This is a genomic window from Hyphomicrobium sp. CS1GBMeth3 (assembly GCF_900117455.1).
Classification (GTDB): domain Bacteria; phylum Pseudomonadota; class Alphaproteobacteria; order Rhizobiales; family Hyphomicrobiaceae; genus Hyphomicrobium_C.
The window spans coordinates 394,145-844,893 of the sequence record NZ_FPHO01000002.1 but is presented as its reverse complement, the minus strand read 5'-3'; the positions used below and the strand labels follow the sequence as shown (position 1 = coordinate 844,893).

The following is a 450,749-nucleotide window of genomic DNA, read 5'->3' as shown; positions in this document are numbered from 1 at the left end:
AAGCCTCGGCGTCGCGCTTCTACAGTGGAACGGCGTCGGCCTCGTCATGCTGCTCGCGCTGCTCGGCATCGGCAATCTCGCCGCCATGGCGCTGATCCTCGCTGCCTGGGGCAAAGAGGGCGTGCAGGACGTCGGCGCCTTCCTGTTCAAGACCTTCATGGGCCTCGAGGTTAAGGGCTACGAGAAACTGCCACCGCCCGGCACGCGCACCATCATCGCGCCGAACCACGTGAGCCTGCTCGACGCGCCGATCCTGCATTCGATCCTGCCGTCTCACGCCGCGTTCGCCATCGACACCGGCATGGCGCAGAAGAGCTGGATCAAGCCGTTCCTCAAGGTCGTTAAAGCGCACAGCATCGATCCGACGCGCCCGCTCGGCATGCGTCACCTGATCCAGACCGTGAAAGGCGGAGAGACGCTGGTCATCTTTCCCGAAGGACGTCTCACCGTCACCGGCGGTCTGATGAAAGTCTACGACGGCACGGCCATGATCGCCGACAAGGCGGATGCGGTCATCGTGCCGGTGCGCATCGACGGACCCGAGCGCTCCTATTTCGGCTATCTCAACCGTTTCCAATGCAAGAAGACGCTGTTCCCGAAGACGCGCGTCACCATCCTGCCGCCGGTGAAGCTGCCGGTGCCCGAAGGTCTCAAGGGCAAGGCGCGCCGCCAGGCGGCCGGCATGGCACTGCAGGATCTGATGGTCGAGACTGCGGTGCGTACCGCGAACCTCGATCAGACGCTGTTTTCCGCACTCGTCGAGGCGAAGGCGACGCGTGACACGGGCAAGCCCATTATCGAGGATCCGCTCGGGAGCGGGCTTTCCTATCGCAAGCTCATCCTCGGCGCGCAGGTGCTGGGCGCCAAGCTGGCTCCGTTGGCACTTGAGGGCGAAGCCGTCGGCGTCATGCTGCCGAACTCGGCCGGCGTCGCCGTGACGTTCTTCGCGCTGCAGTCCATCGGCCGCGTGCCGGCGATGCTGAACTTCACGGCTGGCCCGCAGAACATCGATGCGGCCTGCACGGCCGCGAAAGTCAGTGTCGTGCTGACGAGCCGCGTGTTCGTCGAGAAGGCGCATCTCGAAGCTGTCGTCGACAAGCTCTCAGCGAGCCGTCGCGTCGTCTATCTCGAGGACGTCCGCGCCTCCATCGCCTTCGCCGACAAGATGCGCGGCCTTTTGGTCGGCACGCGCGCTCAGGCCGAGCGGGAGCCGGACGATCCGGCGGCGATCCTGTTCACGTCGGGTTCGGAAGGGCTGCCGAAGGGCGTCGTGCTCTCGCATCGGAACCTGCTGGCCAACGCCACGCAGAGCCTGACACGCGTTGCCGTGAACGGCCAGGACAAGCTGTTCAACGTGCTGCCCGTGTTCCACTCCTTCGGGCTCACGGCCGGCCTCATCATGCCGCTCGTAGGCGGCGTGCCCGTCTATCTCTATCCGACGCCGCTGCACTACCGCATCGTGCCTGAGCTCGTGTACGGCTCCAACGCCACGATCCTGTTCGGCACCGACACTTTCCTCAACGGCTACGCGCGCACCGCGCACCCTTATGACTTTGCGCGCGTGCGCCTGATCCTGTCCGGCGCCGAGGCGGTCAAGGAGCGCACGCGGCAGATCTACATGGAGAAGTTCGGCGTGCGCATTCTGGAAGGCTACGGCGTCACCGAGACGGCGCCCGTGCTCGCCATCAACACGCCCCTCGCCAACAAGTCGGGCACCGTCGGCCGCCTCTCGCCGCTGATGGAGGCACGCCTCGAGCCGGTGCCAGGCATCGAGGACGGCGGGCGTCTTTACGTGCGCGGGCCCAACGTGATGCTCGGCTATCTGAGGGCGGACAACCCCGGCGTCCTGGAGCCGCCGGTCGATGGTTGGCACGATACGGGCGATATCGTCTCGATCGACAACCAGGGCTTCATCACCATCAAGGGCCGCGCCAAGCGCTTCGCCAAGATCGCGGGCGAGATGGTGTCGCTGTCGGCCGTGGAAGCCCTCGCCGCGGAGCTATGGTCGACGAGCCCGAGCGTCGTTGTGGCGCTTCCCGACGCGCGCAAGGGCGAGCGCCTGGTTTTGATGACGACCGACGCCAAAGTCACCCGTGACGCGTTCTCGCGTTTCGCCCGCCAGAAGGGCGCCAGCGAGCTGATGGTGCCCGCCGACATCCTCGTTGTGCAAAGCCTGCCATTGCTCGGCAGCGGCAAGCCAGACTATGTCGCATCCCTCGCACTCGCCAAGGAGAAGGTCGCCGCCGCACCGCGCAAGGTCGAAGCGCTCGTACCGGAAACCGCCGTGCCCGGCGGCCCGCCGCCTGTCGCGTGAATGTCTTTCCTCGACCTCTTCCCGATGGGGAGAGGTCGGAACGATCGCACGATCGTTCCGGGTGAGGGGGCGCTGAGCGCTGGAAGAACTCTAGGCGTCGTTGCTCGCGGCCAGCGCCGCCGTTGCAGCCTCACCACCAGGGTTGAAGCGAACGAGCCGACCGCTTTCGGTCGTGGTCGGCAGCAGCAACGGCAAAGCGAATTCCGCGACCTTCGACGGTTCAACGAGCTTGCTCTTGTCCTCGCCTGGGAACGCCTTGGCGCGCAGTCCCGTCCGCATGGGACCCGGGTCAAGCAGATTGACGCGCACGGGCGTGTTTGCGAGCTCCTGACCATAGCTTTTGACCAGCGCCTCGAGCCCGGCCTTCGACACTGCATACGGACCCCAGTAGGCGAGATCGCCGCGTGCCGCGCTCGCCGTGACGAACAGCGCGCGACCAGCCTCGGACCGCTTCAGGAGCGGATCGAGCGTGCGGATCAGCCGCCAATTGGCGGAGAGATTGATGTCGAGCACGCTCTGCCAGGCGTCGGCGCTGATATGCGGCAGCGGTGACAGCGGGCCCAGGATGCCACCGGCCGCGACAAGGATGTCGAGCTTCTCCCACCGCTGAAAAAGCACGGGCCCGAGCTGGTCGATGCGTTCGTGCGCGCGCAGGTCAAGTTTCAGAATGGTGGCATGGCCGCCGTTCGCACGGATCTCGTCGTCGAGCTCTTCCAGTGCGCCAACGGTGCGCGCACAGATGACGACGTGCGCTCCTTCGCGCGCGAGCGCCAACGCGAAGGCCCGACCGAGCCCGCGCGAGGCTCCGGTGACGAGTGCGAGGCGATCCTTGAAACGGGAGGGGGCTGCCATGGCGGCCTTTCTAGGCTCTTTGTGAACGGCAGTGTTAGCGCGGTTCCCCCCGCGGGAGAAGTGCCGCCTCTCGGCTTAGTTTCCGGAGGGATAGCGCCAGGAATTATATGCAATTCATGAGGCTGGCGGGGAGTAGCGGGCGCGCTCCCCGTGGAAGGGGCCGGTAGTCAATCGGGAAGACGAGGCTCGGCGCTAGCCCACCTCGGCCAAGAGCGAGAGCTGGCGCGTGCCGGCCTGACCGTTCTGATCCGTAAGCTCGGTCGGATACTCGCCGGTGAAGCAGTGGTCGGTGAATTGTGGCGCCATCGCATCGCGCCCGTCGTAACCGACAGCACGATAGATGCCGTCCACCGACAGGAACGCCAGGCTGTCGGCGCCCATGAACGCCCGCATGCCCTCGAGGTCGTAGTTGGCCGCGAGCAGCGACGTCTTGCTCGGCGTATCGATGCCGTAAAAGTCCGAGTGCGTGATGGGCGGTGAGGAGATGCGCATGTGCACCTCGCGTGCGCCCGCTTCATACATGAGCTGCACGATCTTCTTCGACGTCGTGCCGCGCACAACGCTGTCGTCGATCAGCACGATGCGCTTACCGCGGATGACGCCCGCATTCGCCGAATGCTTGAGCTTGACGCCGAGCGCGCGGATCTGCTGCTCGGGCTCGATGAACGTGCGCCCCACGTAGTGATTGCGGATGATGCCAAGCTCGAACGGCAGCCCGGATTCGCGTGCGTAGCCGATCGCGGCGGGAACTCCCGAGTCAGGGATAGGCACAACGACATCGGCATCGGCCGGCGCCTCGCGCGCGAGCTGCCCGCCCATCTGCTGGCGCACGTCATAGACCGAGCGCCCGCCAACGATGCTGTCGGGACGCGCGAAGTAGATGTACTCGAAGATGCAGGGGCGCGCCGGACGGCGCGGGAAGGGACGGTGGCTCTCGAGACCCTCCGAGGTGATGACCACCACCTCGCCGTTCTCGACCTCGCGCACGAACTCGGCGCCGACGATATCCAGCGCACACGTCTCCGACGCGAGCACGTAGCCGTCACCGAGACGGCCGATCACGAGCGGGCGGATGCCGACCGGATCGCGGGCGCCGATCAGCATGTCGTTGGTCAGCGCGACGAGCGCCCAGGCGCCCTCGATCTGGCGGATTGCTTCGACGAAGCGCTCGACGATGCGGCGCTTCTTTGAGCGGGAAACGAGATGAAGGATGACCTCGGTATCCGAGGTGGACGGAAAGATGGCGCCCGAGTTGATCAACTCCTGGCGCAGCGTCAGCGCGTTGGTGAGGTTGCCGTTGTGGGCGACCGCAAAGCCGCCGGTATCGATGTCGGCGTACAGCGGCTGGACGTTCTTGAGTGCAGGCTCTCCGGTGGTCGAATAGCGGTTGTGCCCGACCGCCATGGAACCCTTGAGTCGGCGGATGACGTCGGCCTCGTTGAAGTTGTCGCCGACGAGACCGAGCCGCCGCTCGGAGTGAAACTGCTTGCCGTCGTAGGTGACGATGCCCGCCGCCTCCTGGCCGCGGTGCTGCAGCGCATGCAATCCGAGGGCGGTCAGCGCCGCGGCGTCGGGGTGCCCAAAAACACCGAAGACCCCGCATTCCTCGCGGAGTCTGTCGTCGCCCATCCTAGATAGGCCAAAATCCGGAAACGGATCGCACCCGGCTCCGGGTACGTGATCGTGCGCCATGGCTGCCTCCCGCTAAAGCATCCGCCGCAAACTGGCTGCAACGGCCGCGCGCCGCACGCTTTCGGGCCCTGCCCTGCCGTCGCATGCGCGGAATATATGCTAATCGCGAGGGCGTTAAAGAGCTTTGTTGCCGCTGTCGCAGATCTGTCGCGGACTATGGCGCTGCAGGCGCAGCGTCAATGCCTGCCAAGCTTATTGAGCCGGGGGCTCAACCTCGGCCGGAGCCGACGGCTGCGACAGGCTGGTCGGCATGTAAGTCTCGAGGATTCCTCGGATCACATGGCCGGTGTCGCGGATATACGGCGTGGACAGACCATCTCGCACCCACGGCAGGTGATTCTGCTCGTCCGGGACAAAAGAGGCGTAGAACATGTACGGGATGACGACCAGCAGGAAGCCGCGGGCAAGCCCGAACAGGAAGCCCAGGATGCGATCAATCATACCGACACTGCTATCCAGAATCACATCCGACAGCCGGGCCGTGATGAGGTGCACGATAATGAGCACGATCAGGAAGATGACGGCGCCGATGGCGATCTGAGCAACCGCCACCTGGGTGCCGAGCTGGGCGGCCATGTCCTCGGCCACCTTCTTGTAATTCAAGACGAAATAGAGAGTCGCGCCGGCAGCCGCCACCCACGACAGGATGGACAGCAGCTCGCGGGTAAGCCCGCGATACATGGCCAGGATCGCCGAGATGAAGCAGACCGCGATCACCGCGGCGTCGAGATAGGTCAGCGGCCCGATCATGGGTCTCGGCTCCTCAGCTCCTGGAAGTGCATCGTATCCTGAGAGTTGTCCCCACCGTTCAGTCGCATGCGGCGAGGCCCGCCGCAAGCTCCTTAAGGTGCGAAATCCGCCGCAGCGTGAGGCGCGCGCCCTCGGCGCTAGCCTCGCCGCCAGCGGGAATCACGGCGTCTGTAAACCCTAGCTTGGCGGCCTCCTTGAGGCGCAAACCCATATGCGGGGATGCCCGCACGGCGCCCGAGAGGGAGATCTCGCCGAAATGGATCTGCTTGGGATCGAGCGCCCGGTTTGCGAGCGAGGCGAGAAGGGCAGCCGCCGCCGCCAGATCCGCCGCCGGCTCGACGATGCGCAGGCCGCCCGCCACATTGAGGTAAACGTCGTGATTGGAGAACGAGACCCCGCAGCGGGCTTCGAGTACGGCGATCAGCATGGCGAGCCGGCTCTGCTCCCATCCGACCACCGCACGCCGCGGCACGCCGAGCCCCGACGGCGCCACGAGCGCCTGGATCTCGACCAGGATCGGGCGCGTGCCTTCGATGCCGGCGAACACCGCTGTACCGGGTGCCTTGGCATCGCGCTCGCCGAGGAACAGCTCGGATGGGTTCGCCACCTCGCGCAGGCCCGCACCTACCATCTCGAACACGCCGATCTCGTCGGTGGCGCCGAAACGGTTCTTGGTCGCGCGCAGGATGCGATAAGCGTGGCCGCGATCGCCCTCGAAGGTGAGCACGGTATCGACGACGTGCTCGACGGCCTTCGGTCCCGCGATCTGTCCTTCCTTGGTCACGTGTCCGACGAGCAGCAGCGCCGAGCCCGCCTGCTTGGCGTAGCGGACCAGCGATTGCGTGGCCGCCCGAACCTGGCTGACGGATCCCGGCGCCGCTTCAAGCGCGTCCGACCACAGCGTCTGAATGGAATCGACGACGACGAGATCGGCCTTCGGCCCTTCGCCGAGTGTCGCGAGGATGTTGGCGAGGCTGGTCTCCGAGGCAAGTGCCACCGGCGCATCGGCGAGCCCGAGCCGCGCCGCGCGCAGACGCACCTGCGCCGTCGCCTCCTCGCCCGAGAAGTAGACAGCCCGGCGTCCCGCGCGCGCGAGCGCCGCGGCAAGCTGCAGGAGCAGCGTCGATTTGCCGATGCCGGGCTCCCCTGAGATCAGCAGCACCGACCCCGGTACGACACCGCCGCCTGTCACGCGGTCGAGCTCCGGCATGCCGGTCGTGAAGCGCGGCGCCTCTTGCGGCGCACCCGCGAGCGTCTCGAGCTTGAGCGCGCGTCCCTTGCTGGCGCCGGCGAGACCGGAACCGGGCGGCGCAGCTGCCGCCGTCAATTCCTCGACGATCGTATTCCAGTCGCCGCAGGAGACGCACTTGCCCGACCAGCGTGCCGAAACGGCCCCGCAGCTCTGGCAGACGAACTGGGATTTGGCGGCCTTGGCCATCTAGCACGCACCTCCGCCCGTATGGCGGCGTACGAAGCGCGTCCCGAGCCGCGTCAGCACCTCGTAGCCAATAGTGCCGGCGGTGCGCCCCATGGCCTCGATGGTGAGCCCCGGTCCGATCAGCGTCGCGAGATCGCCGCGATGAACCTCACCCGGAACGTCGGTGATGTCGACCGTGATGAGATCCATCGAGACACGCCCGACCACGGGCGCCTTCTGGCCGCCGATCGTGACCACGCCGCCCTTGCGCCCCGACGCACCGCTGAGTGCGCGCGCGAAGCCGTCGGCATAGCCCGCTGCGACGATGGCAAGTCGTGTCGGACGTGTCGCCTGCCACGTCGCCGAATACCCAACGCTGTCTCCGGCCCTGAGTGTGCGCACCTGCAGAACGCGCGCCTTGACGGTGACGACAGGTGAAACCGGCGTCGGCTCGCTGCGGAAGGCCTGTCCGCCGTAAAGGGCGTAGCCCGGCCGTACCAAGTCGTAGTGAAACGCCGAGCCGAGCATCAAACCGTCGGATGCGGCGAGGCTGGCCGGCAGCGCCGGCAGCAGCGCGCGACGCCGGTTGAAGGCGGTACGCTGTTTGGCGTTATGCGGGTGAGCCGGATCGTCGGCGCAGGCGAGATGGCTCATGACGAGGCGCAGATCGAGCGCGTCCAGAAGGTTCGGCTCGTTGACGAGCGTCTTGATCTCATCGAGCGCCAGGCCGAGACGATTGAGCCCGGAGTCGATCTGCAGCGCAGCCGGCAGGCGACGCGAAAGATGCCGCGCCTCGCTCGCCCATTCCCGAACCTCCGCAAGGCTCGCGAGTACCGGCGCCACGTCGGCGGCGACGAGCAGCGGCGCGGCTCCGGGAAAAAGTCCGTCGAGTGCGAACACACGCGCCTTGGGCGCAAGCAGGCGCGCGCCGCGCGCCTCCTCGGGTGTGGCGACGAAGAACGTGCGACAGCCGGCGAGCTCAAGCGCCGGGATCACCTCCGCTGCGCCGAGGCCGTAGGCGTCGGCCTTGACCACAGCCGCGCACTCCGCCGGCGCCACGCGCTCGGCCAGCGCGCGCCAGTTCGCCTGCAGCGCGTCGAGATCGACGGTGATGATGCCGGTTGCGTCGGGTGGGAGCTTAAGAGGCATGCCTCACCCGTCGCCCAATCCAGCGCCATGCGCGGTTGAGCTTCACTCGTAGCGCTCGGGCATCTGATACTCGCGCGCGAGGTTGCCGAAGCGCGTGAACTGGTTCTCGAACGCGAGCTGCACGGTGCCCACGGGACCATGGCGCTGCTTGCCGATGATCACCTCGGCCTTGCCGCTCACCGCCATCATCTGCGTCTGCCAATCGTTGAACTCCGGCGTGCCTTCGCGCGGCTTCTGCCGCTCGACGTAGTATTCCTCACGGAACACGAACATGACAACGTCGGCGTCCTGCTCGATCGAGCCCGATTCACGCAGGTCCGAAAGCTGCGGACGCTTGTCCTCGCGCTGTTCCACCTGACGCGAAAGCTGCGACAGCGCCAGGATCGGCACGGCGAGCTCTTTCGCCAGCGCCTTCAAGCCGGTGGTGATCTCGGTGATTTCCTGCACGCGATTGTCGCCGCGCTTGGACGAGCCGGACAGCAACTGCAGGTAGTCCACGACCAGAAGATCGAGCCCCTTCTGCCGCTTGAGCTTGCGCGCGCGCGCCGCGAGCTGCGCGATGGAGATGCCGCCCGTCTGGTCGATATAGAGTGGAGAGCGGCTCATCTCCTGTGCAACCGCCGAGAGCTTGCGGAACTCGTCCTCGTTGATCATGCCGCGGCGGATGCGCTCGGACGCAAGCTCGGCCTGCTCCGAAAGAATACGCGTCGCGAGCTGCTCGGCGCTCATTTCGAGCGAGAAGAAGCCGACGATACCGCCGTTCACGGTTTTGTCCGTGCCGTCTGGCTGGCGCTCGGCCCGATAGGCCTTTGCGATGTTGTAGGCGATGTTGGTCGCGAGGGCCGTCTTACCCATCGAGGGACGGCCGGCGAGGATGATCAGATCGGATGACTGCAGGCCGCCCATCTTGTTGTCGAGATCGTTGAGCCCCGTCGACAGACCCGACAAATGACCGTCGCGCTGGTAGGCCGCGTTCGCCATGTCGATCGCGTGCGTCAGTGCGTTGCCGAAGCTCATGAAGCCCTGGCCGTACTTGCCGCGCTCGGCGAGGCCATAGAGACGGCTCTCGGCTTCCTGGATCTGGCTCTCGGGCGGAAAATCGATCGGCGCATCGTAGGCCGAGTTGACGATATCCTCGCCGAGCGTGATGAGCTGGCGACGCACGGCAAGATCGTAGATCGTGCGCCCGTAGTCCTCGGCATTGATGATCGTCGTGGCGCTGGTGGCGAGGCGCCCGAGATACTGCGGTACGGTAAGGTGCGCATCGATCGGCTCGGCCGCGTCGAAGAAGGTCTTGAGCGTGATCGGTGTCGCCTGCTTGCCCGCCTGGATCATCTTGCCGGCGATCTCGTAGATCTGCCCGTGCAAGGGATCGAAGAAATGCAGCGGCTCGAGGAACGCCGAGACGCGATCCAGGGCCTCGTTGTTGATCAGGATCGCGCCAAGCAGCGCCTGCTCGGCTTCGATGTTGTGCGGCGCCTCGCGGAACTGCCCGGGTTCGGCAGCGGAGGCGGCTTCGCGGAGGGTATCGGATTGGAGGAGTGCGGTGCTGGTCATGGGCCGCACACTAATCCGGACCGACGAGTCGCTGGGAGCCAGAAGCAAAGCTTCCCCCGTTACCCACATGAGCAAAAGTTGCCGCTTGTGTGCGGCCGAATCGAACGCCGTTCCAAAAGCCGCATCTGCAACTTTGCTGGCGCGGTCAGGGCCAGCGGCGCAGCGCCGTGCTTTTGAACGTCCATTCGGGCGTCACGAGCTGATCGCCGCTCGGGATCGCGTACCAGGGCGCGCCGTTTTGGGCCGCCGGGTTCTTGAGGATGTGCATGTCCTGGGCGGGCATATAGCTCTGCAGCAGCAGGAAGCGCTTCTCGCCCGTCGTCTCGTGCTCGACTACGTCTGCGACGAGCACCGCGTGCCCCGGAAAGCCGCCCTTGATGAACACGTCGCCGATGGCCAGCGCCTCGGGCGCCACCGGCTTCAGCTCGCGCTCGAGCGAATAGGTGCCGGCATACGCAAACACCAGATCCATATACTTCCGCAGGCCCGCATGATCTTTGCGTTTGGCGCTTGCGAACCGCATGCGCTTGCCGTTCGTGTTGTTGAAGGCGATCTCCCGATCGCGGCGCGCGCTGAACAACCATTCGGCACGCAGCCGCATGATGGCATCAGCACACTGCTGCAGGTCGCGCTTGCCGATGTCGATATCGATCACGGCCACATGCACATCTTGGCGGAACTTCTGGTTGCCGGTATGTGTGAGCACCGGCGTCCCCGCCGGGCGCATGGGAAGTCCACGCAACCAGGCGGCGAACGAGCCGGCCGGCTCCGGCTTGCGCACGAAGCCCGCCGGCGGCGGAATGCGATCGGCGAGCGTTGCGGTCGGCGCGGCGCCGGCGGCAAGCCAGCCGTAAGGCGCACGCGCATGCGCCAGCGGCGCTGCAGCTGATGCCAGCGCGAACGCCGAGAGAAGGACGACGACGGTTCTACGGGCGACGGGCAGGAAGCGATAGGTCATGCCAGTCTGGCTGGCACGCAATCGTGGCGCCGCCGCGACGAAATAGAAAACGAGCCCGCCGGCGGAGGCTGCCGATGCGGGCTCGCGAGACTACGGTCGAGGACCATCGTTACTCAAGGCAGAGGCAAGTCCATCGCTTCGGGTCGCGGGATCGCCAAGCGGCGTCCAACCAAGTCGATCGGGACTTCAGATCTGCCGTCTCTTGTCCTAGCCGTTGCTCCTGTCTCGTGAAATCTCCGGATACCCTGCATCTCGGCTGCGCATGGGCTTCGCGTCAGTGCCATGTCGGGAGAGCTGGCGCTCCCGCTCTCCGATCCGACGGCGGCCGATCTCTGGCTCCACCGCGCACAGGGGACGTCTCAACTATTCACTTCGGACGCTTTGCGCACGAAGCGGGTTAAGGTCCAAGGATCGGGTGCACACTTACGCGCCCACGGCGCCAATAGCGCTCAAGGCTCTGAGATTTCACGTCGAGTGTTCAGGTTGTCTGAGTGCCGCTTGCCGAAACCCTATTCGCCTATTGTGCGCAATCAGGTGCAAGCAGCCTCGGCTGATCCGGTGGTCCCATTTTCTTAGACCTCCTTTCAGAATATGTATGAAGTCTGCGCCTGCGCAGGCGACGTGTCAATTCACGAAGTATGCGCAACACGAGCACACCCCCGTAGCGTTGCAGTCAAAGCGCTTGCAGCGGCGCATGAAAAAAGCCCGGCATCGCTGCCGGGCTTTCGTTGTGTGCATCTGAGATTGATCAGACCGAGTAATACATGTCGTACTCGACCGGATGCGGCGTAATCTCGTAGCGAAGGTTCTCCGCCATGCGCAGCTCGATGTACGAGTCGATCATATCGTCGGTCATGACACCGCCGGCCTTGAGGAACCCGCGATCGCTGTCGAGCGAGGTTAGCGCTTCGCGCAGGCTGCCCGACACGGTCGGGATCTGCGCCAGCTCTGCGGGCGGCAGATCGTAGAGGTTCTTGTCCATCGGGTCGCCCGGATGGATCTTGTTCTGGATGCCGTCGAGACCTGCCATCAGCATAGCGGTGAAGGCGAGATACGGATTGGCGGCCGGATCCGGGAAGCGGATCTCGATGCGCTTCGCCTTCGGGCTCGTCACGATCGGAATGCGGCAGGAGGCCGAGCGGTTGCGCGCCGAGTAGGCGAGCAGCACCGGTGCCTCGTAGCCCGGCACCAGACGCTTGTAGGAGTTGGTGGTCGGGTTGGTGAAGGCGTTGATGGCCTTCGCGTGCTTCAGGATGCCGCCGATGTAGTAGAGGCAGGTATCCGAGAGGTCGGAGTATTTGTTGCCGGCGAACACCGGCTCGCCGCCCTTCCAGATCGACTGATGCACGTGCATGCCCGAGCCGTTGTCGCCGAAGACGGGCTTCGGCATGAAGGTTGCGGTCTTGCCGTAGGCCTGCGCGACCTGATGCACGACGTACTTGTAGATCTGCAGATGGTCGGCGACCGTGATGATGGGCGCGAACTTGAGCCCAAGCTCATGCTGGGCCGCGGCGACCTCGTGGTGATGCTTTTCGACGCTTACGCCCATCTCGGCGAGCACCGAGAGCATTTCCGAGCGGATATCCTGAGCGGAATCGACCGGTGGCACGGGGAAGTAGCCGCCCTTCGTGCGCGGACGGTGGCCGAGGTTGCCGAGTTCGTACTCGGTGGCGGAGTTGGTGGGCAGCTCCGAGCTGTCGACCTTGAAGCCGGTGTTATAGGGCTCGGCCGAGAATTTGACGTCGTCGAACAGGAAGAACTCGGCTTCCGGACCGAAGAACACGCGGTCGCCGATGCCGAGAGAAGCCATGTACGCCTCGGCTTTCTTGGCGATCGAGCGCGGGTCGCGCTCGTAGGGCTGGCCGGTCAGCGGCTCGATGACATCGCAGAAGATCGCGAGCGTGGTCTGCGCAAAGAACGGATCGATGTGTGCCGAGGCCGGATCCGGCTTCAGGAACATGTCCGAGCTCTCGATGCCCTTCCAGCCGGCGATCGACGAGCCGTCGAATGCGTAGCCTTCGAAAGTATCCTCATCAACGCACGAGACGTCTGCGGTGACGTGCTGCACCTTGCCTTTGGTGTCCGTGAAGCGCAGATCGACGAACTTTACGTCCTTGTCCTTGATCAACTTCAGGACATCACTGACCGTTGTCATAAAACACTCCCCTATTATGGAACTACGTCACTGCCTCGGCGGCGTAGGTTAGATGGCTTCAGCGCCGGTTTCGCCCGTGCGGATGCGGATGGCTTCCTCGATGGTCGAGATGAAGATCTTTCCGTCACCGATGCGTCCGGTCTTCGCAGCCTTCTGGATGGCCTCGACGGCTTTGTCGAGCATGTCGTCGCCGAGCACCACCTCGATTTTCACCTTCGGCAGGAAGTCGACCACGTACTCGGCCCCCCGATAGAGCTCGGTATGGCCCTTTTGACGGCCAAAGCCTTTCGCCTCGATCACGGTGATGCCCTGCAGGCCGATTTCCTGGAGAGCCTCTTTCACCTCGTCGAGCTTGAAGGGCTTGATAATGGCTTCGATTTTTTTCATGCGGCCCCTGACCTCCAGCCTCCTGCAGTCCTAAACACAGTCGATGTGCCGGACGGCCCATCGGGTAGCACGGGATATGCCAACTCGTTTGTCTTAATGTATAGCCTTATCAATCAGGGGGTTAGAGTGCTGTTGCCCTATTGATAGGCATTTTCTGGTATGCGAGGCGCCTAAAAAATCATCTCTTTGTATATAATTTATGCACATCAACGCAGAGCCCACCGCACACGATGGCCAAGGCGCCATGCCCCCAGTATAGCCTCTGAAAGATGTTTGAGCGACGCTCGGAGCGAGGCGGCGAAGCCGAGATCCGGTTGCGGAACGCCGGGCGCATTGAGCGGGAGTTGTACGTTGGCGAACGAGACGGTCTGGTTGGAGGGCGGCCATGAGCTTTTGACGCCCGCCGAGATGGGAAAGGCCGACCGCTTGGCTGTCACCCATGGCGCCAAAAGCCTCGATCTCATGGAAGCGGCGGGGCAGGCCATCGCGGAGATCGTCCGCAACCGTCTGAAGCCCGGATCGCGCATCGCCGTCCTGTGCGGGCCCGGCAACAATGGCGGTGACGGGTTCGTTGCCGCACGCCTGCTCAAGCGCGCAAGCTATGACGTGCGCCTCTTCCTTCTCGGCGAGAAGGCCGACCTCAAGGGGGACGCTGCCGAGATGGCGCGCCGCTTCGACGGACCGGTGCGCAAGCTCGATCCCTTTCAGCTCGAAAGCCTGCACCTGATCATCGATGGCTTGTTCGGCGCCGGCCTGTCGCGGCCGATCGACGGCATCGCGGCCGAGATAATCGCCGCCGTCAATGACTTGAAGACGCCGGTCCTGGCCATCGACGTCCCGAGCGGGCTCGATGGCGCGACCGGCGCGGCGCTGGGGCCGGTGCTCCAGGCGAACGAGACGGTGACGTTCTTCCGCCGAAAGCCGGGCCATCTCTTGTTTCCGGGACGCGCCCTCTGCGGCACGGTTCATGTGGCCGACATCGGCATCCCAGCGAGCGTGCTCCCCGAGATCGGCGTCACCACGTTTGCCAACGGGCCGGCGTTGTGGCGCACCGCGCTGCGCTGGCCGCAGCACGGCGGACACAAATACGCGCGCGGTCATGCGCTCGTCGTCTCGGGACCGGCGCATGCGACCGGCGCGGCGCGGCTCGGTGCGCGCGGCGCGCTGCGTGCGGGCGCCGGATTGGTGACGGTGGCGAGCCCGTTCGATGCCGTCGACGTCAATGCCGCGCATCTGACCGCGATCATGCTGAAGCCCTTCGAAGGCCCAGAGGGCCTCACCGAGATTCTGACGGATAAGCGCAAGAACGCCGTGCTGGTCGGCCCCGGCGGAGGCGTAGGGGAGGCCATGTGCCGGCTCGTCGAGGCAGTGTTGCGGTCGCCCGCCGCCGCCGTTCTCGATGCCGACGCGCTGACCTCGTTTGCCGGAGATCTCGAGCGCTTGCAGCGCGCCATCGGCGGAAGTGGCAAACGGCGTGTCGTGCTGACGCCCCATGACGGCGAGTTCGCGCGCCTGTTCGGCGACGTGCCGGGCTCGCGGCTCGACCGTGCGCGCCATGGCGCGGCCGTGAGCGGCGCCGTCGTGCTGCTCAAGGGCGCCGACACGGTCATCGCCGCTCCGGACGGGCGCGCCGCCATCAATGCCAACGCGCCGCCGTGGCTCGCGACCGCGGGCTCCGGCGACGTGCTCGGCGGCTTCATCACGGGGCTTCTGGCGCAAGGCGTACCGGCATTTGAAGCGGCGGCCGCAGCCGCGTGGCTGCACGGCGAGGTCGCAAGCGACTTCGGACCAGGCCTGATCGCCGAGGATTTGCCGGACCACCTGCCGCGCGTGCTCGCGCACCTGCAGGATGGGGTTCAATCCCTCTAGAAGTTTTCGTCCGAGTCCGGACTGCGCGTGCGGCTCGCCTCGCGCATGGCGCCGTCGGCCGCGAGAAACGCCTCGGTCTCGGCCGACGGCGGCGGACTGTCGCCGGAAACGCCGACTAATCGCATAAGCTCCGCCATCGGCACATAGCGGCGCGCCTTGCGGTCGTAGAGGCCGCCCTTGACCAGCGCACGCGCCGCCGTTTGCCCTTTGTGAGCCCCATCCGCGAACACGAAGGTTTGCGCGATCAGCACGCTATCCGCACCCCACGCGACGACGCGCGTTTCAAGCCGATAGCGCGCAAAGGAGCGAAGCTCGCGCCGGAATCGGATCAACACCGCGCTGGCAACCGGCGTCCAGCCGTGCTGCCACACGGCCCTCCCGAGCGGACTGCGTAAGAGCAGGTCCAAGCGCCCGAGATCCATGATCGCGAGGTAGCGCCCGTTGTTCATGTGCAGGCTGATGTCGAGATCATTCAACAGCACGCGCAACGTCAGCTCCGAGGCGTCGCCCGGCAATTCGAGGCGCGGGCGGAAGCGGGATGTCACAAACAACCAGATGAGGCGCAGCCAGAGGTTCATCGCGTCGGAAAGCCCTGCGTATATCCGCGCCTCACGCGCCGCCACCGGCGTCCGCAAACCTCGCCCGGCCACAATCCGCCGTTATTGACCCGCAAGCCAGATTCAGGGGAAGATTCGGCGCCGTCGCCAGTCTACCATGGCGATCCCGTGAGTGGCCAAGAGGCTCAATGACCCGTCTGCGTTCCGTCCGTTCTGTCCCCGCCGGGATCGCTCTTGCGCTCGCGCTTCAGGCCGCGTGCGCGCGCACGCCGGCGCACGCGGCGCCGTCGGAGCCTGCTCAGATCGCGGAGGAGGGGGCTGGCGCGCTGGTGCGCGGTGAAGCCCAGGCCGCGGTGCTGAACTATACAGAGGCCCTCAAGGATCCGGCTCTGTCGAACGACCGGCGCGCCGCCATCCTGAACGATCGCGGCGTCGCCAACATCAAGCTCGGCCAGACACGGCAAGCCTTCGAGGACTTCAATCTCGCCGCGCAACTCTTCCCGGAGTTCGCCGCCGTCTACAACAACCGAGGCAATCTCTTGCTGTCCCTCGGTCTGCCGCAGGAGGCGATCAAGGACTTTGACCGCGCGCTCGTGCTCGCGCCGGGCTACGCCGCTGCCTATAACAACCGCGCCGGCGCCTACATGCGCCTCGGCCATGTCGATGATGCGATCCAGGATTACACGCACTCGGTGAGGCTTCTGCCATCCAATCCCGCTCCGCTCAGCGGCCGTGGCCTTGCCCACCTTTCGCGCCAACGCCCGCACGCGGCCATCCGCGATTTTTCGCGCGCCGTGAAGGCCGACGCGCGCTTCGCTGCGGGCTATCGCAACATGGCCGAGGCCAAGCTCGCGGTCGAGAATTACGACGAGGCGATCGAGGACCTTTCGCGCTCCATCGCCTTCGACGTCAACCACGCCGAGAGCTACGTGCTGCGCGGGCGCGCCTACCTCGCGATGCGCAACACGGCGTCTGCCATCAAGGACTTCACCAAGGCGACGGAGCTCGATCCCAAGAACGCTGATGCCTTCGCCGAGCGGGGCTTCGCGCACGTGCTCGTCGAGGCCGTCGACGAGGCGTTCGGCGATCTCAACAAAGCCATCGAGGTCGACCCGCGCTCCGGCCTCGCCTTCGCCTATCGTGCGTATGCCTATAAGCAGAACGACCAGATCGACGTTGCGCTGCGCGACGTCGAAGTCGCACAGAAGCTTAGCCCCGAGGCTCCGGAAGTCTATTGGGTGAAGGCCGAGATCGAGGAGGCCCAGGGCCAGACCCAGCAGGCCATCGCCGATCTCAAGAAGGCGCAGAGCCTCCGGCCGGGCTATCGCGACGCGCGTGACTCGCTTGCCCGCCTCGGCGCAGCGCCTTCGCAAACTCTGGAGACGGAAGTCGCGGGCGCCGGCATCGAAACCTGGCGCGTCGTCGCCAGAGGGCCCGAGTTCTTCGCCGTAGACGATCGCTATCCGCGGCTTTCGGTCCCGCTCGAGATGATGGGCGAGGGTGAGCCCAAGCTGCTCGAGTGGCAGCTGAAGCGGGAGCCGTTCACCGGCATCGGCACGCTGCGTTTTTCCGCCGGCAAGGTCGCCGGACGCCGTGGGCCGGAGGCCACCGAGTTCATCGCCGTGCTCGATCTCGAAACCAGCAAGGTGATCACCATCGCGCCCCACAAGCAGGGCGACAAGACCGCCAAGTGGACGTGGGAAAGCGGTAAGGTCACGGTGGCAAGTGTCGACGGCGTGACGGATGAGGTGGACTTGCGCATCAGCCGCACCAAGGAAGTTGCCGGATCGGGCGGTTACTCGGCACCGCCGAAGCGCGTAAAGAGGAAGCCGAAGACGCTGTTCGAGCTCCTCTTCAACTGAGGAAATGCCTCGGTCCCAACCCCCGAGGGGTTCGCCGCGCAACACTCTTATAACGGATATATGCTTCATGAGGCTGGGCCCGGCGTGCTTCCAGCAATGGGAAGCACGCCCAATCCATCCGGGCCCGCGCTTTTCGATTGTCTGGAGTTACGAGATGCGCCCCGTCCTGTTTGCGCCCGTCCTGTTTGCGATTGCGCTCGCCATCGCCACGTCCATTGTCCCCGCTACAACTTATGCCAGCGTCCACGCCCCTATCAGCAAGAGCGGGCAGACGATGGATGTCTACGTCCGGGGCGTCCACTATTACAGCTGGCCCGTCTCGACGGGACGCGGCCGCTACGCAACGCCTTCGGGCACGTTCCGGCCGCAGCGCCTCGAGCGGCGCTGGTACTCGACCAAGTTCAACAACGCACCGATGCACTACGCCGTCTTCTACAGCGGCGGCTACGCCATCCACGCCACCGTCGAGACGCGCCACTTGGGGCGCCCGGCTTCGCACGGATGCGTGCGTCTCGCCCCGTCCCATGCCCGCAAATTCTTCTCTTTGGTCAGCTCGCACGGGCCTGGGAGCACGCGGATTACGATCACGCATTAGCCCATTAGTTGACCCGCCCATGCCAAATTTCGGCGTTAATCGTACAGGTTATCGGGTTGTGGTCACGCCTATCCCCGAGGTGCGGTGATGCGTTGGGACTTTGCGATACGGGCTGAAGCGCTGATTTCCCTTGTCATGGCGTTGCTCATGGCCGGATCGGCCGCAATGGCGGCCGGGAACGAGCCCGAGAACACGGGCGCCCAAAACGCGGTCCCGACGGTGACCGTCATCAACAAGGCGCCGGACGCAGCACCTGCCGCCGGGACCGAGCTCAAGGTCTCTCCCGCGCCGCAAAAACAGCCCGCGACCGCTCCAGCTCCGGTGAAGGGAGCAGACGCGCCGAAGGACGAGCCCGCGAAGCAGCCGGACACCAAGACCGCAGCAGACAAAGGTGATCCTCAGGCGAAGAAATCGGAGCCGGTGCCGCTGCCCGAGCCGACGCTCGCCATCGACATCGATCTCACGCGACAGATCATGACCGTGTCGGAGGAGGGCGAGAAGCGCCACACCTGGCGGATGTCCAGCGCCCGCTACGGCTACCGCACGCCGACTGGCACCTACCGCCCCACCTGGATGGCCAAGATGTGGTACTCGCGCCAGTACGACCTGGCGCCCATGCCGCATGCGATCTTCTTTCACAAGGGCGTGGCGATCCACGGCACATACGACACTGGCGCGCTGGGGCGCCCTGCTTCGCACGGATGCGTTCGCCTCGCGCCGAAAAATGCCGCTGCGCTCTACAAACTCGTGAGCAGCCACGGCAAGGACCGCACTGAGATCGTCGTCCACGGCAAGCCGGGCGGCTACATGGATGACGAGGTGGCCGACGCGCCGTCCTCGCGCGACCGCTATGGCGATGACTATTACGACGATGACTACGAGGAAACGCAACGGCTGCCGCGTAGCGCACGCGCGTACCGCTACTTGCCGCCGAACTATTACAGTCGCCGCTATGCCTATGACGATTACTATTATGATCGGCCGCGTCCGCGCCGCCGCTACGCGGCTCCGGCCCGCCCGCCGCGCTATCCCTACGGCTACGGCTTCTGACCCCGGGTCGCGTCAGACGTCAGAATGGGTTCCAGGTCGGTCGCGGCGAAAAGCGGACATAGCCGATGCTCGCGCCGATCCTGAGCCCGAGCCCCGAGCGGATCGGCGCCATGGTGACGTCGCCGCCCTGCAGCAGCGTCACGCCGACACCACCCACGAGATAGGCCGAGCCATCGACGCCGGTGAAGCGCCGGAACACGGCATCCGGCTCGTGTAGATTGTAGATTAGGAACAGCGTACGCGAGCCCGCGCCGCCAACATCGTAGCCGATCGAAGGACCGTGCCAGTAGACTTTCTGGCTGCCGCCCGAGCGCAGATACATTGTGCCTTCGCCGTACCGCAGGCCCGCCAGTATCGCGCCGCCGCCTTCGGTGCCGAGAACATATGCGGTTGGCCGCCCGGCCTTCTGGAACGTGTACTCGATGACGCTGGCAAGAGAGGTGGAAATGGTGCCGAAGAAGCCACGAGAGGCTTCTCGGATCTCGTCGATGCTGTAGCCCCCGCCTTCGGCGTCGAACGCTGCCCCTTCTTCCCCTTCGGCCGGCGGCAACTCGTATGGCGTGCCGGGCGGTGGGGCGTCGTAGTTGGGCGGCGGTGCATCGGCCTGCGGCTCGCGCACGATGGGCGGCGGAATGACGGCCTGCGCCGTGGTCGTGCTCCAGCTCGACGTGCGATCATCGTGGGTTGAGGGCTCTTCGGGCGCTGCGGCTTGCGGCGGCGGCTCAGGCGCAGGTGTCGGCTCCGTGACCGGCGGCGGAAAATCTTTCTGAGCCGGCTGCGTCCGGCGCAACGGCGACAGGTCAGGCAGCGGTTCGGCTTCGGCGACTTTCGGCTCGGCGGCCTTTGGCTCCGTGACTTTTGGTTCGGTGACCTCGGGCTCGACCGCCTTGGGCTCCGCGACTGGCGTCGTCGTCGGAGCCGGTTCGGGCTCGAGCTTTGCGACCTCCGCAGGCTTCGCGGGGCCGCTCCTGGCGATCTCGCGGTCGATCTTCTCGATGAGGTAGACAGACTTGGCGCGCATCACCGCCATCAGATCGCTTGAGGCCGTTTTGAGCTCGGAAAGGCTGGAACAGTCGGTGCTCGCTTCCTCGCCGCTCGTCTCCGGGCTGCCGAGCGAGTCGATCTTGCTCAAGAGCTCTCCGGCTTGGGCATCGTAAGCATCGAGTTGCGCGTCATGGACGAGCTTGAGCCCCTTCGTTTCGTAGTCGGCGTCTGTCCAGCCCTTGTTGTCGCGCAGTGCCTGCAGCTTTGCCCTGAGCTTGGGTTGCGTCTCGGCGCTGAAGGCACGCAGCTCCGCAGCCGACCCATCGACGGCATCGCCGAAGCTGTCGGCAGTGCAGGTCTCGGCACGGGCCGGGAGCGTTGCTAGCGCAAGCGCAAACGCGAGCCCCATGGAGGCCAGTCGGGCAATTCGGATCATGGTCATCGCAACTCACTCAAGCCCAATTTGGGGCGTTTTTAGGGAGTTTAGCGACGAAGGTTCGGAAACGGCATTTCTTTTTTGGGGCTTATTCAGGCCCGACTAGGCCGCACCTCCCTGAGGGCCGTGCTTCGGGCCCTTGCTCCTAAGGCACCGTGCGCACGACGCTCGACATCGGCCGCTCGCTGCCAGCGGCGGGCAAGCCCTTGACGTCCTTTTCGATCAGGGCGTCATACTCGGCGAGCGTCTTGACGGCGTCCTTGGCCTTAATGTGCACGACCTTGTAGCCGCCCTTCTTGAGGGTCGTGAGCAGCGCCGGCAGGGCCTTGGCGGTGGTCGGCTGGATGTCATGCATCAGGATGATGCCCTTACCGCGCTTTTCCACTTTTTTCATGGTCGTCTCGACGAGCTTCTCAGGCGACTGGCGCTTGAAATCGAAGCTGTCGACGTCGGTAGAGAACATGGCGATGTTGCGGCTGCCGAGGTACGCGAGCGTCGCCTGGGAATCGCGCAGGTACGGATAGCGGAAGAACGGCGCTACCGGACCGCCCACGGCCCGGCGCACGGCGCTCACGCCCTTTTCGATCTCATCCTCGGCGTCCTGCTCCGACTTCTTGCGCAGGTCCTGATGCGACCAGGTGTGCGTGCCGACCGTATGCCCTCGCTGAGCCACGTCGCGAATGATCTCCGGCAAGCCGAGCGCCATCTTGCCAAGGCTGAAGAAGAGCGCCTTCGTGCATTCGGCATCCAGTGCATCAAGGATCGCATGCGTTGTCTTCGCCTGCGGACCGTCGTCGAAGGTGAGCACCACTTCCTTGTCCTGCAGGAAGTCATACGCCTTGTAATGATCCATGCCGAAGCCGGGCCCACCCGTGGTGTCGATCTCGACGGTGCGGGCGACACCGAGTGCATCCGGGTTCGTGCATGCGGATTTTTGAGCGGGGAGGGCAGAGGTCTCGGGCGGCGCCGGCGTTTCCCCTGCATGGGCGGCGGTCGCAACCAGAACGAACAGCATCGACAGCGTGAAGCGCATCGTGTCCTCCCCCGTATCGTTGTTGTCTTGTTTAGCAGCAAATAGCGGCGGCGGGGAGCCCCAGGGGACAGTGTGGGGAAAAAAGCGGTCGCCGCGTCGCCGGCGGAAGCGGCCGTCTCAGGTCGTCTTGGCAGTGAGCTTGCTCCAGAAGCGCGCCACGTCGACGATGATGCGCGTGTGCACGGCCTTGCCGATGGGCCCGTGAGGATCATGCGCCTCGATCTCGAACGTGAGCTTGCGTCCTTCGATCTCCGTCAGCGTCGCGGTCGCGGAAACCGTGAGCCCGAGCGGGGTTACTGCCGTGTGGCAGATCTCGACCTGCACGCCGAGGCTCGCTTCGCCCGGCGCAAGACGTCCTTCGATGCAGTCGACCGCAGCCTGCTCCATGAGTGCGGCGAGACTGGGCGTCGAGTACACCGCGACCCGTCCGCTCCTGACGGCGGGCGCGATGAGATCTTCGGTCACGGCCGTACTTGCGCGGCCGACGAGGCCGATGGCAAGCGCACGCGCCCCTGCGGCGTCGGAGGAAGTCATGCAGTTTCCGAGCGTTTCACCACGCGCATCAGCGGCCGAGGCGCAACTCGACGCGACGGTCGAGCTGGAAAAGCGCTTCTCCCGTGTAGGCCGAGCGGTTGACGCCCATGTAGGGTTCCGTCTTGCCCTTGGGCGTAAGTTTGAGATCGCCGGTGTAACCGCCCTCTTTGAGCAGCGCAGCCACCGCATCGAGCCGCTCGCGCGAGAGATCGAAATTGTAGGCATCGCTGCCGCGCTCATCCGCGTGCCCTGTGAGCTCTACCGCCGACAGCTTCTTGAGTTTGAGATACTCAAGCAGCAACCCAGCCGCCCGCTCTCCATCGGGTGTCAGACGTGACTCGTTGTAGACGAACATGATCGGCACCGGGATTACGGTTTGCTTGACGGGTTCACTTTCTTGCGGCGCCAGGGCGACCTTGGCCTCGGCCGATGGCGCCGGTTCGACGTCAGATGCACCACTCGGCTGGTCCGGCTGCGGCTCCGGCGCGACCGTCACCTCTTCACGTGCCTCAGGCTCACGTTCAGGCGCTTCCGTCACGGCGGCGGCGGGAGGCTCCGGCGTCCGTGGCGCCTCGGTGGTGGCGCTCTCCTGCAGTTCGTCACTCGCCTTCGCTGGCTCCTCGGCCCTCTCGGTCTCCTCCTCGGCCTTCTTCGCCTCCGCCTCGTTCTTTTTCGCCTCCTCGCGCGCTTCCTCGACGAGGCTCTCGAACTTGCGCATCACCTCTCCCGCCGCATTCGCCTGCTGTGACGGGCGGGCGGGCTCTTTGGCGGCGACCTGCGCATCCGGCTTGGCCGGCTCGGGCGGTGGCGTGCGGCGCACCTCATAGCTGAGCTTGGGATCGGTGCTCGCGAAGCGGTGCTCGGTTGCGAGGCTCCAGTTGCCGCCGGAATCGGTCTTGGCGGTGCCTGCCGGCTTGCCCTCCTCAAGCACGGTCACGTAGCTGTCCGGCTCGGCATGACCCGCGATGACGGAGGTGCCGTCGGGAGAGATGCGCGAGATGTCGATCGAGACGCTGCCTGGCTGCGCCGGTGCAGGTTCCTGCGGCGCCAGCGCGGCCGTTGTGTCCTCGATGGCCTTCTCGGCAGCCGACTTGGCCGGTTCTTCCGCTCCCTTGGCCGGCGACGCCTCACGATCTTTTGACGGGGGTTCCGGGTCGGTTGCCGCGAAGTCCCACGGCAACGGGATCCCAAGATGACGCGCTGCAAAAAGCGCGCCGCCGGAAATAGCGAGTAAAATCAGAAGTACCGCAACGCGCCGCAGCATTGCCACCAGACCTTGTTCCATCGAGCTAAGGACCAGCACGATGGGGCAGGTTTAGGGACTTATCAAGGCTTCGGCCGCGGATTTTCTGAACAATGAATAGGCGCGGAGCAGAAGATCCGCTCCGCGCCCGAAATGTCACGACCTAGTCGTCAGGTCTTATCGTCGGGAGCAGATCCCTCCGGGCCATGCTCGGGGCTCGGACCATCCTCCTTGCCATCGCGGGGGCCACGGTCACGCTTCCAATGACCTTTGCCTTTATCGCCGCGGCCACGGCGCTCGAGCTTCTGCTTCTGCTCGTCCGAGAGTGACGCATAGAACTTCTCGGCCGCCGGACGGAACGACTTCAGCGCTTCAAGCGACGTCTCGAGACCTGCCTGGGTCTGCGCCAAGCGCTCGATTGGCGTCGGACGCTGCCGCTTGCCATCCTCCGCACGCTCGGGGCGCGGCGGACAAGCTTCGCTGAGCTTTGTGGCTGCGGCGCGGGCTGCAGTCTTGAACTCCTCGAAGGTGGTCTTTTGCTCTTCGGTCGGCTTCACGCGATGCTCGATGCGCACCATCATATGGTCGGCCCGCTCGGCAACGTTGCCGCCGCAAACGCGGAATCCCGGTCCGCCGAACGGCAAGCCGAGGAGACCCGCACCGCCGCCGTGATGGCGGAAATGGCGCTCCTTGCCATCCCACTTGTGACCTTCCCAATAGTGACCGCGCTGCGCCATGGCGCCGGCCGCGGCAAGGCCCACGGTCGTCGCGGCGACGCCGGCCAGAATGAACTTACCCTTGCGTGTCATAAATCGGTTCTCCTTGCTTCGATCGGCGCAGGCCACAAGGGCCGGACAACCGGGAGGTCCCGGTTTGCGCCGTCTTGCAAGGAAGAACGAGGGAGGTTGTGATTTCCGTCGCGCTTTATTTCGACGGGGTTCGACCACCAAGCGGGCTGCCGATGTTTAGCGGCACAGAAGCAGGTCGCGCGAGCCCGCTTCGTCCGTCACCGTCAGCGTGTCCCCGGACACGGTCAGCGTGAAATCGTAGGGCTGTGCGTCGCCCTCGACGGTGCAGTTCGATTTCACTTTCCAATCTCCGTCTGCGCCTTCGACGGAGGTGAACTTGCAATGCGTCTCATGCTGGTCATAGCCGTCCCTCGAGAGCACGAGCGGCGCCTCCTGCCGGTCCTGCCCGACTTTGCATTGCGCGAGATCGGAAGCCCATGTGCCGACATAGGCGGGATCCGCCGCGTGCACGGACGCTGCGGCAGACAGTGCGATCAGAAGCGCAGAAGCACCGAATAAGGCGGTTGTTCTTGTCGTAGGCATTGCGTTTGCTCTCCTGATTTCGGTCAAATAGCGCTTGGCCGCGCTGTCACGACACAGGCAAGCGTCTCAAGCGCCGCGGGTCAAGAGGTGGCGCGTTGCAGTGCGGAATGATATGGACGCTTCGCCCTTTGCGCTGTGAGCGGTGGAGATTTCGCACATGCTGAAACGGATACTGATCGGACTTGCCGCGATCGTGCTTGTGTTCTTGGGCTACGTGGCGTTCTTGAAGCCGGCTGAGTTCCAGATCGAGCGCTCGAGCATCATCGTCGCGCCGCCATCCGCGGTGTTCGCGGAGGTCAACAACTTCCACAACTGGGAGGCGTGGTCGCCATGGGCCAAGCTCGATCCAAATGCGAAGGCGACGTTCGAGGGGCCTGACGCCGGCGAAGGGGCGGTGTTCCAATGGTCCGGCAACGACCAGATCGGCGAAGGCCGCATGACGCTGCTTGAAAGCCGCCCGGACGAACGCATTCGCATCCGCATCGATTTCGTGAAGCCGTTTGAAGGCACCAACGCAGCCGAGTTCACGTTCAAGCCCGACGGCCCGCGCACGATCGTGACCTGGACGATGTCGGGCGAGCAGACGTTTTTGCAAAAAGTCATCTCGGTGTTCGTCAACGTCGACAATCTCGTCGGCGCCGAATTCGAAAAGGGCCTTGCCAACCTGAAATCCGTCGTCGAGGCGAAGCTCGGCTAGTCGCGCGCGCCCTTTTTCGACATCTTGCTATCAAGCGCTTCGATCAGGGTTTGCGCCGCCGCGGGCGCTCGCACTTTGCCGCCGTGGATGAAGTACACGAACACGTCGCGCCGCCGTTTGGCGTCCTTCGGCACGGGCGCGACACAATCCGCTTCGACACGCGACGGCACGCCACCCTCGGCCCAGGTTTGCGCGGCCTTGGCCCAGCCCGTGATCTCAGCCTTGGGATATCCGGTCTCGATGTCGTCCTCGCCCTTTTGCAGGCGCGCGTAGACGAAGTCGCCGACCGGATCGGCGATCGCCGGATAGGTCGGATGATCGGCATAGACGACCGGCACGCCAGCCTGCCTCACGAGCGAGATGAACTCATCGCTCTTGAACGACGGATGGCGCACTTCCACGGTATGGCGCAGCCGGTGCCCGTCGAAGCTTTCGGGCAGGAGTTCCAGGAACGCACCGAAATCGGCGGCATCGAATTTCTTGGTCGGCGCGAACTGCCAGAGCAGGGGGCCGAGCCGGTCGCCGAGCATCGTCGGGCCGGAATCGAAGAAGCGTTTGAGCGAGTCACCGGCTTCGGCGAGCACCCGGCGGTTGGTCGCGAACCGCGGCCCTTTGACGGAGAACACGAACCCGTCCGGCACGTCGCGGGCCCACTTGGCGAACGTCGTGGGCGTCTGCGACCGATAGTAGGTGCCATTGATCTCGATGCTGGTCAGTGCGCGGCTTGCGAACGACAACTCCTTCGCGTGCGGAAGCTTGTCCGGATAGAACACCCCGCGCCAGGGCTCGAACGTCCAGCCGCCGATGCCGGTCCTGATGGTTCCTTGTGCGCTCATGATGCCTGCGCCACGCCTATGCCGTTGTCATGACTGCAACATAGTGCGCGTTGCCGTGGAGCGACAACCTGCCGGGGTAGGGGACGCCCTGCGGGAGGGCGACCGGCATGCTAAAGGGGTGGCCCGGCTAGGGCTTACTTGCACACAGGCATGGAAACAACGGCAGACGACATTTTAGCCTCGACCGAGCGACTGGTTCCGCCCCTGGAGAAGGGTCAGCGGATGTTCCGGCTTGCCTTGGTTGTCGCATTTCTGTTGCATGCCGCGTTGTTCATCGAGGTCGGACGCTCGGTACCGCAGCGCTCGGTCGGCGACCCCTCGGGCGCCACCGACGCCATCGCCGTCGACATTGTCACGGAAGCGGATCTCAAGAGCCGCGAGGCCGTGGCGATGCCGGCGGCCGGCACGCCAACACCGCCCGTGGCACCCCCTCAGCCGACGCCCGAGCCGGAACCCGCACCCGAGCCCGTCGAAAAGGCCGCCGAGCCGGCCCCGCCGCAGCCCAAGGAGGCGCCTCCGCAACAGGAGGCACCCTCGGAGAAGGCGCCTCAACAGCAGAAGACCGCGACGGCGCCGGATTTCGAGGCCGCCCTTCCTGACATCGCGACCATGCCGCAGCCGGCCGAGGCCGCAAAGCCGGCACCCGAGCCGTCACCAAAGCCGGAAGCGAAACAGGAGCCCGCAAAACCCGTCGAGAAGCGCGAGGCGCAGCCCGCCAAGAAGAAGCCCGCGCAGAAGCAGGCGCGCCTCGATCCGTCTCCCAAGGATTTCGAGAACGCGCCGCCCGGCCGCTCCGCCGGGGCGACGCGGCCACCCGGCATCACGCGGTCCGGTGAGAACGACGAGTTCGGCCGCGCCGTAATCCGCGCCTTGCGCCAAACCATGCCGCCGCCACGCGGCATCTTCGGTCGCGTCACCGTGCGATTGATCCTGACCCCGAACGGCGACCTCGCGGAAGTGCAAATGCTGGAGGCGTCAGGGACCAATCTCGACCAGAGCGTCGTCTTCGCGGCCAAGCAGACGTACTTTCCTCTGCCGCCGTACAACGCAACGGTGGCCGACCGCACGTTCACGATCCGCTACGTTTACCGCTGACGGTGCGTGCTGCGTGACATCCAGCACGGCAGGCGCTAAGACGCGGCACGCACAAAAAATGTCCGTGAGACGGCTCGACCATGTTGGATGACCACGCGCCTCCGAGCGCCAAGGCGGGGCGGCGTGACTGGATCGGGCTCGCCGTCATCGCGTTGCCGTGCGTGCTCTACTCCATGGACCTCACGGTGCTGCATCTCGCCGTGCCGAAGATCGCCGCCGACCTCAAGCCGGGCTCTGCTGCGCTGCTCTGGATCGTCGACATCTACGGTTTCATGGTTGCGGGTGCCCTGGTCACCATGGGCACGCTGGGCGACCGCATCGGCCGGCGTCGTCTGCTTCTGATCGGGGCCGCTGCGTTCGGCGTCACGTCGCTGCTTGCCGCCTTTGCCACCTCCGCCGAGATGCTGATCGTCGCCCGCGCGCTGCAGGGTCTTGCCGCGGCGACGCTGGCGCCGTCGACGCTCTCGCTGATCCGCAACATGTTCCACGACGATCGCGAGCGCGCCTTCGCCATCGGTGTCTGGATCGCGTGTTTCTCTGCAGGTGCCGCCATCGGGCCAGTCGTCGGCGGTCTGCTGCTTGCGCATTTCTGGTGGGGCTCCGTATTCCTGATCAACGTCCCCGTGATGCTGCTGCTGATGGCGCTCGGCCCGATCCTACTGCCGGAGTTTCGTGATCCGAACGCCGGACGCATTGATCTGGTCAGCGCCACGCAATCGATGGTCGCCGTGCTGTCGATCATCTACGGCATGAAGCGCATTGCGGAGGTCGGCGTGGGGCCTCTGCCGTTGTTCGCCATCGGCTTCGGTCTGCTCGTCGGCACCTACTTCTTCCACCGCCAGAGCCGGCTCGCCGATCCGCTGATCGACGTTAATCTGTTCCGCGTGCGGGGAATCTCCGCGGCACTCGCGACCAACATCGTCGCGCTGTTCGTCGTCTTCGGCACGTTCCTGTTCATCGCCCAGTACCTGCAGCTCGTGCTCGGCATGGGGCCGCTCGAGGCCGGCCTGTGGACCGCGCCCACCGGCATCGTATTCGCGTTGGGTTCGCTCGCCGCACCCTACTTGGAGCGCAACTATCGCCCGCACGTCGTCGTGGCGGGTGGCTTTCTCGTTTCGGCGGTTGGGTTCCTTATCTTGACGCAGCTCAGCGCAACCGATGGCCCATGGCTCCTGTTCATCGGCATGATGATCCTTTGCCTCGGCGTGGCGCCGACCGGTGCCATCACGACCGACATCGTCATGGCCGAGGCGCCACCGGAGCGGGCGGGCGCGGCGTCGGCCATTTCCGAAACGAGCTTCGAGTTCGGCGGCGCGCTTGGCATCGCCGTCCTTGGCAGCATCGTGACCGCGATCTATCGCAGCGCCATGGCGAGCCAGACATTGCCCGGCGTACCGTCCGAGTCTGTCGATGCGGCCAAGGATACCTTGGGCGGAGCTGTGCAAGTCGCAGCGCAGCTGAGCGGCGATCGTGGCCCGCAGCTGCTCGCAGCAGCGCGGGAAGCGTTCGTGCACGCTTTCGAGGTCACATCCGCGCTGTCGGCGTTGGGAGCCATCGGTGCTGCGCTTCTTGCCGCGACGCTGTTGCGCAACGTGAGACAGTGACGGCGCGGGAAAGTCCCGCGCCGTCACCCCCCGGTTTACGTCGGCCTTAGACCATGAACGCTTCGGACCCTATCCGTCCGACACGTCGATCATGGGTCTCATCATCTAGTCGCGACAGGGGATATCGATGACGCGGCCGACGTAGGGGATCTTGAACTTGCAGGTGCGCCGGGGCGCGGCCTCGAAGGTCTCCTCGGCGGGAGCGGGAGCAGCAGCCGGAGCTGGAGCCGCGACCGACTGCACCGGCGGCGCACTCGGCTGGACAGCAGGCGCCGCCGTAGCGCGGGCCTGTTCGGGAGCAGGCTTCATCGGCTTGCCGAGCAGGGCAACGGAGGGGCTCGTCGCGCCCGTTGCTATCGGCGCGGCGGCCTCAGTCTTGGGGTCTGACAGCGGCGTCGGGGCGGAAGCCGCAACAGGCACCGTCTTGGCGGGAGAGGCGGCCGTCGTTCCGTCGCAGCGGGCGAGATCGTCAGGAGCCCGTGTCCAGGTAAACGTCTTGCTGAAGAAAGAGCCGGCGTTTCCGACCACGCGCAGGCGGTCATCGCTGAGGCGCTTCAACGCAACGGTATACTTGCGGCCGCGATCCGGGCTGTAGATCCAGCCACCGCCGCCCGCGGTCACGTTGCCGAGAATCTGCATTCCGCAGCGCTTGGCGTTCTTGGCGTCGGCGATATGCACCACATAGCCGCAATGCCCGGTGCCGCTGGCACAGGGTGCGATCTCGACCGCCCCACGGCGCTCCGGGTCGAACCAGATGCCCGATGGATCAGTGCCGGCATGGCCGGTGGTGGAAAAGATGATGGCGCCCGCTGTCGCAAGCGTCAGACTGCGAATGTCGATAATCATGGCACGTCCCCTTCTCGCAATGCGAAGTCTCGCGGTCTCGATGCGAGATCAATCGCCGGTCGCGCAGCGGGCGGCTATTCCGCAGGGAACAGGGTCGGGATATTCGGCGGCGGTTGAACGGTGCAGGGGATTATCCTACGTCCTGGGCAGACAGCCGGGGATCAGCGGAACGGAGGCGGCATGCAGCGGAAAATGGCAGCGGGAGCAATGGCGTTGGCTTTAGCCGCACTGGCGGCAGCAGGCGCGACCCCGGCTGAAGCGCAGACCTACATGGAGCTTGAAGCTGCCCGTGCCAACGCCCGGGCGGGCGGGCCCATTAGCGGGCGCGACGCGGAGCTGCTGGAGCGCTACGGCTGCCTGAGCGGCACGAAAAGCGAATTTTGTGAGAAGCTCAGCGAGCGGGACAGAAAGAGAACCCGCAGCGAGCGCCGGCGCGCGAAGCGCTGACGCTCGCTACAGGCTCAAGCGTTATTTCACGTCGAGCAGCTCGACGTCGAAGATCAGCGTGGCGTTGGGCGGGATGACGCCGCCGGCACCGCGCGCGCCATAGCCGAGCTCCGGCGGAATGATCAGCGTGCGCTTGCCGCCGACCTTCATCGTCGCGACACCCTCGTCCCATCCGGCGATTACGCGGCCGGTGCCGATCGGGAACTCGAACGGCTGGCCACGGTCGACGGAGCTGTCGAACTTCGCGCCCTTCTGTCCGTCCTCGTAAAGCCAGCCCGTGTAGTGCATGACGCAGATCTGGCCCGTCTTGGGCGCTGCGCCTGTGCCGGCAACGGTGTCGATGATCTTGAGGCCGGATGGCATGGTCGTTTCCTCTGCTGCTTGCGCGGCGGGCGCAAACCCGCCTGCGACCGCGCCGGAGATCGCAAGAGCGAGCCCCTGGGCAACGAAGCGGCGCGTCAGCTTGCTGTTGGCTTGGCTCACGTTTCGTTCGTCCTTCCTTGTTCTTGTTCGGCTTTTCACTCAGTTCGCCTTCGCGTCCATCTCCTTGATGTAATTGTCGATGTCCTCCTGGGTGACCTCCTTGTGCTCGACCAGCGCGGTGAGGCACTCCTTGGAGAGCTCCGTTGCCTTGCCGCGCATGCAGGCGCGCAACTCGTCGCTGCCGACTGCGAGATTGTCACAATGCTTGTGATAGTCGTTGCGGCAGGCGTTCTTGACCGCCTCGTTGACGTCGGCGAGCGCGGATCCTCCAGCGAGGATTGCGGCAAGTGAGGCGATTGTGAGCAGTCGGGTCATGCAAATTTCCTGTGAGTGAATGCCCTCTAGTGAGGCGCGAATCTCTAGCACAAGTCGCTGGGCGATGGTGTGGCGTGCCTCCGCCGTCACGGCCATCGTTTAGGCTCAAACCGGTGTCATCGGAAAAGTGCAATGTGTGCAGAGTTTTCTGCTCGAAGCACGCGTGCGCCGGGAGCCCCCTAGGAGTTTATTTCCATGTCGAAAAGATCTTTCCTCGCAATCGTCTGCGCGATTGCCGTCCTCACCCCATTGGCCAGCGCCGAAGCCCAACGCGGCCGCGATGACTGGCGGCCCGACAACCGCACCGACTGGGAGCTGCTCGGCTCCGCCCAGATCGGAACCCGTCTCGAGCGCGACGTGATCGAGGTCGGCCGTCGCGAGGGCCGTTTCCAGTCGATCGGCTTCACCGTCACCGGTGGCGAGGCGCGCATCGAGGATCTGAGGATCGTCTACGGTGGTGGTCAGTCCGAGGACTTGCGTGTCCGTGAGGTGTTCAAGCCCGGCACGCGCTCGCGCCCGATCGATCTCGGTCGGGGTGGCGAATTTATCCAGCGCATCGAGATCACCTATCGCGCTTTCGGCCCAGTGAAGATCGACTTCTACGGCGAAAAGCGCCGTGGCCCCGAGTGGGCTCTGCTCGGATGCCAGCGGGTAGGCTTCCTTGAGACGAAGGATGTGATCCGCGTGGGCCGGCGCGAAGGTGCGTTCCGGGCGCTGAAGCTTCAGGTCAACGATGGCACGCTGAGGCTCAATCGCATGCGTGTGGTGTTCGGTGACCGCTCGTCTCAGGTGCTTGATGTGCGCGCCGCGATTCCGAAGGGAACCGAGACACGACCGATTGATCTCGACGGCCGTCGTCGGGTGATCGAGCGCATTGAGCTCGATTACCTGCCGTCGCTCAATCTCAAGAGGGGGCCGGAGGTCTGCGTGTTGGCATTGGAAGCTGGCGGTCACGGACCCGGCCGGCGCTGATATGCGCTCCTCTCCGGAACAAAAACTCAGCACAAAAGGACGATGATCCCATGCGCAAGATGATAGCCGCTGCGGCGGCCCTGGTGACAACCGTTGCATTTCCGGCCTTCGCAGCTCCGCCTGCCAATCAGGAGGCCTGCAACAGCCTTGCCTTCGGCTTGGCCGAGAAGGCAGCTACGAAAAAGCTGCCTGAGGTTGAGGCGGTCAAGGTCGACGAGCTGATCATCAAGCTCGAAGGCCAGTGCGGCGCCAACCAGCTCGCAGATGCCGAGGCGACCGCGAAAGAGATCGAGGCCGCGCTCAAGTAGCACGACGCTCGACGAGCGATCCGAAATACAGCGGGGCGGTCATGCCGCCCCGCTTTTTTGTGTCAAGCGGGCTTCGAGACGCCCTTGGACGGGATCTCCCGTCCGAGCTTGTCGACATACGCGATGCCGACCGCCGACAGAATGAACACGATGTGGATGATCGTCTGCCACATCACGCCCGCTTCTGTGAACGTGGCGCCCTCCTTGCCGAGGTTTCCGGCGGCGATGAATGTCTTCAGAAGGTGGATCGACGAGATGCCGATGATGGCCATGGCAAGCTTGATCTTGAGCACGCTCGCGTTCACATGGTCGAGCCATTCCGGCTGATCGGGATGGCCCTGAAGCTTGAGCCGCGAAACGAACGTCTCATAGCCGCCGACAATGACCATCACCAGCAGGTTCGAGATCATGACGACATCGATTAGACCGAGCACGATCAGCATGATCTCCTGCTCGCCGAACGAGGCCGCATGCGCCAGCAGATGCGTGAGCTCCTTGAGAAACAGAAAGACGTAGACGCATTGCGCGATGATCAGGCCGAGGTAGAGCGGCACCTGCAGCCAGCGCGATCCGAAGATGAGCGAAGCGAGAATTTGGAGGGGCGACCGTTCTGCGTCTTGGGGCATTCGGAGACCTATGGGCGGTTGCGACTGTGACGGCCCCGGCGCAACCGCCGGCAGCCAGGCGCGCCCGATTAGCACCAACCGCGCTGCTCCCGGAATGAGGCACGCGCGCACGTCGTGCCCGCAGGTTTTTATCCGTAGGGACGCTTGCCAAGACAAAACGCGCTTAAACCGCGAGTTCGCCTTCGTCGCCACCGCTCCAATACTTGATGTGATTGGCATGCACCTTCAGCATGACAAGCCCGGGCGTGTCGATGCCTTGCTCGAACCAGGCATCGTGGTCGGATGTCCAGTGTGCCGGGAACGCCAGCTTGTCGCGGATGATCTCAGCCTTTCCCGCGACCGCGATGAAGAGGCCGCCGCTAAACAGCCCCGGCTTCGAGCTGAACGCGAGCGCCACGTCGGGATCGCGCTCGATGTCGTGCACGAGGCGCGTGTCGTCCCGCGTGAAGTAGTACGAGTTGCCGTCGTACTCGACCTCGCCGTTGTTGCTCATCGGACGGCTGGCGATCGCACCGCCCTCGGTGATGGTCGACAGCATGGCGATATCGATGCCGCGCATGTCGCTGGCGATGTCGGCGAGGGATTTCTGGCCCATGGGAACGCTCCGTTCTTGCTTTTGCAAGTCAACGGAGCAGTGGGGCCCGGGTTCCCGCCCCGCGCCGATCGCGGGCTTGCGTCGCGGGGCAATCCCGGATTAGGAAGCGGCCGGGGCTGGCGCAAGAACGGAGCTTAAGGCCATGACGGACACCACGGACACCAACGAGCAGATCAAGGCGCTGAAGCACGAGATTGCCGAGCTTTCCGGCCTTGTGCTGGCGACAGGCGTGCTCCTGACGCAGCTTCTGCAGTCGAATCTCAAGCGCGAGCTCAACCCGTGGAACGCCGCCACGAAGATGATGGCCGACGCCCGTAGCGCCATCGAAGCCTTCAACCCCGAGACCACCGGCGAGCGCGACCCGGCCATGAAGCAGCGCGCCCTCGACGCGCTGACCCAGTATGAGACGCAACTGCGCTCCGTGCTGCCGACCTGAGCCGGACAGGCCCTCCCTCCCATGGGCGTTGAGCGCCTTCAGGGCGCTCAACGCGTCCGCCTCCGCCCCGCTTGACGGGCGGACGCGGCACGCCGACATCTTTCCTCGGATACGCTGCGACCGAGGAGTGCCCGTGTGGGCAAGGCCCTGATCATCGCCGGGATTGTGCTGGTCGCCGTCGGCCTGCTGTGGATGCTGGGCGAGCGTTTCGGCCTTGGCCGCCTGCCGGGCGACATCCTGATCGAGCGCGAAGGCACCCGCATCTACATTCCGATCGCGACCTCGCTCTTAATCAGCGTCGTGCTTTCGCTGGTTCTGTGGTTGTTCTTTAGCCGCTGATCCATCTCCCGCACCCGCGTCACAAAAAAAGGCCGCAGGAAGAAGTCCCGCGGCCCTTGCATGCCAGGATCGAGCAGCCTGGCTCAGCAGCCGTGGCGACGCATGCAGCGGCGATACCGCCAGCCCCAACCCCAGCGGACTCGGCACTCGCGGCTCCAGCGGCGGCAATAGCGGCGATACTGCACGGGCTCCGTGAGCACGCTCTGCGACAACGTCTTGCCCATCGGTGTCGCGGCCGGCGGCGCGGCGGAAGCAGAAGCGGCGCCGAAGCAAAGGACGGCACCGGCGGCGAGGGCCGCGAGGGTCAATGTGCGCATGGTTTGTCTCCTCGGTCGGAACCCCGGGTGACCTCCTGAACGGCGTGAACGGGGCAGAAGTTCCAAGATGATGGCAATCATTGTGTGGCATGGCGGATAATCCGCCGCCGTCTCAAGGGAGACGCACGCAGGTCCGTCGAAATCCGGTTACCGGATGCTTACTCCGGGGCGCCTTGCTGGATCGCCTTGAACTTGTCCCGCGCCTTCTCGAATTTCGGCGTGAACAGCCACATAGCATCGAGGATCTCGCGGTAGGTGGCAGACGTCTTGGCCCGGTTGACCTTGCCGAACGTGAAGATGCTGTTGTTGCGCAGGAAGCCCATGACGCGCGCATCCGAGATCCTGTAGCTCTCGACGTTCCCCGATTTCAGCGCGGCCCGCGTCGGCGTTGGCACGATCTGGATGAGCTGGAACAGCTTCATCTGGTCGATCTCGTCTGGCAGCATGCGGGCAATCGCCGGGATGTCGGCGAACAGATCGGCGTGGGCGTTCATCAGCCCGTTGCGTACGGCTATCCAGTGATTGTAGCGCGGGTCGATCTTCCTCGCGCGCGCTTCCTCCGCGTCGTCGCGAGCGGCGACCTCAGGCGCGCGCGCGCGGACCTTCTTCTTGATCGCGGCCCACTTCCTGCGCCCGTTGCGATCCTCGGATTTTCCGGTCTGCAGGCTACCCTTATAGGTATTGGAGCGCGCGTTGCCGATGTTCTGGCGTGCGTTCGTCTCGGCGAAGAAGATGGCGAGGCTGATTCGGCCGGCTGCTTCCGCCGCCGCGGCATCGGCGCCCTTGGCGCGCGCGATCGCCCGGCCGAGGTCGACGGCATCCTTCATCGGCGTCTTGGAGCTTTGCGCGAACGCGGGTGGCGCCTGCATGATTTTGAAGAGATCGGCGTACTCCTGGATCAGCGGCTCGATGTCGGCGTCGAAGTGATCCGGCGGCACGCCGAACGTGTTGGGCCGTCCGATGCGCGAGGGCAGGACGTCGGTCAGGTCCTTGTAGGTGCTCATCACCTTGAGGCGCGCGAGGTAGACGGCCTGGCCCGGCAAGCGCGGCAGCGTCTTCCCGGCATCGATTTGCGCCCGCCGCTCCGCCAGGATCTTCTTGAAGGCCGCAAGCGCCGTGTCATAGGCGGCGACCGCGGCGGCCTGCTCCTTGGTGAGCTTTTTGGCCGGCTTTGCGCTCTCTGCAATTGCAGGCGTGACAACACCGAGACCGCCGACGGAGGCAAGCCACGGCAACGCGATCGCGAGGGCCGCCACGCAGCGCCGCGGGATCGTTCGGAACGAGGGGAAACGCACCATCGCGCAACGATACCGGCAACGTTCCGCCCCGTCACCCCGCATCACCCCGGCGCCTTGTGCGCCGCGCATCCGGGCTTGCACGTGCGTGTTTTGTGGCGAGGGTGCCACGCAGCATTGTGGATTCGTGCGGTTTCTGAAGCTCAGCCGTCTGTACACGCAAAGGTTAACGGCGCAATCTGCGCGATATATTGCCTATGAGTATTGCGGGGGCGTCGTATGGAGTGCGGATCGCAGGAGTATTTCTGCCAGCTTCTGACTCTGATCACCGAGAATGAACTGGCGGCGCGAAAATTCAACGATCTGGTCGTGAGGCTTGGCCAGGACACGACGGGCGGCATTGGCGTTGCCGCCGCTTTTCTAAAAGACTACGGCCAGCTGATCGTTGGTCTCTTAGGCTTCTCTTTCGGCGCGTGGCGATGGTGGCTTTACCACGACCGCGTGCTTCACAAGCGTCTCGCAGAATACATCAGCAGCCGTGACAGCCGATTGAGAGATATCCGCGGCCAAGCGCTTGAAACAATCCAGCGCCCCGCGCCAGGGCAAACACTCGTTGCGCCATCTTTCGTCAATCGCGATTTGAAATACGTCCTTCGCGAAAACCGGTGGGACAACTCTGCCGTCGCTTTGCCCGTGCTGAGCAGCGCGGATTGGCAACTGTCTAAAGCGGTCCAAAAGCTTTCCGAACAGCTCCACATCGCGGAACGAGAGGCCGTTTCACTGAGGCAAGAACTCTGCACCGCCTACAGCTTGCGCGGAGCCGTGGCATCGGCAAGTTCCAAACCTGAGCGTCATCTGGAGGCACTCAGTCATTTTCGAAGCGCGCTGAGCCTGCCGGGACATACCACCGATATCCAACTGTTGGAGCTAGAGGCGCATCAGCTGCGCAAACTCGGACACTCCGATCTAGCCGAAACAGCGTACGAGCGCGTAATCGAGTTAGCGGCAAACCTCGAGTCCGAGCGCGAGCGAGATATCGTCACTGCGCGAGCCAAACGGTACCTAGCCGAATTAGACACTAGGCCGCTCATCGCCTTTCAAATAATGCGCGCAGGCCTCGAAGGAAGCCAATATGCGCCCGGACCGATCGCACTTATGGAGCGCTGCCAGCCCTTGCAACCCTGGGAGTGGGTGGAGAAGGGCGACATGGATTATTTCTCGGCGGCGTTAGCAAACTCGCTCGGATTTGTGCGAGCAGCACCCACGCACTTGAAAGATGCCGACGCCGCGTATCAGGCCGCGCTTCTCGCCATTAGAAAAAAGCGCTGGCAGGTTGGACGATCCACGAGCCGTTTGCGGCGGCTGATACGCGAGGGCCGAGAGCGGGTTCAGCGTGCACAGCGCTCCGGCATCTACGATACCGCCTGGTTGCCGCCATCGCCCGCCAAATCAAATCAGCCGCAAAAACCAACCGCAGAAGTAGGCAGCTCCGGCAGCGATCAACCCGTTCCCGAAACTGCGTAGCACCGCCCCGCGCAATGTGTCGGTCAGGCCAAGCTCCTGGCCGCGCTTGTAGAGCGTGTAATGCTCTGCATACGACGCGGATGCGAGCGCGATAGCGCACGCGGCGATGGTCCACAGACCCACGTCGGCATAGCCGGCGACGGACGCCGCAAAGATCGCGAGGAAGCCAAGCATGAGGTGCTTCTCCCGGCCGCGACGCGCACGGAGGATGCAGCCAGTCTCTGGATGCCAGAGTCGCCCGCGGCCGTGTTCCTGGCCATGTTAATGACCTGTGGACAACGCACGGCAAATCAAGAGTCCGAGCGAGCCCGCCGCACCGTCCCGGCATACACGCGACAGCACCGCCCGACGCCGAGCCTCGGCACATGCCGGCGCGAGCCACCACCAAACAGCTTCACGTCACGTGTGGATCAGAACTCGATCCAGACGCCGTTGCGCCAGTAGCCGCGGCCGCGGCCCTCGCGCCAGCGGTACCGGTGGCCCTCGGCGTCCGGCCACCGCCAGTCGTCTTCGTAGACGTGGAGGCGGAACTCGGGCTTGTATTCGTAGCGCTCCTTGACGCGCCAGCAGTCGCCCTCCTCGTTGCAGACGATGGCGGCGTTGGCGTTTGTGGTCATGAGGACGAGGGTGCCGGCGAGGGCGAGGCCAACTTTTGTTATGGACATGGGCTCCTCCTTTGTCGGGGGCTTCTCAGTGTTGGCGCGCTTGCAAACGCTCAGTTAGCCGAATTGTTTCCGGCGTAACGCATCGCCTTGAGACACAGGCACAATCCAGATCTATCGGGCTTCTCCGATCTGGCCGGGTATCAGTTCGGCTGCTCGGGGAAATACTTGAGCGTCTGCTGGCAGGATCTTCGGTACTCTTCCTTGCTCATGCCGGTCTGCGCATCCCAGGTCTTCATGCACGCCTCAACATCCTCGGGCGTGGCCGGATAGGTCTTGGGCTCGAACACGTTGCCGGGGTCGGGCTCAGCCGGGGCGGGCGTGGGCTCCGGCTCGCCGTCGTCCTGCACGAGCGTGAGCACGGGGGGCGAGGGCCAGAGCTGTGCTGCTGCGGCGTGGCCGCAGACAACGCCTAATACAATTGTCACGGTTGAGAGGGCGAGAGAGGCTGAACGCACGCGCATGCCGAGGCTCCATGGCTGGGATCTACGCTGAACCGAGAACGCAACGGTTCGGTGCCCACCCAATGCCGGCCGCGACGTCCTGAAACGCCTTTCTCGGAGTGAAGGTGGCGCGGCGCAGGATTTCAAGACCGGCGCGGTGACATGGTAACTATCGCGATGCCAGGAGGGTGAAGCGGCCTACACAACTCGAGCCTTAGCGAGCGAGGGGAAGGCACGCGGCGCCGCCTGCCCATGACGTTGTGGCCCTGCCAGGGAGGCGAGCCAACGTGTCCGCTGGTGAGAACGCCGAAAACCGGCTAGGCATCGCAAATCGCGAGATCCCAGGCAGTGTGCGCCGTCGGCTCCCCAAGGGGAGCCACTAGTGCCGCCTTCATTCGAAAAGCGTTTCTCATCATGACCTTCCCGTTAGCTCATCCCGCGCTCGGGCGCGCCCTTGCCGCGCGCGGCTACTCGATCCCAACGGCAGTGCAGCTGGCGGTCCTTGAAGCCAACACGGCAGCACGCGATCTGCTGGTCTCGGCCCAGACCGGCTCGGGGAAAACGGTAGCCTTTGGATTGGCCATCGCCCCCACGCTGCTCGGAGACGCGGAACGTCTGCCGCAGGCCGCCGAGCCGCTGGCCCTGATCATCGCACCAACGCGAGAGCTGGCGCTCCAAGTGCAGCGCGAGCTCGACTGGCTCTACAAGGACACCGGCGCGCGTGTCGTGGCCTGCGTCGGCGGCATGGATGCGCGCGCAGAGGCCCGCCAGCTCGGCTACGGCGCCCATATCGTCGTCGGCACGCCCGGGCGTCTGCGTGACCACCTGGAGCGGCAGCGCCTCGATCTGAGCAAGCTCGCCGCCGTCGTGCTCGACGAAGCCGACGAGATGCTCGATCTCGGCTTCCGCGAGGATCTGGAATTCATTCTCGATGCGTCACCGGAAAGCCGCCAGACGCTGCTGTTCTCCGCCACCATGCCACGCGAGATCGCAGCGCTGGCGGGGCGCTACCAGCGCGACGCCGTTCGCATCGAGACGCTGAGGCGCAACGAGCAGCATGCGGATATCGACTATCGGGCCATTCGCGTCGTGCCGGGCGATACGGAGAACGCAGTCGTCAACGTGCTACGATTTTATGAGGCGGCTGCCGCGATCGTGTTCTGCTCCACGCGCGAAGCCGTGAAGCGGATGCACGCGCGCCTCGTGGAGCGGGGCTTCTCCGCCGTGGCGCTTTCGGGAGAGTTGACCCAGAACGAGCGCGCGCATGCGCTGCAAGCTCTGCGGGATGGCCGCGCCCGTGTTCTCGTGGCGACGGATGTGGCGGCGCGCGGGCTCGACTTGCCGGCCCTCGCGCTCGTCATACACGCCGATCTCCCCAATGATGCCGAGACGCTCCTTCACCGCTCAGGCCGCACGGGCCGGGCCGGCAACAAGGGCCTGTGCATGGTGATCGTGCCGTTCAATCGCCGGCGCAAGGCAGATGCGCTGCTGGCCGGTGCCAAGCTGAAGGTCACGTGGGGCCCCGCGCCGACTGCCGAAGAGATCCGTGCGCGCGACCAGGAGCGGCTTCTCGCCAGCGCCATTTTCACGGACCCCGCAACCGAGGAGGACATCAAGCTCGCAGAGGCCCTTAAGGCCGGACGCACCGCGGACGAGATCGCTCTCGCTCTTGCCCGAGTGCATCGCGCCGGGCTTCCTGCCCCGGAAGATCTGGCCGAGGATACCGGTCCGCCGCCTCGGCGCGATGCCCGTTCGCCGGCACCGCGGGAGCGGTCCAGACATCGGCCAGATCATGCACGCGAAGCTCGCAGTCACGCGCCGCAGGATCGCGACAACGGCGCGAGCCCGCGCGACAGCCGCCCCCCGCGCCCGGTGCGGGACCACGGCCGCGAGATGGTGTGGTTCCGCGTCGATATCGGCCGTGAGCGCAAAGCCGATCCCCGCTGGCTGCTTCCGCTCCTCTGCCGCGCCGGCGACGTGACGAAGTCCGAGATCGGCGCCATCAAGATCTTCGACCGCGACACGCGCTTCCAGATCGCCGCCGAATTCGCGGACAAGTTCGCGGAGACCGCGCGCTCCATGAAGCCCAACGAAGGGCGGATCACGCGCATCGGCGCATCCATGGGGGACGATGCTGGGATGCGGAGCAATCCGGCCCACGCGGCCCCGGCGCGCAAAGATGGAGAGCCCAGAACCGCCACCGCGTCGTCCGACCGTCAACCGGACGTCCGCGCCAAGACGCCGTGGCGAGATCGAAAGAACGGCAAGACCGGCGGTCATCCCCATCGCAAGGGTGAGGCGCCGAGAAGCCATCCTAAGGCTCCAAGGCCTCACGCCGGTTCGCCAAAATCACACGGCGCGCACAAGCCTGTATCGAAATATGCCCATAAGAAGAAGCATCGCGCGGCCCCCCAGACCTAGGCATCGGCTTTCATCCCGCGTGGACGGCCTGCTGTGGGTCGAAGCGGAAAGATAGCTGCAATCGATTGGCGACGCGGGATAAGGCGCGTTTCAGCGTGCGGCGGTCTTCCGCGATCACGCCTTCTTCACGAACTCGGATTTGAGGCTCATGGCGCCGATACCGTCGATCTTGCAGTCGATGTCGTGATCGCCGCCGACGAGGCGGATGTTCTTCACCTTCGTCCCCATCTTGATGACCTTCGATGAGCCTTTGAGCTTCAGGTCTTTGATCACGGTGATGGTGTCGCCATCCTGCAGGATGTTTCCGGCCGAGTCCCGGATCACGCCGTCATCCGAGCCTTCTGTCTCAAGTGCAGGTGCGGCGCTCCATTCGTGCGCGCACTCCGGACAGACGAAGAGGCTGCCATCCTCGTAGGTGAACGTGGACTTGCATTTCGGGCAGGGCGGAAGGGTGCTCATTGATGTGGTCCGTGTGTGGTCGTTCGATTCCGACGCGGGGCAGGAAGGCAGCGCGCTATAGCACGTCTGTCGCGGTCTGCCTTACCGGTGCTTGCAACCCGGCCAGCAGCACGGCCGCCTCTTGCCGGCTTCGAGATTTTCGCAGCCCCAGATAATGCGCCGCTCCCGCGTCTCGGCCTTCTTGGCAGATTGGATCCAGCAAATCCACTCGTTACGGGCCAACGGGGTGATGTCACGCCAGGTGGCGAGCGCGGCTTTGTTTGTCTGCAGCGCCTTTTGCAATTCCGGCGGCAGTGCGTGAACGGTCCCGCCCTCGATCGTCTCGCCTGGGCGCGCTTTGGTCTTGGTGTTGCTCATGGCGTCAATCTAACTGGCCGACGGGGGAGCGTCGACCCTGTGGATCAACGGCCGTGGTGCCTGCGGGGCTCGACTGTGTGCGGGAATAGCCGCGAGGCGGTTGGCCTCGTCGGTGTGTGTTCGCATCGGTTCAAAGAGCAGAACGAAAGCGCGGGGAGCGGGACAACGAGGCCGTGAAACAAACCGGGATGCGGACTCGCATATCCCGCTGCCGCTGTGCGCCACGGCAACTTGGTGCCGGGTTTGACCTTCGGCGCGCACGCCTGAGCCGCTCTTATGCCGCCACGCGAGGCTAGCCGCAACGCATTGCGCAGGCGAAACCGTCCGAGCAGGCTCGAAGAGCGGACGTGCGTATGCGACCGGCGCGGCGCGATGCTTACCGTTCGAGGTCACGAGGGGGCGGGGCGATGAGGGCACCGCGTCTATGTGTTTTTTGCTGGCGGCGTCCACACCGCCCCGCGCAGGATTGTTGGCATACCCGACTTTCTCATCCTTTCACGGTGCCGGGGAATTTCACCCGGGCGTGTCGGCGAAGCCTCGGGATGTATGGCTGCGTGGCCATACCCCGACCTGCTCCCGCCTGCCTCAAAAGCGACGCCTCGCGAGAGCGGCCCTCGTGTCCAGGCGGGATGCGGAGAGGGTAGGGCGAGTGGAGAGGGCGGGGATAAGTTCAGCGGGGGACGTCCGCCCCGGGCCATGAGCGGACATCGTTTGCCTGCCGCTCCTTGAAAAGCATGCGACTGGGCCGGGTATGCTCACGAGCATGCTGCAAGGGGATCATCAATGGACGATACCCGACAACGAGATGTTATCGGTTTAAGGCGTATACGGAACAATATCCAAACACTGCCAATAACGTCGGCAAATGCCTGCGATAACAACTCTTCATTTTATCGGTCCCAACTTGTTGTGCGATGTACGGAGGCAATCTTCATTCTGCTGAGGTAGCTTATGAATCGGCGAGAGATCCTTCAGAAAACATTGATGACGGCAGGTGCGGCGGCGCTCCTAAAAATTAGTGAGCATGCCGCTCAAGCAGCGGAAGCCGCCAACGCGTCGACGTGGCGGCTTCACGGAAACTATTTTGAAGCCTGCAGTTGCGAAACCGTCTGCCCGTGCATTTTTGAAAGTGCACCAAGCCATGGAGACTGCAACGTCATCTATGCGTGGACGGTCCGCACTGGCCACTACAGAGATGTTTCACTGGACGGGCTCAACGTTGCGCTTGCCGCTAGAGCGGACGGTCACATGCAGCAAGTCAAATGGCTCGCCGCGCTCTACATCGACAGCAAGGCCACCCCAGACCAATACGCGGCTCTAGAATCAATTTTTACAGGAAAGGCGGGAGGGCATCCTGCAGCGCTAGCTAGTTTCTTCGAGCGCTTTATCGGCGTGCGTCAAGTTCCGATTTCCTTCGAAGGAGAGGGCAAAAAAAGAAGCGTCGACATTCCCGGTGTCCTGAAGGCGACAATCAAGGCCATCGTCGGCCAAAAGGGCGGTGAGACAACGATCGTCGGACAGCCGCTTGGACTCGCCCCCGGAGAGCCACTCGTGGCCGCCAAATCCGACGAAGTGGTGTTGAAAGATTATGAATGGAACTGGAAGTTCTCGGGTCGGGCAGGCGGCTACAGTCCCTTCACGTATCAAAGTGCCTAAGAGCCAGCGATGCGAACAGCCTATCTCACGGGTCTGGCAAGTCCCAATGCCGTACTCTCCACTCTTATCATCACTACGGTCCTGGCATGGGCCTTGGTACTATCGATCCATTGGACTTCGCATGCTGGGGGGGAGTTCACGGACGAAGTCGCGCTCTGGATACTTATGACAATCGGGATGATGGCTCCTTCGGCCATTCCAATGGTGAAGACGTTCCATCGCCTGAGCACGGACCTCGATCAATCATCGAAGCAATCAACACCAACGATCGTGTTCGGAGTTGCTTATTTGATCGTATGGGGAGGCTACGCCGTCGTCGCGGCCTTTCTGCAGGATACGATGCGAACACTGATGATCATTGACGACCAGATGAAATTTGCAGTGCCGGCTATCAGCGGTATCTTTCTGATATGTGCGGGGCTCTTTCAATGGAGCGGCGCAAAACACGCTTGTCTAAGCAAGTGCAGATCGCCGCTCGGCTTCCTTATCGGTTATTATGAGCCAGGTCTTGCTGGTGCCTTTCAAGTGGGGGTTCGACATGCACTGTTCTGCATTGGATGCTGCTGGCTACTCATGCTGCTCGTTTGGTCTGGCGGCATGATGAATCTGGTTTGGATGGCCCTGCTGACCACCTTGGTCGTCGCGGAAAAGACAATGCCAAAAGGCTTATGGGTTGCCAGAGCGGCAGGGATTGCCTTCACTGTTCTCGGCGTTGCCCAGATAAGTTTGGGTGCAGACGATACTGCGTACTATTTCGACTTGATGTCTTCCATTTGCGGCTGGTCCGCCTGAGCGGAATGGGCCACGTTACCATTCAGCGCGAGGGCACCCCAGCTGGGTCGACACGAGTAACAGAGGTAGTTCATTGATCCTCGACACCAGCCAGCTACGAAGCTTTGTTGCTGTGGCAGAAACCAGCAGCTTCACCCGCGCAGCTTCATTGGTAAACCTTACACAACCTGCCATCAGTCTTCAGATTAAGCGCTTGGAGGACCAAGTCGGTCGAAAACTCATTGAGCGCGGACCGTCACGCAAGGTTGAACTCACCGCCGACGGCGAACTCCTTCTCGGATTTGCTCGCAAAATTCTTTCCCTGCACAGGGAAGCTGAGGGGCTTCTCTCGACAGCCAATGTTTCCGGAACCGTACGCTTTGGCGCGCCTGAATACTTTGACAATAAGATACTGGCGTTGCTGCTCGCTCAATTTCGTCGCCAGCATCCTGCTGTCTCGCTCGAGGTTACTATCAGTCTGGGACCCGAAGTCAGGGCGCTGGTAGACTCAGGCGCCTTAGATGTCGCGATCGTAAATGTTGAGGTAGGGGAAAACTTGGGCACCGTACTAAGCCGAGACAAGCGTGTCTGGGTCTCCGGCCAAGAGTTTACCTTCGAAGCCGAAAAACCCTTGCCGCTAGTTCTCTTCCCGCCGACTTGCTCATGGAGGAGGCTCGCCTTGGACGCCCTCGAGCGCGCTGAGCGAAGTTGGGTCCTTGCGCTGAGCAGCAGCGGAGTATCTGGTCTAGTAACCGCGACTGAAGCTGGTCTAGGCGTTTCAGTGATGGCGGCCCGTAGTGTGGTATCGCCTCTTCAGATCGTATCGGGCCCTCTCGGCCTACCAGCGTTACCTGATTTCGAATATCAGCTGGTGGAGAGTTCTTCGGCGCCGACCGCTGCCAGGCGTCTTGCTTTCAGCATAAGAGCCGTCTTTGGTCTTGAAGAAGACTGAAGTCCGCTTGGGGTCATGAGCGGCCACGATGGCTTGCGCGTAACGCTCCTTCACCGCCGCCACGTCCTCGGACGCGCCCCCTCTCGCCCTAAAGCCCCTCGTTGGGGATGTTCAACGCTTCGCCGCAGGCCTTGCAGTGCACGGCGTCATAGTCGTGGCGCATGAGGCTGCACTTCGGGCAGCGGAAACGGACCTTGCTCGGCTGCAGCACCGCACGCGCCAGATTGAGAAACAGCGTCACGCCGAGGATCATGACCACGACCGAGAGCAGCCGGCCCGGTGTGCCATTGAGCACGATGTCGCCGTAGCCCGTCGTGGTCAGCGAGGAAACCGTGAAATAGAGCGCGTCGGCGTAGTTGTTGATCAGCGGGTTGATGGCATGCTGCGTCTCGTAGACGAGGCCCGTCATGATGAAGACGAACACGGCAAGGTGCACGGCGGCGATGACCACGTCCTCGTTGCGGCGGAACCAGGCGCTGTCCTGGCGCAGCCGCCAGAGTAGTTGATAGGTGGCGAGCAGGCGCACCGTGCGCAGGATGCGCAGGAAGCCGCCGGCCTCGCCGACCACCGGAGCCAGGAACGAGATGATGGCGGCGACGTCGGCCCAGGTCGCCGGATGCGCGAGGTCGCGCAGGCGGCGGCGGCTGATGGCGAAGCGGGCCACGAAGTCGGCGAGGATCACGAGGCCGAAAAAGACGTCGAGCCATTCGATGAGGTCGCTGCGCGGGACGAACGACGTCGCGACAATGAAGGCCACGGTGACGATATCGAACGCCAGCAGCGCGTAGCGGAAGCGGTGCGCCTCGGCCGTGTCGGATTCGTAGTAGTGGCGCAGGGTGTCCAGAAGGCCCGGCGGACCGGCCGTTTGTGCTGCTTGTCGTGCCATGGGCGTCGCGGGGGCCGTCCGTTGTGGGTCGATGCGGTCGGGCCGCACTCAAACACGTTCCGCCCCGCTTTGAAAGCGCGCGGCCCTGGCGCCTGACCGGCCGCCGCGATGCGGGCGGCCCAGAAGGCAAGCGCCACTGCGCGCACCTATTCCGTGCGCGGCACAAAGTGGCTAGTGTGCGAGGGATAAAAAGAAGACGAGAACCTGGGAGGACAAGGGATGCATAAATCGGTGCTCGATTTCATCGTCTGGGTGCTGCTTCTGGGCGGGCTCGTCGGTTTCGCGATGGCCCTCGTGAAGCTGTTCGGCGGCGGCACGCCGGTCGAATACGGCGTCCTCGGCATAGGCGGCGGCTTCTGGCTGCTGTCGTGCGCGATCGCGATCTACATTCGCGACAAGCTCGCCTGACGGCGCGCAGGAGAAGACGCCCCTCAGCCGGAGGCGATACTCAATCGTCTCCGACCTTCCCCTCAAGGGTGGGCGAAGGCTACTCCGCCGCCTGCTTCTTGCCGTTGCCGCTCTTGCTTTGTCCGCCTTCGGCAGTGTTTGTTCTTTGCACGCCTCCGGCACGACCTGACCGACGCACCAGCAGCTCCTTGAGATACCGACCGGTGTAGCTCTCCTTCACCGCCGCCACGTCCTCGGGCGTGCCCTGCGCCACGATGCGCCCGCCGCCGTCGCCGCCCTCGGGGCCGAGGTCGATGATCCAGTCGGCCGTCTTGATCACCTCGAGATTGTGCTCGATGACCACCACCGTGTTGCCGGCATCCGCCAACTCGTGCAGCACTTCGAGCAGCTTCGCCACGTCGTGGAAGTGCAAGCCGGTCGTCGGCTCGTCGAGGATGTAGAGCGTACGCCCCGTCGCGCGCCGTGACAATTCCTTCGACAGCTTGATGCGCTGCGCTTCGCCGCCCGAAAGCGTCGTCGCCTGCTGGCCGATGTGGATGTAGCCGAGGCCGACGCGCGCCAGCGTCTCGAGCTTGTCGCGGATCGGCGGCACGGCCTGGAAGAACTGCGCCCCTTCCTCCACCGTCATGTCGAGCACGTCGGCGATGGACTTGTCGCGGAAGGTGACTTCCAGCGTCTCGCGGTTGTAGCGCTTGCCCTTGCAGACGTCGCACGTGACGTAGACGTCGGGCAGGAAGTGCATCTCGATCTTGATGACGCCGTCGCCCTGGCAGGCTTCGCACCGCCCGCCCTTGACGTTGAACGAGAAGCGCCCCGGACCGTAGCCGCGCACTTTCGCTTCGGGCAGGCCCGCATACCAGTCGCGGATCGGCGTGAAGGCGCCCGTGTACGTCGCCGGGTTCGAGCGCGGCGTGCGCCCGATCGGCGACTGGTCGATGTCGATCACCTTGTCGAGGTTCTCGAGGCCTTCGAGCTTGTCGAACGGAGACGGATGCTCGCGCGCGTTCGAGAGCTTGCGCGCCACCGCCTTGTAGACGGTGTCGATCAGGAACGTGGACTTGCCGCCGCCCGAGACGCCGGTGATGCAGGTGAGGAGCCCGAGCGGGATCTCGGCCGAGATGTTCTGCAGGTTGTTGCCGCGCGCGCCCGTGATCTTGAGCGCGCGGCCCTTCTCGCGCTTGCGCCGTTGCTTCGGCAGCGGGATCTGCCGCGCGCCGGAGAGATATTGCCCGGTGAGGCTCTTCGGATTGGCCATGATCTCGGGCGGCGTGCCCTCCGCGATCACCTCGCCGCCGTGCACGCCGGCACCGGGGCCGATGTCCACCACATAATCGGCGGTCAGGATCGCATCCTCGTCGTGCTCGACGACGATGACGGTGTTGCCGAGGTCGCGCAGGTGCTTGAGCGTGCCGAGCAGGCGGTCGTTGTCGCGCTGATGCAAGCCGATGGAGGGCTCGTCGAGCACGTAGAGCACGCCGGTTAGCCCCGAGCCGATCTGCGACGCGAGCCGGATGCGCTGCGATTCACCGCCCGACAGCGTGCCGGACGAGCGCGAAAGCGTCAGGTATTCGAGCCCGACGTCGTTGAGGAAGGCGAGGCGCTCGCGGATTTCCTTGAGGATGCGCGTCGCGATCTCGGTCTGCTGCTTGGTGAACGTCTTCGGGATCTCGGAGAACCACGCGTTCGCCGCCTTGATCGAGAGATCGCCCACCTCGCCGATGTGCTTGCCGCCAATTCTGACCGCCAGCGCCTGCGGCTTGAGCCGATAGCCGTTGCAGGCGTCGCACGGATGCGCGCCCTGATAGCGCGACAGCTCCTCGCGCACCCAGTCGGAATCCGTCTCGCGCCAGCGCCGCTCGATGTTGCCGATCACGCCCTCGAAGGGCTTGGTGGTCTTGTAGTTGCGCGCGCCGTCGAAGTAGGTGAACGTCACCTCCTCGTCGTCGGTGCCGTAGAGGATTGCGAGCTGCACGTGCTTGGGCAGCCGCTCCCACGGCGTCGCCATCGACACCTTGTAGTGCTTGGCGAGGGATTCCAGCGTCTGCTCGTAGTAGGGCGACGTGTTGCCGGTGCGCGACCACGGGTAAACCGCGCCGCCCTTGAGCGAGAGTGTGCTGTCGGGCACGACGAGGTCGGGCTCGAACTGCAGCTCCGTGCCGAGGCCGTCGCACTCGGGGCAGGCGCCGGCCGGCGCGTTGAACGAGAACAGCCGCGGCTCGATCTCCTCGATGGTGAAGCCGGAGACGGGGCAGGCAAAGCGCGCCGAGAACGTGATGCGCTCGTGGGTCTCGTTCTTGCTCTTGTTGGCGCCTTCCGTGTCGGCCTTCGGGAGCGGCTTGTCGGCGAGTTCGGCGAAGACGATGCCGTCGCCGAGCTGAAGCGCGGTCTCGAAGCTGTCGGCCGCGCGCTTGGCGATGTCCGCACGCACGACGAGACGGTCCACGACGACATCGATGTCGTGCTTGAACTTCTTGTCGAGCTTTGGCGCGTCCGGGATTTCGTAAAAGGCCCCGTCGATCTTGACGCGCTGGAAGCCCTTCTTCTGCAGCTCCGCCAGTTCCTTCTTGAACTCGCCCTTGCGCCCGCGCGCGATGGGCGCCAGCAGATAGAGCCGCGTGCCTTCCGGCAGCTCGAGCACCCGGTCCACCATCTGCGACACGGTCTGGCTCTCGATGGGCAGGCCCGTGGCGGGCGAGTAGGGCACGCCAACGCGCGCGAACAGAAGGCGCAGGTAGTCGTAGATCTCGGTGACCGTGCCGACCGTCGAGCGCGGGTTCTTGGACGTTGTTTTCTGCTCGATCGAGATGGCCGGCGACAGGCCGTCGATGTGATCGACGTCCGGCTTCTGCATCATCTCGAGGAACTGGCGCGCATAGGCCGAGAGGCTCTCGACGTAGCGGCGCTGGCCCTCGGCGTAGATGGTGTCGAAGGCGAGCGAGCTCTTGCCCGAGCCCGAAAGCCCCGTGAACACAACGAGCGCGTCGCGCGGGATCTCGAGATCGACGTTCTTCAGGTTGTGCTCGCGCGCGCCCCGGACATGGATGGTCTTCATCAGCTCGGAGCCGGCGCGGGGGGCGGCGGATTTCTTGGGAAGCTTGCTCATGGGGCCTAGGTAGCGCGACGCCCCGGCGGCGGCAATGCAACCCAACGGCGCGGGGCGAAATAAGAACGTGGACGGCGGGATATAAGAGGTTCCACGTCGGGTTTCCAGGCCGACGGTCCCCTGCCGGGGTTTCATCCTGGGCCCGCTGAATACGGATCAGCGAGCGCAACGGTTCACAGCGAGCCGCTACCGGCTCCCGTTCCCGAACGTGGCGGGGAACAGTGCCGCGGCGCCGTCCAGGGCACCGGTGTCCCGGTAGCTGAGGGGCGTCGCGTCCGGATCCAAAAGCCTCCCATCGACGACGCGCCCCACCACCAGCACGTGATCGCCAGCCGGATGCTGGTCGGTCACCGTGCAGTCGAACCAGGCAACCGCGTCCGCGAGCAGCGGCGCGCCGGTCTGTCCGGTCGTCCACGCCGTCGTGGCCAGTTTCCGAGCGCCGGCCGGCTGGCCGAAATGGGCGGCCACCGCGAGCTGATCCTTGCCGAGCACGTTGACGCTGAAAACGCGTCCCCGCGAGAGCACCGCATACGACGCGTGGTTGGAATTGATGCTGAGGGCCAGCAGCAGCGGGTCGAACGACACCTGCATCACCCAGGCGGCGGTAAAGGCGTTCGTCGTCTCGCCATCGGCAACGCCGATCACGTAAACGCCCTGCGTCAGGCGCTGGAATAGCGAAGCGATGGATTGGCTCATGGCACGCCTCTCGCAGATCCGGCGGCCCGCATTCTGCGCGGAAATGCAAACGGGCCGCAGCTTGCTTCGCACTATGCGAGATCGGCCACGGCCCGTCGAGCAGTTGCAAGCGGCAATAGCGCTAGAATTTCCCGGTCAGCGTCAGCCCAAACGTGCGCTCTTCACCGATGAAAGCGTAGGAGGGAGAAAGCGGAGGCTCATGTCGACGGTCCACCGCAGTGATGTACTCCTCGTCGAACAGATTCTTGGCAAACAGCGTGAGCGTATAATGATCCCACGTATAGCCGGCCTGCGCGTCGACGACGGTATAGGCATCGACCCCAAAACGCTGCTTGTTGTTCGTGATGTCTCCGGTTGAGTAGTAGCCGTCGATGCGACGCACATTGGCTCCTAAGAACCAGCCAGCCTCAGAGCGATACATCGCGCCTGCCGCGAACGTGTAGGAAGGGGCTTCAGGAAACTCGTTCCCCGCACGATCGGCGCCCTGATAGAACATCTCGTCGAACTCGGTTTGCAGAAGGCCGAGCGAGGCAAAGATCTGCAGCGGCGGAATGGGCCTCCAGCGCGCTTCGAATTCGGCGCCATAGGCGTGCGAGCTGCCGGCGTTGAAGATCTCGGCAACTCCATACGTGTCATTCAGAACGGCGACCTGCTGATCAGTATAGTCGTAATAGAAGGCGTTGGCGTTGAAATCGAGCGTCCTGTTCAGCCAGTTCGAGCGATAGGAAATTTCATACGCATCGAGATACTCTGGCGCGACAGTCGCGAGAGTGTTATCCGCGCCGCGCCGCTCGAAGCCGGTGCGATACCCTTGTTGAAGGTGAAGCCCACTGTTTGATTGTCGGTCAAATCATAAGTGATGCCGAGTTTCGGCAGAAACTCGTTGAACGTCGCCTTGTTGTGCTCGTCCGCGAAAACGTAAGTGAACGTCTCGGTATCGAGAAGCGTGCTCACCTCGTCCGTTTCGACGGTATCACGAAGGAGCCGGCCGCCAGCGAGAAACGCCCATCTATCCCAGCGGTAGCGAAGATCGGCGTAGGCTGCGATGCTAGTGGTTTCGGCCGAGAAAGTACCGTTGTAATACGGTACGAAATTGTCCGGGCCGCCGAAGAAGTAGCCGAGGTTGGCTGTCTGGTTGGATAGGTTGTCTCGCTGGAACGAGCCGTAGAACAGACCGACCACGCCGGAAAGACCGTTGCCCCGATTGTCTATCTCGAGCGTGATATCCTGGGTGAAGTCCTTGCCGTCGGTGTGGTCACCATCCCGCACGAATGCCGCACCGGCCGGCGTTTTGATGACGGTTTCCGTTTCGCCATAGCCTGTCACACTGCGGATGGTCAGCCCAGGTATGAACTCGTAGGAGATGTCTGACGCATAATTGTCGGCTGTGGCATCGCGGAAATCAGTGAATGCGGCGCCGTACGCAAATTCCCGGTCAAAAAAGTTTGGGCCCGATACCTGGGCGCTGCCGGGCGCGTCTTCGGTGTGCGCGATGGTGAAAAGCGCACTGAAGCCGGGAAGGCTGTCGGGCTCGATGAGCAACTTTCCGCGCAGTGTCGAATATTCATCTTCCCCCATCGGGTGGTTGCGAGCATCCGCGAAGTCGATGCCTTTTTCGGTCCCGGTCTTGTAGCCGGAAATGCGAAACGCTGACTGTCTTGCCACGATCGGTGAATTGACGACGAAACCTGTACCGTAAAGATCATTGGTGCCGATCGTGCCTTCGACAACTGCGCCGAGCTTGTAGGTCGGGTCGTTGGTCTTGACGACGACCGTGCCGCCGAGCGCGTTACGGCCCTGCAGCGTCGATTGCGGGCCGCGCAACACTTCCACTTGCTCGACATCCCAAAGCGCTCGAGCGCCGCGTCTCACCGCATCCGGATTCTGCGTCACACCATCGATGACAACGCCAATAAGCGGTACTCCGGAAATGTGCTGCAGCCCCGTTTGCCCCTCCGAATTCAAACCGCGGACAGCAAATCCCGTGCTGTTATCGGTTGTCACGACATTGGCGGTCTGCCGGATCGCCTCCTTCATGTCGCGGATCTGGCGATCTTCAATCTCCTGCCCAGTCACGATGCCGACGCTGGTCGTCGTATCGCGCACCGTGCGCAGAAACTTCTCACCCTGCACCACCTGCTGATCGAGAACGGGCTGGCTAGCCTGCTGCGGCGCGCTCTTGCGCAGCTTCGCTTTCCGCACGTTGCGTTTCGCAGGCGCGGCCTCGACGATCACGCCCGGCAGTTCTACGGACTCTGATGAGACCTCTTGAGATGCCTCTTGTGCATCTTGGGCAAACGCGGACGGTGCAAAGGCAGTCGCCGCAATCAGCGCGAACGCCGACACACTGAACTTGAAGCTAGACATTCGCTTTCCCCGGTACGCCCCGATCCTGCCTCCACGTCTAAACCCGTATCGCGCAAAATGTCTACGGTGTGAGTATAGAAATGTGTTGCGGGTGAGCAACGAGAGCGGAGCAACAGCGCGCGAAAAGATCCGTGCACAGCTATAATGGGAAAAAGTGCGCTGAGAGTCAGGATGATTGAGCGCTTTGAGCTGTCACTCGGTGGCAGCCGCGCAGTCGTTCTTCGGCGTCCGACCGGCGAACAAGAGGCCCATCCACTCGTAAGCCGCATAGGCGCCGTCCCGCCCAGCGAAGAGGTGCGTGCCGCCGGGGAGCGAATGGAACGTCACGGTGCCACCCTGCCGGCAGATCTCGCGCGCGTAGGCGCGCGTGATGTTCGGCCGAACGAGTTCGTCGGCGGTGCCCTGCGCAATGAACACTGGGATGTGGCGTGGTGTCGGCCCCGGAGTGTTTTGCGTCATGATCTCGAGAATGGTCGGGTCCGTCGCCGGATCGGACACCAGGAAGTCCCGCGCCAGAGCCTTCTCGTCCTCGTCTTCGCGCATGAAATCGGCGAGCGAGAGGATGCAATCGCCGGCAAGCCGCGCAAAGGCTTTCTCGGCCCGCGGCACGACGAAGCGCGACTCCGGGAAGCCGAACACGCGCGACCACGAATAGAGCGCCATCGACGTCAGGCTGCGCCCGCTGCTCGTGTTCTTATCCGCTTCGAACAGATCGACGAGATTGGTCGCCGGAGCCGCCGCGGCCACGCCGAGAAGCTTCAGCTCCGGCGCATAGCTTGCCGCCTCGATCCCCGTGAACAGCGCCGCGTGGCCGCCCTGCGAATGACCCCAGACGACGAATCTGTCTCCGGCATGTGCGGACTTGAGCTGCCGGGCCGCGCGAACGGAATCGAGCACCGCCCGCGCCGCGCTGGCCCCGACCAGGTAGGGGTGATGTCCAGGCCCGCCGAGACCGGGGTAATCGGTGGCGACGACGACATAGCCGGCGTCGGTGAAGTAATCGATGCCCTGAACGGTGCCGGCGAGATCAGGCATCAGCGTCGGCGCGCAGCGCGTTACCACGCCCGAGGTCGGATGCGCCCACGCGACCACGGCGCGCGGCGGCCCCGAACCCGCGTCCTCGGGAAACATCAGGGCGCCGGTCACCGCGATCGGTTCGTTATCGTGCCCGGTGGACCGGTACAGGATGCGGAAGCCTTTGTAGTCGGATGGAACGCCACCCTCGAGCGGCCACAGGCGCAAGATGCTGCCGGGCTTCGCCGACCGAAGCTCCTCGGCTGGGACATGTGCATCTGCTGCCACGACCGCCGGCGCGGTCGCGAGCAGAGCCAACGAAGTGAGCAGGATGAGTCCGAGGATCGCAGGCATTGGGGTCTACTAGCGCTTCGTGCCCGGAGCGTATCACATCGCGGCGGAAAGCCGGCTCTAGGCTGCGGTGGGTCGGGCGCTGGGTTGCAAGAGGCCGAGGAGGCGCCCGACGGCGATCAGGACCAGACACAGGACGAGGAACGCAACCGTCATCCCGGCGGCGTTCTGCAGCGTCTTGTCGAGCCCGATCTGCGACACGTCGACGAACGGATACGGATAGAAACCGCTCCAGGAGCCGTGCCACAGCGTCCAGCCCATATAGGCGATCGGATAGGCGAGGGCGTGCATGGCCGTGGCCCACGGTACGGAGCGCTTCGGCACGAACAGCAGCCAGTCCAGCGCGAAGAGCACAGGTGTCACGTAATGCAGGCTCATGTCGGCGATCCACTGCCAGCCTTGCGGATCCCAGAGATCGCGCAAAACTAGATGATACACGACGCCGACGACGATGATGTAGGTGGCGATGGCGGTGCGGATCGACGGGGCATTGAAGAAGCGGCCAAGGATGGAGCCGGGCGCGACGAGCGGCACGGTCATGGCGAGGGCCGCGATGATGTTGGTCAGGATCGTGAAGTAGCTGAAGAAGTTGATCGTGCGATTGACCGGATCGGGGCCGATGTCGCCGGTCACGACGAGCCAGTACTGAAGGCCGACGGCAAACCACCCGATCGCGGCGGCCAACATGCGAAGCCCGGTTGTCATCTCATTTCCCCCCGTTTTTCCCTGCGCGCCCCTCGCATGCTCAATCTATCAGAATGATGTCAGTGCGTCGACGGATCGATGGCGTAGCGTGCGCGCCAGGATCTTCCCGATCCGATCCTGGCGGAGATGGATGTTTTGGGCCGGAGCGCGTCGCGTTGATCAGCCCTCGAGCTTCGGTTTCGTGCCGCAGACGCCGAGGTTGATCCACCCGTGGTCGTGACCGAGAACCTCCGACCGGTCCATCTCCCGGATCTCGACCAGCCCCGCGCCGCGGAAGAGCTGCTTCAGATAGCGCGGCGAGAAGAGAGCGCGGTGCCAGTTGGGATGATCGTTGCGCCCGGTGCCATCGCCGTAGGAGAAGCAGCGCCCGGACGCCCATACGCACGGATCGTGCCCTTCGTTGAAGCGCCACCATCCATCCTTGTGAAAATCGGTCTCGCCGCTCTCCTCCGCTTCGACGAAGGCCTTGGCGATCTTGAGCCCGTCCGGCGTCCACACCTTGAGCTGCCCGCCGGGCTGCAACACGCGCACCCATTCCTTGAGCGCCATCGGAACCTGGTACCAGGGTACGTGTTCTATGATGTGGCTGGCGTACACGACTTGGAAAGTATCATCGCGAAAAGGGAGCGAAAGGGCCTGCCCGACGTAGGTGACGTTGCTGCCGGTGATCACGTCGAGTGTCTCGAAGCCGTCGAGCACATCCGAGCCGGGACCGATTTCGAGCTTGCGATCCGTGCGTCCCTCGTGACGCGCGCGGTTGATCGGATTGACCACCGCGCGATGCAAAGGGGCAGCAAAATAGCGGTTTACAACGTGCAGCGGCTTGCGCGCGGTCTGTAGGCGTGCGTGCAGGTGGTGCTTGAGCTGGCGCGCGCGTTCCTCGCCGAGCGATGCGGTTGCAATCTGTTTGAGCATTGAGGGTAGCTCCCTTTTTTGGAGCGCTATCAAATAGAAAGTGTCGCGAATGGTTCCATGATGAGCCTGCGCCATCTGCGCGCAGCGGGCCCCGGATGGCTCATGAAAGGCGGCCTGCCCGGAACAGCGTTACGCGCAGGCCGCCATGTGCAACCGGAGGGCCTGGCGGCGCGAATGGCAAGCCCGTCGCCTTCGCAAGCGAAGCATCGATCGTGATGAGCCCCACCCGCCAGCCTGCAAATCGTTCGCGCACCGTCTGCCCGAGCGAGCGATAGAGCGCGATGAGCTTCGCCTTGTCACCGATGCGCGCCCCATAGGGCGGATTGACGATGACGAGCCCAGGTCGGCCGGCGGGCGCCGCGAGGCCGCTCACCGCGCATTGCCGGAACTCCGTGAAGGCGGCGACACCCGCGCGCTCGGCATTCTCCCGGCTCATGGCCACCGCGCCCGCATCGCGATCGCTGCCGAAGTAGCGATCGGCAGGCATGACGGCACCCGCCACTCTCGCCGAGCGGAGCTGCTGCCAGGCGTCAGCATCGAACGTCGCCAGCTCTTCGAAGGCGAACCGGCGCGCTCGTCCCGGCGGAAGACGAGCTGCGATCTCGGCCGCCTCGATGACGAACGTCCCCGAGCCGCACATCGGATCGATCACGGGCTCGTGGCCGCCGAAGCCGCACTGACGCAGAAACAGCGCCGCCAGAGTCTCCCGCATCGGCGCCTTGCTGACAGCCTCCTTGAAGCCGCGCTTGTGCAGAAGCTCGCCCGACGTGTCGATGCTGAGGGCGCAGAGATTGTTTTCGATACGGACTTTGATGGTGACGGACGCATCATCGGCGGAACGCGTGCCGAGAATGCTTTGAATGGCAGTCTGAATGCGCTCTGCCGCGGCACCCGAATGATAGATGCGCGAGCGGGAGCACGTCGCCTCCACCCGGAACGGCCGATCGGCGCGCAAGACCTTCGCCCACGGCAGCGCGCGGGCACGTTTCTCGAGATCCGCGAGCTCGGTCGTGCGAAACGTGGCGAAGCGGGCGATGACGCGGCTCGCGCCGCGGATCACGAGATTGGCGCGCCAGACGTCGTGCCAGCGCCCCTCGATGGTGACGCCACCTGGGACGGCTTTGGGCGCGCGAAACCCGTTCGCTTTGACTTCGTCGCACAGCACGGACTCCAGGCCCGGTGCCGTCGCCAGGAAAATCTCGAAATCGTCGCCCTTTGCCATGGCGCCTCCATAACGGGAAGCGCAACGCTGTTCGACAGGTTTTCGTAACGGCGGCTTAACCTCGGGGCGCTTTAGGGTGATACAACAACGCTTTGCGCCGCAAACGAGACCACGCGTCATCACGTAGGGGCCTCGAACGGGCTTGACAGAAACGTCCCTTGGACCAACTCTGAAAGAGATGACCGTCGCTGCCGACGTCATTTTTGAGCGGGGTCCGCACCTCGCCCGTTTGGCCGCAGCACCCCCCGGTTGTGAGGACGGTTGTCATCAATAGCCGTGATCGCGGCGGTTGCGTACGATCGGCGCACTGTTGCGATCACGGTCCCGGAACAACAGCAATGGAGGAAGGATGACGCCACCCGGTCGTTCACTTGGATCCTGCGCTGAAGTGGGGTCCAGGCTTGGCTAGCGCGAGCTGCTGCAGCTCAAGCTTCGCGTACCCGAGCCCATCAAAACACATCATTGTAGAGCGTCATGCGAGGGCGGAAGCTCGGCCAAGATCTGGGCCGGTTCGCCAGAGCCTCGCCTCATAAGCCCGGCTCAGCTGGGCAGGTTACCGATGACAAAGAGCCCCGGTCGCCGGACAGCGCGACGGGGCTCAATTTTTTTCGTAGCATGGATTGGGAAAGCGGGGCCGGGGGCCGGCACCAGGGACCCATACGCCGGGCTCCCGGCCCCAGAGCCGCGCGGGGGGCACGCGGCTGCGCGCTCGGGGTCTCAAGGGGGGACCCGAAGCGCGGGTAGCACTTCCAGCCGTGAGAGCTGGAAGGGATCGCGATTTACTGCGTAATGGTGCCGACGACCGTCGAGGCTCCGTTCAGCTTACCGTCCTTGAAGGTGAGCTTGTCGCCGGTTTCCGCCATCCAAGAGAAACCCCACGGTCCTGTCAGGCCGCAGCCGTCCTTGCACTTGGCGGATAGATCGCCCGCCTTGCCGGCCGCAATGGTTTCGACGTGCTCCGTTTCGCCCTCATCGATGCCGACTTTGAGCTCGGCGGCATCCTGGTTGTCGATCGTGAGCGCGGCCGCCGGTGTCGCGATCAGAACGGCGGCGATGGCGAGTTTCGAGACTTTGATGACTGTCATGCTTCCTCTCCTTGAGTGCTAGTTTCTCCCGCCGCGTCATCGGCGCCGATGAGTGTCGGCCGGCGCCGGCGCAGCGATTGCAACGAACTTAGGAGAAGGGTCCGGCCGTGAAATTCGGTCGTTTGCGTAAGGGTGCACCATTACGCAAACGCGCTTCTTGAAGAGGATGAAAATCGACCGATATGAATACGTTATGCTGTTGTAATCGCCCTAAGGACTTGTTCCGACGGGCCGCCGCGCAGACGCGTGGTACGATGCAAGCCTGTCAGAGCGCACGAGCTATGGTCCCATACAGTCGTTTTCATTCGCCGTAGCCGCCGCAGGCTTGTCCTCGTGCGACGTCGGCCGGCCGGGCCCCTGCGCGCCATCCGCGCGCGCCCTGAGGTACACGTAGATATCGTCGAGGTAGCACATCACGTTTTTATTGGTGCCGAACCCGGGCATGACCAGGCTTTCGGCCGTGTTCACGGACTGCTTGCCGTTGATGACAATGTTTTGAAAGTCGGCGTAGCCCATGGTCTTGAGCGACTGGGTGAGATCGGGCGCGAAGCTCGATCCTGAGCCGTCGAAGCCGTGACATACCTCGCATGCACCGTTGAAGCGGCGATAGCCCGAGAAGGTGTACCAGTCGACATTATCGTTGGGGCCGATGTGGTAAGTCGGGTTGCCCGAGGCATCGAAGTACTTCCCATCTTCGGAGGAGGCGACTTTCGGATCGCCGACAGGCGAGGGGGAGGGATCTGGCGCGGCCAGGGCTGAGACGCTGGCTGCGACAAGGGCAAGGCCCGCGAGGATAAGGGATTTTTTCATGGGGCACTCCACCGCCGAGACTGGCGGACCAGGACTTCCCCCCTCACGGCAGGACGTATGTGGCCCGCCGTGCGCCAACAAGATCCATTACGGCGAAGTAATCGTCATGGTCACCGGATCATTGCGGCGCTAATTTCGATACGACGTCCCACGGCCTTCTGAATGGCGCATGAACTATCCGCTCAAGCGCGGTTCAGACGGGGTGTGGCATGACGCGGCACAGTCTCAATCCGTAAACGAGCCGCGGGGACATGGCGACGTCCGAGGCAATGACAATTCGAGGGAACACCGATGACAGACAGAGCTCTGGGCAACGAGCATCATGGCCCCGCGGGCCGCGTCGTTTCGCTTCTCAAAACCGCAGCCCTGGGGGTGACCATCGTGGGCGCCGTTCCGACGGCCATCACGGCGTACCACGCCTGGCAGTACAAGGTTCCCTTTACGCAGGTCTCGCACCGCCTTGCGCAATACGAGATCTGGGAGCGCAACATCGACTGCCCGATCGAATACAAGGCGCTGTCGACCGCCGAAGGCACGAAGATCGACGCCGGCGCCTGCGAGGAGACCGGCGACATTTCGCTCAAGGTCTCGACCGACGACGGCAAGGCGACCTACGAGTGGATCGCCTACAACCAGCTTCAGAAGCCAGGCGAGGCGCCGCCGCCATCTGGGATCATCGACCTCCTGATCGGTGCGGCGCGCGCCGATACGGTGGCCGGACCGCGCAGCGTGCGGGTCGCGCAGGGCCTCGAGGTCGTCTGCCAGAACCTCGTGAGCAAGACCCAGCTCGTGCGTGTCGTGCGCGAGAACGGCAAATGCTTCCGCGAGGTGCTGTCGCCGATGCGAGGAACCGTCGACAAGCGCGATGAGGTGCCGTGCGAGACCAAGTGCACGGCCGCGGGCTGAGATGAGTCCGGACGGCCGATCGCGGTTCCGGAAGGGGTTATGATCATGAGCGAGAGGGCGGGCTGCTCGCCAATGCTTCGAGGATGTGGCATTGGGCGATCCGCCCTTTCGCGCAGGAGCGGATCATCGTTTCAAGCTCGGCCTTGAGCGCGGTCAGGCGCGCGATGCGTGCGCTGACCGCTGCAAGGTGCTCGCGCGCCAAGGCGTCGACCTTGGCGCAGGAACGCTGAGGCTGCTCGGCCAAAGCCAGCAATTCGCGTATCGCATCAACCTCGAAGCCGAGTTCTCGCGCATGGCGAATGAGCCGTAGCCGCTCCAGGGCGGAAGCATCATAAAGGCGCCGATTGCCCTCACTCCGCGGCGGCTCCGACAGCAACCCGATGCTCTCGTAATAGCGAATGGTGGGGACCTTGACGCCGGTCGCTCGCGCCAGACCCCCGATGGGAATTTCTGTCCTCATTCGCCCACTTGCTCCTCTAGTCGCTAGAGCTTCTATATCTGGAGGATGAGCAGCAAAATTGCACCATCGGGCGACGGCAGCGGCTCGGTCTCATGCGGGTGTTGCGGGACGCCGACGTTTGACGGCATGGATCCCGCGTATATCCGCGTGCTGTGGGCTGTTATCGCCCTAAACGCGAGCATGTTCGTTGTCGAAATGGCGGCCGGCCAGATGGCGGGCTCCCAGGCACTGCAGGCCGATGCTCTGGATTTCCTGGGCGACACTCTGACTTACGGTATCAGTGTGGCGGTGATCGGCCGCACGCTGGCATTGAGGTCGGCTGCTGCGTTGGCCAAGGGCATCAGTCTGCTTCTGATGGGAGTGTTCGTCTTCGGCAGCACGATCTATCACGTCTTGATCCTCGGCCTACCGCGAGCCGAGGTCATGGGAGCCATCGGTTTTCTGGCTCTTGCTGCGAACCTCGCAAGCGTCGTTCTCCTGATGCGCTACAAGGATGGCGACGCCAATGTCCGCTCGGTCTGGCTGTGCTCGCGCAACGATGCCGTCGGCAACGTCGCCGTCATGCTTGCTGCTGTGGGCGTATGGGCTACCGCTTCCGCATGGCCGGATCTCATCGTTGCCGGCATCATGGCGGCGCTCTTCGTGAACTCCGCCACTCAAATATTGCTTCAGGCCTGGCGGGAATGGCGGACGCGAGGCCCAAACCGTCGACCCATCGATGTGCAAAACGCAACGTAGCTACGGCGCGATGGCTCAAGGTCGCCTGCCAGTCGCTGGTAAGCGAGAATGCAGCTCGCGCGCGTCGTGCGTGAGAACGGCCAATGCTTCGGCGAGCTGCCGCGCAGATCAAGTACACATCCGCAAGCTAGCCTGCGGATGAACAGCACAATCTAAGCTCCAATGAAGATGGCAGTAGCCGCCGCTGCCGCCCCTTCCACTGCACTGTCTAGCGCCCTGTTTCCCAAATCTCTGACGCGTAAGAGTAGGGAGTCGATCCAAGACTTGGCAGCTTTTCCTTCGCGCACAGCGGTGGCCGCCTCGAGAAGTTCCCGAATGAGGTTTTTCTCAAGCGTGTTTTGTCCTGAAGTGACCGAAACGCTCATTCCAGTTACGCTGCCGGATCCTGGCCCGGCGGTCACATTGATCGAAACGCCGGTGACATTGCGACTAGTGCCATCGTTCGAAGCTATAACTTGCATACCGATGACAGGGGCGGACGAGCTCACTTCGATCGCATGAGCCAGTTTTGTGAGAGCAGCGGCAAGCATTTCATTGCGTGGCATGAGAGCTACCCTTCTCTTTTGGCAAGGCCATCCAATTGAGCGCCTAGCCGACGGTGCTTCAATATCTTAGGGAACGTGTATAGCGGCGCACATTGTTGCCATCTGCCGAATTGCCGAGGAAGCTCAGCATCATGTCGATCTCGAGTTGCGCGTTTTAAACTGTGGATTACTTACGTGTAATACGTCTCAGATCGGCGTTTCGGAATGCGGAACAGCACTTCTGCCACCCTGCAAGGACGGAGAGTTGCCGAGCTGGCGTGAGGCGCGTTAGCCGTTATTCGAGGCAAGGGCGTCGGACGCCGCCGCTCCGCTTATGAGGCGCCGTGCGGCTTCGAGCCTGTCGGCCTCTTGCGGAGGCTTGTCCCAGCGAATGCGATGAATGCGCGGGAAGCGCATGGCAAGCCCGGATTTGTGCCGCGTCGAGGAGAAGATCGCATCGAACGCGATCTCGAGCACGAGCCGCGGCTCGACCGCGCGCACGGGGCCGAACTGATCGACCGTGTGCGTGCGCACGAAGCGGTCGATTTCGAGGAGCTCGGCGTCCGTCATACCCGAGTAGGCCTTGCCAACCGGCACCAGCTCATGGCCCGGGAAGATATCGCCGCGTGGCCCTTCGAGCGTCGGCTGCTCGATCTCACGCCACACACCGAACGTGTAATCTGAATAAAAGGACGAGCGCTTGCCGGAGCCGCGCTGGGCGTACATCAGAACGCAGTCGAGTGTCAGCGCCGCGCGCTTCCACTTGAACCAATGCCCGCGCGGCCGTCCCGAGAGGTAGGGGCTCGACCAGCGCTTGAGCATCAGCCCCTCGATACCCTCCTGGCGGGCGCCGGTCCACAGCGCATCGAGCTCGTCGCGCGTTGCGAACGGCACCAGCGGGCTGACGTCGGTGAGCGGCGGCGTATGCGCGGCGTGCCAAGTCTCGAGACGCACACGACGCTCGCGAAACGTGAGGTCGCGCAGGTCTTCGCCACCGGCGATCAGGATGTCGTAGAGGCGAACATGCGCTGGATGCTCGCGCAGCATGCGCCCCGTCACGACCTTGCGGTTGAGGCGCTGCTGCAGATCGTTGAACGGCGCCACGACGCCGCGGCGAGCGACCAATAGCTCGCCGTCGAGCAGCACGTCGCGGCCGTCGAAGGCGGCGACGACGTCCGGGAACGTGCGCGAGATGTCGTCGCCCGTGCGTGAGAAGATGCGCACGTGCGCGCCGTGCGCCGCGATCTGCACGCGGATGCCGTCCCACTTCCACTCGGCGGCGAAGTCAGCGGGATCGAAGCCGGTCCAGTCCTGCTCCTCGATGGCGTGCGCCAGCATCAAGGGCCGGAACACGGGCTTGCCGGCTGCATCGGGGCGTGGCCCCTTGCCGTCGAGCCACTGGAAAAGGTCGAGGTAGGGCGGCGTGAGCGCGTGCCAGACCTCCTCGATGTCGGCCACGTCGTGCCCGCTCATGTCGGCGAGGGCGGTCTTGGCGAGACGCGCCGACACGCCGACGCGCAGCGCACCGCCGACGAGTTTCAGAAGCGCCCACCGGCCGCGCACGTCGAGCCGGTCGAGCAGATGCCCGAGGCGTGGCGCCACCTCGCTGGGCTCGGCGGTCGCAAGCATCGCCACCGTCTCGGCGAGCTGCGGCGCCGGCTCGCGAAGCTCGGGCTCAGGCCACATGAGAGCGACAGTCTCGGCAGTATCGCCCACGTAGTCGCGCGAGAGCGTATAGAGCACGGGGTCGACGCGCGTCTCGAGCAGCGACGTGAGGCTGCGCCGCAGCGGTAGGCGCGGGAAGAGGCCGTCGGTCAGCGCCGCGAGCGCGAAGCCGCGATCGGGGTCCGGCGCCGTGCGAAAATAGTCGGTGAGCAGCGACAGCTTACCGTTGCGCGACGGCGTCGTGGACAGGGTGTCGAGCAAAAGGGCGAATGCCTCCACGCTATTCCCCCTCGTCCTCGAAGCCGACGAGTGCCAGCGCGCGCGCCTTGAGCCCACGCCGCGACAGCTCATAGACGAGAGCGTCGTCGCGCCCGTGCGTGACCCAGACATCCTCGGCGCCGGTCTCGAGCACGGTCGCGATCAGCTCCGGCCAGTCGGCGTGATCCGAAACCACGAGCGGCAGCTCGACGCCGCTTTGGCGCACGCGACCCTTGATGCGCATCCACCCCGACGCGAACGCGGTGACCGGGTCCGGGAAACGCCGCGACCAGCGGTCGGTCACGGCAGACGGCGGACACAGCACGAGCGCGCCCGCGAACTCGGCGGGTTTCACGTCCGGCACCAGCCGGATGTCTCCGAGATCGACGCCGAGCTCCTGATAGAGCTCCGTCATGGCCATCATGGCCCCGTGCAGATAGATCGGCGCATCATAGCCGGCGTCGCGCGCCAGACGGATGATGCGCTGACACTTGCCGAGCCCGTAGGCCCCCACGAGATGCGCGCGATTGGGGTTGCGCCGAAGGGAGGCGAGCAGCCGCGCCACCTCGCGCACGGCGGGCTCGTGCCGGAAGACGGGGAGGGCAAACGTTGCTTCCGTCACGAACACATCGCACGCGATGGGCTCGAACGCAGCGCAGGTGGGGTCGGCGCTGCGCTTGTAGTCGCCTGAGACCACCGCACGCTGCCCGTTCCACTCCAGCACCACCTGCGCCGACCCGAGAATATGCCCCGCCGGCACCAGCCGCACCGACACGCCGTTGATCGAAAGCGTGTGCCCTGTCACGGCGTCCTCGAAGCGCCCGGCACCATCTTCTCCGAGCCTGAGCTTCATCACCGCGTTGGTCTCGGGCGTCGCCAGCACGGCGCCGTGCCCGGGGCGCGCATGGTCGCTATGGCCGTGGGTGATGATGGCGCGCGGCACAGCGCGGGCAGGGTCGATGTAGGCACCCGCCGGCTCGCAGTAGAGCCCGCGCTCTGTCGGGTAGAGCCACTGGTCCAGTCCGGAAGCAGACATGCAACTTAGATAGGTTTTCGGCCGGGGCGACGCCACTCGTAGGCCGGAGTCATGGGCCGGAGTTTCAACGGCAATCTGGACCGGCTGTCACGTCGAAGGCGTGCGAGGCAAAGTCACGTCGAAGGCGTGCGAGGCAAAGTCACGCCGGAGGCATGCTACGCTATAATATCCGGCAGAAGCTGATCCTCGATGGTCGTGATCTGATCCTTGAGGGCGAGCTTCCGTTTCTTCAGTCGGCGGATCGTGAGCTGGTCGGCCGTCCCAGCCGATTCGAGGGCGAGGATCTCGTCGTCCAACTGACGGTGCTCGGCGCGAAGCTTGACCAGCTCCTCCCGAAGCTCCCTGTCATTCTGGCGTTGCATGTCGCTCTCTTTGAAAGCCGCAGGCCCGGGTCACTGCAACGGTAAATGCTTTCCTGCCGAGCAGGCCGGACTATCGTCGCATTTTCTTGGCGAGGCAAGCAAGTCGGGCCACGTTAACGAAAAAATTCTTGCATAAACTGATGCTTAGCATGCCGTTAACGCTGTGGGTCAGATCGAAAACTTGCGCCCTTCGTCCGCGCGCCGATGGACAGCCCGTTGCAAATCTGTGACAATGACTCCGTCTTCAACTCTCTATAGGAGGTCAGGATGGCGCTTTCGGCTCATCTTCAGGAACTCTCAGAGAAGCACCGGCAACTCGAGCGTCGGATTGAAGAGGAGACGGCAAGACCCGGTTCGGACGACCTAGCGATCCGCCGGCTTAAGCAAGAAAAACTGAAGCTCAAGGACGAAATCTACAAACTCGAAACCGCCACACGACACTGACGTCTTCCGCGGAGCTGCGAGCGCAGCCGCCCCCGCGGCTGCTATCGCAGCTCAGGGGACGCAGATCCAACCCCAAATCCCATAGATTGCCGGCCGCAGCAGCGGCCGTTTTCATTTCTGGATGTCTGCTTCCGAAAAACGACTGATCGGGCTGCTCGCGCACGTCACGCGCTTTTGGCCAGCTCGCGCAGCTTGAATTTCTGGATCTTGCCGGTCGAGGTCTTCGGCACCTCGGCGAACACCACAGCGCGCGGCGTCTTGAAGTGGGCGAGGTGTTGGCGGCACCAGGCGATGATCTCTTCCTCGGACGCAGTCGTGCCGGGCTTCAACTCGACGAAGGCGCACGGCGTCTCGCCCCACCTCTCGTCCGGCTTCGCAACGACGGCCGCGACCGCCACCGCCGGATGCTTGTAGAGCACGTCCTCGACCTCGATCGAGGAGATGTTCTCGCCACCCGAGATGATGATGTCCTTCGAGCGGTCCTTGAGTTGGATGTAGCCGTCGGGATGCAGCACGCCGAGGTCGCCGGAGTGGAACCAGCCGCCGGCGAAGGCTTCCGCCGTCGCCTCGGCGTTCTTGAGGTAGCCCTTCATGACGATGTTGCCGCGGAACATGACCTCCCCAAGCGTCTCACCGTCGGCCGGCACTTGTTGCATCGTCGTCGGGTCCATGACGGTGAGACCCTCGAGGGCGGCATAGCGCACACCCTGGCGTGCCCGCTTGCCGACGCGTTCGTCATCGGGCAGCGCGTCCCAGACGCTGTGCCATTCGTTGAGCGTCGCGGGGCCATAGGTCTCGGTCAGGCCGTAGAGATGCGTCAGCTCGAAGCCGGCTTCGCTCATGCGCGCCAGCACTTGCTCCGGCGGAGGCGCCGCCGCGTGGTTAAACGCGACCCGGTGCGTGATCTCGCGGCGCTCGTCATCCTTGGCGTTAAGCAGCGTCGCCATGACGATCGGCGCGCCCGAAAGGTTCGTCACCTTGTGCTCGACGATGGCGTCGTACATGGCCTTGGCGCGCACCCAGCGGAGGCAGACGTGCGTGCCGACAACCAGCGACAGCGTCCACGGGAAGCACCAGCCGTTGCAGTGGAACATCGGCAGCGTCCACAGGTAGACGGGAAACCGCGTCATGCCCGTGGCGTGCATGTTCGCGTAGCACATCAGCGTCGCGCCGCGGTGGTGGTACACGACGCCCTTGGGATTGCCCGTGGTGCCGGAAGTGTAGTTGAGGCTGATCGCCTCCCACTCGTCATCGGGACGGCGCCAGCGGAATTCGGGATCGCCTTGCGCCAGTACGTCCTCGTAGTCGATGCCCGAAAGAGGCTCGCCGCGCTGCGGGAATTCGAGATCGTCGTAGTCGACGATGAGCGGGCGCACCTTGGCGAGAGCCAGCGCCTGTTTCATCAGGCCGGAGAACTCGCGGTCGACAATCAGCACCTTGGTATCGGCGTGGTCGAGCTGGAAGGCCAGAATAGGAGCGTCGAGACGCGTGTTCAGACAGTGCAGCACCGCGCCGGTCATCGGCACGCCGTAGTGCGCCTCCAGCATAGCCGGCGTATTGGGGAGCATCACCGACACGGTATCGCCCGGCCGAATGCTGCGGCTCGCCAGGAACGAGGCGAGGCGCCGGCTGCGCGCATAGAACTCGGCATAGCTCGCCCGCTGCCGGCCATGGATGATGGCCGTATGCTGAGGGTAGACCTTCGCCGCTCGCTCGAGGAAGCCGATAGGCGTCAGCGGCTGATAGTTTGCCGGGTTTTTATCGAGGCCGATGGAATAAGGGTTCTGGCTCATCAGGATCTTTTTGGATTTATGATTTTGATTGTTTTCTACCGAAGCAGGCGTGTGGCGGCAATCGCGAACAGCGGGCGGTAGAGAGGCGTGTTGCCAACGCTTTGGGCAAATCGATGCGCAATGGAACAGGATTAGCGCCCAATAACGCTTCAAATAAGCCGGGCATCCCGATAAGCTTTACACGCGCAAGCCGTCAGAGTCCTTCTTGGCAAGGGAAGGTGAAAATGACGAAACCCAACTTCGAGAGCATCGCGCTGTGGGTAGTTGCGCTGATGCTCCTCATGGCGCCGTGGTTATTGCTTTAGGCGCGACCTGGTCCCGAGCGAGATGCCGCGACCGCCGGATATGACTTCGGCGCGGAAAGGTTTCCCCCTTGCCCGCGCCGGTCCTATGGTCGTCCCTGTCGACTTCCGAGCTGCCGCTGAGCGGCTATCCCAGAAGCATGCCACGGTAAGTTGGAGATCTCCTTAAGAAGCTTGCTTAACGCTTGATGAGCGAAGGCGGCCGCCGGACGCCCTTGGCCCCGGATTTGCTGGGTGAACGCGAGGGGCTGCAGCGCCCCGCCACCTTGAACCGCTCCCCAGTCTGGGGCAGGAAGATGGACATGGGCTCCGTGGGAGCCGAAGAGACGGCGAGGACACTAAGGATGAGTGAGCGCGAGATGGCCCCCAAGCAGCTATTGCACCTTGTTTTCGGCGGGGAGCTCCGCGACCTGGACGGCATCGAGTTCCGCAACCTCAAAGAGCTCGATATCGTCGGTATTTACCCCAATTACGCGGAGGCGTTCGCGGCCTGGAAAGCGGCGGCGCAAAAGTCCGTCGACAACGCCACCGTGCGCTATTTCATCGTGCACATGCACCGATTGCTCGAGCCCGACATCGCCAGCCCGACGGTCAGCGCCTAGGGCCCTGATCACGAGCGTCCGTTTACAGCCACAAAAGACCATAGAATAAGCGAGCGGACGGATCGAGGGGGCGCGGGAATGTCGAGTGCAGGGGACAAGGCGGCTAGCGAGCCGCGGCGCGCGCGGCCGGAAAAGAAGGCCCTCGACGCCGCCTCCCGCCGTTTGCTGGGGCGTTTCCTTTCGGAATGGATCTGGCCGCGCTGGCGGGAGCTTCTGGTCGCCCTGGCGCTGACCGGCGCGCTTGCGCTCGCGACCGGCGCCTATCCGATGGTCATCAAGTTCTCGTTCGACAGCCTGCTTGAAGGCGATGTCTCATGGCTCCCGTGGGTGCTTGTGGCCATCATTACCATCACGCTCGCTCGCAGCGTCTTTCTCTACCTGCAGACGGTGGCGACGCAGCGTATCGTGCTCCGGCTCACGGCCGACATGCAGCGCACCACCTTCGACCACCTGATCGGCTCCGATTACGCCCGCCTGACGCGTGACACGCCGGGCCGGCTGATGTCGAAGCTGACCAACGATATCCAGTTCATCCAGCAGGCGACGCTCGCCTCGATGAACTCGCTGATGCGCGACACGCTCTCGGTCGTGGCGCTGGTCGGCTCCATGCTTTACCTGGACTGGATGATCTCGCTCGTCGTGCTCGGCGTCTATCCGTTCGCCATCCTGCCGATCGCGACCATCGCCCGCCGCGTCCGCCGCAACTCGACGCGCACGCAGGCCGAACTCGGCGGCATGACGTCGTTGCTGACGGAGAAGCTCGGCGCCACGCGCCTGATCAAGACATTCCGCCTCGAGGAGTATGCCGGCGATCGCATGAGCCGCAGCTTCGAGGAGGTCTACCGGCTGCGACTCAAGGGCGTCGCGGTGAAGGCCCGCCTCGAATCCCTGCTCGAGGCACTGGGCGGCGCGGCCGTTGCCGGCGTCATCTGGGTCGCCTATTGGCGCATTTCGAGTGGCGCGGCCACGGTGGGCGACTTCATGGGGCTTACCGCCGCGCTGTTGATGGCGGCGCAGCCGTTGCGTGCCGTCGGCGGCCTCACGGCTCGCATCCAGGAAGCGCTGGCGGCGCTCGAAAGCATCTATGGGTTGCTCGACGAGAAGCCCACGATCACCGATCGGCCCGGCGCCAAGCCGCTCGCGATCAGCCAGGGCGCCGTGAGCTTCGATCACGTCTCGTTCCACTACGGCGACGAGAGCATCCCGGCGATCACCGATTTCAACCTCGAGGTCAAGGGCGGGCAGACGGTGGCCTTGGTCGGCCGCTCCGGCGCCGGCAAGTCGACCATCGTCAATCTCGTGCCGCGCCTCTTCGACGTCACCGACGGCGCTATCCGCGTCGACGGCCAGGACATCCGCGAGGTGACCTTAGGGTCGCTGCGCGGACAGATCGCGCTCGTCAGCCAGGACGTGACGCTGTTCGACGACACCATCCGCGCCAACATCGCGCTGGGCCGCCTCGGCGCCAGCGAGGACGAGATCGTGGCGGCGGCCAAGGCGGCGGCGGCTCACGAGTTCATCCTTGCCCAGCCGCAGGGTTACGACACCGTGATCGGCGACCGCGGCGTCAGGATCTCGGGCGGGCAGCGCCAGCGGCTCGCGCTGGCGTCGGCCATTCTCAGAAATGCGCCGATCCTGCTGCTCGACGAGGCAACGAGCGCGCTCGACACCCATTCCGAGCGTCTCGTGCAGCAGGCGCTCGCCGAGTTCACACGCGAGCGCACGACGATCGTCATCGCGCACCGCCTGTCGACGGTGCAGAACGCCGACGTGATCTGCGTCATGGAGCAAGGCGCGCTGATCGAGAGCGGCACGCACGCTGAGCTGTTGGCGCGCGGCGGAGCCTATGCGCGCCTCGTGCACGCCCAGCTCCTCTCGGATGCCGATGAGGACGCGCCGCCGGCCGGCATCTCGCTGAACTAGACCGCGCGAGCTAGCGGCTCCCGGCGACGAGCGGCGCGATGGCGTGAATGCGGTTGGTCCAGATGCCGCCGCTGTAGCCGCTCGGCAGCTGTGCCACGTCCACAGCCGTATCGACGCCGGTCGTGAAGTCGCCGCCCGTGTACGGCCCTATCACGTAAACCTCTGTGCCCGCCTCTCGCATGCGCGCGACGAAGCGATTTGGCCATCCCCAAAGGGCCCAGGCGTAATTGACGGGCACGAGCAGCACCGTGTTGTGGCAAGCCGCAGGAACAACGCTCGTCCACCCAACGCCGATGTAGGTCAGGAGACAGCTCTTGAAGCTCTCGCGGCTCATGGCGCGAACGTCGGGCAAAGCAGTTCGCAGAGCTTTGACCGGCTCGTTACCGCCATAGACGGCGAGCCGCGCGCGCTGATCGTCTGATAGTTGCCCAAGGCGTGCTGCGAGCTTGCGTCCTTCGTCGGCGTCCCGACTTTTGACGTTGATCAGAAAGCGCTTGTCGGGAAACGCTTCGAGCACCTCGTCGAGAGAGGGCATGAGCCCGACGCCCGTGCCGCGGAACGGAAAGGTCACCCCGCCGTCCGACGTATACCCATAGCCGATGTCGAGGGCCTTGAGCTCCGCGAGCGATTTTTCGCGCGTGACACCGCGGCCGTTGGTGCGGCAGTCGAGCGTCCAGTCGTGGAACACGGCGAAATGCCCGTCGCTGGTCGGATGCACGTCGAATTCGACGATGTCCGCGCCGGCGGCGAACGCCCCCCGCATCGAGGCAATGGTATTCTCCAGGAACTCGTGCTCCGGCGTGCGGATGCGCGTCGCCGTGCAGGTATCGTTCTCGATGCCCTCGGGCGGGAACGTTTGGGCGAGCCCGCGATGGGCGAGCAAGGTCGGTCGCCCGCCCGCCGCTGGCGCAAGGAGGTTTGTGTTGAAGAGGAAGACGCCGACGGCGAACAGCGCCACGGCGGCAAGCAGGAAACGTCCAAATCGCAAAACAGGCTCTCCAGCGGCTGGGCGTCGTGGAGCCGAACGGAGCCGACGAATCCGGCGATCGAAAGGCCGCGGACCGTCGCGCGCCCCTACCAGGTGGCCGTCTCCCAGTTAATGGTCTGGAAGTCCGTCACCAGCGCTGCGACATTTCCGTCCGCATCGTAGCCGAACCAGGACGCGTAGAAGCCGTCGCCCCAGCCGCTATGGAACATGATGGCGTTGGCGTCGCCGAGCTTGAGATCGAGCAGGAAGGAATAGGGCCCGATCAGCTTCGGCCCGTTCGCTTCGCCCTCGGTTTGCCAGTCTTCCCACGCGTCGGGATTGGCATCGAGGAGCTTGGCGGCTTCCTTGCCCGCGACAGGATCGAAGAACGATCCCGTACCGGCGTCGACCCCATAGCCGAACATCTCGTTTGGCTTCAGCGTCGCGATATCCTGCCCCTCGACCACGGCCATCGACCAGCGTGCGATGGGGCGCGACGTGAAATCGACGCGGGCGAATGCGACGCGCACGCCGCCGGATGGAAAATCCGCGACCGCAAGCCGAACCGGAAATGTGCCGGTCGGCGTACGCTGCGCGAAGGGCTTGGCGTCGGTCAACGCGATGAACGGGTCGGCGGCGCAGATCGCCCCACTCGGCAGCTTGACCGATCCCGCTTCGACGATCTTGAACGGCACCGTCTCGACGCGCGTCTCACCCTTGTAGGCATCGCGCGTCGTAACGGCGAATCCAGGCTCGAACGCCTTGTCGAACGCGGCCGCATAGGCCGGTGGATCTCCCGGACCCGCGAGCGCGCGAGTCGAGGTGATCAAGCCAAGACCGGTAAAGAGGAAACGAAGGAAGCGCACATCAGTCTCCGTGCAGCATCAGGACTGAGATCGCGGAGAACATCAATCCGGCAATCGAAAGGCCTCGTAGAATATTTGCCCGTTCCGTTTAGTTGCGTTCTAAGTGGCCTGCGAATCCGGCCTGCCTTCGCGTCCGCTTGGATCTGCCGTCAACAGCTCTTCATGCAGCATGAGCACGCTTTCGCCATCGGCGACGCCTGGATCGTCGAGCGCGTAGAGAGTGCCGAAAACCGCGTCGTAGGCTGTAGAGCGCAGAACAACGCAAAGATCGCGTCGGGATGCGCCGGCGGCAAGAAGTCTCTCGACCGCTGGCCCCGCGTCGCTGAAGGCTGCGTTTGGATCGCGCGCGCAGTTGGCGATCAGGTTGTCCAGCCCCTCGTCGCGACCGTGAACATCTATGATATCGGTCCACAAGTAGCGAAGTAAATCCTCGCGGCTCGGCATTGGCATCTCCCGCGCTAGAGTTCGGCGTCAGACTATTTTTGGCCGTTACGCCTTCGCCATCGCTGCCTTGAGGTTGGTGTCGATCTTGTCGAGGAAGCCCGTCGTCGACAGCCACTTCTGGTCAGGGCCGACGAGCAATGCCAGATCCTTGGTCATGAAACCGGATTCGACGGTATCGACGCACACCGTCTCGAGCGTGCTCGCAAAGCGCGCCAGCTCCGCGTTGTCGTCGAGCTTGGCCCGGTGCGCGAGCCCGCGCGACCACGCGAAGATCGACGCGATCGAGTTGGTCGAGGTTTCCTTACCCTTCTGATGCTCGCGGTAATGGCGCGTTACCGTGCCGTGCGCGGCTTCCGCCTCAACCGTCTTGCCGTCCGGCGTCATCAGCACGCTGGTCATGAGACCGAGCGAGCCGAAGCCCTGCGCAACCGTATCGGACTGCACGTCGCCGTCGTAGTTCTTGCACGCCCAAACGTAGCCGCCGCTCCATTTGAGCGCAGAGGCCACCATGTCGTCGATCAGGCGATGCTCGTAGGTGATCTTCTTCTTCGCGAAGTCGTCCTTGAACTCGGCATCGAACACCTCCTGGAAGAGATCCTTGAAGCGCCCGTCGTAGGCCTTGAGGATGGTGTTCTTGGTCGAGAGGTAGACGGGGAAGCCGCGGTTGAGCCCGTAATTGAGGGACGCGCGCGCGAACTCGCGGATGCTCTCGTCGAGATTGTACATGGCGAGCGCCACGCCCGCATCCGGCGCCTTGAACACCTCGCGCTCGATGACGTTGCCGTCCTCGCCCTCGAAGCGGATCGTGAGGCGGCCCTTGCCGGGGAATTTGAAGTCGGTGGCGCGGTACTGGTCGCCGTAGGCATGGCGGCCGATCACGATCGGCTGCGTCCAGCCCGGCACGAGCCTCGGCACGTTCTTGGCGATGATGGGCTCACGAAAAATCACGCCGCCCAGGATGTTGCGGATGGTGCCGTTGGGGCTCTTCCACATCTCCTTGAGATCGAACTCTTTGACGCGCGCTTCGTCGGGTGTGATGGTCGCGCACTTGACGCCGACGCCGTGCTTCTTGATGGCGTTGGCCGCGTCGACGGTGATCTGGTCGTTGGTCTTGTCGCGGCTTTCAATGCCGAGGTCGTAGTACTCGAGATCGATATCGAGATAGGGGTGGATCAGCTTGTCCTTGATGAGCTTCCAGATGATGTGAGTCATCTCATCGCCGTCGAGCTCGACGACAGTGCCGGTCACCTTGATCTTCTGCATGAAAGCGCCTTCGGGTGGGATGAAAGTTGCCCGAACCTTATCCGCGCGCGTGCGCTGCAACAAGCACCGGCGGCAGATGGCCCTACCAAGGGAGGAAGGACAGTGTCATCCGGCGAAGCCGCCGTCATCGAGGAAACGCAGCTCCTCTGGCGTCGTTTCTCTGCCAAGGATGGCGTTGCGGTGGGGGAAGCGCCCGAAGCGCCGGATGATGTCGCGATGCAACTCGGCATACGAGCGGTATTCCTCGCTGAGCGGTTGCGCCAGAGCGACGGAACGCTCCTGATCGGCGAGATCCTCGGAATGCTCGAACGGCAGGTAGAAAAAGGCGCGCAGCTCGGGATCGACCGTCCGGTCGTGGCCCGCCGCGATGGCCGTTGTCGCAGCCGCGCGGGCTGCCGCGTCCGTCGCGAACATGCGCGGCGTGTCCCGGAAACAGTTGCGTGGAAACTGGTCGAGCAGCAGCACGAGGGCGAGCGCGCTTTCCGGCTCGGCGAGCCAGGACGTAAGCTCTCCGCGTGCCGCAGCCTCGTGCAAGTCCAGGCAATGCGCGCGAAATCGCCTGTCGAAGGCTTCATCCTTGGCGAACCAGCGGTCCGGCCCGGCTTGCCGCCAGAACGTGACGACAGCCGCGGCGTCCGAGGCGGGTGGGGGGACATCGCGCTGCTGCATGCTGTACTCCTTAGACGTTTCGTCCACGCAAGCCTAACGCACCAGACGCTCAAATTTGCCGAGTGTGGCGGTAGAGTTAACCCGACGCCACGTGTCCTGCGAGGGGCCTGGGACATCGGCTGGCAACAGTGCTAAGGCGTGGCCCATGTCCGCCGTGACCACACCCACCCGAGACGTCGAGATCGCCGATCAGGCGGGCACACGCGTGCCCGTCGTCGCCGGCACCGGCATGCCGGTGGCCAGGCTCGTGCACGCCTGCCACGAGAAGACAATCGACGAGGGGCTTGCCGCCGTCGGCGCCGCCGCCATCGACCGCGCCGCTCTCGACCGCATCCTGACCTATTGCGCGGAGCTGCGCTGCGAATCCGACGCCGCGACCTGCCCCGGTTGCAAGCGCCGCACGGAGGTGCAGGGCATCGCGTCGCTCGACGACTTCATCGCGCGCCATCGCGAGATCGTGGTCGGCGACGGCGCCGTGCGCCTGCTGGGCCAGGGCACGGAGACCATATCCACCCCGGCGCTCGCCGCGCTGGAAAAGACCTGGTCGGGCGAGAACTATTGGTTCTGGGCGCGTCGCGTATTGCGCAAGCTGCGCCACGGCATCCGCCGCGCCCACATCGCGGGCGAGGCTGCCGCCCCGCCGGGGGAAACGCCGTCCGTGATCCTGGTCGAGCCCCAGCTTGCCGACAACATCGGCATGGTGGCGCGCGCCATGGCCAACTTCGGGCTTGACGACCTGCGCCTCGTGGCCCCGCGCGACGGCTGGCCCAACGAGAAGGCGAGGATCGCGGCCTCCGGCGCCAACTTCGTCATCGACGACGCGGCCGCCTATCCGTCCCTCGACGCCGCGCTCGGGGATCTTACGTACGTCGTCGCCACGACCGCCCGTCAGCGCCCGCTGAAGAAGCCAGTCCTGACGCCGGAGGAGGCAATTTCCGAGCTGAGCCAGCGCATCGCGCGCGGTGTGCGCTGCGGTATCCTCTTTGGGCGCGAGCGCAACGGCCTCGAGACCAGCGAGATCGCGAACGCCGACGCCTTGATCCTGATTCCGGTTAACTCGCGCTTCGCCTCCCTTAACCTTGCCCAGGCGGTGCTGTTGCTGGGCTACACGTGGATGCGGGAAAGCGGCAAAGGAACGCTTGGCCGCGTAACTACTTACGAGAGCCCGGTTACGAGCGGTCTCAATCTTGACGGGGACGCTTTGGCGAACAAGGAAGACCTGTTCGGATTTTTCGATCACCTCGAATCCGAGCTCGAACGTCTCGGTTTCTTCAAACCGATCGAGAAACGCCCTTCTGTGGTCCAAAACTTGAGGACTATGTTTACGCGCATGACCCTCACCCGGCAGGAGGTGCGAACCCTTCGTGGTATTGTTGCCACGCTCGCCCATGGCAAAGGGGCAGGCCGGAAGTCGTCCACATAGGTCGCCATGATCTTGCCAGGTTTTGAGCTGAGCGATGCCCACAAACTAAGCTTGAGAAGCGCCCGGCGGCGACCGAGCGTAGGCTCGTGGCGAACATAATCAGAAACAGGAGCGCAGGCAGGGGCAATGACACGAATGATCATGGCAAAACGAGCATGTGTCTGTGCAGCCATGCTGGGGGGCGTGATGGCCTGGGCATCGGTGGGCTCCGCAGCCGAAGGTGAGCTTAGCGAACGGTCCGTTCAGGTCATCATGGAATACGCCTGGACGCTGACGCCGGCGCAGTATTCGAAAAAGGACGGCACGGTGATCATGGTCGACAAGCAGAAGCCCGACCAGGCGCTGGTGCCCCTCGACATTGCGCGCGAAGTTGTCCGCGTCGGGCGGCTCTCGGCCCACGCCCAGGCCTGCAACCTGCCCGAAGAGCAGACCATGAACCATCGCTCGCTGATGCGCCGCGAGATCGAGAAGAAGAAGTGGAGCGATCAGCAGGAACTCTACATCAATCAGCTGCACCTCACGACCGTCATGCTGCTCACCGGCAAGATCAAGCTGGTCGAGAAGGACGGCGACAAGGAGGTCGTCGTTGACGAGAAGCAGGCACCGCAGCAGTCCTGCACCGAGGAGCAGAAGCAGAAGGTTCGCGATTTGATCGCGGCCTATGTGAAGACTGGCCCGGCCCTTGCCTCCAACGAGCGCGGCGCGGCCAGCCCGGCAGCCACCGGGACTGTCGAGCCGAAATAAGAGTTCCGATGGCCTGAGAGGGCCAGTCCGCAGGGCTGGTTAACGGGTGCCATTGACGGCGCCCGCCGCCTCGACTAAAGGAAGCGCTTCGCGGGCCAAGCCCGTGCTTCCGGAAAAGTGCAACGCGGTTTTCCGGCAAGAAGCACGGCGAGACGAGGCCCGCGTTCCATTTGCGCACCCGCGGCACGCCCGGAAACCTGGGTTGGCCTGTCGGTCCCGTCCGCAAGGGCAGGGCAGAGGAGGGGGCGCTCCAAACCCGGGTCCTGATCGTCGAAGACGCGAGCGCGCTCGCCTCGACGGCACGGTTAGTCCCCGAAACAAGCATAAGCAACTCTTGGAGTGCCGTTACCATGACCAAGCGCATCCGCGCTAAGCACAAGATCGACCGCCGCCTCAGCGAAAACGTCTGGGGCCGCCCGAAGAGCCCGCTCAACAAGCGCCAGAGCCGTCCCGGCCAGCACGGCGAGCGCCGCGTCTCGAAGCTGTCGGACTTCGGCCAGCAGCTCCGCGCCAAGCAGAAGCTCAAGGGCTACTACGCAAATCTGTCCGAGCGTCAGTTCCACCGCCTCTACGTAGAGGCCAGCCGCGCCAAGGGCTCGACCTCCGAGCACCTGATCGGCCTGCTGGAGCGCCGTCTCGACGCGCTCATCTACCGCGCCAAGTTCGTGCCGACCGTGTTCGCTGCCCGCCAGTTCGTCTCGCACGGCCACGTGACGGTGAACGGTCGCCGCGTGACCATTCCGAGCTACCGTCTGCGTATCAACGACGTGGTCGAGGTGCGTGAGAAGGCCCGCCAGCTTCCGCTGGTTCTCGAGGCCCTGAAAAGCGCCGAGCGCGACATCCCGGATTACCTCGATGTCGACCAGAACAAGCTCAGCGCCAAGCTGACCCGCGTCCCGGCTCTGTCGGACGTGCCCTATCCGGTGACCATGGAGCCGAACCTGGTGGTCGAGTTCTACTCGCGCTAATCCGCTCTGGAAGCTTGAGAATTTTGAAAAGGCCGGCTCCCGCGAGCCGGCCTTTTTTCGTATTTTCTATGTCTGCCCCCGGTTTGTTCCGGGCGGAACAGAACTATGCTATCTCTGCACGTACTATCGGTCTCAGGGGATCAAGGCAGTAGGCCTTAGGCATAAGTCGCACGTGGGAGACGAACGTGACCCGGACCATTTTGACAACCGCCGCTTTCCTGTTTGGCGCCCTCTCGTTCCTCGGAACAGCCGCGCAAGCCTGCATCTCGTGCAACTACACGCCGGAGGTGGTGAACACCCAGGTGAACAAGAAGCCGATGCACGCCAAGCGGCCGCAGCAGCAGAAGAAGGCGACCGTCGCGCGTAAGGCGGCGCCCGCCAAGCCGAGCCCTGCGAAGAGCCAGCAGGTGGCGAAGAGCACGCCTCAGAAAGCCAAGACGGCACCCAATAAGGTGACCGCCGAGAAGGTTGAGACGCCGCCGCCGGCCGCCCCTGCCGAGAAGGACGTTGCAGAGACCACGACCGAGGACGCATCGCGACTGACGGGCAGCTCGGCTCTGATGCAGTCGCAGCTGCAGGAGGCCCGGCAGGAAGAGACACAGCAGGAAGAGGCTCAGCAGCCGGTGGACGACGCCACGACGGCGGCGGCCGGCGCCAAAGACGATGACGAAAGCGGCACCTGCAAGAAGTTCTTCCCGGCCATCGGTGCGACCCTCTCGGTGGCCTGCGAATAAGCAGCGCCCGCTTCGCTCGAACCTCGAAGCATCGGAAAGCTCCGCCGGACGTGATCTCCCGATCGCGTCCGGCTTTATGCCTCGGCGAACTGCGACTGCAGGCTGAAGTAGAGGCTGTTCATGTCAAACACCGCGCCTTCTAGATAGATCAACACGTCCTGATCGTTCCATACGCCGCCGCCGTCCTCGTGCACCCAGACGTGATGTCCCGCCGCGTGCCGCAGGCGGTAATTGATCGTCCAGTTCCGCCGCTGCTCGAGCCCTTTGACGACGGCTTCGTCCACGGCAAGCGAGTCGTCGGGATGGATGAGCGACGCGAAGGTGCGCACGCTGTTCCTCAGAATATCGTCCGCGGGAAATCCGAAGCAACGCTCGAAGCCCGAGGTCAGCTCGAGCATCGTGAATTCCTTGTCGGCATGGCACCGATAAAGAAATCCATTCATGCGCCCGAGCACGCTTTCGAAAAAGGGAACCTCACCGTCCGAAGATACGCCCATCGAAGATTGTCCGCTCTGTGATCGTGGGGAGCCAAGTCGCGTCACAGAAACATCTCAAGCGATGGGGTGCAATGCGACGGGACGCGTCGTGGCATGGAAACATCGCGACTAGGGCGTCACGGCATCACACCGCGATCGGTGCACAGAGAATAAGCGCAAGTGTAGGAACGTGCCCGGCACGCGACGTCAGCGATCCGCGACGTCCGAATTCCGGCACGGCAAAAAAGCAAGCCATCGGACCGCCGGTGCCCGTCAGGCGGTCGATTGCATAAAATTTTTATGAAGCAATTGGTGATTGCCTAATGGGGCATTCTCATAATCTGGATCCCCAAACTATAAGAATTCCCAGACGCGGGAGGGAATGTATGAAACGGGGATCGGAAGGAACGAGAACCGCACATTCCTCGACGGCAAACGGCGTCGGGGCAATGTCCGTACTCACCGATGAAGCCCTGACCACGACGCCGACCTTGAGCCTGCACACCCTCCAGGGCGCAACCGACGGCCGACGCCGCAAAAAAGGAAAGACGCGGCAGCTCGAAAAATGGTTTGACGTCGCGCTGAACAATATGGGGCGCGGCCTTTCGATGTTTGATGCCGATCATCGGCTCATCGTGTGCAACACGCTCTACCGTGAGATCTTCGATCTGCCGGAAGCGTTGACCCAGGCTGGGACGCACTTCGCAGACATCGTCCGTTACCACGTCTGGAAAGAAACGGGGTGCGATGCCCCCGAGGAGCTCGCGAAACAGCAGAAGTGGATCGCGAGCCACGTCGCAGAGCTCGCGCGCGGGAATTCGTTCACTAGCACGCGGCAGTTGAAGGATGGTCGCACCATTCTTGTCACCAATCAGCCGTTGCCGTGCGGGGGATGGGTCGACCTCCAAGAGGACGTCACGGAGAAGCGCAAGGCCGAGCACCAGATATCCTGGCTCGCGCGTCACGATACGTTGACGGAGCTTGCAAACCGCTTCCACTTCCGCGAGCAACTGGAAGCGGGACTCGATCGCTTGAGCAAGAATGAACCGTTTGCGGTTCATTGGATCGATCTGGATCGGTTCAAGGAGGTCAACGACACGCTTGGCCATCCAGTTGGAGACGCTCTGCTCAAGAGCGTGGCGAGACGGCTGCGAGGCCTTTTGCGCGGCGCGGATTTCGCAGCGCGGCTGGGCGGCGATGAATTCGCAATCATTCAAACCGGCGTCACCAGCGAGGCTCAGGCCTGCACGTTGGCGAACCGCTTGATCAAGATCGTAAGCGAGCCGCACCGTCTCCTCGGCCACAACGTGAGCGTAGGCGCCAGCGTAGGTATCGCCATCGCGCCCCAACATGGATCGGACCCGGACGGGATTATTCAACGGGCCGATCACGCGCTTTATCAGGCGAAGTCGTTGGGGCGTGCCAGGTATTGCGTATTTCGACCCGATCAGGCCCCCCAGCTGGAACATCGGCAGCACTTCGAGACGGACCTCAGGAGCGCTCTTAAGCGTGGGCAGCTGGAGCTTTACTATCAGCCGATTGTCGATCCGAAGCGCAACGAGGTTACGAGCTTCGAGGCGTTGATGCGCTGGCATCATCCCGAGCAAGGCCTTATCTCGCCCAGCGACTTCATCTTCATTGCCGAGGAGATGGGGATCATCGTCGAGATGGGCGCTTGGGCGCTCGAGGAGGCGTGCCGGAAAGCTGCGGAATGGCCGCAGGACGTGAGGGTCACGGTCAATCTCTCTCCGGTCCAGTTCGAACGGGGCGATCTGTTACAAGCCGTGAAGAAGGCACTCGACGGCTCGGGGCTGGCGCCGCATCGTCTCGAGCTGGAAATCACCGAAGGCGTCCTTCTCAGGGACGAGGCTAGAACGCACGAGATCTTGCACCGGCTGCGCGATCTCGGCGTCAGCATCGCGCTCGACGATTTTGGCACCGCCTATGCATCTTTGAGTTACTTGCGCAGCTTCCCCTTCGACAAGATCAAGATCGATCGCTCGTTTTTCCGGGACCTCGATGGGTCATCGCGTCTCGATTGCATTGCCATCATCAACGCCGTATCCGCCCTTGCAAAAACGATGCGCATGACGACAGTGGCTGAAGGCATCGAAACGCTCGATCAGATCAACACAGCGCTGGCGGCCGGGTGCGACGAGGTCCAGGGCTACTATTTCAGCCAGCCGGTTCCCGCCGCTGACGTCGACGCGGTTCTGTCGGGATGTCGCGCGCACACCACGTCAGCGGCTTGAATCCCCATCGGTTTGCAGCTTCGCCGCCGCGCCGGCCTTAGTGCACGGGCCGCGCACGCTCGAGAATGGCGTCAGCCTCGGCCGGGTCGAGACCCTGACCGTAGGTGTACCTTAGTCCGCCCCCCAGCCGCGTTCGTGCGAACGCCTCGGCGACCGGCGTCGGCGCGTGCGCATAAAGCAGCACGGCCGCGGCCAGGAGCGCGAGCTGCTCAGTGAGCATGCGGGCGTGCAGCTCCCGCGCAGACGCATCGTCCAGCAGGGCAACGAGACGTGCATATGCGGCGGCAACCCGCGCGTCGCCCTTGCCGGCCTCGCCAAGAGCGTCGAGCACGAGGCGCGCCGCCTCCGGCTCGCGCCCCAGCACGCGCACCACGTCAAGCGCCATGACGTTCCCGGAGCCTTCCCAGATGGCGTTGACGGGCGATTCCCGATAGATGCGGGCGAGGGGGAACGCCTCGGTGTACCCGTTGCCGCCGAGGCACTCCATGGCCTCGTAGGCGAACTGCGGCGCGGTCTTGCAAACCCAGTATTTCGTGACTGGCGTCATGAGGCGGCGCCACGCGGCGGAGAGTGCGTCGCCTGCGGCCGCGAAGGTCCGCGCGAGCCGGAACGCGAGCACAGTCGCGGCTTCCACGTCGAGCGCGAGATCCGCCAGCACGTGACGCATCAAGGGGTGCGCAGCGAGCGGCTTGCCGAACACGCGGCGCGCCTCCGCGTGGTGAACGGCATGGGCCAGCGCCGATCGCATGAGCCCCGCCGAGGAGAGGGCGCAGTCGAGCCGCGTCCACGTCACCATGTCGAGGATTGTCGCGACGCCCCGGCCTTCGTCGCCAACGAGCCACGCGACGGCTCCGTCAAGCTCGACCTCGGACGACGCATTCGAGCGGTTGCCGAGCTTGTCCTTGAGCCGCATGAGATGGACGGCGTTGACCGACCCGTCGGGCAGGAAGCGAGGCATGAAGAAGCAGGAGAGGCCGGCGGGGGCCTGCGCCAGAACGAAGAACGCATCCGACATGGGCGCCGAGAGAAACCATTTATGCCCCGTGAGGATATAACTGCCGTCCGGACCGTCGGGTTCGGCACGCGTGGTGTTCGCGCGCACGTCCGTGCCGCCTTGTTTCTCGGTCATGCCCATGCCGAAGGTGACGGACTGTTTCTGATCCAGGGGCGCAAAACGCGCATCGTAAGTGCGCGAAAGCACCTTCGGCAGCCAGTCCTTGGCCAGGTCGGGTCGCTTGAGCAGCAGCGGCACGCCCGCATTCGTCATGGTGATCGGGCAGCAGTGGCCGGGCTCCATTTGCGCGGCCATGTAGAAGCCGGCCGCGCGCGCAACGCACGCCCCGACGCTGGGCTCCGTGCCGCGACGCGCGAGATGCTCCCACGGCGCCGCATGCAGCCCCGCTCCCATGCTCGTCGCCATACAGGCATGATATGCTGGGTGATAGAGGACGAGATCCGCGTGCCGGCCCTGCGCGTCGTGTGTCTCGAGCCACGGCGGGAACGCATTGGCGAGGCGCCCCTGCTCGAGGCGCTCCGCGCTTCCGCATAGCGCGCCGAAGGCGGCCAGCTCTGCGCCGGCTTCGCCACCCGCCTCGCGCAAAACCGTCTCCTTGAGCACGGTGTCGGACGTGAACAGATTCACGTTCTCGAAAGGCGGTGGCTGGTTCAGGACCTCGTGCGTCGACCAACGTTCGGACATGGCGTCCTCACAGCGTGTGGCACCTCGATTGCGTTCGCGCGCCATTGAAGCAGGTTATCGGCGCGGACGCGCTCAATTTATTGCAACGTGGGGACCATGCCCGCCGCGCGTCGCGCTATCACGCCGGCCGGTGGCGCCGCGCCGGATTGGTCGGCAGCGTGATGACGTGCGAGGTGGCGTCGTCCGCGCCACGCGGTGGTGGTGCGGGCGGCGACGGCGGGCCGGTGGGATCGGTCGAGGCCGCGGGTGCGCGGCGCGCAACGGGCACCGTGTTCGCCCAGCCGTAGGCCAGCATCGTGATGATCGCGGATGCCGCGAAGAAGTAGACGCCGGGCAGCACGGTTGCCTCCGTGTATCCCGACGAGTTCACGTAGAAGATCAGGAGCGCCAGCACCATGACGTCGGTCATCGAATAGCGGCCGAGCCATTCCATGGTCGAGATCGAGCGCTTGCGGAACTCGGGCGGAATGTCCGGCGAGGTCACGAGCGTCAGCAGGTAGAACAGCTTGAGGAACGGAAAGAAGATTGAGAACAGGAACAGCACGACGGTCAGGAAATACTCCTCGTTCTCGAACAGCGCCCAGATGATGGTCGCGATCGAGTGCTCATTGGTCCACACGTAGATGGTGGTGAAGCGGATGACCGGCAGGATGATGCCGAGCGCGAAGAACACCGTCGCCAGGATGATCAGGAACGACAACACGAAGTTGCGGAACGGCGAGATCCGGCGCGCGAGCAGCGTCTGCGTCGTCGGCTCGTCGACGGGCCGCGCCGCGAGACCCTCGGTCCTCAGCCACGCGTAGGAAAGGATCATCAGCACCACGGCAGCCGTGAAGTAATAGACCCCGTGCAAGCTGGCAGCGTCGTAGACGCCCTGCGCCTTGATGAAGAAGATCGTGAGCGCCAGCACCAGCACGTCGTGCATGGACCACTTGCCGAGCCATTCGAGCGCCTTGAGGCGGTGATGCTGGCGTGTGAGCTCGGCCGCGGGCAGCGTCGAGACGAGAAGCAGATAGAGTAGCTTCAGGATCGGCAGCACGATCGAGAACACAAGTACCGTGAGCCCGAGGAACGTCTGCCCGTCGCGGATCAGCACGTTGACCGTCGACAAGAGCGAGTGTTCCGTCGTCCAGAACACGTACTTGGTAAGGCTGATGATCGGCAGCGAGATGCCGAGCGCCAGGCACACGGCGGCGCTGAGGATCGCGAGGCTCAACAGGAAACGCCGGCCACCCAACCGCATCGCACTGCCCACGCCCCGCTACGCCCAGCCGCAATCACTCGCCCGAGTAGAAGGCCCGCGGACGGCAAAACTTTGTCCGCGCACAGCGGGGGAGAGATCGGAGCTGATCACGAGATCGGCTCCGGGTGAGGGGGCCAATCTAGGCTGAACCTAGCCGTGGGCCGTGTGAGGGATGCCCTTCTCGTGGATGAGGTGATGCAACTCGCCCGCCTGGAACATCTCGCGGACGATGTCGCAGCCGCCGATGAACTCGCCCTTGATGTAGAGCTGCGGGATCGTCGGCCAGTTGGTGTAGCTCTTGATGCCCTCGCGCAGGCCCTGGTCCTCGAGCACGTTGACGTCCTTGTAGGGTACGCCGAGGTGGTTCAGGATCTGCGCCACCTGCGCCGAAAATCCGCACTGCGGAAACTTCGCCGTGCCTTTCATGAACAGCACGACGTCATTGTCCTCGATCGTCTTCTTGATCGTCTCGTGCACGGCCGCTTCGCTCATCCGAACCTCTCCTCCTAGGGGTGCCTTTGGCCCAAGTCTTCCGCTATGTCAGCGGCTCGTCCGCTGGGGCACCTGTCAACTGCTCGCCAAGCCATCTCCCGGAGGGCCGGCCCGCTCACGCGCGCCCCGTAGATGTGGCGTCGCTCACGGCATTGTCAATGCGGTTCCCAGGCCCTCTCCGTCAATCTGGCGGGGCACTCGTGGTCAGCGCCAGCGCATGCAGCACGCCGCCCATGCGGCCACCGAGCGCCTCGTAGACCATCTGGTGCTGCTGCACCCGGGTCTTGCCCTTGAACGCGCTCGTCTGAACGCGTGCCGCGTAATGGTCGCCGTCGCCGGCCAGATCCTGGATCTCGACCGTGGCATCCGGAAACTTGGCCTTGATCAGATCCGTGATCTCGGTCGGGTTCATGGGCATGAGGGGTCTCCTGAAACGAACGAGGCCGCCCGGCGGGGCAGCCTCAGGAACTCTATACGTGGGGGCCGGAGCCGAAAAGACTGCGGCCGAGTGCCGCCCGGTGGTCAGCGGCAGGCGGGCACGGGCGCCGCAATGCTGCCAGTCTCGATGGCCCCGGTCTCGATCGTCTGGATCGCCCGGAGCCGGAACGCCGCCGCAATGGTAAGGAAGCGGTCGTGCGCGACGCGCTTGAGGCTCGCCGCGATCTCGCGATTGCGGGCTGCGGCGAAGGCGTCGGCGCGGCCAGCTGCGGAGCGGGCCATCGCGTGGTCGATCTCGCGGTTGCGGGCCGCGATCTGCAAGATCTCACGTGCCCGAGCGGAAGCGGCGAGCGAGCGCTCGCTCTCCATCCTGCGCGCCGCGACGAAGAGCGCCGGACGCGCCGCGTCGTAGGCAGCCAGCGAAAGCGCGACCTCGCGGTTACGGGCGGCGGCAAACGCCTGAGTACGGGCAACCGACGAGCGCGCCATCGACTGCTCGACCGCGCGATTGTGGGCGGCGATCTGCAGCGCCGCGCGCGCGCGCGCCGAAGCCGCGAGCGAACGCTCGGCCTCCGCCTTGCGCGCGGCGATGAACGACGGCGCGTACACATCGCGCGCCGCGGTCTGGACCTTGAGTTCGGTGACGCGAGCCTCGGCGAGCAGGGCGGGACGCGCGTTCGCGCTGGCCCACATCGACGCAAAGATCTCGTGATTTCGCGTCGCGATGAACGCCCGTTCGCGCACCTCAGCCGACCGACGGAGCGAGCGGTCGATTTCGAGATTTCTTTGGGCGGTGAACAGCGACGACTTGATGGCCTCCACCGTCACGGCGTCGAGCGTCGCCCGCACGGAGGCCTCGGTTGCATTGGAAGGATGGCGATCGATCGATAAGGGGACGAGGGCCGCCGCAAGCACCCCTGCCGCCAGAGTTGCGGTACGCATGACGGAAACTCCATGAAATAAGTCTTTGATCCGACTATGCGCGCGGGAACCTAAAATTTTATCTATTGACGGGACTTTTTCCGGGAATTCGGAAATGAAAAAATACCCAGCAAATACGGTTACTTTTTTCTTTCCCGATTTGGGGATGTCGGCGCAAGACGAGCGAGCCTGCGGGCTGGCCTCGCTCACGCTTGCATGCCAAGAGAAAGCCGGATCGAACGACGTAGAGAGCGGGCTAGGGAGGCCACGACGGCGAGATGGCGGATCTGAACAAATTCTATATTGGCGGCGAGTGGGTCGCGCCCGCGGCGCCGCGCACCGTACCGGTCGTCAACCCCGCCACCGAGGAGACGCTCTACGAGGTGGCGCTCGGCACTGCCGCTGATGTCGACGCCGCCGTCGCGGCTGCCCGCGCCGCCTGGCCCGCCTACGCGGAGACGAGCCGCGAGGAGCGCTTGGCGCTTTTCACCCGCATCATGGAGATCTTTGCCAAGCGTCTGCGCGAGATCGGCGCCGCGGTTTCGGACGAGATGGGCGCGCCGCTGACCTTCGCCGAGCGTGCACAGGCGGGCGCCGGCCTCGGCCATTTCATCTCCACGCAGGAAGTGCTCAAGACTTATCCCTTCGAAGAGCGCATCGGCTCCGCCATGGTCGTGCGCGAGCCGATCGGCGTCGCGGGCCAGATCACGCCGTGGAACTGGCCGATGAATCAGATCGCCTGCAAGGTGGCACCCGCCCTCGCGGCCGGCTGCACGATGGTGCTGAAACCCTCGGAGTACACGCCGCGCTCCGCGCTGCTCGTCGCCGAGATCCTGCACGAGGCAGGCGTGCCGCCGGGCGTGTTCAATCTCGTGAACGGCGACGGGCCCGACGTGGGCGCCGCGCTCTCCGCCCATCCTGACCTCGACATGATCTCGTTCACCGGCTCGACGCGCGCCGGCATCGACGTTGCGATCCGCGCCGCGCCGACCGTGAAGCGCGTGACGCAGGAACTCGGCGGCAAATCGGCGAACATCATCCTGGAGGACGCCAATTTCGAGAAGGCCATCGCGGGCGGAGCGCGCCACTGCTTCGGCAACTCGGGCCAGTCGTGCAACGCGCCGACGCGCATGCTGGTACCGGCCGCGCGCATGGATGAAGCTGCAAGCATCGCGGCGTGCGTTGCCGACGGCCTCCGCGTCGGAGACCCGCGCGCCAAGGAGACCGACCTGGGCCCGGTCGTGAACCGCACGCAGTGGGAGAAGATCCAGCGCCTAATCGATAGCGGCGTCGCCGAAGGCGCGACGCTCGCCGCCGGCGGCCCAGGCCGGCCGCAGGGATTGAACAAAGGCTTTTACGTGCGCCCGACAGTGTTTGCCAACGTCACGCCCGAGATGACGATCGCGCGCGAGGAAATTTTCGGCCCCGTGCTGTCGATCATCGCATACAAGGACGAGGACGACGCCGTGCGCATTGCCAACGACACGCCCTACGGGCTGGCGGGCTACGTCTCATCCGGCGACATCGAGCGCGCGCGTCGCGTTGCGCGCCGCATCCGCGCCGGCAACGTCAATCTGAACAGCGCCATGAACGAGCGGCGCGCGCCCTTCGGCGGCATGAAGCAGTCCGGCAACGGCCGCGAATGGGGCCGCTTCGGCCTCGAGGAATACCTTGAGGTCAAAGCCATCTCCGGCTGCGGCGAGTGACCGAACACGTTGATCTGCGTCAGGGCCCTTCTCAGCAGCGTGTCAGGTTCAAAGTCTTAGGTTGGCATCCGAACCACAACCGGAGACCGACCATGACAATGCAAATCCCGCAGGAGACAGCTCGGGACCCGAGCTCTGCTGCAACACCGTCCGCATCTGTGAAAGTGTGGGATCTATTCGTACGTGTCTTTCACTGGAGCTTGGTGGTGGGCTTCACAGTCGCATTCCTAACGGGCGACGAGATGGAAACCCTGCATATCTGGGCCGGCTATGCCGCCGCAGGCCTCGTCACACTGCGCCTTGTCTGGGGGCTTATCGGGCCGAGGTACGCGCGCTTCACGCAATTCGTCAAATCACCTGCAGCGGTGCTGCGCTATATGCTCGACATCGCGGCCGGCCGTGAGGCGCGGTGTGTCGGACACAATCCAGCGGGCGGCGCCATGGTCGCTGTGCTGCTCGCTATGCTCGTCGTGCTGAGCGTAACGGGCCTTCTGATGACCACGCCCGCCTATTGGCATTCCAAGGTATTGGAGGAAGTGCACGAGGTTACGGCAAACGTCATGCTGGGCCTCGTGTTGCTCCACATCGGCGGTGTCATGCTTGCAAGCGTACGCCACCACGAGAATTTGGTGCGGGCCATGGTCACGGGCCGTAAGCGCCGCCCCGAAGGCCACGACATCGCGTGAAGACCAAACAACGCAAGCCCGCGATTGCCCGGATCGCGAAGCCCAGGCCATATCTATTACGCGGCGTTCACGAGCAGCAGAACCGGAATGGTGGGGAGGTTGAAGACGACATGGAGCCGATGCGGATAGCCGCAGACGCATGGCTGTGAATCTCCGGATCAAAGCCGGTTTCGTCCCTCCGACGGTCTCCACACGTTTGACGATTTGCCACGAGATAATCGCTGCATGGCGGATATCGTTCTGACGATGGCGCTCCAAACAAAAGCGCGCCTCGCACGTTGGAGCTTAGCCGGTCAAAGGAGGCCCCCATGCAGCCATGCAATGTCTTGCTGGTCTATCCGCGCTTCGAAGAGGCATCCTTTTGGAATTATTCCGTGACGGCAGAGGTGCTTGGCGCTCGCTATCCCACGATACCGTTAGGGCTTATCACACTTGCTGCATTACTGCCCGCAGAATGGGCCATCCGCTTGATCAACCGAAACACGGAAGCTTTGTCCGACGAAGATTTGGCATGGGCCGACGTTGTAATGACCGGCGGCATGCTGTTCCAGCAAGTGGACACGTTGAAAATATTGAGGCTCGCAAAATCGTTCGAGAAGCCAACAGTGGTCGGCGGACCGGACGCCACATCCAGTCCGCATGTTTACGCCGAAGCGGATTTTCGCGTGCTGGGTGAAGCCGAAGGTATCATCGATAGGTTCGTCCAAGCGTGGAATGACGGCCAACGGCGAGGAGATTTCTCTGCCCAGAAGTTCAAGGCAGACGTCTCGATGTCACCTGTGCCGCGGTTCGATTTATTGAAGTTCGAAGATTATCTTCACGTCGGCGTGCAGTTTTCCCGCGGCTGCCCGTTTACCTGCGAGTTCTGCGACATCATCGAGCTCTACGGTCGAGTTCCGCGCACGAAGACGCCGCTGCAGATGTTGGCGGAGCTCGAGGCTCTCTACCAACTCGGCTACCGTGGTCACGTCGACTTCGTCGACGATAATCTCATCGGTAACAAAAAAGCGGTGCGTGCCTTCCTGCCCCATCTCCAGGCCTGGCAGGAGGCGCATGGCTTTCCCTTCATGTTCTCGACCGAAGCGTCCATCAACATCGCAGACCATGAGGACCTCCTGTCGGCGATGAAGGCGTGCAACTTCTTTGCCTTGTTCGTCGGCATCGAGAGCCCGGATCCTGTAACGCTCGCCGCGATACGAAAGAAGCAGAACACGCGGCGGAACCTCGTTGAGAACATCCATCTCCTCTACGACTACGGGATGTTCGTCACGGCCGGATTCATTCTTGGCTTTGACAGCGAAACCGGATCCGTCGCGGACCCGATGATCGAGCTGATCGAGAAAGCCGCCATACCGGTCGCCATGGTTGGGCTGCTTTATGCGCTACCCAACACCCAGCTCACGCGTCGGCTGACTGGCGAACGTCGCCTTTTCGAGGGCTTCGATACCCATCCAGAGAATTCCGGCGATCAATGCAGCCGGGGCCTGAACTTCATCACCGCGCGCGACCGTCGGAGCATCCTTGAAGATTATCACCGCGTGGTCACGCGAATATACGAGCCCGATGCCTATCTCGGCAGAGTTGAAGCGATGGTTGCCAGATTGAGCTGGGCGCGGAGCCCGCATCAATTTCCGGTAGGTGATCCGCGCAGGCGAAAGGACATCGAGGCAGTCGAGCGGGTTATCAATTGCCGGCCGGATCTAAAGGAACAGCTCACCGCGACCTTTGCGCGGTGCTACAAAATCAACCCAGCAGCCGTGCGCCAGGTCGTGGCCTTGCTGGCGATCTATCTTCATCTCGGAACCTACGCTCAGAAGGTCGCCAGCGATATTCGGGCAGCCATTGACGAAATTGACTCAGGCCAATTCAGTACGCCCTCCATCGTGACGATGGGCGACGCGGCGTAGCAACGATGGGCGTCTCTGCGTCGGGACATGCGTCTGCAATAATGACCCAACTCGGACGTCGAGCATCTCGACCTTCAGGGAGATCAGATCGACGCGATGCCGAGAAAGCGGACATTGGTCCGATGGCGTCGAGGTGCCGACTGACTCTTTCGGCCGTGACGGTAGCGCCTCGAGCAGCAGACATTGCTCGCTGACGGAGTGGCCACACGAGAGAATGGAGGCCGTCAATTGGCAATCATCCGGCGTGCTCGCAAAAAAAAGCAAGCATCTAGACAAGGCTCCGCACGCTCCCAATTAAAGGCGCGTCGGTCCAAGATGTCTATTTGGCCTCAGGGGTTCGCGATCTCGTCCGCCCAAACCCGGAAAGACTTGAGCGTGTTGGGGACACTGTACCGTGAATGGCCGCACCACGTGTGCCTTAGTGATCAAGGCGGCAATGCGTATCAGGCCAACGCCATCGGCAAGCGTCTTCGGCACCGGACGTGAACAGCTCGATTTGAAGCGCTCAAAGGGGCTTTTCGGGATCGAGTTTGAGCCCACGGTCGGCAATAACCTTATGGAAAGCTGCCTCAAGGTCGGCCTGCGTCAAACCAGGAAACTTGCGCTGCAGTGCTGTCAAAAGGCTGGCATCCTGATGGCCTAATGTGATTAAGCGATCGAGCTCATGGGCAACCTCAAGACACTCAGTCATTCGACGTGATCGCTCCATTGTCCGCGTGCATTTCGCGCATGTCGCCCCAGACAGAGGACTGTATGCCTCTACGACACGAGGTTTGGATAGGTCACTGCGCGAGGCCTCACCGGCTGGAACGCACGACGAAGATGGAAATCGCAGTACGGATGCCCGTCGACCTTACGGCTGCCGCAGAAGTGGAAGCCGGACACTTGCGGATCTCCGATCGGCCAACGGCAGTCGTTCGCCATGAGCGCCTCCATCGTTTTTCTCTGGCCAACGGGAATGACGGGATCTTGTAGCGGTGTCGAGTCGATCGACTTCTTGTTTGGATACATGGAAGACTCTCGCTGAGAAGTATGCCGCACGAACTTATGAACACTTAGTGCGGGCTTTCGATGCCGGCCGCAAGGTCGGCAGCCAATTTCCGATCCAGATACTCGATATGCTCCGTGATCTCTGCTTTTGTCATGCCACGTATGTCGAACCACTGGTCCATATACTGGACGACGACCCATTCACTGGGTGAAGCGGTCCCGTGAGCGATGATGTACCGGGCCTCAGCTTCTGTGATGAGCTTCGCCTTTTTATAGAGCGTCCTCATCCCTTCGATCCCCTGATACGCACGTCGTAAGTTCGTTTACAAGCTATCACCCGTCAGCTCAGTCGTCGGTTTGAACGCGCTTGCACACTGTCCTCCACCGCTTCTTGGTCATGTGCGTTGTAGGGTCCCACAGAGCCATGCAGGAGGCCAATTTCTCCGCTTTTGTCGCTCGACTGTAATTGCCGAGCCCGAGGGTGGACTCCTGCGCAACCGCGGCCGGCGCAGATGCCTTTCCCTGACCGCTTGCCGGAACCGAAGCTAAGATTATTGCGCAGACGGCGAAAGCGAGTGCGGCAACGAAACTGTTATGATGAGATGTGAACAGGGAAATAATCCTTTCGTTATGTGCGTCACGACAAACACGGATGGTACAAACCAACTTAGCGCCAGCATGCATGCGGCGTCAGATTCGGATACTACTCAGGCCGCCCAAAACGCACGGCGAACAGTGCTGATTGAAAGAAAAACGCGAACGTGATTGGCGCTTCGCGCGGGAGATACCCATCTCCTCTGCAGTGACTGGTGCAATGGGCATCCGTCCAAATTAATGGAGACAGCCATGAGGACTTGGAACGCACCGCAGGTGCGCGAGCAGGCCGTTGGTCTCGAGGTTACGAGCTATCTGCCGGCCGAGATCGACCTCATCTAACACGATCTCGTACCATAGAGCGACGATCAGTGCAGTCGGCGCCCGTGCACGGGCGCCGACTGCACGTTGTGACGCTGAAAGCGCGATTGGAGAAACGTGCATGATGAACAACGCTCGCGACATCGTCTCTTTCAAGAGACAGGCGGATCCTACGCCGACATGAGGAAAACGAGTGGGCAGATCGCGCTTTACTGCTACGAGGATGCAAACTTTTCCATGGCGCGGGCGATCGAGATCGCGGGAGTTGCGGGACGCGATGGACTGGTTGTGCGTCTGCGACGACTGCGCGATCAGTTGATAGACGCGCACAGCGAGGTCGAGCGACTTGGTCGGAAGTCCTATATCACCAGCATCGATCGTTGGGAGAATGAGGGTGGAGCGCTCCGCACTTAGCCGGGCCGGTACTCTTTTGTGTTAGCGTCGTATCGTGCCGACCTGTAGCGCCGTTTGAGGACGAGCGGTATCACGCTCCTGGGCCATGGCAAGATCGAGTGGATCGATGGCGACGACCTGTCTCTTGTGACTGACAGAGCCGATTGCGGGAAGCTCGATGGTGGTTTCCACTCGGCGAAAGGCCACGAAGGACAAACCTTCAATCAGCTCTTCCTCGGACTCGATTCGATAGCTGCCGGCGGGCAACTCACCGTCGATGCCACCGAGAGTAAAGGCGCTATTGAACACTGCAGTCGATCGGGTGGTGCGCGTCGTCATCGTCTCCACTTTTCCAAAGAACGGCTAAGGATGTAGTTGTGAACGAGCCAGGCATGGGCGCGCATCGCCACGCTAGTCACAGTATTGGCGAAGACGGCTCCGTTCCAAGGGGGCATCTCAGGCTTGGGGGCCGGCTGCTGTCCGCAAACGGGTGAGGCCAGCACCATCGCCGCCAGCGTAAAGGGCAATATGGCTGCTTTCATACGAGCGCTCCGTTGCCGAACGAACGAAGAGCGAGCCAGTGCACATGGTGCACTGGCTCGGCGCTGCGACTAGCCGTTTTGAGACGTCGGTCGCGCGCTGACCTAGATCTTCTGCGGCGCGGGCGGCGCTGGCTTTTGCTCCGACTTGACGGCGGGATTGGCAACCGTTTCTGGCTCGCCGACGGTCGGCGGACTTCCGGTCGGTGTCTTAGACGGCTCGGTCGGGGTATCGGGTGCCGCGGCAATTGGAGTGTCAGAGGCTTTTGTTTGGTCGTCGATCATGAATGTCACCGGTTTGATGGTTCAGTTCATGCCGACAGTGCTCCTCTGTTCGGGCAAAGCTTAGACTCGGAATGTACCTATGGCGCCGCCACTTGGAGGAGGTACGCGTCGATCTGATCACGCTTTGCGACGCGTTCCCATTGTCAGAGTCAACGCAGGCCGCGGCGGGACAATACGTGCTAGGATGTATTCGCTTGCATTACCCATTGTGGGCGAGCGCGCACAGAAAGCAGGATCATGACCGGGCCTCGTCCTGGTGCGCCGAAGGCATCCCGAAAGCTGCCGTCCGGGGAGTGCGCGCCGAAACGCGAAACCATCAGCGAGAAGCTCACCGTGTCGAACAGTCAGCTTCCGGAGGGGGCGAAGCATTTGCGCGTGGCGTCCGACGACCTCAACAACATCCTCAACAGCTCCGACCTGCCCATCGTTGTGCTCGACCGGGCTTTGAGGATCCGCTTCTTCACACCGGCGATCACGCCGCTGTTCGACGTCACGGCGAGCGACATCGGGCGCCCGCTCGGCGAGCTCACGCATCGCTTCAGGGCCGACGACATTCTGAGCGACGTGCATGCCGTCTTCGATACGGTTGCTCCTATTCGGCGCGAAGTCGAAACCGATGACGGGACTTGTTATATCTGCGGAGTCCGGCCCTATCGCAGCGATGAGAAGCATGTCGATGGAGTGCTCATCACCTTTGTAGACATCTCCGAAGTCAAGGTAGTCCAAAGAGAGAGTCAATCCGCGCGCGCGTATTCCGAAGGTATCATTGCTACGATCGAACAACCTCTCGTCGTCTTGGATACAGAGCTTCGCGTCGTTTCTGCCTCGACATCCTTCTACCGGGTATTCGAAATCGAACCGGCAACCATCGTCGGTCGCCACCTCCTAGACTTTGGCTCCCATCTCGATGTGCCGGAGATGCAAAAGTATCTTGCCGCGCTTCTTTCGAGCGGCGCAGGAGTGGCTGATACGGAAATCACGCTAACATTGCCGACGTGCGGCGTCCGGTCCTTCATGGTGAGCGCCCGTGCCATCGGAGACAGCCCCTTGGGAAATCTGAACGTGCTTCTGTCGATCGTCGACGTCACAGACGCGAAGCGCGAGAGCAAGGCGCTGGCAGCCGCAAAGGCGCTTGCCGAGAATGCCAATATCGGCAAATCGCGGTTCCTGGCCGCTGCCAGTCACGATCTGCGCCAGCCCTTACAGACTATCAATCTGCTGCAAGGGATATTGAAAAAACGTGCGCGCGACGAACATACGCTTCAGTTGCTCGAGCGCTTAGACGACACGGTTGGTGCCATGTCGAGCATGCTCGACAAGTTGCTCGACATAAACCAGCTCGAAGCCGGCGTTGTGCAGCCCAATATCGTCAATTTCCCCATCAGCAGCCTGCTTGCAAGGCTGAAAGCCGATTTCGCCTACCTTGCCGAGGAAAAGGGACTGCAGTGGCACGTGGTCCCTTGCAGCCTCGTTGCACGAAGTGATCCCAAGCTCCTTGGGCAAATGCTTCACAATTTGATCTCGAATGCCGTCAAATACACGAGCAAGGGCAAGCTGCTTCTGGGATGTCGGCGGCGAGAGGGGATCATTCGTATCGAGGTGCTCGACACGGGCATCGGCCTACCCATGGAGCAGGCTCGGAAAATATTCGATGAGTTCCACCAGCTCGCAAATCCAGCTCGCGACAGCAGTCTGGGTCTTGGGCTCGGCCTTTCAATCGTCAAGCGGATAGGAGATCTGCTCGGCCATTCGATCGATGTCCGCTCGATCCCCGGCTACGGGTCGGCATTTGCGGTAGAGGTACGGATCGGTGACGCGGGCGAAGGCGGTGAGACACGGCCCATACGCGCAGTCCAGGAGAACTCGGTCCCCGTTGTCGGCACAATCCTGATCATCGACGACGATCCAATCGTCCGGAATATGATCAAGATGCTTCTCGATCAGGAGGGACATCGAGCGACGGTGGCAGGCGATGTCGCTACAGCACTTGATATCGCGGGAAAAGACGCTACGGAACTGGATCTCGTGATCGCGGACTATAACCTGTCTTGCGGGGCGAGCGGCCTCGAAGCCATCGCGGGCCTGCGACAGCAGCTCGGCCGAGACATCCCCGCCATCGTCCTGACGGGTGACATCGCGACCATCACGTTGCGCGCTGTTGCTGATCAGGGGCACATTCAGCTCAATAAGCCGGTCAAATCGCAGCAGCTCATAAGCCTAATCCAGCACCTTCTGGTCAAGGCGACGAAAAATAGACCCGACGCCGCGACCGACGTGCCATCATCCGCGGATCCTTCCGCGGTACAGAGGGTGTTCGTTGTTGACGATGACGCCGTTGTCCTCAGGGCAATGCGGGATCTGCTCCACGAGCATGGCTATGCAGTAGAAATCTTTACAAATGGCGAGGAGTTCCTGCACGCCGAGCGATCCGATGGCTGTCTGCTGATCGACGCCCGATTGCCCGGCATGACCGGTCTCGAATTGATCGAGCGCCTCAGAGCGGAGAACTGTACACTGCCCACAGTCATGATAACTGGCGACGGAGACATTGCTCTAGCCGTCGAGGCGATGAAAGCGGGTGCCTCCGACTTTATTCAAAAGCCGGTCGGTCACGTGGAGCTGCTTGCGAGCATTGCGCGCGCATTCGAGCTCGATGGAGGCAGACCCTCTGCGGCGCGAGAGCAGGCTATCTCTCTCGTCGCAGGCCTGACGGCACGCCAACGCCAGATCATGGACCTCGTCATGGCCGGACATCCGAGCAAGAACATTGCCGCCGACCTTGGCATCAGTCAACGCACCGTGGACAATCATCGGGCGGCCATTATGAGGAAGACCGGCTCCAAGTCGCTTCCCGCCTTGATCCGAATCGCGATCGCGGCGGCTTGAGCGGCCCCGCACGATCAGAAGTCTGATGCCTGCAGTGTGTAGGCGTCTCTGCGGCGCCCGGAATATAGTTTCGACGCGACGTCGAGGATTTGATCTCGATGGCGGTCGAACGCAATGAGAATTCCCGTCTCGTCCATCTTCGGATTTGGGCTCATGCGGGAGAAGGCGCGCTGATCAAGGAAGAAGCTGATCTCGAGCGCACCATCATAACCCCAAAAGCGCACGCGGCGTCCGCGTGCGTCGTAGCTGCGGCTCCGATTGGGAAAACTCAGCGTCATTGTGTGACGTCACCTTCCTCCTTGCTCTAGTTGGCGGCCTGGAACACCACGTATGCTACGAGCACCAGTGCAAGCACGATTGGAACGAGCAATGACGGAATCCACGGCGCAAGCGTCCGCCAGCCGGTCTTCTCGGCAACGAAGGGAGGAGTCGGATCATTCATAAGGGAAAAATCCTTGTTTCTGGCACTCAATCTCGCATTGTGAACGGCGACAGTGCCCATGCATGCTCAAATCCGGACGCACGTGTCAGACCCGACAATAGGATGGAAGGGCATTGCCCGTTAGTGTCGGAATCTACTCAGAACACAAGGACAGATGCTGGGGCATCAACGGCTTGCGGGGCGGAACGTCACCGTGGGGCAATCATGTCTTCTGCCCCGAGTTTGCGGACCTCCGCCAAATTCGGGGACCTCTCAAACTGAACCAGCCGTTCGCCACTCCAAATTCTACGCCATCATTCAATTCGGTCCCCATGATCTCCTCATTGGCGAGCCGCGCCGCTATGGCACCAAACATATCGTGCTCGCCGGGCTTGGTGTGCCTTTGATCAAGCAGTTCCATTATTCGTTGGGCAATCTGTTCCGGTGTCCGCATGGACATTCTGATTTCCTCCTACGTCCCAAATGCGCGGGCTTCTCCGGAAGCTGTGAGCTTGAGCCCGCTCCTACGTGCGGGAGAGTGGGAGACGATGGCCGATGCCTGCGATGGTGGATTGCGGAACGGTAGCGGGCTATGGACCGCCGAGGCACCCTCGGAAACTACTCAGATGAGGATGAACCCTTGCAATGAATGGGGGCTGCTCTTACTTTAACACATCGAGTTTGGCCGGAATACGGGCCGCTGTGCTCAGCGCCGCTGAGCGTATGTTCATATACCCCAAAAATCGAAACGTAGAGCTGGCGTGCACCTCACGGCGTGCGCCGGCTCGTTAGCATCAATGATTGGAGTGATCATGAACACGGGAACAGTCAAATTTTATAATGGACAAAAAGGCTACGGATTCATCGCGCCAGACAACGGAGGAAGCGATGTGTTTGTCCACGCGAGTGCACTCGAACGTGCCGGGCTGACGAGCCTGACGGAAGGACAGAAGGTCTCTTTCGATACCGAACAGGATCGGCGTTCCGGTAAGACTGCCGTCGTAAATATTCAAGTAAGCTGAACGCAGTCACGCACGTCAGGCACTTTACCGTAAATGCCGGCGCTTGGATCTTGCCCGATAGGTCATGAGCGCCGGCAAGTTGGGTCCCAACGTACGAGTCTAACCTTCCCCATTGGAGGATTATCATACGTCGAACGCATCCAATATCACGCGAAGCAGGAGAATGCCGTGAGCGGGAAGTGCCCAAAATGCAATGCGGAGTCCCATGTTCTCATCGAGTATTTTCGTGCACGCGATGAGGGATCGAAGCGGACCGTGCCTGCCATCCAATTCCTGTGCGAACAGTGCCGGACGATTCTTGGTATCGCTCTCGATCCCGAATGGCAGGCGCAAGTCGTTGCCGGACAACTCCGACCTGTCGGAACTAGTGAACAGACTAGCCACTGACGCCCATGGTCAACGTCGGATGCTGGTTATTGACCTGCCATGATGTGCCCAATGTATCCGGCAGCAAGGACTAAGGCGACGAATGCGACGAACAGGATCAGCGCTGAGGTCGCCGCAAAATCGCTCGTATCGTTCGGCCGGGGATCGGGTGCCACGAGTATGCTCCTGGGCGCATCGAACCATTTCCGGTACGCCGAAGAACTCTAACGTACGTGACGTACCCGAGACTGACGTCGTCTACTCCAGCGACAGGCGATGCCGCGAAGTGCTGCCGGCACGTGAGCGCGCAATCAGTCGGTGCGAATGTTCGAGACAGAAATTCTTCCGGACCGGCGATCCTCCTGGATATCGAAGGTCACCTTTTGCCCCTCACTGAGGAGGATGTGCGCACCGGATCGCTCGAGGGCTGTCGCGTGGATGAACACGTCCTTTCCGCCATCATCTGGCTGAATGAAACCAAAGCCTCTTTCAGAATTATAGAACTTTACGGTTCCAAGTTGCATGACTCTTCCTAATTGGTGGTCAAGATACTCTCTGCGCGCAGGCGGATAAGGGTTATTTGGGCAGCGGATCGTGGGCGCCGCGCGCTGCGCTAGCCCTCCGCGACGCGCTCAGACGCTTTTCGAGCGATCGCAACGCACTGCGCTCGTCCGTAAACCGTTCGTCACCCGTTTCCCAGACCTCATTGTGCAGTAGATCTGCTTCGAAAATGCGAATGTTGGAAGGACTGGTTAGATAGACATCTGCCGTCGTGTCGACGATGCGGCCCACGAGTGTGTCATCCAAATAGACGTCTCTCGCCAGGCAAGAGGATTGTGGGTCAATAGGGTTCCAGCCAGCAGCCAGTCTGAACAATCTCGGCTCCCGTCTTAGAGCCTGTTCGCGTAGGTGAGGTCGCGCCCGGAGTAGTGCGCGCTTGGCTCGCCGTGATGGTGAACGATCAACGCGACGCTCGCACGATGTGCCAGAGCTTTGCCAAAGGCTTCGGCTACACCTTGGCGTCGCGAAGCAAGTAAGGGAATACCTATCTGGCTCAACACGACCCAATTATCATTGGCGCCTTGAAAGACCTGGAAATCGCGTTTCACACGAAGCTCCCTTCTTGATTGGTGTTGAGCCGTGGCAGCGGGTACCCGTCGCTCGCGTAGAGATTGCGGATCGCGACGTCGTCATAGCGATCCTCATCTATCTCGAGAACGGCGCCGACTAGTTTGTCGGGTTCCAGTTCCTCGATGGCATAGCGGATGGCGACGGCCGCAGACTCAAAGCGACGATATGAAACCATTTTACGCCGAAAGCCCTTGCCCTTCGACGGGAACAACTCTGCTGGAGCACTGTAGTCGAATGCCTCGATCATCAGGCATTTCCCTCCTGAAGGCTCGCAAGTTCACGTTCCTTGGCCACGCGTTCAAAACCCTCGTCGGTCGATTTGATCCTGTAGGTGAGATCTTGCCCCTCGATTGGTAGCAGACGCAGGATGGTGACTACGGATGGACCAACGGATCTCTGAGGAGAATGAAAGATCACGCTCTGGCCGACTTTGAACCTATGCGCTGCCATCTGTTTCGCTGGATCCTTTCTTTTGCCGCCGCGCTCGCCAGACTGGAGTCGCTCAAGGCGGTCCACTTTGCCCCATAACGTTGCGCAAAGATTCGCGTCGGCGCCGCTTTGAGACGCACCAATGGCTACGCGTTCCATCCACGCCCTCGTCATTGCAATGTCGAGGAGCCGGGCCGCGTCGCGACTAAAACCGGGAGGATCCTGCGGAAAGGGCATGACTGTGCTCCAATCTGGCGGGAGCACTCGCATCTCTCAGCCGCTGGAGCCTATTCGTGCCAGCGATAGGCCTGATATGGGGTGCCGGGGCGCAAAAGTCCACCCCTACGGTTGCGCAGTGGATTTCGCCGTCTTTAGGACTATCGACATCAGCCAGAAACGACGGACGACAATATTCTACGTCGTCGCGTCGCTCGGCCGGATGCACACACGCTCGCCCAGGACCATAATGCTGAGAATGATCAAGAGCCTGTGCCATTGCGAACGGTTCTTAAGACAGTACTCCGACCTTTTCGCGGCACGGTCCTTACGGGGCTGCCTGTCCTGCCGGCGGCCAGCGCTACGAGCAACCTCAGTCTTGTCCTTCATGAGCCTGCCATCAATGCCGCCAAGCATGGCGCGCTCAATGCATCGAACGACAAACAACCCCGGTTGAGCAGCTTCGGAAGATTTTGAGCCCGAATCCGGTCGGGACATTCGCTCCTCGGCTCGTACAGGCGCATGCTGATCTGTCTCTCAAATAAGGAGACAGACCATGGACAACAATCACGAAACTAAAAATCTGAAGCCTGTCCGCAACGAGCCTTGGAACAAGGGAAAGCTTATCGGGGCAAAGCCGCCACTGCGGCCAAGCCACGTTTGGTCGATAAGAACGAAGCTTCAGATGGCAGATCGGAAGCGGGACCTAGCACTTTTTAATTTGGCCATCGACAGCAAGCTCCGAGGCTGTGACGTTGTCGCGCTCCGCGTTGATGATGTTGCGCCGAGCGGCTATGCGATGGATCGAGCGACAATCCGGCAGAAGAAGACGGGCCGGCCCGTGCGGTTCGAGCTGACGGACCAAACTCGCTTGGCCATCGACGATTATCTAAGGATGACCGGGCGCAAATCCGGGCAATTCTTGTTTGCTGGTCGCGGCGGAGGCTTCCACGGACTGACTACGAGACAGTATGCCCGGCTCGTCCACGAGTGGGTTGCCAGTATAGGCCTTGATCCGGCGAAATTCGGCACGCATTCGCTGCGACGCACAAAGGCAGTGCTAATCTATCGGAGGACCGGCAACCTCAGAGCTGTCCAGCTTCTGCTCGGACATTCAAAGATCGAGAGCACGGTGCGTTACCTCGGTATCGAGGTCGACGATGCGATCGAGATCGCGGAGAAGATCGACATCTGATGGCTGCATTGCACCTATCAGTAGACTTAGTCGGCGTGCGCACGGGGGGCGCCGACTTCGAACGCGGCGATGGCCGCTTCTGGGACGGTGCGCCTTTGTGCGGCGCACTGGCAGAAAAGACCGATTAGGTCGCTAGTGGCCCGAAGCCACCGTCAGGCGCTATTTCGTCGAACTTCGTGAAACTCCCACATGGCCCACGAACTCGGGCGCCCAGCATCATGGAGGATAGCGTGAAGGTGCGAACCACGAGTCCGGACGATGAAAATCAAGTAATCGCTACGGTGATCCTTGCTTTTGGTGGGGATCCAATGACGCGGTGGGTCTGGCCGGAGGCACACCAATACATAACGGTTATGCCGAAGGTCGTCCGCGCGTTTGGCGGCGCGGCTTTCGCGCACGGCGGTGCCTTCTGTTCGTACGGATACGTGGGAGCGGCGCTATGGCTGCGGCCCGGCGTGCATCCCGACGAAGAGCGTTTGCTTGAGCTGATGGAACGCACCGCCTCGCCAGGTGCGCGGGAGTCGGTCCTCGCAGTCTTCGAGGAGATGGCGAAATACCATCCCGAGGAGGCCCATTGGTACCTGCCGCTCATCGGCGTCGACCCGGCGCATCAGGGCAAGGGTCATGGAGATGCGCTGATGCGGTACGCGCTGGAGCAAATCGATCGCGAGAAGGTGCCAGCGTACCTAGAGGCCAGCAGCCCGCGGAATATCCCTTTCTACCGTCGTCACGGCTTTGAGGAGCTCGGCACGATACAGGTCGGCTCCTCACCCGCGCTCGTTCCGATGTTACGACGTCCGCGATAGTGGAGTGTCGACAGAGAGCGAATGTCTGGTTGTGACTCGGGAGCGGACATGCCCATCGGCCCTTGGAGGACAAAGTCGTGGGAACTTCTGCAGTGCCGAGTATAGCGGACATCCGTGGAGGCACGCTGACATCAAGGCGTCCCGTTTTGAGGACGCGTCCGCATTTCACCTACAAGCCGAAAACTAAGGCTCAGGGTCTTACAACGGATCGTTGCAGATTTCGCCAGTGCGGATTCGCGTCATGGTTTCGACCACCGACACGAAAATCTTGCCGTCCCCGATGCGGCCGGTGCGCGCCGCCCTTTCGATGACCTCGAGCGATTTGTAGACTCGATGTGATGGGATAACGATCTCGATTTTGATCTTTGGAAAGAAGTCCATCACGTACTCGGCGCCGCGGTAGAACTCCGTCCGCCCTCGTTGCCGGCCACACCCCTTCACCTCGGTCACCGTCATGCCCTCGATCCCCATGCGACCGAGCTCGGCGCGCACCTCCTCGAGCTTGAACGGTTTGATGATTGCCGTAACGAGTCTCAAATGCGCACCTGCGGAACCTAGATAGACGGCGAGGCATCAGCTCATTCAATGGGCAATCCCCCGCTCTAAAATCAATCAAAATGCACCAAAAGCCAGCAAGCTAGGCCGTGAATGTGCCTTGCGTGGCACACAGCCGCGGTCCTCCCTTCCTCTTTCCTTTGCACATTGCTCCGCACTCTTGTCTAAGGGTTGAGCGCTGCCGGGCAACGAGGGTCGGCAGACATTTCGGCTGCTGCCAACGACGACGTTTGCAGGCGGCCCGCATCCCACTCACGAGATCGATCGACTACGGCTTTGCAGGCAGGAAAATCCTGTCGCGACGAAGCTCGTGCCACATGGCCAACGCGTGACGCGTGGCTCTGCCTTTCTCAGATGCGCAAGCCCGTCTCTCGCAAGAAAAATATAATGAGAGCAAGATGACAACGACGACGCCGGTCCGTCTCAATCTCTGGAGCCGAGAGCCTAGGATCAAGGTCCTTCATCTCACATGGCTCGCGTTCTTCGTCAGCTTCATTGTCTGGTTCAATCACGCGCCGCTCATGGCCGCGATCCGAAGCTCGCTCAACCTTACTGAGCAAGAGGTCTCGGCGCTCCTGATCCTCAATGTAGCCCTGACCATTCCGGCGCGCATCGTCGTGGGCATGCTCGTGGACAAGGTCGGCCCACGCCTCATGTATTCCGCCCTGCTCGTGGTCTCCGGGATTTTGTGCATCCTCTTCGCGCTGGCCGACAGCTTCACGACGGCGGCGATCGTGCGCTTCCTGCTCGCGTTCGTGGGCGCCGGGTTCGTCGTTGGCATCCGCCTGATCGCCGAGTGGTTTCCAGCCAAGGAGTCCGGATTCGCTCAAGGCATTTATGCGGGCTTCGGAAACTTCGGATCGGCCGCTGCCGCGGTGACGCTTCCGACTATCGCTCTCTTCGTCGGTGGTACCGATGGATGGAGATGGTCGGTGGGGCTCACGGGCGTGGTCGCGATCGCCTACGCCGTCGTTTTCTATCTCACGGTCCGCGACACGCCGAAGGGCTCGACCTATTTCAAGCCCAAGAAACTCGGTGCCATGGAGGTGACCAGCCGGGGCGATCTCCTCTTGTACATGATCATGCAAGCGCCGCTCGTCCTCGCCATGGGCATTCTGGCCTGGAAGCTCGGCCCATCCGGCCTCAATCTCCTGTCCGGCGACGTGACCAACATCATCTACGCCTTGCTCGCTACCTACTACGTCTACCTCATCCTCGACACGTGGCGGGTGAACAGCGCCGTTTTCAAAGGCAAGCCGGTCCCCGAGATCCATCGCTATAAGTTTCGCCAAGTCGCCGTGCTCAGTTTGGCGTATTTCATCACCTTCGGCTCGGAGCTGGCGGTCGTCTCCACGCTTCCGCTTTTCTTCAAAGATAACTTCGCGCTTTCACTCGCAATGGCGGGTCTCGTGGGGGCGAGCTTCGGATCGACCACGTTCTTCGCCCGTCCCGCCGGCGGGTGGCTGAGCGACCGCTTCGGCCGCAGGCCTGTTCTCTTGTGCTGCTTTGCCGGAACCGCGACGGGTTATTACGCCATGAGCTTCATGGGACCCGCCTCGGGCGTTGCCTTCGCCGTGCTCGCGACCTTCTTCTGCTCTCTTTTCGTCAATGCCGGTAACGGCGCCGTCTATGCCATGCTACCGTTGATCAAGCGTCGCTTGACGGGGCAGATCGCCGGACTTGTTGGTGCGTTCGGCAATGTCGGCGGCGTTCTCTACCTCACGCTCTACTCCGCCGTCCCGCCACGGACATTCTTCGAGATCGCGGCTGCGGCGGCTGTCTTTGGCGTCGTGCTGATCTACTTCTTCATTGACGAGCCGAGAGGGCAAATCGCCGAGGAGATGCCCGACGGATCGGTTACCCTGATCGACGTGTCATAACTCAGGATTGAGCCATGCCGATCGGCCCTGCGGTCACCATCGGTCAGCACTCTCTCGCCGGTCGCAAGGCCCGCAACGACGACTCCTACGGCGTCCTGGTTCCCGAGCCTGCGTTGCTCGAAACCAAAGGTGTCGCGATGGCGATCGCCGACGGCATGAGCTCGAGCGAAGCCGCCAAGATGGCGAGCGAGACCTGCGTCCATAGTTTTCTCGACGACTATTACTCGACCCACCCGTCGTGGACGGTGAAGACCTCGGTCCAGCGGGTGCTGACCGCGATCAACCGCTGGCTCCACGGTCAGAGCGAGGCCAACTACGCCAGCGACCGGGGAATGGTGTGCACGTTCACCGCGTTGGTTCTCAAGTCGGCGGTGGGACACGTGTTCCATGTCGGAGACTCGCGCATCTACCTCGTGCGCGGCGAAACGATCGAGCTTCTGACGAATGATCATCGAGTTCGGGTCTCCCGGGACCAGGAGTATCTTTCGCGCGCTGTCGGCATAGCGCCCGACCTTCAGGTAGACTACAAGACGGTGCCGCTCGAGGCCGGCGACATTCTGGTTTTCACGACCGATGGCGTACACGACTTTCTGCGCGATACTCAGATCTCCTCGATCCTGCGCGCTTCAGGCGACGACCTGACAGAGGCGGCGAAACAGATTGTTGCCGCCGCTTTCGCCAACGGCAGCCCAGACAACCTCACATGCCAGATCGTGCGCATCGATGATGCCGGCCACCCGGACGAGGAAGCCCACCTCAAGAAGCTCACCGCGCTCCCGATGCCTCCCGAACTCGTCCCCGGCCAGGACTTCGAGGGTTATACCATTCTTCGCGAGTTGCATTTAAGCAAGCGGACGCAGATCTACTTGGCGCGGGAAGGTCAGAGCGGCACGACCGTCGTCCTCAAGACGCCTTCGGTCAATTACGAGGACGATCCCGTCTATCTCGAGATGTTCACGCGCGAGGAATGGGTTGGACAGCTCGTGACGAGCCCGCATGTTCTGAAGGTGCTGCGGCCAGCCCACGTGCGCCGGTCTCTCTACTATGTGACCGAGTACTTCGAAGGGCAGACGCTCAGGCAATGGATGCTCGATCATCCGCGGCCGGATCTCGAAACGGTGCGCGGCATCATCGAGCAGATTGCCAAAGGGCTGCGCGCTTTCCACCGCAAGGAGATCATCCACCAGGACCTCAAGCCTGAGAACGTGATGATCGACAAGGCGGGCACGGTAAAGATCATCGACTTCGGCTCGTCGCGCGTCGCGAGCCTCGCGGAGGCCTCCATCAGCGTTCAGAAGCCCGATCTGGTTGGCACGATCGACTATACGGCGCCGGAGTATCACTTGGGCGAGACGCCCACAAACCGGTCGGACATCTTCTCGGTTGGCGTCATCGCTTATGAGCTTCTGACGGGGAAGCTGCCGTACGGCCGCGGCTTCGGGCATCAGCGCGACATCGCCCGGCTGGAGTACATTCCCGCTTCGTCACTCAACGAGGCCGTTCCTCGCTGGGTTGATGCCGCGCTCGCGAGAGCCGTATACAAAAGCCCCACTCAGCGCGCCGAAGCACTTTCCGTTCTTGTCGAGGACTTGCGACGTCCGAACCCAGACTACAGAGACGAGCCGCGCGCTCTTCTGGAGCGAAACCCCGTTGCCTTCTGGCGGGGACTGTCCGTAGTCCAGCTCGTTTTGAATTTGCTGTTGCTGTACCACTTGTCGCGATGAAGGCGTTGAAGCCACGCCACTGGGCTGGGCCCTGCGTGCGCTATGGCGCGACCGCAACTGGGCTCAATTCAACGAGTGGATCTGGGCACAGCACTAGTACTCTGCCCGGATATGATTGAAAGCTACGGGGCCTTCGCTCACTGAGACACCGGTTAGCATCGAAAGCGGACGCATCGAGTACGACGCTTGCCAGTGCGACCTCATCAGCGTTGGATGTCCACGCATGGGATCGAACACCCAAGACGGGCGATTGTACGCAGTAAGCCCACATGCCGGCACTTGGCCCGAAGCCGCCCTGGCCGGCAAATACACTACTTCGGATTCTTATCGAAACTTTCGCGCGCTTTAAGAACGCGACCCATGTTCGCGATCGCCCATTCTACGACGGGCCCCATGGCGACGTTCAGAGATCGACCAAGGGCGGTCAGTTCATACTCGACCGTCACGGGCACAGTCGGGAAAGCGCGGCGGGTGAGAAGTCCGTCTTGTTCAAGCGCGCGCAGCGTTTGAGAGAGCATCTTTTGGGATATGCCGTCGATCTCGCGTTTCAACGCGCTGAAACGCTTTGGCCCATCCTCGAGCAGAGAGAGCACGAGCACCACCCATTTGTCCGAGATGCGGTCGAGTAGCTGACGCGTCGGACACTTTGCTGAGTAAGGATTCCACTTCATCTTGAGCGACCATCATGAGGTAACCACCGGGTACCTATATATCCAGATAGTGCCTTCTTTACAACAGAAACTAACATGCCAAAATCACCTTCATCGGCGCTCCCGCTGAGTTGCACGCATGAAAGGATGATGGAAATGCAAAGGATCACCGCCACGCTGGTTGCTTGCGCGCTTCTCGGAGGCTCTGCGTTTCTTGAAGCACTTGCCGCCGAGGAAAATCGGCCGCAGCAAACACAGGAGGTACAGATGTCGGACCCCAAGGCACTATTGGCACAGTTTGGCGCCAAGATTTTCGGAGAAAAGGATTTCACCGCTCTCGGTGGCCTGATGCGGGAAGACTACATCCAGCACAATCCGCTCGTCGGGCAGGGGAGCAAAGGCTTCAAGGATTTCTTCGAAGCCTGGTTTAAGGCGTCTCCGGACTTCAAGTTCGAGCTGAAGCAGATCGTATCCGAAGGCGACAAGGTGTGGGTCTACGGAACATACTCCGGGACGCACAAGGGTGACTGGCTTGGCATCCCCGCCACCGGAAAGGCTTACAAGTTCGACGCAGTGGACATCTTTCGCGTCCAGGACGGCAAACTGGCCGAGCATTGGGATGTGCTCGACGTCTACAGTCTGTTCAAGCAACTGGGCACCATCAACTAACACCTTCGGAGCCGCGCAATCGTATTGCGCGGCTCCACTATGCTGCAGAACCGTCGGCACCGCTTTCCAGCGACCACAGAGGAGAATTCCATATGGCCCAGCGTGACGCCGTTTCCCCCGCCGGTAGGCATGACCTCTTCACTTCACAGACGTATTCCGCAGCAATCAGATCAGATGATCTCCTGTTCGTGTCCGGTCACGTCGGCAGTCGCAGCGATGGCTCTCCCGAGCCGGACTTTGAGGCTCAGGTCCGTCTGGCATTCGCCAATCTTGAGGCGACGCTGCAGGCGGGAGGATGCGGGCTCGACGATATCGTCGACGTGACGACCTTTCATACCGATCCCGAAAATCAGTTCGGCACGATCATGACCGTTAAGAGCGAAGTCTTCCCGAAGGCGCCTTATCCGAATTGGACGGCGATCGGCGTCAACTGGCTTGCGGGGTTCGACTTCGAGATCAAGGTCATCGCCCGCATTCCCGGCTGAATATCAAGCAAGAATTTCGAAACAGCGCAGGCGCGCGATATGCCGTGGGGGAAATCCGCCTGGCACTGTTCGCCGCTCGCGCCGGTGTATGATCGGCGTCTTAGGAACGGCAAGAGCCGTTGGAGCAGCATGAACGGTCATCGTGATAAGATCTGCGACTTCCGCTCATGGCCCGAAGCCGACGTTGGAGCGCCTCCAGAGGCGTCCTGAATCCGACTGTGCACCACGTAGGCGTAACGATCGCAAACGCCAGCCCCTAGACCTCGCCGGCCATGTACTCCGGCAGCCAGCCTTCGGTGATCGCGGCCAGATCTGAAAGCGGCAGCGGATCCTCGCCCTTGAGCACGATGGCTTCGCCCCCGGTGCGTCCAACGATGCGCGCCGGCAATGCGAGCAGACGCGCCCGCTCGACGATCTCCTCCGCGCGCGCGGGATCGACCGCCAGCACGTAGCGGCCCTGGTCCTCGCCGAACCAGACGGCGTGATGCGGAAGCTTGCCCTCGTAGGCGAACAGCTCGACGCCGATGCCGCCCGCGCCGCTCTCGCGCGAGGACAGCGCCATCTCCGCGACGGCAACCAGGAGCCCGCCATCCGAGACGTCATGCACGGCCGATACCTTGCCCTCGCGGATCAGCGAGCGCACGAGGCGGCCCGCTTTGATCTCGTCGGCGAGATCGACCGGCGGCGGTGCGCCTTCGAGTTTTTCGCAGATGATTTGCTGATAGAGCGACTGCCCGAGCCAGCCCTGCTCGCGCCCGATGACGATCAGAAGCTCGCCCTCGCGCTTCAGGCGGATGTCGGTGATGTGCGCCACGTCGGGCACGAGGCCGACCGCGCCGATGGCGGGCGTCGGCGGGATGCCGACACCGTTGGTCTCGTTGTAGAGCGAGACGTTGCCTGACACGACCGGGTAGTCGAGCACGCGGCAGGCTTCGCCCATGCCGCGCACGGAGGCTACGAACTGGCCCATGATCTCGGGCCGCTCCGGGTTGCCGAAGTTCATGTTGTCGGTGATGGCGATGGGATCGGCGCCGACGGCGGTCAGATTGCGCCACGTCTCGACGACGGCCTGCTTGGTGCCCATCTCGGGATCGGCCGCCACGTAGCGAGGCGTCACATCGCAGGTGACAGCAAGGCCCTTCTTCGTGCCGTGCACGCGCACGACGGCCGCATCGCCGCCGGGCCGCACGATGGTGTCGCCCATGACCATGTGGTCGTACTGCTCCCACACCCAGCGGCGCGAGCAGAGCGCAGGCGAGCCCATCATCTGGCGCAGCGCGTTGAGATTGCCGTTCGGCGCCTTGACCCATTGCGGCAGCACGGGCTGCGGCGGCACCGGCTGGAACCAGGGCCGCTCGTAGACGGGCGCCGAGTCGGCGAGCACCGGTACCGGCAGGTCGGCTTCCACCTGGCCCTTGTGCTTGACGATCATGCGGCCCGTATCGGTGGTGATGCCGATGACCGCGAAGTCGAGGCCCCATTTCTTGAAGACCGCTTCCGCCTCGGGCTCGCGCCCGGGCTTCAGGATCATGAGCATGCGCTCCTGGCTCTCTGAGAGCATCATCTCGTAGGCCGTCATGTTCTCTTCGCGCTGGGGCACATGATCGAGATCGAGCTCGATGCCGACGCCGCCTTTGTCCGCCATCTCCGATGTGGAGGAGGTGAGGCCGGCCGCACCCATGTCCTGGATGGCGATGATGGCGTCCGATGCCATCAGCTCGAGGCAGGCTTCGATCAGGAGCTTCTCGGTGAAGGGGTCGCCCACCTGCACGGTCGGGCGCTTCTCCTCGCTGTTGTCGTCGAATTCGGCCGACGCCATCGTCGCGCCGTGTATGCCGTCGCGGCCCGTCTTCGAGCCGACGTAGACGACGGGCAGGCCAACGCCTTTGGCCGCCGAGTAGAAGATCTTGTCCGCTCTCGCGAGGCCGACGCACATGGCGTTGACCAGGATGTTGCCGTTGTAGCCGGCGTCGAAGTTGACCTCGCCGCCGACCGTGGGCACGCCGACGCAGTTGCCGTAGCCGCCGATGCCGGACACGACGCCTGACACGAGGTGGCGCGTCTTGGGATGTGAGGGATCGCCGAAGCGCAGCGCGTTGAGGTTGGCCACCGGACGCGCGCCCATCGTGAACACGTCGCGCATGATGCCACCCACGCCCGTCGCCGCGCCCTGGTAGGGCTCGATGTAGGAGGGGTGGTTGTGGCTCTCCATCTTGAAGACGGCCGCGTCCCCGTCGCCCAGGTCAACGACTCCGGCGTTCTCGCCCGGGCCCTGGATGACCTTAGCGCCCGACGTCGGCAGCGTCCTGAGCCAGACGCGCGACGACTTATAAGAGCAGTGCTCGCTCCACATGACGGAGAAGATGCCGAGCTCGGTCAGACTCGGTTCCCGGCCCAGGATCTTCAAAAGCCTCTGGTATTCGTCGGGTTTGAGCCCATGCCCGGCAACGATCTCAGGCGTGATCTTGGAGGTCGCGGCGTCTTGCATCCGTTGGCTTTCGTGTGCGCGAAGGAGTGACTATCGCGGTGCTTATAACGGGTGGAAACGCGCTTGTCGCTTCCGCGTGGCGGCTTGTCCCAAGGCCGCGACGGGCGGAAGGCGGCTGGCAATGCATGATCCAAGTCAACAAGGATGCGACAACGGATCAATTGCGACAGTACCGCGCTGCACAAAATTGGCCACTGCTATGCATCATCATAAATTCTCTCCGAGAACTCATAGTGTTAGAAGATCAGCAAGCCGGAACGCGGGCCACCAAGAGCCGTGCCGCGGCGATCCCTGAGCTTCTCGTTTATGAAGGAGAGAGAACCATGTTGAAGGCGACGAAGGCCGTTGCTGCAGCAGCGGGTTTGATGGGTGTTGTCACAGCGGGTGCAGTGTTCGCCGACACCGTCGGCAAGGCGGAGCCGGGTAGCAAGCACGAGATCCTGGCGCCGGGCCGGGGCGTGAGCCTGCACGTCGGCGGCAAGCACGCGGTTGGCTACTTCGAGACCAGGAACAACGCCTGCCACCTGACCGTGGTCGTGGCGGATATCTCGGGCGGAGAGACGGGCCTCGACAGCCCCGGCACCCGTTTCGTGGTTCCCGTCATGCCGGGTGCCGGCGTCCAGCTCGACGCCAGCGCCGGCCAGTCGGCCGAGTTCTTTTGCGGTCCGGGCGCCACGCGTATGAACGCACGCGTCTTCGATCGTGCGCCCTACAAGTCGTAACCAAGATGCGGCACAGTCCCAGTGCCTAAAGAGAGGGCAGGTCCAAGACCTGCCCTCGTTTTGTTCAAGCCTTGAAGATTACTGAAGAAAATTGCCGGTTGGTAGCTGTCCAATGCGGCTAATGCATTGCTGGTGAGCAAGTGCCGCACTTCCTCGCGGCAGGCGGCGCGGATATATATTCGGTCACGCGAAGCACAAACCCAGAGAGACTTTCCAATGAAAGCCGTGTTGCTCGCGCTGCTCCAGAGCCTGTCGCCCGCAAAGGGCAGTGGTCACAAGCAGCGCTGAGTTCGGCTCCCGGCGAGAGGCCGGCGAACCCGATACTCACCCCGGCCTAGCCGGGGCGAAAGTGGGGACGGACTGCAAGGTTCGTCCCTATTTGTTTGGGGAACGCTACCGGCTCTTCACGCACTTCAAGGATCGTCCTTGCCGCGAGCATGGGCCTCGGCTATCGTTTTTGCAGTGCAAAAACTGCGTCTTCGAGTCGTGGCGGCAGGCTTCGCGGCGCAACTCTGAAAAAGGCGCGATGTGTCAATAATTGTTGCCACAATCGACGTTTATCTGCTTTGCGCTTCGCGGAGTCGAGCTTCCGCGTATTGGGTGATTGGACTGTCACGGGGGAGTGCTGGATGGCGGGCTGTTGGGCACCTTGTGGGCCCATCGCGCCAGTGTTCGGCAGCGCGGCAGGACAGGGGTGGCTGTCTCCGGAATTGACGCACACATGAGCGATGATCCTGGCTTGGGCCGAGGCCCAGATCGCCGCGGGGTGCTTGCGGGCGCGGGGGCATCCGCGCTTGCCGCGTTTGCTGGAGCCGCGCTGCGCGTAGCGGAAGCTCAAGCGCAGACGCCGCCGCCTCAAGGCGAAACCTTCGCCGCTGATCATGTGCGCAAGCTCGCGCAGGAGCTGGCTGCGCGCGATTTCGCGAAACCGCGAGTCGACCTGCCCGAGCCTTTCAACGCACTCACGGCCCAGCAGTACCGCGACATCCGCTTTCGCTCCGAGGCCGCCGTCTGGCGTGGCGAGGGGCTTGGCTATGAAATACAACTTTTGCCGCTCGGCTGGCTCTACGAGACGCCGGTCGAGATCTGGGTCGTCGAGGGCGGCAACGCACGCCTTCTGCGTGCCGACAGCGCAAGCTTCTCTATCGGCCCGGCAATAGAGAAGGCGCCGGACACCGCACCGTTCGCATTCTCCGGCTTCCGCGTCGTCGGCCATCTCGACAACATCGAGACCATGAACGAGTTTGTCTCCTTCCAGGGCGCGAGCTACTTCAAGGCTGTCGGCCGCCAGCAGCAGTATGGCCTCTCGGCGCGCGGCCTTGCCGTCAACACCGCACGCCCCGTCGGCGAGGAGTTCCCGGTCTTCCGCGCCTTCTGGATCGTGAAGCCCGCGGCGGCGGCCGGCGACATCGTCATCCATGCGCTGCTCGACAGCGAGAGCATCGCCGGTGCCTACCGGTTCACCATCCGCCCCGGTCGCGCCACCGAGATCGAGGTCGACACGGTTCTCTTTCCGCGGCGCTCGTTGAACCACGTCGGCATCGCGCCGCTGACCAGCATGTATTTCCACGGACCGGGACAAGGACGGATCGAACGCGATTATCGTCCCGCCGTGCACAACAGCGAAGGCCTCGCCGTCATCAACGGCCACGGGGAGCGGCTGTGGCGCCCCCTGTCCAACCCCAAGATGCTGCAGACCAGCGCCTTCGTGGACAAGGACCTCAAGGGCTTCGGATTCGTGCAGCGCGAGCGCAGCTTCTTCGGCTTCGAGGACCTCGAGGCGCGCTACGACCGCCGTCCCACGGTGTGGATCGAGCCGCAGGAGAGCTGGGGCGACGGATACGTCGAGCTGATCGAGATCCCGATCAGCGAGGAGATCCACGACAACATCGTGGCCTACTGGAAGCCGGCCAAGTCGCTCGAACCCGGCAGGCGATACAAGTTTTCCTATCGCATGTCGTGGGGCGACGAGGTGCCGGCTGTTTGGTCAGGCGCATCGGTGGTGAAGACGCAGGTCGGAGCAGGCCGCGCACCCGACACCACGCTGTTCGTCGTCGACTTCGCGGGGCCTGCCGTTAGGGACGCGCGCGAGATGCCCGTCGCCGAGCTCAATGTCACCTCGGGCACGACTTCGGGACTGAGCGTGCAGCGTCATCCCGAAATTCAGGGCTTTCGCGTGAAGTTTGAGCTCAATGCCGCAGGAACAGACCTCGTTGAATTGCGTTTATGCCTGAAGCTGGCCGGCCAGTTGATCTCCGAGAACTGGCTCTACCGATGGACGAGAGCATGAGCGCCGAGGACCTTGTAGATGGTGCGGCGGAGGGGACCCACGCGCCGGTTCAACCCTCGAACACCCTCCACTATGATGCAAGCGATCCGGCGTTGCTGCCGGAGCCGTCTCCCGTCGAGATGCCGTTGCAGGATTTTTCGGAGCGCCCGGCGCGGGTCTGGCCGCGCCGCCGCGGCCCAGCCATTCCGCGCACCGCGGTGTTTCTCGGCGCCGCGCTGATGACGGCGGCCTTCGCCTACGAGCTCTATGGCGTCTTGTCGTTCGTGCAGATGACGCCGATCCAGCTCCTGTTCCTTGTGCTCTCGACCATCACGTTCGCGTGGATCTCGGTCGGCACGCTGTCGGCAGCGCTCGGTTTCCTGCCGCTGTTTGCCGGCGAGAAGGCCGACACCATAAACATTCCGAATGCGGATGGCCCATTGACGGAGCGCACGGCGCTGTTGTTTCCGGTCTATCACGAGGAGCCGGCCCGCATCGCGGGCACCATCTCGGCCATGGTCGAGGAGCTGGCCTCCCTCGGCAAGGCCGACAAGTTCGACATCTTCGTTCTCTCGGATACCCGTGGTGCCGATGTCGGCACGGCAGAGGAGGCAGCGTACGCCGAGTTGGCGCGCGCCCAGGCCGACCGCGCGCGCATCTACTACCGGCGCCGCATCGAGAACACCGGCCGCAAGGCCGGCAACATCAAGGATTGGGTCGAGCGCTTCGGCGGCGCCTACGAGACGTTCATCATCCTCGACGGCGACAGCATCATGTCGGGCGTCGCGCTGGTGAGCCTCGCTCGCGCCATGGAGGCCGATCCGTCGGCGGGCCTGATCCAGACTGTGCCCAAGCTGATAGGCGGCAAGACGCTGCTGCAAAGGCTCATGCAGTTCGCGGCCAACGTCTACGGTCCCTCGACAGCGGCGGGACTCGCCTTCTGGAGCAAGGACCAGGGCAACTACTGGGGCCACAACGCCATCATTCGCACGCGCGCCTTCGCGGGCTGCGCGGGGCTTCCGAGCCTGCCTGGTCCGGCACCGTTCGGCGGCCATATTTTGAGCCACGACTTCGTCGAGGCCATGCTGCTGCAGCGCGCAGGCTGGGGCGTGCACATGGCGCCCTCGATCGAGGGCTCATACGAGAGCATGCCGCCGAGCCTGACCGACCTTATCGTGCGCGACCGCCGCTGGTCGCAGGGCAACCTGCAGCATCTGGCGCTCGTCGGCCGGGCAGGCGCGCCGGGCATGGGGCGCGTGCACCTTATGATGGGCGCGCTGTCCTATCTCATCTCGGCCGTGTGGGCTGGCGCTCTTGCCGTCGGCCTCGTGCTGGCGCTGCAGGGCCAGCAGCTCCTGCCGAGCTACTTCACCGATTCGAAGACGCTGTTCCCCATCTGGCCGACCATCGATCCCGGTGCCGCCATGCGTCTGTTCCTGGCCACCATGGCGGTCGTGCTGCTTCCGAAGGCGCTGGGCCTCGCGATGGAGCTGAAGCGCGTGCGCCGCGCCCGCGAGACGTTCGGCATCCCCCGCGCCTTCGCGGGCGTGACCACGGAAACCGTGTTCTCGATGCTGTTCGCACCCATCATGATGATGACGCAGACCTCCTCTGTGCTGCAGATCCTGCTCGGCCGCGACGCCGGCTGGAAGGCGCAGCGCCGCGACGCCGCGGCGATGACGCTGGTGGAAGCCATTCGCTTCCACTGGCCGCACATGCTGGTCGGTGTCGTGGTCACCATCGTCTGCTGGGAGACTTCGCCCGGATTGCTTGTCTGGATGGCGCCCGTGGTGCTGGGGCTCGTGCTCTCCGGCCCGCTCAACTGGTGGACGTCGCAGGATGCCGGCCCCGCCTTGAGCGCGATCCTCTCGACGCCCGTCGACAGGTCGCCGGCTTCGATCGAACTCAGGACCCTACGCTACACCGAGGTCTGGCGGGACCGCCTCACCGTGCCGTCACGAGAGTCGGACGAGGCCCGCCAGAAGGAGGCCGCGCTCGCGCGCGAGCTCGTCGCCGCGTAGGAACGCGCCGAGCAGCCGCTCCATATTTCCGCTACGACTTGCTGGCCTCGTCCTTCGTCCGGCGCAGAAGCTCCGGCAAGAGATCCCGCACCCGGACCGGTTCGGCATCGAGGAACGGGATCGGCCGAGTGACCGAGATCGCGGCCGTCCCGATGCGGGCCGTAAGCGCGCCGTTGAACACGCCTTCGCCGAGCCGTCGCGACAGCCGCCGCAACAGATCCTGCCCGAGAAACTGACCGATGAGGTCGTCCGTCATGGCAACGCCGCCCGTGGCGACGATGTGAGTGACGACCATGCGCGCGAGCCGCAGCGCGCCGAGACTGCCCGGTCGCCCGCCGTAGAGCGTCGCGAGGGCGCGCAAGAGCCGGAGGTTCTCGACCGCGACGTAGAGCATCGCCACCCAGACCATGGGGCTCATGGCAGTCACCACCGACACACGCTTTGCCGACGCGAGCACGAGGCGCCGCGCCGTCGCGTCGAGCGGAGCCATCACCTCGCGGTCGGCGAGTCTGAGAAGTTCGCCCGCATCGCGCACGTCGCCCGTATGATCGCGCAGCCGTGCGAGGTGCCAGGTGAGGTCGCGCCGCCCGCGTAACGTCACCGCGAGCGCGGCGACGGTCTTGCGTTCGAGCGCCACGTCCTGCGTGCGCAGCGCCGTCTCCGCGTCGCGCCTGAGGCTCGCTAGCCGCCCGAGCCGGATCAGCCCCACGACCTCGCGCAGAACGAGCACCAGCCCCGTGGCGAGCGCAACTGCAACAAGGCTCGCGGCCGTCCAGCCGACCCAGTCGTCGCGCGCGAGCGCCGTCGAGACGAAGCTTGCGAAGCTCGCCGCGAGCGCGAGCCCGACAAGCGCCGTGACGGCCGACAGGAAGACGCCGCCGACGCTCGCGCCACTCGCAGCAGCCGGCTGCGGCGCAGCGCTCTCGAAGGCGAGATCGTCCTCGGCCGGCAACGCTGTCTCTGTGACGATCTTGGGATCGTCAGTCGAGAACACGCGCGGGCCTCGGCGCTCCGATGTCTGCGGGTCTGTCATGCGAGCCAGTCTCCGATCAGGAAGTCGAGCGCGCGGTCGAGGCGGATGTGCGGCGCGGCTGGGATCTCGCCGGACGCCTGCACGGGCTTGAGCTGCGGCGGCCGGAAGCGCAGAAACGTCAGCCCCAGCGGTGCCGTGCTGGAAAGCGCCGCGGCCGCGTCGTCCGGAAGATCGCCGGGAAAGATGGCCGCCTCGCGCCGCCCGTCGAACGTCTCGCCATCGACGCGCTCGCCGGGCAGCGGCACGCCGACGATGCACGGCAGCGTCGCGCGTCCGTCGCGAACCTGCGCCTCACGCGTGGCGCGTAACGCGGCAAGCGCCATCACGCGCGTCTCGGCGCCGGCGTCTCCGGCGCGCACCGCGGCTCGTTCCGTCAACAGACGCAGGATCGCCTCCAGCCGATCATGGCTCGTGTGGTGGATATGGTCTGCCTTCGTGGCGGCGAACAGCAGCCGGTCGATGCGCCGCGCGCCGATAAGGCTTGCGAGCCAGCTCGCAGGACCCGGGCGGAAGGCCTGCAGAACGGACGCCAGCGCCCGCTCGAGCTCGCGTACGGCCTCCGCGCCCCCATTCAGCGCGCCGAGTACGTCGACGAGCACGATCTGCCGGTCGAGGCGGCTGAAATGCTCGCGGAAGAACGGCCGCACGACGTGCTGCACGTAGCTGTCGTAGCGCCGCGCCATCATGGCCGCGAGGCTACCGCGCTCGGGCGACGCGCCCTCGGCCAAGTCGAGCGGGAAGAAAGTCAGCAGCGGCGAGCCTTCGAGGTCGCCGGGCATCAGGAAGCGACCTGGCCCGAGCGTCGCAACGACGGACTGCGCGCGGACGGCCTGCAAATAATCGGTGAAGCGACGCGCCCCGTCGAGCGCCGCGCGTTCGTCCTCGGGCGCGGCAGGATCGAGCCCCGCAACGAACGACAGCCAGTCCGAACTCGAAGCCTTGCGTGAGGGATCGCGGGCCCGCTCGAGCGCCTCTCGTGACCACGCCGCATAGTTTTGGCTGAGCATTGCGAGGTCGAGCAGCCATTCGCCAGGATAATCGACGATATCGAGATTGAGCCGGCGGATGCCGAGCGCGCGCCGGAGCGGATGCTCCGGCAGGAACGACAGCGCGACGCGCAGCTCCGCAACGCGCCGCGTGCTCTCCGGCCACGCAGGCGGATCGGCCGAGAGCGCCGCCACGTGGCTCTCGTAATCGAACCGCGGAACGTTGTCGTCGGGCTGCGGCTCGAGGGTTGCGGAAAGAAGGCGCCCGGAGGCTGCCGGCTCGAAGAAGGGCAGCCGGCCGCCCTGCGTCAGATTGCGGATCAGCGCCGTGATGAAGACCGTCTTGCCGGAACGCGCGAGCCCGGTCACGCCGAGCCGCAGCGACGGGGTGAAGAAATCCGCCAGCCGCGTGCCGGCCTGAGCCAAGCTGTCGGTCACGGTCAGGGAAAGATCGCTGGCGCGCAAGGGAAGCCTCGTTGGGTCTCCCCTAATTAGGCGGCGCGCGCCGTGGCCGCAAGGCGGCGGCTAGCCGTAGAAGACGACAAGCACGCCGGCGCTGATCACGGTGAGGCCCATGACAACCAGCGTGGCGCTGCGCAGAAACTCTTTCATTCTCTACTCCGGCGCCTGCAAGCCGCTTGCCTGCAGGCTATGCCCCAACCTATCGGGGACCGCATGAACAGAGCCTGAAAGCCTGGTCGCTTCCTGACGCGGGCAGAGTGTCAGCCTAGAACCTGATCCCACTGACACCGCTGCCGCTCAAGTCGGCAGTGTAGCAAACGAAAAACGTCCGCTGGACTGATGCCTCCTGCGCATAGTTGAATGTCCAGATGTGGGGCCAGCCAAACTCTTGCAGTGTAGCGCGAAGAGAGTCCGGCGTTTGCCACCAGCTTGTTCGGTTGTCGTACGAAGCCAACAGCGCAGTCGCTTTGCGCGCGTCATCGCCGAGATTGCCGGCCTCGGTGAAATCAGCGCCGATCTCTCCGTTCTTCTCGTAGGTTGGGGTGAGCGTATGGCGGGACTTCTCGCCGCCATGCGGATTCGCGATAGTCCGAAAAGATATGACTTCGGCTAGTCGCCCTTGCGCCGGCTCATGAAGGCGAGCCGCTCGAACAGGTGCATGTCCTGCTCGTTTTTGATCAGCGCGCCCGCGAGCGGCGGAATGATCTTGCGGCTGTCCGTTTCGCGCAGAACCGAGGGATCGATGTCCTCGTTGAGCAAAAGCTTGAGCCAGTCGAGCAGTTCCGAGGTCGAGGGCTTCTTCTTGAGCCCCGGCAGCTCGCGTAGATCGTAGAAAACGCGCAGCGCTTCCGACACCATCCGCCCCTTGAGGTTCGGAAAGTGCACCTCGACGATCTGCGTCATCGTCTCGGGGTCGGGAAATTTGATGTAGTGGAAGAAGCAGCGGCGCAGGAACGCGTCCGGCAACTCCTTCTCGTTGTTGGAGGTGATGATCACGATGGGACGCACATGGGCGCGCACCGTCTCGCCCGTCTCGTAGACAAAGAATTCCATCCGATCGAGTTCCTGCAGGAGGTCGTTCGGGAACTCGATGTCAGCCTTGTCGATCTCGTCGATGAGCAGCACGGGGCGCCGGTCGGAGACGAATGCTTCCCACAGCTTGCCGCGCTTGATGTAGTTGCGGATGTCCTTGACGCGCTCGTCGCCGAGCTGGCCGTCGCGCAGGCGCGAGACGGCGTCATACTCGTAGAGTCCCTGCTGGGCTTTGGTGGTGGACTTGACATGCCACTCGATGAGCGGAGCCCCAAGCGCGCGGGCCACTTCGAGGGCGAGCACCGTCTTCCCGGTCCCCGGCTCGCCCTTGACCAGCAAGGGGCGCTCAAGCGTGACGGCCGCGTTGACGGCCACGGTGAGGTCGCGGGTGGCGACGTAGCTCGAGGTGCCTTCGAAGCGCGCGGAGCCGTCGGCCGTGCCCGTCTCAGTCATGTGCCGGATGCTCCTTCCGTTTTCGCTGTTCGCCCCTCTTAGGCGGACCGCTCGGGAGCGGCAAGACGGTAAACGGACGCGCGCGGCCTCGGATGCCCCTGAGGCCATACAGGTCCATACAACAAGAGGTTGTAAGGGCGCGTCTGTCCGCGATCGGACGGATACCCTGCTGAAAACCTGGGCGTTATCCGGGACTTGCGGGCTTCCCGTCCCACACAGCTTTTTACACTTAAACGGCGGATTTCCTTGACATAAGCAGTCGCTACCGCCATGAGAGCGACGCCGAACGCGTGGGGCCACTTAAGCACCCGTTGGATGCGTGGGTGCACGGTGGTCACATAGTGTCCGGGAAGGCCCTTCATCGGAGGCCCCCTATGACGAAGCGCGCCACGTCGAAGCCGGTCAAATCGAAGGCCGCCGTTAAGCCTAAGGCTGCGCCCAAGGCGGCCACCGCGGCCGTGTCCGCAAGCAAGACCGCATCCGCGAAATCGAAGCCCACGCGCCCCGCAGCGAAAAGCGCGGTGGCCGCGAAGACGACAGCGCCCAAGGCGTCAGCCACAGCGGGCAAACCGAGGACCCAAGCCATCGACAAGGCAAAGGACAAGAAGCTGACGGCGAAGGCTGGCACGTCGACGATCGTGCTGCCGCCGGACTATCGTCCCTCCGAGGACGAGCCGTTCATGAACGAGCGTCAGAGGCTCTACTTCCGCCAGAAGCTTCAGGGCTGGAAGGAGGAGATCATCCGCCAGACCAAGGAGACGCTGGCGGGGCTGCACGAGGACTCCACGCAGCACGCCGACCTCGCAGACCGGGCGACCTCGGAAACGGACCGCGCGCTCGAGCTGCGCGCCCGCGACCGCCAACGCAAGCTGATCGCCAAGATCGACGCGGCGCTCGCCCGCATCGAGGACGGCACCTACGGCTATTGCGAGGAGACCGGCGAGCCGATCGGCTTGAAGCGGCTCGACGCCCGCCCGATCGCAACCCTGTCGCTCGAGGCGCAGGAGCGCCACGAACGCCGCGAGCGGGTCTACCGCGAGGACTGAGCGGGCCGACAGCCTCTCGGTGCAACCGCATGGTTCATGACCCCGTCCCGCTGCCAGCGGGACGGGGTTTTCTCATGACCTATCGTTGCCGTCGGGTGTCGCTCCGGACTCCGGCACCGCGGTGGCCGACATCCGCGCCCGCTCCTCGGCGAGACGCGTGAGCAGCGTACGCACCCCATCGAGATCACGCAGATGGATGTCGCGCTGGGGATAGGGGATCTCGATTCCCGCCTCCTTGAACGCCTTGAAGATTCTGAAGCGTAGATCCGACCGTGCGTCGCCGATCTTGTTGATATCTGGAACTATGGCAATCAGGATGAAATCCAGCCCATCGGCGCCGAAGTTGTCGAAACCCACCCACGCCGGCGGATGCTTTTGCACGAGCGGGCAGTCCTCGGCAACCTTGAGCAGAATATCCCGCACCTGCTCGGGATCGGAATTATAGCTCACGCTGATATTGATGAGCGCGCGGCCGAGCGCGTTTCGATGTGTCCAGTTGGTCAGCGTCGTTGTGATGAACTCGGAGTTCGGCACGATAAGGCTGGCGCGATCGAAGGTCTCGATCTCCGTGGAGCGCACGGAGATGCGCCGCACGAACCCGTCCTGCCCGTTGACAGTTACGCGGTCGCCAACCTTGATCGGTCGCTCGACGAGCAGAATAAGGCCGGACACGAAGTTGTTGATGATCGACTGCAGGCCGAAGCCGATACCGACCGAAAGCGCACCGGCGACGATGGCGAAATTGGTAATGTCGATGCCGCCGTAGGAGATCGCTGCCAGCGCCGCCACGATGAAACCGACGTAGCCGATCGCGGTGTGGATCGAATTTGCGATGCCCTGGTCGATCCGCTTGGATTGCGCGACGCCGCGATCGATCCAGCGCTGCGCGATCCGCGTCGCGAAAACCAGTGCGAAGAACAGCGCCACCGCCAGCAGGATACGCACGAGCGAGACGCGGAACTCGCCGATCTGGAAGCCGAACACGGCCGAGCGCATCCAGTAGAGCGCCTCCTGAGGCGTGTAACCCCAGGTGATCATGATGATCGGCAGAGCAGCGACCGCGAGTGCCGTGTTGAGCAGCACGGAGACCGCGCGCGTGATGAACGCAGCTTGGCTCTCGTCGAGGCCGACCTTCTCTTGCAGCACGGCGTCGAACGGCTTGATGCCGGTGCCGGGCGCGCCGAGAAGGGCGCGGATCGCGAGATGGAACACGAGCACCAGCGCGATGACGCTGCCGGTGAAGATCACCTGCTGTGTCAGGAACCGTCCGAGGCCGACGTAGCCGAGCAGCGAAGCGCCGAGGATGACCAGCGCCACGGCCAGCACCGGCAGCTTGATCAGATACGGCCTGAACCGCGAGCCCGTCCCCACGTTACCCGCGATCGCACCATCACCGCGCAGATCCTGGCTGTGCAGCCCGGTCGTGACTGAGCGTGGCTCGAACCGCGTGCGCACGAGCTTCAGCATCAGGACGCCGATGGCGATGCTCGCGAGCGCAGTCTCCATAATGTTGATGGAGAACGGCACGAACAGCCGGCGGATCACTTCCTGTAGGATGATGTCGGTGGCGAACACCGCCGCGATGAGCGTGATGATGCGTGTGAGCGACCGCGCTGCGGGCGTCGAAAGATCCACAAGGCGCCAAGCCGCGCGCCGTGGTTGTAGTATGGCGCGCGTTAGAGCCGCCACGCCGACGAAGATGTAGAGCGCTGGGAACGCCCGCTCCGCGATCCGCCCATACTCCCACGTCAGCAGGTTGACCCCGTCGAGCCCGATGCCGAGCACCTGCAGCGCTGCAAAGGCTGGCAAGGCGAGGAGAGGAGCCACCCATCCGACGGTCGCGGCCTGAACGAAGAACGTCGGCGGCTCGTCGCGCGGCCGGTCCAGCCGCCAGGCGAGAAACCAGTGCACAAGCGCTCTGAGCAAAGCGAACAGGAGGAAGACGCCGCCGAACAAGCCGACGACGGACATCCAGTTGCGCTGGGCGAGAGACAGCCAGGCAGATATCGACTCGCGAAGCTGCCGCCAGGCCGCTGGCGCATCGCCGATGACCCGTGTCCACAAAGTCGGCGCCACAGGCGACAGCGTGCGCTTGAACAGCTCGTTCGCGAACAGCTCCTGGCGTGCCGTCTGCAAGGCGACCAGAAGCTGGCGCGCGCGTACGAACAGAAGCTCGGTGTTCTTGAGCGCGCCGTCGATCTCGCTCGACATGGCCGTGAGACGGGCGCGCTCGGTCTTCACCTCGACCGATTCCGTCGCGTCCTTCTCGGGCGCAGGCCCCAATTTTTCGATCTGCTGGGCAAGCGCCTGCGACCGCGGCTGGAGCTTGTCGCGCGTCGCCGCGGCAGCGCGGAAGACGTTGATCAGCTCGCCGCGGATCCGCGCCAGCTCCTCGTCGTTCTGCTTGTTGCGCTCAAAGGCCTTCTCGAGCCGTTCGAGATCGGATCGAATCGTGGCGACCGGGCTCACGAGCTCTTCGAGCTCCGTCTGCTCGGCCGGCGACAGGACCGAAGGCGGCGGAGGAGGGGGCTCGGCCGGCGGCTGCTCGACGCCCGCAGGTTGCCCCTCGGGAGCCGGCGTTTGCGCCGGGGCAGGGGACGGGGTCGTTTGCTGAGCCGGAGCCGTCTGCTGGGCGGGCGCCTTCTGTGGCTGCGGTGCCGGCTGCGTCTGCCCCCAGGCGGCGGGGCCGCTGAGGCCCACGAGTATCAAGGCCGCGAGTCCGAGCGTCTTGACGCGAAGTGAATGCGGAGCCGCTTCCATTAATCGTCCTCGCAAAAGGAAAGTCCGCCCGATCTGTACGGGCCGAGAGCTTGAAATGCGGCCCAAATCCGGGCTCACGATACCAACGGCGCGGCCGCCGCCGAGTCCGGATCGCCAACAGGCGCGCCGGCATCAACCGTCTGGCGCGTTCCGGCTCGCTTACGCAAGCGTGGGATCGACGCGGCGCGCGGCCGGTGCCTCCTCGGCCCTCGGCAGGGGCTGAACGGGAGCAGGCGCGGCGATTCCGCTTTCCAGCACGATGTCGACCGGGCCGCCGGTCATGATCAGGTGCTCCACGTCGTCACGCCGGATGAGAATGAGGCGGCGCCGGTTGTCGAGATTGAACTGCTCGGTAATGGAGAGGCGGCGCAATGGCTTGGGGCCGAATAATGAGCTGACCGCTGAGATCGGCGCGCCGCCGCCGAAGTAGGTGCGAACCGCATAGGCGCCGCCGATCATGGCGACCGCGAGGAACAACACGATCGCGAGGTAATAAAGCATGTCCCACATGAACGTTCGTGCGCGCAGGTTACCCGGCGCGGTCTCCCAGCCGCTGTCTCGTGCCCCGTATAGCCCGGAATTTATGCCATTTTAACCCTATTGATCGAAGTGTGGATTTAACGACGCAGGGACAAGTCGCCGACCGCTTTCGGTGCTTGTCTCCCGCGTCACGAAACGGCACGGCACGGGCTGGTTTGCGTAGCGTATGAGTACCCGAGGTCCCATGAAGACATCCGAGGCGTCTCCTCCGGAGAATCAGATAGCTTTTGCCTTCATGAGCGAAAGCGATGTCCGCCAACCCCGAGCCGGCGTGGCGGACGCCCGCGCCCTCGCTGGCGGCGTCCACGAGCCCGGTGTCATTCCGATCATCGCCGCGTCCCTGGCCGTCGGCGCGCTCGTGCTTGCGCTCGTTGCCTCCCCATCCCGCGAGCCGCTGCTCCTGACACTGCTCTCGGTTCTGGCCATGCTCGGCCTGTTCGCCACCTTCGGCTACGTCGCAGGTCATATCCGCGTCGGCGAGCGCGTCCGCGATGACGACCTCGTGCGCGCCTTCGCCAACAGCCTCGACGACGGCGTGCTCGTCACCCGCCGCGACGGACGTCCGCTCTACGCCAATCGGGCGCTCGCCGACATGGTCGGCATGACGGCGGCCGGCGAGATCAAGGCGCTCGAAACCCTGTTCGCCAGCGACCCGCGTGCCGCCGCCGCCTACTTCCGCCTCGAGCGCGCCGCCTCGCGCCGTGAGCCCTGGCGCGAGGAGATCGAGGTGAAGCCCGATGGGCAGGGGCCGCAGATCTTCCGCGTGGCGCAGCGCCCGTGCTTCGTGCCGGGCCACGACCGTGAGCTTGGCCCCATGGCGCTGTGGACGGTGACCGACGTCACCGCCGAGCGTGCCCGCCAGGTCAGCGCCGTCGCGACGCTCGAAGCTACCCTGGAGCGCCTGGACAGCCTGCCGGCCGGTCTCATGGAGATCGACAGCCGCGGCACCATCCGCCGTCTCAACGCCACGCTGCTGCGCTGGCTCGGGCTCGAGCCGCAGAGCCTCTCGCATCGCACCCTGCGCCTAGCCGACATCGTGACGCCCGAGGGCGCCGAAATGATCGCCAACGCTGCCGCGGCCTTCTACACGAGCGGGCAGGGCATCGACCTCGACGTGTCGATCGACAAGGGCGCGCAGGTGCCGCTGCGCTTCTTCGCCCGCCGCGACAATCAGAGCGGGCTGCTCGTTGCCGCCTTCCGCCGCGAGGGCACGACGGAGGATGGCCCCGCGGCCGCCGAGGTGCGCTTCGCGCGCTTCCTGCAGTCCTCGCCGTTCGGTATTGCGACCATCGGCGCCGACGGTCGCCTGGTCAGCACCAACGCCGCCTTCGCCCGCATGATCCCCGATGGCGCCGCGGTGGTCGGCTCTTCGGCCGCGGACGTGCTGTGCCGCTTCGCCGATTCCGACATGCGGACCGCCGTCGAAGGCGCCCTGGGCCAGGCCCTCGCAGGCGCCGCGAGCCCGACGCCGGTCGATATTACCGTCGGCCCCAAGAGCGAGTTCTCGCGCCGGCTCTATCTCGCCTCGCTCAATAACGCTAAGGACGCTCGCGAGGCGGCCATCCTCTATCTGGTCGACGCGACCGAGCAGAAGGCGCTGGAGGCCAAGTTCGCCCAGTCCTCGAAGATGGAGGCCGTGGGCAAGCTCGCGGGCGGCATCGCCCACGACTTCAACAACGTGCTGACGGCGATCATCGGCTTTTCGGACCTCTTGCTGCAGACGCACCGGCCGACCGACCCCGCGCACAAGGACATCATGAACATCCGCTCGAGCGCCACGCGCGCCGCGGGTCTCGTCGCCAAGCTGCTCGCCTTCTCGCGCCGGCAGACGCTGCAGACAGAGCCCTTGCAGCTCGGCGAGGTGCTCGGCGATCTCGCGCCGCTGATGAAGCGGTCCATCGGCGAGACCATCGAGCTCAAGATGCCGACGGGCCGCGACCTCTGGTACGTCAAGACCGACCGCACGCAGTTCGAGCAGGTGATCATCAACCTCGCCGTCAACGCACGCGACGCCATGCCGGACGGCGGCACGCTCTCGATCTCGACGCGCAACGTCTCCGAGCGCGAAAGCCAGAAGCTCGACTACCACGGCATGGTCGTCGGCGAGTACGTGCTGGTCGAGGTATCCGACACCGGCTCCGGCATGTCGCCTGAGGTCATGTCCAAGGTGTTCGAGCCGTTCTTCACCACCAAGGGTGTGGGCAAGGGCACGGGCCTCGGCCTCTCGACCGTCTACGGTATCGTCAAGCAGACGGGCGGCTTCATCTATCCGGAAAGCACGGTCGGGCGTGGCACGACCTTCCGCGTCTACCTGCCGCGCTATGTGCCCGACGACGAGGAGGCACTCGCCACCCAGAAGGCGGCCAAGAAGGAGCGTCCGCAGGACCTCACCGGCTCGGGCCGCGTGCTCTTGGTCGAGGACGAGGATGTCGTGCGCTCGTTCGCCGCGCGCGCGCTGAAGCGCCAGGGCTACGAGGTGCTTGAAGCCTCTACCGGCGTCGAGGCGCTGGAAGTGATGGAGCGCTACGAGGACAGCGTCGACATCGTCGTCTCGGACGTCGTGATGCCCGAGATGGACGGCCCGACGCTTTTGAAGGAGCTGCGCAAACGCAACCCCGAGCTCAAGATTATCTTCGTCTCGGGCTATCCGCACGAAGCCTTCGAGACCAGCCTCGACAAGGACGAGCAGTTCGCCTTCCTGCCGAAGCCCTTCTCGCTGCCCCAGCTCGCCGCGAAAGTGAAAGAGCAGCTCGCCCGCTGACGCACGGCGACCCTGCTTGGCCGTTCCGCTTTTTGTTGAATTGCGGAGCGGCCTTTAGCTTTTTGTTTGGTGTACTTTCTTTTGGAAGCGGCCTAGGTCGGCACGTCGCTTTCGGGCAGCTCGCGCTCCAGGATGCAGTGTCCTTCGCCGGCAACCTTTTCGCCGTCGATACGAAGCCCGCTATCGGGACGCCGCACCATCTCTTCGCACGCAGAAGCCGTAAGTCCCCGCTCCATGATGAAGAGCTGCGGGGTGCCGCTGATCATGACCATGACAACGAATGCATACATGGCAAAAACCAACGCTATGGCTCATTGAATGTTCCGGACCCTTGGCGATCTGATCTCCGTCAGGATCCGAGGTCAATATTGCCCCGAACTTCATGTCGAAGATCTGTCCCATCGGCCGTCAGTACCATGCGGACCTTGAGCGTGCCTTGACCGGCCAGCTTGTGCTCACGCACGACGCGCTCGATCTCCTGCTGGGAGGAAATGCCGACCTCCTTCAGAAAGCGGCGCAGCGAAAGGTTGAATGTCTCGTTCTCCATCGTGGTTCTCCTTCCGCTTCAGAAACGGCGGGACGCCCAGCCAAGTTCGTGTCCTGCCGATCACGCCTGCCGTGCCTTCCGTCTTACCCGCCTTGCCTTCCGTAGGAAACGCTCATTAAGAAGCGAGAATTGCCGTTTGCCCCCATCAAGCCTGTGTCTGCAACCGGAGAATGCGATGAGGTCCGTCCGAACGCTCATTCTGACCGTTAGCGCGCTTGTGCCGGCTTGGCTGCCACTCGCCACCGCCTCTGCGGCGCGTGCCGAGCCCCCCACTCTCGTCGAGAAGCTCAACGCCTACGTTGGGTGCATCAACCGCCTGTCGGAGCGGGCTTATGACTCCCGTGAGCGCTACGTGAGCTGGGTGGGCAAGAAAGGTCCGACCGGCAAGGAGCGGATCATCTATGGCACCTACACCATCTACGACACGTCCGACTGCAAAAGTAGCGTGGAGAAGGCAAACACCCTCGAGCCCCGCGACGCCGCGCTCGAGGCCGCGGCCTCGGCCTACGTCACGGCCGTCGTGGCACTGGAGCCACTGCTGAAGGAGGCGGACGACTACTACACCCAGGAAGACTACAAGGACGACAAGATGGCCAAGGGCAAGGCCATGCATCCGCGCCTCGTGGCGGCCTGGGACACGTTCGCGAGCGCCGACCAGAAACTGCGCGCCGGCATCGACGAGATCCAGGACAAGATGGCGGCCGAACGCCTCACCGAGATCGAGAGGAGCGAAGGCCGCAACGCCCGCTACCACGTCGAGGCGCTGATGATGCACGCCAAGCGCGTGATGCGCACGCAGAGCGCCGAACGCCCGGAGCTTGCCGGGATGACGGCAGCGGTTGGCGAGTACGACGAGATCGTCAAGGCGACAGAGGCCTTTGCCGAGGCCAACAGGGAGCAGAAGATCGGCTCCATGTTCGTCAGCTCGGCGAAGTCGTTCCTGGTCACCGCCAAGCAACTGATGCGCCGCATACGGGATAAGGTGCCTTACAGCAGCGGCGAGAAGATGATCCTCAACTCTGGCGGTGGCGCCTGGATGGTGGAGGGCTCACCCGCGCGCATGATGCGCGACTACAACGAGTTGGTCACGAGCTACAACCGCGGCGCGAGCTTCTGAGGCGGAGTCATGCATTGTCACCGGGTGTCGCGGTCGAACACCTCAAGCAGCGTGTCAGCCATCTCGTCGGCGGTCGCTATGACGGCGGCATTGAGGCCGTAAGCGAGTTCGGCCTCCTTCAGGGAAACCATGCCCTCGAGCGGACCGCCGAGGGGGAGGGCGCCGATGCGCACCGGCGTGGGGCGATCCACCGGAGCCGTCTGGCCACCAGCAGACGGACCCGTCGCCGCGACCGCAGACGCGATCTCGCTGAGCTTCCGGCTTTCGACCTGAAGCGCGTTCGACGCGATGGCGATGACGTGCAGCATGGTAGGGCAGGGACCTTGGAGGCTCGCACCCAGCAGTCTCGCGGCCGCCGCCTAAGGGGTGGTTAAAACAGATCTGGACCGTATTTGACCAGTTGACGTATGTGACCCTTTGCTGTATGTTGGTTCTCAGATGGAGGGAGAGCCGACATGGCCAAGCCGATCACGATTATCGAGTTCATGCAGATGTTCCCGGACGACGACGCTTGCCTTGACTTTCTGTTCAAGGAGCGGTTCGGCGCGGATCACGAATGCTCGCGCTGTGGCGAGACGGGCAAATGGAAAAAGCTCGCAAAGATGCCCGCCTACACCTGCCAGTGCGGCAACCACGTGCACCCGATGGTAGGCACGCCATTCCACAAGTCGCATACGCCGCTCCAGAAGTGGTTCTATGCGATGTACCTGTTCACGACGACGCGCCACGGCGTGCCCGCCAAGGAGCTGCAACGCCAGCTTTCCGTGAACTACAAAACCGCTTGGCGCATGGGTCACGAAATCCGCAAGTACCTCGGTCTCGTCGACGGCGACGGCCCGCTCTCGGGTCATGTTGAGGCCGACGAAGCTTATGTCGGCGGTCGTCGTAAGCGCACCCGTGGCCGCAAGGGCGTTGTGCTGGATAACAAGACGATTGTCGTCGGCATGGTGGAGCGCGATGGCCGGTTGCTGACCAAGGTCGTGCCCGACACGTCGCGCAACTCGCTGGAAGTCACAGTGACCGAGAACGTTGCCCCCGGCTCGCGCATCTCAACAGACGAGCACCTTGGCTATTCCGATCTCGACAAGTGCGGGTTCCAGCATGAGACGGTGCAGCACAAGAGGGACGAGTACGTTCGCGGCGACGTGCACACGAACACGATTGAGAGCTTCTGGTCGATGCTGAAGCGTTCGATCCGGGGCACGCACATTCATGTGTCGCGCCAACACATGCCTAAGTATCTCGCCGAGTTCGAGTTCCGGTGGAACCTGCGCCGCCAGCCCGAGGCGATGTTTCCTCTCCTTCTAAAGCGCCTTGGCTCATAGCCTGAAGGAGCTTCAGGAAGCGCTCGCGGTCGGCTTCTGCGGGGTGTTCCTCGCAGAAGCGTTTGAAGTCGCCGCTCTGGCGAGCCTCTTCAAGGCTCAAATACTTGCCTCTAGACATCACTCTCATCATGGGATGTTTGGTCGATGATTTCCGTGAGTCGCAGTTGGCCATCATCTTTCTTCTTGTATCCCAAGTGGGCAAGCACGACCGCGAATACGAGGGACGCCATCGAAAACCCAGTCCAGACGTCGGCGTTCCAACCGTGGAGAACCAGCCGCCCAAGACCACTTAACGCGAATCCACCGAAGGCCGCTGCCCAGCTATAAAAGCGGTTCGCTTCTTTGCCTGAGCCAAGCAAGTCCTCTAGTTCGCGTCGCGTTGCGGGGTAGCCTTTCACAGTGCGCCTCCCAGGATCGACGTCCATGGAGAAGCGCGGACGGCCGCCGCTCGGGCGCCTGGATCTACCAGTCGATCCACCAGAGAGGGTGGAACCGCCGCCGGAACCCCCACCGCCTTGACCGCTATCTGAAGTCGCCCCCATTTTTCTACCGCTCCTGGCGGGAGGCTTTGTCCGCGAGTTCCATCAGCGTCTTTTGGACGGCCTGTGCGCCAGCGTTGGTCTCGAATAACTGTATGATCAGGTGCGCGAGAGAAAGCGCGTCCGATGTCGGCATTACGAGCGCCGACGTAAACACGGTATTTTGGTCCTGATCGCCGACAACATGCTCCCCAAGGGCAATTCTGGTTGTTATCGGGCCCATGGTGACGTTGAACCGGTTTACGAAGGTTGGGACTAGGTCCAATCCCGGCACATCGTCTTTTGTGACGACTTGTTTGATGTTCTGATCGGCCATGCAGCGTCCTCCGGAGTTTCGTGCCTGTCATAGCACGACTCCGGAAGCGCGTAGGTGCAGACTAGCGCAATACAGTCTGAACCCTGATAATATGCAGCACCGCTTGCTCAGGGGGAGGCAGCGCGATGCTAGCCATTGTTCGCAGGTACGCAGTAGGACTCGCACTTTCTGGCGTGTACTTAGCCATTGGCGCAGTGCTTGTATGGAGTTCTCCATCACGACATTCCCCACCACCAAGCAAACAGCCCCAAGCCAATCAGACCGCAACCACCGAGGGCCAGCCCACGATCGCGCACGCCGATCAACCACCCTCCGAGTCCGATGACGGCGGCGGAGAACACAAACAATGGACCGACACGTGGATGGTCCGTCTTACTGGGATTTTGGCGCTGATAGCCTTCGTCCAAGCGGTGCTTTTCGTTCAACAGTTGAGGTTCATACGCACCAGTCTGCGTGATGCGGAAAGCGCCGCCAACGCTGCGGTCTTTGGCGCTCTCGCTGCTAGAGATACCGCCGCTGCTCTTTTGGAGGGCGTGAGCATACTTCGCGACGAATTCTTCGCGTCTCACCGACCCAAACTCATTGTGCACAGCGCCTACTTGACGACCGCTTCTAATCCGCGCGTCTTGGGTGCCAGGGTCACCGTGGCTAATGCCGGAGAAAGTCGAGCGGCGAACATCATGGTCAGCGGCGCAATCTATGAGAACCTTGGCGCCCTTCCAGTCATTACGAACATTGCAGATGCGCCCCACGAGCTTGAGGCAGGCCAGTCCGGGGCGTTTCAAATAACGTCTGCCATCGACTTCGAAAAAGTCCTCTTCAACGATGCTCTGCGGGATAAAGCCTCCGCGGAAACCGAGGAATATCTCTTGGTCGGGATTGTTAGGTACACCGACGAACGCGGGGCGCAGCGACAAATGGGTTTCCAGCGTACGTGCATCGACCTCGCTTGGGCCAAAGTGCCCGACAGCGATCACGAATATTCCTACTAGGCCGCCCTGTCGGAGCCGCCATAGTATTCTTCGTTTACATACGTCAACTGGCCAACCACGATCTGGACTAATGAGAACAAAACAAGTACAATTTATCCAAAGCGTCGAGTCGCCGATCAACGGTTAACATGCCATAAGGTGCCACATGACCAAGCCGGAGCTGCATGTCGTCGAAGGGGGAAAGATGGATAAGAAACAGGCGCTGGAAGCTGCGCTGGCACAGATCGACAAGAACTTCGGCAAGGGCTCGATTATGCGCCTCGGGGCCTCCGACCGCTCGATCGACATCGAGGCCATCTCGACCGGTTCTCTGGGCCTCGATATCGCGCTCGGCATCGGTGGACTGCCCAAAGGCCGCGTGGTCGAGATCTACGGCCCCGAATCCTCGGGCAAGACGACTCTCACGCTGCAGGTGATCGCCGAAGCACAAAAAAAGGGCGGCATCTGTGCTTTCGTCGACGCCGAGCACGCGCTTGATCCGACCTATGCCAGGAAGCTCGGCGTCAAGGTGGAAGACCTCCTGATTTCCCAGCCCGATACCGGCGAGCAGGCGCTCGAGATCGCCGACACGCTCGTGCGCTCGGGCGCCATCGACGTACTGGTGATCGACAGCGTCGCCGCGCTGACGCCAAAGGCCGAGCTCGAAGGCGAGATGGGCGACTCTCTGCCGGGTCTGCAGGCGCGCCTCATGAGCCAGGCCCTGCGCAAGCTCACCGCCTCGATCAACAAGTCCGGCACCATGGTGATCTTCATCAACCAGATCCGCATGAAGATCGGCGTCATGTTCGGCAACCCCGAGACGACGACCGGCGGCAACGCGCTGAAGTTCTATTCCTCCGTGCGCCTCGACATCCGCCGCATCGGCCAGATCAAGGAGCGCGAGGAGACGATCGGTAACCAGACCCGCGTCAAGGTGGTGAAGAACAAGGTTGCCCCGCCGTTCAAGCAGGTCGAATTCGACATCATGTATGGCGAGGGTATCTCCAAGACCGGTGAGCTTGTCGACCTCGGTGTCAAGGCGGGCATCGTCGAGAAGTCCGGCGCCTGGTTCTCCTACGATGGCCAGCGCATCGGTCAGGGCCGCGAGAACGCCAAGCTGTTTCTGAAGGAGAATCCCAAAATCGCGGCCGCCATCGAGAAGGCGATTCGTGCCAGCGCCGGCCTGATCGTCGACAAGATGCTGGCTGAGCCCGAGTCCGGCTCTGCCGACGACGGCGAGGAGCCTGACGAGGACGGCGTGCTCCCGGACGTACCGGAATCCGCCAAGAAGGGCGCCCGCTCGAGCGGCAAGCGCTGATAGCGCCTGGGCCTTGGACGCGGCGGGCGCGAAATCCCGCCGCCTTCGGCCGGTCCAGCCGCTCGAATGGAGGTACGGCATACCGGCGCGGCTTGGGCAACCTGGCCTGCGCCGTTTGCGTTCCTGGACAAGCCCCCGGTAGGCCCGCTAAAAGCGGGTGCAACGGCCAATCGGCGCCCTTGCGACTGCCTCGACCAGGGGCAATCTGACTCCGTTTTGCCGGCTGTTTTGCGCAGCTAAAGCTTCGCTTGAACAGCCGGCATCCACGCAAGTATCCACACCTGCCGGTGAGATATCGTGGATCCCAGTCATCCATGCGGAGCATGACTTCGCCATGACGCCGGGATGACGCTGTGATGTGACATGGGCGTCGGCCGGCACACGACGACGGCGAAAACACGCGGATCGATAAATGACTGGCGTCAACGAGATCAGACGAGCGTTCCTCGATTACTTCAAGGCGGAGGGCCACGAGGTGGTGCCCTCGTCGCCGCTCGTGCCGCGCAACGATCCGTCGCTGATGTTCACCAACGCCGGCATGGTGCAGTTCAAAAACGTCTTCACCGGCCAGGAGACGCGCCCCTACGTGCGTGCCGCGTCCTCGCAGAAGTGCGTGCGCGCCGGCGGCAAGCACAACGACCTCGATAATGTCGGCTACACGGCGCGCCACCACACCTTTTTCGAGATGCTCGGCAACTTCTCGTTCGGCGACTACTTCAAGGAGCGCGCCATCGAGCTGGCCTGGAACCTCATCACCAAGGAGTTCGGGCTCGATGCCAAGCGCCTGACCGTCACCGTCTACCACGAGGACGACGAGGCCCACGCCATCTGGAAGAAGCTCGCTGGCCTTCCCGACGAGCGGCTGATCCGCATCGCCACCAAGGACAACTTCTGGCAGATGGGCGACACCGGCCCCTGCGGCCCGTGCACCGAGATCTTCTACGACCACGGCCCCAGGATTCCGGGCGGCCCGCCGGGCTCGCCCGACGCCGACGGCGACCGCTTCATCGAGATCTGGAACCTCGTCTTCATGCAGTACGAGCAGCTCCCCACGGGTGAGCGCATCGACCTGCCGAAGGCGTCCGTCGACACCGGCATGGGCCTCGAGCGCATCGCGGCCGTCTTGCAGGGCGTGCACGACAATTATGACATCGACCTGTTCAAGAATCTGATCGCCGCCATCCGCGACGAGAGCCGCAAGCTCGGCGCCAGCGACAATCCCGAAGGCGTCGACGTCACGCCCGCACGCCGCGTCATCGCCGATCACCTGCGCGCGACGAGCTTCCTTATTGCAGACGGCGTGCTGCCCTCGAACGAGGGGCGCGGCTACGTGCTCCGCCGCATCATGCGCCGCGCCATGCGCTACGCTCACCAGCTCGGCTGCGCCGATCCGCTGATGTACCGCCTCGTGCCCGCGCTCGTCCGCGAGATGGGCGCCGCCTATCCCGAGCTCGGCCGCGCTGAGGCGCTGATCGAGGAGACGCTGAAGCTCGAAGAGACGCGCTTCAAGAAGACGCTCGGCAACGGCCTGAAGCTCCTGGGCGAAGCGTCTTCCGGTCTCGGCAAGGGCGCAACATTCCCGGGCGACGTCGCCTTCAAACTCTACGACACCTACGGCTTCCCGCTCGACCTCACCGAGGACGCGCTGCGCGCTCGCGGTATCGCCGTTGATACCAAGGCCTTCGACGCGGCCATGGACAAGCAGAAGGAGGAGGCCCGCCGTGCCTGGAAGGGCTCGGGCGAAGCCGCGACCGAGGAGATCTGGTTCGAGATCAAGGAAGAGATCGGCGCGAGCGAGTTCCTGGGCTACGACACCGAGACCGCCGAGGGCGAGATCCGCGCGCTCGTGCGCGACGGAAAGCCGGTCAAATCGCTGAAAGCGGGCGACGAGGGCGCGCTCGTTCTTAACCAGACGCCGTTCTACGGCGAAAGCGGCGGTCAGGTCGGCGATCAGGGGCTGATCAAGGGCACAAAGGGCGCGCTGTTCCGCGTCACCGACACGCAGAAAAAGCTTGGCGACCTCTTCGTGCACATCGGCAAGGTCGAGAAGGGCAGCTTCAAGATCGACGACGCCGTGGAGCTCGAGGTCGATCATACGCGCCGCACCGCCACGCGCGCCAACCACTCGGCGACGCACCTTCTGCACGAGGCGCTGCGCCAAGTGCTCGGGCCGCACGTTGCCCAGAAGGGCTCGCTCGTCGCGCCGGAACGCCTGCGCTTCGACTTCGTGCATACGAAGCCGATGTCCGCCGACGAGATCGCGGCCGTCGAGCGCCTCGCCAACGAGTTCGTGCTCGAGAACGGCCCGGTCGAGACGCGCCTGATGGCGCTCGAGGATGCCAAAGCCTCCGGCGCCATGGCTCTGTTCGGCGAGAAGTACGGCGACGAGGTGCGCGTCGTGTCGATGGGCGGACTCGGAGATAGCGGCCTGAAGCCAGGCACCAACAAGGCCTGGTCCGTCGAGCTGTGCGGCGGCACGCACGTGCGGCGCACGGGCGACATCGGCTTGGTCAAGATCGTGGCCGAGAGCGCGAGCGCGGCGGGCGTGCGCCGCATCGAGGCGCTGACCGGCGATGGCGCGCGCGGCTATCTGGCCGACGCCGACGCCCGACTCAAGGAAGCAGCCAGCGTGCTGAAGACGCGGCCCGAGGACCTCGTCGAGCGCCTGAAGGCGCTGGTCGAGGAGAGGAAGCAGCTCGAGCGTCAGCTCGCCGACACCAAGCGCCAGATCGCCCTCGGCGGTGGCGGCGCCGGCAATGGCGCACCGGCTGCCGATGCGGTGCGCACGATCGGCAGCGTCAAGCTGCTGGCCCGCTCGGTGCAGGGCCTCAATCCGAAGGACCTGCGCGGCCTCGTCGACGACGGCAAGAAGCAGGTCGGCTCGGGCGTGGTTGCCATCGTCGGCGTCACCGAGGACGGCAAGGCCGGCATCGCGGTTGGCGTGACGGAAGATCTGGTGAAGACCTGGAGCGCCGTCGATCTGGTACGCGCCGGCGCTGAAGCCCTTGGCGGCAAGGGCGGCGGCGGCCGCCCCGACATGGCCCAGGCGGGTGGTCCGGATGGCGCCAAGGCCGCGGACGCGCTCGCCGCCATCGAAGCCCGTCTCGGCGCCGCCTAACAGCAGGTCCGGCCCCGTCGGGCTTGCAACCCAAGAGGGTATATGACCGTGTTGCTGCGCGCAGGACTGGCACGCGAATTCTGCAGCCCGCCGCGGCAAGTGGTCCATTGACCCAAGTCAGACGACATCCTATCTGAGCGCCGAATCCCGCGGACTAGGGGATCGCCCTAGGTCCGAAACGCCAGCCGACTCTGTTAAAGCTGTGCGCCGGGGAAAACGGAACACGATAGAAAACCATGCGTACATCCTCGCGCGCTGCGGCGCGTATTGGCCTTTTTGCTAGCGCACTGCGGCAAGGCTTGTTTCGTCTGATCTACGGCAAACGCTGGGCCTGTACCCGCTACCAGCGTCGCCACGCAGCGCTGGCCGGCCCGCGTCCGGGCGCTAACCTAGGCTAAAGCCAGAACTAAGAGGCTAAAGCCAGAACTAAGGTCGACGCTCAAGCGGCCGTGCATACGAAGCGCGACGGCTACTCGCGCTTGAAGATCTTGTCGACGACACGATTGGCCCAACGCCGCGAATGCAGGTGGGACGCAACGTCCGCCGGATCGTAAACAGTGGCTACCCACTCGTAGAACGCGATCGGCGTCTTCTCGGCGTAGGCGAGATAGCTGTCGAAGAAGAGATCGAGAATGCCTGTATCTGCCTGCCGGATGTGTCCGTAGCGCAGCGAAAGCTGCCGCCGCGCGTCTGAGATCGGCGCGCCATGACGCGTGTGGAGGTAGAGCACGCTCATGAGCCCGACACGGTCGGCGCCGGACTTGCAGTGCATGAGCATGGGATATTCGACGTTGGCGAACAGGTCCCGCGCCGCCAGCACCTCCGCACGCGTCGGTGCCGCGCGCGAGCGGACGCGGAAGTCGACGAGGTTGAGCCCTGCTTTTCGGCTTGCGGCGCGCTCGAACACGTAGGTCGAAGAGCGGGTGCGCCCGCGCAGGTTGACGATGGTCCGAATGCCGCGCCGTTTGAGGTCGCGGATCTGGTGCGGCAGCGGCTGCGCCGCGCGCCAGGTCTCCTCCGACAGCCGGTGGCGGTTGGGAAACATCAGGCGAATGAACAAGTGGTCGAGCAGCAGCATGTCGAGGTAGCGCGCGTGCGGCGTGGCGCGCGCCCGCCAGGAGCGTGGCAGCACCGAGCTGACCGCCCGCACGCCCGTCCACGCCGCGCGACGAGCCGCCCGCTTTGCCCGTTTCGTGAGACTTGCCATCCGCGCGTGACGTTCTGCCTGAGAGACGATGTGTCGAGGTGAAAAGCCCCCCGGGAACCCCGAGATCCCGAGCTTCGGGTGCGTAGCACTATACCGCGCGCTCTGTCGAACCCGTTGTTCATGGGCGTTGCCCGGCGGTTGCGTTACGTGCGTATTCCCTATAGGAAAATTGGCGTCAAATCGCGCGGGTTGCGCCGCGTGCGGCTCGAGGATGGAGGGGCGACCGAGGCCGATCGATGGCACCATCGCCACAACAAGACTCGAGATTGGGCCGCCTCGCCGGGCGCCTCGGAGCCCGCTACACGCGCTTCGTGCTCCGAACCTCGACCGTGACCATCGAGCCGCCGGATATGGTGGCGCGAGCCAACGCTGTGCAGCCATTCATCCTCGCCATGTGGCACGGACAGTTCGTGCTCATGCCGACGCTGCACGAGATCAATGGCAAGTCGTATCCGGTTTCGGCCATCGCCGCCAAACACCGGGACGCCACTGCGATCCGAACGTTGCTGCGCGAGTTCGACATCGAGGTCGTGCAGGGCGCCGGCGCTGGCGTGCGTAAGCGCGACCGGGGAGGATCCGCTGCACTAAGGATAGCTCTGCGCCAGCTCAAGGCCGGGAGCACGTTCTCGATCACCGCAGACATCCCGCCTGGGCCGGCGCGGAAAGCCGGGATGGGCATCGTGACTCTGGCCAAGTTCTCGGGCCGCCCGATTGTGCCGTTTGCCGTCGCGACCTCGCGCTTCCTGGTGTTCCCGACCTGGAGCCGCCTGACGATCAACCTGCCGTATTCGAAGCTGGCCTACGTCATGGGCGAGCCCATTTGGGTGCCAGCCGACGCGGACGAGGCCACACTCGATACCTATCGCCGCGAGGTGGAGGCGGGCCTGAACGACGTGACCAAGCGTGCCTACGACATCGTCGGCGGCAGCCTCGCGCGCGTGACGCCTCCCGCGCCGCCGGAGCCCCTGACAGGGCCGGCGCCCGAGGGGCTGGCGCTCAAAGCTTACAGCGCCGGCACGCGCCTCCTGACCCTTGTCGCGCCCGCGATGCTCGCCGTGCGCGGGCGCCAGGGCAAAGAGGAAGCCGAGCGCCGCGGCGAGCGCTACGGAAAGGCGAGCCTGCCGCGCCCTGACGGTCCGCTGATCTGGCTGCACGCCGCGAGCGTCGGCGAGACCAACGCCGTGCTGCCCGTCATCGAGCACGTGCTCGCCAAGCGGCCGGACCTCTCCGTGCTGTTGACCACGGGCACCGTGACGTCGGCCGCCATGGCGCGACGCCGCCTGCCGCCGCGGGCGTTGCATCAATATATCGTGCTCGACGCGCCGGACTACGTACGCGCCTTCCTCGATTACTGGCAGCCGAATACTGCGGTCTTCGTCGAAAGCGAGATCTGGCCGAACCTCGTACTCGAGGTCTCGCGCCGCTCCATTCCGCTGGCGCTGATCAACGCCCGCATGTCGTCGCGCAGCGCGCGGCGTTGGGCTTGGCTCAAGGGCCTGTCGCTGCCGCTCTTCTCGCGCTTCGATCTCGTGCTGACCCAGAACGAGCCGTTTGCGCGCACGCTCTCGCGTCTTGGCGCCCGCAACGTCCGCGCCATCGGCAACCTGAAAATCGACGCTCCGCCCCCGGTGGTCGACGCCGTCGAGCTCGACAAGCTGCGCCAGGCGCTGGCCGGCCGCAGCGTTCTGGTGGCGGCGAGCACACACGACCCCGAGGAAGAGACGATCGCCGACGCGCACCGCCTGATTGCCTCCCGCCTGCCTGGCTTCTGCACCATCATCGCGCCGCGCCATCCGGGGCGTGGCAAGGGCATCGCCGAGATGCTGCGCGCCAAAGGCTTCACCGTGGCGCTGCGCTCGGCCGGCGAGCGACCGAACGAGACCACCGATATCTACATCGTCGACACCATCGGCGAGCTCGGCACGCTCTACGCGCTGACCGACGTCGCCTTCGTTGGCGGCTCGCTCATTCAGCACGGCGGCCAGAACCCCATCGAGGCCATCGGCCACGGAGTCGCGGTGCTGACCGGCCCGCACTGGACCAACTTTCGCGATATCTACCGCGCGCTTCTGCGCCACAAGGGCGCGCGCGAGGTTGCCAACGCCGGAGAGCTTGCGACGGCCATCGAGGAGATCCTGACGCGAGAGGACGAGCTTCCGCGCCTGCGCTCCGGCGCCAAGACGGCGCTCGCCTCGCTGGCGGGCGCGCTGGACGGCACGGTCGCTGCGCTCCTCGAGCTGTTGCCGGCCCCGACGCAGGCGCGCCGTGCCTCTTGAGGAGCCGTCGTGGTGGTACGGCGAGGGTCGCAGTGCCGTCGCCGATCTTCTGTCGCCCTTGGAACGCCTGTATGGCGCCGCCGTCGAGCGCCGCTTCCGCAAGGCCGAGCCCTACCGCTCGTCTCTGCCCGTTATCTGTATTGGCAACTTCACGGCGGGCGGCACCGGCAAGACACCGCTGACGCGCTTCCTGCTCGAGGTGCTCGCCATCCGCGACGTCGATGCCGTTTGCCTTTCGCGCGGCTATGGCGGATCGCTGAGCGGTCCCGTGTGGGTCGACGGCGCGCACCATGCAGCCCGAGAGGTCGGCGACGAGCCCCTCCTGCTGGCACGCGCCCTGCCGGACGCCGGGCGCGTGATGGTGGCGCGCGATCGCAAAGCCGGCCTCAGGGCCATCGAAACCGGGGGCAGCACCGACGTCGTGATCATGGACGACGGCCTGCAGAACCCGAGCGTCGCCAAGGATCTGTCGATCGCCATCGTCGACGCGCGCCGCGGTTTCGGCAACGGCCGCGTGATCCCCGCGGGCCCATTGCGCGCGCCCCTCGCGTTCCAGCTCGGGCGTGTCGACTGCATCGTCGTCATGGGCGGCGACCCGGCGGAGGCGGAGCCGCCGGTGTTTGAGGATCTGAAGAAGCGGTTCCCGGGGCCCGTGCTGCGCGGTGGCGTGGCGCCCGCGGGCGATCTCGACTGGATCGGCGGCGCCAGGCTCATCGCCTACGCCGGCATCGCCAATCCCGATCGCTTCTTCCGCATGCTGGCGACCTTCGCGCCGGCAACGCTCACCCGCCGCCCGTTCGCGGACCATCACGCGTTCACCGATGCGGAGGCCACGCGGCTGCTTTCCGAGGCCGTCGCGACCGACGCCGAGCTGGTCACGACGGAGAAAGACCTGGCACGCCTCGCGGGCACGTCTGGCGCTTCTGCCGAGCTTGCCAGGCGCTCGCGCGTGTTGCCCATCCGTGTCCACTTTGAGGAGCGGGATTTCCTGCGCCTCGGTGCGTTGATCGACGGCGCACTGAAGGCCGGCACGCGCGGCTAGACCGCGAACCTCTGCTGGGCGAGCGCCAGACACGCGCGAAAGCCTTCGAGATCCGACAGCACCTGCTCGGGATGCACCTCGCGCACCACGAAGTGCCCGCTCGAATCCAGCACCGCGATGGCGATCATCAGGTTCTCGGCGAGGCCGAAGTCCTCGATGTCCGAGCGGCGCGTCTCACTGTCCCAATGCGCCTGCGCATGCTCGGGAGTCGCGCGCACACGCCCGGCGTAATCGGCCGTCACGTTCGCATAGCCGAAGATCGGCTTGCCCAACGCTTGCATGAAGCCGATCTCGTAGGCCGTGCCGGCGTCCATGCTCGGCCCGCGGAAGGGCGTGCAATTGGCGATGACAAAGTCCGCCGCCCGCATCAGCCCTTCGTTGCCGGTGCTGATGGCGCGCGCGATCTCCACAGGGCTCAGCCCGTCGGTCTCGATCGTATTGTCGAGCGGGTAGAGTCCCTCGAAGCCATGCTCGGCCGCGAGCTGCTTCTTGGCCTCGCCTTGCTCGCGCGCATGCGGCAGAAACACATCCGGCCCGGCGAGATAGACGCGCAGGCGCGCGGCGTCGGACGACAGCGAAGCGGCCACTCAGTCCTTCTCCCTGCTGGTCTCGACGTGAAAGCGATGCAGCACGCGATGCGCGACCGGAGCCAGCACGAAGCCCGCTCCGATGACGATGATGAGGCCCGAGAGGATGGCGTAGAAGCCGGCGAATACCTTGCCCGCCGTCGTGTGCAGCTGATCGACGGGTCCCATGCCGGACAGGATCATCGCCGCGTTGACGAAGGCATCGGCGAACCCCATGCCTTCGGTCGCCGCGTAGCCGGCCATTCCGATCACGAGCCCGCCGAGCGTCAGCACCGCCCACAGCCCGAGCGCCCGCGCCATGCGCATCGCGAACACGTGCCGCGACGCGACGGGGCTACGACGATGCTCGAAATCCGATATCAGCATGCGGCACCTCGGGAGCCCTCAGGAATCGCCCGCGTCCTCCGATCCTACAAGCTCGACGCCCATGCGCCAGCGGCGCCGCGCGCCGGGCGCGAGACGCACGATGCCGGGCTTGTCCCAGATCTCGCCCGTGAACCCCGCCGGGTCGGCATACCCCTGCCACGGCTCGACGCAGACGAACGGCGCGCCGGGCACAGACCAGAGACCGAGATGCGGGGTGTCGGGATAGGAGATCTTGAGCTTCGGCCCGTTGCCGGCGCCAAAGGAAAGCGAGGCCCCCGCGAGAGACGTGAACACCAGCGCGCCGTCGGTAAAAGCCGCGTCATCGAGTTGCAACACGCGCGCCCCGAGCTGAGACGGCCGCTCCGCAGACACCAGAAGCCCCTCGCGGTCAGGCCGGAAAATGGGCGCCATCTCGTCCACGTCGAACGTGATGGCATGATCGGCGCGGGCGGCACCGTAGGGCAGGGGCCAGCGGAACGCAGGATGGTAGCCGAAGCTCGCCGGCAGCGGCCCGTCGCCCGTGTTGGTGAGGTTCGCGGCAACGTCGAGCCGTGCGCCATCGATCTTGAAACTGAGATCGAGCACGAAATCGAACGGATAGACGGCGCGCGTCGCATCGTCGCTTGTGAGCCGCAGCGTCACGCCGTCCGCCTGCGTGGTCACGAGCGAGAAGGGCCGCCGCCGCGCGAACCCGTGCCGCGGCAACGCATAGCTCGCGCCCCCGACACGATACGTGTCGCCCGCGACCGTGCCGACGATGGGAAACAGGATCGGAGCCCGCCCCGTCCAGAACGCCGCGTTCCCGTTCCACAACAGGTCGCGCCCGTCCGCGTCGCGCAAGGCCCACAGCTCCGCTCCGAGCGGATGGATCTCGGCCGAAAGGCCAGTGCCGGAGATGGAGAGGATGTCGCTGCTCAAGATCCGAGCCTGCTTAATCTGATTACGCGTCGGCAGCATACAGACGGAGCCGCGGGTCCGTCACGGGCGGGAAAGCGACCGAGCGCCAACGGTTGCTCCATCGCCACAAACTGCACAGCAGTTCCCTCGGGTCGCGCGAATCGCGGCAAATAAGCTTGCGGCCCGTTCAGCTGGGCCGCGACCCCGCTGCAAAAAACACCCGAGCCGATGCGCCTGACATCCCTCCTGAGCCTTATGTGTGTCAGTGCGTTCCTGCTGCTTGCCGGAGTCGCCGCAACATTAGCGGAAGCGGACGGCCCCGCCGTCTCCGGCGTGAACGGCAAGCTCAGCCCATTCGGCGGCGGCATCGGCGCGGAGACGCTGGACGACGGCGCAGGCGGAATAGCCGGCAGCCTGACGTTGCCTGTCGCCCACTCCTTCGGCCTGCAACTCGACGGTGCCTACGCGCGCTTGAGCGATGATGATTTCGCCAACGCAGGCGCGCATCTCTTTTGGCGCGATCCGGATGTCGGCCTGGTCGGGCTCTACGCGGGCTACGCCTGGCTCGACGAAAGCGGCGGGCAGGAGGTGGGGCGCGTCGGGCTCGAACTGCAACGCTTCATCCATCGCATCACGCTGGACGGCGCGCTCGGCTATCGGTTCGGCGACATCGACGATGACCTCTACGGCCGCGCCAAGCTCGATTACTATCTGACCGACGATCTAATGCTGTTCGCCGGCTACAGCTATGAGGGCCTGGGCTTCGCCACCGTCGGCGCGGAATATCAGTTCGCATCGAGGGAGCGTGTCGGCACGGCTCTCTTCGCCGAAGCCTCCCTCAACGACAGCAGCGACTATGGCGTGCTCGGAGGGCTTCGCGTGTTCCTGGGCGAGGACATGAGCCTGATCGGCCGACACCGCCGCCAGGACCCGCCGAGCTACACCATGCAGGACATGCTTGCGGTGGCGCAGGCTGCCGCGAAAGCCCAAAGCCGCCGGCCCGGCAGCGAGCCGCGCCCGGTTTGTCCGGTGACGACATGCCTCGCGCCCGACGACCCCTGCGCGTGCCCCTCGGGTTACGAGAAGCGCGCCGTGTGCGGGAACACGTGCCAGGTCGCCGGCGGAGGCGGCTGCCAAGGCTGGGGATGCTAGCGGGCAAAGCGACAAGAGGCGCGCAAGCGGACGCACGCTTCCGTTTTCGACATCGCGGTCGTCCTCCTGCCGCGGATCGAGCAAAACTTCGACATACCGACGTCACGCTTCCTCAGGACATCACGAGCGGCGTGAGGTCTGTTTCAGCGGTCTGCAATGATTTGATGGACTGTGAGATTTCGTAAGGTTTCTGCCACAGCAGCGCCGTTGCGATGCCATTTCCGGCTCCTACATCCTCCTAAGCAGTAAACGCGGAGGACAATCGATGCAGACGACAAGCGCTTTCACATCGGCCAACGCCCAGGTTCGCGACGAGACGTACAAGGGTATCATCGAGCAAGCGAAGGCCCAGGCGCGCCGCTACGCGGCGCTCGATACACGGGAAGGGCGCACCGCCGCAGTCGCCGTTCTTCGCTTCGCGAGGAGCCTCCGCGCCCGCCAGGCTCGGCTGCGCGCGTAGCCTGCGTTACTCGGCGAAAACGAAAACCCCCGAGCATCACTCGGGGGTTTTTTATGAGATCAGTTATCCAGGAAGCTCCGCAGCTTTCGGCTCCGGCTCGGATGCTTGAGCTTCCGCAGCGCCTTGGCTTCGATCTGGCGGATACGCTCGCGCGTCACCGAGAACTGCTGGCCGACTTCTTCCAGCGTATGGTCGGTGTTCATGCCGATGCCGAAGCGCATGCGCAGAACGCGCTCCTCGCGCGGCGTCAGCGATGCCAGCACCCGCGTCGTCGTCTCGCGCAGGTTGGCCGCGATCGCCGCCTGATCCGGCAGCACCGCGTTGCGGTCCTCGATGAAGTCGCCGAGGTGGCTGTCCTCCTCGTCGCCGATCGGCGTTTCGAGCGAGATCGGCTCCTTGGCGATCTTGAGCACCTTGCGCACCTTCTCGAGCGGCATGGCGAGCTTCTCGGCCAGCTCCTCGGGCGTCGGCTCGCGGCCGATCTCGTGCAGCATCTGACGGCTCGTGCGCACGATCTTGTTGATCGTCTCGATCATGTGCACGGGGATGCGGATCGTGCGCGCCTGGTCCGCGATCGAGCGCGTGATGGCCTGACGGATCCACCACGTGGCGTAGGTCGAGAACTTGTAGCCGCGGCGGTACTCGAACTTGTCGACGGCCTTCATGAGGCCGATGTTGCCTTCCTGGATGAGATCCAGGAACTGCAGGCCGCGGTTCGTGTACTTCTTGGCGATCGAGATCACGAGGCGGAGGTTGGCTTCCACCATCTCCTTCTTCGCCTGGCGAGCTTCGCGCTCGCCCTTCTGCACGGCCTTGACGATGCGGCGGTACTCGGTGATCTCGAGACCGGTTTCCGTCGCGAGCTCGTGGATCTCGCGGCGGATCTGCTCGATCGTCGGACGCTCGTTCTTGATCAGGTTGCCCCACTTCTTGCCGCTGTCCGCGACGCGGTCGAGCCAGGTCTGGTCGAGCTCGTTGCCGAAGTACTCGTCGATGAAGGTCTGGCGCGGCACGCCATAGCTGTCGGCGAGACGCATCAGCCGGCCTTCGAGGCCGACGAGACGGCGGTTGATCGAGTAGAGCTGCTCGACGAGGCTCTCGATGCGCGCGTTGTTGAGCGACAGGCTCTTGACGTCGGTGATGATCTCTTCGCGCAGCTTGTCGTAGGCCTTCTGCTGCTGGCGCGAGCCGGATTCGCCGGCGACCTGCTGCTCGAGCTTCTTGTCCTGCTGCTTGCGCAGCTTCTTGTACGTGCCTGCGATGTTGTCGAAAGTCTCAAGCACCTTGGGCTTGAGCTCGGCTTCCATGGCCGCGAGCGACAGCGCGTTCTCGAACTCGTCGTCGTCGTCGCCGCCGCCTTCGCTCCCGCCTTCAGCGGGGGCTTCCTCGCCCTCGGCACTCTCTTCCTCGCCGTCGGCAACGGCCGGCGGCGCCTTCGCCTCGGGGCCCTCGTAGGTGGCCTCGAGATCGATGATGTCGCGCAGCAGAATCTTGCCTTCGTTGAGCTCGTCGCGCCAGATGATGATGGCCTGGAAGGTGAGGGGGCTCTCGCAGAGCCCGGCGATCATCGCCTCGCGGCCGGCTTCGATGCGCTTCGCGATGGCGATCTCGCCCTCGCGCGACAGAAGCTCGACTGAGCCCATCTCGCGCAGGTACATGCGAACGGGGTCGTCGGTGCGCTCGGCGGGCTCGGCACGCGTCTGCGAGGTTGCAGGCAGGCCGCCCGGCGCCAGCACGGAGCGGTTCTCGTCCTCGTCGGCGTCAGGAGCGGCCGCGTCGGCGCCCTCCTCGCCTTCCTCGGTCTCGACCACATTGATGCCCATGTCGGACAGCATGGCCATGGTGTCCTCGATCTGATCGGGAGACACCTCGTCGGAGGGCAGAACGGAATTCAGCTCGTCGAGCGTGACGTAGCCGCGGGCCTTGGCCGTCTTGAGCAGGCGTTTGACCGCCTGATCGGAGAGGTCGAGCAGCGGGCTGTCGCGCTCTGCGGGCTCAGCCGTCGCGGTGTCTTGCTCTTCGTTCTTTGCAGCGTTTGCCATGTGTCTCAACCGTCGCCAAAGAGTGAGGGACTGGCGCTTCGGGAGCGCCTCATCGTTTCAAATTGAGACCCCGTCGGCCATCTGGCCGCGGGGCGCTTCATGCCGGGTGGCGAAAGCCAGACCGACGTATCGAGCAGGGTCGGCAGGAGCCGCAGGATTGCCGAACGCATATCGAGACGGTCCCCGGGTCCTATTGGGATCGGGGCTCCGCCTTGAACTGGCCGAGCAGGTCGCGGTTCCGAACGTGGCGCTCCCCCTGTTCCTCAAGACGTATAACCCGAGCCAGCAGCTTCATCGTAAATGTCAGCGCCGCTGACGAGCTCGAGCTGCCGCTTGAGATCGCAGATGCGCGCAAAAGACGCCTCACTGCGATCTTCGTGCCAAGCCTGCTCTGCCGCTTCAAGCGATCGCTGCAACCCTACATGCCGATCATGCATCGCGAGGGCGTGGCGCCAGCCATCTTCCACCTCGGTGCGCCCGGCGTCGGGCTCTGCAAAGCGATCGCACTTGTGCGAAACGGCGCGTTCGACAAGGGTCAAGACCTTGCCGATACTGGATTTGTTCAAGTGGGTTCGAAGGGTTTCCGTGTCAAGTGAATTATCGATCGCTTGGGCCGAAAGGATCTCGTCCCGTAGCCGGGAAAGCGCAGTCGAGGTGAACGGCAACTCGGCGATGGCTTCGGCCTGTTCCTCGATCAGCCAGGGGTGATTCAGCAGCACTTTGAGCAAAAGGGCCTCGCGGTAGGGCGGCAGCCCGCTCTCGCCGGCAACAAGGGAGCTTTTTCTCAGGCTGGAGCTGGCGTTAACCCTTTCGGTCGCCGACCCGAGGCTCGGCGGAAAAGCCCGGCCCGCCGGGCCCCGCCGCCCGGGCGCCGGGGCCCCGCCGCCGGAGCGGCCACCCGCAAAGCCGGCCGGGCGCGACCACGAGGACCCACTCCGATAGCCGCCTGCACGTCCCGCCTGCGACCCTTGGCCTCCCGCCGTTTGGGGAGAGCCACCCTGCCATCCCCAGGCCGCTGCGAGCTTCTCACCGATGGCCCGGCGATAGTGGGCGCGCACACTCTCGTCCTCGATGCGGGAAATGAGGTCCCGGAGGGCCTTTTCGAGCCCCGCCCGCCGCTCCGGCGTCGACCAGTCGCCGTGTCCCCATTCGCGCTCGAAGAGCACGTCGACGAGGGGACGCGCGCGGCTGAGGCAAGCATCGAGGGCGGCCGGGCCCTGCTGGCGGACCAGATCGTCGGGGTCGAGGCCGTCGGGCAGGAAGGCGAACATCAGGCTGGAGCCGGGCTTCAGGTGCGGTAGCGCCGTATCGACCGCCCGGAATGCAGCCCGCTTGCCGGCGCTGTCGCCGTCGAAGCAAAGGACCGGCTCGGCGGTCATGCGCCACAGGAGCTTGAGCTGATCCTCCGTCAGCGCCGTGCCGAGGGGGGCTACGGTCTCCGTGAAGCCCGCCTCCGCGAGCGAGATCACGTCCATGTAGCCTTCGACGGCGATCACGCGCTCTTTGTCGTGCGCCGCCGGGCGGGCCCGGTGCGCATTGAACAGGAGATGCCCCTTGTGAAAGAGCGGCGTCTCGGGTGAGTTCAGATATTTGGCGTTCTGATCCGGGTCGAGCGCGCGGCCGCCGAACGCAACGATGCGGCCCCGGAGATCGGCAATCGGAAACATCACGCGATGACGAAAGCGGTCGTAGGCGACAGGAATGTCGTCACCTGCGATCAGCATGCCGGACAGCGTCATCTCCTCGAGCGTGAAGCCCGCTTTCGCGAGATGCTCCTTGAGCGCCGAGCGCGAATTGGGCGCATAGCCGATGCGGAAAGCCGCGAGCGTCTCGCGCTTCAACCCGCGCTTCTCGATGTAGCGGCGCGCGTCGGCGCCCCCGGTTCCGGCAAGAGACGCCTCGAAAAACTTGGCCGCCGCTTCCATGAGCGCCAGCAGCCGCTCGCGCTGGTCCTCGCGCGCTTCGTCGCGTGCGTCGGGCTTCGGCAGCGTCACGCCCGCTTCCTGCGCCAGCCGTTCGACGGCTTCGGGAAAGCTCAAGCCCTCGGTGGCCATGACGAACTTGAAGATGTCACCGTGCTCGCCCGAGGCGAAGCAGTGGTAGAAGCCCTTCTGGTCGTTGACGAAGAACGACGGCGTCTTCTCGACCTTGAACGGCGACAGCCCCGCGTACTCGCGCCCCTTGCGCTTGAGCTGGACCTTGCGTCCGACGACCTGGCTCACAGGGAGCCGGGCGCGGATCTCGTCCAGGAGCTGCGGCGAATATCGCATGTGCGATCAGCAGGCCTTACAGAGTTGCCGAAATAATCAGGAGTTACTGTCGGTTATTCCGTGAGCCTTCCTGTAAGCCCAATTTACGCGATTCGCGTATGGACCTGCCCGCGCAGCGAACTCGCATGGCGGTTATGAGCACAATCCACAGGGGCGACCGGCAGAGACTTCCGCTGCCTCTACTTCAGCAGCTCCTTCACGACGCCGCTTGCGCGGCCGAAGTCCATCTGGCCGGCAAAACGCTCCTTCAAGGCTCCCATGACACGGCCCATGTCCTTCGGACCCGCTGCACCGAGTTCGGCGATCAGCGCTGAAACGGCGGCCTTCACCGCGGCCTCATCCATCTGCTTCGGCAGGTAGCCCTCCAAGACGGCGATCTCGGATTTCTCCTGGTCCGCCAGATCCGTGCGGCCTGCCTTCTCATACGTCGCAATGCTCTCTCGGCGCTGCTTCACCATCTTCTGCAGGATCGCCACGACCTCGGCATCGCCCACCTCGACCGGCGGGCCGCCGACGCCAAGCTCGCGATCCTTGATGGCGGCCGTGATCAAACGCAGCGTCGTGAGCCGAGCCTTGTCGCCCGACTTCATGGCATCCTTGACGTCCTGGGTGATGCGCGCGCGCATTGGGAGAACCTTTCTCAGCCGCAAATCGTTGGGCCGCTATATAGGACGGTTACGATCCGAGCGCGAGGGAAGCTGGCCTGAACCCGATGACTGAGATCCGCCAAGGCAGAACCGACAGCGCTTCGCGCGTCCTCGCGGCGTCACCGGACACCATATACCAGGCCCTCGTGGATCCGGCCGCCGTGGCTGCGTGGCGTCCGCCCGCGGGTATGAGCGCCCGAATCGACGTCTTCGAGCCCCGCGAAGGCGGCCGCTTTCGTATGGCGCTCCTGTATGAGACGGGCGGGAGCGGCAAAACAACTGAGAACGCCGACGTGGTGGAGGGCGAGTTCGGCGAGCTGGTGCCTGGCGCGCGGGTGGTCGAGCGTGTGCGGTTTGTGAGCGATGATCCGGCTTTTGCGGGCGAGATGACGATCACGACCAGCCTGACGCCGGTCGCGGGCGGCACCCGCGTGGCCGTCGTCTGCGAGAACGTGCCGACCGGCATCAGCGCGGCCGACCACCAGGTCGGCTTGGCCTCCACCCTGGCCAATCTCGCGACGTTCACCGAATGACAGGTTGCGAAAGCGCGTCGCGCCCCCATTTCTTGACGCGCAAGAGCACCTCGCATAGGGTCCGCCGCGATCCATGGACCCCGGCTACGAGCAGCCTCTCTTGCGCGTCTGATACGCGCGCGAGCCCGGCCCGCGCGAGCCCAGCCCAGTACCAGAGCCAAGAGCCGCCGATGACAGCCACGCCCGCGCCCTGGACCGAGACGCCCCACACGGCCCGCCTCGTGCTCGACGATGGCACCGTGATCACCGGCGTTGGCCTCGGCGCCACCGGCAAGGCGGTCGGCGAGGTGTGCTTCAACACGGCCATGACCGGCTATCAGGAGATCCTGACCGACCCGTCGTATGCCGGCCAGATCATCACCTTCACGTTTCCGCACATCGGCAACATCGGCACCAACAGCGAAGACACCGAGACTTCGAACCTCGCGTCACGCTCGGGCGTGCGCGGCTGCGTGCTGCGCGCCGAAATCACCGATCCCTCGAACTACCGCGCCGCTGCGCATTTCGATGCCTGGCTCAAACAGCGCGGCATCATTGCCATCACGGGCATCGACACGCGCGCCCTGACCGCCTGGATCCGCGAGAAGGGCATGCCCAATGCCGTCATCGCGCACGAGCCGTCGGGCAAGTTCGATATCGACGCATTGAAAGCAGAGGCCAAGGCGTGGCCGGGCCTGTTGGGCCTCGACCTCGTGCCGGACGTGACCAGCGGCCAGAGCTACACCTGGGACGAGACGCGCTGGGTCTGGGGCAAGGGCTACGGCCGTAACGAGAGCCCGGACTTCCACGTCGTCGCCATCGACTACGGCCTGAAGCGCAACATTCTGCGCTGCCTGGCGTCCGCCGGCTGCAAGGTGACGGTGGTGCCCGCCACCACCAAGGCCGAGGACATTCTCGAGCGCAAGCCGGACGGCGTGTTCCTTTCGAACGGGCCGGGCGACCCGGCCGCGACCGGAGAATACGCCGTGCCGGAGATCAAGAAGCTGGTCGATTCAGGGCTGCCGATGTTCGGCATCTGCCTGGGCCACCAGATGCTGGGCCTCGCGCTCGGCGCCAAGACGCGCAAGATGCATCAGGGCCACCACGGCGCCAACCACCCGGTCAAGGACCACACCACCGAGAAGGTGGAGATTACATCCATGAATCATGGGTTTACGGTCGACCGCGAGACCCTGCCGAAGGGCGTCGTCGAGACCCACGTGTCGTTGTTCGATGGCACCAACTGCGGGCTCGAGCTGGAAGGCCACCCGGTTTTCTCGGTCCAGTATCACCCGGAGGCCTCTCCGGGTCCGCAGGACAGCCACTACCTGTTCGACCGTTTCGTTAACAAGATGCGCGAGCGGCGCGGGGTGCCGCTCAAGTCGGAGCGTTAATCCCCCCGCCAGCAAGCATTAAAGCTAAGAAATCTTCCGGTCTGCGCATCGACTTTTTCCCGGCGCGACGTATAGGATGCGCGCCAACAAAAAATGAGCAGCGCTCATACAAAGCAAAACCGGGAGTAAAGACGTCCGATGCGCAGATTGTTCTTTGCCGTGTCAGCCCTGGCCCTTGCGGCGCCCGCCGCCCCCGTCGCCGCGTGCGACGGCAAGGCCGAGGTCGAAGCAGCCTTCGTCAAGCAGCAGAAGCAGCCCTGGCGCACGGAGGTTGAGACGCCCGGCCAGGACGGCTCGCCTCAGCTTCAGCAGTTCGATTTCCAGCCGCCGGATAGGATGTACCGCAAGGCGACATCCGGCGGCGAAAGCATCGAGACCATCGGCATCAGCAAGTGGGCCTGGAGCAATCTCGGCAGCGGAGCCGGCTGGGAAGAGCTGCAGCCGATGCATTCGCGCGTCGTCACTCTGCAGGTACAGGAAGCCTTCATGCCGCCACGCGTGACGGCAGATTTCAAATGCCTCGGCACCGTGACCTTCGAAGGCAAGAGCTACCGCGGCTATCAGACCACGCCCGAGAAGGTCGAGACCGGTCAGGTGCTGGCACGCACGATCTACATCGATCCGGAAACGGGGCTGCCGGCCTTTAACATCGTCGGTGCGCCGGACGGCAGCGGCGAGCCCGTCGTCAGGGGCGCCTTCAGCTATCCGGCCGACATCGATATCAAGAGCCCGTTCTAACGGGCCGCTGCGGGAGCGCCTTGCGAACAGGCAGGCGCACACCCCATCATGAGAGAGAAAAGAGGACCGCGTCCCGCGCCGGCGCGGCCATGGAGGAAACGAATGCGCTTGAAGTCTGGTCTCATCGCTCTTGCCGCGGGTATAGTCGCAGCCTCGCCCGCGCTGGCGGATTGCTCGACGGAGGTTGCGCTCGCGGTCAATTCTCAGGGCAAGCAGAAGTTCATCCGCAAGGAAACCAACATGATCACCGAGGCGGGCCCCGCCAAGATGGTGGTCGAATACGCGACACCTGACCGGATGCACCAGTCGTTGACGCCGCTGACCGAGGGCAAGGCCGTGGAAAGCATCGTCGTCGGCGACAAGGCCTGGACCAACGGCGGCGATGGCTGGAAGGAGGCGTCCAAGCACGAGACCGACCAGCTCATCCAGTTCATGATCACAAGCGTCGCGCAGGTCTACCAGGAAGTCGGCAAGTTCGAGTGCGTCGGCACCGAGACCATCGAGGGGCGCGAGCTGCGCGGTTATCGCGGCCTCGACGAGCCCCCTCCGGGCCCTCCGGGCAAGAAGGCGGAGCCGACCACGAAGAACGAGGCGGTGCGCATGGTTTATCTCGACCCGAAGACCGGCCTTCCGGCCCGCAGCATCTTTGCGCGCCAGGGTTTCCTCGACAAACCGATCTTCCAGGAGGTCTATTCGTACCCCGATAAGATCGAGATCGAGCCGCCGAAGGACGTCAAAAAATAGCGGCGCGAACCCTGTAATCTCACTGTCATCTTCCGAGGGTGCCCGCCGGCACCCTCGATTGCTGTCCGGGTTGGAGAACAGGCCGCAGCCCGAGGGCTATAGCCAAACCGGGAAGGCTCGAATAGAACCGCCGTCGCCATGCCCAAACGCACAGATATTGACGCGATCCTCATCATCGGCGCCGGCCCCATCGTTATCGGCCAGGCGTGCGAGTTTGATTATTCCGGCACCCAGGCGTGCAAGGCGCTGAAGTCCGAGGGATACAGGATCATCCTGGTCAACTCGAATCCGGCGACGATCATGACTGATCCGGAGCTGGCGGATGCAACCTATATCGAGCCGATCACGCCCGAGATCGTGGCTAAGATCATCGCCGAGGAGCGCCGTCAGCGCCCTGACGAGAAGCTCGTGCTGTTGCCGACCATGGGTGGGCAGACGGCGCTCAACACGGCGCTCGCTCTGGAGAAGCAGGGCGTGCTCGCCGAGCACGGCATCGAGCTCATCGGCGCGCGCGCCGAGGCCATCGACAAGGCTGAGGACAGGAAGCTGTTCCGCGAGGCCATGGACCGCATCGGGCTCGAGAGTCCGCGCGCGGCCATTGCCTCCTCGCCGCCGATCAAGGACGCGAACGGGTACATCACCGGCTACGACACGCAGGTGGGCTTCGCCGAAGCCATGCGCGCGCTCGACGAGATCGGCCTACCTGCCATCATCCGTCCCGCCTTCACGCTCGGCGGCACCGGCGGCGGCGTCGCCTACAACCGAGAGGAATTCGAGCAGATCGCCCGCTCCGGCATCGACGCCTCGCCCGTCGGCCAGATCCTGATCGACGAGAGCCTGCTCGGCTGGAAGGAGTATGAGATGGAGGTCGTCCGCGACAAGGCGGACAACTGCATCATCATCTGCTCCATCGAGAACATCGATCCGATGGGCGTGCACACCGGCGACAGCATCACCGTCGCGCCGGCGCTGACGCTGACCGACAAAGAATATCAGATCATGCGTGACGCCTCGATCGCGGTGCTACGCGAGATCGGCGTCGAGACCGGCGGCTCGAACGTGCAGTTCGCGGTCAACCCCGACACCGGCCGCCTCGTCGTCATCGAGATGAACCCGCGCGTCTCGCGCTCCTCTGCGCTGGCGTCGAAAGCAACCGGCTTCCCGATCGCGAAGGTCGCAGCCCGTCTCGCCGTGGGCTACACGCTCGACGAACTGGAAAACGACATCACGGGCGGCGCGACGCCCGCCTCGTTCGAGCCGACCATCGATTACGTCGTCACCAAGATCCCGCGCTTCGCATTCGAAAAGTTTCAGGGCGCCGACACCACGCTCACGACCGCCATGCGCTCGGTGGGCGAGGCCATGGCCATCGGCCGCACGTTCGCCGAAAGCCTGCAGAAGGCCCTGCGCTCCATGGAGACCGGGCTAACCGGCCTCGACGACGTGGAACTCGAAGGCCTCGGCGGCGGCGACGACAAGAACGTCATTCGCGCCGCGCTGGGCCGTCCCACGCCCGACCGCATCCTGAAAGTCGCGCAGGCGCTGCGCCTCGGCGTCGAGCCCGAGCAGGTGCATGCCTCCTGCAAGATCGACCCGTGGTTCATCGACCGCATCGAGGAGATCCTGGACGTCGAGGCGCGCGTCAAAGCGCACGGGCTTCCGCAATCGGCCGAGCACTTCCGCTTCCTGAAGGCGATGGGCTTCTCGGACGCGCGTCTCGCCAAGCTCGCCGGCAAGACGGAGGCGGAGGTGCGCGCGGCGCGTCACGCGCTCAATGTGCGCCCCGTCTTCAAGCGCATCGACACCTGCGCGGCGGAGTTCGCTTCGCCCACCGCCTACATGTATTCGACGTACGAGCGCGGATTGACCGGAGACCCGGTGTGTGAAGCCGCGCCGTCCGGCCGCGAGAAGATCGTGATCCTCGGCGGCGGCCCGAACCGCATCGGTCAGGGCATCGAGTTCGACTACTGCTGTTGCCACGCCTGCTTCGCGCTGACGGCCGCGGGTTACGAGACCATCATGGTCAACTGCAACCCCGAGACCGTCTCCACCGACTACGACACGTCGGATCGGCTCTACTTCGAGCCGCTGACGGCCGAGGACGTGCTCGAGATCATCCAGCGCGAGAAAGACAATGGCACGCTGAAGGGCGTCATCGTTCAGTTCGGCGGCCAGACGCCGTTGAAGCTCGCGAGCGCGCTCGAGGAAGCGGGCGTGCCGATCCTCGGCACATCGCCCGACGCCATCGACCTCGCCGAGGACCGCGACCGCTTCAAGGCGCTGATCGAGAAGCTCGGCCTCAAGCAGCCGGAGAGCGGCATCGCCGCAACCCCGCAGGAAGCTGCCGAGATCGCCGAGCGCGTGAAATTCCCGGTCGTCATCCGCCCCTCGTACGTGCTCGGTGGCCGCGCCATGGAGATCGTGCACGATCGCGCCGAGGTGGACCGCTACATCACGCGCCTCTCCGCGACGCTTGATCGTCCGTCGGAGCTGGTGGTCTCTGCCAAGCGTCCGCTCCTGATCGACCGCTATCTGGCGGATGCCACCGAGGTCGACGTCGATTGCCTCTCGGATGGCAAGGACACTTTCATCGCCGGCATCATGGAGCACATCGAGGAGGCGGGCATCCACTCGGGCGATAGCGCCTGCTCGCTGCCACCCTATTCGCTCTCGCCGAAGATCATCGCCGAGCTCGAGCGCCAGGCGCGCGAGATGGCGCTGGCGCTCGGCGTCGTCGGCCTCATGAACGTGCAGTTCGCCATCAAGGACGATGAGGTCTACGTCCTCGAGGTCAACCCGCGCGCCTCGCGCACGGTGCCGTTCGTCGCCAAGGTGATCGGCAAGCCGATCGCTGCCATTGCCTCCGAGATCATGGCCGGCAAGCCGCTCAAGGACTTCGGCTTGAAGCCGGCGCACATCGAGCACGTCGCCGTCAAGGAAGCCGTGTTCCCGTTCGCCCGCTTCCCGGGCGTTGACCCGATCCTCGGCCCCGAGATGCGCTCGACGGGCGAGGTGATGGGCGTCGACCGCGATTTCTCGATCGCCTTCGCCAAGAGCCAGCTCGGTGCCGGGCAGAAGCTGCCGACCTCGGGTACCGTCTTCGTGTCGGTCAAGGACGCCGACAAAGACCGCATCGTCGCTCCCCTGAGGGAGCTGGTCGAACTCGGGTTCAAGGTGATCGCCACCCGCGGCACGCGCCGGCACCTCGAGGCCTACGGCGTACAATGCGAGGTTGTGAACAAGGTCCTGGAGGGCCGGCCGCACATCGTCGACGCCATGAAAAACGGCGACGTGGCCTTGGTCTTCAATACAACTGAGGGCGCAAAAGCTGTGTCCGACAGCAAGGACATCCGGCGCACGGCCTTGCTTCACCACATTCCGTATTATACAACCTTAGCCGGTGCGGTCGCCGTGACGCGCGCGATTAAGGCGCTCAAGGCCGATATCCTCAAGGTGGCTCCATTGCAGGCCTACGTCGGCCGTCCTTCTTGAGACGATTGGGCCTCGTCAGGCGTTATCCCGCGACCAAGTCCCATTAGTATGCAGGGATCAGACGAACTAGGGTGCTGGCTCATGGCCAGGCCCATTGGGAGACTTTAGCGATGTCGATGGAACGTGTCCCGATGACGATCGAAGGCTTCAAGACGTTGGAGGCGGAGCTGCATCGTCTGAAATCGGAAGAGCGTCCGCGCATCATCCAGGCTATCGCGGAAGCCCGCTCGCACGGCGATCTGTCGGAGAACGCCGAGTATCACGCCGCCAAGGAGGCCCAGGGCATGAACGAGGCCAAGGTCGCGGAGCTTGAGGACAAGCTGTCGCGCGCCGAGGTCGTCGACACGACGAAGCTGTCCGGCGCCTCGATCAAGTTCGGCGCCACCGTGTCTCTCGTCGACGAGGATACCGAGGAGAAGGTCACCTACAAAATCGTGGGCGATCTCGAGGCCGACGTGCGTTCGGGCAAGATCTCGATCTCAAGCCCCATCGCGCGCGCGCTCATCGGCAAGTCGAAGGGCGACACGGCCGAGGTGACGACGCCCAAGGGCGCCCGCTCCTACGAGATCCTCAAGGTCGAATGGAAGTGATGGCACGAGCGGCCGCGGGGGGCTTTCCACCGCCGGCCGCAATGCCGTCCGGTCTTTCGTCGCAACTTAGCCTCGACAGGCGCCGCGTGCTCGCAGGTATGGCCGCGCTGCCGCTTGCGGCATCCGCCTGGCCGCGCCGGCTCGCGGCTGCCGCCGCAACCTCGCCGACCGATGTCGTCCTTGCGCCGGGCCTGACGCGTCTCTTCCACGAGGCCAGCGAAAAGGGCGTCGTGGCCTTCGCGAGCGGCGAGGGGCGACGCGCCATCGTCTCGGATTTCGATCGCGCAATGGTGGCATTCCCGCCAGCCTCCACGTTCAAGATCCCGAACACTGTGATCGCGCTCGAGACGGGCGTGGCGCAGAGCCTCGACGATCCGGTGTTCAAGTGGGACGGCGAGGTGCGTTCGATTGGCGGCAAGCCGGTCGAAGCCTGGAACCGCGACCAGACGCTGCGCGAAGCGTTCCGCAACTCGACCGTCTGGGTCTACCAGGAGGTTGCACGCAAGGTCGGGCCCGAGCGCATGGCGCGCCTTGTTGAAGCCTTCGACTACGGCAACCGCAGGGTCGGCGAGATCGACCGGTTCTGGCTGACGGGTCCGCTCGCCATCTCCGCGCTCGGCGAGATCGATTTTCTCGGCCGCCTGCACGCCAGGAAGTTGCCGGTCTCCGCGCGCGCCCAGGCCCTCACACGCGAGGCCATGGTGCTGGAGACGACCGATAGCCACGTTCTTTCAGGCAAGACGGGCTGGGCCTTCGAGCACAAGATCGGATGGTTCGTCGGCTGGATCGAAGCGCAAGGAAGGGCCAGGCCGTTCGCGCTGAACCTCGATGTCGCGGGGCCGGGCTCGCTCGCGGCGCGCACCGAGATCCTGAAAAAAGCCGCCCGGCAGATCGGCCTGCTCTGAGCGCACATGTGACCTTGTTCACCATTCAAAAGGCTCTGCGGGAAGAGCAGAACAGCGGCCACCGCCGCGGATAAAATCAAGAGGTCCCCTTCGTGGACACCAGCGTTTCGTCAGCAGTCCCCCCGCCGCCGTCGGCATTCACGTTCAGGGCTTTCCAGCTCTATTGGCTGGCGCGGTTCTTCAATGGGTTCGCGACACAGATCGTCTCCGTCGCCGTCGGCTGGCAGATCTATGACGAGACGCAGAACGCTTTCCTCCTCGGCCTCGTGGGGCTCGTACAGTTCGCGCCTGCCATCGTCTTCGTCCTCGTCACGGGCACCGTTGCGGATCGCTACAATCGCCGCGCCGTCATGGCGATCAGCATCGTGCTCGAAGCCCTATGCGTGGCCGCGCTCGCAGCGTTCTGGATCCTGCACGCGGGCCGCGTTCAGGAGCACGGCGTGGTCTGGCCCGTCTTCGTGATCCTGACGCTGTTCGGCGTCGCGCGCGCCTTCATGACGCCGGCCATGCAGTCGCTGTTCGCGAACCTTGTGCCGCGCGAGTCCTTTGCAAATGCCGTGGCGTGGAATACGTCGGCCATGCAGGCGTCCTTCACCATCGGCCCGGCCATCGGCGGCCTGCTGTACGGCATCTCATCGCTCGTGCCGTATGCCGTGGCATTCGCTATGTTCGTCATCGCTGCGGTTATGACGATCCTGATCCCGAAGCCGCCGCAGAAAACGAGTTCTGAGCCGCGCTCGATCGAGACCATGCTGGCGGGCTTCAGTTACATCCGCTCGAACCCCGTGGTACTGGGCGCCATCTCACTCGACATGTTCGCCGTGCTGCTCGGTGGTGCGACGGCGCTGCTGCCCGTGTTTGCGCGCGACATCCTCGAGGTTGGCCCGTGGGGGCTCGGTTTCCTGCGATCGGCCGCGGGCATCGGCGCCCTGTGCATGGTGGTCTGGCTCGTCCGCCACCCGATCCCGGATCACGCCGGCAAGGTGATGTTCGCGGGCGTCGCGGTCTATGGCCTCGCGATCCTCGTCTTCGGCCTCTCGACGACGCTCTGGATCTCGCTGCCGGCATTGTTCATCATGGGCGCGGCTGACATGGTGAGCGTCAACGTTCGCGCCTCCCTGATCCAGCTCGCCACACCCGACGAATTGCGCGGGCGCGTGACGGCGGTCAACAGCGTGTTCATCGGCGCTTCGAACGAGGTCGGTGAATTCCGCGCCGGCACCATGGCCGCTTTGATCGGAGCCGTGCCCGCGGTCGTTATCGGCGGTGCCGGCACGCTCGCCATCACCGCGCTTTGGGCTCGCTTGTTTCCTGATCTCTACAACAAGCGCAAGCTGACCTGACTTAGTCCTCGTCCGACACCGGTAGCGGCACGCCGGGCGCACGCTTGGCGCGCCGGATGGCGAGGTTGGTCTTCACACTCGCGACGTTGGGTGCAGCCGTCAGCTCCTTGAGCAGGAACTCCTGGAACGAGGGCAGGTCGGGCGCCACGCATTTCAGGATGTAGTCGGCTTCGCCCGAGAGCATGTAGGCTTCGCGCACCATGGGCCAGCCGAGCACAAGGTTCTCGAACGCGTTGAGATCGGGTTCCGCCTGATTGTGCAGGCCGACGAGCGCGAACGCGGTCAGCTCGTAGCCGAGGGCCCGCTCGTCGACGAGCGCCGTGTAGCCCTCGATGACGCCGGCATCCTCGAGCGCGCGCACGCGCCGAAGGCAGGGCGGCGCAGAGAGCCCGACGCGCTGGGCGAGCGCCACGTTGGTCAACGCTCCGTCTGCCATCAGCTCGCGGAGGATGCGCCGGTCGGTTGCGTCAAGTCGGAGGGCCATCGGGATGTCTCAACGAGGCTGCGGAGCCCTTGCTCCGAAGCGCGCAATAAATGAAAAGAAATCATACCACGGAATCACGGTCTATTGCCTGCGGCGCGATTGAATAGTGCCTCGACAGGGAGCTCCGCGGCAAGGCAGGTTGAGACATGGATACGTCACCAGAGGCGGCAGACGGGGAGGGAAGCGGCCGGCACGGCCTACTCGCCGGCGCACGCGCGTGGATCATCAGCGACGGCAAGGCCGGCCACGAGGCCATGTGCCGGGGCGTGGCCGAGACGCTGGGCCTCGCTGTGGAATGGAAACGCGTTGCGCCGACGGGGATCTGGAAAGCGCTGGCGCCGTGGGGGCCGGTGGCGCCGGGTGAGCGCTTTGGCGCCCCGGGCACGCCGTTTGCCCCGCCGTGGCCCGCGATCGCATTGGCCGCAGGCCGCACGACGACGCCCTACATTCGTGCGCTGAAGCGAAAGGCGGGCCTCGCGACATACACCGTGATCCTCATGGATCCGAAGACGGGGCCGGGCACGGCGGACCTGTTCTGGGTTCCCGAGCACGATGCGCGCCGCGGCACCAATGTCGTGACGACGCTCACGGCGCCGCATCCCCTCTCGCCGACGCGCCTTGCGGAGATCCGCGCCGACCCCGATCCGGCCATCACGGCTCTGCCCACGCCGCGCATCGCTGTGCTCGTTGGCGGCCCAAACGACCGTTATCAGTATCCTCCGCACGTCATCGCGCGGCTGATGGACTGCGTGCAATCGCTTGTTGCGCTCGGCGCCGGCCTGATGATCACGACCTCGCGCCGCACGCCGCCCGAGCTTGTGGTTGCGCTGCAAGAGGCCATCCGAGGCACCGGCGCCATCCTCTGGATGGGCGAGGGCCCGAACCCCTATCCTCAGTTCGTCGCCACCGCCGACCTGTTCCTCGTCACCGCCGACAGCGTCAACATGGCCGGCGAGGCCGCAACGACAGGCAAGCCGATCTACGTCTTCGAGCCCCAGGGCGGCGCCGAAAAGTTCACGGCCTTTCATGTCGCGCTGCGCGCCAAAGGCATCACGCGCGAGGCGCCTGACCGCTTCGAGAGCATCGGCACGTGGAGCTACACGCCGCTTTACGCAGCCGATACGATCGCCCGAGAAATCGAGCTGCGCTGGCAGCGCCGCAAACGTCTCCTTCCTGGCCTCACCTGACCCTATGACAACCTTGACCGAGACGGACATCCCGAGAGAACAGCGCACGCTGCGCGCCGGCGGCACGGTGCCGCTGGTGCGCAAGCCTTCGCTCCTGCTTGCCCTGTGGCTCGTGATTGAGATGGCGCTGTTGTTCGGGCTGGCGCCGGTCATCATGAGCTGGCTCGTGCACGGCGAGCGCATTCCGCTGCTGTCCGAGTACATCCCGCCAGGGACGAAGATCCCGGTCTTCGTCGTCTTGCTGCCCGTGCTCGGCATCGCAGCATTTCTGCTGCTGATCGATCCGACCTTCCGCCTGCGGGACGAACTCCGCCGCGGGCTTGGCTGGCGCAATGCGCTTTCCATCGCGCTTATCTTTTTGATCATCGGCGGAGCGGCGACGTGGTGGATCAAGAGCTATCACCCGTCGTGGTTCCTGGAGTTTCCGACCAACCGGCCGGATACCTACACGCGTATCATGTTGGCCTACCCGCTATTCTCGGTCGCCGCGCAGGAACTGCTCTATCGCTCGTTCTTCTTCCACCGCTACGGCCCGCTGTTCGGCAATCACGCGTGGCTGATCGTGATCGTCAACGGGCTGTTGTTCGGCTACGCCCACATCGTCATGAACTCGCCCTTCGCCGTCGCTGCGACCACGCTGGGCGGCCTGATCCTTGCGGCGCGCTATGCCATGACGCGCTCGTTCTGGGCCGTCTTCATCGAGCACACGCTGTGGGGCTGGCTGGTCTTCACTATCGGCCTCGGCCGCTACTTTTTCACCGGCGTATCGAACGTGTAGCGACCCTGCCTATCTCCTTCTGTCCTGCATGATTTCGAGCTGGAGCTGCTGGATCTCGGCGAGCCGCTGCCACTGCTTGTTGATCAGGTGATCGAGCTTCTCGTGCAGATGCCGGATCTCGAGTTCCGCTTTGAGGTTCACCTGGTAGTCGTTGAGCGAGCGCAGGCGGTCTTTTGACTCCTGCCGCTTCTGGCTCATCATGATGATCGGCGCCTGCAAGGCCGCGAGGCACGACAGCACGAGGTTGAGCAGAATGAATGGATAGGGATCGAACGCCGCGCCCGTGCCCTTGGCCGCATTGTACGCCATCCAGATGCCGAGCAGGGCGAGGAAGCTCAGGATGAAGAGCCAGCTCCCTCCGAAACCCGCGAGGTGATCGGAGACGATCTCACCGAACGACCGCCGCTCATCGAAAGCGGCCTCCACATTCTCGGCCAGCGGCTCGTTGCTCTCGAGGCTCTGCGCAACGCGCCGTTCGAGATCGCTGATCTCGCCGCTCTCGTCGCGCAGCATTTCTTCCACATAGAGCGAGCGGAACCGCCGCAGCTCCTGCCGGGAAATAAGGGCGTCGGGTGGCAGGTCCGGATGGTCGCGTCGGATGCGCTCGGCGAGGCTCGGGCGGATCGTCTCGAGGTTGATGAGCTGGCGCCGCGGGAACTCCCCGCCGCTGATTGCGCAGAAGGCTTTCGCCGCGGGGGCATTGGCACGTGACATTGGAAAACCTCACGGAAAGGGGCCGGCCGGAAAAGTGGCGTGCCGCTCCGCAAAGGGCAATGGCCCCCTTGCCTGACGCATCGTTAAGGCGCAGGCGCCGACGATTGAGATTGCCCGGGCGATCAGCTAAAACCCCGGCAACTCCCGAAACCAAATCACGAAAGAGGCGCCCCGAATGGCCGCAGCCCACCAGTACGTCTACCACATGCACAAGGTCTCCAAGACCTACCCCGGCGGCAAGCAGGTCTTGAAGGATATCTCGCTGTCGTTCCTGCCCGGCGCCAAGATCGGCGTCGTAGGCTTGAACGGCGCCGGTAAGTCGACGCTGCTCAAGATCATGTCCGGCACCGTCGACGATTTCTTGGGCGAAGCGAAGCCCGCCGATGGCATCAAGGTCGGCTACCTGCCCCAGGAGCCGGAGCTTGACCCCGATAAGGACGTTCTCGGCAACGCCATGGACGGCGTGGCGGAGAAAAAGGCCATCCTCGATCGGTTCAATGAGATCGCCGCCAACTACTCGGAGGAGACCGCCGACGAGATGACGGCACTACAGGACCAGATCGACGCGCTGGGCCTGTGGGATCTCGACACCCAGGTCGAGCAGGCACTCGACGCGCTGCGTTGTCCGTCGGGCGATGCGGACGTCACGAAGCTGTCTGGCGGTGAGAAGCGGCGCGTGGCCTTGACGCGCCTCCTGCTGTCGAAACCCGACATCCTGCTGCTCGACGAGCCGACCAACCACCTCGACGCCGAAAGCGTCGCTTGGCTCGAGCGCTACCTGAAGGATTATGCGGGCTGTGTCATCCTCGTGACCCACGACCGCTACTTCCTCGACAATCTGACCGACTGGACGCTCGAGCTTGACCGCGGGCAGGGGGTACCGTGGAAAGGCAACTACTCGAGCTGGCTCGAGCAGAAGGCCAAGCGTGCCGAAAGCGAGAAGGCGGCCGAGGAAAGCCGCCAGAAGCAGATGACTCGCGAGTTGGAGTGGATACGGTCTTCGCCGAAAGCTCGTCAGGCCAAATCGAAGGCGCGTATCGCGGCCTACGACAAGCTCGTGGAGCAGGCCGGGCGCGAGGAGGTGGGCAAGGCCTCGTTCCAGATCGCACCGGGCCCGCGCCTCGGCGATATGGTCATCGAGGCCGAAGGGCTGCAGAAGGCATTCGGCGACCGCCTGCTGATCGACGATCTGTCCTTCCAGCTGCCGCCCGGCGGCATCGTCGGCGTCATCGGTCCCAACGGCGCCGGCAAGACGACGCTGTTCAAGATGCTGACCGGCGCCGAGCAGCCGGATGAGGGCTCGATCAAGCTTGGTCCAACCGTGAAGCTCGCCTACGTAGACCAGAGCCGCGATCACCTCGACGACAAGAAGACCGTCTGGGAGGAAATCTCGGGCGGCCTCGATATCATGAAGTTCGGCGACAAGCGCGAGATGTCGTCCCGCGCCTACTGTGGCTGGTTCAACTTCAAGGGCGCGGATCAGCAGAAGAAGGTTGGGCTCCTCTCGGGAGGCGAGCGCAATCGCGTACACCTCGCCAAGATGTTGAAGGAGGGCGGCAACCTGTTGCTGCTCGACGAGCCGACTAACGACCTCGACACCGAGACGCTGGGCGCCCTCGAAGCCGCACTCGAGGACTTCCCCGGATGCGCCGTGGTCATCTCGCACGATCGCTTCTTCCTAGATCGCCTTGCGACCCACATCCTCGCCTTCGAGGGCGACAGCCACGTCGAATGGTTCGAAGGCAACTTCGAGGCCTACGAGGAGGATAAGAAGCGCCGCCTCGGCGATGCTGCCGTCGAGCCGCACCGCATCAAGTTCAAGCGCTTCGAGCGGTAGGAACCCAGCAGCAACAGTTGACAGCGGCGTGCCATCCTCGCGGATCGCACGCCGTATTTTTACAGGCCGCAGCTTCGGTAAGATGCGCGGTGTCCTATGTCGGATCTGGTGCCGCCCAGCCGTCTTGGAGAGGAAGCTAGCAAGCAGCACGGAGGCCGGCCGATGCAACTCTACGCCCATCCCTTTTCCTCCTACTGCCAGAAGGTACTGATCGCGCTCTACGAAACCGCGACGCCCTTTACCTACCGGTTGCTCGGGCCCGACGACCCTGCAACGGGCGCCGAGTGGGCAAAACTCTGGCCGTTGAAACGCATGCCGGTTCTCGTCGATGGAAGCCGAACCGTGCTGGAGTCCAGCAGCATCATCGAATACCTGGACCGGCGCCACACGGCAGAGCAGAAGCTCGTCCCCGCAGACGCCGACACGGCCCTCGAAGCACGCACCATGGTTCGCATCTTCGACAACTACGTCATGACACCGATGCAGAAGATCGTGCTCGACCACCTGCGCCCGCCGACAGAGCGCGATGCCTATGGCGTCAAGCAGGCGCGCGAGATGCTGGACACCGCCTACGGCTGGCTCGACGGCAAGCTCGCCAAGCGCGAATGGGCCGCCGGAGACACGTTCAGCTTGGCTGATTGCTCGGCCGCCCCGTCATTATTCTACGCCGATTGGGCGCATGAGATCGGCATGCGGTTTCCAACGCTGAAAGCCTACCGCGCACGCCTGCTGGCGCGCCCGTCATTCGCCCGCTGTGCCGAGGAAGCGCGTCCATACCGCAAGAACTTCCCGCCCGGCGCACCGGATCGGGATTGACGGCAAAGCCGCGTCGCACGCCCGCCCGCTAAGAGCGGAAATCTTCAGGATACACCCCGCGGAGCACCTCGTCGAAGTGCTCCTTGACGCTTTCATTGCAGGCGCACGAGCGCGCCTCGAGCGCGGCGCGGTCCTGAATGACAAGGGCGCCGCGCCGCGTATCCAGGATGCCGTCGGTCTTGAATGTCTGCACGACGCGGCTTGCATAGCTGCGCCCGACCCCGAGCATCGAGGCCAGCTCCTCGTGCGTGAGCGGCACGATGGAATCGCCCGTGCGCTCCATCGCCGAGATGATCCACTTGGCAGTACGCTGCTCGATGGAGTGGATAGCGTTGCACGCCGTGGATTGGAGGATCTGAGCCAGCACACAGTCGGCATAGCGAGCGAATAGCCCGCGCAACGACGGCGATTGGCGCTTCGCGGCTTCGAGCATCTCGATCGGGAGAATGGCGAACGGCCCGCCGAACTTCACGACGATGCGGCAGTAAGCCGGCAGATGCCCCGAGCTGACGATGCCGCCGACCGCGCCTTCACGGCCGATAAGAACCGTTTCGACATCGTGGCCGTCCTCGTTGGTCACGAGAAACGACACAAGGCTCGGCCCACACGGGAAGTACACCGTCGCCACGTCGTCGCGCGGTTTGTAGAGGAGTTCGCCCGATTGTCGCGTCGAAAACTCGAGATGCGGCGCGATCAGCGCGTAATCGGCCGGTCGCAATGCCCGCAAAAGATTGCTGTCGCACCGCTCATCGAGATCCGTATTGGAGATCTCATCTCCGATCGTCACGCATACCTCACATGTTAGGGACCTCCCCTTCTTGTGTGCACAAGTGCACAGACAGGGCAAGTGCGTTCTGATTGGGTGCGTCCTCAAGCTGAACACTGGCCAGAGGCTATTGATGATCACGTCTGACATTACGAACGAGGCGATGAGCCAGAGCCCGCTTCCTCACGACATCCTGATTGTGGAAGACGACTTCATCATTGCCCTTGATCTCGAGGACATCTTGCGCGGGCTCGGGGTTGCAAATGTGCGGACGGCGAATAATGTGACCCACGCGCTCGCGGCGATCACGGCGGCCACGCCGCAGTTCGGCCTCATCGACGTGAACCTTGGCGGCGAAAAGAGCTTCCCGGTCGCCGAACGGCTCATCGAGCTTGGCGTGCCGTTCGTCTTCACGACGGGCTATGGCGACAATTTTGCGTTTCCACCGCACTTGGCGAATGCGCGCATGGTGACCAAGCCGTACAGCGTCGAGGCCATCCGTGCGGCGATCTTTGTCTAGGGCGGCATCCTTTGCCTTCCGCGTCCGACAGGCACACCCTGCGGAGCGTATTCTCGCCGCGCCGAGATCGGACTAGACTACCCGGACGCCCGAGAACGAGGGCGCCACGGGGATCTCCGCACGCCCATGAGCCTTACTCGCCTTTACACGCGCGCGCTCGGTATGCTCGCGGCAGAGCGCGCGCTCGCCATTCTGCTTGCCGTTGCCTCTGTTGCCATAAGCCTGGTGCAGCTCGCCGAGCCGATCCTGTTCGGCCGCGTGGTCGACGCCCTGTCGCGGGGCGAGGAGGCGTTTCCCACCATCGCACTCTGGGCCGCGATCGGCCTGTTTGGGATCCTGGCCAGCGTCATCGTCGCGGTCTACGCCGATCGCTTGGCCCACCGCCGTCGCCTCGCCGCCATGGCCGAGGCCTTCGAGCGCGCCATGATCTTGCCGCAGGGCTACCACGCCGACCGCGGCTCGGGCGCCGTCATCCGCTCGATCGTTGAGGGAACGGGCGTGCTGTTCTCCGTCTGGCTGCGCGCCATGCGCGAGCAGGTGACGGCCGTCGCGGGCATCATTCTGCTGGTGCCGACGGCCTTCGGCATGGACATGCGCATGGCGGCGATCCTGGCACTTCTGGCCGTCGCCTACGTGATCATGAACATGTTCGTCATGCGCAAGACGATGAGCGGACAGATGAGCGTCGAGCGTTACAACGCGGCCGTGTTCAGCCGCGTCGGCGACGTGATCGGCAACGTGACCGTGGTGCAGAGCTTTGTGCGTTTCAAGGCCGAGGCCGATGCCATGCGCGCCGTGATGAGCGACCTTCTGGCCGCGCAGTATCCGGTGTTGACCTGGTGGGGCCTTCTTACCGTGCTGCAGCGGGCGGCGGCCACAAGCACTATGGTTGCCGTGTTCGCCATGGGCGCGCTCCTGGCCGGCCGCGGCGAGATGACGGTCGGCGAGATCGTCTCGTTCGTCGGCTTCGCAAACCTCTTGATCGGCAAGCTCGACCAGATCTCCGGCTTCGCCACGGCCCTCCACCGCAGCGCCCCGACGCTGACAAGCTATTTCGCGCTGATCGACGAGCCGGAAGGCACGATCGAGAAGGCTAACGCGCACCCGCTGCCGCCAGTCAAAGGCGAGGTGCGCTACGAGGGCGTGAGCTTCCGCTTGCCCGGAACGGGGCAGGGCGTGCACGACCTGGCGGTGACGGCCAGAGCCGGGACGACCGTCGCGCTCGTCGGACCCACGGGATCGGGAAAGTCGACGACGTTGTCGCTTTTGATGCGCCTGCGCACGCCCGACGCCGGACGCATTCTGGTGGATGGCCATGACATCGCGGACGTGACGCTGGCTTCGCTTCGCCACCAGATCTCGGTCGTGTTCCAGGATGCGGGCCTCTTCAACCGCTCGATCGCGGACAATATCGCCATCGGAAAACCCGATGCCACTGTCGCCGGGGTCGAGGCTGCGGCCCGCCTCGCCGAGGCACACGATTTCATCATGAAAAAGCCGGACGGCTACGGCTCTGTCATCGGCGAGCGCGGCGCGGCGCTTTCGGGCGGCGAGCGCCAACGCATCGCCATCGCACGCGCCATGCTGAAGGATGCACCGATCCTCGTGCTCGACGAGGCAACGAGCGCGCTCGACGCCGAGACGGAAGCTCGCATCAAGCGCGCGCTCGATCGCCTGCGCGCAGGACGTACAACCTTCATTATCGCACATCGTCTGTCGACCGTGGCGGACGCCGACGAGATCCTGGTGCTCGACCAGGGCCGTGTTGTCGAGCGCGGCCGCTTCGGAGAGCTGGTCGAGGCCGGTGGCCTGTTCGCGCGCATGGTCGCCGAGGGCGGCTTCACGGTGCCGAAGGAGCTCGAGGAAGAGGTGGAGCGCTCACCCGAAGCGCCGAGTTGATCGAGTGGTGCCGCTTGGCCGAATCCCTCGGCGCACCGCCTAAACGGTGCGCGCGCGTAAGCGGGCGCTGACCCTCGGCCAGAGCAGGTTCAACGCGAGCCCCGTCATGACGAGGCCGGCCGCGGCGAGCTTCCAGTCATCGAGCGGCTCGCCGAGCGCCAGCGCCGAGGCGCCCATGCCGAACACCGGCACCAGAAGCGCCATCGGCGCGACCGCCGCCACCGGATAGCGCGACAGCAGCCAGCCCCACGACGCGTAGCCGAACATCGTGTTGCCGAGCGCCTGCCAGGCGACAGCACCCCAAGTCGCCGCGTCAGCCGCCGCCAGCCCGTCGCGGATGGCGGGCCAGCCTTCGAGAATCAGAGATGTGGCGAGCAAAGGCGGAATGGCGAACAGGCTCGCCCAGACGACATAGGCCAGCATGTCGACGCCCGGCGTCGCGCGTACGACGATATTGCTGCCCGCCCACGCCGCTGCAGCGAGCAGCACGAGCGCTAGCCCGAATGGCGTCGTATGGCTGTCGGTATGCACGAGAATGATGCCGAGACCGCCGAGCGTGATCAAAAGCGCCACGATCTGGAACGGGCGCACGCGCTCCCCACTGAGCACCATCGCGAGCCCGATGGTAAAGAACACCTGCGTCTGCACCACGAGCGAGGCAAGCCCCGGCGTGATATGCCCGTTCATGGCGATGTAGAGAAGGCCGAATTGCCCGGCGCCGACAAGCATGCCGTAGGCGGCGAGGTTTCGCCACGGCACCGCCGGGCGTGGCAGCAGCAAGACGGCAGGCAGCAGCGAGAACAAGAACCGCAACGCCGCGAACAGCAACGGCGGCAGATGCTCAAGGCCGACGTGAATGACCACAAAATTGGAGCCCCAGACGGCCGTCACCGCGAGCGCAAGAAGCGCGTGGCGCAGCGGCAGGCTGTCCGATGAAACGCTCAAAGAGGCGTGCTTTCATTTCGCCCGCGCCGACGGGGCAGGGCAGGCAAGAAGGTGAAGGTTATTGACTGCTAGGGATGGACGGCGACGGTCGCCACACGCGCGGGCCGGCTGGTCGCGAACCCGTGCATGCGCAGCGACCACTGCAGCGCGACGATGAAGCCTTTGACCGGCTGCAGTAGCGCGAGCGTGAGTCCCAGCGTCAGCGGCAGCCAGATGGACAGGTGGAGCCACGTCGGCCATCCGTACTGGAATTCAACCCACAGCACGAGCCCGACGACGATGTGCCCGACGATGGACATCACGATGTAGGCCGGCATGTCGTCGGCGCGATGATGATAGAGTTCCTCGCCGCACGCCTCGCACGTCTCGCTGACCTTGAGGAACTTACGGAAGAGAGCGCCCTCGCCGCAGGCGGGGCAGCGGCACATCGTGCCGCGGAGGAGGGTGACACCCGTGGTTGGCTCTGTGGCGTTCATAGCGACCTCCCGTGTGTTTGCTCTCTTGATGTCTACACGAATAAGTTGGATTGTATGGCTTCGCAATAGCCGAAGTGACCCACTTGTATGGAATGGCTACCTACAATTCATGAGCGCCAGGGGCCATTGTATTTGCGCATTGTCGGCGCCCTGGCCGAGGACATCGCCGCCGGTCGCCTGCATCGGGGCCAGATGCTCCCGACGCATCGCATGCTGGCGCACGCGCTTGGCGTCGACCTCACGACGGTGACGCGCGCCTACGCGGAAGCCCACCGCCAGGGACTGACAGAAGCGACCGTCGGGCGCGGCACGTTCGTGAAAGGGCGCCCGATCGGCGCGCGCACGACGGCATCGCCCGGCATCGATCTGTCCATGAACCTGCCGCCGCAACCGCAGCAGGCCGACCTCGACGTCCGGCTGGCCAAGGCGCTGTCCGATGTGCGTGCTGACGCTGGTCTCGCAGCCTATCTCACCTATCAGCAGCCGGGCGGCACGCCGACCGAGCGGCAGGCCGCGGCCGCGTGGCTCAACGAGCAACTCGCGCTCGACGTGGCGCCCCAGCGGCTTCTGGTGACGCCCGGCACGCAGTCGGCGTTGTTCGCTCTGCTGTTGGCTCTCGCGGCGCCGGGCAGCACCGTGCTGACCGAGCGGATCACCTATCCCGGCTTCAAGTCCGCCGCCGCGGCAGTCGGTGTGCGTTTGATCGGCGTCGAGATGGACGACGAGGGCATCGTGCCCGCCGCGCTCGACAAAGCAGCACGGGCCGGAGACGCGAACATCGTGTTCCTTATGCCGACCATGCACAATCCGACGACAGCCACCATGAGCGCCGAGCGGCGCAAGCGCGTGGCGACGGTCGTGCGTCGCCGTGGACTGACGCTGATCGAGGACGATCCTTACACGTTTCTCGCGCCCGGCCTGCCGCCGGTTTCGAGCCTGATCCCGGAACGGACCTATCTCGCGGCCAGCCTGTCGAAATGCATCGCGCCGGGCTTGCGCATGTCGCTCGTCGTCGCGCCCGACCAGACCGCCGCCGAAAGACTCTGCGGCCTCTTGCGCGCAACGCTGCAGATGCCGGCGCCGCTGATGACGGCGATCGCCGTCCGCTGGATGCGCGACGGTACCGCGAACGCCATAGTTGACGCGATCCGCACAGAGGCTGCGGCGCGCCAGACGATTGCTCACGCGGCGCTCGCCAAGCACGCTTACGCCGCGCATCCGGCCGGCCATCACGTCTGGCTGCCGCTACCGGGCCGGTGGCCCGCGGCCCGCTTCGCCGCGCAACTCCAGGGCCGCGGCTTGGCCGTGGTGACGAGCGACGCCTTCGCGACGGATCAGCCGCCGCCGAACGCGATCCGCTTGGCCCTCGGTGCAGCCCACAGCCGTACGGAGCTCGCGAAGGCGCTCGAGATCCTCGCGGAGGTGCTCGATCAGAGCGCCCCCAACGAGATCGTCGTCTGACCGCTAACGAGCGTGGGCCGATGCAGAGGCAGCAGTGCGCGCACGCCCCGCCGCGGCGATGACCGCCCCCACGGTGTAGATCGCGAGACCCATGGCCGTAGCGGAGGAATAGGCGACGCGGCCTTCGAGCATCTGCAACGCGAGCACGACCACGGGGATCAAGGCGGTCGCCGCGCCAACGGTCAACGCAGAGGTGAGCGCGACAGCCTGTTGCACGGCGTAGATCGGAAAGGCCAGCACGACGAGTCCGAGCGCGACCGCCACGATCATATCGTCGGCGGCCACCGGTCCTTTGTTGTCGAGGCCCACGAGATAGCCCGCGACCGCAAGCAGTAGATAAAGCGGGAAGCGGGCGGCGAACACGCCGGCGGGGCTGACGCCGATCCTGTTCAGCTTGAAGCTGACGAGCAGCATCCAGCTCATGGCAACGCCGGAAAACGCCGCAAGCGAGAGTCCCACGAGCGCCACCACGCCGCCACCGCGTACGAAGCCGGAAAATCCTGCAAGCGTCGACACCGCAAGTACCACGAGACCCAGCACCAGGATGGCAAGCCCGCGGGCCTCCCAGCCGTGCAGCCGCGCTCCCGCTCCATCGCCCCACACGCGCGCCGCCACGATCGTCACCGGAATGATACCCGAGAAGATCGTGAAGGCGACCGCGGGTTCGATGAGCTGGAGAGCGCCGAGGTAGGCGAGCCATCCCGTTGCCGTCGAGATGTTGAGCTGAGCGAGCAGCCTTGGCGCGGCGAGCGCGGCGCGCACCTCGTCCGCCGAGCGCCAAACCACGAAGGCGAGACACGCCAGCGACGACATCCCGAAGACGAGGAGACCGAGCAGAAGCGAGTCCATACGTTGCAGGAAGCTGCCGAACAGCACCGCTTGCGCCGCGTCGAGCACGACGAATGTTGCGCACCAGATCAGGCCGTGAGCACGCATTGGCATAGGGTAAGCCGAAGAAAAAAACCGGCGGGATGAGAGGCCGAAGCCCAACACCGCCGCCGGTTTCGCCAGATGGAAATCCGGAAACTCCGGATTTGGGAAATTCGATCAGGCCGGTTCCTGCTCGAGCACCGCGAGCGCGTCCTCCGCGCTCTCGTAGACGCGCGTCTCGAGCCCGCGGCGGCGCAGGGCCTCCTGCAGCTTCTGACGCGTGAGGGCACTCGTCGCGTAGCGCGCCATCTTCGCGTAGTAGTTTTTGTTCACGTGCGCGACCATGTCGGCGTAAGCCTCATAGAGGTCTTCGGCGATCCGACAGCCGTTCTGATTGACGACGGCGTTGACGCGCTTTCCCGCAGCCATGCAGGCCTCAGAGATTGCCTTCTGCAGATCAACGACATCAGCCTTCTTGCGCACGCTCCAGGCTTCGAGATTGACCGAGAGAATGTTGCGCTTTGCGTCGTAGCTGATGCGATCCCTGAGTCCTTCGTTCAACAGATCCGCGAGCAGGCCCATGGGCGCGTCGCGGAACAGCGCCGGGTTCATTTGGATCGGACTGTGGATGTGCGGTTTGAACGCCATGTGCGGAAGGATGTCCCGCTCGATGTCAATACCGGGCGCCACCTCGATCAGCTCGAGCCCGTGGTCGGTGAGCTGGAACACACAGCGCTCGGTGACGTAGATGACGGGCTGACCCTTCTCCGCCGCGTATTGGCCAGAGAAGGTCACCTGCTCCACCTGCTTCACGAACTTCTTGGCGCGCCCTTCCTGGACGATCTTGAGCTTGCCGTCCTCGACCGCAACCTTGAGGCCGCCAGCCGTAAAGGTGCCTGCAAACACCACCGCGCGTGCGTTCTGCGAAATGTCGATGAAGCCGCCGCAGCCGTTGAGCTTCCCGCCGAACTTGCTGGTGTTGACGTTGCCGAGGCTGTCGCACTCCGCCATCCCGAGGCAGGTGAGATCGAGGCCGCCGCCATGATAGAAGTCGAACATCTCATTCTGGTCGATGACCGAATGCGCGTTCGCTGAGGAGCCGAAGCTCGAGCCGCCCGCCAGCACGCCGCCGATGGCGCCGGCTTCCGTCGTCATCACGAGGTAGGGTGTGACCTTCTCTTCGTTGGCGACGTTGGCAACGCCGTCCGGCGCGCCCACGCCGAGATTGATGACGCCGTTCGGCGGCAGCTCGAATGCTGCGCGGCGCGCGATGATCTTGCGCTCGTCGAGTTTCATGCAGGGCAGACTGTCGACCGTCACACGCACTTCGCCCGCGAGCGCCGGATCATAGACGACGCCGTAGTTCATGCGATGCATCTCGGGCGGATCGGCGACGACCACGCAATCGACGAGAATGCCGGGCACCTTGACGTCTTTCGGCTTGATCGACCCGTCCGCGACAAGCCGCTCGACCTGCGCAATGACGACACCGCCATTGTTGTGGGCGGCCATCGCCTGCGCCAGGCAATCGAGCGTCAGCGCTTCCTTTTCCATGCTGAGGTTGCCGAGCGGATCGGCGCTCGTGGCGCGGATCAATGCCACGTTGATCGGCGTGGCCTTGTAGAACAGCCACTCCTTGCCATCGACCTCGACCAGCTTGACGAGGTCTTCCTTGGTCACGGTGTTGACCTTGCCGCCGCCGAGACGCGGATCGACGTAGGTGTGCAGTCCGACTTTCGTGAATAGTCCCGGGCTGCCGGAAGCGCAGCTGCGGTAAAGCTTCGAGATGACGCCCTGGGGCAGGTTGTAGCCCTGGATCTTGTTGTTCTGCGCCGCTTCCGCGACTTTCGGCATGCGGCCGAAGTTGGCCGCGATTACGCGCTTCAGAAGGCCCTCGTGATGCAGGCGCCCGGTGCCGAGCCCTTTACTGTCGCCCGCGCCGGCGCACATGATGAGCGTGAGGTCACGTGGGTTTCCGGTCTCGACGAAGCGCTTCTCGAGTGCAGCGTGCAGCATCTCCGGGATGCAGCTCTGGACGAAACCCGTGGTTGCGATGACATCGCCGTTGCCGATACGCGCGATGGCTTCATCGGCCGAGAAGACCTTGTTGGTTTTCATTTTGTTTCCCCCGAGGGTGGCTTCCACTCTGTTCTTTCCGCTGGGCGAGAGCGGAACGATCGGTGGAATGCTCTGATTTTCCGGGCGAAAGATACGTGAGTAATCCGCTTGGGGGCAACGCCCCGAACGCGCAGCCAATCGTCCTACTCAAGAGGGTGATCCGAAACCTACCCACCCTGTGGAGGAGTCCCTTGCGCCGGCCAGAGAGCCGTGAGCCACACCTTCGCCGGAATTGAACGGCCTTTTGCAGGGCCTGGCCGCAGTGCGGATCAGCCTTGGGGGAGGGAAAATGAAACTTTTCAGGACGGGTGATGTCACCCGCGACGCCGCCGATATTACGACCGACACGGCGCGCCACGTCTCAAACGGCGGTCTCGGCGCAACGCTCCTGTCAGCCGTGGCGGTTCTGTTTTCGGGCTACAGCCTGTGGGAAACGTCGCTGAAAAGTCCGGAGCTGCGGGTTTACGTGCCGCGCGTCGTTTCGTACGCCGCGCCCTATACCAACAGCAACTTCGAGATGATCCAGATACCCGTCACGCTTTCGAACGAGGGCGCGCAGACGGGCACGGTGCTGCACATAGACCTGGCGGTCACCGATCCGCGCACAAACCAGACCAAGCATTTCTACGCCTCCGAGCTCGGCGTCTGGTCCATGGAGCGCACACGGACCCGCAGCTACCAGGGCTTTGCACCGCTGCCGCTTGCCGGGCGCACGAGCCGCACGGAATCGGTGTTGTTCTACACGCGCGGCGACGGCGAGAAGCCGGATCAGATCATCCGCGAGGTGGGCCCCTACCAGTTCACGCTGACGATCACCCAGGCTGAGAGCGGTGGCGGCATCGAGGCCCTCGGGCTGCGCAGCCAGGAGCCGAAGACAGTATCCGTGAGCTTCGAGCGCATGCTGCCGTTCTACGACGCACGCGCCTTCGAGAACGGCGCCATCCACATGCACGCCAAGGACTGGACGTCCTCTTCCAGCGATCCGCAATAGGTCCCGAACCCAGAGGGACGGCCGGCATTGACTTGCTGTGGGACGGTACCATAGTTAACGACGCTTTTCCTACCTCCGGCGCGAGGATTTCCGCCATGAGACGGTCGCTGACGGTCGCCGCTGTGCTGCTGGCCCTGGCCTCGGCCTGGGCCGGGCGCGCCGTGGCGCAGCAGTCGGGCGGCTTCTCGACCACGGCTCGCAACGCCATCCTGATGGATTTCGACTCGGGATCGATCATCTATCAGAAGGCTGCAGACCAGCTTGTGTCGCCCGCGAGCATGAGCAAGCTGATGACGCTCGCCGTGCTGTTCAAGGCGCTGAAGGACGGCAAGCTGAAGCCCGAGGACGAGTTTCAGACCAGCGAGCACGCCTGGCGCACGGGCGGCGCGCCTTCGGGCACCGCCGCCATGTTCATCCCGATCCACAACAAGACGCCAGTCAGCGAGCTGATCCAGGGCATCGCCGTACAGTCGGGCAACGACGCAGCGATCACGGTAGCGGAGGGCATGGCGGGCTCGGTCGACGCATTCGCCAAGATTATGGAAGCGGAAGCGCGCAGCATCGGGCTCGAGAAGTCGACGTTCCGTAACCCCACCGGCTTGCCGCACCCCGAGCACTTGATGACGGCGCGCGAGCTGGCGATGCTCGCCCGCCACATCATCAAGAACTACCCCGACCAGTACAAAGTCTTCAGCCAGCGCGAATTCCAGTATCGCCGGCACAAGTTCTACAACCGCAATCCGCTGCTTTCGGCCGACATAGGTGTCGACGGCATGAAGACGGGCCACACGCGCGAAGCGGGCTACGGCATGGTGGTGTCGGCGATCGCCGACGGGCGCCGGCTGATCGGCGTCGTCATGGGCTTCGAGAACGAAAAGGAGCGCCAGAACGAGACGCGCCGCATGCTTCAGTGGGGCGCCAAGAGCGTTGCCACCGCCAAGCTGTTCGATGCCGGCGAGGCGGTCGGATACGCGCGCATCTGGGGTGGCCAGGACCTCTACGTCCCGCTCACGGGAGATGGCGACCTTGAGGTCATCCTGCCGAAATTTCCCGTGAACCAGAAGATCCGCGGCGAGATCGTCTACGAAGGTCCGATCAAGCCGCCTGTCAAGAAGGGCGACCAGATTGCCATGTTCCGCGTCACCAGCACGGCGCCGGGCAGCAACGAGCCGATCGCCGTCAGCGAGACCCCGCTTTACGCCGAGAACGACGTCGACGAAGCGACGTTCTATTGGCAGGGGGTGGATTCGCTCCTGCACCTCGGGCTGCGCGTGCTGCCGGACGTGCGCGCCATGCTGAGCCGCTAGCGGCGTTATGCAGGCCTGAAACGTCAGGTCGCTTCCATCTCACCCGATCTCCCTCTAGTGTCCGCCGCCATGAGGCGCGGAAAATTCATCACCTTCGAAGGCGGCGAGGGCGCGGGCAAGTCCACGCAGGTGGCGCTGCTCGCAGAGCGCCTGCGCGGCGCCGGCATCGAGACTGTCATCACCCGCGAGCCGGGCGGCACGGCGCTAGGCGAGGCCATTCGCGACGTGGTGCTCCAAGCCGAGCCGGACCCCGTGACTGAGTTGCTCCTGTTCGCCGCCGCACGCGCCGAGCACGTGGCCAAAGTCATTCGCCCGGCGCTCGAGCACGGGACGTGGGTGGTCTCGGACCGCTTTGCAGATTCGACCCGCGTCTATCAGGGCGTGCTCGCCGGCGTGCCGCAGTCGCTGATCGAGGCCGTCGAGGCCGGGAGCGTCGCGCCGACGTTTCCCGACCTGACGTTGATCCTCGACATACCGATCGGCGAGGGGCAACGGCGCACGGAAGCGCGCGGTGCCCTTTCGCGCTTCGACGCCGCGGACGGCGAGTACCACGAGCGGCTGCGCCAGGCCTTCCGTGACATCGCCCGCGCCGAACCCCAACGCTGCCTCGTCATCGACGGCACGAAGAAGCCCGACGAGATCGGCGACGAGGTCTGGCGCGCCGTCGAGACACGCCTCCTCGCCGAGGGCTGACCGCAATGGCCCGCGCGCCCGCAGTGCAGGAAATCGAGGAGCTCCCCGAGGCCGACCGCCTCGATGGCTTTCCGCATCCACGTGCGACACACAACCTTTACGGCCACGAGGAGGCTGAGCGCGCTCTACGGGAAGCGTTCGCATCGGGGCGCATGCACCACGGCTGGCTGATCGCTGGACCTGAGGGCATCGGCAAGGCGACGCTCGCCTATCGCTTGGCGCGCCATATCCTCGCCGATCCCTCCGAGCGTGCCGTCAACACGCTCGACGTCGCGCCCGAGGCGCGCGCCGCGCGCCAGGTGCTCGCGTTGTCGCATCCTGGCCTGCTCGTCATCCGCCGCGCCTGGGACACGAAGACCAAGCGTTTTCCCTCAACGATCCCTGTCGATGAGGTGCGGCGCCTGAAAGCCTTTCTCGGCCGCACGGCGGGCGACAATGCATGGCGTGTCGTCGTCGTCGACCGCGCCGAGGAGCTGAATGTCAACGCCGCCAACGCGCTCCTGAAATCGCTCGAGGAGCCGCCGCCGCGCACCATCTTCCTGCTCGTAACGTCCGCGCCGGGCCGCCTGCTGGTCACCATCCGCTCGCGCGTGCGCACGCTCGATCTGGCGCCGCTCGGCGACGAGGCGCTACGCCGTGCGGTGACCCAGGCTTATGCAGAAAGCGGCGACGAGGTTGCCGGCGGCGCGCCAGTCCCGTCCGACTGGGAGCGATTGGCGCACCTCGCGGAGGGCAGCGTGCGCCGGCTGCTGTCATTGCATGCCGCCAAAGGTCTGGCCCTGCACGACCGCATCTCCGCTATCTTGAACGGCTTGCCAACGGTTGACTGGGGAGCTGTCCACGCGCTCGGAGACGAGCTCTCCGGCCAAGCGGCCGACCAGCGCTACGAGCTGTTCTTCGAGCTGTTGACGGGTGCCATCGCCCATCTCGTTGCCGCCGAGGCCCGCGGCGAGGGGCAGCCCAGCGACGTGGCAGTGGCGGCTCGGCTGATCGGGCCGGCGCGGCTTGCCACCTGGGCCGGCTTGTGGGAAAGAGTGGCCGCGGACAAGGCCGAGACCGCGGCCCTGAACCTGGACCGTAAGGCCTTGATCCTGGATGTCTTCTCCCGGCTGGAGGCGGCATCCCGCACCTGAACTATTTTTCGGAAGCTCGCTCGAGAATGACCCGGTTGATGAGAGAGCCGATCGACGCCGTCCGAATGTGATGGGATCTGTCCCCACGCGCATCCGGCGATTGAACCTGGTCATTTTATAGTCCACGAGGTCACATGAGCGACCGAACGAAATTCTACATCACCACGGCCATCTCCTATCCTAACGGCGTGCCGCATATCGGGCATGCCTATGAGGCCATCGCCACCGATGCCATCGCGCGCTTCGAGCGCCTCGACGGTAAGAACGTGTTCTTCCTGACCGGCACCGACGAGCACGGGCTCAAGATGAAGCAGACGGCCGCTCAGGAAGGCTTGAGCCCTCGCGCGCTCGCCGACCGCAACGCCGCCCGCTTCGTTGAGATGGTGGAGGCGCTTGGGATCTCGAACGACGATTTTATCCGCACGACAGAGCAGCGCCACTACGAGGCGTGCGCCGAGATCTGGCGGCGCATGGACGCGGCCGGCGACATCTACTCGAAGAAATACGGCGGCTGGTATTCGACGCGCCAGGAGACCTACTACAAGGAAAGCGAGACGGAAGTCCGCGACGGCCAGCGCTACGAGACCGAGAACGGCACGCTCGTCGAGTGGACGGAGGAGGAGACGTTCTTCTTTCGACTTTCCGCTTATCAGGATCGGCTGCTCGCCCTCTACGAGGCCGACCCGGATTTCATCCTGCCGCCCGAGCGCAAGAACGAGGTTGTAAGCTTCGTCAAAAGCGGCCTCGAGGACCTTTCGATCTCGCGCACGACGCTGGATTGGGGCATCCCGGTTCCGAACGCGCCCGGCCACGTCATGTATGTGTGGGTCGACGCGCTGACGAACTATGTCACCGCAACCGGTCTCCTCAACACTCCGAAAGGCGAACGTGCCGATTTCTGGCCGGCCAACGTGCACCTCATCGGCAAGGACATCATTCGCCACCACGCCGTCTATTGGCCGGCCTTCTTGATGTCAGCCGGGCTCGCGCTGCCGAAGCGCATCTTTTCGCACGGGCACGTGAACAACAAAGGCGAGAAGATATCGAAATCGGTCGGCAACGTCGTCGATCCGTTCGACCTTGTCAAAGCCTACGGACGCGATCAGCTGCGCTACTTCCTTTTGCGCGAGGTGATGTTCGGTCAGGACGGCAATTATTCGCCCGAGGCTTTGGCCAACCGCATCAACGCCGATCTCGCCAACAACCTCGGCAACCTGGCTCAGCGCTCGCTGTCGATGATCTACAAGAACTGCGACGGCAAGATACCGGAGCCCGGCGAGTTCACGGCCGAGGACAAGACGATCCTCGACGCGACGGATGCGCTCTACGCCGAAGCGCGCGCGGTGATGGATAAGCAGGCCGTCACGCGCTACCTCGACGCCGTATGGAGCGTCATCGCCGACGCCAACCGCTACTTTGCGGCCGAGGAGCCGTGGGCGAAGAAGAAGACCGATCCCAAGCGCATGGAGACGATCCTCTATGTGACGGCCGAGATCGTGCGCCAGTTCGGCATTTTGGCGCAGCCGGCGATGCCGGAGCTGGCCGGCAAGCTGCTCGATCTTATATTGCCGGGTGACGATGAGAGCCGCGTGTTCGCGAAGCTCGGCGCCGCTGGCCGCCTCGTGCCGGGAACGCCGATCCCCGAGCCGCAAGGCGTGTTCCCGCGCTACGTCGACCCTAAGGAGGAGCAGAAGCAGCAGCAATCTGCCCCGAAGCAGAAGAAGGCAAAGGGCGAGAAGCCGCAGACCTAGAGTTCCCGATGCTCGTTGACCACCACTGCCACCTGGATTTCCCGGAGTTCGCCGCCGACCTCGACGGCGTGGTGGCGCGCGCAAAGGCGGCCGGCGTCGGCACGCTCGTGACGATCTCGACGCGCATCCGCAAGTTCGATCAGGTCCGCGCCGTCGCCGAGCGCTTCCCGGATGTCTACTGCTCGGTGGGCACGCACCCGCACAATGCCGACGAGGAGCTCGACATCCCGGCGAGCGAGATCATCCGCCTCGCGCAGCATCCGAAGGTGGTCGCGGTGGGCGAGGCGGGCCTCGATTATCATTATAAGAACGGCACGCCCGCCGCACAGGCGCAGGGCTTCCGCACTCACATCGCCGCCGCGCGCGAGACGGGACTGCCGCTTGAGATCCATACGCGCGACGCGGACGCCGATACGCTCGCCATCCTCGAGGAGCAGCACGCGAAGGGTGCCTTTCCCGCCGTGCTGCACTGCTACACGGGTGGGCGTGAACTTGCCATGCGTGCCGTCGATCTCGGGCTTTACGTATCGTTCTCGGGCGTCATCAGCTTCAAGAAGACCGAGGCGCTGCAGGAGATCGCCCGCGACGTTCCGCTCGACCGCATCCTGGTCGAGACCGACGCTCCGTTCCTTGCCCCCGTGCCTTACCGCGGCAAGACCAACGAGCCGGCCTTTGTCGTGCACACGGCAGCGACGCTGGCGCGCATCCGCGGCATCTCGGAAGCCGACGTTGCCCGCGCCACGACCGAGAATTTCTTCCGTCTCTACACGAAGGCGCGCCCGCCCGTCGCAGCGGAGCCCGCCGCTTCATGAGCCTGCGCATCACGATTCTGGGCTGCGGCTCATCCGGCGGCGTGCCGCGCATTGGCGCGGGGTGGGGGAAGTGCGACCCGCAAAACCCCAAGAACCGCCGCCGCCGCTGCGCGCTGCTCGTCGAGCGGACTGGCCCGCGCGGGCGCACGAGCGTTCTGATCGATACGCCGCCGGATCTGCGCGAGCAGCTTCTCTCCGTGCGCGCGGATGGTTTGGACGCGGTGCTCTTCACGCACGACCACGCCGATCACACTCACGGCATCGATGATTTGCGCATGGTCGCCTACGCCATGAAGCGGCGCGTGCCCTGCTATTTCGACGCCGCGACGCAATCGAGCATCGTCACCCGGTTTGCCTATTGCTTCGTGCAGCCAGAAGGCTCCACCTACCCGCCGATCTTGAGCGCGGAGCTGCTGCGGCCCGGCGTGCCCGTGCGCATCGAGGGCGCCGGCGGCGCGATCGAGGCGCTTCCGATCAAGCAGTTCCATGGCGATATCGAAACGCTGGCTTTCCGCTTCGGCAAGGTCGCGTACTCGCCGGACGTCTCCGCGCTGCCGCTCGATTCCGTGCCGTTGCTCGAGGAGCTCGATCTTTGGATCGTGGACGCGCTGCGCTACACGGCGCATCCGAGCCACTTCTCGGTGAAGGAGGCGCTGGAGCACGTCGAGCGCCTGCGTGCCAAGCGCGCCGTGCTGACCCACATGACGGGCGACCTCGACTATGAGGCGCTGAAGCGTGAGCTTCCGCCCCACGTCGAGCCGGCCTACGACAATATGGTCATTGAGCTCTGATACGGCCTGAGCCGTGCGGCGCCTAGCGGCGTTCCTTGTCGCGCTGCCAGTAGAGGAAGAACGTCGTCACCAACGCGGTAAGGATGATGGTGCCGATGATGTCGCTGCGCTTGATGAAGGCGAGCCAGACGTCGATGCCGCCGAGCGACCCGCCGCGGCCCACGAGGAAACCGTTCAGCATCATCACGAACAGCACGACGGCGGCCGTCAGCGCTGCGGCCGAAACCACCTGCAGCGAACGTTTCATCACGCGCGGCATCGGAACCTTGTGGCGGCCGACGGCGAACTGAGTGCGGTCTGACATGGCAGGCTCCCTACGTTCGAATTGGCGTTCGGCAAACGACATGGGTGCAAATCCCAAGGCGAATCAGCTTGCAAAGAGGGTACCGCGCTTCGGAGCGGAAGCAACGCTCGCTTTGAGTATAAAGCGCAGCGCTATCTGCGCACCCGCACGCCGGCGCGAATCTCGTCGCTCGTGTAGTCACCATCGAGGTCGTTTGAGGCAAAGTCGAGGTGCTGATAGCGCGCGAACAGCACCAGCCACGGGCTCGCGTAATACTCGAGCCCCGTGAAGGCGAGCCACTGCTGCTCGGTGAAGGGTGTCGCATCATAGTCGTAGTGCGTATAGGCGACCCCCGCCGACGCCACGAGATAGCGACGCAGCGCATGGCGGGCTTCGAGCCCAACCGTGTGCGAAATCACGCCGCCCGACTCCACCGTCGTCGTCTCGAAGATGTCGCTCTGCGCCGTCAGCAGGAACGAGGTGATCTCCGTCGGCCGCCAGGCGAGATTGGCATCGAACAGGAATGCGTCCACATTCGACAGGCGATTGTCGTCCGGCATCTGCCGCCCATAGCCGACGCTGATCGTGCCGCGCAGCACGGCGCCCGTTGAGCCGAAGTCGAGGCCGATGCGCGTGCGCGTGCCATGGCTGTCACGCGAGATGCCGTCGGGAGGCAGCGCGCGGTTCTCGCGCTGGTTGAGCTCCTGCTCCGCGAACACCGCGAGCGTCGGCTTGAACTCCCAGGCAGCGCGCACGGCTTCTACGGTTTCGAGCGTATCGCGATCGGCATTGCTCATGCCGTTGGTATCCGAGTAGCGCGTATCGCTGACACCGCCCCGAAGCTGCACCGAGAGCCGGTTGAAGCGGTGGTTGAACGCGAGCTCGACCCGGTCGGTCGTCACGTCAGCGCGTTGGCCGGTCTGGTTGGCGTCGATCGCCGTGCGGGATTCCTGGCTCACGTCGTGTCCGGCCACGCCCTGCAGGTTCGTGCGCCGCGAGATGTCGAGACGCCCGCGCGCTTCGACGCTCCAGGCGCGGTCGTCTTCGGAAGAAAAATCGTCGTGGAAGGTCGAAAGCGTCGTCCCGCGCAGCTCGAGCGCGTGCGTCGACCAGTTGGAGACGAGGCGCGCCGAGGAGCGGATCTCGGCGGCGACATCGGATTGAGCATCCGGCGAGCTCAGCACGTTGTCAGTCCACAGCCCGCCGAGCTCGACCTCGGGGAAGAAGACGAAGCTGCCAATGCGGATGCCGACCGGATCGTAAGGCTCGAAGCGCGCGAGCCGGGCCGGCCGGCGGTCGGTGATCGTGGGATCGATATCCTCGATCTGAAACAGTAGCGGATCGTATCCGGCCGGCGGGTTGACAAACGCGTCGCGGTCGGCGGGTGGGCGCGTGTCGCGGAACGGATCGGCACCATCCTCCGGCACCTCGGGCTCTCCGAGATCGATCACGCCGTCCTCGGCGACGAGCCCGTCGGCCGGCATGGGAGCCTCGCCGTCGCCGGCTTCGTGGGCAGAGTCCGAGAAAGAATCCTCCCCCGGCTCTGCATCGTCTGTGGGATCGACGTCGAGATCGTAGAGGGAGTCGGCGGCCGCACCTCTGAGGCGAGGCTGCGTTTCGTACGCATCGAGAGACTCGCTTGCACGCGCCGTCGGCGCATGGATGAGCGCAGCGACAAGCGTTGCCGCCGCAAACCCGAACAAAATCAAGCCGAGCCGCCAGACCACCGCCACGGGGGCGTCCTCATGGATGAACCGCACAACGATGCACACGGGACGCATACTGACAGGCGCCGACACTAGGCAGCGGCGGTTAACGGCCACTTAAGCTTTGCGGCAACGCAAGATGCGATGGTCGCGGGGCGGCGCTCGCAATCCGGTGCGCGTCAGCCGGTTTTCCAATCTCGGAAAACATGCTCTAACCCCCGCGGACGCGACGAACGCGGCGGCGGGGAAGGGCAATGACCACGAGCGGAAATCCGAAAATCGAGCGGCGGGGGCTTTTGCTGGTCCTGTCCTCGCCGTCCGGAGCCGGAAAAACGTCGCTCTCGCGCTCGCTGCTTGACGCGGATCCCGAGATTACCCTTTCGGTGTCGGCGACGACTCGCAAGCCGCGTCCAGGCGAGGTCGACGGACGCGACTACTGGTTCGTCGATGAAGCAAAATTCAAGGCCATGATTGCCGCCGAGGAGCTGCTCGAATGGGCAACCGTGTTCGGCAACTACTACGGCACCCCCCGTGCGCCCATCGAGCGGGCCATTGCCGAGGGCCGTGACGTTTTGTTCGACATCGATTGGCAGGGTACGCAGCAGCTCGCGGAACGCATGGCTGGCGACCTCGTGCGCGTGTTCGTGCTACCGCCTTCGGCGGAGATGCTCGAGACGCGGTTGCGCACCCGCGCCCAGGACCCGGATCAGGTCGTTGCGCGGCGCATGGCCGAGGCCTCTTCGGAAATCAGCCACTGGGCCGAGTACGACTACGTGATCATCAACCAGGATCTCGAGGCGAGCAGCGCCGCGCTACACGCCATCCTCGCGGCCGAGCGGCTGCGCCGCGACCGCATGACGGGCCTGTCGGCTTTCGTGCGCGGGCTGCAGGCGTCCCTGAAATAGGACCGCGAGAGTGATGCGGATCGCTCCTGAAACGCTCGCCTTGCGCAACGCGATCCGGACAACACTGCTCGCCGCATTTCCGACCAGCCTCGAAGCGGATCTCGTGGATCGCCTGCGCGAGGCTGGCGATATTGAGATCGGCCTCGTGTCGATCGAAGAGGCTGCCGTTATCGGCTATATCGCGTTTTCACGCTTGGACGCGCCGATCAAGGCCTTGGGCCTCGGACCGGTCGCGGTCGTGCCTGAGCGGCAGAGAGGCGGAGTGGGCAGCGCGTTGATCCGGGCCGGCCTTGAACATGCCAAGGCAGCCGGTTGGCAAGCCGTTTTCGTCCTCGGATATCCCGCCTATTACCACCGCTTCGGATTTGAAACCGACACAGCCACAGGATTTTCATCGCCCTACGCGGGCCCTTACTTCATGGCGACCAGCTTGAGCAACGAAAGCTTGCGGGCCAAGTCCGGCCGCGTTGCCTACCCGCCGGCATTCGATGGGCTTGAAGAGCAAGAATGAAGCGAAAGCTCAGGGCAGCTCGCGCGCGTAGCTGATCACCGAGAGGAAGCGAGCCGGCAGCTTGATAAGCTCTTCAGGCCCATGCGGTGCATCCGCGTCGAAGAAGAGACTGTCACCGGGCCTCATCGGATAGAGCTTGTCGGCGTGGCGATAAACCACTTCACCCTCGAGAATATAGATGAGCTCGAGCCCGGCATGCTGAAACAGTGGGAAGACGTCCGACTCTTCCGTCAGCGTAATGAGATAGGGCTCGACTACGACACCCCCGGAGATGCCGCCCGTGTGACCAAGAAGCTGATATTGATGCCCGGCCCGCGTGCCGCGCCGCTCGATCAGCAGGCCTTGCCCGGCTGACACGAACACCGCGTCGCGCCGCTCCTCGAAGCGGCGGAACAGCGCCGTCACCGGCACGCCGAGCGCGCGAGAGAGCCGCTGCAGCGTCGTCAGCGAAGCGCTGGTGACGCCATTCTCGATCTTGGACAGCATGCCGAGCGACAGGCCCGCCGCCTTAGCGAGGTCGGAGGCCGTGATGCCGAGCTTGTTGCGGAAGGCGCGCACCTCTCGGCCGATGGCCACCTCGAGCATGCCGTCGCGCGCGCCCTGCAGCGAGTGGGGATCCTGATCCTTGCCGCCAACCGATTGCAGCGCCTCGACGAACTCTTCTTGAGAGAGCAGCTTGCGCCCCGGGATCTCGGCGCAGCTATCAGTGGACGCCGTTTGCGCCTTGGCGGATTTGCGGGCGGTAGCTTCGGATTTCTGGCTCATGCGCCCCTTGCTTCAAAAAAAAAACTGTGACCCGTTCAATTACTGACACTTACGCCAAGCCGACAGCAAACAAAAAAACGTTACACCGAACGGCGACTGTGCGCACGTGGCAACCGCCGCATCGAGGACGGGCGCGGTAGAGGCTGGATGTCCTGGTGCCCCTCGACACGTGGCCGGGCGCGCAGGCCAACCGACACCCGTCCGGCGATGGAATGGAGCAGTGGCTGAAGGGGAGGGGGCTCTCGCTATCGCAACGGGACGAACTTAGCCGGCCGCTGATGAAATATCGGGCAAAACCATCGCCACCGGATTTCACAATAAGAAAAAATATTTACTTAAATTAAAGCAAAAGCCATCCGCTGGCCTCCATATGCCCAGAGGATAAGCAATGTGCTGCTTCTTTGTCTGGCGCCCCTTGACTCAACGCGCCAAGTTGCCGCAGTTTTCCGCGTGTCAAAAAATGTTTCAGCACAGTCAACTCTGAACAAAGAAAAACGGGGGAGACACCCATGGATACCAACATGGACGCCGTGAACGTCATTTTCACGGAGTTTTACTATTGGGTAACCGTTGTCCTGATGTTCCTGATCCACGTGGGCTTTTGCATGTACGAGGTCGGGGTCAGCCGCCAACGGAACCACCTCCACACGCTGATGAAGAACACGATGGCGATCCCGCTGGTCACCATCACGTTCTTCTTCTTCGGCTGGTGGATCTATTTTGCCTTTCAGAACGGCCCGGGCATCACCGGCGGCTTGATCGACGCGCCGCAGGCCGAGCCGTGGAACGCGTTGATGGGCACGCATCTTTCCGGCCCGAGCCCAAACCTCGGCGTCGATGCTGAGCAGGCCGCCCTCTGGCACAGGCTGAATGGCGTGTTCTGGGCAGCATTCCTGCTGTTTTCCTGGACGGCGGCTTCTATCGTCTCGGGTTCGCTCATCGAGCGGATCCGTTCCGGCGCCTTCTGGATTCTCGCCGTCGTCATCGGCTCCTTCGCCTGGATCGTCGACGCGGCCTGGGGCTGGAGCTCTCAGGGCTGGATGGTGAAGCTGCTCGGCTACCACGATGCCTACGCGTCGGGTGTCATTCACGCCATCGCCGGCGGCTTCGCGCTCGGCGTGCTGATCGTGCTCGGGCCGCGCATCGGCAAGTTCCGCCCGGACGGCACCCCACGCGATATCCCGCCGCGCAACCCGTGGCTGGTCACGATCGGCCTGTTCCTGATCTACACCGGCTTCTGGGGCTTCTACGCGGCCTGCAACGTGCCATTGATCAACCCCGAGGCGATCGGCGGCCAGATCACTGGCCAGACCTGGACGGCGACCAACATCTACCTTGCCCCGACAACATTGAGCGCCATCACCTTCAACTTCCTGATGTCGCTTTCGGGCGGGCTTTTGGCAGCCTACATTATCTCAAAGGGTGATCCATTCTGGACCTACTCCGGCGGGCTTGCGGGCATCATCTGCGCCTCGGCCGGCAACGACCTCTATCATCCGATCCAGGCCATGTTCATCGGCGCAGCTGGCGCGATAATCGCCAACAAAATGCACTACTTCGTCGAGCGTCGCTTCAAGATCGACGATGCGGTAGGCGCCGTCGCGGTGCACGGGTACTCGGGCTTCGCCGGTTTGGTCATCGCGGGCTTCATGCTGTGGGGGCAACCGTCCTCGCCGTTCGAGGGCTTTGCCGCCATCAACCCGCTCGGCAATTTCGTCGGCGCGTTGATCATGTTCTTTGTGCTCGGGTTCTTCCCCGGGTTCATCGTGGCATGGACCCTCAACCTGTTCGGCTTGCTGCGCGTGCCGCGAGACGTTGAGCTGATGGGCCTCGATTTCTCCACCGAGGAGAGCCGCCGGGCCTCGATCCTCGAAGTGCAGGCCGCGGAAAAGGCAGCCTACAACGGCATCGCACGATGACGTGAATGATGCCGGCGGGGCGGGCGACCGCGCGCTCCGCTCCGCCGGCGCAACCGACAACCGAGCTTCATGAGGAGAAGAGCATGTCGACGAACGGAATTACGAGCTGGGCGGTCGATCTCAAGGACGTCGGCGCCATTTATCCGTTCCAGGGAACGGAGACGATCCTGGTTATAGCCGGCGTCGCGTTCTGGCTTGGCTGGCACATCGTCCAGATGCGTCAGGAAGCAGCCGACCTGAAATACGATGAGCAGCACGCCAACAAGAAGCAGCTCATCGAGCAGGCGATCGACGAGTACTGATAACGGCCGCGAACGCATTGCAAACTGAGGGCGCGGACGGAACGGTGCGCGCCCTTTTTTCTGCGACTCTCCGCGGGCCGAAGCGGCCTCCCGGACATGAGCGCATGGGCCTCCGATGCCACGTCCGATCGCTCCGTAGCCCTCGAAACACGCGCCGGTTTCTATCCTCACAGGAAAACTTTATTCGTGACAGTTGAATTCGCGGGGTGGGCCTGTTAACATCCATTTCATGATCGACTGAGGAGTTACGGGGACCGCCAGACCATGTGTGGAATTGTCGGACTATTCATTAAGGACAAGGCGCTCGAGCCGCGGCTCGGAGAGCTGACAGCCGGGATGCTTGCCACGATGTGCGAGCGCGGTCCGGATTCGGCAGGCTTTGCCGTCTACGGAGCGCCGAAGTCGGGTAAGGTCAAGATCACGCTGCAGTCGGCGACGCCCGACAAGGACTTCGCCGATCTCGCCAAGGCCATTGAGCGCGAGGTCGATACCAAGGTGAAGCTCGACGTCAAGTCGACCCACGCCGTTCTGACGGTCCCGGCCGAGGATGCCGACTCCGTCCGCCAGGCAGTGCGCGAAAAATTCCCGAGCGTGCGCATCATGGGCTCCGGCGAGGCGATCGAGATCTACAAGGAGGTCGGCTATCCGACCGAGGTCGCGCGCCAGTTCGAGCTTTCGAAGATGAAGGGCACACACGCCATCGGCCACACCCGCATGGCCACGGAGAGCGCTGTCACCACGCTCGGCGCGCATCCCTTCTCGACCGGCACCGACCAGTGCCTGGTGCACAATGGCTCGCTGTCGAACCACAACAACCTGCGTCGCGAGCTGCGTCATGACGGGATCACCTTCGAGACGGCCAACGATAGCGAGGTCGCGGCCGCCTACCTGACATGGCGCATGAACCAGGGCCTGAACCTCGGCGAGGCGCTCGAGAAGAGCCTTGAGGACCTCGACGGCTTCTTCACCTTCGTCGTCGGTACCAAGAATGGCTTCGGCGTTGTGCGCGATCCGATCGCCTGCAAGCCGGCCGTGCTGGCCGAAACCGATCAATACGTGGCCTTCGGCTCCGAGTACCGCGCTCTTGCCGGTCTTCCCGGCATCGAGAACGCCAAAGTCTGGGAGCCAGAGCCCGCGACCGTCTACTTCTGGGAGCGCTGAGAAACTATGCCATCTATCGACCTCGAAACCACTCCGCTCCGCGAGCTCAACGAGAGCCTGCACAAAATTCAAGACGGTACCAACGAGACCGAATGGGAAGTGCTCAATCCGCGCGGCAGGCACGCCGTCGCAGTCGGCCTCGACGCACCCGTCACGGTCAATATTCGCGGACCGGTCGGATATTATTGCGCCGGCATGAACAAGAAGGCGACCGTGGTTGTCCACGGCTCGTCTGGCCCCGGCACCGCGGAAAATATGATGTCGGGCCGCGTGATCATCAAAGGTGACGCCAGCCAGTACGCTGGCGCCACCGGACGCGGCGGCCTGCTCCTTATCGAGGGCAATGCTTCGTCGCGCTGCGGCATCTCGATGAAGGGTATCGACATCATCGTCAAAGGCAACATCGGCCACATGTCCGCCTTCATGGCGCAGACCGGCAACCTCGTTGTGCTCGGTGACGCAGGCGATGCCCTCGGAGATTCGATCTACGAGGCTAAGCTCTTCGTGCGCGGAAGCGTCAAGAGTCTCGGCGCCGATTGTATCGAGAAGGAGATGCGCCAGGAGCACCACGACGTGCTGTCCGAGCTCCTGAAAAAGGCAGGCGTCAACAGCGTGAAGACTTCCGAGTTCAAGCGCTTCGGCTCTGCCCGCAAGCTATACAACTTCAACATCGACAACGCGGACGCCTACTGATGAGCTACCAGAACCCGCCGACCACGCCCCGCAAGTCCGCAACCTTCGACGACTACACGCTGTCGGAGATCCGCCGCGCCGCTCAGACGGGCATCTATGACATCCGCGGTGGCGGCGCCAAGCGCAGGCTTCCGCACTTCGATGATCTGCTCTTCCTTGGCGCGTCCATGTCGCGCTACCCGCTGGAAGGCTATCGCGAGAAGTGCTCGACGGCCGTTACGCTGGGCACCCGCTACGCCAAGAAGCCGATCGAGCTCAAGATCCCGATCACCATTGCCGGCATGAGCTTCGGCGCGTTGTCGGGCAACGCGAAGGAAGCGCTCGGCCGTGGCGCAACACTCGCCGGCACCTCGACCACGACGGGTGACGGCGGTATGACGCCCGAGGAGCGTGGCCATTCCGAGAAGCTGGTCTATCAGTACCTGCCGTCGCGCTATGGTATGAACCCGGACGACCTGCGCCGCGCCGATGCCATCGAGGTCGTCGTCGGTCAGGGCGCGAAGCCCGGTGGCGGCGGCATGCTTCTCGGACAGAAGATCTCCGATCGCGTCGCCGAGATGCGCACGCTGCCGAAGGGCATCGACCAGCGCTCGTCGTGCCGCCATCCCGACTGGACCGGCCCCGACGATCTCGAGATCAAGATCCTCGAGTTGCGCGAGATTACCGACTGGGAGAAGCCGATATACATCAAGGTCGGCGGCGCGCGCCCGTACTACGACGTCGCCCTCGCCGTGAAGGCTGGCGCCGATGTCGTCGTCGTTGACGGCATGCAGGGCGGCACCGCGGCCACTCAGGAAGTCTTCATCGAGCACGTCGGCCAGCCGACGCTCGCATGCATCCGTCCCGCTGTTCAGGCGCTGCAGGACCTCGGCATGCACCGCAAGGTGCAGCTGATCGTCTCGGGCGGCATCCGCAACGGCGCGGATGTCGCAAAGGCGCTGGCACTCGGTGCGGACGCCGTGGCCATCGGCACCGCGGCGCTTGTGGCTCTCGGTGACAACGACCCGTCGCTCGAGGGTGACTACGAGAAGCTCAACACCACGGCTGGTGCCTACGACGACTGGCACGAGGGACGCGATCCGGCCGGCATCACGACGCAGGATCCGGAGCTGTCCCAGCGCCTCGATCCGATCCGTGCCGGTCGCCGCCTGGCCAATTACCTCAAGGTCATGACGCTCGAGCTGCAGACCATCGCCCGCGCGGCAGGCCACAATCACGTGCACAACTTGGAGCCGGAAGATCTCTGCGCGTTGACCATCGAGGCGGCCGCCATGGCGCGGGTGCCACTCGCTGGCACGGGTTGGATACCCGGACAGGATAAACTTTAAGCGCGTTCGCCTCGGGCACCAGTCCGGGGCGAACAAAATTCTTCGACTCCTAAAAATAACGAGCGAAGAATTTCGAAATTCTAGGGGAAACGACAACCCAGGTTTGGGGAACAATAGGCTATGACACAAGACCTCGCCTCTATTGGCAAAGAACACAGCATAAAGGCTGTCGACGATTTGGCTGCGATCGCGAAAGAGCGCGGCATCCGCTACTTCATGATCTCCTTCACTGACTTGTTCGGCTTCCAACGCGCCAAGCTGGTGCCGGCCGCGGCGATCGCTGAGATCCAGAAGGACGGCGCGGGCTTCGCAGGTTTCGCGACCTGGCTCGACATGACGCCGGCGCATCCCGACATGTTCGGCATGCCCGATCCAACGGGATTGATCCAGCTCCCCTGGAAGCCCGAAGTTGCCTGGGTTCCCTCTTACCTTGTGATGGAGGACAAGCACGTTGCCCAGGCTCCCCGCGTCGTGCTCAAGAAGCTCGTCGACAAGGCCGCTGAGAAGGGCCTGCGCGTCAAGACCGGCGTCGAATGTGAATACTTCCTGATCAACGCGGACGGCACCGCGATCTCGGACTCGAAGGATCAGGCGTCCAAGCCCTGCTACGATCAGCAGGCCCTGACGCGACGCTACGATGTCATCGCCGAAATCTGCGATTACATGCTGGAGCTGGGCTGGGGCCCCTACCAGAACGATCACGAGGACGCCAACGGCCAGTTCGAGATGAACTGGAACTTCGACGATGCGCTTATCACCGCCGACCGGCACTCGTTCTTCAAGTACATGGTGAAGACGATCGCCGAGAAGCACGGCCTTCGCGCCACCTTCATGCCGAAGCCCTTCTCGAACCTTACCGGCAACGGCTGCCACGTCCACATCTCGGTATGGGATGCGCCGACGGGCAAGACCAACAAGTTCTACGAGCAGTCCGACGAGATGGGCCTGTCTCAGCAGGGCTACAACTTCCTCGGCGGCATCATGCAGCACGCGGAAGCGCTTGCGGCCATCACCAACCCCACCGTCAACTCCTACAAGCGCATCAACGCGCCGCGGACCATCTCGGGCGCGACATGGTCCCCAAACAGCGTGACCTGGACCGGCAACAACCGCACCCACATGGTGCGCGTGCCGGGCAAGGGCCGCTTCGAGCTCCGCCTGCCGGACGGCGCGGTCAATCCGTACCTGCTGCAGGCCGTCGTCATCGCGGCCGGCCTGAACGGTATCGAGCGCAACGCCCATCCGGGTAAGCGCCTCGACATTGACATGTACCAGGACGGCCATACCGTCAAAGACGCGCCGAAGCTGCCGCTCAACTTGCTCGACGCGATCCGCGCCTTCGACAAGGACACGGGCCTCAAGCAGGCGCTCGGCGAGGAGTTCTCGGCGTCTTACATTAAGCTCAAGCAAGGCGAGTGGAACAGCTTCGCCACCCACTTCACGCAGTGGGAGCGCGACCACACGCTCGACGTCTAGACCATGATCGCCTCGGGCCCGAGTCGCCCCGATCGTCGCGCCACCTACCAGGCGCGACGTGAATCGGCGGCGCCGAACAGTCCCCGATCGTCGCGCCACCTACCAGGCGCGACGTGAATCGGCGGCGCCGAACAGTCCCCGATCGTCGCGCCGCCTATCAGGCGTGACGTGAATCGGCGGCGCCGAACAGTCCCTGATCGTCGCGCCGCCTATCAGGCGCGACGTGAATCGGCGGCGCAAGAAAACCCCCGAGGCGTGAATCATCGGTCTGCATGGATCGGCAGCGGGCGACAGCAAACCGGCAGCGCACCGCCGCTGCCGGTTTTTCTTTTATGACCAAGCCGCTAACCGTTGCCTGCAAGCGTCCGCCTATCCTATAGCCTTGCCGGGACGAGCGGCAGGCGACAGGAACCCATGACAAGCGGCATACGGCGGCTCGGAATACTGGCTGGAGGCGGTGGCGTGCCGCGCGAGATCGCCGACAGCGCCGCGTCCCGCGGCCTGCCGGTGTCCATCGTCGCCATCGACGGCGAGGCGGATGCCGACTTCGGCCCTCACCCGGTCACCGTCGTCAATTGGGGCCAGATCGGCGCCATGGTGCGGGCGCTGAAGACGGCTGGCACAACCGACCTCGTCATCGTCGGCCGCGTGCATCGCCCCGAACTAAGTGGGCTCAAGCCCGATCTCGGATTCTTCCGCTATCTGCCGAAGCTGATCCGCATCGTCGCCTCCGGCGGCGATGACAGCGTGCTGCGCCGCGTAGTGCGCTTCTTCGAGGAGCAGGGCCTGCGCGTTATCGGCCCCGGCGACGCGGCGCCGGAGATCGTGGTGCACAAGGGCCCCTTCGGCGGCGAGCGCGCCGCCCCGGAAGATGCAGCCGATATCAACAAGGGGCTCTCCGTTGTCCGCGCCCTCGGCTCGTATGACATCGGCCAGAGCGTGATCGTGCGTGGTGGACGCGTGCTAGCCATCGAGGGCGCCGAGGGCACGGATCGCATGCTGGCCCGCGCCGCGCGCACCGCAGGCGAGGGCAGCACCACCCGCGGCGTCCTCGTCAAACGCTCGAAGCCGAGCCAGGATCTGCGCGTCGACATGCCGGCCATCGGCCCCGCGACCATCGACGGCGTGCGTGCAGCCGGACTCGCGGGCATTGCCGTGGAGGCGGAGAAGGTTCTGGTTGCCGATCGGGCGGAAACCTTGCAGCGCGCGGACGCTGCGCATGTGTTCGTCGAAGGCGTCATTGATCAGGAGGTAACTGAAAACCTGCGAAAGTTCGATCCGCGCAGCATCGCGATGGGCTTTCGATGCTTGGGTCGCGCCAATCCCGTGCCCCATGCGACGCTCGACGCCATCAAGGCAGCGAAGACGATTGAAGCGCTGGCGCCGTTCGCTGTCGGACGTGCCGTCGTCGTCGTGCGCAATCATGTGCTGTCGGTGGAAGCGGGCAACGAAGGCGTGGGCGCCACAATCGAGCGTGCAACGAACCTGCGCCAATGGGCGAGCCTGACCCACCGCCGTCGCGGCGTCGTAGGGCTGCGCAACTTCGATGACCTAACGCCAGGCGCCATTTCCGACGCGGGCGCGGCCGGATACGCTGGCATCGTGATCGCCGACGTCGCCCCACAAGGTGCTGGCGGATCCAGGGAGTTGATCGAGGCCGCCGACAAGACAGGCATCTTCATCGTTCAGCGCATCGGAGCAGGGGGGAGTGCGCATGAGTAACGCTGAGTCCGCAGCTGCCGAAGAGGTGCGCCTGTTCCTGGTCGCCGGCGAGCATTCGGGCGATGCCCTTGGCGCCAAGCTGATCGCGGCATTGAGAAACCGTCTCGGCGATCGCCTGCGCTTGGCGGGCGTCGGCGGCGCTGGAATGGAGGCGGAAGGCGTCTTCGCGTCCGATTTCCCGATGTCCGACGTTGCCGTCATGGGCCCACTATCGATCCTGCGCCATCTCCCGCGCATCATGCGCCGCGTCTATGCAACCGTGGACAGCGCGCTTCGCTGCGATCCGCACGCCGTCGTCATCATCGACAGCCCGGAATTCACGCACCCTATCGCCAAGCGCATCAGAAAGCGCCGGCCCGAGATCCCGATCATCGACTACGTGAGCCCCAGCGTCTGGGCCTGGCGGCCAGGGCGCGCGCGCAAGATGCGTCCTTACGTGGACCATATCCTCGGCATCCTGCCGTTCGAGCCCGAGGCGCACGTCCGCCTGGGCGGCCCCCCCTGCAGCTACGTCGGCCACTCCCTGATCGAGCGCCTCGACTGGCTTCGGGAGTTGGATGCCGAGCCGCTGCGCACGCGCCTCGGTCTCAATCCCGCGCGCCCCGTCGTGGTCGTGCTGCCCGGCAGCCGCTCGTCCGAGGTGGGCCGCCTGATCGAGCCCTTCGGCGACACGCTACGCCGCCTGATCGAGCGCGGCGTGGAGCCGGAGGTCGTCGTGCCGTGCGTCCCGCACGTGCGCGCCATGATCGAGCGCGGCCGCCGCACATGGCCGGTGCCAGCCCATATCGTCGAGGGCGAGGAGGACAAATTTCGTGCCTTCAAGCTCGCGTCGGCAGCACTCGCGGCATCCGGCACCGTGACGCTGGAGCTTGCGCTTGCGGGCGTGCCGATGGTCGTCGCCTACCGTGTCGACCCTATCGCCGCGCCCTTTCTGCGCCGCCTGATCAAGGCGCCGACCACCGTTCTCGCCAACCTCGTGCTCGGCGAGAATGCGTTTCCCGAGTTTCATCAGGAGAAGAGCTCGCCCGAAAACCTCGCCGGCGCTCTCGCGCCGCTCCTGTCCGACACGCCCGAGCGGCGGGCCCAACTCGCGGCGCTGGCGCGCGTTCCCGATCTCATGCACATTGAAAGCGGCAGCCCCAGCGAGGCCGCCGCCGATATCGTTCTGGACTACGCGCTAAAATCTAAATCGCGGGCTTAAGCGCCCACCGGCGTTACTCGGTGCTCGGACGCGGGAACGAGCGCCGGGCAGGGCCGACGTAGAGCTGACGCGGGCGCCCGATGCGCTGCTCCGGATCCTCGATCATCTCTTTCCACTGCGCGATCCAGCCCACCGTGCGCGCGACCGCAAACAGCACCGTGAACATCGACACCGGGAAGCCCATCGCGCGCAGCGTGATGCCCGAATAGAAATCGATGTTGGGATAGAGCTTCTTCTCGACGAAGTACTCGTCTTCGAGCGCGATCCGCTCGAGTTCCATCGCCACCTTGAGCAGCGGCTCGTCGCGCTTGTTTAGCTCGTCGAGAACCTGATGCGCCGTCTTCTGCATCACCTTGGCGCGCGGATCGTAGTTCTTGTAGACGCGATGCCCGAAGCCCATGAGCCGGAAGCCGGACGTCTTGTCTTTGGCCTTCTTGATGTACTCCGGGATGCGATCGACGGTGCCGATCTCCTCCAGCATGTTGAGCGCGGCCTCATTGGCGCCGCCGTGTGCCGGACCCCAGAGGCAGGCAATGCCGGCCGCGATGCACGCGAACGGGTTGGCGCCCGACGATCCCGCGAGACGCACCGTCGACGTGGAGGCGTTCTGCTCGTGGTCGGCATGCAGGATGAAAATACGGTCGAGCGCGCGCGCCACCACCGGATTGACGATGTACGGCTCGCACGGCACCGAGAAGCACATCTGCAGGAAGTTCGACGTGTAGTCGAGATCGTTGCGCGGATAGATGAACGGCTGCCCGATCGAATACTTGTACGCCATGGCCGCGATGGTCGGCATCTTGGCGATCATGCGGTGGCTGGCAGTCTCGCGCTGCTTCGGGTCATTGATGTCCGTCGAGTCGTGATAAAACGCGCTGAGAGCGCCCACCACGCCGACCATGATCGACATAGGATGCGCGTCGCGGCGGAAGCCGCTGAAGAACCGCGTCATCTGTTCGTGCACCATGGTGTGGCGCGTGATGGTGCGACGGAATGTTTTGAACTCGTCGTTGGTTGGCAGCTCCCCGTGCAGCAGCAGGTAGCAGATGGCGAGGAAGTTGGAATTCTCGGCGAGCTCATCGATCGAATAGCCGCGATAGAGCAGCTCGCCCTTGTCGCCGTCGATGTAGGTGATCGACGACGAGCAGTTCGCCGTCGAGGTAAAGCCCGGATCGTAGGTGAAGCAGCCCGTGTCGCGGTACACGCGCCCGATGTCCATCACGTCCGGCCCGATGGTCCCCTTCCGGACTTGCAGCGACACCGCCTTTCCGTTGAGCGTAAGCTCTGCCTGATGGGTGGCGTCCGCACCGGGGGTTGAGCTGTCATGGATGCTCATGCCGCGTCTCCTTTAGAGGCATTGCCGGATTACTCAGCTTCCTGACGGATGGCCCTGCCGCGAGCACCCCCCGGAGCCTTGCTGCACCGCAGTATAGCGAATATGCTATTCCACGAAACGCCGAAGTGGCGAAGAACTGCAAAACCCGCTAGCGAATTCCGTCGCTAAGCCGGGCCAGCGACTCCTCGCGTCCCAGAACCGCCATCACATCGAACACGGGCGGCGACACGGTCCGCCCGGTCAGCGCCGCCCGCAGGGGTTGTGCGATCTTGCCGAGCTTGGCGCCTGTCTCTTCTGCATAACCGCGCACCAGAGCTTCGAGGGCGCTCGCTGTCCAATCGGAAGACGCCTCGAGCCGCGTAATGAGCGCCGCTACGTGCCCTTTGGCGTCGGAATCCATTTGTTTTGCGGCCTTATCGTCGAGTTTGAGCGGCCGCGCGGCCACCAGAAACAACGCCTGCGCAACAAGGTCCGCCAGCGTCTTGGCACGCTCCTTGAGAGCCGGCAGCGCCGCTGCCAGCCGATCCCATCCTTTGGCCTCGAACAGCGCCACGAGCTCGGTGCCCGTCGCGACGCCGGGCACCTGGGCCTCAATCTCGTGCGAAAGTACAATGTCCGACCGTGGCGGCGCCTTTGGATCGACCGCGATCGCCCGCAGCGTCGCGAAATCGAGATGCGGTAGCAGTCCCTGAATGGCGCTCAAAAGCTCGGCGTCGGGCGAGTTGCGGAGATAGTGGCCGTTGAGGTCGTCCAGCTTCTTGAAGTCGAAGCGCGCCGCGCTCTTGTTGATGCCGTCGATATCGAACCAGCGGATCAGGTCCTCGGGCGCGATGATCTCGTCGTCGCCGTGGCTCCAGCCGAGCCGCACGAGGTAATTGCGCAGCGCTGCCGGCAGGTAGCCCATGGCGCGATACTCCTCGACGCCCTGCGCGCCGTGGCGCTTGGAAAGCTTGGCGCCGTCCGCGCCGTGGATCAGCGGCACGTGCGCCCATTCCGGCACGGTCCAGCCCATGCCGCGATAGATCTGCGTCTGACGCGCCGCATTGGTCAGGTGGTCGACGCCGCGGATCACATGCGTGATGCCCATGTCGTGGTCATCGACGACGACAGCGAGATTGTACGTCGGATTGCCGTCGCTTCGCAGAATGATGAGATCGTCGAGCTCCTTGTTCTGGAACACGACCCGACCCTGCACATGATCCTCGATCACCGTCTCGCCCTCACGCGGCGCGCGCAGTCGCACCGCGAACGGCGCACCCGCCGGCGCCTCCGACGGATCGCGGTCGCGCCACGGCGAGAGCACCGTGAAGGGCCGCTTCTCGGCCTCGGCTTCTTTGCGCATGGTATCGATCTCGGCGGGAGTCATGTAGCAGCGGTAGGCGTTTCCGCTCGCGAGCAGCGCCTCTGCCACCTCGCGGTGTCGGTCGGCACGTGAAAACTGCGAGATCGGCTCGCCGTCCCAGTCGAGGCCAAGCCAGGTGAGCCCGTCGAGGATGGCTGCCACCGCCTCCGGGTTATTGCGCTCGCGGTCCGTATCCTCGATACGCAACAGATACTTGCCACCGCGCCCGCGGGCGTAGAGCCAGTTGAAAAGCGCGGTGCGGGCCCCGCCGATGTGCAGATAGCCGGTAGGCGAGGGGGCGAAGCGCACGACGACGGGTGTGCCGTCCTCGCTCCGTTTCGTATCCGTCATGTTTGATCAGGCTCGTGTTTCGGAGGTTCGGCCCGCCATGTAGCATGGCGAGCCACCCAGAGGCCAGCCGTGAGGCCGGATCTCGGGCGGAGCGTTTTCGGGGGGAGGGCGTGGACGCAGCGCGCGACAGCGGACGGCGGCAGGGCTCGCTCGGGGCGGCCCTGCGAAGGATAGTCGCGCGCGGCCTCGAAGGCGGGCTCGCCGAGCGCCTCGAGGCGGAGCGGTCGCGCTGGTTTCTTTGGCTGCCCGTGGCCTTCGGAAGCGGGATCGCCGTCTATTTCTCGCTCGCAGCCGAGCCCGGCACGTGGACTGCGCTGGCGCTGCCGGTGATCGCGTTCGGTCTCGCCGTTGCGAGCCCACGGACAGGGCTCGTCCACCTCCTCACGCTGGCCCTTTTTGCAGCCTCCCTCGGATTTGCGGCGGCGAAGACGCGCACGGAATGGACGCGCGCACCGGTGCTCGCCAAGGAGATGCGCCGCGCCGACATCACGGGCGTGGTGGAGCTGGTCGAGCCGCGGGCGACGCGGGGCGAGCGGCTCACGATCCGCGTCACGGACATCGCGGGTCTCGCGCCCGAGGCACGGCCGGCCCGGGTCCGCGTGCGCATCATGACGAAGCGCGAGGGATTGAAGCCTGGGGACACGGTGCGCTTGCGGGCGGCGCTCCGGCCGCCCGCGATCCCAGCGCTGCCTGGCGGATATGATTTTTCGCGCTGGGCGTGGTTCCAGGGGATCGGAGCGACGGGCTACGCGATCAATCCGCCGGAAATTGTCACGGCCGCGGATCCGGATAGCCTATACCAGAAGATGCGAAGCGCGCTCGAGCGCCTGCGCCAAGGCATTGCCGAGCGGGTGCGGGCGGCCGTACCAGGAGAGACGGGCGCCATCGCCGTATCGCTGATCACGGGCGAGCGCGGCGCCATCACGGAAGCCACGAACGACGCTTACCGCGACTCCGGCCTCGTGCACATTCTCTCGATCTCGGGCTTGCACATGGTCATCATGGCGGGCTCGGTGTTCGTGACGGCGCGGCTCGTGTTCGCGCTCTTTCCCGCCATTGCCCTGAGCTTTCCGACAAAGAAATGGGCCGCGGCCACCGCTATGGCGGGGGGCTTCTGCTATCTCATGATTTCCGGCGGCTCGATCCCCACCATTCGCGCGTTCGTGATGATCGCCATCATGTTCATCGCCGTGATGGTGGACCGGCAGGCGCTCGCCATGCGCAACGTTGCCATCGCCGCGCTGCTCGTGCTCGTCGCGACGCCCGAAAGCCTGCTCGACGCCGGCTTCCAGATGTCGTTCGCGGCCGTCGTCTCGCTGATCGCGGCGTACGAGACCATCCGCGCCACCTCGGGCGCGCGCGACCGCGGCACCTGGGTCGGAAGCGTCGTGATGTTCTTCGGCGGCATCGTCGGCTCGACCATCATTGCGAGCCTCGCGGTGACGCCGTTCGGGCTTTTTCATTTTCAGCGCAGCCAGCAGTATGCGCTGCTTGCCAATCTGATCGCGGTTCCGGTCTGCAACCTGGTCGTGATGCCGGGTGCGCTGATGACGTTGGTGCTGATGCCGCTCGGGCTCGAAGCGATAGCGCTGAAGTTCATGGCGTTCGGCATCGACGCCATGACGGCGACGGCTTACTGGGTCGCCAGTCTTCCCGGCGCCGTCGGCTTTGTGCGGGAGATATCGCAAGTAAGCTTCGCGCTAATGATCGCGGGCGGCCTTTGGCTGACGCTGTGGCGGACGCGCTGGCGCGCGATGGGCCTCGCCGCCATCGGCGGTGGTGTGCTGCTAGCGGGCGGCGGCGTACGGCCCGATATCCTGGCGGGCAGAGGTGGTGAGCTGGTCGCCGTGCGCGGCGCAGACGGCCGCCTTACGGCAATCGGTGGCCGCGCCAGCAGCTTCGAGCTCTCGCGCTGGCTTCAGCACGACGGCGACGGTCGCACACCACGCGATGTGCTGCGCGACCGCGCCTTCCGCTGCGACGGCACGGGCTGCACGGCCGCGACGCGTGGATTACGCGTCGCCATAGCGCGACATCCCGCGGCCATAGCAGAGGACTGCGCAAAGGCCGATATCGTGATCAGCGAACCGCGTCCGCCGCGCGGCTGTACGGCGCCAATGGCCGTCATCGACCGCTGGACGCTGCGCCGCGAGGGCACCCACGCGATCTATCTGGAGCAGGACGGGGCGGGGAAAGCGCGCATCGCGCGGATCGAGACGGTGGTCGGCCAGCGCGGCGCGCGGCCTTGGACCAAGCGCCCGGACACTGGGCGCCACGAGCGCGTCATTTCAACCGCGCGAGAACGGTCGCGCCGCGCGGAGAGAGACGATAGCCGCGAGTGAGGCTCTCGGTCAGACCAAGCTCCTTGAGCTTGCGCACGCGCCGCTTGAGCACATCCTTCTCGACTCCGATCTCTGCGGCGAGGTCCCCCGCCAGCACGCCGTCCCGGTCGGAAATGAGATTGAGCAAGCGCCGAGTCCACGGGACGGCCCCGGCGGCCGTGTCCAATCGGTCGAGCGCCCGGAGAACGTCGTCGAGTTCGGCCTGCGACGGCGCAGACCGCGCGCGAAGCGCATGCCGCGGATCCGCGCCGGCAAGATGAAACCGGATGCGGTAGAGCTGCCCGTCGCGCTGCTTAGCAATATCCGTGAGTGCATCGGCGCGGCTCGCGAAACCCGCAGCCCGCGCCTCGCGCTCCGAGACCTCCTGTGCTGAGCAGACCTCAACGGCAACGATAGCCAGCACACCCACCGGCGTGCGCAGCATGCCACCGGCCTTGACGGTCGGGCGTCGCCACCGCCGAAAGGCGAGGGTGACGTCGCCGGTCTTGATCTTCTCGAGAACGGCGTTCCGGAACAGCATCGTTCGGTGTGCCTAGTGCACCTCGTGCACCTTCAACAGCGCGCCACGGGCAACCAAGGGAGCGGTGATGAAAGTGAACCTCCCATCGTGCTCCCTTGAGCGGCAGCGCAGCGTAATCAATACCGGCGGATAAGCCCGACGAGCCGGCCCTGAATGTCGATCTGGTCGGGCCCGAAGATGCGCGTCTTGAACTCGGGGTTCGCGGCTTCGAGCGCAATCGTCGAGCCCTTCTTGCGCAGCCGCTTCAGCGTCGCCTCTTCCTGCTCGACGAGCGCCACGACGATGTCGCCGTTCTCGGCCGTGTCGCAGCGCCGGATGATGACCGTGTCGCCGTCATGGATGCCGGCCTCGATCATCGAATCGCCACGCACCTCGAGCGCAAAGTGCTCGCCGTTGGTCAGAAGGTCGGGCGGGCAGGCGATGTCGTGGGTATGGTTCTGGATGGCGGAGATCGGCACGCCGGCCGCGATGCGGCCCATGACAGGCACCGACACCGTGCGGCTGTCGAGCATGTGCGAGGGGGGAGCCGCGATGTTGCGCGCCTTCGCCCCCTCGATGACGCTCGGCTGGAAGCCGATCCGCCGCTGCGTTTCGCCGCCACCGGAAACGGCCGCCACGCTCGACGCCGTCGAGCTTTCCGGCAGCTTCAGCACCTCGATGGCACGCGCCCGGTGCGGCAGGCGGCGAATGAAGCCGCGCTCGACCAGCGCCGTGATCAGCCGGTGGATGCCTGATTTGCTTTTGAGGTCGAGCGCATCCTTCATTTCGTCGAAGGACGGCGGCACGCCGTCAGCCTGCATGCGCTCGTGGATGAAAAGCAGCAGTTCCTTCTGCTTCGAAGTCAGCATTGTGCCTCCCGTGCAAGGCCCGTTACGCGAAGGCCGAGAGTTATGAATGACGGCCCGCGAAATGCTGAAAAGCACAGCATGCGAACCTTCCGCAACCCGATGATGCTGCAACCGGGTGCTTGGCGAGACTCACCTAAACAAATCGTGAATGTACCCTAATCGTTCTCGCAAGGTTCCGCAAGGGCCGCCCCCGAATTGGTCGGGGCGGTGCATCTTTACGGTACCAGAGCATCCCGGTGGCGTCTCGGCGGCGCTCGTGCCCTTAGTGCGCGCGAGCGCAATAGCGAGGTCGCAGGATGAGCAAGGTAGCGGGTTGGCGGATCCAGATCATGCCGCAGTATGCGGAGCATGATCTGACGGCGTCGGTCTTCATGAACGTCGAGCTGCCCGATCTTGCGCGCGCGATGGCCTTCGTGCGTAGACGCGCCGGCTCGGTGCCGGGCGAGCGCATCTACCCGGTGCGGCCGTTGTCTATCGACGAGTTCCGCAGACCGAGCTCGAGCGGGCTCTAATCACCACGACAACTCGAGGCGCTCCACCAGCACGGGCTCGCCGGCCGCGGCCGCGGCCGCGCCCGGCGCGCGCCAGATCAGGCAGTCGGCAGCCGCCAGCGCGCTGAGAAGCGAGCTGTCTTGCGACGGCAGCGGCGTGACGGTCAGCGCCCCGTCCGTCCGTCGCCCGAGCGTGCCCCGCATCAAATGCAGGCGCGGGCCGTTGGCTTCGAGCGGAGCCGTGAGACGAGCCGTCTCCGTCGCGGGCCCCTGCCGCTTCTCGCCAAGCAGCGCGTGGATCAGCGGCACGAGAAACACGCGCGCCGTGATCAGCGCCGAGACGGGATTGCCCGGTAGCCCGAGCACGCGCGTCGTGCCGAGCCGCCCGAACATCAGCGGCTTGCCGGGACGAAGCGCGATCTTCCAGAACGCGAGGTTGAGGCCTTCGCGCTTCAGCACCTCGGCGACGAGATCGTGATCGCCGACGGACGCTCCGCCGATGGTGACCAGCACGTCGGCGTCCTTTGCCTCCGCGATGCACGCCGCAAGGTCTTCCATACGGTCCGGCGCGATGCCGAGCTCGCGCGGGACGCCGCCCGCACGCCGTACGAGCGCGCCGATACCAACAGGGTTTGAGGAGATGATCTGATCCGGGCCGGGCAGCGTGCCGGGCGCCACCAACTCGTCGCCGGTCGCAAGGATGGCTACCACCGGCCGGCGCGCGACCGGGAGGTCAGCGTGACCCATGGCAGCCGCGAGCGTCAGCGTGTGGGCGTCGAGCCGGCGGCCGCGCGCGAGCAGCACGTCGCCATCGGCAAAATCGCAGCCAGTTAGGCGAATGTTAGCGCCGCCACGCGTCGCGTCGATGGCGGTGACGAGATCGCCCGTGCGCGAGACGTTTTCCTGGATCACGACCGTGCCGCAGCCCGCCGGCACCGGAGCGCCGGTGAAGATGCGCACAGCCTGACCACGTTCCACCGTGCCGGTAAACGCGTGACCAGCCGCGGATTCGCCGACGACCGTCCAGCGGTCTCCGACAGCGGCAGGCCCGTCGCCGAACACGGCATAGCCATCCATGGCGGAGGCGTTGAACGGCGGCTGCGTAAGCCGTGCGGCGATGTCGTCCGCGAGCACGCGCCCGTCCGCTTCGCCAAGCGACACCGTTTCTGCGATGGGCGGCCCGATGCCATCGAGCACTTCGGTGAGCGCGGTCGCGACCGGAAGCAGCGCCATCGAACTAGCGCTCCGTCTTACGCGGCCGAGCCGCGTAGTCGCCGGACCGCCCGCCCGATTTCGAAACGAGCCGCACGCCACCGATCTCCATGCCGCGGTCGACGGCCTTCAGCATGTCGTAGATCGTGAGCGCAGCCACGGAGACCGCCGTCAGGGCTTCCATCTCGACGCCCGTCTGCCCCGTGACGCGGACTTCCGCGCGGATCTGCAACCCGGCCGGATCATCGGATGGCGTGAAATCGACGGACGCCTTGGAGAGCGCTAGCGGATGACACAGCGGGATCAGCTCGCTGGTCTTCTTGGCCGCCATGATACCGGCGATGCGCGCGGCCGCGAGCACATCGCCCTTCTTGGCGTCGCCTGAAAGCGCGAGTGCGAGCGTCTCGGGCGTCATGGCAATGAAGCCCTCGGCGACGGCGGTGCGGGACGTGACGTGCTTCTCACCGACATCGACCATGCGCGCGTTGCCGGCCTCGTCGAGATGAGTGAGCTTGCTCATCACGCGGCCTCCGGTGTGAGAAGCGCGCGCGTCGCGGCCGTCACGTCGGCCTGGCGCATGAGGCTCTCGCCGACCAGGAACGTCTCGACGCCGACACGGCTGAGCCGCGCGATGTCGGCCGGGGTAAAGATGCCGCTCTCGCCGATGACGATGCGATCCTTTGGGACACGCGGCGCGAGCGCTTCCGTCGTCGCGAGCGTCGTCTCGAACGTCTTGAGGTTGCGATTGTTGATGCCGATCAGGCGGCAGTCGAGGCGGAGCGCGCGGTCGAGCTCGGACGAGTCATGCACCTCGACGATGGCGTCCATGCCCCAGTCGCGCGCCGCGCCAGCAAGGTCGGCGGCGAGCGCGTCGTCCACCTCCGCCATGATGATCAGAATGCAATCGGCGCCCCACGCGCGCGCTTCCACCACCTGATAGGTGTCGATCATGAAGTCCTTGCGCAGCACCGGCAGCGAGACGGCCTCCCGTGCGCGCGTCAGGAACTCCGGCGCGCCCTGGAACGACGGCCCGTCGGTCAGGATCGAGAGGCACGCAGCGCCCCCCGCCTCGTAGGCCTGGGCGAGGTGAGGGGGGTCGAAGTCTTCGCGGATCAGCCCTTTGGAAGGTGACGCCTTCTTGATCTCTGCGATCAGCGCCGTCTGGCCGGCCGTGTGCTTGGCTTCGAGCGCGCCGGCGAACGAGCGCACGCGGGGCGCGCTGCGCGCATACTCGGCCACGACCTGCAATGGCATCGCAGCCTGCGCGGCCGCGACTTCCTCGCGTTTGTACTGGGTGATCTTTTCGAGGATGTCTGCCATTTCAAAACTTATCATAGAGGCGTGAGAGGTGCGATCGACCACCCATCCGCCGGTCAAGGTTACCGGTCTTCGTCACACTAGGTCGCGAGCTTGCTGATCGCGACGAGCTTGTCGAGCGCCGCCGCCGCCCGGCCCGAGCGGATGGCCTCCTCGGCGAGCTTGACGCCGTCTGCGAGCGTGCCCGCGCGTCCGGCGACGACCAGCGCCGCGCCTGCATTCAAAAGCACGATATCGCGATACGGCCCCGGCTCGCCGGCGAGCAGACGGCGCAGGGCCTCCGCGTTGTGGGTGCCGTCACCGCCCTTGAGGTCAGTGAGAGAGACGCGCTTGAGGCCAGCCTCTTCCGGCGTCACCTCGAACGTCCGGATCTCGCCGTCATCCAGCGCGACAACGGTCGAAGGCCCCGTCGTGGACAGTTCGTCGAGGCCGTCGTGGCCGTGCACGATCCAGGCGCGCCTCGAGCCCAGCGCGCTGAGTGCCTCAGCGATGGGACGCTGCCATTCGGGCGCGAACACGCCGATCAGGTGATACTTCACGCTGGCGGGATTGCAGATCGGCCCGAGCAGGTTGAACAGCGTACGCACGCCGAGCTCGGCCCGCGCTGGCGCCCACGCTTTCATGGCCGGATGGTGCATCGGCGCCCAGAGAAAGCCGACGCCCGCTTCCTCGACGGCACGCGCGATCAGCTCCGGTCCGCTGTCGAGCTTCACGCCGAGCGCAGAGAGAACATCGGAGGCCCCCGAAAGCGACGAGACGGAGCGGTTGCCGTGCTTTGCAACCTTGAGGCCGGCACCCGCCGCCACGAGCGCGGCACCCGTCGAGACGTTGAACGTGCCGTGCCCGTCGCCGCCCGTGCCGACAATGTCGATGGCGTCGTCGGATACGGAGACCGGCGTCATGCGCGCGCGGAGCGCCCGCGCAGCGCCTGCGATCTCGTCCACGGTCTCGCCGCGCACGCGTAGGCCCATGAGGAACGCCGCCATCTGCGCCGGCGTCGCCTCGGCCGTCATGACGTCGACGGCCTCCGCCATCGCGTCCGCGGAGAGCTTGTGCCCAGCGGCGATCGTCTGCAGAAGCTGCTTGACCCCGATTGCGCTGCTCATGCTCCCCCGCGCCTCCCGATGATCACGCCGCGTCGCGCGGACGCGGCGCGTTGCGCCGGCGCGGCGAGAGGCCCGCGATGTCGAGGAAGTTCGCAAGCAGCGCGTGCCCCTGCTCGGAGGCGATGCTTTCCGGGTGGAACTGCACGCCGTGCACGGGATGCGTCTTGTGCATGAGCCCCATGATGATGCCGTCCTCGGTCTGGGCGTTGACCTCGAGGCAGTCGGGCAGGCTCGAACGCTCGACGATCAGCGAGTGATAGCGCGTCACCTCGATGCGCGGCGGCAGGCCCTTGAAGACGCCGGTGTCCGAATGCGTGATGGTCGAGAGCTTGCCGTGCATGGGCTCCGGCGCGCGGATCACCTTGCCGCCGTAGGCCTGCCCGATGGCCTGGTGGCCGAGGCAGACGCCGAGCAGCGGGATCTTGGACCCGGCCTTGGCGATGAGATCGAGGCAGACGCCGGCTTCGTTGGGCGTGCAGGGGCCCGGCGAGAGCACGATCGCCTTCGGCTTCATGGCGATGACTTCGTCGGCCGTGACCTTGTCATTGCGGATCACCTCGCTCGTGGTGCCGAGCTCGCCCAGAAAATGCACGAGATTGTATGTGAAGCTGTCGTAGTTATCGATCAGAACGAGCATGGGAAGGGCGGCCTCTCGGTGCGGCGGAAGTGCCGGAAATAGCCAGATGTGGGTGTAGAAACCCCCGGAGCAAGCGTCAAGCTTGCGACAAAATAAGAAGCAGCAAGCTTCGAGCGCCCCCGACCCGCATGGTAGCCCGCCCAGATCGGCTGTGCGGAAGCAGGCTCGGGGCCTCGCTCCTGGCGCCAAAATTCACTATAACCGCCGCCATGACCCAGTTCGATGCCATGAAACCGAACCCGCGCGTCGCCATCGGCGGCCACACTGTCGCCAACGACGCGCCCATCGTCGTGTTCGCCGGCCCCTGTCAGATGGAAAGCCGCGCCCACGCCCTCGAAATGGCGGGCGCGCTCAAGGAGATCGCCGGGCGGCTGGGGTTCGGGCTGGTCTACAAGTCGTCCTTCGACAAGGCAAATCGCACGTCCCTCGGGGGCAAGCGCGGCATCGGGCTCGAGGCGGCAATCCCCGTCTTTGCTGAGATCCGCGAAAGCCTCGGGCTCCCGGTCGTCACCGACGTGCACGAGCCGGCCCAGTGCGCCGCCGTGGCCCCCGTCGCCGACGTGCTGCAGATCCCGGCCTTCCTCTGCCGCCAAACGGATCTGCTCGTCGCCGCTGCCGAGACCGGGCGGGTGGTGAAGGTCAAGAAGGGCCAGTTCCTCGCGCCGTGGGACATGAAAAATGTCGTCGCCAAGGTCGTGGGCTCCGGCAATCCGAACGTGCTTCTGACCGAGCGCGGCTCGTCGTTCGGCTATAACACGCTCGTTGTCGACATGCGGGGCCTGCCGCAGATGGCGGAGACCGGCGCGCCCGTGATTTTCGACGCCACCCACGCCGTGCAGCAGCCGGGCGGCCTCGGTGGAAGCTCGGGCGGAGATCGTCGTTTCGTGCCGGTGTTGGCACGCGCCGCGGTCGCAGTCGGAGTGGCCGGCCTTTTCATCGAGACGCACGAAGCCCCCGACACGGCGCCATCCGATGGTCCCAACATGATGCCCTTGAAAAATTTCGAGCCGCTGATGCGCGAGTTGATGGCGCTCGATGCCCTGACGAAGGAGCGCTCTGCGCTCTAGCGGTCGCCGGCCGACCTCGCGTGGTCGACGCGCTCGAACAATGACAGCTTGTGCTCGCTCGCCATCAGGCAGATGCAACCGTCCTTCGGACAGGCCACGGGGCGATGCTTTACCTCCGCGTCGAGATCCGCGACGTCTCCGGGTCGGAACGTCCCAAGCTCGTCGGTATAGCTTCCGCGAAGGATGAGCGTCAGCTCCCATCCCGGATGGTCATGTTCGGGGAGCTCGGCACCCGGTTCGACTTTCAGCAGGCGTAGATCGCCGCAAGCGCCCGGCGAGAGCGCAATCGCGTGCGTCCAGACACCGCGCCCGACCGGATCCCACGACATCTTGTCGAGACACGGCCCGACGCAGGAGACGAGAAACTGTGGGATCTCGCCCGCGCTGATCACGCAGGGCTCTTTCTTGTCAGGATTGTCCGCTTCGGCGGCCCTCATAGACACGATCGGAGGGGGAGCGGCCAAACATTCGGGTTCCAGCGTATCGAACAGCGCCACGCCGATCTTCTGCATCCGGCGAACCTCGGCGCGGCACTGCGAACACACGGCCAGATGCGACGCAATCACAGCGGCACACGCTTCGGGCTGGCTGCCTGCCGAGCAGCACATCAGCGTTGCCACGTCCGGGTGATGCGTGATCGTCTTCTCCATCTATCTCAAATCCTCGAGCGCATCGCGTACCTTCTGGTAGGCAAGCCGCATGCGCGATTTGACGGTGCCCAGTGGCAAGCTCAGGCGCGTCGCGATCTCGCTATGCGACAGACCTTCGATAAACGCCAATTTCACCACTTCGGATTGGTCCGGCGGCAATTCGGCCAGCACGGCGCGCACACGCGCGGCGCGCTCTCGCTCCGAAAGCTCCTCATCGGGCGCTGGGTCCTCGGAGGGACGCTCGTCGTTGTTCTCCGGCAGCGGCTGCCAGGCCACCTCTCTGCGCAGCCGGTCGATGCGCAAGTTGCGCGCGATAGTGAAGATCCACGTCGACGCGCTGCCCTTATCGTTGGAATAGAGCCCTGCCTTCCGCCAGACGGCAAGCAGCGTCTCCTGCGCCAGCTCTTCCGCTGTCGCAGCGTCTGCGCCTTGGCGCAGCATGTAGGATTTGACGCGCGGCGCGTACGTATCGAAGAGCGCCCTGAAGGCCTCCACGTCGCCGTTTGCTGCGACCCGCTGCAGAAGATCAGCCATCGTCCTCGGAGATTTTACCGCGAGAGGCCGACCTGAGCGGCCCTCTTCGAGAACACGAAGCATAGCTGAACCTCGCTGCCAATCCCAGCGACGGCATGCAACGCCGACCCGAGCCGCCCGTCCTGCCGGCTATGGGGTCCATACGCAGGGCGCTCCTGGCCAGATCTGCCGCGCGACATTTTGCGGTGCACAAGGGGTTTTCCGCACGATGGCCTCGGCGGTAGACGCCGCGCCCCCGCACCGTTAAATGTGCGCCACGATTGAAAGCGCGGGAAGGACCGGGAATGGGCGAAGTGCAGGAAAAAACGCCGGTGGCGACGGTCGGCATCCGGGATATGGCTAACGCGATCCGCGCCCTTGCGATGGACGCCGTACAGAAAGCCAATTCCGGTCATCCAGGCATGCCGATGGGCATGGCGGACGTGGCGACCGTGCTTTTTTCGGAAGCCCTGCGCTTCGATCCGACGGACCCGGCCTGGCCCGACCGCGACCGGTTCGTGCTGTCTGCCGGCCACGGCTCCATGCTGCTCTATTCGCTGCTCTATCTCACCGGCTATCCGGAGATGGAGATCGGCCAGCTCGAGAACTTCCGCCAGCTCGGCTCCAAGACGGCTGGCCACCCCGAGTACGGCTACGCGCCCGGCATCGAGACCACGACCGGCCCGCTGGGGCAGGGGATCGGCAACGCCGTCGGCATGGCTCTGGCCGAGCGTTTGCTGAATGCGCGCCTCGGCGACGACCTCGTCAGCCATCACACCTACTGCCTGGCCGGCGACGGCTGCCTGATGGAAGGCATCAGCCACGAAGCCATCTCGCTCGCCGGCCACCTGAAGCTCGGCAAGCTCATCGTGCTCTGGGACGACAACTCGATCTCCATCGACGGCCCGACGAGCCTCGCCATGTCCGACGACCAGGTCGCGCGCTTCAAGGCCGCAGGCTGGAATACGATCGCCATCGACGGTCACGATCCGGAGGCGATATCGGCCGCGTTGAAGACCGCCCGCGCCGATCAGTCCGCGCCCTGGCTCATCGCCTGCAAGACCGTGATCGGCTACGGCGCGCCGACGAAGGCCGGAAAAGCCTCCACGCACGGCGAGCCGCTCGGCGTCGAGGAGATCAAGGGCACGCGCGAGAAGCTTGGCTGGAGCGCGGCGCCGTTCGAAATCCCGTCGCCCATCCTTGACGCTTGGCGCGCGCTGGGCGCCAAGGGCAAGGCCGAAAGCGCCGCCTGGAAGCAGCGCCTCGCCAAGGCGCCCGATGCGGCGAAGGCCGCTTTCGAAGCACCCGTCGCATCCTCGCGCACGAAAACCATCGCGGATGCCATCGCCGCCGCCAAGACGCAGTTCGTGGCCGATACTGCCAAGCGCGCCACCCGCGTCTGGTCGCAGTTGACGCTCGAGCATCTGGTGCCGGCCGTACCGGAGCTGCTCGGCGGCTCGGCCGACCTCACACCGTCCAACGGCACGCGCACGAAGCATCACAAGGCCGTCTCACCGGGGGACTTCGCCGGCGACTACATCCATTACGGCGTGCGCGAGCACGGCATGGCCGCCGCCATGAACGGCATCGCGCTGCACGGCGGTTTCATCCCGTACGGCGCCACGTTCCTCGTCTTCACGGATTACTGCCGCCCGTCGATCCGCCTGTCGGCGCTGATGCACCAGCGCGTCGTCTACGTGATGACGCACGATAGCATCGGCCTCGGCGAGGACGGCCCGACGCATCAGCCGATCGAGCATCTGGCTTCGCTGCGTGCCATCCCGAACCTTGCAGTGATCCGCCCCGCCGACGCGCTGGAGACGGCAGAAGCCTGGGAGATCGCGCTGTCCAATCCGACGCGCCCGACCATCCTCGCGCTGTCGCGCCAGGCGGTGCCGACGGTGCTGCGCGTCGGAACGCCCGCAGAGAACGCCACCGAGAAGGGCGGCTACATCGCGAGCGGCGGAGAGAAGAAGCGCGACGTGACGTTGATCGCGACCGGCTCCGAGGTCGGGCTCATCGCAGAAGCGGCCGCGGCGCTGGCGAAAGAGGGGATCCACGCGACGGTCGTCTCGATGCCGTCGTTCGAGCTGTTCCGCGCCCAGCCTGCGCCCTATCGTGACGAGGTCCTCGGCGAAGCGCCGCGCATTGCGGTAGAAGCCGGCGTCGCTCAAGGCTGGTACGAATGGCTGCGTCCGGGCGATCAGTTCATCGGCCTGTCGGACTTCGGCGTCTCGGCACCGGGCACCAAGGTGTTCGAGCACTTCGGCCTGACGGCCGCCAAGGTGGCCGACGCCGCCCGTGCCGTGGTGTCGGCCAAGAGCTGAGCTAGAGACAGAGGCATCTCCGGGCCCGCGGCAGCGCGGACCCGTTCTCCGTCGAAGGGGGCGAACGGAGCGCATCGATCTCGATCGGAAGGATGGCATGAACCTCGACAAGCTGAAGACGACGGACGGCCTCGATCTCAAAGGCAAGCGCGTGCTCGTGCGCGCCGATCTCAACGTGCCCGCCAAGAACGGCACCGTGACGGATGCCACGCGGCTCGAGCGTGTCGTCCCCGGCCTCAAGGATCTCGCGAGCCGCGGCGCGCGCGTCATTGTGCTCTCGCACTTCGGCCGCCCGAAGAACGGACCCGACACTGAGAACTCCCTAGCCCCGATCGCCGATGCGCTCGGCAAGCTCGCCGGTCTGCCGGTGGCGTTTGCGCCCGATTGCATTGGAGAGCCGGCGGAAAAAGCCGTTGCGTCGCTTCCCGAGGGCGGCGTCATCGTACTCGAGAATACGCGCTTTCATAAGGGCGAGGAGAAGAACGATCCTGAGCTCGCCAAGGCAATCGCCAGGCTGGGCGACATCTTCGTCAATGACGCGTTCTCGGCGGCCCATCGCGCTCATGCGACGACAGAGGGGATCGCGCGCCTGCTGCCGGCCTACGCCGGACCGCTGATGACGGAAGAGATCAACGCGCTGCGCACCGCGCTCGAGGAGCCGAGGCGGCCGGTGGCAGCCGTCGTCGGCGGCGCCAAGGTCTCGACCAAGATCCCAGTCCTGACCAATCTCTCCGCCAAGGTCGACAAGCTGATCATCGGCGGCGGCATGGCCAACACGTTCCTGCTCGCGGGCGGCGTCGAGATCGGCAAGTCCCTCGCCGAGCCGGACCTGCTCGATACCGTGCACGAGATCATGCACGCGGCAAAGTCGCGGAGCTGCGAGATCGTGTTGCCGCAGGATCTGGTTGTGGCCGAGCGCTTCGAGCCCGGCGCGCCGTCGCGCACCGTGCTGACAATCGATGTGCCGTCCGATCAGATGATCCTTGACGTGGGCCCGAAGACAGTCGCGCACTACGTCGACGTTCTGTCGCGCTGCGAGACGCTGCTGTGGAATGGCCCGCTCGGCGCCTTCGAGATCGCCCCCTTCGGCGAGGGCACGTTCGCGCTCGCCCGCGCTGCCGCGGAGCGCACCAAGGCGGGCAACCTGGTCTCCGTGGCAGGCGGCGGTGATACGGTGGCGGCTCTCAACTCGGCCGGCGTCACGGGCGATTTCACCTACGTATCGAGCGCCGGCGGCGCCTTCCTCGAGTGGCTCGAAGGCCGCGAGCTTCCCGGCGTCGCTGCGCTCACGCGATAAGGAGCGAATGTGTTCGCCGAAGCCCATCTCTATCTCGGCGTGGCGCTCGCGGGGCTCGTGAGCTTCCTGTCGCCATGCGTGCTGCCGCTCGTGCCGCCCTATCTAGGTTACCTCGGCGGTACAACCTTCGAGGAGCTGTCGCACGAGAAGGGCCTCGAGCGAAAAGTCTGGCGCCGCGTCGTGTTGGCGTCAGTCTTCTTCGTGCTCGGCTTCACGACGGTGTTCATTGCCCTCGGTGCCAGCGCATCCCTCGTAGGCCAGTTCATCCAGACCTGGCGCGCCGAGCTCTCGATCGCGGCCGGCATCGTGATCATTCTGTTCGGCCTGCACTTCCTCGGCCTGTTGCGCATCCCGTTCCTGATGAGCGAGAAGCGCTACCACCACGGCAACGAAGGCGCGAGCTTCCTCGGCGCCTACATCATGGGGCTCGCCTTCGCGTTCGGCTGGACACCGTGCATCGGCCCGATCCTGGCGACCGTGCTCGCGCTCGCCGCCAATGAGGCGAGCCTCGGCGCGGGCGTACGCCTGCTCGCGGTCTATTCGCTGGGGCTCGGCATTCCGTTCGTGTTGGCGGCAGTCGCGATCCGGCCGTTCCTGTCCTTCCTGCAGCGCTTCCGGCGTCACCTGGTGACGATGGAGAAGATCATGGGCGTGCTTCTCGTGCTGACCGGAATCGCCTTCCTCAACGTCTTCGACTGGTTCTCCATCCAGGCGCTCGGGCAGTGGCTGATCGAGACCTTCCCGGGCCTCGCGCGCATCGAGGAAACGCTGACGCCTGAAAGGCTGCAGAACGACCTGCGCGATTTCACGCCGGGAGGATGAGCCTTGGCCGCCGCGCCGAACGCCACGCCGATTGCGCTCACCATCGCCGGCTCCGATAGCTCGGGCGGCGCCGGCATCCAGGCCGACATCAAGACGTTCACGGCGCTCGGCGTCTATGGCGCGTCGGTTCTCACCGCCATCACGGCCCAGAACACACAGGGCGTGCAGGACGTGCTGACGCTGCCGCCGGCCATCATCGCCGCGCAGATGACGTCGATCGCCTCGGATCTCGCGGTCGGTGCCATCAAGACGGGCATGCTCGCCGACACGGCGACCGTCGACACTGTGGTCAACGGGTTGTCAGCCTTCCGAGGTGTGCCGCTCGTTGTCGATCCGGTCATGGTTGCAACCAGCGGCGACGTGCTGCTCGCGCCCGACGCCATAGACGCGGTCCGCACGCGCCTTTTCCCGCGGGCAACAGTCGTCACGCCGAACTTGCGCGAGGCCGCCCGCCTGCTGGACGAGGAGATCGCAACCTCGGCCGACGAGATGGAGGCGCAAGGCCGCCGCTTGCTGGCGCTCGGACCCGAGGCGGTGTTGATGAAGGATGGGCACGGGGAGGGGCCGGAGGCCACAGACATCCTCGTTCTGCAATCAGGATCGTTGCGCTTCTCCGCGCCGCGCATCGCAACGCGCGCCACGCACGGCACCGGCTGCACGCTGGCAGCTGCCATCGCCGCGCGCCTCGCTGAGGGGGACTCGCTGCCAAGCGCAGTGGGGGCCGCCAAGGACTACGTTTGGATTGCCATCAAGGGCGGCCAAACGCTGGCTGTCGGCAAGGGGAATGGGCCCGTCGATCATCTGCACGGCATCCGCCGGCGGCGCTAACATCCGTTTACGGCGCAACGGGACCGGAAGGGCCTCGCAAAACAGCAGTCAACCAATGGGTTAATCGGACGGGTTATGACATGTTGCTTCCTTGCATCGCCATCCTCTGAATGCGGTGCCCCAAAGTCGCCTCCGTATTGCCACCACTGCCCTCTTCTGCAACTCTGCCCCTCGTGCAGCGCCTACGTCGGGGGGCGATAGAGCAGCGCACAACACTACTACTTTTGGGGGGAGCTGATCGGCGATCAGGGACGCCGTTCGCTCGGTAAAAACCGGTCCGGGTTCTCCGGGCCGGTTTTTTCTTTTTGAGTAGCAAGCTGAGAGTGCGTCTCTCGCGCCCCTTCGAGACCTCTGCTAAACGCCGCGCACGGGCAGGACAGAGAGCGGCGGCGTCGGTGGCGCAGGTGCAGGATCACAAACCAAGAACGGCCGCAGCCGCGCGCACGTCCTACAGTCTGCGTCTGGGTTTCTTCTATGGCGCGCTGTTCCTGATCCTCGGCGTGCATCTGCCGTATCTGCCTGTTTGGCTCGACGTGCGCGGGCTAAGCGCCGTGGAGATTGCCATCGTCACCGCCGCGCCGCTCTTTTTGCGCATCTTCATCACCCCGACCATCGCCATGCTGGCCGACCGTACGGGAAGCCACAGAACCCTGATCAACGTGCTGGCGTGGACGGCCGTGGTGCTCGCGGTCGGGCTCTCGCAGTTGCAGGGTTTCTGGCTGATCCTGCTTTTTGCCATGCTGCTTGCCATCGCCTTCTCGACCATCATGCCCCTGACCGAGACCATCGCGGTGGCGGGCGTGCGAACTCATGGCCTGGACTATGGGCGGATGCGGCTCTGGGGCTCGATTACGTTCGTCGTCGCCGGCTTTATCGGCGGCTGGTTGATCGACCACGTCGGCGCCGGCGTCGTGATCGGCTGCATCATCGCTGGCGTGATCGTGACGGCCGGTTTCGGCTGGATGCTCCCCGAGTGCGCAACTGCTCGCCCGGATCGCTACCGAGAAAACCCGGCCGAGCGTCCCGAACGGAAAGCACCTAGCGGATACGGCCTCCGCGAAGCGCAGAAGCTCGTCGGATCGCCGATCTTTCTCGCGTTTCTGGTCGCCGTCGGCGCGGCGCAGGGCGCCCATGGCATGTTCTACACCTTCGGTGCGCTCTCCTGGCACGCGCAGGGGATCTCGACTGCGTGGGTTGGCACGCTATGGGCCATCGCCATCGCTGGTGAGGTGGCGCTCTTCGCATACTCCGGCAACGTGATCCGTCGGTGGGGACCGGTGACGCTGATGCTCGCCGCGACGGGTGCCGCGATCGCGCGCTGGGCGCTGATGAGCCTTGCTCCGCCGCTCACGGCGCTGATCCCGTTGCAGATGCTGCACACCCTGACCTACGGCGGCTCTCACCTCGCAGCGATGCACTTTATCGCCCGCGCCGTGCCGGAAAGCGCGCAAGGCACCGCTCAGGCGCTCTACGCCAGCGTCGCCTCAGGAGTCGTCATGGGGATTTCGACCCTGGCCTCAGGCTGGCTTTACGCGCGGGTCGGCAGCCAGGCCTACCTCGCGATGGCGGCGCTGGCGGCGGTCGGTCTCGTCGGCGCGATCATCGTCCGCGCCCGTTGGAGTGGCGGCCTTCTCTGGTCCGAGAGCGAGGAGCGTCCGGCCTGATCAGCCCCAGAGCCGCGCCGGAGGCGGATAGAGTAGACCGCCATCGAGGCGGGCCGGCGGGTCGCGATCGACGGACAGCAGCAACGGCCCGTCAAGATCCACCCACTCCGCACCCTGCGCCAGGATGAACGCCGGCGCCACCGCGAGCGATGTCGCCACCATTGACCCGACCATGACGCGGAGCCCCGCCTCGCGCGCCGCGTCCCGCAGCGCCAGCGCTTCTGTGAGGCCACCGGCCTTGTCGAGCTTGATGTTAACGGCGTCATAGCGGTGCAGGACGGCCGGAAGATCCTTGCGTGTATGCACGCTCTCATCGGCACAGACCGGAACCGAATGCGCAAGCCCTTCGAGCATGTCGTCGGCCCCGGCGGGAAGCGGCTGCTCGATCAGCTCGAAGCCGGCATTGCCCGCGGCTGCCAGGAACGGCCCCACCATATCCTCGCTCCAGGCCTCGTTGGCATCGGCGACGAGGCGTGCGTCCGGACGCGCCTGCCGCACGGCCGCCATGCGGTCCATGTCGCCATCGCCGCCCAGTTTGAGCTTCAGCAGCCCATACTGACCGGCGTCCTTGGCGCATCGCGCCATTTCTTCCGGCGTGTCTAAGCTCAACGTGAAGCAGGTCGTGACGGGGGCTACGGAACCGGTGATGCCGGCGCGCTTGGAGGCGGCCACGCCGCTGCCTTTCGCCTCGAGGTCCCACAGCGCGCAATCGAGCGCGTTGCGGGCTGCGCCTGCGGGCATTCCGGCGAGGAGCGCCGCCCGGTTTGCCAGGAGATGCGGGGTGTCTGCCACGGCGGAGATCGCGGACGCGACGTACTCCGGGGTCTCGCCATAACGGCCATATGGCGTGCACTCACCGCGGCCGGTGAAGCGGCCATCGGAGACAGTAACGGAGACAACGACCGCTTCCGTCTTGGCGCCGCGCGAGATCACGAACGGCACCCTCAATGGAAATCGGTCGATAGAAACCGCAAACGTTAACTCGGCGCTCATCAGGGTCTTTCGCTGAAGCGTCCGTTTACGAAATACGGCCGCTGAGATGCGCCAAGAACAGATAGACCCGTCCCATATCGGAGAGGAGATGTGCGTTGACCGCACGCCCCGAAGGGTCTCGCTGCTCGGCGTCGCGACGGATATTCTCGAAATCAATTAAGTAGTGGTTGATCGTGCGCTGCAGGTCGGCATCGGATCGGTAGCGTATGCTGAGATCGTCGAAAATAGCGCGCCCCTCGGGCGTGTAAATGCTGCGGACCATCACACCGCGCTGCCCGGCGGCAATGCGCTGCCAAAGGGCAGCCGTGGTCGCAGGATCGAGTGCGCGTGCGATGAGGTCAATCTGATTTTGAAACGGAACCGGCGCAACAGGCAGCTGGGGCGGGGGATGAGTCCCGGCGCCGTGCGCCTCGTCGTCGCGCGAGGCGCGCGCCAGAAGATCGCCGAGCGACCAGCCTTCCCGTCCGTCCGGTGGACCACCCCCCGCGCCGCCGGGACGCGGCAAGGCCTGCTGGTACGGAGATGTCGGTTGGCGGGGCGCGCCACGTGCTTCTGCAACATAGGAGCCCGTGAGAGAGCTCTGCGCGGATCCGCCATAAGGCGAGGGCGACGGCTGCGGCAACGAGACGTCGCGGCCGGAGATCGAGCGCGTCGTGAGGTTCGAGAGCTGCTCGATGGCTCGCAGCTGGTCGTGCAGAGCGCGCCGCATGGCTTCCGCATTCTCGCGCGTTGCCGTCGGCAACTGGTCCATCTCGCGCTTGAGGCGCGCCTGCTCGGCGGCGATGTCGGCTGCGGCCCGGCTCGCGCGCTGGCGCACCTCGTCCGACGTCTCGTCGAAGCGGCTCGTGAGAGAGGAGAGCTGCTCGGTCACGACGTTTGAGATTGAGGAGAAGCGGTTCTTGAGCTCATCGAGCGCTCGCTCGCCTTCGGCCCCGGCTTCGAGCCGGAAGCGTTCGAGATCGGCGAGGGCTGCCCTCTGCGCCGCCTCGGTGCTGACGCGAAGCTCCTCGGCCGCCGCCCGCGCGCGCTGCTCGGCGCTGGTGAGCGAGCCCTCCATCGTCGAAGAGAAGCCCTGCACGAAGCGGCCGAACTCGTCCGCCTTGCCGGTCAGCTGCTCCATGGTCTGCGTCAGCTCGGCGTGCCGGCCTTGCAGCGTCGCTTCGATCTTGTAGTTGGCGTTCTCAAGCGAGTTGGCGGCGCGCATGATCGCCTGCCCCTGACCCTCGAACCGGTTGGTGACGGCGTTGACCTGGCCGAGCAGGTTCTCCGACACGCGCTTCAGCATATCGGATTGGCCGGCGAGGCCCTCGATGGCCTTCAGCGACTGGCGCGTGATGTTCTCGCTAGTGCGCCGCACGGAGTTGATGCCGTGCATCACGCTTTCGTCGAGGTTGACGGCCTGGCGCGCGATCGTTTCGCTGAACGAGCGCGCGTGGCTGTCGAGCGCGCTCGTCAGTGCGCGCGCTTTCTCGGCCACGGCGGAGTCGATCGTCATCGTCGAGCGTACGATCGACTCGTCGAACGAGCGCAGCCGCTCACCGAACGCCGCATCAAGCGCCTTGGTGCGCTCGACGAGCTGGATGTCCAGAGCCTGCGCCTTGTTGGACAGCGACGTGTCGAGGGCGCGTGCGTATTCCTCGAAGACGCTCTGCAACTTTTCGGTGCGCTGGCTGAGCGAGGTATCGAGCGTGTCGACGTAGCTCGCGATGGCGGCCTGCAGCTGGTCCGTGCGCGCGCCGAGCGCTGTCGCGAGGCCCGAGGTGTAGCCTTCGAGCATGACCTGCAGCTGGTGTGTCTTGCCGCCCAGCGCGCTCTCGAGCCTGTCCGTGCTCTGTCCAACCGCAGTCTCGAGTTGGGCCAGGTTGTCGCCGGCGCCCTGAATGATGCCAGCCAGCTTGATCTGCTGATTGGAGAGCCGGTCGATCAAGGTCGGAATGTCGGTGCCAAGCGTCTTCAGCGTTTCCGTAACACGCTCGCTGGTCGAGAGCAGAGAGGTGCGTTCGCCCGCAAGCTCCTGGATCAGGCTCTTGATCTTCCGCTCGTTCTCTTCGTAGGAGCGCTCGAGCGCGGTGACCTCGTTGTGCACCAGAGCTTCGAGCTCTCCTGCGCGGCCGAGCGCCCGGGAGATGGCATCGTTCATGAACGACACCTGCCGGCGCACGGCTTGCCCGAGCGACGCCACCGATTGCTCGGCCATGCGGTCGGGTTCTGCGAGGCGGATCGCCACCTCCGTCATCGTTGAGGAGCGCAGACGCAATTCGTCCGAGCGCCAGGCGAGTAGCGCCAGCGCCCACAGCACGGCGATCGGCACGATGATCGCGGTCACTGTGAGGAAGGTGGACGGCTTCGCGAGCAGCGTCGCGAGCGTCGCGCCCGCTTCGAGTTCAGCACTGACGATGATCCAGCCGAAGACCAGGCAGATCGCGACCCAGCCCGCTGACGCCATGGCCGCGTACTTGAACGGCGTCGTCGAAGGCTTTTGCTCGAGAGCATAAATCAGGCCGCCGATGGACGGGGCGTCGTCATTGGCGGCGATCTTCTGGCGTGGGGGGCCAGCGGGACGCCGGCGCGCCATGCGCCGGACCGGCTCCACCGGTGGCTCGGCAGGGCGCTCACTCGCCACGGGCGGCGCTGCCTGCGCCCGCGCGGCCATGTTCGGAAGGGGCGGCGGAAGCTTGTGGTTGCCCGACGCTGTGGCCGATCCGAGGTTAACGACGGAGCTTGCCGGCAGAACCAGCGCCAGAGAGTCCGCGAGGCTGCTGTCGCCAGAGCCCTTCGTGGGCGCATTGGATTTGGAAGCATCGCCGCTGCCGGATGCGGCTCCAGCCGGCAGGGGAGGGGGCAACGCAGGCGAAGTCTTAACCGAAGCCGCCTGAGCAGCCCCGTCGGGTGGCCCCTTCGGAGCGGCCGCCGAGCCTGTTTTCTGTTCCTGAGCCATCCACCCCGTCCGCGCCCGAAAAACGGCCGCCCACCACCACGTTACTGCAACTCAAGGCTTTTGCTCAAATGGGATTTTGACCGTAACCGGCCCAATCAACCGTCTTTTCGGCAGTCGCAATCCGCCGCTCCTCGTCGGAGACGTTCGTCTGCCGCGCCTTGAGATCCTGGGTGCCGGTTCCGGGGGTAGGAGACCTTTGGGGCCAAATGAAGTTCGCCCGCCCCTCGGCGGTGTCGCAGAATGGGACGCTGCAACTCCAAAAAACCAGCCGAAGCCGTTGAATCAATGTCAATCTTATAATACGAATTAACAATTACTTAGCGTATTGCGTTCAGACTTTATTAGAGCAGGGCGGCGGACTCTCAGTCCGCGCCTGCAAATCCTGGGTGCCGACGGGAACCGGCACCGGGATCAGAGGTCCTTCCCAAGAGTAGGTCTGAACGCCAATGGCCCACCTGCGAGAACGCGCGCTTTTCGTCCGCCATGACACCCGCATTCCCGGTCACGCCGCCGAGGGCGGCGCTCCTGGCGTTCCCACAGGCGAGCCCATCGACCGCGTCCACCTGGCCCGCTACACGCTCGGCAGCGCCACACTCGAGCGCGAGATTATCGGCCTTTTCCTGGCGCAGCTTCCGCTCAGCATCGAACAGCTGCGCTTCGCAGCGACCGATCGCGAGTGGCAGATCGCGGCCCACACCATCAAGGGCTCCGCGCGCGCTGTCGGCGCTTGGCAGATCGCGCGCTTGGCCGAAGAGGCCGAGAAGACCTCGGGCGTGACCGACGAGGCGGTGCGCGAGCGGGTGCTGGCCGAGCTCGAAACGGCAGGCGAGGCCGTCGAGAGCTACGTCGCGGTTGTCTTCCCCGCTGATGCAACCCGCGCCTGATTTCAGGCGGCACACACAACTTATTGCAATTTAATACTTTTCACTGTGTCCCGGCGTTCGGACGCAGGGCAGTGCCGGTGCTTGAATTTCACATCCGGGCCCTTTAATCCTGCCGCGATCATGCTCCGTACAAGATGATGAGCGCTTCGGACCGTGAAAGCGTCCGGAACGCACGCATCAGCCTCGCTTGAGGGGAGGGGCAGCAGCACTTGGAGCAGGCCGTCGATGGCAAAAATCACTTTCGTCCAACCCGACGGCACGAGCCAGACCGTGGACGCTGAACCGGGCATTACCGTCATGGAGGCGGCCAAGCTGAACGACATCGAAGGTATCGAGGCGGAATGCGGCGGCGCCTGCGCCTGCGCCACCTGCCACGTCTACGTCGATCCCGAATGGGTCGAGAAGACGGGTTCGCCCGAGACTCTCGAGGAAGATATGCTGGATTTCGCCTTCGACGTGCGCCCCGAGAGCCGCCTGAGCTGTCAGATCAAAGTCACGCCCGAGCTGGACGGGCTCACCGTCCGCGTCCCAGCAAAACAGTTCTGAAGCGCGACAGAGCAATTGGAAAGAGCGCGGCCGGCGACGCGCGAGATAGGAGAACGATCATGGCACTGGACGACGCCGCAGCGGCCGACAGCACGTCTACCGGCGCAGCGGAATTCGACGCCGTCGTCATCGGCGCCGGCCCCGTCGGGCTCTTCGCCGTGTTCGAGCTCGGCCTCGTCGACATCAAGACCTGCGTCATCGATATTCTCGATCGACCGGGCGGCCAGTGCGCCGAGCTCTATCCCGAGAAACCGATCTACGACATTCCGGCGCTGCCGACCGTGACCGGTCAGGAGCTTACCGATCGGCTCATGGAGCAGATCAAGCCCTTCGGGGCCACGTTCGTGTTCGGCGAACGCGTTGACGAACTGCAGCGCGGCGAGGACGGACGCTTTCATCTCAAGACCGACGCCGGTCGCGAGGTCACGGCCAAGGTGGTGGTCGTTGCCGCCGGCGGCGGCTCGTTCACGCCCAAGCGCCCGCCGCTCGACGGCATCGAGGCCTACGAAGACAAGTCGGTGTTCTACGCGGTCCGCCGCATGGAAAACTTCCGCGACAAGGACGTGCTGATCGTCGGCGGCGGTGATTCCGCGCTCGATTGGACGCTGAACCTTGCCCCGGTTGCGCGCTCGCTTACGCTGCTGCACCGGCGCGACGAGTTCCGCGGCGCGCCGCACTCGGTCGAGAAGATGCGCGCGCTTGTCTCCGAGGGAAAGGTACGCCTGGTCATCGGCCAGGTCACACAGCTGCACGGTGAGAACGGCAACCTGGAAGCGGTGACGGCGAAAACCGCGAACGGCGAGGAGCGGCTCGCGGTGAATACCGTGCTGCCCTTCTTCGGGCTCACCATGAAGCTCGGCCCCGTCGCGCACTGGGGCCTGAACCTCAACGAGAACCTGATCCTAGTCGATACCGAGAAGTTCGAGACCAGCGAGAAGGGGATCTTCGCGATCGGCGATATCAATTGGTATCCCGGCAAGCTGAAGCTCATTCTGTCGGGCTTCCACGAGGCGGCGCTGATGGCGCAGCAAGCGCACAAATATGTGTATCCCGACAAGAAGCTGATGTTCCAGTACACGACCTCGTCGTCGAGCCTGCAGAAGAAGCTCGGCGTGAAATAGCAGCGGTGGCTTAAGGCGCTGCTCAGCGCCCGGCGATCGATCGCTCGTAAACAAGGGCGAGCCGCGCGAAATCGCGCACAGACAAGCGTTCGGCCCTGAGATCCGGTGCAATGCCGGCGGCGTCCAGAAGCTCTTCAGGGTTTGCGACCAGCGTTCTGAGCGACGCCCGCAGCATCTTGCGCCGCTGGCCGAATGCCGCCGCGGTGACGCGTCCGAGCGCCGTCACGGAGCAGGCGGGTTGCGGCACCTCGCGCGGCGTGAACACGACGACGGCCGAAGACACCTTCGGCGGCGGCGTGAAGGCTTCCGGCTTCAGCGTCAACGCGATATGCGCCGACGCCCGCCATTGCGAGATCACCGAAAGGCGCCCGTAGTCCTTGCCTCCCGGCTGAGCGACGATGCGCTCCGCGACCTCCTTCTGAAACATCAGCACCATGCGGTCCCACCACGGCGGCCACGGCTCGGTCTCGAGCCAGCCGACGAGCAGCGTCGTCGCGGCGTTGTAGGGAAGGTTCGCGGCGATGACGGCCTTGCCGGTGTGCCCGCCGATGAGCCCGCGCCAATCTGCTTCGAGCGCGTCGCCATCGTGCACCTCGAGCTGACCGGGATAGCGCGCGCTGATTTCAGCGAGCGCCGGCAGGCAGCGGGAATCCCGCTCCACGGCCACGACGCGCGCCGCGCCCTCGAGCAGCAAGGCGCGCGTAAGGCCGCCCGGCCCAGGTCCCACCTCGACCACCGTGCGCCCTGTAATAGAGCCACCGGCACGCGCGATACGGCGCGTCAGATTTAGGTCGAGAATGAAGTTCTGCCCGAGGCTCTTCTTGGCGGCGAGGTCGTAGCGGCGGATAACGTCGCGCAGCGGTGCTAGGCCGTCGGGGCTTGCGCCGGGCCGTGCCTCCGCATGCTCGGCATCGTCGTCGGCCGCGCTTCCCATCAGACGCGCTCGGCGCTGTGGCTCGCGCGGCGGCGAGCAATCGCATCGGCAACTTTGAGCGCTTCGATGAGGCTCGAAGCGCGCGCACGCCCCGTTCCGGCGAGCGAAAAGGCCGTGCCGTGATCGGGCGACGTGCGCACGAACGGCAGCCCGATGGTGACATTGACGCCCGTATCGAAGGCCAGCGTCTTGATCGGGATCAGCGCCTGATCGTGATACATCGCGAGCACCGCGTCATAGGCCTGCCGCGCCTCCGCATGGAACAGCGTATCCGCCGGATGCGGGCCGGTCACGGCCAATCCCTCGCGCACGAGCGCGGCGATCGCCGGCGCGATGATGCGCGCGTCCTCGTCTCCAATTCTGCCGTCCTCGCCCGCGTGTGGATTGAGACCGGTCACCGCGATACGAGGCTGAGCAATGCCGAAGTCTTGAGCGAGCGAGCGGTCAAGAATGCGAGCGGTCGTCTCGATCGCCTCGGCCGAGATCGCCGCCGGCACGCGCGCCAGCGGAATGTGCACGGTGAGCGGCACCACCTTGAGCGCATCGGACGCGAGCAGCATGACGGGCCTCGCGTTCAGGGCGCCGAAATGCGCTTCCGCCAACGCGCCGAGATACTCGGTATGGCCGGGATGCGAAAATCCGGATGTCATGAGCACGGATTTCGCGATGGGGTTCGTCACCACCGCCCGCGCATCGCCCTTGCGCACGGCGAGCACGGCAGCTTCGATCGAGCCGATGACCGCCGGCGCGTTGGTTGAATCCGGCTGGCCGGCCGTCACAGGCGCCGGGCACGCAACAGGAAAGACAGGGAGGCGCGTCTCGAACACGGATGCCGCCTGCGAAACGGCCGGGATCACCGCGATGTCGACCGAAAGCCCGAGCGCCTGCGCACGCGCGGCGAGAACATCGGCATCGCCGAATACCGCGAATGGCGCCAGCGCCTGCTCGCGCCGCGCCAGCCAAGCAATAAGCGTGATGTCAGGTCCGATTCCCGCTGGATCGCCCGCGGTCAGGGCGAGGGGAGGAGCGGGGCTCATTACCGGATCTCGATGGACGCGTCCTGCCGCAGGTCCTTCAGATGCTTCTGGGCAAGCACGTCGAACTCCTGCTGGCGAAGCTCGGCCTGAGCGTTCTCGCGCGCCGAGTTTTCGGCCTTCCGGCCGCACAGCGCCCACAGCTCGACACCGCCGTTGCTGACGCTTGCCGGAAGGAGATCGCCGTCACGCGCATTAAGCAGCAGGCTACGGGTGGGCTCCGGAATGGTCGATGGCTTGCGCGCACCGAGATCCTCGTGCCGGCCTCCCGCGGAGGCCGCGAGTGATGGTAACGACGCGCAGCCCGAGAACTGCCGCGCTACCGCGTCAGCTTCGGCAATGCGTTGTGCAATGACCGACTGATCGACGGCGCCCGGCAGCGGAAACGTGATGCGCTGGACCTGCAACTCGACATCGCCCTGAGCCTGTACCGACGTGGTCGCCATCAGCTGGTCCACGTCGCGCTCGGTGATCGAAACCAGATGGCCGAAGCGACGCCGAACGACTTCGCGCCAGGACATCTCGGCCTTGAAGCGGCTCTTCATGGTGCGGATGTCGACACCCATGCCCTTCATGTGCTGGCCGAACTGCTCGAGCGTCATCTTGTTGCGCTCGGCGATACCGCCAACGATCTTGTCGACCTCGGCATCCTCTGCGACGACGTTGAGCTGTTTTGCGGCCTGCAGCTTGAGCTTCTCCTCGATCAGCTCGTCCTGCGCCTTGCCCTTCGATCCGGCGAGCGCGCTGGAGCGGGCCTCGCGCTTGAGCTGGTTCATCATGTCGGCCTGCAGCTGCTTGACGAACTTTGTCTGCAGCGCCTGCGCTTCCTCCTGCGACTGCACGTTGTTCTTCTGCAGAATCTGCTTGAAGCGCTCGTTGGTCTTCGGGTTCTGGATGATCGACTTCCAGCGCGCCTCGGCTTTGGCGCGCATGTCACCGCCGCCACCTCCACCTTGAAGGGCGAGGAACGCTGCGCGCTGTTCGATCTCGTAGGCCGTGATCGGCTCGTCGTTGACGAGAACGGCAATCGAAAGGCCGCCCTTGGGACGTTCCGCCTTGAGGGCCGGATTGACGATCTCGGCATTGGCCGTGGTCTGGGCCAGCAGAACCGGTTTGCCGGGCTCAGCGGCGGCACTCAGCACGCCGAAGCCGGTGGCGAGCAGGGCTCCCCCGGTAGCTAAAACGACGGCACGGGTAAAATTGGACATCAAGGCTGTCTCGTCAGCGCAGACGGGTCAAATCGCGACCGGTTGGACATCGAGGGCCGGCGCATCCGGCTCTCCGGGGCTAAGTGCCCACCAGCATAAGCCCGGCGGGATTCGGGCGCAAAGGCCACGCGCCTCAGCAACTTATCCACATGAACCTTGGCAGTGCCAAGGCGGCGAAGCCTAAACCTGCCGATCCGGGACCATGCACCCGGTAATCCGGCACGGCAGGGAGAGATATCAATTCGATTGCTTGAACGCCGAGGAGTCTTCGCCGCCGAGGTAGTCGACCACATTGGTCTGATAGTTAAAGCCGCCGAGGTGCTTGAACTCGAAGCGCAGCATCACAACCTGGTCAGGCTCGATATCGCGGCCCGGGTCGGTGATGAACGTCTCGCTGTAGGTGGCGCTCAGCATGAAGCACTCGTCCAGGTAGGCGAGCGTGATCGAGTCCATCAGACGTTCGTTGTTGTCGAGGTCGTAGCGCATGGAGCCCGACAGCGTCCAGCGATCGGTCAGACGCAGCGTCGCCTGGCCGAGAATTTCCTCGCCCTCGCGGTAATCGTTCGAGGCTGTGTACGAGCTGTTCGTCTGGTAGTCGAAGACCTGGCCGTAGGTATAGGTGACGGCGGTCGACAGCGGCCCGTAGGTGAACACGCCGGTCAAGTCCGCGCGCCGCACCGACAGGTCGTCCTCGTCGAAGCGCGTTTGCGAGATCACACGGAAGATATCGGTCGGCGCCAGGTAGACACCGAGCACGTAGTCGGAATCGTCGGTCTCGAGGCCGCTGTCGGCGTTGAATGCCGTACCGTCCTGATATCTATTCTCGCTATAGGCGTTGTCACCCGAGAGATGGAAGCTCTGGCCGGCGAGAACACGCGCGTATCCCACCGGTCCCTGGAAGGTGTACTGCAGGCCGACGTTGGCGCGCACGCCCGTCTCGAGGCGGTCATAGCCCGAGAACTTGGATGTCGAGAACAGATTGGTGTCGTCGAAAATCAGGCTCTGCGCGTCTTCGTTCGGCAAACCGGCCTGGCTGACACTGGAATTGTGCGCGACGAGCTGGCCGATCGGCTCGATGACGTGCGACGTGGCGCCCACATTGGCCACCCACGGATAGGACACGGTGACACCGCCCGTCGCGAGCCCGCGCAGGAAGGTATCGTCGAGGTTCAGGGTGGGGTCGTTCGGATCGTTGAAATCCGAATAATCCACCTGGTAGACGTCGCCGCGAAGCTCGCCGAACGGCGTGTAGGTGATGCCGACCGCGTCGGTGAAGCGGCGGCGCCAGGATACTTCGGCAATCACGCGGTTCATGTCTTGCGAGACGAGGCCGGAAGCGGAGTCGACGTCCGAGCGCGACAGGCTCAATGCGTTCGCTCTCCAGCGCAGCTCGCCGCCGAGCACCGGGTCCTTGAACACGTAGTTGTGGTCGATCACCGGATGGACCAGCGATTCCGCCGCGTCGTCGTCCTCCACGAGGAGGCCGCCGAAGTGATAAAGCTTGGCGCCGAAGTAATTACGCTCGGAGAGGCCGACGAGCCAAACGTCGTTGACGCGGTCGGTCAGCAGCACGCTGTCGAGTTTGTAGAAGCGGCGAAAGGAATCGTCGCTCTCGATGATCGCGTTCCAGCCGTAGCTCCACCAGCTCGAGAGCGAGAAGCGGCCGTGCGTCTCGATGCTGCCGCGCCAACCATCGCGATTCCGCGCACTATCAGGATCGCCCGGCAGATCCCTCCAGTCCTGGTCGATACCGGCGAGGCTGACGCTGTACTCGCCGTTGGCCAGCCGCTGCCGCCAGTCACCCTGCCAGAGCACGCCCTGCTCGCTCATGTAGCGCGGCCGGAACGTGAAGTCGTAGTGCGGCGACAGCGCGAAATAGTAGGGCAGCTCGAAGAAGACGCCGAGGTCGTTCGAGTTGCCATAGGTCGGCGCCAGGAAACCGCTCTTGCGCTTCACCGACGGATCCGGGTGCTCAAAGTAGGGCAGGTAGGCGACCGTAACGCCGAGGATTTTGAACTCGGCATCCTGGTAGGAGATCGTGGCCGCCGATTGATCATGAATCACGCGCTTGGCGCCGATACACCACAGCGGCGGAACGTTGCCCTCGCTCTTACAGGCCGTGAACGTCGCGTCCGAGAACTCGGTGATGTTGCCTTCGCGGCGCTCGCCGCGCGAGGCCGTGATGCGTGAATCGTCGCGCGCCACCACCGACAGCGACTGCACGAAGCCGTCGCGGAAATCGTCCGTCAGCGTGTAGTTCTCGGCCCGGATGACGTTGCCGTTCGCGTCCTTGAGCTGAACGTTGCCCGACGCCGTCAGCGTGTTGGCACTGCGGTCGTAGATTACCTCGTCGGCCGTCAACACGTTCTTGTTGTAGTAGATTTCGACGTTTCCGCGCGCGATCACGCGGTTGCCAGAGTTGTCGTAGACCAGCTCGTCGCCCTGCAGGTAGAGCGGCAGCGAGCGGTCGAGCTTCTCGGGCTTGCCGAAGATGCCGCCGGGCTGCTCCGGGAAGGCGGAGCCCTTCTGTTTCGGGAGCTGAGCGAGCGCCGGGCTCGCCCCGGCCACGGCAAACGCCAGAAGGAGGAGGGCTGGGATGACGGAGAGCTGGAGGCGTGCGCGGGGCATGGAGTGAGGAATGGTTGCAAAAGACAAGCGCAAACGCCCCCTATCCTCCGCCTGCCGGCGGGAATACGGGGTGAGGAACCGAGTGCATGTCGCCAGCAATGTGCGCGCAACACGCATCACTTAACCGTCCTCCTGGTGCAACAGCACCGTGACCGAACACAGAATGGCGAGAAGCAACGGAACCCAGACCGCCGCCCAAACCGGGGCAAGGCCGGCTGTGCCGATTTGCCTTGAAACCTCAGCGAAAAGGAGAAACCCAAAGCCCCCTACCATTCCTGTAACAACCATAGTCTGGATCCCCCCTGAGCGGAATGACCGCAACGACACAGTTGCCGCCAAAAACACCATGGCGATGCAGAGGAGGGGGCGGGTCAGCAAAAGCTCGTACTGCGTGCGCAATTGAGTTGTGGAAAGACCGGCTTTTTCAGCAACATAGATAAGGTCTGGAAGCTCCCAGAAGGAGATCGAGATGAGGCTGCCGAAGGCATCGGCCGCCCGCTCGGGTGTAAGGTAGGTTGAGAGCAAATATCGGCCGAACGTTTCCGGCTCCCGGCCGACGCCGGAAACGACCGCGTCCCGCAGGACCCAAAAGCCCTCCTGAAGCCGCGCTTCCTTGGCGTCGACCCGCTCGGTGAAGCGGCCCTCTTTGTCGTAGACGAAGGCGGTGACGGCCTTGAGCTCCGTGCCGCGGCGGCCTGCGGAGGCGGCGCTCAGGATGGACTGGCCGTCGAGACCGTCCTGCCGCAGCCACGGGCCGCCGGCGCCCTTGCCGAGCGTCGTCGATTCCCGGCCGAACGCATCGGCGTAAAGCCCCTCGGCCCTGTCGCGGGCCTGGGCGGCCAGCGGATTGAAGACGAGCGAGCTGAACACGCCGAGCAGAAGCGCGACGGCAATGCCGGGTTTCAGGAACTGCCAGACGGACATGCCGCCAGCACGCATCACCGCGAGCTCGCTCTTCCGGCTCAGCATCAACAGCGTGCCGATCGAGCCGACGAGCACGGCAAACGGCAGCAGGATCTCCGTGTAGGCCGGCAATCTGAGCACCGTGATGCGGACGAGCATACCCACGGGGACGCTTCCGTGCTTACCGGCCTGGCGCAGCATCTCCACGAAATCGATCATGAAAATCAATACGGTGCACAGCCCGAACACCGCGAAGATGGCGGTTAGGAACCGCATGCTGAGATAGAGCGACAGGGTGGAGATGCCGGGCATCGCTAGCTCCTCGCGCCTGCGGGCTGCGCACGCCGCCCGAAGCGCTGCCTGAGCCGCTCACCAAGCGCTATCGTCGCGTCGACGATCGTGTCGAGCCGCGCCGCCCCGCGCGACTGGCGCGTGCCGCGCACGATGAGGACCATGGACACCACGATCGCCGCCAGCGGGATGAGATACAGAAACGGCACCGCCCCGGCGTGCAAGCTGACGACGTTGTTCACCGCGAGCCCCCCGAGCCGCAACCCGACGCCGGCCAGGAAGCAGAGCCCGATGCGGGCATGCCGGTTCTGACGCGTGCTCTGCGCCTGCCCGACCATCGCGACGGCCATGAGCACGAACGCCAGCGGATAGAGCGCGCTCGAGAAACGCTCATGCAACTCGGCGCGCATTTTTCCAGGATTGTCATCCTTTGCCCGCTTGCCCTTTTCGGCGTCCTCCTCGGGCGCCTCGCTCATCCCCTCGACAAGCTCGCCGAAATAGCGCTCGCGCGGCCGGAGCTGCGTCGCGCCTTCCTGAACGCGACGCTCGAAGCTGTCGAGATCGACCGCGTACTTGTCGAAAGCGATGATCTGTGTCGGCTCGCTGAGGCCTCCGTTGCGACGGAGAATGTGCCCGTCCATCATGAACAGGTAGGCGCCTCCGTTGTCCTCGACGAGCACGCCCTTGTCCGCGAGATAGGACTGCACCTCGTTGTCCTTGCGCGCGTCGTGCATGACGAGGCCGTGCAGCGTGCCGTCCAGCGTGCGCTCGCGGATATGGAATGTGAGCCCGCGTTCGGGGCTCGAGAAGCGGCCGGGCTGGATGACTTGGGTGAGCAGGTCTGTCCTGACCTGCAGAATGATCTCGCGCAGCTCCCGATAGCTCCATGGCGCGGCGATATGATTGACGAACGTGATGCCGATCATGACCACCGCTGCGAGAGCAGCGAGCGGCTTGACGATCGTCCAAGCCGTTGCACCGGAGGCCGTGAGAACGATGATCTCGCTGTCGCCGTTGAGCCTGTTCAAGGTGTGGATCGTCGTGATCAGCAGCGCGAACGGCGTGATGACCGCAATGAAGCTCGGCAGGCCGAGCGTCGTCATTTTGACGAGTGTTAGCGCGCTCTGCCCGCTGCTCGTGACGACGTTGAGCTCGCGTAGCGCCAGTGAAATCCAGACGACACCTGTCAGAGACAGCAGCACCAGGATTAGCGCACTGCCGGACTGACCGAAGACGTATCGCGAGAAAATCCTCATGTAACGTCGACCACGCTCGGCTCCCGCAGGCCCCCTGCGGGGATGCGGCCGGTCCAGCGCGGCGTGGGGCACCTCTGGGGCGCCACCTTTCGCCGTGTCCCCTCGCGGGGGCTGCGCGCGTCCGAATCCCTCGTCTCGATTGAAGCCTCGTCCCACGGCAGAATGGCGGAATTTCGGCTGTTCTCCAAGCCTCTAGGCCATCTGGCTTGTGGGTGGCATGTGGACTGGCCTCGGCCCGCCTCAGCCCCCACCGGGCAACCATAAAGTCCCTTTTCCCGCCGCAAAGCGGGCCGGCCCACCTTGCACTTCCCCGGCAAGCAGCTAAGTTTTAAGGCAAAGATCGAAAAGCACCCGCCCAGTTTGGCACGGTCGCGGCAGCGATGGCGCACAGTTTTCGTGTGCCAAGCCGGTTCCGTGTTTCCCATATTCATCCCGGACGCGCCCGGCACACGTGTCCCTTGAGGAGCACCCGCAGAAGAATGTCCACTCCGCTCGAAATCACGTTCGCCCGCCTCGACGCCGCCCCCGAGGCGAGCACGGCGGCTCTCGTCGCCAACGATCTGGCCTTGTCCCCGACGGTCGCGGCGCTGAACACGCGCAGCAACGGGTTGATCCTCAAGGCGGCCGAAGCCGCGGAGTTCAAAGGCAAGCAAAAGACCTCGATTGAGATCTTGGCGCCGCAGAAGCTCGATATCGGCCGCCTCATTCTCGTCGGCACGGGCAAGGCGAGCGAGCAGACCGACAGCGACTGGATAGCCCTCGGCGGCTATGCGCTCGGGCAGATCTCGGCGCGCAAGACGGCGACCGCGAGCATCATCGCGGACGTGGCCGGCGCCGGCGACACCAAGCCGGAAGCCATTGCCGCGAGCCTAGCCATGGGCGCACTGCTGCGCCACTACGCGTTCCGCAAATATCTGACGAAAAAGAACGGAGAGGAGGGGGCCAACGGCAATGGCAATACCGACCAGAAGCCCGTCCCCGACCGCCTGACCAAGCTCGTCGTGCATTGCGCCGCCCCGGACAAGGCAAGCGCGGCCTTCGAGGCCAAGCGCGCCGTTGCCGATGGCGTCTACGTTGCTCGCGACCTCGTCAACGAGCCGGCCAACATCCTGGGCCCCGTCGAGTTCGCCGATCGCGTCAAGGAGCTCGAAAGTGTCGGCCTCGAGGTCGAAATCCTCGATGTTGACGCGCTGACTGAGCTCAACATGAACACGCTGCTCTCCGTCGCACAAGGCAGCGCGCGGCCGGCGCGCGTGGCCGTCATGCAGTGGCACGGCGCCAAGTCGAAGCGCGCCAAGCCCCTGGCCTTCGTCGGCAAGGGCGTCGTGTTCGACACCGGCGGCATCTCGATCAAGCCCGCGGCCGGCATGGAGGACATGAAGGGAGACATGGGCGGTGCCGCCTGCGTCACCGGCCTCATGGTCGCGCTCGCGAAGCGGAAGGCGCCCGTCAACGCCGTGGGCATTATCGGCATCGTCGAGAACATGCCGTCGGGCACCGCGACGCGTCCCGGCGATATCGTCGTCTCGATGTCGGGCATCACGGTGGAGAACCTCAACACCGACGCCGAGGGCCGTCTCGTGCTCGCCGACGTGCTCTGGTACGCCCAGGAACGTTTCAAGCCGCGCCTGGTCATCGACCTCGCGACACTGACCGGAGCTATCATGGTGGCGCTCGGCAAGGACTTCGCCGGTCTCTTCGCCAACGACGACAAGCTCGCCGACCAGCTTCTCGCAGCCGCCAAGGAGACCGGCGAGAAGGTCTGGCGCATGCCGCTCGACAAGTCCTACGACAAGCTGCTCGACAGCAAGAACGCCGACATCAAGAACATGGGCGGCCGCTGGGGCGGCGCCTGTACGGCCGCAGCGTTCATCAAGCGCTTCATCAAGAAGGACGTGCCGTGGGCGCATCTCGACATTGCCGGCACTGCAATGGACGCGCCGCGCAACGAGATCAACACGAGCTGGGGTTCGGGCTGGGGCGTCCAGCTTCTGGATCGCTTCGTCGCCGACAACTTCGAGCGCGGGGAGAAGTAGGTCGTGTGGCAGCCTGGGCCGACAAACGTACGGCCCAGGCTGTAGCCGGAGCCACCACAATAAATTGTAAACACGCTAGTTCAGATCATTATTTTCCATAATATATATTATGCGAACAAACGTTATTCACGCCATTCCGGACCCCTGGCCGCAGAGTTGCATCGGATCTGTGAAAACTCGCATCGAGCGTCTTCCCCTATTCGCCGAACTCTATCAGCATGCGAATCAGTTGATTGGCCACCGCGGACGCCTCCCGCCCATGCACGCCCAGAGCAAGCCCGTACTCATCGCCGACGTCATCGCTTCGACTACCCGCGCTCGCCAGTCCGCCGACAAGAACATTAGCGGCATCCAAACCGTCACCAACCAGCTTCGCGTTTTAGCACTCAATGCCCTCATGGAGGCGAGCCGTGCCGGCACCCAAGGCCGCGGGTTTGCCGTCGTCGCACAGGAGGTCAAAAAGATCTCGAATGAAGTCGAGTCCTTCGCCAAGGCCCTCTCTCATGACCTTGGCGGCGAGATCTCATCCCTCGACCTGCTTACCCGCCGTATGGCCAACGAGGCTAACGGGCGGCGCATGGTCGATCTGGCGCTGAACGCCATCGAGTTGCTAGACCGCAATCTCTATGAGCGCACCTGCGACGTGCGCTGGTGGGCGACGGACTCCGCAATCGTCCAGGCCGCGAAGCTCAAGACCGCCGAGGCTACGGACTACGCAAGCCGCCGGCTCGGAGTCATCCTCAAGGCCTATACTGTCTACCTCGACATCTGGCTTTGCGACCTCGACGGCACCATCATCGCAAACGGCCGGCCCGATCGCTATAGGATCGCCGGCAAGTCCGCGGCCCATCAGGCTTGGTTCGCACGGGGACGCGAGCTCCCCGACGGCGACGCTTATGCCGTTGGCGAGGTGGCCGTCGAGCCTGTGCTTGGCGGCGCCGAGGTGGCGACTTATGTGGCAAGCGTGCGCGAGGACGGTGACAGCAACGGCAAGCCGCTCGGCATTATCGCTATCCATTTCGACTGGCGGCCCCAGGCTCAGGCCATCGTGCGCGGCGTCCGGCTGACCGACGAAGAGCGCCACCGATCCCGTGTACTGCTGGTCGACGCCGGCGGCCGCGTGCTAGCCGCTTCCGACGGTATCGGTGCGCTGAGCGAACGCATTCCCCTGAGCCTCGACGGGCGCCGCGCGGGCATCGAGTTCGACGCCAACCGCCGCCTCTTCGCGTTTCACCACACGCCGGGCTACGAGACTTACAAGGGCCTCGGCTGGTATGGCGTTATCGTCCAGGAATCCGAAGGCGTCAGCTGACGCGCGGGCGGCAAGCCGCTCATGGCAGTCCCTCCTCCGCCGTGCGGACCGCCGCCGCGATCACCGAAGCATAGACCGACGCCACGAACCCGGTGAGCACATTGACGCTGACCGCAATGGCGACGACGCGCGCCCACTGCTCGCTCATGACGGTCGTGAGCAATGTCACGATGAAATCGTCGAACGCCTGTTTGAGCTGGAAGAAGAGCTCGCTCACCTGGCTGACCGACGGCCGCTGCGGCAGCTCCCACACGAGCTTCCAACCGATCTCGCCGACGCTGGTCGATTCGATGACGCTTAATGCCGCCAGCGCCGCGATACCCCCCGAGAACGCGAGCCCCAACGGCGGCGCTAGCCGGAAATAGCCCCAGCGCCACGGCTGCGCGCGGAATGAAACCGAAAGCGCCCGCAGCGCGCTCGCGCCCGCATACGTCGTAATGCCGAACACGATCGCCACCCAGTAGAGCCGTGCACTGTCTGTGCCGGCGAACGTGAACAGCGCCGCGAGCCCGGCCAGCACACCCTTCAACAGCGCCTCGACGGTGCCCACCAGGATCACCAGCGGCAGCCGCGGCCTCCTGAGGCCCTCGAAATAGAACGGCAGCTCGAACGCCAGCCGCTTACTCTCCAGCCTGAGCCCGAGCACGAAGGTAAGCCCGGCAGTCGCTGCCGCGAACAGGAAGGGATGATGGTAGCCAAACCAGGCGATGGCGACGACGGCCAGGATCTCGGCCGCCATGATCACACCATTGAGCAGAATGCGAACGACAATCATGGTGGGCGGACTGGCACTCTGGAGAGGACGTTTCGATTAGGTGTAAAGCCCCTTGCGGCAAACAGGAAACGTTTTTCCAGCGAGACACGCCGCCCTCTCGCCAGGTGCGGCCGCCTCGACTAGGGTCCCACTACATCGCAACACATCCGGGCACGACCACATGACTCCGTCCAAAGACATCACGCGCCTCATCGAGATCATGGCGGCGCTCCGCACGCCTGGCAGCGGATGTCCGTGGGATCTCGAGCAGACGTACGAGACGATTGCCCCTTACACCATCGAGGAAGCCTACGAGGTGGCCGACGCCATCGCGCGCGGCGATCGCGTCGATCTGAAGGACGAGCTCGGCGATCTCTTGTTGCAGGTCGTCTATCACGCCCGCATGGCGGAGGAGGAAGACGCCTTTGCCTTCGGCGATGTCGTCGAGGCGGTCACGACGAAGATGATCCGCCGTCATCCCCACGTGTTCGGCGACGAGGACGCCCGCGCTGCCGGCGCCGCACCTGGGTTCTGGGCGCGCATCAAAGCCGAGGAGCGCACCGCCAAAGCCGCCACCCGTGGAAACCACGACGAAACGCCACAAGCGAGCCTGCTCGACGACGTGCCGGTGGGCTTGCCCGCGCTCACACGCGCCATCAAGTTGCAGGACAAAGCCGCCGCGGTGGGCTTCGACTGGCCCTCACTCGCGCCGGTATTCGACAAGATGCGCGAGGAACTATCCGAATTGGAAGAGATCGCCGTGCCGGCGGACCCCAGGGGCAACACCACGGATGACACTCCCGAGCGCCGCGCAAAGATCGAGGAGGAGATGGGCGACCTTCTGTTCGTGATGGCCAACGTCGCCCGCCACTTGAAACTCGACCCGGAGGAAGCCCTGCGCGCCGCCAACCGCAAGTTCGTGCGCCGCTTCCGCCATATCGAGCAGCGCCTCGCGGAAGAGGGCAGCACGCCCAAGGATTCAACACTCGAACAGATGGACTCCCTCTGGGACGAAGCCAGAGCCAACGAACGAAAATAGTTCGCCCCTGATGTTTCGAGATCGCGCACAAAGGCTAGAGGTCGGAGGACAGAGTAAGGCAGAACTGCTCTCCTCGATGCATGAGCACGGGATCCATTTGAACCGATATGCTCACATTCTGTTAGATGATCCCGCGTTCACGACTTCCGAAAGTAGCCGGTGGGTACTTGCGACAAGGATCACGGTTGCGGAACTGGGGCTCATGGACGGCGCAACAAGCGCCGCGATTTTTGCCAGAGCTACTGGCATCGGTCTGGCACTTTGCCCGCTTGAGCTGGCTCCGCACTTGCGGCTTCAATTCCTGGAGCAGACCGAAGGACCGTATCTGACAGTCGCCTCTCAAAAGACCAGGGACGACGACGCGTACCCCAACGGGTTTTATCTGCGACGGATCGACGAGCAGCTCTGGCTGCGCGGCTATAGAGCGACTTCGGAGCACATATGGGAGCCGGCGAGCAGGTTCGTGTTCCTCGCGAATTGACGGTCGGCACCTCGGCGGTGCCCCGGTGAGGGGGCGTTTCAGCCCCGCCCTTCCCGGATGAACTCCGCCACGTGCTCGCGGCGCACGCCGAGGCCGAGCACGCGGGCTGGCAATCGCTGCAGAACCGGAAACCGCTGCATGAGACGCACCGCGAACGGGGGCTTCGGCTGCTCCGTAAGCTTTAGCGTCGGCCCGATGATCATGGTCTGCATCTGAAGCTGAATGGCCTGCGTGACGCGCGTCGGAAACGCACGCCGCCGCTGCACGGCCTTGAGATCATCGATCGTCGCTGTGCCTGTCTTCAAGGGCTCGGCAAGACGATTGGCCGCCGCAACCGCATCCTGCACGGCAAGGTTCACGCCCACGCCGCCGATCGGGCTCATGGCGTGCGCCGCATCGCCGATGAACAGAAGCCCGGGCCGATACCACTGCCGCAAGCGATCGACGCGCACCGTGAGCAGGCTTACATCTTCCCATGACGCGAGCGCATTGAGCCGCGAACGTGAAAACGGTCCCACGGTGGCGATCACGTCGCGGAAGGCTTCGAGCCCGCGCGCCTTGATGCCGCCGAACGCACCTTTCGGAATGACGTAGGCGCACTGCCAATAGTCGCCGCGGAAGATCAGAACGAAGAGCGAGGCGGCGCCGAACCGCCCCATGGTCTCGCCCTCGTCCCCCGGTTCGGCCGGCAAGCGGAACCACAGCACGTCCATCGGCGCGCCGAAGTCCTCGACCTCAAGCCCTGCACGCGTTCGCAGAACCGAGTTACGCCCGTCCGCCGCCACGACCAGATCAGCCCGTATCTCCTTCGGACCCTCGGGGGCGCTTGCCTTGACGCCAACAACGCGGTCGCCGTCCGTCATCAGATCCGTCGCCTCCGTGCGCATGAGCAGCCTGAACCCCGCATAGGGCGAGGCCTCCTCCGCCAGGAAATTCAGGAAGTCCCACTGCGGCATCATCGCGATGTAGCGCTCGCGCACGGGCAGATGCGAGAAATCGGCAATCGTCACCGGGGTCTCGCCGACGAGACCGCCGACTTTGAACACCTTCTGGTGCGGAAGTTTGAGGAAGCGGTCGATGATGCCGAGTTCGACCATCACCTCCAGCGTCGAGGGATGCACCGTGTCGCCACGAAAATCGCGCAAGAAGTCGGCGTGCTTCTCGAGCACCGTCACGTCGACGCCGGCACGCGCCAGGAGATAGCCGAGCATGAGACCGGCCGGTCCGCCGCCGGCGATACAGCACTGGGTAATGAGAGCGCCCATCCTTCCCTCCCGCGAAGCACAAGCGGGCGCTCCAAAAGGTCAGGACAAGGAGACGCCCGCTTTCTCAAGTTGGCGCATGAGACGCATCTTCTTCTCGGATGCGATCCTGACGCGCGCCACGATGCTACCCTGCCCGTCGGGTTCGCGCGAGAGCACGTCGGCGTTCTCGTGCATCCAGGCCAAGAGGCGCCCTTCATGCGCCGGCAGCGTCACGGTCAGGATCTCGTCGGCGCCGCCGAGCCGTGCGTCGATGGACTCGAGCAGGCGACCGACGCCCTCCCCCGTCGCGGCCGACATCAGCACCGGCTGCGGCGTGCGGAAACGCGCGACCGCCTCGGCCTCCGTGCGTGTCACGGCCGAGAGAAGATCGATCTTGTTCCACACTTCCAGGATATGGCCATGCGCGGCGATCGTGTCGATGCCGAGGTCTGCGAGCACGCGGTTGACGTCATGAGCCTGCGCCTCGGTTTCAGCGTGCGCAATGTCGCGAACGTGCAAGATGAGATCGGCTTCTACGACCTCTTCGAGCGTCGCGCGAAACGCGGCCACGAGTTGTGTCGGCAGGTCGGAGATGAAGCCGACCGTGTCGGACAGGATGATGCGCCGACCCGACGGCAGCCGCACCTCGCGCATGGTCGGATCGAGCGTCGCGAACACCTGGTCCATGGCGAGCACGCCCGCGCCCGCGACGCGATTGAATAGCGTCGACTTGCCGGCGTTCGTGTAGCCGACGATGGCGACGATCGGATACGGCACCTTGCGCCGTCCCTTGCGGTGCAGGTCGCGCGTGCGTACTACCCCTTCGAGTTCGCGCTTGATGGCGATGATGCGCTCGTCGAGCATGCGCCTGTCGAGCTCGATCTGCGCTTCACCGGGACCGCCGAGGAAGCCGCGTCCGCCACGCTGGCGCTCGAGATGGGTCCACGCCCTAACCAGGCGGCCCTTCTGATACGAGAGATGCGCCAGCTCGACCTGCAAGCGGCCTTCACGCGTCTGCGCGCGCCGCCCGAAGATCTCGAGGATCAACCCGGTGCGGTCCAGAACCTTCGCGTTCCACGCCTTCTCGAGGTTGCGCTGCTGCACGGGGCTGATTGCATGATCGACGATGACGAGGCCGATCTCCGCCTCCGCAACACGCGCCGCGATCTCGTCCACCTTGCCTGATCCGAACAGCGTTCCAGGTTTCGGCTGCGGCACCGGAACCAGAAGGGCGTCGATAACATCGAGATCGATCGCGCTCGCGAGACCTGCCGCTTCGGCAAGCCGATCCTCGGGCGAATGCAGCGAGGCGTGACGAGGACGCGAGACAGCGGCCCCGCGTGCTGGCGTCAGCACCGGCACAAGCACGAGCGTGCGCGTTGCGCGCGCCCGCGCCGCCATGTCCTCAGTGAGGTTCGGCGACGATGTGAGGCCCGCTTTATGAGGGCCGTTCTTGGCCGGCACGCTGTCCGGCTTGGTGCTGCGGTCGATGGGACGTACTCACCCTTGCTGACCGTCGGCCTCCACCTCCATCAGATGGACCGGAGCGCCGGGCATGATGGTCGATATCGCATGCTTATAAACGAGCTGCGAATGACCGTCGCGGCGTAGCAACACACAAAAGTTGTCAAACCAGGTCACGATGCCCTGCAGCTTAACGCCGTTGACGAGAAAGATCGTAAGAGGGGTTTTGCTCTTACGAACGTGATTGAGAAACGTGTCCTGGAGGTTCTGTGCGCGATCTGCGGCCATCGTTGTTGCCTCTTTTTATTAGCCTCTTCCTGGACTTTTATCGGGTCGTTGGATGAGGGCCGACCCGCCACGAGTTTGCCGAATGACCCATGACACAGGAGCAGCTAACATATCTTGATTGCGGGACAATAAGGGTGAGTGACCGACTGGACAACACGTAGAATTTACCGTTCGCATCATTCGTCAGAAAGTTCGGCAATCTGATGAAAGAATGAGCGCAGCCGGAGCGTCAGCTCGCCGGGGTGTCCATTGCCGATGGATTTCTTATCGATCGCTACAACGGGCATGACGGTACCCGAAGCCGAGGTTATGAAGGCCTCACGTGCAGAGAGCGCCTCCGCGACGGTAAACGGGCGCTCGATTAGCGGGATTTTTTCCCTGCTAAGCAAATCAAGAAGAGTTCTGCGCGTAACGCCGGGCAGAATTGCGTTTCCGGTTGGTCTGGTAATTAAAGCGCCAGAGCGGTCCATAATCCAAGCATTGCTCGAGGCCCCTTCCGTAACAAAACCGTTGCAATCGACCAGCCAGGCTTCCTGCGCTCCCTCCTCGGTAGCGGCCTCCTTGGCCAGCACGGCCGGCAGCAGCATCACGGTTTTGATGTCGCAACGACCCCAGCGGATGTCCGGCATGGTGCGAACGGAAATGCCCGCTTCCGCACGCTCGGCGCGCGCGGCCCCATCGACACGCCGCGCCAGACACACAAGCGTCGGCGAAATGTCTCCCTTCGGGAACGGGAAGTCGCGCGGTGCGACACCTCGTGTCACCTGAAGGTACACAAGCCCGGTCCTGACGCGATTGCGCCGGATGGTCTCGCGAAGCACCCGCCCCAAGGCGCGGCGCGCCATCGGCATCGGAATTCGAAGCTCAGTGAGCGAGCGCTCGAGCCGCTCCATGTGCCGCGTCTCGTCGACGAGGCGACCGTCGAGCACCTCGCACACTTCGTAGATCGCATCGGCGAACTGGAAGCCGCGATCCTCCACATGCACACCGGCGTGCGCGTAGGGCAGGTAGCGCCCGTTGACGTAGACGACGCGCGTCATGCCCGCCCTGCTCCGCTGCTATAATTTGCGCGACCGCCTCAGCCAACCTTCTCGCTGACGCGTTGGTCGGACGAGACGCCGAGCGCGCGCAGCTTGCGATGCAGCGCCGAGCGCTCCATGCCGACGAACTCGGCCGTGCGCGAGATGTTGCCGCCGAAGCGGTTGATTTGCGCCAGCAGGTACTCACGCTCGAAGATCTCGCGTGCTTCGCGCAGCGGCAGGCTCATCAGATGCTCCGCCCCGCCGTTGACCGGCAGCGGCACGTTGGAGCCGATCTCCTCGGGCAGCATGTCGGCCGTGATCACCGTCGAGGGATCACCGCCTGCCAGGATCATAAGGCGCTCGATGTTGTTGCGAAGCTCGCGCACGTTGCCCGGCCAGTCGTGCGCCTGCAGCACGGCGATCGCATCCTCGCCGATGCGACGCGGCGCAAGCCCCGAGGCCTGCGAGAGCTGGCTTACGAAATACTGGATGAGATCGGGGATATCCTCGCGCCGCTCGGCGAGCCCCGGCACCCGCAACGGCACTACGTTGAGGCGATGATAGAGATCCTCGCGGAAACGCCCTTCGCTCATGTCGCGCTCGAGGTCGCGGCTCGTCGAAGACACGATGCGCACATCGACCGACACCTTCTGCGCCCCGCCGATGCGCTGGAACTTCTGCTCGACGAGCACGCGCAGCACCTTGCCCTGCGTCTCGATCGGCATGTCCGCGACTTCGTCGATGTAGAGCGTGCCGCCGTGCGCTTCCTCAAGCGCGCCGACCTTGCGCGGACCGCCCGAACGATCCTCGGTGCCGAACAGCTCCTCCTCCACGCGATCCGGCGCCATGGAAGCGGCATTGAGCACGATGAACGGCCCGTCTGCGCGATGCGACTTCTGATGCAGAAGACGCGCGGCGAGCTCCTTGCCGGCACCCGATGAGCCACGGATCAGGATACGGCTGTTGGTCGGTGCAAGGCGATCGATCGCGCCCTTGAGCTGATTGATGGCGGGCGACTTGCCGATCATCTCCGCCGACACCGTCGAGCGCTCCTTGAGCTCGCGCACCTCGCGCTTCAACTGCGAGGCTTCGAGCGCGCGCAGCGTCACCAGCACGAGCCGATCCGCCTTGAACGGCTTTTCGATGTAATCGTAGGCACCGCGCTTGATCGCCGTCACCGCCGTCTCGATGTTACCGTGGCCCGAGATGATGACGACCGGCAGCTCGGGGTAGGTGCGCTTGATCACCGACAGCACCTCGAGCCCGTCGAGCCGGCTGCCCTGTAGCCAGATATCGAGGATGACGAGCTGCGGCCGGCGCTCCTCAATGATGCGCAAGGCTTCGTCGCTGTCGCGGGCAAGCCGCGTGCGGTGACCCTCGTCCTCCAGAATTCCCGCAACCAGCTCCCGGATATCCGCTTCGTCATCGACGATCAGGATGTCTGCAGCCATCGCTCAACTCCCTCGTGCTCGCGTCACTGTTCGTAGTCCAAATCTCATTCGCCCGCAGCCCGCTGGCGTGAGCCGTCGCCGGTCTCATCAACTTTTGCGGGTTTCGGAGGCGTCAAAATGGAAGATGGGAACGACAGCGTCACGCGCGCGCCGCTCGGGCGCTCCGGCGTCTGTGGCGCATCGTCCAGGAGCAATTCGCCCCCGTGTTGCTCCGTAATCTTGGCAACGATCGCGAGGCCGAGGCCGGTGCCCTTGTGGCCCTTGGTCGTCACGTAAGGCTCGAGCAATCGCGAACGGTTGTGCTTCGGAAGCCCCGGGCCGTTGTCGATGACGTCGATGGCGACCGTGGTCTCGTCGATCCGCAGCTCGATGTCGACGCGCCCCTTGCGCACCGGCTCGCCCTCGACCGAGGACTCGACAGCTTCGGTCGCATTCTTGACAAGGTTGGTCACGGCCTGCGTGAGCAGCCTGCGGTCGAAAGCAGCGTCAACCGGCCCCTCCGGCATCTTGAGCCCATAGACGACGCCGGCATGACTCTCGCGGAACAGGATCACCGAATCCGTGATCGCGTCGCGGAGATCGGCGATCTCGATGACCGGCTTCGGAATGCGCGCGAACGAGGCGAACTCGTCGACCATCGTCTTGATGTCGCCCGCCTGCCGCTCGATGGTCGCCGTTAGCTTCTCGAATGTGTCGCGGTCGTCGACGATGACGCGCCCGTATTTGCGCCGGATGCGCTCGGCCGAGAGGATGATCGGCGTCAGCGGATTCTTGATCTCGTGCGCGATGCGTCGGGCTACATCCGCCCATGCCGACGTGCGCTGCGCGGAGACGAGCTCCGTGATGTCGTCGAACGTCACCACCGAGCCGACGTCGCCCGGCCCCGCCTGCTCGCGCGTCACCCGCACGGCGAAGGTGCGCTCGTCGTCCCCGATGGTGATCGAGATCTCCTGCGCCCCGCGCGATTTCATGCCCTGCTCTTCGCGCCGCTCGAGCGCCGGCGCCAGCACCGGCAGCGCATCGACGAGCTTCTTGCCGACGATGTCCTGCTCGGGAATGGCGAGCAGCTGCTGTGCGGAGCGCGAGACCAGCGTGATGCGATCCTGGCTGTCGAGGCCGATGACGCCCGCCGAGACGCCGGACAGCACCGCTTCCATGAAGCGCCGGCGATCGAGAAGCTGCTCGTTGGCCGTCATCAGCGCGTCGCGCTGGTGTTTGAGCTCGCGCGTCATTGTGTTGAAGGTGGATGACAGGCGGCGCAAGTCGCCCTCCCCGCGCCGCTCGGGCAGCTCGACCTTGAGGTTGCCGCGCGACACCTGCTGCGCGGCCTCGATGAGGCGGCGGATCGGGGCCACGAAGCGGCCCGCAAACCAGAGACCAACCCAGATGGCGGCGAGCAGCGCCGTCATCGAAATCATGAAGTAGATGAGCCCGTGGGCGAGCTTAAGCCCGCCGCGCGCGGCGCGCAGCGCGTTGTATTCGTCGACGCTCTGCGCCGTGCGCTGCAGATGCCCCATGACCTTCGGGCTCAACAGCCGCGTGACGTAGAGATAGCGATCGGCATAGCGGTTGAGCTTGGCCACCGCCGACACCTGCGCCGTCCCTGTCGGCGTGAACAACGCCACCTGCCCTGCCGACGCCTGCCTGAGATAATAGGGTGGCACCGGCGTGAACGGCATCTTGTCGTCTTCGAGCGCGGCGATGACCGGATCACCCTTGTCGTCGATCACATACGCGGCCGGGATGTCGCGCAGACCTGCCTGCGCAATCACATGCTGCTTGAAGTCGGGCGAGTCAGCCGGGATCTGCTCGGCAGCGGAATCGATGTCCCGCACCATGTTCGCGAGATCGGTGCGCAGAAGCTGGCCGTGCTCGACGACGTAGGCCTGCGCCACCTCGACCGAGTTGTCGATGATCTCCCGCGTGCGCGTCGAGAACCATCCGTCGAGCGAGCGGGAGAACGTCGTCGTCGCGGCAACCGCTAGCATCATCGTCGGCAGCGCGGCGATGATCGAGAACAGAAGCACGATGCGCACATGCAGCCGCGCCCCCGCGAGCTTGGCGCGCCAGGCACGCCACATGCCGTAGCCTTGCCAGGCAATGATGCCGATCATCGACGCGATCAAGATCACGTTGACGAGCAGGGCCACGAGCACGACGTCGTCGCGCGGGGGAACCGGCGTCAGGCCCGTCAAAATGAGGTAGGTCGCAAGTGCCGAGACCAGCGACAGAATCACGACCACGAGGCCGGTCATGAAGCCACGGTCGGTGAGGTCCAGCAGCGGCGAGGCCGCGCCGTCCGTCAACCCGGCCCTGTTTTTGGAGCCTTCGCCGCTCATAGGTCCTGCCATTGCTGCCGCGTGTAAAGAGGCCGGGGCGAGTGTTACTCTCCGAGCACGAGCGTTCGCGTCGGATATGCGTCCCCGCCACTCAGAAGACCCGAGGTGGCGTGCACCGGGCACAGACCACACTTTAACTGTGACATTCCTGCGACGCAATCCGTGCGACCGAACGCCGTCTGTGCAACGGCGCCACGCGATCTGTTGCCAAATTGGATGAGGTGCCGGAGCGCTGGGCACGGCTCCGGCACAGTATTCGAGCGTATCGCAGGCCAAAAAATGGCTGAGAAAAGGATTCGCCGCCTACGGCATCGGCGTGCGAAACACGCGGATGTCGAGCGCCTTGATCCGGCTTCGCAGCGTATTGCGGTTGAGGCCGAGCAGCTCCGCGGCGCGGATCTGGTTGCCGCGCGTGGCCGCCAGCGCCGCCGAGAGCAGCGGATGCTCCACCTGCCGGATGACGCGGTCATAGAGGCCCGGCGGCGGCAGCTCCTTGCCGAAGCTTGCAAAATACTGAGCGAGGTGCCGCTCGACGATCTCGGAGAAGTCCTTCGGCTCGCTCTCGCTCGTCGCGCTGCGCTTGGGCAGAACCTCGGCCAACTCCTGGTCGATGATCTGCTGCGTCAGCGTATCTTGCGTATAGAGCGCCCCGACACGCCGCACGAAGTTCTCGAGTTCGCGCACGTTTCCGGGCCACGGATGGGCCTTGAGCCGCTCGATGGCCGCCGTCTCGATGGATTTCTGGCCGAGGCCCTCGCGCGCCGCCTGGCGCAGGAAGTGGCGCACCAGATCGCCGATATCCTCGACGCGCTCGCGCAGCGGCGGCAGCCTGAGCGGCACCACGTTGAGGCGGTAGTAGAGGTCCTCGCGGAACAGCCCCTGCTGGATCTGCGAGCGCAGATCCCGGTGCGTTGCCGCGATGATGCGCACGTTGGTCTTGATCGGCGTGCGCCCGCCGACAGTTGTATATTCGCCTTGTTGCAGCACGCGCAGAAGCCGCGTCTGGGCTTCGAGCGGCATGTCGCCGATCTCGTCGAGGAACAGCGTGCCGCCCTCGGCCTGCTCGAAGCGGCCAGGCGTACGCGTCTGCGCACCGGTAAAGGCCCCCTTCTCGTGGCCGAACAATTCGCTCTCGATTAACTCGCGCGGAATGGCGGCCATGTTGATGGCAACGAACGGCCCCGCCCGGCGCTTGCCGTAGTCGTGCAGCACGCGCGCCACGAGCTCCTTGCCGGTGCCGCTCTCGCCCTGGATCATGACCGTGAGATCGGTCTGCGTGAGCCGCGCCAATGCCCGGTAGATCTCCTGCATCGCAGGAGAGCGGCCGATCAGCGGCAGCTCCTCGCTGTCCATCTCGGCCGTCGTCGTGCGCGGGCGCCGGCCCTGCCCGGCGAGGGCCCTGCTCACGACCGCGACCACCTCGGACAGATCGAAGGGCTTCGGCAGGTATTCGTAGGCGCCCTTCTCGGCAGCCGTCAGCGCCGTCATCAGCGTGTTCTGCGCGCTCATGACGATGATCGGGAGCTCAGGCCGCACCTTCTTGATGCGTGGAATGAGGTCGAAGGCGTTCTCGTCGGGCATCACCACGTCGGTGATCACCACGTCGCCTTCGCCCTGGCTGACCCAGCGCCAGAGGGTTGCCGCGTTGCCGGTCGCGCGCGGCGCATAGCCTGCGCGCGCCAACGCCTGGTTCAGAACCGTGCGGATAGCGGTATCGTCGTCCGCGATGAGAATGGTGCCACGCGCCATGGGTGCTATTTGCTCCTGTCGTTGGCTGGAATCTGCCGCCGGAACGGCTCGATCTTGGGGCTGCGGTCTTGCATCGGCAGGAGGACACGAAACACGGTACGATTGGCCTCGCTGTCGCATTCGATGATGCCGCCGTGATCGCCGATGATCTTGGCGACGAGCGCAAGGCCGAGACCGGTGCCATTGTGCTTGGTAGTGACGAAGGGATCGAAGAGGTGCGGCTTCAGGTGGTCGGGAACCCCCGGCCCGTTGTCCTCTATCTGGATCATCAGGGGCAGCGTGATGCGCGCCTCCGCTCCGGGAACCGACAGCCGCACACCAGGGCGGAAGGACGTCTGCATGACGATGCGCCCCTGCCCGTCCGTGTTCTCGCCGATCGCTTCGGCCGCATTCTTGATCAGGTTGAGGAAGGCCTGCACGAGCTTGTCGCGATTGCCCGGAACCGGCGGCAGCGACGGATCGTAATCCTCGACGATGCGCACGTTGCGCGCAAAGCCCGTCTCCGCGAGACGGCGCACGTGATTCAGCACGTCGTGGATGTTGACCGGCTCTTTCGAAAGCGGGCGCTCGTCACCGAATACCTCCATACGGTTGACCAGATTACGGATGCGCTCCGTCTCCGAGCAGATAAGTTGGGAGAGCGCCCGGTCCTCGTCGGAAAGGTTCTGCTCGAGGAGCTGCGCCGCGCCCTTGATTCCGGATAGCGGGTTCTTGATCTCGTGGGCGAGCACCGCCGCCATGCCCGAAACAGAGCGCGCCGCGGCGCGATGCGTGAGCTGCCGCTCGATCATCTGCGCCATGGTCCGCTGCTGCAGCATGATGACAATGAGCTGCACGCTGTCGTTCATGGGCCCAGCATAGACATCGACCAGCTTCGGCGTCGTGAACTTCGGGCTCGCCATCTCGACGCCGTACTCGTTGAGCGTTGAGCCCGTGTCCCGCACCTGATCGACGAGCGCCAGCAGCGGGCAACCAAAGGCCACCACGTCATCGAGACGCAGGCGCGTCATCATCGTGGCGCTGGTCGAGAGAAAAGCCTCTGAGGCCGCGTTGCCGTAGACGATCCGGTTGTCGTCGGCGATCACCAGGATCGGATGCGGCAGCGCGCCGAGCAGCATATCGTGCTCGACGACGGGCTTGCGAAACGGGATCGGACGCTCAACGGCTCTCTTGCTCACGCAGCAACCTCCAACGCATCCTGCCCGAGCACGTCGCGCTCGGGCGCATCCCCATAAAACGCTTCCAGCAATCCCAACGCGCGCACTGGATCGTCCTCGGTGCAGATCTGGCGCCGCCATGCCTTGCGCGTCGCTGCTCGATGCCCGCTTGTCTCGAGATACCAACCCATGTGCTTGCGCGCATTGCGCAGGCCGAGATACGCGCCGTAGTGATCGAGCATCGCTTCCACGTGCCCGCGCGCGATCCGCCCCTGCTCGGCAAGCGCCGGCGCGTCGCCTTCTCTGCCGCCATCGAGCGCAGCGGCGACGCGACCCGGTAGCCATGGCGCGCCGTACGCGGCCCGTCCGATCATGACGGCATCGGCGCCCGACGCCGCGAGCGCGTCACGCGCATCCCCAGCCGTCGCGATGTCGCCGTTGACGATCACGGGGATACAGACGGCCTCCTTGACCGGACGCACCGCCGACCAATCCGCCTTCCCCTTGAAGAACTGCTGACGCGTGCGGCCATGCACGGTAACGGCCTGCACGCCCTCGGCCTCCGCCCGACGGGCGAGTTCGGGTGCATTGCGCGCGCGCTCGTCCCAGCCGAGGCGCATCTTGAGCGTGACCGGAACCGACACGGCAGTGACCACCGCCCGGATCAGTTCCAGCGCCTGATCGAGATTGCGCATCAGCGCCGAGCCGGACGCCTTGCCCGTCACCTCGCGGCTCGGGCAGCCCATGTTGATGTCGATGATGTCCGCGCCGTTAGCCTCGGCGATGCGCGCCCCCTCGCCCATCCAGCGCGCCTCGCACCCGACGAGTTGCATCACAAACGGCTTCAATCCGCTGCCCTCGGCCCGGCGGACGACGTCTGCGCGCTTCTGGACCAGCTCGGCACTCGCGACCATCTCGGACACGACGAGACCGGCTCCCTGAGCGTGGACGAGACGCCGGAACGGGAGATCGCTCACACCCGTCATAGGTGCGAGAAATACTGAATTTACAGATATTTGAGATCCAATTCTGATACAGGCCAAGCGCCGGAACCTCTGTATCTGCCCACATATTGGGCATGAATTTAACGTGCCTTGGATTTAGGCACAATATTCTGGCTCCCAATCCAGCGCAAGCGCGAACAGTCGATAGGCAATTGCCGAATTGCCGCGCCACAGGCTAAGTCCCTGCCGATTCGACTTCCGACTGTATGGGCCCACCCGTGACAACAGCCGCCCTGATCGTTGCCGCCGGACGCGGCACCCGCGCGGGCCGCGGGCCCGAGGACGTGCCCAAGCAGTATGCGCTGCTGGCCGGCTGCCCGGTTCTTGCCCACACCATCGCGGCCTTTCGCGCCTCACCGCTGGTATCCAGCATCACGGTGGTCATTCATCCCGATGACGCCGAGCTTTACGCGGCAGGTGCTCCTAAGGACGAGCCACGCCTCACCGCGCCAGTGACCGGCGGGGCTACGCGCCAGGATTCCGTCCGGCTCGGGCTTGAGGCCTTGGCAACGGCCGCCCCGGATTTCGTGCTGATCCACGACGCCGCCCGCCCACTGCTGACACCCGACGTCATCGCGCGCGTCCACGCCGCGCTCGCCGCACACGATGGCGCGATCGCCGCCGAGCCCCTGGCCGACACCCTGAAACGCGACACCGGCCGCGGCACGATCGCAGACACGGTGCCCCGCGCCGGGCTCTGGCGGGCCCAGACCCCGCAAGGTTTCCGCTTCGCCCCCATTTTGGCAGCCCACCAACGAGCCGCGGCTGAAGGCGCGCCGCTCGCCTTCACAGACGACGCCGCCATCGCCGAATGGGCGGGGCTCGGTGTAGCGCTGGTGGCGGGCTCGACGCAAAACCTCAAGATCACGACTGCGGAGGACATGGCCATGGCCGAACGGCTTCTGCGATCGGCCGCCCCGGCTTACGAGCCACGGATCGGCACCGGCTTCGACGTCCACGCCTTCTGCGACGGTGATCACGTCTGGCTCGCAGGCGTGCGCATCCCCCACGACCGCGGCCTGCTCGGCCATTCGGATGCCGACGCGCCCCTCCACGCCCTGACGGACGCCCTCCTCGGCGCCATCGGAGACGGTGACATCGGCCAGCATTTCCCGCCCTCCGATCCTGCCTGGAAGGGCGCCCCCTCGCGCCTCTTCCTGGAGGATGCCGCCCGTCGTATCGCCGCTCGCGGCGGCCGTATCACCAACGTCGACGTCACCATCCTCTGCGAGGAGCCACGCATCGGCCCGCACCGGGACGCCATGCGCGCCGTCATCGCTGAGGTGCTCGGGATCGACGTCACCCGCGTCGCGGTGAAGGCGACGACCACCGAGCGCCTTGGATTTACGGGCCGCAAGGAAGGCATCGCCGCGCTGGCCTCGGCTACGGTGCTGCTACCGGTGTAGCCCCGGCGCAATTTCTCACATCCATCGGCCCAGCTTGCGTTGACCCCTTCGCCAGAATCGCGGCATCAGGAGACAGGTGGTTGTATGACCAAAAGCGATTCCCGGGGGACACACGCCATGAACCTGATGCACACGCTCGAGCGTCCTCAGTCCGGCGAGACCAGCAATGCGAACATCTCCGACATCGCCGAAACCACGGCGGCGACGTGCCTCGCAACGCGCGTCCGCCAGCTGTCGCGCATCATCACGCGACTCTACGACGATGCCATGCGCCCGCTCGGCATCACTGCGAGCCAGTACACGCTGCTGGCGCAGCTCGCGTCCCGCGACGGCATTACTGCCGTCGAGATCGGCCACGAGCTTGACATCGAGAAGTCCACGCTGTCGCGCAACCTGAAGCGGCTCCTGGCACTCGGCATGATCATCATGGACCCGCCGGCAGGACGGCGCGGTCGTGGCTTGCACCTCACGCCAAAGGGTCAGGTGGTGCTGAAAGACGCTTTCCCTGTCTGGCAGGCGGCCCAAGCGCGCTCTGTCGCAGTGATGGGCGTCGAGACCCGCGCCAAGCTGGATGACCTGCTGCGCCTCGCCGAGAAGCTGGTCGCGGACTGATCTACGCCCCTCCCAACGAGTGTTGCCGATCGATCAACTCGAGGCGCTCCGCAAAGGGCGCCTCGAACCCTTTCCGGGGCTGGGCGTTGAACGTCTAGGATCACTCCATTCGCATCTCTAGGGACACGATCATGTTTTCAGCGGAGCTCATCTCGCACGCAGAGCGGTTGCTTGCCCAGTTGCGGGCACGCGGCCTGAAGCTGGCCACGGCCGAAAGTTGCACCGGTGGTCTCCTCGCCGCGCTGTTCACGGAGATCCCCGGCGCCTCCGATGTCTACGAGCGCGGGTTCGTCACCTATTCGAACGCGGCCAAAGTCGGCGTGCTCAATGTCGATTTCGAGCTTCTCCTGCGTCACGGGGCTGTCAGCCCCGAGGTGGCCGGCGCGATGACCACGGGAGCCCGCCGCGCATCCGCGGCCGAAGTCACGCTGGCCGTAACGGGCATCGCGGGGCCAGACGGCGGAACGGAAGCGAAGCCGGTTGGGCTCGTCTACGTCGGGCTGGCAGCGCCCGGAGCGGATACCCTCGTGCGCGAGTTCCATTTCGGCGACATCGGCCGTTCCAAGGTACGAAGCCATACCGTTGCGGAGGCGCTCAAAATGCTGGACCAGGCGTTGGCCGCGTGAGCTTACTGAGCTGAGGCGAGGCTTGCGATGGATATCCGCCGCACAGCCGGATAGGCTGGCTGCCGAAAGAGCCCTCTTTGCCATGGAGCGCCATTCGTGACCTCTTGGACCCGCTACAGCATTCCGGCCGCATGCGCCGCAGCGCTCTCGCTCGCCGTCGGGCCAGCGCTGGGGGCCGAGTTCACGGCGCGCCAGGTCACGGAGGAGTTGTTCCGCGCCACCGATACGGCTCCGATCGACTACAGTAAACGCGATCTCGCGGGCCTCGACCTCGCGGGGCTGCACTTCAAGAAGGCGCGCCTGAGCGAAGCCAACCTGTTCGGTGCCGACCTATCCGGAGCGGACCTCTCCGACGTCGACCTGCGCCAAGCCAAGCTCGACCGCGTGGTTGCCATCGGCGCGCGCTTCGATCGCGCCAACCTAGCTGGCGCCAGCCTGTTGCGTCCCACCACGACCACCACATTCGAAGCCGGCCGCGGCGAGTCGCCGAGCTTCACCGGCGCCGATCTCACCAAGGCCCGCCTGTTCGGCATCTTCAATGGTGCGAGCTTCGCGGGCGCCCACATGTCAGGGGCGACGCTGGCACCCCAAAACGACACCGGCTTCATCGAGATGATGTGGCGCTCGCGACTGGAATCCGCAGACCTCAGCGCAGCCGATTTGACCGGTGCCAACCTGACCCACGTCTCGCTGCGCTTTGCGAACCTCAAAGGCGCGAATCTCAAAGGCGCCATCCTGAAGAACGCCGATCTCTCTCAAGCGGACCTGACGGGAGCCGACCTCACGGGAGCGGATCTCAGCAACGCCGATCTCGATGGCACGCGGATCTCAGGCGCCAAGGGCTTCGACACCGCGATCGGGCTGGCCACGATCCGCAACCGCGACAAAGCCATCAACTAGCCCGGGGGGTCACGCCTCGGCGCGAGGCCCATAAAGCGCCCGTGCACGCGCTTCGAACGCCTGCGTATAGCTGCGCACGGCCTTGTCGAACGCGGCGCCGACGATCAGCGACAGCATCGTCGAGCGGAACGCGTAAGAGATGGCGAAGTGGACGTCGCAGCCGGATCCGGCGGGCAGGAAGCGCCACTCGTTCTCGAGATGCGAGAACGGCCCGTCGAGATTGCGCACCGTGATGAGGCTCGCTTCGGGATCGAGCGTGACGCGCGTCGTGAACGCTTCGGTGATCGACTTGTATCCAACAGTCATCGTCGCCGTGAGCTCGGTGCCACGCTCGCCCGTTTTGCGCTCGGCAATGACGAGCCCTTCACAGAGCGGCAGGAATTCCGGATAGCGCTCGACATCCGACACCACATCGAACATCTCGCGCTGCGTGAACGGAACGTGCCGGACGGTACGGAAGCTTGGCAAGGCTAGGTCCTAACCCGCGGCGCGCGCCGCCTTGAGGCGGCGGAAATCATCGCCTGCGTGATACGACGAGCGCGTCATCGGGCTCGCCGCCACGACGAGGAAGCCTTTTGCCTCCGCAATCCGCTTCAGCTCCGCGAACTCGTCGGGCGGCATGTAGCGCTTCACCTCGGCGTGCTTGCGCGACGGCGCGAGGTACTGCCCGATGGTCAGGAAGTCGACATCCGCCGTCCTGAGATCATCCATGACCTGCAGGATCTCGTCGCGCGTCTCCCCGAGCCCCACCATCAGCCCGGACTTGGTGAACAGCGACGCGTCCATCTCCTTCGCCTGCTGCAGGAGACGAAGCGAGTGAAAGTAGCGCGCGCCGGGACGGACGCGCACATAGAGCGCAGGCACGGTCTCGAGGTTATGGTTGAGCACGTCCGGGCACGCCGCAACGACCTCAGCCAGCGCGCCGTCCTTGCGCAGAAAGTCCGGGATCAGCACCTCGATGCTGGTCTGCGGGGCGCTGGCGCGCACCGCTTCGATGACCGCCGCGAAATGCGCCGCACCGCCGTCCGCGAGATCGTCGCGATCCACGGACGTGATGACGACATGCTCAAGTCCGAGCGCGGCCACGGCGTCGGCAACACGCTGCGGCTCGGCGCCATCCAGCGGCCGAGGCCGACCCGTCGTCACATTGCAGAACGCGCAGGCACGCGTGCAGATGTCCCCCATGATCATCATGGTGGCATGGCGCTTCTGCCAGCACTCGCCGATGTTGGGGCAGCCCGCCTCCTCGCACACCGTCGCCAGCCCGTGCTCGCGCACGATGGCCCGCGTCGCCAGAAAGCCATCGGAGCCAGGTGCGCGCACGCGAATCCAATCCGGCTTCGGCAGCATCGGTTTATCGGGCCGATGCGCCTTCTCCGGATGTCGGGGCCGTTCTCCGCCGCCCCGCCCGCGCATATCGAGAAGCGTAACCATAGGCTTATACTTAGAGCACGCCCCTAGCGCTTGCCACCATTCTGTCAGCGTCCGCCGAGAAACCGGGACACGATGACGACGAGTAGCGCACCAATCGTCGAAACCACGATCTGGTTACCATACGGAATGTAGGAGTCGAAATCATACGGCAGCGTCAGGAGGCCCGCGGACACCAGATAGCCGCCGACCACAGCGCCGATCAGTCCCACGAGCAAATTGCGGATTAACCCGCCGCCGCCGAGCAACAGCCCCGCGAGCCAGCCCGCGATGAGCCCGTTGATGACCATGACGATGAGGTTCGGGTTCTCGTTGATGAATTGCATGAAGTCCATAGTCGGCTCCCCTTGCGATTGGCTCCGCCTGCCCCGTCTTCCCCTGGCTCTCGCGGAGCGACGGCGCATACCTAGCGCGAACCGACGGGAACCGCTATCCGGCCCATCGGGGCAGCCCTGAGTTGAGCGATTGAACCGCCACCCGCCTCAGACGTGGCAGCGCGCGCCGAGATAGTCGTTGAGGAGCTGGTTATAGAGATCGGCGTCGGCTTTCTGCTGCCCGCTGATCTTTTTACCGGCCGCCTGGGCCTGCACGGATGCCGGGACGCCACGCGCGTCGAGCTTATTGAGCTGCTGTTTGATCGAGCCGCAGCTCTCGCCGTTGGCGAGGGCCTTCTTGCTCGGACCGCCAGGGCCGCCTCCGGATGCGCATCCGCCTGTCAGCGCAGCCGCCATCGCGGCGCTGAGCAGAGCAAGACGAAACGGGCCGCCGCGCACCACCCTCGCAGTCATGATCCAGTAGTCCTTTCGAGAACAAATCGGAGCAGTACGTTAGATTTTTCTACGGAGCTATTGAACCCCTGGCCGCTCATCCCAGCCCATTCGCGCAAAAGTGTGGCTGTGATGCAGCAGATTACGACGTTGTAAAGTTCGTCGTGAATAAATGCTGATCAGAGCCACACAGCGAGACGACAGGCTGACGCACTAGCGCTGCTGAACGACAATTGGCGGTGCTGCTGTGGCTGGGGCGGACCCTGCCGAAGCGCCGGCCGGAGCCGTAGAGGCTGCAGCCTGCTGGACCGGGCGCGGCACGGTCGAGCACTTAGCCTGAAATTCCGCATTCGCCTTGTCGAGTTCAGCTGCCTTGGCGAGCGAGTCCCGCTTCACCGACACCGTCGAGGACTTGCCGGTGCCCGCCTTCTCAAGGCGCTCCGTCAGCCCGTCGGAACGCAGCGTCTCGATACGCTGGGCCAGCGCGGTGCAAGTCGGATCCACCTTGCCCGCAGCAACGGCCGTGCCGTTGGGCGAGGTCGAGATCGACTGCGTGGTGAGTGCATTTCCGAACAGTCCGCTGCTCGACGAGCAGCCGGCGAGCAGCAGGGCGCCGCCGATCGCAAGGGCGAGTTTCGCTGACGTTGTCTGCATGGTGTCCCCCGTGGCGTACTTGAGGCGACGTGTGTTGCCTGTACGTTTCTCTGGTCTACGGTCGAGAAGCGGCCCCTCACAAGGAGGCGACACTAAAATGCCCGTGCACGACCTGAATTGACAGGACCGAATCTGTGGAAAGCAAAATCGCGTGGCCGGCGCGCCACATGCGATGACGGCAAGCGAGCGGGAAAGCTCTGCAGCGATCATAAGTGGCGGCAACCCCGTGCGGAATCGCAAGCGCGGCCGTGCTCAGCCGCCCCGCACCAGAGCAGCCACGGCACCGGCGATACGCTTAGCGTCCGGCACCGCTTCAGCCTGTAGCTCGAGCGCATAGGGCATTGGCACGCTGGCGCCGGCAATGCGAAGCGGCGCGGCACGCAGAGTCTCGAACGCGCGCTCGGCAACCGATGCGACAAGCTCAGCGCCAATGCCAAGGTCGCCCCAGCCGTCCTCGACCGTTACCAGCCGGCCCGTACGCATGACGGAAGCGGTCACACTCTCGCGGTCCAGCGGACGCACCGACATGAGGTCGATCACCTCGCACTCGATCCCGGCGCGTGAGAGCGCACCGGCTGCTTCGAGCACGACGATGAGCGTATGACCCGCCGCCGCGATCGTGACGTCGCGTCCGGCGCGCGCAATGCGGGCAGCGCCGATGCGGGTAACGTCCAGCCTCGGCCCCGTGTCACGCAGCGCATAAAGCCGCTCGTCCTCCAGCACCGCCACCGGACCCGGATCGCGGATGGCCGCGCTCAACAGCGCCCTGGCCGTCGCGGCGGTGGCCGGCTGTACTACCCTGAGGCCCGGTATTTGCGCCAGCGCAGCAGCAACACAGCGCGCGTCCTCCCCGGTGGCCCCCGGCGAGCCTCCGTTGGGCCCACGGAAGACGATCGGCACGCAGAGGCGGCCGCCCGACAGGTAGAACGTCTGCGCGGCACTCGTGAGGTAGGGCCCGAGCACGTCCAGCGCCCGTCCCCAATGCGTCACCTCGATCACGGGGCGCAAACCGGCAAAGGCGGCACCCAAGGCCGTACCGATCAGCGCTTCGTCGAACGCCGGCGCCGAAACCACACGTGACGATCCGAACGTGTCGAGCAGACCCTGCGCGACGCGCTGCGCGCCGCGGTTCTGCGCCACGTCGACGCCGATCAGAAACACCGATGGGTCGGCGCGCATCTCGGCCGCGAGCGCATCGCGCAGCGCCTCGCGGTAGCTTTGCCCTTGTCCCTCCCGCGCACCAGCAGAAGCGTGAACCGGCAGCACGTCGTCAGGCGCCAGATCCCCGAGCCCCGCAAACGTCACCGGCTGCGCGAGGCCGGCGTTGCGTGCCCGCCGCTCGCGTGCTGCTGCGAGCAGGATGGCAAGCGGCGTGTTGACCCGAACGCCCTCGGTGCCGGCCGGCACCAGGATGCGCTCGACACGCCCCTCATCTTCGGCCTCGATCTCGAGCGTCGCCGTCGGCGTCGCGACTTCGACCAGAAGATCTCCCGCCGCCACGTCCTGGCCTTCAGCCACGTGCCAGCGCGAAACCTTGGCATCGGTCATCGCGGGCGTTACGGACGGCATGAGGATTTCGCGGCGCATGGCGCTATGCCTCCACCGACGCCAGAAGGTCGTCGCCATCGGGATGAGGCGCCGCGCGCGCCGCTGCGGCCGCAGCAGCGACCGTTTCGCGGATTTCTTTCTCCAGCGCCTTGAGCTCGCGCTCCGTCAGCAAACCCGAGGTGAGAATGCGCGCCCGCGCCTTGACCACGGGATCCGCATCCTCGAGCCGGCGCTCAACTCCTCCGCTGATGCGCGCCGGCATGCCGCCATGACCGCGATAGCGATAGGTTAGCATCTCGAGCACCGTCGGACCGTCGCCGCGACGCGCGCGCTCGATGGCGCGCCGCCCAGCCGCACGGACCCGACGCACGTCGATGCCGTCCACCTGCTCGCCGGGAATGGCGAACGGTCGGCCGCTTTCGGAGATCGCAGACGGCACCGAGCCGAGCACCACGCTGCCCCCCGGCGCCGCTGTATTGTTGTCGACGATGAACACGATCGGCAGCAACCAGCGCGCCGCAAGCTTGTACGTCTCCAGCACGCGCCCTCGTCCGGCCGCACCGTCGCCGAAGAAGCACAGCGTCACGGCATTGTCGCGCCGATAGCGCGAGGCAAACGCCAGTCCCGCACCGATTGGCGCGCCAAGCCCGGCGCTGCCATGCCCGCCATAGAACTCGTGCTCGGGCGCGAACATCCGCGTCGTGCCGCCCTTGCCGCCGGCGAGCCCACTGCTGCGCCCCGTCAGCTCCGACATCAGAAGCTCAGGATCGGCGCCGCGCGCCAACAGCGCCCCATGCGTGCGGTATCCGGTGACAACCGGGTCGGTGGGAAACGCTTCCATCAACATGCCGACGATGGACGCCTCCTGCCCAATGCAAAGCGGGCAAGGGCCATGGATCGCCTGCAACGCGTAAAGCTGTCCGGCCTTCTCCTCGAACCGCCGGATCAGCAGCATGCTGCGGTAGGCGGCAATGTCCTCCTCTGCGGAGAACATCGCGTCCTCCACGTCGATCGGACCGAACGCGCCTGCCGTCATGTCTTCTCCTTGCCCGTCGCGACTATGTGAAAACGCCTGCCGCCAGCGGTAACATGCCAGAGCACATTGAAATCTACACGACGCGGCGGCCCGCAGGCCAGCGCCCGCCTGTGCTGCACTGCAGCGTCGCGCGAGTCGCTTTGCCCAGCGCTTCCTGGCTGAGACCTGTGGCAGCTTAGCGGCGCAAAAGCCTCGCCGACCCCTCGGGGTCAACCCGGCGGTGGCGTCATGACCACGCGGTCGCGCGGGTTCGCGAAACCGAGAACCTCACGGGCGATTTCTTGCACGAAGTCGGGATCGGGAAGATCGGGCCGGAGCAGCGCCACATCGCGCGAAAGCTTGGCGCGCACGGCCTCGAGGCTCTGGATCTCAAACTCAAGAGCACTTTCGCGCTCAAGCAGTTTGTCCCGCGCATCGAGGCCGTGGCGGCCCTTGATCGTGTGAAAGGCGAAATATGCCGTCAACGCCAGGCAGAGAAGCAACACCAACGCCTGCCGGAGCTTGGCTCGCCGATCATATAGGGGCTGACGCAGCACGGATTGTTCGACGTTACGCGTTAAAAGAACCGGGAACAGAAGGACTATAGGACCCGGCTCCTTAAAACGAGGTAAAGCCTCGCTGCGGCCGCCTTGAGGGGATCAGACCGCGCGGTCGCCGCGCAGGATGCTCTTGCCCGCGTAGCGGGCGACGTCCCCGAGCTCGCCCTCGATACGGATGAGCTGGTTGTACTTCGCGAGCCGGTCCGATCGAGAAAGCGATCCGGTTTTGATCTGCCCGCAGTTGGTGGCAACCGCGAGGTCCGCGATCGTCGAGTCCTCGGTCTCGCCCGAGCGATGCGACATCACAGCGGTGTAGCCCGCGCGCTGGGCCATCGAGACGGCGTCCAGCGTCTCGGTCAGCGTGCCGATCTGGTTGACCTTGACCAGGATCGAGTTGCCGGTCTGAGCCTTGATGCCGCGCGCGAGCCGCTCGGTGTTGGTGACGAAAAGGTCGTCGCCGACGAGCTGCACGTTGCGCCCGATGGCATCCGTCAGGCCCTTCCAGCCCTCCCAATCGTCCTCCGCCATGCCGTCCTCGATCGAGATGATCGGATAGCGCGAGACGAGATCCTCAAGATAGCGCGCCATGCCGGCGCTATCGAGGCTCTTGCCCTCGCCTGCGAGCTCGTACTTGCCATTCTTGTAGAACTCGGTCGAAGCGCAATCGAGCGCCAGCACGACGTCATCGCCAGGCTTGTAGCCAGCCTTCTCGATGGACTTCATGATGAAGCCGAGCGCTTCATCGGCGCTCTTCAGGTTCGGCGCAAAGCCACCCTCGTCGCCGATGCCGGTGTTGTGGCCAGCGTCCTTCAGCGCCTTCTTGAGCGTGTGGAAAATCTCGGCGCCGATCCGGATCGCATCCGCACAGCTTTCGGCCGCGACCGGCATGATCATGAATTCTTGGATGTCGATCGGGTTGTCGGCGTGCGCGCCGCCGTTGACGATGTTCATCATCGGCACCGGCAGCACGTGCGCCGAGGCGCCACCCACATAGCGGTAGAGCGATAGCCCCGACGCTTCGGCGGCCGCCTTCGCCGCGGCGAGCGAGACACCGAGAATGGCATTGGCACCAAGACGACCCTTGTTCTTCGTACCGTCGAGAGCGATCATCGCCGCGTCGAGCCCACGCTGGTCCTCGGCATCGAGACCCAGGAGCGCGTCCGAGATCTCGCCATTGACAGCGTCAACGGCCTTCAGCACGCCCTTGCCGAGGTAGCGCGCCTTATCGCCATCACGCAGCTCGTTGGCCTCGTGCGCGCCCGTCGAAGCACCAGATGGCACCGCCGCGCGGCCCATGGAGCCATCCTCGAGCATCACGTCGACCTCGACGGTCGGATTGCCGCGGCTGTCCAGAATTTCGCGGCCGAGAATGTCGACAATGGCAGTCATGGGTGTTTCCTTGGGAGTCTGATGGACAAAAGCATTTTGTGGGAGGATCGTGGCCGCGGCGCGCGGAGTTGTAACCGGGTTCGCCCGCCCCGGAAAGCCCCCATCGGGTAGGCACCCCTACCCACCCTGGGCAGGACGATCGCAATCAGAGCGAGGACAATCCCTTGAGCGAGCAGCAGACCTACCATGGCTCCTGTCATTGCGGCGCAATCCGTTATGAGGCGAGGAGCGCGCCCATCGCGGAAGCCATGAGCTGCAATTGCTCCTACTGCCGCAGGTTCGGCGGCCTTCTCGCCTTCATCCCGGCGCAGAACTTCAAGCTCGAGTCCGGCGAGGACCGGATCGCCGACTACCAGTTTGGCCAGAAAGTCATTCACCATCTCTTCTGCCGCACCTGCGGCATCGGCAGCTTCGGGCGCGGCACGATGCCCGACGGCACCGAGATGGTTGCGCTCAACGTCCGCTGTATCGAGGAGATAGATCCAGACACGCTCGCCATTACACCGTTCGACGGAAAGAGCCTCTGACATGCCCGCGGACAGCGCCCTCGTTCTGTTTTCCGGTGGCCAGGATTCGACGGTCTGCCTGGCCTGGGCTCTGGCGCGTTTCGGGCGCGTCGAAACCGTCGGCTTCGACTATGGCCAACGCCACGCGGTCGAGCTGACACAGCGCACCGTCGTGCGAGAGGCCTTGCGCCGTGCCTTCCCCGACTGGGGCGCCAAGCTCGGCCCGGATCACGTGATCGCCCTACCCGAGCTCTCGCGCATCAGCGAGACCGCCCTTACGCGCGAGACCGAAATCGAGATGACCGAGGCGGGCCTCCCCTCGACCTTTGTCCCCGGGCGCAACCTTCTGTTCCTCACCTATGCGGCGGCCGTCGCCTACCGCCGCGGCATCGCGAGCCTCGTCGGCGGCATGTGCGAAACCGACTACTCAGGCTATCCCGACTGTCGTGCCACCACCATGCGCGCGCAACAGGAGACCCTCTCCCTCGGCCTCGACAAGCCGTTCTCGATCGAAACGCCGCTCATGTTCATCGACAAGGCCGGCACCTGGGCGCTGGCCGACGAGCTTGGCGGCCGCGCGCTCGTAGACCTCATCCGTGAGGAGACCCACACCTGCTATCTCGGCGACCGTACGCACCACCACGACTGGGGCTGGGGTTGCGGCACATGCCCCGCCTGCGAGCTTCGCGCCAAGGGCTGGGAAATGTGGCAAGCAGCTCATGCGCATCCTGCTCAAACAGCGTGAGCGACAACGAAGCTTCCTGCTCCGTTAACGGCCAATTTGCCTCAACCAAAGAATAGGGATGCTTCATTTCGCACGGGACGGTTCCTACCTTACGGGCACCCCTTCCAACCCGATGGAGCTTTCCCCATGGCCGAGACGAAGATCGATCTCAAGAAAGCCGCGGAGCGCCGCAAGGCGCCCCTCACCACCCCCAGCGACCTGGGCGACAACGCCGTGCGCGACTTGAGCGGCGCCCTCAACGAGCTGCTCGCCGATGTCTTTGCGTTGTATCTCAAGACCAAGAACTTCCATTGGCACGTAAGCGGGCCGCACTTCCGCGACTACCATCTGCTGCTTGACGAGCAGGGCGACCAGATCTTCGCCATGACCGACGACATAGCCGAGCGCGTGCGCAAGATCGGCGGCACGACGATTCGGTCCATCGGGCAGATCGCGAGGCTGCAGCGCGTGAAGGACAACGACGCCGACTACGTCGATCCGCTCGACATGATCGCCGAGCTGCGCGACGACAACAAGGATCTCATCGGCCGCCTGCGCGCGGTGCACGACCTCGCCGATGAGCACAACGATGTGGCGACCGCGAGCCTGCTTGAGAACTGGATCGACGAAAGCGAGCGCCGCCACTGGTTCCTGTTCGAGATCAGCCGCCGCGAGATCGCCGGCCATTGAGCCTCGCCCTCTCCCCATCGAACGCGATGGGGAGAGCTCTACGGCTCGAGTTTGAACGGATTGAAGTCCGTGTTGCGGTCGTAATAGTCCACGCCTTCCGCACGCTTCAGGAACGCGACCACCTTGTATGTCACCGGCGTGAACACGACCTCGACCATGGTCTTGGTGAAAAACTGAGCCACCATGACGATCGGCAGCGCCTCGTTCGGAATGATGCCGGTGCCGTAGAAGGCGAGTGGATAGAACAGCGCGCTGTCGACGGCCTCTCCTGCAATCGTCGATCCGATGGTGCGCTTCCAGAGATGCTTGCCGCGCTGGGCTACCTTCATCTTGGCGAGCACGAACGAGTTGACAAACTCACCGCAGAAGTAGGCGACCATCGACGCCGCCACGATGCGCCACGCGTTCCCGAACGCAACCTCGTAGGCCGCCTGATGCTCCCAGAACGGCGCCGGCGGCAACGCCACGACGACGCTCGCCATGATGGACGCGAAGAACAGCGCCGCAAAGCCTGTCCAGATCACGCGGCGTGCCCGCGCGTAGCCGTAGACCTCGGTCAGGATGTCGCCGAAGATGTATGAGATGGGAAAGAACAGAACGCCCGCGCCGAAGACGTAGGAACCGATGCCGGGAACGTCGACTTGGGCGATCTTCGCGGGCCCGATGAGGTTCGAGCAGACAAGCACCGTGACGAACGCCGCCATGACGAGATCGTAGTAGCGGTAGGACCGGCTCGTCGTCGCCATCAGGTCGTCGCGCCCCACGAGAAGCCGATTGCTGCGGATCACTCGCAGGCATGCGCAGAAGATCTCTCGCGCCTAGCCTCCGCGAGCCTCATGGATACCGGCCGCATCGTGCAACGTCCAGAGATTGGATTGACGCTGGCCGCGAAGCGCCGACGGCATAGCTCAGAGTGAGCCTGCCGTGATCGCCGGCCGTGCCCCCTGGCTAGCGACCTCCCTCGCCTTTTCAAGAGCGGCGACACGCGCGTCGTAGTCGAGCCTCAGGAACCCGTTCACGGCGGCATCCGCGATCTCATACTCGCCGCACCGCTTGCAGCGTACAACCAGCCCGTCGAAGTCGCCGGAGGTGAGATCCTCCGCCTCAGCTCCGCATACCGAACATTGCATGGTCGTCCTCGCCGTTGCGCGTCGTCAGAGGAGATACCCACTGCGCGACCCCGCGGTTCCGTCCCCCCAAGCCCCTTGCCGGCGACCGCGTGCCGCTTGACAGCCGGCTGCGGCTGCCTAGGGATCGTGCCATGTACGCCGTCAAAGAGGTATTCTACACGCTCCAGGGCGAAGGCGCGAACGCAGGCCGCGCGGCCGTGTTTTGCCGCTTTGCCGGCTGCAATCTGTGGTCCGGGCGGGAAGCCGACCGAGAGCAGGCCGACTGCCGCTTCTGCGACACTGATTTTGTGGGGGTGGACGGCCCCGGCGGCGGCAAGTTCACCGACGCCCCCGCTCTCGCCGCGGCCGTGACAGGCGCTTGGCAGGGCGGCGACGCCGAGCGCTTCGTCGTGCTGACCGGCGGCGAGCCGGCCCTCCAGGTCGACGCCGCGTTGCTTGATGCGTTGCACAGCCACGGATTTACCGTTGCCATCGAGACCAACGGCACGCTCCCCCTGCCCGCCGGCCTCGACTGGATCTGCGTCAGCCCCAAGGCGGGCTCCGAGCTGCGTCAGACGCAGGGCGACGAATTGAAGCTGGTCTTCCCGCAGGCGGGCCTGGCGCCCGAAAGCCTGCTCGCCCTCGACTTCCCGCGCCGCTTCCTGAGCCCCATGGACGGCCCCGATCTGGCCCGCAACACGACCGCGGCGGTGGCTTACGTGAAGGCCCATCCCGAATGGCGCCTGTCGGTGCAGACCCATAAGCACATCGGCATTCCTTAACGCGTCGAAGGGCCCGCCGGCGGCCAGTGCGCCCGCTCTCTGGCGCTGGGCGGCGAAATCCCCTATGTGAGCCCCCATGCGCATCTACAAAGAATTTCTGTTCGAGGCGGCGCACTTCCTGCCGTCCGCTCCTCCCGGCCATCCGAACTCCCGGATCCATGGCCATTCATTTCGCGCGCGCATCGTCATCGACGGCGAGCCCAACCCCGACACCGGTCTCGTCTTCCATTTCGACGACCTAGCGAAGGCCATCTCTGAGGCCCACGACGCGCTCGATCACCGCCTCCTGAACGAGGTCGAAGGCCTCGCGCTGCCGACGCTCGAGCGCATCTCCATGTGGCTTTGGAACCGTCTGCAGAACCGCGTGCCGGGCCTTGCCGAAATTCACGTGACGCGCGACAGCTGCCACGAGGGCTGCATCTATACCGGCAGCCTGCACGGCAAGCGCCAGGCAGCGGAATAGTGTCAGCCGAATAACGTCAGCGGAATTTGCGGAGGACGGCATGGGTCGCGAAATCACGGGCGTCACACTCCTCGGGGGCGCCTCGCAACTCCCCGAAAGCCCCGACAAGGCCGTGCTCGAGCGCGTCGCGAACCCGCACGCCGACACGGACTACGTCGCGCGCTTCACGGCGCCGGAGTTCACCTCGCTATGCCCGGTGACGGGCCAGCCCGACTTTGCCCATCTCGTCATCGACTACGTGCCCGGCGACTGGCTCGTCGAAAGCAAGTCGCTGAAGCTTTACCTCGCCTCGTTCCGCAACCACGGCGCCTTCCACGAGGACTGCACGGTCGCCATCGGCAAGCGCATCGCGACCTTGCTCGAACCGAAGTTCCTGCGCATCGGCGGCTACTGGTATCCGCGCGGAGGTATCCCGATCGACGTCTTCTGGCAGACCGGCAAGCTGCCTGCGGGCATCTGGTTGCCCGATCAGGGCGTCGCGCCCTACCGCGGACGCGGCTAGCGCTACGCCTGCCCCTGCTCGGCCGCCGCAGCCGGCTCGGCGACCGTCATGTCGTTGCCGCGCCAGTTGAAGCCGTCACCGATCCAGCCCTTGAGCCAGACGACCGGCAACGCCACGTCGCGAACGAGCCACGCCAGCGGCGACGCGAGGCTCAGGTGCCAGCCCGCGGCCTTGGCGAGCAGCGCCTCGGCGCCAAGCCACATCGCTGCGACGAGACCGGCCGCGACCGCGCCGTCGAGATCGACAAGCGGCGCTGCAACGGCGGCAGCGCACATCGGCACCACGCTGCCCGTCAGCACCTCCGGCGCGTAGCAGAGCGGGAACGTCGCCCGCCGCAGCCGCGCCCAGCGGACCTGCCGGTCGATCACCTGCCGCCGGCTGCGGTGACCCAGCGGCTGCTCGAACGGCGCATCGACGAGCCGCACGCGCAAGCCCGCGCTGCGCACCACCTTCGTCGCTGCGGCGTCCTCGGCGATCTCGATCCCGAGCGCGCGGATGCCGCCTGCCGCGTCGAGCACCTCACGCCGCCACAGCATCGACTTGCCCTGCGCGAACCCGAGCCCAACCGTGTCCGCCGCAAGCTGCCAGCGCGCTTGATAGGTGTTGAGGAAGGCACATTCGACCTCGGCCCAGAAACCCAGCGGCCGGCTGCCGATCGGCGGCGAGCACACCAAGCCCGTGTCGTCGTGCATGGATTGGAACAGGCGCCCGACATAATCCGGCGGCATCAGAACGTTGCTGTCGGCAATCACGATCCAGCCGTGACGCGCCTCATTCCATCCCTTGATGACGTTGTTGAGCTTCGGGTTCGGCGTGCTCTTGTCGTCGCCGATCAAGAGACGCGCATCGACATGCGGATGCTCCGCGATCAGGCGGCGAACGAGCGCCACGGCCGCGTCGCGCTCGCGCGCCGAGCAGAAGAGAAGCTCGAGCCGCGGATGGGCGAGTTTGAACGTGCTGCGCAGCGTCAGCTCATCGAAGGGGTCGAGACCACACACCGGCCGGATTACGGTCACCGGGGGCAGCGCGTCTCCGCACGGTGCGGGCGCCGCGACGGCACGGCTGCGGACGCGCCGCAGCGTGAGCGCTGCGGAAGCCAAATGAACGAGTGTCGTCAGCGCCAGAACGACCAGGGCAGCCCATTCCATGACTTGCTACTGGCCTCCTCGCCAAGCGCCATAAACGGGAGTCCATCACGGATTCATGTAACAGGCTGATGACGCGCCGACGACACAATGACGACGGAAATTCTTTGATCGGATCGTCAGCGCGCAACCCCCGCGAGACGATAAAAAAAAGGGGACGCCGAAGCGCCCCCTTCCAAGTCAGCGGGAGAAGTTTGCCCCAAGCATCGAGCCGAGACATCCATACTCTAACAGTCTTCAACGGAGCCGCGTCAACGTGCGATGTGCTTTGAAATAGGCGCCATTTCGCCGCGCGCGCATGTCACATATCCGCAATGTTGGCGCCGCCGCGCCGTATCGCCGGCACATTTGGCAGAAGACCCCCCGCGTTATCGCGCACGCCGAAGAGCAATGCGCAAATTGAGAAGAAACCGAATGCGCACGTCCCTCATTCTTGCCCGGAAGATGCCAAGAAACTGAGATGTTGGGCAGCTAGCGTGCGCGCGAATCTGGATCAACAAAAGAGGAGCGGCAGGGGAATGACAGCAAGCCCAAACACGCTCGAGCCAGGCGACATCATCGAGATCAAGTACCGCGTATGGCGCGCAGCCGAGAGCGGCGAAACACTCGTCGAGCGGTGGATCGCTGCGACCGTGACCGACTGCGAGGATGGCTCATGGCCCCTCGCCCGCTTGGCTGATGGCCAAGTGACCGAGATCCGCCCCTTCATGCCCTGGCGCACCGTGATGAAGGCACGGCGGGCTATCGCCGCGTGATGGGATGGGAGTAGCTGCCCCGCTCCTTCGTGGTCATCAAGTGGCGACAACGACGCGTTGGAGAGCGCGGAAAAGAAGTCCGCGACGCCAACGAGAACGGTAGCGAAATCGAAAAAATAGCGCTGTTCAGTCTGCCAGGAGAGAGAAGCCGGACAGCCCGCAGCTGGTCCGGCTTTTTCGGCACGTACCAATGCAATATGTCATTGAAAACAAAGGAATGTGGTCGAGTAAGCGCTCAAATTGGAATCATGGGAAGTCACGATTTTGAGTCATACCTAGCGGGGTTTCGCGCGCAGTGTCACCCGTAAGAGAAGGATAGCAGAAGGTACCTTGGCACTCGGACGAAAGTGGCTGCAGGCTTTAGCGGGGCATAACTGGCTCATGCCGAAAATTTCCGCTCACGGACGTTGTTGGGTCCATGCTCGTATGACACGCGGGCATCTATGATTCGGTATTTCGCAAGAGGACAATTGCCCGCCGCGGAGCATAATCCTGTCGAAAGGCGATATCCAGACAGCTTCGGACGCCCTGAAGAATATGACTGGTACGTCCAAGGCCGCGGCAATACTCCTTGCATTGAACAAGGAGACGGCAGGCCGCGTTCTGAAATTCTTCGATGAAGATGAAGTGAAAGTCATTGTCCAGGCCATCAATGATCTGGGGTCTATATCGCGCGAAGCCGTCGACAAACTAATCGAGGTGTTCGCCGATGACATCAAAGGCGGGGTCGATCTCACGGCGAACGCTAAAAAGATCCATGATCTTCTGGAAGGCGTCCTGAGTTCAGAGCAAATCGAAGCATTGCTTTCGCAAACCGGCACCAAATCCGCCCATGCTGTCTGGCAGCAGCTCGCTAAGATCCCGGACGCGGTGCTTGCTAAGTATCTGCAAAACGAACATCCGCAGGTTGTCGCCCTGGTTTTGTCACGTGCCGAGTTGCCAACAGCCGCCCATCTCCTCGCGCAGTTTCCACGCAAGGAGGCCAATGTTGTGGTTCAACGGATGTTGGCGCTGAGGCCCGTAGAAGAGCGCCCCCTCGTCCTCCTTGAAATATCACTCGTACAAGACGTGCTTTTGAACAGGCGAAACAATTCAGACCAATCTCCGCACACGCGGCTTGCGCACATCATCAACAAGATGGACCGCAAAATGATGGAGGAAAGCGTAGGTAGCATCGCGGCCCACAACGAAAAGGACGCCGAGCTTATTCGCCAACAGCTCTTCACGTTCCTTGACCTCGACAGGCTGACCGATCAATCCCTCACTACCGTATTCGATGCGATGCAGCCGGATACTATCATCCATGCCCTTGTTGGGATCCCCTCCCACCTGACGGATCGAATCCTTGCCGCTCTTCCTGCGCGCGCCCAACGAGTGATCAAATCCGAACTCGAAAACGGCGTCTCGCCCAAGCCAAAGGAGATTCAAAAGGCACAGCGAGTCATCGCCGACGCGGCGTTGGTGATGCTCGAACGTGGCGATATCGAGATCCAACACGAGGGGGAAAGCGATGGGCCCGACTAAGCGGCCCGTATAGACGCGTTAGCGACGCGCGCATGCTGGCCGAGGGACGGCAGAGGATGGTCACCGCTCTGACGGCCGTATCAGCCCATTTGACACCACTCCGCAACGTCGGCGCCTCCAGAGACAAGAACGCCAACGTCCAGGTTCACCCTTATGGATAGCGGAGGTCGGATTTAGCTCGCCGCCGTGCTCCGCTTCCATCGCCCGCTCCGCGCGCTCGACGTCCTTCTCTACGTGAAGAAAACGGAAGCGCAGCGTACCGCTGCCGCGAGACGGCGTCGGGCCTGGATCGAGAGCCAGGTTGCCTGAACGAAGACGGCACGAGTCGAAATGGACGGGAGAAAACAGAGTCGAAATAGCCGTCAGGAAAACCGGCCTAGCCCATTGAGAGGACATTGGTCGGAGCGGGGAGATTCGAACTCCCGACCCCTTGCTCCCGAAGCAAGTGCGCTACCAGGCTGCGCTACGCTCCGCCCGACCGTAATGTCCTCGACGTCGTTGAAAAGCGCCGCGGCTGCCGAGAGGGGCCGAAGCGCGAGGCGGCTTTATAGCGACAGCCCCCGGACAGGGCAAGCCGGCCGCGACTGATTTTGTCACCCGGGGAGAAGGCGGAGAACGAGGATTGCGATAGAGCCCCGCCCTCATTATGGTGCGGCGCCTATCGCCACCCCCCCGACTGCGGGCGGATCGGCCGATGGGACGTAGCCAAGTGGTAAGGCAGCGGATTTTGATTCCGCCATTCGGAGGTTCGAACCCTCCCGTCCCAGCCAATCATTTCAATAACTTAGCGGAAAGTTCGTCCACTCTTGAGGGTGGCCCCGCTTACGCGCACGTCCTCGGTTGTCGCCCAACTCTGGAAAAGGCCCGGCTCGGGGTCGGAGCGGATGTGGTGTGGCGCGCTGGCGCTCGCTCTCCGAGCGCCTCCAAAGCTTCGCTCGCGGTCGTCTTCCGGCGGACGACTGGAATCGACGAGAAAGCGCGGCCGACAGCTCAAGATGCCAGCGGAGCTGCGAGGACCTTATCCACTCGGTGCCCATCGAGCCCGACCACCTCGAACCGCCAGTCGCCCCACGTGAAGGTGTCCCCTGCCTCTGGCAAGCGGCCGAGCTGCGCGAGGACGAAGCCTCCGAGAGTGGTGTAGTCTGCGGCCTCCGCCTGTATGCCCGTGGTATCGAGTGCCCGCTCCAGCTCGTCGATCGGCAATCTGCCGTCGAGGAGCCACGCACCGTCGGCGCGTTGGTCAACCATGGGGATCTCTTCGCCGGCAATCTCAGGTAGGTCGCCGGCGATCATGGCCAGGATGTCGGTCGGCGTCACGATGCCTTCGAACGTCCCGTACTCGTCGAGCACGATCGCCATATGGATCGGCGATGTCTTGAACTGCTCGAGCAGTTTGAGAACCGGCATGGATTCGGAAACGTAGAGCGGCTGGCGGGTAGCTCCAGCCAGGTCGAACGCGCCCTCGGCCTGCGCGAGCAGGTCCTTCGCATGCACGATGCCGAGCACGGTATCGACATCGCCTCGGCAGACCGGAAATCTCGACCGTCCGCTCTGCCGAATCTCGGCAAGAACCGTGTCGCGACCGTCGCCGGCATCCAGCCAGATCACGTCCACGCGCGGCACCATGATGGAGCGCACAGGCCGCTGCGCAAGCGTCAGCACGCGCTCGATCATCGAGCGCTCCTCCGAGCTGAAGGCGGTCTCATCGCCGGCCGTCGAGATGATCGCCGCAACTTCCTCCGAGGTCTGGTGGCCGCGGGCTCCGCCCAGGATGCGCAGAACGGCTTGCGCCGTGCGCAGCCTGAGATCGGTCGTCGTCACCCGTTTGACGACGTTGCGACGCCCCATCTGATTGGCGGCCTCGATCAGGATCGAGAAGCCGATGGCGGCGTAGAGGTAGCCCTTCGGGATGTGCACGCCAAAGCCTTCCACGATGAGGCTGAAGCCGATCATCAGGAGGAAGCCCAGGCAGAGGATGACCACAGTCGGGTGGCGGCTCACGAATGCCATGAGCGGCCCGCTCGCAACCATCATGACGCCGATCGCGATGGTGACCGCGATCACCATGATCGAGACTTCGTTCACCATGCCGACGGCCGTGATCACGCTGTCGAGCGAGAACACCGCATCGAGCACGACGATCTGCGCGATGACTTGCCAGAAGACGGCATGATGCCCGGTGCTCGCCTTCTTGGCGTGCGCGCCCTCAAGGCGCTCGTGCAGCTCCATGGTGCCTTTGAACAGCAGGAACGCGCCGCCGAGAATCAGAATGACGTCGCGCCAGGAGATCTCCGATCCGAGAATCGTGAAGAGCGGATATGTGAGCGTGACGATCCAGGCGATGGAGGCCAGGAGCGCGAGCCGCATCAGCAGCGCGAGCGACAGTCCGATGAACCTGGCGCGCTCCCGCTGCTCGGGCGGCAGCTTGTCCGCCAGGATCGCGATGAAGACGAGATTGTCTATTCCGAGGACGATCTCGAGCAAGACCAGCGTCGCTACGCCCGCCCAGGCCGCAGGATCGTACATCCATTCAAACAGCACGTTGCCATTCGGCGACACGTGCCGCCGCCTTCCGTTCAGAACGCAGGGAGGGAGTCCTGGATGGACTGCGATGGAATGTCGAGTGGGTCGTGGCGAATTGGCGCGAAATCCGGCCAGCAAGCATCCCTAGGGAATTCCGAGGCGGAAAAGAGACCGCGCCGCCCCGAACTGGCAATCAATGAATTACTCTCGCCACGCCGCTGTGGACGTGTCTGGGCTCGGCTCGCGCGAGCGCCCAGATCAAGATCCCGTAGACGATCAATCCCCCGGCCAAAAGGTGCGAGAGCAAGACCTTGACGTAAAGGGTCTCGATGGCCGGCGTTTCAAACGACAGCAGCACGACCGCGGGCGAGATCAGGAAAATGGCCGCCCATATCACACGGCGGGCAAGCGGCGTCGCTGCTACGGCGGAGCTGGGGCTGAGAAACAGCGCGATCGGGACGAGAAGCCAGCAATAGTAGTGCGACCAGGACATGGGGCTCGAAACTACCGACAGGACGACCACCAAGGCGTACTCGAGTGCGACTAGTTCTTGAGGCCGAGGCTCGTTCTCGGCGTCCGACAGTCTCGCGCAGACGGCGATGGCAGCAAGAGCCATCAGCAGCACCAGCCCCGTGCCAACGAACCTCTGCAGCGGAGCGATCTCCACCGCGGACCAGTCGCGAAGAACCTCCGGGCCGGCATCCAGGCGTATGAGGAAGCTCGGGATCGATTGCACGTTGAAGGCGCCGATGGGGTTGCTGCCGAACTGCAGCACGCACAGCTCGAACCAGCGCTGATTGAGCTCCCACCCGAAGATCAGGATCGAGAGCAGCCCGGACAACGCAAGGACGCCGGAAAAGCCCGCGACGGCCCGCCAGTTCCGCCGCAAGACGAAGTAGGCGCCGAAGATGAGAAGCGGCAGCTTGATGAGCGCGCATACCCCGAGCACCACGCCGGCGGCAATATCTCGCTGACGCCGGAGGTAGATGAGCCCGGCGACCAGCCCGAGCAGCACCATATGACTTGTATTGCCTTCCTTTGCCGAATAGAGGAGCGGTCCATTGGCGGCGAACAGGAAGAGCAGGAGCCACTGCTGGCGGTGCTCCAGCCTGGCTTCGAGAGCCAGAAGCTTCCAGGCCCACAGCGACATGGCGAAGCCAAGCAGCAAGAAGGCAATAGCCGCCCCCTTGAACGGCAGAATACCGAAGGGCGCGAACAGATAGGCAACGATCGGAAGATTGACGAACGAGATGCTGTCGATGAGCGGTGCAAGCGCGCCCGGCTGCTCGAGGATCACTTGACCGGCCGGGTAGTACGCCTTGCGGAAATCGTTGAACAGCAAGCCGGGTTCTGAAACCGCGAACACGAACGCCGCCATTGCAGCCGAGATGACGGTTGCCACGGCTACGTTGGTCCGAGGAGAGCGAAGGGCGAGGCCCGGAGAGCGTAAAAGCGCGATCCCCGCGAGAAGCCCTCCCAGCTGCACGAGCAGGACCAACGCCAGAAGGCTCCCGCTCATCTAATCCCCCTTGAGCATCATCCGCGCGGCTCAGCGTTTTGCCGCTGAAATTGATTCAACAGATATTTGCGACACTAGGCAAAGCATCAAATAGGGCATGGTAAAGTTGCGTGCGATACGCTGACCTTTACCCATTTGGTTATATTTTCACCGGCTGTTCCGCAATGCGATAATACATACTGCAAAACGGAGCGGCGATTGCCGACGGTTTTTATAGCCCTGCCAGATGAATGAATTGAACTGCTTGCAGTGCGGCACACAATGCTGACGAATGATTTCCATTGGCTGCCGGAACGACCGGACTGGCTACCGGCATTACAGGCAATAGACCGGCCTGACGCCGCGTCCTGGGATAGCCTGCGGGCGCTCGCCAACTCCCGGATCGACTTCCTTCGCACCAACCGGCTCGATCGGGTCCTGCTTCGGTTGTTCGGGAGCGAGCCGCCGGCCGCCGGCATCGCCACCAAGCCGGTCCGCCTTGCCGTCCTCGGCGGCTCGACGGTCGATCACCTGCTGCCGGGCCTGCGCGTCGGCGCGCTCCGCCGCGGCCTGCACCTCACGACCCACGTTGGTGACTATGGCCAGTACGTCCAGGAGCTCAACGATCCCGATTCCGCGCTTTACGCCTTTCGGCCGACCGCGATACTGCTTTCGCTCGATGCCGCTAGCCTTTTGGGGGCCCCCAACGCGGCAGCCGATACGGCGGCGGCACGCGGCGCGATCGACGCTGCGATAGAGCGGCTGCGCGCGCTCTGGCGCCTGGCGCTCGACGCGTGCCAGGGACAGGTCATTCAGCAAACCGTCCTGCCCCTCGCGTCACCGCTGCTCGGCAGCAACGAGCATAGGCTGGCCGGCTCGCAGCGCGCGCTGATCGATGCGTTGAATTACCGGATGCGCGAGGCCGCCGATGCTGAAGGCGTGGATATCCTCGCCCTGGACAGCAGCATATCCGACGACGGCCTCTTCGCCTGGCACGACCCCATGCTCTGGCATCGCGCCAAGCAGGAGATTTCGCCCAAAGCCGCTCCGGGCTACGGCGACCTCGTCGCGCGCCTGCTCGCCGCCCAACAGGGGCGCTCCGCGAAATGCCTCGTTCTCGACCTCGACAATACGCTGTGGGGCGGCGTCATCGGCGACGACGGGCTTGAAGGGATCGTCCTCGGCCAGGGCAGCGCGCTTGGCGAGGCCTTCGTCGCGTTTCAGCACTACGCCAAGGAGCTGTCGCGGCGCGGCATCATTCTCGCAGTGTGCTCGAAGAACGACGAGGCGAACGCGCTCGCGCCGTTCGAGAAGCATCCCGACATGGTTCTCCGCCGGCAAGACATCGCCTGCTTTGTCGCCAACTGGCAGGACAAGCCGTCCAACCTGCGCACGATCGCGAAGACCCTCAACATCGGCATCGATTCGCTTGTTTTCGCCGACGACAACCCGTTCGAGCGAGAGTTCGTGCGTCGGGAGCTTCCCATGGTGCCCGTGCCGGAGCTGCCGGAGGATCCGGCGCTCTATGGCCGCTGCATCTCGAACTCCGGCTCTTTCGAAGCCTTGCGGATCACGAACGACGACATCGCACGGTCAGCCCAGTATCAGGGCAACCTGCAACGCGAGCAGCTCCGCCAATCATCGACAGATCTCGTCTCGTACCTCAAGAGCCTCGATATGCGGCTCGAATGGCGCCACTTCGACAGCATCGGCCTGCAACGCATCGTCCAGCTCATCAACAAGACCAACCAATTTAACCTGACCACGCGTCGGTATTCGCAAAGCGACGTGGCAGCGTTTATGAACGATCCGAAGTCGATGACACTTCAGCTACGGCTGACGGACGCATTCGGCGATAACGGCATCATCGGCGTCGTTATCGGCAGGCTCAACGACGAAAGCGTGCGCGACATGCAAATCGAGACCTGGCTGATGAGCTGCCGTGTGCTGGGGCGCCAGGTAGAGGAGGCGACGCTCAATCTTGTCGCCGCGGAAGCTCAGCGGCTCGGCGCAGAGAGCATCGTCGGCCAGTACATCCCAACCGCGAAGAATGGCATGGTTCGCGAGCACTACGGAAAGCTCGGCTTTAAGCTGTTCGAGAACGGCGAGGATGGCGCAACACGCTGGCACCTCCCGCTCGGCGATTTCGTCTCCAAGGAAACCTTTATCCAGATCGTGGAAGGCTGACCGTGACCGACGCAGAAATCCTTTCGGGCTTGACTGACATCTTTCGCGAAACGTTTGACGACGACAGCATCCAGCTGACGATGCATACGACGGCCGACGACATCGATCGATGGGACTCGTTTAATCACATCAACATCCTCGTCGCCGCCGAGGAGCACTTCAAAATAAAGTTCCAGACCGCCGAGATCGAGGGGCTGAAGAACGTCGGCGAGTTCGTGCACTTGATCGAAAAGAAGACAGCCAAGGGCGTATCCGCATAATCGTTGCCTCCTTCAAGGGCTGTGCATGTTATTCAATTCATTCGCGTTTATATTCGCGTTTTTGCCCATCTCCGTGGTTGGGTACTATTACCTTGGCAAGTCCAGCAATCGCCTGGCAGCGGGCTGGCTGGTCCTTATGTCGTTCGTGTTCTACGGATGGTGGAACCCGCTCTTCGTAACGCTGCTCGCCGGATCCATCCTCGCCAACTACATCTTCGGCCTGCTGCTGCAGCATTTCGAGCGCAACAACCGCATTCAGACCATCGTTCTCACGCTTGCCATCGTCGCCAACCTCTCGCTCCTCTTCTACTACAAGTACGTCGGCTTCGTTCTCGCCAACCTCAGCCGGATCGGCATCAACATCGATTTCGACGCCGGGGGTATCCTGCTGCCTCTCGGCATCTCGTTCTTCACGTTCACGCAGATGGGCTATCTGATCGACTGCAAGACCGGCATCGCCAGAGGACGACGCCTGCTCGACTACGCACTTTTCGTAACCTTCTTTCCCCACCTCATCGCTGGGCCGATCCTGCATCACCGCGAGATGATGCCGCAGTTCGAGAACCCCGACACCTACAAGTACAAGGCGGAGAACATCGCCGTCGGTCTCGGCATTTTCATCGTCGGACTGGCTAAGAAGGTGCTTATTGCCGACCAGCTGGCGCCGATCACGGGCGTCGGGTTCACGCACGGCTCCGAAATCGGCTTCGTGCCGGCCTGGATAGCGGCGCTTTCCTATTCGATGCAGCTTTACTTCGATTTCTCGGGCTATTCGGACATGGCGATCGGCCAGGCGCGCATGTTTGGCATTCGCTTCCCGGCGAACTTCAACTCGCCTTACAAGGCAACGAACATCATCGCCTTCTGGCAGCGCTGGCACATGACGCTTACGCGCTACCTGACGCTCTACCTCTATAACCCTATGGCGCTCTGGGTGACCCGGAAGCGCGCCGCCGCAGGAAAGCCAATCGCCGCCAAGGGCGCCGCCACCCTAGAAGGGTTTCTGCTGCTGGTGGGCTTTCCGACATTGGCGACCATGTTTCTAGCCGGCGTGTGGCATGGCGCCGGCTGGACATTCGTCATATTCGGCGTGCTGCACGGCTTCTATCTCACCGTAAACCACGCGTGGCGGATTTTCGGTCCGAAGTTCGACAAGAAGAAACAAAACCCCTCCCTCGCTTTGATTGGGACCGTCGCGAGCCAGACTCTTACGTACATAGCCGTGCTCGTGTCGCAAGTGTTCTTCCGCGCGCCGTACGTCGCGACGGCTTTGGGGCTGCTTGGTGGGATGGTCGGGCTGCGCGGTATGATGTATGGAACGCTCCCGCCGGAGGACACCTACACCATCCATCTCATCACGACGACGCTGCTCGCACCGTCGACCGCAGTCCTGCTTCTGACCTGCTCCGTCATCGCCTTCTTCGCTCCGAACTCGGGCGAGCTTTTTGCCAAGTACGGCCCCATCATCGGCCGTGTCTCCACGGATCTCCCTGAACGCCTGCAATGGAAGCCCAACCTTGCCTGGGGCCTCTCGCTCGGAACCGCTGCCGGCCTCTCGGTGATGTATCTCGCCGGGGCGACCGAATTTCTGTACTTCCAATTCTGAGATCAACCGCGGGTTAACGTGGGCGCGCATGAATCGGGAGCCGATCACGCAGTCGAATGCAGGGGCGAGCCCGTGAGCCACGAGGTGTCAGCGGCCCGAACCTTCAGCGCAGCGGACCAGTTGGCGTTTGCGCGTCTGTCGGGGGACTACAATCCGATTCACGTCGACGCCTGCGCCGCACGCCGCACGCAAGCCGGCGCGCCGGTGGTTCATGGCGTTCACGGCGCGCTCTGGGCGCTCGAAAAAATTGTTGCGGCAGAGCCCGCTTTCTCGCAGGCGGCGTCGCTCAAGATTCAATTCCCGAAATTCATGTATCTCGACTCCGGCGTCGAGGTTCGCCTCGCACGGCGCACCGAGCAGGCGATCAAAGTAGAGCTCACGTCGGTTGGAGTTGTGACGACCATCATCGACGTGAAGTTTGGCGCGCGCCCTGCGACGCCGCCGTGGGACGGCCCAGACGCACAGGGCTGGACGCTCGGCGATGCGCCGCTGGCGCCAGCCTTTCCGCACATGGCAGATGGGGCGGGATGGATCCCGTTGAGCGACGGAAGCAACGCCGCCGCGATGTTTCCCGCGCTTTCGCAGGCCCTTGGCACGGCGCGCGTGGAAGCGCTGGCTCGGCTATCGACTCTCGTCGGCATGATCTGCCCTGGGCTCCATTCGATCTTCTCGAGCCTGGCCGTGGATTTTGTCGACGAAGACGCCAGCCCGCGCGGCATCCGCTGGCAGACCGTGCGGACAGACGACCGCTTCCGCCTCGTCACGATGAAGGTTCTCGGCTGCGGCATCGCCGGCCAGGTCCAGGCCTTCATGCGCGCCGAGCCTGTCGAGCCGCCGTCCATTGCGGCCTTGAGCGGAATAGTCGCGAAGGACGAGTTCTCGCAGCGCAAAGCCCTCGTGATCGGCGGTTCGCGCGGGCTGGGCGCCGTCACGGCGAAGCTGCTGGCCGCAGGAGGCGCACAGGTCTACCTGACCTACGCCACGGGCCGGGACGACGCGGATGCCATCGCAGAGGAAATCTGCGCGGGGCGCGGCGAGGCTGCCGCAAGCACACTGCGCTGCAATGTGCTCGGCGATTTCGATGCACAGCTCGCCGAGCTGCCGCCCACACTCACGCACCTTTATTATTTTGCCACGCCCCGGATTGCACACCAGGCCACCCAACCCTACACCAAAGAACGCTTCGACGCGTTCGCGGCGGTCTACGTGGACGGCTTCGCACGGCTCCTAAGATGGGCGCTCGTCCACACGACAGAGAAACCGCACGCAATCCTCTACCCGTCGACTGCGTTCATCGAAGAGCGGCCAAAGGGAATGGCGGAATACGCCATGGCAAAAGCCGCGGGCGAAATCCTGGCCGCCGAGCTCGCTTCGACCACAGGGATATCGATCTCGGCTCCTCGCATTCCACGCGTCTTGACCGACCAGACCGCAACGGTCCTACCCCTTCAGACGGAGGACCCGGTGGCCGTGATCCTGCCTCTGCTGCGCGCCGAGCCCTGAAATGAACCGCCGCTGTTCAATGGTAGAATTGAGAAGCCGGGAGCTCAAATGGATGAGGCTGCCGCGGCGAAAGCCACAGCCATGATAAACCTTAGCAAAAACAATTATCGCGGTTTCACCGACGCTTGGCTTCAAAATTGCTTTAACACCACTTAGGCTGCATGACGCGGCATTGTTGCGGGGCTGGACATAGTCGGGGCACCAGATTGGACAAGTCACTCCTGAATGATGTCGTTGATCCGGTACCAAAGGCACCGGCCGACCGCCTCACGCAACCTTTTGCCTATTCGCTCCGCAATTTCTTCATAGCCACAGGCCTGATGGTGGCGCTGATCTTCGGCGCGGCCTGGCCTTGGGCTGCCTACGGCCGCATGTGGTTCATGGACCCCGAATGGGCGATGTGGACGGCCAAGATGCAGATCGTGAAAGAATGCGATCAGGGCGACACGATCATTCTAGGCGACTCCCGCGCCATGGCAGGCCTCATCCCGGCGACCATGGGCGACAACGTCACAAATCTTGCCCTCGGCGGCGGCACCCAGATCGAGAACTATTACACTGCGCGTCGCGCGCTGGCATGTCCCGCTCCCCTGAAGCGGGCGCTGATCTCATTCCTTCCGATCGATATTTCGCGAAACCAGGTCTATTGGGAGCGAACGGCGCAATTCGGTTTTCTGGATTTCGACGAAATGGAAGAGGTCAGAAAGACCTCGCTGCGGGTACAGGATCCGCTGATCTATCACGACACCCGTGTCGGCACGCTTCTCGACATAGTGCGGAACTTCAGCTACCGCATCAGCTTCCCGCCCTACTACACACCAGCGATGATAAACGCGCATTTTGTGGGACGCAGAGGCCGCAACGAGCGCGAGATCGACGCGACACTGCGAGATCGTGGCCACCACTACTTCGGCACGAGCCTCGCTTCAAACGCCATTGCCGACGACGCAGAGCAAAGGAAGTTCACGCCCTCCCCGATCATGATGGACTATCTGGACCGCGTGCTCACGCTGCTGCGCGACAACGACGCCGATGTCTACTTCGTGACGCCGCCGCTCAACCCCGCCACGTTCGAGCACATGTCTCCCGAGGTCGTGGCCTCCTTCAAAAGCCTGCTGGCCGCCATCGCGAAGCGTCATCCCAACTTTCACGTGCTGGGGGACGTGGTTTACTCAAGGCCCGCCGATCATTTCGGCGATCTCGAGCACTTGAACGTCAAAGGCGCGACGGCATGGTCGGAGGAGATCAAAAACCTGCTCGCGAAGGCGGAGCCGTAGCCGCGACGGCTTGATCGCGCGGCAGCGTGATCTCACTCCTCACGCCTACTCTGCGCAGGTAGAGGAGTAGGCCCAGGAGAATGAGGGCCGCAAACAGCAGATACGACTGGACGAAATTGAGCCACGTATCGCTAAGGTGGTTCGCGACGGGCAGATAATTGGTCGCGATCATCCAACTCGCAGCCAGCCACACGAGCGCTGCCCGCTGGCCGGGCTCGGAACAGAGCAGCCCCAAGGCAATCCCGGACATGGGCAGCATGATTCCGTAGTGGTGCTCCCAGGCAACCGGCGAAGCGATGGTCGCGCACAGCGCCGTGATCGCGACCTCGATGAGGTCAGGCCGCCGCCGTCCTCCTTCGATCAACGCGGGCACCAGCGCGATGGCCAGGAACGCCAGGCTCGAGACGAAAGTCATGCTGATCACACGCGTATCTGCCGGCGGGAACACGTGGTCGTGGAACCCCAGATTGTCCCCGTTGCCAAGCGCCCGGTGCATGAGGCCGTTGACCGAATGATTGGCGAAGAAGGCTTCCCCGCGCTCCGCGAGAAACGACAGCACGTTGAGGTAGGTGATGTGATTGTGAACGCCGAACAAAAGCAGGGACATGATCCCGACGGGGAGTCCGGCTGCGAGAAAGCCGCGCAGGAACCCCCATTCCCTCCACAGCATGGCCCAAACCAGAAAGATACCGAGTTGCGGCTTCATGGTTGCAGCTAATCCCAGCAGCGCTCCGGCTGTCGGTCTCGCGCCGCGCAGCCACGCAATGCAGGCGAACGTGAAGAGCGCATTGATCCAGACCTGGATCTGGCCGATTTCGAGCGATCGCATCGCCGGGTAGTAGAATAACGCCGCCAGCATGAGCGCCAGCGCGACGGCCCAGGAGCGCAACGACATACTTTGTGTCGACGCGGGTTGCAGCAGAACAAGAACCAGATAAGCGAACGCCGCGCAGGTTGCCGCGAACAGCGCGGCATTGATGGCATTGAGCGCATCGACCGAGGTCAGTCCTAACGGCTCGAGGGCGACGAGGTAGACGAGGCTCGTCGGCGGATACTGGAACTTGACCTTGTCGTCGAAGAACACCTTCTCGTACAAACGATCGCCGTCCGGAGACCGAGCCACCTCCAGAGCCTCGATCATCGGCAGCCACGAGTCATCCCTCGGGTAGGCCGGCCTCGCAAGCTCCCTCCACGAACGCAGCGTGCTGCCGTTGTAAACCGAGGCTTCGTAGCCTCTCTGCGCCCAGGACACCTGATCGACGACACTTACAAGGATGAGCGACGCGGCGACCGCCGCGAGGAACACGAGCACGCATCGCAGGCACGCGGTGCCCGATTTCGACGCCGGAGCTTCAGTCTTCGCGATCGCCATCTCGGTGAGAAAACCTCTGTAATATGTCTAACGTGATCTGAGATGGTCCAACTTGGTGCAGCGGCATGGCAGAACGAACAGCCCTCCATGCCCCTATGAGGCGAGGAGCAGTAGCGTGAATCGATTGACCGAAAGACAGCCCGGCAAAGTCCATTCGAGGTTCAAAATGCGGCTCATTCAATTAGTCATTGCGGACAAGCGAAACTATACGGAGGGATATGGTTTGCGGCGTACCCTCTCCGAATCTAATCAGACCAATTTGCTAATGAAAAGAAAAATGCCCACACAACGTTGATGTTAAACCTTTAGGTAAGGAGCCCCTCCCCACCCGACCGACTGGCACAAACACACGGCCCTGCTCCACCGCACCGTCACGACGCCTCACCGAAGTATTTCCTGCGGATCTGCTCGATCATACCGCTTTCGTGAGCGCCGATCAGTTCTACGGTGAAGGGCCGCGTTAACGCGCTGCCCCTTGGCAGCCCGAAGCCGTACTTGTCCGGCTCGAAGATCGCCCCCACGACCGCGACGGGCAGATGTGGAGACGTATGAGCGTGATACTCGAGCACGGGGGCGTCGCCGATCACCGCCGCGATGCGTCCCTCGAGCAGCGCCGCCACCGCCTTTTCGATGTTGGGAAAGGCACGGCCGTCGAGGTCGGACTCACGGGCGTAGCTCTCCGCCACGGACCCGGTGAAAACGCCCACGCGCCGCCCATCCAGGTCCGCAACGCTGTTGATCTGGTTGCTCATCGCGAGGGTAGTCATCACGCTCGTCACGGAGGACGTGGCGTAGGCGAGCACCGCTACCCCGCTGACGAGCCAGATCCCCTGCCAAATGCGGCCGATCCAACCGAAGAGATTCTTGCGCGCCGGAGGCTTTCCCGACGTGGCAACCGACATCACCGTATAGAAGCTCTCACCGATGCCGTCGCGCCACCGGCGCGGAAAGTCCCGATCGAAATGCCGGTCGATGGCCGTAAGCAAGACCGTAGCAAAGAGGATCACGGCAGCGATCCAAGCGTAGGCGCGCAGGTGGCCGGACTGCTCGAGACCTGTAAAGACGTCGCCGAAACTCGTGCTCTGGTCGCTATTGACCATGACGCGCAGGCCCGCATCGAACCAGGGATGGGTGAAATCGATGCGTTGAGCGCGTGATCGCGTAATGGTCAGGTTTGTGACCGCGACATCGATCGTACCCTCGGCCGCAGCATCTGCGATCTCGCCAACCGTACCGAACTCCACATAGTCAAAGTGGAGGACAAGCTTTTGAGCGAGCATTTCCCAAAGCTCTATAGCCATTCCGGTATAGCGCCCGCCATCCTTCATCACGAAGGGCGGACTGACATAGAGCCCGACCCTGAGGGTGTCCGGCTTGGTCGGTGGCGAGCTCTGTCCGGTTTGCTGGGCCTCTGTCGGGGCTGAAGCGCCTAAGGCGAGAAGTGCGACAATGGCAATGCATGCCGCGCGAAGGGTGCAAATCTGCATGTGCATGCCTCCGAGCTAGGGACTCGGTGGCGTTTAGCCCGATCGGACTGATCAGCCAACCCTCGCAACATTGATATCGCAAACCGTCTGTCGTCGGATCCGGACGGCTCGCTGGTGATCGAGCAATGTATAGGGGGCGATATCGCCGCAATTGCCGAGCGCGCGCGAAGTACACGCTCCGTTAAGGCAAGAGACGACTTTTCGATAGTTGCACAGCACACCCGCGCAGCGCCGCGGCGGGCGCCCGCGATGTGCCCTTCGTCGAACTACTTCCTCGGCTGCAGGTTCTGCATGGCCTCGGCCACGAGCCGTCCCAGCTCCTGTGCCTGCAAGGCATAGGCTTGCATCTGCTGCTGCGCGAACCGGCTCTGGTGCGCGAGAATCTCCTGGATGTCCTTGGCGCTCGCAAGATCGCTCGCCAGCCCAAATGCCGCCTCGGCGTTCTGCTTGGCGAACTTCGTGGCGCGATCCTGCACTGCTCGGAACCCAGCCGACATATCGTTGGGGGGTAACGACTTGGTCCAGAAGCTCATCGCCTGAGTCATCGCGTCGATGAACTGGCCGTAGGCTACGCGAGCCTGATCAACGTTCTTCTCAGCGAGATCGCGCACCTGCTGGGGGATTTCGAACGGATTCTGGGACATGAGCATCTCCGGCTTTATGGCTCCACGGCGTCCTATTGGTAGCGCCTATTGCGGCCGGCGCATATGCCATTCTTCGGCGCCGAGGCCGTAAATCATTCAGGTAACGGAATGAACTCCTCACCGTCAGCCGGCACCGGCGAGAATCGCCGCGCTTTCCAGTCGGCCTTTGCGGCGGCGATACGGTCGTTTGATGAAGAAACGAAATTCCACCAGATGTGCCGCGGACCGTCCATCGGCTCGCCCCCGACCAGCATCAGCCGCGCCATGGAGTTAGCAAGGATCGAAATGCGGTCGCCGGGCCGGAATACGAGCAAGCGCCCGGGCGAGAACGTCTGCCCGGCGATGTCGATCTCCCCCGAAACGATGTAGATCGCCCGTTCGTCGTGCTCGGGGTCGAGCGGCAGCACGGCTCCGGGAGCCAGCACCGCCTCGGCATAGAAACAGTCGTGCGGAAAGCGCGCCGGCGACTGCGCGCCGTAGAGCGAGCCCATGATGAGGCGCACGGTCTTGCCCTCGCCCATGATGCGCGGCAGCTCCGTCGAGCTGTAATGCGCAAAGTCCGGCGGGGCCTCCTCGTGCGTTTGGGGCAAGGCTGCCCACGCCTGAATGCCGAACAGCCGAGACCCCGTCTGCCGCGCCTCGACGCTCGAGCGCTCCGAGTGCACGATGCCGCGCCCGGCAGACATCAGGTTCAATTCCCCCGGCCTGATGGCGAGCTCAGTGCCGAGGCTGTCGCGGTGCATCAGCTCACCGGCGAACAGATAAGTGACCGTCGCCAGTCCGATGTGCGGATGCGGGCGCACGTCAATGCCATTTCCGATCAGAAACTCGGCCGGCCCCATCTGGTCGAAAAAGATAAAAGGACCGACCATCTGCGTCTCGGACGCCGGCAGCGCACGACGAACCTCAAACCCGCCGAGGTCACGCGCGCGGGGCACGATGATATGCTCGATCGCGTCGCAAGAGGCCGGGTCGCCTGGCTTGGGATCATCACAAGGCTGCCAGCTCATTAGGTCCTCCTGCTCATGTGCGATGACAACATAGCGAGTCGTCGTGCAACGCGCCAAAGTTCCCTCTTGTCAGTCCCCTGCCGGCTACTACGGTAGATCGGAATTCACGAGGTGCAGTGCAAGGACGACACGGCATGGCGACGGAAGACACATCGACCTGGATAGATGCGGCAGCGGCTGGGCTCGGTCTCAGCATCGCGCCCGAATGGAAGCCGAACGTCGCTGCCTTCTTCGAGGTTGCGCGTAACATGGCCGCACTCGTCGAAGGCACCGGCGCGGCCGCCGCCACCGAAGCCGCACCCGTCTTCACGCCATGGTCGACGGAATGACAACGACCATACGTCCAAACGGTGCGGCTGAGATCGCACGCGCCGTCGCACGCGGCGATGTGTCAGCCGAAGACCTCGCGCGTGCTGCGCTCGCCGACATCGACGCGCGCGACGGCGACATCAACGCGTTCACCGACATCACGCGCGAGCGCGCGCTCGCCGAAGCACGGGCCATCGACCGCGCCCGGGCCGAAGGCCAACAGCTCGGGCCGCTCGCGGGCGTGCCGTACGCGGTCAAGAACCTTTACGCCGTCGCCGGACTCCCCACGCGGGCCGGCTCGAAGATCAATGCCGCCGGTCCTCGCGCGACAGACGACGCGCTACTGATCGAACGCATGCGGGCTGCCGGCGCGGTGTTGCTCGGCGCCCTCAACATGGGTGAGTACGCCTACGATTTCACCGGCGAGAACGCGCACTACGGCCCCTCGCACAACCCGCTCGACACGACGCGCATGACCGGCGGCTCGTCCGGCGGCTCGGCGGCCGCCGTGGCAGCCGGCTTCGTGCCGATCGCGCTCGGCTCCGATACCAACGGCTCGATCCGCGTACCGGCAGCCTTTTGCGGACTTTACGGCCTGAAGCCCACGTACGGCCGCCTGCCGCGCACGGGCACGTTCCCGTTCTGCGACAGCCTCGACCACCTGGGCCCGTTCGCACGCTCGGTGGCAGACCTCGGCCTCGTCTACGACGTGCTGCAGGGCCACGACGCCTCGGATCCCGTTTGCGCGCGCCGCCCCGTCGAGCACGTCACGCGTGAAATCGCGAAAGGCCACGACGGCCTGCGCATCGCGGTCGCCACCGGCTACTTCCGCGCCGACGCGGAACCGGGCGCACTCGCCGCGCTCGACCGCGCCGCCCAGGCCCTCGACGTCAGCGACGCGATCGACATCCCACGCGCTGCCGAAGCGCGCGCCTCGGCCTTCCTGATCACCAACGCCGAGGGCAGCGCTTTGCACCTTGAGCGGCTGCGCCGGCGTCCGGCGGACTTTGACCCCGACACACGCGACCGGTTCCTCGCCGGAGCCCTGTTGCCCGCGTCATGGTACGTCGCCGCGCAACGCTTTCGCCGCGTGTTCGAAGACCTCATGGCGGAGACATTCAGCCGCTACGACGTGATCCTCGCGCCGGCAACGCCGACGAGCGCCCCGCTCATCGGCCAAAAGACGATCTCCATCGGCGGCAAGGACGTGCCGCTGCGCGCGCACATGGGCATCTATACGCAGCCGATCTCGTTCGTTGGCCTGCCTGTGGCGGCCGTGCCCGTGCGGGAGGCAGCAGCCATGCCCTACGGCATCCAGGTCATCGCCCCGCCGTGGCGCGAGGATCTCTGCCTGCGCGTTGCAGCCGCGCTCGAAGCGGCCGGCCTGGCGAAGAGCGCGTAAAGGATGCTACCCGCGCCGCACGCGGCGCAAGCTGGGCGACGCAGGCGCGCCGAACGTCTGGCGAAACGTGCGCGCGAAGTGCGCCTGATCGAAGAAGCCCGCGTCGTGCGCAGCAGCGGTGAAGCTCGCGCCGGATGCGATGCCACTGATCGCGTGCCGCAGCCGCTGCCATGACCGGAAGCGGCGGAACGGCACGCCAACTTCGCGCGCAAAGAGATGCTGAAAACGCGACGGAGAAAGCCCGGCTAAGCGCGCCGCCTCTCCGACGGGCAGGGCACGGTCAGGATCCGAGAGCAAGGCCACCGCCACGGCAATCCTGGCATCGAAGGCACGCCGCCCACACGCTTTCGAGTAGGCGAGCACGCTGTCGAGCGCTGCTCCGGCATCGCCCCCCCCGTCGGGGGATTCGTAAAGGTCACGGAACAGCGAGAACGCACCGCCTTGCCCGCAGCGCGCGCCGTCGGCCTCGTCCGCCTCCCCTACGAGCGGCACCAGCGCCTCGACGCCCGCTTCGCTCGGTTCGAGGTAGAACACGGCAAGAGGCTGGCCCGCGACATCGAACTCGTAGGACACGCCTGCCGGGATCGCCGCTGTCCGGCAATGCCGCCACGGCCCGCCGTTGATCCGCAGGCGGAACGGTTCATAGAGCCCCGCCAGATAGACCGGCACGCTGTGCGCGTGTGGAGCATTGTAGCCGAGCGGCCCGACGAACAGCGCCCGGCGCGCGTCCACGTACCAGATCGGCAGTAGCGCACCGGCATCTCGATCAGGACTGGCAGCACGTTCGTACAAGTGCGGTCCCCTTGAGCGCGCTAATCGTAGCACATTGCGCATAGCAAGCAGGAGCCCAAGCCTCAATGACGACAAGCCCCATCCGCCCGAGCCGCCGCAACTTTCTCGCCACCGCTGCGAGTCTCACGGCAGCCCCCCTCGTCTCCGGCCTTGCGACGCCGGCGGTCGCCGCCGCGCCCAGCCTCGGCGCATGGCAGCCGAAATACTGGCGCTACAAGGTCGGCAGCTTCGAGATCACCACCATCTCGGATTCGGAGGTCTTCATCGACGGCCCCTTCCCACTCATCGGCGCCAACGCGACCGAGCCTGACGTCAAACAGCTGATGCGCGACAATCTGCTGCCGGAGGCGCGCTACCAGCCAGGCTTCTCTCCGACACTCGTCAACACCGGCCGCGAGCTCATCCTGTTCGACACCGGCAACGGCGAGAACGGCTTCGTGAAGCGCCCCGACGGCGGCTGGCTCGCGGCCAATCTCGCGCAAGCGGGCTTCAAGCCGGAAGACGTCGATATCGTCGTGCTGAGCCACGGTCATCCCGACCACGTCGGCGGCGTGATCGAGGGCGGAAAGCCGCTCTTTCCCAACGCGCGCTACTATATCGGCCAGATCGAGTACGACTTCTGGGCACCCGAAGGGAAGCACACCGGCGAGATCGAGGGCATGGCCGCCGTGTTCCGTACCAACACCAAGCCTGTCGCCGACCGTTTCACGTTCCTGAAGCCCGGCGACGACGTCGTGCCCGGCATCCGCGCCGTCGAGGCCTATGGCCACACGCCGGGCCATCTGAACTTCCATATCGAGAGTGAAGGCCGCGCGATCTACTTCTGGGGCGACTGCGCGCACCATCAGGTGGCCTCGCTGGCACGCCCGGATTGGCATTGTGTGTTCGACATCGACAGGGAGCAGGCAGCTATCACGCGCAAACGCGTCTACGACAAGCTCGCAACCGACCGCATTCCCATCATCGGCTATCACATGCCGTTTCCGTCGGTAGGCTACCTGGAGCGCGACGGACAATCAGCATACCGCTGGCTTCCGCACAGCTATCAGCTCAATCTCTGACGCAGCGGCCAGAGCGGTTGCACACCGATCGATGCGGGTTATGGTGAAAGGCACGGGAGGTGCCTCATCATCATGCTTGCAACGACCGTCTCCGCAGCCGTTGCGCTGATGATCGCGCTCCCCATCGTACTCGCCTGGACGCTCGTGCGCCGTCTCGGCACGCCGGCGAGTTTGCTGCTCGTGGGTGCGCTTACGTTTCTCGCGGCGCAAGCCCTCCGCATTCCACTTCTGCAGACTTTGATTCTGCCTGCAGGCGAGCAAGCCGCCGCAAATCCTCTTTATGCAGCTATTTTGAACGTCGCGATCCTGGCGCTCACCGCGGGGCTGTTCGAGGAGGGCGCACGCTATTTCGCCTATCGCCACGTCATCCCCAAGGCGCGGACGTGGAACGACGCCGTGACGTTCGGCGCCGGCCACGGCGGGATGGAAGCCATCATTCTTGGCGCGCTGATGGGCGCGGAACTCGTCGGCATGCTGGCGCTCGGCATGCCGGCGACCACGTCGCGGCCTGGCCAGAGCCCCGAGGTGCACAGCCTCGCCGAAGAGGCCGCGCGCTACTGGGCAACGCCGGCCTACGTGCCGCTGTTCGGCGCACTCGAGCGGGTGTTCGCCATGTGCTTCCACATGGCGTTGGCTGTCGTGGTGCTGATGGCCGTGGTCCGGCGCAGCTTGTTGTGGCTCGTCGCTGCCATCGGCGCTCACGCGGCGGCCAATGCCGCCGGCATCGCGGCCCTCGCGGCCTACGGACCGGTTGCCGCCGAGATCGTCGTGGGCCTGATCGCGGCGATCGCGCTCTACGTGCTCTTCCGGCTGCGCGACCAAGCCTCTTTCGAAACACCACACTAAGAGGCGCCCGTTAGCGCCAGCCGCGCACGAGCGACGCGCCGCCGCCTAGGCGTACCCACCGCAATCCACTAAGTTCGCCGGCCTGACTGACGAAACCAGGGCCTCCGATGACCCACGAGCTCACCTTCAACACCGCAATGCAGTTCGCCTACGGCGAACCGGCTCCGGTCAGCCCCGGCATCGTGCGCATCGTGGCCGAAAATCCGAGCCCGTTAACCTTCAAGGGCACCAACACGTATCTTCTGGGCATGACGGAGCTTGCCGTCATCGATCCCGGCCCGAAGAACGAGGCCCACCTCGCCGCCATCCTGAAAGCTGCCGGCGGACGGCCGATCCGCCAGATCATTGTCACGCACGCGCACCGCGACCACGTCGACGGCGCCGACGCACTGAAAGATGCAACGGGCGCGCCAATCCTCGGTTACGGCCGCGAGACGTTCGCGCCCGTCGGCCCCGAGACCACGCCGCAAGGCGCCGAGTTCATCGACTACGTCTTCGTGCCCGACGTGAAGATTGCCGACGGCGACGTCATCGCGGAGAAGGAATGGCGTCTCGAAGCCATCCACACGCCGGGACACGCGCCGGACCACCTCGCCTTCGCGCTCGCCGGCCGCAACATCATCTTTTCAGGCGACCACGTGATGGCCTGGAACACGACGCTCGTCGCGCCGCCCGAAGGCTCCATGGCCGACTACGTCGAGTCCCTCTCCCGGATGCTCGTGCGGCCCGAAAGCGTCTACCTGCCCGGCCACGGTGGCCGCCTCGAGGACGCGCAGCGCACAGTGCGCGCCTATCTCCTCCATCGCCGCTGGCGCGAGGAGCAGGTGTTGGAAGCCATCCGCGAGGGCGTCGGCACCATTCAGTCCATCGTGCCGGTGATCTATCCGACCATCGACCGCAAGCTGACCAGCGCCGCTGCGCTTTCGGTGCAAGCCCACGTCGAGCATCTCATCGCTCGCGGTCTCGTGACCTGCGACGGCGATCCGACTTGGGACCGCCAGCTTTCTCCTGCTTAGCGCGCCGCGTTTCGCGGGCATCCTCGGCCGTCGGCATGGTGGCATCGACGCGCGCCTGGATCTCCTTGGTGAGCTCGCGCACGCCTTCGGCGTTCGCGCCCATGTCGGCGCGACCGAAGCGCGACGCCGAGCGGATGTCAACGCGTGCGCTCTCCCCGTCACCAACGACGCGGACTGCAACATCCTCGTAAAGACCCATCACGAGCGTACGGTCCACGGCCTCGATGGCGCCGGGCGTCCCCGCCTCAGGATCCGGCGGGTCCTCGCGCACGATCTCCATCTTGAGCCGTTTGACCGCGTCGACGACGAGCGCGTAGGCCTCCTCGCTCGGGCGATCGATGCGCATAGGCCGGATGTCGGGATAAGCGAGCTTCTGCGCCTCGGCCGAGCGCGCACGATAACCGACATCGTTGTCGCCCGGCCCTCGCAGCTTTGCCACGGCAAGGAACGCCGGCGGATTTTGGAAGTCGGTCGTGACATCGTTGATCAGCGGATAATCGCGCAACCACATGGCGAACACCACGGGCACGGCGATGAGTCCGAGGCTGAGGCATACCGCGAACAACACCCGCGCCGTTCCCGGACGGCCCGTGCGCCAGATGATCAGCGCCGCAACCGCTGCGCACGCGATCGAAAGCACGGCAACGCCCATCGCCACCGCCGCGAGGTTGTAGGCGACCGGCGTCGGCATTCCGAACAGCCGGAACAGGAACGCCGCCGTAACGAGGAGGCCGAACGCGAACAACGCCGCACGCGTGGCCCAGCGGCTCGTGGCCGGTTCTCTCTCGGGAATGGCGAGCATGGACCTCGAAAACCTTGCCTGTCGGGGGGACTCGCCGGAGGATAGCCGGAAAATCCGACCAAATGTAGCGCCTGCCTGCGAAGGCCGACGTCTAGAGTGGGCTTCGGCGGCGAGGAGGACCGATGTCCGCAATGCTGAGAGCCACACGGGCCCGTTTCCCTGGCGCCGCGTCGCTGATGATCCTGGCGGCGCCAGCCCCCGCTGCGGCCGAGATGGCCGCCGCCCCAGCCACAAAACCCGCACTCACCATCGGCATCGTCGACTTCGCGGAAATACCGGGCCTCGCGCCGCCTCCGCCACGAGCGCCCCGCGAGCCCGCCTGGCGCACGACCTTCGGCTCCGAGCGCACGAGCGAGCCCACGGTCAAGATCAACAGCGAAAGCTTAGCTCCCCTGGCCGACGTCGACGCCGTGCTGATCCAGGGCGTCAAGGCGGACGCGCGGCTGCGCCGCCTCTTTCCACCGCGGACATGGCGGCTGATCGTGTCGCGCCGGCTGCTGTCACCCACGGACCCCGTCGGATTCCGCACCGTGCGCTCGGATATGCCGCCCACGACGGCTATCGCCGTCAAGGCACGATCCGACTTGCGCATCACGGCGCGCGCACTGAGCCTCAGCCTCGATAAGCCCGGCATCGAGCGCTCAGCGAGCGATCCCGAATCCGCCGCGACAGCCGTCCGCCTCATCGATCCCATCGGACGCACGCTGTGGCTCGTCTCGCTCGCGCTTCCTGCTTCGTGCGGCGCCGGCGGAGGCATCTGCCCTGCCCGCACGACGCTCGAAGCTTGGCGCCGGGAGCGGCTCGCGAGCGACGAGCCGACGCTCGTCGGCGGACGCGTGATGCGCGAAGCCTCCGCCCACGTATCTACGGACGACGATCGGCCTCCCGGCGCATCGTGCATCTACACGGTCGAATCCGATATCCCCTGGACCGATTCACCCACTCGAAAAAATCCTTCTGATTCACCAGAGGGTTGTATCTCCGTGATCCAACTCGGCGGCTGAGCATAACAGCGCGCCTGCGCAGGTCCGTCGCAGGTAGAAATAACGCGAAGAGACCCGATATAATGCCCGCCGCAACGAGACTTGCCGGAGCGAGCGGATTCCTCCCCATGGCTTTTCGATTGAAGATCGACGAACCGATAGCAAAAGGCTTCCGCCGCATCGGGGTTGAGCAGATCGACCGCGCACGTCGTCAGCTCGCCTCCGCGACCGATCCCGCCACGGAGATCCACGAGGCCCGGAAAGCCATCAAGCGCATCCGCGCCCTGTTGCGCCTGGGGCGCGAGGGCCTGGGAGATGAGGTCTTCCGCAACGAGAACACCGCGTTCCGCTCGATAGCCGCCTCCCTGGCCTCCGCCCGCGACGACCACGTGCTGCTGCAAACCTTGGCGAAGCTCGCAGCCGAGGAGCCTGGCAACGGAACCGAGCCGGCGCTAGACAGCCTCAAGACTGCGATTCTGAACGTCCGAGCCCGTGCTTCCGACGGCGAGGACTCGGATGACGGCCGTACCGAGGCAGACGCGGGCCTCGAACAGGCCCGGCGCAGATTCCGCAAGCTGAAGCTCGAACCCGACAGCTTCGCGACGCTGGAGCGTGGCTTTGTCCGCAACTACAGAAAAGCCATGGCCTGCGGCGAAGCGGCCTACGCTGTAGAAACGGACGACGCATTCCACGAATGGCGCAAGTGCGTGCAAACCTTCTGGCGGCATCTCGTGCTTTTCTCGCGCGCTTGGCCGTCACTTTTCCAGGCGCATATCGAAGCCACCCGCGAGTTGTCACAGATCCTTGGCGACGATCATGACCTCGCGCTTCTGCGGCAGAAGCTCGCCGAGCTGGCAGGCGTCGTCTCTCCTCACGACGCGGAAACGATCGACACGCTGATTAGCGCCCGCCAAGCCGGCCTGCGACGAGCTGCAAGACCACGCGGTGAAATCATTTTCGCTGAGCGGCCGAAAGCGATCGGGCGGCGCATAGCAGCCGTATGGGAGGGTGCGGTGAAGCTCCGCCACGCTGACGCCCACGACGAGGCACCCGACGCCGAGCTTCTGCGGCCCCAAGAGCAGGTCGAGCAGCGCGGTTGAGGAGATACAAAAATGCGCTAGGACGTGCGCCAGAATGCAATCGGAAGCTAAAGAGACAATGCTGACCAAAGCAGACGAAACCACGAGGCCCGACCGCAGCCACTGGCCCCAGGCCCATCCCGATGTCCAGCACGGACGCGTGGGCGTTCTGCTGCTCAACCTCGGCACGCCGGATGGTACCGACTATTGGTCGATGCGCCGCTACCTAAAGGAGTTCCTCTCGGACGAGCGCGTCATCGAAGAGCCGAAGTGGAAATGGTGGCCGATCCTGAACCTGATCATCCTGACCGTGCGGCCGGGCCGCAAGGGACGCGATTACGCAACGATCTGGAACAACGAGCGCGACGAAGGCCCTCTCAAGACCATCACGCGCTCGCAGGCCGACAAGCTCGCCGAGCGGCTCGCCGCGCATCCGAACGTGGTCGTCGATTGGGCCATGCGCTACGCCAACCCGACCACCGAGAGCCGCATTCAGGCGCTTTTCGAGGCCGGCTGCGACCGCATTCTGCTAATGCCGCTCTATCCACAATACGCCGCCGCAACGACCGCAACCGCCGCCGACCATGCCTTCCGCGCCCTCATGAAGATGCGCTGGCAACCCGCCGTCCGGGTTGCGCCGCCCTACCACGACGATCCGGTTTACATCGACCGCTTGGCGGCCTCGATGCGTCGCAGCCTCGACGCCCTTGATTTCGAGCCCGAGCGCATCATCGCCACCTTCCACGGCATGCCGGAGAAGTACTTCGCCAAGGGAGACCCTTACCACTGCCAGTGCCAGAAAACGTCCCGCCTGCTACGCGAAAAGCTCGGCTGGCCAGAGGACCGCTGGCTGACCACGTTCCAGTCGCGCTTCGGCAACGATCCGTGGCTGCAGCCCTACACCGACAAGACGGTGGAGCGCTTGGCCGCGGAAGGCGTGAAGCGCCTCGCACTCGTGGCGCCGGGCTTCTCGGCCGATTGCCTCGAGACGCTCGAGGAGCTCGACGGCGAGAACCGCCACATCTTCGAAGGCGGCGGAGGGGAGAAGTTCGCCTACCTGCCGGCTCTGAATGACAGTGACGCGGGCGTTGACGTTATCGAGGCCGTCGTGCGCCGCGAGCTCTCGGGCTGGATCTGACACCTCGTCGAGTTGTCGTTCAAACCCACTGTTCCCAAAGGAGCAGTGGGTAAGCATGGATTTACGTCATCACTGACCACGCCCTGAAACGCGCATAGTTTCGGGCTAGCAAAGACGTGCTCTGACAATTCGCATTTCGGTCGGGAAAGGAAACGCATCCATGTTGGGCTTCGAGGCCTTCGGGCTGATCTTGATCGTGCTCGCGGCCGCCGTGCTGTGGTCGACAGTCAAGGTAGTGCCGCAGGGCTATCACTACACGGTCGAGAGCTTCGGCCGCTTTACGCGCACGCTAACGCCGGGTTTGCATTTCCTTGTTCCCATGGTCGAGCGGGTCGGCCATCACGTCAACGTCAAGGAGCAGGTGATCGACATCCCGAGCCAGGACGTCATCACGCGTGACAACGCCATGGTACGCGTCGACGGCGTCGCCTTCTTCCAGGTTCTCAACGCTGCCAAGTCGGCCTACGAGGTCGACAACCTCGAGCACGCCATCGTCAATCTGACCATGACCAACATCCGTACCGTCATGGGCTCGATGGACCTCGACGACCTGCTCTCCAACCGCGACAAGATCAACGCCCAGCTCCTCACCGTCGTCGACCAAGCGACGGAGTCTTGGGGCGTCAAGGTCACGCGCATCGAGATCAAGGATATCGCCCCGCCACGCGACCTGATCGACGCTATGGCGCGGCAGATGAAGGCCGAGCGAGAGAAGCGCGCACAGATCCTCGAAAGCGAGGGCCTCCGTGCCGCCGCGATCCTGAAGGCCGAAGGCGAAAAGCAGGCCGTGGTGCTCGAGGCCGAGGGCCGGCGCGAAGCGGCATACAGGGATGCTGAGGCCCGCGAGCGCGAGGCCGAGGCAGAAGCCAAGGCGACCGCAGTTGTCTCCGACGCCATTGCCAAGGGTAACGTGCAGGCGATCAACTACTTCGTCGCCAACAACTACGTGAAGGCGCTCGAGGAGTTGGCCAAGGCCCCGAACCAAAAGATCATCATGATGCCGCTCGAGGCGTCATCGGTGATCGGCTCGCTTGCCGGCCTGGCACAGATCACGGGCGAGGCCTTCGGGCCCAAGCCATCCCAGCCGCCCACGCCGACGGGCCGTGGTGGCAGCGTTCCCTCGTCCCGGGGCTAATTGTGCAGCGGCCGCCCGAGTCCGTATAATCGCTCGGGCGGCTTAGACGGCCCTCGAACAGCAGGCTCCGCCAATGACCACCCTGACCGATTTTCTCTACAGCCTCGGCCCATGGAACTGGGTCATCTTCGGCGTGCTCCTGATGGTGCTGGAGACCATCATTCCCGGCGTCTATTTCGCCTGGTTCGGCATCTCGGCCGTCATCGTCGGCGCGCTCGTGTTCGCAACCGGCGAGGCCCTGAGTCAACCGTGGCAACTCGTGCTATTCGCCACTATCTCCGTCTTGACCGTCCTGGCAGTCCGCCGCTTCGCCAACCTACAAGGTGTCGAAAGCGAGGACCGCGACCTGAACCAGCGCAGCGCCCAATATTTCGGACGCATCGTCGTGGTCGAGGATGCGATCTCGGGCGGCCGCGGCCGCGTGCGCGTCGGCGACACGCTCTGGCCCGCCTCGGGTGCCGACGCACCGAAGGGCGCCCGCGTGCGTATCACCGGAGCCCACGGCACCGTTTTCACCGTCGAGCCCATCGCCGAATAACGCCCGCAAAGCTATTCGATGTTCTGCACCTGCTCGCGCAGCTGGTCGATCACGACCTTGAGCGCCAGGCCGGCGCGCGCGATCTCCTGATCGCTGGCCTTGGACGTCAGCGTGTTGGCCTCGCGATTGAACTCCTGCGCCAGGAAGTCGAGCTTGCGCCCGACAGTTCCCTCCTCGGCGAGCAAGGCACGCGCCGCCTCCACGTGCGCCTTGAGCCGCTTGAGTTCCTCCTCGACATCCGCGCGCGTCGCGAGCAGCACGGCCTCCTGGTGCAGCCGCACCGGATCGAGCCCCTGCCCCGTATCGACGAGACGCGCCACCTGTTCGGCTAGCCGCACCCGAATGGCCTCCACAGACCGCGACGGCGCCGCTTCGACGATACCCGCAAGGCGCGCAATCTCGTCGATCTGAGCGGCCAAAACCTGCTTGAGACGCAAGCCCTCGTTGCGGCGCGCCTCTGTGAGCCCCGAAAGCGCCGTCTCGAGCCCTGCCAGCACGGCAGCATGCTCGGCCGCCTGCGTCTCCTCATCGTCGGCATCGTCGGCGATATCGAGCACGCCCTTGAGCGACAACAGCGCTTCGACGCGCGGCTTCTCCGCTCCGATCTCCGTGCTGAGACGCGTCGCGATGGCAAGCACGCGGTCAAGCGCCGCCTGGTTGAGACGCACCTCGCCCGAGCGTGTGCGCCGCTGCACGTTCAGGCTGACGTTGACGCTGCCGCGCGAGATGGTCTTCGCGATGCGATCGCGCACCTTGGGCTCCAGAGCCTCGAAGCCGGGCGGCAGACGCAGTCGGACGTCGAGCCCGCGATTGTTGACGCTGCGCAGCTCCCAGTGCCACGCGGTGCCATCGAGGGCGCCGTCGCTGCGGGCGAACCCGGTCATGCTTTGCAGAGTCATGAAATGGCCTTCTGTCGGGCTGGGGAGCATGGAAGCTCTGTTTGCGCGACAGAGGTACGCGGCGGCAGCGACCCCTGCAAGACCTGCCTGCGCCTTATCTTTTGGGTTTCCTTACCGGCGGCGGAATGCTCGATGCGGCAGCCGTCGCCGCCGCAGCGGAACCGCCCTCGGATTCGGTCGCCGCAACCGGCTGTGCCTTCGCAGCGGTATCCTCCTCGGCCGGCGGATTTGGCAGCTCCGTCACCGGGTTGGCCGCAGGTTGCGCGCCGCCCTCAGGCGCGTTCTCGTCTTGGCGCGCGCGCATCTCCCGCTCGTACTTGCGCCAGTTGACGACGGCCGCGTTGTGCTCTTTCAGCGTTGCCGAGAAGATGTGGCCGCCCGTGCCGTCAGCCACGAAGAACAGCTCTCCATGCTCTGAAGGATTGAGCGCAGCCTCCAGCGCCGGACGACCCGGGTTGCAGATCGGCGTCGGCGGCAGCCCCCGGATCTGATAGGTGTTGTGCGCGTTCTTGGCGTCCTTCTCCGATTGCAGGATCGGCTTTCCCCACTGCACGCCGCCGCCATGGACGCCGTAAAGGATCGTCGGATCGGACTGCAGCGGCATCCCCTTGCGGAGGCGGTTCACGAACACGCCGGCAATGCGCTCGCGCTCGTCCGCGCGCCCGGTTTCCTTCTCGATGATCGAGGCCAGCACGACAGCCTCCTCGGGCGTGCTGAAGGGCAGCTCCTTGCTGCGCCGCTCCCACGCCCGCGCCAGCATCTGCGACTGCTTGAGTTGCATACGCTCGATCAGTTCCTGGCGCGGCATTCCCTTCTCGATGCTGTAGGTCTCCGGCAAAAGCGAGCCTTCCGCCGGAATCTGCGTGATCTCTCCGGTGAGGTTCTCCTCGTCCTTGAGCCGCTCGACGATCTGCTGGCTCGTGAGGCCTTCCGGAACGGTGACCTTGTACTGAACCGACTTGCCATCGGAGAGGATCTCGATCACCTCGCGGATCGAGACGCCGGGCTTGAACAGGTATTCGCCGTGCTTGAGCGACACCTCGCCGGGGCGCATGCGGCTCTGCACGAGGTAGTTGACCATGAAGGCCCAGCGGCTCGAGACGACGCCTTCCTCTTCGAGTTCGTCGGCAATCTTGTTCGAGCTTGTGCCCTTCGGGATGACGACGGTCTGCGTGACGGCGAGCGGCCCGGTCTTGTTGTAGAGATGGCCCACGAGCAGCGTCAGCGCACCGGCCGAAACCATCGTGACGAGCAGGACGGTCAGAATACCGCTCACGACACGCGCGAAGCCGGACATGACGCGCGACTCCCGGCGCTGGCGCACACCATGCGGGCGCGGCGGCGCGCGGCCGGGCTCGAGTGCCTCGGCAGGGCTCCTCGGCCGGACGCCCTCGCGCCGCGACAGCGTAGGCGGCGAATCCCGACGCACTCTTGTCATCGACCAGCTCCCGTCTCGCATTACTTCGGCCGCGCGTCCCCGGACGCGGCTCGAAGGCGCCCGCTGTCACGCGGGCGACGTGATCAAGCGATTGTGGCAAAACCCCGGCTGACGCTGCCCCCTGCCAGGCAACGCCGCACCGAGTGATGAAGCGGCGGGTCCATACTATGACCCCGCCACGCCGCTGGGATAAGGCTATTTTGTCGGAGGCGGACTGGCTAGCGCTTTCGCAACCCCATCCAAAGGCCGGAGCAGATTGCACCCGGCCGAAGCAAGTTTATGCGACTTTGCGCAGTACGAGCGACGCGTTGGTGCCGCCAAAGCCGAACGAATTGGAAAGCACGGTATTGATCTCGCGCTTGCGTGGCTTGAGCGGGACGAGATCGATCGCCGTCTCGACCGACGGATTGACGAGGTTCAACGTCGCCGGCGCCACCTGATCGCGGATGGCGAGAATCGAGAACACCGCCTCCACGGCGCCGGCGGCCCCAAGCAGGTGCCCGATCGACGACTTGGTCGAAGACATCGAGAGCTTCGCCTGCGTGTTGCCAAACAGGCGCTCGACGGCGCCGAGCTCGATCTCGTCGCCCATGGGCGTCGAGGTGCCGTGTGCGTTGATGTAGTCGATGTCGCTCGGCGAAGCGCTGGCGCTCTTCAGCGCCGCACGCATGCATCTAAAGGCACCATCGCCCGTCTCGGACGGCGCCGTGATGTGATACGCGTCGCCCGACATGCCGTAGCCGATCACCTCGGCGTAGATCTTGGCGCCGCGCGCCTTCGCATGCTCATAGCTCTCGAGCACGACGACGCCCGCACCCTCGCCCATGACGAAGCCATCGCGATCCTTGTCATAGGGGCGGGAGGCTTCCGTCGGGCGATCGTTGAAGCCCGTCGAAAGAGCGCGGCAGGCAACGAAGCCCGCCATGCCGATACGGCAAACGGAGCTTTCCGTTCCGCCTGCGACCATCACCTCAGCGTCGCCGAGCGCCACGATGCGCGCCGCATCGCCGATGGCGTGCGTGCCCGTGGAGCAGGCCGTGACGACGGCGCTGTTCGGCCCCTTGAGCTGATGCTTGATGGAAACGTAGCCACCCGCGAGATTGATCAGACGACCGGGAATGAAGAACGGCGAAACGCGCCGCGGCCCCTTCTCCTTGAGCAGGAGCGAGGTGTCGGCGATGCCCGAAAGCCCGCCGATGCCGGAGCCGATCATGACGCCGGTCTCTTCCTGCTTCTCCGTCGTATCGGCCTTCCAGCCGGCGTCCGCGAGCGCCTGGTCGGCGGCGGCAACAGCATAGATGATGAAGTCGTCGACCTTGCGCTGCTCCTTGGGCTCCATCCAGTCGTCTGGATTGAACTTGCCCTCGTCGGTCGCCCCGCGCGGCACGAAATTCGCGATCTGGCACGAGAGGTCGGACGCGTCGAACTCCTCGATGCGCCGTGCCCCACTCTTGCCGGCAAGAAGGTTTTGCCAGGATGCCTCGACCCCGCATCCGACAGGGGTCACAAGTCCAAGTCCGGTGATAACGACGCGGCGCAGGGATTTCATGTCGCTTCCATCGATCCGTGAAAGATGCCCTTCGATGCCCCGCTGGTCCTTGCACCCCAAGCGTTGCGGGTTTTTCGTCTGAAGGGCAGAGAGCGGATCGCCGGAAGGCCCCCCGTTTCCGCTCCCTCCCAGTCAGACAGTAACTATATCCCGCCGCACTGGAAGCCCGAAACGCGAGCCCCGCCGCTCCTGCTGAGACGGGGCCATTCGGGCAGCGCGCAGGAAACAACGGTCCGAAAACGAAGGCACCGCTACTGCGCAGCGGCGTCATGCGCCGCCGCGGTGCCGATCGGACCGCTCAAGCCGTTACGCAGCCGTGGCGTTCTTCTCGAGAAACTTCACAGCATCGCCGACCGTCAGAATGTGCTCGGCGGCATCGTCCGGGATCTCGCACCCGAACTCCTCCTCGAACGCCATAACCAGTTCGACCGTATCAAGGCTGTCGGCGCCGAGATCGTCGATGAAGCTGGCGTTCTCGGTGACCTTGTCGGCCTCCACGCCAAGATGCTCAACCACGATCTTCTTCACGCGCTCTGCAACATCGCTCATCGTCTTCCCTCGTCCTGTCCCTGCTCTATCTTCTGATTGAGGTTGCTATCGTCTTCTTCTCGGGTCCCGTCGTCCACCGGGGCGCTGCAGAAGTCAACATCCTGTCTCGTTCCAGGTGCTGGCGGCGCCATCGAGAAGTCTCCCGGACGACAGCGCGTGAGCGTTGATCGTTAGGGCTTTTCCTAGAGCTGCGCAGCAAAAAAACGAGGCTCGTTAACACATCTCCTGAAGCTTGGCCAGCGCCGCACCCCCCTCGCAAGGGCCCACTACCGGAGCGACACATTGCCCCCGGTACGCGGTTGTCCGTAGCTGGCCGCGCTTAACCAAACATGGTCTCAGACCATCGCCATACCGCCGTTCACGTGCAGCGTCTGCCCAGTCATGTAGCCGGCTTCCTGGCTCGCCAGGTAAAGCGCTGCCGCGGCAATATCTTCCGGCGTTCCAAAGCGCTGCGCCGGGATGTGCTGCGAGATCTCGGCCTTCTGTTTGTCGTTCAGAACGTCGGTCATGGCCGTCGAGATAAACCCCGGCGCGATGCAGTTGGCGGTGATGCCACGGTTGGCCACTTCGCGCGCGAGCGACTTGGTCATGCCGATCATGCCGGCCTTGGAGGCCGCGTAGTTGCCCTGACCGGGGTTGCCGATGATGCCGGATACCGACGACACGTTGATGATGCGGCCGTAGCCGGTCTTCGAGCGCAGCATGTGCCGCGTCGCAGCGCGCATCAGCTGGAAGGTCGAGGTCAGGTTGACGGCGATGACGTCGTCCCACTGCTCGTCCTTCATGACCATGAACAGGTTGTCCTTGGTGAGGCCCGCGTTGTTGACCAGGATGTCGACGCGGCCGAGCTTGGCCGAAGCCTCGTCGATCAGCTTGCCGACGGCGGCCCGATCGGAGAGATCGCACGGCACCACATGCACGCGCTCGCCGAGATCCTTGGCCAGCGCCTCGAGCTTGTCGACCTGGCGCCCGGAGATCGCGACCTCGGCACCCGCCGCGTGGAACGCACGCGCGATGCCCTCGCCGATGCCGCCGGTCGCGCCGGTGACAAGAGCCTTCTTGCCGGTCAAGTCGAACATGATCTGAGGTCCTTTTCTCAGTAAGAAATGATGTGACGAGGTCAGGCGAGCTTCGGAGCCGCGGCCTCGATGTCCTCCGGCGTGCCGAGGCTCATCGCCTCGAGTGACTTCTCGATGCGCTTGGCGAGGCCAGCCAAAACCTTGCCGGACCCTAGCTCGAACACGTCGGTGACGCCGTTCCCGGCGAGATAGCCAACACATTCGCGCCAGCGCACGGTGCCCGTCACCTGCTCGACGAGCAGGCGGCGAATCTCATTCGGATCGGTCACCGCGCTTGCGATCACGTTGGCGACGACCGGTACCACCGGCACGCTGATGGTGACGTTCGCGAGCGCCTCGGCCATGGCATCGGCCGCCGGCTGCATCAGCGCGCAATGGAACGGCGCCGACACCGGTAGCGGCACGGCGCGGCGCACGCCATGCGCCTTGCCGACTTCGGCCACGCGATCGATCGCGGACTTGGCGCCCGACAGCACGACCTGCGTCGGCTCGTTATCGTTGGCGACCTGGCACACTTCGCCTTGCGCCGCTTCAGCGGCAACCTTCTCGGCCACATCGAGGCCAACGCCGAGCAGCGCCACCATCGCGCCCTGCCCGACCGGCACGGCCGCCTGCATCGCCTGCCCGCGCAACTTCAGAAGGCGCGCCGCATCCGCAAGCGAGAACGCGCCGGCAGCGGCCAGCGCGGAATACTCGCCGAGCGAATGCCCCGCCACGAACTTCGCGCTTTCGGCAAGCTTGACGCCCTTCTCGCGCTCGAGCACACGCACGACCGCCATCGAGACCGCCATCAGCGCCGGCTGCGCGTTCTCTGTCAGCGTCAGCGTCTCCTTGGGGCCGTCCCACATGATGGCCGAGAGCTTCTGGCCAAGCGCATCATCGACCTCGTCGAACACCTCACGCGCCGCCGGGAATGTCTCCGCCAGCGCGCGTCCCATGCCGACGTCCTGACTGCCCTGTCCGGGAAATACGAATGCGCGTGCCACGCCCGCTCCTCTTGGTTCCTGTCTTTACGATTGCTGGCGAAGATGCCGGCCGGCGTCGGGCGCGCAGCCCGCATGACAGGTTGTCATCATTCCGGGCGCTTTCGACATGTTGGCCCCGCGCTTGTCAAGGCCTGCGGTAACAGAAGCGGGGATGGCGCGTTAGGTTGCCGTAGCGAGGGGCCTGCGCGGCCCGCCATTCATCGTTGATGGAGAGGTCGATGAGGATCCCGATCGAGCACCTGCGCCAGACCGGCGTCCTTCAGCACGCAATCATTTTCGCCGTCGTCGTTGCGGGCCTCGCGATTCTCGATTGGTATACAGGCAGTCCGTATTGGGTTCATTGGGTTTTCTTGGGCTGGGGCGCAGGTGTCGCATTCCATGCTTGGCTGGCCCTGCGGCACTAGGAGCGGCGCCCTGCGCGCCTTGGGAGGGGGCGCGACCGGCGACATCATGGGGAGACGCGGACGCATGGTCTGGGTTCTCGGGGGGCTCGTCGTCCTGGTGCTGGCTTATATCGCCGCCTGGCAGTGGGACCTGCTGCCGCGCCAGGTAATCGCCACCGGCACCGTTGAGACGCGCGACGGCAAGACATTGAAAACGCGTCAGTATTACCGGACTTCGCGGGACACCACGCACAAGTCGCCCGCCCCCGGCCCGGAACGGAAGGTCGCGGTCTGGGAGGTGCAGCTTCCGAGCGGCCGCTGGGTCGACTGCAACGGCGACGATTGCCTCGCCGCCTACGATAGGACGCTGAAATAGCGCGCTCCCTCTTGCCCGCCGTCGGATTTCCCGTATAAGTCGCGCCGTCACGCGCTTCGGTTGGAGGCTGAACGGGGCCGCGGAGCTATTCCTAGCTCGGCGGCAAGGTTGTTTGGGACACTCTCGTCTCCCGCATCTGTCCCCCGGTGTCTCCGCTCTTTGGGTGCCTTTGGGCCTTCAGGGCCCATAAGGGGCTTTGCGCCGAAGCCATGTGTCCCGCGAGCCGACGCCCGCGGAAACCTCGAAATGGAAAGGCCACACATGCCGCTATACGAGCATGTCTTCCTGGCTCGCCAGGACGTATCACAACAGCAGGTCGAAGCCCTGACGAAGGAGTACTCCGACGTCATCACCGAGGGCGGTGGCAAGGTCACCAAGACCGAGTACTGGGGCCTCAAGGGCCTCGCCTACAAGATCAAGAAGAGCCGCAAGGCGCACTACTCGCTGCTCAACATCGAAGCCCCCGCCGCGGCGGTCGCCGAGATGGAGCGCCGCATGGGCCTTTCGACGGACGTCATCCGCTTCCTGACGCTGCGCGTCGAGGAGCTCGAGACCGAGCCGTCGGTCCAGATGCGCAAGCAGGACCGCGACGAGCGCGGCGATCGCGGCGGCTTCCGCGGTGGCGATCGTGGCGGCTTCCGCGGTGGTGATCGTGGCGGCTTCCGCGGTGGCGAAGGCGGCTCGACGTTCCGTGCCCGCCCCCCGCGCGAGGGCGGTGATTCGCGTCCCCCGCGTGATGGCGATCGCGGCCCGCGTCCGCCGCGCAGAGATAGCAAGCCGGAAGGATCGGAGGGCTGATCATGGCAGAGATTCAAGAGATCGCCGCACGCCGGCCGTTCCACCGTCGCCGCAAGACCTGCCCGTTCTCGGGCGATCAGGCGCCGAAGATCGATTACAAGGACGTGCGCACGCTCGGCCGCTACATCTCCGAGCGCGGCAAGATCGTGCCGTCGCGCATCACGGCCGTATCGGCGAAGAAGCAGCGTGAGCTGGCCCGCGCCATCAAGCGCGCCCGCTTCCTGGGTCTTCTGCCCTACGTGCTGAAGTAAGAGACACGTAAAACGCCCCGCCGGGCTGAGCCAAGCTCAGCCCGGCGGAAATTTTTGAGGTTGGATGAGCGGCGCAAGCCTCCCTCACCCTAACCGCATCGGATGCGGGACAGCTGAGAGCATGAGAGCACCCTTACTGGCAGGAATAGGCCTCGGATTGGTTGCGGCGGTGGTGTTCGCCTCCGCGACCACGGGCTCGTTGCTGGTCCGCTTCATCCTCATGTTCATTACGCCGATGCCCATCGCGCTCGCCGGCCTGGGCTGGGGCTGGCGTTCCGCCGTGGTCGCGGTCGCAGCCGGCGCAGGTCTGATTCTCGTCCTCACGAGCCCCCTCGTCGCCGTTGCGTTCGCCGTGACCCAGGGCGTGCCGATGGCTGTCTTGACCTACCTCGCGCTGTTGAGCCGTCCTCTATCCGAGAGCGATACCTCATCACCCAACGCGCAACCTGCCTCCCTGGAGTGGTACCCGCCCGGCCGGCTCGTCATCTGGGCGGCCGTGATGTCGGGCCTCATCGCCGTCGCCATGCTGCTGATGATGGCGGGCGACATGGAGACGCTCCGCAAGTCGCTCGCCGACTTCATGAAGGCCGCGATCGAAAGCGGCCTGCCGCGCCCTGAAGGTGCTCCCGCACTCAGCGACGCCGAGCTTGCGGCCCTGTCCGAGGTCACGCTCAGCGTGCTGCCGGCAGCCTTCGCCACCTCCTGGATGGGCAGCCTCCTGTTCAACCTCTGGGTCTCCGGCCGTGTGACGCTGGCCTCGGGTCAACTCGGCCGGCCCTGGCCTGATCTCGCCGCCCTCACCTATCCGACCGGCACCGCGCTTGGCTTCGGCATCATGCTGGTGGCGACCATGCTCACCGGCTACGCCGGGGTCGCCGCGTCCGCCTTCGCCGGCGGGTTCTTCGTAGCCTACGTCCTGCTCGGCCTCGCCGTCATTCACTACACGACCCGCGGACAGCCGTGGCGCCTCTTCGCGCTGTGGGCGCTCTACGGCTTCCTGCTCGTCGGCAACGTCTGGGCCGCCATCGTCGTCGCCATGCTCGGCCTCGCCGAAGCGATCCTTCAACTCCGCGCACGCATGCCGGCGCCACCCGCGCCTCCGGCTCAACCCAATTCTTGAATATCGTCAAAGGAGATATCCCAATGCAGGTTATTCTACTCGAGCGTATCGGCAGCCTCGGCCAGATGGGCGACGTCGTGAACGTCAAGAACGGCTACGCCCGTAACTTCCTCCTGCCACAGAAGAAGGCGCTGCGCGCAACCAAGGAGAACCTCGCCCACTTCGATACCCAGCGCGCCCAGCTCGAGGCCAACAACCTCGAGCGTCGCCAGGAAGCGCAGGACGTCGCCACCAAGCTCGAAGGCCAGATTTTCAAGGCTATCCGCTCGGCCGGCGACACGGGCCAGCTCTACGGCTCGGTTTCGACGCGCGATATCGCTGATGCCGTCACGGCCGGCGGCTTCACGATCGAGCGCCGCCAGGTCGTCCTCGAGCGTCCGATCAAGACCCTCGGCCTTCACGACACGAAGGTCCAGCTCCACCCGGAGGTCATCGTCAGGGTGGTGCTGAACGTCGCCCGCTCCGACGAGGAGGCCGAGCGTCAGGCCCGCGGCGAGGACGTCACCGTGGTCAAGGAAGAGGCTCTCGAGATCGAGACCTTCAACCCGGATGCCGTCTTCGAGGAAGGCGCCGCTCCGGAGCAAGAGGACGAAGGCGAAGCCAAGGCGGACTGACACCGCTTACTGATTAAAATCAAAGCAACTAGTCGCAACGGCGGCCCGAAGCTTAGGCTTGGGTCGCCGTTTTTGTTGCGGTACTCTCGAAATTGCTGACGGGGCTTCCTATACCTTTGTTGGCACACGGAAATCTCATGCCCCGGGGAGGCACACAGCAAGGGGTCAGCCCATGCTCAAACCGCTATCTATCCTGCTATCGAACGTCGTCCGCAGTGGCGACCTCACGGTCATCGATCCCAAAGGGACTACCCACCGCTTCGGCGACGGCAGCGAGCCCTCGGTCCGCATCGAGATTGCCGACCGCCGGCTCGAATGGCACCTCGTCCTCGACCCCGAGATGGCCGCCGGCGAAGGTTACATGAAGGGTCGCCTGAGGGTGACCCAGGGCAACATCTACGACTTTATCGCGCTTACGATGAGAAACATGGCGCAGCGGCCGTTACCGCTTTACGCCCAGTGGCTCGCCAAGGCCCGCAACGTGCTGCGCCCGCTCCTGCAGTACAATCCCGCGTCCCGCGCCAAGCGCAACGTCCGCCACCACTACGATATTGATCCGAGGATCTACGATCTGTTCCTCGATCCGGACCGCCAGTACTCCTGCGCCTACTTCGAAGATCCCGGCATGAGCCTCGCGGAGGCCCAGGCCGCCAAGAAGCGGCACATCGCAGCCAAGCTCGCGCTCGAGCCCGGCAAGCGCGTGCTCGATATCGGCTGCGGCTGGGGCGGCCTCGGGCTCTATCTCGCGAGCGCTACCGGCGCCGATGTCACCGGCATCACGCTCTCCGAGGAGCAGTTCAAGATTGCCCGTGAGCGGGCCGATGCGGCCAAGTCCACCAATCGCCCGAACTTCGAGATCTGTGACTACCGCGTCGCCAAGGGCCCGTTCGACCGCATCGTCTCGGTCGGCATGTTCGAGCACGTGGGTCTGCCCCACTACCGCGCCTTCTTCAGCGCCGTAGCGCGCCTCCTAGCCCCGGACGGGACGGCGCTGATCCACACCATCGGACGCACCGACCGGCCGGCCGCCACCAACCCATTCATTGCCCGCTACATCTTCCCGGGCGGCTACATCCCCGCGCTCTCCGAGATCATGAAGGCGGTCGAAGCCTCCGGCCTGGTCCTGACGGACGTCGAGGTGCTGCGGCTCCACTATGCCGAGACGCTGCTCGCCTGGCGCCGCCGCTTCCTGGCTAACCGGCCCCAGGCCGTGGCCATTGCGGGCGAAGAGTTCTGCCGCATGTGGGAGTTCTATCTGGCAGGCTCGGAAGCAGCGTTCCGCGAGCAGAACTTCGTGGTCTTCCAGGTGCAGCTTGGCCGGCGCATCGATACGCTGCCGATCACGCGTGATTACATCGCGGCGAAGGAGCACGAGCTGCCCTTGGCACGTCCGGACGGAGATCGGCCGCAAGGCATCGCAGCGGGACGTTGAGCTTCAGAACCCGCCGAAGAACGAGCCGAGGAAGTCGTCGTTGGCGGAGGTCGCAGTTTTGCGCGAGCTCTCCTTGCTGGGGCGTGCTTCCAGCGCCGCCTTGTTCGGCACCACCGGCGCCAAGTGATCGCGGCCCTTCGCGATCTGCTTCCAATTGCCGTCGAGAGCCTGCGTCACGCGCTTCTCGTGACCGTAGATGTCGCTGTAGGTCTTGAGCGCACCGGCATCGTCCACCCACGCGGTGAAGTAGGCGACGTGCATCGGGATCCGCTTCTCGATCAGCACCTCGTTGTTGAGCGGGCCGCTCTTGGCCAGCTCTGCGACCTTGGCCGCATCCCACCCCCTGTCATGTTCGAGCACGAGCTCGGCCACGCGCAGCGGATTACGCAACCTGAGGCAACCGTGTGAGAGCGTGCGCTGCTTCGAGTTGAACATCCACTTGTCGGGCGTGTCGTGCATGAAGATCGTGTGCTGGCTCGGGAAGGAGAACTTCACCACGCCCATCGCGCTCTTGCGCCCCGGCGGCTGCACCACCTCGTAGTTGCGGATGTCGAGCGAGCGCCAATCCATCTCGCGCCAATCGAGACGGCGCCCCTCCTTGGTCTCGACCTCGAGCCCATACTGCCGCATCAGCCCGCCACCACGCACGAGGCTCGGCCAGATCTCGTGCACCTTGATGCTCTCCGGCACGCGCCACATGGGCCGAAAGGTGATGTCGCGCAGCCGCCGCGTGAAGATCGAGCTCTGCTTGCCGATCTCGCCGACCACGACGCGTTCGCTGTGGATCGTCTCACCGTCCTTGACCACGTCGATCATGTAGGCCGGCACGTTGGCCATCAGATGCAGATCGCCAAGGTCGGCCCACATCCAGCGCCACATCTCCATGTTGGCGCGGATCTTCTTGGCCGCTGCGTTCGGCTTGCCGCCGGTCTTGCCGAGCGCCTCGACGTACTTCTCGCGCAGCCGCTGGAACTGCGGATGCTTGGGATGCGTGCTGACGAGCGCGGCCGCCTTGTCGGGCGCTGCACTGATATCGGCAAGCACCTGAGCGGGGTCGAGAAGTTGCGGCTTGCGATCCAGGTTTGAATTCAACTGCCCGGCCGGATGGATGATGCGCCCGCCGCGGGCGTAGCGCGCGTACTTGAGCACGGTGAGCGAAAGGTCGACGTCTGCCACGGCCTGCGCCTCGGGTTGCAGCTCACCGCCAGCCTTGATCTCGGGCGCTTCAAAATCCGACGCCTCGAGCCCCCAATCCCCGGCCTTGCCGAACTCGCCAATGACGGCGTTCGCGTCCTCGTTGAAGCCGGAGGCCGTCGCCCAAAGCGGCTCGTAGGCGCGCGTGCCATAGAACGCGATCAGCGCCGCGCGCTCTTTCTTCTCGGGATCGGAGCCGTCATCGGCAAGGGAGCTGAGCCGCGCCTTGATCGCAGTGGCAACGGGCGTTGCGGGCGCGACCTCTACGGCCGCCGCTGCGGGCTGGCCATTCCCCTCGCTCGCCGCCTCGCCGGGCTTCGCCGGCTCCCCGCCGGTATCCTTGTCAGCGTCGGCGGCGGACGCCTGATCGGGGGCAGATTGCTCAGGCGTCAGCACGGTCTCGGCCCAGGCCGAACCCGCCGCTCCGACCAGCATGGTCGATACCAACGCCAAGAGAGCAAAGCGACCCATCGCGCATCTCCGCTGTCGTCGTCCGGAGCCGAAAGTTCGAGGCCCGCCCGGACACTAGGCGATTCGACCTCGCGTTCGAGCAGAGTGCCCTCCGTGGTCCTCGAAAAAGCGCGTTCTAGCCCCCACCAACAGACCAACTCGTACTAGCGTTAGGTTGTGGCTGCATTGCGCTTGATCCCGAAGGGAGATTTGCTGAGTGAAACCGGCATTCCGCCTTGCAACGGGGCGCGACCTCCTCTAAATCGCCCGTTTTCCGAAAGTGCGTCCGGTCGAGCGGAATTCGGTTTTCCGGTCGGAGGCACCTTCCCCAACGTGGGTCGAGCCATGACCAAACGCCGAGCGGAAGTGGGCATCATCATGGGCAGCCAGTCCGACTGGCCGGTCATGGAGCAGGCGGCCGCCATCCTCGATGCGCTGGAAGTCCCCTACGAGACCAAGATCGTCTCGGCCCACCGTACGCCCGACCGGCTTGTTTCCTACGCCCGTACGGCGGCCGAGCGCGGTCTCAAGGTGATCATCGCCGGCGCCGGCGGTGCCGCCCATCTGCCCGGCATGACCGCTTCCATGACGCCGCTCCCCGTCCTCGGCGTGCCGATCCCGACCAGGAGCCTCAGTGGCCTCGACAGCCTCTACTCGATCGTGCAGATGCCGGGCGGCATCCCGGTCGGCACGCTGGCCATCGGCGAGGCAGGCGCCAAGAATGCCGGCCTGCTCGCGGCCCAGATCCTGGCCCTTGCGAACCCGGATCTCGCCGCCCGCGTCGCCGCCTACCGCGAGGCGCAGACAGCGGCCGTGGCCGAGGACCCGAAGGGCGAATGACAGCGCTTCCGCCTGGATCGACGATCGGCATCTTGGGCGGCGGCCAACTCGGCCGCATGCTGACTCTCGCCGCCGCCGAGCTAGGCCTCAAGTGCCATATCTATTCGGACGTCCCGGGCGGAGCCTGCGATGTCGCGTGCGCCTCGACCATCGGCCCGTTCGAGGACGCCGAGAAAGTCCGCGCCTTCGCCGAAACCGTCGACGTCGTCACCTACGAGTTCGAGAACGTGCCGCTCAGAGCCGCGGCAGCCGCCGAGGCCGTGGCCCCCGTGCGGCCAGGCCCCAAAGCCCTGGCCGTGGCGCAGGACCGTCTTGAAGAGAAGAACTTTATCGAGGATCTCGGCCTTCCCGTTGCACCGTTCGCCAACGTCGAGGACGACGCTTCCCTCGCCGCCGCGCTTTCCACCATCGGCGAGACGGGCATCCTGAAAACGCGCCGCCTCGGTTACGACGGCAAGGGCCAGGTGCGGATCAAAAGCGCCGCCGACCTGGCTCCCGCTTTCGAAAGCCTGAAAAGCGCCCCCTGCGTGCTCGAAGGTCTGGTCCCGTTCGACTTCGAGGTCTCCGTGCTCGTCGTGCGGGCGCTCACGGGCGAGACGCGCTTCTACGATATCCCGCTCAACACGCATAAGAACGGCATCCTCGACACCTCCACCGTGCCCTCGCCGCTGCCGGAGCCGCACGCGGCCCGCGCCCGCGACATCGCCGGCGCCATCGCCGCAGCCCTCGACTACGTCGGCGTCCTCGCTGTCGAGATGTTTTACGTGCCGGGCGCCCCCGAGCCCCTCGTGGTCAACGAGATCGCGCCCCGCGTGCACAACTCCGGCCACTGGACCATGGACGCCTGCCTCATCAGCCAGTTCGAGAACCACATCCGCGCCGTGGTGGGCTGGCCCCTGGGCGACACAGCCCGTCACGCTGACGTCACCATGACGAATCTGATCGGCGCCGACGTCGACCGCTGGCGGGAACTGGCAGCCGAACCGGGCACCGCCCTTCACCTCTACGGCAAGCCCGAACCCCGTCCAGGCCGTAAAATGGGGCATATAAACCGCCTGAGACCCGGCTCTTAGGGCAAGAAAAGCTTTAAATTGGGGGCTCCTCCCGTGGACAAGCAGCCCGGCGTTTGATAGAAGCCACGCAAATCAATCCGCCCGAAGCGCCGGAGGCGAGCCGCCGGCGCTCCGTGTTTGTTATTTTTCAGCTATTCAGAACCCAGAGGTCACCGCTTGCAGGTACTCGTTCGCGACAACAACGTCGACCAGGCCCTCAAGGCGCTCAAGAAGAAGATGCAGCGCGAGGGTATTTTCCGTGAGATGAAGCTCCGGAACTATTTTGAGAAGCCCTCCGAGAAGAAGGCCCGCGAGAAGGCAGAGGCCGTGCGCCGCGCCCGCAAGAAGCTGCAGCGCGAAGGCCTGCTGCCCGGCAAGCCCGCTGCTGCACGCGGCGCCAAGGGTCCCGGCCGCGGTGGCCCCGGTGGCCGTCCGGCTGGCGCAGCTACCGGTGCCGGTGGCAACTCTGGTGGTTTCGGCGGCGCCCGCTGACCCCAACCAACAGTTTGAGATTTATGCGCCGCAGGGTGAATGCCCGGCGGCGCAGTTTTTCGTAGAGGGTAATACTCACCCGCTTCCTGACAACAAGCCGGCGCCTCGACTATGCTGCCCGCATGGGCAAGCTCTTCTTCGCATCCCTCCTCACGCTGTCGCTGCTCACCGCCATGCTGGCGGGCGTCATCATCGCAGCATTCGTGGCCATGGGCAGTCTCGATCTCGGGGCGGCGCTGACGCTGGTCCTCGTCATCAACACGGTCATCTTCGTCATAAGCCCGTGGCTCACGGACCTCATGCTCCAATGGATCAACAAGGTCGTCTACCTCGATGACGCTACCCTCAAGGCACGCTATCCACACGTCCACGCCATCGTCCACGAGGTCGCCGATCAGTACGGGTTCAAAGCCCCGTCCGTCGGCATCATCCCCGACCGCAACCCGACGGCCTTCACCTACGGCCTGTTCCGCTCCAGCGCCCGCATCGTGCTGACCGACGGCATCTTCGAATACCTGAACGAGGAGGAAACGCGTGCGGTGGTAGCCCACGAGTTGGGCCACATCGTCCATATGGACTTCCTCGTCATGACCGTCGCGGGCACGCTGGTCCAGATGATGTACGTCATCTACGCGAGCCTGAGCCGCCAGAGATCCGGCGGCAGCTCGAAGGGCAAGAACAACGCCGCCGCCGTCGGCCTCGTTGCTTATGTGATGTACGTCGTCGGTACGTATCTGCTGCTTTACCTGAGCCGCACGCGCGAATACCTAGCCGACAGCTTCGCCGCCGAGCGCGTCGAGGCCCGCCACCTCGCCAACGCGCTGGTCAAGATCGCCTACGGCATCGCCGAGTCCGACGACACGGACGCGACACGCGAGCTGCTCGCCTCGACGCGACACATGGGCGTCGTCGACTTCAAAGGCGCGAGCCACCTCGGCCTCGTCGTCGAAGCGGCTAAGCTCAACCCGGACGCGACGGCGAACGCCATGCTGTTCGACATCTACAATCCGTGGGCCAAACTGATCGAGCTGAACTCGACGCATCCACTCACGGGCAGGCGTATCCAGGCGCTCGAGGCCATCGCACGCGAAAAGCGCCAACCCTTCGCCGAGATCGACGTCGAGGCAGCAGCACGGCGCGCGAATGTCGACCGCACCGCGCTCTGGAACAAGTTCCTGCGCGAGCTGGCTCTGATCGCATTGCCCACGGCAGCCCTCGTCATCGGGGGCTTGGCAACGGTGGCGACCGGAGGGCTCATCTATATTCTCCTCGCCATTCCGGCTGCCGTGCTCGCGTGGGGCGTGCTGATCCCGATCACCTACCCGTTCTCGGCGCCCGCCGACACCACGGTCGTCGCTCTGATGGGCGACGTGGCGGCCTCCCCGATCGTGGGCCGGCCGGTGCGGCTCCAAGGCGAGGTCATCGGTCGCGCGGTGGCCGGCTCCATTGTCGGCGAGGATACCGTTTTCGCCGACAAGACCGGCCGCATGGTCGTCGATTTCCGCTCGCTGTTCGGACCGTTCGGCGACCTCTGGACCGGCTGGCAGCGCATCAGGCAGCATATCGGCGCCAGGGGTGAGGTGACAGGCTGGTTCCGCCGCGGCATGGGTGGCCACGTCATCATGAACGAGCTCAAGACCTCGGCCGGCACGATCAAGGCTTACCCCTATCTGGCCGGCGTCGTCGTCCCCCTCCTGATCTTCGCGGTGATCGCCGCCTTCGCCTTCTTCACGTTCGGACGCACCACGTATTAGCCCTCGCGGCGCCGCGCTTCGTCGGTGCGCAACCGATCGAACCACGTATAGAGCGCTTCATAAGAGCCGAACTTGTAGTGGTCGTCGTGCCCGGCCTGCGCAAACGTCTTGAGCGTCTTGGGTCCCGGCGCGAGCGCATAGATCTCGCGCCCCATTTCGATCGGCACAATCCAATCCCTCTCGCCGTGCAGAACCAGGAGCGGCATCGTGACTTTCAGGATGTGCCGGCGCGTCTCGTAGCGGTCGGTCATGAACCAGCGCCCGGGAATGAGCGGGTGATGTAGCGCCGCGAGATCCACCATCGACGTGTACGGCGCGTCGAGCACGAGCCCTTGAGCGGGCCGCGCGCCCGCGACCTGCACGGCAACGCCGGTGCCGAGCGACTCCCCGTAGATGACAATGTCATCCGCTTCGACACCCGACGCGACGAGCGTGTCGTAGGCCAGGAGCGCGTCGGCCACGTTGGCGGCTTCGGACGGCTTGCCCGTACTCCCCCCGAATCCACGGTACGTCATCATGAACACGCCGAGCCCGCGCGCCATGTACTTGCGGATGCGCTCCGTGCGCGTCTCGAGCGAGCCCGCGTTGCCATGGAAGTAGAGGATCGTCGGACGTCCGCGGCGGGCCGGCGCGTACCACGCAACGACGCGCGCTCCGTCCGGCGTCTCGAGCACACGCTCGGAAACGCCGCGCAGCCCCGCCTGCTCGGGTGTGAAATGCTGCTTGTCCGGAAAGTACATGAGCCGCTGCTGAAGCACGGGAACGATCAAGGCCAGTAGTCCCATCGCCAACGCCGCTCCCAGCACCAGTTTGAGGATCAGCCTCAAAGAGTTCGCTCCGCCACTTCACGCTGCACGCGACTCTAGCATAGCGCCGACAACGGCAACCTTAAGACTCGATTAACCAAAACGAGTGCTTCTGGAGGGCATATGCGTTTGCGGAGTATTGAGTATGCGTATCCCTCCCCACGCGATCAGCGCCCCGGCGCTGGTCCTCTCTGGGCTTTCGGTCCTCCTCGCCGGCTGCAGCTCCGGCGGCTCCTACGACACCATGAGCACGGCAAGCCTGCGACCCCAGGAAGGCATGCAGCGCAACGCGCCACGCCACTATCCCGACGGATCCACCAATCGCGGCACCTATTCCAACAATAGCACCTACGGGCGGACCTACTCCGAGCCGCAGCGCCGCTATGTCGATCCCGGCCAGCCGACGTCCCGTGAGATGGCCTCCTACGACACGACTGACCGCACGTATGCGGCGCCGAGCCGGATCGAGACCGCAAGCATCGACGCGGAACCTACCTACAATGCAAACGCGCGCTGGCAGCAGCCGCCGTCCGGCATCACCACCGGCACACACACCGCTCCCGCCACGGCGACCGCCCCGGGCCCTGTCCCCACCGGCTACTACGGCCGTCCCCGCCAGACGGCAGCGCTCGGTCCCCAGGTCGTCGAGGTTCGCCAAGGCGATACGCTCTACGCCCTGTCGCGCCGTCACGGCATCCCGGTGAGCGAACTCATGGCCGCCAACCGTCTGCCCGACGAGAACATCACGATCGGTCAGCGCATCGTCATCCCGACACAGCGTTGAAGAGTGATTTGATGAAAGTGGGCGCCTTCCGCATCGCAGCACACGACGCACGTTGACCGCTCGAGCCATTCAGGACAGTGTTTTGCCGTTAAGATTCAACAGCAAAACATAACGGCTAGGGGATTACAAAAATGGCTGCACGCGGTGGCGCAATTTCAACGAGCATCATTGTACTTGTTCTGATCGGCACGGCGATCGGAGCGATCGTTGGACTCGTACTTGACGGAGTTTTACCGGGCACACGGTCGCTCGCGATCATTGCGGGATTGGCGGCGACGGTGCTCGCCTCGATCGCGCGCTATAAGCTCGTGTTTCTCGGCGCTGGCGTGGGACGCGACGAGCGCAAGGTGCCGGGCGTGCTGCTGGTGAACGCAGCGATCGCGTCGATTGCGGGCAGCCTCGCCGCCCACGATCTGGCGGATCTCATCGCCCAACCGCCATCCTCCGTGATCATCGGCACATTCGCTGGCCTGCTCTCGGCTGTGCTGATGGCGCTCTTGATGATCACCTTCCACAAGAACAGCTAAACGCGATCGTGCATCGATGCGAGCCGCAATGGCTCGCATCGATCAGCGCCCCTGTGCTTCCTGCATGCTCGTTTCGGGTTCGTCGAAGCATCGGGACAAGCGGCGGACCCAATGCTCGCCACCCGCGTTCTCCTCGGATGTCCCGCACGGTAACGGAGGGCCAGATGATCGATCACATGGGTTTTCGCGTCGGCGATCTTGCCAAGGCACGCGTGTTCTACGACGCGTGTACAAAGGCCTTAGGTCTCGCAACGCTCGACAATAGCGAAAACTCATTTCTGATAGGATCGAGCAGCACGGAGCCGCTGCCATTTATTTGGATCGGCACCGACGAACCGGCATTCTGGAAAGCTGCACATCGAACATCGGCGAGCCCGATCCATCTTGCCTTTCGCGCGGCCGATCACGCCACCGTCGATGCATTTTACCGCGCGGCTCTCGCCGCGGGCGGAACTGACAATGGCGCGCCCGGCCCGCGTGGGCCAAAAGAGATGGGCTACTACGCAGCATTCGTGCTCGATCCAGACGGCAACAACGTCGAGGCTGGCGTGCGCACCCCTCCTTCGAGCTGAGCGCTAGCGTGTGAAGGCCGTGACGGCACCGCTCTCGGGCTCGTCGAAGCACTTGAGCAGATGTGCAAGTCGGGCCGGCCCCGGCAGGTGGCCGAAGCGCGAGCCGCGGCTGCTTGCAAGATGTGGCGCAAAGCCCTCGACGTCGGCACGTGAGAACAGCCCCGCTTCACGGCCATAGTTGATCGACCAGCAATCGGCCTCCCGCTCGCTCGTGAGCGTTGGCCGGATCACGTGCCCGAGCACATGATGCGCGCACTCGTGCATGTAGAAGAATGTCTGCAGTTTCGCGGGCAACGTCGCCAGGCGGTCGGGATCGAGCGAGATGATGGGTATGCGGCCGATGATGGACGCGCGGCCCACGTCGCCGAGTTGCGTCGTCTGCAGCGTGCGCACCACCGCCCCGCGGTAGTCGTAGCAGCGCATCGGGTTGCCGCCGATGATGGGCTGCGTCTCGAGCCCGCCGCCCGTACCGGCATGAGCCGTCACGGCCGCACCGAACACAACCGCCGCAAGCAGACCGATGGGTGCAAGAACCCTCATGCGCCACCTTTCGGTTAAATCCGACCCTCATCGGGTACGGGAGGCATTACGAAGGCTAGAGTCTTCCCGATCTTTCGCGCAAGGGGATAAGATTGCCGCACTGTGGCAGGTCGTGGGCACAAGTTGCTTTGGGGCGACCAGAAACGCGCCGAACCGACGTTCCCTGCAATACCACCGCTTGATGCCTCTTACGCGTAACGCGCCGAGCCGCAAGCCCTGTTGCGGGGCAATCACGGCCACCCGCAAAACGTCAGACGTCCGCTCAAATCATCAGGTGCCGGAAGCTGGACTCGCTAGCCTGATAGCGAAACGATTCCTTTTTCAGGAGCCGGTCCTATGGTGACAAGGTTGTCTCGACGACTTGTCAGCGTTGTGGCGGCGTCATCGATGTTGGCAGGGTGCGCACATCAATCACCGGACATCACGGCCGCGAACAACCGGGAAGTCGTTGATGTCGCCGAAGAGCATCCGAGGCTCAGCAGCATCGGCGAGATCTGCGCCGATCGCGATATGCTCTGCATCCTGGCCGGCATCGCCATTTTTGGCGGCACGATTGCCGCCATCAAAGGCGCGAACGAGTAAAGCGCCACACTGGAAGCCCGCATAAGAGACCGGCCTCGCCACACCGTAGCGAGGCCGTCGCGGCATTGCCTAGTGGCTCAAGGACTTTGCGATTTCCTCGGTCATCTTCTTGGCGTCGCCAAGCACCATGACCGTGTTGTCGCGATAGAACACCGGATTGTCGATGCCCGCATAGCCTGACGCGAGCGAGCGCTTGTTGAAAAACACGGTCGCGGCCTTCCAGACCTGCAGCACGGGCATGCCGTAGATGGGCGAGGTCTTGTCGTCCTCGGCGGCCGGGTTCACCACGTCGTTGGCGCCGATGACGTAGACGGCGTCGGTCTGCGAGAACTCGGAATTGATGTCCTCGAGCTCGAACACCTCGTCATAGGGAACGTTGGCCTCCGCCAGCAGCACGTTCATGTGCCCCGGCATGCGACCCGCGACCGGATGGATCGCATACTTCACCTCGACACCAGCCTTCTTCAGGTTGTCGGCCATCTCGCGCAGCGCGTGCTGAGCTTGGGCGACGGCCATGCCATAGCCGGGGACGATGATCACCCGCGAGGCGTTCTTGAGCACGTAGGCCGCGTCCTCCGCCGACCCGAGCTTGACCGGCTTCTGCTCGCCACCACCCGCCGGACCCGCCGTCTCGCCGCCGAATCCGCCGGCGATCACCGACAGGAAGCTGCGGTTCATGCCCTTGCACATGATGTAGCTGAGGATGGCACCCGACGAGCCGACCAGCGCGCCCGTGATGATCAGCGCGATGTTGCCGAGCGTGAAGCCGATGCCGGCCGCCGCCCAGCCCGAGTAGGAATTCAGCATCGAAACCACGACCGGCATGTCCGCGCCGCCGATCGGAATGATGATGAGCACGCCGAACACCAGTGCCAACAGCGTGATGATCCAGAATAGCGTCGGATCGCCGCCTGAGATGCAGAAGCGGTAGATCAGGAACGCCATGGCCACGAACAGTGCCAGGTTGATGATGTGGCGCGCAGGCAGAATGATGGGCGCGCCCGACATGCGCCCGGAGAGCTTGGCGAACGCGATCACCGAGCCCGTGAACGTGATGGCGCCAATGGCAAGGCCGAGGCCCATCTCGACGAGGCTCGCAGCCCCGATAGCGCCCTGCGCGCCGATGCCGAAGGCTTCCGGCGCATAGAGCGCCGCCGCCGCAACGAACACAGCCGCGAGGCCGACGAGCGAGTGAAACGCAGCCACCAGCTCCGGCATCTGCGTCATCGGGATCTTGCGCGCGATGAACGCGCCGATGACGCCGCCGGTGCCAAGACCGGCCGCGATGAGAAGCCATGTCGTGAACTCTTGCGGGCTCGAAACCGCGAGCGTGGTCAGCACGGCGATCGTCATACCGATCATGCCGTAGACGTTGCCCTTTCGGCTCGTCTCGGGATGCGAAAGCCCGCGCAGCGCTAGGATGAACAGCACGCCGGCGACAAGATAGAGGAAAGCGGCGACGTTTGCGGTCATGACGGATCAGTCCTTCACGGCTTCGGTCGTCTCCGACGGGATCTGCACGTCGGCGAATGCGGGATAGACATGAGCGGGATCAACTGCAGAAATTTTGCCCGCATGCGGATTGCGCGGGATAGAGGCCGCAATCGCGGCGATAGACAGCCCGATCGCCACCAGGAGCGGCAGCCACGACCTCTTCAGCGCGGCGAGCAGGCCGGAGATCCTCATTTCTTGGGCTCTTTCTTCTTGTACATGGCGAGCATGCGGCTCGTGACGAGAAAGCCGCCGAAGATATTGATCGACGCCATGACGAGGGCGAGGAAGCCAAAGACGCGCGCAGCGGTCGTACCTTCCGCGACGAGCTCGACACCGACCGCAAGCAGCGCACCGACCACGATCACAGAGCTGATGGCGTTGGTGACGCTCATCAGCGGCGTGTGCAGCGCAGGCGTGACGCTCCAGACGACGTAGTAGCCGACGAAGATCGCCATCACGAACACCATGAGGCGGTAGATCGACGGATCGACCGGTCCGCCGATGCCTTCGGAGGCAGCGAAAGCGGCGGTTGGCAGCAGCAGAACGACACCGGCAAGCACGCTAAACCGGCGGATGAGCGACCCAATGGTTTGCATGGCGCGATCCTCAAGCGGCGGGTTGGGAAGCAAGGTTGGGATGCACGATCTTGCCGTCCTTGGCGATCAGCGTCCCGCGCACGATCTCGTCGTCCCAATTGACGTTGAACGACTTGTCCTTCTTGTCGAAGAACAGGTCCAGGAACGCGAGGAGATTCTTGGCATAGAGGCTTGAGGCGTTGACGGGCACGGTGCCCGCGAGGTTGAGCGGCCCCACGATCTTGACGCCGGACACTTCCACAGTCTCCCCCGGAACCGTCCCTTCCACATTGCCGCCGCGCTCGGCCGCGAGATCGACGATCACGGACCCCGGCTTCATGGACGCCAGCATCGCGGCAGAGACGAGCTTTGGCGCCGGCCGGCCTGGAATGAGCGCCGTCGTGATGACGATGTCCTGGTTCTTAATGTGGCTCGCAATGAGCTCGGCCTGCTTGGCTTGGTACTCCGCCGACATCGGCTTCGCATAGCCGGCCGCTGTCTGCGCCTGCTTGAACTCCTCGTCCTCGACGGCGATGAACTTGGCACCGAGCGAGGCCACCTGCTCCTTCGTCGCCGGACGCACGTCGGTCGCCGACACGATGGCACCGAGGCGACGCGCCGTGGCGATGGCCTGTAGGCCCGCAACGCCGACACCCATGATGAAGAGCTTCGCCGCCGGCACCGTGCCCGCCGCCGTCATCATCATCGGCAGCGCCTGCCCGAAGGCCGAGGCTGCATCCACCACCGCCTTGTAGCCCGCGAGGTTTGCCTGGCTCGACAGCACGTCCATCGACTGCGCACGCGTGATGCGCGGCACGAACTCCATCGAGAAAAGGCTGGCGCCGGTCGCCACAATCGGCTCCAGGCCAGGCTTATCGAAGGGATCGAGAAGGGCACCGACAAGCGCAGCGGGCTTCAGCTGTTTGATCTCGTCGGCCGATGGCCGCCGGACCTTGAGCAGAATATCCGCCCCCGAAAGCGTCTCGGCCGCCGTCGCGGCGATCTCGGCGCCCGCGGCCTTCAAGGCATCGTCGGAGAATCGCGATCGCGCCCCCGCCCCCGCTTCGACGCGAACCTTGGCGCCGAGCCCCGTGAGCTTTTTCACGGTCTCCGGCGAAACGGCAATGCGAGGCTCATCCGCCCCTTCGGCCGTCACAGCAATGGTAACCATCGGACCACCCGTTGACTCGCTCGCAGTCTGTACGCAGGCGATGGGACCAGAGAACTGGTCCGTTCGGGTTTCCGGCAGACTAACAGCGACTGAATAGTCCGCACGACAAGGTCGCCCCGCGGAGAATACGCGCTGGCCCTGCTACCGGAAACTCGGGAGAGTTTTGGGTCTAGACGAGAAAATACGCCATGCCGGACAGGAGCACGACGAGGAAAACGATGCCCACTTTGGTCCAGGCGAGAAAGTTCTGATAGGTGCGGACATGCTCGGCATAGTCCATCGCCGGATGACCGCCCGAAGTGTTGACCCCCATAAGAGTCCTCCCATGTTTTAAAACCTTCTTGGCACTTGGTAGCCCAAGCTTTGCCATGCTTCAAGCCCACGACTAGAGTTCGCCGCCTGCCGGTTCGGCAGGCAAACGCGAAAAAAGGCCCAAATATCGGCCCAATACGATGTCAGTACCCGTTCGATCCCGGACCAAAGACTAACCTTGTCTGCCCCAGGAGCCGCCCTTGAGCCAACGCGCCACGAGCACGAGATCGCGCCGGATCTGCGTCTCCGGATTCGCTGCTGTGCTGACGCTGCTCGTCTCGACAGCACCATTGCATGCGATCGAGGAGCCTCCCGGAGAAATGGAAGCCCTCAAGGCGTGCGAGCGGCGGCTCTGCATGATGGTGCTGAACAAGCAGCCGGTCGGCGACGATCTCACCTGCGATGTGCAGAAGACCTGGGCCAAATCCTCGCTCGAGGAAGGAAAGAGCAAAGGTATGTCGTGGGGCTTCGGCGACGCTCAATGCAAGGTCGACCTCAAGCTCGAGCGCAAGGACATTGTCGCCGCCCTGACGCGACCGAAGCACACCGTGAAAGTCCCAGCTCACAACGTGAAGTGCGTCGTCGACCGAGAAGGGCAGCTGAAGCCGGTGACAGCCCGTCTTGCGCCCAAGCTCAAATTCAAGGACGGCAAGGCCGACAAGGTTTGGATCAACCTCGAAGACATCCAGGGACCGGACGACGTGAAATCGACGGTCTGGGCCGCCGCAAAGTTGGAGGACACACTCGGAGTCTTCCACCGTCCGATGATCCGCTCGATCAACAAGTTCCTGCACCGCAATTGCGCGCGCCGTTACGGTCCCGGCGCCGAGGAAGCAGAGAAGAAGGATTCGAAGAAGACGAAAGTCGCTGCCGACAAGGCTAAGCCAAAGGAAAGCCCGCCGAAGGCCAAGGCGTCGGCCACGAGCCCCTGAACCCATGAACCGAGCCGTCAGTTCTTAATCCGGCAGCGCGAAGAAGGCGTCATCGCTCCAGATGCCCAGCCGCCCCTGCGGACCCTCGACCGCAAGCTCGACGAGATCGTAAACCAGCGAGCGCGCCACCAGCGCCTCGAGCCGCCCGCGCACCAGTAGATACGGCCGAAGCTCGTCACCGCGAGCGCCGGCGGCAAAACGCAGCGGATGCTCGGACCCGCAGCGCACCACATCGTCGACATTGGTGCGAAACAGCAGCGTCTGCGCGCGCCCACGCCCGCTCACATCCATCTCGATGGCAAGAAACGGCGCGTCGGCAACCGCGATGTCCACCTTCTCGACCGGCGTCACGAGATAGGTCCGCCCGTCGGCGTCGCGCCGCAGCACGCGCGCGAACAGCTTCACCATCGCCGGCCGCCGGATGGGGCTTCCCTGATAGGACCATGTGCCGTCGCGCGCGATGGCGAGGCCGATATCGCCGCAATAGGGCGGGTCCCAGCGCTCGACCGGTGCCGAACCGTTCGTGTCCGTCTGCTTAAGTAAATCCTCGAGCCGGTTCATTGTCTCTGGCCAGCCGTCTTTCTTTCCCGCATCCAAATCACGGTATGGAACAAAACGTTAGAGCTTCCGCTCTTGTTGAGAAAGCCGTCCGGGCGGAGGAAGGGTGCCGCCGGTCCAAACATCGTGGCCGGCGCTATATTGTCCATGAACACCGCGAACTACACAGCTAATCAACCGATAAGGAAGTTTCCCGAAGCGTCTTACCGAGTGTTAACTTGACCGGAGGCCTTGCCAGCCCGTCACATCAACAAAAATGCGCGCCCCGTGTTCCGGACACCGTTCCGAAGTGGCGCCCTCCAACCTGAGAGCCGGCCCATCATGAGCAACGTTATCCAAACCGAAGAGGCGATTGTTCCGAAGCTCGAGGCCGCGGCCGAGCGCGTGAAGCGCGCCCACAAGGCGGCCGCCTCCGTCATCTTCGGCCAGGACGTGGTCATCGAGCGAACGCTGATCACCATCCTCTCCGGCGGCCACGCGCTGCTCATCGGCGTGCCGGGCCTCGCCAAGACGCTGCTCGTCGAGACACTCGGCCGCGTGCTCGGCCTCGACGCCAAGCGCATCCAGTTCACGCCTGACTTGATGCCCTCCGATATCATCGGCTCCGAGGTGCTCGAGGAGGCGCCGGGCCAGCGCCGCACCTTCCGCTTCATCAAAGGCCCGATCTTTACGCAGCTCTTGATGGCCGACGAGATCAACCGCGCGTCTCCCAAAACGCAGTCTGCCCTGTTGCAGGCCATGCAGGAGCATCACGTGACGGTCGCTGGCGCGCGCCACGACGTTCCGCAACCCTTCCACGTGCTCGCGACTCAGAATCCGCTCGAGCAGGAAGGCACCTATCCGCTCCCCGAAGCACAGCTCGACCGCTTCCTGCTCGAGATCGACGTCACCTACCCGGACCTCGCAGCAGAGCGGCGCATGCTCTACGCCACCACCGGTAACGACGAGCGTACCGTCGAAAGCGTGCTGTCGGCCGCCGAGCTCATGACCATCCAGCGCCTTGTGCGCCAGGTCCCCGTGCCCGACAAGGTTGTCGAGTCGATCCTGAAGCTCGTGCGCTCGGCACGTCCCGGCACCGGAGCCAGTGCCGACACCGATCGCTTTGTCGCCTGGGGCCCCGGTCCGCGCGCCAGCCAGGCCCTGATGCTGGCCGTGCGCGCCAAGGCCCTCATCGACGGCCGCCTCGCGCCCTCGATCGACGACGTGATCGAGCTTGCCGAGCCGGTCCTGAAGCACCGCATGGCGCTGACCTTTGCCGCGCGCGCCGAAGGCTTGGAACTGGCGCCGCTGATCGCGCGCCTTGCCCACGCCGTGGAGTGAGCGGAATGGCGGCGCCCCGCGGGCCCCTCTTCGGCCAGGCTTCGCAATCGGACAACACACGCGTGCTCAAGCTTGAGCGCGACGCGCACGCGCTTGCCGAGCGGCTGCCTGATCTCCTGGTCGAGGCGGACCGCATCGCGCAGACTGTCGCCCACGGCATCCACGGTCGCCGCCGCGCCGGCCCCGGCGAAACGTTCTGGCAGTTCCGCACCTACGAGCAGCAGGACTCGGCGCAACTCATCGACTGGCGCCGTTCCGCGAGCTCCGATCACCTCTACGTGCGCGAGCGCGAGTGGGAGGCAGCGCATACCGTTTGGCTTTGGCCCGACCTCTCACCGTCTATGGCCTTCAAAAGCCACCTGTCCAACGTCACGAAGCGTGACCGCGCGCTCGTGCTGATGCTGGCGGCAGGCGAGTTGCTGGTACGCGGCGGCGAGCGCGTCGGTCTCCTCGGACTGACATTGCCGACTTCGAGCCGGCGCGCCGCAACGCGCATCGCAGAAGCCATCGCCACGCACCCGGATGCGCCGCAGCTCGTCTCGGGCCGTCCCTCCCCGATCCGCGTCAGCCGTTATTCAGGCTTGATCCTCGTCAGCGATTTCCTCGATCCCATCGAGGAGCTGCGCGAGAGCATCGAGATCCTCGCAGCCGGAGGCGCCACCGGCCATCTCGTGCAGGTCTTGGATCCCGCCGAGGAAACACTCCCCTATGAAGGGCGAACCGAGTTCCTCGCCTCCGAAGGAGGCACCTCTTGGATTGCCGACCGCGCCGAGAGCCTGCGCGCGCGCTACCAGGCACGGCTCAAGGCGCACCGCGACGAGTTGCAGGCACTCGCCACGCGGCTCGGCTGGACGTTCCTCGTTCATCATACCGATCGGCCACCGACCGAACCGCTGCTGACGCTCGTCATGCGTCTCGAAGGCCGCGAAGGCGGCTACCGCTGGAGCGGCCAGGCCGCGACGACCGGCAATGAAAATGCGGAAGGGGTCTCATGAGCCTCGGCGCGTTTGCATTCCTCAATCCATGGCTGCTGGCAGGTCTCGCGGCGCTGCCGCTGATCTACTGGCTGCTGAAGACCGTTCCGCCGCGTCCGAAGCAGGTGGAATTTCCGGCCACCCGCATCCTCGTCGGGCTCGAGAATGAGGAGAAGACACCGGCCAAGACGCCCTGGTGGTTGCTGCTCATCCGCCTCGCCGCCGCAGCGCTCGTCATCCTCGCGCTCGCCGAACCCGTCCTGAACCCGGCTCGCGACCGCTCCATGACCGGCACCGGGCCCGTCGTGCTCGTCGTCGACAACGGCTGGTCCGCCGCCGCGGGCTGGGCGCGGCGCACGGCATTGGCGGAAGAAATTCTGTCCGAGGCGCAGCGCCAGAACCGCCCGGTGCTGATTGCCGAGACGGCAACCGCGACGAAGGGGCGAACGCTCGGCCTCGAAACGCCGGGTGACGCCCGTGCCACGCTCGCCGCACTGCAGCCGCAGCCATTCGCGCCCGATCGCAAAGGAACGCTCGCCGCGCTGACGGACGCGATCGCCTCCGCCAACGTCGCGGCACCCAACGTTCTCTGGCTCGCCGACGGCATTGACCACGACGGCCAGGCCGCCGCATTCGCCCAAGGCCTCGAAGCAGCCGCTGGTGACGGCACGTTCTCGCTGGTCGAGGATTCGGGCGGCGCCGAGCCGCTCGGCCTCACCGCAGGCGTCGGCGCCGACGGTAAGCTCGTGGCAACCGTGCTACGCACGGGCGGCCCTGCCCGTGCCGGGCGCATCGACGCCTTCTCCGCGCGCGGACAGCGCCTCGGCGAAGCCACCTTCACGCTGTCGGGTGGCGCCACAGGCGGCGACGTCAACTTCGACCTGCCGCTCGAGCTCAGGAACCAGGTCACACGTCTCGAGACCGCGGCCGAGGCTTCAGCCGGTGCTGTGAGCCTGCTCGACGGCCGTTCGCAGTGGCAGCGCGTCGGCATGATCTCAGGCGAAAGCCAGGAGCAGTCTCAGCCGCTCCTCGCGCCGCTCTACTACCTCGAGAAGGCCGTCCAGCCCTACGCCGAGATCGTGCGCCCGAAGAGCCATAACCTTGCCGAAGGCGTCGACACGATCCTGAAGGAAAAGGCGAGCGTGCTCATGCTCGCGGACATCGGCACCCTGTCGGGCGAGGTGAAGGAGCAGGTTAACGGCTGGGTCGAGAAGGGCGGCATCCTCGTGCGCTTCGCCGGCCCGCGCCTCGAAAGCGGCGGCGACGACCTCTTGCCGGTAGCGTTGCGCATGGGCGGTCGCACGCTCGGTGGCGCGCTCTCCTGGTCGATCCCCCAGCCGCTTGCGGCCTTCGACGACACGAGTCTGTTCGCCGGCATCACCGTACCCAAGGACGTAACCGTCAGCCGGCAGGTGCTCGCCGATCCCGCCCTGCTGACCCCCAACATCAAGGTCTGGGCGCGCCTGGCCGACGGCACGCCGCTCGTCACGGCCGTCACGCGCGGCCAGGGCCAGATCGTGCTGTTCCACGTCACGGCTAATTCGGACTGGTCGAATCTGCCGATGTCCGGTCTCTTCGTCGAGATGCTGCGCCGGATCACCAGCCTCGGCAGCCTGTCGCCGCAGACCGGCGCCGGCGAAGCCGCAGCGACCGTCACGGACCCGTCCATCGCCCAGAGCGATGCGCCCGCGGCGGAAGGCGACGCCATCGCCCCGGTCCAGACGCTCGACGGATTCGGTATCCTGCGACCGCCGCCACCCACAGCCGAAGCGATCCCGGTGGCCAACATTTCATCCGTGAAGGCTAGCCTTGTTCATCCGCCCGGCTACTATGGGGCACAGGGGTCACCGCGTGCGCTGAACGTCCTCGAGCAAAAGAGCGTTCTCACGCCGCTTCCCCGCCTGACCGGGGCCCAGCGCATGCTCTACGAGACACAGCCTTCGACGCCGCTTGGTCCAGCTCTGCTGACAACGGCGGTCGGCCTCGTTTTTGCCGACATCCTCGCCGTCCTGGCCATGCTCGGCGTCTTCGGTGCTCTTTCCGCCTGGCTCAAGCCGCGCACGCGCACCGCCGCTGGGGCTCTGATCGCCATGGCCCTCGCCTCCCCGGCCCTCCTGGCCCCGGACCAGGCGCGCGCGCAGAACAACCCCGCCGCGAGCTATGCCGACATCCCGGGCGGCGCGGTGGCCCAGAAGGCGACCGAGAACGTCACCCTCGGTTACGTGCTGACCGGCGATCCCGGCGCCGACGCCACGAGCAAGGCCGGCCTCGACGGCTTGTCGCGCGTGCTCGCGGTGCGCACCGCCGTCGAGCCGGGCGAGCCGATGGCCGTCGACATCGTCAAGGACGAGATCGCCTTCTATCCTGTGCTTTACTGGCCGGTGCTGTCGAGCGCCAAGCCGTTGCCTCAGCCCACGCTGGCCAAGATCGACGCCTACATGAAGCAGGGCGGCATGATCATCTTCGACACGCGCGATTACGGCTCGGGCATGCCGACGGGATCGAACCTGGAGGGCCGAAACGGCGCCGCGCTGAAGCGCGTGCTTGGCGCGCTGGACGTCCCGCGCCTTGAGCCCGTTCCCGAGGACCACGTGCTGACGAAATCGTTCTACCTGCTGCGCTCGTTCCCGGGCCGCTGGGAAGGCGGGCAGCTCTGGGTCGAGGCGACCTCGGAGAGCGACGGCGACACCCGCAGGGCACGCCGCGCCGACGGCGTCACCTCGATCATGATCACCTCGAACGACTTCGCCTCGGCCTGGGCGCTCGACAGCACCGGCCGGCCGCTCTACCCCGTGGTGCCCGGCGGCGAGAGCCAGCGGGAGATGGCGCTGCGCACCGGCATCAACATCGTCATGCACGCGCTGACCGGCAACTACAAAGCCGATCAGGTGCACGTCCCCGCGCTGCTGGAGCGCCTGGGCCAATAACCACACCGCGCCGGCCGGTCAGAACCCGGCCCGCGTGAGGAGAATGGAATGAACTGGTCGATCGAGTTCGCGCCGCTGGTTCCCTTGCCGCTCATCTGGGCGGCGGGCATTGCCGCGATGCTGCTCGTCGCCATGCTCATCTTCCGCAGAAGCCGGGGCGCTCTTTGGCGCGGTGCCGCGCTTGCAGCCTTGATTGCCGCGCTCCTGAATCCGACGCTACGCGAAGAGGAGCGCGAAAGCCTCGCCAACATCGCCCTCGTCGTGGTCGACGAAAGCACGAGCCAGGCGCTCGAAAAACGGCCGGAGCAGAAGGCGGCCATCCGTGCCGACCTGGAACAGCGCCTCGGCAAGATCAAGAACCTCGAAATCAAGTGGGCGTCATCCGCGAAGGCGGACGGTACGACGGCGCAAGGCACGCAGCTCTTCGCGGCGCTCAACTCGGCGCTGACCTCCACGCCACCCGATCGCATCGCAGGCGTGGTCTTCGTCACCGATGGGCAGGTGCACGACATCCCGAAGTCGACAGCCGCACTCGGCTTCGACGCGCCGGTGCATGCCCTTCTCACCGGCACGCCGGGCGAGTTCGACCGCCGCATCGAGACCATCGAGGCCCCGCGCTACGGCCTCGTCGGCCAATCGCGCGACATCAAGGTCGCCGTGCGTGAGGCCGGGCGTGGCGCCGGCTCCGGCAGCCCGGTTTCGCTGCGCGTGCGCCGCGAAGGCCGCCCCGACGAGCACCGCACGGCGTCCATCGACGAGCCGGTCACCATCGAGATGCCGTTCCCGCACGCCGGCACCAATATCCTCGAGGTCGAGCTTGAGACCGCGCCCGGTGAGCTGACACCCGCCAACAACCGCGTCGTCATCGTCGCCGAAGGCGTGCGCGAGAACCTGCGAGTGCTCCTGGTCTCGGGTGAGCCCCATGCCGGTGAGCGCACCTGGCGCAACCTCCTGAAATCCGACGCTGCCGTCGACCTCGTGCATTTCACGATTCTGCGCCCGCCCGAGAAGCAGGACGGCACACCGATCAACCAGCTCTCGCTGATCGCCTTCCCGACCAAGGAGCTGTTCTCGGACAAGATCCGCGACTTCGACCTGATCATCTTCGATCGCTACGAGCACCGCGGCATCCTGCAACTCGCCTACTACGACAACATCGCCCGTTACGTGGAAGGGCACGGCGGCGCCGTGCTCGTCGCGGCCGGCGACGACTACGCGGGCCTAACGAGCCTCTACCGCACACCGCTGTCGCCCATTCTGCCGGCAGCACCTACCGGCCGCGTCATCGAGCAGCCGTTCCGCGCCGCGATCACGGAGGAAGGCTTCCGCCATCCGGTGACGCAGAATCTCCAAGGCGCGAACGCGGCCACGCCGAACCGCCCGGCGAGTTGGGGCCATTGGTTCCGCCAAGCCGAGGTGCGCCCCGACCGCGGCCGCATCGTCATGCAGGGTGCAGAGAACCAGCCCCTCCTGGTGCTCGACCGCAAGGGCAAGGGCCGCGTTGCGCTTCTCACGTCAGATCACGCGTGGCTTTGGGCCCGTGGCTACGACGGCGGCGGCCCGCACACGGATCTGCTGCGACGCCTCTCGCATTGGCTGATGAAGGAGCCGGACCTTGAGGAGGAGCGGCTCGTCGCCTCCGCGCGCGGCCTGAAGCTCACGCTCGAGCGGCGCACACTCGAGGATAGCGTGCAGCCGGTCACCGTTTCGGGTCCTGGCGGCGAGCGCAGCGAGGTGAAGCTCGAGCGCGAACGCCCCGGCGTCTGGCGCGCGACCATCGATGTCAAGCTGCCCGGCCTTTACAAGGCAGAGAGCCAATCATCCTCGGGTCCGCTGACCGCCGTCGCCCACGCCGGCATCGAGGATCCGCGCGAGATGAGCGAGGTCGTGGCGACGGACCGCAAGCTGAAGCCGCTGATCGAGCAGACGGGCGGGGGCGTGTTCTGGACCCGCACCGACGCCGCAAGCGCAGGCTCGGCCGTAGCGCTCCCGCGCGTCTCGCTCATGTCGGGGGCACGCGTTCTCGCCGGCTCCGGATGGATGGGCCTGCGCGACCGTGAAGCCTACGTGACCAAGGGCGTCAAGCTGACGCCGATGTTCACCGGCTTCCTCGCCCTCGCCGCGCTGCTCGCACTGATGGCCATGGCTTGGTGGCGCGAGGGTCGCTAGCGCACTCGCGCCGTCAGCGACTATTTGTTTTTCAGCACGCTGATGCGGCCGTCCCCTTCGAGACGCGCAAGCTTGACGTCGCGCACGTCCTCGACCTCCCGCTCGCGCAGCTGACCCATCAACTCGTCCTCCGTCAGCGATTCGTGCCGTAGCGCAGCCGGCACCACACGTCCGTTCTCGACCAGCGTCAGCGGCGGCGCCGTCAGCACTGACCGCAGCGCTGGAACACGCCACTTCAGCCAGTCGATGACGTACTCCCAGAACACGATGGTCAGCACCAGAACGATGGCCTCAGTGACGGACCCGTACTCTTTTCCGAGACCGTTCTGGGCCGCGTCGGCGATCAGCACGATGACGAGAAGGTCGGCCGGGCCGAACTGTCCTGCCTGCCGCCGAGCGCCAAAGCGCAGGATGGCGAACATCGCGAGATAGATGATCGTACCGCGCACGAACACCTCGAGCAGTCCGAGGCTCGGAACAAAGATCCCGCTCCAGTCGATACTCATGACGCACCCCTTGGTTGCCAGACCAAAGGAACGCCAAGCCCACACAATCCGTTCTGCGAACGTGTCGTCGAAGTTGGAAAAGAAAGCCGCCGCCGTCATCAAACGTGCCGAGGATAAGGGCCTCGCCATCGTCACCGCCGAATCCTGCACAGCGGGCGCCTTGGCCACGCTGCTGGCGGACGCGCCGGGTGCCGGCACGTGTTTCTACGGCGGCTTCGTCACCTACACGAAGACATGCAAGTCGGCTCTCTTGGCCATTCCGCCCGCTTTGATTGCGCAGCACACGGCCGTAAGCCGCGAAGTCGCCTTGCGCATGGCGGTCAGCGCACTCAAGGCGAGCGGCGCCCACGTCGCCGTTGCCGTGACCGGCGTCATCGGTCCAGAGCCGGACGAGGACGGCAATCCGGTGGGCCTCATGCACATCGCGGCGACGACGCGCGGCGGGCACACTCGGCATGTGAAGATCGCCTCGCGCAAAACCTCACGCGAGGCCAATCGCGAGCGCGCGCTGGCCGAAGCCCTGACGCTACTCGACGAAATCTTGGCGGGTTGAAGCGATGGCTCTACCCCGCCTGCGCAGCCTTGACGACCACCCGGTAGCCCTTCGCCTCAAGTTGCGCCAACACGCCTTCCAAATGCGACTTGTCCCGGGTTTCGATGACGAGATTGAGCTCGGTTCCCTTGGCCGGCAGATCCGTGAACACGCGCTGGTGATAGACCTCGATGATATTGGCGCCGGCCTGACCCAGCACGCCCGACACGCGCGAGAGCTCGCCCGGCCGGTCCGGAATGTCGATGGTGAGCCGCGACAAGCGACCTTCGCGCGCAAGCTCGCGCGTCAGCACGCTGGCAAGCAAACGCGGATCGATGTTGCCGCCGGTCAGCACGAGCCCGACTTTGCGCCCCTTCCAGCGCTGCCGATCGGCCATCATGGCAGCGAGGCCGGCCGCGCCCGCGCCTTCCACCACCGTCTTCTCGATCATGAGCAGCGCGAAGGTCGCCCGTTCGAGATCGGTCTCGCTGACGAGCACGATGTCGTCGACGAGCCGCGAGATGATCTCGCACGTGACATCGCCGGGATTGGCAACCGCGATGCCCTCGGCCAGCGTGTCGCCACGCGCCGGCATCTGCGTGCCTTTGATGATGTTGTAGACGGAAGGATAAAGCGCCGCCTCGACGCCGACGATCTCGATGTCGGGCTTCAGCGCCTTGGCCGCGACCGCCATGCCCGCGATCAACCCACCGCCGCCGACCGGAACCAGCAGCACGTCGAGATCCGGCACGTCCGCGAGAATCTCGAGCGCCACCGTGCCCTGCCCCGCGATCACCAGCAGGTCGTTGAACGGATGCACGAACACCAGCCCATGCTCTTTGCCATAAGCATGCGCGAAGCGCGCCGCGTCCTCGAGTGTCTTGCCTTCGAGGATCACACGCGCGCCCCATCGCTTGGTGTTCTCGGCCTTCACGGCCGGCGTGCCCTCGGGCATGACGATGGTTGCCGGAATGCCGAGCCGCCCTGCGTGATAGGAAACGCCCTGGGCGTGATTGCCGGCCGACATGGCGATGACGCCACGTTTGCGCTCGGCTTCGCTCAACGCCGAGAGGCGAACGAGCGCCCCGCGCTCCTTGTACGAGGACGTGAACTGAAGGTTCTCGAACTTGAGCCAGATGTCGGCGCCAAGGTCGTGGCTGAGTGTCCTGCTGCGATCGAAGGGCGTATGCACGACGGCGCCCTCGATTACCTTTGAGGCACGCCGGACATCATCCAGCGTGACAGCAGTCTTCGTGTCCGTGCTGTCGGCCATAGGGTCCTTGGTCTCGAGAATGCGCGGCGTTGAGAGGGGTTGAGGCCCGGGGCCAATCCGATACAACGCTCCCCGGAGAGATCAGGGGATCAAACGCATGGCTAAAGTGGCATGGATCGGCTTGGGCGTCATGGGCTATCCCATGGCCGGACACCTGTTGACCAGGGGTGGCCACACGCTCGCGGTCTATAATCGCAATGGCGCCAAAGCAGAAACCTGGGTCGCATCTTACGGCGCAGGCACGCATCATCCAACGCCCGCCGCTGCCGCAGATGGCGCCGACCTCGTTTTCGCCTGTGTCGGCAATGACGATGACCTCCGCCAGGTGACGATCGGTCCTAACGGCGCGTTTACCACCATGCGTCCCGGCGCCATCTTCATCGATCACACGACGGCATCCGCCGACGCCGCTCGCGAGTTGCATGCCGAAGCCGCAAAGCGCGGCCTGTCGTTCCTCGATGCGCCGGTGTCTGGCGGCCAGGCCGGCGCCGAGCAAGGCCAGCTCACCGTCATGTGCGGCGGCGACGAAGAGCCCTTTCGTGCGGCCGAGCCCGTGATCCGCTCGTTCGCCAAGGCCGTGCGTTTGATGGGACCGGCGGGCTCTGGCCAGCTCGCCAAAATGGTCAACCAGATCGCCATCGCGGGCCTGTTGCAGGGACTGTCGGAAGCCATCGCCTTCGCCGAGAACGCCGGTCTCGACGTGGCGGCGGTCATCGACACCATCTCGAAAGGCGCCGCGCAATCCTGGCAGATGGAGAACCGCTGGCAGACCATGCACGCGCGCCGCTTCGATTTCGGCTTCGCCGTCGACTGGATGCGCAAGGACCTCGGCATCTGCCTCGCAGAAGCGCGCCACAACGGCGCGGCGCTGCCCGTCACCGAGCTGGTCGACCGCTACTACGCCGAGGTGCAGAAGCTGGGCGGCTCTCGCTGGGATACCTCGAGCCTTATCGCGCGCCTTCCCGCACCAGTTTCGCGCAAAAAATAGGATCCCTGCGGACGATGTCGCGAATCGATCCAGAATCCCGGGCATGATCGATCCTATCGAGCCCTGAACCCGGGAGAAGGAGCCATGCCCGTCACGGCATTTTCCGCATCGCTGCTTGCGTTTCTGTTCCTACTGCTGTCGGCACGCGTCATCACGCAACGCCGCGAGGCGCGGGTCGAGATCGGTGTCGGCGAAAGCGCAGAGTTGTTGCGGCGGTCGCGCGTTCACGCGAATTTCGCCGAGTACGTGCCGATGGCACTGCTGATGCTCACATTCGCCGAGAGCCTCAAGGCGCCCCTGATCGTACTGCACGTCCTTGGGTTGGCGCTGCTTGCCGGCCGCTTGCTGCATGCCTACGGACTTTCGCAGACACCGCACGTCTTACGATTGCGCACGCTCGGCATGGTGCTGACTCTAGGGACGATCGGATTGGCGGCCCTGCTCTCTTTCCTGCTCGCCGGGCTCAATCTGGTTGTTTGACCAGGCGACAGGCGAGCGGCGAAACCATCACCCGCTCTTGCGCTTTTCCGACGGCGGGCGCGCGAACGTGAGCGGCAGCGCGGTGGTGTGCTTGATCTCCTCCATCGCGAACGCGGAGGACACCTTCGCGATCTCCACATTCGAGATCAGCTTCTTGTAGAATACGTCATAGGCGGCAATGTCCGGCACCGCGACGCGCAAGAGGTAATCGACATCGCCCGACATGCGGTAGAACTCGACCACCTCGGGAAAATCCGCCACCGCCTTGTGAAAGCGCTCGAGCCAGGCCAGGCTGTGCTGGTCGGTCTTGATCGAGATGAAGACCGTGACGCCGGCATTGACCTTGACCGGGTCCAGCACCGCCACGCGCCGCTTGATGACGCCCAGCTCCTCGAGCTTCTGGATGCGCCGCCAGCAGGGCGTGGTGGAGAGCCCCACCTCCTTGCCGATCTCCGCCACCGGTCGCGTGCAATCCTCCTGCAGGATGGCCAGGATCTTGACGTCCATGTCGTCGAGCATGAGAGACCGCGCGGTTGAAATGGAATTTCGGATAATCGCCTTTCCGTAACATCAGTTTGTCCTGATGTCACCGATTTTGGGCGGCGATCGGCCGGCTTTTGCCTATCTCAGCCTGCGGAGGACCCGATCCTGATCTCGAGCCCGTCCTCGGCCAGACCGACGCGCGAGTGGCGGATCGCATCCCGATTGGCGAGCGCCTCGGGTCCGAGATGGGTCAGAAGCACCTGCTTGGCCCCGAGCCGGTCGAGGTTCGCCTCGATCGTGCGCCAGTTGAGGTGGTAGCGAGCCTCACGCTCGAAGGCGAAGCACTCGCAGATGAAGAGATCGGCGTTCTGAGCCGCCGACACGAGGCTCTCGACCCACTCCGTATCGCCCGAGAAGGCGAGCGTCTTTCCGTCCGCCTCGATGCGCAACGCATAGGGGGTCGCCCCCGACGGATGGCTGACGACGAACGGCGTCACCTTGACCCCGCCCTCGGCAAGCGGCTCGAAATCGATCCAGGTCCGGAAGCTAAGGTCAAAGCGGCGCTCGACGGTTGTCGAGCCGGGAAACAGAGCCTCGGCCGCCGCCGTGAATCGCTCCTCAATGCCCTTTGGCCCTACGACGACGAGCGGCGCCGTGCGCTGCGCCACATGCACGGCATGGATCAGCCACCACACCAGTCCCCCAAAGTGGTCGCCGTGCAGATGCGTTACAAAAATCGTGGAAACACCATTCGGGTCAATATCTTGGCGAAACAGGCCCGTCAGTGAGGTGGCCCCGCAATCGATCAGGAACTGTCCCCCGCGCCAGCGGACGTGAAAGCAAGTCTGGAGTCGGCCTCCGGAGCCGAAGGCATCGCCCGATCCGATAATTGTCAGCTTCATGTCGGCTCCCGCTCGGCCGTTTACTCGCACCGTGCAGCGGCGCGCACTGGCCGCCTGTTCCCCAGGGAACAGATCGGGTCTCAGGCTGCCCGGGTAAACGCATCGTTAGCTAATTCCGGGGAAGAGTAGCCTTGGGCAGAACCCACGACCTATCACCCTCTCGCGACGCGCGGCAAGGGCCCGCCGCACGGGGAACCGGAGATGTGTGTTGGCCGTCGTGATTCCTGCGCGGCGGACGCATGGACAAAGAAACCAGAAAAAAAATTCTCGCCGACCTGAGGCGTCGTCACGAAGCGCGCAAGCGCGCCGACGGCGACATTCGGGCCGCGCGCGAACGCCTGTCCCGCGGCAACGACATCAAGCCGGAATTCGAATACGAGCTCATGGCGATCTTCGCCAGGAACGAGCTCTCGGCCTCCGTCACCATCTGGGCACTCGCGGCGATTTTCGCGCTGGCATCCATGTTCTGGGCCCCGTGGACGGAAAGCCTGCTCTGGCTGTCGCTGGTCATCGCATCCAAGGTCACGCTGCTCGAGCTTTGTCGCCGCTTCGTCGCCCATGCGCGCCCCGACGAGGATCTCAAGGCCTGGCGGCGCAACTTCATTCTCGCCGAGCTGTTCTCGGGCCTGGTGTGGGCGGGCTTCGCACTGGTGGGCGTCGACGCTCAGCATCAGCCCGCCGATCAGGCGGTGTTCTCCTCGCACGTTTTCATCTTCGCGTCGCTAATCGTGCTGCTCGCCGTGCGCATGACGTTCACGTCGTCGATGATGAGCCTACTCTATGTCGGCACCATTCCGATGACGCTTGCGGTTTCGGCCCGTCTCTTGATGCTGGAGGAGCCCTTCTACTATGCGCTCGCGACGATGGCCGTCGGCGTCCACATCTACTTCATCTTCCTCGCCAAGGGCATCCAGCAAACCACGCTGCAGATGCTCGCTTTCCGCGCGCAGAAGGACATCCTGATCGCCGAGCTCGACGAGGAGCGCTTGCTCTCAGACGAAGCGCGCCGCCGCGCCGAAGCCGGCAGCAAGGCCAAGTCCCGCTTCCTCGCCACCATGAGCCATGAGTTGCGCACCCCGCTCAACGCCATCATGGGCTTCTCCGAGGTCATGAAGGACGAGATGTTCGGCCCTCACGCGGCGCCGATCTACAAGGAGTACGCGAACGACATCTACGACAGCGGCAGCCACCTGCTGCAGCTCATCAACGAGATCCTCGACCTGTCGCGCATCGAGGCCGGACGCTACGAGCTGACCGAGGAGCGCGCCCATTTAGGTGACATCGCCCAGGATTGCCAGCGCCTGCTGACGCTGCGCGCCAACGGCAAAGGCTTGCATGTCGACCTACACGTCGCGCCGGATCTTCCTCAGGTTTGGATCGACGTGCGCGCCATGCGCCAGATCTGCCTGAACCTGCTCTCCAACGCCATCAAGTTCACGCCCAAGGGCGGCACCGTCACCATCACCGTGATACCGACGCCGGACGGAGGCCAGACGCTCTCCGTGACCGACACCGGCCCCGGCATTCCCGAGGATGAGATCCCGAAAGTCCTTCAGGCCTTCGGCCAGGGCTCGCTCGCCCACGAGACGGCAGAAGGCGGAACCGGGCTCGGCCTTCCCATCGTCAAGAGCCTCATCGAGCTGCACGGCGGCACGTTCGAACTCGCCTCGGAGCTGCGCAAGGGCACCGTGGCCAGTATCACGCTCCCTTCGCAGCGCGTGCTCGCGAGCGTCGCGCCGCTGCAGCCCCTTGGCGCCGAGCGTCACCGCCAGGCAACGCCGCCTCCCTCGCCCCGCCAGCCGAGGTTGCGCATCACCCCCAAGCCGGCCCCGCCGCCCTCGCGGCCGCCCCGCGTCGCCTAAAATCAGGGGCCTGCCGGCCGTTTGCCGCGGCCCCAGGCGCTTGAGCGACCGCGCGAGACTGCCTAGATTGCCGGCGATGGAATCCCCTTGCATCCAGATCTGCGTCATCGAAGCGGCCGACGGCCTGTGCCGGGGGTGCCGACGCTCGCGTCATGAGATCGCCCGCTGGACGTCCTATACCGACGCCGAGCGCCGCAGGATCATGCAGGAGCTCAACACACGCGGCGCGCCGGCCGGGAAGGGCGGCGCCCTTCCGGATATACCCTAGCCATGCTTGCTGTCCTGCTTCTTATTCTGGCCGGCCTGATCGCACTGTTCTGGTCACTCTCCGGCGACACGGGCGAGATCACCGGCATCATCGGTGACAACATCGGCTACCTCGCCGGCCTGCTGGCGCTCGGCCTCCTCTACCTCGCGACGCTGAGCGGCGACTATCACGGCCGCAAGCGCGAGGCCGTGCGCCACGCCGCAACCTGGCTCGGCATCGCACTGGCGCTGATCGTCGCCTACACCTACCGCGAGGAGCTGCGCACGGTCGCCTACCGCGTGGCCGGTGAGGTGCTGCCCCCTGGACATACGCTCCTGGTTGACACCACGCCGACGGGCGAGCAGGCCGTGCGCCTGCGCCGCCAGGGGAACGGGCATTTCGTGGCCCGCGGCGCCGCCAATGGCGTCAGCCTCTCGATGCTCGTCGACACCGGCGCGTCGACCGTCGTGCTGAAGCCCGCCGACGCCGCGCGCATCGGCATCGATACCGACGCGCTCACCTTCACCACACCTGTTTCGACGGCCAACGGCACGACCTTCGCTGCCCCCGTCCGCCTGAAGTCGGTATCCGTCGGACCACTCGAGGTGCGCGATGTCGAAGCGCTCGTCGCCCAGCCCGGCGCGCTCAACGAGAACCTGCTCGGTATGAGTTTCTTAAAGCGTTTGCGCTCGTATGAATTCTCCGGCGATTTCCTGACCCTGCGAGGGTGAGAGCGTCGGCAGAACGGGGCCTCGCGGACGGAGAGCCTCGACCGGGAGCGTCGCGATCCATGGGGCTTTCCTCCGGCACACGATCTCTGCTGGGCGAGCTGGCAAGCTGGGCCGCCGCAGCCACGGTGCTCGTCGCGGGCGTCGTGCACTACGAGACGCTACGCACGGCGATCGGCTCGGCCCTCGGCGTCGAGCAACCGCCCGCCTCCTCCGAGTTGGCGATCGAGACACCCCTCCCCCCGACAACAAGCGGCACCGGCAGCGAGCACCTCGATGCCGACACCGACGGCCACTACTATGCTCGCGCTGAGATCAACGGCCGGCCGCTGGATGTCATGGTCGACACCGGCGCTTCTATGGTTGCATTGACCTACGAGGATGCGGAACGCGCCGGGCTGCGCCTCAGACCGTCCGACTTCACCGCCCAGGTGAGCACGGCCAACGGCGTCGCGGCCGTGGCTCCGGTCACGCTCGAGCGCGTGACGATTGGGCGCATCACCGTCCGCAACGTGCGCGCAGCCGTGACGGAGCGCGGCCGCCTCGCGAAGACGCTGCTAGGTATGAGCTTTCTTTCCCGGCTCGCCCGTGTCGACATCAGCTCTGGCCGCCTGACGCTGACCGAGTAGCCTCGCCCCCTCCCCTCGAACGATTAGCCATTTCGCGCGTTGCCTTGCGGGGGTCCCTGGCAGGACGCCTGGCGATGGGGCATAAAAGCGCCGTATACGGACCCAGACCGCACCGCATTTCGCCCCATTCCTTTTCCATCACCCATCCCGTCTCGCGCACCTCCGCGCAAATCATCTGAGCCCGAATAAGGTTGGTCGATGTTTCCCAAACCCCGTGCTGATCTCGTCCCCAACACTGCCGATTTCGAACGCCTGCCCCTCGTGAAGCCCACCGGCTTCCGAGAGTACGACGCGCGCTGGCTGTTCCCGCAGGAGATCAACCTGATGGGGCTCAACGCCGTCGGGCTCGGCATGGCGACGCTGTTCGATGAGCGCGGCGTGCCGCGACGCATCGTAGTCGGCCACGATTTCCGCTGGTACTCGGCCTCCGTGAAGCAGGCGCTGATCACGGGCCTGCTGGCCGGCGGCTTCGAGGTGCACGACATCGGGCTCGCGCTCTCCCCGATGGCCTACTTCGCCCAGTTCGAGCTCGACGTCGAAGGCGTCGGCATGGTGACGGCCTCCCACAACGACAATGGCTGGACTGGCATCAAGATGGGCCTCGCCCGCCCGTTGACCTTCGGGCCCGACGAGATGAGCCGCCTGAAGGAGATCGTGCTCGCTGGCAACTTCAAGCCCCGGTCGGGCGGACGCTACATCTTCGTGCAGGATCTCGCCGAGCGTTATATGAAGGCGCTCGCCGACCGCCCGAAGCTCAAGCGCAAGCTCAAGGTCGTGGCCGCCTGCGGCAACGGCACGGCCGGCGCCTTCGCGCCGCAGGTTCTGGAAGCCATCGGCTGCGAGGTGGTGCCGCTCGACGCCAAGCTGGACCACAGCTTCCCGCGCTACAATCCGAATCCCGAGGACATGAAGATGCTGCATGCCATCGCGGAAGCGGTGGTGGCGAACAATGCCGACGTCGGCTTCGGCTTCGACGGTGACGGCGATCGCTGCGGCGTCGTCGACAACGAGGGCCACGAGATCTTCGCCGACACGGTCGGCGTCATGCTGGCGCGCGATATCTCGGCCATTCACAAAAACCCTGTATTCGTCGCCGACGTGAAATCCACGGGCCTTTTCATGACCGATCCGGTGCTCGAGGCGGCCGGCGCAAAAACCCTCTATTGGAAGACCGGCCATTCCTACATGAAGCGCTACACCTTCGAGCAGAAGGCGCTGGTCGGCTTCGAGAAGAGCGGCCACTTCTTCTTCCAGCCACCGCTCGGCCGCGGCTATGATGACGGCCTCGTCGCGGCCATCGCCGTTTGCGACATGCTCGACCGCGCCGAAGGCAAGACCATCGCCGACCTGCGCCGCGCGCTGCCCAAGACCTACCAGTCCCCGACCATGTCGCCCCACTGCGACGACGAGAAGAAGTACGGCGTGGTCGAGAAGGTCGTCGCCGATTATGAGGCCCTGGCCAAGAACGGCGGCACGGTGGCCGGCCAGAAGATCCGCGACCTCGTCACCGTCAACGGCGTGCGCGTGACGCTCGAGGACGGCACCTGGGGCCTCGTGCGCGCGTCGTCCAACAAACCCGAGTTGGTAATCGTCGTCGAGAGCCCGGTGTCGGAGGCGAACAAGGTCGCCATCTTCCGCGACATCGAGGCCCGCCTCGCCAAGTTCCCCGAGGTCGGCGAGTACAATCAGAAGATCTGAAGCCTGAAGACGCGTGGACGCACGAGTGTGCTCAAATCCCTTCGAAGAAAAATCGAGGGATTGCCATACTTGTCGCAAATCTTATCGCCGCAAAAGGCGCGCTCCTGATCGCGGCTTTCGCGGCATGGGCGGTGAGCAACACGCCCGGCGACGCTCAATGGCCTATGCAATGGAGCCTGAGCGGGAAGGTCAACTGGCGTGCGTCCCGTAATACGGCGCTCGCCCTGACCGCCGGCTCTGTTTCGATTATCCTGTTGATCGTCGCCATAGCAGTCAACAGCACCAATCAACCGACACCGCTCATTGTGGTGGCGCTCATCGACGCCATCATAATCCCGGCTTACTTCGTGGCCGGGGTCCTCGATTTGCGAACATAGCCCTCGTGACGGCTACAGCGTCGAGATCAGAAGGCGCACCGCCACCGCGGTAAGGAAGAGCGCGAACGCCACTTCGAGTTTGCGCCGCGGCAGGCCGTGTGCCACGCGCACACCCAGCGGCGCCGTAAGCACGCTCGCCGGAATGACGATGGCCGCGCCGAGCAGGCTGATGAAGCCCAACGAGAACGGCGGCAGATCCGGATTGCCCCAGCCGGCCCACGCATAGCCGATGAGCCCTGGAATCGCGATCAGCGGCCCGAAGCCGCTCGATGTCGCGACGGCCTTCAGAATGGACCAGCCGCAGAGCGTGAACAGCGTCACCAGGAACATGCCGCCGCCGATGCTCATCAGCGTTGAGATCATACCGACCACGAACGCCACGAGGCGAACGACCCAGTTGTTGGGAACGTCGTCCGCGAACCGCCAGTCCTCCCGTCCCAACATCATCTTGATCGCGAGAAGGCCGCCGCAAACGATCCACACCCACTTGAGCGCCGCGCCCGACACCAGCGACACGAGCCCGACGCCGGCGATGACGCCAGCGACCACGTACGGGCCAAGCCGGCGCAGCACAGTCGTGTCGACCGCGCCGCGCGCGAGATGCGAGCGAAAGGATTGCAGAGCCGTCGGCACGATGATGGCGAAAGATGTCCCGAGCACCATCTGCATCCGCACGGACTCGGGCACCTGTAGCAGACCGAACGTCTCGAAGAGCACGGGCACCAGCACACCGCCACCCCCGATGCCGAGTAGCCCAGCGAGAAAGCCCGCTACCAGACCGCCGGAAAGGAGCGCGAGCACGAGCCACAGCAGATCGCTGTTGCCGAGAACGGTAGTCATGGAGAGCAGCTCCTATTCCGCAGCGACGCCGATGGCCGGGACCTGCCCCTCGGCAATCGCAATCGCATCCAGCAGAACATCGAGCCCTGGCCCCTCGCCGACGCCATGCTCCGAAAGATGGCGCCGGAACTGCCGCGCGCGCGGCTGACCGTGATAGAGACCCAGAATGTGCCGTGTCACCGAGTTGAGACGCCCACCCTGCTCCAGATGCGCCCGGACGTAAGGCACGAGTCGCGACAGGACCTCGCCACGCGAAAGCACAGGCGCGTCGGAGCCGAACAAGGCCTGATCCACGCCCGCGAGCAGATACGGCGTCTGATAGGCAGCGCGCCCGAGCATGACACCATCCACGTGCTCGAGATGCGCCGCCGACGCCTCGAGCGTCTCGACGCCGCCGTTGAGCACGATCGTGAGATCGGGCCGCACTTCTTTGAGCCGATAGACGCGCCCGTAGTCGAGCGGCGGCACCTCACGGTTCTCCTTTGGAGAGAGCCCGCCAAGCCAGGCCTTGCGCGCATGCACGATGAAGAGCGTGACGCCCGCGTCCGCAACCGTCGCGACAAAGCGCGAGAGAGCCGCCTCGCTGTCCTGATCGTCGATGCCGATGCGACATTTCACGGTGACCGGAATCTTGACGCTGGCGCGCATCGCGGCCGAACACGCCGCCACCACTTCCGGCTCCGCCATCAGACAGGCACCGAACCGGCCCTCCTGCACGCGGTCGGACGGACATCCCACATTGAGGTTGATCTCGTCGTAGCCCAAAGCCTCGCCGATGGCCGCCGCGTCCGCGAGCTTCGCCGGATCCGATCCGCCGAGCTGAAGCGCCAGCGGGCGCTCGGCGGCATCGAAGCCCAGAAGCCGCGCCCGATCGCCGTGGATCACCGCCTCGGCGGTCACCATCTCCGTGTAGAGCCGCGCGTTACGCGTCATGATGCGATGGAAAGTCCGGCAATGCCGGTCCGTCCAATCCATCATGGGTGCCCCGCAGAACCTATGCTCTTGATTTTTCACGTATTTTTACGCAGTTTCAAAGGGTAAAGAATGAACGTGTGCACTCGTTCTCAGGAACGTCCCGCGAATTCTGCGTCTTACTGCACAGGATTCGCACGCGGCGAGTGAGTGCACACGATGGCTACCTTCGCAAGACTCAACTCAGGGCGCTGGCGTGCGCAGGTTCGTCGCAAGGGCCGCGACGCATCAGACACGTTTCTTCGCCGGCGCGACGCAGAGACCTGGGCGCTCGAGGTCGAGCGCGCGATCGATCCTTTTGCATGTGAGTGCCCGCGAGGGATCAGTGAGACTTTGCCGTCGGCGAATGACGACCGGCTTTTCACCCGGACGCAGACTTCGGCCAGCCGTACGAGCATGAAGGGCCTGAGCCCCTAATGGGATTGCGCCGACGTCAAGCGGACGTTTTGCACCCAAATGACTAGCCAACGCGCCTCGTAGTCAGTCGCTGCTCCGCGCAAAGACGTAGAATGCACTGGCCGCCACAGGTGCGCCCAAGCCAATCCAAGCGATGGCGTCCATCAGCCCATCCCCGACAAGCCCCGAGATGAGCCCGACCGAGCTGGCCAGCGCGATCAGCGCGGGAGCGAAAAAAATGCGCCAGAGAGAACGCTCAGCGGCGCGGGCGCGAGATGCGGACGAGTTTTTCATCATGCGCTCGCTGCCTCAAGCTTTCTGTTCGCGCGCCCAAGACCGAGATCCTCTTCGGCCGTCTTGCGACGCGTGAAGAACAGATACAGTCCTGTGGCAAGCACGGCGATCGAGATGAGATCCAGGATCACCCAAAGGAGCTTCATCGGCAGGCCGCCGTAGTCACCAAAGTGCAGGGGCTGCGAGACAAACAGCGCATCAACGTACCAGGGCATGCGGCGCATGTCCGTGATCTGGCCGCTTTGGGCGTCGATCAACACCGGTGTCAGCAGCTTGGCCGTCACGTGCTCTTCGCCTCGGAGAAAGAGGCCGTAGTGGTGCTTGCCAGAGAACAGAGTGCCCGGATAGGTCACGAACGAGGGAATCCTACCTTCCGGCGCGGCCTTCATCGCGACCTGATGGGCAACATCGATGCTGATTGGATTCTGCGGAGCGGGGAGGTCCTTGTAGGGTGCGATCATGTCGGCGAGCTGCCCGAACTGCCACAGCTTGAAAATCGAATCTGCCCAGGTGTTGATGACGCCGGTCGCGCCGACGACCGTGAGCCACGCCAGTGTGACGATGCCAAGGAGATTGTGCAGGTCGAGCCATTTGATGCGCGTTCCCCGGTTCTGGCGCACCGTGCCGAAGTCGAGACGACGCATGAAGGGCGCATAAAGAACCACGCCGGACCCAATGGCGACGAGCAACAGAAGACCCATCACGCCAAGAAACAGTTTTCCCGGGATGCCTGCGAACATATCGACGTGAAGCGTTCGCAGGATATACATGATCCCTTCGGTCAAATTCGGCTCGCCCAGGACCTTGGCGGTGCGCGCATCGACGGCAAGCAGCTTGATGCTCTCCGGTGGAGAGTCGAAAGCCTTCGCCATCCCCACGAACAGCAGGTTCCGGTCGTCCTCATCCCAGGAGATGAATGGGACGACCAGATTGGGGTGGCGCGCGCGAGCTGCCTCTTCCACGGCCGCGAGCGAAGCTGCAGGTGTGTCCGCTGCCATAACCGGCGGCTCGAGGTCGGCATGCTGCCAGTGCAGGATGTCGTGATAGAATACGAGCGGCAGGCCGGTGATGCAGAGCATCAGAAGAAATCCGGTCGAGATGATGCTCGTCCAGCGATGCACCTTGTACCAGATGCGCACGGTACGCGCAGTCAATGGCCATTCTCCTTCCTACGATGGCTTGCTTATTAATAGATATTCTTCTTGGCATCGCGCGCGAGCGCGTAGTCGATCAACGCCGCAGGTGTGATCGAATCGAACTGATCCTTGACGATTTCTCCGAGGGTCGGAAGCGATCGGTGTGCTTTTCAGTATTCCAGAGATCCGATCGCCGCAGAGCCTTGCTGCAGTGAAAAACACTTCCTGCACCGTCACGACGATAACGGAGCGTGGTGCGTGACCTTCATGCGCGAAGCTCGTCATGAACTCCGAAGATCGCGCTCGGTCTGGAGAACAGCTTCCTTGTCCAAAGCCCATTCACTGGAGATCCCTACCTCGGGAAGCTCTCCCTTTCATGGTCGGCGTCGGCATTGATGCGAGCGCTGCGCGGAGAGATCGCTTGAACTATGAAGGGGCCGCTGCGCCGCTGCAAATCTCGAGACTATCGCTCAATCAAGCAATGCTGTTGCGATAAGAAAATATAGGCCGGTGCCGGCGTTCCTTGCGCTGAACAGGCCCATGGCATGGGAAATGGTTGAATACATAACTACACAGGTATACAATTCGGCTTAAGTCGCTGAGATGGTGGGCCTTCTCTCCGTCCAACGGGAGCTCGTATTGTGGGAATGCTAACCCGTGTTGTTTCGGCGGAGGGCTTCAAGCCATCTGAGCTGATCCGTCTCGCGGCGGATCAAGCCCTCGGGGTCACGCTCGTCACGCCCCCGTCAGGTCACGTCGACACGCCGCTTTTTGCGGGCCGGTTGTTGAGCCAGGAGATCCAGCCGGGGCTCAGGGCAGCGGCCGATGACATAACGTACCTGACGAGCGACAGTATTCAGAGCGAGGCCGAGCCGGCCGTCATGTGCGGCGTCCTGTTGGACGGTGGCCCGGAGACGATGCAGGTTGTCGGATATGGGCCCATCACGCGGTATGCGGAGCGGCCGGCCCTCTTCGGCTTTCGGGAACGGACCCGCTTCGAGCTATCGGGGATGATGTCACACCGGAGCCGCTCGGCCGGATTTGTGATCAAGCCGGAGTTCTTCGACCGTTTCGGCGACACAATCAAATCGGATGGCCTCGCCGCCTTGCGAGAATTCGTCCGGACGGATTTTCGTTTCGAGTCGCTGCCCCGCTCGCCCAAGGTGGTCGATATCGCGCGTCGCAGCCTCGACCACCCTTACGGCGATCAGCTCGGCGAGCTTTTCCTCGAAAGCAACACCCTGTCGTTCGTCATCGAAATCGCACAGCTTCTCGCGCACGAGCGCCGGATGATCGCCGCCATCGGCAAACGACACTACGATCGCGTCGTGGAAGCGCGCGACATTCTCGATGCCAATCTCGTGGCGCCCCCAAAAATCCTTGAGCTAACGAAGCGTGTGGGCGTCAATCTGACGACCCTGCAGGCGAACTTCAAGACCGTCTTCGGCACAACGATTTTCGGATACGTACGCATGCAGCGGTTGCAGATGGCGCGCGTCCTGCTGCGCGAGTATCATCTCACCGTCGCCGAGACCGGCTACAGAGTCGGCTTCGTCAGCCCGTCGGCTTTCACGGCCGCTTACCGCAGATATTTTGGCCATCCTCCCGGGCAAGACATCTCGCGTGAACGGGAATGACCGCGCGTTTTTCGAGCGCTTCTAAACTGCTTATTGCGACAGTCTTTTCGATTTTTGCGATAGCCAACGACGTGGCGACGCGGACCTCAGCATGTCAGGAATACCGAGGGATCTTAAGAAGCCTTTGGGGGATTCTATGACGCTTGCTGCTTGGCGTAGGCGCGAGTTCGCGTCGGCGCTGACCGCTGCGCTTTTCACTGCGGTCACGGGCTCGTTGGCGCCAGTCGCCGCGCAATCCGCGTCCGAAGGGTCGAGCGAAGCCGTACCGCTGCCGCCCTTGGTCGTGGAAGGCACGGCCGCCAAGTCGAAGGCCGCATCGAAGAAGAAGAAGGTTCAAACCTCGAAGGGGCTCGCCCCCTCAGCGCCTGCTCCGCCGCCCGTCGAGACGACGAGTGCAGGAAGCGGCCGGTCGTCCGAGCGCGCCAAGGGGCCCGTCGACGGCTATTCGGCCGCGGTAAGCGCAACGGCAACCAAGACCGATACCCCCATCCTCGAAACGCCGCAGTCGATTTCGGTGATCACGCAGGATCAGATCAGCGATCAGCAGGCGAGGACGATCGCCGATGCCCTGCGTTACACGCCCGGTGTCACCGTCGACGGATTTGGAGCGAATGTCTTTTTTGACTCCATCAAGATCCGCGGCTTCAATGCCCCGCAGTATCTCGACGGCCTCCGCCTGCCGAGTGACGCCTCCGCGTTCGCCGTCCCACGTATCGAGACCTACGGTCTCGAACGACTTGAGGTCCTGAAAGGACCATCGTCGGGCCTATACGGCCAATCCGACCCAGGCGGCCTGGTCAACATGGTCAGCAAGCGCCCGCTCGACACGCCGCATTTCGAAGTCGTGGGGACGACTGGTTCGTTCGACCGGCTGGAAGGCGCTTTCGACGTTGGCGGGCCCGTCTCCACCAATCCAAATCTACTTTATCGGGTCGTCGGATTGGCGCGCGACAGCGACTCTGAGATTGATTTTCAGGAAAACAACAAGCTGTTTATCGCGCCGAGCGTGACGTGGCGCGCGAACTCTGACACCAGCTTGACCCTTCTTTCGCAGTACCAGAAGATCGAGAATGACGGCTATCAGCAATACGTGCCCGGAGAGGTGACGCTACTGTCCAATCCGTTCGGGCGCATTCCCCGCAGCCGTTACCTAGGCGAGCCGGGTTTCGATCACTATGCGCTCGAGCAGTGGTCCATCGGCTATGAATTCGAACACCGTATCCAGACCGGCCTGCAGTTCCGCCAGAACCTGAGATACTTCGATGTCGCGCAAGACATGCAGGCCATGCGCGGCGACTTCATGGTCGGAACTCAGTTTTTCCGCACACCGATCTACGTTGACGCCGATGCCGCCAACTTCGCCGTCGACAATCAGCTTCAGGCGGATTTCACGACGGGGCCTCTCACCCACAAGGTGCTGGTGGGCGTCGACTATCAGAGGACACGAAGCTCGAACACGAGCCTGCTGGCGAACGACGCAGGCGACTATCTGCCTATCGATGTGTTCAATCCTGTGTATGGCGCACAGCCGATTCCGTTGCCCGGAGATCTCTCTGCATTCCTGGACGTCGATTCGCACCTGGAACAGACAGGCATCTATGTTCAGGATCAGATCAAGTTTGACCGCTGGACGCTCTCACTGACCGGACGCCAGGATTGGTCGAGCGTCGAAACTATTAGCAGGGGCTCCTACCCACCTCCTGATTTCTCTCCATATGAGCGGGACGACTCCGCTCAAACCGGCCGCGTCGGCCTGAGCTATTTGTTCGACTTCGGTCTTGCCCCTTACGTCAGCTATTCGACCTCGTTCGTGCCGAATACTGGCGCCGACTTCGATGGAAACACCTTCAAGCCGACGACGGGCGAGGGCAAGGAAATCGGCCTCAAGTTCATGCCGAATGGCACCAACCTGATGTTCACCGCTGCACTATTTGATATTCGCCAACAGGACGTTCTAACCACTGACCCAAATCCCTTGGCGTTTGGCCTGTATAGCGTCCAGACCGATGAAGCCCGTGTGCGCGGTTTCGAGTTCGAGGTGCGGGGCAACGTCACTCGCGAGCTCGAGATCGTCGGCGGCTATAGCAAGCTCGATCCCGAAATCACAAAGAGCATTTACGTCGGGAACATTGGTAACTATCTGCCAAACGTGAACCTCGAGCAGGCCTCCCTGTGGGCGAAATACACATGGTTCGACGGATCTCTCGCGGGCTTCGGCATCGGCGGTGGCATCCGCTACGTCGGTGAGAATTACGGAGATCAGGCCAACGCGATCTACATTCCGTCGCACACGCTACTCGACGCAACCGTGAGTTACGATTTCGCCTATCTCGATCCTGAGCTCGAAGGGTGGCAGGCGCAGATCAACGCCACGAATCTGGAAGACGAATATTACGTCGCGTCGTGCCAATCCGGGCTGGCCTACTGCGGTCTCGGTGCCGGCCGCACAGTGCTGGGCACGCTCAAATATTCCTGGAAGTAGGAGCGGAGAGCCAGCCCGGCCAGATTCCGCCGTTGGTCAGTTTCCGCTTCGCCTCAGGGGGGCGCTTCACCCATTGAGCTTCACCCATGGATTCGTGACGTCCTAAGTGGCACTTTTCGCGGCCCGCGTCTTCGCGTCGTAATCGCTCCGCGGCAGAACCGAATAGGACCAGCCGTCCATTTGCGCCCGCCGCGCCTCTGCGTCCATCTCCGCGGACTCTCTGCTCTGATGCTCCGACATCAAGACGAGTTCCATCAGCTCGAGCTGCTCCATGTCTCCTGAGCTGTCCGAGCGCGTCGCAGGAACGGAGCCGCCCACGTTCGCGACCACCACCCAGTTGTTCGCGTTCATGACCTTCACTCCTGTCTTTCCAGGCTGGCAATTCGGCGGCCCTCGCCCATGAGACGCTCAACGTGCCGCCGCAAGAGTCAGCGCATTCTTCGCGTCCATACGGATCACCTGAAGAGACGCAATGGCCTCGTCGACGAACCGATCGATTTCACCTGCAGTCATGAGATGGGGCGAGATCGCAAGATCGGCCGCGCGGCTGAGCGCACTCGACTTTACGAAGATCTGGACGTTGGCACACGCCGCCGGACATTCACCCTTACCCCCCGTCAGATGGAATCCGAACCTACCTTCGGTCTCTTCGATCCGCATCGCGTTGCCTCCGGTGCCAGCACGAGCCGCCCCTCTCCCTGCAACCTCACAAACGCGAAGCTGCGAGGACGCAGGCCGGAAGCAGCGCAGGGGGCCATAGTCCTTAGCCCCATACCTTTGGTCAACGGGCCGCCAGGGGACCCGAACCATGCTCGGCCGAGGACCAGATAGCGAGAACCAATGCCGCGATGCCGATCACAACGTGGGTCAACATGGCAGAGCCGACGGTGCTGAAGCCCAGGAGCCACGGCGACACGACGAGCCAAGTACCCAGCGCGACACTCACCCACTCCTCCCAGTCATGGAAGGCGACCATCGCTGCAAAGGCCATCACCGCGATGATGGCCCCGACAACATAGGCATTCCACGCTGCGGTCTGTTCGGATGCAAATCCAAGTGCCCAAGGCGAGAAGAACAATCCGACGCCGAGCAGGCAGTTCAAGACATCCTGCCAATAGGCGGAGAACTTTATGTCGTTTACCATTGCCAACCTCCTTTGGGTTGACATTTGCGGACCCCACACGGGTCCGTCTCTTCTTGTACGTAAGAACTCGCGAGAACCGCCGCCATAAGTCAGTCAAAAGATATTATCGCATATTGCAACGCAGCAGGAACGCGCGCGAAATCGCCAGCTTTCGAGAAAGCTTGCTAACTACAATCCCCAGCCCGTGACCGCGATGGTCTGGCCGGTAATCCCTGCTGCGCCAGGCGAGGCGAGAAAAACGACCGCCTCAGCGATATCGTCGCGTTTGGTCCAATGCTTCAGATCTTTAGGTTTCATCGCGGCAATATTCGAGCCCGTATCCACGAGCCCCGGGGCGACAGCGTTCACCCGTATGCCGCTGTCTCTCCCTTCCAGCGCCAGGGTACGCGTCAGCGCCTCGATTCCAGCTTTGGCGCAATTGTACGCGATCATGTTGGCTTGAGGCAGACCGGACCGTGCGAAGTTCACGATGGCGCCTCCCCCGGCCGTGCGCATATGCGGGAAGACCGCCCGCGAGGTTAAAAAGGAGCTGAGAAGGTTGTTATCGATCTCGGTTCTCCAATCGTCGAGCGAGGTCTCGACGGCAGGCTTGTAGCGGGTGAGCCCGCCCGCCAGATTGATCAGGACATCGATCCTCCCATACTCCTTCAACACGCCGTCTATGAGCTCTTGCACCCCGCCTTCATCGGTGAGCGAAGCGGCGATCGCAAGCACGCGCGCCCCACTCTGGCGCAGCTCCGCCGCGCGGGCCTCCACATTGGCCTGCGTGCGCGCGCAAATCGCCAGGGCGGCACCGCTCTCGGCCAGGGCTTTGGCCACGGCCTGCCCCACCTGTCCGTCGTGGCTGACGCCCGTCACCACTGCCACTTTGCCCTGCAGGCTTGCCATCTGATCCAACCCTTCTCGGACGATCTGCACAAGGAGCCCTAGGATAGTCCTTTGCCGCTTCCTGTTCCATCCTCGTCTCGGCGATCGGGGTAGCGCCTCCCCCCAGATTGCCTCGAACAGCCGCTTGCCACCCTCCTAGCCAGGACCCAAATCTGGATAAACTGTTCCTGCGCCATGGGAGGCGTCCGATGACGACCGTGCGCCATCTACTGCTCCAGAAGGGCAACCGGGTCTGGTCCATCCATCCCGACACGAGCGTCTTCGACGCTATCAAGGAGATGGCCGACCGAAACATTGGCGCGCTCGTTGTCATCGAGGGCGACGAGCTCATCGGCATCATCACGGAACGGCACTACGCCCGCAACGTCGTCCTGAAGGGCAGAGCATCGCCCAAGACACGGGTCAGGGAGATCATGCAAACCAACGTCGTATGCGCCTTGCCAGATTATACGGTTGAGCAGTGCATGGCGCTAATGACTTCAAAGCTGGTGCGCCACTTGCCGATAGTAGAGGACGGGATCATCTTGGGTCTTTTATCGATCGGCGATCTTGTGAAGAGCACCATCAGCGACCAGAAGTTCGTGATCGAGCAACTCGAGCACTACATCAGCGGAACCAGATAGCCCGCCGGCAATCCCCAGCCCATCTCTACGCGGGCCGGCGGACCCGCTACGTTGTGAACGCCCAGGCGCCATAGCCGACAACGCTCCGCTTATCGCCTGCGGTGTCGCCCGAATTGCGCAGATCGAGCCGCAAGACAGAAGCACACCGGCGCTTCGCCTCGATGAGAGCCCCGCGGATCGCGAGGTGGCCGCAAGCGTCGGCCGGGCCGATTGCACCCTCGTCGAGCGTTTCGATCGAGCGAGCCGTACTCGCGTCATGGCGGCAAGCATCCTCGTACTCCTCATAGTGGGAGAGGTCGGAGCTCACGACCAGGAACGTCTTGCAGGTCCACACCCGCGCGAGCACGGCCGCGACTGCCCGGGCGGAGGTCAAGCCGAAGAGCAGCGGCACAATGGGCAGCGGGCCGAAAATAGCCTGCAGGAACGGAAGCTCGACTTCTAGGGCGTGCTCAGGTGCATGCGGCTCGTCGTCGATCACGACGAGCCCCGCCTCGGCCATTGCAGCAACCGCGGAGGTCTCGACAGGACTTTCACCGAGCGGGGTGGCAAACGCTGTGCTCGACGGCGCCGCCACGCCGCGAAACGGAACATAATGGGCTGGACCGACGACGATGACCCGGTCGATGCTGCCCTTCAAATGGCGCATGCTCGCAAATGCCTCGGCAGCCGTGGGGCCGGAGTAGACATAGGCGGCGTGCGGCGCGATGATGCCGCGAAGGCCGGGCTGCTCTCTCGAGCGCGCGGCCGCTAGGAGGGCCGACACCGTTCGACCGAGGTGCTCCGCTGAGGCAGGATAGAATGATCCTGCAACGGCCGCAGGTCGTGGCCCAGCGGTTGTACGGTTGAGGAGCATGACGCGCACATCCTTTAGCGCGGCTCATGGCGAACTCTATGACCGGTATCGAGCAATTGAAAGGTATTCCTGGCCGGTATTGGCACCGGCTCGAGGATGGGCGCGTCCAGTGCGACGTCTGCCCCAGATTTTGCAGGCTGCACAAGGGCCAACGCGGCCTTTGCTTCGTGCGGGGCCGGCAGGACGACCAGATCGTGCTCACCACCTACGGGCGCTCGTCTGGATTCTGCGTTGATCCGATCGAGAAGAAACCCTTGAACCACTACCTCCCGGGTTCACCCGTCTTGTCCTTTGGCACGGCCGGCTGCAATCTCACCTGCAAGTTCTGCCAGAACTGGGACATCTCTAAAGCTCGCGAGCTTGACCGGTTGCAGGATGAAGCCTCTCCCGAGGACATCGTGCGTGCGGCGATTGCAACCGGCTCGAAATCCATTGCCTACACCTACAACGACCCGGTCATCTTCCTCGAATACGCGGTGGACGTCGCCAAGGTCGCTCGCAAGCGCGGCATCAAGAATGTCGCGGTAACCGCCGGCTATATCGGCTCCGAAGCGCGCGAGGAGCTTTTCACTTGGATGGACGCGGCCAACGTCGACCTCAAGGCCTTCACAGAGGAGTTCTACAATCGCCTCTGTACCGGCCGTCTCGCCGCGGTCCTCGATACACTCGAGTACTTGAAACGCGAGACCGAGGTATGGTTTGAAATCACAACGCTCCTGATCCCCGGCCACAACGACAGCCCACAGGAGGTGAGACGTCTCAGCGAATGGGTGATGACGAAGCTCGGGCCCGACGTCCCTCTGCACTTCACGGCCTTCCATCCGGACTACAAGATGCTCGATGTGCCGCACACCCCAGCACATACGCTGACGATGGCACGCGACCTCGCGTGCCAGATCGGTTTGCACTACGTCTATACAGGCAATGTCCATGACGAGGCCGGCGGAAGCACCTACTGCCCGGCGTGCGGGGCCCGCGTGATCGGCCGCGACTGGTACAGGATCACCGCGTGGAACTTGGCCGACGCTGATAGCTGCGGCACCTGCGGCGCGGCCATCCCCGGCGTGTTCGAGAGAAACCCTGGCGGATGGGGTCAGCGGCGAGTACCAATTCGGCTTGGTCCCACACACCAATACGCAATCGGTTGCGGTCCCTCGCGTCTTTGATCGCGAGGTCGAGGATCGCACAGAGGCTAGCAAACTGGCTGCGTGGGATGTGTCTGTGCCCTCATTCATCAAACGTGACGCTCGACCCGGCAGGGCCGGCTCAGCTTGGCCGATTGAGGTTTTGTTTCTTGATCCAGCGGTATAGCGTCTGCCGGCTGACCCTGAGCTCACATGCGGCGTCGGAGATGCACCAGCGGTTGCGCTCTAGAACCTCGATCAAATCCGGAGCAACCGGGCCATCGTCGCCCGACGCGTCGCTGGAAGCGCCCGTACCATCGAGATTGAGCCAGTCTGGCAATCGACTATCCGCGATCTCGTCGCCTCCGGAGCTAGCCAACGCGTAGCGCAAGGCTAGGCGCAACTCGCGCATGTTGCCCGGCCACTTATGCGCGAGAAGAATGGCAAATGCCGACGGAGAAACGCGCGGCGTCGCACTGAACCCCATGTGGGTCGCTTCGATCTCCAACGCGCCTAGAATGACGTTAGCCTTGTCGGCACGCGCCCTGAGGGATGGAAGCTCCAACCGGATGCCTGCGATCCGGTAATAGAGATCCTGGCGAAACCTTGCCTCCGACACCATCTTCAGCAGATTCTGATGGCTTGCGCATATGAGGTTGAAATCGACCTTGATCGGCTTCGCGGAACCGAGCGGCACGATCTCGCCCTGTGCCAGAACACGAAGAAGCCGCGTCTGCAGCGCGAGCGGCATATCACCGATCTCGTCGAGAAACAGTGTACCGCCGTTTGCCTCGGCAATGCGCCCTCGCCGCCCCTCGCGACGGGCGCCTGTGAATGTTCCCGTCTCGTAGCCGAACAGCTCGCTCTCGATCAAGCTTTCAGGAATGGACGAGCAATCGATGACTACAAAAGGTTTGGTCGCACGCGACCCGACCTCATGGATGCCACGCGCGAACTCTTCCTTGCCCGTTCCGCTCTCCCCTTGCAGCAGGATTGGCAGTCGCTTGTTGACGAGCTTGCGGATCGTCTCGACATGCCCGCGCATGACTGGATCGCTACCGGCGAGCAAATCGAGGTCGAGCGGGCAGTTACCGGTGACGGTTTGCGGCTTTGCCGCACGCTGAGAAATGGAAGCAAACTTGGCAAGTCTGGCTCCGCTGGAGCGGTGCGGCATCGTGAGACTCGCAAAACACGGACGGTCCCTGCCCTTAAGCCGCGCGATACCTATGCGCTCGACGGAGGCGTCCTCATGGCCACGGGCGACATCCTGCCAATTGACCTCCATGATATCGCAAACCGGATTACCTAAAATGGCCTGGCAATCGGCGATACGAAGATCGCCGCCCGCACCGCCCAGCATTTCCACGGCGCGGCCAGTGTCGTCCAGCGCAAGCATAAGTCCGTTGCCATCCTGCGCGCCGACGAGCCCCGCCTCGACCCGCAGAATGGTCCTGCTACGGTTGCGCTCCAGAAAATAGCGCCGCTCGATACGTCGCGCCGTTGCGGAAACTAGCTCGAGCACGAACGACTGCATTTCTTGCGGCAGGTTCACCACCGACGAGGCGTCAAGCGCCGCGATCACCCTACCGTTCGAATCCACGATCGGGGCCGCCGTGCAAGTGAGGCCCGAGTAATTGAGAAAGAAATGCTGCGAACGATGAACGGTGACCGCACAATTGCTGGCAATCGACGTGCCGATACCGTTTGTCCCTGCTTGATCCTCGCGCCAATCGGCCCCCGCGCACACGCCCACGCGGCGCAATGCCTGATCGGGCGGAGTTGAGCTCAACACGTCGAGCGCGATGCCATTGGAATCGGAGAGCATGATAACGTAGTTCAGCGGCGCCACCCTCCCCATGAGCCAATCGATCTCCGGTTTGGCCACGTGAATGAGAAGATCGAGCGGATCAGCCGCGCGCTTGAACTCGTTTGTCGTGACGATCTCCGGCCCTTTGTGCCGGGACCGATCGAGTTTGTACTCCCTGACGCAGCGTCTCCAGGACGACGCAACGATGTTTGGAACTCCGTCAGCGACGCTGCCCTCGCTGCGTGTTATCTCGTCGATGATCCCCTTCGTATGAGTGTACTCGGAAGACCGAACCGTTGCCGTCTTTCCCTTGCCAAGCACATTCATTTTTCGCCCCTCCCGGCAGGTTCTCATAATTACCTGGGCGCATTGTTGTTCTTCACTTCGCCAGATAGTCGTTTCTCTCAACGCGCAGCAGAGACGCCTTGAGCCTCATGCTGTCGCGGAGGATGTCCTCGACACTGTTGAAGGTGAAGCGGACATGATCTGTCGCAGCGGCCTCGGCCGCCTTGGGGTTTCCCGCCAGAATCGCATCGGCGATCGCTACGTGCTGAGCCAAGAGCTTGGTGCGCACAGATGGACGCTCGTAAAGCTGTTGCCGGCTGTAGAAAATATTCGTGCGCAAGAGCTCGGCCAACCCCCTCATGATGTGGAGCACCACGGCGTTGTGCCCAGCCTCGTAGATTGCGAGATGCAGATCGACATCGGCGTGAGACTCTTGTGTGGGGTCCTCGATATCGTGCGCCCTCTTCATCCGCTCGATGCAAGACCGGATGGTCTCCTTGTCGACGTCCGATGCTCTCAAGGCCGCATACCGCGCGGCCTGCCCTTCGACCCCTTGGCGAAACTCGAAATAGTCGGCCGTCACTTGCGGATTGTCCTCAAGCAGTGAGGCGAGCGGCTTGAGCAGCGGCGACAGGAACTGCGCCACATGCGTGCCGCCCCGAGTCGTAACCAAGAGGCCGCGGGCTGCGAGCGTATCGATCGCTTCACGTAGGGAGGGCCGTGACACGTCGAGCTTCTCGGCAAGCTCGCGTTCCGGTGTCAGCCGCTCACCCGGCCTGAGCACGCCCTGCAGAATGAGCTTTTCAATATGGTCCGCTATCGCCTCTGCCACGCGTTGCGGCCTAATGCGTTCGGTCATTGCCCTAACACTCGCCCCTTGGAGACGCGGAACAACCATCGATCCTACAGGAGTAATAGATTATCCAGATCTGTCAATTGAAGCTATCTATTCCCCAACTAGATATTTTGGTCTAATAATTTTACCACAAAGGCGGGCGGTTCAGAGACATGACCGATAAGACCCGCCGGATATAGGGTGGAAAATCACGTGTGGTCTCAAGTCTATGATCCCTTCGGGGACATGCTGCTGTCTGCCGCCACGGCAGCGCTTCCTGTGGTCGTGCTTCTTGGTGCGATCGCGTTTTTTGAAGTGAGGGCGCACTACGCGGCCCTTCTGGGGCTCGCGGCAGCGCTCCTTGTCGCCATTTTTGCCTTCGGCATGCCACCGGGAATGGCTGGTCTGGCTGCCGCCTACGGCGCAGCCTTCGGCCTTCTCCCTATCGGATGGATCATTCTCAACGTCATCTTCCTCTATCAGTTGACAACCGAGAACGGCGAGTTCGACGTCGTACAGCGCAGTATCAGCCGCATCAGCAGCGACCGCCGCATGCAGGTGCTATTCATCGCCTTCTCGCTCGGCGCGTTCTTCGAAGGAGCAGCAGGGTTCGGCACGCCGGTCGCCGTAACGGCAGCCTTGCTCATCGGCCTAGGCTTTCCGCCGCTGGCAGCATCGGGGCTTTCGCTCATCGCCAATACGGCGCCGGTTGCCTTTGGCGCGCTTGGATCCCCGGTCATTGCGCTTGCAGCGGTGACCGGCCTCGACCTTCACGAGTTGAGCGGCATGATCGGCAGACAGCTCCCGCTATTCTCGGTAATCGTCCCATTCTGGGTGATCTGGGCCTATGTCGGCTTTCGTCGCATGATGGACGTGTGGCCGCCGATTGCAGTCGCGGGCATATCGTTCGCCGTGCCTCAGTACATCGTTTCAAACTATCATGGTCCATGGCTCGTAGACATCATCGCCGCTGTCGTATCGATGACGTGCCTCGCTCTGTTCCTCAAAGTCTGGGAACCCGCGCGCGAGATGGCGGGCCACGGCGACGTCGCAACACAGCCGGAGCAGCCGAGCAACGACGTCGCGCATACGATATCACGTGCGACCCTGCTGCGGGCGTGGACGCCATGGCTCCTCTTGAGCGCAATCGTGTTCTTGTGGGGCACACCTCAGGTCAAGGCTTTCCTCGACAGCCTGTGGTCCTACAAGCATCCTGTCGCAGGACTCGACGGTCTCGTACAGAAGATGCCGCCCGTTGTGGCAGTGCCTCACGCGGAAACGGCGGTCTACAATCTGAACCTGATTTCAGCAACCGGCACCGGCATTCTGATTGCCGCGCTGCTCTCCGGCCTCGTTCTGGGGCACCGCCCTTTGCAGATAATACGCATCTATGGACGCACGCTTTACCTCGTCCGCTATTCGCTGATCACCATCGCCGGCATGCTCGCAATCGGGTTTGTCACCCGCTATTCGGGAACTGACGCCACCTTGGGCCTCGTCCTTGCCAATACGGGATGGCTCTACCCGTTCTTTGGAACGCTGATCGGTTGGCTTGGCGTCGCGCTCACCGGTTCCGACACGGCTTCGAACGTTCTGTTCGGCGGTCTGCAGCGTGTGAGCGCCGAGCAGCTTGGGATCAACGCGACACTGATGGCCGCTGCCAACAGCTCCGGCGGCGTCATGGGTAAGATGATCGACGCACAGAGCATCGTCGTCGCCTCCACGGCGACCAAATGGTACGGGCACGAGGGAACGATCCTGCGCTTCGTATTCTTCCACAGCGTGGCACTGGCCACGCTTGTCGGACTGCTTGTGACTGCACAAGTCTACGTCTGGCCATTCACCTTGCTTGCACCTTAACTTATGCCCGGCAGTTGGCCACGATGACGAAAAATGATGTTGCAGCGCCAGGGACGAACGGAGGGCTGAGAGTTGCCCTCTTCGTCACGTGTCTGGTCGATCTCTTCCGGCCAAGCATCGGCTTCGCCGCGGTTAAACTGCTCGAGGATGCAGGTTGTATCGTCGAGGTTCCGCCGCAGCAGGTCTGTTGCGGCCAGCCGGCCTACAACAGCGGGGATGCAGCCTCGGCGCGTCGCATCGCAAAGCAAGTCATCGAGACGTTCGCCGGCTACGACTACGTTGTCGGACCCTCCGGCTCATGCATGGCCACGATCCGCAAGGACTATCCTGTGATGTTCAAGGACGATGCCGCCTGGAGCGAGCGGGCGGAGGTGCTTGCGGAGCGCAGCTACGAGCTCATGTCGTTTCTGACCGACGTGCTGGGCGTTTCGACGGCCAAAGTAACCTATCAAGGCAAGGCGGCCTATCACGATAGTTGCTCCGGCCTGCGCAGCCTCGGGATCAAGGATCAGCCGCGCCGGCTCCTGCACGCCGTCGATGGCTTGACGCTCACCGAACTCCAGGATGCAGAGACCTGCTGCGGTTTCGGTGGCACCTTCTGCGTCAAGTACCCGGAGATCTCCGTCAAAATGGTCTCCGACAAGGTTGGCAATGTCGACATGAGCGGTGCTGACACGTTGCTCGGCGGCGATCTCGGCTGTCTCCTGAACATCGCCGGTCGGCTGCGGCGTCTCGGAAAGACGGTCCGTGTCTTCCATGCCGCGGAGGTGCTCGCCGGCATGGCGAACCGGGCCGGCATTGGCGATCCGGAGAAGGATTGATGCAAATCAACACCCAGGATTTCAGCGCGCGCGCCTCCGAGGCTCTCGCCGACGTGAGCCTCCAGCAGTCGGTCTCGAACCTCAAGCGTGGCTTCGTCGCTGCCCGCGCCCGGGCAGTGGCGGCGTTACCGGAATACGAGGCCATGCGGGAAGCCGGTGCGGCGATCAAGGACCATACTCTCGAAAACCTCGATTTCTATCTCGAGCGCTACGAGCGGGAGGTAGTGCGCCTGGGCGGCCACGTCCACTGGGCCGAGGACGCCGACGAGGCTTGCCGTATCGTCCGCGATATCTGCGCGCGCGCAGGCGCCAAGACCGTCGTCAAAGGCAAATCGATGGTGTCGGAGGAGATCGGGCTCAATGAGGCGCTGGAAGCCGACGGCCTCGAGGTCGTGGAATCGGACGCGGGCGAATACATCGTGCAACTCGCCAAGGAGGCGCCGAGCCACATTGTCATGCCCACCATCCACAAGACGACGGATGACATCGCCGACCTCTTCCACGAGCACCATCGTGCCTATGGCTTCACAGCGCGCGCAACCGATGCGGCAGAACTCATCTCCCAGGTCCGCTCTATCATGCGCGACAAGTACTTCGCGGCTGACGTCGGCATCACCGGTGCAAATTTTCTCGTTGCTGAAAGCGGATCCAACATCATCGTCACCAACGAGGGTAACGGGGATCTCACGTCTACGCTGGCCCGTGTGCACATCGTGACGGCCGGCATCGAGAAGGTCGTACCGACGTTGAACGACGCGACCGTTCTCCTGCGCCTGTTGGCGCGCAGCGCCCTCGGCATGGAGATCACGAGCTACACTACGCTGTCCACCGGACCGCGCCGTCCCGGAGATAAGGACGGCCCCGATGAGTACCATGTTGTGCTCGTCGACAACGGACGCACCAAGATGCTCGCCGGCGCGTTCAGGCCCATGTTGCGGTGCATCCGGTGCGGCGCTTGCATGAACCACTGTCCCGTCTATCTGGCGGTGGGTGGCCATGCTTACGGCTGGGTCTACCCCGGGCCAATGGGCGCCGTGCTGACGCCGATGATCGCCGGTCACGATAAAGCCAGCGAGCTCCCGCACGCCTGCACGCTCAATGGGCGTTGCCAGCAAGTTTGCCCAGTCAAGATTCCCCTCCCCGATCTTTTGCGGCGGTTGCGCCACGACCAGTGGGAAGCGGGCCTGATCAAGAGCAAGGTCCGGTGGGGCATCGGCCTGTGGGCTTGGTTCGCCGCGCGCCCCACGCTCTATCGCATGTCCACGCGGCTCATCATTGCGATGCTTGGACTGATGGGCCAATCCAGCGGCCGCTTCAAACGCCTACCACTCGCGAGCGGGTGGACGGCAGGACGCGACATGCCGGCGCCGCAAGGCACGACATTTCATACGGCGTGGGCCAAGAGGAACCAGCAGCAGTGAGCGGTAGTCGACGCGATGACATGCTGGCGCGGATCAGGGATGCACTGGGGCGTCCGCAACGCTCCGAGGAGACTGTGACAGAGCTCGAGCATCGGCTGAACCAGCCGCCCGCCGGGCCGCGTCCGCGGCTGGACGACGATCGGCTGGGTCAGTTCGTCGCCAAGGCAGAGGCCAATCTCATCACGGTCGAGCGCATCGCCTCGCTGCAGATGCTGGTGCCCTCGGTCCAGGCGCTTCTGCCTCAATCATCCGAGCCCCCCGACATCAGCGTCGCGCCGGCGCTGGAGCATTTGGGGTGGCCGAGCGACTGGCACATCAACATCGGCGCCGGACGTAAGAAAGAGCCCCTGAGCGTCACGATGGCCGTCGCCGGCATAGCGGAAACGGGCAGCGTGGTCCTGCAATCCGACTCGGCATCTCCGACGACGCTAAATTTCCTGCCGGATACCCACGTCATTGTCCTCAAGACGTCGGATATCGTGGCTTACCCCGAGGACGCCTGGGCGCTGGTACGCTCCAAAGGTGCAGACTGGCCCCGCACGGTCAACATCATCTCGGGCCCATCGCGCACTGCAGATGTTGGCGGAATCATCGTGCGGCCCGCTCACGGGCCAAAGAGCGTCCACCTCATCCTTTGTGACGGTTGAGTCTCACCAGAGGTGGGGCCATCCGACGGCGCGTCACAACCGGCGCGCAAAAAAAAGAGGGGCGATTTGCTCAATCGCCCCCCAAGGGCCACCTCGGGAGAAGTGTCGCATCACGGGCAAGGTCAGAAGAAAATCGCGGCACCCAAGGCGTAGAGATGGAGATCCTCAAGGTCCTCGGTCCCCCTCCCACCGTCGGCAACGAAATCGACTTCCCCGCCGTAGTTCTTGTACTTGAGCCAGATCGCCATCGATGCAGCATCGATCTCTTGAACGACGCCGAAGCCGAAGCGCTCGAACGTGGAGCCGCTTGCCTCGACTGAGGCCGCAACACCGCATGCCGTGTCAATCTTACCGCCCGTGCCCGCAAAGCCATCACAGATGTCGGTAACGCCACTGAAGACGGCGCCGCCCTCGAGGCCGCTGAACATGTCAGTGCCGCGACCGTACTCGCCATAGAAGACGGTGGCGCCCAGCGCATTGAGGTTCGCTCTGATACCAGCTTTAAGATAGAGTTGATCGGTATCCTTGAACCCGTCCGGAGTCTCGTGCCCGTAGTAGACGCTGCCGAACAGGCCCGACGGAGTGTGTAGCGCCGCGAAGCTGACTTGGAAGATCCCTGCATCCGTAATCGTGTTGATGCGTGTGTCCGTGTTCTCCTGATATGAGATGCCAAACGCCGTCTTGAAGGCGCCGAACTCCCCGCTGTGGCGAAGAGCGACGTCCCAAAAATCATCTTGCCCCCAGCTCGTCGATCCGACAAATCCATAAATCGTCGGCGTGTCGTAGCGAACGCTATTCGTTCTGTCACCGCCACAGTCGGCGAAGATCCCCACGCCGGTCGTGTAGCAGTTGCCGATATCACCCCACCGGGCCTTGGCACGCGTTTTCGTTCCTTTCGGAACAAGCTGGAAGTTCTGCCCGTCGAAGATGACGAGGTTGGCGGCAAAAATGCTGCCGGCTCCGGACACGTCGACCCAGGTGTCATCCGAAGCCTGGCTTTGACGCCCGACAGAGATGCGTCCCAGCCGTTCGCTCTTCAGCCACCAATAGGAGTTCAATGTACCTGGCGGGCCGTCGCCGCCGTTGGAATTGAAGGCATCCTGAACGAAACCGTTGGCGCCGGTGATATCCAGACGCAGGCTGAAACCGGCGGAGAACTCATGGTCAATTTGAGCGCTTCCATCGAAGTGAAGACGGTTGCCGAGGTCATTCAAGCTCGTCCCGACATAGGCGTCCGAGCCGATGCTGTCATCCCAACCGAGAATCTGCTCGGTGATCCAGCCTGAAATGGTCAGCGAGACTTTCCGGTTCCCCTTGCGAGCCGTCGTGGCATCGAGCTCGGCGACCCGTTCCTCGAGATCAGCGCAGCAGTTTCCTCCGAGGTCCGCAGCCAGCACGCTGTCACTCATGAGCACCGAGGCAGCCGCACCGATCAGTGCCGTGCCCGAAATTCTTCTTCTACCCCCACGCATTCCTCTCTCCTTTCAATCTCTCGCGTCATTTGCGCGATCGCAGCCGCGTTTTTCGTAACTCGTGGATGACGCGCGGTGAGAAAGGCAAGGGGCGTGCCAAGAATGCGCTCGAGTGGCACAGGAGAAAATTCGCATCGCATGACGGCGACAGCCGCGAACGCAAAAATGCAGATGGAGAAACGCTTTCTTAGACGCACACAAAGAGAACCACATGGAGATGGACTCTCCGTTTGCGGAAAAGATGTGCTCGGCCGGCAACAATGAGCGCGCCGCGCGCTGCTTCCCACATCTGCGCTCACATCTGTTCCCGCGTCACACTGTGACATCACAGCGGTTCTGCGTGATGTAACGTGGTCTACCGTTGACGTTTGTTCAGCTGGCCGTCCCGCCCCAAACCTCGCACGCAGAACGCGCAATAGACCAATGTCGATTCCGACAAATTTCCGCGCGTTCTCGCGACGTTAGCCCCCACCCTCCGCAACCGCCTCCGCACCTTCCCACGTCGCACGCTGGCTGCTGGCACGATTCATGCTGACCCCTCTTTTTCGCGGAGTGGATGTCGCATCGAGCGGCGGCCGATCCGCGGCTCGCACGACAACGAAAAAAGAGATCGGGAGGAACATGTCGAAGGTTACACGAGCTGGCCATACGGCCGGTCCGGAGAGCACTGGCACGGTTACCGTCGGCCGCCGGATCGTCATTCAGGGCCTTGCTGTTTCCGGTTGCGTTGCCGCTGCCGGCGGCTTGCTGAAGTCCGCCGCAAAAGCGGACCAAGGCGAGCTTGCACAATCGCTGAAACCCGGTGATCGCTTCGCGCTTGAAGTTGAGAATGGTCCCCTGAAACCGTTGCGTTTGGAGGATATCGCCCCGGGAACTGCAATCCTGGGCGCCTATCCGATCGATTCAGAAACGGGGCTGCTGCGCAATGAAACGCGCCTCAACATGGTGAACCTCGCGCGGCTTTCCGACGTCAAACCCGACACCCCTGCTGCAGCAGCATCCGGTGTAGTCGCCTTCTCCGCAGTCTGCACACACAAGGGCTGCTCGATCACATCCTGGAATGCGGAAGACAGCCACTGGCGCTGCTTCTGCCACATGTCCGAGTTCGACGCTTCGGACAATGGAGAGCCGGTCGCAGGACCGGCATCCGACCCGTTGCCGATGGTGTTCTTAGCCATCGACGCCGAGGGCTACATCACGGCAAGCGCCGAGTTCTCGAGAACTCCGGGCGGAACGGGCTGACGTCACGATCAAAAAAAACACGCGCAGAACAAATCTACCAGAGAGGAAGCAAATGAAACCAAGTGTGGGTACAGCCGCGGCATGTATGCTTGTGGCCCTAGGGACGATCGGCTGCCAGCCGGCATCGGCGTCCGAATACAGCGCCGTGACCGAGGAGCGACTACGCAATCCGGAGCCTGAAAACTGGTTGAGCTGGCGCGGCAACGATGCCGGCTGGGGCTACAGCCCGCTCGAGCAAATCACTAACGAGAATGTCAAAGACCTCGTACCGGTCTGGTCGTACGCGACAGGACTTCAGGAGGGCCACCAGGCGCCTCCGATTGTCAACAACGGCGTCATGTTCGTTTCGACTCCCGAGAACAACGTCATCGCCCTGAACGCCAAGACCGGCTACGAGATCTGGCGCCACCGCAGGAAGCTCCCAAAGGAGCTCTTCCAGCTTCACCCGACAAATCGCGGCGTCGGACTCTTCAAGGATCGTGTCTACTTGGCAACGCTCGATGCCTGCGTGATCTCCCTCGACGCAACGAACGGCAAACAAGTCTGGGAAACGTGCATTGGCGATTGGAAGATCGGCGAGTACAGCACGCTGTCTCCCCTCATCGCCGACGGCAAGGTGATTGCCGGCGTGTCGGGCGGTGAGTACGGCGTTCGCGGCTCAATCACCGCTCTTGATGCGGAGACGGGCAAGATCGCGTGGAAAACATATACCGTGCCTGCACCCGGCGAGCCGGGCAGCAATACGTGGCGCGGCGAGGACTGGAAGACCGGTGGTGCCTCCATCTGGATGCAGGGCAACTATGATCCGGAAACCAAGCTCGCCTACTTCGGTACCGGCAATGGCGCTCCGTGGATGCCGGACGCGCGTCCGGGCGACAATCTCTACACAACCTCGGTAATCGCCATCGACGTCACGACCGGTGCGATCAAAGGACATCACCAGTACCACTGGAACGATGCCTGGGACTGGGACGAGGTCTCGGCCCCGCTCCTGATCGACTACCCGCGCGACGGGAAAAATTACAAGGGCCTCGTTCACGCTGGCCGCAACGGCTACCTTTGGTGGCTCGCACGTTCGGGCAACGACATCGACTTCGTCCACGCTGATCCCTACGTCGAGCAGGACGTCTTCGAAAACATCGATCCGAAGACCGGTCGCCCGAGCTACCATCCCGACAGGACTCCGGGCCTATCCAAGGTCGTGAAGTTTTGCCCAAGCCTGTGGGGCGGCAAGGACTGGCCGCCGGAAGCCTACAATCCCAAGACCGGCCTGATCTACATTCCGTCGCACCGCAACCTGTGCAGCGAGTACGGCGGAACCGGCAAGCTCGACAAGCTGAAGCCGGGCGAGCTCTGGCTCAGCATTTCGGTCGACGATCTCTTCTCGAGCCTTCGCTGGAGCGACAAGGTCGATCCGACGAAGCCCGTGAATATCGGTCAGTTGCAGGCCTTCGACGTGAAGACCGGCAAGCAGGCCTGGACGCACGACTTCGCTGACACTCCGTTCTGGGCGCCGCTGCTTTCGACTGCCGGCAACCTTGTGTTCGCAGGCGGCACGGTCGATCGCAAATTCAGAGCCTTCGACGCCACGAGTGGCGAGAAACTATGGGAGTTCGCGACCAATTCGGGCGTCACCGGCGTACCGTCCAGCTTCTCGGTCGACGGTGTCCAGTACATCGCCGTGCAGTCCGGATGGGGCGTGGACGCAGAACGCATGCACAGCCTGATGAACAAGATCCTCCCCGAGGACCGCAAGCTCCCGCCGGTTCCCCAGGGCGGAACAATCTGGGTCTTCGCACTCAAGAAATGAGGTCCGCCTTGAAAAACCACAGCCTTTTCGGGCGGAACCAAGGAGGCGGCTCACGCCGCCTCCTCTCTCTCGTTGCGCTTGCCTTCGTTGCTTCCGCTCAAAGCCTTGCGTGGGCGGCCGCACCCGGCCTGCCAACGTCGCAGAACGAACTCGTGAGCGAAGTTCGCAAAGCAATCGAGGCCGGAGACTTTCCGACCATCGAACGCTTGGTGCTCTGGAACGGTGTCAGCCCATTCAAACGCCGTATCGTCTCGAGCCAGATCCGCCATTCGTTGGGACGCCCGATCCAGAAAATCGAGATCGAACCGGCCGACATAGAGACGCGGAGGGATCTGCAGAGCCTCGGCAATCTCAAGCTCAATCTACCGGTGTCGGATCTTCTGCGTGTCACCTACGACGACGCGGACGATGCATCGGTCACACCGGCGACGGTTTTCCTGATCGGCAAATTAGAGGGTGCTTATCGCATCGTGCTGCTCAACAAGAGAAAGCCCGGCGAGGACGTCGACTGAGCGGTACGCCAGCCGAACTCAGATCGAAGAAAGGACTGCGAATGCTCACCATCACCGTGAACGGCCAGGATCGCCAGTTCAATGGCGATCCCAACACGCCGCTGCTTTGGTTTGTCCGCGATGAGCTGGGGCTCACGGGAACGAAGTTCGGATGCGGCGCCGGACTTTGCGGCGCCTGCACGGTGCACCTCGACGGCGTCGCCGTGCGTGGCTGCATCACGACTGTGAGCGAGGCCAAGGGCAAGAGCGTCACGACGATCGAGGGCCTGAACCCCGACGGGAACCATCCCGTCCAAAAAGCATGGCGCGAGCTTAACGTGCCTCAGTGTGGCTACTGCCAGGCCGGTCAGATCATGCAGGCCGCATCCCTGCTGACCAAGAACCGCGCGCCAAGTGATTCCGAAATCGTCGAGGAGATGGCTGGAAACATCTGCCGTTGCGGCTGTTACGAGCGCATCCACGCTGCCGTTCGCCTCGCCGCAGGAGGAGTGTGATCCATGTATCACTATTTCGAAAAGAACGCGGCAGCCACCGGAAGCGCCGTCGACGCGCGGGCCGTCATCTGGAACGTGAGCAGGCGCAGCTTCATCGGCGGCGTGCTCAAGACGTCCGGCGTCGCTGTCGCCCTGCAGATACTCCCTGGCGGCACCGCCCGCGCCTATGACGCCTATCCAACAGGGGCAGCCGCCATGCCGCGCGGCGTGGTCAACGATCCTCACATCTTCGTCGCCATCGATACGGACGGCCTCGTCACCATCGTAGCGCACCGCTCCGAGATGGGAACGGGCGCAAAGACCAGCCTGCCCATGGTCGTGGCCGACGAAATGGAGGCGGACTGGTCGCGGGTGCGCGTCATCCAGGCGCCCGGAGATGAGCCGCGCTACGGCAACCAAGACACCGACGGCTCGCGCAGCGTTCGACACTTCATTCAGCCCATGCGCGAATGCGGCGCCGCGATGCGCACCATGCTGGAGGCTGCTGCCGCCGCCAAATGGGGCGTGGATCAGTCCCTCTGCAAGGCGAAGATGCACCATGTCGTCTTGTTGGAAAAACGAACGGCCGAGGGCGAAACGTTTGAGACCACGACGCGCCTCGGCTTCGGCGAGCTGGCAACAGCGGCGATGAGCCAGCCCGTTCCTTCGCGTGACAAGCTCGTGTTCAAGATGCCGAAGGACTTCCTCTACATCGGAAAAGGCAAAACACAGATTGTCGATCTGCATGACATCACGGTCGGTACGGCTCAATACGGCGCCGATGTGCGCCTGCCCGGCATGAAGTATGCGGTCATCGCCCGCCCGCCTGTGGTTGGCGGAAAAATAAGAAAGTATGACGCAACCGCGACGCTGCAAGTCCCCGGTGTCGAGGCCGTCCACGAGATCGAGGGCTCGACGCCGCCGGCCAAGTTCGCGCCCCTCGGCGGCATCGCCGTCGTCGCGCGGTCGACGTTCGCGGCCATGCAAGGCCGCGACGCCCTGACGATCGAATGGGAGAACGGGCCGCACGCAAGCTACAATTCCGCCACCTACCGCGAGGAGATGAGCGCGGCCGCCCAGAAGCCGGGTAAGATCATTCGCAACCAGGGCGACCCCGACAGCGCCTTTTCTAGTGCCGCGGAGGTGTTCACGGCGGAGTACCACCAGAGCCACGTCGCCCAGGCACCCATGGAGCCGCCCGTTGCGCTCGCGCGGATCACCGACGGCAAGATCGAGGTGTGGGCCCCGGCGCAGAGCCCGTACGGCGCTCGGGAGGACATTGCCAAGGCATTGGACGTGCCCATTGAGAACGTCACCGTTCACGTGACGTTGCTCGGTGGAGGGTTCGGCCGCAAATCGAAATGCGACTACATGATCGAGGCCGTGCAGCTTTCCAAAATGCTCGGTGGGACTCCCGTCATGCTCCAGTGGACGCGCGAGGATGACGTGCGTCACGCCTTCTACCACACAACATCCATCGAGCGCATTGAGGCCGCGTTGGACAAGGCAGGCAACGTCGTCGGATGGCGGCACCGCTCCGTCGCGCCGTCCATCCTGTCGACGTTCGCTGCTGACAGCGGCTACCAGTTCAACATCGAGTACGGCATGGGCTTTGCCGACATGCCGTTCGAGATCCCGAACATCCGCTGCGAGAATGGCCAGGCCTTCGCGCATACACGCATCGGTTGGTTCCGTTCGGTGTCGAACATTCCGCGCGCTTTTGCCGTGCAGTCGTTCGTCTCCGAGCTGGCTTACAAGCTCGGCCGCGATCCCAAGGAACTCCTGATCGAGTTGATCGGCTCGGACCGGAAGATCGATCCGAAAGCCTCAGGCATGCCCGAAGACTTCTGGAACTATGGCGAGCCATATGCGGAGTTCCCGATCGACACCGCGAGGCTGAAGAACGTCGTTGAAGTCGCCGCCGAGAAAGCCGGCTGGAACAAGAAGCTGCCTTCCAAGCAGGGGCTCGGAATCGCGGTGCATCGCTCGTTCGTCTCGTACGTCGCGATGGTCGTGCATGCGGAGATCGACGGCAACGGGATCATCCGCGTGCCCGAGGTGACGGCCGCAATCGATTGCGGATTCTACATCAATCCGGAGCGCATCCGATCGCAGATCGAAGGCGCAGCAGTGATGGGCATGTCGACGGCCCTCTATAGCAGCATCACGTTCAAGGACGGGCAGGTCGAGCAATCGAACTTCAACGATTTTGAAGTCGCGCGCATGTCGAACTTTCCGCAGAAGGTCAACATGCACATCATCGAGCCCACGTCTCCGTCGCACCACGCGACGGGTGTGGGCGAGCCGGGAGTGCCTCCGTTCGCACCGGCCCTGTGTAACGCGGTCTTCGCCGCCACCGGTAAGCGGCTGCGCAGCCTGCCGACAGGAGAAAAGATCGATGCGTGAGCGTGAAGCCGCGCCAGTGGCGCGGCCTTCTCTTACGGGATCGCGGAGCGCCACCTCCCTCCAAACATAACGAGCCGCGGCGAGATCCGCGGGCTGCCTCTGACGCTTGCTGCGAACCAGCTTGGCTGCTTCGCAGCGCGACACAATGCGAAACAAGGCTTTTGGATACATGCACGACAAGCCCGACGAAAAAGGCCAGGAGCTTCGCGAGTGGGAGGACGCGATTTCGTCCGTTCTCGCATTCGCGGGCCGGCACCATGCAGACGAGGTCTTGAGCAGCGCGGTCGAGATCGCACGGCGCTCCGGTGCGCGGCTACCGTTCGCCGCAAACACAGCCTACGTCAACACGATCGCGGTCGACGAGGAGCCGCCGCATCCGGGCGTGAGAGAGGTCGAGCACCGTATCCGCTCGGCGATCCGCTGGAACGCGGCCGCAATCGTCCTGCGTGCCAACAAGTCCTCGTCCGAGCTCGGCGGCCACATCGCAAGCTTCCAGTCCGCAGCCACGCTCTATGACACCGGCTTCGAACACTTCTGGCACGCGCCGTCGGAAACTCACGGCGGCGACCTCCTCTTCATCCAAGGTCATTCGTCACCGGGGATTTATGCGCGCGCCTTCCTAGAAGGCCGGCTCACTGAAGAGCAGCTAACAAACTTCCGCCAAGAGGTCGACGGTAGTGGCCTGTCGTCCTATCCCCACCCGTGGCTCATGCCGGACTTCTGGCAGTTCCCCACCGTCTCGATGGGACTCGGACCCATCATGGCCATTTATCAGGCGCGCTTTTTGAAGTACCTGCACGGCCGCAACCTCGCCGATACGGACGATCGGCACGTCTGGGCGTTCTGCGGCGACGGCGAGATGGACGAGCCGGAAAGCCTCGGCGCCATTGCGCTCGCCGGCCGTGAGAAGCTCGACAACCTGATCTTCGTCGTCAACTGCAACCTGCAGCGGCTCGACGGCCCCGTACGCGGCAACGGCAAAATCATCCAGGAGCTCGAAGGCGTGTTCCGCGGCGCTGGATGGAACGTCATCAAGGTCATCTGGGGCTCGACCTGGGATGAGCTTCTCGCCCGCGACACGACCGCCAAGCTGCGCGAGCTGATGGAAGAATGCGTTGACGGCGAGTACCAAGACTTCAAATCAAAGGACGGAGCATACATCCGCAAAAACTTCTTCGGGCGCTATCCGGAAACGGCAGCCATGGTCGCCGACTGGACGGACGACGAGATCTGGAAGCTGACCCGTGGCGGCCACGACCCGTCCAAAGTTTACGCTGCCTACAAGCGCGCCGTCGAGCATCGCGGTCAACCCACCGTCATCCTCGCCAAGACCGTGAAAGGTTACGGTATGGGACATGCTGGCGAGGGGCAGATGATCACCCACCAGCAGAAGAAGATGGAGATCGACGCCCTTCAGCAGTTCCGCGACCGCTTCCAGATTCCTGTCAACGACGACGAGCTTGCAAAACTGCCGCTGATCCGCTTTCCCGATGGCTCCGAGGAGATGAAATATCTCTGCGCAAGGCGAGAGGCGTTGGGCGGCTATCTGCCGGCGCGCCGCAAGACGAGCGAAAGCCTCAAGGCGCCCGGGCTGTCACTGTTCGAAGGGCAGCTCAAGAGCACCGACGGCCGCGAAATTTCGACCACCATGGCATTCGTGCGCCTCCTCTCGACGCTCCTGCGCGAGAAGACGCTCGGGCCACGCGTCGTACCGATCGTACCCGACGAAAGTCGAACCTTCGGCATGGAAGGCATGTTCCGCCAGTTCGGCATCTTCAGTCAGGTGGGCCAGCTCTACCGGCCGTCGGATGCCGGCGAACTGATGTTCTACAAGGAGGATCGTCAGGGCCAGATGCTGCAGGAGGGCATCAACGAAGCTGGCGCCATGTCGTCGTGGATAGCCGCAGCCACGAGCTATTCGACATCGAACGTGCCGATGATCCCGTTCTACATCTTCTACTCGATGTTCGGATTCCAGCGTGTCGGCGATCTTGCCTGGGCGGCCGGCGACATGCGCGCGCGCGGCTTCTTGATCGGCGGCACCTCCGGACGCACGACACTGAACGGCGAAGGTTTGCAGCACGAGGACGGCCACAGTCACCTCATGTCGGCAACGATCCCGAACTGCGTCTCCTACGATCCGACCTACGCCTACGAGCTGGCCGTAATCGTCCAGAACGGTCTGGCCCGCATGGTCGAGCGGCAGGAGGACGTCTTCTACTACATCACGGTGCTCAACGAGAACTATGAGCACCCCGCCATGCCCCAGGACGTGGAGGACGGCATTGTCAAGGGCATGTACCTCCTCAAGGAGCGGGCGAAAGACGGAAAGCTGAAAAGCGACCCCAGTGTACAGCTCATGGGCTCGGGTGCGATCCTGCGCGAGGTGATCGCAGCTGCCGAGCTGCTGGAGAACGACTTCGGCATCCCCGCCGACATCTGGAGCGTGACGAGCTTCACGGAGCTCGCCCGCGAGGCGCAGGAGATTGAGCGCTGGAACCTTCTCCATCCCCTGGAGCAGCCGCGCGTGCCGTATGTCACCCAGCAACTCGCCGAGCACGGCTCTGGACCCGTGATCGCCTCCACCGACTACATGAAGGCGTTTGCCGAGCAGATCCGCGCCTTTGTCCCCACCACCTATCGCGTGCTCGGCACCGACGGCTTCGGACGCTCCGACTACCGGCGCAAGCTGCGTTTCCACTTCGAGGTCGACCGGCACTTCGTCGCGGTCTCGGCCCTCAAATCCCTGGCGAACGAGAACAAGATCCCCTCGACACGGGTAGCCGAAGCGCTCGCCAAGTACGGCATCGACCCCGAAAAAGCCAACCCGGTGAAAATCTAGGACGCCCCATGATCGACGTGAAAGTTCCGGCCATCGGCGACTTCGCCAATGTGCCCGTGATCGAAGTGTTGGTGAAGCCCGGTGACGACGTCCGGGTAGAAGACCCGCTGATCACGCTCGAATCCGATAAGGCGACCATGGAGGTGCCCGCGCCGTCGGCCGGCAAGGTCGCCGAGATCCTGCTAAAGGTCGGCGACAAGGTGAGCGAGGGCAGCCTCATTCTGAAGCTCGAGCCGAATGGCCACGCCGCGAACGCGCTGGCAAGCAACGCTCAGGAGCAACGCGCAGGGCCAGCGCCCGCGTCTCAAGGTCCGCGAAATGCTGCACCGGCCCCCGCCTCCCCCCCGCACGCCGACACCGCTACGCTACCCGTGCCGACAGAGTTCGGCGGCGTCCTCGCCAGCCCCTCCGTGCGCCGTTTGGCACGCGAACTCGACATCGATCTAGCCAAGATAAAAGGCACCGGAGCAAAAGGGCGCATCACAAAGGACGACGTGAAGAGCGCGCTAGGCGGCGGACCGCCACCGGCGACGGCCGCCGGCATACCCGCAATCCCGCAGCAGGACTTCTCGAAGTTCGGCCCCACGACGGTCCAGTCGCTCTCGCGCCTGAAGCGACTCTCAGGGCCCCACCTCCACCGTGCCTGGCTCAACATCCCGCACGTCACCCATACCGACGAGGCTGACATCACAGATCTCGAAACCTATCGCCGACAACTCGATGCCGAGGCAAAGCCCAAGGGGTATCGCGTGACGCTGTTGTCGTTCCTACTGATGGCATGCGTTGGAGCACTGCGGCAGCACCCGGAGTTCAACGCCTCGCTGACCCCCGAAGGCGACGCACTAATCCTCAAGCACTATTACAACATCGGCGTTGCAGTCGACACGCCGGACGGCCTCGTGGTGCCGGTCATCAAGGACGTCAACCGGAAGCGGATCCTCGAGCTGAGCCAGGAGCTTTCGGCCGTATCTCAGCGCATGCGCGAGGGCAAGATCGCCCCCACCGACATCCAGGGCGCGAGCTTTTCGATCTCGAGCCTCGGCGGCATCGGCGGCACCGCCTTCACGCCCATCGTCAATGCGCCCGAAGTTGCGATCCTCGGCGTCGTACGCGCCACCATGCGCCCGGTGTGGACCGGCGAGACGTTTGTTCCGCGCCTGATGCTACCGCTCTGCCTCTCCTATGATCATCGCGTCATCGACGGCGCCCTCGCCGCCCGCTTCACCCGCCGCCTCGCCGAACTTCTCGGCGACGTTCGCCATCTGGTTCTGTAAAATCCCATGACACCACCTCCCCAACTTGAAACCGAAATTCTCGTTCTTGGCGCCGGTCCCGGCGGTTACACTGCCGCATTCCGCGCCGCTGATCTTGGCAAGAAGGTCGTGCTCGTCGAGCGGGCTCCCGTCCTCGGCGGCGTGTGTCTCAATGTCGGCTGCATCCCGTCGAAAGCGCTCCTGCACGCCGCCAAGGTGATTGAGCAGACGCACGAAATGGCCGCCGCCGGCCTCAGCTTCACCGCGCACACGCCCGATCTCGACAAGCTGCGCGGCTGGAAGAGCGGCATCGTCGGCAAGCTGACCTCCGGGCTGGCTGCACTCGCCAAACAACGCAAGGTAACCATCGTGACCGGCACTGGCCGCTTCGTCTCGCCTCACGAGATCGAGGTGACGCACGACGGCGCGGTGACCCGGATCGCATTCGCGCACGCCATCATCGCCGCCGGTTCCGAGCCGGTAAAGTTGCCTTTTGTCCCGAATACGGACCCTCGCGTGCTCGACTCCACGGGCGCCCTCGACCTCGCCGACGTCCCGAAGCGGCTGCTCGTCATCGGCGGCGGCATCATCGGCCTCGAGATGGCGACGGTGTACCACGCGCTCGGCAGTCGCGTGAGCGTGGTCGAGCTGATGGATCAGATCATCCCCGGCGTCGACCGGGACATCGTCGCCCCACTCTTGAAGCACATCAAGGCGCGCTATGAGAGCATCCACCTCCAGACCAAGGTGACAAAGGTTGATGCAGGAGCCGCCGGATTGACCGTCACCTTGGAGAGCGGAGGGCAATCTCGAAGTGAAACTTTCGACAAAATCCTTATTGCCGTTGGGCGTACCCCCAACGGCAACCAGTTGAGCCTGGACGCGGCCGGGATCGCCGTCGACGAACGCGGCTATATTCCCGTCGACCGCCGGATGCGGACTAACGTCTCGCACATCTTTGCCGTGGGCGATGTCGTCGGCCAGCCGATGCTCGCCCACAAGGCCGTGCACGAGGGCAAGGTCGCCGCCCAGGCTGCCGCAGGGATGAACTCCACGTTTGATGCGCGCGTCATCCCGTCCGTTGCCTATACGGATCCTGAGGTTGCCTGGGTGGGGCTGAGCGAGACCGAAGCCAAGGACAAAGGCATCGCTTACGGCAAGGGCGCTTTCCCGTGGGCCGCGTCAGGCCGCGCGTTGTCGCTCGGGCGCGATGAGGGCCTAACGAAAGTGCTGTTCGATCCGGAGACGCATCGGATCTTGGGCTGCGGCATCGTTGGCCCCAACGCGGGAGATCTCATCGCCGAAGCGGCGCTGGCCATCGAGATGGGCGCGGACGCAGCCGACATCGGCGCCACCATTCACCCGCACCCGACGTTGTCGGAGACATTCGCGCAGTCGGCTGAAATGTTCGAAGGTACGATTACCGACCTCATGCCGCGACGCGAGCATCGGGAATAGAGCGGCATCGAAAGCGAATCTGGTCGAAGAGGTATCTCCGGGGGAGAAAGGAAAGCGTGGTGCAAGAAATCACCGAGACCACTTCCCACTGCACGTGTCTTGCACACGTCGCTCGCAAACTCGCTGACCAAAGGGAACTTTCGGTCCAATCCATCCATCATCGGGCAACACAGAATTTGTGGATTGTAGCGGTCATCGACGGAACCGTCCTGGGGCACCGCCCGCGGCTCCACTCGGGGGCCGGCGCTTAGCGTCGTGCACACAAAAGCCATACTGCGCGATATCTGCATTTACTCAGCAGGATCAAGCGCTGCATTGGGTGCAGCAGAGCCCTCGGTTTCCCCCGCCCCCGGCTGGGTGTCCGATGGCCGAGCGCTTCCTATATGTCCCTCACGTCGCCGGGCATCGACGAAAGGAGAACCCATGCACGCGAGAGGCTTCCTCAGCCGACGGTCGAAAGCCGGCGCAGCAGGCGCCATAGCCTTTGCCCTCACGGTGTCTTTGGCGCCGATGGGAGGATTTCCTGCCCTGGCCGAGGCTCCACGGGCCGAAGCCCGCGAAAAGGCGTCCGCGGAGGTGTTCGACGAGGCGGCGCGCCTCGTGCGACAGAACTTCTACGACCGCAATCTCAAAGGAAGAGACTGGGACGCCCTGACCACCAGCCATCGCCAGCACTACCTTGCGGCAAAGACACCGAAGGAGCGTTCGGCGGCCATCAATGCGCTCCTCGCCGAGCTCGATGCTTCGCACATGATCCACGCCATGGCGGACGACCCGGCCTACTACCAGCTCGCCGACATCTTCCGCTATGGCTTGAGGCGCACCCTCTCCAAGCACTTCCCGAATGGCATCTCGTATCCCGGCATCGGCGTGTTCACGCGCGATACCGACGGCAAGACATTCGTCGCCGGCGTGCTGGCCGGGCTGGCAGGCGACAAAGCCGGCCTGCGTGTCGGCGACGAGATCGTGAGCGTCGACGGCGCGCCGTTCGAGCCCGTGGTTTCCTTTCGCGACAAGGTCGGCTCGCACGTGAAGATCGCTATCCGCCGAGAGCGGAACGGACCTCTCACGAACGTCGTCGCGCACCCGCAGCGCATAGAGCCCGGCAAGGCCTTCCGCTCGGCCATGCGCGACAGCGCCCGCATCATCGAGGCCAACGGCAAGCGCCTCGCCTACATTCACGTCTGGTCCTACGCCGGCGAGGATTTCCAGAACATCCTTATGGAGGAGCTCGCAAGCGGCAAGCTGAAGGACGCGGACGCCCTGATCTGGGACCTGCGCGACGGATGGGGCGGTGCGCAGCCCCGCTATCTCGACATCTTCAACACGCGCGGTCCCGACATGACCTTCACCGAGCGCGACGGCAAAACCTCCTTTGCGAGCTTCAAATGGCGCAAGCCCGTGGCGCTGATCGCCAACGGCGGCACGCGCAGCGGCAAGGAGGTTTTGACCTACGGCTTCAAGAAGTATGGCCTCGGCGAGGTGATCGGCACGACGACCGCCGGCGCCCTGCTCGCCGGCCGCGGCCACCTCCTGTCCGATGGCAGCTTCCTGATGGTGGCCGTCAACGACGTCGCGGTCGACGGCGAGCGCCTGGAAGGCGTCGGCGTGACGCCGACCATCGAGGTGCCGTTCGACATTCCCTACGCCGCCGGCCGCGACCCGCAACTGGAGAAAGCCGTTCAGGTATTGAGCGAGGATACGCGCGGATAGCAAACCGAGATGAAACCGGCGCCCCGCCTATGCGGGGGTCCGAAGTTTCTCGGCGAGCCGCACGGAGCTGGCCTGCGGGCCCATCGGCCCCTCCTGCGTTGCCGGCGTTACCTGCACCATCATGCCGACCTCGAGGTCGTCGAAATTGCCGCTGACCACGGCGTTGCGCGTGAAGTAGAGCTCCGTGGAGTTATCGATCTCGATAAAGCCGTAGTTCTGCTCCGGAAACAGGCTGACGATCATCCCGCTCTGGCCGGCGGACGCGTGACGCCGCGCGTCGCCATTGTGCTGCAAACCGCTGATGCGCTCGAGCTGACGCTCGACAGCCTCGAAGGCCCGGTTAACTGCCGCCATGTGGTCCTGCTTGGCCTCACGCCGCTCCTGCACGTCCTTACCGACGATCAGACCGCGGTTCGGCACGTCCACCTCGACCGAGATGCCGATCGGCACCTTGGCGCTCTCCGCACCGCGATGCGGCACGTCCACCACCACGCGGCACCCGACGATACGCGGATGGATGCGTTCGAGCGCCGCCGCCCGTTCCTGGATCAGCGCATCGAGCGTCGGCGAGCTGTCGAGATTTTTGTAGGAGATTTGCAGGGGTCTTTGCACGGGAAGCGACCTCTCTCAATGAAATCAAAGGACTGCCATATGGCAACGCTTCGCTGTGTTGCCTGTTCCCGGAAGCGCAGACAGTGCGCGTGCGACGGTGGGGCGCGCGCTGGAACCCAGATTCCGCGCAATCGTTCCCGGTGTAGAGAGGTTTTCGGGAGGACTGCACGCGGCGTCGCGCGTTCGATACGCGCCCCCCGCTTCGACAGCAAAGCACAGGAGAAAGGGAGACGACAATGAAAGTACGCGATGCGATGACGAACGACGTCTTTGTGGCAAATCCCGAGCATACGATCGCGCACGCCGCCAAGGTCATGGCGGACATCGACTGCGGCGCAATCCCCGTGGGAGAAAACGACCGTCTGGTCGGTATGATCACCGACCGGGACATCGCGATCCGCGCAGTTGCCGAAGGCAAAGGCCCCGACACGCGCGTGCGCGAGGTGATGTCCTCCGACATCAAATATTGCTTCGATCACGAGGAAATTGACAACGCGGCACGCAACATGGGCGATCAGCAGATCCGCCGCCTGCCGGTTATCGACCGCAACAAACGCCTCGTGGGCATCCTGTCGCTCGGTGACCTGGCACTTTCGAGAGAGAACGGCTCGGCCAACGAAGCCCTGGCCGGAATTTCGCGCCCGGGCGGCGCGCATTCACAGTCAGCCGACTCCCACGCCGTCTGACCGGAGAGGCGCTAAAAGAGTTGCGGACGCGCTATCATGAGCCAATAGATGCCAAGCACGGCCGCGAACGCGGGAAACCCGAAGGCAAACCAGAGCCAGAACAGGCGATGGTACGCCTCGGGGAGCGGAGTGCCGCTGTCCGCCGCAGCGATTGCGAGATCGCGCATGCGCATCTGCATCCAGACCACGGGCAACCAGAACGCACCGGTCACGAGATAGAGGATGATGGACAGTACGATCCAGCCCTCGAGAAGCGAGTAGCCGACCTCGCGCGCCAGCAGCACGCCTGTAATCGGCTGCACCACAACGGCCGTCGCCGTGAACACGAAGTCCGCCGTGACGACCATCCGCGCCACATCGGCGACGGTCCTGGCTTGCCCCGTGAGATGCGCGAGCAGCATGAAGAAGGCAATGCCAGCGCCGGTTCCAAGCAACACCGCCGCGCCCATCAGGTGCAGGTACTTGAGCACGAGATAGGTGGTCATCAGCGATCTCCGCGGATCGCGAGTGCGACGACCATCAGCACGATGATCGGCCAGATCTTGAGCATCGGCCCCAACGGATCGGCCCACATGCCCGGCAAAAGCAATGTGCCGATGAAGGCATAGGCGAGGGAGATGCCGATCCCGGCATAGAGCGCGATCCGCGCCGTGCGCCGGAACGCGATGCCGATGCCAATCGCGACATCTGCAAGCCCGCCTGTGATGATGGCTAGCGGCCCCATACCCTCCGCACCGCCCGCCCGCATGTGCCCCATGCCGATCTCCCAGCCAGGCCCCAGCGAGATGAGCCCCGTTCCAAGCCAGAACAGCGACAGCACGCCAAACACCAGCGGCTTCAGAACATAGAGCTGCGCGAACCAGCGCTCCTGCACGGACACCGGCGTCGCCACCAAGGCGTCGGTAAGCGAACGCGGCCGAATGCCGGTTAGCGTTTGCCAAGGCTGCGTGTCACCGGTGGCGCCCCGCGCCATCTCGGCCTGCGCCGTGCTGCGGACGGGCGCCCGCCAACCAAGCCAACCCGCGAAGTCCCCAGCGCGAGAAACGAGCGCCGTCATCCAATCCGGCACCGGCAACACCGACTGCGCGCTCCAGCCGAACCAGCGCCGGTAGGACGCGACGACCTCTTCGAGCTGGAGTGCCTCCGGACCTCCGATCTCGAGCGTGACCCGCTTCGGCGCCTCGGGCGACAGCATGAAAACGACCGTCTCGACAAGATCCTCGACCTGAACGACCTGCAATCGCCCGGCGTTGCTAAGGCGCGGGAGGACCGGCAACGCCGCAAGGCCGCGGAACAGCGCGCTGCCACCGTAAGCTGCCTTACCGACCACAACCGACGGGCGCAGGATCACCCAGTCGAGCGATGTCGCCATGAGCGCCTCGTCGCCGACGCGCTTGGTACGCGAGAATACCGTCGGCGTCGCGCTGTCTACTCCCATCGCCGACACATGGATGACGCGCCGGACCCCGGCCCGCGCGCACGCGGAGAACAGCCGGGTGGCACCGTCGACGTGCACAGCCTTGGTGGAATCCCGTGCGCTGTCCTGGAAGACACCCACGCAATTGACGACGGCGTCGACGTGGGCAACGACACCCAGCCAATCCCCCTCCTCGGCCTGCGCGAAATCGAGCGCGACGACCTCGCTGGCCGCCAACGGCCGGTCCGCGTCGCTGTGCACCAAGGCAATTGTCTTGTGACCGTCGCTGGCCAGTCGCGCGAGAATGGCCGATCCGATGAGGCCGGTCGCGCCTGTCACGAGAATGCGCACGTGCGTCCCCCTACTGCGAGCCTCAGCAGATAGCCCAAGCAGCGGATGCGCTCAACCACACCGCCTATGTGAGCGCCCGCCGGATACGCCATCAGCTCACGTAGTAAGGGCGGCACTCCTCGAGCTCCATCCCGAACGCTTCCTCGAGATCCAGGACATCGTCGGGAGAGAGTCTGGACACCGGCGGGGGGATCAGCGCGCGGAGCCGGCGGATGTCCGGCGGCGCCTTCGTGATCTGGACGTCGCCAAACCGCAACGGCCGCTTGTCCAGACTGACCGAAAAACCTTCGGCCTCATCGGCCGTGACGACGTAAACGGCGATGCGCGAGGGATCCTCATGCTCACAGGTCACGACGAAGGCCCGCGTCATGCTCCACCTCAGCAGAGCCGACACGACATGCAGGACCTGATCCTCCTCCCAGTGGGGGGCGCCCTCAGCGTGGCTGACAAGCGTATAAACGCCTTCAGCGGACGCGATGACGAACGTCGGTCTCACTACGCCTTCCCGCGCAGCCATTTCGGTGGCCTGCTTGAGCGCGTCGATCATGAAGGCTTCGAGGGACATGAGAGGGCCTCCTTGCCAGTCAACGGAGGCAAGCCCCAATGCGTTCCCGTGCCCGCTTTGCGCACACCGCGCCGCCCCCCTCGACCACTGCGGATCAGCGCAAACGAGGGAACAATACGTAATCAGGACGATTGAATGTAATTGCGCATTCCCATCGAGAACTGCGCTCAGCGCTGGAGAACGTAGGACCCAGGCGCGTTGGCCACCGGTGGATAGCCCTTCTCGCGCGCACCAAGCCCAGGCGGCGTGATGCGCTGCACCGACGAGTTGTCCGCCAGCCACTGCGTCCACTCGAGCCACCACGAGCCATTTTGCGGCGAGACCAATTCCATCCACTCATCGGGACCGAGATAAACGTCATCCGCCCTCTTCGTCGCCACGCGGAAAAAGCGGCCCTTGTGACCAGGCTCGCTGACGATGCCCGCATTGTGGCCACCGCTCGTGAGCACGAACGTCACATCGGCATCCGCGAGCTGGTGGATTTTGTAGACGGACCGCCAAGGCGCGACATGGTCCCGCTCGGTTCCCACGGCGAAGATCGGCACGCGAATATTCTGCAGCGCTGCCGGGCGCCCATCCACCATGAAGAGACCGGCAGCCAGCTCGTTGCCGAGGTAGAGGCGCCTCAGATACTCGGCGTGCATGCGGTAGGGCATGCGCGTGGAGTCGGCGTTCCAGGCCATGAGATCGATCATTTGCGTACGCTCTCCCAGCAGGTAATCGCGCACGAGGCGCGACCAGATGAGATCGTTGGAGCGTAGCAGCTGGAACGCGCCGGCCATTTGGTCGGCCGAGAGGTAGCCGCGGTTCCACATCATGCTGTCGAGGAAGTGCAGCTGGCTGTGATCGATGAACAGAGCCAGCTCACCCGGCTCGGTGAAATCGGTCTGTGCCGCAAACAGCGTGAGCGAACTCAAACGGTCATCGCCGGCGCGCGCCATGGCTGCGGCCGCGATCGAAAGCAGCGTGCCGCCAAGGCAATACCCCGTTGCGTGGATCTTGCGCTCGGGAACGATGGCGCCGACCGCATCGAGCGCCGCCATGACGCCCATGCGACGGTAATCGTCCATGGTGAGATCGCGATCCTCGGCTTCGGGATTGCGCCAGGAGATGCAGAACACCGTGCGCCCCTGGCTCACCAAGTAGCGCACCAGCGAATTGTGCGGCGAGAGATCGAGGATGTAGTACTTCATGATCCAAGCCGGCACGATCAGCACTGGCTCGGCCAGCACCGTCTCCGTGGTTGGCGCGTACTGGATCAGCTCGATCAGATGATTGCGGTATACGACCTTGCCGGGCGTCGCCGCCACGTCCTTTCCGACGATAAACGTCTCCGCACCCACCGGCGGTTGGCCCGTGGTGATACGGTTCACGTCCTCGACCCAATTCTGAAACCCTTGAAGGAAGTTCGCGCCGCCGGTCTGCAGCGTCTTTTCGATCACTTCCGGATTCACAAAGGGAACATTGGTCGGCGACATCATGTCCAGCATCTGCCGCACCATGAACGCCACCACCTGCTCGTGATGGGGCATGACGCCGGGCACCTCGTGGGTCACATTGTGCCACCACTGCTGATTGAGCAAAAAGGCCTGCGCCAGAAAGCTGAACGGCGGCTTCTGCCAGCCCTGGGCGCGGAAGCGATCATCGCCCGGCAGCGCCTCGATACAGGGAGCGGGGTGCCCCTGGAGGCATGCGGCGGAGCAATGCAGGGCAAGACGCGTCGCCTTGCGCACCGCCTTGTCGACGAGCTCCATGCGCTTGCCCGGCGCGGAAGCGAGATGGATCGACCAATCGAACATGGCGAGCGCCAGCGCGGCCGGTGAGATGCCGCCGGAAAACTGCCCCGTCAGCGCCTCGCGCATGCGATCGATGGCGCGAAACGCCTCTGTGCCAAGAGTGTCCTCGCGCCGCGGAGGAGGCGCCGTGGGACGCTCTTTGGTAGGCGCGAGCGCTGCGGCTGGAGCGATGGTCATGAAGATATCCTCTCGCCAGACGATGCGTCAGGCCTGCCGCGCGCCGAAAGTTCCGTCGAACGCGATGGTGACCAACCGGCGGCGAGGCGCCGGAGCCCGCCAAAGCCAAGCATTAAAGCAACGCCACGACGCCTAGCATCCGCAGGCGCAGGGACGTTGATTTCCATCAATAGGATAAAAGATTTAAGGGACTTGGCGGAGCGCCGCGCAAACCCGGGTATGCCTGGGCCCGGATCGAAAAAGTTGCGGCTCACCACAGTGGGGGGAGCAGACCGGGTGAGCCGCAGTCGCTAAGCGAAGGGTCGCGCTGCGCATGACCGCAACGCACGACGGAGACTGCGCCAGAGCGGTTACCGACCCCTGACCACGCGGCCTGTAGGAAACTACAGCGGCGCGTTACTCTTCTGCGCGTACGTCCCGCCCCAGGTTCGAAAGCCCTGGTATTTCGCCTGTTTCTGAGCATGGGGCGCCCGAAATCGCGCAGCGAGCGCTGCCCCGCTGTCAAATCTGACAGGGTGCACCACAAGCCAAAATTAAGGCGTCAAATCAAATCATCGCCCGCAAGCGACTGAGAATTCGAAGGTATTCCGAACTTAACGGATCCTTCACCGTCGCCCGGCGGCGTGTCCGAAAGCGCGAGGAAAAGCTGTCTCATCGCTCTCATCTGCACACGGCGCAAACCACAGGATGAAAGGAACACGAAATGGCTTATCGCGGAAAGAGGCCACCGCCCGAGTGTCCGGAACCACCGCCCCCTCCCCCGCCGCCGGAGTGCGAGTGCCCCGAACCGCCGCCGCCACCGCCGCCGGAGGAAGAGTGCCCCGAACCGCCGCCCCCGCCGCCGCCGGAGGAAGAGTGCCCCGAACCGCCTCCTCCTCCGCCCCCTCCGCCGGAGGAGTGTGAGTGCCCCGAGCCTCCGCCTCCTCCGCCGCCGCCTTGCCCTGAACCCGAACCGGAGTGCCCCACGATGACGTGCCCTGACAACGGCAGCCTGCTGAACCTCAACATCCTCAACAATGTCTTGAACGACTCGTTGAACCTGAACCTCGGAGATATCCTGAGCGGCAACACCCTGCTCAGCGGCAACTCGATCCTGAGCAACATCCTGAACGGCAACTCCATCCTCGATGGCGGCCTGCTGAACGGGAACGATATCGACGTCAGCCCGTCGGTCGAGGTCAGCCCGACGTTCGATCTCGGCGGCATCGATCTCGGCGTGATCAATACCATCGGCGACATCCTGCCGATCAACATCCTGTCACAGAACATCGCTTCGCCGGTCCAGCTCGTCGGCGACGTGCTGAGCAACGTTGGCGACTTGTCGGTGTTGAGCGATGTGCTCGATCTCAACGCGACCGGCGTGCTGTCCGACCTGCTCGACGTCGGAAACGTCTCCGACTTCCTGAACGTCACGGACGTGCTCGACGTCACCAAGGTGCTGAACGGAGTGAACGTCGCAAATCTCGTCGCCCCGATCACCGATATCCTCGACGTGGGCAACATCACCGACGTTCTGGATGTAGCAAACATCGGCAGCATCGTTGCGCCCGTGACGGACCTCCTCGATGTCGCGAACGTCACCGACCTGCTCGACGTGGGCAATATCACCGACGTGCTCGACGTGGCCAACATCGTTGCACCCGTGACCGATCTGCTCGACGTGAACGTGCTCGACACGGTCACGACCGCGGTCAGCGATATTGCGGTCGTTGATCAGATCGTGGCTCCGGTAACAGATGTCCTCGACGCAACGTTCGCCGGAAATCTTCTCAGCGACCTTTCCGTCGTCGATCAGATCGTCGCTCCGGTGACGGGCATCCTCGACATCGCCCCGACCGGCAACCTCTTGAGCAACCTGACTTCCGTGCTCGACGCGGATGTCGGCACGAACCTGGTCGGCGCGCTCACCAGCCTCGACGTCTCCGACGTCACCGGCCTCGCGCTCGGCAATCTCGACCTCGGCGGAGACCTCGTCGCCAACGTCGGCAATCTGGTTGCAGAGATCACCGATACCGATGTTACCGGGCTCATCGCCAATCTCGGCCAGCTCGGCGGTGACATCCTCGGTGGTCTGGATCTCGACCTTGGCAACGTCGGCGCGCTGCTGAGCCCCGAGGGCGTGGGCAACATTCTGCCGATCGGCAACCTCGGCAGTCTCCTGAACGAGCTCGACCTGTTCAACACGGTGGACTTGGCCGACGCCGCTTGAGGCACAAAGCGAAACCCGGCCCGCCATATGCTCAGGCGGGCCAGGTTTTCCCGAACGGTATTTACGGTTCCATAAGGATACACCTCAATACTGCTGGCTGAATCAATCAGCATAAATACTGCTTTAATTAGCAGTACCGATTTCGGTCGCAGGAGCTTGAGCAAATCCTCCAATCTTCATTGGGAGCACTTTGATGCGCGACATCCTCGAACTGGTCGGTATAGACGCCAGCTCCAGCACCAAGACCACACAGGACGGCCCGGCCGATTCCTCTCGCCTCAACCGGCACCGTGGCCTGTGGAGCTTCCTGACCCGCTCCTTCTTCCTCGCCCAAATGGTCGTCGCCCAACAGTTCGTATCGGGGGCGGCAGCGGCTGCCCAAACGGACGACACCGGCACTAGCGACGCAGCCGACAGCGCCACAGCCGGCGCGCGGGGTGCCCCCGTTAACCTGCAAGCCTCGGCGAGCACGGAAGAAAACGGCGCCGGCAATGCCGCAAACACTGTTCAAGCGAACACCGCGCCCGGCGCGCAACCGCCCGGCTTCGATGCCGTCGACGTTGCAGCGAACGGCTTTGAGGCAGGCGCTCGATCGCTCACCGAAGGCACCAGCAACGGAAACGCGCAAGCTGCCGCCAACGCCGACGCATCGACCGACGTCCCGGAGCCGGTCATCCCCACGATCCCGAGCGTAGGAAGCAATCCGATCGAAACGATCGTCGAGACGGTTGTAGAAACCGTGGTCACCATAACCAAGCCGGTCCTCGACATCGTGGACGGAGTCGGCGCCACCGCGGAACAGCTTCTCGACGTCGTAGGCGACACGGTTATCGCGGTCAGCGATCTCGTCGACGTAACGGTCGACACACTCGTCGCGACTGTCGAAGAGACGGTCGACGTGCTCTTCGACGTGCTTCATACCACGACAGCCTCGCTCCCATTGGTCGGCCCGGTCCTCGCCGAGGTCACGAACGCATTGGACAACGTCATCTCGCCGACGCTGGATACCGTGACGAGCACGCTGACAGGCACGGTCGACGTCGTAACGGACACACTCTCTGAGGCTGCGGACATCTTCCCGGCACTCGGCGACGCCGTCGGCTCCGGCGTCATTCCGGCCGTCACCGGAACGGTTTCGAACATCCTCACCAGCCCCTACAGCGAGAACGGCATCCACACGGACCTGGGCGTCGCCCTGCAGTCCGACATTGTCGCGCCGGTCGGAAACGTCGTCTCGAGCGTCGTCTCAGTCGCCGACACGCTATTCGATGGCCTTGGCGATCTCACGGAAGGCGATCACGGCCCGGTCGAAAACCTGGCCTTCGGTCTGACCAGTCCGTTGAGCGAGCTTAAGGGCGGACTGGGCGAGCTCTTTTCATAACTCGAAGACTTTGAGGGGAGAGTTTTCGTGACCGAGCATTCGGCAATTCAGCAGGCGGCACCTCGGACCATCGGCGCCATCATCGACGATACCATCGCGCGCGTCAGCGCCACGTTGGGTCGTTACTCTGACGCGTTGCGTGGATCCGCCTTGCGCAAGCTCACCCTCAACGGCACGGTCGCGTCAGAGGTCAAAACCTCCACGCCCACGCCGGCCCGCAATCCGCTGGCGGAGTGGAAGCACGCCGCCAAGCGGACATTCATCATCGTTGGGCTGTTCTCGGGCTTCGTCAACATCCTGATGATGACGATGCCGATCTACCTGTTCCAGATTTCCGACCGCGTTCTCACCAGCCACAGTTTCGATACGTTGCTGATGCTGTCGGGCCTCGCACTCGGCTTGATCGGCATTCTCTCGCTGCTCGACATCATCCGGCGCCAGATGCTGGGCCGTCTCTCCATGAAGATGGAGGCCATCCTCGCCGGCCCGGTGCTCGCCAGCGTCATTGGCAGCGCACCAACCGGCGAAGGTGGCAACGTGCAGCCACTACGCAACCTGCATCAGGTGCGCGGGTTCCTGTCCAGCCCGACGATGCTGCTGTTGTTCGACGCGCCGTTGGCGCCACTCTACTTCCTGGTGATTTTCCTCATCCATCCGATGCTCGGCACGCTCTGCCTTGTCGCCGGCGCCCTGCTGTTCGCCATCGCGCTGGTCAACCGCAGCGCGACAGCCAAGCCGCTCGCATCTGCAGGCTCCCACGCCGCACAGGCCGACGCCAACGCCGACGCGCTCGCCCGCAACGCCCAGGTCATCAACGCCATGGGCATGATGAACGAGAGCATCCTGCACTGGGGGCGCACGCAGGCCGAGGCGCTGAAAGCGCAGCTCGATGGTCAGGAGCGCAACGTCTGGATCAGCGGCAGCTCGAAGTTCGTGCGCCTCGTGACGCAGATCCTGATGCTCGGCGTCGGCGCCTATCTCGCGCTCAACGGCCAGCTGACGGGCGGAATGATGATCGCTGCGGCGATCATTGCCGGGCGCGCTCTGCAGCCCCTCGAGGGCATGATCGAAGGCTGGCGCAGCCTCATTCAGGCCCGTCAGGCCTATGGAAAGGTCAAGGCGACCGTCGAAGCGATCGAGGCGCACAAGCCGCGCCTCAAGTTGCCGAAGCCCGAAGGCCGTCTGACCGTCGACAAGGTTCTCTACCTCTGCGCCGGAAGCAAGGAGCCCGTGCTGAACGGCATCAGCTTTGAGCTGCGCCCCGGCGAGACGCTCGCCATCGTCGGCCCGTCCGGCTCCGGCAAATCGACGCTGGCGCGTATCCTGGTCGGTTGCTTGTTCCCAACCGCCGGCAAAATCCGTCTCGACGGCACCGAGCTGCGCAACTGGGATCGCCGCCAGTTCGGAGAGTTCACCGGCTACCTGCCGCAAGAGGTGGAACTGTTCCCGGGCACGATCCGCGAGAACGTGTGCCGCATGCGATCGGATCTTCCCGATACCGACGTCCTACGCGCCGCGAAGTTCGCCAACGTGCATGACATGATCACGCACCTGACGAATGGCTATGAGACCGTGCTCGACCGCAACGGCGCGCCGCTCTCGGGCGGCCAGAAGCAGCGCGTCGCTCTCGCCCGCGCCTTCTTCGGCGATCCGGCGCTCGTGGTCCTGGACGAGCCAAACTCCAATCTCGATGCCGTCGGCGAGCAGGCGCTTGCCGAAACGATGAAGCGTGCCAAGGCCGACGGGGTGACAATCGTCGTCATCACGCAACGCCCGGCGCTGCTCAATCTCGTCGACAAGGTTCTCATTCTGCGCAGCGGACGCATGGAAGCGTTCGGCCCGCCGAGCGAAGTGCTGCATCGCCTGGTCCGAGCCAGCGGCGCGACCGCTTCCGGCGGCAGTGCGGGAGCGACACCGCAACCGCCGCACACGGCGCAGACGACGCACAATCCTTCATGATGGTCCGGGGGGCGGAAACATATGTCGATGGAACTACCGAGCCTAGACCAGTGGCACCACGAGGTACCGCGATCGAATAAGAAGCTTGTGCTTTGGGGCGGCGGCATTCTCGCCGTCCTCAGCATGGGTTTTGGCGCCTGGGCACTCTACGCTCCGCTCGAGGGCGCTGTCGTCGCCTCGGGATCGTTCGTCGCCACCGGACAGAACAAGCACGTGCAGCATCTCGAAGGCGGCATCGTCGAGGAGGTGCTGGTCCGCGAGGGCGAACTTGTCCAAAAGGGACAAGTGCTTCTGCGTCTCGACGAAACGGCTGCCCGCACGCGCTTAACGCGCCTGTCGGTCCGCCACTCGCGGCTGCTTGCGATCCGCGCCCGCCTCGAAGCCGAGATCGACGACTCGCCCGAGATCAACTTTCCCGACGAGCTCAAACACGCCAGCGCCAACAGAGAGCTGGCTGACGTGATGTCGCGTCAGAAGGTGGAGCTTCAGGCCCGGCGCACGAAGCTCAGTGCCGAGCAGGACGTGCTGCAGAAAGAGATCGGCGGCCTGCGCGAGGGCATCCGTGGCTACGAAGCACAAGTGCAATCCGCCGAGAGCCGCCTGAAGCTCTTCAAGGAAGAGTTGCGCGACAAGGCCGAACTCCTCGCGCGCCAGCTCGCACGCAAGACGGACATGCTCGCGATCCAGCGCGCCGAGGCAGCACTCGTCGGCGAGCTTGGAGAGCTTTCCGGCCGCATCGCCGACGCCCACGAGCGCATCGCCCGCGCCCAGCAGCAGATGGTATCGCTGCACTCGGCGGCCGTGCAGAAGGCCGTGGAAGAGTTGCGCCAGACCGAAACCGAGCTCGACGATATCTCCGAGCAGCTGCGCGCCGCGGAAGATGTCGTCAACCGCATCGAGGTGCGTTCGCCCGTCGAAGGCGCCGTGGTCAAGCTGAACTTCAACACATCCGGAGGCGTCATCGCGCCCGGCGCCGTGATCCTCGAGCTCCTGCCGATGAACGAGGACCTCCTGATCGAGGCGCACATCAGCCCGCGCGAGATCGCCCACGTTCACAACGGCCAGGATGCCATGGTGCGCCTCTCCGCGCTCAATCAGCGCATCACGCCCATGCTGCCCGGCCAGGTCATCTACCTCTCTCCAGACTCGATCACAGAGAACGAGGGCGCCAGCGCAAGGGCCTCGACGTCGCGGAGCGGGCCGTCGTTTGTCGTACGCGTCAAGCTCGACACCGCATCCTCCGCCAGCATGTTGCCCGGCTTCAAGCCGACTCCGGGCATGCCGGCCGACCTGTTCATCAAGACCGAGGAACGCACCTTCTTCGACTACATCATGCGTCCGGTATTCGACAGCTTCGCGCGCGCGTTCCGGGAGACGTAGGAAGGAACTGCACCGCACAACAGAGCCTGGATCGGGTAGGCGAAAATGTTGCAATCATTCTTTTTAGAAGTCACCAAAGCGGAGCCGCGGCTCCAGAAATGCGACGAGGGCGTCGCATTCCTGAAGGCGGCACTGTCCCTCTATGGGCTGTCGTCAGTGTCATACGTTGCTATCAACATCCCGAAGAAGGGAAACCAGTTCCTTCACTGCGCCTACTCGAACAGCGCCATCCGCCAGAAGACGACGCTGGCCCCGCTCAGCGTTGATGGATTGCGCGATCTTGGCCTTCTCCAAACGAGCCCCGTGGACTGGACCGCGAGCGAGCGCCTCAAGATCGAGCTTAAGCTGAGAACCCCCGACGGCAGCCAGGAGGTAGACGAGCGCCGCGCGGCGTCGTTCGCGCTCTCGACATTGCGTGGCGAAACCGCCGTGTTCGCGGCCGCGATACCGGAAGCATCCGCCAACGGCGATTTTCTCACTAGCTCGGTGATGACGGAGCTGCGCATTCTCGGCAAGTACTTCCACAGCCACATCCTGCGCCTCAACGGGCATGATACCTTCGACTCGCTCCTGATCTCGGCGCGCGAGCTGGATTGCCTGAAGTGGACCGCCGCCGGCAAGACGGCTTGGGAAGCAAGCCGCATTCTCGGCATCAGCGAGCGAACAGTGATCTTCCACCTCAACGCCGCGCGCAAGAAGCTCAACTGCGCAACCACCACCCAGGCGGTCGCCAAGGCTGTCGCAACGCAGCTCATTTCCCTGTGATCGAAGCGAGCTCAACCCGCTTGATCGCACGCGGTCTACATCCATTTCACGATCTGCGGCGGGTTGTAGAAGATACGGGCGGTCGCAGGCGGCGCAGTCATGTGGTTTCCCGTCTCTTCGTCATCCCGCAGCGTCTGGGAAGCGTGTGATGCTGGCTGCGTTTCGCTCGCAAAAGATTCCTGGTCCCGATCCTCTCCGCGCGCGTCTACAGGCGATCGAGCAGGCCCCTCCCGCAGAGACACCTCAACCTCAAGCCAGCTCGCGATCTTCTCGCGCTCCCGTGCCACCCGCTGCCAAAGCTTATCGAAGCCCTTCGAGCGCAGTCTTTCACCGGCCGAGATCAACGTGGCCGACGGAATAGGGGCATGATGCTGAAGAAACTGCATGAGCACCCTGCGGGCCGTCCCAGCATCGAGCGACTGAATGATCATTTCCGAGCAGACACCGGGCGCAAAAAAGTTAGGCGCCGCGACGGGAGTCCCCGGAAGCAATGCGCCGATGCGCGCCACGAGCAGCTTGAGCCGCCCCGCATAGCCACGGGCGCGCTCCGCCAGCTCCGATCCTTGATCGAGCTTATAGGACAGCCGTTGGATGATCTCGGCGGCGCTTGCCTCGCGCGCGAGGTGCCAGCGCACGATATCTATCAGCTCGCGCTCGATCAGCGCCTTGGCGTCGTCCGCCTCCGCACGGCCCGCACCCGCGCCCGTCGCAGAACGGCTGGATGGGGGGACCTGATCGAACACGGGCGCCTCGCTAGGTTGGGCAGTGGTTCGCTGACAGAGCAAAGCCTAGTCCATGAACAGCAACCCCAACTACTGTCGGAAACGACAGGCCAGCCGTCTCAACTAACGCACGGAAATTGGCTTGGTTCATCCGTTCGCGGTTTGTTAAGGAAGCCCGGCGCAATCTGCGAAAAGAACTCGAATCGCGTCCTATATCGGGTCAACACCGCGCACTCCGGAGCCGGAAATGGATAATCCTGATGGCACGGCCGAGAAATCCTCGGCCACGAACGTCGCTCCATCGGACGCGCCCGCAGCGAGCGCGGACGTCACCGCGACGGCCGAGGCATTCCATCTCGATCTCGAGGCAGGCCCCATCCTGGCCGACATCCTCTCCGCAGGCCCCGCCGCCGAGAGTGGCTTCGAGGATCTCCACGCAGCTCTTGCCTCACTTCCAAACGAGGGCCTTGGGCATGCGGATATCGCCCTCGAGCACCTGACCCACGCCGTCGACCTGTTCGACGTCCCGACCGATAGCGGCACCGACGGCGGCTGACGCGCGTCACCGACGGCATTGATCGCGGTCAATTCCGCCCATCGCCAGCAGCGCATACTCGCGGCCAAACGAATCCCGAGAGAGCGCGACCGGCCGCAAGCATGGCTATACCCCTCCGATGCACTCGCTGCCCCGTGCAGGCGACATCCTTGTGTGGCGCCATAGGCGACGAAGCGGCGTGCGCCCTCGCTGGCATCTCCCACCGCTTGCGGATCCCGGCAGGACGGAGCCTCTACGGTGCAGCGCGCCAATCCCAGTCCCTTGCCTTGATCATCTCCGGTGTCGTCAAGCTGGTCATCACCAAGCCTGACGGGCGTCAGCAGATCGTGGGGCTGCAATTCCCCTCCGATTTCGTCGGACGACCCTTCTCCGAGAACCCGAACATGTCGGCGGAGGCAGCAACCAACCTCGAGCTCTGCAGCTTCTCGGGGCGTGCCTTCGACACCCTGATGCGCGAGCATCCGAGCGTCGAGCGCGCCCTTTTGAAACGCATCGCCGGAGACCTGGATACGGCGCGGGAGTGGGCCTTCCTGCTCGGGCGCACGACGGCGCTCGAGAGAGTCGCGGCCCTGCTCCGCATGATCACGGAGCGCCTCGCACCGCCCTCGTCGTCGGGCCAGAGCCCGACACCTCGTACCGGCATGCTGCTACCGCTGTCACGTCAAGAGATGGCCGAGTGCCTGGGCTTGCGGCTCGAGACTGTGTGCCGCCAGATTACCCGCCTCAAGGCCCGCGGCATCATTGCCACCTCGGGGCGGCGCCATTTCGAGGTGCTGGACATGCCGCGGCTCAGAGCCTGCACGGACGCCGCGAATTCATTGATCGCGGAACCCGCCTAGCTAACCAACTTCGCGACCGATCGAACCAGAACCGCGCTTCCGCGTTCAGATCGCATCGGTCCGAGAGACCTCTCACAACCCTCCGCAACGACGACGGACGAGAGGATCACCATGAAAACACCGCTGCCGCCCATCCCGTTGACCATCGTTTTTGACCTCGACGGCACTCTGGTCGATACCGTAGCCGACATTTGCGCCGCCTTCGACCGCGCCCTTGAGCATTACGGCATCGGCACTTTGAGCCCGGACGAGGGCGCGATGATGATGGGCGAAGGCTTGAGCGGCTTCTTCTGGCGCGCAATCGTCGCCAAACGGCTCGATCTGCCCGCGGGAGAGGCAGGCGAGGCGTTGAACCGGTTCATCAACACCTATGCGCAGACACCGGTGCGACTCTCACGCCTCTACTCCGGCATCCCCGAGCTTCTGGATGACGTCAAGCGGAGCGGCGCGCGCATGGCCGTGTGCACCAACAAGGTCGAGCGGATTTCGCTCCAGATCCTCGACCAGCTCGGCATCCTCGATATGTTCGACGCCGTGGTCGGCTTTCGCGATGATCGCGCCAAGAAGCCGGATCCGCGCCCGCTGCGCGAAGCGATCGCGCTCGCGGGCGGCACACCGGAGCGCACGCTGATGATCGGTGATACGGGCGCCGACACCGGCGCGGCCGTGGCGGCCGGCCTCCCGGTGATCCTCGTCACGTACGGCTACAGCTCATTCTCCGTGCGCGCCGTGAGCGCGACCTGCCATGTCGAGACCGCCTACGAGTTGCACGAGCAGATCATGCGCTTCATCGCCAGCGACGGCCGTGCCTGGCTGCGCGCTCCGCTGCATCACGGATAGGAAGCCTACGCCTCAACGCGCCAGACGACCGGCGGCGAGCCGTCGATAGGCGAGCCCCATCGCAACAATCGCCACTGCACCAACGAACACAGGCGCGGCGAGAAACGACCAGCCGACCCCCGTCAACGCCACCACGATCGGATTCGCCCCTGCCGGCGGATGCACCGTATCCGATACCATCATGGCCGCGATCGCGAGCCCCACGCCCAAGGCCATGGCAAGTGGACCCGGCCCGAGCAGAGACACGGCGACGAGCCCCATGACCGCCGCCACGACATGTCCACCGATCACGTTGCGCGGGCGAGCGAACGGGCTTTGAGGTGCACCGAACACGAGTACGCTGCTCGCGCCAAACGGCGCGATCAGCAGCGGCAGGATATCCGCCGCGTTAAGGCTCGCCAGAAGCGCAATGGTCAGGAATCCACCAAATCCGGCAAGCCCAGCCGCCAACCATGGCGCACTTTTGACGCGATCGAGCGCACCCCTGAGCGCGGTGCGGCGGAGCACCGTAGACTCGATGTTGGACATAGCGGAATCCCCCCCTGAAACATGGAAACACCGGCGGGCTCCGGGCGGGCCCGCCGGTGTTCGCATTCAGCGTTTGAACTTCGCGGCTTCCTCCGAGCCGCCGGTCGCATTGCCGGCACTGTAGGAATGCGCACCCACGCCCGCGAGCTTGCCGCCTTGTACGATCAGGTACTCGTCGCGGATCGGTTTACCGGCGAAATAGCACTCGAGGATCTCACGCACGCCCGCCGCATAGCGCGTCTGCGCCGAGAGCGACGTGCCCGAGATATGTGGCGTCATGCCATGATGAGGCATCGATCGCCACGGATGGTCCTGCGGCGGAGGCTGCGGGAACCACACGTCGCCCGCGTAGCCCGCGAGCTGTCCGCTTTCGAGCGCGCGCACGATGGCATCGCGATCGCACAGCTTGCCGCGCGCCGTGTTGACGAGATAGGTGCCGCGCTTGAACAGCTTGAGCGTCTTGTCGTTGATCATGTGCTCCGTCTCCGGGTGGAGCGGACAGTTGAGCGTCACGACATCGCAAACCGGATACATGCTCTCGGGCTTCTCGTGGAACGTGAGGTTGAGCTCCTTCTCGACCTCCGCCGGCAGCCGGTGCCGATCCGTGTAGTGGAGGTGCACGTCGAACGGCTTCAGGAGTCGCAGCACGCGCAGCCCGATGCGGCCTGCCGCCACCGTGCCGACGTGCATGCCCTCGATATCGTAGGAGCGCGCCACGCAGTCGGCGATGTTCCAGCCGCCCTTGATCACCCAATTGTAGGAGGGGATGTAGTTCCGCACGAGCGAGAGCATCTGCATGACCACGTGCTCGGCGACGCTGTTCGAGTTGCAGTAGGTCACCTCCGCGACCGTGATGCCGCGATCGATGGCGGCCTGCAGGTCCGTGTGATCGGAGCCGATGCCCGCCGTCACGATCATCTTGAGCTTTGGCGCCTTGGCGATGCGCTCCGCCGTCATGTAGGCCGGCCAGAACGGCTGCGAGATCACGATCTCAGCGTCGGACAGCTCCTGGTCGAGCTTCGAGTTGGCGCCGTCCTTATCGGACGTGACAACCAGCGTGTGCCCGGCCTTTTCAAGAAACTTCCGCAGCCCGAGTTCGCCCGAGACGCTGCCAAGCAGCTCACCCGGTCTGAAATCGATGGCCGAGGGCGTAGGCGCCGTCTGCCCGTCGGGATACTTGGTGATCTTCGGAATGTCGTCGCGGGCGTAGGACTTCGGATAGCCGTCGACGGGGTCGTCATAGAGAACACATACGATCTTTGCCATCATTCATCTCCTTCAGGTTCGCCTCCTGGGATCGGACATGAGGCAGCGCATCGGCCGGCGAAGGCCGGACTTCGAAAGAGCTCGAATGAGGGCTGCGGCGATCTTTTGCGCCGCATTAAACTCCTCGCGCTTCCTCGCCTCAGCGACTGGAACTCCTTGCAGGCCCCTTACGTTCGCCAAGGCCCGCGAAATCTGGGTTTTCAGGGCGAGTGGGTCAAATTAATGCGCTGGAACACTCGATTGACGGTATCGATCAGGCCGCCGCCAGCGCCTTGTTGTCGAGGGTGACCTCGAGATTGATGCGCATCGCCAGCTTCATTAATGCGCGCGCCAGCGGCGGCAACGGATCGCGATCGGAAGCCACGAGCCCGATGGTCTGGCTGTGCACAGGATCGACGAGATCGATCAGCACCAGATCCTCGCAGCCCGCGAAAATGTAGGCGAACGTGTGCGGCACGATGCTCGACCAGGCGCCGCTGCCCACATGCGAGCAGACGGCGAGATACGAGTTCGTAGTGACGGTCGGTGAAAGGTCGAACCCCAAGGAGCCGGCCAGATTGTTGAGCACCCGCCGGTTCTGCATGCTTTCATTGAGCAGACAAAGGTTTGCTCCCGTGGCCTCGGCCCACGTAATGCTCGACGCATTTGCCCAGGGGCCGTCCCGACTGGTCACGAACAGATAGCGCTCGCGGTAGAGCGCCGCTTTGCGCACGCGCGAAAGCGGCTCGTTCTCGAGATAGGTGAGCCCCGCGTCGAGCTCGAAGCGGTCCAGCCCGCGCTGTATCTCGGCAGACGTCATCGACTGAACATCAACCGAAACCTGCGGAAATTTATTGGAGAACGGCGCGATGAGCCTGCCCACGGCCGGCATTGCCGCCGGGATGACCCCGAGGCGCAGCGTGCCGCGTAGCCCGCCCCGGAACACCTCGACGTCCTGCTTCAGGCTTTCGTAGTCGGCGAGGATCTGCCCTGCCCACTCGACGACCCGCTCACCCTCGGGCGTTAGCCCCATGAAGCGCGGCTCACGGATGACGAGCCGCATGTCCAGCTCCCGCTCCAGCGCCTTGAGACCGGACGAGAGCGTTGGCTGCGTGACGTTACATACGTCGGCCGCCCGCCCAAAGTGCTTCTCGCGGGCAAGCGCGACGAGATAGGTCATCTGACGAATGAACATGGAGCAGGCTCCGCTTGGGGGCACGACGGCGGCACAGTGCCATATCTTGACTTATTACATCAAGATTATGACGAGGATGTCAGTGCTGCGCAAAACGCGCAAGATGTTGCCGCGCCGAGTTCCCTCGCCCTTTTTCCACCCCACCTACCGGCGTAAAAATCCCACTGCTTGCGTCCATATGGACCGCCACATGAAGCCTGTAACAGCCCTGATGCTTGCGCTCCTGGCGCTGATCTTGATCACCGTCGGCGTCGCCGCGCCCACGCGCGCGACGATCCAGGAAGAGGACTGCATTGATCCCGCCGTCGAGTATCCTATCCCCTGCGATGAGGACGACGACGATTGAGCCCTTAAAAACTGATCGATCGGGCCAACCATTGATCAAGCCCGGCACACGCAGCCTGCCCGCTCTCTCCATCGGCCTTGTTATCAATCAAGGCGTACCGATCTCCCGGCGCTAAGTCCATCGCAACACAAACGGATGGAGAGCAGCTATGGCGCAGAAGATGAAAGCGGCGATCTTCGTAGAGAAGGGACGAATCGTCCTCGACGAGAAACCGGTCCCTGATATCGGACCGAACGACGCGCTGATCCGCGTGACAACCACGACGATCTGCGGCACCGACGTTCACATCCGCAAAGGCGAGTATCCGGTGGCCAAGGGCCTGACCATCGGCCACGAGCCGGTCGGCATCATCGAGAAGCTCGGCTCCGCCGTGACGGGCTATGAGGAAGGCCAGCGCGTCATCGTGGGCGCCATCACGCCTTCCGGTTGGAGCAACGCCTGCCTCTGCGGCTGCGGCTCGCAAGACGGCGCCGGCACCAAACACGGCTGGAAGCCGCTCGGCGGCTGGAAGTTCGGAAACACGATTGACGGCTGCCAGGCCGAGTACTTTCGCGTACCGGATGCGATGGCAAACCTTGCGCCGATCCCGGAGCACGTCACCGACGAGCAGGTGCTGATGTGCCCTGACATCATGTCGACGGGCTTCTCCGGCGCCGAGACGGGTGGCGTGAAGATCGGCGATGCGGTGGCGGTGTTCGCGCAAGGCCCGATCGGGCTCTGCGCCACGGCAGGCGCCAAGCTCATGGGTGCGACGATGATCATCGCCGTCGAATCCGTCCCGGCACGGATCGAGATGGCCAAGCGCCTAGGCGCCACCCACGTCGTCGATTTCAAGGCCGAGGACCCAATCGAGGCGATCTTGCGATTGACCGACGGACGCGGCGTCGATGTCGCCATCGAGGCCCTCGGCACACAGCGCACATTCGAATCCGCGCTCCGCGTCCTGCGTCCCGGTGGCGTGCTGTCGAGTCTCGGTGTCTATTCGACCGATCTCACCATTCCTCTCGATGCCTTCGGTGCCGGCCTCACCGACACCTCGATCCGCACCACGCTCTGCCCCGGCGGCAAGGAGCGGATGCGGCGCATGATGGAGGTCGTCGCCTCCGGCCGCGTCGATCTCAGCGGCCTCGTCACCCATCGCTTCAAGCTGGACCGGATAGAAGAGGCATACGACCTGTTCGCCAACCAGCGCGATGGGGTGCTGAAGGTCGCCATTACGCCCTGAGAGCAGCGTTCTGACGGTGGGTCAGCCATCACCCACCGTCAGCGAACGTGCTCGGCGACACGCGCATTGAGCGCCCGGTCGAAGCGGGCTGAAAGGGCGAGCCAGAGGCCCGCGACCGGAATTGAGATCAGCGCCACACTGACAAACGAGAACCCCGCAGACTTCGTGAGGCCATTGAGCAGAGCTCCGGACAGAGCGTCTCCGCCACGGTACACAACGGTGTCGACGAAGTTCTGCGCCTTGTAGCGCTCGTCCACATCGACCGCCGTGTAGAGAACCTTGAGCGCCGGGTTCGAGAGCGCGAACGCGGCGACACGCTCGGCGACCATGATCCCGGCCACGATATAGAGGTCCGGCAATGCAGCGTAGAGGGCCAGGCCAGCGATGGTGACGGCGGGCAGCACGGCGGCCGCGGCACTGACGCCAAACCGCTCCATGATGCGTCCGGTCAGGAAGACCTGCACGAGCACCGTAAGCACGCTCGTGATCAGATCGCGTTCGGCGAAGAATTGCACCCGCTCACCGGCATCGGCGATCGTCTCGCCCGCGAGCCGCGATTGCTCGAGATAAAAGAACGTCGACAGCAGGTTCGCGATCAGCACGTAGATTGCGATCCGCAAGAGATAGCTGTCGCGCACCACGCGCTCCGCACCCGAGAGGAGCGTGCGCAGCGTCGGCGGCGCCTCGATCGCGTTGTCATGCGCGGCGCCATCCACCGCGACGCGCCTCAGCCAGACCGACAGCACGGCCGCAAGTGCAAACACCAGCGCCGCGACGAGCAGCAGATTGTCCTGACCGACAACCGGCACCAGCCCGTTCGCCGCCAGCGGCCCGAGCACGGCCCCGGTGGTGCCGCCGGCTGCAATGAACCCGTAGAGTCGCTTAGCCTGCGCGCTGTCGTAGAGATCCGACATCAGGATCCAGAACAATGACACCACGAACAGGTTGAACACGCTGCCGAAGACGAAGAACGCCCCACCTAGCCCACCCGCATCGCCGCTGCCGAGCGCCAGCCAAAGAAGATCATGAGCGCGACAAAAAACGCATAGAGAGCCGGAAGCACCGCCGCGCGGGGCACCCGCGCCACGATCCACCCAAACACCGGAACCGCCGCGGCCATGATGGCGAACACCAGGATGAACCAGAGCTGGCGCTGATCGGCGGTGGCCTCCGCGCTGATATTCTCGCGCACGGGCCGGATCAGATAGTAGCCACCAAGCACGAGCGCGAAGGTGACGAACGAGCCGACCGCCGCCGCAATCTCTGCGCGCTCGATCTCGACCGCACGCCGGAGCATCCGATACGCGAGCGACCCCGGCTCCGCCCGCGCGTCCGCCTGACCCATCGGCTCCCCCTCTTCACCGCGCCCGGCGCAGCCCTCAGTCCCCGTCCGGCTTGTCCTTTTTCAGCGTCGAGCCGGCTTCCTTGAATTTGAGCAGGTGGGCATCGTCCGCCGAGCCCTTGGTTTCCGCGACCACACCGAACTCCAGCGGCTCATCCTGCGCGTAGCGCTTGCCGAGCCGATAGGCGATCTCGGCCCGCGCCGTCTCGACGCCGAGGTAGAACGCATGCCCCGCGTCCGCCCGCGTATCGAGATGCGGGAACAGCTCGAACGGATCGTCCGACACATGGTGCCCGTTCTTGTTGTAGATATGGATGCCGTCCTCGGCGACCTCGATCCTGTAGTTCGCGTCGCGGATCTGCGGCGCAAGCGTTCGGATCTCCTCCGGCGTCGTCGCGAAGCCCCTGCGATCGCGCAGCGCCATCAGCCCGCCGCCAAACCCCTGCGGCAGCGAGCCAGCCTTTTTCGCCGCGTAGAACTCGCGCCGCGCGCGATCAAACTCCCGGATCGCGGTCCGGCAATGCGGGCTCACCTGCACGGCGAGCACCGCCGTGATGTCGAGCTCCGAGCAAAGCCCCATCAAGAGCGCGTTGATACCCGTGGTATCGGCGTCGGTAAGCTCCGTGACATTGCCGATGCCCATCAGGATCGGGACGTCCGGCCGCCGGTTGCGCAGATCGACGTAGCGCGCGATCGAGGCCGCGAAGCCGTAGTGGATCGGATCGAGAATGGGATCCGCGTAGTAGGGCCTCCCCTTCGCGATCATGATGTCGATCACGCAGTCGAGCGACGCCATGTCGTGAGATCCAGCAGACACGAGGATCGGTACCGCTGGCCCTTCATCAACAATATCGATATTTTTTTCCGAGAGGCTGAGCAGGAAGTCGGCACCCGCCCTCGTCGCCCGCGACAGCTCTTCCGAGTTGAAGCTGTCCACGCTAACCCGCACCCCATCCGCGTGCAGCGCCGCAATGGCCTCCTCGAGATGCGGAAACGGACTGTCCGGCAGGCAGCCGAGGTCGATGACGTCGGCACCGTCCGCCCGCAGGATACGCGACCGCGTGACGATCTCCTCCGGCGTCATCAAGGTTGCATCGACGATCTCGGCGAAGATCGTCATGTTGTACTGGGAAAGGTCGGTCTTCTCGCGGGCGTGGCCGAGATATTCGGGCAGATCCGCCACCTCGTCGGGCCCGCGCTCGAAGCGCGTGCCGAAAAAGTCCGACAGTCGCTCAAGATCGCCGCGGAATCGCCCCGGCATGACGACACGATCCGCCCCCTCGGGCAGCGTCAGCCGCCGCTCGACGATATCCGTCGTCATCAGCGCCGCCACCTTGACGCCAACGTTGGCAACCACCGGCTCGAGCTTGTCGCTCGCCACCTGCTCGGCGACCCGCTTCACGCGCGGCTCCGCCAGCGAACCCGTTACCAGCACCACGCGCTCGGCCATGCGTGCCCCAATCCTCCGATTATCGAGCCGCAAGTATGGCACATCTCGCGAGCTTCCCCCCAGGGCGATCCTTCACGCTTAACGCCCGCTACTCCGCGGCGGATTTGGCCGCGGCCCTGGCTGCGATGAAATCCCGCTCCCAGACCTCGGCACCCTCGCGGACAGCCCGATACACCGCGTCGCCGACCGCCTCGCCGATGGCCGTGTGCAGGCCGGCGAAACGCACCCCGCCGTCCCCCCTCGGCGCTGCTCCGACAATGCAGTCCGTCCCGGTGCCGGTCACGGCCACACCGGCGCGGTGGATCCGCGCGTCGAGCACCGCCGCCGTGCGCGCCTCGCTGGCAATCGAGATCGTCTCGATGAACGCCGCCTCGCTCATGGAACGAGAGACGTGCACCAGCATATTGATGGTGCCCGGCAGCGGCACCGGCTCCCGGCAGCGCTGGCCGACGCGCTCACCGTTGGATAGCCCGACCGTCGTCAGGCAGGCCGCAGCGATATCTTCGACCTCGGCATGCGCGAGATGGTAGCGTGTGATATCGCGCGAGGTGACGAGTGTGACAGCATCGGCCAGATCGGCATTCGCCATAAGGCGGCTGATGCTGTCGATCGGATCCTCGGACGGAGGCAGATCCGCGTTGCGCACCCCGAGCCACGCAACGCGACGGGCCGCGCAAAATCCCGGCCGTGTGATCGACCACGACAGCATCGTCTGCGGCGCGTCGAACGACGCGACCAGGTACGGCGGCTGGCAGGAAATCGAGAACGGCAGCGTCAACAGGACGAACCTCGGCTCCGGAAGGAAGCGCATCGAGCGACGCGCCAGAGCGGGACCTTCTGCAGATTTCGCCCGGCGGTCAAGCAACCGGCGCTGCGGATGGCCACCCGCGGAACGCCCCTCAAGACGGTCCAGGCCCGCTTACCGCGCCGTACCGGTCAGGAAGATCAAGCCCGAATAGCCACTGCGAATCTCATGATCCACCATGCCAACCGCATCGACGACGATTCCGTCCGCATGCGCCGCAAAGGTCCGCTGTATCGCCTCCGGTGACAGATTTAATGCCGGATAAAGATAATCGGACACGATATATCCTTCCGACTGTGCGAGAAACGCAGCCACAAGCGTACCACCCGGCCGCACCGAACGGGCAAAGGCAGCGCACGCGGCCTCGAACTCGTCCTGTCGCTTTGTTATGGATTCGGCACAAAAGAACATGGTTGCAGCGTCCCAAGCGGCACGCGGCAAGTCAAAGATCGACCCCTGCGTAAGGACACTTTTTTCGCGCAGAGCGACCGCTGGATTGTCCGGCAAATCCCACCCCTTACCGTATGCAGCGCGCCCGACATCCCAGAAATGGCGCCACTGCGGCCGCAGCTCGTCCCGAGCCAGTTCGAACTTGAGCCAGGCAATATTGGCTCCCGAATATTCCCAAGCTGTGAGCCGCCTGGCACGCGGCAACGCACACAGAAAGGGGATCAGACTGGGCCCCGTGCCAACGTCGAGGACGTCGAGCAAACGGTCGTGAGGGGTCGCCTGCTTTAACGCATTGACCGCAAATTCGACCACACGATCATCGTCGGCATGCGGCTCGCCGTAGTACTGCTGAAAGTACTGTTCAGCGTCGAAGCCATCCCATTGATAGTCGGCATTGCCCTTGTCGGCCATCGCTCCTCGCCCCGCCTCGGATAAGGTCCCAGGGGAGAGCAATCGTGATAGCGACAAAAAAATCAAGCCGTCGCGCTGCGGGGTGGATCAACCGTTTGCAGATCAGAAAACGGCACCATATGCCGCGGCTCGAACTTTTCGAGCAGCGTGCTGAGATCGGCCGCCGGAATGGGCTTAGAGAAGAAGTAGCCCTGCAGCTCCGTGCAGCCGAAATGGCTCATCATGACAGCTTCGTACTCGGTCTCCACGCCCTCGGCGACGATCTGCATACCAAGGCCGCGCCCAAGAGAAGCAACGGACTGCACGATCGCGCGAGATGTCAGCGCATTTGACACGTTGGAGACGAACGACCGGTCGATTTTAATCTTGTCGAACTTGAAATTGCAGAGATATGCCAAGCTCGAGTAGCCCGTACCGAAATCGTCGAGCGCGGTACGGAAGCCCATCTCCTGCAAACCTTGCAGAACGGCTTTGGTCTGGTCCGTCGCCTCTAGCAGCACACCCTCCGTGATCTCGAGCACGATCCGGTTTGGAGCGACATCGTGTTCTGTCGTGAGGCGGCGCAGCGTGGCCTGCAGATCCGTCTGATTGAACTGGACCGGCGATAGATTGACTGCTAGCTCGAGGTCAGGCCAACGCTTCGCGTCCTGGAACGCTCGTTCGAGCATCCACGTCCCAAGGCTCGGCATGAGGCCCGAAATCTCGGCGATCGGAATGAAGGTTGCCGGCGAGATCTCCCCGCGCAGCGGATGACGCCAACGCAGAAGGGCCTCCGCACCAACGATCGCGCCGGTGCGGCAGGAAATAATCGGCTGATAGAATAGCTTGAGCTCTTCACGCTCGATGGCCGTGCGCAGGTCCACCTCGATCGAGCGACGCGTCTCGACTTGCCTCGCCATATCGCTGGAGAAAGTCATCGCCCTGTCACGCCCTTGGCTCTTGGCTTCGTAGAGCGCGATATCGGCGTGTCGCATGAGCTCGTCGGCAGAGCGCCCATGATCCGGTGCCCTGGCAATGCCAACCGAGGCGGTGACGCGGATCGACTGCCCTTCGATTGCAAACGGCTCCTCGAAGGCACTCGCGATGCGCGCAGCGAGACGCGTGTCCGCATCCACGTCGGGCGACATGCTGAGAACTGCGAATTCGTCGCCGCCGAAACGGGCCAGGAAGTCATGGGCACGAAGGCGCGCGGCGAGACGCTTTGAAACGGCCTTGATCAACTTGTCGCCGGTCTCGTGACCAAGCGTGTCGTTGATATCCTTGAACCTGTCGATGTCGAGATAGGCCGCGACGATCTGTTGCCCATTGGTCCCAAACTCTGGGGCACCAAGCTTGGCATCGACCTCCTCGATTAGATGCTGGCGATTGGGCAGCCCCGAAAGCGCGTCGTGCTTGGCGGCATGGCGGGCCCGAGCCTCACGCTGGGTGAGTTCATCGGAAGCACGCTTCAGGCGCCCGAACATGTGGCTGGACAGAAGGCCGGTCGCAAACACCCCACACGCCACCAACGGAAGGATCACGGTCAACAGCACTTGCCCCGGCCTGCGCGTGGTCCACGAGAGATAGCCGTCCACTTTCCCGTCGTCGCCCATGAACGGCTGAACATACAGGCCGCTTGCCTGGATCGGCTCGGGAGTCAATTTAAGATCCGGCAGAAGCAGGGTACGGGCGATCTTCGAGATGAACTCTTCATTGATATAGCTGATGCTGATCAGAAGCTTGGATGGCGTCTCCAACAAAGTGAGATCGACGTTCGGGATGATGGTGATGACGCCGACAACAGCCGGCTTCCCATTCACCGATACGATGTGGCCAGCCCAGCGCGCCGACTTCACCGCGCGCGACAGGATTTTGTAGCTCATCTGAGCGCGACCGAACTCATCGGAACGCGCGCGTAAGCGGGAATCTGCAGTGCCATGGCGCGCTTCAGCAACAATCGGCGCGATAATGGCTCGCCGTCCATTGTAAGTCTCGGGCGCAGCGCGCCCTTCATCCAGGTATGCGTAGATTGGTTGATCGCGAGCATCGAGAACAAAGATCTCGTTGTGCCCGTAAGTCTCGGTCAAATAGATCCCGAACTCCGCATCCGCGAAATCGAGATTGAGCGCACCGTCTGCGGTGTTCGTGACAGCCTCATCCCACCAGGCCACGCTCTTTTGCCCGTTGAGCACAGCGGCAATGCTCTGATTAAGCGCATTTTCGACCAGTGTGCGCTCGATATCCGTTGCCGCCTTGTTCGCAGACCAACCCGCAAACGCAATCACCGCGAGCAAAAGCAGGCCGAAGAAAGTGATGGCCGCACGAATAATCCGCGTCAGACGGCGGAGATCTCCTTCGTAAAGATTGGATGCGTCGCCAAGCAACATTAGCGTCACGGCCTTTTCCATGCGTTCAACCGAGGTTTGGCGCGCAACGCCTAAGTCTTTGTTTAATTGAACTTTGAATATAAACTTATGATTAAAGAGGTGTTAGTTGTCGTCCAAAAGTGGGTAGCTCCAAATGTGTTGTTAACTTTTTTTCGTTTGCTTCCCGCTCGTTTAGGATTTATTAATCTTATCGTCTTGGTAACCGCATCACATTATCTTCGCGTAGAGCATATTTTTGAGCGTGAACATGACGTCTCGCCTCGTAATCCGTAACCGCGCCTACAGTGATGAGTTAAGAAAAGCCGCGAGTTCCATAGAGCAGGCGTCGTGGAGTGCGTTAGGTTATCTCAACTACACGCGCGCCCATTATGAGCTCTATACTGAGCTTATTGAGAAATATCCTGACTATCAGCTTTGCTTGGTCGACGAAGAGACCGACTATCCTGTCGCTGTCTTCAACAGCGTGCCATTGAGCTACAACGGCTCCGGCGATCTTCCTCAGGAGGGATGGGATTGGGTTGTAGAGACTGGCGCACGGCCGAAGGGTCCGCACACCGTCCTCGGCGGTCTCGCCATGTCGATCCCGGCCGTGCATCGCGCCAAGGGCTACGGCCGTAGGATGCTCCGCGCCATGCGCGAGCTGGCCGAATCAAAAGGCCTGCGCGCCGTGTTCGCGGCCGTAAGGCCCTCCTCGAAAGCACGCCACCCCTGGGTCGGCATCGACGATTATGTGACCTGGACCGATGGCAAAGGCCGCGCCTTCGATCCCTGGTTGCGCAGCCATCTGTCCTCGGGTGGCAAGCTGCTCGGCCCCTGCAAACGGTCCATGGTGGTCGAGGAGCCAATCGGGTTCTGGGAGACTTGGGCCAAGACCGAATATGCCCAATCCGGCTCTTATGTCATTGATGGCGCGCTCGTTCCCCTGAATATCGACCTCGAGCGAGGGGTCGGCCGCTACGAAGAGCCCAATATCTGGGTCACGTACGCCTGCTGAGTTTCGCTCCGCCACACCTGCACCAGTCATGCCTCCGCCGCATTCGCTGCCCCCAGATCAATTCACGGCTAGGGGCTGCTACTGTCGTGATGCGGAGTTGCGTGTGACGTATAAACGGTGTCTCTTGAGGCCGTAGCCGCGCGAGTGCCTGCGTCAGCTTTTCGACCACAAGCGAAAGATATTGTGCATCCGGCCCCCGCTGGGACCCGGATGCAACCGTAGAACCGAGGACCGCATGAAGCCTTCTCGTCCTGCACTCTGGCGCCGTGCCTACGCCTGGACGCCTGCGCTCGCCGCCACTGTCTTCGCTACGCCCAGCTTCGCAAATCCCACGTTCGAGACACTGCTAGGCTCCTGGGGAGGCAGTGGAACCTACCGCCTTCAGGACGGCACCAGCGAGCGGCTGAAGTGCGATGCCTACTACACGGGGAGCGGGACCCAGCTCGGCATTGCGGTGCGCTGCTCCGGCAAGACCAACAAGATCGAGATGCGCTCCAAGGTGAGTTCCAGCGGCGGCGCCTTGAGCGGCAGCTGGGAGGAGCGGACGTACAATGCCTCGGGCGCTGTCACCGGCAAGCTCACGGAGCAGAACCTGACGCTGGCCATCTCCGGTGGCGTGGCAGGCACGATGAAGATAACCTACGACAAGTCAAAGCAGAATGTCGCCATTGACACCGAGGGCATACCTCTGAAGAGCGTCACGGTGAGCCTGTCGCGCAAATGACGCCGGCGCCAATCACGAGAAAGGCAAACGGTTAGATGGGTTCGCCCCCGTCCCTGATCGCGCGCCCGGCAGCGGGGCGGATCGAGCTGGCCGCTGCCGGTTCGTGGACCGTAGACCATGCCCGCAACCTCGACGTGCTGATCGAGGAGACCGTACGCGCAACCCCCGCCGACCAAGCGGTGACCATCGACGTGCACAATGTCACCGCGCTCGATACCTACGGCGCGTGGCTCCTCGAAAGGCTTCTGCGCAGCCGCGACTCCGGTCCCGAAGCCCACCTCGACGGACTGCCAGAGCGCTACCGCGCGCTATACGACGAGATCCACAGCACGGAACGCGGCCCGGCCCACCAGCGCAGCGGCGGCTCGATCCTGCAGTCGGTGAGCGAGCTTGGCCGCGCCACGGCGCGTTTCGGCCAGGAGCTTTTGACCTTCGCCGCCATGCTTGGCGCCGTCGTGCTTGCCATCGCGCGCATCTTCACCAATCCACGCAGCTTCCGCTTCACGTCCACGGTCCACCACCTCGACCGTGTCGGCTGGCAGGCGGTGCCGATCATGCTGCTGATCACCTTCCTGATCGGCTGCATCATTGCCCAGCAGGGCTTCTTCCATTTCCGGAAGTTCGGGGCCGATGCCTACGTCGTCGACATGGTCGGAATTCTCGTGCTGCGCGAGATCGGCGTGTTGATCATCGCCATCATGATCGCCGGGCGCTCTGGCAGCGCCTACACCGCCGAACTCGGCTCCATGAAAATGCGCGAGGAAATCGACGCCCTGCGCACCATGGGCCGCGATCCGGTCGAAGTGCTGATCCTGCCGCGCATCATCGCCCTCATCATTGCGCTACCGATCCTGACCTTCCTCGGCTCCATGGCCGCGCTTTACGGCGGCGGCCTCGTGGCCTGGGCTTACGGAGGCATGAGCCCGGACATCTACATCGAGCGGCTGCGCGAAGCCGTCTCGCTCACCCATTTCGAGGTCGGCATGATCAAGGCGCCGTTCATGGCGCTGGTGATCGGCATCGTGGCCTGCACACAGGGCCTCGCCGTTAAGGGCAGCGCCGAGTCGCTCGGCCGCGAGACGACGGCCTCGGTCGTGAAATCGATCTTCCTTGTCATCGTGCTGGATGGCCTGTTTGCCGTCTTCTTCGCCGCCATCGATATGTAGCCATGACCAACGACGCCATCATCTCCGTGCGCGACCTCGTGGTGGGCTTCGGCCGCCGCACGGTGCTGAACGGCGTCTCATTCGACGTGCGCCGCGGCGAGGTGTTCGGCTTCGTCGGCGGCTCGGGCAGCGGCAAGTCTGTGCTGCTCCGCACCATCATTGGCCTCATCCCGCGCCGCGCCGGCTCCATCGAGGTGCTGGGCACGCGCCTCGATACCGCGACACGCCAGCAGCGGCTCGAGGTCGAGCGCCAGTGGGGCATCCTCTTCCAGCAGGGTGCGCTGTTCTCGTCGCTCACCGCCCTCGAGAACGTGCAGTTCCCGATGCGCGAATATCTCGACCTTCCCCAGCGCCTCATGGACGAGATGGCCGCTACCAAGCTCGACATGGTCGGCCTGCGTAAGGCGGACCATGACAAGCTTCCGTCGGAGCTGTCAGGCGGCATGACCAAGCGCGTCGCACTCGCCCGCGCGCTGGCCCTTGATCCCGAATTGGTCTTTCTCGACGAACCGACCTCGGGCCTCGACCCGATCGCGGCCGGCGACTTCGACGCCCTGATCCGCACCTTGCAGCAGACGCTGGGCCTCACCGTCTTCATGATTACCCATGACCTCGAAAGCCTGTACACGATCTGCGACCGCATCGGCGCTCTCGCCGACGGCCGCGTCGTCGCCACCGGCTCGATCGAGGACATGCTCGCGAGCGACCACCCGTGGGTCCGCTCATACTTCCGCGGCCGTCGCGCCACCGCGCAGAACGCCCGCTTTGCCAACATAGAGCCTTGAGGCCGGAGACATGGAAACACAGGCCCGTTACACCCTGGTCGGAGCCTTTGTGCTCGCTGCGACGCTGGCGGTCTTTGCCTTCGTCTACTGGCTGCTCAACACCGGAGGGCTTGGCGACCGCCAGATCTTCCAGGTCCGCTTCCAGAGCTCGATATCCGGATTGCTCAAAGGCTCGAGCGTCCTCTTCAACGGCATCCGCGTCGGCGAGGTGACAGATATCCAGCTCTCTGCCGACGCACCCAAAGACGTGCTCGTCACGATCGCCGTCGACCGCTCGGCTCCCGTGCGGGCCGACACGACCGTCAACGTCGATTTCCAAGGCCTCACTGGTGCACCGATCATCGAGCTGAAGGGCGGCGATCCCGGTGCCGCACCGCTTACGGCTGCCGCGGGCGCAGCGGTGCCGCTCCTCCAGGCGAGCCCCGAGAGCACCCAAAGCCTCACACAATCGGCACGCGGCACGCTGAATCGCCTCGACAAGGTCATCGACGACAACAGTGCCGCTCTGCACGACGCCATTACCGGCATCAGCAATTTCGCGGGCGTTCTCTCGCGCAATTCTGAGCGCATCGACGGTATCCTGGCCGGACTCGAGCGCTTCGCGGGCGGCGGCAAGGCCAAGCCCGGCATCTATAACCTGACCGCACTTCCCGCCTCAAAAGACTGCTCCGAGCCGACGCGCCAACTGCTCGTCGTGCCCGAGCCCGCCGCCCCGATGGCGTTCAACTCGGACCGGGTCGTGATCGTCGGAGATCCGCCGGAGGACGCCCCGTTCGAGAAGGCACAATTCACCGACAACATTCCGGCGGTCGTGCAGTCCAAGGTCATTGAGAGCCTTGAGGGGACCGGCTGCTTCGGCTCCATCACACGCCCGCTCGACACGCTGGAGCCGAGCGACCAACTTCAGGCCGAGATCCGCCAGTTCGCGGTCGTCTTGAAGCCCGAGCCCAAGGCCGAAGTCGAGATCACAGTCAAGCTTGTGAGCGCAGGTGGAAAGATCGAAGGCTCGCGCGTCTTCCACGAGAGCGCCCCGCTTGCGGCCATCGACGCACCATCCGCCATAGCCGCCCTCGACGGCGCCTTCGGCAAGGTGCTGGGCGATGCCGTGCCGTGGTTTTCGAAACTGCCGCCCTCCGAGGAGCCTGCCAAGGACGATAGCAGCAACGCTACGCCCGACGATGTCCCCGAGCCGCCAGCCCCCTGATCGCGAGAAACAGCGGGTCTAGAAGCGGTCGCGCCGTATGTCGATTTTTCGATAGCCCATCGCATAAGCAATCACCGCCAAGACGATAGCGAGCGGAACGGCAACCGCGAGCACCATTAGAAACGTCATGGCCAGCCCGAGAAACAGGGCGAGGCCGACAAGGGCCGCCAACGCAAAAACCAGATACCCGACTCCCGTCGCCAGCCAGCGCCGCCAGCCCTTGAGTTGGTTCGCTTCCGCGTGGCGATCGATGACGATCACCGTCTCCTCGCGCTTGGGTTTCATGGTACCTCCGGGCCGCATGGCGGGCTTTATATAGGGCGACGACCCCGAAGTTGCGAGCGCGCGCTACCACCGCTGTTCCACCCCGGGATTTGGGGCTACGTAGACGCTTGAGACCGCGTGCCACGCCATCGCCGTACATCCCTAAAGAGGGGACATCCAAGGATAAAACCTCGTCCTGAACAGAAAAGACCGTGGCGGGGATCGATCCACGGCCTTTTCTTGTCGAAGGGATGCAGCAACCGAAGGCTAGCCTTTTTTGATCTGGATCTTCTTCTCCGCCTTGTCAGCGCCGGGCTTTTTCGCCGCGATGACCTTGAGCACGCCTTTGTCGAAGCGGGCCTCGATGTTGCTCTCGTCGACAGTGTCGGGAAGCTTTAGCGAACGCTCGAAGCTGCCGAAGCTGCGCTCGCTCAGATAGTAGCTCTCATCCTTCTCCTCGCGCGCGCTCTTGCGCTCGCCCTTGATCGTGAGCACGCCGTTGGCAAGCGTCACTGAGACGTCCTTCTCGTCGAGCCCCGGCAAATCGGCTTCGATCGTGATGGCGTTGCTGTTCTCGTGCACGTCGATATTGGGAAGCGCGATATCCATCGCAGCGCCATGAAGCAGGCTCGGCCAACGTGGCCAGCCCCGCTCGAAGGTGCGGAACACGCGATCCAATTCGCCGTGCAGCGCGTCAAACACATCCGGCACGCGGCGCTGAGGAGCGGATGCAGGTTTCGAGACTTGAGTGTTAGCCATGGGTCTCTCCTTTCCGTAAGCACGCACTTTTCCGAAAAACATGCGAACCGTGGTTACCCACGAGATCGTGGGCAAAGAGGAAATCGCTGCGTCAGCTGCAGGCATTGACGCTGCTCAAAGAGATGCGGCACGGCCCTTAAGGTTCCGCCTCAGCGCATCTTGGACTTGAGCCGGACCACCTCCCCGTCGATGACGAACGTCCCGTAACCCCGATGGTGCAAGGTCTTGGGCGACTTCTGCCGGGGATCCACCCAGGCTTTGACGACCTCCAGCACGAAGAGATTGTAGACGGCCACCAGGCGGCGATCGACGACCCGACATTCGAGGTTGGCAAAGCATTCCTTAACCAGCGGCGGCGCCACCGATGCGGCCGGAACGGCCGTCAAACCAAAGGCTTCGAACTTATCGAGACCGCGCCCGGTCGTATTCCCGACAGCGACAACCGCATCCGCCATGCTGGCGGCCGGCACGGCAATAACGCACTCTCCCGTTGCCTTGAGCGCCGCGAAGCTGTGATCGCCGTTGCTGACGACGCAGGCCACCAGCGGCGGCTCGAACTCGACCATCATATGCCACGACATCGTCATGACATTGGCGCGGCCCTTGTGAGCCGTCGTCAGCAGCACCACCGGCCCCGGCTCGAGGAGCTGATAGACTTTGGCCAACGGAAGCTCTTTCACGCCCACCTCTCTCATAGCCTAAAGTGCACCAAGCAAAGCGAGCCGTGCTTGATCCCGCACAAGGCGGCAACTCACGGGACGTCGGCGAGCCACCCTTCGGCGAGACCGCGCCCGGTCTGCTCGAGCAGGAACCCATCGAGTTCGATCGCGCTCGGCAACCCGGCACGCGCCCCGAGGCGCCGGCACTTGAGCGCCGCCGCCGCCGATGCAGCTCGCACGCATTCCGTATCCGCAAGGCCCGACGCCAGCGCCAGCGCAAAGACACCATGAAAAGCATCACCCGCACCCGTCGTATCGACGACAGGCACCTCGAACGCCTCCTGCGACTGCCTCCCTTCGCCAGTGGCCCAGAGATATCCGCGCTTTCCTCGCGTCACGCCGGCATGGCGCAAGCCGAGATCGAGCAGCGCCGAGAGCCGGGCCTCGTCATCAGCGCCGGGAACGAAACGCTCGAATGCCGGCCCCGAGAAAATTGCATAGTCGGTAACCTCGATGACCCGCTCGAGCAAAATGCCACCACCGAGATCCACATCGACCAGTGTCGGCACGCCAACCGCGCGCGCCGCCGCAAAAGCAGCGCGCGTCCCCTCGAGCCAAGACAGATCGCTCAGCACCGCGCCCGCCGATGCGATCTCGCTGAGCGGCAGCCAGTCCGCTTCCATCGGCAGGACGTGATCATCCTCGCTGATCACCAACCTTTCGCCGTTCGAATCGACGATGACGGCGGCCGTCGGCGTCTTCGCACCGGCGCACGTCAGAACGCCACCGACGTCGACGCCGCAGCGCGCCAGTTGCCGCCGCGCCTTCTCGCCCGCATCGTCATCGCCGACGCGGCTCCAGAGACGCACGGCGCCGCCGAGCACCGCAGCAGCAGCAGCAGCGTTGGCAGCCGATCCGCCGCCCTCCTCGCGATGATCGAGCGCGCGCACCTTGGTCGGCTTTCCGGGAAAGCTCTCGATCCGATAGACGCGGTCCAGCGCCGTGTGGCCGACGACAACAAGGGCCTTTGCCGGCATGAGGTCCTCTCTGAGCGCATGCGCCGACCGGTAGCGCGCCGGTCACACGATGCTTTGAACGCTCCGTGATCGGGCTTTTTGACCTCGATCAAGCCGGCCCGCGGGTCCCCCGGCAAGGTCCGGCATCCGCAGTGCTTAATCCCAGCACAGAAGCCGACGAAAGGTTCCCCGATGAACGAGTTCGTGAGACAGATCGAGGCCGAAAACGCACCCTGGAGCCCCGCCGAGTTCGAGGCGCAGATCCGCGCCGTCGGCTCCGAGCGCTACCACGACCTGCACCCATTCCATAAGCTGCTGCATGGCGGCAAGCTGAGCAAGGGGCAGGTCGCGGCTTGGGCGCTGAACCGCTACTGCTATCAGGAGGCGATCCCGCGCAAGGACGCCGCCTTCATGAGCCGCACGCACGATCGCGGCTTGCGGCGCGAGTGGATCCACCGCATCCACGATCATGACGGCCTGCTGCCCGAGGAGGCGGGCGGCATCGAACGCTGGCTGAAGCTCACCGATTGCCTGGGGCTCGACCGCGAGTACGTGACCAGCATGGAGGGCGCACTTCCTGCTACGCGCTTCGCCGTCGAAGCCTACGTACGCTTCGTCGTCGAGCAACCGCTCGTCGTAGCCGCGGCCTCCTCGCTGACCGAGCTGTTCGCACCCTCGATCCACCGCGAGCGCATCGCCGGCATGCTGGCCAACTACGACTTCGTCACCGAGGACGTCATGGCCTACTTCCGCCGACGCCTGTCGCAAGCCCCACGCGATGCCACCTTCGCGCTCGAATTCGTCAAGCAGTACGCCAATACGCGCGACTTGCAGGAAGCCTGCGTCGATGCCGTGCGCTTCAAATGCGACGTGCTGTGGGCGCAGCTCGACGCCCTGCACCTCGCCTACGTCGTGGGCATGGCTCCGCCTGGTACCTACCGTCCGGACGGGATGTGACAACTGCGCTTCCCTCCCTTTTTTGCGAGGGAGGGTCAGGGAGGGGCGAACCCATCAGCCGTGCGGTTCCCCCTCCCGACGTCCATGCAGAGCTTGGCTCCGCCATGACGCGAGGAGGGGAAGCTTCGACGAGAGGAAACGACACCGTGTCCGGGGTCTTCACGACAGGAACACACACCGATAGCGCCGAGCCGGCGCCGGCGTGTACACGCCCTCTCGCACCGCTCGGCCTGCTCGCCGAGCTGACGTACCGCTGCCCACTGCAATGCCCGTATTGCTCGAACCCGCTGGTCATGCCGCGCGGCGGCGAGCTCTCGGCCGATGAATGGGGGCGCGTCTTCCGCGAAGCCGCCGACCTCGGCGTGCTGCAAGTTCATCTCTCGGGCGGCGAGCCCTGCGCACGCAAGGATCTGGAGGAGATCCTGATCGGCGCCGTCGAGGCCGGCCTTTACACGAACCTGATCACCTCCGGGGTGACACTGACGCGCGAGCGTCTGGCTGGCCTTGCCAATCTCGGCCTCGACCACGTGCAGGTCTCGATCCAGGATACCGACCCGGAAAACGCCGACCGCATCTCGGGCTACAAGGGCGGTCTGCCGAAAAAGCGCGATGTCTGCCGCTGGGTCCGCGAGCTCGACTTGCCGCTGACGGTCAACGTGGTTGTGCACCGGCACAACATCGACAACGTCGCGGCCCTCATCGACTTCGCGGTCGAGGCCGGAGCCGGCCGCATCGAGATCGCCAACACGCAGTACTACGCCTGGGCGCTCAAGAACCGCGCCGCGCTGATCCCGACACGCGAACAGTTCTACAGATCGCTAGAGGTCGTGCGCGCGGCAAAGGAGCGGCTGAAGGGAATCCTCGTTTTCGACGTGGTGGCCCACGATCATTACGCCGTGCGCCCGAAGCCCTGCATGGGCGGCTGGGGCCGCAGCCTGATCGACATCACACCGACCGGCAAGGTGCTGCCCTGCCATGCCGCCGAGACCATTCCCAACCTCGGCATCGAGACCGTGCGCGAGCGCCCGCTGAGGGACATCTGGCTCGACGGCCCCGCGTTCCAGAAATACCGCGGCACGGCCTGGATGAAGGAGCCGTGCAAGAGCTGCGATCGCTGCGAGATCGACTGGGGCGGCTGCCGCTGCCAGGCGCTCGCCGTCACCGGCGACGCGGCCAACGCCGACCCGGCCTGTGCCCTCTCGCCCTGGCATGAGAAATTCGCAGCCGTCGCGGAGCGCGAGAGTGACGCGCCCTCGCCGCCGTTCATTTACCGGCGCATGAGCCAAGGCACGCCCGTAACCTGACCGGTACGGGCAGCACGACCATCCTCACAAATCCTGAAAACCATGTTCCTCCCGGGACAGAGATCCGCTGCCGGCTCTGCCATCGTGCAGGTCAATGGGCGGCCGGGCCGCCCCGGGTTTGCACCGGATTTCCAGGAGAGACGTCATGCTGTTCAAGACCATTGCCCTCACGCTCGCGACACTGTTCATCGCCCTGGCCCAGGTGGCCACCGCAGACGCCGGCTGCCGACCGGGCCACGGCGCCAAGCAAAGCTACTATCAGAAGCAGGCGCTGCAGCAGTCACGCGCCCGCAAGGCCGCGCAGAGCCGCGCACTGGCCGCCGCGAAGCAGAAGAAGGCCACCCAGCTGGCGCGCGCCGAGAAAGCGAAGCCGGTTGCGGCCGAAAAGACCACCGTTGCCGCAGCTGAGCCGACCTCGGTCGAGACGCCCGACGCAAAGGCCGATGCCAGCGAAAAGAACGACCTCAACGTTGCATCGATCAAGAAGACCTGCACCAAGTTCATCGCCGAGACCGGAACCACCGTGACCGTTGACTGCACACAGCAGTAATCTTCGACCGATGAGGATTAAGGCGCCGGAGCCTGACAGCTCCGGTGCCTTTTTTGTCGCGTGTACAGTTTTCCGTGAGAAAGCCACGTTTCCAAGCGAAGGGTTGGGCGTCCGCGGAGGCCGCCATGAACCCCATCTCACGCCGCACCATCCTGAAATCCGGACTCGGCACCGCCGCGTTGCTGGCCCACGCGCACCTCGGCTACGCGCAAGAGACCCGCGACGGATTGCGCTTTCTCGCTATTGGCGATTGGGGCGAGCGAACGCCGGGACAAAAGCCGGTCGCCACCGCGCTCGCGGAAGCGTCCCGTCGGCTCGATCCGGAATTCATCGTCTCGACAGGCGACAACATCTACGAGAATGGCGTCAAATCCGTGGACGATCCGCTCTGGGTCGACGTGTTCGAGAAGATCTATGACGATCCAAACCTCATGCGCCCCTGGTATGCCGTGCTCGGCAACCACGATCACAGGGGCAACGTCGACGCCCAGATCGCCTATTCGGGCGTGAGCGGCCGTTGGACCATGCCAAGCCGCTACTATAAGCGCTCCAAGACTCTCGGCGACGGCCGCCTCCTCGACTTCTTCTTCCTCGACACCACCGAGCTGACGAAGGACGATTCCGAACTTGTCGAATTCCTGAAAGGCCGCGACACCGACGACCAACTGAAGTGGCTCAAGAAAAGTCTGAGCGAGAGCCGCGCGCATTGGAAAATCGTGATCGGGCATCATCCCGTTTTCTCGGGAGGGCCGCACGAGCACTACACAGTCTTCGAGAAGCGCCTGCGGCCGCTCCTCGAGCGCTATGGGGTCGAAGCCTACATCAATGGCCACGATCACAACCTGCAACATATCAAGGTCGGCAACGTGCACTACTTGACCTCGGGTGGTGGGGCTCATGCCGATCAACCACGACCCACGCCGCATACTCTTTTTCAGGCCGGAACCACCGGGTTTCTCGCGGTCTCTCTGGTCCCCGACGAGATGAGCTTCGAGTTCATCGGCAGTGATGGCCAGACACTCTACCGGTCGGAGCTGCCGGTGAGGGCCTAAGGCGCCCCTTGCAATGTTCTTATTTTGTTCTATTCTCTTCTTTCGCCGGTTCGCGGGCCAAAGAAGAGACTTGCATGTCGTCCGAAACACAAAAAACGAGATCGAGCCGCGACGCGCTGGTGGAGGACCTGCGCCGTCGGCTGGCCCGCATCGAAGGCCTGCCGGACGACGGCAACAGCCGCCTGCCGTTCGGCCTTCCCGCGCTCGACAACCGTCTGCCCCAGGGCGGGCTCGCCTTCGGCGCCGTGCACGAGATCGCGCCGGCGAGCGAAGCCGACCTGCCGGCCGCCTTCGGCTTCCTCATGGCCCTGCTCGCCCGCATGCCGGGTCCCGCTCCGCGGCTGCTCGTCCTCGCCTCGAAGAAGCTCGCCCGCTGCGGACGCCCGCACGGCCACGGCTTGAACACCCTTGGCCTCGACCCTGCGCGCCTGATCCTGGTTGAGACGAGAGACGAGGCAGAAGCCCTCTGGGCAACGGAGGAGGCTATCCGTGCCCGTGGCCCGGCGGCGGTCGCAGCCGCACTTGGCGGCCGCCTCGATCTCAAATCCGGCCAACGCCTGCTGCACGCCGCGCGCGACGCCAACCTGCCGCTGATGCTTTTGAGACCCGGCGGCGAGAGCGTGCCGACCGCTGCAACACGCTGGCGCATCGCGGCACGCCCGGGCCTGCGCGACCGCTTCGGCTTGCTCTCGGGCTGGCGCTGGTACGCGGTGCTCGAACGCAGCCGCAACGGCCGACCAGGAGAGTGGATGTTGGAGTTCGATCATGCCACGCATCGTTTCGGTTTGGCTGCCGCAGTGGCCGGTGCATCGCTGGCTGGCGGCGCGGCAGCACCGCACGCCGGTTGACCCCGCCGCGCCGTTCGTGCTTGCGGACGGCTCCGATGCGCCGCGCATCGCCGCGGTCAATCCCGCCGCAGCAGCGAGCGGCCTCGCGGTGGGCGAGACGCTGGCGGACGCCCGTGCCCGCATCGGCGCCTTGCAAGTGCGTCTTGCCGAGCCCGTGGCCGATGCCAAGGCGCTCGCCCGCCTCGCCCTATGGGCCACGCGCTACACACCCTCCGTCGCGCTCTTCAAAGAGGAAAGCGGCGCCGACGGTTTCTTCCTCGATGTCACCGGTGCCACGCACCTCATGGGCGGCGAGAAGAACCTCCTGACCGACCTTGCGCAGCGCCTCCGCGCCTTCGGCCTGCCGGCACGGCTTGCCATTGCGGAGACACCGGGCACCGCCTGGGCCGTCTCGCATTTCGCGCGGACGTCCCCCACGATCATCCCTGCCGGTGCGGAAGCACAAGCGCTGACACCGCTGCCGGTCGAAGGACTACGCCTTGCGCCCGAAGAAACCGTCGCGTTGCGACGCCTCGGCTTCAAACGCATCGGCGACCTGATCGACAAGCCGCGCGCGCCCTTCGCCGCGCGGTTCGAGAAAGCCCTCCTGAAACGCCTCGATCAGGCGCTCGCCCGCCCGCCCGAGCCGCTGGCACTGCTCGCCCCGCCACCGCTCTATCGGAAGGCCCGCTCGCTGCTCGAGCCGATCACGACCGAGGACGCCATCGTCACGGTCACGGCACGCCTGATGCAAGATCTCGTGCCGCAGCTCGAGGCCGACGGCGTCGGCGCCCGAAGCCTGCGCCTCACGCTCTTCCGCGTCGACGGCGTGGCGCACGGCCTCGACGTCAGCTGCACGCTGCCGACACAAAACCCCGACGACGTCACCCGCCTGATCCGGCTCAAGCTGCAGCATCTCGCGCGCTTTCTCGAAGCAGGCTTCGGCTTCGAGACGGTGAGCCTCGCGATCAGCGTCGCCGAAAAGATGAACCCGCGGCAGCGAGCGCTAGCCGCCACATCCGAGGATGCCGAGCGCGCCCGCCGTTGCACGGTGCTGCTGGACGCGCTGCGCCAGCGGCTCGGCCCGGAAAGCGTCCGTCACCTCGTGCCGGTCGCCAGCCATTGGCCCGAGCGAAGCGAGAAACTAATAAATCAGCGCAGCGAAACGCTGGCCACCGCGCGGGACGAAACCGCTGCCTGGCCGTCAGCAAAGCATGCGCGCCCACGCCCGTCTCTCATGCTCCCGCGCGCCGAACCGGCAGAGGTGATCGCGCTGATGCCCGACGGCCCGCCGCTACGCCTGCGCTGGCGCGGCCGCCTGCACACTGTCGCCCACGCCGAAGGCCCCGAGCGCATCGCCGCCGAGTGGTGGCGCACGCGCGAGGAGGCTGCCACGCGCGACTATTACCTCGTCGAGGATCAGGCCGGCCGCCGGCTCTGGCTCTACCGCGAAGGCATCCCCGGACGCGAAACCGCAGCACCCCGCTGGTTTGTCCACGGCCTCTTCGCATGAGAGGACCATCATGACGCGTTACGCCGAGCTCGCCGTCACCACCAACTTCTCGTTCCTGCGCGGAGCTTCGCACCCGGGCGAAATGGTGCTGGCCGCCGAGCAGCTCGGGCTCGCCTCTCTCGCCATCACCGACCGCAACAGCTTCGCTGGCGTCGTGCGCGCGTTCGACGAATGGAAGAAGCGCAAGACGCTCAAGCTGATCGTCGGCGTGCGCCTCGTCACCGTCGACGGCCTCGAGATTCTCGCCTACCCGACGGACCGCGACGCCTATGCCCGCCTCTGCCGCCTCCTGACCATGGGCAAGCGCAAGGTGCCGCACAAGGAGCACACCGAGTGTCACCTGACCTTCGAGGACATCCTCGCCGCCGCGGAGGGCCAGATCCTCGTCGCGATCCCGCCTGAGGATCTCACATCGACCTTCACCCAGCGTCTCGGTGAGCTCGCCCGCACAGCGCCAGGACGCAGCTATCTCGCCGGCACCCACGGCTACCGGGGCGATGAGCCCCGTCGCTTGGGCCAACTCGACGCGCTTGGAAGAGGCACCGGCACACCGCTCGTCGCCGTGGGCGACGTGCACTACCACACGCCCGCGCGCCGTCCGCTCGCCGACGTTCTGACCTGCATCCGCGAGAAGTGCACCATTCACGAGGCGGGCTTCCGCCTCGCCGCCAACGCCGAGCGCCACCTGAAGCCTGCGGCCGAGATGGCGCGCCTGTTCGCGGCGTTTCCCGACGCCATCGCCCGCACCCTCGAGATCGCCGACGCCTGCCGTTTCTCACTCGCGGATCTCCAGAACGAGTACCCGGACGAGCCCGTACCGCCGGGCAAGACAGCCCAGCAGCACCTGGAGGACGAGACGTGGGCTGGTGCCCGTCGCCGCTATCCGCACCGCATTCCTGAAAAAGTCGAGGCGCAGCTCCGCGAGGAGTTCGCCCTCATCAAGAAGCTCGGCTACGCACGTTACTTCCTCACCGTCTACGAGGTGGTGAAGTTCGCGCGCAACAAAGACATCCTCTGCCAGGGCCGCGGCTCGGCGGCCAACAGCGCCGTCTGCTATTGCCTCGGCATCACCGAGGTCAATCCTGCTACCAGCAATCTCCTGTTCTCGCGCTTCATCTCGGAGCGCCGCGGCGAGCCCCCCGATATCGACGTCGACTTCGAGCACGACCGGCGCGAGGAGGTGATCCAGCACATCTACGACCGCTACGGCCGCGAATACGCCGCCATCTGCGCCACCGTCATTCATTACCGCTCGCGCCGCGCCATCCGCGAGGTCGGCAAGGCCATGGGCCTCACGCCCGACGTCACCGCCGCTCTCGCCAAGACGGTCTGGGGCAGCCACTCCGACGGCCTCCCCGACAAGCACATCCGCGAAGCCGGCTTCGACCCCGAGAACCCTCAGATCCGCCAATCCGTCCTGATTGCGCGCGAGCTTCTGGGCTTCCCGCGTCACCTCTCGCAGCACGTCGGCGGCTTCATCCTGACCAAGCGGCGCCTCGACGAGACCGTGCCCATCGCCAACGCCGCCATGGACGAGCGCACCTTCATCGAATGGGACAAGGACGACATCGACACCCTGGGCCTGATGAAGGTCGACGTGCTGGGTCTCGGCATGCTGAGCGTGCTCAGGCACGGCCTCGATCTTCTGAAGACGCACTACAAGAAGCCGTTGGCGCTGGCGACCATCCCGCAGGACGAAAGCACCGACGAAACCAAGAAAGTCTACGAGATGCTGAGCCACGCCGATTCCATCGGCGTGTTCCAGGTCGAGAGCCGGGCGCAGATGTCGATGCTGCCGCGCCTCAAGCCGCGAACGTTCTACGACCTCGTCATCGAGGTGGCGATCGTGCGCCCCGGCCCGATCCAGGGCAACATGGTGCATCCTTATCTGAAGCGGCGCGAAAGGCCCGAAGAGGTCACCTATCCCTCACCCGCGCCCCCCCATGACCCCGAGGAGCTCAAGGAGGTGCTGAAACGCACCCTCGGCGTACCGCTGTTCCAGGAGCAGGCGATGCAGATCGCCATCACGGCCGCCGCGTTCACACCCGACGAGGCCGACGGATTGCGGCGCGCCATGGCCACCTTCCGCCACAACGGCAACGTTCATAAATACCGCGACCAGTTCATCTCCCGCATGACCGCGCGCGGCTACGATCCGGAATTCGTCGCGCGCTGCTTCGGCCAGATCGAAGGCTTCGGCGAGTACGGCTTCCCGGAAAGCCACGCCGCGAGCTTTGCCCTGCTCGTCTATGCCTCGGCCTGGATGAAGTGCCACTACCCGGACGTCTTCTGCGCCGCCATCCTGAACAGCCAGCCGATGGGCTTCTATCAGCCGGCACAACTCGTGCGTGACGCGCGCGAGCACAAGGTCGAGGTGCGTGCGCCCGACGTCAACTTCAGCGAATGGGATTGCACGCTCGAGCCCTCAAGCGAAGGACCGCATCGCTTCGCCGTGCGCCTCGGCTTCCGCCAGATCGACGGCATGAGCGAGGACGAGGCAGAGAAGCTCGCAGCCTTCCGCGGCAACGGATATGCAAGCATCGAGCGTCTGGCTGGGGTCTCGGGCGTCTCGCGCGGTGCGATAGAACGATTGGCCGCCGCCGATGCGTTTCGCTCCATAGGGCTCGACCGTCGCGCCGCGCTCTGGTCGGCTCGCCGGCTGGCCTCGATCGGACTGACGGGCACAAGGAGCGATGCAAGCAGAAGGAAAACCGCCAAGCCGCCCGTGGAAGAGACGCTGCCTCTTCTCGATGTCCACGCAGGCGACGAGCTGTTCCCCGAACCGTCCGTCACCCTGCCACAGATGGCGCTCCCCGAGCACGTGGCAGAGGACTACGTGACGACGGGACTATCTTTGAAGGCGCACCCCGTAGCCTTCTTCCGCCCGCGGCTCGCGCAGCTTCGCATGACGCCGAACAAAGAGCTGCGCGATGAAGTCCTCACAAGAAATGGCCAGAAAATCGGCGTCGCCGGCCTCGTTCTCATTCGCCAGATGCCGGGCGGCAAGAAGGTCGTCTTCCTCACGCTCGAGGACGAGACAGGCATCGCCAACATCATCGTCTGGCCGAAGGTGTTCGCAGCGAACCGGCGTACCATCATGTCGGCGCGCTTCCTCGGCGTACGCGGCCGGCTGCAGCGCGCGGGCGAGGTCGTACACGTTCTCGCCGAAAGCTTCATCGATCTGAGCGACGAGCTTGCTCTCCTGCGCGAGCCAGAGCGCCTTGCCTCACCACACACATCACCCGATCCCCTCACGCACAGAACCCTCCTTCCACTGAAGAGCCGCGACTTCCACTGAGCACGTCAACTCGCTGATGCATTGAATCAACCGCCCACACCGGCTCGCCCAGTGCGATCGCCTGCGCAAAAGCGTGCGCTTCGAGATCGGCGACGGCCCCGTCAGTATTCAGGTGAGTGGGGTGCCGAAAGACAGCATCAAGATCGCCATCCGGCCCGCAGCCGATTGAGCCCCCGCGCGCGAACACCCGCCGGTTGTGATCACGAAAAAACCGAGGCAAAGTTGCCACACGGACCGATTTCTCTTGGCCCTTTCGGCCCTTAGGGAAACTATCCCGTCGCCTTCCCCCTTGACCTCATCACCCCGCCGACCGAAGAAGCCGGGAAGCCCAAAAAACAATCCGATTGCAGTGTCGGATTTGAAGGACGCGACCCGTCCTCGATGCGACGGGTCGATAATCTGCGGACGAACCGAAACGACGGAGCGATCCGTGGACCGACCGAGGCCGTATGACACCTCGGGTGGGGACGTGCCTGTCCGAATGGGACTAGGGATCAACGCGCGCGGCAGAGGCTGGGGAGCGGAATGTTAAAGCGTTTAGGTGCTTGGCTGATTGTCTTGCTCGCCGCTGGCGCTATCGCGGGCGGGCTCGGCTTTTACAAATACAATGAGATTAAGGTTGCGATCGCGGCAGCCCAGGCGACGCCCGAGCCGGTTGAAACGGTGGCATCGGCACGTGCCCGCACCGGAACGTGGTCCGCCTCGACACGCGCCATCGGCTCCGTGGTCGCGCTCCGCCACGTCGAAATCAAGAACGAGATCGCGGGCGTCATCGCCGAGATCGGTTTCAAGTCGGGCGATATCGTCGATGAGGGCGCGCTCCTCGTGCAGTTCGACGTCCGCCAGGAGCAAGCTGCGCTCACCGCCGCAGAAGCCGACGCACGCCTCGCGAAGCTGACGCTCGAACGACGCCAAGGGTTGCGCAACAGCGCCGCCTTTAACGAGCAGGAATTGGACAAGGCCCGTGAGGAGTACGCGGCTGCCACTGCGCGCGCACAAAACCTCGCCATCATTGTCGATAAGAAGCGTATCACGGCACCATTCCAGGCTCGCGTCGGCATCAGCGACTGGCAACCCGGCGCCTACCTCGACATCGGAACGCCGATCGTCAAGTTGCAGGGCGTCGCCGACGACGCTTATGTCGACTTCACCCTTCCGCAGGACAGCACAGCGATCGTGCGCACCGGAACGCGCGTGACACTGTCCGGCGCAGCCGTGCCCGGCGGCACCGCCACGGCCGAAATCGTAGCCGAGGACAACAGCGCCGACGACGCCAACCGTGCCATCCGCTTCCGCGCCGTCGCCAAAGGCTTCGGCCGCATCCTGAGACCGGGCACGTTCGTCGACGTGACAGTCGCCACCACGGAGCCCCAGCCGACGGTGTTGGTGCCGCTGGCATCCGTGCGCCGCTCGCCGAATGGCCAGCACGTCTTTGTGCTCGTCGAGGAGGACGGCAAACTGCGCGCACGCATGCGCACTGTCACGACCGGGGCCGTTCAGGGTGACGATATTGCTGTTAGCGAAGGCGTTGAAGCCGGCGAGTTGATCGCGTCCTCTGGCTCCTTCAAGCTGAGGGAAGGCTTGCTCGTCGACACCGGCGCCGTTGCGGAATCGACAACCGGCACCGGCATCAACTGAGAGCGAACCCATGAGCCTGATCGAGCTGTTCGTCCGCCGGCCGGTGATCGCGGTCGTGATCAACCTGGCGTTGGTGCTGATCGGAATCCGCGCCGCGACCCAGTTGCCGATCCAGCAGTATCCGCGCATCGAAAGCTCGTCGATCGTCATCACCACGATCTACATCGGCGCCTCCGCCGAGAGCATCCGCGGCTTCGTCACGACGCCCATCGAGCGCGCGGTTTCCTCGATCACCGGTATCGACTACGTGGAATCGTCGAGCGTCGCCGGCGTCAGCACGGTGACGGCGCGCCTCAAGCTCAACCACCCGAGCACGGTCGCCCTCGCGGAGGTCGGCAACAGGCTCGACCAGATCCGAAGCGAGCTTCCGACAGAGATCGAAAGCCCCGTTGTCGAGGTTCAGCGCGCCGACCGCCCGTATGCAACGTTCTACGTCAGCGTCACCTCGGAAACCCTGACACCTCCACAGATCACAGACTATCTCTCGCGCCACATCCAGCCGCGCTTGAGCACGCTTCCAAACGTGCAGCGCGTGGGCCTCGAGGGCTCACGGCCACAGGCCATGCGCATCTGGCTCGATGCCGACCGCCTTGCCGCCTACGGCCTTGGCGCGGGCGACGTCGAGGCGGCACTGACCCGCAACAATTTCCTCGCCGCCGTAGGCCGCACCAAGGGCAGCCAGGTCCAGGTCGATCTTCTTGCCAACACGGATCTGCGCAACGTCGACGAATTCGAGCGCCTGATCGTGCGCGAGGACGGAAGCCGCATCGTGCGCATTTCCGATCTCGGCCGCGTCGAACTCGGCTCCGAGGAGGAAACGGCCAACGTCCGCCACAACGGCAAGGACGCGGTCTACCTCTCGGTGTGGCCGCTGCCGGGCACCAACGAGATCGCCGTCGCCTACGCGCTGCGCGACATGCTGAAGGACATCCGTAAGGACCTGCCTCCCAAGACCGAGATCGGTCTCGCCTATGATGGCACGGTCTACATGGAAAACTCGCTGAAGGAGATCGGCAAGACCTTCGTCGAGACGGTGCTGATCGTCGGCGTCATCGTATTTCTGTTCCTCGGCTCCTGGCGCAGCGCCCTGGTGCCGCTCGTCACCATTCCGATCTCGCTGATTGGCGCCACTGCCGCCATGCTGGCCATGGGCTTCTCGCTGAACCTCCTGACGCTGCTTGCCATCGTGCTCTCGGTCGGGATCGTCGTCGACGACGCCATCGTCGTGGTGGAGAACGTGACACGCCTCATGCAAAGCGGCCTGACCCGCTTTCAGGCCGCTCTTGTCAGCTCACGCCAGCTGTTCGCGCCCATCATCGCCATGACCATCACGCTGGCGGTCGTCTACGCACCGATCGGCTTCCTGGACGGCCTCACCGGCGTGCTGTTCAAGGAGTTCGCCTTTACCCTCGCCATCGCCGTCATCGTGTCAGGTTTCGTCGCTATCACGCTCTCGCCCGTGATGAGTGCCTACTCGGCGCCTGAAGGCGGGAAAGAGGGACGCTACGCCCGATTCATCAACCGTTCCCTCGAACGCCTCTCCGTCAACTATGGCCGCGCCCTCGACGGCATCCTGCACCTGCGCGCTCAGGTTCTGGCCTTCGGTGCTTTCATCTGCGTGCTTGCCGTGCCGCTCTACATGTTCTCCTCGCAGGAGCTGGCTCCCACGGAGGATGAGGGCTTCATCCTGCTGATGATCAACTCCGCGCCCGACGCGTCATTGGCTTACACCGCCGGCCACATGGATAAAGTTCACGCCGTCGGAAACGCGCTGCCCGAGTCCGAGGCGATGTTCGAGATCGTGTTCCCGTCGAACGGTTTCGGCGGATACCTGCTGAAGAACTGGAACGAGCGCACGCGCACTGCTCACGAGATCCAACCCGAGGTCTTCGGCGCCGTCTCGAAGATCAAGGAGCTGCAGGTGTTCCCGGTGCTGCCCCCGGCGCTCCCCGGTGCAGGAAATTATGACGTCGAACTGGTGCTGAAAGGACCCGGAACACCGCAGCAGATGGCCGAGTACGCCGGCCAGCTCGTCGGCGCCGCCTTCGCCAGCGGACAGTTCATGTTCGCCGACACCGACCTCAAGATCGACCTTCCACAAGTGACCGTGACCGTGCATCGCGAACGCGTTGCCGACCTCGGCCTCGACCTCGCCGATGTCGGCCGCCAGCTCGGCATCCTGATCTCCGGCAACTACGTCAACCGCTTCACGCGCGAAGGCCGCGCCTACAAGGTGATCCCGCAAGTCGAGCTGGATGCTCGCGCCGTCGCCTCGCGCCTACTCGACTACAAGATCCGCACCCGCGACGGAAAGCAGGTTCCCGTCTCCGCCATAGCGAGCCTCGAGACGGCCACCGCGCCGCGCACCCTCGCTCGCTTCCAGCAGGCGGACAGCTTCCGCGTCTATGGCGGCGTGGCACCCGGCATCACCAAAGCGGCCGCGCTTGCGACACTCGAGGAGGCGGCGCGCAACATCCTGCCGGCCGATTACACCATCGACTACGCCGGTGAATCGCGCCAGCTCCGTCAGGAGGGCTCGACCCTCGCCGGTACGCTCGGCTTTGCGATCCTGCTGATCTATCTGGTGCTCGTCGCGCAATTTGGCAGCTTCCGGGATCCGCTCGTCGTGCTGCTCGGCTCGGTGCCGCTGGCGCTGACGGCAGCACTCGTTTTCACGTTCCTCGGCTTCACGACGATCAACATCTACAGCCAGATCGGACTGATCACGCTGGTCGGCCTGATCGCCAAGAACGGCATCCTGATCGTCGCCTTCGCCAACAACTTGCAGAAGCAGGGGCTCGACAAGCTCGCGGCCGTCCGCGAAAGCGCCAAGACCCGCCTAAGACCCATCCTGATGACGACGGCAGCGACGGTCTTCGGACATATGCCTCTGGTCTTCGTCACCGGCGCAGGAGCCGAAGCGCGCAACAGCATCGGCATCATGCTGGTGACCGGCATGGCCATCGGCACGCTCTTCACGCTCTTCATCCTGCCGGTGATCTATCTCGTGATTGCCGCCGAGCATCGACCTGAGGAAGCCAATGCCGAGCTCGAGCCGCCGCCTGAAGCAGCCAATCTGATCGCGCACTAGGACGTCGTCTGAGCACTGCTAAAAAACGGGCAAAGCTAACGAATTTGTAACCCGACCGCGACGTCGGCGCCGCTCCCGCGCACCGATTGGTCAGATATAACTGACCGAATTGATCGGGGTTCGGCAGCGTGCCGCGGTGGCGTGCGTCCTGTCGATGCGACTTCGCCGATAGGCGCGAGGGATCAGCATGTGGATCGTAAGATACGCCATCGCGCATCGACACACGGTCGGCGTCATGGCCATCCTGCTGCTGCTGTTCGGCACCCTGTCGGCGCGCAACATGTCGACCGACATTCTGCCGACGGTCAACATTCCGGCAATCAACGTCATCTGGACCTATCAAGGCCTCAACCCGCAGGAGATGGCAAGCAAGCTGACATCCTTCAGCGAGCTGGCCATCATGAACAATGTCGACAACATTCGCGAGCTGCGCTCCGAGACGTTGAACGGCGTTGCCATCGTCCGTATCGCATTCCAGCCCGGAACCAACGTCACCAACGCCTTCGCCCAGGTGACATCGGTGAGCCAGACAATCCTGCGGCGCATGCCGCCCGGAACGACGCCGCCGCTCATCATCCCGTACATTCCCTCCTCCGTGCCGGTGCTGCAGCTCGTGCTAGCGTCCGACACGCTGAACGACGGTGCGCTGTTCGACTATGCGCGCCTGCAACTACGCGCACAGATCCAGTCCATTCCGGGCATTCGCCTGACCCTGCCGTATGGCGGGGCCGCCCGTCAGGTGATGATTGATCTCAATCCCGAGGCTTTGCAGGCTCACGGCCTCTCGCCCAGCGACATCGCGCGTGCGATCGCCACGCAGAACCTCACGCTCCCCTCCGGCACCCTACGGACGGGAACGCGTGAAATCCTGATCATGACCAACGCGAGCCCGGAGACAGTCGCCACTTTCGCCGACTTGCCGCTGCGCTCTGTCGAAGGGCGCACGATCAAGATCTCGGACGTCGCGAGCGTGCGCGATGGGCAGGCGGTGCAGACAAACGTAGCGCGCCTCGACGGCCAGAACGCAGTTCTTGTGTCGATCCTGAAGCTCGGCAACGCATCGACTGTCGACATCGTGCGCGCAATTATGGCGCGCATGCCCGAGCTCCGCGCTGCGGCACCCGACGGCGTCACTATCGCCCCGATCTTCGACCAGTCCGTTTTCGTCGAGAACGCCGTCGACAGCGTGTTGAAAGAAGGCCTGATCGTCGGCTGTCTGGTGGCCTTCGTCGTGCTCATCTTCATCGGCAGCTGGCGCTCGTCGCTGATCGTGCTGACCTCGATCCCGCTGGCGCTGCTCGCCTCGGTGACCGGGTTGTCACTGCTGGGCCAGACGTTCAACCTGATGACACTTGGCGGCTTGATGCTCGCCATCGGTATTCTCGTCGACAACGCGCTGGTCGAGATCGAGAACATCAACCGCAATCTGGAAAACGGGAAACCGTTGAGGGAAGCAGTCCTAACCAGCGCCAGCGAGGTGGCCTTCCCGGAATTCGTCTCGACCGTATCGATTTGTATCGTTTTCTCCCCTCTCTTCCTTCTCACTGGCACGGCAGCCTTCGTCTTCATCCCGCTCGCGCTCGCCGTTGTGTTCGCGATGGCAGCTTCTTACGTGCTTTCGCGAACACTTGTGCCGTCGTTGGCGATGATGATGCTGCATGCGCATGAGAACGCGACGGGCCCCCACGAGGAGAGCACGGGCCGCTTCGAGGGCGTGATCAGGCGCGCATCCGCCGCAGCAGGGCGGAACGTTCGCTTACTATCCCGCCACAAGATCATTCCGCTTGCTGCCCTAGCCGCGGTCGTTGCGCTCGGTGGCTGGACTCTGACGCGCCTCGGCAGCGAATTCTTCCCCGAAACTGACGCCGGTATGATCCGCATCTACGCGCGAACGACTGCGGGACAACGTGTTGAGGAGACGGCGCGCACGTTTGCCGACATCCAGCGCGCCATCCGCGAGATCGTGCCTGAGAACGAGATCGGCTTCATCGCTGAGAACATCGGCGCCCCCGAACCCGTCAACCTGGCTTGGGTCGAGAGCGGCGTCATCGGCTCGTTCGACGGCGAGATCCTGATCCAGCTAGCCCGGGAACACGCTCCCACCGCCGGATATGCCAGCGCCATCCGCCGCATGCTGCACGAGCGCTTCCCCGACCTCACGTTCTATTTCCGCCCCGCCGATGCGACGGCGCAAACACTCGCCGGCAGTGCACAAACCGCCATCGAGCTGCGGATCATCGGTCGCGACACCGTGGGCAACGGCGAAGCCGCACGCGAGTTGCGGGAGCGCATTCGCAAGGTGCCCGGAGCCGTCGACGTCACCTTGCGACAGGTTCGAAATCTGCCAAGCTACTACATCGAGATCGATCGCACCCGCGCGCTGCAGATCGGTGTCACGCCGCAGGACGCAGCAAACGCTATCCTGGGAACGCTCGGCACAGGCGGAACAGTCGCACCCACGTTCTGGAGTGATCCCGTCATCGGCGCGGCCTACACCGTCCAAATCGTGTCTCCGCCTTCGCACCTCGGCGAGATCGAGCAGTTGATGAACACACCGGTGCGCGCCTCCAATGGCGGTGGCACAGTCGCGTTGCGCACCATCGCAAGCCTGCAGGTGCGGCAGGTCCCCGCCAACATCGACCGCACGACGCTGATGCCGACGATGACCGTGCTCGCCAACGTGGAGGGCCGGGACTTGGGCGGCGTCTACTCCGAGGTCGAGGCCATCATCGCCGACGTCACGGCACGGTTGAAACCCGGCAACCGCATCGAGGTGGCCGGTCAGGCGCGCTCGATGACGCAGGCCTACGCCGAGATGACCGGCGGCATCGCGCTCGCCGCCGTGCTCGTCTATCTGGTCATGGTCGTGAACTTCCAATCCTGGCTGCTGCCATTCATCGCCATGAGCGGCCTGCCGGTCGCCATCACGGGCGCTTTCCTGGGCCTCGCCGTCACAGGCACGCCGCTATCGGTGCCAGCGCTCACGGGCCTCATCATGGTCATTGGCGTCTCGACAGCGAACTCGGTTCTGGTCACGAGCTTCGCCCGCGACCGCCTTGCCGAAGGATTGAGCCCGCTCGATGCCGCCATCGACGCCGCGCACACGCGCCTGCGCCCGGTGCTCATGACCGCGACCGCGATGATCGTCGGCATCCTGCCGATGGCGCTCGGTGCCGGCGAAGGCGGCGAGCAGAACGCGCCGCTCGGCCGCGCCGTCGTCGGTGGGCTCATGCTCGGCACGGTCGCAACCCTGACCCTGGTCCCGTTCCTGTTCGCCCTGTTGGCGCGCCGCCGGCATGAGACGGCCGCCGAAGCGCATCACGCTGAAACCGCCGATAAGCGTCCCGGCCTCGCAACGTCCGGATGAGAGAGCACACCCGATGAGCGTCGCACGCACCCTGTTCGCCACTGTATCCGGAGTGTTCGCACTCGCGGCAGGCTATGTCGCCTGGACGCACGCACCGACCCCGGTCACGGCACAGACTGCGCAATCGAAAGAAACCCACGCCCAAGCCGAAACCCCTCCGCCGAAGCCCGTCCGCGTCGTGCACCCGGAGCCCGTGCAGGAAACGGGAACCATCGTCCTGACCGGCCGCACCGCGGCCGCCGAGCAGGCGATCGTCGCGTCCCGCGCCAGCGGTGTCGCCGCGCGCCGCCTAGTCGATATCGGCGACAAAGTCGGAGCAGGCGACATCCTGCTTGTGATCGACGCACCTGAGGTGGAGCAGGAGCTGGCGCGCGCCAAGGCGACAGTCCAGCAGACCCGCGCCCGCCTCGACTTCGCCCGCGTCAACGCCGCACGCGCCGACCAGCTCGTCAAGCAGGGGCACGTCTCCGAACAGCAGCGGGATGAGCGCACCGCGAACGAGCGCATCGCCGTAGCAGACCTCGCCGCCGCCGAAGCCGAGGTCCAGCGTTTGACCGAGGTCGTCGGATTCCTGACCGTGCGCGCGCCCTTCGCGGGAACCGTCGTGCTGCGCGCCGTCGAACGCGGCGATCGCATCTCGGCAAGCGACTCCCAGCCCAGCGCGCCGTTGTTCCGCATCGCGCGCCTGGACGAGCTGCGCGTCGAGCTGGATGTGCCGCAGACGGACGCGCTCAAGGTGCGCAGCGGAAACGCAGCCAAGGTGGAATTCGCCGAGCTTCCCGGCGAAGTCTTCACCGCCACGGTCGTGCGCCGCACAGGCGTGATCGACCAAGCGTCCTCCACCATGCGCGCCGAGCTCGCCATGCAGAACCCGGAGGAGCGCATCCCCGCGGGCCTCACCGGCATCGTCACCCTCGACGTGACGCGCGATCGCGCCCCCGTCACCGTGCCGACTAACACGCTCGTCACGCGCGACGGCCGCCAGAAAGTGGCAGTGGTGGAAGCCGACGAGGTGGTTTTCCGCAACGTGTCCGTTGGGCGCGACTTCGGCGAGCGCGTCGAGGTCGTCTCAGGCCTCGACACCTCGGACCGCGTGATCCTGGCGCCGAACGCGCTGCTGCGCGAAGGCGACAAGGTCGCCGTCACCATGGCCACCGTCTCGCGCGCGACGGGCCAGAAGATGCGCTGAAGAAAAAACGCTTCAGTAGCACTCAATAGCCGGTCATCTCCAGATAGCCGACGCCGGCATGCGTGCCGCGAAAGTGGATCGGCCCTTCCCAGTACGAGAACGTCGTCGCCATCCAGCTCTCGCGATTGAGCGGCTCGGTCTCGATCTTAAGTTCGCGGCTCTTGACCTCCACGCCCCAGGCAACCGGCAGGCGCCGCCCGGCCACGCGATGCCAATCAAGCGGCGTCAGCACGATGTCCGTATTGGCGAGCGGCGTCACCTTTCCATCCTGAGCGATCCAGCTTCCCGAGCGGAACGGCGCGTCGTTCTCTCCCCGCAGTTGAAACAGCATGAGCTTCTCGCCCTTAGGCAAATGCAGCGAGAGCCAGTCCCAGCCTTCCTGGTCCGACGCGAGCGGCTGGCTGCTCCACTCGCGGTCCATCCACGCCTGCCCGGTGACGGCGATCTCCCGCCCGTCGAGCGACAGCGTTCCCGCCACCTCGAAGAACGGCTGGCTGTAGTAATAGGACGCCTGCCCACGTTCCGACTTGCGGCTGAAGCCCCCCTCACCTTGCAGCACCGGCGGCCGCGCACTGGCAAGACGCAGCGCATAGGAGAAATCCGTCCCCTTGGCCGTGAGAGTTGAAGCCGCGAGACCATCGACGTTGGGCTCCGCCGCGAACGACCAATCGTCGATCCAGGCGCGGAACGGCGCCGCTGCGACATTAGCCTGACCGATGCCCCCGCGCGCCAGCTTTTCTGCAAAGCGATGCGTGCCGGTGCTCGTCACCGCAGCATGTCCCATCCAGACTTGCTGATTGGCCCAGCCCTCGCGCTGTGGACCGGGCGCCAGCGCCTGCCGGAATAGCGTCCATTGCACGCCGTATGGCGTCCCCGACGCGTCTGCGAGGTTCGCCGTCACGTACCACCACTCGATGCGGTAATCGGGATGGGCGCCGAAATCCTGGGGGAAGGTGATCGCATTGCCCGGTACGACCTCGGCAAAGCCACGGGCCTCCTCGCCGAGCCCCGCAAAGCCGCCTGCGAGCGCGCGCGTTGCAAGCATAGCCGCCGCGAGAACGCCGAATGCGATCGCCCACCTAGCTCTCATTGGCGAACACCCTGAGCAGATCCTGCGGCTCCGACCGCCGAAGGCGCACAACCGGCACGAGCGCCGCGGCAAGGGCCGTCGCGAGCGCCAGCACGACGATCATGATCCATTGCGCCGGAAAGACATGAAACGGCAGCCGCCACCCGAACGCCTGCACATTGACGATTGCGACCAGGCACCATGCCAGCAAGAGGCCCAGCGGCACCGCCAGCACCTCCGTGATGGCGGCCAGCACAAGAAGCCTGCCGATCTCGAGCTCACCGAGCCGCCGCCGCGGCACGCCGAGCGCCCATACGGGAGCGATCTGCGCCAACCGTTGATTGCCGAGCGCGAGCAGGCTCGCAAACAGCGCGATCCCGGATACGACGAGCGTCAGCGTGTTGAGCGCCCCCGTGACCGCGAACGTCCGATCGAAAATCCGCGTCGACATCGCCTTGAGCGACGCTTGATCGAGAACGCGGGCAAGCGCCGGCCCGAACTCCGCCCGCATCGCATCAATCAACGCGTCCACACGATCCGGATCAGCACGCACGCTATACCCCGTGCGCCGCGCCTCCGGCCAGTAGTGCACGAGTTGCCGGATGTCGACGCGCACCTGCCCTTTTGGATTGCCGTAGTCCGCGTAGACGCCGACCACAGGCACATCCCACAATGCCCCGGTTCCGGGAATCGCCAGCCGATCGCCAACGCCGACGCCCAGCCGTCGCGCCAGTTGCTCGCTAACCAGCACGCCGCGGCCCGCATGCACGACACCAAATGCATCCGGCACAGCCGACAAAAGCGAAAACCCGGCACGATAGGTTGCATGATCGCGCGTGCCGACCACTTCGACCGGCCATCCCTCAACACGCGTCTCCGCGCGCCAAACGGGAAGCACAGCCGTGACCTCCGAGCGCGCACCAAGCCAGCGCGCGACGCGCTCGCCATCCGCAGCGCTCGCCGCGTCGAAATAGATCTCGGAGTTGAGACGCCCGTCGAGCCAGCCCGTGAACGTCTTGCGGAACCCTTCGACCATCGTTCCGACGCCGACATTGGCAGCGAGCGCCAACAGCAGCGCCATCAACGCCAGCGACAAGCCCGAAAGCTGCAAGCGTGCATCAGCCCAGAACCACTGCTGCAACGCGCCTCTGGCATACGCCTCGCCAACCCGCAGAACGGCCGACAGCGCCAGCGGCAACAGCAGCGCGGCGCCGAGCAGAACTCCTGCAATAACGACGAAGCCTGCCACCAAACCCTGGCCCCCGACGAAAGCCCCAAGCGCGATCAGGATGGCGCACGCGGCAACCACCCCTTGCCACCTGAGTTGCATCGTCTGCGCATCGCGCCACGCCAGCGGCTTCGCCGCGACGAGCACCGGCAGGCGCGCCATTTTTATGAGGCTCAGCAATGACGCCGCCAACGCGCCTCCGAGCGCCATGCCGAGCCCCGAGAGCCACCACAACGGGGAAAGATTGAGCGCACCGGCCACATGTGCGCCGTAGAGGCTATCCAGGCTCGCGGCCACGTCGGGCAGCAGCGCCGCGGCAAGGAAATAACCCGCCACCATTCCGAGCGCGCCGGCGATCAACGCCAGCAACACAACCTCACCCACGAGCACAGCCATCAGCAGACCGAGCGGCACACCAACCGCGCGCATCGTGCGGACCGTACCGAGCCGCTGCTCGAACGCGAGTCCCACGGACGCATGCACGATGAACAGCCCGACGATAAACGCCAGCAACCCGAAGGCCGTCAGATTGAGATGGAAGCTATCCGTCAGCCGCGCGAGATCGCCGCCCTCGCTCCCCTGCTCGAGCCGCAGCGCATCTCCGACGACGGCTTTCACGGTTTCAGCATCGGGTGCCGTATCACCGGTCACCACCAATCGCGTGATCTGCCCCGCACGTCCGAGCACGCGTTGCGCCACGCCGATATCGACAACCAGCAATCCCGGCGCAACGTCGGGCGCCGCGACGAGCGGCGGCAGCGCCTCCTCTCGTTCCGTTCTCGGCGTTGCACCGGCCGCAACGCCAAGCTCGCCGAGCATCTCGGGCGCAACGAGCGTTTGCCCCGGCGGCCCGATGAAGCGGCCGAGATCATCACCCGTCGCGATCCCGCGCGCGGGCGAACCGGACGGAGCCGTCAGCGGCTCCACACCGACAAGGCGGTAGCTCTGCGCCCCAAGCCGGACTGTGCCCTCGATCACCGGCGACACCTGCCATCCCGCGCGGCGCAGAGCGACATAATCGTCCTGCCGCACGAATACGCCTTGGGCGCTGACGAGGCTCGCCGTGCCCGCCTGTCCGAGCACCGCCGCCGCGCGATCGTAGCTCGCGCGCGCCTGCGCGTTGAGCGCCTGCACTCCGCTCCACAGCGCGGTCGCAATCGCGAGCCCTACGACGAGTGTCGCGAGGTTCATCGGATGCCGCCGCCAATGGCTGGCTAGCGTGACGAAAATCCACCGAGCCTGGGTCACGGCGCCACCAGCACGCCGGACGCGAGGCGCACTTGCCGATCGAGGCGTGCGGCAAGCCGCGTACTGTGCGTCGCCATCAGGAACGCCGAGCCACTGCGCACCACGAGATCCAGCGCTAAGCGCAACACTTCGTCTCCCGTCGCCTCGTCGAGATTGCCCGTCGGCTCGTCCGCGAGCAGAAGGCGCGGCTTGACCGCGAGCGCACGCCCGATGGCAACGCGCTGCTGCTGGCCGCCCGAAAGCTGCTCGGGATAGCGCGCCTCGAGCCCAGAAAACCCGAGCCGGTCCAGTAGCTCGTCATGCCAAGCGGCATCGAACCGCCCCGCGACGCGCGCTTGGAATGCGAGATTGTCGGCGACAGTGAGGCTCGGGATCAGGTTGAACTGCTGAAAGACGATGCCGATTCGCTCGCGGCGCACCGCTGCCCGCTCGCCCTCAGCGAGGCCCGCCAGACGAACGCCCTCGAGCACGATCTCGCCCGCATCGACCTCGTCGAGACCCGCAATCAGATGCAGGAGCGTGCTCTTGCCACTGCCGGATTCACCGAGCAATGCGAGACTCTGTCCGGCCTCAAGCGAGAGGTCCACACCCTTGAGCACCGCCAGCGCGCCCTGCGGCGTAGCATAGGATTTCCGGAGGCCAGACACTGCAAGTAGCGGGGACGCCGGTCGCGTCCCGCTTTGCTCCGCCTTCCGGTCAATGAGCGTCACCTCTGGCTCCTGCGATCAAGCGCGCGTAGTCATCCTGCGTATCGATGTCCGCGAACACGGACTCGTCGCCGAACGCCACATCAACGCGCTGATCGCCCAATGTGTCCAGCAGGGATTTGCCCCCCTTGGAGCCTGAAAGCGCTGCGAGTTTCGGAAACAGGCTGCGCGGCCAGAGCACCGGGTTACGCTGCTCGCCCCGCTCCGTCACCGGCAGGACCGCGCGATGGCCTCCGGCTTCAGCAAACGCTGCGGCCAGCCGCCGGAACATATCGGCTCCAAGATTGGGAAGGTCGCCCGGCACGATAAAAACGCCCTGGGGCGCTTCAGAGAGCGCGCGTACACCCACCGCGATTGAGCTGCCGATGCCCGCATCCCAATCCAGATTCTGCACGAACCGCACAGGAACATCTGCGAGCGCTTTGAGATACGCCTCGTGCTCCGCACCCGTCACGACAACGATCTCGTCGACGCCCGCGGCCAGAATCTCGCGCGCGACCCGCTGCACCATCGGCACACCGTCGACTTCCACAAGCAGCTTGTTGTCCGCGCCAAAACGGCGCGACGCACCGCCTGCGAGCAACACGGCCGCAAGCAGAGGCTTGCTCGCCACTGTCACGCTCCGCGCCGTGCCTTGATCACGGCGCCAAGAATGGAGACCGCAATCTCGGCCGGCCCTTTGGCACCGATGGGCAGCCCGACGGGCGCATCGATACGCGCGATCTCGGTCTCCGTCATCCCAGCGTTGGCAAGCCGCTCCACGCGTTTCTCATGCGTCCGCCGCGAACCGAGCGCACCGACGTAGAAGCACGGCGAGCGCACCGCCAGCGGCAGTGTCTCGTCATCGAGGCGCGCGTCGTGGGCGAGCGTGATGACAGCCGTACGCGCATCGAGACCCAGCTTCGGCAGAATGGTCTCCGGCCAATCCTGGCTCAGCGGCACACCGCCGAAACGGGTCTCCGCCGAGAACGCGGATCGCGGATCGATCACAGTCGCCTGATATCCGACGCGCTGCGCCAGATCGGCAAGCACCTGCGCCACATGCCCGGCACCGATCAGGATCACGTGCACCGGCGGTGCCAGCGCATGCAGGAAGCGGCGCGCATCGGGTGCCTCGACCAGCACGCATTCACCGTTGTCTAGCAAGGCCGCCGTTTCGGCCTCATAGGGCGCCGTATCGCGATGAAGGACGCGCTTTCCATCCGTAAGCTGCGTATCCACCACCAGCAGCGCCCGCGACTGCCGCGCCTCGAGAACCGCGTCGAGATACGCCGCATCCTCTGCGCCCGACAGCCGTTCGACAAAGATCTCGATACGCCCACCACACGGCAGACCGACACGCCACGCAGTCTCGTCGCCGACGCCGAATTCCAGGACATTCGGCCGCCCCGAGGCAATCACCTCCTCAGCGGCCGTAATCACCGCCGCCTCGACGCAACCGCCGGACACCGAACCCTCGAACCGTTGCTCGGGCCCGACGACGAGCTGGCCGCCCACCGGCACCGGCGACGAGCCCCACGTCTTGATGACGGTCGCGAGCGCAATGGTGCCGAACTCGTCCAGCCACTGCCGTGCAATCGCCGTCACGTCGCGCGGAGCGCCCGCGGTGACCGCGGGCGCTCCATTCGTCTCGATAAAACCAGCTTCAGGCATCATCTCATCCCAGCTTGAGCCCTTCGGCGAACGGCAGCACGCGAACGCGCTGCCCGGTGCCGATGGCAACCGCATTGGCAACCGCGGGACCGATCGGCGGCACGCCGGGCTCACCGATGCCCGTCGGCGCCTCGGCCGAAGGCACGAGATGCACCTCGACACGCGGCATCTCGTTGATCCGCAACACCTCGTAACTGTCGAAGTTGCCCTGCTCGACGACGCCATCCTTGAGCGTCACCTTGCTGTGCAGCACGGCCCCGAGCCCGAAGCCCACGCCGCCTTCGACCTGCGCCTTGATGTTATCCGGATTGACGGCCAGTCCGCAATCGACGGCAGCAACAACGCGCTCGACCTTCGGTTTGCCGTCGACGAGCCGCACCTCCGCCACCTCGGCGACGAAGCTCTTGAAGCTTTCGTGCACGGCAACGCCGCGGAACACGCCTTCCGGCGGCGGGGTGTCCCAGCCGGCCATTTCGGCCGCGAGCTTCAGCACGCCCACATGCCGCGGATGCTTCTCGAGCAGCGACAGGCGGAAGGCCACCGGATCCTTGCCCGAGACGGCCGCGATCTCATCAATCATCGTCTCCATGACGTAGGCCGTGTGCGTATGCCCGACCGAGCGCCACCAGAGCGGACGAGGACCGGCCTTCGTGTTGTGCACCTCGACGTGCATGTTCGGGATCGCATAGGGCGAATCCGAAACACCTTCCACCGACGTGCCGTCGATGCCGTCCTTCACCAGAGCCTGCTCGAAGGCGGTGCCGATGACGATCGACTGCCCGACGATGCGATGATGCCAGCCCAGAATGCCGCCATCCTTGTCGAGGCCCACGCGCACCTTGTGCACGTAGATCGGACGGTAGTAGCCGCCCTTGATGTCGTCCTCGCGCGTCCACACGAGCTTGATCGGCACGTTGCGGCCGGTAACCTTCACGATCTCAGCCGTCTCGGCGATGTAGTCGGAATCGTACACACCGCGCCGGCCGAACGAACCGCCCGCCCACAGCGTGTTGATGGTCACGTCCTCCGGCTTGATGCCTAGGATCGCCGACACCACGCCTTGGTCGACGGTCTGCAGCTGCGAACCCGTCCATAACGTCGCCTTGCCATCCTTGAACTGCGCCACGCAGTTCATCGGCTCCATCGGCGCATGCGCGAGGAACGGGAAGATGTACGTCGCCTCGAGCACCTCGTCGGCCTTCGCAATTGCGCCCTCGGCATCGCCCGCGTTGCGCGCCACGAGGCCCGGCTTCTCCGCAAGCGCCTTGTACTCGGCAACGAGAGCGTCCGATCCGCGCGTGTCCGCCTTGCTCTCGTCCCACGTCACGTCGAGCTGATCGCGGGCCTTGATGGCAGCGTAGGTCGAGGTCGCGAGCACGGCGACGCCGCGCGATGTCGTAACGACATCCACCACGCCCTTCACCTCGCGCGCCGCCTTGTCATCAACCGACTTCACCGTGCCGCCGAAGCGCGGCGGTCGCGCCAGCGTCGCGATCAGCATGTCCGGAAGCTGCACATCCTGTGTGAAGATGCGCTGCCCCGTCGTCTTCGCAACGCTATCCACGCGCGGGAACGACTTACCGATGTAAGTGAACTGATCCGGCGTCTTGAGCGTCGGCTCGGCAGGCACCGGCACAGCGGCGGCTTCCTTCGCAAGCTCGCCGAGCGTCGCCTTGTTGTTGCCCGAGGAAACGACGCCTTTCTCGATCTTGATGGTGTCCGGAGCCACGCCCCAGCGCTTCGCCGCCGCTTCGACAATCATGGCACGCGCCGTGGCGCCGGCCTTGCGATAGGGTAGGAAGGAATCGGCCAACGCCGTCGATCCGCCTGTTCCCTGGATGCCGAACGCGCCGTTCTTGTAGAGCGCCACGTTCGCCGCCGCGAACTCGACCTTCACCTGCGCCCAATCCGCATCGAGCTCGTCCGCTACGAGAGTAGCAAGCCCCGTCGCGTTGCCTTGTCCCATGTCCTGATGCTTGTTCAGAACGGTCACGACATTGTCCGGAGTGATGTGCACGAAGGGAGCGAAGATGCCTTCGCCCGTGGGCGGTGTGACCGCTGCCGGGGCTTCCGCCTTCACCGCACTAGACAGCCAGCCGCCGATCATAAGACCGGCGCCGGTGCCGAGCGCGAGCCGCACGAAGCCGCGACGGTCCATGGCAACGGCTTCAGACAGCGGGGAAAAGCGCGAGTGGATGTGCGAGCGAAGTTGAGAAAGGTCTACCTGACCGTACATGATGCGACCTCCCCTTAGCCCTTGAGCGTCGTGGCGGCGTCATGAATCGCCAGCCGGATGCGCTGATAGGTGTTGCAGCGGCAGATGTTGCCGCTCATGGCATTGTCGATGTCCTCGTCGGTAGGCGCTGGCGTCTCGGTCAGCAACGCGGCCGCCGCCATGATCTGGCCAGACTGGCAGTAGCCGCACTGCACGACGTCGAGCTTCTGCCATGCACCGCGCACGGCTTCGGCGACAGGGCCCTGAAGCCCCTCGACGGTCGTGACCTTCTGTCCTGCCACGCTCGACACCGGCGTAACGCAGGAGCGGACGGGCGCTCCTTCAAGGTATACGGTGCACGCGCCGCACTGCGCCACGCCGCATCCGAATTTCGTGCCGATGAGACCCAGCTCGTCGCGAACGACCCACAGCAGCGGTGTGTCGTCCTCGGAGCTGATCGTCACATCGCGCCCATTGAGGTTGAATGTGGTCATCTCGAGATCCCTCGAAGTCTTCCGATTTGTGGAGTACGTGCAGTCGCGCGTAGCGGACCAGAGGCACGTGGATCGGCATATGAGGATGGCGAACAGGAATTGCTAGGTTGCTGTAACCACAGCGATATAGCGTTCGCACGCACGCGGCGAAAATGCACAATTCAAGGGCAGTGTGAGCGCCCGCAAATCCCGACTAGCCAAGTTTCATCGCGCGTTTGTGACGCTCGACCTCCGCGACGAGCCACTGACGGAACTGCTTCACGCCGGTGAGCGACGCGGCACCGGGCCGCACGGCCAGCACATATCGGCTCGGAATTTTGCGGCGGATCGGAAACGGCGTAACGAGCAACCCACGCGCCAGCAGGTCCTCGACCATGATGTTATCGGCAAGCGCCACGCCTCCGCCGTTCACGGCCTCGCGAATCGCAAGCGTCGGATCGTGAAAGATGGCCCCGATTTTCGGATCGACCCCATTTACGCCTTCACCCTCGATCCATTCCTCCCACCATCCCGTGGTGTTCTCGTGCAACAGCCTGTGGCGCGCGAGATCCGACGGCTTGCGCAGCGCACCCGGGCCTTTGGTCAGCGACGGCGCGCAAACCGGAAGAATGATGAGCGAGACCAGCGGAACGACCGACGATTTCGAGACGTCGTCATCGCTCTCGTCATCGTCGGTGAACAGGATGCGCAGATCGGCGCGCGGATTGCCGCCCTGCCCGCGATCGTCATGGATCGAAACCTCGAGTTCGCAGTCCGGACAGGCGGTGCGAAACCGCGGCAGGCGGTCGGCAAGCCACAGGTTCATGAACGCCGCGTTGATCGACAGCGTGACGCGTTTCGGCCGCTTCTTGCGGCCCGATCCGCTGGCACTGATCTCGTCGGTCGCACTGGCGATGATGTGGAACGCATCCGTGAGCCGCCGCGCATAGGGCTGCGCCTTTTCCGTGAGGCGCACCTGTCGGAAGCCCCGCTCGAACAGCGCCACCCCAAGCATCTGCTCGAGCGAGCGGATATGGCGGCTCACGGCCGAAGGCGTGAGGTTCAGCTCCTCAGCCGCATCCTTGAAGCTTGAGAGACGGGCGGCGGCCTCGAAGGCGCGAATGGCATTCAGCGACGGCAGCGCCATGGGCCCTCCATCAGATGAGTTTTCATCACCTCACGACGGAAAAATAGCCGTTTGTCGGGCTCTATCGCAAGCGCGATCCTGAAGGTAGGTGCTCCCTCCGGCCCGACGATGGAGTTTTCAGCCATGACCCTTGGATTTCGCCGCTCGCTTCTCGGCCTCGCCTTGCTCGTGGCCGGCGCGACCGGCGCCTACGCCGCCCCGACCACGGCCAAGACCGTGAACATCTTCTTCTGGTTCGAGTACGTCCCCCAGAGGGTCATCGACGAGTTCGAGCGCGAGACCGGCATCAAGGTCGTCTACGATACCTTCGAAGCCACCGAGATGCTCACCACCAAGGTGCTCTCGGGAAAAACCGGGTACGACATCGTGATGCCGACGGCCTCCTCGAGCGGCCAGTTGATCACCGCGGGGGCATTGCAGAGGCTCGATAACGCCAGGCTGCCGAACACCAAGTCCCTCGACGCGGATGCGCTTCGCTTCCTGGCCGATCAGGATCCCGGCAACGCCTACGCCGTTCCCTACCTCCACGGCACGACCGGCATCATGCACAATCCGAAGCTGATCGCCACGCGCATGCCCGACGCGCCGACCAACAGCCTCGACATCATCTTCAAGCCCGAGATCGCAAGCCGCTTCACGGATTGCGGCATTGCCGTCGCCGACAGCCCAGAAGGCATCATGTCGGTGGCGCTGAACTATCTTGGCTTCGATCCGTTCTCGACGGATCCGGCGGAGATCCAGAAGGCCGAAGAGCTCCTGATCGCGGCCCGTCCCAACATCCGTCACTTTAAGACAGGTTCGATCATCAACGAAATGGCCGCCGGCGATCTTTGCCTCGCGCTCGGATGGAGCGGCGATGCCTTCATTGCCGCCGATCGTGCGGCCGAAGCCAACGCAGACGTCGAAGTGCACTACGCCATCCCGAAGGAAGGCACCGAGATCTTTTTCGACGTCATGACCATCCCGGCCGATGCTCCGCATCCCGAAGCGGCCTACGCCTTCATCGACTTCCTGCTGACACCGCGCGTCATGGCGGAGATCACCAACACGCTTTCCTATCCAAACAGCAACACGGCCGCGACGCCCCACGTCGATGAGCGCATCCGCTCGAACCCGAACATCTATCCGCCGACAGACATCACCGCGAAGCTGTTCGCCGCCAAGCCGCGCGATGCGGCTTCACTCCGAACCGTGACGCGCGCCTGGACCAGATTCACCTCCGGCGGTCATTGAGCCGCCGCGTCTCCCACGTTCGAAAGAGCAAAAACGCCGAGACCAACAAAAAGGACTCCAACCATGAACGAGATGCTGAAGCATCCCCCGCGGCCCTGCGAAACCGACTCGGCCGTCTTCGGAACGAGCCTCTTGAACGGCTCGCTCGAGCCCACGTTCTGCGGCGTCCCCTCCTTCATGCGCCGCCGCCTGACCCGCAATCTCGCAGGCGTCGACGTCGCCATTTGGGGGATCCCCTTCGACGCCGCCGTCTCGAACCGGCCCGGCGCCCGCTTCGGACCGCAAGGCGTGCGGCGCGCCTCCATGATCCTCGGCGGCGAGCCGCAGTATCCGTTCCAGGCCGACCCGTTCGCCCACATGGCTGTCGTCGACTACGGCGACTGCGCGCTCGATTACGGCCGCCCCGCCGACGCTCCGGTGCAGATCGCGGCGCAAGCGCGTGAGATCATCGGCCACGGACCCAAGCTGCTCTCGATCGGCGGCGATCACTTCGTGACCTGGCCGCTCTTGAAGGCACACGCCGAGAAATACGGGCCGCTGGCGCTCGTCCAGTTCGACGCGCACCAGGACACTTGGCCCGACGACGGCGGCCGCATCGATCATGGCTCATTCGTCGGCCGGGCCGTGCGTGAAGGGATCATTCGGCCGGATCGCTCGATCCAGGTCGGCATCCGCACGCACGCACCGGAAACATGCGGCATCGACATCGTGAGCGGCAACGACGTGGCGATGCATGGCGTGCACGGCGTGATAGAGCGCATACAGAAACGCGTCGGCGATGCGAAGTGTTACCTGACGTTCGACATCGACTGCCTGGATCCCGCCTTCGCGCCCGGCACGGGCACACCGGTCGCGGGCGGCCTCTCGTCACGCGAGGCGCTGATCATCCTCCGCAATCTCGGGGGCCTCGACATCGTGGGCGGCGATGTCGTGGAGGTCGCGCCCGCCTACGACCACGCCGACATCACCTCGATCGCAGGGGCTGCGGTGCTGCAGCACTATCTCGGCCTTCTCGCCGAGCGGATGATCCGCCCGGCAGCGTGAATCGTAAGGTAACGACAGCACGAGGAAAGGCTCCTGCGAAACCCAGGAGCCTTTTTATTCGTGTTTGCGCCTTCCGCAGGGGAAGGGGCCGAAAATCGACCGACGACGAGGAGACAGACCTCAATGCCCAGCAAACTGTTCACGCCGCTCACCATCGGCACGCTGACGTTACCCAACCGCATCGTCATGGCCCCGCTGACCCGCAACCGCGCAAATCCCGACGGCGATGTTCCGAACGACCTGATCGCGAAATACTACGCCCAGCGCGCTTCAGCCGGCCTGATCATCAGCGAGGGCACGCAGATCTCGCCGGAAGGCAAGGGCTACATCCAGACGCCGGGCATCTACAGCCCCGAGCAAGTGGAGGGCTGGAAGAAGGTGACCGCTGCGGTCCACGCCAAGGGCGGACGCATCTTCGCGCAGCTTTGGCACGTCGGGCGTGTCTCGCACACCTCCCTGCAACCGAACGGGCAGGCACCTCTCGCCCCGTCCGCCATTACAGCCAAGACGAAGGTTTTCACGCCGACCGGATTTGCAGACGCCTCTCCGCCTCGCGCACTCGAAACGTCGGAGATCCCGCGTATCATTGCCGAGTATCGCAAGGCCGCCGAGAACGCCAAGACTGCCGGCTTCGACGGCGTCGAGCTACATGGCGCCAACGGCTACCTGATTGACCAGTTCCTGCGCGACGGATCGAACAAGCGCACCGATGCGTATGGCGGCAGCGTCGAGAACCGCACGCGCCTCTTGGCGGAGGTGCTCGCGGCATTGACCTCCGTCTTCCCCGCCACCCGCGTCGGCGTCCGCCTGAGCCCCTTCTCGAAGTTCAGCGACATGTCGGACAGTGACCCGATGACGACCTTCTCCGCCGCCATCGCGCGCGCCAACGACGCCGGCCTCGGCTATGTGCATGTGATCGAGGGCGACACAGGAGCCTCGCGAGATCTGCCGGCAGGTGCGGATCTCCGCACACTGCGCAAGCTCGTCAAGGTCGCCTATCTCGCCAACAACATCTACGACCGCGAGAACGCCATCGAGGCCGTCGAGACGGGCGCCGCCGATCTGATCGCGTTCGGACGCCTTTTCATCGCCAACCCGGATCTCGTCGAGCGGCTGGCGCGGAACGCACCCCTCAACGAGCCGCAGCCCGCGACGTTCTACGGCGGCGGCGCCGAGGGCTACACGGACTACCCGGCGCTGGAGGAGGCGGCCTAGAGACATTGCGTAGCAATCGGAACCAATGAATTTCCTCCGCAGATATTGGTTCCAGGACAATCCAATGGCAAATCTCTCCCCACGCAACAGGCCGAGGTGTCAACGCCTCGGCCGCCACCAGGAGAGAGCTATGATCACCATCCGCAAGAGCGAGGAGCGGGGCGCCAGCAACTTCGGCTGGCTCGACAGCAAGCACACCTTCTCCTTCGGCCACTACTACGACCCGGAGAACATGGGCTTCGGCAAACTGCGCGTCATCAACGAGGACATCGTCGAAGGCGGCGCCGGTTTTGGCACCCATCCGCACGACAACATGGAGATCATCTCCTACGTGCTCGACGGCGGCCTCGCCCACAAGGACAGCCTCGGCACCGGGTCGGTGATCCGTCCCGGAGACGTGCAGCGCATGAGCGCCGGCACCGGCATCGCCCACAGCGAGTTCAACGCTTCGCCGAAGGACCCTGTGCACTTCCTGCAGATCTGGGTTCTGCCCGAGAAACGCGGCCTCGAGCCGAGCTACGAGCAGAAGTCGTTCCCGGACGAGCAGCGCCGCGGACGCCTCGCGCTCGTCGGTGCGCGCGACGGACGCGACGGCGCGGTGACGATCCACCAGGATCTCGATCTCTTCGTCGTCGATTTGCAGAAAGGCGATGCCGTGAGCCACTCGCTGCGCCCGCGCCGCAAGGCCTGGGTCCAGGTAACGCGCGGTAGCGTCTCCGTGAACGGGGCCACGGTCGGAGCCGGCGACGGCGCGGCGCTGACCGACGAAGCGGAGGTTCGCATCGCCGCGAACGATAATGCCGAGGTCCTCCTCTTCGATCTCGGCACCTGACGTAAGCCGGGCGGACTGCAACGCGCAGTCCGCCCGGTGCATTCATCTCTCGCGATCACTTGCAACCGAACCGGGAAGCCAACCATGACCAAAGTTCTCGTTCTCTATTACTCCAGCTATGGCCATATCGAGCGCATGGCCCATGCCGTCGCCGATGGCGTGCGCGAAGGCGGCGCCCATGCCGAGGTCAAGCGCGTGCCTGAGTTGGTGCCGCAGGAGGTCGCGGAGAAGAGCGGCTTCAAGCTGAACCAGCCCGCACCCATCGCCACCGTCGACGAGTTGGCTGACTACGACGCAATCATCATCGGCACGCCGACCCGCTTCGGCAACATGACCTCCCAGATGAAGAACTTCCTCGATCAGACCGGCGGACTGTGGGTCAACGGCAAGCTGATCGGCAAGGTCGGATCCGTCTTCACCTCCACCGCCTCTCAGCACGGCGGACAGGAGACCACGATCACGGCGACCCACACCGTGCTCCTCCACCACGGAATGGTTATTGTCGGTCTGCCCTATTCCTACCAGGGCCTGACCAAGATGGATGAGGTCACCGGCGGCACGCCTTACGGCGCCTCAACGCTCGCGGGCGCCGATGGATCACGCCAGCCGAGCGAAAACGAGCTGGCCGGCGCCCGCTTCCAGGGCAAGCACGTCGCCGAGATCGCCGCCAAGCTGGCACGCTAGGGCCAGCTCCCCCCGGGGCACGCCGGCGTCCCTCGTGACGCCGGCGTGTTTTTTGACGCCCCTCCCCGTGGCCATTTGAGACGGTGCTTGAGAGGCGACGTCACGAAAAAGGACGGCGAAGTGGTCACGGCGCGAAGGAGCGCAACGCTAGCTGGACATCTTCGTACCCGCGAAGCGAATCGCCACCACCTTGATCTGCCGGCGGATCATAGAAAAAACGCCAGGAGTCCTGCGGCCTTATTCAGCATATTGGGGCCGCCCCCCTCCAGGCGAGCGGCGCCACGGAGGGCGGGGTGAAATGGGACCCCTGACGCGCACATAGTCTACGCCGCCGCCGGGCAATCCGATACGGGGATAGCCGGCCGGAAGCTCAGGCGGCGCCACGAGAATCGGGGTAGCGTCAACTGACGTCAGACATCGTGCCGGCCGCTCCGAAAGCCGGCCGAGGGATCTCAATGCTGCCTGCCGCCTTGCGGAAATCCGCCGATCTGTTGTCCCTTGCGCCCGCGCCGAGCCTCGCCGAGGCCCAGCACGTGCTCGAGGAGGTGTTCGGCTACACGCACTTCCGCCCGCACCAGGCCGACATCATCGAGACGCTGATCTCGGGCGGCGACGTTCTCGCTCTCATGCCGACGGGCGGCGGCAAGTCGCTGTGCTACCAGATCCCGGCCCTCGTCCGCCGCGGCACCGGCCTCGTCGTCTCGCCCTTGATCGCGCTGATGCAGGATCAGGTGGACGCGCTGAAAGAAGCAGGCGTACGCGCCGCCTTCCTGAACTCCTCGCAGGATCGTCGTGAGCAGGAGACGATCGAGCGCCGCCTCGCAACCGGCGATCTTGACCTTCTCTACGTCGCACCCGAGCGCCTCGTACAGGAGCGCACGTTGCGCCTCATCGAGCGCGCGGAGATCGCGCTTTTTGCCATCGACGAAGCGCACTGCGTCTCGCAGTGGGGCCATGACTTCCGCCCCGAATACCGCCAGCTCAAGGTGCTGGCCGAGCGCTTTCCGAAGATCCCGCGCATCGCGCTGACCGCCACCGCCGACGACCGCACGCGCGAGGAGATCGCGACCGAGCTGCACCTCGGCAATGCACACCGCTTCGTCGCCAGCTTCGACCGCCCGAACATCCGCTACACGATCGCCGAGATGGGCTCCATGAGCGCCCGCGAGCGGCTATGGAACTTCATCTCCACCGAGCACCCGACCGACGCCGGCGTCGTCTACTGCCTGTCGCGCAAGTCGGTCGAGGAGACTGCGGCGTGGCTCGTCCGCAAGGGTCGTACGGCGCTTGCCTACCACGCCGGTCTCGACGCCGAGGTGCGCCGCGAAGCCCAGCAGCGCTTCCTCAAGGAGGACGGCGTCGTCATGGTCGCGACCATCGCCTTCGGCATGGGCATCGATAAGCCGGACGTGCGCTTCGTCGCCCACCTCAATCTGCCCCGCTCCATGGAAGCCTACTATCAGGAGACCGGACGTGCCGGCCGCGACGGCGAGCCCGCCAACGCCTGGCTCGCCTACGGCCTGCAGGACATCGTGCAGCAGACGCAGTGGATCGCACAAAGCGAGGGCTCGGAGATTTTCAAGCGCGCGCAGCGCCAGAAGCTCGACGCGCTCGTCGGCCTCTGCGAGGCGGTCACCTGCCGCCGCCAACTGCTGCTCGCTTACTTCGGCGAGCAGCGCGCCGAGCCGTGCGGCAACTGCGACAATTGCCTCGAGCCGCCGAAAACCGTCGACGGCACCGTGCTCGCCCAGAAGGCGTTGTCGACAGTCTATCGGACCGGCGAGCGCTTCGGCGTCGGCTACCTGACCGACGTGCTGCACGGCAAGGACAACGAGCGCGCCTGCCGCAACGGACACGACCGGCTGTCCGTCTGGGGCATCGGCGCCGACACCGACACGACCGTCTGGCGCGGGCTGTTCCGCCAGCTCACGGCGCAAGGGCTTCTTGCGGCCGACGACGAAGGGCTCGGCACCTTACATCTGACGGAGAAGGCGCGTCCGCTCCTGCGCAGCGAGGAGCGCTTCATGCTGCGCTTGGCGCCGCCGCGGGAGAAAAAAAACAAATCGAAGGGCGCATCGGGCGCCGCGAGCAAGATCGAGACCGCAGACCGACCGCTTTACGATGCGCTTCGCGCGCTGCGCCTGAGCCTCGCCACCGAAGCCGGCCTGCCGCCCTACGTCATCTGCCACGACAAGACGCTCGCCGAGCTCGCGACCCAGCGCCCGGCCGACGAAGCGAGCCTGCACGGCATCACCGGGCTCGGCGCGAGCAAGATCAAGCGCTATGGGCAGGCGTTCCTGAAGACGATCGCCCGCTTCGCGCCCAACCCCGCGTTGAACAACCGCCTTTCGCCGACCGTTAATCAGACGCTGGCCCTGCATCTCGCGGGTGTCGCGCCGCAGGATATCGCGACCGAGCGCAACCTCGACATCTCGACCGTCTACACGCATTTCGCCGAGGCCATCGAAGCTGGCGTCATCACCGCGGACAAAGTCCTCGATCTCGAACCCGCGGACGTCGACGAGATCCACGCCGTCTTCGAGGAGCTCGGCACCCTGGAAACGGGCAAGCTCGGCCCCGCGCACGCGGCCCTCGACGGCCGCTTCGAGTACGGCCTCCTGAAGTGCGTGCTCGCCGAGCTGGCCTGACCCACCAGTGCGCGACAGGTCCGACCGCGATCAGTCAGCCGCGAGCGTCTGCGCCACGGAAACGCTGTTCGCAGGTTGCGGTTCTGTTGGAGACGCCCCGGATACCGTTGAAAGAACAAGCAACAAGACCAAGGTCTTGAAACGCATAACCCCCTCCAAACAACACAACTTTAAAAAAATAACTTTCAATCAATATTGGCAGTTTAGCGCATCTCCGCGCGCCCGAACACCGGTTTGCTGCGGCACGCCACCCGGCCATCCTCGAGAGGGCCCATTCACATCCGCCCGATCAATGCTATAGAGCCGGCAAACCGACATCCTGAGCAGGATCATGAGCAACGACACCCCGGCGGCGACGGCGGCTTTTGCCGCCCCGCCCGCATCCACACCGGCCGACCGCAAGCTCGCCACAGCGCCACAGGCGATCATCGCCCAGGAGATCGCGCGCCGGCGCACGTTCGCGATCATCTCGCACCCTGACGCGGGCAAGACCACGCTGACCGAAAAGCTGCTGCTGTTCGGCGGCGCCATTCAGCTCGCCGGACAGGTCAAGGCCAAGAAGGACGGCCGCGCGACGCGCTCCGACTGGATGGCCATCGAAAAGGCGCGCGGCATCTCGGTCGCGACCTCGGTGATGACGTTCGAATACGGCGGCGCCGTCTTCAACCTGCTCGACACGCCGGGCCACGAGGACTTCTCGGACGACACCTATCGCACGCTGACAGCGGTCGACAGCGCGATCATGGTCATCGATGCCGCGCGCGGCATCGAAGCGCGCACGCGCAAGCTGTTCGAGATCTGCCGCCTGCGCGACATCCCGATCGTCACCTTCGTCAACAAGCTCGACCGCGAAGCCCGCGAGCCGCTCGACCTCCTCGACGAGATCGAAAAGACGCTGGCGCTCGACACCGCGCCCATGGTCTGGCCCATCGGCCAGGGCCGCGACTTCCGCGGCACCTACGACCTTTACCAGCCGCGCGTTCGCCGCCTCGACGAGAACTTCGACGGTGAGCCCGTCAGCGGCCCGGACGATCCGCTCTTCGCCAAGCTGATGGAGCCGGATGCGCACGCCCGCTGGCGCGAGGAGATCGACCTCGTCGCCGAAGCCTGTGGCCGCTTCGATCTCGAGCAATTCCGCCACGGCACCCTGACGCCGGTCTACTTCGGCTCGGCGCTGAAGAACTTCGGCGTCCGCGACGTGCTCGATGCGCTGAAGACGTTCGCCCCGCCGCCGCTGTCTCAGCATGCCGCAACGCGCGAGATCGAGGCCACCGAGCCCGCCATGACCGGCATCGTGTTCAAGATCCAGGCGAACATGGATCCGAACCACCGCGACCGCATCGCCTTCATGCGCGTCTGCTCGGGCAAGCTCACGCGCGGCATGAAGGTGAAGCACGTGCGCTCCGGCAAGAGCATGGCGCTCAACGCACCGCAGTTCTTCTTTGCGCAGGACCGCTCGATCGCCGAGGAAGCTTTTGCCGGCGACGTCGTCGGCATCCCGAACCGCGGCACGCTCCGGATCGGCGACGCGTTGACCGAGGGCGAGGACATCACGTTCCTCGGCATCCCGAGCTTCGCGCCCGAGATCCTGAGGCGCATCCGGCTCGAGGATGCGATCAAGGCGCGCAAGCTGAAGGACGCCATCCGCGAGATGGCCGAGGAGGGCGTGGTGCAGGTGTTCGATCCGCTCGACGGCACCCAGCCCATCGTCGGCGTCATCGGCGCACTACAGCTCGACGTGCTGGCTGACCGGCTGCTGCACGAGTACGGCCTCAAGACCGAGTTCGACCCCGCGCCGTGCGATGTCGTGCGCTGGATCCGCTCCAAGGATCCGGCAGCGCTGAAGAGCTTCATCGCAGCCAACCGCTCATCCATCGCCACCGACCTCGATGGCGACCATGTCTACCTTCCGGCCTCGGTCTTCACGCTGAACTACAATGCCGGGCGCAACCCCGAAATCGAGTTCCTCGAGATCAAAACCTCGGAACGGCCGACAGGCTGATCAGAGCAGCGAGAATGTCGTCACGCCGGGAACGCCACGGGCCGGCCGGCGGGCGGATGCGCTGCGCCGGCAAGGTCCGCCGCGAGCCCCTCGTCCACCTTTCGCCCGAGATCGGCAACCCACGCCGCCGTGCGCGTGAAGCTCGCGTCGTGCACGAACGCGGTGCTCGGCGCAAAGCCTTCCGCCTGGCTGATGGCAAGCGAGACGATGTGCCGGAACGACGGTACGTCGAAATAACAGGTGTGCACCAGCTCCTTCCACGACAGATAGTTTGAGATCAGCCCGCCCTTGTCGGCTTCGCCCTCGGAGAAGGCGAGCGTGCTGATCGCGTTGCGGAACTTGGCGAGCGACTGCGACGCCATCGTGTTGCTGTGGTCGGTGATCGCATCGCTGACTTCCGCCGGCAGGAAGCAGGTCACGGGCTCGAGCCAGGACGGTGAATAGTCCGCTCCGACGACGATCTCCCCTTCCGTATCGTTGCCGAACGTCGATCGCTTCACCTCGGACAGCGTGATGGCGTTGAGGATTCGGCTGAGCAGCACGCTGAGATGGGAGGCGATCCACTGGATCACCGCAAGCGTGCCAAGCGCAATCAGCGCAAACACCAACGGCACGAGCACGATCGGAATCACGAGGCGCAGCACGCCACCGGCCACGCCACCGATCAGCTCCTCATCGACGACAGCCGCCGAGAGCTCGTCGGTCACCACGTGGAACAAGAGTTTACTGTTCAGCGCATAATCATACCCGCCACCGCAGAGCCGCCCACCTTCGCACGGCTTGCGGTCGCGCATCAGAAAGCGGCGCTTGAAGCGCTGCGCGCGCTCGGCGTCGGCGAACTGCGGGAAGGCCTGCTCGAGCTGCTTCCGCTTGGCTGTCAGCTCTTTGCGGATGTCGTCAGAACGCCGGCGCGCATCGTCGGCCGCCATCGGGTTGAGACCGTCGCGCTCGGCGCTGCGCCGTGTTTCGCGAAGGCGCTGATTAAGGCTCCGCAACTCCTCGCGGGCCTGGGTCACAGCGGTGTCGTCTGCCGCGAACTCCTGCACGCCGTACACCTTGTTCTGCAGGAAATCGGAGATCGTCAGCATGACGGTCGGCGAAGTGACGACGAACAAATACAGCAGCGGAAGCGCAATGATCGACGCCTTGGTCAGCATCGAAGCGGCAAAATCCTTCTCGAAGAAGTGGAGCTGCACCTTGGGCAGATAACGCAAGCCCTGCACGGCCTCGTCGTCCTTGTGCACGAGCGGCAGCCATTTGTCGGCGTAGTGCTGCTGCGCGCGGTCAACCGCTCCTCGCCCATACCCAACGAGCTCCCGCCCATCGAGATAGCGGAAGAACAGATAGGAGCACAGCATCGGGAGCGACATCATCGTGCCCGAGAACAATACAGCCGTCCAGAAGCGCTCGCTGCGGAAGTGGCGCACCCCGTCCCAAACTTCCGCCGCGACATAGAACAGAAACATCATGAACAGCATGAACGACGCAACGAAGATCACCTTGCGCGTCAACGTCAGCCGCGTGAACAGAAAGCGCTCCTTGCGCATGCCCACGAACGGCGTGCCGATCGTGAGCCAACGCTTGAGGTGTGTGAGCGGCCTCTTGTGCGCGACGCTCTCGATCAGCGCAGACGCGATCACCGACCCGCCGTGGCTGTGTCCGACGACCACATAGGGCTCACCCCGGGCATCGAGCCCGCGCAACGTGCGGAGCAGCGCCGAACCGGCCTCGCGCCGATCTATCTCGCTATTGAGCGCGCTCCAGGTGAAAGGCATCATCTCGACGGGACTGCCGTCGGCACCAGCGACGAGCGCTTTGAGGTCAGCCTCGAACTCGCTGCCGGGCTGCCACCACTGGGGCTCGCCTTCCGCGATGTTGAGAGCGTCCGCCGTTCCACCCGAATGCGCAAACGTGCCATGAACAGTGACGACGGTGGCCACGTAACCCTCCCCTACGCGACGAACATGATGAAACCTTCGGAACGCTCCGATAAGGTACAATGTAGACTGAAGCTAGGCAAAGCCCCGCCCCTACCCCTTTAGGGCGCGACCGCCTCGGCGCGGGCTCCAACCGTCTTCACCGCCAGCATCAGATTGGATTCGTTCGGCCGCCAACGGTAGCCGATGCCGAAATCCAACGGCTCGGCCTTCCGGAAGAGATCGCGCATGTCGGATTGATAGGTCTTGGGCGCAAAGATGCTGATCGGTTTCATATAGCGTCCGAAAACCGTGACCCGCCAGTCAGCCCCATTGAGAAAGCGCAACGGCACCCCGGAGTCATCCTGTACCAGCGCCGCGCTATGCTCGATCAGAAAATCGCGGACCGTCGAAAAGCCGTCCGAATGCATCAGATAGGAGGCACTTTTAACGAAACTATCGCCTTGCCCGAGCCCTTTGCAGAACGTGAGAAAGCCGCTGCTCTTAAGGCCCCAGTTGGAAAGGTCCGTATTGAAATAATAGAGCGTCTGATGGCGGCCACCCGCGGACGAGAACAGGATCTTCACGCCCGGGCTCGCCCCCTTTTCGATCGGACCGGCGAGCGGCATCACGGTCCCGTCCGCATTGAGCGAGACGAGCGTTGTCTCGTGCACGGTTTTCCCGCTGCGGGCCAGGAACGTATAGAGGATTGGCAGGGTACCCGTAAGCTGGCCACCCTTGAGATCCTCCTTCATCTTCTTGGTAATGAAGAAGCTGAACGAGAGCACGGAGTTCAGCGAGCTCTGCAGCCCTCTCAACTCGCTGCGAAGCGCCTTTGGCGGCAGCGTCGTGAGATCCGGAATCGCGCCCACCGGCTCGAGCCCCGAGAGGACATAGATCTCAGCCCCGTCGAAGAAAGCATCCGCATAGAGGAAATCCGGCCCGCTGAACATATAGAACACGACCGGCTTGCGCTGCGGCACGTGCATCGCCGACCAGGCCTTGATCTTGCTGAGCTGTCGATGATCGAGATCGGCCCACGCCTTATTGAAATACGTCGCGTGGGCCTGCCAGGCCGCGTCTTTCGTCAGCGGCTCGAGCGCGGAGCCGGCCGACGGCACGAGCCCCGCGAGCACGCGCGCGTTGTCGTTGGCGCTTGCCCTGTCCTGCGCCGCAACGACCTGAGGCAGCGCGAGCAAAAGCGCCGCGAAAAGAGCCACACGCCATGTCATGATCCGATGACCCCCTTGAAAGCACATTGAACATCAAGCCCCTCCTCGCAGAGGCACGCGTCGAGAAAGAACAAACAGAATGAGCCCGGAGGCCATCAGCGCAAGGCTCGCCAGCGATTGCCCCGGCCGCTCGACAAGCAGGTAGCCCATCATGAGCCCCGTCACGACGAGGAACACGAGCGGTGTCAACGGATACGCCCACACCTTGTAGCGGCGTGGTAAGTCCGGCCGGGTAATCCTGAGAACGATGACACCGACGACCGCCAGGAATGAGCAAAGTGTGAGGCTGAATTGGATGAAATCGAGCACCGCCTCGAAGCTCTGGGTCAGGAGTAGGAGCGTGACGACGGAGATTTGTAGGCCAAGCGCCGCGACCGGCACTCCGGTCCGCGAATGACGCGCGAAAATGCGCAACACCGGAAAGTCTTCGCCCATAGCCACCGTCACGCGCGGGCCGATCCACATCATGGCGCTGATCGCCGACACGAGGCCGATGCAGATTAACCCGGCAACGATGCGCCCGCCCGTGGCCCCGAAGATGTGCTCGCCTGCGATCTGCGCCACGTTTAGCTGGCCCACCATGGCCGAAATCGGTGTCGTGTAGAGGAACACCGCGTTGAGCACCACGTAGAGCACGACGACGATGATCGTCGCCACCGCCATTGCGACCGGCAGGCTCCGCTCAGGCTCACGCACCTCGCCCGCGATGTAGGTCGCCGCGTTCCACCCCGAGTAGGAGTACATGACGAACACCAGGCTCACTGCGAACGGCGCGCTGGCGATAAGCGCCAAGTCGCCCGGCTGCGGCAAGAACGAGATCGGCTGAGGCTCGGCCACGCTGAACCCCGCCACGACGAACGCCAGGATCAGCGCCACCTTGATGAGCGTCGAGATGTTCTGGAACGTCGTGCCAGGCTTTACGCCCGAGGCCAGCACCGCCGTCACGCCCCAGGCCACGGCGAGGCCGACTGCAACCGCCGGAGCGCCCGGCACGATGCCGGCGAAGTACTCGCCGAATGCCATCGCTGCCAGCGCCACTGGCGCCGCGAAGCCGACAGTGGCCGATACCCAGCCGGCCATGAAGCCCAGCGCCGGGTGATAGATGCGCGACAGGAAATTGTACTCCCCGCCCGAGCGGGGAAACGCGACCGCCAACTCGGCGTAGGAAAGCGCGCCGCCCAGCGCCGCCAAACCGCCGATGATCCAGAGCATCAAGATCGGAAACCCCGACGGAATCGATGCTACCTGAAAGCCCAGGCTCGTGAACACGCCGATGCCGATCATGTCGGCAACGGCGATGGCCATGGCGGTCGTCGTGGAAACGGTCCGCCTGTCCGGCACGGCCGAACCGGAACCCGGCGAGGCAGAGGAGGAAGACAACGCCATCAGGGAAAAACCAAGCCACCTAAAGGACGGGCCCACCCTAGGTGGGCAGACCAGCCGCAACAAGCCGAGCACGGAAATGCGCACAACGCGTGGCAGAATTGCACCTCCAACGTGCGGGCCGCGAGCTCCGGTGATCCAAGATCTCGACACGATTGCCGGCTAGAGCGGTCAGACGCCCAATAAAGCATCGCGAAACAATACCGGGGTAAGGTCGCGGGCTGGCGTAGTTTTGGATCGACAGCGTGCGTCAGCGGATGGCGATGACGGCTTCACCCTCCTGGCAAAGTGCCGCCGCCGGCTTGGCTGTTGCGGCGGGCTTGGCGCTTCCATTCGCGACGCCCGCATCCGCCGCCTCCAAAACGCCCGCCATGCGCGACGCGCAGACGTCGGCCGTGCGCGAAATGCAACCGCAAGCCGTGCCCAAGCCGCACGAGGTTCAGTCGCGCTCTGCACCGCTGGCAAAGGCCAGAACGACCCTCGTCCCGTTCCAGACCGCGCCCTTCCCCTACCGTGGGACCATTCCCACGTCCGGCAAACCGTTCCTCGACGTCGAACAGGACGGGCGGCGCGGCCATACGACCCCATTCGGCCGCCTCTACTGGGAAGACGAGACCTACAGCGACAATCGCGTGCTCCTGCACATCCCGAAAGGCTTCGACGTCCGCCGACCGTCGCTCTTGCTCGTCTTCTTCCACGGCCACGGCGCCACCCTCGAGCGCGACGTGCTGCGCCGCCAACGCGTTGTCGAGCAGATCTCGCGCTCCGGCGCCAACGTGGCGCTGATCGCACCCCAGTTCGCAGTCGATGCAGCCGACTCGAGCGCCGGTCAGTTTTGGCAGCCCGGCGCGTTCGGCCGCTTCATGGGCGAGGCCGCCGAGGAACTCGCCAGGTTGCATGGCGGACCGCGTGCGATTCGTGCCTTCGCCGCCGCGCCGGTGATCTTCGTTGCCTACAGCGGCGGCTATCTGGCAGCTGCGTCATCCGCCATGAAGGGCGGCATCAACAAGCGCCTCCGCGGCGTAGTTCTGCTCGATGCGCTCTATGGCGAGATCGGCAAGTTTGCTTCCTGGATCGAGAGTGATCGCTCGGCGTTCTTCGTCAGCGCCTACC

Annotated in this window: 418 protein-coding genes, 2 tRNA genes and 1 pseudogene (2 of these 421 running past the window's edge); 211 read left to right on the top strand and 210 right to left on the bottom strand. The window is 64.3% G+C overall.

Annotated elements, in window-relative coordinates; genetic code table 11:
• Positions 1-2,314, top strand: the 3' portion of a protein-coding gene (locus CS1GBM3_RS04050) for an acyl-[ACP]--phospholipid O-acyltransferase (protein WP_072391744.1). It extends 1,142 nt beyond the left edge of the window; 2,314 of the gene's 3,456 nt are visible here — the last part of the coding sequence; its start codon lies off the left edge, out of view; its stop codon occupies positions 2,312-2,314.
• A gap of 90 nt (positions 2,315-2,404) precedes the next feature.
• Here CS1GBM3_RS04050 and CS1GBM3_RS04045 read toward each other — a convergent pair whose 3' ends face one another.
• From CS1GBM3_RS04045 to CS1GBM3_RS04005, 9 genes are all read right to left on the bottom strand, one after another.
• Positions 2,405-3,166: an SDR family NAD(P)-dependent oxidoreductase gene (locus tag CS1GBM3_RS04045; protein WP_072391741.1), complete on the bottom strand. Its 762-nt coding sequence runs from the start codon at positions 3,164-3,166 to the stop codon at positions 2,405-2,407.
• A gap of 192 nt (positions 3,167-3,358) precedes the next feature.
• Positions 3,359-4,795, bottom strand: a complete 1,437-nt coding sequence (gene purF / locus CS1GBM3_RS04040) for an amidophosphoribosyltransferase (protein ID WP_244534547.1) — start codon at positions 4,793-4,795, stop codon at positions 3,359-3,361.
• A 255-nt stretch (positions 4,796-5,050) separates the two neighbouring features.
• A complete protein-coding gene (locus CS1GBM3_RS04035) occupies positions 5,051-5,608 on the bottom strand; it encodes a CvpA family protein (RefSeq protein WP_072391734.1) in 558 nt (185 codons plus the stop codon).
• Positions 5,609-5,666: 58 nt separating this feature from the next.
• Positions 5,667-7,046, bottom strand: coding sequence for a DNA repair protein RadA (gene radA, locus CS1GBM3_RS04030; RefSeq protein ID WP_072391731.1), 1,380 nt, complete (start codon positions 7,044-7,046; stop codon positions 5,667-5,669).
• Complete coding sequence (alr, locus tag CS1GBM3_RS04025; protein ID WP_072391728.1) at positions 7,047-8,174, bottom strand: alanine racemase; 1,128 nt, start codon at positions 8,172-8,174, stop codon at positions 7,047-7,049.
• Between the two features lie 42 nt (positions 8,175-8,216).
• Complete coding sequence (locus CS1GBM3_RS04020) at positions 8,217-9,731, bottom strand: replicative DNA helicase (RefSeq protein WP_072391725.1); 1,515 nt, start codon at positions 9,729-9,731, stop codon at positions 8,217-8,219.
• Positions 9,732-9,876: 145 nt separating this feature from the next.
• Positions 9,877-10,689, bottom strand: coding sequence for a DUF4846 domain-containing protein (locus CS1GBM3_RS04015; protein ID WP_083567032.1), 813 nt, complete (start codon positions 10,687-10,689; stop codon positions 9,877-9,879).
• Positions 10,690-11,437: 748 nt separating this feature from the next.
• Positions 11,438-12,844 carry a type I glutamate--ammonia ligase gene (gene glnA / locus CS1GBM3_RS04010; RefSeq protein ID WP_072391722.1) on the bottom strand — a complete coding sequence of 469 codons (1,407 nt, stop codon included), beginning with the start codon at positions 12,842-12,844 and terminating at the stop codon, positions 11,438-11,440.
• 48 nt (positions 12,845-12,892) lie between these two features.
• Complete coding sequence (locus CS1GBM3_RS04005; protein ID WP_072391719.1) at positions 12,893-13,231, bottom strand: P-II family nitrogen regulator; 339 nt, start codon at positions 13,229-13,231, stop codon at positions 12,893-12,895.
• A gap of 351 nt (positions 13,232-13,582) precedes the next feature.
• Between CS1GBM3_RS04005 and CS1GBM3_RS04000 the strand changes: the two genes are divergently transcribed.
• On the top strand, positions 13,583-15,100 hold the full coding sequence (locus tag CS1GBM3_RS04000; RefSeq protein ID WP_280172757.1) for an NAD(P)H-hydrate dehydratase: 1,518 nt from the start codon (positions 13,583-13,585) through the stop codon (positions 15,098-15,100).
• Here the strand turns inward: CS1GBM3_RS04000 and CS1GBM3_RS03995 are convergent.
• Entirely contained in the window at positions 15,097-15,678 is a 582-nt protein-coding gene (locus CS1GBM3_RS03995) for a thioesterase family protein (RefSeq protein WP_072391716.1), read from the bottom strand. The two genes, CS1GBM3_RS04000 and CS1GBM3_RS03995, sit on opposite strands and share 4 nt — an antisense overlap.
• 167 nt (positions 15,679-15,845) lie before the next feature.
• Here CS1GBM3_RS03995 and CS1GBM3_RS03990 point away from each other — a divergent pair, with 167 nt between their 5' ends.
• The 3 genes from CS1GBM3_RS03990 to CS1GBM3_RS03980 all read left to right on the top strand — a co-directional run bounded on the left by CS1GBM3_RS03990 (position 15,846) and on the right by CS1GBM3_RS03980 (position 19,164).
• On the top strand, positions 15,846-17,519 hold the full coding sequence (locus tag CS1GBM3_RS03990; protein ID WP_072391713.1) for a tetratricopeptide repeat protein: 1,674 nt from the start codon (positions 15,846-15,848) through the stop codon (positions 17,517-17,519).
• 154 nt (positions 17,520-17,673) lie between these two features.
• Positions 17,674-18,114 (top strand): L,D-transpeptidase, encoded by a 441-nt coding sequence (locus tag CS1GBM3_RS03985; RefSeq protein ID WP_072393628.1) that lies wholly within the window; start codon positions 17,674-17,676, stop codon positions 18,112-18,114.
• A gap of 87 nt (positions 18,115-18,201) precedes the next feature.
• On the top strand, positions 18,202-19,164 hold the full coding sequence (locus tag CS1GBM3_RS03980; RefSeq protein WP_244534546.1) for a L,D-transpeptidase: 963 nt from the start codon (positions 18,202-18,204) through the stop codon (positions 19,162-19,164).
• Between the two features lie 19 nt (positions 19,165-19,183).
• Here the strand turns inward: CS1GBM3_RS03980 and CS1GBM3_RS19230 are convergent, their stop codons facing one another.
• The 6 genes from CS1GBM3_RS19230 to CS1GBM3_RS03950 all read right to left on the bottom strand — a co-directional run bounded on the left by CS1GBM3_RS19230 (position 19,184) and on the right by CS1GBM3_RS03950 (position 24,725).
• Positions 19,184-20,590 (bottom strand): EipA family protein, encoded by a 1,407-nt coding sequence (locus CS1GBM3_RS19230; protein WP_244534545.1) that lies wholly within the window; start codon positions 20,588-20,590, stop codon positions 19,184-19,186.
• 139 nt (positions 20,591-20,729) lie between these two features.
• Positions 20,730-21,617 carry a polysaccharide deacetylase family protein gene (locus CS1GBM3_RS03970; protein ID WP_072391707.1) on the bottom strand — a complete coding sequence of 296 codons (888 nt, stop codon included), beginning with the start codon at positions 21,615-21,617 and terminating at the stop codon, positions 20,730-20,732.
• A gap of 117 nt (positions 21,618-21,734) precedes the next feature.
• Positions 21,735-22,151 carry a thioesterase family protein gene (locus CS1GBM3_RS03965; RefSeq protein WP_072391705.1) on the bottom strand — a complete coding sequence of 139 codons (417 nt, stop codon included), beginning with the start codon at positions 22,149-22,151 and terminating at the stop codon, positions 21,735-21,737.
• Positions 22,152-22,179: 28 nt separating this feature from the next.
• Positions 22,180-23,415 carry an OmpA family protein gene (locus CS1GBM3_RS03960; protein ID WP_072391702.1) on the bottom strand — a complete coding sequence of 412 codons (1,236 nt, stop codon included), beginning with the start codon at positions 23,413-23,415 and terminating at the stop codon, positions 22,180-22,182.
• A 149-nt stretch (positions 23,416-23,564) separates the two neighbouring features.
• Entirely contained in the window at positions 23,565-24,203 is a 639-nt protein-coding gene (locus CS1GBM3_RS03955; RefSeq protein WP_072391699.1) for a Spy/CpxP family protein refolding chaperone, read from the bottom strand.
• Between the two features lie 156 nt (positions 24,204-24,359).
• The gene (locus CS1GBM3_RS03950; protein WP_072391696.1) at positions 24,360-24,725 is read right to left on the bottom strand and encodes a hypothetical protein; all 366 of its coding nucleotides are present in this window, start codon (positions 24,723-24,725) and stop codon (positions 24,360-24,362) included.
• A gap of 157 nt (positions 24,726-24,882) precedes the next feature.
• Between CS1GBM3_RS03950 and CS1GBM3_RS03945 the strand changes: the two genes are divergently transcribed.
• Positions 24,883-25,422, top strand: a complete 540-nt coding sequence (locus tag CS1GBM3_RS03945; RefSeq protein ID WP_072391693.1) for an SRPBCC family protein — start codon at positions 24,883-24,885, stop codon at positions 25,420-25,422.
• On the opposite strand, the gene CS1GBM3_RS03940 is transcribed toward CS1GBM3_RS03945, so the two are convergent.
• Positions 25,419-26,258, bottom strand: a complete 840-nt coding sequence (locus CS1GBM3_RS03940; protein ID WP_072391690.1) for a DUF72 domain-containing protein — start codon at positions 26,256-26,258, stop codon at positions 25,419-25,421. The genes CS1GBM3_RS03945 and CS1GBM3_RS03940 overlap by 4 nt on opposite strands.
• 150 nt (positions 26,259-26,408) lie before the next feature.
• Here CS1GBM3_RS03940 and CS1GBM3_RS03935 point away from each other — a divergent pair, with 150 nt between their 5' ends.
• Both CS1GBM3_RS03935 and CS1GBM3_RS03930 read left to right on the top strand, forming a co-directional pair.
• A complete protein-coding gene (locus CS1GBM3_RS03935) occupies positions 26,409-27,353 on the top strand; it encodes an energy transducer TonB (protein WP_072391687.1) in 945 nt (314 codons plus the stop codon).
• A gap of 80 nt (positions 27,354-27,433) precedes the next feature.
• On the top strand, positions 27,434-28,957 hold the full coding sequence (locus CS1GBM3_RS03930; RefSeq protein WP_072391683.1) for an MFS transporter: 1,524 nt from the start codon (positions 27,434-27,436) through the stop codon (positions 28,955-28,957).
• Between the two features lie 105 nt (positions 28,958-29,062).
• Here CS1GBM3_RS03930 and CS1GBM3_RS20025 read toward each other — a convergent pair whose 3' ends face one another.
• A complete protein-coding gene (locus CS1GBM3_RS20025) occupies positions 29,063-29,803 on the bottom strand; it encodes a DUF2147 domain-containing protein (protein ID WP_072391680.1) in 741 nt (246 codons plus the stop codon).
• 192 nt (positions 29,804-29,995) lie between these two features.
• On the opposite strand from CS1GBM3_RS20025, the gene CS1GBM3_RS03920 reads away from it, so the two are divergent.
• Positions 29,996-30,250 (top strand): hypothetical protein, encoded by a 255-nt coding sequence (locus CS1GBM3_RS03920; RefSeq protein WP_139247781.1) that lies wholly within the window; start codon positions 29,996-29,998, stop codon positions 30,248-30,250.
• Positions 30,251-30,271: 21 nt separating this feature from the next.
• On the opposite strand, the gene CS1GBM3_RS03915 is transcribed toward CS1GBM3_RS03920, so the two are convergent.
• Together CS1GBM3_RS03915 and CS1GBM3_RS03910 are read right to left on the bottom strand one after the other, a co-directional pair.
• Complete coding sequence (locus CS1GBM3_RS03915; protein ID WP_244534580.1) at positions 30,272-30,673, bottom strand: FKBP-type peptidyl-prolyl cis-trans isomerase; 402 nt, start codon at positions 30,671-30,673, stop codon at positions 30,272-30,274.
• A gap of 99 nt (positions 30,674-30,772) precedes the next feature.
• Positions 30,773-31,048 (bottom strand): hypothetical protein, encoded by a 276-nt coding sequence (locus CS1GBM3_RS03910; RefSeq protein ID WP_072391674.1) that lies wholly within the window; start codon positions 31,046-31,048, stop codon positions 30,773-30,775.
• Between the two features lie 195 nt (positions 31,049-31,243).
• Here CS1GBM3_RS03910 and CS1GBM3_RS03905 point away from each other — a divergent pair, with 195 nt between their 5' ends.
• Positions 31,244-32,020 (top strand): hypothetical protein, encoded by a 777-nt coding sequence (locus CS1GBM3_RS03905; RefSeq protein WP_072391671.1) that lies wholly within the window; start codon positions 31,244-31,246, stop codon positions 32,018-32,020.
• A 50-nt stretch (positions 32,021-32,070) separates the two neighbouring features.
• On the top strand, positions 32,071-32,328 hold the full coding sequence (locus CS1GBM3_RS03900) for a hypothetical protein (protein ID WP_072391668.1): 258 nt from the start codon (positions 32,071-32,073) through the stop codon (positions 32,326-32,328).
• Positions 32,329-32,390: 62 nt separating this feature from the next.
• Here the strand turns inward: CS1GBM3_RS03900 and CS1GBM3_RS03895 are convergent, their stop codons facing one another.
• Both CS1GBM3_RS03895 and CS1GBM3_RS03890 read right to left on the bottom strand, forming a co-directional pair.
• Positions 32,391-32,954 carry a TIGR00645 family protein gene (locus CS1GBM3_RS03895; RefSeq protein WP_072391665.1) on the bottom strand — a complete coding sequence of 188 codons (564 nt, stop codon included), beginning with the start codon at positions 32,952-32,954 and terminating at the stop codon, positions 32,391-32,393.
• A gap of 163 nt (positions 32,955-33,117) precedes the next feature.
• Positions 33,118-33,549 (bottom strand): pyridoxamine 5'-phosphate oxidase family protein, encoded by a 432-nt coding sequence (locus CS1GBM3_RS03890; RefSeq protein ID WP_072391662.1) that lies wholly within the window; start codon positions 33,547-33,549, stop codon positions 33,118-33,120.
• A 142-nt stretch (positions 33,550-33,691) separates the two neighbouring features.
• Between CS1GBM3_RS03890 and CS1GBM3_RS03885 the strand changes: the two genes are divergently transcribed.
• The gene (locus CS1GBM3_RS03885) at positions 33,692-33,985 is read left to right on the top strand and encodes a hypothetical protein (RefSeq protein ID WP_072391659.1); all 294 of its coding nucleotides are present in this window, start codon (positions 33,692-33,694) and stop codon (positions 33,983-33,985) included.
• A 135-nt stretch (positions 33,986-34,120) separates the two neighbouring features.
• On the top strand, positions 34,121-34,324 hold the full coding sequence (locus tag CS1GBM3_RS03880; protein WP_072391656.1) for a DUF2905 domain-containing protein: 204 nt from the start codon (positions 34,121-34,123) through the stop codon (positions 34,322-34,324).
• An 83-nt stretch (positions 34,325-34,407) separates the two neighbouring features.
• On the opposite strand, the gene CS1GBM3_RS03875 is transcribed toward CS1GBM3_RS03880, so the two are convergent.
• Together CS1GBM3_RS03875 and CS1GBM3_RS03870 are read right to left on the bottom strand one after the other, a co-directional pair.
• Positions 34,408-34,641, bottom strand: a complete 234-nt coding sequence (locus CS1GBM3_RS03875) for a hypothetical protein (protein ID WP_083567028.1) — start codon at positions 34,639-34,641, stop codon at positions 34,408-34,410.
• Between the two features lie 158 nt (positions 34,642-34,799).
• Positions 34,800-35,897, bottom strand: a complete 1,098-nt coding sequence (locus CS1GBM3_RS03870) for a hypothetical protein (protein WP_244534544.1) — start codon at positions 35,895-35,897, stop codon at positions 34,800-34,802.
• A gap of 258 nt (positions 35,898-36,155) precedes the next feature.
• Here CS1GBM3_RS03870 and CS1GBM3_RS03865 point away from each other — a divergent pair, with 258 nt between their 5' ends.
• Entirely contained in the window at positions 36,156-37,400 is a 1,245-nt protein-coding gene (locus CS1GBM3_RS03865; protein WP_072391650.1) for a hypothetical protein, read from the top strand.
• Here CS1GBM3_RS03865 and CS1GBM3_RS19445 read toward each other — a convergent pair.
• The 3 genes from CS1GBM3_RS19445 to CS1GBM3_RS03855 all read right to left on the bottom strand — a co-directional run bounded on the left by CS1GBM3_RS19445 (position 37,326) and on the right by CS1GBM3_RS03855 (position 38,526).
• Positions 37,326-37,574, bottom strand: a complete 249-nt coding sequence (locus tag CS1GBM3_RS19445; protein WP_139247779.1) for a hypothetical protein — start codon at positions 37,572-37,574, stop codon at positions 37,326-37,328. The two genes, CS1GBM3_RS03865 and CS1GBM3_RS19445, sit on opposite strands and share 75 nt — an antisense overlap.
• A gap of 236 nt (positions 37,575-37,810) precedes the next feature.
• Entirely contained in the window at positions 37,811-38,065 is a 255-nt protein-coding gene (locus CS1GBM3_RS03860; RefSeq protein ID WP_072391647.1) for a hypothetical protein, read from the bottom strand.
• Between the two features lie 140 nt (positions 38,066-38,205).
• A complete protein-coding gene (locus CS1GBM3_RS03855) occupies positions 38,206-38,526 on the bottom strand; it encodes a hypothetical protein (protein WP_072391644.1) in 321 nt (106 codons plus the stop codon).
• Between the two features lie 393 nt (positions 38,527-38,919).
• Here CS1GBM3_RS03855 and CS1GBM3_RS03850 point away from each other — a divergent pair, with 393 nt between their 5' ends.
• Entirely contained in the window at positions 38,920-40,926 is a 2,007-nt protein-coding gene (locus CS1GBM3_RS03850; RefSeq protein WP_072391641.1) for a DEAD/DEAH box helicase, read from the top strand.
• Positions 40,927-41,040: 114 nt separating this feature from the next.
• On the opposite strand, the gene CS1GBM3_RS03845 is transcribed toward CS1GBM3_RS03850, so the two are convergent.
• Together CS1GBM3_RS03845 and CS1GBM3_RS03840 are read right to left on the bottom strand one after the other, a co-directional pair.
• Positions 41,041-41,385, bottom strand: a complete 345-nt coding sequence (locus CS1GBM3_RS03845; protein WP_072391638.1) for a zinc ribbon domain-containing protein YjdM — start codon at positions 41,383-41,385, stop codon at positions 41,041-41,043.
• An 81-nt stretch (positions 41,386-41,466) separates the two neighbouring features.
• Positions 41,467-41,742, bottom strand: coding sequence for a YdeI/OmpD-associated family protein (locus tag CS1GBM3_RS03840; RefSeq protein WP_072391635.1), 276 nt, complete (start codon positions 41,740-41,742; stop codon positions 41,467-41,469).
• Between the two features lie 984 nt (positions 41,743-42,726).
• On the opposite strand from CS1GBM3_RS03840, the gene CS1GBM3_RS03835 reads away from it, so the two are divergent.
• From CS1GBM3_RS03835 to CS1GBM3_RS03825, 3 genes are all read left to right on the top strand, one after another.
• The gene (locus CS1GBM3_RS03835) at positions 42,727-43,398 is read left to right on the top strand and encodes a DUF1326 domain-containing protein (protein WP_083567253.1); all 672 of its coding nucleotides are present in this window, start codon (positions 42,727-42,729) and stop codon (positions 43,396-43,398) included.
• 9 nt (positions 43,399-43,407) lie between these two features.
• Entirely contained in the window at positions 43,408-44,190 is a 783-nt protein-coding gene (locus CS1GBM3_RS03830; protein ID WP_072391632.1) for a DUF2182 domain-containing protein, read from the top strand.
• Positions 44,191-44,263: 73 nt separating this feature from the next.
• Positions 44,264-45,121 (top strand): LysR substrate-binding domain-containing protein, encoded by an 858-nt coding sequence (locus CS1GBM3_RS03825; RefSeq protein ID WP_072391629.1) that lies wholly within the window; start codon positions 44,264-44,266, stop codon positions 45,119-45,121.
• An 88-nt stretch (positions 45,122-45,209) separates the two neighbouring features.
• Here CS1GBM3_RS03825 and CS1GBM3_RS03820 read toward each other — a convergent pair whose 3' ends face one another.
• Positions 45,210-46,007 carry a potassium channel family protein gene (locus CS1GBM3_RS03820; RefSeq protein WP_072391626.1) on the bottom strand — a complete coding sequence of 266 codons (798 nt, stop codon included), beginning with the start codon at positions 46,005-46,007 and terminating at the stop codon, positions 45,210-45,212.
• 219 nt (positions 46,008-46,226) lie between these two features.
• Between CS1GBM3_RS03820 and CS1GBM3_RS03815 the strand changes: the two genes are divergently transcribed.
• The gene (locus CS1GBM3_RS03815; RefSeq protein ID WP_072391623.1) at positions 46,227-46,415 is read left to right on the top strand and encodes a hypothetical protein; all 189 of its coding nucleotides are present in this window, start codon (positions 46,227-46,229) and stop codon (positions 46,413-46,415) included.
• A 79-nt stretch (positions 46,416-46,494) separates the two neighbouring features.
• Here the strand turns inward: CS1GBM3_RS03815 and uvrA are convergent, their stop codons facing one another.
• The 10 genes and pseudogenes from uvrA to CS1GBM3_RS03765 form a co-directional block, all read right to left on the bottom strand.
• Complete coding sequence (uvrA, locus tag CS1GBM3_RS03810) at positions 46,495-49,467, bottom strand: excinuclease ABC subunit UvrA (RefSeq protein WP_171946445.1); 2,973 nt, start codon at positions 49,465-49,467, stop codon at positions 46,495-46,497.
• Between the two features lie 237 nt (positions 49,468-49,704).
• Positions 49,705-50,214, bottom strand: coding sequence for a flavin reductase family protein (locus CS1GBM3_RS03805; RefSeq protein ID WP_072391617.1), 510 nt, complete (start codon positions 50,212-50,214; stop codon positions 49,705-49,707).
• Between the two features lie 121 nt (positions 50,215-50,335).
• Positions 50,336-50,968 (bottom strand): annotated as a pseudogene (locus tag CS1GBM3_RS20215) (TonB-dependent receptor); the annotation flags it as partial.
• Positions 50,920-52,581, bottom strand: coding sequence for a TonB-dependent receptor (locus CS1GBM3_RS03795; RefSeq protein WP_072391611.1), 1,662 nt, complete (start codon positions 52,579-52,581; stop codon positions 50,920-50,922). The gene CS1GBM3_RS03795 and the pseudogene CS1GBM3_RS20215, both read right to left, overlap by 49 nt.
• Positions 52,582-52,773: 192 nt before the next feature.
• Positions 52,774-53,949 carry an alpha/beta fold hydrolase gene (locus tag CS1GBM3_RS03790; RefSeq protein WP_072391608.1) on the bottom strand — a complete coding sequence of 392 codons (1,176 nt, stop codon included), beginning with the start codon at positions 53,947-53,949 and terminating at the stop codon, positions 52,774-52,776.
• 57 nt (positions 53,950-54,006) lie between these two features.
• Entirely contained in the window at positions 54,007-54,651 is a 645-nt protein-coding gene (locus CS1GBM3_RS03785; protein WP_072391605.1) for a Pr6Pr family membrane protein, read from the bottom strand.
• A gap of 159 nt (positions 54,652-54,810) precedes the next feature.
• Positions 54,811-55,566: a class I SAM-dependent methyltransferase gene (locus CS1GBM3_RS03780; RefSeq protein ID WP_072391602.1), complete on the bottom strand. Its 756-nt coding sequence runs from the start codon at positions 55,564-55,566 to the stop codon at positions 54,811-54,813.
• A gap of 100 nt (positions 55,567-55,666) precedes the next feature.
• The gene (locus CS1GBM3_RS03775) at positions 55,667-56,788 is read right to left on the bottom strand and encodes a THUMP domain-containing class I SAM-dependent RNA methyltransferase (RefSeq protein WP_072391599.1); all 1,122 of its coding nucleotides are present in this window, start codon (positions 56,786-56,788) and stop codon (positions 55,667-55,669) included.
• A 779-nt stretch (positions 56,789-57,567) separates the two neighbouring features.
• Positions 57,568-57,873, bottom strand: coding sequence for a hypothetical protein (locus tag CS1GBM3_RS03770; protein ID WP_072391596.1), 306 nt, complete (start codon positions 57,871-57,873; stop codon positions 57,568-57,570).
• Positions 57,874-58,152: 279 nt separating this feature from the next.
• Positions 58,153-58,683, bottom strand: a complete 531-nt coding sequence (locus CS1GBM3_RS03765) for a c-type cytochrome, methanol metabolism-related (protein WP_072391593.1) — start codon at positions 58,681-58,683, stop codon at positions 58,153-58,155.
• Positions 58,684-58,974: 291 nt separating this feature from the next.
• On the opposite strand from CS1GBM3_RS03765, the gene CS1GBM3_RS03760 reads away from it, so the two are divergent.
• Entirely contained in the window at positions 58,975-59,589 is a 615-nt protein-coding gene (locus tag CS1GBM3_RS03760) for a hypothetical protein (RefSeq protein WP_072391590.1), read from the top strand.
• Positions 59,590-59,632: 43 nt separating this feature from the next.
• Here the strand turns inward: CS1GBM3_RS03760 and CS1GBM3_RS03755 are convergent, their stop codons facing one another.
• Positions 59,633-60,049 carry a MerR family transcriptional regulator gene (locus CS1GBM3_RS03755; protein WP_072391588.1) on the bottom strand — a complete coding sequence of 139 codons (417 nt, stop codon included), beginning with the start codon at positions 60,047-60,049 and terminating at the stop codon, positions 59,633-59,635.
• 45 nt (positions 60,050-60,094) lie between these two features.
• Between CS1GBM3_RS03755 and CS1GBM3_RS03750 the strand changes: the two genes are divergently transcribed.
• The gene (locus tag CS1GBM3_RS03750) at positions 60,095-60,787 is read left to right on the top strand and encodes a cation efflux transmembrane domain-containing protein (protein WP_072391585.1); all 693 of its coding nucleotides are present in this window, start codon (positions 60,095-60,097) and stop codon (positions 60,785-60,787) included.
• A 152-nt stretch (positions 60,788-60,939) separates the two neighbouring features.
• On the opposite strand, the gene CS1GBM3_RS19440 is transcribed toward CS1GBM3_RS03750, so the two are convergent.
• The 4 genes from CS1GBM3_RS19440 to CS1GBM3_RS03735 all read right to left on the bottom strand — a co-directional run bounded on the left by CS1GBM3_RS19440 (position 60,940) and on the right by CS1GBM3_RS03735 (position 64,632).
• The gene (locus CS1GBM3_RS19440) at positions 60,940-61,332 is read right to left on the bottom strand and encodes a hypothetical protein (protein WP_139247777.1); all 393 of its coding nucleotides are present in this window, start codon (positions 61,330-61,332) and stop codon (positions 60,940-60,942) included.
• Positions 61,333-61,599: 267 nt separating this feature from the next.
• The gene (locus tag CS1GBM3_RS03745; protein ID WP_072391582.1) at positions 61,600-63,255 is read right to left on the bottom strand and encodes a cisplatin damage response ATP-dependent DNA ligase; all 1,656 of its coding nucleotides are present in this window, start codon (positions 63,253-63,255) and stop codon (positions 61,600-61,602) included.
• A gap of 1 nt (position 63,256) precedes the next feature.
• A complete protein-coding gene (locus CS1GBM3_RS03740; protein ID WP_072391579.1) occupies positions 63,257-64,270 on the bottom strand; it encodes a ligase-associated DNA damage response exonuclease in 1,014 nt (337 codons plus the stop codon).
• 155 nt (positions 64,271-64,425) lie between these two features.
• Positions 64,426-64,632 carry a YdcH family protein gene (locus CS1GBM3_RS03735; RefSeq protein ID WP_072391575.1) on the bottom strand — a complete coding sequence of 69 codons (207 nt, stop codon included), beginning with the start codon at positions 64,630-64,632 and terminating at the stop codon, positions 64,426-64,428.
• A gap of 267 nt (positions 64,633-64,899) precedes the next feature.
• Here CS1GBM3_RS03735 and CS1GBM3_RS03730 point away from each other — a divergent pair, with 267 nt between their 5' ends.
• Positions 64,900-65,076, top strand: a complete 177-nt coding sequence (locus tag CS1GBM3_RS03730; protein WP_072391572.1) for a YdcH family protein — start codon at positions 64,900-64,902, stop codon at positions 65,074-65,076.
• 164 nt (positions 65,077-65,240) lie between these two features.
• Here CS1GBM3_RS03730 and CS1GBM3_RS03725 read toward each other — a convergent pair whose 3' ends face one another.
• Positions 65,241-66,869 carry an acyl-CoA synthetase gene (locus CS1GBM3_RS03725; protein ID WP_072391569.1) on the bottom strand — a complete coding sequence of 543 codons (1,629 nt, stop codon included), beginning with the start codon at positions 66,867-66,869 and terminating at the stop codon, positions 65,241-65,243.
• 646 nt (positions 66,870-67,515) lie between these two features.
• Here CS1GBM3_RS03725 and CS1GBM3_RS03720 point away from each other — a divergent pair.
• Entirely contained in the window at positions 67,516-67,773 is a 258-nt protein-coding gene (locus tag CS1GBM3_RS03720; protein WP_072393605.1) for a DUF4170 domain-containing protein, read from the top strand.
• Between the two features lie 78 nt (positions 67,774-67,851).
• The gene (locus tag CS1GBM3_RS03715; protein ID WP_083567024.1) at positions 67,852-69,696 is read left to right on the top strand and encodes an ABC transporter ATP-binding protein; all 1,845 of its coding nucleotides are present in this window, start codon (positions 67,852-67,854) and stop codon (positions 69,694-69,696) included.
• Between the two features lie 10 nt (positions 69,697-69,706).
• On the opposite strand, the gene CS1GBM3_RS03710 is transcribed toward CS1GBM3_RS03715, so the two are convergent.
• The 5 genes from CS1GBM3_RS03710 to CS1GBM3_RS03690 all read right to left on the bottom strand — a co-directional run bounded on the left by CS1GBM3_RS03710 (position 69,707) and on the right by CS1GBM3_RS03690 (position 73,905).
• The gene (locus CS1GBM3_RS03710) at positions 69,707-70,684 is read right to left on the bottom strand and encodes a glycerophosphodiester phosphodiesterase family protein (RefSeq protein WP_072391566.1); all 978 of its coding nucleotides are present in this window, start codon (positions 70,682-70,684) and stop codon (positions 69,707-69,709) included.
• An 86-nt stretch (positions 70,685-70,770) separates the two neighbouring features.
• Positions 70,771-71,529 (bottom strand): DUF4241 domain-containing protein, encoded by a 759-nt coding sequence (locus CS1GBM3_RS03705; RefSeq protein WP_072391563.1) that lies wholly within the window; start codon positions 71,527-71,529, stop codon positions 70,771-70,773.
• Positions 71,530-71,628: 99 nt separating this feature from the next.
• Positions 71,629-71,973 (bottom strand): hypothetical protein, encoded by a 345-nt coding sequence (locus CS1GBM3_RS03700; protein ID WP_072391560.1) that lies wholly within the window; start codon positions 71,971-71,973, stop codon positions 71,629-71,631.
• A 45-nt stretch (positions 71,974-72,018) separates the two neighbouring features.
• Positions 72,019-73,236 (bottom strand): NADP-dependent isocitrate dehydrogenase, encoded by a 1,218-nt coding sequence (locus CS1GBM3_RS03695; protein ID WP_072391558.1) that lies wholly within the window; start codon positions 73,234-73,236, stop codon positions 72,019-72,021.
• Positions 73,237-73,341: 105 nt separating this feature from the next.
• A complete protein-coding gene (locus CS1GBM3_RS03690; RefSeq protein ID WP_072391555.1) occupies positions 73,342-73,905 on the bottom strand; it encodes a DUF924 family protein in 564 nt (187 codons plus the stop codon).
• Positions 73,906-74,050: 145 nt separating this feature from the next.
• Here CS1GBM3_RS03690 and CS1GBM3_RS03685 point away from each other — a divergent pair, with 145 nt between their 5' ends.
• The 4 genes from CS1GBM3_RS03685 (at position 74,051) to CS1GBM3_RS03670 (ending at position 77,774) form a co-directional block, all read left to right on the top strand.
• Positions 74,051-75,328, top strand: coding sequence for an RNA methyltransferase (locus CS1GBM3_RS03685; protein WP_072391552.1), 1,278 nt, complete (start codon positions 74,051-74,053; stop codon positions 75,326-75,328).
• Between the two features lie 186 nt (positions 75,329-75,514).
• Positions 75,515-76,072, top strand: a complete 558-nt coding sequence (locus CS1GBM3_RS03680) for a hypothetical protein (RefSeq protein WP_244534543.1) — start codon at positions 75,515-75,517, stop codon at positions 76,070-76,072.
• A gap of 350 nt (positions 76,073-76,422) precedes the next feature.
• Complete coding sequence (gene rpsD / locus CS1GBM3_RS03675; protein WP_072391549.1) at positions 76,423-77,040, top strand: 30S ribosomal protein S4; 618 nt, start codon at positions 76,423-76,425, stop codon at positions 77,038-77,040.
• 185 nt (positions 77,041-77,225) lie between these two features.
• Positions 77,226-77,774, top strand: coding sequence for a hypothetical protein (locus tag CS1GBM3_RS03670; protein WP_072391546.1), 549 nt, complete (start codon positions 77,226-77,228; stop codon positions 77,772-77,774).
• A gap of 74 nt (positions 77,775-77,848) precedes the next feature.
• Here CS1GBM3_RS03670 and CS1GBM3_RS03665 read toward each other — a convergent pair whose 3' ends face one another.
• The gene (locus tag CS1GBM3_RS03665; protein WP_072391543.1) at positions 77,849-78,271 is read right to left on the bottom strand and encodes a PAS domain-containing protein; all 423 of its coding nucleotides are present in this window, start codon (positions 78,269-78,271) and stop codon (positions 77,849-77,851) included.
• Positions 78,272-78,699: 428 nt separating this feature from the next.
• On the opposite strand from CS1GBM3_RS03665, the gene CS1GBM3_RS03660 reads away from it, so the two are divergent.
• Positions 78,700-80,502, top strand: a complete 1,803-nt coding sequence (locus CS1GBM3_RS03660) for a putative bifunctional diguanylate cyclase/phosphodiesterase (RefSeq protein WP_072391540.1) — start codon at positions 78,700-78,702, stop codon at positions 80,500-80,502.
• 37 nt (positions 80,503-80,539) lie between these two features.
• On the opposite strand, the gene CS1GBM3_RS03655 is transcribed toward CS1GBM3_RS03660, so the two are convergent.
• The 5 genes from CS1GBM3_RS03655 to CS1GBM3_RS03635 all read right to left on the bottom strand — a co-directional run bounded on the left by CS1GBM3_RS03655 (position 80,540) and on the right by CS1GBM3_RS03635 (position 85,316).
• Entirely contained in the window at positions 80,540-82,201 is a 1,662-nt protein-coding gene (locus tag CS1GBM3_RS03655; RefSeq protein WP_072391537.1) for an isovaleryl-CoA dehydrogenase, read from the bottom strand.
• 118 nt (positions 82,202-82,319) lie between these two features.
• The gene (locus tag CS1GBM3_RS03650) at positions 82,320-83,444 is read right to left on the bottom strand and encodes a paraquat-inducible protein A (RefSeq protein WP_072391534.1); all 1,125 of its coding nucleotides are present in this window, start codon (positions 83,442-83,444) and stop codon (positions 82,320-82,322) included.
• A 150-nt stretch (positions 83,445-83,594) separates the two neighbouring features.
• A complete protein-coding gene (gene grxD, locus CS1GBM3_RS03645; RefSeq protein WP_072391531.1) occupies positions 83,595-83,936 on the bottom strand; it encodes a Grx4 family monothiol glutaredoxin in 342 nt (113 codons plus the stop codon).
• A gap of 181 nt (positions 83,937-84,117) precedes the next feature.
• Positions 84,118-84,354 (bottom strand): BolA/IbaG family iron-sulfur metabolism protein, encoded by a 237-nt coding sequence (locus CS1GBM3_RS03640; protein ID WP_072391528.1) that lies wholly within the window; start codon positions 84,352-84,354, stop codon positions 84,118-84,120.
• Positions 84,355-84,458: 104 nt separating this feature from the next.
• A complete protein-coding gene (locus CS1GBM3_RS03635; RefSeq protein ID WP_072391525.1) occupies positions 84,459-85,316 on the bottom strand; it encodes a hypothetical protein in 858 nt (285 codons plus the stop codon).
• Positions 85,317-85,573: 257 nt separating this feature from the next.
• Here CS1GBM3_RS03635 and CS1GBM3_RS03630 point away from each other — a divergent pair, with 257 nt between their 5' ends.
• The 4 genes from CS1GBM3_RS03630 (at position 85,574) to CS1GBM3_RS03615 (ending at position 90,237) form a co-directional block, all read left to right on the top strand.
• Complete coding sequence (locus CS1GBM3_RS03630) at positions 85,574-87,001, top strand: aldehyde dehydrogenase family protein (protein WP_072391522.1); 1,428 nt, start codon at positions 85,574-85,576, stop codon at positions 86,999-87,001.
• Positions 87,002-87,093: 92 nt separating this feature from the next.
• Positions 87,094-87,687: a cytochrome b/b6 domain-containing protein gene (locus tag CS1GBM3_RS03625; protein ID WP_348533597.1), complete on the top strand. Its 594-nt coding sequence runs from the start codon at positions 87,094-87,096 to the stop codon at positions 87,685-87,687.
• Between the two features lie 308 nt (positions 87,688-87,995).
• On the top strand, positions 87,996-89,594 hold the full coding sequence (locus CS1GBM3_RS03620) for a B12-binding domain-containing radical SAM protein (RefSeq protein ID WP_072391519.1): 1,599 nt from the start codon (positions 87,996-87,998) through the stop codon (positions 89,592-89,594).
• A gap of 394 nt (positions 89,595-89,988) precedes the next feature.
• Entirely contained in the window at positions 89,989-90,237 is a 249-nt protein-coding gene (locus tag CS1GBM3_RS03615; protein WP_139247775.1) for a hypothetical protein, read from the top strand.
• A 116-nt stretch (positions 90,238-90,353) separates the two neighbouring features.
• Here the strand turns inward: CS1GBM3_RS03615 and CS1GBM3_RS20020 are convergent, their stop codons facing one another.
• Together CS1GBM3_RS20020 and CS1GBM3_RS20015 are read right to left on the bottom strand one after the other, a co-directional pair.
• A complete protein-coding gene (locus CS1GBM3_RS20020) occupies positions 90,354-90,605 on the bottom strand; it encodes a GcrA family cell cycle regulator (RefSeq protein ID WP_072391513.1) in 252 nt (83 codons plus the stop codon).
• Between the two features lie 44 nt (positions 90,606-90,649).
• Positions 90,650-90,871 (bottom strand): hypothetical protein, encoded by a 222-nt coding sequence (locus CS1GBM3_RS20015; RefSeq protein WP_072391510.1) that lies wholly within the window; start codon positions 90,869-90,871, stop codon positions 90,650-90,652.
• 559 nt (positions 90,872-91,430) lie between these two features.
• Here CS1GBM3_RS20015 and pqqA point away from each other — a divergent pair.
• Positions 91,431-91,520 (top strand): pyrroloquinoline quinone precursor peptide PqqA, encoded by a 90-nt coding sequence (gene pqqA / locus CS1GBM3_RS03600; RefSeq protein WP_072391507.1) that lies wholly within the window; start codon positions 91,431-91,433, stop codon positions 91,518-91,520.
• Positions 91,521-91,679: 159 nt separating this feature from the next.
• Complete coding sequence (locus CS1GBM3_RS03595; RefSeq protein WP_072391504.1) at positions 91,680-91,913, top strand: hypothetical protein; 234 nt, start codon at positions 91,680-91,682, stop codon at positions 91,911-91,913.
• Positions 91,914-91,934: 21 nt separating this feature from the next.
• On the opposite strand, the gene CS1GBM3_RS03590 is transcribed toward CS1GBM3_RS03595, so the two are convergent.
• Together CS1GBM3_RS03590 and CS1GBM3_RS03580 are read right to left on the bottom strand one after the other, a co-directional pair.
• A complete protein-coding gene (locus CS1GBM3_RS03590; protein WP_072391501.1) occupies positions 91,935-92,231 on the bottom strand; it encodes a hypothetical protein in 297 nt (98 codons plus the stop codon).
• 305 nt (positions 92,232-92,536) lie between these two features.
• Entirely contained in the window at positions 92,537-92,716 is a 180-nt protein-coding gene (locus CS1GBM3_RS03580) for a hypothetical protein (protein ID WP_139247773.1), read from the bottom strand.
• 375 nt (positions 92,717-93,091) lie between these two features.
• On the opposite strand from CS1GBM3_RS03580, the gene CS1GBM3_RS03575 reads away from it, so the two are divergent.
• A complete protein-coding gene (locus CS1GBM3_RS03575; protein WP_171946419.1) occupies positions 93,092-95,602 on the top strand; it encodes a response regulator in 2,511 nt (836 codons plus the stop codon).
• 14 nt (positions 95,603-95,616) lie between these two features.
• On the opposite strand, the gene CS1GBM3_RS03570 is transcribed toward CS1GBM3_RS03575, so the two are convergent.
• Together CS1GBM3_RS03570 and CS1GBM3_RS19720 are read right to left on the bottom strand one after the other, a co-directional pair.
• A complete protein-coding gene (locus CS1GBM3_RS03570; RefSeq protein ID WP_072391493.1) occupies positions 95,617-95,880 on the bottom strand; it encodes a DUF1488 family protein in 264 nt (87 codons plus the stop codon).
• A gap of 26 nt (positions 95,881-95,906) precedes the next feature.
• Positions 95,907-96,044 carry a hypothetical protein gene (locus tag CS1GBM3_RS19720; protein ID WP_171946418.1) on the bottom strand — a complete coding sequence of 46 codons (138 nt, stop codon included), beginning with the start codon at positions 96,042-96,044 and terminating at the stop codon, positions 95,907-95,909.
• Between the two features lie 791 nt (positions 96,045-96,835).
• Between CS1GBM3_RS19720 and CS1GBM3_RS03560 the strand changes: the two genes are divergently transcribed.
• The gene (locus CS1GBM3_RS03560) at positions 96,836-97,045 is read left to right on the top strand and encodes a cold-shock protein (protein ID WP_072393591.1); all 210 of its coding nucleotides are present in this window, start codon (positions 96,836-96,838) and stop codon (positions 97,043-97,045) included.
• 413 nt (positions 97,046-97,458) lie between these two features.
• Here the strand turns inward: CS1GBM3_RS03560 and CS1GBM3_RS20210 are convergent, their stop codons facing one another.
• The 5 genes from CS1GBM3_RS20210 to CS1GBM3_RS19220 all read right to left on the bottom strand — a co-directional run bounded on the left by CS1GBM3_RS20210 (position 97,459) and on the right by CS1GBM3_RS19220 (position 99,208).
• The gene (locus tag CS1GBM3_RS20210) at positions 97,459-97,587 is read right to left on the bottom strand and encodes a hypothetical protein (RefSeq protein WP_280172725.1); all 129 of its coding nucleotides are present in this window, start codon (positions 97,585-97,587) and stop codon (positions 97,459-97,461) included.
• 135 nt (positions 97,588-97,722) lie between these two features.
• Positions 97,723-97,935: a cold-shock protein gene (locus tag CS1GBM3_RS03550; protein ID WP_072391485.1), complete on the bottom strand. Its 213-nt coding sequence runs from the start codon at positions 97,933-97,935 to the stop codon at positions 97,723-97,725.
• A 52-nt stretch (positions 97,936-97,987) separates the two neighbouring features.
• The gene (locus tag CS1GBM3_RS03545; protein ID WP_139247771.1) at positions 97,988-98,203 is read right to left on the bottom strand and encodes a hypothetical protein; all 216 of its coding nucleotides are present in this window, start codon (positions 98,201-98,203) and stop codon (positions 97,988-97,990) included.
• 313 nt (positions 98,204-98,516) lie between these two features.
• A complete protein-coding gene (locus CS1GBM3_RS03540; RefSeq protein ID WP_072391479.1) occupies positions 98,517-98,789 on the bottom strand; it encodes a hypothetical protein in 273 nt (90 codons plus the stop codon).
• A complete protein-coding gene (locus tag CS1GBM3_RS19220; RefSeq protein WP_083567016.1) occupies positions 98,789-99,208 on the bottom strand; it encodes a hypothetical protein in 420 nt (139 codons plus the stop codon). Before CS1GBM3_RS19220 ends, CS1GBM3_RS03540 begins: the two co-directional genes overlap by 1 nt.
• A gap of 535 nt (positions 99,209-99,743) precedes the next feature.
• Between CS1GBM3_RS19220 and CS1GBM3_RS03525 the strand changes: the two genes are divergently transcribed.
• On the top strand, positions 99,744-100,382 hold the full coding sequence (locus tag CS1GBM3_RS03525) for a tyrosine-type recombinase/integrase (protein WP_072391473.1): 639 nt from the start codon (positions 99,744-99,746) through the stop codon (positions 100,380-100,382).
• 230 nt (positions 100,383-100,612) lie between these two features.
• Positions 100,613-101,188 (top strand): GNAT family N-acetyltransferase, encoded by a 576-nt coding sequence (locus tag CS1GBM3_RS03520; RefSeq protein ID WP_244534542.1) that lies wholly within the window; start codon positions 100,613-100,615, stop codon positions 101,186-101,188.
• A 198-nt stretch (positions 101,189-101,386) separates the two neighbouring features.
• On the opposite strand, the gene CS1GBM3_RS03515 is transcribed toward CS1GBM3_RS03520, so the two are convergent.
• Positions 101,387-101,725, bottom strand: coding sequence for a P-II family nitrogen regulator (locus CS1GBM3_RS03515; RefSeq protein ID WP_072391459.1), 339 nt, complete (start codon positions 101,723-101,725; stop codon positions 101,387-101,389).
• 416 nt (positions 101,726-102,141) lie between these two features.
• Between CS1GBM3_RS03515 and CS1GBM3_RS03510 the strand changes: the two genes are divergently transcribed.
• Positions 102,142-103,623: an MFS transporter gene (locus tag CS1GBM3_RS03510; protein WP_072391456.1), complete on the top strand. Its 1,482-nt coding sequence runs from the start codon at positions 102,142-102,144 to the stop codon at positions 103,621-103,623.
• 14 nt (positions 103,624-103,637) lie between these two features.
• On the top strand, positions 103,638-105,347 hold the full coding sequence (locus CS1GBM3_RS03505; protein ID WP_072391452.1) for a bifunctional protein-serine/threonine kinase/phosphatase: 1,710 nt from the start codon (positions 103,638-103,640) through the stop codon (positions 105,345-105,347).
• A 311-nt stretch (positions 105,348-105,658) separates the two neighbouring features.
• Here the strand turns inward: CS1GBM3_RS03505 and CS1GBM3_RS03500 are convergent, their stop codons facing one another.
• Complete coding sequence (locus tag CS1GBM3_RS03500; RefSeq protein ID WP_072391449.1) at positions 105,659-106,018, bottom strand: winged helix-turn-helix transcriptional regulator; 360 nt, start codon at positions 106,016-106,018, stop codon at positions 105,659-105,661.
• Between the two features lie 246 nt (positions 106,019-106,264).
• Between CS1GBM3_RS03500 and CS1GBM3_RS03495 the strand changes: the two genes are divergently transcribed.
• Positions 106,265-106,666: an ester cyclase gene (locus CS1GBM3_RS03495; RefSeq protein ID WP_072393585.1), complete on the top strand. Its 402-nt coding sequence runs from the start codon at positions 106,265-106,267 to the stop codon at positions 106,664-106,666.
• A 92-nt stretch (positions 106,667-106,758) separates the two neighbouring features.
• The gene (locus tag CS1GBM3_RS03490; protein ID WP_072391446.1) at positions 106,759-107,151 is read left to right on the top strand and encodes a RidA family protein; all 393 of its coding nucleotides are present in this window, start codon (positions 106,759-106,761) and stop codon (positions 107,149-107,151) included.
• Between the two features lie 256 nt (positions 107,152-107,407).
• On the opposite strand, the gene purL is transcribed toward CS1GBM3_RS03490, so the two are convergent.
• Positions 107,408-109,639 (bottom strand): phosphoribosylformylglycinamidine synthase subunit PurL, encoded by a 2,232-nt coding sequence (gene purL, locus CS1GBM3_RS03485; RefSeq protein ID WP_072391443.1) that lies wholly within the window; start codon positions 109,637-109,639, stop codon positions 107,408-107,410.
• Positions 109,640-109,962: 323 nt separating this feature from the next.
• Between purL and CS1GBM3_RS03480 the strand changes: the two genes are divergently transcribed.
• From CS1GBM3_RS03480 to mdoH, 3 genes are all read left to right on the top strand, one after another.
• Positions 109,963-110,361, top strand: coding sequence for a hypothetical protein (locus tag CS1GBM3_RS03480; protein WP_139247769.1), 399 nt, complete (start codon positions 109,963-109,965; stop codon positions 110,359-110,361).
• 721 nt (positions 110,362-111,082) lie between these two features.
• Positions 111,083-112,651, top strand: a complete 1,569-nt coding sequence (locus CS1GBM3_RS03475; protein WP_072391438.1) for an OpgD/OpgG family glucan biosynthesis protein — start codon at positions 111,083-111,085, stop codon at positions 112,649-112,651.
• The gene (mdoH, locus tag CS1GBM3_RS03470) at positions 112,648-114,651 is read left to right on the top strand and encodes a glucans biosynthesis glucosyltransferase MdoH (protein ID WP_244534541.1); all 2,004 of its coding nucleotides are present in this window, start codon (positions 112,648-112,650) and stop codon (positions 114,649-114,651) included. Before CS1GBM3_RS03475 ends, mdoH begins: the two co-directional genes overlap by 4 nt.
• Positions 114,652-114,682: 31 nt before the next feature.
• On the opposite strand, the gene CS1GBM3_RS03465 is transcribed toward mdoH, so the two are convergent.
• The 3 genes from CS1GBM3_RS03465 to CS1GBM3_RS03455 form a co-directional block, all read right to left on the bottom strand.
• On the bottom strand, positions 114,683-115,684 hold the full coding sequence (locus CS1GBM3_RS03465; RefSeq protein WP_072391432.1) for a YcjF family protein: 1,002 nt from the start codon (positions 115,682-115,684) through the stop codon (positions 114,683-114,685).
• Entirely contained in the window at positions 115,681-117,135 is a 1,455-nt protein-coding gene (locus tag CS1GBM3_RS03460) for a YcjX family GTP-binding protein (RefSeq protein WP_083567015.1), read from the bottom strand. The genes CS1GBM3_RS03465 and CS1GBM3_RS03460 overlap by 4 nt, the downstream gene beginning before the upstream one ends.
• Before the next feature lie 606 nt (positions 117,136-117,741).
• Positions 117,742-118,617 (bottom strand): AAA family ATPase, encoded by an 876-nt coding sequence (locus CS1GBM3_RS03455; RefSeq protein WP_072391429.1) that lies wholly within the window; start codon positions 118,615-118,617, stop codon positions 117,742-117,744.
• Between the two features lie 680 nt (positions 118,618-119,297).
• Here CS1GBM3_RS03455 and dksA point away from each other — a divergent pair.
• Complete coding sequence (dksA, locus tag CS1GBM3_RS20290) at positions 119,298-119,663, top strand: RNA polymerase-binding protein DksA (protein WP_072393579.1); 366 nt, start codon at positions 119,298-119,300, stop codon at positions 119,661-119,663.
• Between the two features lie 72 nt (positions 119,664-119,735).
• Here the strand turns inward: dksA and CS1GBM3_RS03445 are convergent, their stop codons facing one another.
• On the bottom strand, positions 119,736-122,423 hold the full coding sequence (locus CS1GBM3_RS03445; RefSeq protein WP_072391426.1) for a DUF3772 domain-containing protein: 2,688 nt from the start codon (positions 122,421-122,423) through the stop codon (positions 119,736-119,738).
• 159 nt (positions 122,424-122,582) lie between these two features.
• A complete protein-coding gene (locus tag CS1GBM3_RS03440) occupies positions 122,583-122,933 on the bottom strand; it encodes a flagellar biosynthetic protein FliO (RefSeq protein ID WP_072391423.1) in 351 nt (116 codons plus the stop codon).
• Positions 122,934-123,147: 214 nt separating this feature from the next.
• Between CS1GBM3_RS03440 and CS1GBM3_RS03435 the strand changes: the two genes are divergently transcribed.
• A complete protein-coding gene (locus tag CS1GBM3_RS03435; RefSeq protein WP_083567013.1) occupies positions 123,148-125,724 on the top strand; it encodes a hybrid sensor histidine kinase/response regulator in 2,577 nt (858 codons plus the stop codon).
• Positions 125,725-125,816: 92 nt separating this feature from the next.
• Here the strand turns inward: CS1GBM3_RS03435 and CS1GBM3_RS03430 are convergent, their stop codons facing one another.
• Together CS1GBM3_RS03430 and CS1GBM3_RS03425 are read right to left on the bottom strand one after the other, a co-directional pair.
• Positions 125,817-126,014, bottom strand: coding sequence for a hypothetical protein (locus CS1GBM3_RS03430; protein WP_072391417.1), 198 nt, complete (start codon positions 126,012-126,014; stop codon positions 125,817-125,819).
• Between the two features lie 59 nt (positions 126,015-126,073).
• Positions 126,074-126,271: a DUF6494 family protein gene (locus tag CS1GBM3_RS03425; RefSeq protein WP_072391414.1), complete on the bottom strand. Its 198-nt coding sequence runs from the start codon at positions 126,269-126,271 to the stop codon at positions 126,074-126,076.
• Positions 126,272-126,446: 175 nt separating this feature from the next.
• Between CS1GBM3_RS03425 and CS1GBM3_RS03420 the strand changes: the two genes are divergently transcribed.
• Positions 126,447-127,388 carry a YiiG family protein gene (locus CS1GBM3_RS03420; protein ID WP_072391411.1) on the top strand — a complete coding sequence of 314 codons (942 nt, stop codon included), beginning with the start codon at positions 126,447-126,449 and terminating at the stop codon, positions 127,386-127,388.
• Positions 127,389-127,405: 17 nt separating this feature from the next.
• Here the strand turns inward: CS1GBM3_RS03420 and CS1GBM3_RS03415 are convergent, their stop codons facing one another.
• On the bottom strand, positions 127,406-127,696 hold the full coding sequence (locus CS1GBM3_RS03415) for a hypothetical protein (RefSeq protein WP_072391408.1): 291 nt from the start codon (positions 127,694-127,696) through the stop codon (positions 127,406-127,408).
• A gap of 147 nt (positions 127,697-127,843) precedes the next feature.
• Here CS1GBM3_RS03415 and CS1GBM3_RS03410 point away from each other — a divergent pair, with 147 nt between their 5' ends.
• Entirely contained in the window at positions 127,844-128,713 is an 870-nt protein-coding gene (locus tag CS1GBM3_RS03410) for an IS1595 family transposase (protein WP_072391405.1), read from the top strand.
• Positions 128,714-128,823: 110 nt separating this feature from the next.
• Here the strand turns inward: CS1GBM3_RS03410 and CS1GBM3_RS03405 are convergent, their stop codons facing one another.
• The 3 genes from CS1GBM3_RS03405 to CS1GBM3_RS19435 all read right to left on the bottom strand — a co-directional run bounded on the left by CS1GBM3_RS03405 (position 128,824) and on the right by CS1GBM3_RS19435 (position 130,545).
• A complete protein-coding gene (locus tag CS1GBM3_RS03405) occupies positions 128,824-129,111 on the bottom strand; it encodes a hypothetical protein (RefSeq protein ID WP_139247767.1) in 288 nt (95 codons plus the stop codon).
• A 148-nt stretch (positions 129,112-129,259) separates the two neighbouring features.
• Entirely contained in the window at positions 129,260-129,568 is a 309-nt protein-coding gene (locus tag CS1GBM3_RS03400) for a hypothetical protein (RefSeq protein ID WP_072391399.1), read from the bottom strand.
• A 215-nt stretch (positions 129,569-129,783) separates the two neighbouring features.
• Positions 129,784-130,545 carry a hypothetical protein gene (locus CS1GBM3_RS19435; protein ID WP_139247765.1) on the bottom strand — a complete coding sequence of 254 codons (762 nt, stop codon included), beginning with the start codon at positions 130,543-130,545 and terminating at the stop codon, positions 129,784-129,786.
• Between the two features lie 160 nt (positions 130,546-130,705).
• On the opposite strand from CS1GBM3_RS19435, the gene recA reads away from it, so the two are divergent.
• Positions 130,706-131,857, top strand: a complete 1,152-nt coding sequence (recA, locus tag CS1GBM3_RS03390; protein WP_072391393.1) for a recombinase RecA — start codon at positions 130,706-130,708, stop codon at positions 131,855-131,857.
• Positions 131,858-132,269: 412 nt separating this feature from the next.
• Positions 132,270-134,975, top strand: coding sequence for an alanine--tRNA ligase (alaS, locus tag CS1GBM3_RS03385; protein ID WP_072391390.1), 2,706 nt, complete (start codon positions 132,270-132,272; stop codon positions 134,973-134,975).
• 469 nt (positions 134,976-135,444) lie between these two features.
• Here the strand turns inward: alaS and CS1GBM3_RS03380 are convergent, their stop codons facing one another.
• Positions 135,445-136,182 (bottom strand): fused DSP-PTPase phosphatase/NAD kinase-like protein, encoded by a 738-nt coding sequence (locus tag CS1GBM3_RS03380; RefSeq protein WP_072391388.1) that lies wholly within the window; start codon positions 136,180-136,182, stop codon positions 135,445-135,447.
• Between the two features lie 266 nt (positions 136,183-136,448).
• Here CS1GBM3_RS03380 and CS1GBM3_RS03375 point away from each other — a divergent pair, with 266 nt between their 5' ends.
• Both CS1GBM3_RS03375 and lpxK read left to right on the top strand, forming a co-directional pair.
• Positions 136,449-138,458 (top strand): glycosyltransferase N-terminal domain-containing protein, encoded by a 2,010-nt coding sequence (locus tag CS1GBM3_RS03375; protein ID WP_244534539.1) that lies wholly within the window; start codon positions 136,449-136,451, stop codon positions 138,456-138,458.
• Entirely contained in the window at positions 138,448-139,500 is a 1,053-nt protein-coding gene (lpxK, locus tag CS1GBM3_RS03370; RefSeq protein WP_072391382.1) for a tetraacyldisaccharide 4'-kinase, read from the top strand. The genes CS1GBM3_RS03375 and lpxK overlap by 11 nt, the downstream gene beginning before the upstream one ends.
• Here the strand turns inward: lpxK and CS1GBM3_RS03365 are convergent.
• The 3 genes from CS1GBM3_RS03365 to CS1GBM3_RS03355 are packed head-to-tail and all read right to left on the bottom strand — an operon-like array spanning position 139,497 to position 141,371.
• Entirely contained in the window at positions 139,497-140,087 is a 591-nt protein-coding gene (locus tag CS1GBM3_RS03365; protein ID WP_083567009.1) for a nucleoside 2-deoxyribosyltransferase, read from the bottom strand. The genes lpxK and CS1GBM3_RS03365 overlap by 4 nt on opposite strands.
• Positions 140,088-140,453 (bottom strand): hypothetical protein, encoded by a 366-nt coding sequence (locus CS1GBM3_RS03360; RefSeq protein WP_072391379.1) that lies wholly within the window; start codon positions 140,451-140,453, stop codon positions 140,088-140,090. It lies immediately after the preceding gene.
• A gap of 18 nt (positions 140,454-140,471) precedes the next feature.
• On the bottom strand, positions 140,472-141,371 hold the full coding sequence (locus tag CS1GBM3_RS03355) for an aldose 1-epimerase family protein (RefSeq protein ID WP_072393573.1): 900 nt from the start codon (positions 141,369-141,371) through the stop codon (positions 140,472-140,474).
• Between the two features lie 207 nt (positions 141,372-141,578).
• Here CS1GBM3_RS03355 and CS1GBM3_RS03350 point away from each other — a divergent pair, with 207 nt between their 5' ends.
• Together CS1GBM3_RS03350 and CS1GBM3_RS03345 are read left to right on the top strand one after the other, a co-directional pair.
• Positions 141,579-142,502 carry a porin family protein gene (locus CS1GBM3_RS03350; protein WP_139247763.1) on the top strand — a complete coding sequence of 308 codons (924 nt, stop codon included), beginning with the start codon at positions 141,579-141,581 and terminating at the stop codon, positions 142,500-142,502.
• Positions 142,503-142,767: 265 nt separating this feature from the next.
• The gene (locus CS1GBM3_RS03345; RefSeq protein ID WP_072391373.1) at positions 142,768-142,962 is read left to right on the top strand and encodes a hypothetical protein; all 195 of its coding nucleotides are present in this window, start codon (positions 142,768-142,770) and stop codon (positions 142,960-142,962) included.
• Between the two features lie 59 nt (positions 142,963-143,021).
• Here the strand turns inward: CS1GBM3_RS03345 and rpoD are convergent, their stop codons facing one another.
• From rpoD to CS1GBM3_RS03330, 3 genes are all read right to left on the bottom strand, one after another.
• Positions 143,022-145,004 (bottom strand): RNA polymerase sigma factor RpoD, encoded by a 1,983-nt coding sequence (gene rpoD / locus CS1GBM3_RS03340; protein WP_072391370.1) that lies wholly within the window; start codon positions 145,002-145,004, stop codon positions 143,022-143,024.
• Between the two features lie 263 nt (positions 145,005-145,267).
• Positions 145,268-147,274: a DNA primase gene (gene dnaG / locus CS1GBM3_RS03335; RefSeq protein ID WP_072391368.1), complete on the bottom strand. Its 2,007-nt coding sequence runs from the start codon at positions 147,272-147,274 to the stop codon at positions 145,268-145,270.
• A 179-nt stretch (positions 147,275-147,453) separates the two neighbouring features.
• Positions 147,454-147,900 carry a GatB/YqeY domain-containing protein gene (locus tag CS1GBM3_RS03330; RefSeq protein ID WP_072391366.1) on the bottom strand — a complete coding sequence of 149 codons (447 nt, stop codon included), beginning with the start codon at positions 147,898-147,900 and terminating at the stop codon, positions 147,454-147,456.
• An 86-nt stretch (positions 147,901-147,986) separates the two neighbouring features.
• Here CS1GBM3_RS03330 and CS1GBM3_RS03325 point away from each other — a divergent pair, with 86 nt between their 5' ends.
• From CS1GBM3_RS03325 to CS1GBM3_RS03290, 8 genes are all read left to right on the top strand, one after another.
• A complete protein-coding gene (locus CS1GBM3_RS03325) occupies positions 147,987-148,454 on the top strand; it encodes an SRPBCC domain-containing protein (protein WP_072391363.1) in 468 nt (155 codons plus the stop codon).
• Positions 148,455-148,624: 170 nt separating this feature from the next.
• Positions 148,625-149,827 carry a glutamine-hydrolyzing carbamoyl-phosphate synthase small subunit gene (gene carA / locus CS1GBM3_RS03320; protein ID WP_072391360.1) on the top strand — a complete coding sequence of 401 codons (1,203 nt, stop codon included), beginning with the start codon at positions 148,625-148,627 and terminating at the stop codon, positions 149,825-149,827.
• 138 nt (positions 149,828-149,965) lie between these two features.
• Positions 149,966-150,565, top strand: coding sequence for a hypothetical protein (locus CS1GBM3_RS19715; RefSeq protein ID WP_072391357.1), 600 nt, complete (start codon positions 149,966-149,968; stop codon positions 150,563-150,565).
• 102 nt (positions 150,566-150,667) lie between these two features.
• Positions 150,668-151,309, top strand: a complete 642-nt coding sequence (locus CS1GBM3_RS03310; RefSeq protein ID WP_072391354.1) for a hypothetical protein — start codon at positions 150,668-150,670, stop codon at positions 151,307-151,309.
• Positions 151,310-151,447: 138 nt separating this feature from the next.
• Positions 151,448-154,801: a carbamoyl-phosphate synthase large subunit gene (gene carB, locus CS1GBM3_RS03305; RefSeq protein ID WP_072391351.1), complete on the top strand. Its 3,354-nt coding sequence runs from the start codon at positions 151,448-151,450 to the stop codon at positions 154,799-154,801.
• A 116-nt stretch (positions 154,802-154,917) separates the two neighbouring features.
• Positions 154,918-155,391 carry a transcription elongation factor GreA gene (gene greA, locus CS1GBM3_RS03300; protein ID WP_072393570.1) on the top strand — a complete coding sequence of 158 codons (474 nt, stop codon included), beginning with the start codon at positions 154,918-154,920 and terminating at the stop codon, positions 155,389-155,391.
• The gene (locus tag CS1GBM3_RS03295; protein WP_171946416.1) at positions 155,391-156,296 is read left to right on the top strand and encodes a class D beta-lactamase; all 906 of its coding nucleotides are present in this window, start codon (positions 155,391-155,393) and stop codon (positions 156,294-156,296) included. The genes greA and CS1GBM3_RS03295 overlap by 1 nt, the downstream gene beginning before the upstream one ends.
• Before the next feature lie 92 nt (positions 156,297-156,388).
• The gene (locus tag CS1GBM3_RS03290) at positions 156,389-157,639 is read left to right on the top strand and encodes an MFS transporter (RefSeq protein ID WP_072391348.1); all 1,251 of its coding nucleotides are present in this window, start codon (positions 156,389-156,391) and stop codon (positions 157,637-157,639) included.
• A gap of 1 nt (position 157,640) precedes the next feature.
• Here CS1GBM3_RS03290 and CS1GBM3_RS03285 read toward each other — a convergent pair whose 3' ends face one another.
• Positions 157,641-158,123 carry an Lrp/AsnC family transcriptional regulator gene (locus tag CS1GBM3_RS03285; RefSeq protein WP_072391345.1) on the bottom strand — a complete coding sequence of 161 codons (483 nt, stop codon included), beginning with the start codon at positions 158,121-158,123 and terminating at the stop codon, positions 157,641-157,643.
• Between the two features lie 146 nt (positions 158,124-158,269).
• Here CS1GBM3_RS03285 and CS1GBM3_RS03280 point away from each other — a divergent pair, with 146 nt between their 5' ends.
• A complete protein-coding gene (locus CS1GBM3_RS03280; RefSeq protein ID WP_072391342.1) occupies positions 158,270-159,310 on the top strand; it encodes a mitochondrial fission ELM1 family protein in 1,041 nt (346 codons plus the stop codon).
• A 4-nt stretch (positions 159,311-159,314) separates the two neighbouring features.
• A complete protein-coding gene (locus tag CS1GBM3_RS03275; RefSeq protein WP_072391339.1) occupies positions 159,315-160,088 on the top strand; it encodes a CPBP family intramembrane glutamic endopeptidase in 774 nt (257 codons plus the stop codon).
• A 9-nt stretch (positions 160,089-160,097) separates the two neighbouring features.
• Here CS1GBM3_RS03275 and CS1GBM3_RS03270 read toward each other — a convergent pair whose 3' ends face one another.
• Positions 160,098-160,802 carry a DUF1003 domain-containing protein gene (locus CS1GBM3_RS03270; RefSeq protein WP_072391336.1) on the bottom strand — a complete coding sequence of 235 codons (705 nt, stop codon included), beginning with the start codon at positions 160,800-160,802 and terminating at the stop codon, positions 160,098-160,100.
• A gap of 175 nt (positions 160,803-160,977) precedes the next feature.
• Between CS1GBM3_RS03270 and ettA the strand changes: the two genes are divergently transcribed.
• Positions 160,978-162,639 carry an energy-dependent translational throttle protein EttA gene (gene ettA, locus CS1GBM3_RS03265; protein WP_072391333.1) on the top strand — a complete coding sequence of 554 codons (1,662 nt, stop codon included), beginning with the start codon at positions 160,978-160,980 and terminating at the stop codon, positions 162,637-162,639.
• A gap of 162 nt (positions 162,640-162,801) precedes the next feature.
• The gene (locus CS1GBM3_RS03260) at positions 162,802-163,455 is read left to right on the top strand and encodes a glutathione S-transferase family protein (protein WP_072391331.1); all 654 of its coding nucleotides are present in this window, start codon (positions 162,802-162,804) and stop codon (positions 163,453-163,455) included.
• Between the two features lie 28 nt (positions 163,456-163,483).
• Here CS1GBM3_RS03260 and CS1GBM3_RS03255 read toward each other — a convergent pair whose 3' ends face one another.
• Positions 163,484-164,236, bottom strand: a complete 753-nt coding sequence (locus CS1GBM3_RS03255) for a Crp/Fnr family transcriptional regulator (protein ID WP_072393564.1) — start codon at positions 164,234-164,236, stop codon at positions 163,484-163,486.
• 118 nt (positions 164,237-164,354) lie between these two features.
• Between CS1GBM3_RS03255 and CS1GBM3_RS03250 the strand changes: the two genes are divergently transcribed.
• Positions 164,355-164,741 (top strand): response regulator, encoded by a 387-nt coding sequence (locus tag CS1GBM3_RS03250; protein ID WP_072391328.1) that lies wholly within the window; start codon positions 164,355-164,357, stop codon positions 164,739-164,741.
• A gap of 126 nt (positions 164,742-164,867) precedes the next feature.
• Positions 164,868-166,640, top strand: a complete 1,773-nt coding sequence (locus CS1GBM3_RS03245; protein ID WP_072391325.1) for a glucan ABC transporter ATP-binding protein/ permease — start codon at positions 164,868-164,870, stop codon at positions 166,638-166,640.
• Positions 166,641-166,679: 39 nt separating this feature from the next.
• Here CS1GBM3_RS03245 and CS1GBM3_RS03240 read toward each other — a convergent pair whose 3' ends face one another.
• Positions 166,680-167,585 (bottom strand): EamA family transporter, encoded by a 906-nt coding sequence (locus CS1GBM3_RS03240; protein ID WP_072391322.1) that lies wholly within the window; start codon positions 167,583-167,585, stop codon positions 166,680-166,682.
• A 68-nt stretch (positions 167,586-167,653) separates the two neighbouring features.
• Positions 167,654-168,127 carry a DUF983 domain-containing protein gene (locus CS1GBM3_RS03235; protein WP_348533596.1) on the bottom strand — a complete coding sequence of 158 codons (474 nt, stop codon included), beginning with the start codon at positions 168,125-168,127 and terminating at the stop codon, positions 167,654-167,656.
• A 60-nt stretch (positions 168,128-168,187) separates the two neighbouring features.
• Between CS1GBM3_RS03235 and CS1GBM3_RS03230 the strand changes: the two genes are divergently transcribed.
• A complete protein-coding gene (locus tag CS1GBM3_RS03230; RefSeq protein WP_244534538.1) occupies positions 168,188-169,522 on the top strand; it encodes an aminotransferase-like domain-containing protein in 1,335 nt (444 codons plus the stop codon).
• Positions 169,523-169,525: 3 nt separating this feature from the next.
• On the opposite strand, the gene CS1GBM3_RS03225 is transcribed toward CS1GBM3_RS03230, so the two are convergent.
• Positions 169,526-170,458 carry a hypothetical protein gene (locus CS1GBM3_RS03225; RefSeq protein WP_083567001.1) on the bottom strand — a complete coding sequence of 311 codons (933 nt, stop codon included), beginning with the start codon at positions 170,456-170,458 and terminating at the stop codon, positions 169,526-169,528.
• 111 nt (positions 170,459-170,569) lie between these two features.
• Positions 170,570-172,510: an acyl CoA:acetate/3-ketoacid CoA transferase gene (locus CS1GBM3_RS03220; protein WP_072391313.1), complete on the bottom strand. Its 1,941-nt coding sequence runs from the start codon at positions 172,508-172,510 to the stop codon at positions 170,570-170,572.
• A gap of 289 nt (positions 172,511-172,799) precedes the next feature.
• On the opposite strand from CS1GBM3_RS03220, the gene CS1GBM3_RS03215 reads away from it, so the two are divergent.
• From CS1GBM3_RS03215 to CS1GBM3_RS03185, 7 genes are all read left to right on the top strand, one after another.
• Entirely contained in the window at positions 172,800-173,501 is a 702-nt protein-coding gene (locus tag CS1GBM3_RS03215) for a hypothetical protein (RefSeq protein ID WP_072391310.1), read from the top strand.
• A 95-nt stretch (positions 173,502-173,596) separates the two neighbouring features.
• Positions 173,597-174,808, top strand: coding sequence for a D-alanyl-D-alanine carboxypeptidase family protein (locus tag CS1GBM3_RS03210; protein ID WP_072391307.1), 1,212 nt, complete (start codon positions 173,597-173,599; stop codon positions 174,806-174,808).
• 69 nt (positions 174,809-174,877) lie between these two features.
• Entirely contained in the window at positions 174,878-175,501 is a 624-nt protein-coding gene (gene tmk, locus CS1GBM3_RS03205) for a dTMP kinase (RefSeq protein ID WP_072391304.1), read from the top strand.
• A 5-nt stretch (positions 175,502-175,506) separates the two neighbouring features.
• A complete protein-coding gene (locus CS1GBM3_RS03200; protein WP_083567000.1) occupies positions 175,507-176,634 on the top strand; it encodes a DNA polymerase III subunit delta' in 1,128 nt (375 codons plus the stop codon).
• A gap of 134 nt (positions 176,635-176,768) precedes the next feature.
• The gene (metG, locus tag CS1GBM3_RS03195; protein ID WP_072391301.1) at positions 176,769-178,385 is read left to right on the top strand and encodes a methionine--tRNA ligase; all 1,617 of its coding nucleotides are present in this window, start codon (positions 176,769-176,771) and stop codon (positions 178,383-178,385) included.
• Between the two features lie 8 nt (positions 178,386-178,393).
• Positions 178,394-179,197: a TatD family hydrolase gene (locus CS1GBM3_RS03190; protein WP_072391298.1), complete on the top strand. Its 804-nt coding sequence runs from the start codon at positions 178,394-178,396 to the stop codon at positions 179,195-179,197.
• Positions 179,194-179,988 (top strand): MBL fold metallo-hydrolase, encoded by a 795-nt coding sequence (locus tag CS1GBM3_RS03185; RefSeq protein ID WP_072391295.1) that lies wholly within the window; start codon positions 179,194-179,196, stop codon positions 179,986-179,988. Before CS1GBM3_RS03190 ends, CS1GBM3_RS03185 begins: the two co-directional genes overlap by 4 nt.
• A 22-nt stretch (positions 179,989-180,010) precedes the next feature.
• Here the strand turns inward: CS1GBM3_RS03185 and CS1GBM3_RS03180 are convergent, their stop codons facing one another.
• Positions 180,011-180,292 (bottom strand): hypothetical protein, encoded by a 282-nt coding sequence (locus CS1GBM3_RS03180; protein WP_072391293.1) that lies wholly within the window; start codon positions 180,290-180,292, stop codon positions 180,011-180,013.
• Between the two features lie 131 nt (positions 180,293-180,423).
• Positions 180,424-182,004, bottom strand: a complete 1,581-nt coding sequence (locus tag CS1GBM3_RS03175) for an outer membrane beta-barrel protein (protein WP_139247757.1) — start codon at positions 182,002-182,004, stop codon at positions 180,424-180,426.
• A 227-nt stretch (positions 182,005-182,231) separates the two neighbouring features.
• Between CS1GBM3_RS03175 and gmk the strand changes: the two genes are divergently transcribed.
• Together gmk and CS1GBM3_RS03165 are read left to right on the top strand one after the other, a co-directional pair.
• Complete coding sequence (gene gmk / locus CS1GBM3_RS03170; protein ID WP_072391289.1) at positions 182,232-182,882, top strand: guanylate kinase; 651 nt, start codon at positions 182,232-182,234, stop codon at positions 182,880-182,882.
• 13 nt (positions 182,883-182,895) lie between these two features.
• The gene (locus CS1GBM3_RS03165) at positions 182,896-183,393 is read left to right on the top strand and encodes a GNAT family N-acetyltransferase (RefSeq protein ID WP_072391287.1); all 498 of its coding nucleotides are present in this window, start codon (positions 182,896-182,898) and stop codon (positions 183,391-183,393) included.
• A gap of 9 nt (positions 183,394-183,402) precedes the next feature.
• On the opposite strand, the gene CS1GBM3_RS03160 is transcribed toward CS1GBM3_RS03165, so the two are convergent.
• Entirely contained in the window at positions 183,403-184,158 is a 756-nt protein-coding gene (locus CS1GBM3_RS03160; RefSeq protein ID WP_083566999.1) for a helix-turn-helix domain-containing protein, read from the bottom strand.
• Between the two features lie 509 nt (positions 184,159-184,667).
• Here CS1GBM3_RS03160 and CS1GBM3_RS03155 point away from each other — a divergent pair.
• The 8 genes from CS1GBM3_RS03155 to lpxB all read left to right on the top strand — a co-directional run bounded on the left by CS1GBM3_RS03155 (position 184,668) and on the right by lpxB (position 193,960).
• Positions 184,668-186,077 (top strand): ammonium transporter, encoded by a 1,410-nt coding sequence (locus tag CS1GBM3_RS03155; protein WP_072391276.1) that lies wholly within the window; start codon positions 184,668-184,670, stop codon positions 186,075-186,077.
• Positions 186,078-186,160: 83 nt separating this feature from the next.
• Entirely contained in the window at positions 186,161-186,379 is a 219-nt protein-coding gene (locus CS1GBM3_RS03150) for a hypothetical protein (protein ID WP_072393553.1), read from the top strand.
• Positions 186,380-186,643: 264 nt separating this feature from the next.
• A complete protein-coding gene (locus tag CS1GBM3_RS03145) occupies positions 186,644-187,540 on the top strand; it encodes a class II glutamine amidotransferase (protein ID WP_072391273.1) in 897 nt (298 codons plus the stop codon).
• A gap of 6 nt (positions 187,541-187,546) precedes the next feature.
• The gene (locus tag CS1GBM3_RS03140) at positions 187,547-188,233 is read left to right on the top strand and encodes a GXGXG domain-containing protein (protein WP_072391270.1); all 687 of its coding nucleotides are present in this window, start codon (positions 187,547-187,549) and stop codon (positions 188,231-188,233) included.
• Entirely contained in the window at positions 188,233-189,561 is a 1,329-nt protein-coding gene (locus CS1GBM3_RS03135; RefSeq protein WP_072391268.1) for an FMN-binding glutamate synthase family protein, read from the top strand. The genes CS1GBM3_RS03140 and CS1GBM3_RS03135 overlap by 1 nt, the downstream gene beginning before the upstream one ends.
• 120 nt (positions 189,562-189,681) lie before the next feature.
• A complete protein-coding gene (gene glnT, locus CS1GBM3_RS03130) occupies positions 189,682-191,037 on the top strand; it encodes a type III glutamate--ammonia ligase (protein WP_072391265.1) in 1,356 nt (451 codons plus the stop codon).
• Between the two features lie 414 nt (positions 191,038-191,451).
• Positions 191,452-192,759, top strand: a complete 1,308-nt coding sequence (gene lpxI, locus CS1GBM3_RS03125) for a UDP-2,3-diacylglucosamine diphosphatase LpxI domain-containing protein (protein ID WP_072391262.1) — start codon at positions 191,452-191,454, stop codon at positions 192,757-192,759.
• Positions 192,752-193,960, top strand: a complete 1,209-nt coding sequence (lpxB, locus tag CS1GBM3_RS03120; protein WP_072391258.1) for a lipid-A-disaccharide synthase — start codon at positions 192,752-192,754, stop codon at positions 193,958-193,960. Before lpxI ends, lpxB begins: the two co-directional genes overlap by 8 nt.
• Before the next feature lie 13 nt (positions 193,961-193,973).
• On the opposite strand, the gene gltA is transcribed toward lpxB, so the two are convergent.
• Entirely contained in the window at positions 193,974-195,296 is a 1,323-nt protein-coding gene (gene gltA, locus CS1GBM3_RS03115) for a citrate synthase (RefSeq protein WP_072391255.1), read from the bottom strand.
• 148 nt (positions 195,297-195,444) lie between these two features.
• Positions 195,445-196,989 (bottom strand): glutamate--tRNA ligase, encoded by a 1,545-nt coding sequence (gene gltX, locus CS1GBM3_RS03110; RefSeq protein WP_072391252.1) that lies wholly within the window; start codon positions 196,987-196,989, stop codon positions 195,445-195,447.
• A 110-nt stretch (positions 196,990-197,099) separates the two neighbouring features.
• Between gltX and CS1GBM3_RS03105 the strand changes: the two genes are divergently transcribed.
• Positions 197,100-199,331 (top strand): ComEC/Rec2 family competence protein, encoded by a 2,232-nt coding sequence (locus CS1GBM3_RS03105; RefSeq protein ID WP_072391249.1) that lies wholly within the window; start codon positions 197,100-197,102, stop codon positions 199,329-199,331.
• Here the strand turns inward: CS1GBM3_RS03105 and CS1GBM3_RS03100 are convergent.
• Entirely contained in the window at positions 199,273-199,851 is a 579-nt protein-coding gene (locus CS1GBM3_RS03100; RefSeq protein ID WP_072391246.1) for an ASCH domain-containing protein, read from the bottom strand. The genes CS1GBM3_RS03105 and CS1GBM3_RS03100 overlap by 59 nt on opposite strands.
• Positions 199,852-199,967: 116 nt before the next feature.
• Positions 199,968-200,699 carry a transcriptional repressor LexA gene (lexA, locus tag CS1GBM3_RS03095; protein ID WP_072391243.1) on the bottom strand — a complete coding sequence of 244 codons (732 nt, stop codon included), beginning with the start codon at positions 200,697-200,699 and terminating at the stop codon, positions 199,968-199,970.
• A 296-nt stretch (positions 200,700-200,995) separates the two neighbouring features.
• Here lexA and CS1GBM3_RS03090 point away from each other — a divergent pair, with 296 nt between their 5' ends.
• Positions 200,996-201,211 carry a hypothetical protein gene (locus CS1GBM3_RS03090; RefSeq protein WP_072391240.1) on the top strand — a complete coding sequence of 72 codons (216 nt, stop codon included), beginning with the start codon at positions 200,996-200,998 and terminating at the stop codon, positions 201,209-201,211.
• Here CS1GBM3_RS03090 and glp read toward each other — a convergent pair whose 3' ends face one another.
• From glp to CS1GBM3_RS03065, 5 genes are all read right to left on the bottom strand, one after another.
• Positions 201,212-202,423 (bottom strand): molybdopterin molybdotransferase MoeA, encoded by a 1,212-nt coding sequence (gene glp, locus CS1GBM3_RS03085; RefSeq protein WP_072391237.1) that lies wholly within the window; start codon positions 202,421-202,423, stop codon positions 201,212-201,214.
• A 4-nt stretch (positions 202,424-202,427) separates the two neighbouring features.
• Positions 202,428-202,922 (bottom strand): cyclic pyranopterin monophosphate synthase MoaC, encoded by a 495-nt coding sequence (gene moaC, locus CS1GBM3_RS03080; RefSeq protein WP_072391234.1) that lies wholly within the window; start codon positions 202,920-202,922, stop codon positions 202,428-202,430.
• Positions 202,922-203,722 carry an indole-3-glycerol phosphate synthase TrpC gene (gene trpC, locus CS1GBM3_RS03075; RefSeq protein ID WP_072391231.1) on the bottom strand — a complete coding sequence of 267 codons (801 nt, stop codon included), beginning with the start codon at positions 203,720-203,722 and terminating at the stop codon, positions 202,922-202,924. Before trpC ends, moaC begins: the two co-directional genes overlap by 1 nt.
• A gap of 77 nt (positions 203,723-203,799) precedes the next feature.
• Positions 203,800-204,825, bottom strand: coding sequence for an anthranilate phosphoribosyltransferase (gene trpD / locus CS1GBM3_RS03070; RefSeq protein WP_072391228.1), 1,026 nt, complete (start codon positions 204,823-204,825; stop codon positions 203,800-203,802).
• Positions 204,826-204,847: 22 nt separating this feature from the next.
• The gene (locus CS1GBM3_RS03065; protein ID WP_072391225.1) at positions 204,848-205,462 is read right to left on the bottom strand and encodes an anthranilate synthase component II; all 615 of its coding nucleotides are present in this window, start codon (positions 205,460-205,462) and stop codon (positions 204,848-204,850) included.
• A 227-nt stretch (positions 205,463-205,689) separates the two neighbouring features.
• Between CS1GBM3_RS03065 and kdsA the strand changes: the two genes are divergently transcribed.
• Positions 205,690-206,529, top strand: coding sequence for a 3-deoxy-8-phosphooctulonate synthase (kdsA, locus tag CS1GBM3_RS03060; protein WP_210186205.1), 840 nt, complete (start codon positions 205,690-205,692; stop codon positions 206,527-206,529).
• Here kdsA and CS1GBM3_RS03055 read toward each other — a convergent pair.
• Positions 206,526-207,179, bottom strand: a complete 654-nt coding sequence (locus CS1GBM3_RS03055; RefSeq protein WP_072391219.1) for a ChrR family anti-sigma-E factor — start codon at positions 207,177-207,179, stop codon at positions 206,526-206,528. The genes kdsA and CS1GBM3_RS03055 overlap by 4 nt on opposite strands.
• Positions 207,180-207,713 (bottom strand): sigma-70 family RNA polymerase sigma factor, encoded by a 534-nt coding sequence (locus CS1GBM3_RS03050; RefSeq protein WP_072391216.1) that lies wholly within the window; start codon positions 207,711-207,713, stop codon positions 207,180-207,182.
• 284 nt (positions 207,714-207,997) lie between these two features.
• Between CS1GBM3_RS03050 and tkt the strand changes: the two genes are divergently transcribed.
• The 5 genes from tkt (at position 207,998) to CS1GBM3_RS03025 (ending at position 214,630) form a co-directional block, all read left to right on the top strand.
• On the top strand, positions 207,998-210,019 hold the full coding sequence (gene tkt / locus CS1GBM3_RS03045; protein WP_072391214.1) for a transketolase: 2,022 nt from the start codon (positions 207,998-208,000) through the stop codon (positions 210,017-210,019).
• 97 nt (positions 210,020-210,116) lie between these two features.
• A complete protein-coding gene (locus CS1GBM3_RS03040) occupies positions 210,117-211,316 on the top strand; it encodes a phosphoglycerate kinase (RefSeq protein ID WP_072391211.1) in 1,200 nt (399 codons plus the stop codon).
• Positions 211,317-211,325: 9 nt separating this feature from the next.
• Positions 211,326-212,138 carry a cytochrome c biogenesis CcdA family protein gene (locus CS1GBM3_RS03035; protein ID WP_072391209.1) on the top strand — a complete coding sequence of 271 codons (813 nt, stop codon included), beginning with the start codon at positions 211,326-211,328 and terminating at the stop codon, positions 212,136-212,138.
• A 3-nt stretch (positions 212,139-212,141) separates the two neighbouring features.
• Complete coding sequence (gene thiD / locus CS1GBM3_RS03030; protein WP_072391206.1) at positions 212,142-212,966, top strand: bifunctional hydroxymethylpyrimidine kinase/phosphomethylpyrimidine kinase; 825 nt, start codon at positions 212,142-212,144, stop codon at positions 212,964-212,966.
• Between the two features lie 404 nt (positions 212,967-213,370).
• Positions 213,371-214,630, top strand: a complete 1,260-nt coding sequence (locus CS1GBM3_RS03025) for an MFS transporter (protein WP_072393550.1) — start codon at positions 213,371-213,373, stop codon at positions 214,628-214,630.
• Here CS1GBM3_RS03025 and dgcA read toward each other — a convergent pair whose 3' ends face one another.
• Both dgcA and CS1GBM3_RS03015 read right to left on the bottom strand, forming a co-directional pair.
• Complete coding sequence (gene dgcA, locus CS1GBM3_RS03020) at positions 214,631-215,623, bottom strand: N-acetyl-D-Glu racemase DgcA (protein WP_072391203.1); 993 nt, start codon at positions 215,621-215,623, stop codon at positions 214,631-214,633. It lies immediately after the preceding gene.
• Positions 215,624-215,648: 25 nt separating this feature from the next.
• Complete coding sequence (locus CS1GBM3_RS03015; protein ID WP_244534537.1) at positions 215,649-218,561, bottom strand: apolipoprotein A1/A4/E domain-containing protein; 2,913 nt, start codon at positions 218,559-218,561, stop codon at positions 215,649-215,651.
• 446 nt (positions 218,562-219,007) lie between these two features.
• Between CS1GBM3_RS03015 and CS1GBM3_RS03010 the strand changes: the two genes are divergently transcribed.
• The 3 genes from CS1GBM3_RS03010 (at position 219,008) to CS1GBM3_RS03000 (ending at position 221,112) form a co-directional block, all read left to right on the top strand.
• A complete protein-coding gene (locus tag CS1GBM3_RS03010) occupies positions 219,008-219,445 on the top strand; it encodes an Hpt domain-containing protein (RefSeq protein ID WP_083566994.1) in 438 nt (145 codons plus the stop codon).
• A gap of 225 nt (positions 219,446-219,670) precedes the next feature.
• A complete protein-coding gene (locus CS1GBM3_RS03005; protein ID WP_072391200.1) occupies positions 219,671-219,991 on the top strand; it encodes a 2Fe-2S iron-sulfur cluster-binding protein in 321 nt (106 codons plus the stop codon).
• A gap of 59 nt (positions 219,992-220,050) precedes the next feature.
• Positions 220,051-221,112 carry an NAD(P)/FAD-dependent oxidoreductase gene (locus tag CS1GBM3_RS03000; protein ID WP_072391197.1) on the top strand — a complete coding sequence of 354 codons (1,062 nt, stop codon included), beginning with the start codon at positions 220,051-220,053 and terminating at the stop codon, positions 221,110-221,112.
• A gap of 22 nt (positions 221,113-221,134) precedes the next feature.
• Here CS1GBM3_RS03000 and rsmA read toward each other — a convergent pair whose 3' ends face one another.
• From rsmA to lptF, 6 genes are all read right to left on the bottom strand, one after another.
• Positions 221,135-222,046: a 16S rRNA (adenine(1518)-N(6)/adenine(1519)-N(6))-dimethyltransferase RsmA gene (gene rsmA, locus CS1GBM3_RS02995; protein ID WP_072391194.1), complete on the bottom strand. Its 912-nt coding sequence runs from the start codon at positions 222,044-222,046 to the stop codon at positions 221,135-221,137.
• Complete coding sequence (pdxA, locus tag CS1GBM3_RS02990; RefSeq protein WP_072391191.1) at positions 222,046-223,083, bottom strand: 4-hydroxythreonine-4-phosphate dehydrogenase PdxA; 1,038 nt, start codon at positions 223,081-223,083, stop codon at positions 222,046-222,048. The genes rsmA and pdxA overlap by 1 nt, the downstream gene beginning before the upstream one ends.
• Complete coding sequence (locus CS1GBM3_RS02985; protein WP_072391189.1) at positions 223,083-224,288, bottom strand: peptidylprolyl isomerase family protein; 1,206 nt, start codon at positions 224,286-224,288, stop codon at positions 223,083-223,085. The genes pdxA and CS1GBM3_RS02985 overlap by 1 nt, the downstream gene beginning before the upstream one ends.
• Positions 224,289-224,525: 237 nt before the next feature.
• Positions 224,526-226,916: an LPS-assembly protein LptD gene (locus CS1GBM3_RS02980; protein ID WP_072391186.1), complete on the bottom strand. Its 2,391-nt coding sequence runs from the start codon at positions 226,914-226,916 to the stop codon at positions 224,526-224,528.
• A gap of 120 nt (positions 226,917-227,036) precedes the next feature.
• Positions 227,037-228,131 (bottom strand): LPS export ABC transporter permease LptG, encoded by a 1,095-nt coding sequence (gene lptG, locus CS1GBM3_RS02975; RefSeq protein WP_072391183.1) that lies wholly within the window; start codon positions 228,129-228,131, stop codon positions 227,037-227,039.
• Between the two features lie 2 nt (positions 228,132-228,133).
• Positions 228,134-229,366 carry an LPS export ABC transporter permease LptF gene (gene lptF, locus CS1GBM3_RS02970; RefSeq protein ID WP_072391180.1) on the bottom strand — a complete coding sequence of 411 codons (1,233 nt, stop codon included), beginning with the start codon at positions 229,364-229,366 and terminating at the stop codon, positions 228,134-228,136.
• A 479-nt stretch (positions 229,367-229,845) separates the two neighbouring features.
• Here lptF and CS1GBM3_RS02965 point away from each other — a divergent pair, with 479 nt between their 5' ends.
• Positions 229,846-231,402 (top strand): leucyl aminopeptidase, encoded by a 1,557-nt coding sequence (locus CS1GBM3_RS02965; protein WP_072391177.1) that lies wholly within the window; start codon positions 229,846-229,848, stop codon positions 231,400-231,402.
• 259 nt (positions 231,403-231,661) lie between these two features.
• Positions 231,662-232,714, top strand: coding sequence for a methyl-accepting chemotaxis protein (locus CS1GBM3_RS02960; protein ID WP_072393541.1), 1,053 nt, complete (start codon positions 231,662-231,664; stop codon positions 232,712-232,714).
• 19 nt (positions 232,715-232,733) lie between these two features.
• On the opposite strand, the gene CS1GBM3_RS02955 is transcribed toward CS1GBM3_RS02960, so the two are convergent.
• Positions 232,734-233,489 carry a hypothetical protein gene (locus CS1GBM3_RS02955; protein WP_072391174.1) on the bottom strand — a complete coding sequence of 252 codons (756 nt, stop codon included), beginning with the start codon at positions 233,487-233,489 and terminating at the stop codon, positions 232,734-232,736.
• Between the two features lie 160 nt (positions 233,490-233,649).
• Here CS1GBM3_RS02955 and mazG point away from each other — a divergent pair, with 160 nt between their 5' ends.
• The gene (gene mazG, locus CS1GBM3_RS02950; protein ID WP_072391172.1) at positions 233,650-234,507 is read left to right on the top strand and encodes a nucleoside triphosphate pyrophosphohydrolase; all 858 of its coding nucleotides are present in this window, start codon (positions 233,650-233,652) and stop codon (positions 234,505-234,507) included.
• Positions 234,508-235,026: 519 nt separating this feature from the next.
• Here mazG and CS1GBM3_RS02940 read toward each other — a convergent pair.
• The 9 genes from CS1GBM3_RS02940 to dusB form a co-directional block, all read right to left on the bottom strand.
• Entirely contained in the window at positions 235,027-236,253 is a 1,227-nt protein-coding gene (locus tag CS1GBM3_RS02940; RefSeq protein ID WP_072391166.1) for an FAD-dependent oxidoreductase, read from the bottom strand.
• A 39-nt stretch (positions 236,254-236,292) separates the two neighbouring features.
• On the bottom strand, positions 236,293-237,633 hold the full coding sequence (gene hflX, locus CS1GBM3_RS02935) for a GTPase HflX (protein WP_072391164.1): 1,341 nt from the start codon (positions 237,631-237,633) through the stop codon (positions 236,293-236,295).
• 99 nt (positions 237,634-237,732) lie between these two features.
• Positions 237,733-237,984, bottom strand: a complete 252-nt coding sequence (gene hfq / locus CS1GBM3_RS02930; protein ID WP_072391161.1) for an RNA chaperone Hfq — start codon at positions 237,982-237,984, stop codon at positions 237,733-237,735.
• A gap of 176 nt (positions 237,985-238,160) precedes the next feature.
• Positions 238,161-239,024 carry a D-amino-acid transaminase gene (locus CS1GBM3_RS02925; RefSeq protein ID WP_072391158.1) on the bottom strand — a complete coding sequence of 288 codons (864 nt, stop codon included), beginning with the start codon at positions 239,022-239,024 and terminating at the stop codon, positions 238,161-238,163.
• 38 nt (positions 239,025-239,062) lie between these two features.
• Positions 239,063-240,457: a nitrogen assimilation response regulator NtrX gene (locus CS1GBM3_RS02920; RefSeq protein ID WP_072391155.1), complete on the bottom strand. Its 1,395-nt coding sequence runs from the start codon at positions 240,455-240,457 to the stop codon at positions 239,063-239,065.
• Between the two features lie 44 nt (positions 240,458-240,501).
• The gene (locus CS1GBM3_RS02915) at positions 240,502-242,808 is read right to left on the bottom strand and encodes a sensor histidine kinase NtrY-like (protein ID WP_244534536.1); all 2,307 of its coding nucleotides are present in this window, start codon (positions 242,806-242,808) and stop codon (positions 240,502-240,504) included.
• A gap of 291 nt (positions 242,809-243,099) precedes the next feature.
• Positions 243,100-244,545 carry a nitrogen regulation protein NR(I) gene (gene ntrC, locus CS1GBM3_RS02910; RefSeq protein ID WP_072391150.1) on the bottom strand — a complete coding sequence of 482 codons (1,446 nt, stop codon included), beginning with the start codon at positions 244,543-244,545 and terminating at the stop codon, positions 243,100-243,102.
• 5 nt (positions 244,546-244,550) lie between these two features.
• Complete coding sequence (locus CS1GBM3_RS02905) at positions 244,551-245,663, bottom strand: two-component system sensor histidine kinase NtrB (protein WP_083567250.1); 1,113 nt, start codon at positions 245,661-245,663, stop codon at positions 244,551-244,553.
• 56 nt (positions 245,664-245,719) lie between these two features.
• Positions 245,720-246,736 (bottom strand): tRNA dihydrouridine synthase DusB, encoded by a 1,017-nt coding sequence (gene dusB / locus CS1GBM3_RS02900; protein WP_139247825.1) that lies wholly within the window; start codon positions 246,734-246,736, stop codon positions 245,720-245,722.
• Positions 246,737-246,912: 176 nt separating this feature from the next.
• Between dusB and CS1GBM3_RS02895 the strand changes: the two genes are divergently transcribed.
• The 4 genes from CS1GBM3_RS02895 (at position 246,913) to CS1GBM3_RS02880 (ending at position 250,250) form a co-directional block, all read left to right on the top strand.
• Positions 246,913-248,112, top strand: coding sequence for a bifunctional 2-C-methyl-D-erythritol 4-phosphate cytidylyltransferase/2-C-methyl-D-erythritol 2,4-cyclodiphosphate synthase (locus CS1GBM3_RS02895; protein WP_072391141.1), 1,200 nt, complete (start codon positions 246,913-246,915; stop codon positions 248,110-248,112).
• A gap of 84 nt (positions 248,113-248,196) precedes the next feature.
• Positions 248,197-248,724 (top strand): MarR family winged helix-turn-helix transcriptional regulator, encoded by a 528-nt coding sequence (locus CS1GBM3_RS02890; RefSeq protein ID WP_244534535.1) that lies wholly within the window; start codon positions 248,197-248,199, stop codon positions 248,722-248,724.
• Positions 248,725-248,855: 131 nt separating this feature from the next.
• Positions 248,856-249,350 carry a CinA family protein gene (locus CS1GBM3_RS02885; RefSeq protein ID WP_072391138.1) on the top strand — a complete coding sequence of 165 codons (495 nt, stop codon included), beginning with the start codon at positions 248,856-248,858 and terminating at the stop codon, positions 249,348-249,350.
• A 96-nt stretch (positions 249,351-249,446) separates the two neighbouring features.
• On the top strand, positions 249,447-250,250 hold the full coding sequence (locus tag CS1GBM3_RS02880; protein ID WP_244534534.1) for a pentapeptide repeat-containing protein: 804 nt from the start codon (positions 249,447-249,449) through the stop codon (positions 250,248-250,250).
• Positions 250,251-250,259: 9 nt separating this feature from the next.
• Here CS1GBM3_RS02880 and CS1GBM3_RS02875 read toward each other — a convergent pair whose 3' ends face one another.
• From CS1GBM3_RS02875 to eno, 9 genes are all read right to left on the bottom strand, one after another.
• Positions 250,260-250,718 carry a type II toxin-antitoxin system RatA family toxin gene (locus CS1GBM3_RS02875; protein ID WP_072391135.1) on the bottom strand — a complete coding sequence of 153 codons (459 nt, stop codon included), beginning with the start codon at positions 250,716-250,718 and terminating at the stop codon, positions 250,260-250,262.
• A gap of 9 nt (positions 250,719-250,727) precedes the next feature.
• Entirely contained in the window at positions 250,728-251,666 is a 939-nt protein-coding gene (lipA, locus tag CS1GBM3_RS02870) for a lipoyl synthase (RefSeq protein WP_244534579.1), read from the bottom strand.
• Between the two features lie 62 nt (positions 251,667-251,728).
• The gene (locus CS1GBM3_RS02865; protein WP_083566990.1) at positions 251,729-252,016 is read right to left on the bottom strand and encodes a hypothetical protein; all 288 of its coding nucleotides are present in this window, start codon (positions 252,014-252,016) and stop codon (positions 251,729-251,731) included.
• Between the two features lie 147 nt (positions 252,017-252,163).
• Positions 252,164-252,469: a hypothetical protein gene (locus tag CS1GBM3_RS02860; protein ID WP_072391129.1), complete on the bottom strand. Its 306-nt coding sequence runs from the start codon at positions 252,467-252,469 to the stop codon at positions 252,164-252,166.
• Between the two features lie 192 nt (positions 252,470-252,661).
• Positions 252,662-253,102 carry a hypothetical protein gene (locus CS1GBM3_RS02855; RefSeq protein ID WP_072391126.1) on the bottom strand — a complete coding sequence of 147 codons (441 nt, stop codon included), beginning with the start codon at positions 253,100-253,102 and terminating at the stop codon, positions 252,662-252,664.
• A gap of 252 nt (positions 253,103-253,354) precedes the next feature.
• The gene (locus CS1GBM3_RS02850) at positions 253,355-254,689 is read right to left on the bottom strand and encodes a transketolase C-terminal domain-containing protein (protein WP_072391123.1); all 1,335 of its coding nucleotides are present in this window, start codon (positions 254,687-254,689) and stop codon (positions 253,355-253,357) included.
• A 4-nt stretch (positions 254,690-254,693) separates the two neighbouring features.
• Positions 254,694-255,686, bottom strand: a complete 993-nt coding sequence (locus tag CS1GBM3_RS02845) for a thiamine pyrophosphate-dependent enzyme (protein ID WP_072391120.1) — start codon at positions 255,684-255,686, stop codon at positions 254,694-254,696.
• A gap of 209 nt (positions 255,687-255,895) precedes the next feature.
• The gene (locus CS1GBM3_RS02840; RefSeq protein WP_244534533.1) at positions 255,896-256,171 is read right to left on the bottom strand and encodes an FtsB family cell division protein; all 276 of its coding nucleotides are present in this window, start codon (positions 256,169-256,171) and stop codon (positions 255,896-255,898) included.
• A gap of 153 nt (positions 256,172-256,324) precedes the next feature.
• On the bottom strand, positions 256,325-257,614 hold the full coding sequence (gene eno, locus CS1GBM3_RS02835) for a phosphopyruvate hydratase (RefSeq protein ID WP_072391115.1): 1,290 nt from the start codon (positions 257,612-257,614) through the stop codon (positions 256,325-256,327).
• Positions 257,615-257,778: 164 nt separating this feature from the next.
• On the opposite strand from eno, the gene CS1GBM3_RS02830 reads away from it, so the two are divergent.
• The 3 genes from CS1GBM3_RS02830 to CS1GBM3_RS02820 all read left to right on the top strand — a co-directional run bounded on the left by CS1GBM3_RS02830 (position 257,779) and on the right by CS1GBM3_RS02820 (position 259,534).
• Positions 257,779-258,141, top strand: coding sequence for a GFA family protein (locus CS1GBM3_RS02830; protein ID WP_072391112.1), 363 nt, complete (start codon positions 257,779-257,781; stop codon positions 258,139-258,141).
• A gap of 1 nt (position 258,142) precedes the next feature.
• On the top strand, positions 258,143-258,865 hold the full coding sequence (gene queC / locus CS1GBM3_RS02825; RefSeq protein ID WP_072391109.1) for a 7-cyano-7-deazaguanine synthase QueC: 723 nt from the start codon (positions 258,143-258,145) through the stop codon (positions 258,863-258,865).
• 126 nt (positions 258,866-258,991) lie between these two features.
• Positions 258,992-259,534: a Dps family protein gene (locus CS1GBM3_RS02820; RefSeq protein ID WP_072391106.1), complete on the top strand. Its 543-nt coding sequence runs from the start codon at positions 258,992-258,994 to the stop codon at positions 259,532-259,534.
• A gap of 38 nt (positions 259,535-259,572) precedes the next feature.
• Here CS1GBM3_RS02820 and CS1GBM3_RS02815 read toward each other — a convergent pair whose 3' ends face one another.
• Together CS1GBM3_RS02815 and CS1GBM3_RS02810 are read right to left on the bottom strand one after the other, a co-directional pair.
• On the bottom strand, positions 259,573-260,322 hold the full coding sequence (locus CS1GBM3_RS02815; protein WP_244534532.1) for a queuosine precursor transporter: 750 nt from the start codon (positions 260,320-260,322) through the stop codon (positions 259,573-259,575).
• 120 nt (positions 260,323-260,442) lie between these two features.
• Positions 260,443-260,664: a hypothetical protein gene (locus tag CS1GBM3_RS02810; protein WP_072391103.1), complete on the bottom strand. Its 222-nt coding sequence runs from the start codon at positions 260,662-260,664 to the stop codon at positions 260,443-260,445.
• A 131-nt stretch (positions 260,665-260,795) separates the two neighbouring features.
• On the opposite strand from CS1GBM3_RS02810, the gene queE reads away from it, so the two are divergent.
• From queE to queF, 3 genes are all read left to right on the top strand, one after another.
• A complete protein-coding gene (gene queE, locus CS1GBM3_RS02805; protein WP_072391100.1) occupies positions 260,796-261,425 on the top strand; it encodes a 7-carboxy-7-deazaguanine synthase in 630 nt (209 codons plus the stop codon).
• Between the two features lie 76 nt (positions 261,426-261,501).
• Positions 261,502-261,888, top strand: a complete 387-nt coding sequence (locus CS1GBM3_RS02800) for a 6-pyruvoyl trahydropterin synthase family protein (RefSeq protein ID WP_072391097.1) — start codon at positions 261,502-261,504, stop codon at positions 261,886-261,888.
• Positions 261,889-261,928: 40 nt separating this feature from the next.
• Positions 261,929-262,390: a preQ(1) synthase gene (queF, locus tag CS1GBM3_RS02795; RefSeq protein ID WP_072391094.1), complete on the top strand. Its 462-nt coding sequence runs from the start codon at positions 261,929-261,931 to the stop codon at positions 262,388-262,390.
• A 2-nt stretch (positions 262,391-262,392) separates the two neighbouring features.
• Here queF and CS1GBM3_RS02790 read toward each other — a convergent pair whose 3' ends face one another.
• Complete coding sequence (locus CS1GBM3_RS02790) at positions 262,393-263,538, bottom strand: ceramide glucosyltransferase (RefSeq protein ID WP_072391091.1); 1,146 nt, start codon at positions 263,536-263,538, stop codon at positions 262,393-262,395.
• A gap of 515 nt (positions 263,539-264,053) precedes the next feature.
• Between CS1GBM3_RS02790 and CS1GBM3_RS02785 the strand changes: the two genes are divergently transcribed.
• Complete coding sequence (locus tag CS1GBM3_RS02785) at positions 264,054-264,290, top strand: hypothetical protein (RefSeq protein WP_072391088.1); 237 nt, start codon at positions 264,054-264,056, stop codon at positions 264,288-264,290.
• A 537-nt stretch (positions 264,291-264,827) separates the two neighbouring features.
• Positions 264,828-265,814, top strand: coding sequence for a FliG C-terminal domain-containing protein (locus tag CS1GBM3_RS02780; RefSeq protein WP_072391085.1), 987 nt, complete (start codon positions 264,828-264,830; stop codon positions 265,812-265,814).
• A 396-nt stretch (positions 265,815-266,210) separates the two neighbouring features.
• On the opposite strand, the gene CS1GBM3_RS02775 is transcribed toward CS1GBM3_RS02780, so the two are convergent.
• A tRNA-Pro gene (locus CS1GBM3_RS02775) sits at positions 266,211-266,287 on the bottom strand.
• Between the two features lie 222 nt (positions 266,288-266,509).
• Here CS1GBM3_RS02775 and CS1GBM3_RS02770 point away from each other — a divergent pair.
• A tRNA-Gln gene (locus tag CS1GBM3_RS02770) sits at positions 266,510-266,584 on the top strand.
• A 220-nt stretch (positions 266,585-266,804) separates the two neighbouring features.
• Here CS1GBM3_RS02770 and CS1GBM3_RS02765 read toward each other — a convergent pair.
• Positions 266,805-268,373: a TerC family protein gene (locus CS1GBM3_RS02765; RefSeq protein WP_244534531.1), complete on the bottom strand. Its 1,569-nt coding sequence runs from the start codon at positions 268,371-268,373 to the stop codon at positions 266,805-266,807.
• A 157-nt stretch (positions 268,374-268,530) separates the two neighbouring features.
• Positions 268,531-269,856, bottom strand: coding sequence for a glycosyltransferase family 87 protein (locus tag CS1GBM3_RS02760; protein ID WP_072391082.1), 1,326 nt, complete (start codon positions 269,854-269,856; stop codon positions 268,531-268,533).
• Positions 269,857-270,117: 261 nt separating this feature from the next.
• Between CS1GBM3_RS02760 and CS1GBM3_RS02755 the strand changes: the two genes are divergently transcribed.
• The 5 genes from CS1GBM3_RS02755 to CS1GBM3_RS02735 all read left to right on the top strand — a co-directional run bounded on the left by CS1GBM3_RS02755 (position 270,118) and on the right by CS1GBM3_RS02735 (position 276,668).
• Positions 270,118-272,022 (top strand): HAD-IIIC family phosphatase, encoded by a 1,905-nt coding sequence (locus tag CS1GBM3_RS02755; RefSeq protein WP_072391080.1) that lies wholly within the window; start codon positions 270,118-270,120, stop codon positions 272,020-272,022.
• A 2-nt stretch (positions 272,023-272,024) separates the two neighbouring features.
• Positions 272,025-272,282 (top strand): acyl carrier protein, encoded by a 258-nt coding sequence (locus CS1GBM3_RS02750; RefSeq protein ID WP_072391077.1) that lies wholly within the window; start codon positions 272,025-272,027, stop codon positions 272,280-272,282.
• 25 nt (positions 272,283-272,307) lie between these two features.
• Entirely contained in the window at positions 272,308-273,888 is a 1,581-nt protein-coding gene (locus CS1GBM3_RS02745) for an MBOAT family O-acyltransferase (protein WP_072391074.1), read from the top strand.
• A 72-nt stretch (positions 273,889-273,960) separates the two neighbouring features.
• On the top strand, positions 273,961-275,391 hold the full coding sequence (locus CS1GBM3_RS02740; protein ID WP_171946415.1) for an SDR family NAD(P)-dependent oxidoreductase: 1,431 nt from the start codon (positions 273,961-273,963) through the stop codon (positions 275,389-275,391).
• A 206-nt stretch (positions 275,392-275,597) separates the two neighbouring features.
• Complete coding sequence (locus CS1GBM3_RS02735; protein WP_072391068.1) at positions 275,598-276,668, top strand: SGNH/GDSL hydrolase family protein; 1,071 nt, start codon at positions 275,598-275,600, stop codon at positions 276,666-276,668.
• Here CS1GBM3_RS02735 and CS1GBM3_RS02730 read toward each other — a convergent pair.
• The 4 genes from CS1GBM3_RS02730 to CS1GBM3_RS02715 form a co-directional block, all read right to left on the bottom strand.
• Positions 276,637-278,040 (bottom strand): glycosyltransferase family 87 protein, encoded by a 1,404-nt coding sequence (locus tag CS1GBM3_RS02730; RefSeq protein ID WP_072391065.1) that lies wholly within the window; start codon positions 278,038-278,040, stop codon positions 276,637-276,639. The genes CS1GBM3_RS02735 and CS1GBM3_RS02730 overlap by 32 nt on opposite strands.
• A 371-nt stretch (positions 278,041-278,411) precedes the next feature.
• Complete coding sequence (locus CS1GBM3_RS02725) at positions 278,412-279,527, bottom strand: transporter substrate-binding domain-containing protein (RefSeq protein ID WP_072391063.1); 1,116 nt, start codon at positions 279,525-279,527, stop codon at positions 278,412-278,414.
• Between the two features lie 266 nt (positions 279,528-279,793).
• Entirely contained in the window at positions 279,794-280,171 is a 378-nt protein-coding gene (locus tag CS1GBM3_RS02720) for a phasin family protein (RefSeq protein WP_072393523.1), read from the bottom strand.
• Positions 280,172-280,263: 92 nt separating this feature from the next.
• On the bottom strand, positions 280,264-281,181 hold the full coding sequence (locus CS1GBM3_RS02715) for a pirin family protein (RefSeq protein WP_072391060.1): 918 nt from the start codon (positions 281,179-281,181) through the stop codon (positions 280,264-280,266).
• A gap of 134 nt (positions 281,182-281,315) precedes the next feature.
• On the opposite strand from CS1GBM3_RS02715, the gene CS1GBM3_RS02710 reads away from it, so the two are divergent.
• The gene (locus tag CS1GBM3_RS02710) at positions 281,316-281,510 is read left to right on the top strand and encodes a DUF4089 domain-containing protein (protein WP_072391057.1); all 195 of its coding nucleotides are present in this window, start codon (positions 281,316-281,318) and stop codon (positions 281,508-281,510) included.
• Positions 281,507-282,892 carry an AtzE family amidohydrolase gene (locus CS1GBM3_RS02705; RefSeq protein WP_072393520.1) on the top strand — a complete coding sequence of 462 codons (1,386 nt, stop codon included), beginning with the start codon at positions 281,507-281,509 and terminating at the stop codon, positions 282,890-282,892. Before CS1GBM3_RS02710 ends, CS1GBM3_RS02705 begins: the two co-directional genes overlap by 4 nt.
• 6 nt (positions 282,893-282,898) lie before the next feature.
• On the opposite strand, the gene CS1GBM3_RS02700 is transcribed toward CS1GBM3_RS02705, so the two are convergent.
• On the bottom strand, positions 282,899-283,684 hold the full coding sequence (locus CS1GBM3_RS02700) for a helix-turn-helix domain-containing protein (RefSeq protein ID WP_244534530.1): 786 nt from the start codon (positions 283,682-283,684) through the stop codon (positions 282,899-282,901).
• A gap of 65 nt (positions 283,685-283,749) precedes the next feature.
• Here CS1GBM3_RS02700 and CS1GBM3_RS02695 point away from each other — a divergent pair, with 65 nt between their 5' ends.
• From CS1GBM3_RS02695 to CS1GBM3_RS02685, 3 genes are all read left to right on the top strand, one after another.
• Positions 283,750-284,745: an MBL fold metallo-hydrolase gene (locus CS1GBM3_RS02695; protein ID WP_072391051.1), complete on the top strand. Its 996-nt coding sequence runs from the start codon at positions 283,750-283,752 to the stop codon at positions 284,743-284,745.
• Positions 284,746-284,817: 72 nt separating this feature from the next.
• Positions 284,818-285,591 (top strand): YhfC family glutamic-type intramembrane protease, encoded by a 774-nt coding sequence (locus CS1GBM3_RS02690; protein ID WP_072391048.1) that lies wholly within the window; start codon positions 284,818-284,820, stop codon positions 285,589-285,591.
• Positions 285,592-285,698: 107 nt separating this feature from the next.
• A complete protein-coding gene (locus CS1GBM3_RS02685; RefSeq protein WP_072391044.1) occupies positions 285,699-286,607 on the top strand; it encodes an MBL fold metallo-hydrolase in 909 nt (302 codons plus the stop codon).
• Here CS1GBM3_RS02685 and CS1GBM3_RS02680 read toward each other — a convergent pair.
• On the bottom strand, positions 286,540-287,409 hold the full coding sequence (locus CS1GBM3_RS02680) for a DUF1499 domain-containing protein (RefSeq protein WP_072391041.1): 870 nt from the start codon (positions 287,407-287,409) through the stop codon (positions 286,540-286,542). The two genes, CS1GBM3_RS02685 and CS1GBM3_RS02680, sit on opposite strands and share 68 nt — an antisense overlap.
• Before the next feature lie 131 nt (positions 287,410-287,540).
• On the opposite strand from CS1GBM3_RS02680, the gene CS1GBM3_RS02675 reads away from it, so the two are divergent.
• The 5 genes from CS1GBM3_RS02675 (at position 287,541) to CS1GBM3_RS02655 (ending at position 292,282) form a co-directional block, all read left to right on the top strand.
• Positions 287,541-288,413 (top strand): hypothetical protein, encoded by an 873-nt coding sequence (locus CS1GBM3_RS02675; RefSeq protein WP_072391039.1) that lies wholly within the window; start codon positions 287,541-287,543, stop codon positions 288,411-288,413.
• Positions 288,414-288,520: 107 nt separating this feature from the next.
• Positions 288,521-289,492: a CHAD domain-containing protein gene (locus CS1GBM3_RS02670; RefSeq protein ID WP_072391036.1), complete on the top strand. Its 972-nt coding sequence runs from the start codon at positions 288,521-288,523 to the stop codon at positions 289,490-289,492.
• Positions 289,493-289,550: 58 nt separating this feature from the next.
• A complete protein-coding gene (hemH, locus tag CS1GBM3_RS02665; RefSeq protein WP_072391033.1) occupies positions 289,551-290,609 on the top strand; it encodes a ferrochelatase in 1,059 nt (352 codons plus the stop codon).
• Positions 290,610-290,769: 160 nt separating this feature from the next.
• Positions 290,770-291,744 carry an SPFH domain-containing protein gene (locus CS1GBM3_RS02660; RefSeq protein WP_072391030.1) on the top strand — a complete coding sequence of 325 codons (975 nt, stop codon included), beginning with the start codon at positions 290,770-290,772 and terminating at the stop codon, positions 291,742-291,744.
• 73 nt (positions 291,745-291,817) lie between these two features.
• Positions 291,818-292,282: an NfeD family protein gene (locus tag CS1GBM3_RS02655; protein WP_072391027.1), complete on the top strand. Its 465-nt coding sequence runs from the start codon at positions 291,818-291,820 to the stop codon at positions 292,280-292,282.
• Positions 292,283-292,293: 11 nt separating this feature from the next.
• Here the strand turns inward: CS1GBM3_RS02655 and CS1GBM3_RS02650 are convergent, their stop codons facing one another.
• The 6 genes from CS1GBM3_RS02650 to fabD form a co-directional block, all read right to left on the bottom strand.
• Entirely contained in the window at positions 292,294-293,181 is an 888-nt protein-coding gene (locus CS1GBM3_RS02650; protein ID WP_072393517.1) for a YicC/YloC family endoribonuclease, read from the bottom strand.
• Between the two features lie 94 nt (positions 293,182-293,275).
• A complete protein-coding gene (mltG, locus tag CS1GBM3_RS02645; RefSeq protein WP_072391024.1) occupies positions 293,276-294,619 on the bottom strand; it encodes an endolytic transglycosylase MltG in 1,344 nt (447 codons plus the stop codon).
• A gap of 277 nt (positions 294,620-294,896) precedes the next feature.
• Entirely contained in the window at positions 294,897-296,159 is a 1,263-nt protein-coding gene (gene fabF / locus CS1GBM3_RS02640) for a beta-ketoacyl-ACP synthase II (RefSeq protein ID WP_072393514.1), read from the bottom strand.
• Positions 296,160-296,474: 315 nt separating this feature from the next.
• Positions 296,475-296,717 carry an acyl carrier protein gene (locus CS1GBM3_RS02635; protein ID WP_020086632.1) on the bottom strand — a complete coding sequence of 81 codons (243 nt, stop codon included), beginning with the start codon at positions 296,715-296,717 and terminating at the stop codon, positions 296,475-296,477.
• Positions 296,718-297,052: 335 nt separating this feature from the next.
• Positions 297,053-297,796 (bottom strand): 3-oxoacyl-[acyl-carrier-protein] reductase, encoded by a 744-nt coding sequence (gene fabG / locus CS1GBM3_RS02630; RefSeq protein ID WP_072391021.1) that lies wholly within the window; start codon positions 297,794-297,796, stop codon positions 297,053-297,055.
• A 41-nt stretch (positions 297,797-297,837) separates the two neighbouring features.
• Positions 297,838-298,782, bottom strand: coding sequence for an ACP S-malonyltransferase (gene fabD, locus CS1GBM3_RS02625; protein ID WP_072391018.1), 945 nt, complete (start codon positions 298,780-298,782; stop codon positions 297,838-297,840).
• 218 nt (positions 298,783-299,000) lie between these two features.
• On the opposite strand from fabD, the gene CS1GBM3_RS02620 reads away from it, so the two are divergent.
• The 7 genes from CS1GBM3_RS02620 to CS1GBM3_RS02590 all read left to right on the top strand — a co-directional run bounded on the left by CS1GBM3_RS02620 (position 299,001) and on the right by CS1GBM3_RS02590 (position 303,756).
• Positions 299,001-299,186, top strand: coding sequence for a 2TM domain-containing protein (locus CS1GBM3_RS02620; protein WP_072391015.1), 186 nt, complete (start codon positions 299,001-299,003; stop codon positions 299,184-299,186).
• Positions 299,187-299,232: 46 nt separating this feature from the next.
• Positions 299,233-299,541 carry a hypothetical protein gene (locus CS1GBM3_RS02615; protein WP_139247751.1) on the top strand — a complete coding sequence of 103 codons (309 nt, stop codon included), beginning with the start codon at positions 299,233-299,235 and terminating at the stop codon, positions 299,539-299,541.
• Between the two features lie 261 nt (positions 299,542-299,802).
• The gene (gene rpsF / locus CS1GBM3_RS02610; protein ID WP_072391010.1) at positions 299,803-300,339 is read left to right on the top strand and encodes a 30S ribosomal protein S6; all 537 of its coding nucleotides are present in this window, start codon (positions 299,803-299,805) and stop codon (positions 300,337-300,339) included.
• Between the two features lie 2 nt (positions 300,340-300,341).
• Positions 300,342-300,590 (top strand): 30S ribosomal protein S18, encoded by a 249-nt coding sequence (gene rpsR, locus CS1GBM3_RS02605; protein ID WP_020086627.1) that lies wholly within the window; start codon positions 300,342-300,344, stop codon positions 300,588-300,590.
• Positions 300,591-300,711: 121 nt separating this feature from the next.
• The gene (locus tag CS1GBM3_RS02600; RefSeq protein ID WP_072391005.1) at positions 300,712-301,710 is read left to right on the top strand and encodes a DUF2232 domain-containing protein; all 999 of its coding nucleotides are present in this window, start codon (positions 300,712-300,714) and stop codon (positions 301,708-301,710) included.
• A 23-nt stretch (positions 301,711-301,733) separates the two neighbouring features.
• Positions 301,734-302,324: a 50S ribosomal protein L9 gene (rplI, locus tag CS1GBM3_RS02595; protein WP_072391002.1), complete on the top strand. Its 591-nt coding sequence runs from the start codon at positions 301,734-301,736 to the stop codon at positions 302,322-302,324.
• Between the two features lie 172 nt (positions 302,325-302,496).
• Positions 302,497-303,756: an SAM-dependent methyltransferase gene (locus CS1GBM3_RS02590; RefSeq protein ID WP_072390999.1), complete on the top strand. Its 1,260-nt coding sequence runs from the start codon at positions 302,497-302,499 to the stop codon at positions 303,754-303,756.
• Positions 303,757-303,759: 3 nt separating this feature from the next.
• Here CS1GBM3_RS02590 and CS1GBM3_RS02585 read toward each other — a convergent pair whose 3' ends face one another.
• Positions 303,760-305,421, bottom strand: coding sequence for a L,D-transpeptidase scaffold domain-containing protein (locus CS1GBM3_RS02585; RefSeq protein ID WP_072390996.1), 1,662 nt, complete (start codon positions 305,419-305,421; stop codon positions 303,760-303,762).
• A 324-nt stretch (positions 305,422-305,745) separates the two neighbouring features.
• Between CS1GBM3_RS02585 and purE the strand changes: the two genes are divergently transcribed.
• From purE to CS1GBM3_RS02565, 4 genes are all read left to right on the top strand, one after another.
• Positions 305,746-306,240: a 5-(carboxyamino)imidazole ribonucleotide mutase gene (gene purE / locus CS1GBM3_RS02580; RefSeq protein ID WP_072390993.1), complete on the top strand. Its 495-nt coding sequence runs from the start codon at positions 305,746-305,748 to the stop codon at positions 306,238-306,240.
• Complete coding sequence (locus tag CS1GBM3_RS02575; RefSeq protein ID WP_072390990.1) at positions 306,237-307,313, top strand: 5-(carboxyamino)imidazole ribonucleotide synthase; 1,077 nt, start codon at positions 306,237-306,239, stop codon at positions 307,311-307,313. The genes purE and CS1GBM3_RS02575 overlap by 4 nt, the downstream gene beginning before the upstream one ends.
• 156 nt (positions 307,314-307,469) lie before the next feature.
• Positions 307,470-307,784, top strand: coding sequence for a 30S ribosomal protein S21 (rpsU, locus tag CS1GBM3_RS02570; protein ID WP_072390987.1), 315 nt, complete (start codon positions 307,470-307,472; stop codon positions 307,782-307,784).
• A 122-nt stretch (positions 307,785-307,906) separates the two neighbouring features.
• On the top strand, positions 307,907-309,538 hold the full coding sequence (locus CS1GBM3_RS02565; RefSeq protein WP_072390984.1) for a zinc metalloprotease HtpX: 1,632 nt from the start codon (positions 307,907-307,909) through the stop codon (positions 309,536-309,538).
• Here the strand turns inward: CS1GBM3_RS02565 and CS1GBM3_RS02560 are convergent.
• Complete coding sequence (locus CS1GBM3_RS02560) at positions 309,535-310,365, bottom strand: alpha/beta hydrolase (RefSeq protein WP_244534529.1); 831 nt, start codon at positions 310,363-310,365, stop codon at positions 309,535-309,537. The two genes, CS1GBM3_RS02565 and CS1GBM3_RS02560, sit on opposite strands and share 4 nt — an antisense overlap.
• 124 nt (positions 310,366-310,489) lie before the next feature.
• Here CS1GBM3_RS02560 and CS1GBM3_RS02555 point away from each other — a divergent pair, with 124 nt between their 5' ends.
• The 3 genes from CS1GBM3_RS02555 to CS1GBM3_RS02545 all read left to right on the top strand — a co-directional run bounded on the left by CS1GBM3_RS02555 (position 310,490) and on the right by CS1GBM3_RS02545 (position 312,227).
• Complete coding sequence (locus tag CS1GBM3_RS02555; protein ID WP_072390978.1) at positions 310,490-311,128, top strand: LysM peptidoglycan-binding domain-containing protein; 639 nt, start codon at positions 310,490-310,492, stop codon at positions 311,126-311,128.
• 131 nt (positions 311,129-311,259) lie between these two features.
• The gene (locus CS1GBM3_RS02550; protein ID WP_072390975.1) at positions 311,260-311,655 is read left to right on the top strand and encodes a hypothetical protein; all 396 of its coding nucleotides are present in this window, start codon (positions 311,260-311,262) and stop codon (positions 311,653-311,655) included.
• A 164-nt stretch (positions 311,656-311,819) separates the two neighbouring features.
• Positions 311,820-312,227: a VOC family protein gene (locus CS1GBM3_RS02545; RefSeq protein ID WP_072390972.1), complete on the top strand. Its 408-nt coding sequence runs from the start codon at positions 311,820-311,822 to the stop codon at positions 312,225-312,227.
• A gap of 3 nt (positions 312,228-312,230) precedes the next feature.
• Here CS1GBM3_RS02545 and CS1GBM3_RS02540 read toward each other — a convergent pair whose 3' ends face one another.
• Positions 312,231-312,767: a hypothetical protein gene (locus tag CS1GBM3_RS02540; RefSeq protein ID WP_072390968.1), complete on the bottom strand. Its 537-nt coding sequence runs from the start codon at positions 312,765-312,767 to the stop codon at positions 312,231-312,233.
• A 372-nt stretch (positions 312,768-313,139) separates the two neighbouring features.
• On the opposite strand from CS1GBM3_RS02540, the gene CS1GBM3_RS02535 reads away from it, so the two are divergent.
• Complete coding sequence (locus CS1GBM3_RS02535) at positions 313,140-313,349, top strand: hypothetical protein (RefSeq protein ID WP_171946414.1); 210 nt, start codon at positions 313,140-313,142, stop codon at positions 313,347-313,349.
• A 69-nt stretch (positions 313,350-313,418) separates the two neighbouring features.
• On the opposite strand, the gene CS1GBM3_RS02530 is transcribed toward CS1GBM3_RS02535, so the two are convergent.
• From CS1GBM3_RS02530 to CS1GBM3_RS02510, 5 genes are all read right to left on the bottom strand, one after another.
• The gene (locus CS1GBM3_RS02530) at positions 313,419-314,822 is read right to left on the bottom strand and encodes an NAD(P)(+) transhydrogenase (Re/Si-specific) subunit beta (RefSeq protein WP_072390962.1); all 1,404 of its coding nucleotides are present in this window, start codon (positions 314,820-314,822) and stop codon (positions 313,419-313,421) included.
• Between the two features lie 6 nt (positions 314,823-314,828).
• Complete coding sequence (locus CS1GBM3_RS02525) at positions 314,829-315,035, bottom strand: hypothetical protein (protein ID WP_072390959.1); 207 nt, start codon at positions 315,033-315,035, stop codon at positions 314,829-314,831.
• Positions 315,032-315,439: a proton-translocating transhydrogenase family protein gene (locus CS1GBM3_RS02520; protein WP_072390956.1), complete on the bottom strand. Its 408-nt coding sequence runs from the start codon at positions 315,437-315,439 to the stop codon at positions 315,032-315,034. Before CS1GBM3_RS02520 ends, CS1GBM3_RS02525 begins: the two co-directional genes overlap by 4 nt.
• Positions 315,440-315,449: 10 nt before the next feature.
• Positions 315,450-316,589 (bottom strand): Re/Si-specific NAD(P)(+) transhydrogenase subunit alpha, encoded by a 1,140-nt coding sequence (locus tag CS1GBM3_RS02515; protein WP_072390953.1) that lies wholly within the window; start codon positions 316,587-316,589, stop codon positions 315,450-315,452.
• Between the two features lie 169 nt (positions 316,590-316,758).
• Positions 316,759-316,902: an aa3-type cytochrome c oxidase subunit IV gene (locus CS1GBM3_RS02510; RefSeq protein ID WP_072390950.1), complete on the bottom strand. Its 144-nt coding sequence runs from the start codon at positions 316,900-316,902 to the stop codon at positions 316,759-316,761.
• 199 nt (positions 316,903-317,101) lie between these two features.
• Here CS1GBM3_RS02510 and CS1GBM3_RS02505 point away from each other — a divergent pair, with 199 nt between their 5' ends.
• The gene (locus CS1GBM3_RS02505; protein ID WP_072390947.1) at positions 317,102-317,833 is read left to right on the top strand and encodes a hypothetical protein; all 732 of its coding nucleotides are present in this window, start codon (positions 317,102-317,104) and stop codon (positions 317,831-317,833) included.
• Positions 317,834-317,857: 24 nt separating this feature from the next.
• Here CS1GBM3_RS02505 and CS1GBM3_RS02500 read toward each other — a convergent pair whose 3' ends face one another.
• On the bottom strand, positions 317,858-318,394 hold the full coding sequence (locus CS1GBM3_RS02500) for a DUF1285 domain-containing protein (protein ID WP_072390944.1): 537 nt from the start codon (positions 318,392-318,394) through the stop codon (positions 317,858-317,860).
• A 315-nt stretch (positions 318,395-318,709) separates the two neighbouring features.
• On the opposite strand from CS1GBM3_RS02500, the gene CS1GBM3_RS02495 reads away from it, so the two are divergent.
• From CS1GBM3_RS02495 to CS1GBM3_RS02480, 4 genes are read left to right on the top strand one after another with little or no spacing between them, the layout of a single operon-like run.
• Positions 318,710-319,711, top strand: a complete 1,002-nt coding sequence (locus CS1GBM3_RS02495; protein ID WP_171946444.1) for an AAA family ATPase — start codon at positions 318,710-318,712, stop codon at positions 319,709-319,711.
• A gap of 5 nt (positions 319,712-319,716) precedes the next feature.
• Positions 319,717-320,706: a DUF58 domain-containing protein gene (locus tag CS1GBM3_RS02490; RefSeq protein WP_072390938.1), complete on the top strand. Its 990-nt coding sequence runs from the start codon at positions 319,717-319,719 to the stop codon at positions 320,704-320,706.
• Positions 320,703-323,612 carry a DUF4159 domain-containing protein gene (locus CS1GBM3_RS02485; RefSeq protein ID WP_072390935.1) on the top strand — a complete coding sequence of 970 codons (2,910 nt, stop codon included), beginning with the start codon at positions 320,703-320,705 and terminating at the stop codon, positions 323,610-323,612. The genes CS1GBM3_RS02490 and CS1GBM3_RS02485 overlap by 4 nt, the downstream gene beginning before the upstream one ends.
• 48 nt (positions 323,613-323,660) lie before the next feature.
• Positions 323,661-325,781 (top strand): hypothetical protein, encoded by a 2,121-nt coding sequence (locus CS1GBM3_RS02480; RefSeq protein WP_072390932.1) that lies wholly within the window; start codon positions 323,661-323,663, stop codon positions 325,779-325,781.
• A 20-nt stretch (positions 325,782-325,801) separates the two neighbouring features.
• Here the strand turns inward: CS1GBM3_RS02480 and CS1GBM3_RS02475 are convergent, their stop codons facing one another.
• Entirely contained in the window at positions 325,802-326,287 is a 486-nt protein-coding gene (locus CS1GBM3_RS02475) for a DUF421 domain-containing protein (protein WP_072393511.1), read from the bottom strand.
• 61 nt (positions 326,288-326,348) lie between these two features.
• Here CS1GBM3_RS02475 and CS1GBM3_RS02470 point away from each other — a divergent pair, with 61 nt between their 5' ends.
• A complete protein-coding gene (locus CS1GBM3_RS02470) occupies positions 326,349-326,840 on the top strand; it encodes a CinA family protein (protein ID WP_072390929.1) in 492 nt (163 codons plus the stop codon).
• Between the two features lie 10 nt (positions 326,841-326,850).
• Here CS1GBM3_RS02470 and CS1GBM3_RS02465 read toward each other — a convergent pair whose 3' ends face one another.
• On the bottom strand, positions 326,851-328,092 hold the full coding sequence (locus tag CS1GBM3_RS02465; RefSeq protein WP_072390926.1) for a threonine ammonia-lyase: 1,242 nt from the start codon (positions 328,090-328,092) through the stop codon (positions 326,851-326,853).
• Positions 328,093-328,189: 97 nt separating this feature from the next.
• On the opposite strand from CS1GBM3_RS02465, the gene CS1GBM3_RS02460 reads away from it, so the two are divergent.
• On the top strand, positions 328,190-329,080 hold the full coding sequence (locus tag CS1GBM3_RS02460; RefSeq protein ID WP_072390923.1) for an NAD(P)-dependent oxidoreductase: 891 nt from the start codon (positions 328,190-328,192) through the stop codon (positions 329,078-329,080).
• Between the two features lie 84 nt (positions 329,081-329,164).
• Positions 329,165-329,560, top strand: coding sequence for an MAPEG family protein (locus CS1GBM3_RS02455; RefSeq protein WP_072390920.1), 396 nt, complete (start codon positions 329,165-329,167; stop codon positions 329,558-329,560).
• A gap of 27 nt (positions 329,561-329,587) precedes the next feature.
• Here the strand turns inward: CS1GBM3_RS02455 and CS1GBM3_RS02450 are convergent, their stop codons facing one another.
• On the bottom strand, positions 329,588-330,079 hold the full coding sequence (locus CS1GBM3_RS02450; RefSeq protein ID WP_072390917.1) for an Lrp/AsnC family transcriptional regulator: 492 nt from the start codon (positions 330,077-330,079) through the stop codon (positions 329,588-329,590).
• A gap of 107 nt (positions 330,080-330,186) precedes the next feature.
• A complete protein-coding gene (locus CS1GBM3_RS02445; protein WP_072390914.1) occupies positions 330,187-330,945 on the bottom strand; it encodes an MBL fold metallo-hydrolase in 759 nt (252 codons plus the stop codon).
• Positions 330,946-331,184: 239 nt separating this feature from the next.
• Between CS1GBM3_RS02445 and CS1GBM3_RS02440 the strand changes: the two genes are divergently transcribed.
• The 6 genes from CS1GBM3_RS02440 to CS1GBM3_RS02415 all read left to right on the top strand — a co-directional run bounded on the left by CS1GBM3_RS02440 (position 331,185) and on the right by CS1GBM3_RS02415 (position 336,486).
• The gene (locus CS1GBM3_RS02440) at positions 331,185-332,807 is read left to right on the top strand and encodes a sensor histidine kinase (protein WP_072390911.1); all 1,623 of its coding nucleotides are present in this window, start codon (positions 331,185-331,187) and stop codon (positions 332,805-332,807) included.
• 76 nt (positions 332,808-332,883) lie between these two features.
• Positions 332,884-333,075 (top strand): DUF1289 domain-containing protein, encoded by a 192-nt coding sequence (locus CS1GBM3_RS02435; protein ID WP_072390908.1) that lies wholly within the window; start codon positions 332,884-332,886, stop codon positions 333,073-333,075.
• A gap of 2 nt (positions 333,076-333,077) precedes the next feature.
• Positions 333,078-333,785 (top strand): retropepsin-like aspartic protease family protein, encoded by a 708-nt coding sequence (locus CS1GBM3_RS02430; RefSeq protein WP_072390905.1) that lies wholly within the window; start codon positions 333,078-333,080, stop codon positions 333,783-333,785.
• Between the two features lie 59 nt (positions 333,786-333,844).
• A complete protein-coding gene (locus tag CS1GBM3_RS02425; RefSeq protein ID WP_072390902.1) occupies positions 333,845-334,411 on the top strand; it encodes a retropepsin-like aspartic protease family protein in 567 nt (188 codons plus the stop codon).
• A 198-nt stretch (positions 334,412-334,609) separates the two neighbouring features.
• Positions 334,610-336,109, top strand: coding sequence for a phosphomannomutase/phosphoglucomutase (locus tag CS1GBM3_RS02420; protein WP_072390899.1), 1,500 nt, complete (start codon positions 334,610-334,612; stop codon positions 336,107-336,109).
• A gap of 131 nt (positions 336,110-336,240) precedes the next feature.
• A complete protein-coding gene (locus CS1GBM3_RS02415) occupies positions 336,241-336,486 on the top strand; it encodes a hypothetical protein (RefSeq protein WP_139247747.1) in 246 nt (81 codons plus the stop codon).
• Between the two features lie 12 nt (positions 336,487-336,498).
• Here the strand turns inward: CS1GBM3_RS02415 and CS1GBM3_RS02410 are convergent, their stop codons facing one another.
• The 4 genes from CS1GBM3_RS02410 to CS1GBM3_RS02390 all read right to left on the bottom strand — a co-directional run bounded on the left by CS1GBM3_RS02410 (position 336,499) and on the right by CS1GBM3_RS02390 (position 340,142).
• Complete coding sequence (locus CS1GBM3_RS02410; protein ID WP_072390892.1) at positions 336,499-337,326, bottom strand: sulfite exporter TauE/SafE family protein; 828 nt, start codon at positions 337,324-337,326, stop codon at positions 336,499-336,501.
• A gap of 12 nt (positions 337,327-337,338) precedes the next feature.
• On the bottom strand, positions 337,339-338,304 hold the full coding sequence (gene dusA, locus CS1GBM3_RS02405) for a tRNA dihydrouridine(20/20a) synthase DusA (RefSeq protein ID WP_244534528.1): 966 nt from the start codon (positions 338,302-338,304) through the stop codon (positions 337,339-337,341).
• 474 nt (positions 338,305-338,778) lie between these two features.
• A complete protein-coding gene (locus tag CS1GBM3_RS02395) occupies positions 338,779-338,991 on the bottom strand; it encodes a hypothetical protein (protein ID WP_244534527.1) in 213 nt (70 codons plus the stop codon).
• The gene (locus tag CS1GBM3_RS02390; RefSeq protein WP_072390886.1) at positions 338,988-340,142 is read right to left on the bottom strand and encodes a PepSY-associated TM helix domain-containing protein; all 1,155 of its coding nucleotides are present in this window, start codon (positions 340,140-340,142) and stop codon (positions 338,988-338,990) included. The genes CS1GBM3_RS02395 and CS1GBM3_RS02390 overlap by 4 nt, the downstream gene beginning before the upstream one ends.
• Positions 340,143-340,771: 629 nt before the next feature.
• On the opposite strand from CS1GBM3_RS02390, the gene CS1GBM3_RS02385 reads away from it, so the two are divergent.
• Together CS1GBM3_RS02385 and CS1GBM3_RS02380 are read left to right on the top strand one after the other, a co-directional pair.
• Entirely contained in the window at positions 340,772-341,761 is a 990-nt protein-coding gene (locus CS1GBM3_RS02385; RefSeq protein WP_072390884.1) for a helix-turn-helix transcriptional regulator, read from the top strand.
• A gap of 136 nt (positions 341,762-341,897) precedes the next feature.
• Positions 341,898-344,243: a TonB-dependent siderophore receptor gene (locus CS1GBM3_RS02380; RefSeq protein WP_072390881.1), complete on the top strand. Its 2,346-nt coding sequence runs from the start codon at positions 341,898-341,900 to the stop codon at positions 344,241-344,243.
• 102 nt (positions 344,244-344,345) lie between these two features.
• On the opposite strand, the gene CS1GBM3_RS02375 is transcribed toward CS1GBM3_RS02380, so the two are convergent.
• From CS1GBM3_RS02375 to CS1GBM3_RS02360, 4 genes are all read right to left on the bottom strand, one after another.
• Complete coding sequence (locus tag CS1GBM3_RS02375) at positions 344,346-344,594, bottom strand: hypothetical protein (protein WP_139247746.1); 249 nt, start codon at positions 344,592-344,594, stop codon at positions 344,346-344,348.
• A gap of 57 nt (positions 344,595-344,651) precedes the next feature.
• Positions 344,652-344,903 (bottom strand): hypothetical protein, encoded by a 252-nt coding sequence (locus CS1GBM3_RS02370; RefSeq protein WP_072390875.1) that lies wholly within the window; start codon positions 344,901-344,903, stop codon positions 344,652-344,654.
• A gap of 121 nt (positions 344,904-345,024) precedes the next feature.
• A complete protein-coding gene (locus CS1GBM3_RS02365) occupies positions 345,025-345,387 on the bottom strand; it encodes an SPW repeat protein (protein ID WP_072390872.1) in 363 nt (120 codons plus the stop codon).
• A gap of 168 nt (positions 345,388-345,555) precedes the next feature.
• Positions 345,556-346,248 carry an SDR family NAD(P)-dependent oxidoreductase gene (locus CS1GBM3_RS02360; protein ID WP_171946413.1) on the bottom strand — a complete coding sequence of 231 codons (693 nt, stop codon included), beginning with the start codon at positions 346,246-346,248 and terminating at the stop codon, positions 345,556-345,558.
• A gap of 215 nt (positions 346,249-346,463) precedes the next feature.
• Between CS1GBM3_RS02360 and CS1GBM3_RS02355 the strand changes: the two genes are divergently transcribed.
• Complete coding sequence (locus tag CS1GBM3_RS02355) at positions 346,464-346,898, top strand: CBS domain-containing protein (RefSeq protein ID WP_072390866.1); 435 nt, start codon at positions 346,464-346,466, stop codon at positions 346,896-346,898.
• Between the two features lie 46 nt (positions 346,899-346,944).
• On the opposite strand, the gene amrB is transcribed toward CS1GBM3_RS02355, so the two are convergent.
• The gene (amrB, locus tag CS1GBM3_RS02350; RefSeq protein WP_072390863.1) at positions 346,945-347,751 is read right to left on the bottom strand and encodes an AmmeMemoRadiSam system protein B; all 807 of its coding nucleotides are present in this window, start codon (positions 347,749-347,751) and stop codon (positions 346,945-346,947) included.
• 38 nt (positions 347,752-347,789) lie between these two features.
• Here amrB and amrS point away from each other — a divergent pair, with 38 nt between their 5' ends.
• Complete coding sequence (gene amrS, locus CS1GBM3_RS02345; protein ID WP_072390860.1) at positions 347,790-348,917, top strand: AmmeMemoRadiSam system radical SAM enzyme; 1,128 nt, start codon at positions 347,790-347,792, stop codon at positions 348,915-348,917.
• A 100-nt stretch (positions 348,918-349,017) separates the two neighbouring features.
• Here the strand turns inward: amrS and CS1GBM3_RS02340 are convergent, their stop codons facing one another.
• Together CS1GBM3_RS02340 and CS1GBM3_RS02335 are read right to left on the bottom strand one after the other, a co-directional pair.
• On the bottom strand, positions 349,018-351,009 hold the full coding sequence (locus CS1GBM3_RS02340; protein WP_072390857.1) for a sigma-54-dependent Fis family transcriptional regulator: 1,992 nt from the start codon (positions 351,007-351,009) through the stop codon (positions 349,018-349,020).
• Between the two features lie 52 nt (positions 351,010-351,061).
• A complete protein-coding gene (locus CS1GBM3_RS02335; protein WP_139247744.1) occupies positions 351,062-351,826 on the bottom strand; it encodes an FCD domain-containing protein in 765 nt (254 codons plus the stop codon).
• 222 nt (positions 351,827-352,048) lie between these two features.
• Here CS1GBM3_RS02335 and CS1GBM3_RS02330 point away from each other — a divergent pair, with 222 nt between their 5' ends.
• The 4 genes from CS1GBM3_RS02330 to CS1GBM3_RS02315 are packed head-to-tail and all read left to right on the top strand — an operon-like array spanning position 352,049 to position 356,551.
• Positions 352,049-353,662: an L-lactate permease gene (locus tag CS1GBM3_RS02330; protein ID WP_244534578.1), complete on the top strand. Its 1,614-nt coding sequence runs from the start codon at positions 352,049-352,051 to the stop codon at positions 353,660-353,662.
• 23 nt (positions 353,663-353,685) lie between these two features.
• Positions 353,686-354,483, top strand: a complete 798-nt coding sequence (locus tag CS1GBM3_RS02325) for a (Fe-S)-binding protein (RefSeq protein ID WP_072390851.1) — start codon at positions 353,686-353,688, stop codon at positions 354,481-354,483.
• Positions 354,483-355,904, top strand: a complete 1,422-nt coding sequence (locus tag CS1GBM3_RS02320) for a LutB/LldF family L-lactate oxidation iron-sulfur protein (protein ID WP_072390849.1) — start codon at positions 354,483-354,485, stop codon at positions 355,902-355,904. The genes CS1GBM3_RS02325 and CS1GBM3_RS02320 overlap by 1 nt, the downstream gene beginning before the upstream one ends.
• Positions 355,901-356,551 carry a LutC/YkgG family protein gene (locus CS1GBM3_RS02315; protein WP_139247743.1) on the top strand — a complete coding sequence of 217 codons (651 nt, stop codon included), beginning with the start codon at positions 355,901-355,903 and terminating at the stop codon, positions 356,549-356,551. The genes CS1GBM3_RS02320 and CS1GBM3_RS02315 overlap by 4 nt, the downstream gene beginning before the upstream one ends.
• A gap of 122 nt (positions 356,552-356,673) precedes the next feature.
• Here CS1GBM3_RS02315 and CS1GBM3_RS02310 read toward each other — a convergent pair whose 3' ends face one another.
• Positions 356,674-358,023 (bottom strand): porin family protein, encoded by a 1,350-nt coding sequence (locus CS1GBM3_RS02310; RefSeq protein WP_139247741.1) that lies wholly within the window; start codon positions 358,021-358,023, stop codon positions 356,674-356,676.
• A gap of 621 nt (positions 358,024-358,644) precedes the next feature.
• Between CS1GBM3_RS02310 and CS1GBM3_RS02300 the strand changes: the two genes are divergently transcribed.
• The 9 genes from CS1GBM3_RS02300 (at position 358,645) to CS1GBM3_RS02260 (ending at position 371,732) form a co-directional block, all read left to right on the top strand.
• On the top strand, positions 358,645-359,265 hold the full coding sequence (locus tag CS1GBM3_RS02300) for a QcrA and Rieske domain-containing protein (protein ID WP_072390835.1): 621 nt from the start codon (positions 358,645-358,647) through the stop codon (positions 359,263-359,265).
• 85 nt (positions 359,266-359,350) lie between these two features.
• Positions 359,351-361,075, top strand: coding sequence for a PQQ-dependent dehydrogenase, methanol/ethanol family (locus tag CS1GBM3_RS02295; RefSeq protein WP_210186194.1), 1,725 nt, complete (start codon positions 359,351-359,353; stop codon positions 361,073-361,075).
• A gap of 152 nt (positions 361,076-361,227) precedes the next feature.
• Positions 361,228-361,587 carry a hypothetical protein gene (locus tag CS1GBM3_RS02290; RefSeq protein ID WP_139247740.1) on the top strand — a complete coding sequence of 120 codons (360 nt, stop codon included), beginning with the start codon at positions 361,228-361,230 and terminating at the stop codon, positions 361,585-361,587.
• A gap of 41 nt (positions 361,588-361,628) precedes the next feature.
• Positions 361,629-362,081, top strand: a complete 453-nt coding sequence (locus tag CS1GBM3_RS02285) for a (2Fe-2S)-binding protein (protein WP_072390827.1) — start codon at positions 361,629-361,631, stop codon at positions 362,079-362,081.
• 3 nt (positions 362,082-362,084) lie between these two features.
• Entirely contained in the window at positions 362,085-364,466 is a 2,382-nt protein-coding gene (locus CS1GBM3_RS02280) for a xanthine dehydrogenase family protein molybdopterin-binding subunit (RefSeq protein ID WP_083566971.1), read from the top strand.
• Positions 364,467-364,635: 169 nt separating this feature from the next.
• Positions 364,636-367,308 carry a pyruvate dehydrogenase (acetyl-transferring), homodimeric type gene (aceE, locus tag CS1GBM3_RS02275; RefSeq protein ID WP_072393502.1) on the top strand — a complete coding sequence of 891 codons (2,673 nt, stop codon included), beginning with the start codon at positions 364,636-364,638 and terminating at the stop codon, positions 367,306-367,308.
• An 8-nt stretch (positions 367,309-367,316) separates the two neighbouring features.
• Positions 367,317-368,582 carry a 2-oxo acid dehydrogenase subunit E2 gene (locus CS1GBM3_RS02270; RefSeq protein ID WP_072390824.1) on the top strand — a complete coding sequence of 422 codons (1,266 nt, stop codon included), beginning with the start codon at positions 367,317-367,319 and terminating at the stop codon, positions 368,580-368,582.
• Between the two features lie 6 nt (positions 368,583-368,588).
• On the top strand, positions 368,589-370,019 hold the full coding sequence (gene lpdA, locus CS1GBM3_RS02265) for a dihydrolipoyl dehydrogenase (protein ID WP_083566970.1): 1,431 nt from the start codon (positions 368,589-368,591) through the stop codon (positions 370,017-370,019).
• Between the two features lie 423 nt (positions 370,020-370,442).
• Positions 370,443-371,732, top strand: a complete 1,290-nt coding sequence (locus tag CS1GBM3_RS02260) for a S41 family peptidase (RefSeq protein ID WP_083566968.1) — start codon at positions 370,443-370,445, stop codon at positions 371,730-371,732.
• A gap of 27 nt (positions 371,733-371,759) precedes the next feature.
• On the opposite strand, the gene CS1GBM3_RS02255 is transcribed toward CS1GBM3_RS02260, so the two are convergent.
• The gene (locus tag CS1GBM3_RS02255) at positions 371,760-372,344 is read right to left on the bottom strand and encodes an HPF/RaiA family ribosome-associated protein (protein ID WP_072390821.1); all 585 of its coding nucleotides are present in this window, start codon (positions 372,342-372,344) and stop codon (positions 371,760-371,762) included.
• 236 nt (positions 372,345-372,580) lie between these two features.
• Here CS1GBM3_RS02255 and CS1GBM3_RS02250 point away from each other — a divergent pair, with 236 nt between their 5' ends.
• Entirely contained in the window at positions 372,581-373,030 is a 450-nt protein-coding gene (locus tag CS1GBM3_RS02250) for a CBS domain-containing protein (protein WP_072390818.1), read from the top strand.
• Positions 373,031-373,041: 11 nt separating this feature from the next.
• On the opposite strand, the gene CS1GBM3_RS02245 is transcribed toward CS1GBM3_RS02250, so the two are convergent.
• The 4 genes from CS1GBM3_RS02245 to CS1GBM3_RS02230 form a co-directional block, all read right to left on the bottom strand.
• Complete coding sequence (locus tag CS1GBM3_RS02245) at positions 373,042-373,515, bottom strand: DUF2269 family protein (RefSeq protein ID WP_072390815.1); 474 nt, start codon at positions 373,513-373,515, stop codon at positions 373,042-373,044.
• On the bottom strand, positions 373,515-374,798 hold the full coding sequence (locus CS1GBM3_RS02240; RefSeq protein ID WP_072390812.1) for an SDR family oxidoreductase: 1,284 nt from the start codon (positions 374,796-374,798) through the stop codon (positions 373,515-373,517). The genes CS1GBM3_RS02245 and CS1GBM3_RS02240 overlap by 1 nt, the downstream gene beginning before the upstream one ends.
• A gap of 91 nt (positions 374,799-374,889) precedes the next feature.
• Positions 374,890-375,363 carry a hypothetical protein gene (locus CS1GBM3_RS02235; protein ID WP_072390809.1) on the bottom strand — a complete coding sequence of 158 codons (474 nt, stop codon included), beginning with the start codon at positions 375,361-375,363 and terminating at the stop codon, positions 374,890-374,892.
• Positions 375,364-375,530: 167 nt separating this feature from the next.
• Entirely contained in the window at positions 375,531-377,336 is a 1,806-nt protein-coding gene (locus CS1GBM3_RS02230) for a PHA/PHB synthase family protein (RefSeq protein WP_072390806.1), read from the bottom strand.
• Positions 377,337-378,303: 967 nt separating this feature from the next.
• On the opposite strand from CS1GBM3_RS02230, the gene CS1GBM3_RS19710 reads away from it, so the two are divergent.
• The 5 genes from CS1GBM3_RS19710 to CS1GBM3_RS20205 all read left to right on the top strand — a co-directional run bounded on the left by CS1GBM3_RS19710 (position 378,304) and on the right by CS1GBM3_RS20205 (position 385,030).
• Positions 378,304-379,545, top strand: a complete 1,242-nt coding sequence (locus tag CS1GBM3_RS19710; protein WP_072390803.1) for an autotransporter outer membrane beta-barrel domain-containing protein — start codon at positions 378,304-378,306, stop codon at positions 379,543-379,545.
• A gap of 193 nt (positions 379,546-379,738) precedes the next feature.
• On the top strand, positions 379,739-380,926 hold the full coding sequence (locus tag CS1GBM3_RS02220) for a hypothetical protein (protein ID WP_072390800.1): 1,188 nt from the start codon (positions 379,739-379,741) through the stop codon (positions 380,924-380,926).
• A 27-nt stretch (positions 380,927-380,953) separates the two neighbouring features.
• The gene (locus CS1GBM3_RS02215) at positions 380,954-382,885 is read left to right on the top strand and encodes a type I secretion system permease/ATPase (RefSeq protein WP_244534525.1); all 1,932 of its coding nucleotides are present in this window, start codon (positions 380,954-380,956) and stop codon (positions 382,883-382,885) included.
• Positions 382,886-382,912: 27 nt separating this feature from the next.
• Positions 382,913-384,265 (top strand): HlyD family type I secretion periplasmic adaptor subunit, encoded by a 1,353-nt coding sequence (locus tag CS1GBM3_RS02210; RefSeq protein ID WP_139247738.1) that lies wholly within the window; start codon positions 382,913-382,915, stop codon positions 384,263-384,265.
• Positions 384,266-384,310: 45 nt separating this feature from the next.
• Entirely contained in the window at positions 384,311-385,030 is a 720-nt protein-coding gene (locus CS1GBM3_RS20205) for a helix-turn-helix transcriptional regulator (protein ID WP_072390794.1), read from the top strand.
• A gap of 35 nt (positions 385,031-385,065) precedes the next feature.
• Here CS1GBM3_RS20205 and CS1GBM3_RS02200 read toward each other — a convergent pair whose 3' ends face one another.
• Positions 385,066-385,773, bottom strand: coding sequence for a hypothetical protein (locus tag CS1GBM3_RS02200; RefSeq protein ID WP_072390791.1), 708 nt, complete (start codon positions 385,771-385,773; stop codon positions 385,066-385,068).
• A gap of 226 nt (positions 385,774-385,999) precedes the next feature.
• On the opposite strand from CS1GBM3_RS02200, the gene CS1GBM3_RS02195 reads away from it, so the two are divergent.
• From CS1GBM3_RS02195 to CS1GBM3_RS02185, 3 genes are all read left to right on the top strand, one after another.
• Positions 386,000-386,308 carry a hypothetical protein gene (locus CS1GBM3_RS02195; protein WP_072390788.1) on the top strand — a complete coding sequence of 103 codons (309 nt, stop codon included), beginning with the start codon at positions 386,000-386,002 and terminating at the stop codon, positions 386,306-386,308.
• A gap of 149 nt (positions 386,309-386,457) precedes the next feature.
• Complete coding sequence (locus CS1GBM3_RS02190; protein WP_171946412.1) at positions 386,458-387,147, top strand: Crp/Fnr family transcriptional regulator; 690 nt, start codon at positions 386,458-386,460, stop codon at positions 387,145-387,147.
• A gap of 111 nt (positions 387,148-387,258) precedes the next feature.
• Positions 387,259-387,987 carry an HAD family hydrolase gene (locus CS1GBM3_RS02185; RefSeq protein ID WP_072390783.1) on the top strand — a complete coding sequence of 243 codons (729 nt, stop codon included), beginning with the start codon at positions 387,259-387,261 and terminating at the stop codon, positions 387,985-387,987.
• 12 nt (positions 387,988-387,999) lie between these two features.
• Here the strand turns inward: CS1GBM3_RS02185 and CS1GBM3_RS02180 are convergent, their stop codons facing one another.
• From CS1GBM3_RS02180 to CS1GBM3_RS02170, 3 genes are all read right to left on the bottom strand, one after another.
• Complete coding sequence (locus CS1GBM3_RS02180) at positions 388,000-388,515, bottom strand: HPP family protein (protein ID WP_072390780.1); 516 nt, start codon at positions 388,513-388,515, stop codon at positions 388,000-388,002.
• 66 nt (positions 388,516-388,581) lie between these two features.
• Positions 388,582-389,781, bottom strand: coding sequence for an NAD-dependent formate dehydrogenase (locus CS1GBM3_RS02175; RefSeq protein ID WP_072393497.1), 1,200 nt, complete (start codon positions 389,779-389,781; stop codon positions 388,582-388,584).
• Positions 389,782-390,034: 253 nt separating this feature from the next.
• Positions 390,035-390,955: a LysR family transcriptional regulator gene (locus CS1GBM3_RS02170; RefSeq protein ID WP_072390776.1), complete on the bottom strand. Its 921-nt coding sequence runs from the start codon at positions 390,953-390,955 to the stop codon at positions 390,035-390,037.
• A gap of 190 nt (positions 390,956-391,145) precedes the next feature.
• Between CS1GBM3_RS02170 and CS1GBM3_RS19705 the strand changes: the two genes are divergently transcribed.
• Both CS1GBM3_RS19705 and CS1GBM3_RS02160 read left to right on the top strand, forming a co-directional pair.
• Complete coding sequence (locus CS1GBM3_RS19705; RefSeq protein WP_171946411.1) at positions 391,146-391,301, top strand: hypothetical protein; 156 nt, start codon at positions 391,146-391,148, stop codon at positions 391,299-391,301.
• 148 nt (positions 391,302-391,449) lie between these two features.
• On the top strand, positions 391,450-392,526 hold the full coding sequence (locus CS1GBM3_RS02160) for an NAD(P)-dependent alcohol dehydrogenase (protein ID WP_072390771.1): 1,077 nt from the start codon (positions 391,450-391,452) through the stop codon (positions 392,524-392,526).
• Positions 392,527-392,564: 38 nt separating this feature from the next.
• On the opposite strand, the gene CS1GBM3_RS02155 is transcribed toward CS1GBM3_RS02160, so the two are convergent.
• From CS1GBM3_RS02155 to CS1GBM3_RS02135, 6 genes are all read right to left on the bottom strand, one after another.
• The gene (locus CS1GBM3_RS02155) at positions 392,565-393,479 is read right to left on the bottom strand and encodes an NTP/NDP exchange transporter (RefSeq protein WP_083566966.1); all 915 of its coding nucleotides are present in this window, start codon (positions 393,477-393,479) and stop codon (positions 392,565-392,567) included.
• A gap of 26 nt (positions 393,480-393,505) precedes the next feature.
• On the bottom strand, positions 393,506-393,871 hold the full coding sequence (locus tag CS1GBM3_RS19210; RefSeq protein ID WP_083566964.1) for a hypothetical protein: 366 nt from the start codon (positions 393,869-393,871) through the stop codon (positions 393,506-393,508).
• A gap of 34 nt (positions 393,872-393,905) precedes the next feature.
• Complete coding sequence (locus CS1GBM3_RS02150; protein ID WP_072390768.1) at positions 393,906-395,318, bottom strand: DUF6513 domain-containing protein; 1,413 nt, start codon at positions 395,316-395,318, stop codon at positions 393,906-393,908.
• 88 nt (positions 395,319-395,406) lie between these two features.
• The gene (locus CS1GBM3_RS02145; protein WP_072390765.1) at positions 395,407-396,129 is read right to left on the bottom strand and encodes an adenosylcobinamide amidohydrolase; all 723 of its coding nucleotides are present in this window, start codon (positions 396,127-396,129) and stop codon (positions 395,407-395,409) included.
• Positions 396,130-396,237: 108 nt separating this feature from the next.
• Positions 396,238-396,984, bottom strand: coding sequence for a class I SAM-dependent methyltransferase (locus tag CS1GBM3_RS02140; protein WP_072390762.1), 747 nt, complete (start codon positions 396,982-396,984; stop codon positions 396,238-396,240).
• Positions 396,985-397,046: 62 nt separating this feature from the next.
• Positions 397,047-399,350, bottom strand: coding sequence for a putative bifunctional diguanylate cyclase/phosphodiesterase (locus tag CS1GBM3_RS02135; RefSeq protein WP_072390759.1), 2,304 nt, complete (start codon positions 399,348-399,350; stop codon positions 397,047-397,049).
• A 247-nt stretch (positions 399,351-399,597) separates the two neighbouring features.
• On the opposite strand from CS1GBM3_RS02135, the gene CS1GBM3_RS02130 reads away from it, so the two are divergent.
• From CS1GBM3_RS02130 to CS1GBM3_RS02110, 5 genes are all read left to right on the top strand, one after another.
• On the top strand, positions 399,598-400,344 hold the full coding sequence (locus CS1GBM3_RS02130) for a GNAT family N-acetyltransferase (RefSeq protein ID WP_139247737.1): 747 nt from the start codon (positions 399,598-399,600) through the stop codon (positions 400,342-400,344).
• Positions 400,345-400,579: 235 nt separating this feature from the next.
• Positions 400,580-401,068 carry a hypothetical protein gene (locus tag CS1GBM3_RS02125; RefSeq protein ID WP_072390756.1) on the top strand — a complete coding sequence of 163 codons (489 nt, stop codon included), beginning with the start codon at positions 400,580-400,582 and terminating at the stop codon, positions 401,066-401,068.
• A 35-nt stretch (positions 401,069-401,103) separates the two neighbouring features.
• Positions 401,104-402,234: an ABC transporter permease gene (locus CS1GBM3_RS02120; protein ID WP_072390753.1), complete on the top strand. Its 1,131-nt coding sequence runs from the start codon at positions 401,104-401,106 to the stop codon at positions 402,232-402,234.
• 2 nt (positions 402,235-402,236) lie between these two features.
• Positions 402,237-403,019 carry an ABC transporter ATP-binding protein gene (locus CS1GBM3_RS02115; RefSeq protein WP_072390750.1) on the top strand — a complete coding sequence of 261 codons (783 nt, stop codon included), beginning with the start codon at positions 402,237-402,239 and terminating at the stop codon, positions 403,017-403,019.
• A gap of 10 nt (positions 403,020-403,029) precedes the next feature.
• The gene (locus CS1GBM3_RS02110; RefSeq protein ID WP_072390747.1) at positions 403,030-404,223 is read left to right on the top strand and encodes an ABC-type transport auxiliary lipoprotein family protein; all 1,194 of its coding nucleotides are present in this window, start codon (positions 403,030-403,032) and stop codon (positions 404,221-404,223) included.
• Between the two features lie 18 nt (positions 404,224-404,241).
• Here CS1GBM3_RS02110 and CS1GBM3_RS02105 read toward each other — a convergent pair whose 3' ends face one another.
• The 4 genes from CS1GBM3_RS02105 to CS1GBM3_RS02090 all read right to left on the bottom strand — a co-directional run bounded on the left by CS1GBM3_RS02105 (position 404,242) and on the right by CS1GBM3_RS02090 (position 406,942).
• Positions 404,242-404,508: a hypothetical protein gene (locus CS1GBM3_RS02105; protein ID WP_072390744.1), complete on the bottom strand. Its 267-nt coding sequence runs from the start codon at positions 404,506-404,508 to the stop codon at positions 404,242-404,244.
• A 246-nt stretch (positions 404,509-404,754) separates the two neighbouring features.
• Positions 404,755-405,246 carry an Hsp20/alpha crystallin family protein gene (locus CS1GBM3_RS02100; RefSeq protein WP_072390740.1) on the bottom strand — a complete coding sequence of 164 codons (492 nt, stop codon included), beginning with the start codon at positions 405,244-405,246 and terminating at the stop codon, positions 404,755-404,757.
• Positions 405,247-405,395: 149 nt separating this feature from the next.
• Positions 405,396-405,926, bottom strand: coding sequence for a flavin reductase family protein (locus CS1GBM3_RS02095; RefSeq protein WP_072393492.1), 531 nt, complete (start codon positions 405,924-405,926; stop codon positions 405,396-405,398).
• A 71-nt stretch (positions 405,927-405,997) separates the two neighbouring features.
• Positions 405,998-406,942: a PfkB family carbohydrate kinase gene (locus CS1GBM3_RS02090; protein WP_072390737.1), complete on the bottom strand. Its 945-nt coding sequence runs from the start codon at positions 406,940-406,942 to the stop codon at positions 405,998-406,000.
• A gap of 171 nt (positions 406,943-407,113) precedes the next feature.
• On the opposite strand from CS1GBM3_RS02090, the gene pqqC reads away from it, so the two are divergent.
• From pqqC to CS1GBM3_RS02035, 11 genes are all read left to right on the top strand, one after another.
• Positions 407,114-407,878, top strand: a complete 765-nt coding sequence (pqqC, locus tag CS1GBM3_RS02085; protein ID WP_072390734.1) for a pyrroloquinoline-quinone synthase PqqC — start codon at positions 407,114-407,116, stop codon at positions 407,876-407,878.
• A gap of 146 nt (positions 407,879-408,024) precedes the next feature.
• Positions 408,025-409,182 (top strand): pyrroloquinoline quinone biosynthesis protein PqqE, encoded by a 1,158-nt coding sequence (gene pqqE, locus CS1GBM3_RS02080; RefSeq protein WP_072390732.1) that lies wholly within the window; start codon positions 408,025-408,027, stop codon positions 409,180-409,182.
• A gap of 145 nt (positions 409,183-409,327) precedes the next feature.
• Entirely contained in the window at positions 409,328-409,732 is a 405-nt protein-coding gene (locus CS1GBM3_RS02075; protein WP_072390729.1) for a hypothetical protein, read from the top strand.
• 125 nt (positions 409,733-409,857) lie between these two features.
• Positions 409,858-410,784 (top strand): purple acid phosphatase family protein, encoded by a 927-nt coding sequence (locus CS1GBM3_RS02070; RefSeq protein WP_072390726.1) that lies wholly within the window; start codon positions 409,858-409,860, stop codon positions 410,782-410,784.
• A 74-nt stretch (positions 410,785-410,858) separates the two neighbouring features.
• Positions 410,859-411,632, top strand: a complete 774-nt coding sequence (locus CS1GBM3_RS02065; RefSeq protein WP_072390723.1) for an ImuA family protein — start codon at positions 410,859-410,861, stop codon at positions 411,630-411,632.
• Positions 411,550-413,124, top strand: coding sequence for a DUF6504 family protein (locus CS1GBM3_RS02060; protein ID WP_072390720.1), 1,575 nt, complete (start codon positions 411,550-411,552; stop codon positions 413,122-413,124). The genes CS1GBM3_RS02065 and CS1GBM3_RS02060 overlap by 83 nt, the downstream gene beginning before the upstream one ends.
• A 10-nt stretch (positions 413,125-413,134) precedes the next feature.
• Positions 413,135-416,422 (top strand): error-prone DNA polymerase, encoded by a 3,288-nt coding sequence (locus CS1GBM3_RS02055; RefSeq protein WP_072390717.1) that lies wholly within the window; start codon positions 413,135-413,137, stop codon positions 416,420-416,422.
• A 525-nt stretch (positions 416,423-416,947) separates the two neighbouring features.
• The gene (locus CS1GBM3_RS02050; RefSeq protein ID WP_072390715.1) at positions 416,948-418,060 is read left to right on the top strand and encodes an efflux RND transporter periplasmic adaptor subunit; all 1,113 of its coding nucleotides are present in this window, start codon (positions 416,948-416,950) and stop codon (positions 418,058-418,060) included.
• A 10-nt stretch (positions 418,061-418,070) separates the two neighbouring features.
• Positions 418,071-421,151, top strand: coding sequence for an efflux RND transporter permease subunit (locus CS1GBM3_RS02045; protein WP_072390712.1), 3,081 nt, complete (start codon positions 418,071-418,073; stop codon positions 421,149-421,151).
• Positions 421,152-421,338: 187 nt separating this feature from the next.
• Positions 421,339-424,518, top strand: a complete 3,180-nt coding sequence (locus CS1GBM3_RS02040; RefSeq protein ID WP_072390709.1) for an efflux RND transporter permease subunit — start codon at positions 421,339-421,341, stop codon at positions 424,516-424,518.
• A 13-nt stretch (positions 424,519-424,531) separates the two neighbouring features.
• Entirely contained in the window at positions 424,532-425,707 is a 1,176-nt protein-coding gene (locus CS1GBM3_RS02035) for an efflux RND transporter periplasmic adaptor subunit (RefSeq protein ID WP_072390698.1), read from the top strand.
• 22 nt (positions 425,708-425,729) lie between these two features.
• Here CS1GBM3_RS02035 and CS1GBM3_RS02030 read toward each other — a convergent pair whose 3' ends face one another.
• The 8 genes from CS1GBM3_RS02030 to CS1GBM3_RS01995 all read right to left on the bottom strand — a co-directional run bounded on the left by CS1GBM3_RS02030 (position 425,730) and on the right by CS1GBM3_RS01995 (position 435,447).
• Positions 425,730-426,797 carry a lipocalin-like domain-containing protein gene (locus tag CS1GBM3_RS02030; protein ID WP_072390694.1) on the bottom strand — a complete coding sequence of 356 codons (1,068 nt, stop codon included), beginning with the start codon at positions 426,795-426,797 and terminating at the stop codon, positions 425,730-425,732.
• A complete protein-coding gene (locus CS1GBM3_RS02025; protein WP_083566960.1) occupies positions 426,787-429,195 on the bottom strand; it encodes an FtsX-like permease family protein in 2,409 nt (802 codons plus the stop codon). Before CS1GBM3_RS02025 ends, CS1GBM3_RS02030 begins: the two co-directional genes overlap by 11 nt.
• 53 nt (positions 429,196-429,248) lie before the next feature.
• Complete coding sequence (locus tag CS1GBM3_RS02020) at positions 429,249-429,962, bottom strand: ABC transporter ATP-binding protein (RefSeq protein WP_244534524.1); 714 nt, start codon at positions 429,960-429,962, stop codon at positions 429,249-429,251.
• Positions 429,949-430,572, bottom strand: coding sequence for a nucleotidyltransferase family protein (locus CS1GBM3_RS02015; protein ID WP_171946409.1), 624 nt, complete (start codon positions 430,570-430,572; stop codon positions 429,949-429,951). Before CS1GBM3_RS02015 ends, CS1GBM3_RS02020 begins: the two co-directional genes overlap by 14 nt.
• 2 nt (positions 430,573-430,574) lie before the next feature.
• Positions 430,575-431,612 carry an XdhC family protein gene (locus tag CS1GBM3_RS02010; RefSeq protein ID WP_244534523.1) on the bottom strand — a complete coding sequence of 346 codons (1,038 nt, stop codon included), beginning with the start codon at positions 431,610-431,612 and terminating at the stop codon, positions 430,575-430,577.
• A gap of 4 nt (positions 431,613-431,616) precedes the next feature.
• On the bottom strand, positions 431,617-433,848 hold the full coding sequence (locus tag CS1GBM3_RS02005) for a xanthine dehydrogenase family protein molybdopterin-binding subunit (protein WP_083566958.1): 2,232 nt from the start codon (positions 433,846-433,848) through the stop codon (positions 431,617-431,619).
• Between the two features lie 14 nt (positions 433,849-433,862).
• Complete coding sequence (locus tag CS1GBM3_RS02000; RefSeq protein ID WP_072390685.1) at positions 433,863-434,321, bottom strand: (2Fe-2S)-binding protein; 459 nt, start codon at positions 434,319-434,321, stop codon at positions 433,863-433,865.
• 193 nt (positions 434,322-434,514) lie between these two features.
• Positions 434,515-435,447: a LysR substrate-binding domain-containing protein gene (locus CS1GBM3_RS01995; protein WP_072390682.1), complete on the bottom strand. Its 933-nt coding sequence runs from the start codon at positions 435,445-435,447 to the stop codon at positions 434,515-434,517.
• 123 nt (positions 435,448-435,570) lie between these two features.
• On the opposite strand from CS1GBM3_RS01995, the gene CS1GBM3_RS01990 reads away from it, so the two are divergent.
• The 7 genes from CS1GBM3_RS01990 (at position 435,571) to CS1GBM3_RS01960 (ending at position 445,105) form a co-directional block, all read left to right on the top strand.
• Positions 435,571-436,680: an extracellular solute-binding protein gene (locus tag CS1GBM3_RS01990; protein ID WP_171946408.1), complete on the top strand. Its 1,110-nt coding sequence runs from the start codon at positions 435,571-435,573 to the stop codon at positions 436,678-436,680.
• 63 nt (positions 436,681-436,743) lie between these two features.
• A complete protein-coding gene (speB, locus tag CS1GBM3_RS01985; RefSeq protein ID WP_139247732.1) occupies positions 436,744-437,724 on the top strand; it encodes an agmatinase in 981 nt (326 codons plus the stop codon).
• Positions 437,725-437,847: 123 nt separating this feature from the next.
• Positions 437,848-438,939: an alkene reductase gene (locus tag CS1GBM3_RS01980; protein ID WP_072390676.1), complete on the top strand. Its 1,092-nt coding sequence runs from the start codon at positions 437,848-437,850 to the stop codon at positions 438,937-438,939.
• A 130-nt stretch (positions 438,940-439,069) separates the two neighbouring features.
• A complete protein-coding gene (locus CS1GBM3_RS01975; RefSeq protein ID WP_072390673.1) occupies positions 439,070-439,771 on the top strand; it encodes a pirin family protein in 702 nt (233 codons plus the stop codon).
• Between the two features lie 84 nt (positions 439,772-439,855).
• Entirely contained in the window at positions 439,856-440,455 is a 600-nt protein-coding gene (gene wrbA, locus CS1GBM3_RS01970; RefSeq protein WP_072390671.1) for an NAD(P)H:quinone oxidoreductase, read from the top strand.
• 455 nt (positions 440,456-440,910) lie between these two features.
• Positions 440,911-443,103 (top strand): DNA helicase RecQ, encoded by a 2,193-nt coding sequence (recQ, locus tag CS1GBM3_RS01965; RefSeq protein WP_072390668.1) that lies wholly within the window; start codon positions 440,911-440,913, stop codon positions 443,101-443,103.
• Between the two features lie 331 nt (positions 443,104-443,434).
• Positions 443,435-445,105, top strand: coding sequence for a peptide chain release factor 3 (locus tag CS1GBM3_RS01960; protein WP_083566957.1), 1,671 nt, complete (start codon positions 443,435-443,437; stop codon positions 445,103-445,105).
• Positions 445,106-445,125: 20 nt separating this feature from the next.
• Here the strand turns inward: CS1GBM3_RS01960 and CS1GBM3_RS01955 are convergent, their stop codons facing one another.
• The 3 genes from CS1GBM3_RS01955 to CS1GBM3_RS01945 all read right to left on the bottom strand — a co-directional run bounded on the left by CS1GBM3_RS01955 (position 445,126) and on the right by CS1GBM3_RS01945 (position 449,639).
• A complete protein-coding gene (locus tag CS1GBM3_RS01955; protein ID WP_072390665.1) occupies positions 445,126-447,045 on the bottom strand; it encodes a lipase family protein in 1,920 nt (639 codons plus the stop codon).
• 98 nt (positions 447,046-447,143) lie between these two features.
• Positions 447,144-448,253, bottom strand: a complete 1,110-nt coding sequence (locus CS1GBM3_RS01950) for a hypothetical protein (RefSeq protein WP_139247731.1) — start codon at positions 448,251-448,253, stop codon at positions 447,144-447,146.
• Between the two features lie 33 nt (positions 448,254-448,286).
• On the bottom strand, positions 448,287-449,639 hold the full coding sequence (locus CS1GBM3_RS01945) for an APC family permease (protein ID WP_072390659.1): 1,353 nt from the start codon (positions 449,637-449,639) through the stop codon (positions 448,287-448,289).
• A gap of 260 nt (positions 449,640-449,899) precedes the next feature.
• Here CS1GBM3_RS01945 and CS1GBM3_RS01940 point away from each other — a divergent pair, with 260 nt between their 5' ends.
• Positions 449,900-450,749: the 5' portion of an alpha/beta hydrolase gene (locus CS1GBM3_RS01940; RefSeq protein WP_072393474.1), read on the top strand. It continues 215 nt past the right edge of the window; the window shows 850 of its 1,065 coding nt (coding positions 1-850); the start codon lies at positions 449,900-449,902; its stop codon lies off the right edge, out of view.

Excerpts from the sequence above, each read along its gene's own strand:
- CS1GBM3_RS04045 (WP_072391741.1), bottom strand. The coding sequence starts at position 3,166 with ATGGCAGCCCCCTCCCGTTTCAAGGATCGCCTCGCACTCGTCACCGGA.
- purF (WP_244534547.1), bottom strand. The coding sequence starts at position 4,795 with ATGGGCGACGACAGACTCCGCGAGGAATGCGGGGTCTTCGGTGTTTTT.
- CS1GBM3_RS04035 (WP_072391734.1), bottom strand. The coding sequence starts at position 5,608 with ATGATCGGGCCGCTGACCTATCTCGACGCCGCGGTGATCGCGGTCTGC.
- radA (WP_072391731.1), bottom strand. The coding sequence starts at position 7,046 with ATGGCCAAGGCCGCCAAATCCCAGTTCGTCTGCCAGAGCTGCGGGGCC.
- alr (WP_072391728.1), bottom strand. The coding sequence starts at position 8,174 with ATGCCTCTTAAGCTCCCACCCGACGCAACCGGCATCATCACCGTCGAT.
- CS1GBM3_RS04020 (WP_072391725.1), bottom strand. The coding sequence starts at position 9,731 with ATGACCAGCACCGCACTCCTCCAATCCGATACCCTCCGCGAAGCCGCC.
- CS1GBM3_RS04015 (WP_083567032.1), bottom strand. The coding sequence starts at position 10,689 with ATGACCTATCGCTTCCTGCCCGTCGCCCGTAGAACCGTCGTCGTCCTT.
- glnA (WP_072391722.1), bottom strand. The coding sequence starts at position 12,844 with ATGACAACGGTCAGTGATGTCCTGAAGTTGATCAAGGACAAGGACGTA.
- CS1GBM3_RS04005 (WP_072391719.1), bottom strand. The coding sequence starts at position 13,231 with ATGAAAAAAATCGAAGCCATTATCAAGCCCTTCAAGCTCGACGAGGTG.
- CS1GBM3_RS03995 (WP_072391716.1), bottom strand. The coding sequence starts at position 15,678 with ATGAACCTCTGGCTGCGCCTCATCTGGTTGTTTGTGACATCCCGCTTC.
- CS1GBM3_RS03990 (WP_072391713.1), top strand. The coding sequence starts at position 15,846 with ATGACCCGTCTGCGTTCCGTCCGTTCTGTCCCCGCCGGGATCGCTCTT.
- CS1GBM3_RS03985 (WP_072393628.1), top strand. The coding sequence starts at position 17,674 with ATGCGCCCCGTCCTGTTTGCGCCCGTCCTGTTTGCGATTGCGCTCGCC.
- CS1GBM3_RS03980 (WP_244534546.1), top strand. The coding sequence starts at position 18,202 with ATGCGTTGGGACTTTGCGATACGGGCTGAAGCGCTGATTTCCCTTGTC.
- CS1GBM3_RS19230 (WP_244534545.1), bottom strand. The coding sequence starts at position 20,590 with ATGACCATGATCCGAATTGCCCGACTGGCCTCCATGGGGCTCGCGTTT.
- CS1GBM3_RS03970 (WP_072391707.1), bottom strand. The coding sequence starts at position 21,617 with ATGCGCTTCACGCTGTCGATGCTGTTCGTTCTGGTTGCGACCGCCGCC.
- CS1GBM3_RS03965 (WP_072391705.1), bottom strand. The coding sequence starts at position 22,151 with ATGACTTCCTCCGACGCCGCAGGGGCGCGTGCGCTTGCCATCGGCCTC.
- CS1GBM3_RS03960 (WP_072391702.1), bottom strand. The coding sequence starts at position 23,415 with ATGCTGCGGCGCGTTGCGGTACTTCTGATTTTACTCGCTATTTCCGGC.
- CS1GBM3_RS03955 (WP_072391699.1), bottom strand. The coding sequence starts at position 24,203 with ATGACACGCAAGGGTAAGTTCATTCTGGCCGGCGTCGCCGCGACGACC.
- CS1GBM3_RS03950 (WP_072391696.1), bottom strand. The coding sequence starts at position 24,725 with ATGCCTACGACAAGAACAACCGCCTTATTCGGTGCTTCTGCGCTTCTG.
- CS1GBM3_RS03945 (WP_072391693.1), top strand. The coding sequence starts at position 24,883 with ATGCTGAAACGGATACTGATCGGACTTGCCGCGATCGTGCTTGTGTTC.
- CS1GBM3_RS03940 (WP_072391690.1), bottom strand. The coding sequence starts at position 26,258 with ATGAGCGCACAAGGAACCATCAGGACCGGCATCGGCGGCTGGACGTTC.
- CS1GBM3_RS03935 (WP_072391687.1), top strand. The coding sequence starts at position 26,409 with ATGGAAACAACGGCAGACGACATTTTAGCCTCGACCGAGCGACTGGTT.
- CS1GBM3_RS03930 (WP_072391683.1), top strand. The coding sequence starts at position 27,434 with ATGTTGGATGACCACGCGCCTCCGAGCGCCAAGGCGGGGCGGCGTGAC.
- CS1GBM3_RS20025 (WP_072391680.1), bottom strand. The coding sequence starts at position 29,803 with ATGATTATCGACATTCGCAGTCTGACGCTTGCGACAGCGGGCGCCATC.
- CS1GBM3_RS03920 (WP_139247781.1), top strand. The coding sequence starts at position 29,996 with ATGGCAGCGGGAGCAATGGCGTTGGCTTTAGCCGCACTGGCGGCAGCA.
- CS1GBM3_RS03910 (WP_072391674.1), bottom strand. The coding sequence starts at position 31,048 with ATGACCCGACTGCTCACAATCGCCTCACTTGCCGCAATCCTCGCTGGA.
- CS1GBM3_RS03905 (WP_072391671.1), top strand. The coding sequence starts at position 31,244 with ATGTCGAAAAGATCTTTCCTCGCAATCGTCTGCGCGATTGCCGTCCTC.
- CS1GBM3_RS03900 (WP_072391668.1), top strand. The coding sequence starts at position 32,071 with ATGCGCAAGATGATAGCCGCTGCGGCGGCCCTGGTGACAACCGTTGCA.
- CS1GBM3_RS03895 (WP_072391665.1), bottom strand. The coding sequence starts at position 32,954 with ATGCCCCAAGACGCAGAACGGTCGCCCCTCCAAATTCTCGCTTCGCTC.
- CS1GBM3_RS03890 (WP_072391662.1), bottom strand. The coding sequence starts at position 33,549 with ATGGGCCAGAAATCCCTCGCCGACATCGCCAGCGACATGCGCGGCATC.
- CS1GBM3_RS03885 (WP_072391659.1), top strand. The coding sequence starts at position 33,692 with ATGACGGACACCACGGACACCAACGAGCAGATCAAGGCGCTGAAGCAC.
- CS1GBM3_RS03875 (WP_083567028.1), bottom strand. The coding sequence starts at position 34,641 with ATGCGCACATTGACCCTCGCGGCCCTCGCCGCCGGTGCCGTCCTTTGC.
- CS1GBM3_RS03865 (WP_072391650.1), top strand. The coding sequence starts at position 36,156 with ATGGAGTGCGGATCGCAGGAGTATTTCTGCCAGCTTCTGACTCTGATC.
- CS1GBM3_RS19445 (WP_139247779.1), bottom strand. The coding sequence starts at position 37,574 with ATGCTTGGCTTCCTCGCGATCTTTGCGGCGTCCGTCGCCGGCTATGCC.
- CS1GBM3_RS03860 (WP_072391647.1), bottom strand. The coding sequence starts at position 38,065 with ATGTCCATAACAAAAGTTGGCCTCGCCCTCGCCGGCACCCTCGTCCTC.
- CS1GBM3_RS03855 (WP_072391644.1), bottom strand. The coding sequence starts at position 38,526 with ATGCGCGTGCGTTCAGCCTCTCTCGCCCTCTCAACCGTGACAATTGTA.
- CS1GBM3_RS03850 (WP_072391641.1), top strand. The coding sequence starts at position 38,920 with ATGACCTTCCCGTTAGCTCATCCCGCGCTCGGGCGCGCCCTTGCCGCG.
- CS1GBM3_RS03845 (WP_072391638.1), bottom strand. The coding sequence starts at position 41,385 with ATGAGCACCCTTCCGCCCTGCCCGAAATGCAAGTCCACGTTCACCTAC.
- CS1GBM3_RS03840 (WP_072391635.1), bottom strand. The coding sequence starts at position 41,742 with ATGAGCAACACCAAGACCAAAGCGCGCCCAGGCGAGACGATCGAGGGC.
- CS1GBM3_RS03835 (WP_083567253.1), top strand. The coding sequence starts at position 42,727 with ATGACGGCAGGTGCGGCGGCGCTCCTAAAAATTAGTGAGCATGCCGCT.
- CS1GBM3_RS03830 (WP_072391632.1), top strand. The coding sequence starts at position 43,408 with ATGCGAACAGCCTATCTCACGGGTCTGGCAAGTCCCAATGCCGTACTC.
- CS1GBM3_RS03820 (WP_072391626.1), bottom strand. The coding sequence starts at position 46,007 with ATGGCACGACAAGCAGCACAAACGGCCGGTCCGCCGGGCCTTCTGGAC.
- CS1GBM3_RS03815 (WP_072391623.1), top strand. The coding sequence starts at position 46,227 with ATGCATAAATCGGTGCTCGATTTCATCGTCTGGGTGCTGCTTCTGGGC.
- uvrA (WP_171946445.1), bottom strand. The coding sequence starts at position 49,467 with ATGAAGACCATCCATGTCCGGGGCGCGCGCGAGCACAACCTGAAGAAC.
- CS1GBM3_RS03805 (WP_072391617.1), bottom strand. The coding sequence starts at position 50,214 with ATGAGCCAATCCATCGCTTCGCTATTCCAGCGCCTGACGCAGGGCGTT.
- CS1GBM3_RS03795 (WP_072391611.1), bottom strand. The coding sequence starts at position 52,581 with ATGTCTAGCTTCAAGTTCAGTGTGTCGGCGTTCGCGCTGATTGCGGCG.
- CS1GBM3_RS03790 (WP_072391608.1), bottom strand. The coding sequence starts at position 53,949 with ATGCCTGCGATCCTCGGACTCATCCTGCTCACTTCGTTGGCTCTGCTC.
- CS1GBM3_RS03785 (WP_072391605.1), bottom strand. The coding sequence starts at position 54,651 with ATGACAACCGGGCTTCGCATGTTGGCCGCCGCGATCGGGTGGTTTGCC.
- CS1GBM3_RS03780 (WP_072391602.1), bottom strand. The coding sequence starts at position 55,566 with ATGCTCAAACAGATTGCAACCGCATCGCTCGGCGAGGAACGCGCGCGC.
- CS1GBM3_RS03775 (WP_072391599.1), bottom strand. The coding sequence starts at position 56,788 with ATGGCAAAGGGCGACGATTTCGAGATTTTCCTGGCGACGGCACCGGGC.
- CS1GBM3_RS03770 (WP_072391596.1), bottom strand. The coding sequence starts at position 57,873 with ATGACAGTCATCAAAGTCTCGAAACTCGCCATCGCCGCCGTTCTGATC.
- CS1GBM3_RS03765 (WP_072391593.1), bottom strand. The coding sequence starts at position 58,683 with ATGAAAAAATCCCTTATCCTCGCGGGCCTTGCCCTTGTCGCAGCCAGC.
- CS1GBM3_RS03760 (WP_072391590.1), top strand. The coding sequence starts at position 58,975 with ATGACAGACAGAGCTCTGGGCAACGAGCATCATGGCCCCGCGGGCCGC.
- CS1GBM3_RS03755 (WP_072391588.1), bottom strand. The coding sequence starts at position 60,049 with ATGAGGACAGAAATTCCCATCGGGGGTCTGGCGCGAGCGACCGGCGTC.
- CS1GBM3_RS03750 (WP_072391585.1), top strand. The coding sequence starts at position 60,095 with ATGAGCAGCAAAATTGCACCATCGGGCGACGGCAGCGGCTCGGTCTCA.
- CS1GBM3_RS19440 (WP_139247777.1), bottom strand. The coding sequence starts at position 61,332 with ATGCCACGCAATGAAATGCTTGCCGCTGCTCTCACAAAACTGGCTCAT.
- CS1GBM3_RS03740 (WP_072391579.1), bottom strand. The coding sequence starts at position 64,270 with ATGTCTGCTTCCGGACTGGACCAGTGGCTCTACCCGACAGAGCGCGGG.
- CS1GBM3_RS03735 (WP_072391575.1), bottom strand. The coding sequence starts at position 64,632 with ATGCAACGCCAGAATGACAGGGAGCTTCGGGAGGAGCTGGTCAAGCTT.
- CS1GBM3_RS03730 (WP_072391572.1), top strand. The coding sequence starts at position 64,900 with ATGGCGCTTTCGGCTCATCTTCAGGAACTCTCAGAGAAGCACCGGCAA.
- CS1GBM3_RS03725 (WP_072391569.1), bottom strand. The coding sequence starts at position 66,869 with ATGAGCCAGAACCCTTATTCCATCGGCCTCGATAAAAACCCGGCAAAC.
- CS1GBM3_RS03720 (WP_072393605.1), top strand. The coding sequence starts at position 67,516 with ATGAGTGAGCGCGAGATGGCCCCCAAGCAGCTATTGCACCTTGTTTTC.
- CS1GBM3_RS03715 (WP_083567024.1), top strand. The coding sequence starts at position 67,852 with ATGTCGAGTGCAGGGGACAAGGCGGCTAGCGAGCCGCGGCGCGCGCGG.
- CS1GBM3_RS03700 (WP_072391560.1), bottom strand. The coding sequence starts at position 71,973 with ATGCCGAGCCGCGAGGATTTACTTCGCTACTTGTGGACCGATATCATA.
- CS1GBM3_RS03695 (WP_072391558.1), bottom strand. The coding sequence starts at position 73,236 with ATGCAGAAGATCAAGGTGACCGGCACTGTCGTCGAGCTCGACGGCGAT.
- CS1GBM3_RS03690 (WP_072391555.1), bottom strand. The coding sequence starts at position 73,905 with ATGCAGCAGCGCGATGTCCCCCCACCCGCCTCGGACGCCGCGGCTGTC.
- CS1GBM3_RS03685 (WP_072391552.1), top strand. The coding sequence starts at position 74,051 with ATGTCCGCCGTGACCACACCCACCCGAGACGTCGAGATCGCCGATCAG.
- CS1GBM3_RS03680 (WP_244534543.1), top strand. The coding sequence starts at position 75,515 with ATGGCCTGGGCATCGGTGGGCTCCGCAGCCGAAGGTGAGCTTAGCGAA.
- rpsD (WP_072391549.1), top strand. The coding sequence starts at position 76,423 with ATGACCAAGCGCATCCGCGCTAAGCACAAGATCGACCGCCGCCTCAGC.
- CS1GBM3_RS03665 (WP_072391543.1), bottom strand. The coding sequence starts at position 78,271 with ATGGGCGTATCTTCGGACGGTGAGGTTCCCTTTTTCGAAAGCGTGCTC.
- CS1GBM3_RS03660 (WP_072391540.1), top strand. The coding sequence starts at position 78,700 with ATGTCCGTACTCACCGATGAAGCCCTGACCACGACGCCGACCTTGAGC.
- CS1GBM3_RS03655 (WP_072391537.1), bottom strand. The coding sequence starts at position 82,201 with ATGTCCGAACGTTGGTCGACGCACGAGGTCCTGAACCAGCCACCGCCT.
- CS1GBM3_RS03650 (WP_072391534.1), bottom strand. The coding sequence starts at position 83,444 with ATGCGGTTGGGTGGCCGGCGTTTCCTGTTGAGCCTCGCGATCCTCAGC.
- grxD (WP_072391531.1), bottom strand. The coding sequence starts at position 83,936 with ATGAGCGAAGCGGCCGTGCACGAGACGATCAAGAAGACGATCGAGGAC.
- CS1GBM3_RS03640 (WP_072391528.1), bottom strand. The coding sequence starts at position 84,354 with ATGCCCATGAACCCGACCGAGATCACGGATCTGATCAAGGCCAAGTTT.
- CS1GBM3_RS03635 (WP_072391525.1), bottom strand. The coding sequence starts at position 85,316 with ATGCGTACCGCAACTCTGGCGGCAGGGGTGCTTGCGGCGGCCCTCGTC.
- CS1GBM3_RS03630 (WP_072391522.1), top strand. The coding sequence starts at position 85,574 with ATGGCGGATCTGAACAAATTCTATATTGGCGGCGAGTGGGTCGCGCCC.
- CS1GBM3_RS03625 (WP_348533597.1), top strand. The coding sequence starts at position 87,094 with ATGACAATGCAAATCCCGCAGGAGACAGCTCGGGACCCGAGCTCTGCT.
- CS1GBM3_RS03620 (WP_072391519.1), top strand. The coding sequence starts at position 87,996 with ATGCAGCCATGCAATGTCTTGCTGGTCTATCCGCGCTTCGAAGAGGCA.
- CS1GBM3_RS20020 (WP_072391513.1), bottom strand. The coding sequence starts at position 90,605 with ATGTATCCAAACAAGAAGTCGATCGACTCGACACCGCTACAAGATCCC.
- CS1GBM3_RS20015 (WP_072391510.1), bottom strand. The coding sequence starts at position 90,871 with ATGAGGACGCTCTATAAAAAGGCGAAGCTCATCACAGAAGCTGAGGCC.
- pqqA (WP_072391507.1), top strand. The coding sequence starts at position 91,431 with ATGAGGACTTGGAACGCACCGCAGGTGCGCGAGCAGGCCGTTGGTCTC.
- CS1GBM3_RS03595 (WP_072391504.1), top strand. The coding sequence starts at position 91,680 with ATGAGGAAAACGAGTGGGCAGATCGCGCTTTACTGCTACGAGGATGCA.
- CS1GBM3_RS03590 (WP_072391501.1), bottom strand. The coding sequence starts at position 92,231 with ATGACGACGCGCACCACCCGATCGACTGCAGTGTTCAATAGCGCCTTT.
- CS1GBM3_RS03580 (WP_139247773.1), bottom strand. The coding sequence starts at position 92,716 with ATGATCGACGACCAAACAAAAGCCTCTGACACTCCAATTGCCGCGGCA.
- CS1GBM3_RS03570 (WP_072391493.1), bottom strand. The coding sequence starts at position 95,880 with ATGACGCTGAGTTTTCCCAATCGGAGCCGCAGCTACGACGCACGCGGA.
- CS1GBM3_RS19720 (WP_171946418.1), bottom strand. The coding sequence starts at position 96,044 with ATGAATGATCCGACTCCTCCCTTCGTTGCCGAGAAGACCGGCTGGCGG.
- CS1GBM3_RS03560 (WP_072393591.1), top strand. The coding sequence starts at position 96,836 with ATGAACACGGGAACAGTCAAATTTTATAATGGACAAAAAGGCTACGGA.
- CS1GBM3_RS03550 (WP_072391485.1), bottom strand. The coding sequence starts at position 97,935 with ATGCAACTTGGAACCGTAAAGTTCTATAATTCTGAAAGAGGCTTTGGT.
- CS1GBM3_RS03540 (WP_072391479.1), bottom strand. The coding sequence starts at position 98,789 with ATGATCGAGGCATTCGACTACAGTGCTCCAGCAGAGTTGTTCCCGTCG.
- CS1GBM3_RS19220 (WP_083567016.1), bottom strand. The coding sequence starts at position 99,208 with ATGCCCTTTCCGCAGGATCCTCCCGGTTTTAGTCGCGACGCGGCCCGG.
- CS1GBM3_RS03525 (WP_072391473.1), top strand. The coding sequence starts at position 99,744 with ATGGACAACAATCACGAAACTAAAAATCTGAAGCCTGTCCGCAACGAG.
- CS1GBM3_RS03510 (WP_072391456.1), top strand. The coding sequence starts at position 102,142 with ATGACAACGACGACGCCGGTCCGTCTCAATCTCTGGAGCCGAGAGCCT.
- CS1GBM3_RS03505 (WP_072391452.1), top strand. The coding sequence starts at position 103,638 with ATGCCGATCGGCCCTGCGGTCACCATCGGTCAGCACTCTCTCGCCGGT.
- CS1GBM3_RS03500 (WP_072391449.1), bottom strand. The coding sequence starts at position 106,018 with ATGAAGTGGAATCCTTACTCAGCAAAGTGTCCGACGCGTCAGCTACTC.
- CS1GBM3_RS03495 (WP_072393585.1), top strand. The coding sequence starts at position 106,265 with ATGTCGGACCCCAAGGCACTATTGGCACAGTTTGGCGCCAAGATTTTC.
- CS1GBM3_RS03490 (WP_072391446.1), top strand. The coding sequence starts at position 106,759 with ATGGCCCAGCGTGACGCCGTTTCCCCCGCCGGTAGGCATGACCTCTTC.
- purL (WP_072391443.1), bottom strand. The coding sequence starts at position 109,639 with ATGCAAGACGCCGCGACCTCCAAGATCACGCCTGAGATCGTTGCCGGG.
- CS1GBM3_RS03480 (WP_139247769.1), top strand. The coding sequence starts at position 109,963 with ATGTTGAAGGCGACGAAGGCCGTTGCTGCAGCAGCGGGTTTGATGGGT.
- CS1GBM3_RS03475 (WP_072391438.1), top strand. The coding sequence starts at position 111,083 with ATGAGCGATGATCCTGGCTTGGGCCGAGGCCCAGATCGCCGCGGGGTG.
- mdoH (WP_244534541.1), top strand. The coding sequence starts at position 112,648 with ATGAGCGCCGAGGACCTTGTAGATGGTGCGGCGGAGGGGACCCACGCG.
- CS1GBM3_RS03465 (WP_072391432.1), bottom strand. The coding sequence starts at position 115,684 with ATGACAGACCCGCAGACATCGGAGCGCCGAGGCCCGCGCGTGTTCTCG.
- CS1GBM3_RS03455 (WP_072391429.1), bottom strand. The coding sequence starts at position 118,617 with ATGACTGAGACGGGCACGGCCGACGGCTCCGCGCGCTTCGAAGGCACC.
- dksA (WP_072393579.1), top strand. The coding sequence starts at position 119,298 with ATGAACGAGCGTCAGAGGCTCTACTTCCGCCAGAAGCTTCAGGGCTGG.
- CS1GBM3_RS03445 (WP_072391426.1), bottom strand. The coding sequence starts at position 122,423 with ATGGAAGCGGCTCCGCATTCACTTCGCGTCAAGACGCTCGGACTCGCG.
- CS1GBM3_RS03440 (WP_072391423.1), bottom strand. The coding sequence starts at position 122,933 with ATGTGGGACATGCTTTATTACCTCGCGATCGTGTTGTTCCTCGCGGTC.
- CS1GBM3_RS03435 (WP_083567013.1), top strand. The coding sequence starts at position 123,148 with ATGAAGACATCCGAGGCGTCTCCTCCGGAGAATCAGATAGCTTTTGCC.
- CS1GBM3_RS03430 (WP_072391417.1), bottom strand. The coding sequence starts at position 126,014 with ATGTATGCATTCGTTGTCATGGTCATGATCAGCGGCACCCCGCAGCTC.
- CS1GBM3_RS03425 (WP_072391414.1), bottom strand. The coding sequence starts at position 126,271 with ATGGAGAACGAGACATTCAACCTTTCGCTGCGCCGCTTTCTGAAGGAG.
- CS1GBM3_RS03420 (WP_072391411.1), top strand. The coding sequence starts at position 126,447 with ATGAGGTCCGTCCGAACGCTCATTCTGACCGTTAGCGCGCTTGTGCCG.
- CS1GBM3_RS03415 (WP_072391408.1), bottom strand. The coding sequence starts at position 127,696 with ATGCTGCACGTCATCGCCATCGCGTCGAACGCGCTTCAGGTCGAAAGC.
- CS1GBM3_RS03410 (WP_072391405.1), top strand. The coding sequence starts at position 127,844 with ATGGCCAAGCCGATCACGATTATCGAGTTCATGCAGATGTTCCCGGAC.
- CS1GBM3_RS03400 (WP_072391399.1), bottom strand. The coding sequence starts at position 129,568 with ATGGCCGATCAGAACATCAAACAAGTCGTCACAAAAGACGATGTGCCG.
- recA (WP_072391393.1), top strand. The coding sequence starts at position 130,706 with ATGACCAAGCCGGAGCTGCATGTCGTCGAAGGGGGAAAGATGGATAAG.
- alaS (WP_072391390.1), top strand. The coding sequence starts at position 132,270 with ATGACTGGCGTCAACGAGATCAGACGAGCGTTCCTCGATTACTTCAAG.
- CS1GBM3_RS03380 (WP_072391388.1), bottom strand. The coding sequence starts at position 136,182 with ATGGCAAGTCTCACGAAACGGGCAAAGCGGGCGGCTCGTCGCGCGGCG.
- CS1GBM3_RS03360 (WP_072391379.1), bottom strand. The coding sequence starts at position 140,453 with ATGCTGATATCGGATTTCGAGCATCGTCGTAGCCCCGTCGCGTCGCGG.
- CS1GBM3_RS03350 (WP_139247763.1), top strand. The coding sequence starts at position 141,579 with ATGCGCCTGACATCCCTCCTGAGCCTTATGTGTGTCAGTGCGTTCCTG.
- CS1GBM3_RS03345 (WP_072391373.1), top strand. The coding sequence starts at position 142,768 with ATGCAGACGACAAGCGCTTTCACATCGGCCAACGCCCAGGTTCGCGAC.
- rpoD (WP_072391370.1), bottom strand. The coding sequence starts at position 145,004 with ATGGCAAACGCTGCAAAGAACGAAGAGCAAGACACCGCGACGGCTGAG.
- dnaG (WP_072391368.1), bottom strand. The coding sequence starts at position 147,274 with ATGCGATATTCGCCGCAGCTCCTGGACGAGATCCGCGCCCGGCTCCCT.
- CS1GBM3_RS03330 (WP_072391366.1), bottom strand. The coding sequence starts at position 147,900 with ATGCGCGCGCGCATCACCCAGGACGTCAAGGATGCCATGAAGTCGGGC.
- CS1GBM3_RS03325 (WP_072391363.1), top strand. The coding sequence starts at position 147,987 with ATGACTGAGATCCGCCAAGGCAGAACCGACAGCGCTTCGCGCGTCCTC.
- carA (WP_072391360.1), top strand. The coding sequence starts at position 148,625 with ATGACAGCCACGCCCGCGCCCTGGACCGAGACGCCCCACACGGCCCGC.
- CS1GBM3_RS19715 (WP_072391357.1), top strand. The coding sequence starts at position 149,966 with ATGCGCAGATTGTTCTTTGCCGTGTCAGCCCTGGCCCTTGCGGCGCCC.
- CS1GBM3_RS03310 (WP_072391354.1), top strand. The coding sequence starts at position 150,668 with ATGCGCTTGAAGTCTGGTCTCATCGCTCTTGCCGCGGGTATAGTCGCA.
- carB (WP_072391351.1), top strand. The coding sequence starts at position 151,448 with ATGCCCAAACGCACAGATATTGACGCGATCCTCATCATCGGCGCCGGC.
- greA (WP_072393570.1), top strand. The coding sequence starts at position 154,918 with ATGGAACGTGTCCCGATGACGATCGAAGGCTTCAAGACGTTGGAGGCG.
- CS1GBM3_RS03295 (WP_171946416.1), top strand. The coding sequence starts at position 155,391 with ATGGCACGAGCGGCCGCGGGGGGCTTTCCACCGCCGGCCGCAATGCCG.
- CS1GBM3_RS03285 (WP_072391345.1), bottom strand. The coding sequence starts at position 158,123 with ATGGCCCTCCGACTTGACGCAACCGACCGGCGCATCCTCCGCGAGCTG.
- CS1GBM3_RS03280 (WP_072391342.1), top strand. The coding sequence starts at position 158,270 with ATGGATACGTCACCAGAGGCGGCAGACGGGGAGGGAAGCGGCCGGCAC.
- CS1GBM3_RS03275 (WP_072391339.1), top strand. The coding sequence starts at position 159,315 with ATGACAACCTTGACCGAGACGGACATCCCGAGAGAACAGCGCACGCTG.
- CS1GBM3_RS03270 (WP_072391336.1), bottom strand. The coding sequence starts at position 160,802 with ATGTCACGTGCCAATGCCCCCGCGGCGAAAGCCTTCTGCGCAATCAGC.
- ettA (WP_072391333.1), top strand. The coding sequence starts at position 160,978 with ATGGCCGCAGCCCACCAGTACGTCTACCACATGCACAAGGTCTCCAAG.
- CS1GBM3_RS03260 (WP_072391331.1), top strand. The coding sequence starts at position 162,802 with ATGCAACTCTACGCCCATCCCTTTTCCTCCTACTGCCAGAAGGTACTG.
- CS1GBM3_RS03250 (WP_072391328.1), top strand. The coding sequence starts at position 164,355 with ATGATCACGTCTGACATTACGAACGAGGCGATGAGCCAGAGCCCGCTT.
- CS1GBM3_RS03245 (WP_072391325.1), top strand. The coding sequence starts at position 164,868 with ATGAGCCTTACTCGCCTTTACACGCGCGCGCTCGGTATGCTCGCGGCA.
- CS1GBM3_RS03225 (WP_083567001.1), bottom strand. The coding sequence starts at position 170,458 with ATGCGTGCTCACGGCCTGATCTGGTGCGCAACATTCGTCGTGCTCGAC.
- CS1GBM3_RS03220 (WP_072391313.1), bottom strand. The coding sequence starts at position 172,510 with ATGAAAACCAACAAGGTCTTCTCGGCCGATGAAGCCATCGCGCGTATC.
- CS1GBM3_RS03215 (WP_072391310.1), top strand. The coding sequence starts at position 172,800 with ATGAAACTTTTCAGGACGGGTGATGTCACCCGCGACGCCGCCGATATT.
- CS1GBM3_RS03210 (WP_072391307.1), top strand. The coding sequence starts at position 173,597 with ATGAGACGGTCGCTGACGGTCGCCGCTGTGCTGCTGGCCCTGGCCTCG.
- tmk (WP_072391304.1), top strand. The coding sequence starts at position 174,878 with ATGAGGCGCGGAAAATTCATCACCTTCGAAGGCGGCGAGGGCGCGGGC.
- CS1GBM3_RS03200 (WP_083567000.1), top strand. The coding sequence starts at position 175,507 with ATGGCCCGCGCGCCCGCAGTGCAGGAAATCGAGGAGCTCCCCGAGGCC.
- metG (WP_072391301.1), top strand. The coding sequence starts at position 176,769 with ATGAGCGACCGAACGAAATTCTACATCACCACGGCCATCTCCTATCCT.
- CS1GBM3_RS03190 (WP_072391298.1), top strand. The coding sequence starts at position 178,394 with ATGCTCGTTGACCACCACTGCCACCTGGATTTCCCGGAGTTCGCCGCC.
- CS1GBM3_RS03185 (WP_072391295.1), top strand. The coding sequence starts at position 179,194 with ATGAGCCTGCGCATCACGATTCTGGGCTGCGGCTCATCCGGCGGCGTG.
- CS1GBM3_RS03180 (WP_072391293.1), bottom strand. The coding sequence starts at position 180,292 with ATGTCAGACCGCACTCAGTTCGCCGTCGGCCGCCACAAGGTTCCGATG.
- gmk (WP_072391289.1), top strand. The coding sequence starts at position 182,232 with ATGACCACGAGCGGAAATCCGAAAATCGAGCGGCGGGGGCTTTTGCTG.
- CS1GBM3_RS03165 (WP_072391287.1), top strand. The coding sequence starts at position 182,896 with ATGCGGATCGCTCCTGAAACGCTCGCCTTGCGCAACGCGATCCGGACA.
- CS1GBM3_RS03160 (WP_083566999.1), bottom strand. The coding sequence starts at position 184,158 with ATGAGCCAGAAATCCGAAGCTACCGCCCGCAAATCCGCCAAGGCGCAA.
- CS1GBM3_RS03155 (WP_072391276.1), top strand. The coding sequence starts at position 184,668 with ATGGATACCAACATGGACGCCGTGAACGTCATTTTCACGGAGTTTTAC.
- CS1GBM3_RS03150 (WP_072393553.1), top strand. The coding sequence starts at position 186,161 with ATGTCGACGAACGGAATTACGAGCTGGGCGGTCGATCTCAAGGACGTC.
- CS1GBM3_RS03145 (WP_072391273.1), top strand. The coding sequence starts at position 186,644 with ATGTGTGGAATTGTCGGACTATTCATTAAGGACAAGGCGCTCGAGCCG.
- CS1GBM3_RS03140 (WP_072391270.1), top strand. The coding sequence starts at position 187,547 with ATGCCATCTATCGACCTCGAAACCACTCCGCTCCGCGAGCTCAACGAG.
- CS1GBM3_RS03135 (WP_072391268.1), top strand. The coding sequence starts at position 188,233 with ATGAGCTACCAGAACCCGCCGACCACGCCCCGCAAGTCCGCAACCTTC.
- glnT (WP_072391265.1), top strand. The coding sequence starts at position 189,682 with ATGACACAAGACCTCGCCTCTATTGGCAAAGAACACAGCATAAAGGCT.
- lpxI (WP_072391262.1), top strand. The coding sequence starts at position 191,452 with ATGACAAGCGGCATACGGCGGCTCGGAATACTGGCTGGAGGCGGTGGC.
- lpxB (WP_072391258.1), top strand. The coding sequence starts at position 192,752 with ATGAGTAACGCTGAGTCCGCAGCTGCCGAAGAGGTGCGCCTGTTCCTG.
- gltA (WP_072391255.1), bottom strand. The coding sequence starts at position 195,296 with ATGAGCATCCATGACAGCTCAACCCCCGGTGCGGACGCCACCCATCAG.
- gltX (WP_072391252.1), bottom strand. The coding sequence starts at position 196,989 with ATGACGGATACGAAACGGAGCGAGGACGGCACACCCGTCGTCGTGCGC.
- CS1GBM3_RS03100 (WP_072391246.1), bottom strand. The coding sequence starts at position 199,851 with ATGCTGTTCCGGAACGCCGTTCTCGAGAAGATCAAGACCGGCGACGTC.
- lexA (WP_072391243.1), bottom strand. The coding sequence starts at position 200,699 with ATGCTGACTTCGAAGCAGAAGGAACTGCTGCTTTTCATCCACGAGCGC.
- CS1GBM3_RS03090 (WP_072391240.1), top strand. The coding sequence starts at position 200,996 with ATGAGCAAGGTAGCGGGTTGGCGGATCCAGATCATGCCGCAGTATGCG.
- glp (WP_072391237.1), bottom strand. The coding sequence starts at position 202,423 with ATGGCGCTGCTTCCGGTCGCGACCGCGCTCACCGAAGTGCTCGATGGC.
- moaC (WP_072391234.1), bottom strand. The coding sequence starts at position 202,922 with ATGAGCAAGCTCACTCATCTCGACGAGGCCGGCAACGCGCGCATGGTC.
- trpC (WP_072391231.1), bottom strand. The coding sequence starts at position 203,722 with ATGGCAGACATCCTCGAAAAGATCACCCAGTACAAACGCGAGGAAGTC.
- trpD (WP_072391228.1), bottom strand. The coding sequence starts at position 204,825 with ATGAGCAGCGCAATCGGGGTCAAGCAGCTTCTGCAGACGATCGCCGCT.
- CS1GBM3_RS03065 (WP_072391225.1), bottom strand. The coding sequence starts at position 205,462 with ATGCTCGTTCTGATCGATAACTACGACAGCTTCACATACAATCTCGTG.
- kdsA (WP_210186205.1), top strand. The coding sequence starts at position 205,690 with ATGAAACCGAACCCGCGCGTCGCCATCGGCGGCCACACTGTCGCCAAC.
- CS1GBM3_RS03055 (WP_072391219.1), bottom strand. The coding sequence starts at position 207,179 with ATGGAGAAGACGATCACGCATCACCCGGACGTGGCAACGCTGATGTGC.
- CS1GBM3_RS03050 (WP_072391216.1), bottom strand. The coding sequence starts at position 207,713 with ATGGCTGATCTTCTGCAGCGGGTCGCAGCAAACGGCGACGTGGAGGCC.
- tkt (WP_072391214.1), top strand. The coding sequence starts at position 207,998 with ATGGGCGAAGTGCAGGAAAAAACGCCGGTGGCGACGGTCGGCATCCGG.
- CS1GBM3_RS03040 (WP_072391211.1), top strand. The coding sequence starts at position 210,117 with ATGAACCTCGACAAGCTGAAGACGACGGACGGCCTCGATCTCAAAGGC.
- dgcA (WP_072391203.1), bottom strand. The coding sequence starts at position 215,623 with ATGAGCGCCGAGTTAACGTTTGCGGTTTCTATCGACCGATTTCCATTG.
- CS1GBM3_RS03015 (WP_244534537.1), bottom strand. The coding sequence starts at position 218,561 with ATGGCTCAGGAACAGAAAACAGGCTCGGCGGCCGCTCCGAAGGGGCCA.
- CS1GBM3_RS03010 (WP_083566994.1), top strand. The coding sequence starts at position 219,008 with ATGGCCCACCTGCGAGAACGCGCGCTTTTCGTCCGCCATGACACCCGC.
- CS1GBM3_RS03005 (WP_072391200.1), top strand. The coding sequence starts at position 219,671 with ATGGCAAAAATCACTTTCGTCCAACCCGACGGCACGAGCCAGACCGTG.
- CS1GBM3_RS03000 (WP_072391197.1), top strand. The coding sequence starts at position 220,051 with ATGGCACTGGACGACGCCGCAGCGGCCGACAGCACGTCTACCGGCGCA.
- rsmA (WP_072391194.1), bottom strand. The coding sequence starts at position 222,046 with ATGGGAAGCGCGGCCGACGACGATGCCGAGCATGCGGAGGCACGGCCC.
- pdxA (WP_072391191.1), bottom strand. The coding sequence starts at position 223,083 with ATGAGCCCCGCTCCTCCCCTCGCCCTGACCGCGGGCGATCCAGCGGGA.
- CS1GBM3_RS02985 (WP_072391189.1), bottom strand. The coding sequence starts at position 224,288 with ATGTCCAATTTTACCCGTGCCGTCGTTTTAGCTACCGGGGGAGCCCTG.
- CS1GBM3_RS02980 (WP_072391186.1), bottom strand. The coding sequence starts at position 226,916 with ATGCCCCGCGCACGCCTCCAGCTCTCCGTCATCCCAGCCCTCCTCCTT.
- lptG (WP_072391183.1), bottom strand. The coding sequence starts at position 228,131 with ATGCCCGGCATCTCCACCCTGTCGCTCTATCTCAGCATGCGGTTCCTA.
- lptF (WP_072391180.1), bottom strand. The coding sequence starts at position 229,366 with ATGAGGATTTTCTCGCGATACGTCTTCGGTCAGTCCGGCAGTGCGCTA.
- CS1GBM3_RS02965 (WP_072391177.1), top strand. The coding sequence starts at position 229,846 with ATGTCCACTCCGCTCGAAATCACGTTCGCCCGCCTCGACGCCGCCCCC.
- CS1GBM3_RS02960 (WP_072393541.1), top strand. The coding sequence starts at position 231,662 with ATGCACGCCCAGAGCAAGCCCGTACTCATCGCCGACGTCATCGCTTCG.
- CS1GBM3_RS02955 (WP_072391174.1), bottom strand. The coding sequence starts at position 233,489 with ATGATTGTCGTTCGCATTCTGCTCAATGGTGTGATCATGGCGGCCGAG.
- mazG (WP_072391172.1), top strand. The coding sequence starts at position 233,650 with ATGACTCCGTCCAAAGACATCACGCGCCTCATCGAGATCATGGCGGCG.
- CS1GBM3_RS02940 (WP_072391166.1), bottom strand. The coding sequence starts at position 236,253 with ATGGGCGCTCTCATTACCCAGTGCTGTATCGCCGGCGGCGGACCGGCC.
- hflX (WP_072391164.1), bottom strand. The coding sequence starts at position 237,633 with ATGGCGGCGCGGGCGCGCGCAACGCGCACGCTCGTGCTTGTGCCGGTG.
- hfq (WP_072391161.1), bottom strand. The coding sequence starts at position 237,984 with ATGGCCGCAGATCGCGCACAGAACCTCCAGGACACGTTTCTCAATCAC.
- CS1GBM3_RS02925 (WP_072391158.1), bottom strand. The coding sequence starts at position 239,024 with ATGACGCGCGTCGTCTACGTCAACGGGCGCTACCTGCCCTACGCGCAC.
- CS1GBM3_RS02920 (WP_072391155.1), bottom strand. The coding sequence starts at position 240,457 with ATGGCTGCAGACATCCTGATCGTCGATGACGAAGCGGATATCCGGGAG.
- CS1GBM3_RS02915 (WP_244534536.1), bottom strand. The coding sequence starts at position 242,808 with ATGGCAGGACCTATGAGCGGCGAAGGCTCCAAAAACAGGGCCGGGTTG.
- ntrC (WP_072391150.1), bottom strand. The coding sequence starts at position 244,545 with ATGGCGCGTGGCACCATTCTCATCGCGGACGACGATACCGCTATCCGC.
- CS1GBM3_RS02905 (WP_083567250.1), bottom strand. The coding sequence starts at position 245,663 with ATGCTGCTCGGCGCGCTGCCGCATCCGATCCTGGTGATCGCCGACGAC.
- CS1GBM3_RS02895 (WP_072391141.1), top strand. The coding sequence starts at position 246,913 with ATGGGCCCACCCGTGACAACAGCCGCCCTGATCGTTGCCGCCGGACGC.
- CS1GBM3_RS02890 (WP_244534535.1), top strand. The coding sequence starts at position 248,197 with ATGACCAAAAGCGATTCCCGGGGGACACACGCCATGAACCTGATGCAC.
- CS1GBM3_RS02885 (WP_072391138.1), top strand. The coding sequence starts at position 248,856 with ATGTTTTCAGCGGAGCTCATCTCGCACGCAGAGCGGTTGCTTGCCCAG.
- lipA (WP_244534579.1), bottom strand. The coding sequence starts at position 251,666 with ATGCGCGGGCGGGGCGGCGGAGAACGGCCCCGACATCCGGAGAAGGCG.
- CS1GBM3_RS02865 (WP_083566990.1), bottom strand. The coding sequence starts at position 252,016 with ATGGACTTCATGCAATTCATCAACGAGAACCCGAACCTCATCGTCATG.
- CS1GBM3_RS02860 (WP_072391129.1), bottom strand. The coding sequence starts at position 252,469 with ATGACTGCGAGGGTGGTGCGCGGCGGCCCGTTTCGTCTTGCTCTGCTC.
- CS1GBM3_RS02855 (WP_072391126.1), bottom strand. The coding sequence starts at position 253,102 with ATGCAGACAACGTCAGCGAAACTCGCCCTTGCGATCGGCGGCGCCCTG.
- CS1GBM3_RS02850 (WP_072391123.1), bottom strand. The coding sequence starts at position 254,689 with ATGCGCCGCGAAATCCTCATGCCGTCCGTAACGCCCGCGATGACCGAT.
- CS1GBM3_RS02845 (WP_072391120.1), bottom strand. The coding sequence starts at position 255,686 with ATGACGGCAGGCGCGTTCGGTCCGATCGACGTGGAGGACGCGATGTTC.
- eno (WP_072391115.1), bottom strand. The coding sequence starts at position 257,614 with ATGACTGCCATTGTCGACATTCTCGGCCGCGAAATTCTGGACAGCCGC.
- queC (WP_072391109.1), top strand. The coding sequence starts at position 258,143 with ATGCCCGCGGACAGCGCCCTCGTTCTGTTTTCCGGTGGCCAGGATTCG.
- CS1GBM3_RS02820 (WP_072391106.1), top strand. The coding sequence starts at position 258,992 with ATGGCCGAGACGAAGATCGATCTCAAGAAAGCCGCGGAGCGCCGCAAG.
- CS1GBM3_RS02810 (WP_072391103.1), bottom strand. The coding sequence starts at position 260,664 with ATGCAATGTTCGGTATGCGGAGCTGAGGCGGAGGATCTCACCTCCGGC.
- queE (WP_072391100.1), top strand. The coding sequence starts at position 260,796 with ATGTACGCCGTCAAAGAGGTATTCTACACGCTCCAGGGCGAAGGCGCG.
- CS1GBM3_RS02800 (WP_072391097.1), top strand. The coding sequence starts at position 261,502 with ATGCGCATCTACAAAGAATTTCTGTTCGAGGCGGCGCACTTCCTGCCG.
- queF (WP_072391094.1), top strand. The coding sequence starts at position 261,929 with ATGGGTCGCGAAATCACGGGCGTCACACTCCTCGGGGGCGCCTCGCAA.
- CS1GBM3_RS02790 (WP_072391091.1), bottom strand. The coding sequence starts at position 263,538 with ATGGAATGGGCTGCCCTGGTCGTTCTGGCGCTGACGACACTCGTTCAT.
- CS1GBM3_RS02785 (WP_072391088.1), top strand. The coding sequence starts at position 264,054 with ATGACAGCAAGCCCAAACACGCTCGAGCCAGGCGACATCATCGAGATC.
- CS1GBM3_RS02780 (WP_072391085.1), top strand. The coding sequence starts at position 264,828 with ATGACTGGTACGTCCAAGGCCGCGGCAATACTCCTTGCATTGAACAAG.
- CS1GBM3_RS02760 (WP_072391082.1), bottom strand. The coding sequence starts at position 269,856 with ATGAGCGGGAGCCTTCTGGCGTTGGTCCTGCTCGTGCAGCTGGGAGGG.
- CS1GBM3_RS02755 (WP_072391080.1), top strand. The coding sequence starts at position 270,118 with ATGCTGACGAATGATTTCCATTGGCTGCCGGAACGACCGGACTGGCTA.
- CS1GBM3_RS02745 (WP_072391074.1), top strand. The coding sequence starts at position 272,308 with ATGTTATTCAATTCATTCGCGTTTATATTCGCGTTTTTGCCCATCTCC.
- CS1GBM3_RS02730 (WP_072391065.1), bottom strand. The coding sequence starts at position 278,040 with ATGGCGATCGCGAAGACTGAAGCTCCGGCGTCGAAATCGGGCACCGCG.
- CS1GBM3_RS02725 (WP_072391063.1), bottom strand. The coding sequence starts at position 279,527 with ATGCAGATTTGCACCCTTCGCGCGGCATGCATTGCCATTGTCGCACTT.
- CS1GBM3_RS02720 (WP_072393523.1), bottom strand. The coding sequence starts at position 280,171 with ATGTCCCAGAATCCGTTCGAAATCCCCCAGCAGGTGCGCGATCTCGCT.
- CS1GBM3_RS02715 (WP_072391060.1), bottom strand. The coding sequence starts at position 281,181 with ATGAGCTGGCAGCCTTGTGATGATCCCAAGCCAGGCGACCCGGCCTCT.
- CS1GBM3_RS02710 (WP_072391057.1), top strand. The coding sequence starts at position 281,316 with ATGGCGACGGAAGACACATCGACCTGGATAGATGCGGCAGCGGCTGGG.
- CS1GBM3_RS02705 (WP_072393520.1), top strand. The coding sequence starts at position 281,507 with ATGACAACGACCATACGTCCAAACGGTGCGGCTGAGATCGCACGCGCC.
- CS1GBM3_RS02695 (WP_072391051.1), top strand. The coding sequence starts at position 283,750 with ATGACGACAAGCCCCATCCGCCCGAGCCGCCGCAACTTTCTCGCCACC.
- CS1GBM3_RS02690 (WP_072391048.1), top strand. The coding sequence starts at position 284,818 with ATGCTTGCAACGACCGTCTCCGCAGCCGTTGCGCTGATGATCGCGCTC.
- CS1GBM3_RS02685 (WP_072391044.1), top strand. The coding sequence starts at position 285,699 with ATGACCCACGAGCTCACCTTCAACACCGCAATGCAGTTCGCCTACGGC.
- CS1GBM3_RS02680 (WP_072391041.1), bottom strand. The coding sequence starts at position 287,409 with ATGCTCGCCATTCCCGAGAGAGAACCGGCCACGAGCCGCTGGGCCACG.
- CS1GBM3_RS02675 (WP_072391039.1), top strand. The coding sequence starts at position 287,541 with ATGCTGAGAGCCACACGGGCCCGTTTCCCTGGCGCCGCGTCGCTGATG.
- CS1GBM3_RS02670 (WP_072391036.1), top strand. The coding sequence starts at position 288,521 with ATGGCTTTTCGATTGAAGATCGACGAACCGATAGCAAAAGGCTTCCGC.
- hemH (WP_072391033.1), top strand. The coding sequence starts at position 289,551 with ATGCTGACCAAAGCAGACGAAACCACGAGGCCCGACCGCAGCCACTGG.
- CS1GBM3_RS02660 (WP_072391030.1), top strand. The coding sequence starts at position 290,770 with ATGTTGGGCTTCGAGGCCTTCGGGCTGATCTTGATCGTGCTCGCGGCC.
- CS1GBM3_RS02655 (WP_072391027.1), top strand. The coding sequence starts at position 291,818 with ATGACCACCCTGACCGATTTTCTCTACAGCCTCGGCCCATGGAACTGG.
- CS1GBM3_RS02650 (WP_072393517.1), bottom strand. The coding sequence starts at position 293,181 with ATGACTCTGCAAAGCATGACCGGGTTCGCCCGCAGCGACGGCGCCCTC.
- mltG (WP_072391024.1), bottom strand. The coding sequence starts at position 294,619 with ATGACAAGAGTGCGTCGGGATTCGCCGCCTACGCTGTCGCGGCGCGAG.
- CS1GBM3_RS02635 (WP_020086632.1), bottom strand. The coding sequence starts at position 296,717 with ATGAGCGATGTTGCAGAGCGCGTGAAGAAGATCGTGGTTGAGCATCTT.
- fabG (WP_072391021.1), bottom strand. The coding sequence starts at position 297,796 with ATGTTCGACTTGACCGGCAAGAAGGCTCTTGTCACCGGCGCGACCGGC.
- CS1GBM3_RS02620 (WP_072391015.1), top strand. The coding sequence starts at position 299,001 with ATGAGGATCCCGATCGAGCACCTGCGCCAGACCGGCGTCCTTCAGCAC.
- CS1GBM3_RS02615 (WP_139247751.1), top strand. The coding sequence starts at position 299,233 with ATGGGGAGACGCGGACGCATGGTCTGGGTTCTCGGGGGGCTCGTCGTC.
- rpsF (WP_072391010.1), top strand. The coding sequence starts at position 299,803 with ATGCCGCTATACGAGCATGTCTTCCTGGCTCGCCAGGACGTATCACAA.
- rpsR (WP_020086627.1), top strand. The coding sequence starts at position 300,342 with ATGGCAGAGATTCAAGAGATCGCCGCACGCCGGCCGTTCCACCGTCGC.
- CS1GBM3_RS02600 (WP_072391005.1), top strand. The coding sequence starts at position 300,712 with ATGAGAGCACCCTTACTGGCAGGAATAGGCCTCGGATTGGTTGCGGCG.
- rplI (WP_072391002.1), top strand. The coding sequence starts at position 301,734 with ATGCAGGTTATTCTACTCGAGCGTATCGGCAGCCTCGGCCAGATGGGC.
- CS1GBM3_RS02590 (WP_072390999.1), top strand. The coding sequence starts at position 302,497 with ATGCTCAAACCGCTATCTATCCTGCTATCGAACGTCGTCCGCAGTGGC.
- CS1GBM3_RS02585 (WP_072390996.1), bottom strand. The coding sequence starts at position 305,421 with ATGGGTCGCTTTGCTCTCTTGGCGTTGGTATCGACCATGCTGGTCGGA.
- purE (WP_072390993.1), top strand. The coding sequence starts at position 305,746 with ATGACCAAACGCCGAGCGGAAGTGGGCATCATCATGGGCAGCCAGTCC.
- CS1GBM3_RS02575 (WP_072390990.1), top strand. The coding sequence starts at position 306,237 with ATGACAGCGCTTCCGCCTGGATCGACGATCGGCATCTTGGGCGGCGGC.
- CS1GBM3_RS02565 (WP_072390984.1), top strand. The coding sequence starts at position 307,907 with ATGGGCAAGCTCTTCTTCGCATCCCTCCTCACGCTGTCGCTGCTCACC.
- CS1GBM3_RS02555 (WP_072390978.1), top strand. The coding sequence starts at position 310,490 with ATGCGTATCCCTCCCCACGCGATCAGCGCCCCGGCGCTGGTCCTCTCT.
- CS1GBM3_RS02550 (WP_072390975.1), top strand. The coding sequence starts at position 311,260 with ATGGCTGCACGCGGTGGCGCAATTTCAACGAGCATCATTGTACTTGTT.
- CS1GBM3_RS02545 (WP_072390972.1), top strand. The coding sequence starts at position 311,820 with ATGATCGATCACATGGGTTTTCGCGTCGGCGATCTTGCCAAGGCACGC.
- CS1GBM3_RS02540 (WP_072390968.1), bottom strand. The coding sequence starts at position 312,767 with ATGAGGGTTCTTGCACCCATCGGTCTGCTTGCGGCGGTTGTGTTCGGT.
- CS1GBM3_RS02530 (WP_072390962.1), bottom strand. The coding sequence starts at position 314,822 with ATGACCGCAAACGTCGCCGCTTTCCTCTATCTTGTCGCCGGCGTGCTG.
- CS1GBM3_RS02525 (WP_072390959.1), bottom strand. The coding sequence starts at position 315,035 with ATGAGGATCTCCGGCCTGCTCGCCGCGCTGAAGAGGTCGTGGCTGCCG.
- CS1GBM3_RS02520 (WP_072390956.1), bottom strand. The coding sequence starts at position 315,439 with ATGCAAACCATTGGGTCGCTCATCCGCCGGTTTAGCGTGCTTGCCGGT.
- CS1GBM3_RS02515 (WP_072390953.1), bottom strand. The coding sequence starts at position 316,589 with ATGGTTACCATTGCTGTGACGGCCGAAGGGGCGGATGAGCCTCGCATT.
- CS1GBM3_RS02510 (WP_072390950.1), bottom strand. The coding sequence starts at position 316,902 with ATGGGGGTCAACACTTCGGGCGGTCATCCGGCGATGGACTATGCCGAG.
- CS1GBM3_RS02500 (WP_072390944.1), bottom strand. The coding sequence starts at position 318,394 with ATGAACCGGCTCGAGGATTTACTTAAGCAGACGGACACGAACGGTTCG.
- CS1GBM3_RS02490 (WP_072390938.1), top strand. The coding sequence starts at position 319,717 with ATGGCGGCGCCCCGCGGGCCCCTCTTCGGCCAGGCTTCGCAATCGGAC.
- CS1GBM3_RS02485 (WP_072390935.1), top strand. The coding sequence starts at position 320,703 with ATGAGCCTCGGCGCGTTTGCATTCCTCAATCCATGGCTGCTGGCAGGT.
- CS1GBM3_RS02480 (WP_072390932.1), top strand. The coding sequence starts at position 323,661 with ATGAACTGGTCGATCGAGTTCGCGCCGCTGGTTCCCTTGCCGCTCATC.
- CS1GBM3_RS02475 (WP_072393511.1), bottom strand. The coding sequence starts at position 326,287 with ATGAGTATCGACTGGAGCGGGATCTTTGTTCCGAGCCTCGGACTGCTC.
- CS1GBM3_RS02465 (WP_072390926.1), bottom strand. The coding sequence starts at position 328,092 with ATGGCCGACAGCACGGACACGAAGACTGCTGTCACGCTGGATGATGTC.
- CS1GBM3_RS02460 (WP_072390923.1), top strand. The coding sequence starts at position 328,190 with ATGGCTAAAGTGGCATGGATCGGCTTGGGCGTCATGGGCTATCCCATG.
- CS1GBM3_RS02455 (WP_072390920.1), top strand. The coding sequence starts at position 329,165 with ATGCCCGTCACGGCATTTTCCGCATCGCTGCTTGCGTTTCTGTTCCTA.
- CS1GBM3_RS02450 (WP_072390917.1), bottom strand. The coding sequence starts at position 330,079 with ATGCTCGACGACATGGACGTCAAGATCCTGGCCATCCTGCAGGAGGAT.
- CS1GBM3_RS02445 (WP_072390914.1), bottom strand. The coding sequence starts at position 330,945 with ATGAAGCTGACAATTATCGGATCGGGCGATGCCTTCGGCTCCGGAGGC.
- CS1GBM3_RS02440 (WP_072390911.1), top strand. The coding sequence starts at position 331,185 with ATGGACAAAGAAACCAGAAAAAAAATTCTCGCCGACCTGAGGCGTCGT.
- CS1GBM3_RS02435 (WP_072390908.1), top strand. The coding sequence starts at position 332,884 with ATGGAATCCCCTTGCATCCAGATCTGCGTCATCGAAGCGGCCGACGGC.
- CS1GBM3_RS02430 (WP_072390905.1), top strand. The coding sequence starts at position 333,078 with ATGCTTGCTGTCCTGCTTCTTATTCTGGCCGGCCTGATCGCACTGTTC.
- CS1GBM3_RS02425 (WP_072390902.1), top strand. The coding sequence starts at position 333,845 with ATGGGGCTTTCCTCCGGCACACGATCTCTGCTGGGCGAGCTGGCAAGC.
- CS1GBM3_RS02420 (WP_072390899.1), top strand. The coding sequence starts at position 334,610 with ATGTTTCCCAAACCCCGTGCTGATCTCGTCCCCAACACTGCCGATTTC.
- CS1GBM3_RS02410 (WP_072390892.1), bottom strand. The coding sequence starts at position 337,326 with ATGACTACCGTTCTCGGCAACAGCGATCTGCTGTGGCTCGTGCTCGCG.
- dusA (WP_244534528.1), bottom strand. The coding sequence starts at position 338,304 with ATGATGGATTGGACGGACCGGCATTGCCGGACTTTCCATCGCATCATG.
- CS1GBM3_RS02395 (WP_244534527.1), bottom strand. The coding sequence starts at position 338,991 with ATGATGAAAAACTCGTCCGCATCTCGCGCCCGCGCCGCTGAGCGTTCT.
- CS1GBM3_RS02385 (WP_072390884.1), top strand. The coding sequence starts at position 340,772 with ATGCTAACCCGTGTTGTTTCGGCGGAGGGCTTCAAGCCATCTGAGCTG.
- CS1GBM3_RS02380 (WP_072390881.1), top strand. The coding sequence starts at position 341,898 with ATGACGCTTGCTGCTTGGCGTAGGCGCGAGTTCGCGTCGGCGCTGACC.
- CS1GBM3_RS02375 (WP_139247746.1), bottom strand. The coding sequence starts at position 344,594 with ATGAACGCGAACAACTGGGTGGTGGTCGCGAACGTGGGCGGCTCCGTT.
- CS1GBM3_RS02370 (WP_072390875.1), bottom strand. The coding sequence starts at position 344,903 with ATGCGGATCGAAGAGACCGAAGGTAGGTTCGGATTCCATCTGACGGGG.
- CS1GBM3_RS02365 (WP_072390872.1), bottom strand. The coding sequence starts at position 345,387 with ATGGTAAACGACATAAAGTTCTCCGCCTATTGGCAGGATGTCTTGAAC.
- CS1GBM3_RS02355 (WP_072390866.1), top strand. The coding sequence starts at position 346,464 with ATGACGACCGTGCGCCATCTACTGCTCCAGAAGGGCAACCGGGTCTGG.
- amrB (WP_072390863.1), bottom strand. The coding sequence starts at position 347,751 with ATGCTCCTCAACCGTACAACCGCTGGGCCACGACCTGCGGCCGTTGCA.
- amrS (WP_072390860.1), top strand. The coding sequence starts at position 347,790 with ATGACCGGTATCGAGCAATTGAAAGGTATTCCTGGCCGGTATTGGCAC.
- CS1GBM3_RS02340 (WP_072390857.1), bottom strand. The coding sequence starts at position 351,009 with ATGAATGTGCTTGGCAAGGGAAAGACGGCAACGGTTCGGTCTTCCGAG.
- CS1GBM3_RS02335 (WP_139247744.1), bottom strand. The coding sequence starts at position 351,826 with ATGACCGAACGCATTAGGCCGCAACGCGTGGCAGAGGCGATAGCGGAC.
- CS1GBM3_RS02330 (WP_244534578.1), top strand. The coding sequence starts at position 352,049 with ATGCTGCTGTCTGCCGCCACGGCAGCGCTTCCTGTGGTCGTGCTTCTT.
- CS1GBM3_RS02325 (WP_072390851.1), top strand. The coding sequence starts at position 353,686 with ATGACGAAAAATGATGTTGCAGCGCCAGGGACGAACGGAGGGCTGAGA.
- CS1GBM3_RS02320 (WP_072390849.1), top strand. The coding sequence starts at position 354,483 with ATGCAAATCAACACCCAGGATTTCAGCGCGCGCGCCTCCGAGGCTCTC.
- CS1GBM3_RS02310 (WP_139247741.1), bottom strand. The coding sequence starts at position 358,023 with ATGCGTGGGGGTAGAAGAAGAATTTCGGGCACGGCACTGATCGGTGCG.
- CS1GBM3_RS02300 (WP_072390835.1), top strand. The coding sequence starts at position 358,645 with ATGTCGAAGGTTACACGAGCTGGCCATACGGCCGGTCCGGAGAGCACT.
- CS1GBM3_RS02295 (WP_210186194.1), top strand. The coding sequence starts at position 359,351 with ATGCTTGTGGCCCTAGGGACGATCGGCTGCCAGCCGGCATCGGCGTCC.
- CS1GBM3_RS02285 (WP_072390827.1), top strand. The coding sequence starts at position 361,629 with ATGCTCACCATCACCGTGAACGGCCAGGATCGCCAGTTCAATGGCGAT.
- CS1GBM3_RS02280 (WP_083566971.1), top strand. The coding sequence starts at position 362,085 with ATGTATCACTATTTCGAAAAGAACGCGGCAGCCACCGGAAGCGCCGTC.
- aceE (WP_072393502.1), top strand. The coding sequence starts at position 364,636 with ATGCACGACAAGCCCGACGAAAAAGGCCAGGAGCTTCGCGAGTGGGAG.
- CS1GBM3_RS02270 (WP_072390824.1), top strand. The coding sequence starts at position 367,317 with ATGATCGACGTGAAAGTTCCGGCCATCGGCGACTTCGCCAATGTGCCC.
- lpdA (WP_083566970.1), top strand. The coding sequence starts at position 368,589 with ATGACACCACCTCCCCAACTTGAAACCGAAATTCTCGTTCTTGGCGCC.
- CS1GBM3_RS02260 (WP_083566968.1), top strand. The coding sequence starts at position 370,443 with ATGCACGCGAGAGGCTTCCTCAGCCGACGGTCGAAAGCCGGCGCAGCA.
- CS1GBM3_RS02250 (WP_072390818.1), top strand. The coding sequence starts at position 372,581 with ATGAAAGTACGCGATGCGATGACGAACGACGTCTTTGTGGCAAATCCC.
- CS1GBM3_RS02245 (WP_072390815.1), bottom strand. The coding sequence starts at position 373,515 with ATGACCACCTATCTCGTGCTCAAGTACCTGCACCTGATGGGCGCGGCG.
- CS1GBM3_RS02235 (WP_072390809.1), bottom strand. The coding sequence starts at position 375,363 with ATGTCCCTCGAAGCCTTCATGATCGACGCGCTCAAGCAGGCCACCGAA.
- CS1GBM3_RS02230 (WP_072390806.1), bottom strand. The coding sequence starts at position 377,336 with ATGACCATCGCTCCAGCCGCAGCGCTCGCGCCTACCAAAGAGCGTCCC.
- CS1GBM3_RS19710 (WP_072390803.1), top strand. The coding sequence starts at position 378,304 with ATGACGTGCCCTGACAACGGCAGCCTGCTGAACCTCAACATCCTCAAC.
- CS1GBM3_RS02220 (WP_072390800.1), top strand. The coding sequence starts at position 379,739 with ATGCGCGACATCCTCGAACTGGTCGGTATAGACGCCAGCTCCAGCACC.
- CS1GBM3_RS02210 (WP_139247738.1), top strand. The coding sequence starts at position 382,913 with ATGGAACTACCGAGCCTAGACCAGTGGCACCACGAGGTACCGCGATCG.
- CS1GBM3_RS20205 (WP_072390794.1), top strand. The coding sequence starts at position 384,311 with ATGTTGCAATCATTCTTTTTAGAAGTCACCAAAGCGGAGCCGCGGCTC.
- CS1GBM3_RS02195 (WP_072390788.1), top strand. The coding sequence starts at position 386,000 with ATGGATAATCCTGATGGCACGGCCGAGAAATCCTCGGCCACGAACGTC.
- CS1GBM3_RS02185 (WP_072390783.1), top strand. The coding sequence starts at position 387,259 with ATGAAAACACCGCTGCCGCCCATCCCGTTGACCATCGTTTTTGACCTC.
- CS1GBM3_RS02180 (WP_072390780.1), bottom strand. The coding sequence starts at position 388,515 with ATGTCCAACATCGAGTCTACGGTGCTCCGCCGCACCGCGCTCAGGGGT.
- CS1GBM3_RS02175 (WP_072393497.1), bottom strand. The coding sequence starts at position 389,781 with ATGGCAAAGATCGTATGTGTTCTCTATGACGACCCCGTCGACGGCTAT.
- CS1GBM3_RS02170 (WP_072390776.1), bottom strand. The coding sequence starts at position 390,955 with ATGTTCATTCGTCAGATGACCTATCTCGTCGCGCTTGCCCGCGAGAAG.
- CS1GBM3_RS19705 (WP_171946411.1), top strand. The coding sequence starts at position 391,146 with ATGAAGCCTGTAACAGCCCTGATGCTTGCGCTCCTGGCGCTGATCTTG.
- CS1GBM3_RS02160 (WP_072390771.1), top strand. The coding sequence starts at position 391,450 with ATGGCGCAGAAGATGAAAGCGGCGATCTTCGTAGAGAAGGGACGAATC.
- CS1GBM3_RS19210 (WP_083566964.1), bottom strand. The coding sequence starts at position 393,871 with ATGGGTCAGGCGGACGCGCGGGCGGAGCCGGGGTCGCTCGCGTATCGG.
- CS1GBM3_RS02150 (WP_072390768.1), bottom strand. The coding sequence starts at position 395,318 with ATGGCCGAGCGCGTGGTGCTGGTAACGGGTTCGCTGGCGGAGCCGCGC.
- CS1GBM3_RS02145 (WP_072390765.1), bottom strand. The coding sequence starts at position 396,129 with ATGCGCTTCCTTCCGGAGCCGAGGTTCGTCCTGTTGACGCTGCCGTTC.
- CS1GBM3_RS02140 (WP_072390762.1), bottom strand. The coding sequence starts at position 396,984 with ATGGCCGACAAGGGCAATGCCGACTATCAATGGGATGGCTTCGACGCT.
- CS1GBM3_RS02135 (WP_072390759.1), bottom strand. The coding sequence starts at position 399,350 with ATGTTGCTTGGCGACGCATCCAATCTTTACGAAGGAGATCTCCGCCGT.
- CS1GBM3_RS02130 (WP_139247737.1), top strand. The coding sequence starts at position 399,598 with ATGACGTCTCGCCTCGTAATCCGTAACCGCGCCTACAGTGATGAGTTA.
- CS1GBM3_RS02125 (WP_072390756.1), top strand. The coding sequence starts at position 400,580 with ATGAAGCCTTCTCGTCCTGCACTCTGGCGCCGTGCCTACGCCTGGACG.
- CS1GBM3_RS02120 (WP_072390753.1), top strand. The coding sequence starts at position 401,104 with ATGGGTTCGCCCCCGTCCCTGATCGCGCGCCCGGCAGCGGGGCGGATC.
- CS1GBM3_RS02115 (WP_072390750.1), top strand. The coding sequence starts at position 402,237 with ATGACCAACGACGCCATCATCTCCGTGCGCGACCTCGTGGTGGGCTTC.
- CS1GBM3_RS02110 (WP_072390747.1), top strand. The coding sequence starts at position 403,030 with ATGGAAACACAGGCCCGTTACACCCTGGTCGGAGCCTTTGTGCTCGCT.
- CS1GBM3_RS02105 (WP_072390744.1), bottom strand. The coding sequence starts at position 404,508 with ATGAAACCCAAGCGCGAGGAGACGGTGATCGTCATCGATCGCCACGCG.
- CS1GBM3_RS02100 (WP_072390740.1), bottom strand. The coding sequence starts at position 405,246 with ATGGCTAACACTCAAGTCTCGAAACCTGCATCCGCTCCTCAGCGCCGC.
- CS1GBM3_RS02090 (WP_072390737.1), bottom strand. The coding sequence starts at position 406,942 with ATGCCGGCAAAGGCCCTTGTTGTCGTCGGCCACACGGCGCTGGACCGC.
- pqqC (WP_072390734.1), top strand. The coding sequence starts at position 407,114 with ATGAACGAGTTCGTGAGACAGATCGAGGCCGAAAACGCACCCTGGAGC.
- CS1GBM3_RS02075 (WP_072390729.1), top strand. The coding sequence starts at position 409,328 with ATGCTGTTCAAGACCATTGCCCTCACGCTCGCGACACTGTTCATCGCC.
- CS1GBM3_RS02070 (WP_072390726.1), top strand. The coding sequence starts at position 409,858 with ATGAACCCCATCTCACGCCGCACCATCCTGAAATCCGGACTCGGCACC.
- CS1GBM3_RS02065 (WP_072390723.1), top strand. The coding sequence starts at position 410,859 with ATGTCGTCCGAAACACAAAAAACGAGATCGAGCCGCGACGCGCTGGTG.
- CS1GBM3_RS02060 (WP_072390720.1), top strand. The coding sequence starts at position 411,550 with ATGCCACGCATCGTTTCGGTTTGGCTGCCGCAGTGGCCGGTGCATCGC.
- CS1GBM3_RS02055 (WP_072390717.1), top strand. The coding sequence starts at position 413,135 with ATGACGCGTTACGCCGAGCTCGCCGTCACCACCAACTTCTCGTTCCTG.
- CS1GBM3_RS02050 (WP_072390715.1), top strand. The coding sequence starts at position 416,948 with ATGTTAAAGCGTTTAGGTGCTTGGCTGATTGTCTTGCTCGCCGCTGGC.
- CS1GBM3_RS02045 (WP_072390712.1), top strand. The coding sequence starts at position 418,071 with ATGAGCCTGATCGAGCTGTTCGTCCGCCGGCCGGTGATCGCGGTCGTG.
- CS1GBM3_RS02040 (WP_072390709.1), top strand. The coding sequence starts at position 421,339 with ATGTGGATCGTAAGATACGCCATCGCGCATCGACACACGGTCGGCGTC.
- CS1GBM3_RS02035 (WP_072390698.1), top strand. The coding sequence starts at position 424,532 with ATGAGCGTCGCACGCACCCTGTTCGCCACTGTATCCGGAGTGTTCGCA.
- CS1GBM3_RS02030 (WP_072390694.1), bottom strand. The coding sequence starts at position 426,797 with ATGAGAGCTAGGTGGGCGATCGCATTCGGCGTTCTCGCGGCGGCTATG.
- CS1GBM3_RS02025 (WP_083566960.1), bottom strand. The coding sequence starts at position 429,195 with ATGAACCTCGCGACACTCGTCGTAGGGCTCGCGATTGCGACCGCGCTG.
- CS1GBM3_RS02010 (WP_244534523.1), bottom strand. The coding sequence starts at position 431,612 with ATGCCTGAAGCTGGTTTTATCGAGACGAATGGAGCGCCCGCGGTCACC.
- CS1GBM3_RS02005 (WP_083566958.1), bottom strand. The coding sequence starts at position 433,848 with ATGTACGGTCAGGTAGACCTTTCTCAACTTCGCTCGCACATCCACTCG.
- CS1GBM3_RS02000 (WP_072390685.1), bottom strand. The coding sequence starts at position 434,321 with ATGACCACATTCAACCTCAATGGGCGCGATGTGACGATCAGCTCCGAG.
- CS1GBM3_RS01995 (WP_072390682.1), bottom strand. The coding sequence starts at position 435,447 with ATGGCGCTGCCGTCGCTGAATGCCATTCGCGCCTTCGAGGCCGCCGCC.
- CS1GBM3_RS01990 (WP_171946408.1), top strand. The coding sequence starts at position 435,571 with ATGACCCTTGGATTTCGCCGCTCGCTTCTCGGCCTCGCCTTGCTCGTG.
- speB (WP_139247732.1), top strand. The coding sequence starts at position 436,744 with ATGAACGAGATGCTGAAGCATCCCCCGCGGCCCTGCGAAACCGACTCG.
- CS1GBM3_RS01980 (WP_072390676.1), top strand. The coding sequence starts at position 437,848 with ATGCCCAGCAAACTGTTCACGCCGCTCACCATCGGCACGCTGACGTTA.
- CS1GBM3_RS01975 (WP_072390673.1), top strand. The coding sequence starts at position 439,070 with ATGATCACCATCCGCAAGAGCGAGGAGCGGGGCGCCAGCAACTTCGGC.
- wrbA (WP_072390671.1), top strand. The coding sequence starts at position 439,856 with ATGACCAAAGTTCTCGTTCTCTATTACTCCAGCTATGGCCATATCGAG.
- recQ (WP_072390668.1), top strand. The coding sequence starts at position 440,911 with ATGCTGCCTGCCGCCTTGCGGAAATCCGCCGATCTGTTGTCCCTTGCG.
- CS1GBM3_RS01960 (WP_083566957.1), top strand. The coding sequence starts at position 443,435 with ATGAGCAACGACACCCCGGCGGCGACGGCGGCTTTTGCCGCCCCGCCC.
- CS1GBM3_RS01950 (WP_139247731.1), bottom strand. The coding sequence starts at position 448,253 with ATGACATGGCGTGTGGCTCTTTTCGCGGCGCTTTTGCTCGCGCTGCCT.
- CS1GBM3_RS01945 (WP_072390659.1), bottom strand. The coding sequence starts at position 449,639 with ATGGCGTTGTCTTCCTCCTCTGCCTCGCCGGGTTCCGGTTCGGCCGTG.